Below are 439,168 nucleotides of genomic sequence, written 5' to 3'. Positions count from 1 at the left end.
AGCTCAGACCGGGATGTTTCGGGGGCGGGTTGTCATTCCGGGGCGATGCGGAGCATCGAGCCCGGAATCCATCGGGCCGCAGGTATGGTGGTGAAATGGATTCCGGGCTCGCGCCAAGAGGCGCGCCCCGGAATGACGGGCAGGCGAGGCTGCCCTACTTCGCCTTCTGCATCTTGGTCACCGTGTAGCCCGACGACCCTTCCTCGGCCTCGAAGGTGATCTTGTCGCCGACCTTCACCTGCTTGAGCATGGCGGGATCCTTGACCCGATAGACCATGGTCATGGGGTCCTCCATGCCGAGGCTCTTGGCCGGGCCGTGCTTGAGCGTGATCTTGCCGGCGCCTTCGTCGATCTTCTTGACCTCGCCGCTGATCGCGGCGCCCTCTGCGGCGAGGGTTGCGGTCGCGAGGCCGACGCTCAGCGCCAGCGCGGCAGTGATATTGATGATGCGATTCATGTGGATCTCCTCTCGCGTTACTTCACGTTGACCTGGCCGACCATGCCGTACTCGCGGTGGTCGGGAATGAGGCACGAATATTCGAAGGTGCCGCGCTTGCTGAACTTCCAGAGGATCTCGGTCGTCTTCTTCGGTGCAAGCCGCGCCGCATTGGGCTCGTCGTGCTCCATGTGCGGATGCTTCTTCATCTGCTCCGCATGCGCGAGATTCTCCTTAGATGTGGCCAGCAGGAATTCGTGGTCCTCCTTGCCGACATTGCGCAGCACGAAGCGGATCTGCTCGCCGCGCTTGACCTCGATTTTCGCGGGCGTGTAGTCCATCTCGTTCATCAGGATTTCGATAGTGCGCGCGGGCTTCCTGGGATCGCCGGGCTCGCCGGCCGAATAGTTTCCGTGCCCGTGCTTGTCGTGAGCGAAGGCCGGCGCGGCCGAAAGTGCAGCCAGCGCGAGGGCGAGCTTGAGCGTGATCTTCATCGTAGTCTCCGGTTGGTGGTTCATCGAAACGCTCACATCTTGTGCTTCATCGGCGGACTGCCGGATTTCTGCCGCGCCGGCTCCGGGGCGGGTGCGGCGACTTCGTAGGCGACGGTGCCTGGCGGGAACTTGTACGGACCAGGATCGCGGTAATCGTCGCGCGCGAGGCCTTCGCGGATCTTCATCACGGTGAACATGCCGCCCATCTCGATCGGCCCGAACTGGCCGGTGCCCGTCATCATCGGCAGCGTATTGTCGGGCGCGGGCATCTCCATGTTGCCCATCGCCATGCCGGTCGAGCCCATGGCCATGCCGTCGGGCGCGAGCTTGCCGACGGCCTTGGCGAGGTCCTTGCGCGACACGCCGATCAGGTTGCGCACGTCGTGTCCCATCGAATTCATGGTGTGGTGCGACTTGTGGCAATGGAACGCCCAGTCGCCGGGATTGTCGGCGAGCACGTCGAACACCCTGATGGCGCCGACCGGGACGTCGGTGGTCGTCTCCGGGATCTGCGCGCTCTCTTGAATCCAGCCGCCATCGGTGCAGGTCACCGCAAAGCTGTGGCCATGCAAATGGATCGGATGGTTGGTCATGCTGAGATTGCCGATGCGCACGCGCACCTTGTCGCCGAGCCTGACCGGCAGCGGATCGATTCCAGGAAAGACCCGCGCGTTCCAGGTCCACATGTTGAAGTCCGTCATCTCATTGACGTGCGGCAGGTAGGTGCCGGGGTCGACGCGATAAGTGCTCATCACGAACACGAAGTCGCGGTCGACGGCGCGGAAGTTCGGGTCGCGCGGGTGCACGATGAACATGCCCATCATGCCCATCGCCATCTGCACCATCTCGTCGGAATGCGGGTGGTACATGAAGGTTCCGCTCTTCTTCATCTCGAATTCGTAGACGAAGGTCTTGCCGGGCTGGATGTGCGGCTGGTTCAATCCGCCGACGCCGTCCATGCCGCTCGGGATGATCATGCCGTGCCAGTGCACCGTGGTGTATTCGGGTAAGCGGTTGGTGACGAAGATGCGCACCTTGTCGCCCTCGACGGCCTCGATGGTCGGGCCCGGCGATTGCCCGTTGTAGCCCCACAAATTCACCTTCATTCCTTCCGCGAACTCGCGCACCACCGGCTCGGCGACGAGATGGAATTCCTTCCAGTCGCCGTTCATGCGGAACGGCAGCGACCACCCGTTCAGCGTCACCACGGGGCGATAATCCGGGCCGCTTGTGGGGTGCAGCGGCGGCTGCATCACCACCTTGTCCATGGTGGGCGCTTCCGGGATAGACGCGGCCTGGACGCGGCCTTGAATGGCCGATGCGCCGACAAGCGCGGCGGTGCCTAAAAATCCTCGGCGGGAAAACATCTTGACCTCCGTCTTTAGTGGCCGCCGCCTTCGGCAGGAACTGCCGCGGCGACATTGGTTGGATTGTCGCCTACGGCGGTGGGCAGACCGCCGCCGTTGACGGCGGTCTGCAGATCGGCCTGGGCGAGGAAGAATCTCTGCCTGGCGTCGATCGCGCCGCGCAGCGCCGCGAGGCGCTGCCGCGCTTCGGTGAGCAGCGCGAAGATGTCGACCTGCATGCTGGAGAAACGAAGCTGCATCTCCTCGGTGATGATCTTTCGCAATGGGATGATCTCGCGCTGGTAATGGCCGGCGATGTCGTAGGTGGAGCGGTAGACGCGATAGGCGTCGCGCGCCTCGGACCGCACATTGACGGCCCGCTCGGTCAGGCGGTTGAAGGCGAGGTTGTAGGTCTCGGCGGCTTGGCGCACGCGCACCTCGCCGCCGTCGAAAATCGGAATCTGGAACTGCAGGTCGAAGCCGCGCTCGCGGAACGGCGGCCCTTCCGGATCCTGGGTGCGACGGGAGATGCCGGCGAGATCGAGCAGCGTCACGAAGCGCGTCGCCTCGGTGAGGTTCAGCGCCTTCGCCAGCGCGGCCAGCTCCAGCCGCGCGATCTGCAGGTCGATCCGATGCGCCACCGCGTCGGCTTCGATCGTGGGGAGCGCCAGCGGCCGGCGCGGCAGCGGCGGCAGTTGATCGGGCAGGCGGAAGTCGAGACCGTCGTCCCAGAGCCCCATCAGGCGCGCCAGCCTTTCGCGCGCGCTTCCCGCCATCTGCCGCGCGGTGGCGAGGTCTGCGGTGGTCTCGGCATAGAACACCTGCTCGCGCGCTTGGTCGAGCTTGTTGAGCGAGCCGGTCTCGCCGAGCTTGAGCGCGAGCTGTGCGGTCGATTCCGCCGTCGCCTTTGCGTCGGTCAGCAGCCCCACCATCTCGTTGGCGGCAACCGCACGGACATAGGCGCGGCGAACGTCCGAGGCGAGCCGCAGCGTCGCCAGCGCGGCGCGCAGCTGCGCACCGCGGAAGCGTTCGCGGGCGATCTCGGAACGGAACGGCAGGGTGGCGAGCGCGAGGATATCGCCGACCACCTGACGCTCGATCTCGCTGGCGCCATTGCCCGTGATGCGAGAGACCGCGAACACCGGATTGGCCGGCAGGCTCTGCTCGACCAGCTCGGTCTCCGCCAGCGCCAGCTCGTTGTAGACTGCCTGCAGTCCCTTGTTGTTGAGCAGCGCGATCTGCACGGCGGCGTCAACGCTGAGCGTGCGCGAGAGCAGCTGGCGGACGCGGGCATCGACCGCGGCGGCGCCCTCGGCCGAGCGCACGAAAGCGACGTCCTTGTTGATGGCCTGGCTCGTCAGATCCGAGACCGCGCTCATGCCCCTGTCGGGCGAGAACGCGGCGCAGCCGGAAAGTCCGAGCGCCGCGAGCACGAGCAGGCCCCGCGCAAAATGCTGTGACATGGCGCGCTCCTACCGCTCTTGCTTCGGCTGCGGCGTCACCGCCTCGTTGCGGCCGCGCCAGGGTGCCGGCGTCGCTGGCCGCAGGCTGGTATAGGGCGCGATGGTCGAGCGATAGGTTACGGGGGCCATCTTCGCCGCCGGATCGGCCGGATCCGCGCTGGCCATGTGCGTCGTTGCCGGCATGCAGCCGGACAGTGCCGGCGCGGCGAAGGCCAGCAGCAGCCAAATGAAACGAGAGTGTCGATCACCCACCGCAGATGCGGCAGATTTCGCCCCGGAAAGCGCAGCCATGTCTTAATTCCCGATCTGAATGACCACAGGTTCGCGCGCGCAAAAGTGCGCATCGAGCCGAAATCGTCGTGTCAGATCAGGCGATGGGAGGGCGGTAGTGCTGGGGCGGCGCCGCGCTGTGCAGGCTGGGCACGATCTCGGGCGCACAGGTCGACATCGGCCGGAGCGGCGTGGCGACGCTGGGCAGATCGGCCGGCAGCGCGCTGACGCACATCATCGCACAGCAGGGGCCCACTGTTCCCTTGCCGTCGTGATGATTCGGAGCAGGTGCGTCCTTTGCCGCGGTCTGGGAAGAGGTGCCCGCATGCTCGTGCGGAACGTCGCCATGGCTCGCAGCCATACCATGGCTCGCAGCCATGTGATGATGCGCCGGAACGAGGTCAGCCAAGGCCTCGTCGCCAAGGCAGGGCGCAGCACTGCCCCAGGCGAGGCTCGCGGCCGGCGCGAGCACGCAGAACAGATAGGCGAGGGCGATGATCCGCCCCACCCTGATCCGCATCGATCGCGTCAATCGCATCAACATTCCGCCGATAGGCTCCTCGCGCGGCAATGTTGCACACGCTTGTTGCAAACTAATGGCAAAAGACGCATTCGCCAAGAGCTTATTACCGCAGCGCACCGCGCATGCCCAATATCGCGGCAAGATGGTTGACCATGCGGCGGTCCGCGAACATGGTCCTGCCTGTGCACGCGCCAAATCATCCCGGGCAAACACCTGACGCCTTCACCCCTGACTCCCGTCAGGCCTGGGTGCGGCTCGTCATTGCCCTCCTGATCGGCTCGATCGGGGCCGTCGGCATGTGGGCGGTCGTGGTCGTGATTCCCGTGGTGCAGGTCGAATTCGGAGCCACGCGCGGCGCGGTGTCGCTGGCCTTCACCCTCATGATGTTCGGCTTCGGGCTTGGCGGTGTGATCGCCGGCAAGATCACCGACCGGTTCGGCATCGTGCCGGCGATGGCGATCAGCATCGCCTTCCTCGGCGTTGCCAATGTGCTCGCCGGGCTGTCGGGCCAGCTCTGGCAGTTCGTGGCGGCTTATTTCTTCATCGGGCTCGGGACGTCCGCGACCTTTGCGCCGCTGATGGCCGAAGCCTCGCACTGGTTCGAGCGCTATCGCGGTCTTGCCGTGACCATCGTCGCCAGCGGCAATTACGTCGCCGGCGCGATGTGGCCGCCGATCGTGAGCTGGGGCACGCAGGAGATCGGCTGGCGTTACACCCATATCGGCATAGGCATCGTCTGCGCCGGCCTGATGACGGTGCTGGTGCTGATCCTGCGCGCGCAGATGGGCCGCGACACCGTCCACGACCATGCCAACGCGCCGCCGCCGCGGGTCGATCTCCGGCTGTCGACGAATACGCTGACGGTGCTGCTCTCGATCGCCAGCATCTCCTGCTGCGTGGCAATGGCGATGCCGCAGGTGCACATCGTCGCCTATTGCGGCGACCTCGGTTATGGCGTCGCGCGCGGCGCCGAGATGCTGTCCCTGATGATGGGCTGCGGCATCATCAGCCGGATCGGCTCGGGCTACCTCGCCGACAAGATCGGCGGCATCTACACGCTGCTGGTGGGATCGCTGGCGCAGGGCTTTGCGCTGGTGTTCTATCTGTTCTTCGACAGCCTGACCTCGCTCTATCTGATCTCCGCGATGTTCGGCCTGTTCCAGGGCGGCATCGTGCCGAGCTATGCCATCATCGTGCGCGAGGCGATGCCGGCGAGCGAGGCCGCGACCCGCGTCGGCATCGTGATCTTTGCGTCCGTGTTCGGCATGTCCTTCGGCGGCTGGGTGTCCGGCGTCATCTTCGATGCCACCGGCTCGTATGCCGCAGCGTTCGCCAACGGCGTCGCCTGGAATGCGCTGAACATCGGCATCGTCGTGCTGCTCTTGATCCGCGCGCGGACGGGCTCGGTCAAGACCGGCCCGGGCTTTGCCACCTAAACGGCCTGTCCCGCCTTCAGCAGCGAGCAGCCGGTGATCTTGTAGCTGCCGTCGCCCTGCTGCTCGAGTGTGTAGAGCGCCTCCCAGGCCTCGCCATTGGCATCGATGATATGGACGCGCTGGGCGATCCAGCCGCCATCGCTCTTGCTCTCGCCAAATTCGAAACTCTTGTGACGATAGACCGGCGCGTAGCCGTTCTGCACCATGGACATGAAGATGTCGGGTGCGGGAAAGATCTCCTTGATCGCCGGTGCAGCATAGGAATAAGCGGCCGTCGCATCGTCGCGAACGAAGGCCTGCTCCTGGGCGCGGATGACGCTCTGGGCCGCCGCGACATCGCCGGCAAACGCTGAATGATGACAGGCAACAATGATGAGAGCGACCAGCAAGGCTGCGATGCGCATGACAGGCTCCGCGTTGAATACCCGGCGAAGGCGATCCTAGCACATCTGTGCCGCCAGGGCGTGTACTCAGATATCACGCGCTGGGTTTGAACGCTCCAGATGCCGACTCATCCGGGACAGCGGCGCAACAGTAGGCAGCTGCGACATGTTCTCCTAAGGCAGGAACGGCTCCGCGATGGCCGAGTTAAGCCGGCAAAACCACCTTACCAAGGAGCAAAGTCATGGCCCGTGCAACAGCACATCCGGATCATCACTGCATCTCAAGCGAGGACATTGAGGGAACCGAGGTCTATGGAGCAGATGGGACGAATATCGGCGAGATTGATCACCTCATCATCGACAAGGTGTCAGGCCGCGTGGCTTATGCGGTCATGAGCTTTGGTGGATTTGTGGGCTTGGGTCACAGCCACTACCCGATTCCCTGGGGCGCTCTGACATATGACACGTCGCTTGCCGGCTTTCGAACCAATATCACCGAGCAACAGCTGAGGGATGCGCCTGAGTTCAGCGATGACTCCTGGGAAGATCGAGACTGGGAAACGCGAACTCACCGGTATTATGGAACGCCAACCTACTGGGAAGGGCGAGGTGGCCTATAACGCCAGCGGCGCGTCAGGACAGCTGATCTGACGGCGGCACAAACATCAGAGGTCGTGCAAGTCGCCGATCGGCCAGAAGCTGATTCTGCGTCGTTGAAATGGCGCAACCCTGTTTAGTGCCGATGGCGAGATCATACTGCGCCATAGTTGGCGTTTGATCGAAGGGATGTTCGAAAGCACGGGCCGAGAGCTACGGTATCAGCTCTCTCAAAATGTGATCGCGGTGCGCGAGGTGCCGCGCCAGTGTCAGCCGAAATGTTTCGCCGATAGCGCGAGCCAAGCTCGTGTCGTGCCCCGAAAGCTCAAGGTCCGCAATTCGAACCTCCTGCTCGGAAAGGTGTCGGTCGGCCAGTGAAATGTGCTCTTCGGCTTCCGCCAGATGGCGAAGCGCCATGGCGCGATCCATTTGTCGCTCCCATGCATAGATGCAGGCGGGAGCACGATTGGTCTCTCAGCCACCGACGCCTACGGCACGGCCTTGGCCGGTGATGACAGGCAAGTTATCTCAGCAAACTCGGCGCAGCAATCCTTTGAAGTTGCTCTAATCAGAGCGGTTACGGATCTGCGACAGGTCGGTTCGCGCTCCAGCAAGTCCTGCTGCACGGCCATGGCTCGCCATTGCCGGGCGGCTTCGCGCAGGCTATGGGCCACCACGTTGTCGCGCGTTAGATCAGCAAGCTTTTCGCGTCCATCGGCTCGCTCTAGCATCTGGTCTGGCCAGCATTGTCTAATCCGGTTTTCCGATGAGGCCGATATGCCTGCCACGGCCCGGAAGTGCATTCAGGTGTGTTAATGAAGCCTTTACGTTCTTGGAAACGGCTCGCGGCTTGAACGCTGCGCCACCCTGGTCAACTTTGTTTCGTCCTCATTCGGAAACGGCTCTTGAGTCTTACGGCCTAGAAACGTATCCGGCTTTGGACAGCGTTGAAGCACCTCGGTCGCCTCCGCCACGACCTCGCGGGCACGTTGAAGCGCCAGACGATCCTGTCTGAGCGAATTGGTGAGCCGGGGCAAATTGAGAACTGGCGCCATGCCTGAACCTGCCATGTCGCAAGTCGAAGCGATGTATCAAATGATCCTTTGAATCGGATTAGGTGACAACAGTTCCATGTTTAGCGAAGTCCGCTCGGGGTCAGCGGCTCCCATCGGCAAGCTCCAGCCTAGCGCTTTCGCTTCGTCGCCGGCTTCGTCGTCTTCGACGAGCGCGCCCTGGCCTTGCTGGGAGGCCGCACGCGCAAGCCGTCGACGAATACGTCGAGCAGACGCAGCGCCGTCGCTTGCCAGCCGGGCTGGTCGTGAACGTAGCACATGCCGAAGAAGGCGCGCAGCAGATCCTCCGGGCTGATGTCGGCGCGCATCTCGCCGGCTGCGATGGCGCGGTCCAGCAGCGAGCCGATCGCCTTGGTCAGACGCTCGAAGGAGAAAGCATGCAGCTCCGACCCGCTCTGCACCGCGAGCGCGAGCGCTGCCATCATCCCCTTCTTGGTCGCAACAAACTCGACCCCTGATCGCAGCCAGCGCCGCAGCGCCTCGACCGGATCCTTGGCATTCTTCAATTGCTCGGCCAGCTCGCTGAGCTGCTCGACCTCGCGGCGGTACACCGCCTCGAACAAGGCCTCGCGCGTCGGGAAATGCCGATACAGCGTGCCGATGCCGACCCCGGCGCGCTTGGCCACCGCTTCCAGGCTCGCCTCCGAACCGCCCGCGCTGAACACCAGCTTTGCCGCTTCGAGCACGCGCTCGCGATTGCGCACGGCATCGGCGCGGGGTTTGCGGGTCTGGTCGGTGTGGTCGTCCATGGCGCGCAATGTAGATCACGAATTGGTTAGATTGAACCCTCGCCGGACCCGCGCAGGGCTGCATCGCGTTGGTGACGCACGCGCTTTTGACGAATTCCAGATTTTTCCGCGCCGCCCTTGTTAAGCGGAGGCTGCCTCCGTATCTTCCGATCAAGCGTCGGACGCATCGTGTTCGGACGGCGCTATTCGACAGCGGCCACGGCGGTGGCGCGCTGCGCGATGACTCATGTCCAAATCTGATCGGAGCCTTGTATGAACCACTCCATCAGCCTCACCGTGAACGGTGCGCGGCGCGATTTCGTCCTCGACGATCCGCGCGTCACGCTGCTCGATCTCCTGCGTGAGCGCCTTCATCTGACCGGAACCAAGAAGGGGTGCGACCGCGGCCAATGCGGCGCCTGCACCATCCTGGTCGACGGCAAGCGTATCAATTCCTGCCTCGCGCTCGCCATCAGCCATGACGGGGCCGACATCCTCACCATCGAAGGCCTCGCGCGCGGCGACCAGCTCCATCCCGTGCAGGCCGCCTTCATCGCACATGACGGCTTTCAATGCGGCTTCTGCACGCCGGGCCAGATCATGAGCGCGATCGGCATGATCAGAGAAGGCCAGGCCGGCAACGATCCCGAGCGCGTCCGCGAATGCATGAGCGGCAATCTGTGCCGCTGCGGCGCTTACGTCGGCATCGTCGATGCCGTGCTGGACGCGCAAGGACAGATGGACGAGACCAATCAGAGGCGTTCCGCATGAAACCGTTCGATTATGTCAGGCCGGCCACCGTCACTGAAGCGGTTGCGGCGGCGGCCCAGCCCGGCGCGGTGTTTCTTGCAGCCGGCACCAACCTGCTCGACCTGATGAAGGGTGGCATCAGCCGTCCGGACCGGCTGGTCGACGTCACGCGTCTCGATGGGCTCGATCAGATCGAGACTCTCGCGGACGGGTCTTTGCGCATCGGCGCGCTGGTGAGCAATGCCGACCTCGCGCATGATGCGGAGTTCGCGCGGTCCTATCCCGCAGTGGCCGAAGCGCTGCTCTCGGGAGCGTCGGCTCAATTGCGCAATGCCGCCACCGTCGGCGGCAATTTGTTGCAACGGACGCGTTGCGCGTATTTCTACGACACTGCCAGCCGCTGCAACAAGCGGGCGCCGGGCTCCGGCTGCGACGCGCGCGACGGCGACAACCGCAGCCATGCCGTGCTCGGCTGGAGCGAGAGCTGCATCGCCACACACCCCTCGGATTTCTGCGTGCCGCTGGTCGCGCTCGATGCCATCGTCGAGATCGAGGGCAGGGGCGGCCGGCGCGAGGTCGCGCTCGACGAGCTGCACCGCCTGCCCGGCGATGCGCCCGAGCGCGAGTCGGTGCTCGAGCCCGGCGATCTCATCGTCGCGGTGCGCCTGCCGCCTGCCGCACGCGGCTTTGCCGCGCATGCGCGTTACCTCAAGGTGCGCGAGCGCACCTCCTATGCCTTTGCTGTCGTCTCGGCCGCGGCTGCGCTGCGGATCGAGAACGGCAGAATCGCACAGGCGCGGCTCGCGCTCGGCGGCGTCGCCGCAAAGCCCTGGCGCGCCCGTGCAGCGGAAGACGTCCTCAAGGGCGTCGCGCCGACCGCCGACGCGTTCCAGGAGGCAGCCCTGCGTGCGCTCGAGGGCGCGAAGCCATCGGGCGACAACGCCTTCAAGATCGAGCTCGCGCGCCGCATCGTCGTGCGCGCGCTGACCTTGGCCGCCGCCGGGACGCCTGCGCGTATCCCCGCGCTGCCGGCCTCTCCCTTCGCCTCGACCTCCGGAGCCGTCCATGTCTGAGCTCAATTTGACCAGTGCGCCCGCACATCTCAGGCACGGCTCGAATATCGGCCAGCCGCTGACCCGCCGCGACGGCATCCTCAAGGTGACGGGGCAGGCGAGCTATGCTGCGGACAATCATCCGCCCGGCATGCTGTTTGCCGTGATGGCCGTCTCGAGCATTGCGCGGGGCCGTGTGGTCTCGCTCGATGTCGCTGCCGCAAAACGCCGTCCCGGCGTCGTCGACGTCATGACGCCCGATCACAAGCCAGCGCTCGCGATCGACCCCGACCTCAAGACCAATCCGTTCGTATTCCGGATGGAGGTGTTGCAGAGCAATGAGGTCCGCTACGCCAATCAGGCGATTGCGGTCGTGATCGCTGAAACGCTGGAGGCCGCGACGGAAGGCGCCGCGCTGCTGGCCCCACGTTACGAGGTGCAGCCTGCGCTGGTCGGCCTCGATGCCGGCGAGAGCTTCGTGCCGCCGGTCGTCGGCGTCGGTAATCCCACGGAAAGCCATCGCGGCGATGTCGAGGCGGGCCTCGCCGCGGCCGACAAGCAGATCGACGCGATCTACGAGACGCCGCCGCAATATCACAATGCCATGGAGCCGCACGCGATCGTGGCGCGCTGGGAGGGTGACAAGCTCTTCTTGGACACGCCGAGCCAGGCCATGGTGATGGCTCGCGGCCGCGTCGCCGAGCTGTTTGGCCTCGCGCCGGAGAAGATTCACATCCGCAGCCCGTTCCTCGGCGGCGGCTTCGGCTCGAAGGGCTTCCTGACCGGGCCGCAGATCCTCGGCGTGATGGCGGCGAAGCTGGTCGGCAGGCCAGTCAAGCTGGTGCTCCGCCGCGAGCAGATGTATGGCCCGGTCGGCCACCGGGCGCCGACGCGCCAACGCCTGCGCCTCGGCGCCGATGGCGAGGGCCGCCTGACTGCGCTCGATCATCATGCGCGAACCGTGTCGAGCACCTTCGACGATTTCTACGAGCCTGCCGCCGATGCCTCGCACACGCTCTACGCGGCGCCCGCGATCCGCACTTCGCACGATGCCGTGCGCGTCAACACCGGCACGCCGCTGTTCATGCGCGCGCCGGGCGAGGCGACCGGCTCGATCGCGCTCGAGAGCGCGATCGACGAGATGGCCTGGGCCTGCGGCATGGATCCGCTCGCTTTCCGCCTGAAGAACTACGCCGAGGTCGAGCCGATGACGGGGCGGCCGTTCTCCTCCAAGGCGCTGCGCGCCTGCTACGAGCAGGGCGCCTCGCGCTTCGGCTGGGCCAAGCGTCCGCTGCAGCCGCGGCAGATGCGCGACGATGCCGGCCTTCTGGTCGGCTGGGGCATGGGTACGGCGACCTTCCCGGCGCTGATGTTCCAGGCCGAGGCGCGCGCGGCGATCCGCCGCGACGGCTCCGGCGTGATGGAGATCGGCGCGCATGACATGGGGCAGGGCGCCTGGACGGCGCTGGCGCAGATCGCGGCCGATTCCGTCGGTCTCGACATCGACCGCCTCGACTTCAGGTCCGGCACGTCCGACCTGCCCGATGCCGGCATCGCCGGCGGCTCGGCGCACACGGCAACCGCAGGCGCTGCGATCCACAGCGCCGGTGCCGCCGTGATCGGAAAGCTCGCCGATCTCGCCACAAGCGACGAGCGCTCGCCGCTGTTCGGCGCCGGCAATGCCGGCGTGATCGCGCGCGACGGCAGGCTGATCCGCCGCGACGATGAGAGCCGCAGCGAGAGCTATGCCGGGATTCTGGCGCGCGCGGGCGTTGCCGAAGTGGAGGCGCGCGGCACCGGCGCGCCGAACCCTGCGGCGATGGAGCAATATGCGATGCACGCCCACGGCGCGGTGTTCGCCGAGGTGAAGGTCGATCCCGAGCTCGGCCAGGTCCGCGTCAGTCGCATGATCGGCGCCTTCGCCGCCGGCCGCATCATCAATCCGCGCATGGTGCAGAGCCAGCTGTTCGGCGGCATGATCTGGGGCATGTCCTTCGCGCTGCACGAGGCGGCGATCACAGACCGCCGCAGCGGGCGGATCATGAATGCCAATCTCGGCGAGTACCACATCCCCGTGAACGCCGACGTGCCGCCGCTCGACGTCATCACCGTCGAGGAGCACGATCCGCACGTGAATGCGCTCGGCATCAAGGGTGTCGGCGAGATCGGCATCACCGGCAGCGCCGGCGCGGTCGCCAACGCGGTCTGGCACGCCACCGGCGTGCGCGTCCGCAACTTTCCGATCCGGATCGAGGAACTGCTGACGTAGCTCTAGCTCTTCCGAAACAGGCGGCCCCGGAGTGCCTAGGAGTCCGGGCCATAACCTCAGCACCTTTGCGCGAGGCTGCTCGGCTACGGCTCCCAACATATCAAGCTGCGGTTCGCGGAAATTGCGGTGGCTCAATATCCGCTAGATCCTCGCCTCCGTACGATTGCGGAGGGACCGTCAGAACGTCGGCGGCGTGCAGGCCGAGATCACCTCGCACGGTTTGCCGCCGACGCAGCGGAAGCGATGCGGGCGGCGGCTCTCGAAATAATAGGCATCGCCGGGATTGAGGATGCGGCGCTCGTCCTCGACGGTGACCTCGAGCTTGCCCGAAATCACGATGCCGCCTTCCTCGCCGTCATGGACGAGATGCACGCGCCCGGTGTCGCTGCCGGGCTCGTAGCGCTCCTTCAGGATCTGCAGGCTGCGGCCGAACAGATTGTCGCCGACCTGCCGGTATGAGATCGGCTTCTTGCCGACTTCGGTGAGCTCCTCGGCGCGGTAGAAGATCTTGCGCCTGGACTCCGGCTCCAGCGCGAAGAATTCCGCGAGCCCCATCGGGATGCCGTCGAGGATGCGCTTGAGCGCGCCGACCGAAGGGTTCATCTGGTTGGATTCGATCAGCGAGATCGTCGAATTGGTGACGCCGGCGCGCTTGGCCAGCTCGCGCTGCGACAGCTTGTGGCGCGCCCGGATGAATCGCAGCCGTCCACCGATGTCGACGCTCATGTTCTGGTCCTTGCCCTGGGTCCCGTGTTGCAGGTGTTGCGGATCGCGCAAATATGGACCGGCAGCCCCAGTTAAATCAATGGCTTGCAGGTCACCAGAAAAGGACTTGTTGCGCCATCCAAGCCATGGCTCAGCTATGGGGTCAGCACAGGAGCGCGGCCGTGACCCTTCATCAGATTCCGAACACCATCAAGACCGATTCGTACTGGATGCCGTTCACGGCCAATCGGCAGTTCAAGAAGTCGCCGCGCCTGTTCTCCTCGGCCGAGGGCATGTACTACACCAGCGTCGATGGCCGCCAGGTGATCGACGGCTCCGCCGGGCTCTGGTGCGTCAATGCCGGCCACGGCCGCAAGCAGATCGCCGCCGCCGTCGAGCGCCAGCTGATGACGCTGGACTTCGCGCCGTCGTTCCAGATGGGCCATCCGCTGGCATTCGACTTCGCCGAGCGTCTCGCCGAGATCGCCCCAAAGGGCCTCGACCGCGTCTTCTTCACCAATTCCGGCTCCGAGTCGGTCGACACCGCGCTGAAGATCGCGCTGGCCTATCACCGCGCCAACGGCCAGGCCAGCCGCACCCGACTGATTGGTCGCGAGCGCGGCTATCACGGCGTCGGCTTCGGCGGCACCTCGGTCGGCGGCATGGTCGCCAACCGCCGCGCCTTCACCACCCTGCTGCCAGGCGTCGACCACATCCGCCACACCCATGATCTCACCCGCAACGCCTTCGCCAAGGACCTGCCCGAGCACGGCGCCGAGCTCGCCGACGATCTCGAGCGTCTGGTCGCCCTGCACGGCGCGGAAACGATCGCCGCCGTCATCGTCGAGCCGGTGCCGGGCTCGACCGCGGTGTTGCCGCCGCCGAAGGGATATCTGCAGCGCCTGCGCGAGATCTGCGACAAGCACGGCATCCTCCTGATCTTCGACGAGGTCATCACCGGCTTTGGCCGCCTCGGCACGCCGTTCGCCGCCAACTTCTTTGGCGTCACGCCGGACCTGATGACCACGGCCAAGGGCATCACCAACGGCACCGTGCCCTGCGGCGCCGTGTTCGCCAGCCGCAAGGTGCACGACGGCATGATGACCGGCCCGGAGAACCAGATCGAGCTGTTCCACGGCTACACCTATTCGGCGCATCCGGTCGCCTGCGCCGCGGGCATCGCGACCCTTGACATCTACAAGGACGAAGGCCTGCTCACGCGTGGTAGCTCGCTCGCCGAATACTGGCGCGATGCGCTGCATTCGCTCAAAGGTCTGCCGAACGTCGTCGACATCCGCAATTGCGGCCTGATGGGCGCGGTCGAACTCGCGCCGCGTGGCGGCGTGGTCGGCGCGCGCGGCTACGACATGCTGGTCGAATGCTTCAACAACGGCCTCTATCTGCGCACCGGTGGCGATTCCGTCGCGATGTCGCCCCCGCTCATCGTCGAGAAGAGCCACATCGACCAGATGATGTCGATCCTCGGCGACGCCATCAAGAAGGTGGCCTGATAATTGCTCTCGCCGCTAGCGAGTTGTGTCCTTGCAGCGGCGAGCGCCGCGGGAGTTTGACGAAGCGTGAAAGTTCTGATCCTCGGCAGCGGTGTCATCGGTGTCACCTCTGCCTACTACCTCGCGCGTGCCGGCCATGAGGTGACGGTCGTCGACCGCCAGCCGGAGCCGGCACTGGAGACCTCCTTCGCCAATGCCGGCGAGGTGTCGCCCGGCTATTCCTCGCCCTGGGCCGGCCCCGGCGTGCCGGTCAAGGCGATCAAGTGGCTGTTGATGAAGCACGGCCCGCTGGTGATCCGGCCGAAGCTCGATCCGGTCATGTGGGTCTGGCTGCTCAAGATGCTGCGCAACTGCACCAGCGCGCGCTACGCAGTTAACAAGAGCCGGATGATCCCGATCGCGGAATACAGCCGCGATGCCTTGCGTGATCTGCGCCGCGACATCGGCATTCAGTATGACGAGCGCTCGCAGGGCACGCTGCAGCTGTTTCGCTACCAGGCCCAGCTCGACGGCACGGCCGAAGACATCGCCGTGCTCAAGCAATACGGCGTTCCCTTCGAAGTGCTGAACCGCGAGGGCTGCATTGCGGTCGAGCCGGCACTTGCCGGCGTGAAGGAGAAGTTCGTCGGCGGGCTCCGCCTGCCGCAGGACGAGACCGGTGACTGCCACATGTTCACGCAGGCGCTGGCGAGGCACGCCCAGGCGCTCGGCGTGCGCTTCCTGTTCAACACCTCGATCGACCGTATCGTCACCGATGGCGCGCGCGTCAGCGGTGTCGCCACCAGCGCCGGCCTGCTGCAGGCGGACGCTTACGTGCTCGCGCTCGGCAGCTGGTCGTCGCGGCTCCTGGCGCCGCTCGGTATTTCGCTGCCGGTCTATCCGGTGAAGGGCTATTCGATCACGGTGCCGATCAAGGACGCCTCCGGCGCGCCGGAATCCACCGTGATGGACGAGAGCTACAAGGTCGCGATCACCCGCCTCGGCAATCGCATCCGCGTCGGCGGCACCGCCGAAATCTCCGGCTATTCGGACAAGCTCTACGACGCACGCCGCGCCACGCTCGATCATTCGCTGACCGACCTGTTCCCGCGCGGCGGCGACCTGTCCAAGGCGACGTTCTGGAGCGGCCTGCGCCCGATGACGCCGGACGGCCCGCCCGTGATCGGCCGGACCCACTACGCCAACCTCCACCTCAACACCGGCCACGGCACGCTCGGCTGGACCATGTCGTGCGGCTCGGGCCGCGTGCTCGCTGACATGCTGTCGGGCAAGAAGCCGGACATCGACGTCAGTGCGTTGTCGGTGGAGCGGTACAAGCACCGGTTTGGCTAAGGCTCTATCCCTCGTCATTGCGAGGAGCCCTTGCGACGAAGCAATCCAGGCTGTCTCCGCGGTGAGACTATGGATTGCTTTGCTGCACTCGCAATGACGGCGTGGAGACGCCGCGGATTTCTTCCACCCGCCGCGTGCGTTGAAAGCAGCTACCCCGCCCCCGTCACGCAATTCACCCACAGCACCACGGCCTTCGCATCCTGCGCCGGATTGGAAAACCGGTGCGGCCTGCGGCTCGCGAAGCGAAAACTGTCGCCCGTCTTCAGCGACCACGTCTTACTGTCCACCGTCAGCATCATCTCGCCTTCGAGCACGAGCCCGGCCTCTTCGCCGTCGTGGGTGTAGAGCTCATCGCCGGTGGAGCCGCCGGGCTCAAGATGCACCAGGAACAGATTGAGCTTGTTGTCGCTGCTCGCCGGGCTCAGCAATTGCTTGGACACGCCCGTGCGCCACAGCTTCAATTCGGGCCGCTGCACTCCGCGCGTCACCACCTGATCCGATGCGCCGTCGGCGCTCGGGCTCGCGCCGAACAGCGCGGCGATGCCGACGCCGAGCACGTCGGCGAGCGTCGCCAGCACCCGCAGCGACGGCGACGACAGCCCGCGCTCGATCTGGCTGAGGAAGCCGATCGACAGCTCCGTGCGCGCGGCGACCGTCTCCAGCGAGAACTGCCTGACTCGCCTGAGATCCCGGATGCGGCGGCCGACCGCGACGTCCATCGCCGGCTCGGCCGGCTTGGCAGCGGCTTTGGCTTTCACCTTGGCCGGCCTGTTCCTGGCCGGCTTTGCGGCGGCCGGTTTGCGCATTCTTTTGCCACCGCTCACGTCAAACCGCTTTCTTCATGTGCATGAAAACCGCTTGCATCACCCGCGAAAGTGTGACCAAATTTTCATATTGGTGAAAATAGGCCGAAACGGGCCGGCCCGCAACGTTTGATCGCGACATGCGCGCGCCGCCGCCGACCAGGCCCAAAAGGGGGATGCGATGAAGCGTTTTGTTCAGGCCGCAGTTGCGGCGCTCGCCATTGCCACAGCGGTGCCGGCAGCGGCGCAACAGGCTCTGAAGGTCGGCTCGACTCCGACGGGCATTCCCTTCACCTTCCTCGACACCAAGACCAACACCATCCAGGGCATCATGGTCGATCTCATCACCGAGGTCGGCAAGGATGCCGGCTTCAACGTGCAGATCGAGCCGATGGCGTTCTCGGCGCTGATCCCCTCGCTGACTTCGAGCAAGATCGACATCATTGCGGCAGCGATGTTCATCACGCCGCCGCGCAAGGAGGTCATCGACTTCTCCGACCCGATCTACAGCTACGGCGAGGGCCTCGTGGTGCCGAAGACCGACACCAAGGCTTACGCCACGCAGGAGGACCTGAAGGGCGAGACTGTCGGCGCCCAGGTCGGCACGGCCTTCGTCGACGCGCTGAAGAAGACCGGCCTGTTCTCCGACGTGAAGGCCTACGACACCATCCCGGACATCCTGCGTGACGTGAACACCGGCCGACTCAAGGCCGGCTACGCCGACTATCCGATCCTCGCCTACAATCTGAAGCAGGGCGGCTTCCCCGAGGTGCGCCTGGTCGACGGCTACAAGCCGGTCACGGTCGGCTCGGTCGGCATCGGCGTGCGCAAGGGCGAGAGCGCACTGCTCGGCAAGATCAACGCTTCGCTGGCGAAGCTGAAAGCCAACGGCACCATCGACAAGATCCTCGATAAATGGGGCCTGAAAGCACAAGGTTGATCGATAGAAGCTGATCGAAGGCTGCCCGATGAAAGGCTTCTGGCGCGACGCCGTCGAGTTCTTCCCGATCCTGCTGAACGGCGTCGCGCTGACGATCATCGTCACGATCGGCTCGCTGTTGCTGTCGACGGTGCTCGGCCTGGTCTGGGCGATGATGCGGGTCTCCGGCATCAAAGCGCTGTCGATGCTCAGCGCCAGCCTGATCAACGTGATCCGCGGCATCCCGATCATCGTGCTGTTGTTCTACCTCTACTTCGTGATGCCCGATCTCGGCGTTACGCTCAGCGCGTTGCAGGCCGCGATCCTCGGGCTCGGCATCGCCTATTCGGCCTACCAGGCCGAAAACTTCCGCGCCGGCATCGAGGCGATCGACAAGGGGCAGATCGAGGCGGCGCAGTCGATCGGCATGGGCTGGTGGCTCACCATGCGCCGCGTGGTGCTGCCGCAGGCCGTGCGCATCGTGCTGCCGCCCTACGGCAACGTCATGATCATGATGCTGAAGGATTCCTCGCAAGCCTCGACCATCACGGTCGCCGAGCTCGCGCTGCAGGGCAAGCTGATCGCGTCCTCGACGTTCAAGAACACCAGCGTGTTCACGCTGGTCGCCCTGATGTACCTCACCATGAGCATTCCGCTGATCCTCTTGGTCCGTCACTTCGAGAAGCGGGCCGGCAAGCGATGATCGAGCTGAGCGACGTCTACAAGAGCTTTGGCAAGGTCGAGGTGCTCAAGGGCATCACGGCGAGCGTCGAGAAGGGTGAGGTGGTCTGCATCATCGGCCCCTCCGGCTCCGGCAAGTCGACCATCCTGCGCTGTATCAACGGCCTCGAAAGCTACGACCGCGGCGAGATCAGCGTCGAGGGCTTGAGGGTCGATCGCGACGCGCCCTCGATCGTGAACATCCGCACCCAGGTCTCGATGGTGTTCCAGCGCTTCAACCTGTTCCCGCATCGGACAGCGCTGGAGAACGTGATCGAGGGGCCGCTCTTCGTGAAGAAGGAGCCGCGCGCCCAGGTACTCGAGCGCGGCCGCGCGCTGCTCGCTCAGGTCGGGCTTGCGGAAAAGGCCGATGCGCATCCGCCGCAGCTCTCCGGCGGGCAGCAGCAGCGCGTCGCCATCGCGCGGGCGCTCGCCATGCAGCCCAAGGCGATCCTGTTCGACGAGCCGACCTCGGCGCTCGACCCCGAGCTGGTCGGCGACGTTCTCGGCGTCATGCGCAAGCTCGCCGACGACGGCATGACCATGGTCGTCGTCACCCACGAGATGGGCTTTGCGCGCGACGTCGCCGATCGTGTTCTGTTCATCGATGGCGGCGTCATCGTCGAGCAGGGGCCGGCGAAATCGGTGCTCAATCAACCGCAGCACGCGCGGACGCAGGACTTCCTGCGCCGCGTGCTGCATCCGCTCTGACCGGTTTCGACATGACGCGCCTGCCTCTGCCGCCCTCGCTCTATGCCGATACCGCCGTGGCGCCGGTTGCCACGCCGCCGCTCGATGTCGACGAGAGCGTCTCGGTCGCGATCGTTGGCGGCGGCTACACCGGCCTTTCCACCGCGCTGCATCTGGCCGAACAGGGCGTCGAGGCGCTGGTGCTGGAGGCGCAGGAGCCGGGCTGGGGCGCGTCGGGTAACAATGGCGGCCACACCAATCCCGGCCTGAAGCACGACCCTGACAAGATCGAGGCCGATTTCGGCACCGAGCTCGGCCGCCGCATGATCGCGTTCGCCTACGGCACGACCAACTTCACACACGATCTGATCCGCCGCTACCAGATCCCGTGCGAAGCGCGGCAGAACGGCACCTTGCGCGCGGCTTACAACGAGAGCAGCGCCGCTGCGATCGAGAAGACCGCGCAGCAATGCATCCGCCGCGGCATGCCGGTGAATTATCTGAACCGCGAGCAGTTGCGCGAGATGACGGGCACCGACCGCTACATCGGCGCGATGTTGGATGCACGCGGCGGCGATCTGCATCCCCTGAGCTACGCCCGTGGTCTTGCCCGCGCTGCGATCTCTGCGGGCGCGAAGGTTCATGGCGAGACGCCGGCATTGTCCCTGCGCCGCGACGGCACGCGCTGGCGCATCGAGACGCCGCGCGCAGTGGTTCATGCGGATAAAGTCCTGCTCGCCACCAACGGCTTCACCGACGATCTCTGGCCGGCGCTCCGCCGCACCATCGTGCCGGTGTTTTCCTCGATCGCCGCCACCGCGCCGCTGTCCGACGCGGTCGCCCGTTCGATCATGCCGACGCGCCCCGTCCTCTACGAGAGCGGCCACATCACGGTCTACTATCGCATCGATCAGCAGAACCGTCTGTTGATGGGAGGCCGCGGCCCGATGCGCTGGATCAAGTCGCCGCATGACGTCGCCTATCTCATGCGTTATGCGGAGCGACTCTGGCCGCAGCTCAAGGGCGTCGTCTGGACCCACGGCTGGAACAGCCGGCTCGCCATCACCGGGGATCATTACCCCCACGTGCACGAGCCCGCCGAGAGCGTTTTGATCTCGCTCGGCTGCAATGGCCGCGGTGTCGCGCTTTCGACCGCGATGGGCGCGCAGCTCGCCCGCCGCCTGATCGGCGGCACCAAGGCCGAGATCGACATGCCCATCACGGGCATCAAGCCGATCCCGATGCACGCGTTCTGGCCGGTCGGCGTGACCACCGCCGTGATCGCGGGCCGGGTGCGGGACCGGCTCGGCATATGAAGAAGGCGCCGCTCGGTGAGGAGCGACGCCTTGCTCGAATCTTAGATCGGCTTTAGCAGCGACCCTGCTTCCAAAGTCCGGGCGGGCACGCGTGACCGCGCCAGCCGACCTTGCGACCGTGGTACCAGCCGAACGACTTGCCATGGTGATGATGGCCCATCTTGTGGCCATGACCATGTCCATGTCCGTGCCCACCCTTCGCCAGTGCGGGGCTCGTAAATGTGAAGCCGGCCGCAATGATCAGCGAGGCGGCGAGCGCAAGTTTCTTCATGATGTCCTCCGGTGGGGGGCGAGCGCATTTGTCCGTTCAGTGAACGAACGGTGGGAGAGTAAGTTCCCTGCGAATGTGGAGGAGTCGTGACGCTCGCCTGGATACGTAATTGCGCTGGCGCTCAACGCGCGCTGGCATGTCGAGCGAAGTCAAGCCTCCGCCACCGCATCGGCCCAGGGTTGGAAAATCTCGACCGCGCCGGAATTGAGCTCGCCCTCGCGCATCACGACGCTCGGACAGGCGAATTTCTGCGGCAGCGCCTGCACCCGGCTCTCTTCATAGTCGAAGCGCGCGGCCAGGGCATTGCGCACCTCCGCCGGCAGCCGCGCATCGCCGATCACCACCGCGCCTTCGCTGGCGTCGATGCGCGGCTGGTGAATGGCGGCGTCGAGGTCCATGCCGTAATCCATCGCGAAGGATACGAGCTGCATCACCGACGGCAGGATGCGGCGTCCGCCGGAGGCGCCGATTGCGAGGCGCTTGCCATCCTTCGTCTCGGCGATGACGGGCGTGTAATTGCAGAGGCAGCGCTTGCCCGGTGCGAGCGAGTTCGTGGTACCAGGCGTCGGATCGAACCACATGATGCCGTTGTTCATGGTGATGCCGGTGTGCGGTGTCACGTATCGCGAACCGAACGACGAGAGCAGCGTCTGCGTCACCGCCGCGATGTTGCCGTGACGATCGACCACCGAGAAATGCGTGGTGCAGGCCGGCGCGAGATATTCGGCGCCGAGCGAGCGCTTGCCGTCGGCATCGCCCATATCCTTGAGACGCTCGCGGAAGGCGGCCTGCAGGGCGCGCGCATATTCGACATAGGCGCCGGCATCCGGCGCGTCTGCCGGCGTCAAGCTCTGCTGCAACAGCCGTAGCGCATGCGCCATCGTCGGCCCTGCGGTGAGCTCCGGGGTCGCGAACACCTTGCCTTCGCGATAGGGAATCGCCAGCGGCGCGCGCACATGGGCGCGGAATGCAGCGAGATCTTCCACCGACAGCGAGCCGCCGTCGGCCTTGATGTCGGAAGCAATGCTCCTGGCGAGATCGCCCTGATAGAAATCGCGCGCGCCCGCGTCCGCAAGATGTGACAGCGTCGCCTTCAGGGCATCCTGCGGCAGCCGCGTCTCAGCCTTGATGCCCCACGGCGCGGTCGGCGGCAGGCCGTCCTTCAGATACGCGGCCGCGCTCGCGTGGTAGCGTCTGAGATCGGCGGCCGAGCCCGCGATCGTCACCGTCGTCCACCAATCGACCAGCAGGCCTTCGCCGGCGAGCCGAGCTGCCGGCGTGACCAGATCCTTCCACGGCAATTTGGCGTAGCGGCGGTGCGCCTCTTCCATTCCGGCGACGACGCCGGGGACGGCAATCGCGCCGGGACCATGGATGTTGCGATCGTCCTTCACCCGCGGCCAAGGAAACAGGTCGGAGACGGCGCCGTCGCCGCTGAGCGGATAGTCGGCAGTGCGCAGGCTCTGCGGCGCGCACATGCCGTAGTCGATCACCTCACAGCGATTTTCCTTGGCGCGGTAGAGCACCATCGCGCCGCCGCCGCCGATGCCGCTGTTCCAGGGTTCCAGGACGTTGAGGGCAAACGTGGTCGCCACGATCGCGTCGACGCAATCGCCGCCCGCGGCCAGCACCTGCGCCCCGGCTTCGGCCGCCCGCCGCGATTGCGAGGCGACGATGCCGCCCTTGGAGGTGACGGCGGGCTTGCGGACGGTCTGGTTGAGGCTGAACTGGTGAGGCATGGTGTCGTCTTGATCTCTGGATTCAGTTGCGTCGTGCACTGAGGTTGAAAGCTCTGCGATTGGCGAAGCGCGCGGACAATGGCACATTGCCGCCAACGAGAACATCGAAAGGGAGGCGCGGCATGGCTGGTGTGAAACAGGCGCGGGATGGCGCGGTCGGGATCCTGACGCTCGACGAGCCGGCCAGCCTCAACGCGATGACGCCAGACCTGCTCGGCGCACTTGCCCTAGCCGTCGGCGAAATGACGGGGGACGAGGCCATCCGCGCGCTGGTGCTCACGGGCGCCGGGCGGGGATTTTGCTCAGGACAGAATTTGAAAGCCTCAGAGGCGCTCGGCGAGGACATCGCGGCCGGCGTGATGCGCTTCTACTGGCCGGCCTTCAAGGCCTTGCGCGAATGCCGAGTGCCTGTCGTCGTTGCCGTCAATGGCGTCGCGGCCGGCGGCGGCTTCAGTCTCGCAATGGCCGGCGACATCATCGTCGCGGCGCGGTCGGCGAGCTTCATCCAGGTGTTCAGCCGCATCGCGCTGGTGCCCGATCTCGGCTCGACCTGGCTCTTGCCGCGGCTGATCGGCCGGCAGCGCGCGCTCGAGCTGATGCTGCTCAATGAGCCGCTGACGGCGGAACGCGCCCAGGAGATCGGCCTGGTCCGGCAGGTCGTCGACGACGCCAAGTTGATGGATGAGGCGTTAGGTTTGGCGCGCCGCCTCGCCGAAGGACCGACGCGCGCTTTGGTCGCAACCCGCGCTCTGGTCGAGGAGAGCGAGCATGCGACCTATGAAGCGCAGTTCCGCCGCGAGATCGAGCTTCAGGCCACGATCCGCAAGAGCGCGGACGCCATGGAAGGCCGCAATGCGTTCGTGGAGAAGCGCAAGGCGAAGTTTACCGGGAGGTGAGGTGGGCATGCTTCTCATCCAACCGTCATGCCCGGGCTGTCCCGGGCATCCACGTCTTCCTATCCGAGCCCCCAAAACGTGGAATGGCCGGGTCAAGCCCGGCCATGACGACGATTAGTGCGATTTCTACGGCCGCGCGCTCAGCGCATGCGATCCAGCCGGCTGGCCTGGTACTTGGCGCGCCATTTCGGGCCGGGTCCGCGCATGTAGTGCAGCTCGGGGCGGTAGGGATTGGCTGCGACGCGGATCAGCGTCTGCCATCTGGTGGCGACGAAGCTGAGGGGCTGGCGCAGCAGGCTCAATGAAGCGAGCAACATGGCATCACCTCAATGCGGCTTGCCGAGCATGGCGGTGAAGGGGAGGTCGAACAGATCCTCGCCGTCGGAGCCGCTGACGTGGATCACCCAGTCGCGCCAGTCCTCGGCGCCGGGGGTCTGGATCATCGAGTTCATGATCTGAGCGGCGCGGTCGCGCGCCTCGGTCAGATTGGCGACTGCGGCGCCGTAGCGGTCGATCAGCGTGCCCTCGGTGTTGGAGCAGTGAAAATAGACCTGGACCATAGGCGCCTCCTGTAGAAAGCGATCGGGACGGCAAACCGATACCACCCCAAGCATTCGCGAAACATTCGGGTCGAGCCCGGTAAGGAAATCTACGGATATTGGTCGGACCCAAGGTCGTTACAGGTTTAATCACAGGCGGGTGATGACTGGACGGCACCGCGGCGGCATGGAACAACGCCCGCGGGAAGGCGGCTCACGGTGAACCAGTTCACATTCGATCGCGAACGGCCAAATTTGCGCTTGCCTGCAGCGGTCGTTCTTGCAGCGGGCTTCGCCGCCGCGCTGCTCGGCTTCGCCCCGGCTTCGTCCGAGCCGGTCAGAAAGAGCGGCTACGCGATCGGCACGGAAGCCTGCGGCAGCGGCGATCTCGCCTTTCCCAGGATCCAGATCGACATGAAGGCGGGATATTGCGCCGGCCTCGTCGCCAGCGAGGGGGACCGCCTCAAATTTCCGCGCTCGATCGTCCAGGTGCCCGGCCGCGACCTTTTGGTGGTCGCCGATATGGGCGGCTGGGGCCACACCGACGGGCGGCTGCTGCTGCTCGATCCGCGTGCCCCGCAGGGGCAACGCTTCAAGGAGCTGCTGACGGGGATAGAATATCCGTTCGCTCTCGTCATCGGCCCGGACAAAAAGCTTTATGCCTCGACGGCGCAGACGATCTTCCGGTTCGACCCGCTCGCGGACAATCCACGCAGCACGGTCGAGACCATCATCCGTCACATGCCCGGCCGCCGGATCACGCTGCCGGATGGCACGAGGACCGATGAGAGCGCGCACCCGTTCAAGCAGTTCGTGTTCGACCGGAACGGCCGGCTGTTCGTCAATGTCGGCTCGCACAGCGACGATTGCATCACGCCTGCGCCGATCACAAAACCCTGTGCGGCGGCCGAGGGCGTGTCCGCGCTGGCATCGATCTGGCTGTTCACGCCGCCCGCAGGCGGCGTCTTCCCGGCATTGAAACCTGGCGATCCCGACCCGCCGCACATTGTCTATGCGCGCGGCCTGCGCAACTCGATGGCGCTGGTGCTGCACCCGAAGTTTCCGGACGCTGGCTACGCCTTCCTGCAAGGCGAGAACGCCCGCGACCTGCCCGACATCTTCAAGCCGAACGAGGAGATCAACGCGATCGAGCAGGGCAGGCACTACGGCTGGCCCTATTGCTACGATTTGTCGACGCCGAGCCCCGAATTCAGGCTCGTGCTGCAATCGGGCGCGTACAAGTCGTTCTGCTCGGCCAATGCGCTTTACAAGGCGCCGCTCTCGCTGCTGCCGCCGCACGGCGCGCCGCTCGCGATGCTGTATTACCACGGCGCCAAATTCCCGGAGCTGGAGGGCAAGCTGCTGGTCGGTCTGCACGGCTATCGGCCGACCGGGAGCCGGCTGCTGGTCTATGCCGTCGACGATCACGGTTTTCCAAAGCCCAGCGCGGCACCGGTGCGCTATCACGTCAGTTGCGCGGCCGAGCCGACCCGCAGTTTCCGGACCGATGCCGGCGAGGTCGCCGCCGCGCCGTTCGAAGAGCTGATCGCCGGCTGGCACCGCGTCAACGGTGCGCGGCCGCAAGGTGCGCCGGTCGGCATGACGGTGACGGAGGACGGCGCGATCTGGCTGGTCGAGGACAAGAACAAGACTGTGATCCGGATCGATCGCGCGGCCGGCGAGCGACCTCAGCCGCTCCCCTGCGATACGCGCAGCCAGGCGATGATCGACCAGCTCGCAGCCTTCGTCGCCAGAGACGCGCAGAACAGCGTTCGCCTCACCACCTTGCGCAAGGGCCTCGTCGAGAAACATTGCGTCGGCTGCCATTCGGATTTCGGCCTGAACGCGGGGCAATCGGATGCGGAGAAGGACAGGGCAGTCCTGCACTTCATGCTGGCGCAGGACGGCTGGATCTACCCTGGCGATCCCGACGCCGGCAGGCTGCGGACGCGCCTGCGCGGCCTAGGCGCCGAGAAGCTGATGCCGCCGGGCGGCGAGAGCCTGCCCAAGACCGAGCCCGGTTACACGCGCCTGCTCGATACCGCGGACCTGTTCGTCGCCAAAATGGTGCCGGGCACGCGGATGCGGATCAAGCTAGGCCCGCCGCAGCGGAAGTTTTTCAGCAAGGCCAACAAGGAATGCGGCGAAATACCGGCTGGAAACGTCGTCGTCGTGACACAAAGGAGCGCTGTAGACAGACCCGGCTTTAGCCGATTCTTCCGGCCAGCCGATCCCTATCTGAACGGCGAGTGCACCGACGGCGATGGCTATTACATCCGGCAGGAACTTCTGGTGCCTGTGCAGTAGCATCCTGCTGGTCACGACGCTGCCGGCCGCTGCCGAAACAAAACTGTTCGAAAGCGCACAGGTGACGCCCGCCAGCGAATACACCTTCGGCATCGAAGGGCCGGCCGCCGATCTCGACGGCAATCTGTTCGTCGTCAATCTCGGCAAGCCCGGCACCATCGGCAAATTGCCCGCTGGTGGCGCCGCCTCGGAGCTGTTCACGACGCTCCCCGAAGGCAGCGTCGGCAACGCGATCCGTTTCGATCGCAGCGGCACCATGTTCATCGCCGACTACAAGAAGCACAACATCTTCGCCATCCCCAAGGGTGCGACCAAGCCCGCGGTGTGGTTTCACTCCGGCGAGATGAGCCAGCCCAACGACATCACGATCGCGCCGGACGGCACGATCTATGCGAGCGATCCGAACTGGAAGGGGCGCGAAGGCCACATCTGGCGCATCGCCAGGGGAGCGGACGGTACGGTGCGGGGGCAGGTGATGTCGACGCCGCGCGCCATGGGCACCACCAACGGCATCGACCTCAGCCCTGACGGCAAGACGCTCTATGTCGGCGAATCCAGCAGCGGCCAGATCTGGTCCTATGCGATCAGCGGCAACGAGCTGACGGCTGCAAAACTCGTCAAGGCGTTTCAGCCCGACACCATCGACGGCCTGCGCACCGACGTTGCCGGCCGCCTCTACGTCGCGCGCATTCTCAAGGGCACGATTGCGCTGATGAAGCCGACCGGCGCGGTCGAGCGCGAGATCCCGCTGAAGGCCAAGGAGCCGACCAACATTGCCTTCGGCGGCAGCGACGGCAAGACCGTCTTCGTCACCCAGCGCCAGGGTGGCTTCATCGAGTCCTTCCGCACCGACCAGCAGGGCCGCGAGCACTGCCTCCAGCGCGGCCGCTGCTGAGCTTCGCAAGCGCTCTGCTTTCCGCGCAGGGCAGCGCGACGATGGGCGGCATTCTTATTGCTTGCATCCGGCGGCCGTGGCGATCAAGACTCTGCGGCACGTCCAGTAGCATGCGACCACGGGGTGTTTGAGTGAAAGCCGTCCATACCGAACTGCACCGCAGTCACGATCCGCAATTCTTCCTGGTGCGCGGTGTCGTCAAGCGCACCACCGAGCAGCCCGAGCGCGCCGATCGCCTGCTCAGGGGATTGAAGGACGGCAGGCATCAACTGGTCGAACCAACCAAGTTCGGGCCCGGTCCGCGCGCACGCGTTCACAGTCCGGAATACCTGTCGTTCCTCAGCGAAGCCTGGGACGCCTGGACGGCGCTCGGCGATTCCGGCCCGGAGATGATCGGCAATGTCCATCCCGTGCGCCATGCCGCGACCTATCCGACCCACATCGTCGGTAAGCTCGGCTGGCACACCGCCGACACCGCAGCGCCGATCGGTCCGGGCACGTGGGCCGCGGCCTGCGCCGCCACCGACGTTGCGGTCACTGCTGCGCAGATGGTGATGGACGGCGAGGACGCGGTCTACGCGCTCTGCCGCCCGCCCGGCCATCACGCCTATCGCGATATGGCCGGCGGCTTCTGCTTCCTCAACAACAGCGCGATCGCGGCGGCGCATCTGCGGCAGAAGCACGAGCGCGTCGTGATCCTGGACGTCGATGTCCATCACGGCAACGGCACGCAAGGCATCTTTTATGCCCGGCCCGACGTCTACACGATCTCGATCCATGCCGACCCCGTTGCGTATTATCCGTACGTATGGGGCTATGCGCATGAGCGCGGCGAAGGACCCGGCCTCGGCACCAACCTCAACATTCCGCTTCCCATCGGCACCGGCGATGACGGCTATCTCCAGGCGCTGGACATCGCGCGCAAGGCGATCGAATCCTTTGCACCCGGCGCCCTCGTCATCGCACTCGGCCTCGATGCCTCCGAGCACGATCCGCTCAAGGGATTGGCCGTCACCACACCCGGCTTCCGCCGCATCGGCCAGGCCATCGCGAAGCTGGGCCTGCCGACCGTGCTCGTGCAGGAAGGCGGCTATCTCTCGGACATTCTCGGCGCCAACCTGACCTCTGTGCTGGCGGGATTCGAAGAAGCGCGGTGATGCTTACCTCTCCCCGCTTGCGGGGAGAGGTCGGAATTTGCGCAGCAAATTCCGGGTGAGGGGGTACAGGTCGCGCGGCGGTCCCCTGTGCGGAGAGAGGTCCCTCACCCCGACCACTCAACGCGAGCGAAGCTCGTCGCGTCCCCGTAACAACGGGGCGAGGGAGAAGAAGCCGCGTCGCTCGCGACTCAAAACATCCCACTCGGCGCACGCGCCTTGCAGACACGAGCCGCCTCACTCAGCCGCTTCGCGGAGGGGCCAGGCATGGCGGCTGATGGGAAGGCCGCCGTCCGCGCGGGAGCCGTCGGCGATCGCGAGGCGATGCGCGGGCGATGGCGAGCACAGCGAGAAGCGCCAGGCGTCCGGATCGTCGACGATGTCGGGCTTGAAGCTGATCTCGATGGCCTCGCGTGACACCTGCATGGCGAAGGCGTCGAGCGGCAGATTGAGCCCAAAGCCCCTGGCCTTCAGATAGGCCTCCTTGAGCGTCCAATAATCGAAAAAGCGCTCGATCGCCGCGGCCTCCGGCAGTCCGCGCAAGGCTTCGACCTCTTCCGGCGCAAAGAAGCGAAGCGCGGTGGACAGCGGCGCGACGCGCCGCGACACGGTTTCGACGTCGACCCCGACGGCCTCATGCCGCGACACCACGCAGGCGACGCAGCCGTCGGCATGCGACAGGCTGAAATGCAGCGCGGTCGAGGTGGCTGGTGCTGCGACGAACGGCCGGCCATAGCGGCCCGCGCCAAACGACCAGTCGGTGGGCGCGACGTTGGAAGCGACCTGTGACAGCGCCAGGCGCAACATCGCATGCGCGAAGATGTATTGCCGCCGATGCCGCTCGAACACGAAGCGATCGGCCCGGGCCCGCTCGTCGACCGAGAGCAGGCGTCGGCACGCCTCCGCCGCGCCCGGCACGTCAATGATCTCGATCAGTCCGACAAAGAGTTCGATTCTGTCGTCTGCCATCAATTGGGCCCATGGCGTCGGGCGAGGCCAAATCCCTCGGTGCCGACGGAAGAAACAACTGCGCAAGAATCAGCCGAGAGGACCGTACCTAGCGGTCCACCCGGGCGAATTCTTGTCGATTTGCAGGCCGGTTTACAGGCGCAAGCTTGTGCGAGCCCCCAAACTCGACACGCAAGCGGCCGCTCTGCGAAGATTCGTACGGCCGTCCCCGACCGACGAGTTTACTTCTTCTTGGACTTCTTCTTCTTGGACCCGCGCAGAGCCTTAAGGCTGGCGTCGACATCCTTCAGTGCGAGCTGGAGTTTTTGCTTCTCGAAATTGAGCAGGTCTTGCAGCGCCTTGCGGTCCTCCGCGCTGAGCGAGGTCTTCTTGGTAAATTTGATGAAACCCATAACACTCCCCCGGTTGAAAATGATCATCCCAAATCAAAATCCGAGAATAATCTTGCGCGACGACGCCAAATAATCAAGCTGCAACTTGATCATTCACAGCTTTGGGGCGTGAACCCGTATTCTGGCGCGATGTCGCGGCATCAAGCGGCCCTGCGCGCGAGCAATCTGCCGAGTGGTGCGTTGGGCTGGGCGATCGCCGCCGTTAGCAGGGCGACGAGGTCCTCCATCCATTCGCCGACCGCTCGGCCCTCGAGCAAATCGCGCTTGTAATTGCAGGAGCCGGTAATGCCGGTCGGGCGCTCCTTGAGCATCAGCGACAGCCAGGTCTGGTCGATCGGCAGCACCGGCTGGCCTTCGCGCGTGACGTTGCCGATCGATTCCGTCGCGAGATCCGGGAGATCGAGCGGCCGGCGCAACGGATTCTGCAGCGTGAAATAGACCTGGAGCAGCGAGGCCGGATCGATCCCCTCCTGCTCCAGTCGATCGGCCAGGACGTTGAACGGCAGCTCCTGCCGCGCATGCGCCTCGAGCACGCTCTGGCGCACCCGCAGCAGAGCCTGCGCGAAAGACAGGTCCGGCGTGATTGTCGTGCGGACGATCACCGTGTTCTCGAACGGGCCGATGATCCGGTCGGTGTCCGGCTGGGCACGATTGGCCATCGCGGTCGCGACCGCGATGTCGGTGCGGCCCGTCCGGGCCAGCAGCATGGCCTTCAGGCCGGTGAGGAAGCACATGAACAGCGTGCAATTGTGTTGGCCGGCAAACGCCGTCAACCGGGCGATCAGCTCGCGCTCGAGGCAGACCGGATGATGCCCGGTGGAGGCGCCCGGGCTCGATTCGCCGTCGAAGAGGGGACCCGCTCCGCGCAAATTCAGGATCCAGTCGGACGCCTGGCGGCGCGCCGCGTCGGTGCCGCACCACCAGCGCTGCCAACGTGCCACGTCCGAAAAGGCCGGCGGCGGCTTCGGCAGCGGCGCGGACGGATATCCGGCCAGCGCGGCATAGCGGCTCGACAATTCCTCGAACAGCACGCCGATCGACCAGCCGTCGACGACGGCGTGATGCAGCGTCAGCAGCAGCACGTGGTCGTCGTCGTGGAGCCGCAACAGCCGGGCGCGCAACAGCGGCGCGCGCGTGGTGTCGATCGGGGTATAGGCCTCCTGCTCGATCAGGAGATCGATCTTCCTGAGCTCGAGCGCCTTGCGCCGCTTGTTGTTGTGGGAATGACCGTCGCCGATCGTCTCGACCGTCATGATTCGGCCGAGCGTGCGTGGCGCGGCGATGCGGCTTTCCGGCTCATCGCCGTTCCAGGCGAACGCGGTGCGCAGCGATTCGTGCCGGCGCACCACGTCGTCGATCGCCTTTGCCAGGGCGGCCGAATCGAGCGGGCCCTGCAGGCGGAAGGCGAAGGGCAGGTTGAGCTGCGGCAGCCCCGGCAGATTGCGCTCGATGTGCAGCATCTGGCCCTGTCCGGTGGAAAACGCCGGCGGCCCGCCCGCAGCCGATCGCGGCAGGCTTGCGGCAGGCTTGTGCGGCTTCGTGGCCACGGTCTGTTCGACCCGCCGCGCCAACCCCTCGATCGTCGGCGCCTCGAAGAGGGCCTTGATCGGCAGCGACACGCCGAGCGCCCGCGCGATGCGCGCCATCACCTGGCCGGCCAGCAGCGAATGGCCGCCGAGGTCGAAGAAATTGTCGGTAACACCGATGCGTTCGACGTTCAGCAGGTCGATCCAGATGTCGGAGAGCACCTTTTCGGTGAAGTGCCGCGCCGGGACGACCGCATCCGCGCCGGACGTTTCCGGTGGGACGGACGCCAGCAGCGCCGAGCGGTCGATCTTGCCATGGGCGTTGAGCGGCACCTGATCCAGGAACAGGAAGGCGGCGGGGACGGCGTGGACGGAGAGGCGGCTCTTCAGGAAATCGCGCAGCTCGCTGGCACTGCTGCGGCTGCCGGGCTTGGCGACGACATGGGCGATCAGCCTGATGCCGCCGCTCGCCTCGCGGCGCGGTTCGACGATGGCGGCGCGCACGCTTGGATGCTCGGCCAGCGCGTTCTCGATCTCCTTGAGCTCGATACGATAGCCACGGATCTTGACCTGATGGTCGGCGCGGCCGAGGCATTCGATCGTCCCGTCGGCGCGGCGCCGGGCCAGATCGCCGGTCCGGTAGAGCCGGCTGCCGGCCTGGCGCGAGAACAGATCGGGCAGAAAGCGCTGCCGGCTCTGCGCGGGATCGTTGATATAGCCGCGGCCGATTCCGGCGCCGCCGATGCAGAGCTCGCCGGTCACGCCGATCGGTTGCGGCTGGAGCTGCGCGTCGAGCACGTAGAGCTGCGTGTTCGGCAGCGGCGCCCCGACCGGAACGTTGGCCGTCGCGATCGCCGGCGCCTTGGTAAGGCGATGCAGGGAGACGTCGTCGGAGCATTCCGACGCGCCATAGGCATTGATCAGCGGCACCCTCGGGCAGCGGGCAAACCAGGCGCGGCAGAGCTCGACGGGCAACGGCTCGCCGGTCGAGATCAGCAGCCGCAGCTTCGCGAAGGCGCGCGGGATCGGCGCCTCGTCCATACGCTCGAGAATGAGGCGCAGCAGCGAGGGCACGATCTCGAGCACCGTGATGCCCTCGCGCTCGATCTCGCGCGCCAGCAGCATCGGGTCCTGCACGATCGCGCTGCCGCAGACATGGACGCGCGCGCCGACCATGGGACCGGCGAGGAATTGCCAGACCGAGATGACGAAGCTCTGCGGCGCGGTCTGCGCGATCACGTCCTTAGGCGAGAGGCCGAGTTCGGAGATGAGCGAGGCCAGATGGTTCGACAGGCCGCGCTGCTCGATCATGACGCCCTTCGGCGCGCCGGAGGAGCCGGACGTATAGACGAGATAGGCAAGGCTCGAGGCGGCGCGGCGTGCGGCGCGGGCCGGCTTTGTCGACCCGGATGCAAGAGCGTCGTCGAGCTCGGCCACCGGGATGCGCTCGACCAGCGGTTCGAGCAGGGCCTCGACCATGGCAGACTGAGCCCGCCCGGTCAGCAGCACGCGGGCACAGCTCGATCCGAGGATGGTCGAGAGCCTTGCCGTCGGCTGGTCGGGATCGAGATTGAGGAAGGCCGCGCCGACGCGCTGCACCGCGATCATCGCGGCGAGCAGGTCGGGCCCGCGCTCCGCGAGCAGGGCAACCACGCTCTCGGCGCCGACGCCCTCACGGGCAAGCCAGCGCGCGGCCGCCCCAGTGCGACGCGCCAGCTCGCGATAGGTCAGGGACGTGCGACCGTCCGAGACCGCGACTGCGTTCGGCGTCTTCCTCGCCTGGCGCTCGAAGCGTTCGCTCAAGTTGCCGCGTGTGGTGAAATTGGCCGGCATGCCCCGGCCTTTTGCCAGCGCTTGCCGACGTTCGGCCCCGGTCAGGAGCGGCAGGCGCGAGATGCGCTGTTCCGGATTGGCGATGACGGCCTTGAGCAGCGCCTTGAACTGGGCCGCCATGGCTTCGATCGTCGCGGCCTCGAACAGATCGGTGGCGTATTCGAAGAAGCCGGTGAAGCGGCCATCGGCCTCGACCAGTTCGAGCGTGATGTCGAACCGCGCCACCCTGGGATCGACTTCCAGCCGCCGGGTCGACAGGCCAGGAAAGCGCGCCGCCTCGATCGAGGCGTTCTGGAGGATGAACATGATCCGGAACAGCGGATTGCCGTCGCTGCGGCGCGCCACCCGCAATGCGCGCAACACCTCCTCGATCGGAAGGTCCTGGTTGCGGTAGGCGTCCAGCGTGACCTGCCGTACCCGCCGCAACATCTCGCCGAAGCTCGGATCGCCGCTGAAATCGTTGCGCAGGACCAGGGTATTGGCGAACAGCCCGATCAGGCGTTCGCTCTCGATCTGGTTGCGGTTGGCGATCAGCGATCCCGTGGCGACGTCCTCATGCGAGGTGTGGCGGAACAACAGGCACTGGAAAGCGGCGAGCAGCGTCATGAACGGCGTGACGCCCTGGTTCTGGCTCAACGCGCGCAGCTCGGACGAGAGGGACTTTGAGAATTCAAGGTAGTGACGCGCGCCGTGTCCGCTCCAGATCTCAGGTCTCGGCCTGTCGGTTCTCAGCGGCAGCATGGTGACGCCGTCGAGCTGGGTCCGCCAATAATCAAGCTGCTCCCTGGCCGCGGGCGTCTGCGCCCAGCTTTGCTGCCAGAGTGCGAAGTCGCGATATTGGAAAGCGGGCGGCGGCAGTGCGGCCGAATGCTTCTTGCGTGTCGCGGCATAATGGACGGCGAGCTCCTGCCAGAACAGCCGCTGCGACCAGCCATCGGTGGCGAGGTGATGGACGTTGACCACCAGCGCATGGTTGTTCCTGTCGAACGACAGCAGTGTCGTCTTCAGGGGCGGCGCGTGGGCCAGGTCGAACTGACGTTGCGCAAGCCTGAGCGCCTCGCGCCGGATTGCCGCAGGCCGCCTGCCCGCAGGGCATGGCTTGAGCTTGATGCGCTCCAGCCGCGGCGTCGATGACAGCACGAGTTGCATCGGCTCGCCCTGGCGCTCGACGAACACCGAGCGCAGCGCCTCATGGCGCGTTGAGATCGCAGCGAGGCTCGCAGACAGCGCGGCGGCGTCGACCGGGCCCTTGAGGACGGCGATCTCGACGACGTTATAATTGTACCGCGTCGGGTCCAGTCGCGAGAGCACGTACATCCGCTGCTGCTGGAACGACAGCGGTGCGTCCGTGCCTGCAAGCCGGCGCCAGCCCGGCAGCGCCGTCTCGCGCCGGCTTGCGGCGGTCTCGATCCGGGCCGCAAGCGCTGCGACCGTCGGGCAATCGAAGATATCCTCGAACGAGAAGTCGACATTGAAGCGGTCGCGCAGGCGCGAGCGCATCTGTGTCACCGCGAGCGAATCCGCGCCGAGCGCGAAGACGTCCTGGTCGGCGCCGACCTGCGGCAGCTCCAACAGGCCGGCCCAGATCTCGGCGAGCTGGCTCTCGACCGCATTGCGCGGCAGCCGGGTCTCGTCGTCCGCGTCGACCGTTGCAATCAGCCCGGCGAGGGCGTTGCGCTTGACCTTGCCGCTGGCGCCCTTCGGCAGCGCCGCCACGCTGCGGATCAGGCTCGGTATCTTGTAGGCCGCAAGCCGCTTTCGCGCGAATTGGCGCAACTGGTCCGAGGTCGCCTCGGCGTTCGGCCGCAGCACCACGACGGCCGCGACGTTCTCGCCGAGCTTCTGGTGCGGGACCGCGAACACGCCGGCTTCCAGCACCGCCGGATGGCTGAGCAGGACGTCTTCCACCTCCAGCGGCGATATCTTCTGCCCGCCGCGGTTGATGACGTCCTTGATGCGGCCGACGATGAAGAGATAGCCGTCGTCATCGAGATAGCCGAGGTCGCCGGTCCTGAACCAGCCGTTGCGGAATGCGGCCCGCGTCGCCGGCTCGTCATTATAATAGCCGCGGCTCATGTTCGGCCCGCGCAGCACGATCTCGCCGTGCGCCCCGCTTGCGAGCGTGCGGCCGGTCTCGTCCATGATCGCGATCTCCGGGCCGGCGGCGCGACCGACCGACGCGACCTTGCGCAGCTCGAACCGATTGGCCGCAATCTGCGAGGCCGCCTCGGTCATGCCGTAAGTTTCGAGCACGGGAACGCCGAACGTTGTCTCCAGCCCGGCGAGAATCGTCGGCGCGAGCGAGGCCGAAGCCGACCGGATCACGCGCAGCGACGATGGTCGGGCGCGGTCGGGGTTTACTTCCGCCGCCGTCAGCAATGCGCGATGAATGGTCGGCACCGCCGTGTACCAGGTCGGTTGCAGCTCCCGCATCCAGCCGAAGAACGACGCTGCGTCGAAACCGTCGGTGCAGATCACGCTGGAGCCCGCGGCCAGCGCCGTGAGCAGGCCGGAGATCAAGCCATGGGCATGAAACAGCGGCAGGACGTTGAGTAGGCGATCATGCATCGTGAGCGACAGCACATGGCCGGCATTGTAAGCGGACAGGCAGACATTGCGATGGGTCAGCGGCACCATTTTCGGTCGCGCCGCCGTGCCTGACGTCAGCAGGATGAACGCATCGTCGTCGCCGCGCGAAGCGCCGCCGGCATTGGCCGGCCCGATCGCCGGAGCAATGAACGCGCAGCCGCCGAGATCGTGGGTGGGCCCCGCCACGAAATCGATCAATGCGATGTCGAGCATCCTGGCGGCGTCACGGCTCGCCGAGTTCATGTCGGCCCGGGTCACGAGCGCGGTCAGCTTCAGTTCGCTGAAATAGCGTTGCAGCTCGTCCGCCGTCAGATCGGGGTTGACGGGGACGCAGGCGCAGCCTGATGCGACTGCTAGCAGCGCCAGGGCAGTATCGGCGCCGCGCGGCAGCGCCACCGCGATGCGGTCTGCGGGACGGATGCCGAGTTCACGCAAGGCACGCACCAGTTGCCGGATCGACTCGGCCAGCGCGCCATAGCTGAGCGCCGGCCGGCCGGAAGCGAGGAGTGCGGGCGCCGCCGGCGTCCTGCGGGCGTAGAATTCGAGAAGGCCGCTGATATGCGCGAACACCTTCGTTTCGGCCGTGGTGCCGGCTGATGCTTCGTCCGCTCCGGATGCAATGTCCGACAACGCCATTCCCTTTTGGACCGATTAAGTTATTCTTCCAAGAAGTTGGGGAATGCGTCCAGTCCGAGGTGAAGTTTGGACCCCAAAATCTGTGGTTGAGGGGCCCTCGAGCCCTTCGACGGAGTAAGGGTCGGGCAGAATCACGATGCTGGAGAACGAGCCGAGCACGAGTTTGGAAGGTGGGCTGAATCACTGGCTCGAAAGCATCGGCCTCGGGCACTACACCGATCTTTTCGCGCAGCACCGCCTCGATCTCGACGTCATCGCGGATCTCACCGAAGCCGATCTGGTCGAGCTCGGATTGCCGCTCGGCGATCGCAAGCGGCTGCAGCGGGCGATGGCGGCGCTGTTTCAAGCGGAAACCACGGAGGCGCCGGCGGAGGCGCCGCGTCCGCAAATCCGGGCGGAGGTCGGAGCCGAACGGCGCCAGCTCACCACGATGTTCTGCGACATGGTGGATTCCACCTCGCTGTCCGCGCAGTTCGATCCGGAGGACGTCCGCGACATGATCGCGGATTTTCGCGAGACCTGCGTCCGGGTGGTCAAGCAATACGAGGGCTTTGCCGCCCGTTTCGTCGGCGACGGTATCCTGGTCTATTTCGGCTATCCGACCGCACATGAGGACGATGCCGAGCGCGCGGTGCGCGCCGGGCTCGAGATCGTGCGGGTGCTGTCGACGGCACGCGCGGTCGAGCCGCGTGGTGCGCTCAGCCATTCACCCGCCGTCCGCATCGGGATCGCGACCGGCCTCGTTGTGGTCGGCGACCTCGTCGGGCAGGGCACCGAAGAACGCGACTCCGCGGTCGGGGAAACCGTCAATCTCGCGGCGCGCCTGCAAGGCCTGGCGCCGCCCAACGGCGTGGTGATCTCGGCCTCGACGCAGGCGCTGCTGAAGGGGAAGTTCGACTACCGCAATCTCGGAGTCCACGACTTGAAGGGGATCTCCGAGAAGGCCCAGGCCTGGCACGTGGTGCGCGCCTCGCGGTTGGAGACCCGTTTCGCTGCGGCGATGGGTACGCGCCTGACGCCGCTCGTCAACCGCGAGGAGGAGATCGCGCTGTTGATGGGGCGCTGGCAGCAGGCCAAGGACGGCGACGGCCAGGTCGTGGTCAAGTTCGGCGAGCCCGGAATCGGCAAGTCGCGCATCATCCAGGAGATCTTCGAGCGGATATCGGGCGACCGCCATGGACAGGTCTCGCTGCAGTGCTCGCCCTATTACACCTCCACCGCGTTCCATCCGTTCGTCGAGCAGCTCAAATTCTCCCTCGGTCTCGATCGCGAGGATTCGTCCGCGCTGTCGCTGGCGAGCCTGGAGAACGCGATCGCCGCCGCCGATGGCGACATTGAGCAGGTCACCCCGCTGTTTGCCGCGCTGCTGTCGATACCGACCGGGGACCGCTATCCGCCGCTCGAGCTGTCGCCGCAGCAGCAGAAGGATGCGACGGTCGTGGCGCTGGTCAACCATTTCCTCGGCCTTGCGCGCGAGATGCCGCTGGTGATCGCGTTCGAGGATTTGCATTGGATCGACCCGACCTCCCGCGAGGTGGTCGACCTCCTGGTCGATCGGGTGCAGAACCAGCCGATCCTGGCGATCATCACCGCGCGCTCGGAATTCCAGGCGAGCTGGAACGCGCATTCGCACATCACCACCCTGGTCCTGAACCGCTTGAGCCGGCAGTTGCGCACGACGCTGGTGGAGCGCGTCGCGGGACGCGAGCTGCCCAAGGAGGTTGTCGAGGAGATCATCGTCAAGACCGACGGCGTGCCGCTGTTCCTGGAAGAGCTGACCAAGACGGTTCTGGAATCCAATCTGCTGACCGAGCGGCACGGGCGCTACGTGCTGTCGGGGCCGTGGCGGCAGCTCGCAATCCCGGCCACCCTGACCGACTCGCTGATGGCGCGGCTCGATCGGATGGGACCCTTCAAGCGCATCGCGCAGATCGGCGCCACGATCGGCCGCGAGTTCTCCTACGAGACGCTGCATGCCGTCGCCAATACGCCGGCCGAGCAGATCGAGGCGGCGCTCAGTCATCTGCAGGAGGCCGGGCTGATCATGCGCCGCGGCCATCCGCCGGATGCGCTGTACTCCTTCAAGCACGTGATGATCCAGAACGCCGCGCATGCGAGCCTGTTGCACAGCGAGCGGCGCAAGCTGCATGCGCGGATCGCCCAGGTGCTCGCCGAGATGTATCCGGAGAGGACCGAGCGCGAACCGGAGCTGCTCGCCCATCATTTGACCGAATCCGGCCAGAGCGAGGGCGCCGCCAGCTTCTGGCTCAAGGCCGGCAAGCAGGCGGCCAAGACCGGGGCCAATCTGGAGGCGATCGGCCACCTGCGCCGCGGCCTTAACGTCGTGCAGGCCAATGCGCGCATGCAGGGCGCCGACGAGATGGAGCTCAAGCTGCGCATCGCGCTCGGCAACGCGCTGATCGCCGCCAAGGGCTACGCGGTGCAGGAGGTCGAGGAGAACTACATCCGCGCGCTGGAGCTCGGCCGTCAGCTCGATGACGACGAAAAGGTCTTCGCTGCGACGCGCGGGCTCTGGGTGTGCCATTTCATCCGCGCCGATCTCACCCGCGCGCACGATCTCAGCGTCGAGCTGTTGAAGTTTGCCAAGCGCGAGCGGCTGAACGAGCGGACGCAGCCGGCGCAGCAGACCGGCTATCTGATCGAGGCGCACCGCGCGATCGCGATGACCATGCTCTATCGCGGCCGCTTCGCAGCCTCGCAGCACCATTTGCACCGCTGCATCAACCTGTTCAGCCCCGATCTGCACTCCGACCTGATGGAACGGCACGGCATCGATCCCGGTGTCGTTTCGCTGTCCTATCTCGGTTACCTCCTGTGGTTCCTCGGTCGGCCCGACGCGGCGCGCCAGCACAGCGAGCAGGCGATCGCGAACGCCGAGAAGATCCGCCACCCTTTCACGCTCGCCTTCGCGCTGGTGTTCGGCGCCTATCTCCGCCAGCATTTGCGCGACGTCGAAGGCACGCGCGACTACGCCAATCGCGCCATGATCATTGCCACCGAGCACAATTTCCTGCACTGGAAGCAGCAGGCGGCGATCCTGCGCGGCTGGGCGCTGGCTCAGCTCGGCGAAGCCGACGAAGGCCTCGGCCAGATGCGCTTCGGCCTCGACGAGTACGAGGCGATGGATTCCTGGCTCGCCGGCTGCTGGTTCCGCTGTCTGCTCGCGGAAACGTACGCCAAGGTCGGGATGCGCGACGCCGCCTTGCGCGCGCTGGATGGTGCGCTTGCGACCGCAAGGCGGACCGGCGATCACTTCTATCTCGCCGAGGTCTATCGCATGCAAGGCGAGATCACGCTGGCGGGTGGCGACCCGGCGTCGGTACAGGAGGCGGACGACCTGTTCGGCCTTTCGCTGGAGACCGCACGCAAGCAGGGAGCGCTGTCCTGGGAGCTTCGCACCGCCGTCTGCCTCGCGCGCCTGTCGCATCAAGCCGGCAAGCGCGAGCACGCAAGACTCCTGCTCATGCCGATCGTCGGCAAATTCAGCGAGGGCTTTTACACGCCGGACCTGAAGCAGGCGTTGCAGCTCGTCGACGAGCTCGGCATGGACGCGCCGGTGCGCGAGCAGGCCGGTCTGTGACATGAGCGATCTTGCCGCCGCGCGGGCGCGCTACGTGGAGTTGATCGCCAGGCGCGAGCGGATTGCCTCGAAGCGTCTGCTCGCCGCGCTCGCCGCCGTTCCGCGCGAGAAATTTCTGCCAAGGGGGCCTTGGCGCATCAAAGGCGAGGCAGCGCGCAGCTACCGCCCGACGCCCGACGCCGATCCCGTTCATCTCTACGACAACGTGCTGGTCGCCATCGATGCACGCCGCAAGCTCGACACCGGCCTGCCGAGCCTGTGGGCGCATTTGATCGACACTCTCGACGTCAAGCGGGCGGACCGTGTGGTGCAGATCGGCTGCGGCCTCGGCTATTTCTCCGCGGTGCTGTCGATCATGGTCGGCGAAAAGGGCCGCGTCCATGCGATCGAATGCGACGATCGGCTCGCGACCCGAGCGGCGAACTACTTGCGCGGCTATGGCAACGTCACGGTCGTCCACGGCGATGGGTGCAAGGACGTGGGCGAGCCCGCCGACGTGATCATCGTGCATGCCGGCTTCCCGCATCCGCACCCGCTCTGGCTGCGGTCGCTCCGTCCGCGCGGCCGTCTTCTGGTGCCGCTGACGCAGCGCGACCGCGAAGGCGCCGCCCTCAAGATCACGCGGAGGGCCAGGGGTTTCGAGGCAGAGGCGATCCAGCAGATCCGGATCTTTCCCGGCCGGGGCCGCGGCGTGACCGCCCTCGACGACCGCGTCGCCGACTGGTGGCAGCGCGCCTCAGCCCTGGCGCCGCTCCGCTTTCGCGGGCTGGAGCAGGGGCTGCCGTCGGATGGCTAACACTTCGTTTCGCTTTACCTTGATTTCGATCGTGAGTTTCCGGCATCTCGCATTGCCGCTATCAGTGCGGGTCTGATGGCCATTTGAGCGTGCTCCATGCATTCCGTTGCCCTGCTGACTGCCAGCTACGCCAAGGATATCGAACGCTTTTCGCTGCTTAGCGAGAGCATCGACACCTGGCTGTCGGGATACACGCGCCATTATGTGCTCGTTAACGATGAGGACGTGCCGCTGTTCGCGCGCTTCGCGTCCGACAAGCGGGTCATCGTTCCGGCCTCGCGCTATCTGCCGAAGTGGCTGTTCGCGCTGCCGCCGGCGCTCCAGTTCGGCAGCCGGCGCGTCTGGCTGTCGCTGCTGTCCTCGCCGGTGCACGGCTGGCACATCCAGCAGATCCTGAAGATCGCCGGCGTCCTCAACGCGCCCGAGCAGCGCGTCTGCATCCTAGATTCGGACAATCTGTTCTTCCGCGAGTTCGACGTCAGCCGATATGCCGGCGCTGAGACGACGCCGCTGTTCGTCACGCGCAAAGCGATCGCCGCCGACCACCCGTTGCACGGCCTGTGGCTGCGCACCGTCGACCAGCTTCTCGGCATCAAGGAGCGCGCGTTCCCGGCGGACGATTATGTCGGCAACGCGCTGGTCTGGGACAGGGACACGGCGCGTGCGATGACGGACGCGATCAAGTCGGCGACCGGCCTGAGCTGGGCGCTGGCGCTGTGCCGGAAGAAGAAGTTTTCGGAGTATCTGCTTTACGGAAACTTCGTCGCCAATGCGCCGGAACACCTGGCGCGACATCGGCTCACCGAAGACAGCATCGCGGTCTCGCACTGGGACGACACGCCGCTCGACCGCCCGGCCATCGAAGCGATGATGCGCACGGCCTCGCCCGAGCAGGTCGCGCTTTGCATTCAGTCCTATTCGTCGACGTCGATCGCCGACATCCGCGACGTGTTCCGCCTCTCCTCGCGCGAGCGGCGCGCGCCGAGCCTGGCGCCCGATCATATCGGCGATGTGGCCGCGTTCGAAACGCCGAAGACACGCTGATTTCTAAAGCATGATCCGGAAAAGTGCATAGCGGTTTTCCGAAAAGATCATGCTCGAACAATAATCTAAAGCGCGATGACGATTCATCCTAATCGCATCGCGCTTTAGCCGTCCTTCGTGAACTTGCTGATGACGTCCATGAACGGCTTCGGCTTGAACTCGCCGTCGAGCGGCAGGGGGCGGTTCGGCTGCTTGTCCTTGCGGGCAAAGGTGCCGTTGATCCAGCTGTAACGGTCCGAGATGCCCCAGGTCAGGATCGACCGCACCGGGCCGCTCGCGGCAACGGCCGTCAGCAGGTCGTCGACGCGCTTGGCGACGACGGCGTCGCGCTCCGCAGGACTTCCCGCCAGCTTCTGGTCGTCGACGTCGAGCTCGGTGATGAGAACCTCGAGCCCCCAGGAACGCAGCTCGGTGACGAATTCGGCGAGCCCGTGCGTGTCGATCTCAAGCTCGGCGTGAAGATGCGCCTGCAGCCCGACGGCGTGGAGCGGAACGCCCTGATCGAGCAGGTCCATGATGAGGGTGCGATAGGCGGCCCGCTTGGCGATGAAGGAATCTTTCGCCGATTCGATGTCATATTCGTTGATCGCGAGCTTGACGAAGGGGTCGGCCGCGGCCGCCGTGCGGAACGCCAGCGGAATCCAGCGATCGCCGAGATGTTGCGTCCAGAAGGTGTCGCGCCGGTCCTTCGGGCTGCGCGGATTGTCCGGGATCGGCTCGTTGACGACGTCCCACGACGTCAGCTTGTCCTTGTAGTAGGAAACGACGGTGCCGATGTGGTCGAGATAGGCGCGTTCGACGCCCTTGCTGCCCTTGATCTGCTTGGTCCAGTCCGGAATGTCGTGATACCAGGCGAGTGCGTGGCCGCGCATGGTCAGATCGTTGTCGCGCGCGAAATCCAGGATCGCGTCGGCGCGCTCGAAGGTGAACGTATGGGCGTCCGGCCGCAGCATCGGCCATTTCAGCTCGAGCACCGGCACCACCTGCGTGCAATAGGTGCTGATGGCCTCGCCGAGCCGCGGATCGGCTTGCAGGTCCCAGAGCGTGGCGGCTGCGCCGTAGCCCGGGCGGCGTTGGACGCGTTTCGAGGCCGGCACCGCGGACGCCGATGCGCCCGCCGCGAGCGTTGCGACACTGCCGAGCAGGAATTCGCGTCGGTCGAGCCCGGTCACGCGTGCCGCTGCATCGCGGCTTCCGCGATTTCGTAATAGTGAAGCGCGCCCTTCTCGAGCGTCAGGTGGTCCAGCACATAATCGCGCGGCGCGAAGCCTCCCGCCTCGACCTCTGACCAGAAACGGCCCCAGCCCGCCGCGAAGCTGCCAGCATCAGTGAAGGTCATGCCGCAGCGTGCGTCGAAATAGGGCACCGAGGACACGTTACCCTCGTATCGCACCTTGTCCGGGAAATATTTCGGATCCTGCCAGGGCCCGCCGCGATCCCAGGCGAAGACGGGCACGCCGCTCGAGAGTGCTTGCTGGCAGGCGATGCCCTGGCTCTCGTGCTCGCAGAGGAAGATCATGCTGCGGCAGCGCGCCAGCGCGGTCTTGTAATCCTCTTCCTTGTAGTGCCCGTAGCGGATCGTTTCGACCGTGCGTCCGCCGGCTTCGAGAAACTTTCGGATCGGCTCGATCAGCTCCGGTTGATACCGGTCGTAATCCCAGCGGACCTTGTCGTAGAGCAGCACGTCGATCTTCTTCTGCGCGGCCGGCGCCGGGACCCACAGATCCGTCTCGATGCCGACGGGCCAGGCACCGACATGGGGCCAGTGCGGACGGAACATGTCGGCATACCAGGCGCACGGCAACAGCACCTGCCTCACGTCGAGATCCTCTAGAGTTTCTGGTGCGTCGATTGGATGGTCATACATGGCGACGCCAAGCAGCAGTGGATTCTTCCACTTGAACCAGTCGAGCACGAACGGCCGGCCGATGATGCAGGCCAGTTCCTCCGGATGCTTCCGAATGTAGCGATAATCGTTGACGCGGTAGCGAATGCCAAGCCGATCGAGACCTGCGCACAGATTGAGCAGAACGCGCCGCTGTCCGCTGATGAAGGACTTGCCCAGCAGCAACCGGCGCAGCAGCGGCCGAAGGTGACGGTCGCCGGGAAACCAGCGGTCGTCTCGTTCCTCGAAGAAGAGGTTGAGGACCATCCTGTCGCGGCCCTTCGCGCCGGGATACGCCGGAGCCGCGGGAGCAGTGGCGGTTCGACGCGGGAGGGAGGTCGATCTCGCCCGTGTTCGTTCGACAACGTCCATATCAGTTACATCAGTGCGTCGGAGGAGTCGGGCGACGTTTCGCTATCATTGCTTCTTTTCTGTGATCGCGCCCGCTCCTTCAAGGACAGGGCAAATTTAACGCTAACGCGCGATAACCGCGTGCTCGCTCCATTAGCGATCCGATTTGCAGGGTTATCCGGCTATCCTTGACTTGTCCTTGACCTATCCTTGGCAATGCCAGCGGCGAGCCCCGATTGTCGCACCCAATCGTCTTAACGATCCGTTAATCCTGATGGCCGCCCACGGTCCCGTGCTCGCATGCTGAACCGCCATTTCTCGATCTATCTCGTCGCCTACATCCTGCCTGCGGCGGTGGGCTTCTTCGCCGTCACGGCCTATACGCGGCTCCTCAGCCCGGCGGAGTACGGCGTCTATGTCGTCGGCATCAGCCTTGCCGGGATTCTGGGCGCGATCTTCTTCGCCTGGATCAAGCTGTCGGTGTCGCGCTATCAGGCGATGTCGGCGGAGGTCGATTTTCGTGGCACGGCAATCGTCGCCTTCGCGCTCACGGCCGCGGTGCTCTGCGCCACCACTCCGCTGGTCGTCCTGTTCCGCAGCGATGTCAGCGTCGAGCTGCTGCTCGCCAGCATGTTCGTCGCGATCATGGCCAATGCAGTCGATGTCGGCCAGGAGTTCGAGCGCGCTAAATTGCGCCCCTACCGGTTCGCGGCGATCTCGATCGTGCGCAGCTTCTCCAGCGTCGGCTTCGGTCTTCTCGGAATCTGGCTCGGCTGGGGTGGATTGGGGCTGCTCGCCGCATTCGGCCTGGGGTCGCTCGCCGGCATCATCCTGAACCTCGTCGGCGACCGCACCGGGATCGCGCGATTCCAGCGCAGCCAGTTCATGCAGCTGGCGCGCTACGGCCTGCCGCTGACGCTGGCGGGATTGTCCGTGGCGGTCTATTCGGCCTGCGACCGCCTCATTGTCGCTTATCTGCTCGGCAAGGATGCTGCCGGCATCTTCGGCGTTGCCGCCGATCTGCCGCGCCAGTTCATGGTGATGATCGCATCCAGCGTCGCCGCGGCGACCGTGCCGCTGGTGTTCCGGTCATTGTCCGAGAACAACGGCGAGACGACGCGGGAGCGGCTGACCGAAAGCCTCGAGCTGCTGCTCGTCGTGGTGGCGCCCGTTGCGGTCTGGCTTGCGCTTGCGGCGGACCAGGTGGCCGGAACGCTCGTCGGGATCGACTTCCGCGCCGGCGTCTCGGCCCTGTTGCCGACACTGGTGCTTGCGCGCTTCTTCGGCATCGCCAATCAGTTCTACGTGCAGATCAGCTTCCAGCTCGCCGAGCGGCCGTTCATGCTGGCGACGCAATCTTTCCTCACGCTGGTGATCAGCGTGATCCTGATGTTCGCGCTGATCGGCGGCTACGGCCTTTACGGCGCGGCGCTGGCGACCTTGGCGACCGAGGCGATCGGCTTCCTGGTCGCACTCGTCCTGATGCATCGGGCCCATCCGGTTCCGTTCGAGCTCAATCGCCTCGCCGGCGTCGCTGCCTCCGCGGCCGCGATGGCCGCCGCGATCCTGATTGCGCGGTCGCAAGTGGGCGGCACCGGCCTCGTGCCGCTCGTCATCGTCAGCCTCGCCGGCGGCCTTGCCTATGCCGCCGCGGCCTGGCTGCTGAATGTTGCGAACGTGCGAACGTTGTCGCTGCGTTTCCTGCGAACGTTGAACCGCAAGGCTCTCGGCGTCTAGCGAGGGACTATCCGCGCGTTCGTACGGTTGCACCAAAAGGTGATCCGGACATTCTGCCGCAGCGATCGAGGCAGCTCCGGACCGCCCCCGGCTGAAGGCCGCCTTCCGCCTTCGCCAACCCTCGTATATGAGAGATTTGTCGCCCGAACGTACCGAATCCCGCCACAGAGGGAACGTAAGGCGGCTGCGATTTCTTAATCCAATGATTCCAATCTGACACGTGAGCGACACCAGCCGACTGGCAGCTCGACCGAGGATGGCATGAAAAACCGATCGACGACGGCGCAATCCATCAGGGCGGTGGGGCGCCGGGGGCCTGCCGGAATCATGGCGCTCGTGGCGGCGGCGACCCTTGCGGCGGCCACCCCGGCGATTGCGGCCAAGCAGCAGCGCCAGGTGGCCGAGGCAGTCGCGCCGCGGGTGGCCGGCGATCCGGTCATGGCGATCGTGTCGATCAAGAGCCAGCAGGTCACTTTCTACGATGCCGACGGCTGGATCGTGCGCGCGCCGGTATCGACCGGCACCACCGGACGCGAGACGCCGGCTGGCGTCTTTGCCATTCTCGAGAAGAACCGGGAGCATCGCTCGAGCCTTTATGACGATGCCTGGATGCCGCACATGCAGCGCATTACCTGGAACGGCATCGCCCTGCATGGCGGACCGCTGCCCGGCTATGCCGCCTCGCACGGCTGCGTGCGAATGCCGTTCGGCTTCGCCGAGAATGTGTTCGACAAGACCTATATCGGGATGCGCGTGATCGTCTCGCCGCATGACACGGTCCCGACGGAATTCTCTCATCCCTCGCTGTTCGTGCCAAAGCCGGAGGCCATCGCGGCCGTGCCCGGCCGGGCCGACAAGCTCTCCGCCGAGGCGGAGGAGGCCACAAGGGCGGCCGACGAGGCCAAGAAGGCTGCGTCCGCCGCCGCGAAGGAAGCCGCCTCGCTCCCGGCCGCGTTGCGCAAGCTGGAGCAGCAGAAGACCCGCGCCGATGCCGAGCTCGCCTTCGCCGACAAAATGCTCGCAAATGCCAAGACGGATCAGGCCCGAGCCAAGGCCGAGGAGCTGAAGCAGAAGGCAGCAACCAAGGCTGCCGACGCGGCGACGCAGCTCGAGGCCGCCAGGGCCGCCGCGCAGCCGAAGCGCGATGCGGTGGCTGCGACCAAGGAAGCCGCGAAGACCGCTGCGGCGAGAAAGACCGAGGCCGTGAAGGCGGCGACCGACGCGAAGCTCGCGGGCGAGCCGGTCTCGGTCTACATCAGCCGGGCGACGCAGAAGCTCTATGTGCGTCGGAACACGCACAAGCCGGCGCCCGACGGCGGCGGCGAGGTGTTCGACACCAGCATCGAGGTCCCCGTCACGATCCGCAATCCCGAGCAGCCGATCGGCACGCATATCTTCACGGCGATGGCGAAGACTGGGACGGGCCTGCGCTGGAGCGTTGTCACGATCGAGAACGGCGATGAGGCGCGCAACGCACTCGACCGCATCACCATCCCGCAGGACGTATGGGACCGCATCGGACCGACCGCGTTGCCGCGTTCCTCGATCGTCATCTCGGACGAGCCGCTGAGCAGCGAGACCAATTACCGCACCGAGTTCGTCGCGGTGCTGAGCAACGAGCCGCAAGGCGGCTTCATCACGCGCAAGCCGACCGCGCCTGCCATGATCGCCAGCGATGACGGCTGGGACAACGGCTTCGGCTTCTTCTACCGCGATCCCTACGTCCAGCCGGCCAACCCGCGCCGGCGCAGCCAGTACCAATATTACCAGCCGGCGCAGCCGATGCAGCGGGGGTTCTGGTAAGGACGCGGGGCTTGCCTGCGGCGCAGGCTTATGGCCGCGCCGTGATCACCAGCGCCTGGATCTTGGCTTCGACCGGCCCGGATCCGTGGCGCGCGCGGATTGCAGCGGCGACAGCGTCCGTCGCGGCCTGAAGATCGCCGCCGCTTCTCGCCTCGATTTCGCCGCGCAGCGGGGTACCCTGGCAATACGCTAACGCCACGAGGTCTGGCGAGGCGGCGCGGCTGGTGGCTGCCAGTATTTCGATCGAGACGTTGCCGAAACCTGCGCGTGCAAGGTCGGCCCGTATGATCGCCTGGTCGAAATAGCCGTGGGGTGTCCGCGTTAGGAAGCGTGGCGGATCGTCGGGAAACAGCTTGCCCAGGGCGGTCGTTGCGTCATCGGCGAACACGTTCTCCTCGATGCGGTCCCAGACATTGAAAAGAAACGCGCCGCCGAGCTTCAGGACGCGCTTTGCTTCCGAATAGCCCTTGACGCGGTCCGGAAAGAACATCGCGCCGAACTGGCAGCAGACCACGTCGAACTCGGCGTCGCCGAACGGAAGCGCCAACGCATCCGCCTGGCGCCAGGAGATGCGGTCATCGCCCGCCTGATGCTGCGCCGCGACCGCGAGCATCGGCTCGTTGAGGTCGGTCGCAACGTAGCGGACGTTGCGCGGCAAAGCCGCCGCCACGGCGCGCGTCACGGCGCCGGTGCCGGCCGCGATCTCGAGCAGCGCGGAGGGCGAGAGCGCGGCGACGCGTCTTGCGATGTCGTCGGCGTATCCGGCGAAGATCATCGGGACGAGATGCTCATCGTAGAGTTTTGGGATGGAGCCGGCGAAAACCTTGTCAGTGTCTGACATGCCTGCCTCGCTGAAGGTTCGGAACGTGAGGCCCAACGTTACCACGGATGCGCCGGCAAGGCTGTGAAGGAGACCGGCTCAGCACGGCGTTGTGTGCTCAGCGAACATCGGCAAAACCGGTCAGCGAGCCTTACGATCTCCCGCCGCGACCTCGCGGATCGGCCGCGTGCCGTCCCAGTTCAGTGCGGCCTGCCGCACCTTCTCGAAGAACGGGCCCTTGGTGCCGCTGATGTCGGAGATTTCGATCACCGTGCCCGGATGCGCCTGCGTGTGGAAATAGGCAAAGCGTCCCTTGTTGCCGCCGATCTGGCCCTCATGGCCGATCCGATAGCCGAGCCCGAGCGCCTTGTCGTAGAGCGCCTGATAGTCGTGGCTCCAGTACGACATGTGCTGGAGCCCTTCGTGCCCAGCATCGAGGAATTCCCTGTAGAGCGAGGGCGCGTCGTTGCGCTGCTGGATCAGCTCGATCTGGAGATCGCCGGAATTCGCCAGCGCAATGCTCATCTCGACGGCGGAATCCCGGCCGCGATGCCGGAACCAGTCGGTCTTGACCCGGTCCATGTAGTACCAGGGTCCGACGCCCATCACCTCGATCCAGTGCTTCATCGCGGCGTGGATGTCCCGCACCACATATCCGTTCTGGCGCACCGCGCCGAAGATACGGCTCATGCCCGCGCTCCTGTCGTCAGCTTACTCACTTGACCTCGATGCCCGCGTCCTTGGCAACCTGCTTCCAGGCCGTGATGTCGCGCGCGTTGATGTCGCGTTGCTCCTCGCCTGGCACGAATTGCGGGGTGATGCCGAGCGCCAGCAGCTTCTGCTTCACCACCTCATCGCCAAGGGTCTCCTTCAGGGCCGCCGACAGCTTCTGCGCGATCGGCGGAGCCACGCCGGCGGGCGCATACATCGCCCATGACAGGCTGCGGTCGAACGCGACGCCCTGCTCCTTGTAGCTGGCGATTTCGGGCAGGCTCGGCGACCGCTCGCCGCAGGCCGCCAGCGCCTTGATCGAGCCCTCCTTCACCAGCGGCGTTGCGGTGGCGACGTCGAGCGTCGCCAGGGAAATGTGGCGGCCGAGCAAATCGCCGGCCAGCTTTGCGATGCCGTTGAACGGCACGTGGTCCATCCTGATGCCGGTCTGCTGCATCAGGATCTCCGCGCAGAATTGTCCGGTCGAGCCGACGCCCCAGCTGCCGTACTGGATCGGCTCGCCCTTCTTGGCCAGCGCGACCAGACCCTTGATGTCATTGGCGGCAAAGTCCTTGGTTGCCACCAGCATGATGGAGGAGACGCCGACGCGCCCGATCGTCGTGAAATCCTTGATCGGATCGTAGGGCAGTTTTGGATAGATCGCGGGCGCCAGCACATGCGTGGTCATGCCGCCGACGGTGATGGTGTAGCCGTCATTGGCGGAAGTCGCGACCATCTGCGTGCCGATCGTGCCGGCGGCGCCGGTGTGGTTCTCGATATAGATGCTCTGCCCGAGCGTCTTGCCCATCCTCTCCGCAAGCAGCCGGCCGACTACGTCGCCGCCGCCGCCGGCCGCGTAAGGCAGCAGCATCCTGATCTTGCGGGTGGGGTAGGCGGCAGCATCCTCGGCGCGGGCGGACGGCGCCGCTGACAAGATCAGCAGCAATGATGTGACGATGCGAAGCGCTGCGATGGTTTGCGCGGCGTGGCTTGCCATGGCGTTCTTCCCCCAATTGCTCTCCGCTTATCGAGCGGAGTTGAAACGAACGATCGTTCGTACGGTTGACTAGCGAACGAGCGTTCGTTAGTCAAGCAGCATGGCTGTCGACACCTCCAGCGCGGCTGAAGCGGCTGCGCCCACGACGCGCGAGCGCATCCTCGCCGAAGCGCTCAATTTGTTCGCGCAGAGCGGCTATGGCGGCGCCTCGATGCGCGAGCTCGCGCGCCGCGTCGGCATCCGCGAGAGCAGCCTCTACAACCATTTCCCCGGCAAGGCGGCGATCCTCGAGGCGATCGTCAGCGAGCATGGCCCGGCCAGCTCGGCGAGCCGGCTGGAGGAGCCGCGCTACAAGCAGCTGGCGCGGCAGCCGGCGGAGTTCTGCCGGCAGTTCGCGCTCGACCTCGTCGAGCAATGGTCCGATCCGCGCGAGCACCAGTTCCAGAAGGTCATCACCGCCGAGCGCAACCGCGTGCCAGGCATTCGCGCCAAATTCGCCGATCATTTCTACGCGCGCGAGCAGAGCCTGATGACGGATTATTTCCGCGGCTTCGCGCTCGCCGGCCTGATCTCGACCACTGATCCGCGCGAGACCGCGCGGCTGTTCGCCGCCGGTCTGATCTACATCCGCCTCGAGCATTACGTGATGGGCGCGGTGCCGTCGCCGCGGCCGAAGGTGATCGAGGCGATCGACCGCTATCTCGCCTTCTTCCTGTCGCTGATCGCGGCAGGTCAAGACGCCGACAACAAGAAACGGAAGCCCAAGGGAGAAATGCGTGGCAAGGCTGCCCCTGATTGATCCGGAGACGACGAGCGGCGACATTCGCGCCTCGTTCGACCGCATGCCGGTCAAGCTCAACATCTTCCGCATGATGGCCCATGCCGAGGCCAACATGATTCCGGCGATGCGGCTCGGCAATTCCATCCTGCACAAGCAGAAGCTCAGCGCGGTCAACCGCGAGCTTCTGATCCTCCAGTCCGCCCAGCTCGAAGGCGGCGCCTACGAGTGGCGCCAGCACGTGCCAATCGCGCTCGGCGTCGGCTGCACGCAGGACCAGATCGACGCCGTCGAGCGTAGTGACTACGACGCCGCCGGCCTGAGCGAGGCCGAGCGCGCGCTGCTGAAGTTCGGCCGCGAAGTGGTCGAGAACGTCCGTGTCCCCGAGACCATCTTCGCGGCCGTGCGAAAACATTTCAGCGACCAGGAAATCGTCGAAGCCATCGTCGCGCTCGGCTTTTACATGATGATGGCGCGCCTGACCGAAGCAACGGAAACCGATCTCGATCCCGCCGCTGGCATGAAGGTCTATGACGGCGGCAAGAAGTCAGGCGGCTGAGATGGCGGACACCGAGAGCAAGCCGGAGCGTTACATTCGTCCGCCGAGCGCGGAATCATCCGGAGAAGCGCCGGGCAGGGGGCGCCTCAAAGGGCGCCGCATCCTGATCGTCGGCGGCGGCCAACGCGTGTTCGACGCAGCGAGCGATCCAATCGGCAACGGCCGTGCCATGAGCATCCTGTGCGCCCGCGAGGGCGCCAAGGTCGCGGTCGCCGATCTCAACCGCAGCTCCGCCGAACAGACGGTGAAGCGCATCACGGATGAAGGCGGCGACGGCTTTGCCATCGCGGCCGACGTTACCTCGGAGGCCGACGTCGTCCGCATGATCGACGAAGCGCGCCGCGCCATGGGCGGGCTCGACGGCATGGTGCTGAACGTCGGCACATTCGGCAAGGTCGGGCTCGATGCCGTCAGCCCCGAGGAGTGGAACAAGATCTACGACGTCAATGTCCGCGGCCCCATGCTGTGCTGCCGCGCCGGCTTGCCGAAATTCGACGATGGCGGCGCCATCGTCTTCATCTCCTCCATCGCCGCGCTGAAGGCGGGCTCGCAGATGGCGGTGTACGATTCCTCGAAAGCCGCGCTCGGCGGTCTGATGCGCAACATCGCCCATCTCGGAGCCCGCCGCGGCATCCGCGCCAATCTCGTCTATCCCGGAGTCGTCGACACCCCCAACGGCCGCGAAGCCGGCGCCGGCCGTCCCTCCCGCGGCAAGAGCCACATCCCGTTCGGCCGCCAGGCGACAGCCTGGGAGATTGCCTATGCCGTGCTGTTCTTCCTCTCCGACGAAAGCGTCTACGTCACCGCACAGACCCTCGCAGTCGATAGCGGCCTGAGCGGGATGTAAGTGCTCTTCTGTAGCCCGGATGGAGCGCAAGCGTAATCCGGGACCGATGCCTCACCGCGCAACCTGCCCCGGATTGCGCTGCGCTCCATCCGGGCTACGGATGCGACAGATCAGATGATCGAGCGAGATGTGCCCCGGCCCGTAAGCCATGAGGGCAAGCGCCATCGCCGCCCAAGTGAGGTGAATCGGCCAGCCGTCGGGCACCGTGAGCTCGACGATCACGGTCATGAACAGCAGCCCGAGCGCGGCGAACCGCGTGCCCAGTCCCAGCACCAGCAGGATCGGGAATATGATCTCGCCGGAGCCCGAGAGAAAGGCCATCACCGTCGGGGCCGGAAAGTGATAGGGCCCGCCGGGCAGATGCAGCATGAATTCGTCGCTGAACAGCGTCACCGCGGTGTCGTTGAGCTCGAGGAAGCCGCTCCATTTGAGCAGGCCCGAGCGCCAGAACGGCACGGCCAGCGCGAGGCGCAGCACCAGCTGGACCAGCGATGGCATCGCGAGCGCCTGCACCAGATGATTGGCTCTGTCGATGAGTGCTCCGGGCGACGGCAGGCCGCTGGCGGGCGTCATGGGCTGCTCCGTGATCATGATGGGTCTCCGCAACAGAGCGAGGTGAAGGCGCCGGCTTCGATCAGCCCGGCAATGTTCGCGGCGATGTCGAATTCGCTTGCCGCCTCCAGCGCCGCCGCCGCGGCTTCGCCGAGCGGCCGGCCCAACATGAGATGGTGCGCGAAGACCGCGCCGCCGGGTGGAAGGCGGCGCACGGCGACGTCGACTTCGCCGCGCGTGATCAGGGCATCCTCCGGCGTCGAGGCATCGATCCGCATAATCGGTGCGTCGTCGCGGTTGGCCGCAAAGATCGTCACGGCAGCGTAATTCGAACGCAGGCACCGCGCGGCCGGGTGCGGAATGAAAACCAGATCAGCCAGGCGGTCGGGCGTCACCGCCGAGAGCCGGGCCGGCGACAGCGGGATGGCGTCGGCGGCGTGATAGGCGTCGAGCCAGGCCCGCTCGAGACGCGCGACGTCGCCGAGCCAAGGCAGATCTTGCGCATGCTCGTAGGCTTCGATGAAGTCCGGAAAGTCGCGGCCATATTCGAACAGCAGCGGCGATGTCGGCGGATTGCTGCGCACATGGAAGCGCGCCATCGCGCGGAAGAAGTCGACGCCGGTGATGCGCTGCACCGCCGGATAGATCGCGGCGAGCGCGTCGATCAGGCTGACCGTGACGTTGTTGCGGTAGACGTCATAGCGCCGGCCAGCGGCCTTGCCGTTGGGGCCGGTCACGAATTCAGGCGTGCTGCGCTCCGGATCCAGCAACGCCGGCGCGAACGATGCGGCAAAACACAGGCCGGGTTCAGGCGGCATGACGCTCTCCTGCCGGTATGACGGACTGATGGCGGTCGAGGATCGCCTGGGCGGCCGCGGCTTCCGCTTGCAGCACCGGCCAGTCCGGAATCTTGCTGTCCCATTCGATCAGCGTCGGCACCGGCCCGCGGCGCCGGATCACGATCTCGTAGAGTTTCCAGACGGCGTCGGCCACCGGGCCATCGTGGCTGTCGATCAACAGCAGGTCACCTTCGTCGTCGGCCTGCTCGGCATGCCCGGCGAGATGAATTTCCTCGACGTGCGACAGCGGGAAATCAGCGAGGTAGTCGAGCGCAGAATATCCATGGTTGGCCGCGGAGACGAACACGTTGTTGACGTCGAGCAGCAGGCCGCAGCCGGTGCGCTCCGCAATGGCGCGGATGAATTCGGTCTCGTGCATGGAGGATTCGCGGAAGGCGAGATAGGTCGACGGGTTTTCCAACAGCAGCGGTCGCCGGATCGCCTCCTGCACCTGATCGATGTGATCGCAGACGCAAGCGAGCGTCGCCGCGGTATAGGGCAGAGGCAACAGATCGTTGAAGAAGCTGGTCTCGTGCGTCGACCAGGCGAGATGCTCGGAGACCAGCGCCGGCTGATAGCGCGCGACCAGGCCGCGGAAGCGCGCCAGATGCGCCTTGTCGAGCGGCCGGGGTCCGCCGATCGACATGCAGACGCCGTGCAGCGAGAGCGGATGGTCGCGGCGGATCGCCTCAAGCGCGCGATGCGGCGGCCCTCCGGCGCCCATGTAGTTCTCGGCGTGGACCTCGAAGAAGCCGCGCTGATCTTTTGCCTCGAGGATTGCCGGGAGGTGCTCGGGCTTGAAGCTCGTCCCGGCAACGCCGCCGATCGGCGTTGCGAAGCGGAGCGGCAGCGCTGCTGGCGGGGCCGGCTTGATCGTGCTCATCGTGCTGCTCCGTTCGCGCCTGCCGTTGCGCCGTTCAGATCGGCTTCAGCGAACCCTTCTTGCCGCCCGGCAGCTCGATGCTGGTGCAGGTGCCGCCCTTGACGAATTTCCAGGCATTACCCTGGTAGTCCACGGTCGAGGTGCCCTGGCAGGTGGTGCCCGGTCCCGCCGCGCAATCGTTCTGACCTTTCAGTGCGACGCCGAAGCACTTTTCTTTCTTGGCGGCGATTGCGGCATCGGCTTCGGCCTTGCTCAGGGGGGCGGCGGAGGCAAGGGTCGCGAGCGCGGTCGACACCGCACCGGCGAGGACGAGGGAGGTGACGGTATGTTTGGCAGACATCGAGATTCTCCTGTTCGAATGGTGCCGCCCGGCAGGCGAGCGCGCATGATCTCCTTCGTTCCGCGCGCCGCCCGTGTTACGGCGGGCTGCTCACGAAACCGTGAGATCGATTGGATCGGGCGCACGGTCGGTGCGCTTGGACGGGATTAGCGGGCAAGTGGGTGCCCAAATCCAATGCCTTGGCGCTATCGACACGTTAGAGCGAGAGCATTGGATGCGTCCGACCAAACTTGGCAGAGGTAACGGACGGTAGGAAATCTGCGTAGGAAGATGACAGGAGTCGCGCCCACCCAAAGGCGGATAAAACCATGAACGTCGATCCCGGACGCCAGCTGCGCGCGATCGCAAGGATGACGGTCAGTATCCGCCTTGCTGTCTCCGCGCTGGTCCTCGCCGCGATCCTGCTGACCGCGGCGCTCTCCAGCCTGCTGTGGTGGCGCACCGCGGAGGCGGCCAGCCGGCAGCTCGCCTCGACCATCAACGAGCAGATCGTCGCGGCGGTGCGCAAGGAGGTCTCGGCCATCGTCGACGAGGCGCGCGCCGCGCATACCGCGATCCGCACCCTGTTCCTCCAGAACGTGCTCGACACCCGCGAGGCCGACAAGCGTGAGTTCGTGTTCCTGTCACAATTGCAGTCGCAGGCGACGATTTCCTGGGTCGCGTTCGGCTGGCCCGACGGCTCCTTCTTCGCCGCGCACAAGCTCGGCGATCGGCGCCTGGAGATGATGGAGATCTCGCTGACGGATCATCCGGGCGAGCGCCGGGTCGACGAATATGACGTGGTGCCCGGCGACATCGAATTTGCCAACCGCCGCTTCGAGCCGACCGATTTCCGCGTCGCCGATCAGGCCTGGTTCAAGGCCGGCCTCGGCGCGGACGACCCGCAATGGTTCAGGGTCATGAACCACGCGACCGGCGAACGGCCGTCGATCGCCTTCGCCGGCCCGATCGACGTCTACCAGGAGCGGCAAGGCGTGCTTGCCGTCATCATCGAATACACCAGGCTTGCGCGGTTCCTGTCGCAGCTGGAGGTCGGGCGCACCGGCGCCGCCTTCATCGTCGACGGCAGCGGCGAGCTCGTCGCGGCGCCGGACAAGGACGCCGACGAGCTCCATCCGGCCCGCGGCGACACCGCGCTGCTGCCACTGGCGCGCGCAGCGCTCGGCCAGGCCGGGGAAGCCGGCCGCAAGGAGGCTTGGCGCAGCCGGCTCACCTCGGGCGGCGCGGCCTATGAGGTCGCGCTGACGCCGCTGCCGTTTCCCGGCTGGTCGCTCGCGACCGTGATCCCCGAGGCCGAATTTCTCGGGCCGGTCGAGACGACATTGCACCGCCTGATCCTCGGTCTCGCCGTCGGCGCCGTGCTCGCGGCGCTGGCCTCGGCGATGCTGGCGCGGTCCGTCATCGCCGCGCCGCTGTCGCGCGTCGTCGGCGAGCTGCGCTATGTCGAAGCCTTCGCGCTGGAGCAGGTCCGTCGCCATCCGTCGCGGCTCAAGGAGATCGCAAGCCTGTCGGGTGCCATCGCGGAGATGGCGGCCGGCCTGTCCGCATTCCGTAAGTTCATCCCGGCGGATCTCGTCCGCGGCCTGCTGCGCCAGGGCGTCGAGGCGAAGCCCGGCGGCAGCGTTCAGGAGCTCAGCGTGATGTTCATCGACATCGCCGGCTTCACCGGGCTGTCGGAGCGGCTCGGCGACCGCGTCGTGCCGCTGCTGTCGCGCTATCTCGACCTCACCTCGGAGATCATCGTCGCCAATGGCGGGACCATTGACAAGTTCATCGGCGATGCCGTCATGGCGTTCTGGGGCGCGCCGCAGCCGCAAGCCGATCACGCCGCGCGATGCTGCCGCGCCGCGCTCGCCTGCCGCAAGGCGATCGACCAGTCGGGCCTCGTCGACGATCTCGGTCAGCCGCTCCAGATCCGCATCGGCATCAATTCCGGCCGCATGCTGGTCGGCAATATCGGCTCGGAGCTGCGGCTGAACTACACCGTGATCGGCGATGCCGTGAATGTCGCGAGCCGGCTCGAAGGCGCCAACAAATCCTACGGCACGCAGATCCTGATCGGCGCGGCAACCGAACGTCTGGCGCGCGGCGCCGTCGTCACGCGCGAGGTCGACAGCATCGCGGTCTACGGACGCGAGGAGGGACTCTCCGTCCACGAGCTGATCGGGATGGTGAACGAGAATGCGGTCGGCAGCATCGGCTGGATCGCGGATTACGAACGCGGCCTCGCCGCCTATCGCGCCCGCCGCTTTGCCGATGCGCTGGCCGATTTCGAGGCGGTGCTGAAGCGCCGCGGCGACGATCGCCCAGCCGAGCTGATGCGGGACCGCTGCCGGCAACTGGCAGCAGCCGCGCCCAACGTCACTTGGCGGCCTGTGGCGGCATTGGCGTCGAAATAGCGACATCATCCGGGGACCTGTAGCCCGGATGGAGCGGAGCGTAATCCGGGGCCGGTGCTTCACGGCGCGAGCTAACCCGGATTGCGCTGCGCTTCATCCAGGCTACAAACTCGGTTACATTCCTGACTTTCCCGGATGAGTTCGAGACATGAAGACCACATTGCTCAATCCTGAAGACTACACCCGCTCGCCGTGGAAGAACGGCGGCGGCGTCTTCACCGACATCGCGGATGCGCATCGGGCCGATGCGCCGCGCAAGGACTGGGACAGCCTGCTCTGGCGCTTCGCGTCGACGCCGATTCTTGCGCCCGGTCCCTTCTCCCATATGCCCGGTATCGACCGCTTGCAGATGGTCGTCGAGGGGCGCGGGCTGGTGCTGAAGTCGCCGACGCAGGAATTCGACGAACGTGAACCTTTTACGACGGTGCGGTTCACCGGCGAGCTCGAGATCGTGACCGAGCTCGAGGCCGGTCCCGTCGAGGTCGTGAACCTCATGGCGCGGCGCGGCGCGGCCGAGATCGATCTCCTCGCGTTGAAGCAGCCCGGCGACCGGCACCTCGCCGCCGGCACGCATCTGGTCTACGCCCCGCGCGGCGAATGCCGCATCCGCCTCGACAACGAGGAATTTGCGATTCCCCGCACCGGCACGTTGAAGGTCGAGCTGGCCGGGCCGTCGCAGCTTGCGCTCGTCGCGGGTCTGGCGGTGCTGGGGTCGATCCGGCTTCTGGTCTAGAATGCGCACAATCCATGCAACTAGCTAGGTTGACGCCGCCGGGCCGGCGCACGATATCTGCTGGCTAAACCGCAGCTCGAGGGGCAGGATATGAATGCGCCACACACATACGCCCCCACACTGGCCGACGGCGTCATCGACTGGCTGACCAACGGCACGCGCGACGAGCGCTTCATCGACGACATCTTCGCGCTGATGTGCATCCGCCTGCAGCAGGCGGGCATTCCGCTCAAGCGATCGACGCTTCACGTGATGATCCATCATCCGCAATGGCTGGGTGCCCGCATGATGTGGTCCGACGGCAAGCGCGAGGCGGAGATCACGCTGGCCGACTATGACGTTCGCGAGCGGTCCGAATATATCGGCAGCTCCGCCAACGAGATCCATGACGGTGCCGACGAGGTCCGCGAAAAGCTCGAGCAGGATTCCTCGCTCGGTCGCAAGCATGCCCTCTATGACGACATGCGGTCGCTGGGCATGACCGACTATGTGGCCTGGCCGCTGCTGCACACGCTCGGCAAGCGCCACGTCGTGACCTTCGCCACTGATCGTCCCGGCGGTTTCGAGGATGTCCACATCGCCGGCCTGAAGAAGCTGTTGCCGGTGCTGGCGCTGGTCAGCGAGATCCGCATCAAGAATCGCCTGGCGCGCACGCTGCTGGAAACTTATGTCGGCTCCCATGCCGGCGAGCTGATCCTGGCCGGCGCCACCAGGCGCGGCACCGGCACGACGGTGCGCGCCGCGATCATGATCTGCGACCTCAGGGACTTCACCAAGATCTCCGACAACTGGCCGCGCGACGATGTCATCGACCTTCTCAACGACTATTTCGACGCGATGTCGGAGCCGATCGCGCGGCACGGCGGCGAGATCCTGAAGTTCATCGGCGACGGGCTGCTCGCCATCTTCCCGCTGCATCAGCCGAACGCCTGCGCCAATCTTCTGCATGCGGTGGCCGAGGCGAGGGGAGCCATGGCCGCGCTCAACGATCGGAACAGCGCGACCGGCCGCGCGCCGCTGAACTACGGCATCGGCGTCCACGTCGGTGATGTCATGTACGGCAATATCGGATCTGCCCAGCGGCTGGATTTCACGGTGATCGGCCCGGCCGTCAACATGGCCTCCCGCCTGGAGGCGCTGACCAAGACGCTCGGCAGGAACGTGCTGCTGTCACGCGATTTCGCCGAGCTTGTCGAGAAGGAGTTCGCATTGGAGCATGTCGGCCGGCACGAGGTGCGCGGCTTCAACGCCCCCATCGAGCTCTATGCCTATCCGGCTCGCGCTATTTCCGGTTAGTTCCGGGGGCGTTCGGCAGGGCCTGTTGGCCCCCCTGGGTCTGCCTGGCCGGATCGTTGTCGCCCGGCCTCATCGTTGACGACTTCGCCGGTGCATTGGCGCCGCCGTTGTTGGCGTCCGACGACGTATTGAGGCTGGAGGCGCCCGCGCCGGTCGTGCCGCCGGTGCCGGTCGAATTGATGCCGGAGCCCGTCCTCGACGGCCCCGCGCCGCTTTGCGCGAAGGCGGAAGGAGACGAGGCGAGCGCCGCGATGAGCCCTGCTATGACGAGTGCTTTCATGTCCGCTCCTGTGCTCGGCCTGGTGCATGATCCGGACCCGGAGGGCCGCGCAGCGCAAAGTGCGCAGCGGTTTTCCAAAAAGATCATGCTCAAACAATAACCTGGAGCGCGATGACGGTTCATCCTAATCGCATCGCGCTCTAGGCGGCCCCGGCCCGGCATCCGGGGGCGGGCTTGAGCCGGGGCCGCCATTTGCCGGAATGGTGAGACGCCGGCGAAGGGCCAATGCGCGGGAACGCGTGGTCGTTCCAAATTCGATGGGGCGCCGCAAACCCGCTGAACTAGGCTGACCAGCGGTCCTGCTCTTCCTGGTGGGCTTGCTCGTTCAGCCGGTCGGCGATCTCGTCCGCAATCTGCTCGGTCTCGGCCGAGGCCACCGGCTCGCCCTTGTGTGTCTTCAGCTTGTCCTTGTCGGCTTCGATCGGAAAGTCGTCGGGTGTCAGTCCGGTCGTCTTGTTCATGGTGCGCCTCACTGTCTCCAGTCGGGGAAAACACACGTGAAGGGCCGATCGTTGCTACGAAGATGAAGCCGCTGGACGAGGCGGCGTCAGGCGCCGCCGACTGCCCGCGTGATGGTGCCGCTCCCGCCGCAGGTGGCGCAAGGCGCGCCGTCGATGCGTCCCTTGCCGTGACAATCGGGACAGACGTCGTCGCCGGTGCCCTTGGTTCCGGGCGGAGCTTCGTCACCGGGATTGAGCGCTGCTTGCGTGGGAATCTTGGCGTCTTGTGCGTGGGCAGCCTTGGTCTTGGTCATCTGCGCCTCCTCGACAACACCGCAACGCGCCTTGCCGCAGAAAGTGCCAATCGGAGTTCGCAGCGCAGTCAACGGAACCGCGCCGCTGTTCTCGCTACTTCTCGACTGCGCCCGTCCAGTCCTTGAAGCCGCCGACGTTGTAGACGTTCTCGTAACCCATATCCTTCAAGAGCTTGCCGGCCAGCGCCGACCTGCCGCCGGATGCGCAATAGAGGATGACGGTCTTGCCCTTGTCGAACGCCTTGTCGTGATAGGGCGACTCCGGGTCGGCGCGAAACTCCAGCATCCCGCGCGAGACGTTCACGGCGCCGGCGATCTTGCCGCTGGCGGCGACTTCCGGCGCATCGCGAACGTCCACGACCAGCGTGTTGCCCTTGTTGATCATCTCGGCCGCCTGCTCCGAGGTGATCTTCGGGACCGCCGCGTTCGCAGCTTCCAGCATTTGCTTGACACTCGTTGCCATAAATTCTCTCCGGATTTTCTTCTGCCGCCCCATAGGAGGATAGCACATCGATCTGGACATCGCTGCTGGATAAGCTTGTCCCGCCGGAGTCAGAGGCCGGAGGTCCGGTTGCCAAGGCCGGATTGTCCGACTAGCCTTGCCGAAGCTACGCCCAAACGGTCTCTGGCCGCACCTTCATGCCCAAATTTCTCCGCATCGGTGTCCATCAGTCCAACGTCTCCGGATACACCTCGAAGGCGTGGTGCGTCAGACGCGTCGGCGCGGCGGTCTTCCTGAAATGGGGCGCGGTGGAGGTGCAGGGCGCCGGCGCCGGGCGCAAGGTCTACTGGTCGCGGTCGCCGCAGGAGAAGACGATCCGTTGCGGCACCGCGCAGCGCGCGCAGGAGTACACGAAAGCCGCGATCGCGCGGCGCCGCAATCACCGCTATGAGCCGCTGACCGGACCCATCGCGAACCGGCGCCGGTCGGCTGCCCGCGCCGCCGAGCTCAAGCAGGCGCTCGCCACCATCCTCATCGTGGACATCGTCGGCTCCACGGCGAAGGCAGCCAAGCTCGGCGATGCGCGCTGGACCAAGGTGATAGGCCATTATTACGCGGCGGTCCGCAAGGAGCTGAAGACGTGCCGCGGCAAGGAGGTCGTGACCACGGGCGACGGCGTGCTGGCGACCTTCAGGAAACCCGCTGCCGGCATCGCCTGCGCGGCCGCGATTCAGAAAGCCGTGCGCACGCTCGGCCTCGAGATCAGGGTGGGTCTCCACGCGGGCGAATACACCATCAGCGGCGGCGAAATGGTCGGCCTCGCGTTCCACATCTGCACCCGGGTTGCAGCGAAAGCACGCGCGGGCGAGGTGCTGGTTTCGAGCGCGGTAAAGGAACTGATGGCGGCGCAGTCCGCAATCAACCTGAGGGATCATGGCCAGCACCGGCTCAAGGGGGTGCCCGAAAGGTGGCGGCTGTACCGGGTGGAGGGCTGAGGGCATCGCGGCGCAATAAGCCTTGCGAGGCTGCGCCTCAGTCACAGCCCCTGGATTCAAGCTTCCGCCTTCATGTTTGCGAAACGGTCCCGCAAATAGGCGGCGAAGGGACGCCTTCCCTCATCCTGGCTCCAACTGTCGATCGCAAGGCGAAAAGCTCCGATTGAGACCATCGCGACTATGCGGAGTGCCGTTCGCCGCTTGGGCTGCGGCCACATCGTGCAGAGCGCGTCGAAGACCGCCTGTTCCTGTTGGGCGTATTTGGTGGCCTCGCGGGCGCGAAGCGTCTCGTTGGTGCGGATGAACCGGTCGATCTCCATCATTTGTTTCCGGGCCTGGACGTCCTCGTAGGACGCCGTGAGTCTGACCAGTGCATTCTTCACCGCTTCGAGCGGCGGCTGCTTGGTCGATTGCTCCAGAACGGCGCGCCCTATGGCTTCGGCGAGACCGCCCTGCCAGGCCAGGATGATGTCTTCCTTCGACTTGAAATAATAGAAGAAGGTCCGACGCGAAATTCCCGCTGCCTCCGCGATGGCGTCGAGCGTCGTCGCCTCATAGCCGTTCCGAAGGAAGAGCCTCAGACCGGTGTCGGTGATCCGTCGCAACGTTTCGCGGCGCTTTTGCTCCCTCAGTCCCTCGCTTTTCGGTGATGGGTCGTCTCCGTCCTGTTTCGACACACAACGGCCTCATTCAAAATTACACTCAGTGCGATAAAATTCCGCATCAAGTGCGAAATTACTGCATGTGAGGCCGGCCAGCAAGGCTCGGGCCGATTCGAGGCGTCCAAGACCAGCGAACTGGATCAAGATGACTGCAGACAGGGACGGCCCGGCGAACGACCGGGATGCCGATGCTTCGCGTTGCGATTTCCACGATGCCGAGGCCGGCTTGCTGCAAGCGGCGGCCGGGAAGGACCAGCGCACGCGCAGCTCCGGCAACATCGAGCTTCTACGCCGCAATCCTGCCGGTTACGTCGCCTCCAGCCATCGCCAGGGCGCGCCGCACCGGCCTCGCCGTGCAATCAGCAGACCTCGCAGGAGCCTGCAATCCGTCCCCCGGACGATACATGACGCGCGAGCCCGTCATGCCGGCGAGCAGCGCCTCGACGGCGCCGTGCAAGGCTCGCCAAGGGAACGTGACCAGCGTCGATTTGTCGCTCGGACCCTCGCGCGCGCGGTGAAGGCCATACATTCGCCGTATCTCGGCAATTTCGGCGTTCTCATCCTGCTGTGCGCCATCTCGTTCCATCCCTGCTTCGATCTGGCGAACGTCGTTTCGAACAGCTTCCTCTGTCTCGGTGCGAAGGCGGCGTTCGCCGCGACCGTCAATCTCGTGGTGGACGACTGGACCCCGACGATCCAGGCCTTTCTGGCCGGCCGCCTTCTGCGCTGGATTGGCCTCAGCCTTCTGCTCGCGCTGCTCCCCGTGCTGACCGTCATCCGCGCCGGGACGCTGGCCAAGCTGCGGGCGCTAGCCGCCCTCTTGCTTGTCCGGCTGCGCGGGATCCTCAGAGCTTCGCTGCGGCCACTGAATCGCGCAGCGCGGGAGGGCCGCGGAGCAGGTGTCGTTCACGAGAAGGTCAACAGGCTCGGGCGGCACAACGCTTGAAAATTACACTAGGTGTAATTTAACTGGCCCGATGTGATGTTGTGCCGTGGGAGATGGCCCGATGCCTGGTTGGAGTGCGAGCGATATTCCGTCCCAGCGGGGGCGTTGCGCCGTTGTCACGGGCACGGGTGGCCTGGGTTACCAAGATGCGCTGGCGTTGGCGCGTGCGGACGGCGAAGTGATCATTGCCGGTCGCAATGCCTCGAAGGGAGCAGACGCCGTCGCGCGGATCCGATCCCGTCAGCCCAACGCGAACGTCCGGTTCGAACGGCTCGACCTTGCGGATATTCATTCGGTGCGGGCCTTCGGCTCCCGTTTGCGTGGCCAACGGGACAGTCTCGACCTGCTCGTCAACAATGCCGCGGTCATGATGCCCCCTGTCCGGCAAGTAACGGCCGACGGGTTCGAAATGCAGTTCGGCACGAACCACCTCGGCCATTTCGCGCTGACGGCCGAGCTTCTGCCGCTGCTGCACAAGGGCGTCGAGCCGCGCGTCGTCACCGTGTCCAGCCTGGCAGCGCGCAGCGGAGCGATCGAGTTCGACAATCTGCAGGCTGAGCGTCGCTACCAGCCGATGCCGATCTACAGCCAGTCCAAGCTTGCGAACCTGATGTTTGCGTTCGAGCTGCAGCGACGCAGCCGGAGGTTCGGCTGGGGCATCACCAGCGTTGCGGCCCATCCCGGCGTATCGCGGACCGACCTCATTCCGAATGGCGCCGGCCGGATGAGCCTTCCCGGCCTGGCGCGGACCGCCCTCTGGTTCCTGTTTCAGCCGGCGGCGCAAGGTGCGCTGCCGACGCTGTTCGCGGCGACGTCGCCGGACATCGTCCCCGGCGGCTATTACGGTCCGGACAAGTTCGGTGAAATCCGCGGTTCGCCGTCCGTGGCCCGCGTGCCGCCGCAGGCCGATGACGATGCGGTGGCGTCTCATCTGTGGGATGTCTCGGCAAGACTGACCGGCGCTCGCTTAGCGACGGAGTCGTCCCGCACCCAGGCGAGGACGGATCTGTGCACTTGAAGCGGCCTCGCGCAGGTCCGCCATTCCGAGGCCCGGCGGCCGCGTAGAAAGACGAAGCAGAGGACTCCAACATGACCCGTCGAAATCTGGTGCTGATCGCTTTGGGAGTTTGCCTGATGAGTGCTCCAGTCCACGCTACGCCGCCGAACAAGGTGCTCGGCACCTGGAGAATGGTCTCCGCTCAGATCGATCCGGAAGGAAAGAACCTGCCGGCCTATGGCGCGCGGCCGAACGGGCTGCTGACCTTCACGCCGGACATGCACTTCATCGAGGTGCTGACCGACTCGGACGTCCCGCGCTTTGCCTCCAGCGTGCGGGGCGAGGGCACGGACGCGGAAAACCGCGCGGCCATGGCCGGCAGCATCGGCTTTTTCGGCACCTACACGGTGGATGAGAACGGCGAGTTCAGCGGCAACAAGGTCGAGGGCTGCACCTTTCCGAACTGGATCGGCAGCGTTCGGACGCGGAAGGAATTGCGTCTGGTGGTCGACGGCGACGTCATGACCGAGAATTTTGAACGACCTGACGGCACGAAGATCCGCATCACGTTCGAGCGGGTCCGCTAGCGCCGTTCACGCCGACGGCGTTACCTTCGGCTCCGGAAAGGGGCAGGGCGATCGCATATGGGAGCGATCTCGCCTGTGGCCATTCTTCGAGACGCCCGCCGTTAGCGGGCGTTGAAGGACGAGGCGCGCGCTCAGCTCGCGCAAAGCACCATATGCAATAGTCCTGGGAGAGGGGCTCGGCCCGACCGTCGCCGCCTTGATGTTGACATTCAGCTTCAACCTGCTGACGAGTCTGGGGCTTGGCGAATCCGCCAAGCTGATGCTGCAGGGTGCGATCATCGGCCTTGCAGCGGCCGCATATTCGGCAAGGCGCCAGTCATGATTGCCTCGATATCGAAACGAGAACGGATGCGGCCGCAGCCGCGATGACAACAGGAGAGATGACATGACCGATGTGATGGCTGGAGCCGAACCATTCTTCATGCAGGGCAAGGGGCCTGCGGTCCTCGTGCTCCACGGCTTCACGGGAACGACGCAAAGCATGCGGTATCTCGGCGAAGAGCTTCACCGGCGCTTCGGCTTCACCGTCAGCGGGCCTCGCCTGCAGGGCCACGGCACCTCACCGGACGACATGGAAACGACCGGCTATCTCGATTGGCTCGCGTCGGCGGAGCAGGCGCTTCACGAGCTGGCTGGCCAGGGCACCAAGGTCTTCGTCACCGGCCTGTCCATGGGAGGCACGCTGACGCTCAACCTAGCCGCACGTTTTCCGAACATCGTCGCAGGCGCCGTGCCGATCAACGGTGCCGCCGGAATCTTCGATGGCGCGATGGCCGAGCTCGTATCGGACGGCGCGGCGCCGAAGCGCGTTCCCGGCATCGGATCGGACATCAAGGCCGCCGGCGTCAAGGAGCTGGCCTATCAGGAGGTGCCAGTCGCTTGCCTCCGGCAGGTCCACGTCCTGATTGCTGCGACCGAAAGCCTGCTGCGCAAGGTCAGCTGTCCCACGCTCGCCATTCATTCCAGAGAGGACCACGTCGTGCCGGCGGCCAATGGCAAGCGAATCGCGCAGGAGGTCAGTTCCAACGACGTGCGCCTGCTTTGGCTCGACAATTCCTATCATGTCGCCACGCTCGATAACGACAAGGATCTGATCGTAGAGCGCTGCGGACGATTCATCTCGGAAATCGCCGGGGCGGCGCCTGGATAGAACAGCGCTTCTGCATACGGCGGTCGTAGAATGATGGGCTTGAGATCCTACGATAGCCGCTTTCGCATCTTCGGGCTGGCTCAGCCTGCGAACCGCCAGTTCGCCGGCACCCAGCGATAGCCGTCGTCCGTCTTCCTGATGTTGCCGATGCCCGGAAACGGGAAATGGAATCCAAGCACCGGGATGCGGTCCGTCGCAGCGCGGTCGAACAAGCGCCTGCGCGACTGCAACGCGGTATCGGGATCGAGATCCGGCCCGGGCCGCCAGGCATTGTCGATGTTGAGTAGGGGGCTATAGGCGGCATCGGACGTGATCAGCAATGCTTGCGCGCCGGAATGCACCAGGATCGCCGACATGCCCGGCGTGTGGCCGCCGGCGGCGATCGTCGTTATGCCCGGCAACAACTCGCTGCCCGGCCGGTACAGCACGGCAGACTTGGCGACGGGCGCCACGCTTCGCTTGATATTAGCGATGAAGGCGCGCCGGAAATCTTCCGGCATGGGCAGCCGCGACAGGTCAGGCTCGTTACGGATGAAGAACGCAAAATCGTCCTCGGGAAGATGGACCGTCGCCTTCGGAAAAGCGCTCGATCCGTCGGCGCGGCTGAGATTGCCGACGTGATCGGGATGGGTATGCGTGATCACGATGGCGTCGATGTGCTCGGGCTCCACGCCGATCGCCGCAAGATTGCGGAATAGATGTCCGCCATCGGGGCCGAGCGTTTGCGCTGCACCTGCCTCGATCAGGATTCTCCTGCCACCGGTTTCCAGCAGAAGCGTGTTCAGGTTGAGCCTGAAGGTGTCGGTCGGCAGGAACGCATCGCTCAGCGTCCTGCCGAGTTCCTCCGCCTGGGCGGTGTGGGCATAGATGCGCGGATTGCCGCTCAGCGTGCCGTCGCTGACGACGGTTGTCTTGATATCGCCGATCCGAAAACTGTAGTGGCCGGAATTGGCCCTGCCAGCAGGCGTTTGCGCGATCGCGGCCGGCATGCCCAGCAGCGGCGTCATCGCTCCGGCCGCGCCGCCTGCGAGCATTATGCGGCGGCTGATGTTCAGATGTGATGGCATACGGCTTCTCCGGCCTATCGCGGTGGGGTCTGTGTACGATGATCTGGCATCATCCACAAATGTCATGATAGAATTTACATTATGCGTTCGATGGATTTGGCGAAAGTCGACCTCAACCTGCTGGTGGTGTTGCATGCGCTGCTCGAGACCGGCAGCGTCACGCGCGCCGCTGAGCGTCTCGGCAGCAGCCAACCCGCGATCAGCCGTGCGCTGGCAAAGCTGCGGCGCCTGTTCGGTGACCGGCTGATGGTGAAGGCGGCAAGCGGCATGACGCCGACGCTGCGCGCCGAGGCGATGCGCGAGCCGCTGGCGACCTTGCTCGGCGGCGTCGAGACATTTCTCCACAAGCCGAAATTCGATCCTTCCGCCACCGACCGCGTCTTTCGCATCGCGACGACCGATTATGGGGCGCTCGCCATCCTGCCCAATGTCGCCGCCCACTTTGCGCGCGAGGCACCCGGGGCGGCGATCGAGGTCGTCAGCTTCTCGCGTGATGTGTTCCGCATGCTCGCTGACGGTCAGGTCGATTTCGTGCTGTATGCCGATAATCCCGTATCCGGCTCGTTTCGGGCGCGCGAGCTGTTCCGCGAAAATTTCGTGACGCTGGTCCGGCAAGGGCATCCTTTGCTCAAGCAGATGCGCGGGGCAAAGGACGTGCTGCCGATCAAGCTGTTCACGGCCTGGCCGCACATCGTGGTCAGCATTTTTGGCGGGCAGGGCGGGCCGATCGATACCGCATTGGCCGAGCGCGGCTACAAGCGGCACGTCGCGCTGCGTGTTCCATATTTCGCAACGGCCGCGGTGATCACGGCTGCGTCGGATTACCTGGTGACCATGCCCTCGCGGGCGGCCCGGCAGCTTGCGCCGCGGCTCGGTCTCGTGATGCTGAAACCGCCGGCGCAGGTGACGCCCTACGGCTATCGCCTGCTCTGGCACGAACGAAGTCACGACGATCCCGGCGCGGTCTGGTTGCGCCGGCTGGTGGTCGATTCTGTCAAGTCGGGCGCCGCCTAAACCAAAACATGGAGCAAGACGCCGCAAAGCGTGCTCGTCATGAATGTTGCTCCCGATGTCGGAACCCGGGCCGGCCGTTCGTCTTGAATCCAAGCCGCCTCGAACCGGAGTTCTGCGTAAATGGCCCCGCGCGCCAATTGGAAAGGCTTCCTGAGACTGTCCCTCGTCACCTGTCCCGTGGCGCTCTATCCCGCCACCTCCGAGAGCGAGAAGATCTCGTTCAACCAGCTCAACCGGCAGACCGGCCACCGCATCAAATACGTGAAGGTGGACGCGGAGACCGGCGACGAGGTGACGAACGAGGACATCGTCAAGGGCTATGAGCTCGAGAAGGGCCAATACATCGAGGTCTCCAAGGAAGAGCTCGAGGAGATCGCGCTGGAGTCCACGCGCACCATCGAGATCGACGAGTTCGTCGACAAATCGGACATCGACGCGCGCTATCTGATCCGCCCCTATTACATCCGGCCCGACGGCAAGGTCGGCCACGACGCCTTCGCGGTGATCCGCGAGACCGTTCGCGAGATGAACAAGGTCGCGATCGGGCGCGTGGTGCTGACCAACCGCGAGCACATCATCGCGCTGGAGCCGATGGACAAGGGCCTCGTCGGCACCCTCTTGCGCTACCCCTACGAGGTGCGCAGCGAGGCCGAATATTTCGACGACATCCAGGACGTGAAGGTCACCAAGGACATGCTCGATCTCGCCCGGCACATCGTCAACCAGAAGGCCGGACGCTTCGCGCCCGAAAAGTTCGAGGACCATTACGAGACCGCGCTGATCGACCTCATCAACGAAAAGCGCGCCGGCAAGGTGATCCGGCCGAAGGAGCGGCCGAAGGGCGAGAACGTCGTCGACCTCATGGAGGCGCTGCGGCGGAGCGTCGGCAAGGAAGTCGGGAAGCAGGCCGCGCCCGCGAAGGCGGACAAGCCGGCGAAGAAGCCGAGGAAGGCGGCGGCCGGCCAGAAGGAGATGCTGATGCCGATCGCCGGCAAGAAGGCGGCCGCCAGGGAGACGTCCGCGAAAAAGCCGGCCGCAGGGGCGCGGCGGAAATCGGCATGAAGCATCCCGTGACGCCGGACTTAAATCGAAAACACGCCCTATGCCGCTTGGTACGCGAAGGTCCTAGTCGCAGGCCTCAAAGGCCCTCGTCAGGGCACTCCGGACATGTATCGCCGATCGAATCGAGGACATCGTTGATCTCCGCGACGGCCTGATCGGCAGAGACGCCGTCCGGCGGATCCTGGCGCGCAAGCGCGACCGCGCGATGGCGCGCGTGCGGGTCGGCGCGATCCCTGGCCCAGCCGTGCTCCTCGCATTCGCAGATCGCGCCGGCCTCGTGCAGCACGTGGGTGGCCCATCCCCGTAAGGTCCGGATCGCCGGCCGTCTTTCCCTGGTCATCAGCATGCGAGATTGCTCCTGCGGGACGAATCCGTGCCGCCGCCAGATCGTTCCGGGCTGTTAACACGGGTCAGAGATTCCCAAACGGCAGGGCTGGGCTTGTCCACGTGTTCCGGATGAAGGGGAGCGCGCGTTGTGACGCAGCGTCTGTATGCGTTGCAAGCACCCAGCAGAGCCAGGCAGGTTTCCTCCTGAGGAACCCTGGTGCTGAGAGGCGGCTTATGTCGTCATCGGTTTCGGAGGAAAAGCCATGGTCATTGATGCGTTCGCTGGCACCACGCCGGTGTTTCTCCCTGAGCAGTTCTTCGTTGGTCGCTTGGAAGGATGGGCGGTGGTCGAGAGTCTCGTCGGCGGGCTGTTGAAGCGGGCGACGATCACGGCGCATGGCGAATTGGACGCGGACACCGACACTGTCGTTCTGACTGAAACCTACACCTTTGATGACGGCCATAGCGACACGTTGCGCTGGACGATCCACAAGCTGAGCGAAGGTCAATACATCGGCCACGAAAATCGACTGGAGGGTGAAGCCACGGGCGAGCAGGCCGGTTGTGCATTCCATTGGAAGTACACGCGCGACACGCCCCAAGGCGATGGAAAGTCGTTCAAGCTGAACTTCGACGATTGGTTCTATGCGATCGATGACCGCGCCTGCATCGTGCGCGGATCCGCCGGGCGCGCGGGCATTCCGTTCGCGACGGCGCATGTGACGTATCGGAAGCTTTAGGTTCGCCCGACGGGGGCTGCAGCCCCGCTCTCCGGTGCGCACTTCTTTCTCGAACTTAACATTTTTGAATCGCGAAGGCACCGAAGCAAAGTACGGTGGGCGTTTTCGCGGGAGTGAATCTTCTGGCGCTGATTGAGCCAGAGCGGGGGCCGGGGCGTGAATTTCCAGGTTACGGTTTTGAAGATCCTGGTGAGCTATCCGGATGGCTTTGCCGTCATGGAAGACCTCAAGCGCGACATGGCGATCCTGGCGACCAGCGGCCGCGATTGGGCCGACCGGACGAGGCGTCTTGCCAGCCGCGTGCCGGACCTCGACATCTTTTCCCAGGGGCTGGTCGAGCGCATCAGCGGTGGCTGGAGACTGACGTCGAAGGGGCGAGACATCTTGGCGTTCATGGAAGCCCGACCGGCACCAAGCGAGCCCAGCCTGGCGGCCCCGGTCGATGAGACGTCCCAGCCGGTATTGGAGATTGCTCCGCTTTCCCCGCTGCCGCAGCCAGCCGACCGGGCCAAGCGTCGGCGCGAGCGCCGAGAGCGCCGCCGCGAAGCCCGCGAACGGGCGCGGGCGAACGCCTCCTGAACCGGGATTGAGGTCGGCAACGAACTAGCGGTCCATCGCCGCGCTCGAAGGGGCGCCAAGCCGGCGGCGACGCGGAGGCGACGGGGTGCTAACCACCCCATCTCTCGTAAGGATTATGACCTGGCTCTGGTTGATCATCATAGTGCGGGGCCGGTTGACGGCGGTCCGGCCGTGCCGGTGAATAAGCCCAGGCCGCAGTACTCCCAGTCGTCAGAACACGAGGATGCGCTTTTGCATGATGCCGATGGACCTGGCCTGCCACCGCGGCGCTGACGGGGGCCCACAGGATAATCAAAAGGCTCAAAACGAGACCCGATCGCATGGGAGTTTCTCCGATAGACCTACGATGATGAGTTAGATGAGCCTCGGTCCACGCCCTCGCAATCGGTGACGCCTGCAAGACTGGTAACGTCCTCGGCATCACGCGCGGGTTGGCGGTCGAATTCGTGCGAATCTGTAAACCCCGCACTCGGCTTCATGCTGGCAGTTGCGTCACGGTTTGGAGTCTTTCGTCGCCGGGGTGCGTCACGCGATGATGAGCACACCGATTTGCCATTCGCGCAGGCGTGATTGTTCACCCACGTGTTTTTCCCGAGCGCATACCCACCTAATGCTCAACCAAGAAATTCGAAGGAAGCGCATTTCAACAGAGCAGCCGGTTCGAGTCAGCGCGAATGCTCCGCACGAAAACAACAGCCGTTCGGAGCACGACCATGACTGGATTCAGGACCTTTGTTATTGCAGCGATGATGTCGATTGGCGCGATAAGCTCTGCAAGCGCCCAGTGCCCATTGTGGGCGACTCAACATCCAGATTTGTTTCAGGCGCAATATCCCGATCGGGATGTGTTGAACGACTGCGAATTGACGCCAGCAGGCAGAATGGGCCTGGAACGCCCTGGCGGCGCGGCTCCCTTGTTTGGGCCCAACAGGGCCTACCAGACAACGCCTGGCGTTGCCCAGCACCGCGGCTTTCACCACCGATCGCGGTGAGTATCTGAAAATGGATCCGGATGGTCGGATTCCGGCGGAGAAACCGTAGCGCGCCAAGTCTAATGATCAGAAATCAATCCGCGCACCTTCGGTACGCGACCGTTTTCAGCGATTCCTGAGTGCTGTCGGGACCAATCAAATGCGAGTCGATTAAGTCATTGGTTTCGCGTCCGTCGCCAAAAATTCGCGAGTCGTTTTAGGTCAATTCCAAAGATCTGCTAGTCGAATGGGTGATGACGCTAGATCTTGGGTTGGATGCCGCGATTTGTTGTCCAGATGTCGTGGTCTTGTGGAGCTGGGTGCTGCGAGCGCGGCCCGCAATGAACAACCTGCTCGAGGAAAACCGTCGGGGCCAATTTAGTACAAGTCGTCTGAAGCGGTGGAACGCTATCGAGAGACCGATGTGCGATCGTCGAGCGCCGCGCCGGTCGAGGTTTTATAGTCGGGACGGGCCCAGGGGAGCGCAACAGCCTCCTCGATCGCGAGAGATGAGCGGGGCTCCGCCTTAGCTATTCTGCGGTCGCGCAGACCGCATCGCAGCGATTAGGCCGCCTTGCAGAAGTGCACGGAAGCACAGCGCGGGCAGCGCACCTCGGAAGAAGGAGGCGATGCTCACGAGCTTACCGCAGGGCGTGCCTGACGTGGCCACGCGCATAGAACGACGCACTTCATCGACTCTATCCTCGACGCGAACGGCAATGCGCCCCCGCTGCTCCAGACCAATGGTTGCAGAGTGCGGCGGTTAGCTGCAGCTCAGCGGTAACGGCAGGTCGGGATGCAACTCGTACCAGTCGTAGCAATCTGGATAGGCGCCGTAGAATCCATAGCCGCCTCGGCGGAAGTGGTGAAACGCGTGCTGGCGCAGGCCTACGTCATGACCACCGAAGCCAAGGTGCTCGCCGCCGAACCGGGCGCCGCCGGCAAAATCTCCCTCATGGCCCATGCCGCCGAAATGCGCGCCGCCGCCGAAGGCCGCATGTCCACCGCCGAAGCCTGCATGTCCGCCGCCAAAGCCGCCACCGCCAAAACCACCGCCGTGGCCACCGCCACCACCGCCGCCATGGGCATTGGCCGCGCCAACGGCGAGCGTCGAGGCGAGTGCTGCTGTCGCCAGAATCATGATTGCACGTTTCATGGATGACTCCTCTTGTTGCGCTGTCCGGCCATGTTCCGCGCGAGGTTGCCGATGGCCGGGTCAGTGATGAGGGAGAGGTAGGTCCGGTACGAGGCGATCCAACTGAATTCGATGTCAGAATATCAGGCAAGCCGCTCGCGAAGAGCGTCTCGCGGATCGGCGCGACGCACGCGTAGGAGCGGGCCGACCAGCGCAGTCCGCTCCTCGTTATTGCAAAACGCGGCGAAGCTATAGGGCAGGCCGCGTCACCCAATCAGTACTAGCTGCCTGTGCCCGGCTCGCACGGTACGTTGTTGCCGGTCCACGGCGCGGTTGCAAAGGCGCCGACGCGCGGCGCCGGAACGCAGGCGCGCTCGCCCGGATAATGGAACGGCGTGGTCGCCGCGACTGTATCGGCGGCCACGTCGGGCCGCTGCGCGGCGCGCTGGTGCTCGCGCGCCATGACTGGGCCACCCAGCATTGCGGCCGCGATCAATCCTATCGACAATAGTTTGGACGTGGTCATTCGCTCTCTCCTCTGACGACATCAGGCCGATCAAGCCGGCTCAGCGACGATGTGTGAACGATCGGCCACGTTTCCAACGCACGTTTTGCTCACTGCATTTCAACCGCCCGAGAGCCGCTGCGGTGTCGCAACCACGATCGTGCGAATGCATAACATCCGTGGTCCCTGAGACGACGGCACGTGTGTTGACGGCATATGTTCGATCCAGTCGGTTGGCAGCGGAGCGCGGAAGATGATCATTGCATTTGTAACACGCGTGGTGCGGGTCCTCGTGCCGTTGGCGGCACGCACAGCCGACAACATGAACCGCAATTTAGTGGCGCGGTGCGCGCGGCAGAGCTACCTCATAGCGCAGCGGGCGACCGGCAACAGGCGGCATCAGCGACGCGCGTCCGACGTACGCGGGCACTGAGCATGACACGGCCCGACGCCGTACCCGTGCTGCCCAACCGCGCGTCAAGACGCCGTGGGAATTATGGTACGAGGCTCATGACCCGGATTCTCCTGATTGAGGACGACACTGAAACCGCCGAGGCGATCCTCGCCGAACTCGGCGATCGCGGCTTCGAGGTGCAGTGGGCCGGCAACGGCGTCGACGGTCTCGAGCGCGCGCGTGCGTCGAGCCCCGATGCCATGATCGTCGATCGCATGCTCCCGGGAGTTGACGGGCTGACCGTCATCGAGGTGCTGCGCAAGGAGCAGGTGAGGACGCCTGTGCTGGTGTTGAGTGCGCTTGGCGCCGTGAATGACCGGGTGCGCGGGTTGCGCATGGGCGGGGACGACTATCTCACAAAGCCGTTCGCGCTCATCGAACTGGTTGCGCGAATCGAGGCGCTGCTGCGCCGGCCGAGCGACAGCCGCGAAACCATCCTGCATGTCGGGCCCCTCGAGCTCGATCTGATCGAGCGCACCGCGCGGCGCGGCGAGCGCAGGCTCGACCTGTTGCCGCGCGAATTCCGCTTGCTCGAGTACATGATGCGCCGGAGCGATCAGCTCTTGACGCGCGCGATGCTGCTCGAGGAGGTCTGGAACTACAAGTTCGTTCCGGCGACCACCAACTTGATCGACGTGCATATGGGCCGGCTTCGTCACAAGGTGGACGGTTCCGGGGAGACACAGCTCATCCACAATGTCCGAGGCTCCGGCTTCGTCCTTCGCTCGCGGTAGGAGGGACGGGCGATGCAGCAGACACAGTTGATCCGCTCCAGCACATTTCTCTGGGCTCTGGCCGTGGCGGCGTCCTTTGCGCTGTTCGTGGTCGCCTTGTTCGCCTTCATCTACTGGAAGCTCGATGCCTATCTGGTCGCGCGGTCCGATCGCATGATCACCACGCAGATCCACTTCGTCGCGGAATTGTCCCCGGCCCGCCGCGTCAGCGCTATCGCGGATCACCTCGCGCAGGATTCCAGGGGCGTGCAGTACGCGGGACTGTTCGATCCTGCCGGCAAAAGGCTGGCCGGGAATATCGACCGCGTGCCGCGTGAACTCGGGCTCGATGGGGCGGCGCAGGGCGTGCGACTCGATCTGCTGGAGAAGCCGACGGAGCATGGTCCCGTCGTCAGGGCGGTCGGCAGCCGTCTCGAGGGCGGCGATGTCCTGGTGATGGGACGGAACGTCGACGAGACGCGCGAGATATCGAGCGTGGTGGGCCAGGCCCTGGCCCTGGGTCTGCTGCCGGCCTTCAGCCTCTGCCTGCTTGCGGGTGCCTGGCTGAGCTTGCGCGCCCAGCGACGCGTAGAGGAGGTCAACCAGCGGGTCCAGCGCATCGTGGCCGGCGAGCTGCGCGAGCGGCTTCCGGAGGGCGGGACGGACGACCCGTTTGCGCGGCTGGCCAGGATCGTCAACGGCATGCTCGACGAGATGGAGACGATGATCAATGCGCTCGCCGGCGTCGGCAACGACATCGCTCATGATCTCAGGACGCCGCTGACCCGCGTCCGTCTGGCGCTGGAGCGCGGCCGGACCCATGCGGCGACGCTGGAACAGCTGCAGGACGTTGCGGACAAGGCCATCGCCGGCATCGACCAGTCGCTCGCGATCGTCACGGCCTTGCTGCGCCTGACAGAGATCGAGAACAACCGCCGTATGGCCGGGTTTGGCGACGTCGCGCTCGACGAGATTCTGCGGGAGGTGTGCGACGTCTACGACCCGATCGCCGAGGACAAGCATGTCGGGCTCGGCGTCGTCACCGAGTGCAATGTGCAGGTGTGGGGTGACCGCGACCTGCTGTTCGAGGCAGTCGCCAACCTCGTCGACAACGCCATCAAGTTCACGCCGTCCGGCGGGCGGGTGGACCTCGCCCTGCAGGCGGAGGACGAGACCGCGCTGGTGCGCGTTAGCGATACCGGGCCCGGCATCAGCGAGCAGGAGCGCGAAGCAGTGCTGCGGCGGTTCTACCGCTCCGACAAGATGCGCAATACGCCGGGCGTCGGGCTTGGACTGAGCCTGGTGGCGGCGATCGTCAAGCTGCACGGCTTCCGGCTGATCATTGGCCCGGCTCCCGGTGGGCGGATCGAGATCCTCGCCTGGACCGGGAGTGCGGGCAGGCCCATCGCGCGCCGGTCACGCGCATTGCTGCACGCAGAGGCCGGCCAGATGGGATGAGCCAAATGACGTGCGGTGCCTCCGAGATCAATCAGCCGGCCCGGACTATAGGAGTGACAAATGCAGACGAGCCATGAGGTGGTGTGCCGCGATCCTGTTGCCGTGCCGATCGCAGCGGTGTCGACGCCGTTCCTCACCGCCTATTCCGCCGCAATCCGGCGCTACGAGCTACTTGAATCAGGTCAGGAGCAGCAGCTGGCGCGTCGCTGGCAGGAAACGCGGGATCGGCGCGCCGCGGATGCGCTCGTCACCAGCCATCTTCGGCTCGCCGCCAAGTTGGCGAGGGGTTACAGGGGATACGGTCTGCCGCTGGTCGATCTGATCGCGGAAGCGAATCTCGGCCTCGTGATCGCGGCGTCGCGCTTCGAGCCCGGGCACGGCGCCCGATTCTCCAGCTATGCGATCTGGTGGATCAAGGCCACCATTCACGACTACATCCTGCGATCGTGGTCCCTGGTCAAGATCGGGACGACGGCTGCGCAGAAGAAGCTGTTTTTCAAACTCCGCGGCGAGATCAGGAAAGCCACCAGCAGTGCGATGGCCGGGCTCACACCCGACGTCGCCGAATTGATCGCCGGGAAGCTCGAGGTGACGGCGCGCGAGGTGATCGAGATGGACGCGCGACTCCACCGCGACATGTCGCTGAACGCGCGCGTCGGTGACGAGGACGGTGGAACCGAGCTGGAGGCCCTGCTGGTCGATGGTGCGGTCGACGCCGAGACGATGCTTGCCGATCACGACCAGACGGAGCAGCGCAGCAGGGCTTTGCGCGCTGCACTGGACGGGCTCGCGCCGCGGGAGCGTCATATCTTCGAGGCGCGGCGCCTGAAGGAATGTCCTGTTACGCGCGATCAACTCGCCCGAGAGCTGTCCATATCCAGCGAGCGGGTTCGGCAGATCGAGATCCGTACCTTCGCCAAAGTCAAACGGGCCGTCATGAACGCCGCGCATGATGTGTCACACGCCGCCTCGTGCAGCGACTGAATTCGTTTTCATTTGAACGGAGGCGCGGCCGCCCTCACTTGTCCGACGATCCTGCGTAACCCTGTTTCAGGCAGACCAATCATGGGAATTGTTCGCTTCGCGCTGCGGCTTCCGCATACTTTCTACGTGCTTGCGGCGTTGATCCTGTTCCTCGGCGGCATCGCGATTCGCTCGATGCCGACAGACATCTTTCCGGAGATCCGGATTCCCGTCGTCACCGTCATCTGGAGCTACACCGGCCTTTCCACGCCGGAGATGGAACAGCGCGTCAGCACCTACAGCCAGTATTCGATCAGCGCCAATGTCAGCGGTATCAAGAATATCGAGGCGCAGACCCTCAACGGCTTGTCGGTTCAGAAGATCTACTTTCAGCCGGACGTCAATCTCGATCTCGCGATCTCGCAGATCGTCTCGGCGACCAACGCCATCCGCGCCCTGATGCCTCCCGGCATCCAGCCGCCGATCATCGTGCAGTTCAATGCCTCAAGCGTGCCGGTGCTCCAGCTCAGCCTCGAATCGAACAACCTGAATGAGCAGCAGCTCTACGATTTCGGCATCTACCGGGTCCGCCAGCAACTGGCTCCCGTTCCAGGCGTGACCCTGCCCACGCCTACCGGCGGCAAATACCGCCAGATCATGGTTGACCTCGATCCGAACAAGCTGCTGGCGCGCGGATTGACACCGCTCGACATCGTCAACGCAGTGAACACGCAGAACCTGACGCTGCCGACCGGCACGACCAAGATCGGCGACACCCAGTACACCGTTCGTACCAACGCGACGCCGGCGACGATCCAGGATCTCAACATGATCCCGGTGAAGTTCGCGAACGGGGCGACGATCTTCCTGAAGGACGTCGCCCAGGTCCGCGACGGCGCCCAGGTTCAGCAGAACATTGTGCGCGAGGATGGCCACCGCGCCGTCCTGCTCAGCGTCATCAAGAACGGCAATGCCTCCACGCTGGCCGTCGTCAACGGCGTGAAAGCGGCCCTGACGTCGATCCGCGCGTCGGCGCCCGCGGGGCTGAAGGTGAACGAGCTGTTCGACCAGTCAATCTTCGTCACACATTCGGTCGATGGTGTGCTGCGCGAAGGCGCGATCGCGGCGGGCCTGACGGCATTGATGATTCTGGTGTTCCTGGGATCGTGGCGATCGACGCTCGTCGTCCTGATCTCGATCCCGCTGGCGATGCTGTCCTCGCTGATCGTCCTCTATTTCCTCGGCGAGACCCTCAACACCATGACGCTCGGCGGCCTTGCTCTTGCCGTCGGTATTCTCGTCGACGATTCGACGGTGACGATCGAGAACACGCACCGGCTCTGGACCGAGGAAGGCATGCCGCTGCCGGACGCGACTCTGCACGGAGCCGCCGAAATCGCCATTCCGACGCTGGTCTCGACGCTCGCGATCAGTTGCGTGTTCATCTCGGTCGTATTCCTCGAGGGCCCGGCCAAATATCTGTTCACGCCACTTGGCCTTGCCGTGGTGTTCGCGATGCTGGCGTCTTATGGCCTGTCGCGGACGCTGACGCCGATCACGATTGGCCTGCTCCTGAAGGGCGAGCAACGTCATGGCGAGGGCAATCGGCCGTCAAACATCCTCGCACGCGCCTCCGCGGCATTCGAGCGCGGTTTCGAACGCCTGCGCGACGGCTATTCCGATCTGCTGCTGAAACTGCTGCGGCACCGCGCAGTGATACCCGTCGTCGCCCTGCTGGTGCTGGCGCTCGGTGCCACGATGTTCGCCTATGTCGGCCAGGACTTCTATCCCCTGATCGACGGCGGCCAGATCCAGCTCCATGTTCGCGCCCCCGCGGGCACGCGGATCGAGCGGACGGAAGCGATCTTCCAGGCAGTTGAGGACAAGATCCGCGAGGTCATTCCCGAGCACGACCGGGCGCTGATCGTCGATAATATCGGCCTGCCGGCGCGGCCCTATAACCTTGCTTTCACGGACGGTTCCACCATCGGGGTGAACGACGGCACCATTCTCGTGTCGTTGAAGGAAGGGCACCAGCCGACGGCGGATTACATCAGGAGGCTGCGGCAGGTGCTGCCGAGGGCATTCCCGGAGGACACGTTCTATTTCCAGGCGGCCGATATCGTCACGCAGATCCTGAACTTCGGTCTCCCGGCGCAGATCGATGTCCGCACGGTCGGTTACGGCAACAACAATCTCGCCGTCGCCAAGGAACTGCAAAAGAGTCTCGCCGCGATCCCCGGCGTGGTCGATGCACATCTGCAGCAGGAGGTCGATGCTCCCGCATTCTACGCCGACATCGACCGCACCCGCGCCGCGCAACTCGGTCTCAATGCGAGCACGGTGGCAACCAACATCAATGTCAGCCTCTCATCGTCCGCGCAGGTCTCGCCGAACTTCTGGACGGATCCGACTTCCGGCATTCCCTATTACCTGGCTGTGCAGACGCCAGAGTACAGGACCAATTCGCTGAACGCGCTGGGCAATACGCCGGTTTCGGCCTCGCTTGCCGCAAGCGGGCAGACGGTACCGGGCCTGCTCAGCAATGTTGCGACCTTCAAGCGGGGCACCGTTCCGACCAACTCGAACCAAGCCAATGTGCAGCCGGTTTACGATGTCTATGCGAGCGTGCAGGGCCGTGATCTCGGCAGCGTCGCGGCTGACATCGAGAAGGTGACGTCCACGCTGCAGAAGCAACTCCAGCCGGGCAACTCGATCCAGGTTCTCGGCCAGATCCAGAGCATGCACCAATCGTTCCGCGATCTCTCCCTTGGACTGCTGTTCGCGGCCATCCTCGTCTACCTGCTGATGGTCGTGAACTACCAGAATTTTGGCGATCCCTTTGTCGTCATCCTGGCACTGCCGGCGACATTCTGCGGCATCGTGACGATGCTGTTTATCACCGGGACGACGCTGAACGTGCCTTCGCTGATGGGAGCCATCATGGCGATCGGCGTAGCCTCCGCGAACTCCATCCTGCTCGTGACATTCGCACGCGACGAGCAATTGAAGGGGCATTCGGCATTCCAGGCGGCGCTGAGCGCAGGCCGGACGCGAATCCGGCCCGTGCTGATGACCGCGGCGGCGATGATCGTCGGCATGATCCCGATGGCGATCGGCGGGCCCGGCGAGGAGCAGAATGCAGCGCTTGCGCGGGCGGTCATCGGCGGTCTGCTGTTTGCAACACCGACTACCCTGCTGATCGTGCCTTATCTCTTCGCCATGCTGCGCAAAGGCAACGACGGCAAGCCTCATCATGGGGTATTCGAGGAGCAACCGGAATGAGTGACGTTCGCGCAAGGACCGATGACGACGGGGCGACACACCGCCCGGGGGCGGAGAGCCTCCGGATTGTGGAATTGCCGGGAAAGGGCCCTCGATCCGCACGCCGTTACGGCGGCGCGCTGCTCGGCGGAGGCGTGCTCCTCATGCTTGCGTGCGGTCTCGGCATCGGCGGCTGGCGGCACTATGAGGCCATGCGTGGCGTTGCCGCTGTGGCAGAGCAGGCTCGAACCAACCTTCCCGAGGTTCGGGTCGCGACGGTGAAGCCCGGAGGCGACATCATGAAGGTGAGCCTGCCGGCGACGACGACCGCGTTCGAGGCGGCCAACATCTTCGCGCGGACCAGCGGCTACATCGAGAAGCGCTACGTCGATATCGGCGATCGGGTCAAGAAGGGCGAGCTGCTCGTGGAAATCACTGCGCCCGAGCTCGACCAGCAGATCGCGCAGGCGCAAGCGACGCTCGCGCAGGACCAGGCCGCGCTTCAGCAGGCGGAGGCAAGCCGGGAACTGGCCGACGTGACCAACTCGCGCGACAGCAATCTCGTCAAGCAGGGCTGGTTGACGGCACAACAGGGCGACAACGATCGTCTCACCCTGCGCGCGCAGCAAGGCGCGGTGGGTGTCGCCCAGTCGAATATCACGGCGCAGGAAGCGCAGATCCGAGTTCTTCAGCAGGAGAAGTCCTATCAGCGTGTAGTGGCGCCATTCGACGGCGTGGTCACGCAGCGTAACGTGGACAACGGCAGCCTGGTATCAGCCGGGTCCACCTTCATGTTCACGCTGATGCATTCCGACGTGATCCGAACCCAGGTGTTCGTGCCACAGGACGAAGCGTTCGGCGTTGGCCCGGGCGTCGATGCGGATATCCGCGTCCCCGAGATTCCGGGGCGGACGTTTGCGGGCAAGGTCACGCGGATCGCAACCGCGCTGCAGCCGGGAAGCCGGACGCTGCTAACCGAGATCGACGTGCCCAATCCGGATGGCCTGCTCAGTCCGGGCATATATTGCACGGTCGAACTATCGATCCCGCGCAGGACAGCATCGACGACGATCCCATCCGATGCGCTCGTCTTCGACCAGAACGGCCTCCATGTCGTGGTTGTGCGCAACAACACGGTCCATTTTCAGCAGGTCTCGATCACCCGGGATTTCGGCACCACGGTGGAAGTGCGCGACGGCGTGCAGCCCGGCGACCAGGTCGTGCTCAATCCCGCGGTCAATCTGGCGGAGGGAAGCAAGGTCACCGTTCGCAAGAGCGAGGCGAGCTAGGACGCGAAAGATGATGCGAATTGTACTCGCAGCGGCGACGGCGTTGCTGCTCGGAAGCTCTGCTGGTCAGGCACAGGTCGCAACGACCGGCACTACTGCAATGGATCTGCCGACGGTGCCGGGCGCGATCGTGGTCTCACCGCTCAACAGTCCCGGGCCGTTTTCCGCAATGACCGTGTCAGGTGCTCCGGACACGACGCTGGCGCCGGTTCCGCTCGCGTCGGATCCGACGACGCCGGGGACGGTGGTCGTCTGCGCTCCGCCGTCGTCATCGCCGACGCCGGTGCCGGCGACGCCGACCGTATCGCCGACAGGCCTTGTACCACCGGACATCGCGGCGCCGTTGCTGCCGGTGATAAGGCGGAACAGCAGCGCCACCGGTACGATCTCCTCAGCTGCGCCCTCAGGAACAGGTACGACGGTCGGATGCAGCTCGACGCCGGGGGGAGAGGTGACGAGCGCTGCGTCCCTGCCATTGTCGATCCCGCAAGTGGCTACAAGCCCCGCACCTGGTACGATTCAGGCGGAAGCCAGTGGTGCCGGTGGGACGGGTATAGACCCGAACGCTGCGGTTGTGCCCAGCCCGAACAGCTCGGCTTGCATGGAAGGCGTCTCGATCAATCTCGGCTCGCCTGCGACTGTGCTGCCGGCGAACGCTTCAGGCGCAGCACCAACGCCCGGCGTGTCGCCGGTGCTGCCGCCCGGATGCTGAAGTCGGACGCAGATCGAACCCCTAGCGGCAGGTGCAAGACGCAGCAAGCATCGCACTGAAATTTATCAAGAAGGCTCGGCGCGATCCCGGCCCGTGTGTGGCCTATTGTTCGATGAGTGCTGTTTATGCATGGAGAAGGCTCCACCTGATTGCATTGACATTAGAAACCTGCGCTCGGGCGGGTATTTCCAGAACGCACGTCCTGCTCCCACGGCTGCACGACCGCGTTGCGCGCATCGCCTTGCCTTCGACCCTTGAGCGGCATTTGCTATCTCAGGACGGCCCGCGCGCGTGCGATCTCCCGGCTGCACGCGTCGATGTCGCCGCTGCGATCGGCGGCGCGGGCGCGGTCGAGCGAATCAAGCGCGTCCGTGAAGCCGATGCCGTTGTCGCCCTCGGCTTTTGCGAGTGAGCGGGGGATGCTCACTTCCTGGCCGGGTATACGGGTGCGGACCTCGATCTGAAGTCCGCGATGGACGAGCAGCGGCTGCTTCCGTTGCCCGGCACCAACGCCGTCCTGGAAAGATCAGGTGGCTCGTCGTGATTGATGTGACTGTCTAGGACCGCCTCGCATTGCTGGATATGCCGCCGGCCTACTGGAATAGCCGAGGGCAGCGCCGATGGTTCGGGCTGCCTCCATCACGTGAACCGAATATTCTTTTATCTGCTTGCGCTTGATGCGGCTGTCGGGCCCGGACATGCCAATCGCTCCCACGAGTTCGCCGGAACGACCGAGGATGGCACAAGCGCAGGCGGCGATGCCCTCGCGCCACTCGCCGTGCAGGACGGAGGAGTAGCCCTGCGCGCGTGCCAGCTCGATGTCCTCCCGCAGCTCCTCGATCGTCGTTCGCGTCGCTTCCGTGTAGCGCCTCAGATGCGGCCGGAACCGTTCCAGGTAGTCATCAGGCATATGTGCGAGCATCGCTTTGCCTGTCGCCATGGTGAAAGCGGGTGCGCGCATACCCACGCTTGTATGGGCGCGGATATGGTGAGCGCTTTCGATCTTGTCGACATAGACCACGTCGGTGTCCTCGAGCACCGACAGGTGAATGGTTTCGCCGGTGATCTCGGCAAGCTTCGTCATTGCCGGTCGCGCGACGTTGATGAGATCCATCCGGTGGATGACATGGCTGCCGAGCGCCCAGATCTTGGTCGTGAGCTCGTAGGTGCTGTGCGGGGGGATCTGGCGCACATAGCCTTGAGACTGCAAAGTCATCAGCAGCCGATGCACGTTGCTCTTGGTGAGCTTCAGCTCGCTCGCGAGGTCAGTGACGCCGCGGGGCTGCTCGCTCAGAGCAAGTGCTTCCAGGAGACGCAGTCCCTTGGTAAAAGCCTTATCCATCCACCAGCCAAAATAGAATGATATTTCACTCGATCTAGCATGGCCGCGCGAACGGCAATAGCCCGGGTGTGGAATTAACCCCGATCCTTTCGGATCGGGGCTGATCAGCCTGCTTACTGGGCCAGCAAGGCGTTGAGCTTCTCCTGCCCGTACTCTTCATTGGTGGAATTTCCAGCCGGCGAAGTCGCGCCCCAATAATCCGGGCTCCATTCGATCGCTTTCGAGACGTTGTCCGGGTTGTTGGCCCAGTAGCGCGCGAGCTTCTTGTCGGTTGCGGCCTCGAAGACGACCTGGGAGGGAAGGGCGACCGGGAAGGTCGAGGTGAGCTGCGCCGCGCGCTTGGGCTCGAGCCGCCAGGACAGCAGTTTCAGCGCGTTGTCGTAGTTCGGCGCTCCCTTGGGAATCGAGAAGAAGTCGTAGTAGATGAAGCCCTGATTGAAAGTCAGCTCGATCGGGGCGCCCTCCAGGGCGAGCTTGCTCATCGAACCGGTGTAGGCCATGCACATGTCGGCCTCGCCGTCGAGCAGGAGCTGCGGCGGCTGTGCGGATGTCGTCCACCATTTGGCAATGTGTGGCTTGATCTCCTTGACCTTCTTCAGCGCCCGCTCCATGTCGATCGGGTAGAGCTTGCTCTTCTCTACGCCGTCGGCCATCAGCGCCGCCTCGAAGACGAAACGCGGCCAGGCGGGCATGCAGCGCCGGCCAGGGAATTTCTTCACGTCCCAAAAGTCGGCCCAGCTGGTCGGCACGTTCTCGCCCTTGTACTTGTCCTTGTTGTAGACGAGGCCGACGCCGATCACCTGCAGCGCCACGCCCTTCTTGCGCTTCAGATTGTCCGGCATGGCCGCCAGCGTCTGCTTGGCCGCGTCGGACAGCTTGGAATAGTCGATGTCGGCGAGACAACAGTCGCCGAGCAGCTTGGTCTCCTGGTCGAAGATGAACGTCAGGTCCCATTGAGCTTTGCCGGCCTCGGCCTGAGCCTTGATGCGTGGGCCGCTACGCGCCTCCTGGACGGTGACCACCTTGATGCCGGTCGCCTTCTCGAACGGATCGTACATGACCTTGCGCAATGCATCGCCATATCCGCCGCCCGGGTCCTGCATGATCACGACGTTGCTCTGAGCCTGAGCCGGGCCCGTCCCCATCGCGATGCACAGGGCCGAGGCCAATACGGAAACCGACAGTCGCCAGCGTTTCATTCCCAGCATTTTCTCTTTCCTCCAGTTGAAATTGATCTGTGTCACGTTGCCTTCCGCGACGTGGCGAGAACGGGCCGTGCAAGGACGAGCCCTGCGACCACCAGCAGCACCTCCAGCGTCGAGACCACGGCCAGCACCGGATTGAGCCGGTAATTGATGTCGCCCCACAGCATGAGCGGGAGCGTCTTCAGCTCCGCGCTCGACAGGAACAGCGTCAGCACCAACTCGTCGAACGAGTGCAGGAAGGCGAAGAATGTCGCTGCAGCGAGGCCCGGCATGATGGCCGGCAGCGTCACCAGGCGGAACACCGTCAGGGACGATGCGCCATGGACGGCAGCCGCCTGTTCGAGCCTTGTATCGACGCCTTGAAGCGATGCGGACAGGATCACCACGACGAGGGGAAGGCCGCCGATCGCATGCGCCGCGGCAAGGCCGAAGACGGAGCCGACCAGGTCGAAACGCAGGAACAGGCTGTAGAGCGACAGGCCGAGCACGACCGGAGGCACGATGATCGGACTTACGAGCAGCAGCATGATGGTGGACTTGCCGCGAATGCTGCTCCTGACGATGCCGAGGGCGGCTGACGCGCCCAGCACGATCGCGATTCCGGCCGACATCGCCGCGACGACCAAGGATGTCCAGAACGCCCGCATCCAGTTCGAATCGGAGAAGAACTGCTCATACCAGCGAAATGAGAAGCCCGGCGGCGGGAAGGTCAGATAGCTTGCGCTGCTGAAGGAAATGATCATCACCACGATGATCGGCAGGATGAGAACGGTAATGACCAGTCCGCCCATGAGGCGAACCGTCCAGGTCCCGAAGCTCGCCGGCAGTCGTCCGAAAAGTCTCAGAAGCGGCCAGCCTATCAAGTCGGCAGCTGAGGCGCCGAAACTACGGCGGCCGTCATCGGCGGCGTAGCGGTTAGTCGTCGTCGGTACGGCCTCGGTCAGCTTGCGGCCGCCCCAAATGAACTCGAAGCCGAGGAAGCGTCCGGCCACCGCGACCACCGCCAGCGTGATCGTCAGCAGCACCACGCCCAAGGCCTGCAGGAATCCCTCCGATGTGACCGAGTCCGCCTGCTGCGTGATATGCATGGCAAACATCTGGTCGCCGGGTCCCCCGAGCAGCGTGGGCGTAATGAAGAACCCGATCGCTGCGACGAAGACCAGCAGGAAGCCGGCGCCCATCCCGGGTAGGGTCAGCGGCAGCAACACGCGCCAGAACGCCGCAATGGGCCCGGCGCCGCTGGCCAGCGCCGCGCGGGTCAGGCTTTGATCGAGGCGCGCCACGCTGGAATAGATCGTCAGCACCATCAGCGGCAGAAGCACCGCGGTCATGCCGAGAAGCACCGTGCCGCGATTGAAGAGGAGCTGCACCGGCTCGCTCAATATTCCGACCGAAACCAGCAGCTTGTTGACCGGCCCGTTGCGGCCGAGCAGGACCATCCAGGCGTAGGTTCGGATCAGGATGGCGATGAAATAGGGCAGCACGATCGCGGTCGCGATCAGGGCCTGGGTCATGCCGCGGCTGCGGTGAATGAGCAGCGCCGTCGGATATCCGAACAGCAGGCACAGTCCGGCGACGGTGACCGAGATCTGCATCGTGCGGACGAGCGAATCCCAATAGAGCGGTATGGCGAACACCCGCTCGAAATAGGTCGACCACGACGGCCCGCTCACGCTGATGCGGATGAGATCGATCAGCGGGAGCAGATAGATGAAGGCCAGAAACGCGAGCGCGGGCAGGAGCAGCAGCGCCGGATCCTTCAACCTCCTGACGAGATCGAGATCCGCAGGACGGCCTGCCTGGGTGCCGATCGATGCCGCGGTCATGCAAGCACCCAGCAATCCGCGGCGCCCCAGCTCACGTGCAGACGATCGCCGACGGCCGGCAGCGGCCGGTCGGCCATGTCGGTGCAGCGGATCAGGAGCGGATCTCCGCCCTCCATTTGCGCCTCGATCCGCAGGATCTCGCCGAGGAAGATCGCAGACGTGACGCTGACGGGCGTGGAATTCGCAGCCGGCTCGTTCGACACCGCGATGCGTTCCGGACGCACGAGCACGGTTGCGCGTCCGACGTCGATCGTGTCCCGGCTTTCGGCGCTGAACACGTATCCTGCACGGTTCTTCATCGTCAGTGTCGATCCGCGCTTCTGCAGGATCTCACCCTCGATCAGATTGCTCTCGCCGACGAACGAGGCGACGAAGCGATCAGTCGGATGCCGGTAGATGTCCAGGGGGCGGCCGATCTGAACGATCTTGCCGGCGTTGAGTACCGCGATGCGGTCGCTCATCGTCAGGGCTTCGCCCTGGTCATGGGTGACGAACAGGATCGTGCTGCCGATGGTCTGGTGAAGGTCGCGGATCTCGATCTGGATCTGCTCGCGCAACCGCCGGTCGAGGGCGCTGAGGGGCTCGTCCATCAGCACGACCTTGGGCTTCCTGACGATGGCGCGGGCAATCGCGACGCGCTGCTGCTGTCCACCCGACATTTGCGAGGGAGACTTCGTCGCATGCTCCGTCAGCCGCATGATCTCCAGCGTTTCGGCGACGCGCCGCTCCGCAGTCGCCCGGTCGACCCCCGCCATCCGAAGCGGAAACGCGACGTTCTGGCTGACCGTCATGTTCGGAAATAGCGCGTAGCTCTGGAACACCATGCCGAAGCCGCGCTTGTGCGTGGGTACGTTGTGGACCGGCTTGCCGTCGACGAGGATCTCGCCGCTGTCGAGGCTCTGGAATCCGGCGACAAGGTTGAGCAGCGTCGTTTTTCCGCTGCCGGATGGGCCAAGAAGCGTGATGAACTCGCCGGGCTCGATGTCGATGCTGATCCGGTCGACCGCATGAAAGTTGCCGTAAGCTTTCACCGCTTCACGGACGGCAATGCTCGATCCGAACGCGTCGCGGTCCCGGAGGCGGCCGGTCGGCAATGTCCGAACGTTCGCATCGCCAGAGCGCATCGCACGCTGAGCCGAAGGCTCGCCCATTCTATCCTCCCAGTATGTTCTATATTATAGAACGTCATTCCAATTATTGTTGGAGCAGCGCGTCGTCTTGTCAAGTCGCGCCGCCTGATCGCGGCGCAAAGGTGCGCTGCTGCGGCCGGCTGCGCGCGAAAGTCCTGGAAATGAAGGCTCCGCCGGCGAAGCCGGATTGACAGCATCGTCCAAATCCGCCTAACATAATTTGGAATTGCGTTCTACAATATAGAACAAAGCCGGGAGGATGATGGTGTTGAGCGAGCCTCGCGTCATGGCGAAGCACATCGAGCCGGGCATGCGCGTCGCGCTGCCCGTCGATTACGCCGGCGTCTCCATGGCCATGACGCGTCCAATGATCGAGCATGGCGCGGGCGATCTCGATCTGGTCTGCGTGCCAACCGGCGGATTGCAGCTCGACCAGCTTGTCGGCGCAGGTCTGGTCCGGACGGTGGAGACCAGTGCGGTCTCGCTGGGCGAAGCAGGTGGAGCGCCCCGGTTCAACGCGGCGGTCAAGGAAGGCGCGGTTCGACTGAAGGACGCGACCTGTCCTGCCATCCATGCGGGCCTGATGGCGGCGCAGAAGGGCAGCCCCTTCATGCCCCTTCGCGGGCTGATCGGAACGGATCTGCTGCGCCACCGCGACGATTGGCGCGTCGTCGACAATCCGCTGGCGGATGGAGGCGATCCGATCGTGCTGATTCCCGCCATCAAGCCTGACGTCACGATCTTCCATGTGCCGATGGCTGATCGCTTCGGCAATGTCTGGATCGGGCGACGCCGCGAGCTTGCCGCAATGGCCTACGCTTCGCAGACAGTTCTCGTCACTGTGGAGCGCATCGTCGAGGAAAATCTGCTCGCCGACGAGATGAGCGCGGCCGGCGTGCTGCCGGCACTCTACGTCACGGCAGTCGCGCGCGCACCGAAGGGCGCATGGCCATACGGTTTATGGGGCGAGTATCCCGCCGATAGCGCGGAGATCGCGCGTTATGCGAAGGTCGCGCGAACGGCCGATGGCTTCTCGGCCTATATGGCGCAGGCGCAGATGGAGCCCGCGTGATGTCGGACGTTCTCCCTCGCGAAGTGCTGATTTGCACGATCGCGCGGTTGCTCGATGGCGTCAGGCATGTTGCCGTAGGCGCCTCCTCTCCGATTCCTGCCGCTGGCGCGATGCTGCTGCGTGCAATGAAGGAGGCGCGTGGCGCCGTTGGTCCACGCCTCTCCATCCTCGGTTCTGTCGAGCATAATTTCTTCACCAACGGTTCGGCGGAGCTGTTCGATTGTGCAGGTCAGGGCCGGATCGACGCGTTCTTCCTCGGCGGTGGCCAGATCGACGGCCTTGGCAACGTCAACCTCGTCGGCACCGGTGACTATCCGCGCTCCAGCGTGCGCTGGCCCGGCTCGTTCGGGTCGGCCTATCTCTATTTCGTCGTGCCGCGGGTCATCCTGTTCCGCGAGGAGCATACGCCGCGCGTCTTCGTCGAGAAGGTCGACTTCATCAGTGCCCCCGGCGTCAGTCCCGAGGGAGTCTTCCGGAGCGGCGGCCCCGTGGCTCTCTTGACCGGCAAGGGACTCTTTCGATTCGACAAGACGCGGCCGGGGTTCGAGCTGGACAGTGTTCACCCCGGGCACGATCTTGCGGAGATCAAGCAAGCGACCGGCTTTCGATTCGAGCATGAAGCCGAGCCGCGGCAGACCGCGCTGCCCGATCGATCGACACTCGATCTGCTCCGCGGCCGCGTGTTCGACGAACTCGCCGAGACCTATCCCGAGTTCGCCGCGCAGATGCGGCGCGAACTTGGAGCGGTGGACGCATGAGCAGGATCAAACGGATCCCGCATTGCAGCCATTGGGGTGCGTACACGATCCTCGTCGAGGATAATCGCATCGTGGGCATCGAGCCGTTCCAGCACGATCCGGCGCCGTCCCCGATCATCCATTCTATTGCCGAATGGGCAAATCCCGAGCGGCGCGTGCTGCGGCCGATGGTCCGTTCCGGCTGGCTGGACAAGCGCGAAAACAGCGATCGCCGCGGGCGTGGCCGAGAGAAGTTCGTTCCTGTCAGCTGGGACGAGGCGACGACGCTGGTTGCCGACGAAGTGCGCCGCGTCGCCGACGCGTTCGGGAACGCATCGATCTTTGCGGGCTCCTATGGTTGGACGAATTCGGGGCGCCTGCATCATGCCTCTTCGCTTCTGAAGCGCATGCTCAATCTGGTTGGCGGCTTCACCCGGCACGTCGATACCTATTCCATCGCGGCGGGTCCGGTGATCCTGCGCCACACGCTGGGCAACGACGACGCGTGTGGCGGCCGCGCCAATACGCTCGACACGATCGCGCAGCACACCGAGACGCTGGTGGTGTTCGGCGCTCTGTCGCCACGAACCGCGCAAAACGAGGCCGGAGGAATTGGCAGCCACCGCCTCGAGACTTATCTCAGGAAAATCGTCGAGCGTGGCGTCAAGGTCATCCACGTCTCACCGCTGAAGGACGATCTGCCGGACTGGGTCGATGCCGAATGGTGGCCGATCCGGCCGAACGCCGACACTGCGCTGATGCTCGGCCTCGCCGGCGAGATCGTGAAGGCCGGCCGGCACGACACGGATTTCCTTGCGCGCTGCACCAGCGGCGCGGATCGTCTTCTTCGCTATCTCGAAGGCAAGGCGGATGGCGGACGAAAGGACGCCTTGTGGGCCGCCGGCATCTGCGGGCTCGGTGCAGGCCAGATTGCCGAGCTCGCAAGGCGCCTGGTCGACACGCGGAGCATGTTGACGGTGAGCTGGAGTCTGCAGCGTGCCCATCACGGCGAACAGCCGTTCTGGGCGGCGCTCGGACTGGCCTCGATAATCGGCCAGATCGGGCTGCCGGGCGGCGGTGTCGGTTACGGCTATGCTTCGCTGGGAGGTGTCGGGGCCCCGCTCAATCTCGGCAAGTCTCCAGCCATTTCACAGCTGAAGAGGCCGATCGACAGCTTCATCCCGGTGGCGCGCATCAGCGACATGCTGCTCAATCCCGGTCGGCCATTCAGCTATGAAGGCGAGATCCGCTCCTATCCGGATACGAGGCTGGTCTATTGGGCGGGCGGCAATCCTTACCACCATCATCAGGATCTCAACCGCCTGTCGGAAGCCTGGACGAGGCCCGAAACGATCATCGTGCAGGACCCGATGTTCACCGCGACAGCCCAACGGGCCGACATCGTGCTGCCGGCAACCACGTCGATCGAGCGTAACGATCTTGCCGGCAACAGGCGCTCCGACTTCATCCTGGCCATGAAGAAGGCCATCGAGCCGCTGGGCGAAGCCCGCTCCGACTTCGATATCTTCAACGCGATTGCAGGCAAGCTCGGTGTGGCCGAGCGCTTCAACGAAGGCCGCGACGAAATGGGTTGGGTCCGGCATCTCTACGAAGCCTGCCGGGACGACGCTTCGAAGCGCTTTGGTTTCGCCATGCCGGAGTTCGATGCGTTCTGGGAATCCGGCTATGCCCACTGCCCGGTCAAGGCAGACCACACGTTCCTGGCCGACTTCCGCAACGAGCCCGAGGAATACCCGCTCAACACCGAAAGCGGGAAGATCGTACTCGGCAGCGAGACGCTTGCCAGGCTCGACTATCCCGACTGCCGCTCGCATCCTGCCTGGATCGAGCCCGCCGAATGGCTCGGCACTGCAGAAGCTGGCCAAATGCACCTCATCTCGCATCAGCCGGCCGGCCGTCTTCACAGCCAGCTTGAAACCGGCCCATCGAGCCGCGTCATGAAACGCAATGGCCGTGAACAGGCCCGTCTTCATCCTGACGACGCGGCTGCTCTCGGCATCGTCGACGGCCAGACGATCCGCATCTGGAACGACCGCGGGGAATGCCTTGCGACTGCTGAGGTCAGCGACGAGGTCCGCCGGTGGGTGCTTGTGCTCCCGACCGGCGCCTGGTTCACACCGACCGGCAATAGCGGCCTCGAGGTCGCCGGCAATCCGAACGTGCTCACGCTCGACATCGGCACGTCTCAATTCGGCCAGGGCTGCTCGGCCCATACCTGCCTGGTGCGGGTCGAGCCCTACGCCGCCGATCGGCGCGATGCGTTCGAGGCCTATCAGGAAACGCTCGTCGCGCTTGCGGCAGTCTAACAGGAGCTTGGAACATGTCTGCAACCGCGATCAGCCGCTTTCCCGTTCCCGATATCGCGACGCTGCCGGAGGATATCCGCGCACGGATCGAGGCCGTTCAGGAGAAGTCTGGATTCGTCCCGAACGTCTTCCTGACACTCGCGCATCGTCCGGACGAGTTCCGGGCGTTCTTCGCCTATCACGACGCTCTCATGGACAAGCCGGGGCCGATCACCAAGGCCGAGCGCGAGATGATCGTCGTCGCGACCAGCAGCGCCAATCAATGCCAGTACTGCGTGGTCGCGCACGGCGCCATCTTGCGCGTGCGCGCGAAGAATCCGCTGATTGCGGACCAGGTCGCCGTCAACTACCGCAAGGCCGATATCACCGCGCGGCAAAGGGCGATGCTCGATTTCGCGATGAAGGTCTCGGTGCGCGCCTATGAGGTGGACGATTCCGACCTCGTGGATCTCAAGGGACATGGATTCACCGAGGAGGACGTCTGGGACATCGCAGCCATCGCTGCATTCTTCGGCATGTCGAACCGCCTCGCCAACGTCACCAGCATGCGTCCGAACGACGAGTTCTTCGCGATGGGACGCTAAACGCCGCGAACGAGAGCTGCAATGGTATCGCTGGTCATCGACAGGCGCTTCCGGGGCCCACCCAACTCCGGCAACGGCGGTTATGTATGCGGATGTCTCGCAAGGCACGTCAGTGGAGACGCCGAAGTGACGTTGCGCGCCCCGCCGCCGCTGGAGCGGTCGCTCGACGTGCTGACGGGGGCCGACGGCGGGATCGAGTTGCGCGAGAACGACAAGCTGCTCGCGACGGTGCGTGCAACAGACATCGATGTGCCGGACGTTCCCAGGGTAAGCTACGAGGCGGCCGAAGAGGCGGCCGGCCGAACACCCTACGAAGAGCAGACTCATAACCTTCCGACTTGTTTTGTCTGTGGCCCCGCGCGTGGTCACGGCGATGGTCTTCGCATCTTCGCAGGCCCGCTGCAGGCGGGCGCTGTCCCGGGCAAGCCCGTCGTGTTCGCGGCCTCCTGGGTACCTCATGGGAGCCTGTCCGGTGCGGACGGCCATGTCGCGCCCGAATTCGTCTGGGCCGCTCTCGATTGCCCGACCGGCTATTGCAGCGTTGGCGCCCGTCACCTGGGATTGAAGGGCGACGAAACGGCGCTGCTCGGACGCATGGCCGCTCGGATCGAACGCCGGCCGCGTCCCGGAGATCGATGTGCGGTGGTGGCGTGGCCGACCGGGCGGGAAGGCCGCAAGTTGTTTGCCGAGAGTGCTTTGCTCGATGCCGAGCAGGAGGTGCTGGCGACCGCGCGAGCCACCTGGCTGTTGGTCGACCGTCAGGTCCAGCTCGGAGCAAGTGCATGAACCAGGGTGGAAGCAAGGTATGACCGGCCGCGAAGCAGAGCTCGAACTTCGTCAATCCATCATCGACGCGTGCCGCGAGATGGCGGCGCAAGGCATCAACCAGGGAACGTCCGGAAACATCAGCGTTCGAGCCGACGACGGCATCCTGCTGACGCCGTCCGGTCTTCCCTACGACCGCATGAAGCCCGAAGACATCGTGGCCATGAAGTGGGACGGCTCATGGACTGCATCGGCCGGCAATGTTCCGTCGACCGAATGGCGTTTTCACCTCGACATCCTCAAGTCGAAGCCGGAGGTCGGCGCCGTCGTTCACGCCCATCCGGTCTTCTGCACCATCATCGCGATCATGAATCGCTCGATCCCTGCGATTCACTACATGATTGCCGCGGCCGGCGGCAACGACATCCCCTGCGCGCCCTATGCGCAATATGGTACGGCCGAACTGTCGCAGGCGGCCCTGAACGCGCTTCGCTATCGCCGCGCCTGCCTCCTCGCACATCACGGGCTGATCGCCATCGGTCCCAACCTGCGCAAAGCCTTGTGGCTCGCGGTGGAGGTCGAGGTGCTCGCCAAGCAGTATCACGGCTGTCTTCAACTCGGCTCTCCTCCGCTGCTACCGGACGAGGAGATCGACAGCATCCTGAAGCGATGGGGGCATTACGGCCTGCGCGATAGCGAGGGCGCGCCCAAGATTACCCAGCTGTCGAGCTAGATCACGAATAATCCCCTGCCTTGCGAGAACTCATGGCCTACACTCACGACGTCAGCGTCTGCGGCACTTACATCCTGGATATTCTCGGGGTCCCCGTTACCGAGATCCCACCCGGAGGTGGCCGGTTGTTGATCGAGGAAATCCGGCTCGCGGTCGCCGGCACGGCCGGCGGAACGGTCGTTCCTTGCGCGCGGCTCGGCTTGAGGGCGCTCGCGGTTGGTGCCGTCGGCTCCGACGAGAAGGCTGATTGGATGCTGAACGCGCTGGAGCGCGAAGGCATCGATATCGCTCTGATGGAGCGAATGACCGGCGCTCCAACCTCTGCAACGATTTTGCCGATCCGGCCCGACGGCTCGCGTCCGGTCATGCATGCGAGGGGCGCCTCAGCCCGATGGCGGATCGCGCCCGAAACGCAAGTAGCCGCATGCCGGAGCAAAATTCTCCATCTCGGCGGGGTCGGCTCTCTACTTGCGATGGATGGAGCGCCTTCCGTCGCATTGCTGCAGGACGCGAAAGCCGCTGGTTGCACGACGACGCTCGATCTCATCCAGGCGCGGCGTGAGACGCTGGCGCTGGTCGAGCCTCTGCTGCCTTACGTTGACTTCTTCATGCCGAGTATCGACGAGACCAGTGCCATGGTGGGAACCGACGATCCCGCCGCATGCGCGCGGTTCTTCATCGACAAGGGGGCGGGGGCCTGCGCCATCTCTCTCGGCGCCGACGGCTCGTTCGTGATGACCCGCGACGGACGCCAGTTCACGGTGCCGGCGTTCGACGTTGCCGTTCGCGATACGTCGGGATGCGGCGATTCCTATACGGGCGGCTTCATCGCGGGGCTGGCTCGCGACTGGGACCTGCTCGACTGCGCCAAGCTCGCGACCGCGACGGCCGCGATCGTCGCGACGGGGCTGGGTTCGGGCGCCAATCTCGTATCCTTCGAGGAAACCGTGAAGGCCATGAACACCTTGCCAGTCCGCAAGCCGGCTCGCGCCTGATCTTTTCAACGCCGGTAAAGAACCAACATTCATTGGAAATAACAGGGGAGAACGCAACATGGCCCGACATGCGATCGTGACGGGGGCAAGCCGCGGCATTGGCCGTGCGATTGCCACTGGCCTTGCCAAGCGAGGCTACGATCTCGCGCTGACCGACATCGCGGCCCAGGAGAAGGTTCTGCTCGAGACCGTCGCCGAGGTCGGCAAGCTTGGCGGCCGCTGCATCCCGGTGCTGGGCGACGTCAGCGATATCGGCGATTGCAGGCGTGCGGTGGCTGAAGCCGTCCAGGGTCTCGGGCACGTCGATGTCCTCGTCAACAATGCGGGCATCCTCAGGCTGGCGACCATCGACGAGCTGACGACGGATACATGGGATCAGACCTTCGCCGTCAACACGCGCGGCGTCTTCCAGATGACCCAGGCCGTGGTGCCACATATGAAGGAGCGCAAATACGGGCGGATCGTCAACATCGCCTCGCTCGCCGCACGGACGGGCGGTCCGGGACAGTCCCACTATGCCGCGTCGAAGTCGGCCGTGGTCGGATTCACCCGGGTGTCGTCTATGGAGTTCGGCGGCTACGGCATCACGGTCAATGCCGTATGCCCGGGCATCATCGTGACGGAGATGGGGATGAACAATCTCCGCGATCCCGAGCGTGTCGCCTATTTCGAGAAGGTCACGGACCTACACCGGCTCGGGCAGCCGGAGGACGTCGTCGGGCCCGTTGCGTTCTTTGCGTCTGACGATTCTGCGTTTGTGACCGGCCAAGCCCTCAACGTGGACGGAGGCATCTTTTACAGTTAGCAACGGGGTCGATCCGCTCTAACTAACCTATTGCGGCTCGATGCCGGCTGCCTTGATAATCCTTCCCCATTTGCCGATCTCAGCCTTGAGAAAGGCTTCAAGGGCTTCCGGCGTCGCGCGTTCGGGTTCAACCGGGGACATGCTGAGCTCACCAAACCGATTGATCAGGGCGGGATCCTTCAGCGCGGTCTGCAGCGCGCCGACGAGTTGGTCGACTACGGGCTTCGGCGTGCCGCGCGGGGCGTAGAGGCCATACCAGGTCGTCACGTCGAACGCGGGAAGGCCGGCCTCGGCCGAGGTCGGCACGTTCGGCAGCGTTGCAACCCGCTTCTTGCTCGTGATCGCGTAGCCCTTGATCGTGTTCGACTGAATATAAGGCGTCGGCCCGGTTGCAGGGTCGCAATAAACGTCGATGTGGCCGGCGATGACGTCGTTCAGCGCCGGGCCGCCGCCCTTGTAGTAGATCGGGGTAAGCTTGGTATCGGTGGTGCTCATGAACATCAAACCGCAGAGCTGTGAGGCCGAGCCGAGACCGACATTGCCGAAGGTGATCTTGTCGCCGGCGTTGCGGATCTGCGCGATCAGCTCGTTGAGATCCTTGGCAGGAAAGTTCGACCGCGCCACGAGGATCATTGGGACGTCGGTGACGAGCCCGATCGAGGCGAAATCGCCGACCGGATCGAACGGCAGCTTGGCGTAGAGGGCCGGTGCTGTGGCCTGGCCGACATGCATCAGCAGCAGCGTGTAGCCGTCGGGGGCCGCCTTGGCCACACGGTTGGTGCCGAGCGTGCCGCCGGCGCCGACGACGTTTTCGATCACGATCGACTGTTTCAGCGTCGCACTCATCGCGCCGCCGAGGATGCGTGCGATCACGTCGCCGGGACCGCCAGCTGAGAACGGCACGATCATCGTGACCGGGCGGGTGGGGTAGTCTTCCGCAATGGCTGCGCGGCAGGGATAGAGCAGGACAAGCAGGATCAGCGATCGTACGAGATACGTCATCGAACACTCCCTGGCGGCAATGTTTTAGTCGTCGGAAGGCGCCGCCTCCTTGGCTGCCGACGATTTTTCGATCATGTCGAGCGCGGCCACCGCAGCCGCATTGATGTGGTCGACGCAGCAGCGCTCGGCGAGGTCCGCATCGCCGTTCTGGATCGCGCGCCAGATCGCGGTAACCTCGCGCAAGCTCTTGTTGATCCGCTTCGGCTGCGACATCGAGGTGATCCGCAACAGCTGGATTCGGTCATGCAGCGGCTTGAGCATGCGCTCGATGAACGCGTTGCGGCAGCCACCGATCAGAGCGGCGTAAAAGTCGGTCTTGGCTTCCAGGCATCCGACGAGGTCCTGCTTGGCTGCGGCTGCCTTCAGCCGGGTCAGGGCTTCCCCGATCCGGCGAGCCACTTCCGGGTCGTGAAGCCTGGCGCATTCACGGCCGGCGAAGCCTTCGAGCACCGCGCGGGCGGCGTAGAGCTGCCGGGCCTCCTCCAGGCTGATCGTGGAGACCACGGGGCCGCGGTGAGGGACCGTATTGACCAGCCCGTCGGCCTCGAGGGCGCGTAGCGCTTCGCGGATCGAGGGGCGGCTGACGCCCATCATCTCGCAAAGCTCGCGCTCGACCAGGCGCTGGCCCGGTTTCAGCGTGCCGGACATGATCGCCTCGCGCAGCTTTTGCGCCACCATCGCTCGGACGGTCGGTACGTCATCGATGCGGAGTGTCGACTGCAATTCGCGGCGTCTTTCCATGTCCGGGCCTTGGTTGGAATGATCAATACCGGTTTACAGGCAGAATCATCATTTCGGCAATTTGAACGTGGGCGGGCTGATCCAGGGCGAACACGATCGAGCGGGCGATGTCGGCCGGCTCAAGCGCCATCCTGAACTGGTCGAAATAGTCCTTTTCCTTCTGCTTGTCGCCGCGGTAGCGGGTCAGGATGATGTTGGTCCTGGTTAGGCCGGGCTGGAGCTCGGTGACCCGGATCGCGGTGTCCGCCAGCTCGCCCCGGAGGGTCTCGGTGAACATGTGCACGCCCGCCTTGCTGGTGCTGTAGGCCGCCATATCCGGGACTACACGGACGGCGTTGATGGAGCTGATGTTGACGATATGGCCGGCGTTGCGCTTGACCATGTCGGGGAGGATCGCGCGGGTGACGCGCATCAGGCCAATCAGGTTGGTCTGGATGATGTTGGACCAGTCGTCGGCGGAGCCGGCGTCGAAGCGTGTCCGGCCGCCGATGTCATGCCCGGCATTGTTGATGAGGATTTCGACCGGCTTGAAATGAGCAGGGATGGCCTCCGGCAGACTATCCACGTTCCGGGAATCGCTGACGTCGAGCTGAATCGGAAACACCCTGTCGCCGACGGTGGCCGCCAGCTGCTGAAGCGCCTCGGCGTCACGATCGACCAGCACGACGCGGCGGCCGCTGTCCAGCAGCGCCTTGGTGATGGCACGTCCCATGCCGCCGGCAGCGCCGGTCAGGACGACGGTCTGGCCTGGTTGTTCGGTCATCTCAGCACTCCCATTCCAATGCTCTCATGCGATTGACCAGCCGCCGTCGATGGGCAGGCTGGCGCCGGTGATGTCATTTGCCGCGGTGCCGCAGAGAAAGATGACCATGGCGGCGACCGCATCCATTTCGACGAAGCGCTGCGTCGGCTGGCGCTCGCCAAGATATTCGCGGGTCACGTCATCGACGGGGCGTCCGCTATTCGCTGCCATCGTCGCGATCTTGTTCAGGATCGCCGGCGTCGGCAGCGTACCCGGGCAGAGCGCGTTGCAGGTGATTCCGCTGCGGGCGGTCTCGATGGCCACCGCGCGGGTCATGCCGAGGATTGCCGCTTTGGTCGTGACGTAGTCGATGCGATCTTCGACCGCGCGGCTCGAATAGATCGAGCCGATATTGATGATCCGGCCCCAGCCGCGCTGCTTCATCGCGGGCAGCGCAAGGCGGATCAGGTGGAATGGCGCCGACAGGTTAACAGCGAGCGCCTGGTCCCAGCGATCGGGTGGAAACTGCTCGATCGTCGAGAAATGCCTGACAACGGCGTTGTTGACAAGGATGTTGATAGCTCCGCAGCGGCCGAGCAGGCCGACCATCATGCTCTCGATGTCGTCGCGCCCGGACAGATCGGCAGCGGCGGGGATGACCTCGACGCCGAAGCGGGCGCTGAGGTCGTCCGCGGGCTGCTTCGGCGCAACGAGGTCGTGCAGGACAATGTTGCAGCCCGCGCCGGCCAGGCCTTCCGCGATGGCGAGGCCAAGGCCTGCGGTCGCGCCGGTCACGAGTGCCCATTTGCCCTTCATCGCAGCCCGCCCGCCCTTATTTCTTGTCGAGCTCGGCGAAGACTTCCTTCGCGTTCCGGAACGCGTCCACGCCGGCCGGCACGCCGCAATAGATCGCGACCTGCATGAAAACCTCGCGGATCTCCTCTTTGGTCGCGCCATTGGCGAGGGCGCCGCGGACGTGGGTCTTCAGTTCGTGCGGACGGTTGAGCGCGCAGAGCATCGCCAGATTGAGGAAGCTGCGCGTCTTTCGCGTCAGCCCTTCGCGGCCCCAGACGTAACCCCAGCAATACTCGGTGGTCAGATCCTGCATCGGGCGGTTGAACTCGTCCGCGGACGCGATCGCCTTGTCGACGAACTCGCTGCCGAGCACGCTTTTGCGGATTTCGAGACCGCGGTCGTAGGTCGCCTTGTCCATTCTGTTCTCCGTTTGGCTTTCGAGCGGTATCAGGTCTTGGGCCAGAACGGCTTCGCCAGCGCGAGCTCGGGCGGGAACACCGTCACCGGCACGCCGGATTGCCACTGCACGATGGTCATGCCGGCGCCGACGCGGCGGCCTTTCTGGTCGAACTTGATTTCGCCCAGCGGGTAATATTTCGAGGGGCCTGCATCCATGGTGCGCAGCGCTTCGCCGACGGCAACGCGGTCGGCCTTGCCGGCCTTCTCCAGCGCGTCCTTGATCACCCACATGTCGCCATAGGTGGAGATCGCATTCTGCGTCATCCACGGCTCCTTGTAGCGGGTCTTCAACTCGGCGATCAGCGCCTCGTGGCCCTTGGCGCCCCAGCTCGCAACGCAGGTCAGGACTCCCTGGAGCAGTTCCGGGCTCACGGTCTGCAGCATGTCCGGTTCGGCGATGGCGATGCCGAACGAGATGGTCGGCACCTTGCCCTGGCCGAGGCCGAACTCGTTCATCTTCTCGAGCAGCAGCTTGGCGTCGGAGATCACCGTCGGCAGGAAGAAGAGCAGGTCGGGCTTGGCCGAGCGAATCTTCTGAACCAGCGACGTCGCGTCCGCCAGCGGCGGCGTGAAGGTCTCGTCCACGATCAGCTGCAGCTGGTTCTCTGCCAAGAGGCCCTCGCGCATCGATTTCGCCGAGGCGATCGACGCGGCCGTGTTGTCGGTGAGGATCGCGACCGTCTTCGGCCGCTTGCCCGATGCCGTCTCGGCCAGCTTGATGATTTGCGGCAAGGCCTGACGGGCCTGTGAGGCTGCCGTGGCCGAGGTCTGGAACACGTATTTGAAGCCGCGATCCGTGATCAGATCGGAGTAGGAGAGGGTGAGGACGGGCAAGTTGGCGCGTTCCGTGACCTCGGTGACCGCGAGCGTGAAGGATGACAGGTAGGCGCCGCTTGCCGCGACCAGGTCGCTCTCCTGCGCCACCATACGCTGGGCGGCGTTCTTGGCCTTCTCAGTTGTGTCGCCGGAATCGAGCACCACGAGCTTCAGCTTGGCGCCGCCGAGCGCCTTGACTCCGCCTTGCGCGTTGATGTGCTCGACCGCCATCTCGGCGCCCTGACGCATCACCGTGCCGGGACGGGCGTAGATGCCGGAGATCGGCACCAAGAGGCCGACTTTCACCTCAGATGGCTGCTGTGCCCAGGCACGGGAAGCGATCAGCGTGCCGGACGCGCCCGCAAGCAGTGTTCGACGGGTGATCCTGATCTTGCTCGTTGTTCTCATGACAATCCTCCTCCCTGAAAAGCGTGCGATGCTATTTCTTCGGCCAGAACGGCTGCGCCTGCGCGAGCTCGGGCGGATAGACGGTGACTGGCACGCCCGATTGCCATTGCACGATGACGACGCCGGCGCCGACCCTGCGGCCCTTCTCGTCGAACTTGAGCTGTCCGCCGGGATAGTATTTCGACGGTCCGGCATCCATGGTGCGGAAGGCCTGCGCGACCGCATTGCGGTCGGCCTTACCGGCCTTTTCCAAGGCTTCCTTCATCAGCCACATGTCGCCATAGGTCGAGATGACGTTCTGCGTCATCCAGGGCTCCTTGTATTTCGCCTTGAGCTCGGCGATCAGAGCCTCGTGACCTTTCGAGCCCCAATTGGCGACGATGGTCATGATGCCCTGCACTGTCTCCGGGCTCACGCTCTGCAGCATGTCCGGTTCGGCGATGGTGATGCTGAAGGACACGGTCGGGATCTTGCCCTGGCCAAGGCCAAACTCGCTGATCTTCTCGAGCCCCAGCTTGGCGTCAGAGACCGCGTTCGGCATGAACAGCAGCAGATCGGGCTTGGCCGAGCGAACCTTCTGAATCAGCGGCGTCGCATCCGACAGCGGCGGGGTCCAGACTTCCTCGACGACGAGCTGGAGGCCTTCCTGCGCGAACAGCTTCTCCTTCAGCGCCTTGGCCGTGGCAACCGAAGTCGCGGTGTTGTCCATCAACATCGCGACCGTCTTCGGCTTCTTGCCCGAGGCGTTCTCCGCGAGCTTCATCAGAGTCGGCAAGCCGAGCTCGGACTGGCGGCTCGCGGTCGCGGCGGTCTGGAAGATGTATTTGAAACCGCGGTCGGTCAGAAGGTCCGAATAGGACAGCGTCAGCACCGGCAGCTCGGCACGCTCGGTTACCTCGGTGACCGCCAGCGTGAAGGACGACAGATAGGCGCCGGTGGCCGCGACGAGATCCGGCTCCTGCGCCACCATGCGTTGCGCCGCGTTCTTGGCCTTCTCGGTGGTGTCGCCGCAATCGATCACGACGAGCTTCAGCTTGGCGCCGCCGAGCGCCTTGATGCCGCCCTGCGCGTTGATGTGCTCGATACCCATCTCGGCGCCCATCTTCATCACCTGGCCGGGGCGGGTGTAGATACCCGACAACGGCACGATCAGTCCGACCTTGATCTCGGCCGGTGTCTGCGCGCGTGCCACGCCGGCAAGGCCCACGACGGCGGCGCCGGACAGCACGGTCCGTCGCGAGAGGCCCTTCGATGTCTTGTCCACTATGTTCTCTCCCTTGTCATTTTTTCTTGTCGTCACATGCCGAGATAGGCCTTGCGCACGCGATCGTCGGCGCGCAGCGTGTCGTTGTTGCCTTCGAGCACGACATGGCCGGCTTCGAGGACGTAGCCGTGGTCCGCGGATTCCAGCGCTTCCGCCACGCGCTGCTCGACCAGCAGCATGGTCAGCCCGGACTGGCGGCGAATCTCGATCAGCCGATCGAAGATGAAGTCGGCTGTTGAGGGCGCCAGCCCCATCGAGGGTTCGTCCAGCATCAAGAGTTTCGGCGAGGAGGCGAGGCCGCGGCCGATCGCGAGCATCTGCTGCTGGCCGCCTGACATCGTGCCCGCGAACTGGCTGCGACGCTCCTTCAGCACCGGAAGCCATTCGAAGATGCGCTCGATGTTGCTCTGCCAGTCGCGTCGACCGCTCTCCGTCATCGCACCCATCTCCAGATTCTCCATCACGGTCAGTGAAGGGAAGACCTGGCGGCCCTCGGGGACGTGGGCGATGCCGAGATGGGCGCGCTGCGGCGGCGGCACTGCGAGGAGGTCGACGCCGTCGAAGGTGATGGCCCCGCCGCTCGGCTTGACGATGCCGGAGATGGTCTTGAACAGCGTGGTCTTGCCGGCGCCGTTGGGTCCGACGATGGCGACGAACTGGCCGGCGCCGACATTGATCGAGATGTCGTTCAGCACGGGTTTGGCGGAATAGCCCGCGCTCAATCCCTCAATTCGCAGCATGGCCCACCCATTTTTTGCCGAGATAGGCCTCGATCACACGGTTGTCGCGCGTCACCACTTCCGGCAGGCCTTCGGTGATGACGGCGCCGTGGTCGAGTACGACGAACCTGTCGACCAGCCGAACCATCGCCTGCATCGTGTGCTCGATGATCGCGATGGTCATACCGTCGCGCGCGAGCTGCTGGATCACGGCGACGACCTCGTCCGCCTCGCCGTGGCCGAGGCCCGCGAGGGTCTCGTCGAGCAGCAGGATGCGTGGTTGGCCGGCGATCGCGCGGGCAAGCTCCATCAGCCGCAGCTCCTTGGTCGAAAGCTCGCCGGCGACGCGGTCGGCGACGGCGGAGAGCCCGACACGGGCAACTGCATCGGCGGCAAGCTTGCGAGCTTCGTCGTCGGACCGCGCGCGCACATAGGCACCGACCACGACGTTGTCGAGGATCGACATGCGCAGGAATGGTCGCATCACCTGGAAGGTGCGGCCGATGCCGGCCTCGCAGATCACGTGCGGCCGTTGGCCGGACATGTTGCGGCCATCGATCAGCACCTCACCCTCGCTCGGCTTCAGGAAGCCGTTGAGGAGATTGAACAGCGTGGTCTTGCCGGCGCCGTTGGGGCCGATGATGCCGAGTATCTCGTTCTGGTGCAGCTTGAAGCTGACATCCTGCACCGCCTTGAGGCCGCCGAAGGACCGCGACAGGTTCTTGACTTCGAGCATGACTTCCCCGGTGGCGGCCCGCTGTCGGGGGGCGGGCTTCAGCGTGGTGACGTTGGCAGCCGATGTTTCGGGCAGGTCGGAGGCGGCCGCATTAGGCGCGATCCGTTTGCGCAGGAGATCGCGCAGCTTCCAGAACAGGCCTTCCGGGGCCAGCAGGATGACGCAGACGATGGCGAAGCCGAAGATCACGCCCTGGATGCCGGGGAAGCGCGCGCCGGCTTCGGCATGCAGTATCTCGGCGAGCGGGATCAGGATCACGGAGCCGATCACCGGCCCCCAGACCGTGCCGACGCCGCCGAACATCGCGACCGTCAGCGCCTGGGCCGACACCAGCATGCCGAACACCGATTGCGGCGTCACGACCAATAACACCTGCGCGTAAAAGCCGCCGATCGCCGCGGCAATGGCCCCGCTAAGCGTGATCGCGCGCAGCTTCCAGGCGAGCGTATTGATCCCGGCTGCCTCGGCGGCGGCCTCGTTCTGCTTGATTGCGAGCAGTGCCATGCCGAAGCGGGAGCGCTCGATGAATTGCGTCAGCACGATGGTGGCAAGCATGATTGCGAGTCCCAGCAGCGTGTAGATGCGCGGATCGGCGAATTGCATGTAGGCGATCGGCGCGTCGCGCTTGATCGGAAGCGTCACCTCCTGGAAGCCGAGCCACTCGAACACGTAGAGGATGGCAAGCGGGTAGGCGAGCATCGCCAGGGCGAAATAGTGGCCCTGGAGGCGGAAGGTGGGAAATCCGATCAGCAGCCCGGCGATGCCGCCGAGCACGGCGGCGATGGGGATCAGCAGCCAGGGCGATATGTCGAAATAGATCTGGCCGAGCGCGGTGGCATAGGCGCCGATGCCGAAGAAGGCGGCATGGCCGAACGAGACAAGTCCGGTGTAGCCGCTGAGCAGGTTCCAGGACAGGCCGAACACCGCCCACACCGGCACCAGCGTCAGGATCAGCTGGTAGTAGGAATTAGTGACGCCGAGCGACAGCGCGGCATAGGCGATGGTGAAGAGCAGGGGAGGAAGAAAGGAGCGCATCCGGAGCATGATCACGTCCTCTCCACCATCCGCCCGAAGAAGCCTTGCGGTCGGAAGAAGATGATGAGGAGGAAGACGGCGAAGATCGCGGCGTTCTGCAGCTGCGTCGGCAGGATCAGCGTCGACATCTGCTGCACGAGCCCGATCGTCATGCCGCCCCAGAACGCGCCGATGATGCTGCCCATGCCGCCGAGCACGACGCCCGCATACATGACGATGACGTATTCGAGGCCGACGAACGGGTGGAACGGATAGTTCGTAGCGAGGAGGCCGCCGGCGATCGCCGTGATGCCGCAGCCGAGCGCGAAGGCGGTTCGGTGCGCGCGGTCGACGTCGATGCCCATATAGGTCGCGGCGGTCGGATTATCCGCGGCGGCGCGAAGCGATTTGCCGATCCGCGTGCGCGTGATCAGCAGCGAAAGCAGGATCATCATGATCAGCGAAACGATCATGTCGATGCTGCGCGCCTTGTTGAGAAAGATGCTCATGTCGAAGAAGGGGCCGAGCTCCCAGGCCGAGCTCGACAGCGGCGTGCGGATCGAGGCCAGCACCGAGCCGAACACGATGAGGCCGCCGTTCTGCAGGATCAGCGCGATGCCCAGCGTGAGGATCAGCTGGGCGTAGTGTCCCTCGCCTTCGAGCGAGGCGGTGCGCGTCCCCGAGACGTGCGAGATCAGTGCCCGGTGGACGAAGTAGCCGAATACGGCAAGCACGGGGCCGGCCAGCAGGATGGAGACGAACGGTCCGACCGCATTGCCGAAGAACGACTGAACGCCGGCGGCGGTGAACAGATAGAAGGCAGTGTACATGCCGAGCATCATGAAATCGCCATGGGCGAAGTTGATGACGCGCATGACGCCGAAGATCAGGCCGAGCCCGACGCACATCAGGCCGTAGACGGCGCCGATCAGAAGGCCCGCGGCGAGCGCTTGCAAAAATCCTTCCATCAGCTTCGCCTCCGCGCGGCTGACGAACCTAAGCGGGTCTCGAAGTCGACCATGTTTCCCCCGTACTCTCCGGCACTTCTTATGATGCCGATCGTAAAACCCGTTCCGCCGTGTCCAGGCGGCATAGTGCTGCGATGTCGCCGGCATTGCCGAGCCGTTCGCAGTCCTCGATGAGTTGCTCCAACCGGCACGCGCGGTCCTCACCGAGGACTCCCTGAGCGGCAGTGCGAAAGCGCTTGCGAATATCTGAAGGCGTTGCGGCGATGACGTCGGGTAGCGCGTGCCGGATCGTCCGGCCGCTCTGCAGATGCACGGTCACATCCGCGCCCTGCTTGTCGGGGAACGCGGTAGTGAAGCCGACATCCGGCTCAAGCTTCGTGATCGCAACCAGGCGGATGATATCGACATCATCGAGTTCGGCGTAGTTGCCTTCCTCGATCTCGCCCCTCACGAGGGTGGCCGCGACGCTGAAGGGAATGCTCATCTTGGCCTGGAGCGCGTTCCGATACGGGCCGGTGGAGGCGCACCCAGGATAGCGCACGGCGGCATCGGGAGCGCGAACGACGACGCTGTCGATCTCCTCGGTGCCGGCGAGTTCGTGCGAGACGCGAAGGGCCGCTTGCGCGGCGGTCTGCGCGAAATTGCAGGCCGGGACCGGCTTGTTGTAGACCGCCACGATCTCGCATTCGCCATTCGGGAACAGCGCGATGCTGTCGGGCGCGGCCCGGCGACCATAGGCGGCGAACAGGCCCGCTTCGCCTTCGAGGATCGTTTCGGAGCCGAAAGCGCCGGCTGCGGCGAGGCCGATTGCCTTGATCGCATTGCTGGCGGCGAAGCCCGGATGAAAATACATGTCGGAGCCGCCTGCATGCGGCCACTCGTTGAGACCGCTGGACGTGTTGGCTGCGATCGCGATGGCGCTGGTCGCTGCGTCTTCGGACAGGTTGAGCGCGAAACTTCCGGCGAGCGCCGCGCCCAGAGGGGCCACGAGGCCGGTCGGACGATAGAGCCGGGCGAGATCGGAGGTCAGCAACGCGCGGCCGATCCGCGCGCCGGTCTCATAGCCGATTATCGCGGCTGCGAGCAGCCTTGAGCCGTGCAGCTGCGACTGTTCGGACAGCGCGAGCAATGTGGGCCAGATCACCACGCCGTGGTGCGCAATGCTGGCGGCATGCATGTCTTCCCGCACGAGTCCGTGCCCCATCACGGCATTGGCGAAGGCGGCATCGGCCGGCAAGGAGAGTCGCGACATTCCGACGATGGTTGCGCTGCCGCCACCTTGTGCGATCGCGATTGCCTGACGACTCCAGGGATGATGGCCCGCCTCGAAGGCGCAGGACAGGAAGTCGAGCAGGCAGAGCTTGGCCTTGGCGACCACTTCAGGCCCGAAATCTCCGAGATCAACGGCAAGTGCGCTCCGCGCCATCTGGCGCGCGAGCGATACCTTGTCTGATCCGGTCGGGCCGTTCGTCATCGCAAGTGTTTCTCCCAAAGGCTCTTGCGCTCAGCCGCGCATCTCGACTCCGGCCCACTCCTCGAGCACCTTGGCGATCGAGGTGAAATCGGATGACGGGCCGTATTTGGCGTTGGTGATCGCCAGCATCTGCCGTACCACTGCGCCGCAGACCATCGGCACGCCCATGGCCTCGGCCTCGTCCACGCAGAGACGGACGTCCTTGTAGGAAAGGCCGGTGGCGAATCCGAAATCGAACGTGCCCGGCAGCACCGAACGGGGAAATTTGTCTTCGGAGGCGCTGTTGCGGCCGCTGCTGGCGTTGATGATATCGATCAGCACCTTGGCGTTGACGCCGCCCTTGACGCCCATGGCGACCGCTTCCGACGTGATCACCAGCGCCGCCGCCGCCATCAGATTGTTGGCGAGCTTGGCGGTCTGCGCCACGCCGGGCTTGTCGCCGGTGTAGAACAGCTTGCCGAAATTCTTCAGGATCGGCTGCACGATGTCGTAAGTCGCTTGCGGGCACGATACCATAACGGCAAGCGTGCCGTTCACGGCGCCCTTGATGCCGCCGCTGACGGGCGCATCGACCAGCGTCATGCCTTTGGCTTTCAGCCCTTCCGCAACGAGCTTCGCCGCGCCGGGACCAGAGGTCGAGAGATCAACGACGATCTTGGCGCGGTTGCCGCTGCTGATGCCGTCCTCGCCGAGAGTGACGGCCTTGACGATGTCTGGCGTCGGCAGACTGGCGAGCACGATGTCGGCGCGCGAGGCGACGTCGGCCGGCGACTTGCCGACCAAGGCGCCGCGCTTGACCAGCGGCTGCGTCGCGTAGGCCTGCGTGTCGTAGACGACGAGCGAATAGCCCGCGTCCATCAACCGCCCCGCCATGGGGCCGCCCATGCGGCCCGTTCCGATCACACCGAGCGTCTCTCCCGCCATCGTTCACTCCCTCTCGCGCGATCCCACGCGGGGCGCGCCGTCTTGATCTTGTCGTTGTCAGTTCGCCGGCCGGCCCTGACGACCGCCGTCGTTGCGGCGGCGGGTTCCCGTGCCAGCGTGCCGGATTGTTATGATTGTCAGACAAGCTGTCAAGCATAACATTTGGGGTCGACAGTTTGCCGCGGATCGGCATAAGGTCCGAAAAACGAGGAAGACGCCCCGCGTGCCGCAAGACCCAATTCCCAGCGTGAGCAGGACGCTCGCCGATTTCGTCGCGGCGACGTCGTGGGCGGACGTGGAGGCGCAGAGCGGCGAGGCGCGACGCTCGATTCTGAATTTCTTCGCCACGGCACTCGGCTCCGCACGCGATCCGGTGGTGATGGCGGCGATGCGAACCCTGTCGCCGTTCAGCGGCGCCGCGACCGCGACGGTCATCGGTCATTCGCAGCCGATGGACGCGATGTGCGCATCGTTTCTCAACGCCATCTCGGCCAATCTGCTCGATTTCGATGACACCCATCCCGAGACGATCATTCATCCGGCGGCACCGGTCGCAGCTCCAGTCCTCGCACTCGCGGAGACGCATAAACTGTCTGGACGCGAATTGTTGACGGCGTTCATCCTCGGTGTGGACGTCGAATGCCGCATCGGCGCCGCCGTTTCGCCGCGCCATTATGCGCGCGGCTGGCACATCACTTCGACCTGCGGGATCTTTGGCGCCGCGGCGGCTTGCGCCAAACTATTGGGCCTGCCCGCGGAGGGCATTGCGAATGCCATCGGGCTCGCGGCGAGCCAGTCGGCCGGCAATGTCGAGAACCTGCCCAGTGCCGCGAAGAATGTCAGCGTCGGTAACGCGGCGCGCAACGGTTTGTTTGCGGCGCTGCTTGCAGAGCAGGGTTATGAGGCAGCCCCCCACGCCATTGAAGGCCCGCTCGGTTGGGCACGCACCATGGGTGACGAGCCGGATATTGCCCGCTTGCTTGATGGTCTCGGCAAGACCTTTGAGATCGCCAAGAACACCTACAAGCCCTATCCCGCCGGCATCGTTTTTCATGCGGTCATTGATGCCTGCCTTCAGTTGCGGGAGCGGATCGGTCGGCGATTCGACCAGATTGACACCGTGACCGTTCAAGGCTCGACGCTGCTGCTTGCGCGCGGCGACCGCCCCGTCAACAACGAGCGCGATGCGCGCGTCAGCATCCATCATTGCGTGGCGTGCGGATTGCTGCTCGGCAGAGCCGGCGTTGCCGAGTTTGCACGCGAGACGGTCGTCCGGCCCGATATTGTGCAGCTGCGGCAGAAGGTGAGGGCGGAGTGGGATGACGGGATGCCGGATGGTGCGGCACGCGTGACCGTGCGCCTGTCGTCCGGCGAGGTTTTCACCGAGACCGTCATCTCGCCGCGCGGCAGCCGGGCAGCGCCGCTTGAAGATCGCGATCTCGAGGCCAAGCTGCGCGAAAGCGTGCGAACGGGCCAGAGCAATTGGGACGCGGACGGTGTCATCGACGCCGTCTGGCGTCTCGATGCGGTGGCTGACGTCGCCGAACTGCTGCGATCGTTGTGGCCGCCCTCGGCGATGCGCCGAACAACTTCCATCTAGACTCTCGCAAGACGTGAAAGGGACGATCATGACCAAGACCGAACTGTTCGAAAAGGGCCTCAAAGTCCGCAAGGAGGTGCTCGGCGAGGACTACGTCAACAAATCGATCGCCGGTGCCGACGAGTTCACGCGCACGATGGCGGAATGGTCCACCGAATTCTGCTGGGGCGCGCTGTGGACGCGGCCCGGCGTCGACCGTCGCACGCGCTCGATCGTCAATTTGGCGATGCTCGGCGCACTGAACCGGCCGCACGAGCTGAAGCTGCACGTGAAGGGCGCGTTGAAGAACGGGCTGACCAAGGAGGAGATCAAGGAGATCCTGCTCCAGGTCGCGGTCTATTGCGGCGTGCCCGCCGGCATCGACGCCTTCCGCAATGCGCGCGAGGCCTTCAACGAGGTCGACGCGGCCGGCTCCTGAGCAAATCCATGGCTGACCCGATCTACGAACTCTTCGCCATCCGCTACGCAACGCGGGATGCGCAGCGGAGCGACCACTTCATCGGCGGCGATCCGCATGACGGGCCGATGCCGATGGACTATTTCATGTGGCTGGCGCGGGGAGGTGGGCGCACCTTCGTCATCGATACCGGATTCAACGCCGAAATTGCGAAGCAGCGCAGGCGGACATTCTTGCGCTGCCCGGTGGAGACTCTTGTGGCGTTCGATATCGAGCCGGCCGAGATCAAGGACGTGATCCTCACACATCTGCACTACGACCATGCCGGCAATTTCGACCGCTTTCCGAACGCACGATTTCATCTCCAGGAGCGCGAGCTTGCCTACGCCACCGGCCGCTACATGCAATATCCGAGGTTGTCGCATTCTTTCGAGGTCGAGGACGTTTGCGGCATCGTGCGGCTGAACTATGCGCGCCGAGTCCTGTTCTACGATGGCGATGCTGAGATCGCTCCCGGGCTGACGGTCCATGCGGCGGGGGGACATTCCGCCGGGCTTCAATTCGTCCGGGCCAACACGCGCCGCGGTCCGGTCGTGCTCGCTTCCGACGTCAGTCATTTCTACGAAAACCTGACCAGCGAGCGTCCTTTTACGACGGCGTTTCATGTCGGCGACATGCTGGCGGGGTTCGACAAACTGCGCGCCGCAGCGCCGGATGCGGACCACATCGTTCCAGGTCACGATCCGCTCGTCATGATGCATTATCCAGCGCCGACCCCGGATCTGGACGGGATCGCGGTCCGCTTGGACGTGGCGCCGTCCGGGCCTGCTCACTCCTAGGGCGGCGAGAGGACCACGCACGGCATCCTTGTCGAGCTTCCGCATCTTCAACTCTGGCACGATCTGCGGCCGATCGGAGACGGCTGACTATCCTGCCAGAAAGCCGCCATCGATGGCGACGACGGTGCCGGTCGCGTATTGCGAGGCCGGCATGCAGAGGAACGCAACCGCGCAGCATCTAGATCATGATGCGGTCAGGTTGGAGGCGCCAAGCGGATTGGAACGAAAGGTCTTCGCCAAGCATCGCTACATCGGCTCGATGTCGATCTTCTTGATGATCCCGGCCCACTTCGTGGACTCGGAGCTCATGAAGTCGGTCAGGCCCTTGGAGTCCATCACATCTCGGCTTACCCAAGCGAAAGGTCTGCGCTGGTTGTTGAAATATCCGGTTTGATGTCCGTCAGGCAGGGTGACAGGCCATCACTATCGGTCACAGGCGCAGCCGTGAGAATAGGTCACTTGGGATTGTTGTCTTTGTAGATGATCCCATCCTTCATGATGACGACAAGCTTATTTGCGGGGTCCTCGATGAGGCGAATGTCTTCCAGCGGATTGCCATCGACGAGCAGGAGATCGGCCAATGCGCCTTCCTCGACCACTCCGATCCTGCCGGGATAAGGATTCCGCGCTCCGGAAAGCGCGAGCAGCTCTCCATTGGTTGAGGTCGCCATCGTCAGCGCTTCCGCCGGCGTGAACCACCGCGTGAGGTCTACGATGCCCTGACCCTGATGCTCTGCCAGTGGCTTCGAGAAGAGGATATCTGTTCCAAAGGCGGTCTTGATCCCAAACTTCTTGACGAACCCGTACACGGTGTCCGTTCCCGCAACAACCTGGCGCATCTGCGCCTGTTGGGCGGGCGGGAGCATGGCTGCGCCGCCGAGGTCTACGAACGGCTGAGTGCTCAGCCAGATTTGCTTCTCGGCGATGAGGCGTGCAGTCGGTTCATCCATGAGATGACCATGCTCGATCACTTTGACGCCCGCGGCGATGGAACGTCGAATTGCGCTCGGTGTATATGCGTGTGTTGCAACATACGTCCCCCAATCGGTGGCGGTTTCGACGGCCGCACGCAAGTCCGCTTCGCTGAATGTGGTCACATCAAGTGGGCTGAAAGGCGAGGCGACGCCTCCCCCTGCCGTCAGCTTGACCTGGGCCGCGCCCTGCATGAGCTGTTCGCGCACGCGCTTGCGGACCTCGTCGGGATCATCCGCGATGATGCTTCCGCCGAGCTGTTCGACGCGGCTTGCTCCGCCCTGACTTTGCGGCAGCTCCCAAAGCTCGCGGAAGTCTCCATGGCCGCCGGAGACCGTGATGACGGCTCCCGATGGATAGATGCGAGGACCCGGGACGAGACCTTCATCGATCGCGCGTTTGAGTGAGAAGGTGGGGCCGCCCATGTCCCTGACTGTCGTGAATCCGCGCATCAGTGTCGCTGTCGCTTCCGCGCTCGCCAGCAGCGTCGTATATCCGAGGTCGCTCGACAGCATCTGCGCGGGTGTCGGACGGACCATCATCGCGTGCCAGTGCATGTCGCTGAGCCCGGGCATCAGCACGCGTCCACCGCCTTGTATGACGCGGGCGTCCACGCGACGATCGGTTGGAATGGGAGCGGTCACGATCCGCTCGATGATGTTTCCGCGGATGACGACATTCGATGGGACGGAAAGCGTCTCGCTCTTCCCGTCAAAGATGCGCACGTTCTCGAAGACGGTGACTGCAATTCGCTCTTGCGGCTCTGCCGGCGTGAGAAAGGTGCACGTCGCAACAATGATCGTGGCACACTCGGCTATCCGCATTTGCAGTGTTCCTTCCTAGCATGTTGTGTTCTCTCGCCAGCGGCGCGGAGCCCGGCGGGAGTTGTCACGCCGCACACGAGTTCGTTCCGATTCGCTCGACCGACGACCATCGGACCGTGACCATTTGGCGAGAGCCATTCATCAGAATATTCGTGGCAAGGTCGGGTCCCTATGCTGCTACATTCGACTTGCGCCAGCTTCCGCTTGATGTGAGCTCCGTTGCACCAAAGGACCCGCGTAGAGGTACGTTCCGCGGATTGAGCGGGGTCCCCGAGCCTTCCAGTCCGCCAGCTTAGAGACGCCGTCTGTCCCGTACATTAGGGATTCTCTGTACACCGGCGGAGCAGGAATCGGGGTGCCAACTGTGGAAATAGCGCTCTATGAAAGCTCTACCCGGGTAAACTTGGTTCAATTTTCTGCGCAGCTTACTAATAATCTCTCGTAATGCGGCAGCGTACTCCTCAATCATCGAAGTAGCTCATCTAAGCCAGACGACATTCTTTCGTTACGTTCTATGTTTTTGTTAGGATCGGGCATTCTTAGCCGCTTTTGATTGTGCCTTTCGCGCGCTCCCGTATGCGCTGGAAGGTGACGTAGAGCATCGGCACCAGGAAGATCCCGATCGAGCTTGCTGCGAGCATACCAGCGAAGACAGCGGTGCCCACTGCTCTGCGGCTCAGCGCGGCAGCTCCGGTCGCAATGACCAGCGGCAGAAGGCCGAGGATGAACGCAAGTGACGTCATCATGACCGCACGAAAACGCATATGGGCACCCTGAACCGCGGCCTCACAGATCGGGATACCCGCCTCCCGCTGTTCCCTCGCAAACTCGACGATCAGGATGCCGTTCTTGGCGGCAAGAGCGATCAGCACAACGAGGCCGATCTGGCCATAGAGGTCGAGATTGAGGCGCGCAATCATGATGCCGAAATAAGATCCGAGCACACCGACGACCACCGACAGCAGCACCGGGATCGGGATCACCGTGCTCTCGTAAAGTGCGACCAGGAACAGATAGGCGAACATCACGGCCAGCGCGAGCACGATTCCGGTCTGACCTGCCGCTCCCTGCTCCTGAAAGGCGGTGCCGGTCCAGGCGAAGTCGTAGCCGGACGGCAGAACGGCGTCGGAGATCTGCGCCATCGCGGATAGCGCGGTGCCCGAAGAGGTCCCCGGCGCAGGGCTGCCGTTCACCGTCACGGAACGATGATTGTTGTAGCGAGTGATGACCTGCGGCCCGGTTACGACCATGACGTCGGCCAGCGCCCGCATCGGCACCATCTCGCCTTTGTTGTTGCGCAGGTAGATCCGCCAGATATCCGAGACGTGGGCGCGATCGGATGCGTCGCCCTGAATGTTGACCTGCCAGGTGCGTCCGAACAGGTTGAAGTTGTTGACGTAGACGCCGCCGAGCGTCGCCTGCAGCGCAATGAAGATGTCATTGACCGCGACGCCTAGCGCTTGGGCCTTTCGCCGGTCGACGTCGAGATAGAGCGACGGATTGGTCGCGGTGAAGGTCGAGAACACCCGCGTGAGCCGCGAATCGGCGTTGGCGGCGCCGATCAGGGCGTTTGTCACGCTCGAAATCGCGGCTGGGCCCTGTCCTTCCAGAGCTTGAAGCTGGTACTCGAATCCGCCGCCGGTGGAGAGGCCGATGATCGGCGGCAGGTTGAACGGCAGCACATTGGCTTGTCGTACCTGGGCACCGGCTGCGAATGTCCTGGAGATTAGCGCCTGCGCCGAGTCTGCGGCCGCTGTCCGGTTGGAAAATGGCTTGAGCCGCGCCACCACCAGTGCGCTGTTCGATTGGGAGACGCCATCGAGCAGTGAAAAGCCGATCACCGCGAGCACGTGATCGACGGCCGGCATCTGTTTCAGGACGTCTTCGATCTGGCGGGTAACCTGGCTGGTGCGTGCGACCGACGCGCCGTCCGGGAGCTGCACCGAGGTGAAGAAGGCGCCCTGGTCCTCCTCCGGCAGGAATCCCGTCGGAGTAATGATCGAGACACCGAAGACGCCGGCGGCGAAGACGGCAACCAGCAGCAGCGAGAGCGCGGCCCGGCGCACGAGGTAGCGGACGCCGTTGCCGTAGCGCTCGCGCAACCAGTCGATGCCGCCGAGTACACGTCCGATGATGCCGCGGGGCCGTCTGCCGTGGCGCATCAGCAGCGCGCACAGTGCAGGGGATAGCGTCAGGGCGTTCAGCGCCGAAATCAACATTGCGGCGCTGATCGTCACGGCGAACTGACGGAACAACGTGCCCGAAATGCCGGGAATGAACGCGATCGGCACGAACACGGAGAGCAGCACCAGAGTGATCGCGATGATCGGCGCGGTGATCTGGGTCATGGCTTTCTTGGTGGCTTCGGCTGGAGCCAGGCTTGGTTCCGCCGCCATGACGCGCTCGACATTCTCCACGACGACGATGGCATCGTCGACGACGATGCCGATGGCGAGGACCATCGCGAGCAGCGATACCGTATTGGCCGAATAGCCGAACGCGAGCAGAACTGCGAACGTGCCGATCAGGCTCACCGGTACTGCGATGGCCGGGATCACCGTCGCACGGAGACTACCGAGGAAGATATAGACCACCAGCATCACGAGGACGAAGGCTTCGGCCGGTGTCCGCAAGACCTCCGCGATCGTGTCCCGAACGAAGCTCGTGGAATCGTATTGGACGAGATAGCTCAGTCCAGGCGGAAATCGCGTTGACAGCCGTTGCATCGTCTCGGCCACCGCTCGCGCCGTGGTCACCGCGTTCGCTCCCGGCGCAAGGTAGACTGCGATCGGAACGGCGGCGCGCCCGTCGATCCGCGCCTCGCTGTCGACGTTTTGCGCACCGATCTCGACGCGCGCGACATCTTTCACCAGCAGCGAGGATCCGTCGGGATTTGCGCGCAGCACGATGTTGGCGAATTGATCGGCACTGGCGAGTCGGCCGAGGGTCTGCACGTTGAATTGGAACTGCTGATCGTCGCTGATCGGCCGCGCGCCGATGCGGCCGACGGCAGCTTGGACGCTCTGCGCGCGGATGGCGGCAATCACGTCCGACGGGGTCAAGCTGAGGCTGGTGAGCCGCTGCGAATCGAACCAGATTCGCATCGAATAGTTCATCTTTGCGAACAGGTTCGCTTGGCCGACGCCCGGCGTGCTCGCGATCGCGTCCAGCGCGTTGATGATGGCGTAGTTGGTGATGAAGAGGGGATCCTGCTGGCCGTCGGCGCTGTAGAGCACGAGGAACTGCAGGATCGACGAGGATCGCTTCTGCACCCTCACGCCTTGCTGCTGCACCTCCGTCGGCAACTGCGACAGCGCGCTCTGCACGCGATTATTGACATTGACCGTGTTGATGTCGGCATTGGTGCCATGCGCGAACGAAATGGTGAGCGTGTAGCTGCCGTCATTGCCGCTTGTCGATTTCATGTAGAGCGCGCGGTCGACGCCGATCACCTGCGCTTCGAGAGGCTGGGCGACGCTGCTTTCCACGACCTCGGCGGACGCGCCTGGGAAGGTCGCGGAGACGGTCACCTGCGGCGGCACGATATCCGGAAATTGCGCCACGGGAATTTGCGTGAGTGCCAACGCGCCGGCGATGGTGATGAGAAGTGCGATCACTATCGCAAGGCGCGGACGATCGACGAAGACGCCCGATATCATGGAGTGCGGTCCGCGGCGTGGGGCCGGATCGGAGTGCCGCGGCCGCTCCGCGGTGGCGCCTCGCTCGCTGCGCCGTCCATGCTCGACCGCAGGAGTGCGCTTGCTGCATCCGGAGCGACGGTCTGACCCGCGCGAACCCGCTGCAACCCTTCGGCGATCACCTTGTCGCCGGCAGCAAGCCCGCCGATGACGGCGGCAATTGTTGCGGTCGATTGTCCGAGCTGAACGCGCCGCTCCTCTGCCTTATTGTCCTTGCCGACGACGAGAACATAGTCGCCGCGCTGGTCGGACAACACCGCCGCGCGTGGGATCGCAAGTACTTCGATCGGCTGGACGCCTTCGAGCAGAACGGTGACGAACTCGCCGTCGGTCAGCTCGTGCGCGGTCACGCCTGCGGCAGACGGGGCGCGCAAGATCGGGTTGGCAATCTCGCCGCGGACCATGATCGTGTCGGTATTCTGGGCGATGCTGTTGTCGACGAAGTTCAGTCTGCCGGACTGACCGTACGTACGGCCGTCCGGCAGCCGCAGCCTGATCGTCACCGCCTCGAGACCGCCTTGTGGGAGGTACCGCTCGCGCAGCTCGAGCCCCTCTCGCAGCGGCACCGGGAAAGTGACGTGCATCGGGTCCTGGCTGACGATCGTGGTCAGCACGCCGGAGGAGGGCCCGACGATGTTGCCTTCGGTTACCGCCGTGCGACCGATCTTGCCGTCGATCGGAGCATTGATGACGGTGTAGTCGAGATTGATTTGGGAGGCCTGGACCTGCGCCTGGGCAGCCTGGACCTGGGCCTGTAAGCTGCGCTGGGTGGCGAGCGCGGCGTCATAGGTCGATTGCTGCCCGGCCGGCCCGCCGAGAAGGGTGTGCGCGCGCTCCGTCGTCAGCCTGGCGTTTTCCAGCATCGCCTCGAGTTGCGCCACCTGCGCCTGCTTGGCTGCGAGATCGGCCTCGAATGGGCCGCGCTCCAGCCGATAGAGCTGGTCGCCCTTGTTGATCTCGGCACCCTCGTTGAACAGCCGCTGCTCCAGAGCGGCGGTGACACGGGCCGTCACGTTGACCCGGTTGACCGCCTCAACTCGGCCGAGGAACTCGTTGCTTTCGGTGATCAGCCGGCGCGTTGCCTCCACAACGCCGACGGCAGGCGTGGAAGGCGTCGGCTGGGTCCGGACAGTCCCGCCGATCGAGACCGTAACCAATCCTGCCGCCAGTAATCTGGTCGCGACGTCAGCAAGGTTCATGGTCCGCTCCGTGTTCCAGAGCTCCGAACGCCGACGTCACTTCGTTCGGCGTCTGGCGGACTGCATTACTCGCGCTGCGTCCTGTTGCTGCGGGCTGGTTCGTCGTAACCTTTGCGATGGCTGTAGAACATCAGCGCGATCAGGCCGCAGCCTAGGATCAGGATGAGAATCACGGCTCCGGTCAGGATGACGTTTCCATAGAGGGGCATCGGCGTCGATCGCCAGACCGACACGCAAAACCAGCTCGCCCCGACCAGCAGACCGGCCAGCAAGGCGGCGATCGCCCATTGGTTCCTGTCGCGCATCGTTACCTCCATCAGCTTCGCAAGGCTTCGGAGACCCGCCTAGACCCAACGCCAACCGCAGCGACGTCGGCCGCGATGCCACCAGCAGACCCAGCGCCGGTGGCGGCGACGGCGCGGTGGAGGGCCCCAGCCGGGTCGCGGAGGCGGTCCCCACTGCGTCTTGATCAGTTCTGACGACGTGGTGGCGCGTCGCGGATCTGGATCGATCGGCAGCGCTTCGGCAACGTCGATCAAGCGCACGCCGGTGGCGCCGAGCGCGGCAGCGGCAAGGGCGCTCGTTGCAAAGCCTAGGAAGGCTCGGCGGCTGGAACCAACCATGTGTCGTCCTCCTCTGTCACGCAGTCGATCGCAGCGATTGCAGGGCGTAGAGCAGCCATGCGAGGCCATGTGAGATCAGGTCGACGCCGAGCAGGAAGCCGAGCGCCCAGACGCTAATATCCGGGAAGCCAAACAGGATGAGCACGCCGGCGGCCATGGCGAAAACGCCAGAGATCAGCATCATCCAGCCGTTCTGTCGCCAATAGGCGAAACTCAGCACGCATCGAACGACGCCGGATGCGAATAGCAGCGCGCCGAGGAAATAGGTCAGGATCAGTGCACCCGACACCGGCTGGGTGAGAAGGATCAGGCCGAAGGCGAGGTAGAGCGCACCGAGAATGATCCGCCACAGGAAACTGCCCCAACCCTTTGTCCAGAACGCATGCGCGATCTCGAAGGCGCCGGCAGCGATTGCGGTGAGCCCAATGAACTTGACACTGATGATCGTGGCGAAGGCGAGATCGCCGAGGGCGAGGAGGCCGGCGGCGATCAGGACAATTCCGAGGAGAGCGCAAGCCCATAGCGGTGGGGCACCCAGCGTGTTGAGATCGTCGCGGCTGTCGTAGACGGTCATGCGAACCTCCTGGGTGCTTACGCTCCGATCGACACGCCTTCGATCCTAGACTTGAACCAGCAGGTCCAACATCGGACGAAACCCGGAGTTGAGGGGCGGGAATATTCTCATTCCAACTTGTTGCGACCTTTCCTGAGCGGACACGGCTCATCGCGGTCCGCGCGGGCCCAGTGTCAGATGGGTCACGCCGGCCGCGAGATTGAGCCCGATCGAGCGTTCGATCGAGATCGGCTGGAGCATGATGCTCCTGCGCGAGCCGCCAATCAGGACGTTGGCGCCGAGGCCGGGGCCTAGAGCGAAATTGCCACTCGCGCCCACATAGCTGCCGCGCAAAGTGCCGGCACCAATCCGCGAAGTCCTGGCGAACACGGCCCAGGACAGCGTGCCGGCGCTGGTCACGCCGAGATCAAGGCCGAGGCGTCTGATCCGTCCCTCGTAGATGTAGCGGCGGGCAGGGCGCACCCCATCGAACACGCAGCGCAGCGACTGCGTCGATCCGAGCACCAGTCCAACGCGTGGCTCCGAGAAGCATAGCAGCCTGCCTATTCTAAATCTCTCGGCTCCTGCGGGCGAGGGAATCGTCAACAGCACCGCCACTGCGCCGACGGCCGCGAGATATGGCAATTGTCGCATTCAAGCCTCCGCCTGGTGCTTTGTTTCGGTCGGCGCCCGCGGCGGGCCGTCGTCCCGGCGCAGCCAGAACGAAATGGCCAGCCCGATCAGCAGCACGGCGCCGAGCAGGAAGAAGAAGATGGATTGCTTCAGCCACGAGATCGCCGGGACGGCTGCGCCCATTGCAAGGCCGAGAAAGGCGATCTGCAATGACAACAGGCTGATGCCTGCGAGGAATGTGCCGAGCGCGAGCAGCGTCAGCAGGACGAGACCGGTTGCCGGCGTCGGGAGCAGTTGCTGAACGCCGGAGACCAGGATGATGTTCATCGTGATCAGGACGGCGATCCAGTGCAGCGCCTGGGTCCAGATCAGACGAATCTGGCCCTCCCTGCCCCCGATCTCCGGCCATTTGGTGATGACGCAGACCACCCCGATCGCCAGCGCCAGGAATTCCCAATAGCCGATCAGCGGCTGGTGGGAGACGTTGGTATAGGCAACTCCTGCGATGGCGAGCAGCAGCGCGACGGCGTACGGAAGCTGCTGCCAGACAAGACGCCCCATTCCCGAGCGAGCCTGTTGAGGCACGTGGTCTTCACGCTGCTGTGCATCCGTTTCGCTCATGGCTGCTCACCCAGGATTGGGGGATCGGTCGTTGCCGGTTCGATCCTGTCTCCGAGATAATCCTCGACATACAACCTGATGATCGCCACCCGTCCGACCGCGACGAGCGGCATCGCGAGCGCAATGCCCATGACGCCGAACAAGGCGCCCAGCAGGACGATGGCGACCAGGGTCCAGGCTGGCGGGGTCTCGACCGCATGCCGCTGAATCAGCGGGCCGATGACGTAACCTTCGATCGACTGGATGATGGTGTAGACCGCGACCGCCCAGATCAGCGGCGAGGCTCCGAGCGGCATCGCAACGAGCGCGATCGGGATCGCGGCGACGATTGGCCCAAGATAGGGGATGAAGTTCGACAATCCTGCCTGCAATCCGAGAACGAATGGGCCAGGCAGGCCGATGAGGTAAAGGGCAAGCCAGACGAAGAGCGTCATCAGGATGATGCGGATCAACTGGCCGACGAACCACAGCCGCATCACGGTGCCCATCTCGTCCATCACCTCGCGCGCGCGGGCCCGGTAAGATTGCCTGACCAGCACGACCACGCTGTCGCGGTAGCTGATGGGATCGAAGGCGAAGAGAATGCCGAGGAACAAGATCACGAGCACGGCGGTCAAAAGGCTCGAGGCGCCGCCGAGCAGGAATTGCGCATGGCTGAGGAACCGACCCTGGTCGGCGAACAGCCACTGCGCGAAGTCACGCCCCCATTCCGGGCCGAGCAGATCCACGCCATAAGACAACAAATGCTCTTGCAGGATGTCGACCTGGGCATCCATGACTTTCAGCAGCACACGCGTCTGCTCCGGCAGCTTACCGGTCCCCCAGGCCAGCCCGAAGCCTGCCAGCGCCGACAGCAGCAGGAGAACGAGCGTCAGACGCCAGACGCGGCTGAGAGGAAGAACCGGCGCCAGAGCCCGGGCTGCGGCATCGAGAAAGGCTGCGAAAAGCACGCCTGCGAACACGATCAAGAGACTCGACACCGTTTGCCAGACCAGGAAGAGGGCCACGGCCACGACGAGCACGGTGAGGCCGATCGCAAGCAGGCTCGGTCGTCCGGGTTGGACCGACTCGTCGATCGGGCTCTCATTCCGAACGAGGCCGCGGACCCGCTCGGATCCGACCCTGGCGTCGCTCATCGATCGGTCCGCCGTCATGTGGTCACGCCTCACGAGCGAACACGGCGGCTGCCAAAATGCGGATGCTTGCCGCCGCGATGACGCCAATAGCGATGCTTGAATGGATTCGTGTTGGTGTTGATGTTGGGCCTCGCATCGCCCGGGGCGGCCGTGCCGGTTTGCTTCGGCGCGGCCACGGTATCGTCCTTCGGCTGAGCCGGGGAAATGCTTGACGGCAGAGTGGCGGCTACGACTGCGGTGAGGAACAGGGTACGATAGTTGATCCACATCTTCATCCTCGCCTCCATGCGGTCAGCGACATCGGTCAGATCGCGATGGCTCCGACAGCCAGGCCGTAGATTCCGATCCCCGCGGCGATGGCCACCGCGCCGAACAGGACGGACTCGACCGGCCTGAAAAGCCGCTCCTTGCGTTCGCGCTTGGCGATCAGGAACAGCAGCGTTCCCGGCGCGTAGAGGATCGCGGATAGCAGGAGAAATTTCGCCCCGCCGGCGTAGATCATTCCCGCCGCGTAGAGCGTCGCGACAGCCGCGAAGATCCCCTCGCTGGTGCGGGCGCGCTCGCCGGAAGCATAAGCCTCACCAGTCCATGCGAGCTTCAGGCCGTAAGCCGCCACGAGGAAATACGGGACCAGTGTCATTGCGCTCGTCATCTTGAGGGCGAGCGTGAAGGCATATTCGGCGAACCAACTCACAAGAAGCAACGCCTGTATCACGCAGTTGGTGAGCCAGAGCGCGCCGACAGGGACCTTGTGAACGTTCTCGCGCGCCAGAAAGGCCGGCATCGTGCGCTGAATGGCCGCTGAGTGCAGGATCTCGGCCGCAAGGAGGGACCATGACAGGTAATTGCCGAGGATCGAGATCAGCAATGCGATACTGATGAACACACCGCCCCAGCGGCCGACCATGGCCTCCATCACGCCTGCCATCGATGGTGTCGGCAGGTCCGCGAGCCCGCTCCGCGGCAGGATGCCGTAGGACAGGAGTGTCACGAGCACGAGAAGGCAGAGAACGGTCAGAAAGCCGGTGACCGTCGCGATACCGATGTCGTCGCGCCTTCGTGCGTAACGCGAATACACGCTCGCGCCCTCGATGCCGACGAAGACGAACACCGTGAGCAGCATCGTGCTGCGGACCTGGCTCAACACCTGCCCGGCGTCGGGCTCGGTCGTTCCCCAGAAATTGTCGGAGAAAAGCCCGCGGTTCAGGGCGGCCGCAGCCACCACGATGAACAGCACGATGGGGATGATCTTCGCGAAAGTTGTGACCATGTTGAGCGCGGCAGCCCCCTTGATGCCGCGCAGCACCAGAATATGGACGCTCCAAAGCAGCACGGAGGCCGAAGCGATGGCTACCGGCGTGGTGCCGTCGCCGAACACGGGGAAGAATTGGCCGAGCGTGGCCTTGATCAGGATGAGGCAGGCGACGTCGGCTAGACAACAGCCGATCCAGTAGCCGGCGGCGGACGCAAAGCCGATGTAGTCACCGAAACCGGCTTTGGCATAGGCGTAGATGCCCGCATCGAGCTCCGGCTTGCGCCGGGATAGCGATTGGAACACCAAGGCCAGAGTCAACATGCCGGTGCCAGCAATCATCCAGGCAATGATCGCTCCCAAAGCGCCGGTGGTGCGCCCGAACTGAGCCGGCAATGCGAAGATGCCGGAGCCGACCATCGACCCGATCACCAGGGCGATCAGCGCATTGCGCGAAAGCTTCTGATCGGCCTCGCTTGTCGAAGCAGCCATGATGGATGCCTTCCGATCCGAGGCGGCTGCATTCGCGGCCTCCCTCCCGGAACCTTAGAGCCACCTACCGCGTGCGCACATCAGGGATTGTCTGTAGGAAGAGAGGCAGGAAATCGGTGGCCGCCGGTTCAGATATCGCCACGGGAAGCGGCGGTGTCGTCCCCGCCCTTGTGCCAGGACGTCGGCAACGTATCCCGCGCGACCAGCACGACGCTGCCACGGAAGAACTCGCCGGACTTGGCGAGTTCGGCCGCCAGGCGCCTGGCATGTAGGACGGCCGCATCCTGCTCGCTAAGATCGCATCCGATCGTGTCGGGCGAGACGCCGTATCGATCGGTGATATGGAAGAAGAAGCGCATGCCTCCGGTTAGGTCATCGCGCCCTCCAGTGACAAAAGCGCAAGGTGCCTCAGTCAAAAGTCTTACGACCCCGAAGCAGGTTCCAGTCTTACGGATCGGCAATCAGCGCCATGCCGTCCCCATTCGGGCAAGAGTGGTTTTCACCTGATGTCTTCGGGTGATTGTCCGATGTTGTTCCGTCGAAGCAGAGCCTAGCGTGGTCGCGCTTTAGGGGGCTGCACAGGAGGATGCGATGTCGAATCTCGATCAGAACTTGGCGGCGACAGACGTCGTCGGCGGCCGGATCACCGTGGATGCCGGACTGCGCCAGTACATGTTGCGGATCTATGGCTACATGGCCGCTGGTGTCGCCCTGACCGCCGTCGCCGCCGGCCTGACCTATCAGGTCACCGGCCCCGCGCTGCTGCAGAGCCCGCTGATGTGGGTTTTCATCCTGGCGCCGCTTGGGTTGGTGTTCTTTCTCAACTCGCGCATCGAGACATTGTCGGTGCCAACTGCGCGCCTGCTGTTCTTCCTCTATGCTGCCCTGGTCGGTATCTCGCTCTCGATCCTACTACACATCTACACCAGTTCATCGATAACCCGCGTCTTCGTCATCGCTGCTGCAATGTTCGGCGGGCTCAGCGTCTTAGGCTACACGACCCGGCGCGACCTTTCGGGATTGGGTACCTTCCTGTTCATGGGGCTGATTGGGATCATCTTCGCGAGCGTCGTCAACCTGTTCCTGTGGTCGACTGCGCTCGACTGGCTGATCTCGATCGTAGGAGTCGGCGTGTTTGCCGGCTTGACGGCCTATGACACGCAGCGGATCAAGACGATGTACGACAGCGCGGATGACCAAACCGCTTCGGGGCGAAAGTCGGTCCTTGCCGCGCTGTCGCTCTATCTCAATTTCCTCAACCTGTTCCTGATGCTGCTGCGTCTTGCGGGCGGCCGCCGTTGAGAAGGGAAGGGCGGCGGCTCAGGCCGCCGGCCGCTCCACCGTGCTGGCGAGGGCATCGCGCAACGCCTTTTCCTTCGTCTCGTCGAGGGAGGTCTTGAGTACGACGCCGCCCGCGTCCTTGATCTCCTTGATCACCTTGTCGGCGGTCATGTGCTTGATCAGGACGAACAGGGCGGCGTTGCCGGGCTGAAGGCTGGCGGAGAGACTCTTCATGAAGGCATCGTCGATGCCGACGTCCGAAAGTGCGCCGCCGAGCGCACCCGACGCTGCGCCTACGGCAACTCCGAGGATCGGATTGAGAAAGAGGACACCGATTAAAAGGCCCCAGAAGCTTCCCGTCACCGCGCCCATGGCGGTCGTGTTGACGAGTTGGTTGAGCTTGATGCTGCCCTGGTCCGTCTTTACGGCGATCACGGCGTCACTGATCGTGATCAGATATTCCTTCTGCAGCCTGAGCAATTGCTGACGCACTTCCTCGGCCTTCGCCTCGGACGGATATACGATGGCGACCAGATCTGACATGAAGACCTCCCGTTGGAGCATGCAAGCGGACCCGAGGAAGCTACCGCGCGAGAGCTGCCTCAGGGGATCGGAGAAAACCCTCGGTCCCGGTGGGGAATGTTCCGAATGAGATTGGACGCTGTAGACTGCGTCCCGAAGGGGCGGCGCAAAGTGAAATTGCTGGCGCCGCCCGATCGATGCTACCTCGGCGATCAATTGCGGCATCTAGCGGCGCGGATTCGGGACGCAGGTGCCGGACCGCCCGCTCACCGACGCGCGGCATTGGGCGCGAGTGTCATACACACAGGTCAGCGTTCCCCTGAACTTTCTGCACCATGCCAGATCCTGCGCTTGTCCTGGCGTCCACGAGCCCATGGCACTGAGCGCAATGAAGACGGCAGCGGAGAGCAAAGCCAGCTTTGTCATCTTGGTTTCTCCTTGTCGTTGAGCAATCACGTGGAGCCGCGGATCGCAGGCTCGTCAAACCCGCCGCGGCTTTGACGAAGGGATCGCATGCGCCGCAACGGCGGCAGCTGCAGGCTTATGCACCGTCTGCGCGCTTGGGCTGTCGGGTGATCGCCTGACTTCGCTGCCGGAATCTTTCGGCTCCGCCGGATGTTCGTTCACGATTGCACCCGCGGATGCTCAGTAGATTTACCGATACAAGCAGGATGAATTCTCCGCAAAATCCTCAGCGGCACGGATGGGTCAATTCATGCAGCTGCGGTCAATGAGTACGACGCTTGTTGCAGGAGTTTCTGCGCTGTTGCTGGTCGCCTGTGAGAGGGAGGCGGCGACGGACTCCCTTCCGGCGCCGGCGCGTCCCGTCCGCACCATGACAGTCGAGAAGCGGGATCAACTCACGCCCCTCACATTTTCCGGCCGCATCGAAGCCGAAGACGAAGTGAATCTGGCATTTCGAATTTCCGGTCGGCTGCACTCGAGCGACATCCGGCTCGGTGAGCGCGTCGAGGCCGGCCAGCTGTTGGCGCAGCTTGAATCGCAGGACCAACTCAGCGCGTTGCGGCAGGCGCAGGCCGCTCTTGCCGCAGCTCAGGGCCAGCTCACTCAGGCACGCAATCATTTCGAACGCCAGCAGACTCTGTTGGCGCAGGGATGGACCACGCGCGCCAACTTCGAGGCCGCGACGCAGGCGCAACAGACTGCGCAATCGAATGTTGAAATGGCCGAAGCTCAGTTGAATTCCGCCCACGACCAGGTCAGCTTCACCGAGCTGCGGGCCGATGCACCGGGCAAGATAACCGAAACGGGGCCCGCCGCCGGAGAGGTCGTCCAGGCCGGACAGACGATTGCGCGGATCGCGCGGCAGGATGGCCGAGACGCGGTCTTCGACATGCCGGCTCAATTCGTCCGCGCGGCACCGGCCAATCTGCTGGTGAGCGTCAGTCTGACCGACGATCCAGCGGTGACCGCGGAAGGGCGTATCCGGCAGGTTGCCGCGCAGGCCAATCCGGTTACGCGAACCTTTGAGATCAAGATAGGACTTCGTGATCCCCCTGCCGCGATGCGGCTGGGGGCGACTGTCACGGGGCGCGTCGAGATGAGCGCCGGACCAATGATCGACATTCCGGCAACGGCGCTGACCAGGATGAATCGCCAGCCGGCGGTCTGGATCCTGGATCCCGCGACGAAGACGGTCGCCATCCGCAATGTCGACGTCTTGAGGTTCGATCAGGCGCAGGTGATCATCTCGCAAGGTTTGGACATAGGCGAGGTCGTGGTGACCGCGGGCGTCCAGGCACTTCATCCGGGTCAGCGGGTGCGCGTCCTTGGGTCGGAGCCATGACCGGGCTCAACCTCTCGGAATGGGCGCTCGGGCGCCGCTCGCTCGTCATTTATCTGATGATTGCCGCCGTCGTCGCCGGCGTGCTGTCCTATCTGCGGCTGGGCCGGAACGAAGATCCTGCATTCACCATCAGGACTATGGTTGTTCAAGCGGCCTGGCCTGGAGCGACGGCCGAAGAGACGATGAAGCAGGTGACCGAACGGCTCGAGCGGCGGTTGCAAGAGACGCCACATCTGGACTTCCTGCGCAGCTTCACTCGGGCCGGTCTCACCACTATTTTCGTGAACTTGAAGGGGAGCGCCAACGCAAGGGACGTCTCCGATACCTGGTACCAGGTGAGGAAATCCATCGGGGACATCCGTCACACGCTGCCGGTGGGCATCGTGGGACCAGCGTTCAATGACGATTTCGGCGACACGTTCGGGATCATCTATGGATTCACCAGTGATGGATTTACCCAGCGCGAGCTGCGTGACCGGGTCGAGGCGGTCCGCTCGCGTCTTCTAGACGTGCCCGATGTCGCGAAGATCGAACTGCTGGGTGCGCAGGACGAAGTGATCTTCGTCGAGTTCTCGAAACGGCAACTCGCAAGTCTTGGGGTCGATCGCACGGCTCTGATCGCCGCCCTGCAGGCACAGAATATCGTGAGCCCGGCCGGCACCATCCAGACCGGGACCGAGCGAATTTCGTTTCGGGTTTCCGGGGCGTTCCAGTCGGAGCAGGACATTGCCGACATCAACTTCAGCGCGGGCGGTCGCACGCTACGTCTGAGCGATCTCGCGACGGTACGGCGAGGCTATGCCGATCCGCCGCAACCGCTGTTCCGGGTCGGCGGTCGTCCAGCGATCGGGCTCGCGATCGCGATGCGCGAGGGCGGCGATATTCTCGTTCTCGGCAGGAACATCAAGGCGGTGATGGCAGAGATCACGGCCGATCTGCCGATCGGAATCGAACCGAGCCTCGTGGCCGACCAGGCCGTCGTGGTGGACAAAGCGATCCGCGAGTTCATGACCTCGCTGGTGCAGGCGATCGCGATCATCCTCGTCGTGAGCTTCATCAGCCTCGGCGTTCGGCCGGGCCTCATCATCGCACTGGTTATTCCGCTTACGCTCGCGATCGTGTTTCCCAGCATGGAACTTCTTCGCGTCGATATGCAGCGAATTTCACTCGGCGCTCTCATCATCGCGCTCGCGCTGCTGGTCGACGATGCCATGACGACGACGGACGCCACGCTTAATCGGTTGGCGCTGGGCGACGGCAAGATCGCGGCCGCGGCCTACGCCTTTCGCACGCATGCATTCGCCATGCTCACGGGCACACTCGTAACGATCGCCGGGTTCATTCCGGTGGGCTTTGCAGCCAGCGCGGCCGGCGAATACACGTTCTCGCTGTTTGTGGTGGTTACGATCGCTCTCCTGGCGTCGTGGTTCGTCGCCGTCATCTTCACGCCGCTGCTCGGCGTCGCTATCCTCGCGCCGCCCAAGACCACAGCCGATGCGCCGGGAATGGCCTTTCGCCTGTACCGGCGCTTCCTGGTCCTGGCGATCCGCGCCAAATGGCTGACGATCGGCGCGACGGTTGCGCTTTTCTCGCTTCTGTGCTCGCGCTTCCGCTGGTTCCGCAGCAGTTCTTTCCATTGTCCGACCGGCCGGAACTTCTTGTGGACATCGGCCTGCCGCAGAATGCATCGATTTACGCCAGCGAGGCGGCGGCCAAGCGCCTCGATCAAGTACTGACCGGTGATCCCGACGTTGGTCATTGGAGTACCAATGTCGGGCGCGGTGCGATCCGCTTCTATCTGCCGCTCAGCGTCGAGCTGCCGAATGACTTCTTCACCCAGGCGGTCGTTGTGGCCAAAGACGTCGCGGCACGCGAGCGCCTGCATGCCAAGCTGGAACGGTTCCTTGTGGAAGAATTCCCGAACGCCATCTCCTCGGTTTCGCCGCTTGGGCTCGGTCCCCCCGTGGGATGGCCGCTGCAGTATCGCGTCAGCGGTCCCGACGTCGAGCTCGTGCGTGACATCGCGGTCGAAGTCGCGCGGATCGTCGGCTCCGATCCGAGGGCCAAGAGCCTCAATTTCGACTGGATGGAGCCGGATCGCCAGATCCGCGTTCGCGTCAACCAGGATGAGGCGCGCCGTCTCGGCCTGAGCTCGCAGGCGATCTCAATCGTTCTGAACACCGTGATCTCCGGCCTGCCCGTGACCCAGGTGCGGGACGATATCTACCTCGTCGATGTGCTGGCCCGCGCAACGGACGAGCAGCGCGTCTCGCTGCCGAGCTTGCGGACGCTGCAGGTGCCGATCCCGGGAGGGCAGACCGTTCCGCTGAGCCAGTTTGCCACCTTCGAATACGGTCAGGAGTTTCCGCTGATCTGGCGGCGCGATCGCATGCCGACCCTGACGGTGCGGGCCGCCGTTCCCGACGAGATGCCGCCGGAGACGGTGGTCAATCGGCTGGCTCCCGCTATCGCCAAGCTGAAGGCCACTCTGCCGCGTTCGTACGATGTCGTGGTCGGCGGCACGGTGGAGGAGAGTCGAAATTCGAGGTCGTCTGTGACGGCAGTCGTACCGATGATGTTGTTCGTCATGTTTACGGTGCTGATGGTGCAGCTGCAGAGCTTCCCGCGACTATTGATGGTCGTTAGCGTCGCGCCGCTCGGCCTGATCGGCGTCGTCGCGGCGCTGCTCGTGTCCGGGCGGCCGCTGGGCTTCGTCGCCATCCTCGGCGTGTTGGCGCTGCTTGGCATGATTAGCAAGAACGCGGTGATCCTGATCGGGCAAATCGAGGCGGAGCGCTTGCAAGGGAAGGGGCCCTGGCAGGCGGCAGTGGATGCAAGCAGCTCCCGCTTTCGTCCGATCATGCTGACGGCCGTCTCAACCGTACTCGGCATGATCCCGATAGCGCCGACCGTCTTCTGGGGGCCGATGGCCTTTGCGATCATGGGCGGCCTGCTCGTCGCAACCGTTCTAACTCTGGTGCTGCTGCCGACCTTGTATGTCGCCTGGTTCGGCGGGAAAGAAATGGCGCCAGCTTCCGATGCTTCCAGCCCGGCGCGAGGGTAATCCCGGACAGCGACTAGGTAATCACCTGATGGGCCGGGCCGAGGCCACGGCGCATGGTTCGATCTCGCAATGAGGAGGTCGGCAACGCATCGTTCGAGACATCGATGACGGCGTCGGTCTTCGCTCGCTCTTCGAGGCCATTCAATGACTGCGACGACATCGGCCCAGAAGCTCTCATTGTTCGCACTGACGGGAATGGTCGTCGGCTCCATGGTCGGCTCCGGCATCTTCTCGCTGCCCAGAACCTTCGGCACCGCAACCGGTCCCTTCGGCGCCATCCTCGCCTGGTGCATCGCAGGCGGTGGCATGTACACCATGGCGCGCGTGTTCCAGTCTCTGGCCGAGCGAAAGCCTGGTCTGGATGCCGGTGTTTATGCCTATGCGAAAGAGGGCTTTGGCGACTATCCCGGATTCCTGTCGGCGCTCGGTTACTGGATGGGAAGTTGCATCGGCAACGTGTCCTACTGGGTCCTCATCAAATCGACCCTGGGCGCGTTCTTTCCCGTGTTCGGCGACGGCAATACGGTCATCGCGATCGTCGTAGCCTCGATCGGGATCTGGCTGTTCCACTTCATGATCCTGCGCGGGGTGCAGCAGGCCGCCGCGATCAATACGATCGTCACCATCGCCAAGATCGTGCCGATCCTGATCTTCATCGTCATCCTGATCCTTGCCTTCAAGGCCGACCTGTTCCGTGCCAATTTCTGGGGCGGCGAGGGCATGCCGGACACGGGACTCTTCGAGCAGATCCGCGCGACCATGCTGGTCACGGTGTTCGTCTTTCTCGGGATCGAGGGGGCCAGCGTCTATTCCCGCTACGCCAAAGAGCGGTCCGACGTCGGCGCGGCGACGATCATGGGCTTCCTGGTCGTCACGAGCCTGATGGTGCTCGTCACCATGCTGCCTTATGCCGTGCTGCCGCGTGCGGAGATTGCAGACATGCGGCAACCGTCAATGGCCACGGTGCTGGAGGCAGTGGTCGGACATTGGGGTGCCGTCTTCGTCAGCATCGGGCTCCTGGTCTCGGTGCTCGGCGCCTATCTCGCCTGGTCGCTGATCTGCGCCGAGGTGCTTTCGGCGGCCGGTCGAACCCGGGACATGCCGCGCGTGTTCGGTACCGAGAACGCCAACAAGGTGCCGGCCGCCGCGCTCTGGCTGACCAATATCGTGGTGCAGCTCTTCGTCGTCAGCACATATTGGTCCCGGGATGCCTTCTCGCTGATGCTCAATCTCACGAGCGTCATGAACCTCATTCCGTTCTTCCTGGTCGCCGCCTACGGATTGCTGCTGGTGAAGCGCGGCGAGACGTACGAGAAGAGCGCGGGCGAGCACAGACGAGATCTGATCTTCACCGGCATCGCCGTCATCTACACACTCTTCCTGATCTACGCGGCCGGAATGAAATACCTGCTGCTATCCGCGCTGCTCTACGTGCCCGGCACGGCGCTGTATGTCTGGGCGCGGGTCCAACAGAAGGCGCGGATTTTTGCACCGTGGGAGTGGGGCATCTTCATCGTGGCTGCGATCGGCGCGGCCGTCGGCATTCACGGCCTCGCCACCGGCTACATCACGATCTAGGCGGATCGATTGCGGAGGTTGCGCTCATGACACAACAGACATCAAACGGAGCGCTTCCTTTTGGCGTTCATTCGGAAGTCGGTCAGTTGCGCAAGGTAATGGTCTGCTCGCCGGGCCGCGCTCACCAGCGTCTCACTCCGACCAATTGCGACACGCTGCTGTTCGATGACGTCCTGTGGGTCGACAATGCCAAGCGCGACCATTTCGACTTCGTGCAGAAGATGCGCGACCGCGGCATCGAGGTCGTCGAGATGCACAATCTGCTCGCGGACACCGTCGCCATCCCGGAGGCGAGGCGATGGATCCTCGACAATCAGGTGGTCCCAAACCAGGTCGGTCTCGGCCTGATTGACGAGCTCCGCGGCTATCTGGAAAGCCTCGCCCCCCGCGAGCTGGCGGAAACCCTGATCGGCGGATTGTCGACCCACGATTTCCCCGACGCACATGGCGGTGAAATGCTCCGGTTGATCCGGGAGGCGGCCGGCATGACCGAGTATCTGCTGCCGCCACTTCCGAACACGCTGTACACGCGCGATACCACCTGCTGGATCTATGGCGGCGTAACGTTGAATTCGCTGTTCTGGCCGGCGCGTCACGAGGAGCCGATCCTCGCCGCCGCCATTTACAAGTTCCATCCGGATTTTGCCGGCAAGGTCCACGTCTGGTGGGGCGATCCGACTCAGGATCACGGCCTTGCCACTCTGGAAGGTGGCGATGTGATGCCGATCGGGAAGGGAAACGTCCTGATCGGATTGAGCGAACGGACATCGAGACAGGCGATCAGCCAGCTTGCCGCCGCTCTTTTCAGGAAAAAGGCCGCTGAGCGCGTCATCGTGGCGGCCATGCCCAAGCTGCGTGCGGCGATGCATCTCGACACGGTCTTCACGTTCGCCGATCGGGATTGCGTGCTGCTTTACCCCGATATCGTCAATAACATCACGGCGTACTCCTACCGGCCGGCGGACAACTCTGCCGGAATCGAGCTGCGCAAGGACGAGAAGCCTTTCGTCGACGTCGTGGCTGGGGCGCTCGGCCTGAAGAAGCTCCGCGTCGTGGAGACCGGTGGCAATGCCTATCTGCGCGAACGAACCCAGTGGGACAGCGGCGCTAACCTGGTTTGCGCCTCTCCAGGCGTCGTCTTCGCCTACGATCGCAACACCTACACCAATACGCTGCTGCGCAAGGAGGGAATCGAAGTGATCACCATCGTCGGCGCGGAGCTCGGCCGCGGCCGCGGCGGTGGTCACTGCATGACCTGCCCGATTACCAGGGATCTGGTCGACTACTAGCCGGCGGAGGAATCGACCCAGATCAACCTGTGATTTATCATCTGAACATTAACACGCCACAATCGGCGCGCAGTGTGACACGAATCCCGGTGTCCGGCTGCAGCATCGGAGGGGACCTATGCGACCGTCTGGATCTTTTCTGCCGGTTGCCGCACTGCTCGGCAGTAGTACGGCTTGGGCGGCGGACCTCGATCTCACCGACTTCAAATCGAGCGGAGCCGCTACATCCTCCTACGCGGTTCCTTATTACCAAGCCCCGTCCTGGAGCGTCGTTGGTTCCATCTCGCCGACTTTCACCGACAACGCGCTCTTCACCCGCGATAACCGCAGGTCCGACGTCTATTACGCGCCAGACGTGAGCGTCAGGCTTGACGGGAACCTCACCAACGATCTGTCATACCGGCTCTATGCGCGGGCTCAATACGAAGCCTTTTCGCGGGAAAAGGACGGCAATTTCGCCGTCGCGCGTATGGGCGCGCGTCTGACCGAGAACTGGGACGGCTGGCGCTTGTCTGGCATTTACGAAAATCGATATGATTTCGATGGCATCTACCGCGATCTCGCCTTCACGTCCCACGACGTGATGGGCTCAGTCGCGCGCGATTTCCGCGTTGGCAACGCGACGTTCTCGCCACTAGTGCTTTTGACCTACCGTTTCTCCGATCTGGCCGAGGCGCGCCGCTGGCGCTTTGACGCCGTGCTCGGAATCGAGGTCAAGCTTGATCCCAGATGGTCGATCGTCAGTACGCCCCTGTTTGAAGCCTATTGGTTCACCGATGGACTCAATACCGGTCGCCAGGATCAGCTCTATTCGGTTGACCTCGGCCTGAAGTACAACGTTGCCAACAACGTGTCGCTCACGACGACCGTGCTCTACGAGGCACGAACCTCGAACGTCCCGCTGCGGCGATACAGGGACGTTCGGATCGGGCCTCGCCTGGACTTTGCCTTTTAGAGGTGCTCGAGAGATGCCGGCAAGACGCCTTCTAATGCTGACCTGCCTCATCATCTCAAGCATGATGACGACGGTCGTGCTGGCCGATCCTCGCGATGCGGTCGATCGTAGCCATCGACTCGATACCGATGCACTTCGGGATGATGCCGCGACGCGCCGTCTGGAGCAACCATCTCACCCGCTCGCAATTGCGCCGGCCCCGGCGGCACCGCCCGCGAAGGCGACCAGAAAGAAGAAGTCGGACACGAGCAGTAGCCGATAGCCCTGGCGAACCTGTCAGCGCATTAGGGGGGGAACGGTGGAGGACGCCCGGCGACCACGGAATGGCGGCGCGACGATGCCATTCGGGCTCGTTCGCCGCGCATCGCCATTTTTACTCTCTATTGCATCGGATTTGAGATTCGGCGGCCCTTGACGAAGGCCAAGATTTCAATCCCCCACGAATACTACCTCATGTTGAATGAGCGGTTCGCTGGGTGTATAGTTGATTGACCCCGCAGGTGCGCTATTCCGAATTCGGTGGAGGATTTCTCGCCGGCAGGGTGGGGAGAGACCCCGCTATTGTCGTCGTGGCCAATATCGGGAGTCGCCGGAATAGAGTGAGTAGTACAGTGAAGCCACATGGCTCCCCCGCCAGAGAGTCGAGGCAAACCAGTCCCAAGCGCTGGCTGCGCGTAGGTTTGCAACCATCGACCGAGGAGCTTTACTGGAACTCTTCTGCAGATCTCCTCTTCGTCGCGCGCCCCTCCTTTTGCGGACATTTCGTCTACGAGAGCATCAATCCGGCATTCGAGTCCCGGCTCGGCGTATCGTCGCGAGACGTGCTCGACATGGATGTATCCGATTGCCTGAGCGCGGATGACGCGAGATCTGTCTGCGAAGCACTTCGGGCGAGCCTCGCGGAGAAGGCTGAGATCAGGATCCGGCAGCGGCTGGCGTTTGGTGGTTCATCCCGCACGAGGGAAACGACGGTCACGCCGATCCTGGATCCCGCGACCCGCGGTGTCGTCCGGTTGATCGGCTGCCATCGCGAGGCGCGCGACGTTCGCTTCGAGGACCCCACCACATGGGGGAACGGGCTGGATGTCGAAGCTGGCCTGCTGTCGCTTCAGGAGAGCATTCAGCAGCGGATCGCTTCCGATCTCCACGATTCGACCTGTCAACATCTGATTGCCGCGAGTCTCGGCTTGATGCGGATCCGCGGCCAGCTTGACGGCACACAAGCCGCCGAACGGATCTGCGACGAAATCGACGCGTCGATTGATGAAGCGCTCCGGGAGCTCCGGGCTTTTGCCTATCTGCTGCATCCGCGGGATCTGACGGGTGACGGATTGAAGGCCACGATCGAAGGCTACGCGGAAGGGTTCGCGGCGCGCACCTCGTTGCATGTGAGGGTGAACATCGTGCCGGAGGTCGATGGGTTACCTTATGAGGCCCAACGCTCGCTGCTGCGCGTTGTTCAGGAGGCTCTGACGAACGTCTTCCGTCACGCAAAAGCGACGGAGGTGGCGATCGTCGTGGATGTTGTCGACAGACGCTTCCAGTTGACGATCAGCGACAATGGACGCGGTTTTCCCAACCCTGGCAGACCGGGCACCAAGACGCTGTCGAGCGGTGTCGGAATTCCCGCGATGCGCGCGAGGCTGCACGGGATCGGAGGTACGCTCGCCATCCAGTCCAACGGGATGGCACCGCACTCCGGCACCGTTCTGTCCGCGGTCTTCCCGCACGTCCTTGCAGTAAATAAGCGCAATCGACGAAGGACCACGATCAATACGAGGCCAGCGACCGGCACACAATCAGCGAAAGAACACTAGCCAGCGGCGGCGGGTCGAAAGCGCGACCCCAAACGCCGTCAAAGACATGGAGTGTGCGGCATGAAACGTATCCTCATAGCCGACGATCACGAAGCGGTGCGATCGGGTTTGCGGGCGGTGCTCGAGCAACGGGCGGATTGGGAAGTGGTGGCCGAGGCCACTGACGGAGGCAAGGCGGTCGCCGCGGCGATCCAGAGCCAGCCCCACGTCGCCATCCTGGATTTCTCGATGCCGAGGATGACCGGCGTGGAGGTGGCGCGGCGTATGAGGGACTATCGGCTGCAAACCGAGATCCTGATCTTCACCGTGCACAATTCGGGTCTGATAGCGCAGCAGGCGTTCGAGGCCGGCGCCCGCGCTTTCTTGGTGAAGTCTGATGCGAACAAGCTGCTGCTGGCGGCTGTCGAGTCGCTGCTGATGCATAGGCCGTTCTTCTGTACGAATAGCATTGTCGAATACGACGGCGAGCCGGGCCTCCACGGCGAACGACACCACCATGGGCTGACCGCGCGCGAGCAGCTCGTCGTCAAGCTGGTTGCCGAGGGCTACAGCAACAAGGGGATCAGCGCGATCCTCGACTTGAGCGTTAAGACGACGGAGGCGCATCGGGCAGCGGCGATGCGCAAGCTGGAGGTAAACTCGACGGCGGGCCTCGTGCGATACGCGGTGCGAACCGGGCTGATCGAGGCCTGATCGCGGGCAGTGCGCCGTCCGTGGCTGTCAGTACCTTCGCCTGCATCTCTCAGGGTTTTGCTGGATAACCGTTCTTGTGGGACGCCGTATGATCGTTCGACCTGACCGCCGATGACCGCTCTAGTCCACCTGGCTTGGCCGAGGGCAGGCAAACGGGAACGACCCGTGAAACGCATCTTGATTGCGGACGACCATGAAATCGTGCGTTCCGGACTTCGTGCGATTGTTGAAACGCGGTCCAACTGGATCGTGAGCGGCGAGGCGACCAATGGTGAGCAGGCGGTCACGCTTGCGCTGGAAACCAGGCCAGACATCGTGATCGTCGATTATTCCATGCCGATCATCAACGGCCTGGAGGTCAGCCGCCGCCTCAGAGCGCTTCACGTTCAAACCGAGGTGCTTATCCTCACGATGCATGAAAGCGAGGAGTTGCTGACAGAGGCCATTCTGGCCGGAATCCGCGGCTTCCTGTTCAAGTCCGACGCTCGCAACCATCTCATTTCCGCGGTCGAAGCGCTGCTCGACGGCAGACCCTACTTCACGAGTGTTCTGCTGGAGAAGCTGCTCCGCGACTACCAGGCGAACAAGCAGAACCGGGCCGACATGCTGCTGACCTCGCGCGAGGAGAGCGTGGTCCAGCTGATCGCAGAGGGGCACACCAACAGGTCGATAAGCGCGATCCTGAATCTGAGCGTCAAGACGGTCGAGACCCACCGCGCCTCGGCCATGCGCAAGCTCAGGATGTCCTCCACCGCCGAGCTGGTTCGGTATGCTGTCCGCAAGCGGCTGGTTTCACCTTGAACGAGCGGGGAGCGCCTTCGGCTGCTTGCGAAAGATCGAGAGTGCACCGTCGAGTGAACGGACGCGAGAAATACCTTCGCATGCTTACTTTGATGTGTGGCGTTGGCTTGCCGAGCCGAAGCTTGCCGCGCCAGTCCGTCTTTGCTTCCGCTGCGCTCCGGCTACGACACCGCGCTTGCCCCTCGTTCTCCGCTTGGCTGCGCCACGCGTAGCCCGAAGGGCGAAGCGTGGTGGGCCCGGCAGGACTCGAACCTGCAACCAGACCGTTATGAGCGGCGGGATAGCGATTGGCTTCGTTGATTTTGCTGGCTATTTGTTTGAATCTGATCGCGTTCGTTGTGCTTTGGCTGGGTCGTTTCTGGTGCGAAACTGGTGCGGTAACGCCTGCTTATGCAAACGAGCCGGGCCTGACGTCCGTAAGCTCCATCGCAGGACTCTCAACGATGATGATCATCAAGCGGATCGACTTTACCCTCTCAAGGCTGAAACAGGGGTTCGATTCCCCTAGGGAGCGCCAGAAATTTCAAAGACTTACAGCTTGGCCCGAAAAGTCGTCGAATATCCGTCGAATAAGCGCCAGCGAACATCGGCGAACTCCGCCACACTAAATCAGTGATCCGATTAGCTCTCTGTTCTAGCCAACGTGACGCGCAGAGCGAATCGCGGTCAGAAAGTGCGAGAGTTGGCTCTGAGACTATTCTTGGTTCGAATTCGCTGCTGCGATCGGATGCCAATGTACCCCGCTTTCGCTTTCGTTCTCGGGCGTGACCAACATGTGGTCGGGCAGTGGCCAATGCGTTCGATGATGTCCGATCTTGTATGGCACCATCGTCTCAGTGATCGCCCACGTCTCGTTCTCTCGCGTGGTTGCTTCCGGAACAAAATAGTTTGCGTAAACCCATCTGAGGCGTGAGGTCGCCGGCGCAAAAGTTCTGGCTTGCATCGTGTTGAAGAAGTGACGAGCGAAATCAACTTCCGGTCCCGCCGAGCTCTCGACGCCAACGTGAATTACCCCCGGACGGTCGCTCGGAAGCTGACGCTCTGCGTTGGCGATGGTGCTACGAAAGTGACGCGCCTTTTGACGTACGGCAACTTCGGATTCACTGACCCAGCTGACCACGCTCGCTTGGTAAACAGCGTCGGCATATGTGGGCCTCAAAGGCGCCCGACGCCATTTGGCTGCCATGCTGTGATCGGCCGAATGATCATAGTGTCCGGCCAGAAGTTCGATCATCCGACTTCCATCAAAATAGACGTAGTCTTTTGCGAGAATTCGCCGAAGCAACGTCCAGTTTATGGGTCGCACTCTTCCGGTCGCCACCTCGTCCTTCCAAGGTGCCAGCGATCGCCGCTCGATGGTCTGTCTCACGTGTCGCACGAGATAGTCGTCCGCGACTTCGCGCAGCTCGACTTGGTACTTCACCTCGACAATGACGGATTCGCCTAGCTCCAGGCATAGTTGATGGATGGGTTGTGCAAGCCGCGTGCCCCGCAACTTCTCGTTCGCGGCGTAGGTTGAAGGCATCAGGCGCTTGCACTCTGCCGCCCAGCGGCTTCCTGTCCTGAAAACGTGCAGGTCCGGGGTTCGTCCGCGCCCGGGAGTTTCCGGCACGAACTCGACCCGTCTCCAACCTCTGCGTCGGTAGGCAAGGGCGACGAGCATCTCGAAAATGCTGCTGTCAGGTTGGCGTCTCTCCTGTAACATCATGCGAGCCGCTCGCTCTTCGACCCCCTTCACGCTGAGCAGAAGTTTCAGCTCTTTGCCGATGCGCGTAAGGAAGGGCACAACTCGCATTGTGCCCTCAGGCGTCCACAGGGCCCGGTCGGTGGCAAAGGTCTCTGCCTGCAGTATGTACCAAGCGGCCGTATCTACCGGTCATACAACGGTCCCATTATGCCGGCGCGCATGCGGTCTTGGGCAGCAAGAAGATTGGTCTTCGCGACGTCCAGCCTCTGCTCCATCTCTTTGCGAGGAACGAACGACTTCAGCCAGGCAACTGCCAGCATCAATTCGTCATCGCGCCAATCCTGGTTAGTGCGCGGCGCGGTCCAATCTGGATTGTTCGCTTTCATGCTGGGAAATTCGACATTGCCACTAGGCTAAGACCGACCATTGTGTGGCAACTGTGACCGGGCAAATCGCGTGGCTTTTCGTGATCCGAACGCGGGGATTCCTGGAGCGATACTTATTGTACGTTTAGTTTACAATGATCCGGTCATTGGAGGCGAGCAATGGATTTTGGTGGGGGTACGAAGAGAGATATAGCCGTCCATGAGGCCGGCCATGCAGTTGCCCGCGTTTTATCGATAGGTCGCGTAGGCGTCACCAATGAAAACGCGATCCGGTGGATCGAAATGGAGGAGGGCACTCCACACTGCTCCGTGTTCGAGCTGCCCCTTAATATGCCGGGCCTTAAGGAGTTCGGGGAGCGCGCAGGCATAAGGGAAGGCACCCGGTGGACGGTGGAGCAATGGCGCAAGCTATTTTCGTATATGGGCATCGATCCATTGGAATGGGCGAGCGTGCGAGTTTTTGAGCTTACTGCTGGGGCGGCGGCACAAGCGAAATTTATAGACGCTTCCTTTCATTTGGTTTGGCATGATTACGGGTGCAGCGATGACCGTCAGACCGTCATCGAGACTTGTCAAAGGATCGGCTTGAACGGATCAGAGGCAACAAGGCTCTTCGCAGAGCAAGCTGAACAAGCATGCATCGCAATGGATAACACCGACGTGTGGCGCGCAGTGCTAGCTTTAGCCGAACGATTGCCAACCACTGGCCGAATGCCGGGCAGCACGGTTATTTCGATCGTTCAAAATGCATTGCGGGCCTTGTGAGCAAGACGCATCGCGAGACAATCCTACTGGCAACCGATGCCTTCCTTGGCCCGTCGCACATTGCCGCGATTGCTCGAATGGGGACGGACAGTCCGGAGTGAGGTCTAGAATCCGGCAGAGTCGCAGAGCGAAGGTCTTCCTTGGAAGCGAATCCCGGACGAGCAAAGATCACGGGACAATTCGCGCTAATTGTTGAAAATTTCGGCGCACGGCTCTAGATTCGACTCATGCCGCCTCCGTCGGCTAGGCCGCTGCCCTGGCAAAGGACTTTTGGTCCAACGACTACTCAATCATCAGCTCTCGCGACCGCTTCCCCTCTTTCGGCCGATGAGACGAGCAGCGCGTCTTGACCCGGCCGAGATGAAGGACGCTCGCATGTTCTCGACGCTCGAAGGCGCAAAGAAATTCGCCAAGAATCTCAAATCGTTGTTTGACGATAGCGGGATCATTTTTCCGCTTAATCGCTGCCAGAAGGCCGCCGCGATCGCAGGCGGCTTTCGAGATTGGCACGACCTCAGCAGATCGTTGGCAGGGTCGGATCGACCCGTCGATCCTGGCGCGTTTCGCCGCAGGCTGATCGCGTTTCTGCCCCAGCCATGCTGGATACCCGTATTGTTTTGGTTGGATGATGGGAAACTGGAGACAATTGACGGCGAAGGACTCTCGCACAACTATTACCGCGCCGTCGCGCCCTACGTGTTTTCGTCGTCTGTCATTCACCGAACCAAGTCCGCTCTGCTTCGGCCCGGCTCCAGTCCCGGACAGCGGTTGCGGGAATCGATGGTCGTCTCTCTCTTGCTCGGAGGAAGAGGCAGCAAGATATTGATCCCACAGCTCGAGCCGGACACCTTAGCGCTCGTCGTTTCCGGCGACACGGCAGATCTTTTCGGGGTCGATGCGGAGCATCCTCGGTTCGAGAAGGATTTCGCCTCTCTCGTGGCGGCCGGCATATTTGAATACCAAGATGGCATCCTGCGGGTCCTGCCGGCGGACAGAGACGAGGTCGCTGCGCACGCGGCCAGAGGGTTCACCGACCGCGCACAGTATTTCGCTGGCGTCGGAGACGAGGCAGTGGAAGCGCTCGCCGTGGCGCTCTCCGCAACCGGAATTGAGCAGCCCACGCGTGTAGCGGAAGCTGGCGCCGACAAAGGCTCGGAGACACAAATCACACCGCCTGGGCCAATCCTCGAACTGTTGTCCAAGCTTGCAGAGGATGGAGAACTGGTTGCCGTTTACCGAGCTTGGCGGGTGTTTGAAATGATCCATCCAGAGAGCGCCGACTTACTGCGCGACTCGGTGCCGGATAAGATCTTGTCACCCTATCTCGTCCGAAACCGCGGGATCGATGCCGGGAGGATGGTCGGATGGATGTCGACAAGATCAGAATGGACAGAAGCGGCGAAGGCCGCTCTGCATGATCCGGCACACTTTAAGAAGACGGTCGACGAGATGGCGGACGCGATAGCGGAGACGCGTTAGACGGCGGGAACTGCGTCGCCTTAAAGATTCGCGATTTCGGCAGCGATCGGGTATCGCTGCCTTCAGTCCGGCGATAGGGCGCGAAATGCTAATCCATACTGTAGTCGTCGATGGGCCTTTAGCACTGCGAATGCGGCGCCTTGATGCGGCTCGCGAAGGGGCCACGGGTCGGCAAGTCCTGACGCTGCCGCTTCTCGCCGCACGCCTTGCCGGCGGCTTCGTTTCGCCAGCCTCGCACGAGGTCTTGTACCTGGCTATCAGGCAGGGGCTCGAGGTGGGCGGATACGAGGACATTGGCAAGGTTGCCGAACTGCCGGGGATGCCCGCGGCTGCGCTATCGGCGCTCCGGGACTGGTGGGACATGGAGGCCCCGGCTTCTTTGCCCGACAATGCCCGCCTTAGGGACTTTGTGTTGCTCGAACGCCGCGTCCGAGAGGAACTGCCGTCTGGAATGCTGACGCCTCCCGATTTGGTCAGAGCTGCCTTGGCGCGAATTCGTTTCGCTCCCAAAGTACTCGGCGCCGTCACTATTCAAGACGTCGCTAATATCCAGGCCGTTTGGTATCCGCTCATCCATGCGCTTTGCGATGTCGTACCGGTGCGATGGATTGCATCGCAGCACAGCCGGCGCGACTGGTTCTCTGGGGACATCCAAACGCGTCCATCCGGCACAGCATTGCTTGGCTCTGCAGACCTCTGTGCCGATCCGCGAAACGAAGTGCGGGAATCTTTGCGTTGGGCGCGCGCGCTTGTGGCGGACGGAAAAGCCGCGCCCCACGAGGTCGCCATTTCGGCTGCCTCGCCGTCGGCTTGGGACGATGCGTTTCTGGTTCTCTCGCGTGAGGCAGGGATGCCCGTGCATTTCACGCACGGCATTCCGGCGCTAGCGACCCGTGAAGGGCAGGCCTGCGCTGCACTCGCGGACATCCTGCTACGCGGGCTGTCTCAGGAACGTGTGAGGCTCCTATTTGCCCGGCTGCCGCGCGGCCCAGCCAAGGATAAGTTGCCCAGTGACTGGGCTAAGGGCTTGCGGCGAAGCGCGGCGCTGACAAGTCCGACGCTTTGGCGTCATGCTCTGGAGCAAACTCGAGACGAACGGGCAAATGGTGACCTTACGGAACGGACATTGTTGCCGATTCTCGAAGACTTGGCCGGCGGGATTGCATTGTCAGAGGGAGTAGGGCGCCGTCTTTTGAAGGGGCAGGCGCTGAGCCTGTGGCGGGATGCTTTGCGCATGGCGCCCCCACAGGCAATCGAGCTCTCCCTGCAGGCTCTGCGCGTTGCCGACGGACGCGAGCCGGGAAATTCTATCGCGTGGGGACCCGCCCGTCACTTGGCGGCGGCCCCGCGCGCATATATTCGCCTCGTCGGGCTGGATGCGAACGCGTGGCCCAGACGGTCGAACGAGAACCCGTTGCTACCACAACATCTGCTTGGGCAATTACGACTTCCGTCCGCTGAAGCAGCAGAAATGGACCGGATGATGCATGACATCATCGTCGGCCAATCGACCAACTACTCGCTGTCACGCGCCTATAGGAGTGCGACTGGATCGCTGCAAGCAGCCAGTACGTTGTGGCCGAGAAAAGCAGAGCGCATCATCGGGCGGAGCGCGATACCCCCGCATGCTTTCAGCGAAAGCGATCGGCTCTACGCCCGGCCCGTCGATGCGGGCAAGGATCCCCAAGTGCGTGCAAGTCGTGCCTGTTGGCGCGCATGGTGGGATGGTGAGCAACACACGGCTCATGACGGGAAGGTTCGTGCCAACCACCCGCTCGTTGTCGATGCCCTTGCTGAAGTCCAATCCACGACCTCTCTCCATCGACTTCTATGCGATCCGTTGGGGTTCGTCTGGGAGTACGCCCTGCACTGGCGTGAGCCGAATCTAGACCCCCAGCCCCTCGCTCTAACCCATCGCGCTTTCGGCGAGCTCGTTCACGCTCTTATTGCGGGCGTGTTGCGGATTGGCGCGCCCAAAAATATCGATGAGATTGAGATTGCCCTAGATCGAGAGGTGGACAGTCTTACCGAAAGCTGGCCTCTCACCAGAGCCGTTCCACCGGGCCTTCTCTGGCGCCACACAGTGGAGATGGCACGCGAGAGAGCGCTGCGAGGACTCAAAGATGCAATCGACGAACCGCGCGGCAGGAGCTGGACCGAGCTTTCGTTTGGCGAGCCCGATAAAGGAGCTCATCCGTGGACCACGCTCTCGCCGGTCCAGATCGGAAAGACCGGAATTGTCTTCCGTGGACGAATTGATCGACTTGATGAAGACGCGGCACGCGGCGCGGCAGTCGTCACGGACTATAAGGTTGGGGCGGCGCCGGAGCGGAAGAAGCCAGTCGTGTTCGATCGTGGCGCAGAACTCCAGCGCGTCTTTTACGGCCTCGCCGTGCGGTCTCTCCTTGCTGATGTTCGGAGCGTGAGCTCGCAGCTGACTTATCTAAAGCACGAGCCGGCGCGGACGCTAAGCCTTACGAACGAGGAACTTGAGAAGGCGATTGACCAGGCGGTTGCATTCACGGCCTCAGGCGTTCAACTGCAACGCAACGGCCAGATTGCGCCAGGACCTGCGCCTGTATTCTTTGATCCGCTTGCTATCGCCCTGCCAGCTGAGCTTGATGCTTACCGTCGCGTAAAGCGTCGTCTATTTGCTGGGGTGAACAGCGCGCTAGACAAACTTTGGAGTAGCCCGTGAGCGTACCTGATCTCGATGCCCGCAGACGCGCGCTCACTGATTTTGAGACCAACATGCTGGTCGAGGCTGCGGCGGGCACTGGCAAGACGTCATTGATGGCCGCGCGCGTCGCGATGATGATCGCAAGCGGGGTTGATCCTTCAAAAATTGCAGCCATCACCTTCACCGAACCGGCGGCGAGCGAGTTGGAGGCACGGATACGCTGGACGGTCGAGGAGCTTCGCCATGGAAGGACGCCGCCCGCACTCGCCGGAATTCTCTCACTGCCGTTAGACCTAGCGGAGCGCGCGCATCTTGATGAGGCCGCGCCACGCATCGGAGAAATCACTGCCACGACCATCCATGGGTTTTGCCAAGGAATTCTTCGTTCGCACGGGATAGAAGTGGGCCTCGATCCTGGTTCGCGTGTTGTGGACGCGATCATTGCCAATGCACTCTTTGACGAAGTGCTCGCGACTTGGCTGAAGGAGAGGTTGGTGCCTGACGAAACAGACGGCGGTCCCATCGGTGTCCTTGCCAAGGATGACCCGTTGGGGGTAGTCGAGCGGGTCCGCGAACTTGCCATCCTCCGGCGAGAGCATCGCAGCGCGACCGTGCCGGCGCCGGATTTCTCAACTCGCCCGGACAAAACGTTCGCGGAAGCCGTCTCTGCCTTTGCCCGCTGGCATGTCGCGGGACCAGGAGATACGTGGACGGCAGGTCTCATCGCGGATCTTGAACGTCTTTCTTCGTTCTTCGCCGGCGATCACGCCACCGCGGGCTTTTCCGCGTTGTGGCGCCTGACCCAGCCGCCCCGTATCGGCATGATGCGGCAAAGAAGCATCGACTTGCTGGCTTATGACAGGATGCGCGCTTGGAAGCAGAGTCTTGGCGAGACGGATGGACGGCGTCGCGCAAATGAAGCGGTCGAACACTTCGAGACGGTTCGCGCCGCGTATCGAACGTTGATTGGCTGCATTGCGCAAGGTCTGGCGCATGAACTGGATGCGCATCTAACCGGGGTGATCGAGGCCTACGACCGGCGCAAGCGAGAAGCGGCCGTTCTCGATTTCGACGACTTGCTACGTCAGGCGCGGGCGCTTGTTTGCGAGAACCCCGAAATTCGCGCTTGGCTCGCCGGCCGGTATGCCTACCTGCTCGTCGATGAATTCCAGGATACCGATCCCGTGCAGGCGGAAATCGTTTTCTGCCTCGCTGCGCGTTCGCAGCCGGCGACTTGGAGCAGCGCAAGCTTGCGGCCAGGAGCGCTCTTTTTGGTAGGAGACCCCAAACAAGCAATCTATCGATTTCGCGGTGCTGACGTTGAGTCTTACGCCCTCGCGAAGTCCGTACTTGGAACAGCCGGCAACGGCTGCGTACTTTCTATCACCGCGAACTTCAGATCCCGGCCGGACGTCATCACGCACGTCAACCACGTGTTCAGTGACGTTCTTGGAGGGGCGGGACAACCGGGTTTCGTCCCGCTCGCGCCGACCCTTATGCTCCCGCCACTGCCGATCAGTGCGGCGGCGAAGCTGACGATCCATGTTCCGCGTGATGCCAACGCGGAGGAACAGCGCGAAGCGGAGGCGGAAGCTGTTGCCAGCCTGTGCGCGCGCCTGATCGGCGCCCTGAAGATCCATCATCCGGATGGAACTGAGCGATACTTGCGTGCAGGCGACATAGCGCTGCTTGCTCCTACACACACCGATCTCTGGCGTTACGAACGCGCTCTCGAAGCGCACCGCATCGCGGTCGCCTCCCAGGCAGGTCACGCGCTCTTCCGGCGCCAGGAGCTTCAGGACATGCTCGTCCTGGTTCGCGCGCTGTCGGATCCGCTCGACACTCTGGCTTTCGGCGCGCTAATGCGAGGTCCGGCTGTCGGACTCACCGATGAAGACTTGCTTGATATTACGGCGGCTCTCTCACCCGACCAAGATGGGCGCCGGCGCTTTCAGTTGCGGACCTCAGCGGACGAGGTCGTCAACCCCCTCGCAAAGGATGTTCTGTTGAAGCTCCAGGCGCTGCATCGCCTTGCCGCCGAACTCACGCCGATGCAGCTCATCGCCTTCGCAATCGAGCGCCTGAAACTGAGAGTGATCATGGCGGCTAGGCATGGCCAGCGCAACGCGCGCGCGCTCGCAAACCTTGATGCCATCGTCGAACTCGCCAGACCCTACAATGTTGCCGGACTGCGCGCGTTCGCGCTCGATCTCCAGCGAGGATGGCAGAGCAAGCGCCGGCATTCAGAAGGGAGAGTCGATGCGTCCGAGGACTCGGTGGAGATCGTCACCATGCACAGCGCCAAGGGGCTGGAATGGCCCGTGGTGATCACCGTGAATTCGTCGACGCAGTTCAAGCCCCAGGATCAGTTCGTCTATAGGCAATCAGACGATACAATTCACTGGATCGTCGGAGGGATCGAGCCGCCCGAACTGGTTACCGCCCGTGAAGAGGAGGAATTTCGCGAAGCGCGGCAACGCGAGCGGCTCTGGTACGTCGCAACGACGCGCGCCCGAGATCTCTTGGTGATCCCTGATCTGCCTGGCGCTCCCTCGCGATCGTGGTCGCGGGTGATGAATCTGGGGCAGAAGCGACTTTCCGAGATCCGAGCTGACGCGTTGCCCGAGCCTGTTATGAGCGCGTCGCAATCCATGGCCAACGATCAGACAGTGGCGATATTTGCAGCAGAAAACCAGCGATTGGTGGCTGCTTCGCCGCCGATTGTATGGGACCGTCCGAGCGACCGCGATGCTGATCGCAGCGCCGACCTTGTTGATGCATTCGTAGTCGATCCGGCGACCGACGTGACGGCGCGGATTGTAGGAGCGGGCGCCCTCCGGGGTACGATCCTGCACAAGCTTATGGAAGAGCTACTCACGGGGGAACTTGAGCAAGTTCGTGAAGGGGCTACTCTTCGCGCGACCGAGTTGCTTGCTCAACTACAATCCGATGACGCGACGGATGCCGAAAGGCCAGACGCGGTCGAGATGGCCGAGGTGGCGCTGCGCACATTGGCCCTGCCGGAGCTCGCGCCCTTCCTCGCGCTACTGGTGCCCGAAGTTCCGCTCTGGGCGGCAAACCCGCCGCGTTATCTTGCGGGTCGTGCGGATGCTGCCGCAATCGAGGGAGAGCGCATCGCACTCGTCATCGACTGGAAGTCCGACGTAGACCCCACGGCGGCGGCACACAGTGCACATGTGGCGCAACTGCGCGACTATCTGAGCGTCACAGGGGCCGAGCGAGGCGCTATCGTCTACATGTCCGCAGCACAAGTTTCGTGGGTCGAACCTCCGTAGCGCGGCTTACCAGGGCGGATTGAGAATTGGCGATGGAGAGCAAACCACGACTCGGCGCGAGCCACGGCTCATTGCGACGTAGAGATTGCGCGCGTTGAGAGCGCTCCCATTGAGAATGACCGAGATGTCGGCTTCGAGACCTTTGAGTAGCAAGGTACTTCCGACGGAACGCTTGGCGAGCGGCCGGCCGATGAGCCGAGAGTATTCTCGGATCGTCACCGTCGCCTCTCGAAACGATGGCCCGTCGGGAGAGGTTGCAAGTTGCAGAGCCCGCTGTGCGGCCGCCAGCACTGCAGGACGGTAACATCGAACTCCACCGGCGCGATTGATGGCGGAAAGGAGATCTGCGACATCTGCAAGCGACCGCGACGCTTCAAAACTCATGCCCGCTTGCTCGATACCGGACAGAGGTCGTCCCAGATTCCCGGTACGGGCTGCCGCAACCGACCGTACTAGGTCGTCTGCGGAAAAGGCGCTCATCAAGCTCTCCGCAAAATGGGCCACGGTGGAGAGCGCTTCGGGTCTCGCAAGGTCGAGGGCACTCCCAAAATCCGTAAGGTCGCGCAGGTCCACAGCCTCGACCGTCACGGCTCCTTCGACTTGGCGGGCGAAACGTTGCTGTCCCCGAGGGTCCGTGCTGTCGCCGATGATCAAAACCTTCGTGTCGCCTGGCGCGGCGACCGCGGCCGCAGCCTGCCGCAGGGCATCGTCCTGGCGGCCATCGAGCTGAACCCACTGCACGCTGCCGGGTGCGTTCCGAAGATCGATTGGTTTGCCTGCCGCAAGGTCGGGTCGTATCGATAGCAACCATTGACCCAGATCGTGCGCGCCTGCGTTGTTCCACCTCCACGGCGTGGCAAGTTCTCGCACTTTCGGAAAGAACGAGAGTACGTCCTTCTGCCAATCTGCCAGCGGATCAGCGCCGAATCCAAAGATGGCCTGGAACGGATCTCCAACGATGGCTGTGGGCAGACTTTGAGCCAACCAGGTTACAAGGGCGTGCTGGCGGATCGAGCAGTCCTGGTACTCATCTACAAATAGTTGCGCGAAACTGGCCGCGAGAATGTCATAAAGATGCCCGGCAGCAACAAGCCGCGCTGCCGCGTCACGAATGGCTTCATAATTCGGCCGGGCGGCTGTTACGATTCGCGGATCGTGCCCGGCTCGCTGAGGAAACGTCGAAATGAGCCGGATCGCGAAGCCGTCGAGCGTTGCAGCCCGGTAGGAGCTTGGCTTTACACCTGCTCTATCGAGGCGGCCGCGGAGCGCTGCGACCCCCGCATTGGTGTGTGTCAGCACCAAGATTGGCTTTGGCCCGTCATGCCTTGCCAGAGCATCGCTGATGAGCTGGGTCTTGCCGCAGCCGGCCGGGGCTATCACCAGCCCACGGCCTATCGTGCGCAGGTCGATTTCAGCGGCCGTCATCTGCGACCCAGTCGAGAACGCCATCCATGACGTTAGTAAGGCTGGCATCGGCCTCATCGTAGGCGGGACCGACAATACGCTGCCCCGCCGTTTCCATCGTGGTGATGGTCTTTAGCCAACCGAAGCGCGCCGCCGCGTCCCCGAGAAGGGCACGGCTGGCGGGGCTGAGGCTGCCAAAGAGCGCCTCGGTTTCCAGATCGTGGAGCGTCCTTGTGCCGCTGGAAATTGTTTTGACATGCGCTTCAATCAACGCGCGGTCTTTCACCTCAATGGCGAGATTCAGGAGTTGGCTCGCGGGCCCGTTCGGGAGTGCGGCGAACAGTTCCTGTTCGAGGGCACGACCGCCGCCCCATGCGAACACCTTGCCGCCGCCAGCAACAAAGGCAGCTTCGGCACCCGGTGGGGCGGGTTTGTCGCTGTCTCGCAGGATCGCTGTTCGGTAGCCCAGAGACTGCAGAGCGATGGCGCGGCTGAAGGTTTCATCGCCGTTGCCGTTCACCAAAGTTGCACCACAAGCTGCATGCGATTTTTCGCCGGCAGCAGTGAAGTGCTGATCCAGACCGCGCATCAAGCCGATTTCGCTTCCGCCCTCGCACACCACAATCGAGGAGGCGAGCAGCGCATGGGCGTGGGCGCGGATCGTGCCCTGTACGTTCCCGGCGTCGCTGGCACAGCGGACGGTATGCTGCCCGCCATTCCTGCGGACGATATGAAGCTGGTGGGCGTTGAGCTCGGTCACGGCAATCGGCGAGTGGCTTGTGGCAAAAACCTGTAGCGGGGGCAAGTCTTCCTTTGCGCCCAGCGCGCCGAGCAGGCGAATGATTCGGTGCGGCTCGAGCCCATATTCCAGTTCGTCGATCAGAAACGTCGTCGCCATCTCGGCCGCCTTCCGCTGCAGGGCGGCGATCAGCAGCCGCGACGAACCAAGCCCGAGAGCCCGTAGCGGCACACCCCCTTCATCATGAAGCGAGATGGTGCCGCCTGTGAAAGTGACCGAACCGGCATCGATCAACGCCTGCACGGCCTTTCCGACGGGGACGCCCATATCGCCTGCCGCTGCCGTGACGAGTTTGAGAGGCTCCGCGAGCTCTTCGAGTTCCTTTTGGTCAAAGGCGTCGCGCATCTCACGAGCTGCCCGTGTCAGCTCCTTTGATGCGTCCGCCTTGCCGTCTGTCAGCTTGGTCAGCACAGACCCTCTCCGCCACGTCAGATGCATGCCCCCCGTGACGCCGAGTCTGGCTGGAGCTATATGCGTGCGATCGGCCCAGTTAAGATTGCGGACCCGACCTGAAGCCTGGGCACGCGGCGAGACAAGCGTCCATTCCGGCTCGAGGTCGTCCTGAACTGTGAGCTGGAGGGTCAGGGCGGTTTCGAGCCCGGCACCGGGTTCCGGTTCCACCAACCCGGTGGCTGCATCGAAGCCCACGAGGAAGTCGCCATACGCGTCCATGTTCTTCAGGGGGTCATCGAGAGCGCCAAGTGTCACCGCAATGCGGATCGCGCGGCCGAAATCAAGAGCGTGGAAATCGGCGTCAGTGAAGGAAAGCGATCGGCGCGCGCCGAGGCAAAGATCGATGGCATCAAGAATCGTCGACTTGCCGCTGTCGCCTGGTCCGATCAGGCAATTTATCCCAGGACCAGGTACCCAGCGAAGCGTCTTCACCGCTCGAAAATTCTCAATCTCAAGCACACGGATCAGCGCCATTGGGCGTTCTTTCTGCTCGTTCGTCAGGGGAATACGCACCGAACGGGCAGAATTCCGCCGCCGTCGGCCAGCCACACCAGCCGAGATGAACTTGACTTACAATGCAAATGCATTACATCGGATGATATTGAGATGCAAGGAGCGGGTCATGGCCAAGACGGCTGAAATCCTCGAAATCCCCGCCACCATCACCGAGCGCGGCCAGACGACTGTGCCGGCCGCTATCCGTAAGATGCTGGCTCTCGGCAAGCGTGACCAGGTCGTGTTCCGTGGCCTCGCTGACGGCACTGTCGTCATCGCGAAGAAGCAGAGGCGTGAAGCCGAAGCCGACCCTGTGATAGGCACGTTCCTCGAATTCTTGGCACGTGACATGGCTCATGAGCCAGCGCGAATTCGATCGGTGCCGAAGTCGCTGGTTGCGCGAGGAAAGGGCTTGGTCAAGGGTGTCAAGGTCGATCTCGACGCAACGCTCCCGGATGACGAAGGGTGAGCGACGACACCGTCGAAATCAATGGTTGGAAAATCTATGCGCACCCGCTTTTCCTCGATCAACTCGAGGCGATGATCGAAAAAGTCGAGCGAGCGCGCAAAAAGGATCCAAAGGACTATAAGAAGAAGCGCGCCGCAAAGCTCCTTGCGGCGGTGCTGAAGGTCGCATTCGAGGATATTCCCGGCGATCCAACCCGGGACATCTATCGTCAGGGCGCCACGCTGGGCGATGAACATAAGCACTGGTTCCGTGCGAAATTTCTGCAGCAGTATCGACTATTTTTTCGCTACCAGCGATCCGCTGACGCCAAGGTCATTGTGCTGGCTTGGGTCAATGATGACTCGACGCTGCGCGCCTACGAGAGCGCCAATGATGCCTACGCCGTGTTCCGGAAGATGCTGAAGCGCGGCAACCCGCCGGACGATTGGACGAAACTTAGCGAATCAGCTCGAGCGCCCGACGCCAAGCACCGTCTTCGGAACACAGCGGGATCGCAGAAGTAACAGCTTCGGATTGCCGTCGCTCGACGAGCGGGCTGAAACCCTGGGACTGCCAGGCGGCGGACAAATTGGGGGATGTCGTGAAACTGAGTCTAAGAGAGATTCATCCAGGATGCATCGCAGTCCATTGCGAAGCCGATCCTGGCATTTACCAATCTCTCAAGCCGGATGAGCCGGTCCCGAACCCGCTGCCCAGCAAGGATGTCATTTGGTTCGATGCCACTAAGTCGACAATTATCATTCGACCCATTATCACATATCCGTCCGAGCGATATTTTGAAGCGAAGTACGGCCAGCTTGAAGAGATCGTCCTGGAAGGTTTTGATTTCGAGCTACCCGAGGATGAACACGCCATACACGATGTGCTCTTCCAACTTCCTACCGGCTTGATCAAGAATATCGAAGCTGGCCTTGGATTTCCAAAAGAATATAGTTCAATCGTTGACAGTATCGAGGAGCTCGACGACGTCACAAGCCTAATCATCACAAAGCGAGGGGTGACCCGCCTCGACGGCGCGTGTTTTCATCTCGCTTACCGCGAATTCGAAACACTGCGCTTATCGTTGGCGCGTATCACACGAGGGTATCAACGCGAGGGACGAATAGACAGGGCGATCAAATCCCATAATGCCCTGTTGACAACGCTGGACCCTGAGCGATTCCCGGAAAAGCGGCGAGCGCTCAAGAAAGACACAATCTCCAATTTGCTGGTTGGTCGCGATTACTCTAAGTCCGAGCTCTCAAAACGCGATCGGGTCGGCATGGTCGCTGCAATTCGCTCGAGCGCTCCGACGATCGCGACCGAAACGCCCGATGTGTTGTATGGACTTCAACGCGATATCGAGCTCGTTAGCCTCGATGTTCTAATCGAGCGGTTTCGGGAAATGATCGACAAGAAGCTGCCCGAGAGCGCTTGGCAGAAGCTATTTGCTTCGAACCCGTTCATATTGTCGTTGCTGTTTGGCTATCCGATCGTGGAGGTGCTTGGACAGGCTCATGTGGGAGGGGCGGCTTTGACTGGACGAGGCGGAAAGATCGCCGACTTTCTCGTCAAGAATGAAGGAACCAACAATGTGGCGTTGGTCGAAATCAAGACACCGCACACTCAGCTGCTCGGAAGGGAATTTCGCGGCGGCGTCTATCCAGCTTCGGGCGATCTTGTGGGTTCGGTTGCCCAAGTTCTCGACCAACGCTATCAATTCCAAAAGAATATCGCGCAGATCAAGGATGCAAGTGAGATCGCCAACATAGTATCTTACTCCGTTGATTGCGTGGTTGTTGCGGGGAAAACCCCGGAAGGAAAAGCCGAGCAGAAGTGTTTGGAATTATTCCGCCGTAGCATGAAGGACGTTCAGATTTACGCGTTCGACGAGCTCTTGCAGAAGCTGGTTCAGCTTCGCGACTTTCTCGCCAGCGACGAAGCCACTGAACGATAAGTCGAGAAAAAGCAACTCGCTGCAATTAATGGCGACGCCATGGATCCGTTGGCTGCATTGTCCAAAATTGGCCACGCCTTCTTCGCCCGCGACGGCGTGAGGCTTGCCTTTGGCAAGCGGTGGGACGGGGAGATCATTCACATTTCGCAGGCATCGCGTGGCTCGTCATGTGGGTGTCAGTGTCCGGCCAAAAATTGCGGTCGAAAGCTCGTCGCGCGAAAGCCTGACGGTGACATCGCCCATCACTTCGCGCATGCGCCACTCACGGCGGCGGAGCGGGCTGCAGGTATCGCCCCTAGCTGCAAGCACGGCAATATGACGGCGCTTCACCACTATGCTGAGCAACTGCTCAATAGCCGCAAAAGCCTCGTCCTTCCTCCCGTGCAGGCCACGTACGGCGCGCGCACCAGGACAATTCGTCAAGCAAAGACTTTCGTCTTTGACTCAGCTATGCTGGAGACCATGGACGGCGAAACCATTCCGGACGTAATCCTGCGAAAAGGCGATGATCGAATGCAGGTCGAGGTCTATGTGACGCATCGCTGTGGCCCGGAGAAGCGAACGAAGATCGCGGCTGCGGGCATCTCGGCAGTCGAAATTGATCTGTCCGCGCTGTCCCGAGACACGACGATAGCTGGCCTCGACGAGGCAATTCTAACATCGGCTCCGCGCGAATGGATCTACAATCGCAGGGCCGCTCACGTTAGAAATGAACTGGAGCGAATAGCTGGACAGGAAGCAGCTGCGGCGGAAGAGAGGCGTCGAAACCAGATCGAGAAGGTCAAAGCAGCCTACGCTTCCGCCCGACGAAAGGCATTAGGCTATGCCTGGCAGCACTCGCCCCAAGTACGAGCTGTTGCTGCGGCGGGAGATGCCGAGCTACTCGACGGACCGTCCGTGGGAGAGGGATATTTCACGGTTCATCCCAAGGTATGGCAGGCTGGCATCCTTTGTGACATGGTGCCGCGTTTCGGTGGCGTCACCCCGTTCTCCGTGATCGGAGAATTCCGTACGCGCGGTTGGATCACGGAAGAGTTCGCTAGCCGCAGCCAGAACGAGGACTCGCTTCTGGTGGACGCTAACCTTCCTAAGGGCGGTGCCGAACGGGCCGTGGTCAAGTTCCTGCGATATCTTGCTGTCAAGGGAGTAGTCGAAGATACGGGCTGGGCATGGAAGCAGACGCAGCGGCGATCCGCCGAATTGCATCAGCGCCGTATTGAGCAAGATCGTGCCGATCGAGAGGCTGCACAGCTGGCGGCTCGGCTAGCATCTCTGAAAGGTCTCGGCGAAAGCATAGCCCTCCTTGGATCCGATGTTGAGCGACAGGGCTTCGAAGTCGCATCCTGGATGGAGCACGCGCCGGATGGCCAGCAATCCCTGAAGCAAATCGCTATCAAGGGCGATGCTGCTTGGCAGGCGTTGAAAGGAGCTCTCGCGACCACGCTTGCAGTTCTCAAAGATGAATCTGAGCAGGAGGCCCACGATCTTGGGCTGCCGGTTCGCGGCGTGCTTAAGACGATGCGCTCGATCCACGACAGCCGGGCCGCCCAGCGCAAGGCCCAAGAGGAGGAAGCAGAGCGACTGCAGCGTTTGGAGCGGCTGGAGACAATCACGGCTCTTTCAATATCGTGGATCGGCGATGCCCATTCGAATTGGCTAGAGGCACCACACTCGAACCTCGACGGGATGTCGCCGCGCGAAGCCGCTGCACGATCTGGAGGGTATCTCGAAATTGCAACCCGTCTGCTGCGCAGCTTTCAAGCAGAGTTGATCAAGAAAGCGAAATGGGTGGATGAGCTGGAGCGAGAAGCATCCAAGCTGCTTCCGCGGCCCGATATGCTTCGCCTCTACATGACAGCCGGCGATCCCGAGCTGCCCGGCCTAGTCTCTCCGACCGTCCACACAAAGGACGAGCAAACGATGCGGCAATGTTTGGCGCTCTTGAGGCGTCGTTACGGCAAGCGGTAGTGTCGGTATGCACTGCATCGAGCTCAAGAAGTTTCGCTGGATTGCGCGCCATCGCATTGCCAGCTTCGAGATTTGCCATAATCCTTCAAGGCGCCCAATACGGTTAGGGCGAGTGAAAACGGCTGCAGCCAGCCTGGAAGTTCAGCAACTTGATAACGGCCGTCTTGGCGGCAGAAAAACGAGCGGTTCATTACGGAGAGCCGCCGCGGCTTCCAAATCACGAAGGCCCGGCTGCTGCGGTGACATGTCGATCAAGAACATCAGACCAAGGATCGTTACGCTAAACACCGGAAAATCACGTCCGTCTTTTGCGATCGGAGTGGACGCACTCGTAACAGGTCCCAAGGTTTGAGTTGTGTCCCTCGCCGCACGCGGTGCTGGCGCGTCAGGTCGGCCCCATACAAACACACGAATATGTTCGTATCGTGTGTCAGCTGCTTCGGCTACGCCATAGTGCCTTGCGATAAGGTTGAGCCCGATCTTGTAAAGCGCACGCACAAAACGAGGGTCATTCCCGAACTGCTGGCTGAATCCGAGCCGGCCGGCCTCCGGCTCTATCCACGTGTCAAAAATACCGTTGGACTTGGCCGCTGGCGCAGGCGCTTTCCCTCTGCTTCCACAGTTTGAGGCCCAGCGTTGAGAAAAATATCTGTCCAGTCGCCGAGTGTTTGCTGCTGATGGCGCGCCAGCTGTCAATTGTAGGTCTACGCCCGCCCTTTCGGGGCACACCATAGACGACAGTCACCACCTCGAACTGCTTTAATAGGGCCTGATCCAGCGTCCCCAAAGCGTTGTTGCAGTTTACGCACATCACGTCGCGCAAGACCAAGTCTTCCGGGCAGCCGAGAGCCTCAGGGATGCCGTGCTCAGTCGAAAGGCGTTCAAATTTGTTTCGGCACCAGATACAGATCATTGCGCGTACAAAGTTGATATAACCCGTCGTATGGGTCGATCAGTCCCCGAGCTGTCCCTCGAATTTCGCCAAGAGGGAAGTAGCCAGGCCTTCCCCTTCCAGATGCAGGCCAATCTCGTCGAGAGGATTGTCGGGCGAACCGGTCTGAGAGCCCCAATTCATCGTGCTCACGACGACATCATCATTGCCCCAGAGCAGGAATTTCGCGTGGACTTGCGGATCCTCCACGGCAATCAAATCGACGACGCCGTTTAGTCGATCGCGGTGGGCCCTGACATGCCGCCGCTTGATGGGTCCAGACGGGCGCGAAAAATAGACACGGACGTCGTCTAGGCGCCGGCCCGCGATTTCGGCCGGGTTGAAGAGCCCAGGCACCATGGGCGCGCCGACCTTGTTGCTGCAGCAAACGAAACGTTCATCGGCCTCGTGCGCCACCTGCCGGAGCAATCGCTCGTGATCGTCAGCCTGCAGGAAAGTCATCCGAACCGGTACACGGTGACCGGTGTCGGTGGTGGGTGATAAGGGGCTTCTGGCGCGCCTCAAATCCGATGCCATGAACTGAAGCGTTTCGATCGAACGACTTGCGCTCGAAAGAGGCGAGATGATCGAACGCAGAAGATCCAGGCCGGCCGCTGCAGCCCGATTTTCGGTGAGCTCGACAGAAAGCTCCACGGCCGAAAAAGGCGACGACAGCCAATTGGAGGAGCCGAGCAAGACGACAGCGCCTCCATGACCGTCATCTGCGGCGAGACATTTCACGTGGCTTCGAACCGAGTCGCGGTGTGCAAGCACAAAACCACGCGCGTGGCGCGCCGAGGAGAGCCGGACGTTCAGCTCTTGCATTGCGATTGCATTTTTTCTCTCGGCGTCAAGCACGGTGCCATAGAACAAATGGCAACGCACGCCACGTCGACATGCCCGCTCGAGCGCGATGCGGACACGTTCGTGGCGCTCCGTGTATTTTCCTTCGTGCGGCGTGATGAAGGTCGAAAGTACAAAGACGTCTTCCTCGGCCTGGCCGACGATGCGCTCGAAGGTCTCCAGATGCTGGTTGCCACCAATGATCAAGTCGTCGGTGGATATCATCGTATCGATGGTCGGTGACCGGTCCGGTTGTGGATCGCTGGCTTCAGGAAGGATGCCGGTTTTGATCGTTGCTCGAAGGGCGCCAATTAGGTCCTGACTGGCTCCCTCGGGGAGCAGACCGTTTTTCACATCATTGAGTTCGATGGCGAGGTATTTCCTTTCGAGGACGGAATTGACGGTTTGCACGCCGCGCAACCATTCGCCTGGGCGAAGCATGTTCGTCACAAACTGAGTGACGCGAACTGCCATCGTGTCATCGGTCTCATCGGGCCCCGCAGGAAAGTTAACCTTGTGATCCGCATGGGACAATCGATGGAGCGGGGCGGTTTCGACGTCGCGGTTGCGAAAGACGGAGTGCCCGACCTTCTCCAGCACAAGACTGATGTGAATCTCGCGATCTTCGGTTCGCTCTGGCAAAGCGCCCCCCAACCTGATGAAGTCGTGACCGACAGTGCTTGTTGCCAGTTGGGGAACAGGTGACAGCCGAATCTCGACCAGGCCGAACTGCATCAGCCGCGCGATGGTCGAGCCGGCGACCTGGACAGGAATTCCGAGCGACGCAGCAACACCCTCGATCGTGTCCGGGGTGCGATCGAGCGCGAGCAAGATCATTTCCTCAATTGGGCTCCATCCCCAGGTGCGTTGGACGATGGCACGCGCACGATAGTGCCAGGCGGGAAGGTAGATTTTCACGCGGGAAATCTCCCGTTCTCATCGACCGTGATGATGGAAGCACCCTTGACCTTGCCGGTGGTGCCGTCCTTTCTGATGAGGTCGTAATCAGTTCCGGCCAGCGTCGCGAACTCCTTCAGCATCTTGCGAAGGAACTCGAGCTCATCTTTGTTTCCATCGGGATCTATTCCGTCCACCACGTCGCGAATGAAGTCTTGGCTTGTGGCAAGAACAAGCTTTTGCTTGGCGCGGCTGAGCAGCACGTTCATGCGTTGCGGGCTCTTAACGAAGCCGAGCGCGCGCGATCCGACCATGACATTGTTGCGCGTGAGGCTGGCGGCGACGACGTCGGCCTCGCCGCCCTGGAAGCTGTCGCTCGTAAAGATAAACTCTCCGTTGCTGCGCGGGCTGGCGAAGCCAAACAAGGTCTTGTCTTTCTTGATCCGTTGGTTAAGCAGGTGCTTAAACCAATTAACCTGCGCCAGATACGGCGAAAGGATCACCAGCGTGGGCCGGCGGCCATCGCCGCCAACGACGGCCTGCAGGCCTTTCAAAGCTGCTATCAAAAGCTGAGCTTCAAGGTCGTTGCGGTACGATCGCTTCACTTTCGTTTCGAAATTGCGCCGTTTCGTCACACTGAGCGGCGGAAAATCGAGGAGAACGATCGGCGCGGCGAGGTGAGGCGCGGTCGATGTAACAGTCAGTGCGCGACGCTTGACGCGATCGGAGGGAACGAGCCTTCTGTTGTAGAAAGTATTCGAGACAAGGTCCCCGATGGCGGGGTGCATGCGGCTCTGCTCGAGGAGAGTGTTGACGATCGTACTCGGCCGTCTCGAGTCCTTTTCCCGCTGCTCTTCGCGCTCTGCGATTGATCGGAAGGGCTCTTCAAGACGCGCTGCTGTCGCGAGCACTTCCTTCAGCAGAAGCTCGTTCGACTTGATAGTATCGAGCGCCTCGTTCACTTCTGGCGGCAGATCGGAGATGGTTTCAAGCTGCTCTTTCGCGCCTCGCAGCAGCTCCGACGCGCGTTCAGCATCGTAGAACTTTTGCCGCTGCGCGGCATCGAATGGAGACAGCTGGTTATGGTCTCCAACCACGATCCTCCTGTTGCCCAGCAACAGTGCGCCGATCAGTTCCGCGCCATTGGCGCGGGCAGCCTCCTCCACGATGACCCAGTCGAACTGGTCGCCGTCGGCTATCATTTCTTCGATAATGTGGGACGACGTCGTGGCAAGCGTCACATCGGATGATCGTAGCAACAGATTTTCGGTATCGCGAAACACGCGGTCGGCAACCACCGTTTCCGACGGATCCACGGGTCGAAGGGCCTGTTTGATTTGGTGGCGTTGATTGACCATCGCAGCTTCAGCCGCGTGGCCTGCCACTGAGACCGACTGGAGCAGACCAATGGAGCTCGTTCGCAGGGAGGTTACTTCGTCGGTCGGTCGTGTGCGGTCGACACGAACCACGATCTCCGGACCGCCCGCCAGAGTCTTTTTGAGTTCGTCCTCCATCTGAATCAAGGTTTCGTGGTTTTGGGCCGAGACCAGCAGCCTGGCGTCCCGTGTCTTTCCCAAAATACTCTTGACGAGATGCGAGATCAGGAAGGTCTTGCCGACGCCAGGGGGGCCGATAACGACATTGATGGATCTACCGGCCACAATCGCGTCCCATGCGGACTTTTTCGATGCATCCATATCGTCTGGCGGCGTGCTGCCGGGAGCTGCAATATCGCGTAGCGCATCGTCGAGCGCGACCTGTGCCGGATCGTCGATCGCTCTTAAGAGTTCAATATTGGTCCGGGCCGCCACGATATTTTGAAGGCGGCGGCGGATAGCGCGCTCGAATCCGCTATCGCGTCGAGGACGAAGATAGAGAGTCTGTCCTGGCACGACCGCTTCACTGGTCGCGAATGTGTAAGTCAGGCGCCCCTCGACGATGCCGCCCGTTCCTTCATAACTGAGCTCGGGCAGCCTCTCGCGATCGCCGGCGAGCGCATCAAGGCGAGACAGCGTCCAATTCGGCTTGCCATCGTCGTACCTCAACTCGTGGCCCAAGGCGTCGTATGCCGGACGTAGTCCCATCATTTTGCGCCGGATGTCGCGCTCGTCATCCTCGCGGCATGCGATCCAGGCCAAATCGGTATCTCCGTCCGATGGCGGATGAAGCACTTCGACGGGATAGATGCGAAACTGTTCGCGCAACCATGTAAAGGCTTCGAGGAGGATGAGGGCGTACCAGGTCGGAATATCGTCGGGTCGTTGAGCCGCGCGGCTATTGCCACTGGCGTCGATCCACTGCTTGGCACCGGGACCAAGCTTGCGCACCCGTTCTTCAGCGCTCTTCCGGGTTCGCGCGAGGTATACCCTGTGAGAAACCTCGACGGCATCGAAGATGTGATCATCAGGCCGCCGTTTGTTGGCATTCTCGATCATGCCAACACAATCATCGACGACTTTCACGCCATAGGCAGCAAGATCAGTGATGACACGCACAAAGGCCTGATCCACAGCAACAGTACGTACCGTTGGTCCGCTCAGATCGTCTTCGACAAACCGGAGGACTGCATCCCGGTCATCTGCCTGTATCGTGCCCGACGTGAGAGCCGGAAGGTCGCTTTGGATGACTTGAGGCGAGGGATAGAGAACGAGCTCGCCCTCGGCGCTCGATCCTGACCGCTCAAGATCGGCCACGATCTCCGTCAGCTCGCTCAGGACAATATTGCCGTCGAAAAGCTGATGGTGCGGTGGATTGGCAAGGCGATTGAGCATGCGCCGTTCGATCGGCAGCAGGGAAGGTCCACCGCCGTCCTCGGTAAGGCCAAGGATACGGGACGCCGTCTGCCCCAGATCGCTCCAGTCCTGCCGGAACGATACGGTGCCCGAGGGCCGCAGGAGATGTCCCGCGCCGCCCATATCGCCGTCGGCGATGTGCACGCACGCCTCGTAGCCGCCGAGTCGGAAATCCTCCTTCTCATCGCTATGCGAGAAGATCGCATGTTCGCTGATAGCGCCATGCACAATTCCCGCATCATGACAAAGCGCGAGTCCTTCGGCTACGCGCAGGATATTGCGCCAAAACACCTTGCGACCGGCCGTCGTAAGCAGCCGGCCTTCTCGCGCTCGAACCCTGTGCAACGACCCGGAGATCGGACTACCCGGATCGACCATTAAGATGCCGATCTCATCCTGGTCCTCGACGATTTCAAGAACCTCAACCAACAGCTGTCGTGCACGGCGTGACGACAGGACGCGCCGGACACGCCTGAGACCGTGCGTGATGAGTCGTTTCAGGTCTTCGTCGAGCGCAGATCCGGTCTTCTTAAACAGACGGAGGAGATAGTCTTCGCCGTCGGCGATGCCGGTGGCAAAACGAAGTTGAGAATGCCAGCCATCGACGCCGCTGGAAAACGCGGTGTCGGCAAACGTAAACCGTGCGTCGAGCGTGGCCTTTCCTAGCTTCGGACCTCGCGCCATGGCGACGTAATCCTTTGGACAGAGTGCAACAGCGTGATTCGTATGCGGAGGATAACTATATGATCTGAAGTGAAGTTATCGACCCAAAAATTGCAGGATATGTCAGTGTCGCGCGATCGTCTGATTCGCCAAGGATTGGACGGGGTCGCGGCCGTTTGGTCGTCGGCCTCGTCAGTCACGACGCCAAGCCGAGGGGGTCTTCTTTGAGGCCGCGGGCGACGATCCGAAGATTGCTGTCGGGAAGTGGCCGCTGTAGCTTCAGGGCCTCGTCCGGAGGAGCCGTCATCCAGGCCTCTACCTCGTCCGGCGTCGTTAGGATCACGGGCATCGCCTTCGGATGGATGGCGGCGACCTCGGTGTTTGGCTCCGTCGTGAGGAACGCGAAGAGGTCGTTGGTGGTCTCGCCTTCCTTGACCTTCCGGACTGACGTCCAGTTGGTCCAGATGCCGGCGAAGCAGGCGAGGGGACGGCTCTCATCGAGCGCGAACCAGATATCGCCGCCCTCGGCCTTGTTGAACTCGCTGAACGAGTTGAACGGCACCACGCAGCGGTTTTCGACGCCGAGCCAGCGAGTCCAGTGCTTGCTCGTCACGTTACGGATATTGGTCGTTCCACTGTCCGGCTCCATTCTGAGCAATTCCTTGAAATCCACTGCCTTGCCCTTGGCCTGCAGTTTCTCGACTCGCTTCTTCGTGGCGTCCATCAGCGCTTTTGACGACGACGGCATTCCCCACCGCGCAGTGGTGAGTTCGCGGCCCTCGGCCCCGTTACGCACGATCGGCGCCTTGTAGTCGGGAAAAACTCCCGGCATCGGCGCCAGATTACCAACGTAGCGGTTCACGACACGAAACAGCGCGCTGATCGCGGCTTGGTTGGTCGTGATCGAATAAAGATTACACATCGGTCAGGATTCGGTTCGAGGGTGGCGCGGCTGCCACGTCAACTGTAGCAGAGTCGCGGATGGACGCCGGCCCACCTTGGCGCATTTGCGGCAGCGCAGCCGGCTGGCGAGATCGTGCACGAAGGTGGTCGGCGGGTGCTTCATCGCCGCGAGGTCCACGTCGCTCGGCGTCTTGCAGCGCGCGCATCTGATCTCCAGCCAGGGGAAGCCTCCGTTCACGGCTTGATCGATGGTCGGCGACGGATCGATCGGTTCGCCGTCACTCCACATCCGCTCGTTCCAGCTTTCGCAAAGCAGCCTATCGGCTTGCTGGATCATCGCCTCGCCCTTGGCCCGCGTCTCCGCCGATTGGGTAGCCAGGATGTTGGCCATAGCGCGCGCCTTGCCGAGCTCTTTTGCCAGAGCCTTGCGATCGCCGCCCGACAGGGGCGTAGGGTGATACTTCGGGGCCATCCGGACATCCAGGCGCAAAGATCGGATCGGCAAATGCAGAGCGGCTACGGCGTCTCGAATGCTGGCCAGCACCCGTCTTCTTCATGCCTGCCGGTGCGCTGCTGGCAGGTGTTGTCGAGCAACCGCTGCGCGACGTCCTTCCAGAGCGCGTTGCCGCCATACAATCGCACTGCATCGACAGTCTGGATTTCCACGATTCGCTGGCAACGGCGGCAGGAGACGCGAAGTACGTGGCGCTCAAATTCGGAGAGACGTCGCTGCCGCATGTGGGCCTCGGTCGTGCCGGCGCGAGGGTCTTTGAGGACTGAGTCCCAGTATTCGGCCGGGAGCGGCGCATCTGGAGCCGCGACGGGGGGAATAGGCCTCCGCGCCGCGTCAGCTGCCAGTCTTTCCATCTGCTTTGGGGTCATGCGCCAGCTTGCGGGTCGGTCGGTCATTCCTCGATTAGGACATAAAGTGAACAAAAGTCGAGTCAGTCCAAGGGCCCAGGGAGAAAAATCGGCCTGTCGGACGGATCGGGATGTCGGAACCAAGGCAAGCCGTTCGTCTTGAATCCGGCATCAATAATGGAGTTCCCCCGCGATGGCCCCACGCGCCAACTGGAAAGGCTTCCTTCGTCTCTCCCTCGTCACTTGTCCGGTCGCGCTCTATCCAGCCACGTCGGAATCCGAAAAGGTCTCATTCAACCAGCTGAACCGAAAGACCGGCCATCGGATCAAGTACGCCAAGGTCGACGCCGACACCGGCGAGGAGGTCGACAACGAGGACATCGTCAAGGGCTACAAGGTTGATACCGATACCTTCATCGAGGTGACCAAGGAGGAGCTTGAGAACGTCGCGCTGGAATCGACGCGCACCATCGAGATCGACGAGTTCGTCGACCGCAGCGAGATCGATCCGCGCTATCTCATTCGCCCCTACTACCTGCGTCCTGACGGTAAAGTCGGGCACGATGCCTTCGCCGTCATTCGGGAAACCATCCGCGAGATGAACAAGGTCGCAATCGGCCGTGTGGTGCTGACCAATCGCGAGCATATCATCGCGCTCGAGCCGCTCGATAAGGGGCTGATGGGCACGCTGCTGCGCTATCCCTACGAAGTCCGTTCCGCGGATGAGTATTTCGATGACATTCAGGATGTCAAAGTTACCAAGGACATGCTTGATCTCGCGAAGCACATCGTCAATCAAAAGGCGGGCCATTTTGAGCCGGACAAGTTCGAAGACCAGTACGAAACCGCCCTCATCGATCTGATCAACCAGAAGCGCGCCGGCAAACCCATTAGAGCGAAAGAGCGTCCTCGAGGTGAGAACGTCGTGGACTTGATGGACGCGCTGCGCAAGAGCATCGGACGGGACGCGACGAGCCCGACAGAGGCTCCGAAGAAGAGGGCCAAGAAGCCGCGCAAGGCAGCGGCTGGGCAGAAGGAAATGCTGATGCCGATCACCGGCAAAAAAACGGCGAAGGAGGGCGCGGCCAAGAAGCCGGCTGCAAAGCCGCAGCGAAAGTCGGCCTAGACTATCGTGAAGCACCAGTCACGCCAGACGGTCACTCCTTCGTCATCCGCGCAGGCCCTGGCGGATGGTAAATCCCATCTCGACGAGGTCGCGTGAGACTATCGCGCTGACCGGCAGAAAGGCGACAGCCGCGAGGCCGAACCAACGGCGCATAGAGCCGTCGACCTCGCGATTTGCAATGAGAGGGGACACTTTGCGCGCTGCAGGCCGCGCCACTGCGGAAGTTTATCAAGTTGCGTGATTTGCGCTGGGGAGAGTGTTTGGGCAGCGTAGTCTTTCAGCCTAATCAGTTCGGTTTTGGGGGCTTCGGCCAGCGAGCCGATCCATTGGGGGCCGAGACGCAGCTATGGGTGCAGTGCACCGTCCGCAAAGTTTAACATGCTTGAATCCCCAAGCGGGCGAAACTGCGCTAGGATTAGATTTTCCCTTTAGGGGGCAGCTTATGTTCGACACGGCAACCACCGCGCTTTTGCGCGCGGTTCTCGATGAAGTCTGTGAAAGCGTCTCGCACCGCGAGATCGGGGCACGTACCCACGTCGCGTCGAAAATCCTAGAGGCTGCGACGAGAGGCGAGATCTCTCCCGAAGGTCTCAAACAGATTGGTCGCGACGCCCTCTCGCATGCGCCGACAATGTGGCGCTGATCGCGGGGGCCGGCGTGAACTTCCAGGTCACCGTCCTGAAGATTTTGGTAGCCTATCCGGACGGCTTTGCCGTGATGGAGGACCTCAAGAGGGATATGGCCATCCTGGCGACGAGTGGCCGCGACTGGGCGGACCGGACCAGGCGCCTCGCGGCCAGAGTGCCCGACCTCGACATCTTCTCACAAGGATTGGTCGAACGGATCAGCGGAGGATGGAAGATCACGTCCAAAGGACGGGCGTTGCTCGAATTGATGGAAGCGCGGCCAACGGCCCTGGAAAGGGCCGAGGCGCCTCCAGTTCTGGAGACGAGTGCGACCTCGCCGGCGCCTGTTCCTCCGCTGCGGCAGCCCGCCGATCGTGCCAAGCGACGGCGCGAAAGACGTGAACGTCGGCGCGAGGCGCGCGAACGGGCAAGAGCAAACGCCTCTTGAGGTAGCGACTGAGGGAAGAAAAATCCGCCAAATGGGAGCAGCGTTTGATAGTCCCGGACTGTCGATTTGCCTCCCCAGTCCCAAGCGTACCGCCGTTACCTTGTTTGCGGCCATGCCGGCCCCGATCTACTCGGGACGGCGACTGAGCACGGGTCCTTCTACCGAGCCGGCGAGCGACAATGTAGCGAGGAAATGAAGGCCGAACCCGCGCGGGAGAGCTGGCCGGGTTCCTTTTGAGAGGGCGTTGCGCGGTCGGTGAGGCGGTATAGCTACTTCAGACAATCGCCATAAAGTTCACTGACATGCTCCCCAACAGTCAATCTTCACGAAGGCCTTAATGTCCCAGTACTCACTCGATGTATTGCGTCAGCGCTATGTCGTCGAGAAAAGACCGCTCGAGGCCGGCGTCGAGCAGATCTTGCGGGCCGACACCCGCGCCGGAGCGCGTGCCATCCTGGCTTCAATCGATAAACGCCGCTTCGAAAATAGGTCGGAAGGGCAGCGCCTCCGCAAGATGCTCCGCTTCGAGACCTCTCTGTGGGAAACAGGCCATCACGCCGTGGCAGGCGTGGACGAGGCTGGAATGAGCCCTCTCGCCGGGCCGGTCTCTGCTGGCGCCGTGATCCTGAAACCGGGCACGCGGATAGTCGGAATCGACGACTCGAAAAAACTCGACGCCGCGGCTCGCGAAGAACTCGCGAAGGAGATCATGGAAAAGGCGGAGTGTTGGTCTGTGGCGTTCGTCGAGGTCGAGGAGATCGACGCGATCAACATCTATTGGGCGGGCATTCAGGCTATGCAGCGTGCGGTCCGGGGGCTGGGATTGACGCCGCAACACTTGCTGATCGATGCGAAACGGCTGAAGGAAATCGACATCCCTCAGCAGGCAATCATCAAAGGCGACGCCAAGTCCGCCAGCATCGCGGCCGCCTCCATCCTCGCGAAAGTCGAGCGCGATGCCGTCATGCGGACGCTCGACGTGCGACACCCCGGCTATGGCTTCGCGGATCACAAGGGCTACCCGGTGCCGGCTCATTATGAAGCGCTCGCCAGGCTTGGCGCATGCGCAGCTCACCGGCGGTCGTTCGGACCGGTACGTAAGGCTCTCGGGTTGCCGCCCTTGCCGCCATGGCCTTCGGCATCTGAGCGCGACGCCGGCTGAACAGGTCTACGCTTCGTCTCGGCGGCGCTATTTTCGCGGCCAGCTCTTTTCGCGTACGACGTCCTTCGCGTTTTTGTCGGACCGCAGCCCGAGATAGACCGGCTGGCGCAGCTCGCCGTTGCTGGTCCACTCCGCGAACTTCACTTCTGCGACCAACGCAGGACGCACCCAGGTCGTGACCTGCTCATCCTTCACCTTGGCAGGGAACGGTGACTTGGCGGTTTTGAGCTTCATGAGCTTGCCGTGAAGCTCTTCGAGAACTTGGTGGCTGAAGCCGGTGCCAACGTGGCCTATGTACCGCCATGCATCCCCTTCGCGTACCGCGAGGACGAGAGCGCCGAAGAAAGGCCGGGTTCGCCTCGGCGCCGTGAAGCCGGCGATCACGACCTCTTGCCGCTGCGCGGTCTTCACCTTCAGCCAGTCGGCGGTCCGGCGTCCGGACGTGTACGGGCTATCGGCGCGCTTGGCCATGATGCCTTCGAGATGTCTCCGCTCGGCATCTGCGAAGAACTTCGTTCCCTTGCCTTTGCGGTGGTTGCTGAACGCGACGAGCTTGTGGCGCGGAAGGATGGCCTTGAGCCGCTTCTTGCGCTCGAGGAGCGGCAGCGCACGCAGGTCCTCACCGTCTGCGAACATGAGGTCGAAGGCGCAATACAGGAGCTTCGCCTCATGGCGCAGCGCGTTTTGAAGCAACTGGAAATGCGAGACGCCGTCCTTTCCGATCGCGACGAGCTCCCCGTCGATCACGGCATCGCCCTTCACGCCCTCAAGTGCTTTGGCGACCTCGATATAGCTGCGGCTGATGATCTTGCCATTTCGGCTGTAGAGCGCAACCTTGCCTCGCCGGATTTCCGCGATCATCCGGAAGCCGTCATACTTGTCCTCGAAAACCCAGCCGGGATCGTCGAACGGCGCGTCGGTGAGCGTTGCGAGCATCGGCTGCAGGCGCTTGGGCAGGGTCGACGTCCGGCTCATTCGAGGCCAATCCTTAAGAGCACGTTGCGAAATGCATGGACGTCCTTCAAGGATTAGGGAACGCTTCGGGGCCGCGTCTTGTTCCGCAGGCTCCGTGGCATGCGTGACGTTGACGCTCGATTGAGGAGGGCGGACCGGACCGATGGCGAGAAAACTCAAAACCTACCAGACTTCTTTGGGCTTCTTCGATCTGGCGATCGCCGCCTTCCTCCTCCATGAAAGCGGCCCTCGAAGCCTGGGGCGCCGACAGCAATCTCTTCCACCAAGGCGCGGCGAAGGAAAGCGACGATCCGGACGTCATCGCTGCGGCCATGAAGAAGCCGGGCGTCGTTCTCAGGCGCCCGGTCGGATCCAACCGATCCTTCAGCGAGCAAGCTGAACTGCCCTCCGATCACGGCGGGGACAGAAGAACGACGAACGCCCCGCGCAAATCGAAGGGCCAAATTGCGAAGAAGCCTTCCTCACGTCCCGTCGACAAGACGGCCGAGCGGAAGGCTGCGCTTGCCTACGAACGGGAGGAGAGGCGCCAGGAGAGTGAACGGGCGAGGGAGGAGGCCGCCAGGCAGAGAGAACGTGAGCGCCGTCAGCAGGCGGTCGACAAGGCGCAGGCTGCGCTGGACAAGGCGGAGCAGGAGCACGCGAAGCGGGCTGCCGCCATCCAGGCCGAGGTTTGAGGCTCTCGCGAAGAGATCGCAAACCGAAGACGATCGCTGGAATAAGGAGAGGGAGCGATTGGAAGCTGCGCTGCGGCGCGCACGGAGTTAGTTTCTTGGCAGTTCTTGCTCGGCGGCACCGAGGGAAGGCAAAGGGTTGCCGTCAAGCGATCATCGTTCGGGGTCTGGTGAGCGCGCTGCGGCTCGGTTCACCGTGGTGCGTTCCGCTCGGTCCTCGGGAGCGAGCTCCATGACCGCTTGATGCAGCTCGGCCGGAATCGTCAGCGGACTTTCCGCGGGCTTGTTCGCCCACTGCCAGAAGCGGTCAAAGGCATCCATTACAGATCCTCCCGAAGCCCCCTAAAAAACGGGTGGCGAACCTTTCCCTCGGCCGACTTCGCGCGATACTCGATCTCGGCCAGAAGCTTGGGTTCGATCCAGATGCCCTTGTGACCAATGCGCTTGGTATAAGGCTGGGTCTTTCGGATGAGGGGTTTAAGCCGCTTCTGCAGATCGGCGGCCGAGACCTTGTCGAAGCCGTGGTCGACTTTGCCGGCATAGACCAGATCGTCGCCCCTGCGCCGGCCGACGTAGATTCCGTCCCACTTCGTCCCATCGAGTGCGAAGCCGGCAATCGTCAGCGTCTCACGCTGTACGCAGGTCTTTTTGACCCAATCATTCGTGCGTCCCGCCGGATAGGCGCTGCCCCGGACCTTCGAAACGACGCCTTCGAGGCCGAGCTTGCAGGCGTGCGCGAACATCTCGCGGCCATCTATCTCGAAGCTTTCGCTGAACTGGATGTCGGTGCCGCCTAGGATCTTCTTGAGTTCGGCTTTGCGCTGAAAGAGCGGTAGCTTCCGGATATCTCGGCCGTTCAGATAGAGCAGATCGAACGCGACGAGCACGATGCTCTTCGATTTGCCCTTGAGCTCGTTCTGCAGGACCGAGAAGTCAGTCGTGCCGTCGGCGGCCGGTACCACGATCTCGCCGTCCACCACCGCCGAGTTCGCCTTGATCCGCCAGGCGTCATGAGCGACCTTCTTGAAGCGATGCGTCCAATCGTGGCCGCGCCGGGTGAAGATCTTCGCCGTCTCGTTGGCCAGATGGACCTGAACACGGTAGCCGTCGAACTTGATTTCGTGAATCCAGCGCTCTCCGGACGGCACCTTCTCGATCGAGGTGGCCAAGGCCGGGTCGATGAAGCCGGGGAAGGGCGTTTTGACGCCGATAGCCGCCGGCTTTTTACGCTGAAACGCCACTGAAGAACTCCACGCTACAGGCGATTCAAATTGGCACAGTTCGAATCGTTCCGGAACCGGCGAATCCTTGTTGCGCTGCCTCGACGCCACGAACAGGAGGTATCCATGGCGGCAGCGAAAAAGTCGAAGACGTCCCGCGGACGCAAGCAGGACCGGGCACGGGTGGCCGGCGGGCAGGACTACGAAGTGCGGTACGAGGCGAAGAAGACAGGTAAGTCGGCGCCGGCGGTGAAGAAGGCTGTCAAAAAGGTCGGCAATACGCGGAAGCGCGTGGAAAGGCGGCTAGGCCGCTGAGTAGGAGACGGATTGGCATCGGTGCTTAGCGTCGGTCCTCCTCGTCAGGGGGGCATTCTGGGCAGGTATCACCAATCGAGTCCAGCAGGTCGCGAACCGCGGCCTCCGCTGCGTCACGGGATACGTCTGCTGGCGGGTCCTGATGGGCGATATCGAAGGCGCGCTCTCGTGCATGCGGATCGGCGCGGTCCTGCATCCAACCGTGCTCCTCGCACTCGCGGATGGCGCCGGCTTCGTTCAGCACGTTGATCGCCCAACCGCGCAGGGTGCGGATCGCCGGCCGTCTCTGCTTGGTCATCAGCATTGAAAGGTTCTCCCACGCTGAGACGAATCGTTTAGTCCCGCAGACGTTCCCCATCGCTAACACACGACTGGGATTCGAGATCGTGGGATCTCGTGGTTTTTCGAAGGCGGAATATTCAGCTTGGCGAGGTGCTAGGGTGGGCAAGAACGAACTAGAGAAACCGTTTTCCGACACTTCAGACGTCCGAGCTCAGTTAGTTGCTCCTTGTCGTTTTGCGCGTGCGGCTGTCGCCCGCACCGGGCTCTCGTGAACCGAGCCGCGCAGCGTCTCGGCCATGCGGCTTCGATCCCTTGCGCACGACCAGATCACGCCCTCGCGGGGCAGAAACGAAAAACCAGACCTTTATGCAGCAGCCACCTGCACAAAGGTCCGGCCTTATCTCAGCTTGCCGCGATACCAAACGGCTGCAAAGGACGCTTCATATCCTTTGGGAGGTCTCGCTTCTCATCCGGGTTTCGACCCGGAGGCGGCAATAGATCAGTCCGATATGACTACTTCTTTTTCTTTGAAGTCTTCTTTGCCACCTTCTTGGTAGCTGCCTTCGCGGTCTTCTTTGCCTTCTTTGCTTTCTTGGCCATGTCGTCCTCTGTAAGAATTGGCTCTCAGTGAACATGCCCACACCGTGCATAGACATGCGCACGAGTGAGACGATACCACAAAAGCAAAATTGATACCAAGGAGACGCAAATCCGCATTGAGCCGCTCGCCGGAGGCACTCGCTCTCGGGTCCCGCCGTCATCGCATTCCGGCGTCGCTATCACTGCCCCGAGCTCGGGTCCTTTTTAACCGGTCTCGCGACTGCACTCGGTCCCGCGTGCCGCCTTCGGCGTCGTTATGCTCACGCTCCTGCGGGTACCAATTCTCTTAAGGCGATGCGCCTCCGGCGCACCGCCCAAACGTGAACGAGCAAGGTCGATCGATACGGGACAGCCGATCAGTGATCCCTTTCAACTCTTTGCCCCGATGATGGCTCGGCTTGTGGCCACGGCTGGAAACTTCAGAGCACGACGCGCCATCATCTTGCCAGGCGAGGGCGAGCAGCAATTCTGAACGGCGTCAGTCCTGAAACATCAGAACGCGTAAGCCTGATTGCGACACGATCGCGCCCTTCTGTTCCGGGAGCCATCCGCCTGAGATACAATCGTTTTGCGCAGGGTACAGATGACGCTCTTGTCGCTAACGCCTCGATAAATTTGCAGCGCATGTGTGTATGTGGCTCTGAGTTGGTCGCCGATATCGCTCCATCGATGTGACTGCAAACCAGAAAGATGGGGTTTGTCAGTCGCGGAGTTTATCGTTCCGCGCCGTGATGCATTTCCAACAAAAATCAATTATCCGGCGGCACGAATTGAAACAGGCATTCTTATTTTTCCTGCGTGGTTGACGCTGGTCGGCTCCTCAACAATGTTGAAGCGCCATGACGCGCTCATGGCTACCGAAGATTGAGAAGAGTGCGATGACGTTTTTGAGCTTCCGGCTTACCACTACCCGTGGCGGATATATCGCGTGATGACGTCGCCGCTTGGACGTGAGCTTCACCTTGGCCTGAACCTGCATGGCGCTGGGGGACATGCAGCAGCGTGGCGGTGGCCCGGAAATCCTCCTGGGGCATTCTACGATATTGAGCATTACGTGCGAGCCGCAAAGCTCGCCGAGCGTGGAAAGGTCGACGCGGTCTTCCTCGCCGACACGCCAGCGCTCAATCCGGCAATCGACAAAAGCCCACCCCTCAATGGCATCGAGCCGACGATTACGCTTGCCAGCATCGCACGAGAAACAAGATTTGTCGGTCTGATCGGCTCGGCATCCACCACGTACAACGAGCCTTATAACCTCGCGCGCCGATTCCAGTCGCTTGACGTTGTCAGTGGCGGCCGCGCGGCCTGGAACGCAGTTACGACATCCAATGTCTATACGACGAGGAGCTTCGGCGGCCACGAGCAATCCCGTGATGACCGTTATCGCCGCGCTGAAGAATTCGTGGAGGCCGTGCGAACCCTTTGGCATAGCTGGGGAGAAGGCGCCCTTATTCTGGACCAAGCGTCCGGGCGGTTTGGTGATCCGAGCAGGCTGCGGACGACGAGGCATGCCGGCGAGTTCTTCGACATCAGCGGGCCCCTGACACATCCGGGCTCAAGGCAGGGGCAGCCGGTTATTTTCCAGGCCGGCGGATCGGATCAAGGGCTTCAGTTCGCGGCCCGAAGCGCCGATGCCGTGTTCTCATCGACAGGCAATTTGGAAATCGCCTTGCGGGAGGCCGATCGCCTCAGGTCGTTTGCTTCTCAACATGGACGAAGGGCGCCCCTCGTCATGCCGGGCGTCGTCACGTTCGTCGGCGGAACGGAAAAGGAAGCGATCACGCGCAAGGCGGAACTTGATGACCTTCTCAACTTCGACGTTGCCGTTGATGGGCTGGCCAGTCGTTTCGGTATTCCTGCCGAAAGGCTGAAGATCGACGAACCAATCGACCTCAATTGGCTGCCGCGACATGCGGACGCGGCTTTTTCCATCGGCCAGTATCGCACTGTGGAAGCGCTCGTGCGCTCCGGCAAAACAGTCCGCCAGATCATCGTCGAGGCGCCTGCTTACGGTCACCGGGTGCTGGTTGGATCGCCGGAGCAGATTGCCGCTTCCTTCGAAGAGTGGTTCCGGGCTGGCGCAGTGGACGGGTTCAACGTCATACCGGATGTTCTATCCGACGGCACTGCTGCGTTCGTCGATCATGTCGTGCCCGTTCTCCGGCGGCGCGGCTTGTTCCGCTCGGATTATCGAGGCGAAACGCTGCGCGAGCACCTCGGCATTCCACTGCAGGGCGAGCCCACCGACCAGGTCTCCGCCGCCTGAGTGCTTCTCCTTTATCGCAATCGGAGCTTATCATGTCTAAGCCGGCTGCCGTTCGTTCGGCGTTTCTTCTCAAAAATCTGAACCGTCGTTTGACGTCTCACGCCGCAATCATCGCCGTCGCGATGTCTGGCCTTACCATAGCGGATGCCGTGAAGGCGGAAGATGCTTCTGCTGGCAAGCCACAATCGGGCGGGATCATCCGGTACGGTCACTTCCAGGAACCGCCGTGCCTCTATGGTGGCTGGGTGCAGCAATGGTACCTGCAGCGTCAATTCAGCGACAATCTGGTCGCCAGGGCTGAAGACGGAAGGATCCTGCCTTGGCTTGCGACCGCCTGGAGCGTTTCGGATGACCGAAAAACCTACACCTTCCAGATCAAGCCCGACATCAAATTCACGGACGGGACGCCTCTGGACGCCCAGGCGGTCGTCGATAACATTAATGGATGGCTGAGCGACAATCCGGAGCTGGAGAACCCCACAGCCAGCCCTTATCTCAAGGGCGTCTTCGAATCCGCGGTGGTGACCGGGCCGCTGACGCTCAAGATCACCTTGAAGACGCCATTCGAGCCGCTGCTGAATGTCTTTACGCAGTCCTCGCAAGGTATCCTGTCGCCGACGGCGCTGAAGCGCGGCAAGGCCGTGAACTGCGAAAGCCCGGTGGGTTCAGGTCCGTTCATCGTGGAGAAATGGAATCGCGGCAAGAACGTCATATTCCGTCGAAATCCCAACTATAATTCGGCGCCGGCGACGGCCAGGCATCAAGGCCCAGCCTATGTGGAAGGCATCGAGTGGCGTTTTCTTGCTGACCCCACGATACGCTACGGCTCACTTCTGACCGGCGAATCCGACGTTGTCTATCATATCCCGGCCGTCAATTGGCAGGAGGCCAATTCGCGGTTCAAGATCGTGCGTCACCTCACGGGCGGAACGCCGCTTCGGCTTGCATTGTACTCGGAGAGACCGCCGTTCGACGACCTGCGTGTCAGGCAGGCTTTTGCTTACGCCTCCGACCGGCGTGCTGCCGTGCAAGCGGCGTTTCTCGGCTCGCTGCCCTATGAGGGCAATTTCGCTTTGAGCCAAAGTTCCCCGGAATATGTCAGCGACCTCTCAAAATCCTATTCCTATGACATCGAGAAGGCGAACAAGCTGCTCGATGAGGCCGGCTGGACGGAGCGCGATGCAAACGGCATCCGAGCTAAGAACGGCAAAGCGCTGATCATACGCATCACCTACACCAACGCCTTTTCGCCTCCGGATGGCGATCAGGTCCTGCAGATCATCCAGCAGCAAGCGAAGGCTGCAGGGTTCGACGTGCGCCTCCAGCCCACCAACCAAGCTGATTTCTGGGCCGGAAAGAATTTTGGTCCAAATGACTATGAGATCGTTCCCCTGTATTGGGTTGCGCCCGGCGCCGAGATCTATCGGATTTCGTACAAGCCGGACCTGAATGGTGTGCGCAATCCCTTCAATCCATCCCGCTATCAGGATCTGCCGCTGTGGGACATCATCCAGAAGGCCGAACAGGCCGCTGACAAGGAGCAGCGCATCGCGCTTTATCAGCAGGCCGAACGGCGGATCGTCGAGAACGCGCCGTCCCTGAGTTACACGGTTTTGGATGTCACCCTCGCTTTGGCCAATAATGTGAAGGACATCTGGCTCGACAGCGGGTCGGTGGGCGAGCCCGTTTTCTCGGACGCATATTTCACCGGCAAGAAATGAATGCGGTGAAGACGATAGGCAATCGAAGCTTTTGGCTGGTGCGGCGGCTCTTGTCCGGCCTGATTGTGGTCTGGGCCGCGGCAACGTTCACCTTCTTTGTGCAGTTTCTGATGCCCGGCGAACGCGCCCAGATCATCTTCAATGCAAATACCGGAAACGTGGGAGAGATTCCTCGGGACCAGCTGCTTGCCATCAACGCCAGATATGGCTTCGATCAACCCGTCATCGCGCAATACGGAAAGTATATAAGGGACGTGATGCACGGAGATCTTGGGCAGTCTTACGTTCAATATCAACCTGTCACGGACCTGATTGCGCGCCAGATCGGACCGACGATTGCACTCGCCTTTGCCGCGATGTTGACGGCCTGGATCATCACGATCACGACAACGGTTCTTTTCGCCGGGCGTGACAACATATGGTCCAAGGCGCTAGGCGGCTTTCAGGTCTTCCTCGCAACACTGCCGCCCTATTGGCTGGGGACAATCCTGCTGGTCGTTTTCGCGATCCAGCTTCGCTTGTTCCCTGTCGTCGGCGGCAACACGCTCATGGGCCTCGTTCTGCCGACGATGGCCCTGGCCCTGGAAATCTACGGTTTCCTTGGTCAAGCGGTCCTGAGTGAATTCACACGGGTTCTTGATCAGCCTTTCATCACATCATCGAGAATGCGCGGCACGGGAGATTTCAGTGTCCGTTTGCGTCACGCTCTGCGCCATGCTGCCTTGCCGGGGATCACGCTTTCCGGCTGGATCATAGGGAAGCTGCTCTCCGGCGCGGTATTGATCGAAGCGGTCTTCGGCCGCCAGGGGCTGGGCGGCGTCCTTGTTGCAGCAACCTCGACACGGGATGTCCCGGTCGTCTCGGGGGTGGTTCTGGTTTCAGCAGCGCTGTTTGTCGCTACCAGCTTGATCGTGGATTTCACGGTGCAGCTCGTCGATCCCAGGATGAAAGAGGCATGAGTTTCGCCACTAGCTCCGCCGGACATGCAAAGGCGTTCATAACTGCAAGAGTGCTGACGGGCGCCCGTAGGTTTCCGGTTCGGGTCTATGTCGCGGCTTTGTTTATGGCGTTCTTCCTCATCGCGGCGATTGCGCCGAAACTGCTTCAGACGCATGATCCTTTAGTGCTGAGCCTGACGTCACCTCTCAAGGCCCCTTCCTTGACGCATTGGCTGGGGACGGACCAGTCCGGACGGGATCTCTATTCCCGCATCGTGGCGGGGACACGTCAGTCTCTCTCGATTGGGCTAGGTGCGACTGCGCTCAGCCTTGCCCTCGCGCTTGCACTCGGCGTGACGGCGGGCCTGTCTGGCGGCTGGATCGACAATGTGCTCAGCCGGCTGTTCGACGCCTTGTTCGCTCTCCCCACTCTGTTTCTTGCGCTTCTCTTCGTTTCGTTGTTGGGCACCTCGGTCCCGACGCTGGTCATCGCAGTCGGCCTTGGAACATCGCCCGGATATGCGCGGATGGTGAGGGTGCAGGTTCTGAGCGTTAAAGCGACCGGTTATGTTGAGGCGGCAAAGGCGCTAGGCCACTCGCCGAGACGCATCCTGTTCAAGCATATTCTCCCCAACGCAATCAGCCCGCTTGCGACAATGTTCACGCTCGGTGTCGGGCAAGCGATCATTTGGGCATCCGGTCTTTCCTTTCTAGGCTTGGGAGTTGCGCCCCCCTCATCGGAATGGGGCGCGCTGCTCAATGCCGGGCGTAACTACGTGATCTATGCCTGGTGGCTCGAGGTCATGCCCGGTATCGCCATCGCTGCCTTTGCGCTCTCCGTGACTGTCATCGGCCAGTACGTTCAGCAACGCTTGGAAGGAAGGATCGAGCTTTCATGAATGTGACCTATCCCGCAGCCTCCTTCCGGCAAGACGCCACACTGCCGCCCGCTAGCGACCCGTTGCTCACGATACAAAATCTCAACGTTTCCTTCGGGCCGGCCCATTCGCGGCGAGCTGTGGTAAAGGGGGTCTCTTTTACGGTTGAGGAAGGCCGGTGCGTTGCGATCGTCGGTGAATCTGGTTCAGGCAAGAGCGTTACGGCCCGGACGCTGGTTGGTCTTACGGGGGCGTGTTCTCATGTCCAAGCTGACCGCCTGACTTTTCAAGGGAAGAGTATCGGTCACCTGGGTGACACGGAATGGAGAGCCCTGCGCGGCAAGCGTATCGGCTTCGTGTTACAGGACGCACTGGTGTCGCTCGATCCGCTAAGACCGGTTGGCAAGGAGATCGGTGAAGCCCTGACTGTTCACCGCGCAATCAGGACAGGCGCAGAGTTGACAGAACGGGTGCTTGAGCTTCTGAAGCTCGTCGGCGTGCCCGAGCCGGCGGTGAAGGCGCGGCAGCTTCCACATGAGCTGTCAGGCGGACAACGACAACGAGCCTTGATTGCGACGGCGATCGCTCTCGATCCAGCTCTCTTGATCGCAGATGAGCCCACGACGGCGCTGGACGTTACGATCCAGGCGCAAATCCTGGATCTGCTCAGCGAGACCCGCGAACGCGGGAAGGCCATGATCCTCATCAGCCACAATCTTGCCGTGGTATCGCAGATGGCCGACGAAGTCATCGTAATGCGACACGGTGAAATCGTCGAGCATGGTTCATCAGAACAGATTTTTGGCAATCCAAGACACGATTATACCAGAAGCCTTCTTAAGGCGATCCCATCCGTCCGGTCACGCGGCAGCCGTCTTTCGTCCTCTAAGGCGCCGCGCTTCATCTCGGCTGAACGCGACGTGACCAAAGCGCTGGCCCAATCGGATATCGCACAGCGTAGTAGACCGCTGCTTGAAGCGGAAGGGCTCGTCAAGCGCTTTCGTGGACCGGACGGCAAGCTGCGTACCGTTGTCAATGATGTCTCGTTTCGCCTCGGCGCTGGAGAGACGCTTGGTATCGTCGGCGAGTCAGGGTCTGGGAAGACGACCGTGGCACGCATGGCGCTCGCGCTCGAAAGGCCAGACCTGGGAGAGGTGACGCTCGAAGGTGCGCCGTGGACTGCAGCGACTGAGAAAGAGCGCCGCCAGCGGCGATCGGATATCTCGGTCATCTACCAGGACCCACTAAGTTCATTCGATCCGCGCTGGAGCATCGAGCGCGTCATTGATGATGCCTTGGCGAGGCGCCGCGGAGATCCCCTCGACAGAGCCAGTCGACGATCCGAGGTCAGCGAGTTGCTCGATCTTGTGGGGCTGTCACCAAGCTTCAGAACCAGGCGGCTACTCGAACTGTCGGGCGGTCAACGCCAGCGGGTTGCGATCGCCCGCGCGATTGCTCCGCGCCCCAAGATCATCGTATGTGACGAGCCGGTCGCGGCACTTGATGTATCCATCCAGGCGCAAATTCTCGATCTGCTTGGCGATCTCAAGTCTCACTTGCGCGTCAGCTATCTATTCATCTCACATGATCTCGGCGTCGTGCACCACCTGAGCGACCGTGTTCTTGTCATGAATCACGGCGTGACCGTCGAAGCCGGCGGAGCCGACGACGTATTTTTACGGCCTCGGCAAGCCTATACGAGGAAGCTGGTTGCAGCCGTTCCACAATTGCACTTCCAGGCGGCTTAAAGTCTCAAGGCCAGCCACTCCGCGGCGGCTCAGCGCACGGAGCAGGCGCTGTGCAAGGCAGTGAGATCGGGCCGTGGCTCTCCCATGCATGCATCCGCGCCAGCGGAAGCCCGTCTGCCTATTCGGACGATGCAAATGCCCGTCCTTAAAGGGGGTTCACTGCCAGAGGGAAGTCCACAAGATGCGATGGGCGATCACCACACCGGCGCAGGTGGGTCTAGTGCCAACCCGACCAAGCCCTGTAGAGGCCGACAAGCACGATCTAGCGGCGGAGAACGTCTGGCGCACGGTGCGCGAAGCGGCTAAAGACGCTCCAATCGCGCTCGAGCCGGCGAAGGCTGAGGGGGGGCGGCAACGCCGGCCGAAACCATCGTGATTGCAAGGAAGCGGAGGACCATAACTGAGTCGAGGTCAACTGCTCCAACCAGATGCAAAGCAGGAGCACGGTGATCGCGGTCGGGCACGGGATCAGGCGACAATTGGGAGTCGGTTTCGTTCGTTGGCCCACGGGTCGCGCCGTCTCCAAATGGCTCTAAGCCGAGTGAGATGACGGGCCTGCCGGCGATTCCCTGCTGAACGCATCCAGCAAGGGCTATTACATCTGCGTCGTGCGGCAGCTCTCGGGCGCGCAGAGCAGCGAGGCTGCCGCGGCGATCATGTCGGCATGCCGCGCGTCCAATCCGCTTTGATCCCCCGCTCAAGCCGCATTCAGGGCCTGGGCGAGGTCGGCGATCAGATCCGACGGGTTCTCGATCCCGATCGACAGCCGGATGGTGGAATCGAGCACGCCGATCTTTTGGCGGATGTCGGCGGGAACGCCGGAATGGGTCATGGTCGCGGGCAGGCTCGCGAGCGACTCGGTGCCGCCGAGGCTCACCGCCAGCTTGAGGATCTGCAGCGCATTGAGGAATTTCACGGCCGCCTCCTTGCCGCCGACGATGTCGAACGAGAAGGTCGATCCCGCGCCCAGGCATTGTCTCGCGAACACCCGCCCCGAGGGCGAGGCCTGCTCGTGATGACCGAGATAATGAACCCTGGCGACCTTGGGGTGGTCGCGCAGATAGCTCGCGACCAGGCGCGCATTCGCATCGGCCTTTTCCATGCGCAGGCTCAGCGTCTCCAATGAGCGGTTGATCATCCAGCAGGAATGCGGATCGAGCTGGGTGCCGATGGCGCCGCGCAGCGCCTTGATGCCCTTCATGATCGCCTTCGATCCGAGTGCGGCGCCCGCGATCAGGTCGGAGTGGCCGCCGACATACTTCGTCAGCGAATACAGCGACAGGTCCGCGCCGTGCTCGATCGGCCGCTGAAACACCGGGCCGAGCAGCGTGTTGTCGCAGGCGATGATCGGCGTGTGTCCCTGGGCCTTGCCGACGGAATCGGCGATGCGGCGGATCATCGCGATGTCGACGAGGCCGTTGGTCGGATTGGCCGGGGTCTCGATCAGGATCATCGAAACCCGCCCCCTCCCCGTCGCCTCCTCCGCGGCCTGCCTGACGGAGGCCTCATCGATGCCGTCGGCAACGCCGACCGCGCCGATCGACAGGCGCGCCAGCGTGTTCGTCAGCAGCGTTTCCGTGCCGCCATAGAGCGGCTGGGAGTGCAGGATGACGTCGCCGGGCCGGACGAAGGCGAGGATCGTGGTCGCGATCGCCGCCATGCCCGAGGAGAACAGCGCACAGCTCTCGGTGCGCTCGTAGACCGCGAGCCTGTCCTCGACGATCTCGCTGTTGGGGTGGTTGAAGCGCGAATAGACCAGGCCCGCGCCCATGCCTTCTGGCGGCTCACGCCGGCCGGCGACGTAATCGAAGAAGTCCTGGCCGTCTTCGGCGGTCTTGAACACGAAGGTCGAGGTCAGGAACACCGGCGGCTTGATGGCGCCTTCCGACAATTGCGGATCATAGCCATAGGTCAGCATCAGGGTTTCCGGATGCAGCATATGGTTGCCGATATGGGTCTTCGACGGGAACGGTTTTGCCATGGCTGCCTCGCTGTTCTGATGCTCGCCGCGCGTGGCGGGCCGAATCGGTGGTACACCGCGGTGGTCACGAAATCGAGCCTGTATGCAGGTTCGTCAGCACCTGCTCCGGCAGCGGATCTCCAGACACATCTAACTCGGCACCAGTGCTCAAATGCGTCAGTAGGTTCTCGGGTAGGCTGGTTAGCTGGCTATGGTTAGCGAGGAGGAGCACGAGCCCGGGCGGAAGCGCCTCAGGTAAGCTGGTTAGCTGGTTGCCCCTAACGGCGAAAGTATGGAGCATAGCGGGGAAGCCCTCCGGCAGACTCGTCAATTGATTGTCGCTGAGCTCGAGATACTGGAGCGAATCAGGGAGGATCTCCGCTCCTGCCCCCTTTTGTTCGTTCGAAGAGATCCCATCGGCGCGCAGAATCTGTCCTGCCTCAAAAGGATCCATTCCATACTCCCTTGCCAGGACTGAGTAGACTTAGTCCATACGATACGTTGTAACCTCTGAAGCACTTACCTGTCGGTAAGCTGACGAAGAAGCTATCGCCAGGTGGCGACCATAGGAGTTGGAAACGCGGTGATCGTTGCGCCTGCCCGAAGCTGCTCGACCATTTCAGCACTACCATCATATGACAGGGACGTATCCGCGTGGAGGCGTCTGATTTCCACCTCGCCGTCCCACCGTGCCACCGCCGCCTTGCTCTGCGCGGCCGTCCCCTGTCGCTGCCTGAACTGTTCGGCTGCCCGCGCCGCACACATCGCGCGCTGGCTCTCGGCGGGCGCAGTGGGACGGAGTGCTCACAGTCTATGACGTGGCAGATTCAGCTCATGCGGAGGATGACGTAGACCAGAGGGTTGAAAATTGGGCTGCCGAACGGGACGTGGGCCCGCTCGAATTCGAGAAGAAGCCCTAACGCGATTAAATCTCTCCGAGAGAGAGCAACATCTCGATCTCGGATCGTTGTCGGTGTCGACGCTTCAAATTCAGGCTGATGACGTATCCCAGCGGATCGTCACCGTAATAGTTGCGCGTCGGGCAATCGGCGCCGGTCTCGACGGCGGCGCGACAGCGATTGCGGCCGTCGAGGATATTTCTCTTGAACACGCCGACCGCTTCGCGCACGCCGTTTTCGCTGACGTCGGACAAGAACTCGGCATAGGCGTCGCCCTCGATCCGCGCGAAAATGGCAGCGATGGGATCCGGCTCAAGCTGGGTCATGCCGCCAACCTAATGAGCGGTTATGCTAGCGCTCAGCCGCCGGAATTCGTGGCCGCCGCCCTGGAGGGGCAAGTCCTCGACGGATCTCGTCGAAGCATTCCAGCTCGCTGCGCACGCCATAGGGTAGCGCAGCAGAGTGCCGACAAGGCCTTTGTCCATCGGCTCGAGCGCAATGATATGCTCGCGGTTGGTCAGCACCACCCGACCGATGGCGACCTTGTCCATCTCTCGAATGTTCTCACGGATCACGGCCAAGGCGTCGTGGCCGACCTAGCCGTCCGGGCGCTGGCAGTAGGGGCGGATCAGGTAGCGGGGATCGATGTCGGGCCGGTCGACGAACTCGTCGATCTCGATGGTACGTGTCGATTCGAGCGCGATCTCCTCGAGCTCCTCTTTCGAGACCTAGATGTACTGACCCTTCTCGAGCGCGTAACCCCGGCGATGTCTTCGTTCGGCACCTCGTCGCCGGTGTCGGCATCGACCTTCACGTACTTGATGCGGTGTCCCGTCTGGCGGTTGAAGGCGATACTGTGTTTCCCAAAAAGGCCAGGCCTTCTTCCTCAGCTCGCGAGGCTGCCGTCTGTCGGCGATCGGCCTGCAGAGCGCCAGCAAAGATTGCGTGAGCCAGCCACCACGATTCCACGGCGTGGCCAAAATGACTGCGAGCGACGATAGCCGACCCATACGCTACTCAGAAGGAGGCAATCCGCGCCGCGGTCGATGCCGTCCACGCGAGCGGAAAGGCAGGGCACGACGCTTAGGTTCTCGTTCAAAGGGAGAACCACCAATTTGGAATCGAGTGGACACACGGCCACGACCCATACCCCCACCAGCTGCCTAATCGCGGACCACATGAGATCGGCGCCAACCAATCCTGGTAGGTACCTTGCAGTCCTTCTCCGCGATAATTAGCAGCACCCTTTGGGAGTTCAGCCTCTGGGGGGCCGAGGTGGCCAGCCTTGCTAACTCCGAGGGCGACGGCTGGTGGTAGAGACAGTGCTTTCGGGGGCGTGAGCGCCGAATCACCCCTGCGCTGGCCGTTTTTCGGAGCGGTAAGCCGCTTGAAGTCCCCGCCTTTCCGCTGAATCTTCACCAACGGTGCGAGCTGGAATCACTGCTTCCAACCACAGTCCAAAGGAGACGTGATATGATCCCCATTGAGGAGTCCTTTATTCGAGCGATAACGTTGCTTGACGGACCAAAACCGACCGAGCAACGGGCTGAAATCGTCGCCCACCTGGATACTATTGTAGACTATGCACGTGACGATGCCGAGGAGCGCCTAGCCCATAGCTTCAAAACGATGGCCCTGAACCACCTCGACAGTATCGGTCGAGATACGTCGACCATTGTTAAGGAAAAAATGGAGCTGGCTCTGATCGCCACTGAAAAATTGATTATAGCTATCGTCGAGCGCAACTGGCGGGGAATAAGATCCGAGCGATGTCCATACAGGAACGTTGCAACTAGGCAATACGCCGGCCGCTGGTCGCGATCAGATAAGCATGACCGATGACGACCTCCACCAAAGACATGCACGCAGCGCAGCCCGACGGGAATATAGTGCACTGCGTAAGGCTGCGCTGGTGAGGAGGCGGCTAAGCAGCGAGCGCAGCAATTAGCCGAGACCAACACGGTCGAACTTGGCAGCTCACTCGCAAGATTGCGAGCTATCCGTCGCGCGCGAACTGAGGCGCTTAGTTTGTGCAATTCTCGCCCTTACCCCTTTGCCATCGCGTTTGTCCCACAGATACGATCCCGGTCGCCCGGCGCCGGCGCTTCAGGTCTTCCTGGTAAAACTTCACCGCAGTTTAGCAATGCTCCAAGCCTCATACTCGGATCGGCGGCTCTGACGCGTTCGTCTCAAATGTAATCGAGTCGGCCCCGGTTTCTGCGAAACGATAATAGGCCAAGTCATCGCCTCCGACATTGCGCAATGGGAGCCGGAGGCCGAAGCCTCAGGCGTCGGATTGATCGCATGGCGTCACCTGCTGCAAAGGCGACCGTCGGCGACACGCTGAAGGGAGGACGGATCCTCTCGTTCTATGCGATGAGGGGAACGCCGGCCTCCCACGGGCGGCGCGCGCCGAAGGCGGAACGGGGCAGTGATGGCGATCGCCGAGAGGCGAGCCCCTTTCCCTTAGTGCCGCTACCGGGCGCCCCGATTTACGGGCTTCGATGTTCGACGAAGAAGTCTTTTAACGCGGCAGTTAGGAGCTGGGGCAGCTTGTCAAGCGCATTGCTAGGCATTGCTTCAGTCTCCGCAGCCCATGCGCATGGAATTTAAATCCCGATCGTCGGCCCGGCGGCGTCGGGACTGCAACTAGCCTCAGCGGCGCTCATGCAAGTCATTGTGATTACAAGCGGTGCCAGCAGTTGAATGATCCACCGTCTGCTCAGTTTTGATATTCTCATCTGGAGATCCCGTTGTCGTTGTTCACAAACCATGAACAAGGCTGCAATGTCAGCGATGCTCCCCGACGATGATGGTTATCGGGACGCGACCCGACGATCTTGTCTATATGAATACCAAGCCCGTCAGCAATGATCTAGCAACGCAGTATCAGAGATTCTTGTAGAAGAAGGTCGTCGAGCGATAGGTTCCGTCAGAGGCGAGCACACAACCCGGTATGATACCCCACCCGCTGCCATCCTTCGCTGGCGTAAAGACGCTCGGCAGCAGAACTTGTGGTCGTGCTGAGCGTCAACAATATCTTTCCCAGCCGACAGCAGCCAGCGCCCGATACCGCGACGGCGTGCACTTCTTCCAACCAGCAGTTTGACGACTTGAGCGCTATGCATCTGGCTCTCAGAGCCGGCAGGTACCATCTGGACTGTGCCAAAAATCTGACCTGTGCTATCTTCCGCAGCTAGCAACACACGCGTTCATTGCAAATGAACGCGTCCGCAAGGCTACGCCAGTACACCAGCGCCCGTCGTCGAGATAACGGTGACAGAAAGCTGACTGAGGCGAACAGAACTGGATCTTCACTTTGAGGTCACAGTCCAGTTATTGAACTTGAAGTCCATTCCGCCTGGGGACGAGGTGATCTCGACGCCGTATTGGACGCTACCGACGTTTATGTCGCCGAAGTAGCCTTTCGACTTGATCCACTCTAGGATGCCCTTGATGTCCACTGTCCCGCTATTGCTCTTCGAAGTGGGCACGAGCGAGATGACGTTGTGACCATTGTTCCCTTGAAACACGTTCCAGGTCGTCCCTCCCACCTCGACGTTAGTGTAGACGGGGATCGCCGCCCCGGAGGGATCCTGCCGATAATGATAAGAAATCGGCTTAACGTTGCCGCTACCGTCCGAGTTTCCGGTGTAGTTTGTCCAGATCATGATCTCATGCTGGTTTGAGCTGTCCCAAATATCATAGGCGGTGTCCCAAGCGCCGCTGTTAGGAACGTCCTGATTGAAGGTCGAGCTCAAGGTGTTGATTGCACTGAGCGGCTTCCCGATATGGACGGCCTCATGCGGATAGCTCTTGATGCCACCAGTTCGAGGCTGGTTCGACCACACGCTCCACCGGTTCGGTCCATACACTGAAATGGTCTGAGGCCCGGCACCACTGCCCCACACATCGTTGTTCCAGGAGTAGCCATCGCGTGCAAAGTTCCCGTATGGAGCGCTCGAACTCCAAATCGGGGGCTTTGCCGGTACAGCGGCGAGCGGCCGCCCGACGTCGTTTACAGCTTGTCTGAAAAGCTCATGATCCTCCTGTGAGCGGGCGTACCCCGTTGGGAACTCTGGCAAGCCGGCACCGTTTATCCGATTGGAATCCATTATGCTCTCCCTTGCTCCTATGAGAACAAAGCCTCTTCGGTTGGCCCTTAAAGATCGGCTTCGAATTTTAGGACGGTTGGCTTTCGAGAAGCTGACTAGTGCGAGAGTGCACGGTGCGCGCCTGTCCGCTACTTTTCCAACCCACGCACGTGGCGCAACAAGGATACTCTCGCCCTTGCGGTAGGGAGGGTACGTCCACCGATACCCGCACCGTCGCCGCATTCAAGGACGGCCGGGGCTCAGCGCGCCTTGTATCTCCAGTGCCCATTTGGGCACGGCGAAGCGTCAATCCACATGGTGCGCCGATCACCGCGCTCGGGGAGTGGGACTAGCGCGGTTTGGCGACTCACGTTACCCATCATTTTAAGCCCTTCACTACGCAATGGGAATGAAATGGTTGCAGCTACCCGTGAACCGCCGGCCTCTGGTTACGCACTCGAAGTGGATGGCCGACTCAAAGCCGAATTTGCAACCAGAGACGGCGCCAGGGCAGGTGGAGAAGAACTAAAGAAACGTTTTCCCATGCTTCAAATCAGGATCTATGATGCGCAGACGCATGCGCGCGAGGACATCTAGATCTTCAGACTAGCGGATTTTTCCGCTTTGCGCGTGCGGCTTCCGCCGCACCGGGGTCTCGTGAACCGAGCCGCTTTGCGTCTCGGCCATCCGGCTTCGATCCCTCGCGCAAGGCCTGCGGAGTTTCTCGCCGGGGGCACTCGGGAAAGCGGCTCGCCTCTCGGCGATCGCTATCACTGCCCCGTTCCCGGGTGCCGCTATTGAACCGGTCTCGTCGCCGCACTCGGACCCGCGTGCCCCTTCGGGTCGCTATGCTCACGCTCTCCGGGTGCCATTTTGCGTTGAGGCGATGCGCCGTTGGCCCACGCCTGGTGGGGCCTGCGGCCCTAAAGCACCGCGAGGCCATCCCGAAGAATGGAACGAAAGACGGAGTGCGTCGCAGATTTCGCATTCTGTCATTTGTGTGGGTGAGGAGCTCTCGCAAATCACGCGGCCTCGATTTCGCCTGAAGAAGGTTAAAGTGAGAGTGCCGGCCGGGTTTTGCCGTGACGGGTTACAGGCTGCGAGAGAGGCTCGCGGCGCCCGTCGCGGAGATCCGTTATGTCCAGACACTATCTTCGGGCACGCGCCGGCGAGGACCGAACCAGCCTTTATGACGAAATCACCAACAAAATTATCGGCGAGCTTGAAGCCGGCCGCGTCCCGTGGGTACAGCCTTGGGGTTCGGCGGCGGCGGCGGCGTCATTGGCCATGCCGGAAAGCGCCGCCACTGGCCGTCAATACAGCGGCATCAACGTCCTAATCCTTTGGGGGGCTGCCACCGAACACGCATTCACCAGTCAGAGCTGGCTCACCTTCCGTCAGGCGCTCTCGCTCGGCGGTCACGTCCGCAAGGGTGAGCGCGGCACGAGCGTCGTCTATGCCGACCGGTTTGTGCCGGCCGACGAAAAGCGGCGCGCCAGCGAAACAGGTGACGAAGCGCAGGCCATCCCGTTCCTCAAGCGGTTCACGGTCTTCAATATCGATCAGTGCGAAGGCTTGCCTTCGGAGATCGCAACGACGCCACCTCCGCCACCTGGCCTTATCGAGCCAAAGATTGAATACCTGATCAAGGCGACCGGGATCGACTTCCGCATTGGCGGCAACCGCGCCTTCTACATGCCGGCAGAAGATTATGTGCAGGTACCGCCACCACAAGCCTATTTCGAGCCGATCAACTGGCATCGGACGGCCTTTCACGAGCTGGCGCATGCTAGCGGCCATACATCGCGTCTGAGTCGCGATTTGTCGGGAAGCTACGGAAGCAAGAAGTATGCCTTTGAGGAATTGATCGCGGAGATATCATCCGCATTCGGATGCGCCTCGCTCGGCATCGTGCCGACGGTGCGACATGCCGATTATATCGGCTCCTGGCTTGAGGTGCTGCGAGAGGACAATCGTGCTATTGTGCGAGCTGCCTCGCAAGCCAGCAAGGTTGCGGATTATCTCCTTGGGTTCTTGCCGGAGGAGGTTGGCGACATGACGACGGAGAGAGCGGAACAGGAGGCAGCGTGAGGGTCTCCTCGGCCACCGCGGGTAAGCGAGTGAGAGGGCAGGGTCGTTTTCGCGACGGGTTGAAGGCCGAGAGAGGCTCGCGGCGGCCCGTCGTGGAGACTCGACATCACGAAGGCTGTCCAGAAGATCACCCTGTCGCCCTCACGCGACATTCCCTTCAATAAGCTGGTGCTGAGCCAATCCAATGTTCGCCATGTGAAGGCGGGCATTTCGATCGAGCAACTCGCCGAAAGCATCGCGGCGCGCACCCTCCTGCAAAGCCTCAACGTCCGTGCCGTCGTTGATGCCGAAGGGAACGAGACGGGCATGTTCGAAGTGCCTGCAGGCGGCAGGCGCTATCGCGCCCTCGAACTGCTTGTGAAACAAAAGCGCATGGCGGAGACGCAAGCGGTTCCGTGCGTTGTTCGGGACCAGGGTATCGCGGAAGATGACTCGCTTGCGGAGAATGACGAGCGAGTCGGCCTCCACCCCCTCGATCAGTTCCGCGCGTTCCAGCGCCTCCAGCAAGGTGGCATGAGCGAGGAAGACCGCTGCGTGGCATTTTGTGACCCGGCCGTCGTGAAGCAGCGGCTTCGACTGGCCTCGGTTTCGAGCAAGCTGCACGAGATCTATGCCCACGACGGTATGACGCTCGAGCAACTGATGGCGTTCTCGGTGACAGCCGATCATGTTCGCCAGGAGCAAGTCTGGGAGCAGGTCAGTCGTTCGGGTTACGACGAGCCATACCAGATCCGGCGCTTGCTGACCGAACTAACGGTCCGTGCGTCCGATCGCCGCGCTCGGTTCGTGGGCCTCGAGGCTTACGAACAGGCAGGCGGCGGCGTTTTGCGTGATCTGTTCGAGCAGGACGATGGCGGATATTTGCAGGACCTTGCCTTGTTGGACCGTCTTGTTACCGACAAGCTGAAGCTCGAGGCGGAAAGCATCGCAACCGAGGGTTGGAACTGGATCTCAGTGGCGGTCGATTTCCCCTACGGCCATACCAACGGCCTCCGCGAACTCGAGGGCAAACCTATGGATCTCACCCCGGAGGAGCAGGCCACCATCGACGCACCCAACGGCGAGCATACTAAGCTTGAATCGGATTATCAGGATGCCGACGAACTGCCCGATGAGGTCGACCAGCGGCTCGGCAAGATCGAAGCGGCACTGCTCGCATTCGAACACCGATCGATGATCTACGAGCCGGCCGAGATCGTCCGCACTGGCGTCTTCGTCAGCATCGATTCCGAAGGGCGCCTGTCGGTGGATCGGGGCTATGTTCGGTCGGAGGACGACATGTCCGCGATCGATTCTGACGTCAGGCAGGGCACCGATGCGCAGCCGGTCGAGGGGAAGGAGGGTAGCTCCATTCAGCGCACGTCATCGCGGTCGCAAGTAGCGCTGCTGACACTGAAGAAGATGATGAGGACGCGGCCAAACCTTTGCCGGATCGGCTGATCACCGAGTTGACCGCACATCGTACACTGGCATTGCGCGATGCGCTGGCGGAAAATCCGGCGATCGCGTTCCAGGCGGTGCTGCACAATTTCGTGCTGACTGCCTTCTACGGGTTCTCGTCGACGGGGAGTCCCCTTGAGATCGGACTTCGCACGCCGACCTTCCCCGCTCAAGCCCCCGGCCTGAGGGAGAGCGCGTCCGCGAAGACCGTCGAGGCGCCGCCTGAGTCCTGGAAAGCACGGTTGCCGAAAGGCGAGAAGGACCTGTGGGATGCGCTCACAGCTCTCGACGGTGCCGCTCAGGCGTCCCTGTTCGCTCACTGTGCGTCATTTGCGGTCAACGCTCTCTACGAGCCAGCCAACCACTACGATCAGGGCCGTGTCTCCGCCCATAGTGTTCGCGCGCGTCTCGACCAGGCCAATGTGCTGGCGCGCGCGGTCGGGCTGGACATGGTGCAGGCCGGCTGGCGACCCACCGTCGACAACTATCTTGGCGGGGTCATCAAGCCTCGCATTCTGGAAGCCGTGCGAGAAGCAAGGGGAGAATCTTCCGCGCAGCTGATCGCCCACTTGAAGAAGGCCGACATGGCCAAAGAGGCCGAACGTCTTCTCGATGGTTCGGGCTGGTTGCCGGAACCGCTGCGTCTCGTCGATCCCCATGCGGCGTCAGTGGAGCCGGAGGTTGAAGCAGGCCCGCTACCCGAATTTCTCGCCGACGATGAGGATCGGGAGAACGCCGGCGACGATGACCCGCAACAGCTCGACGCGGCTGAGTGACACAGAGCGGGATGGCTCGGGCCATCCCGCAGTTGCCTGGAGACCGGTGTGTAACGCCGGTCCCCATTTTATGGGCGAGCGCTGAGAGGGAGAGCAGGGCCGGGAAGGTTTGAATTGCCGTGGTCTTAAGGGGAGCGCCGCGCGGTTCGACCTGTTCCTGCTCTCCCGAGAAATCCTGCCATGACCGAATCTCTCGCCGGCGGCGCTGCCGCCGCGCCGCTCTCGATGCGTGCCGCCGCAAATCTCACCTCCGCCGCCATCAGGGCCGCGCGACAGCTCCTGACCGAGCTCGAACGCGGCCGTCGCATCGATGCCGCCGTCCTGCGTAGCGCCATGGAGGCAGCCTTCGGCGCCTCAGACGCGGCCGGCGTCTGGAGCTGGAAGACCGCCTATGACGTCTGCGAGGCGGCAACAGTTCTATTTCTTCGCAAGTTCGGTCCGGCCATGCGCGCCAAGGCTGGCTCGACGGCTGCCATGCTGCCAATGCTCGCGAGAATCGCGAGCTGTCTGCCGACCCATACGCGGCGTTCCGAGGACAGTCAGGCGTTCCAGCAATTCTCGACGCCGATCCCGCTTGGGCTGGCCGCATGCGTCGCAGCCGGCATTACGCCTGCCGACCGCGTTCTGGAGCCATCCGCGGGGACCGGATTGCTCGCGATCTTCGCCGAGCTCGCCGGCGGCTCTCTGATGTTGAACGAATTGGCTGAAGGTCGCGCGGCGCTGCTCGATCATTTGTTTGTCAACGTTGAGGTCACGCGGTTCGACGCCGCGCAGATCGATGATCACCTCGACGCGAACGTTGTGCCGAGCGTGGTTCTGATGAACCCGCCGTTCTCCGCGGTGGCGAATGTCGATCGACGGATGGCAGACGCCGCTTTCCGGCATATCGCTTCGGCGCTCGCGCGCCTTTGCGATGGTGGACGCCTCGTCGCCATCGTTGGCGCAGGCCTTGCGCCGGATAACCCGGCGTGGCTAGAGGCCTTTGTTCGCCTCCAGGAGCGCGGACGGGTCGTGTTCTCTGCCGCGATCGACGGCGCCGTCTATGCCAAGCACGGCACTCAGACGGACACGAGGCTGCTCGTAATCGACAAGTGGCCCGCTGCCGATCCGAAGGCTTTTCCTGCATCGCAGGGCATGGCCGGCGATGTTGCCATCTTGCTCAATTGGGTGACCCAGTACGTGCCTCCGAGGCTACCCGTCGCCGCGCCGGTCGTGGCCGACATCGTTAGCCGCCCTGCAATGCCCCGATCGGCGGGCGCTTCCGTATCATGTCTGTCGTCCACTTCGGAAAGCGCAGCGCCAAATCGCGTCGAGCTCACGTACGAGACCGTCGAATGGTCGCCGCCGGAAGGCGCCCGCCTCACCGATGCGCTATATGAGGAGTACGGATTACCGCGGCGATGGCGTCCGTTGCGCCGCCGAAGCCGTCCTACCGTCCGCATCTGCCTTCAAGTCTGGTGGCAGATGGAGTTCTATCGGACGCCCAGGTCGAGAGCATCATTTATGCTGGCGAGGCGCTTTCCGAATTCCTTGCGGGCTCCTGGACCGTCGATGCGACCTTTGATGTTGTGGCGGCCGCGCGCGACGACGCTGAGAATGCCGTCCGCTTTCGCCGCGGCTGGTTCTTGGGCGATGGCACCGGCGCGGGCAAGGGGCGGCAGGTCGCCGGCATCCTGCTCGACAATTGGCTCAATGGCCGCCGCCGGGCGGTCTGGATCAGCAAATCCGACAAGCTGATCGAGGATGCGCAGCGCGACTGGTCCGCACTCGGCATGGAGCGACTGCTCGTTACGCCTCTGTCCCGGTTTCGCCAGGGCACACCGATCCGGCTTTCGGAAGGCATCCTTTTTGCCACCTACGCCACGCTACGCACCGACGAGCGTGGCGAGAAGCTTTCGCGCGTAAGTCAGATCGTTGAATGGTTGGGCTCCGACTTCGACGGAGTGATCGTCTTCGACGAGAGCCATGCCATGCAGAATGCGGCCGGTGGCAAGGGCGAGCGCGGCGATCAGGCGGCCTCTCAGCAGGGGCGCGCAGGCCTGAGGCTCCAGCACGCTTTGCCCAATGCTCGCGTGGTGTATGTGTCGGCGACGGGCGCCACCACGGTCCACAACCTCGCTTATGCCCAACGCCTCGGCCTTTGGGGCGGTGCCGACTTCCCATTCGCCACACGTGCCGAGTTCGTTGAGGCAATCGAGCAGGGTGGGGTCGCGGCGATGGAGGTTCTGGCGCGCGACCTCAAGGCGCTCGGTCTCTACGCCGCCCGCTCATTGTCCTATGAGGGCGTCGAGTACGAACTCGTCGAGCACCAGCTTACACCGGAGCAGGTTCGCATCTACGACGCCTATGCCGATGCGTTCAGCATCATCCATAACAACCTCGATGCGGCGATGCGGGCCGCCAACATCATCGGCGAGACCGGAACGCTGAACGGGCAGGCAAAATCCGCGGCCCGATCCGCCTTCGAGAGCGCCAAACAGCGCTTCTTCGGTCATCTGCTGACCTCGATGAAAACGCCGTCGCTCATCCGGTCGATCGATCGCGATCTCGACGCCGGCCATGCCGCCGTCATCCAGATTGTTTCAACGGGCGAAGCGCTAATGGAGCGCCGGCTCGCCGAGATCCCGACCGAAGACTGGGGCGACGTCCAGGTCGACATCACTCCGCGCGAATATGTGCTCGACTATCTCGCCCATTCCTTCCCGGTCCAGCTCTACGAGCCCTTCACCGACTCGGAGGGCAATCTCTGCTCTCGGCCTGTCTATCGCGATGGCCAGCCAGTCGAGAGCCGGGAAGCCGTCGCACGACGCGGCCGCCTCATCGAGAAACTCGCCTCGTTGCCCCCGGTACCCGGCGCGTTGGATCAAATCGTCCAGCGCTTCGGCACCGACATGGTCGCCGAAGTGACCGGCCGCACGCGCCGTATCATTCGTAAGGGCGACCGGTTGGTGGTCGACAACCGAGCCGGTTCGGCCAATCTCGCTGAGACATCGGCCTTCATGGACGACGTCAAGCGAATCCTCGTGTTCTCCGACGCGGGCGGCACGGGGAGGAGCTACCACGCCGAGCTGTCGGCCCGGAATCGCCGCTTGCGGGTCCACTATTTGCTTGAGCCCGGCTGGAAGGCGGATGCTGCGATCCAGGGGCTCGGCCGCACAAACCGGACCAATCAGGCGCAGCCCCCGCTGTTTCGGCCCATCGCGACCGACGTGAAGGCCGAAAAGCGCTTCCTCAGCACCATCGCGCGCCGGCTCGACACATTGGGGGCCATTACGCGCGGCCAGCGCCAGACCGGAGGACAGGGCCTCTTCCGGCCCGAGGACAATCTCGAAAGTCAGTACGGGCGCGATGCTTTGCGTCAACTCTACATGCTGCTGGTGCGCGGCAAAGTCGACGGCTGTTCGCTCGAGAAGTTCGAGGATGCAACCGGCCTGAAGCTGACAGATGCCAATGGGCTCAGGGATGACCTGCCGCCGATCACGACCTTCCTGAACAGGTTGTTGGCGCTCACCATCGACCTGCAAAATGTCCTGTTCACTGCTTTCGAGCAGCTCTTGACCGCCCGGATCGAGGGCGCGGTCGCATCGGGCACGTACGATGTCGGATTGGAAACGCTCCGCGCCGAAAGCTTTGTCGTCAGCGGCCGGCGGACGATCTATGTCCATCCGCGCACAGGTGCCGAGACGCGGCTGCTCAGCGTCATCCAGCGCCGGCGTAACCATCCCGTTGGTTTGGATGACGCCCTTACTCGTCTTTCCAATCCTGCCGTCCTGCTGATCAACGAGCGCTCAGGAAGGGCCGCCGTGCAGGTTCCGGCCGCGAGCATCATGCTCGACGACGGCGACATCGAGCGCCGCGTCCGCCTGATCCGCCCTATGGAGCAGCACCAAGTCCGACTGAACATGATGGCGGAGAGCCATTGGGTCGAAGCGGATCGCGAACGTTTTGCCGCGGCCTGGCTGGCGGAGCTCGCCGAGGTGCCTGAGTTCACGGAAAGCACGATCCACGTAGTGGCCGGCTTGCTGTTGCCCATCTGGAAACGCTTGCCGAACGAATCGACCCGCGTCTATCGGCTCCAGACCGATGCGGGCGAGCGCATCATCGGCCGCAAGGTTTCTGCGGCGTGGGTCGCAAACGCCTTCGCGGCGGACGCGCCTACGCTATCGCCGGACACTGCCTTTGCGGCCTTGATGGAAGGACGCACCCTCCTCGATCTCGCGGAAGGGCTCCAGCTTCGTCGCGTCCGGGTGATGGGCGCATGCCGCATCGAGCTATCGGGATTCAACGACACGATGCGCGATCGCCTCCGTGCTTACGGCCTCTTTGGAGAGATCATCTCCTGGAAGCTGCGGATGTTTGTGCCCACAGACGAAAGCGGCGTCGGGATCCTGACAAAGGTGCTCGAAACCTACCCGGTCGCGCGCGTCAGTGAGCGGGTGGCTGCGTGATGTCCCCCGCGCCTTGCGAACTGGCATGCCGCCTCGCGCGCGAGGCCGAGGCCGTGTGCCGATACTATCTCTCCAATGGCAAGCGCGCGGGGCGGTACTGGGTGGTCGGCGACGTCCGCAACAAGCCGGGCCGCTCGATGTTCGTGCGGCTTCAGGAATCACCGAAGGGCCCTGCCGGCAAGTGGACCGACGCTGCGACCGGCGAGCATGGCGACCTCCTCGACATCATCCGCGAATGCCGGGGGTTGCGCGACTTCAGCGCGGCCGCCGAGGAGGCGAGACGGTTTCTGAAGCTGCCTCGTCCCGTGCCCCAGCTGACCTCGAAACCCGTTCGTTCGGTAGCGCCGGCTGGATCGCAGGAAGCCGCCCGTCGGCTCTTTGCGATATCCAGTCCGATCGAGGGGACGGTGGTCGAAAAATACTTGCAGCGTCGCGGGATAACCCACATCCACCATGGTGGCAGCCTGCGCTTCCACCCTCGTTGCTACTATCGACCGGATGAGCATTCGCCCACCGAGACCTGGCCGGCGATGATTGCCCGCGTCACGGACCTCGAGGGGCGGATCACCGGAGCGCACCGAACCTGGCTCGATCCAGACGGCTTTGATCGCGTTCGTCTCGGCAAGGCTCCGATCGACACGCCACGACGGGCTATGGGTGACCTGCTCGGCAACGCCGTCCGCTTCGGTGTGGTGGGCGACGTGCTCGCCGCCGGCGAGGGGATTGAGACCATGCTTTCATTGCGTTACGTGCTGCCGACCATGCCCATGGCTGCCGCGATTTCGGCCAATCATCTCGCAGCAATCATGCTGCCATCTGGCCTGCGTCGGCTCTATATCGCCCGCGATGACGATGCTGCCGGAGATGCCGTACAGGCGATTCTCACCCAGCGCGCCGAAGAGGCCGGCGTTGAAGCGATCACCCTGTCGCCCCGGCTGGGGGATTTCAACGAAGACCTGCACATCTTCGGTCTCGAGGCCCTCCGAGCAGAGTTACGGCTTCAACTCGCACCAGAGGACGTCGTCCGCTTCCTGCATTCGTCGACAGTAGCCGCAGAATAGGCCGGTGCTTCGATCGACGTTGATAGCTCGGTCGTTCCAAGGCCATTGCCGGAAGAGGACGCGACCTCGGCCTTCTAGAGGGCGATCGGACGGCAAGCGGACCGGGCCGGCAATGGCTACGCCCGGCTATTTTCCGCCGCGCGCTGGCGATGAGAAGACATCAGCCATTAGACCGGCGCGCTTTGCATCGCGAAGCAAAATAGCCGGCCTCCGCCATCCTCCGCTGCCGCTTCGGCCCTTGCGGGTTCTGGCCCGTTCCGCCCGCCGTCTGAGTGATCGCCACGAAGGCCGCGATGGGCGCGGCCGATCCGGAAAAGGATCACTCCAATGACCGACAACGACGATATCGAACCGCCGCACGCCTCTTCTCCAACTGACCACGTGCTGACCGAACTACAGCTCTTCGGCTACCGTCCCTTCGACGACCAGCCTGACCCACGACCGCTCCCCGAGGGCAAGATGATCGCTGGCGCCGTCGCCGATGTGTTCGACGCCCTGGTCGCGACGTTGAGCGACACGCGGCTCGAGCCGGACCTGGGCGATCTGCTGTGGTCGACCGTCAACCTGTTCCATCGAGCCGTCGACCGCATCGAACGCCATCTAGACGATAACGAGCAGGCGCAGCAGAAGAGCCAGCGCGAGCAGAATGGCTCTGAGGTCCGATCAGTCGAACTCGAGCGCTTGACGGCCGAGGGCATCACTTTGATCGAGCGCCGCAACTGCCTGGAACTCTTCCGCGATCAGGCCATCGAACGCTTTGAGACTCACACCGGATCCTCCTGGCGCCCTCGATCGGGATCACTGGTGAATCATCGCACGCTGACCGCAGCAATGATCGACTCCCGCGACTTCATCGCAGCAAAACGTCGCGCTGAAACCGAGGTCTTGTTGCCGGAAGGACCGAAGATCGCACTCACCGGCGGGCTAGACTTTAATGACTACCACCTCATCTGGGACCGCCTCGACAAGGTTTACGCCAAGCATCCCGACATGGTCCTGCTCCATGGCGGCTCGCCGAAAGGTGCGGAGCTTATCGCCTCCAAATGGGCGACTAATCACAAGGTGCCTCAGATCGCATTCAAGCCTGACTGGACCAAGTACGCCAAGGCAGCCCCATTCAAACGCAACGACGCCATGCTCGAACTCCTGCCGATTGGCGTCATGCACTTCCCGGGCACAGGAATCCAGGACAACCTGGCGGACAAAGCAAAGCGCCTCGGCATCCCGGTCTGGAGGTTCGGCGGCACATAAGCCGTCTTCTCGCCTCCAAACAGTTGGAGCGGGGGGCATGCGCCGCAACTCCGCCTCCTTTCGGTCTCATGTTCAGAGTTGCGCCGTGGTGGTGGTGGAAGGCGCGACTGGTACATCTATGCACATGGAGCCACCACCATGCTTGCCCTTGGGCTTGCCATCAACACACTCGGCATCGGCTTGTTCTGCTGGGCGATCTTTGCGCTCGCTGTGTATGCACTGCCGTTTTTCGTCGCTCTCAGTATCGGAATGACTACGTTTCGGAGCGGCGCCGGCCTCATTGGTGCGGTACTTATCGCGACGGCCGGCGGTGCGCTGACGCTCGTCCTCGGCCAAGTCGCCGTCGCAATTACCCGGTCCTTGGCTTTGCGCATCGCGATCGCGACAGCATTTGCTATTCCCGCCGCCGTTGCCGGCTATCATGTGGTGTTCGCCCTGTCCCAGATTGGGGTGCCTTCGTTGGTTTGGCGTGAAGTCTTCGCTTGCCTGGGCGCGGTTTGCATTGGCGTTACGTCATGGACGCGCTTGATCGTTCCGGCGGAGACCCGCCCGTTCGAGCCGGGTAGGGTGGTGGAGAGTCCGTCCTAACCAGTTCTTACGGCCGGAAGGCCTGAGAGATGACCATTTACCTCCTTCATCGTCGAACAGGTTCGCATAGATCGGCGCGCTGAACGGGAGCGATCGAGCGCGGGAGAGGCAGTCCGCCTCGGAGCTCTCGATCAAGCCGCCGGCGTTCGGGTCTGGCCCACGCAGCCGCGGCGGAGCGGTGTTGCGCCGATCCATTCGTGCGAGACGATACCGCCCTTTGCAGAAAATTGTTTCTCTTTCTGCGCTGAATGGTTCCGACCTCTTGTTCAGCAAAGCCGATATGAGTCATGTCTTCTCCTGAGATTGCGGTTCAGCACGCCGACGCACGTGGCCTCATGGATGGCTTGATCTGGCCGAAGACCGGCTTCGCCTCGATCGTCTGAGCCGCAACGCCGTTGATGCGACTTTCTTCCCCTGGGCTTCGCCCATTCCTCGCGAGTCAAGAAAGTCGCCACAACGGCGTCCTCCGCTGCGCTCCGGCCCGCGGGCGGGTGCGTCGCCGATCGTCTTCGCCCCTAGATCGCCATCGAGGCCGCGGTGGTCGCGGGCTCGAAACACAACAGGAGAAGTGACATGGCTAACATCGGTTCTTTCAAGAAGGTCGGCAACGATTTCCAGGGCGAGATTGTCACCCTGAGCCTGCAAGCCAAGGGCGTCCGCATCGTCGCCGAGACCAACCGGTCCAACGACAACGCCCCCAGCCACCGCATCTATGTGGGGCGCGCGGAGATCGGCGCAGCCTGGTCGAAGCGTTCCGAGGAAGGCCGCGACTACCTCTCACTCAAGCTCGACGACCCCTCGTTCAACGCTCCGATCTATGCGAACCTCTTCGAGGACGAAAGCGGCGAAGGCTACACGCTCCTCTGGTCGCGGCCGCGTAAGAACGGTGAGTAAGCTCGCTCAATCAAGCCCCGCCCGGTTCGCCGGACGGGGCACTTCGCGCCCGGGCTGAGGTGCGGATTACGATTTGCTAAGCCGCGCAGCCCTTTTGAGCGGGTCTTCCGGCTTGCCCCCTAATGCTTCAGCAATCTGCCCGAGCACGGTATCGCTTGCTGATGCGTCGCCGATGGCGCCGACATAACGGCGATTAGACCCGCACGCTCGGCCAGCTCCTCCTGCGTCATTTGTAGATCATGGCGTTTCCGACGCAGAGTCACAGCCATGATCTCTTGAGATCCATGGCGATATGGGAAACTGACCGGAACGATCGTTCTAGCAACGATCGTTTCTATTCGTGTCCGAACATGCTATCGATGTGACGACGCTACGTGCGCGACCGAGCTCGGCCGTGTGTCTACCCAAGGGCTATCCTGGATTCCAACGCGCATCGGAGACCATGGCGTAGCTTATAGGCGTTCTAAAAGCGGGTATGATGCAGGAGCGAGCCCCAGATCCAGACGTAGCTGACAGTGCGCCGAACGAGCCGACGTTGACGGCCTATAACGAACAGCATGTCGTCACGTACGTTCGCCTTCTGCACGGCCGGCGGTGAGGGGGCGGACTGGGGCGAAGTGGCTCAAGTGGTCCGACCGAGAGCCGGACCGTGCGCGGCGCGCATATCAGAGTCATCTTGCTCGTGCCAAATGGGTGACTGAGCAAGGGCGACTCTTACTCGGCGCCTGTCCGGCAAGAACCGCGTCCCCGATCGCGCTTAGAAGACCCACGAACTGCGTAATCGAACGATCCGCCTGGTGCAAGCCGGCCTCGCGTTGATGCGCGGTGGTCACCGCAAAAAATTCTGCGGCCCGGGCGCAGGGATGGGTAGCGTCGTTCCCAAGGCGTGCCGAAAACCGCTCCCTCCATATTCGGCATCCCCCTCCGAGAACCTGCTCCTCCATGATGGCCGCACACACGCTAGCGCCGCCATCCGTGGTGCGCTGTCATCCTGGAGTCCCCAAATGCCCGATCCGATGGCCGGTCTACCCCCGCGCTTCCTGCGTACCCCGGAGGCCGCGCGTTACCTCGGCCTCTCCGGTCGCACGCTGGAGAAGCACCGCACGTACGGCACCGGACCAACATATCGGAAGATTGGCGGACGTGTCGTCTACGCCGTCGATGACCTGAAAGCGTGGGCCGACCGCGGCGCCAAGACCTCGACATCCGATCCCGGCAAGGGGACCGTGCTGCCCGCCAAGAAGCATCCGGCCCTGCGTCCCTATGCAGGTCAGGAACGTCGCTGATAGCCGCGTGAGAGCAGTGACCATGCGGCGCAAACACCATTCCGAGCGCGGCCAGCTTGAGCTCTTTCGGGCGCTGCCCGGCGATCTCGCGCCGCGAGATGCGCAGGATCTGATGGCCTATCCGTTCTTCTCGCTCGCAAAAACGAAGCGGATTGTGCCGATCGATTTCCGCGCAGGTGCGATCTCAATTCGTGTCGAAGCTGTTCCGGAACACGGCATGGCGACCATTTGGGATGCAGACGTTCTGATCTGGGCCGCGTCTCAGATCGTCGAAGCCCGGGATGCGGGCCTGAAGACGTCGCGTCTGATGGCTGCAACGCCATACGAGATTCTAACGTTCGTTGGCCGCGGCACCAGCGCACGCGACTATCACCGTCTGAAGGCGGGCCTCGACAGACTTCAGTCAACGACGGTGCTGACGTCGATCCGCCAGCCGATGGAACGACGACGGCATCGCTTCTCCTGGATAAACGAGTGGAAGGAGACGGCGGATGCAAATGGCCGCCCATTCGGGCTCGAGCTGATCCTGCCGGATTGGTTCTATGCCGGCGTCATCGACGACGCGCTCGTGCTGACGATCGACCGCGCCTATTTCGAGCTCACCGGCGGACTTGAGCGGTGGCTTTATCGTCTTGTGCGCAAGCACGGCGGTCGGCAGGACGATGGCTGGAGCTTTGACCTTGCACACCTCCATGCCAAGTCCGGCATCCTCTCGCCGCTCAAGCACTTTGCTTACGACGTACGTCAGATCGTCCAGCGCCAGACATTGCCCGGTTATCAGCTCGTGCTCACACGGGATCTGAACGGCATCGAGCGGCTGAACTTCGCGCCAACGCCTGTTGATCCCCTGACGGCACGCTTGCGCCGGCGCGGTCTCATTCCAAATTCGGAGGACAACCTGTGAATCAGTTCGTGCTATCGAGGACCGCAACCCTCGTGCTATCGGGGACCCGATCCTCGTGCTATCGGGGACCGGAATCGACCTTAAAGGCTTGTTTCTCTGCGCTTTCCGGCCGCTCTAACTTTACTAACCAGAAATCCTTCGGATTTCTTCTAACGGACCAGGCCGCAAAGCGCTTGGGAGGTGGCCGGCAAAGCCGGCCCGTTCGCCCTGCTGGCCTTCACAAGCCGTACACGCACTTCCCGGCCGTCGAAGCGAACGGCTCCGAGGTCGAGCGTAGGGGAGCGGCGGTATGAGTGATCTTACCGAAGTAGAAGTGCTGTGGCTCGACAAGCGTATCGAAAACCGGATTCGGTTCGGTCGTGTCGTCAAGGAAAGGGAGCTTGAGCGCCATCGGCGCGTCCTGTCATTTGCGCCGGGCAGCATCTTTGCTTTCGCCCGATGGACCTCCAACGACTTTGGGGCAATCATTTCGCGGATCGACATCTTGCGCGCAGTCGCTCCGGGACAGCGCTGCTCGACCGTGCCGTATGTGAAGCCCGGCGGAGAGATTTTGCTGCGTCTGTCCGGCTGGCCGAAGGTCGAACGAGTGCTGCAAATGATCGATGCCGTTGAGGCACTCGGCATCGATCCTGCTGATGTCGCGCCCGATCATTGGCATCACGTTCATAACCGCCTGTCGGTTAACGAAAACCCGCGCCCGTATACGAAAGCGCGCCACCAGGCTTGGCTTCACCGTCAGAGGATCATGCGATGACGGGCCGCATGAAGACGCTGACCACCACGTTTGGTGTCGCTGCTGCGCTCATCGCGACGATCGTCCCGGAGCCGCTTCCGCTTTACATCTGGAACGCATCCGCAAGCGTGCCAATCGGTCTCTACCGCCTCCGACCGGCAGACCAATTCCAAGTCACTGATTTGGTCGCCGTGCAGCCGCCGGAGCCGCTCGCGACCTTCCTCGACTTGAACGGCTATTTACCCATCGGCGTCCCCATGCTGAAGCGCGTGCTCGCCCTTCCGGGGCAAAGTGTTTGCAGAACCGGCCTCGCGATTTCGGTCGACGATGTCGCGGTGGGCGAGGCGAAGGATCACGACAGACGGGGCAGGCCGCTGCCGAAATGGCAGGGCTGCCGCGTCGTTAGCGACGGCGAGCTGTTTCTGATGAACTGGCAGTCGGACGACTCTCTTGATGGCCGGTATTTTGGATTTCTTCCGGCGTCTAGCGTGATCGGCCGTGCGATGCCGGTATGGACGTGGGAGGAGTAATCATGCGTATTCGAGGTGTTCTCCTTGCCATTCCCTTGCTCGATCGATTGTGGGATCATTCCGTCGTCTCGATCGATGTCTGCAAGGCTGGCGCGAGCCCGACCGCGTCCTTTGGTCGGTTGGGCACGCGTGTTTGCGCTGTCGTGCCCCTGATGCTTCTTCTGACCGCCGGTGACAGTGCTGCTTTGGCCCAGAGCGGATCAGCCGCCCAGCCGGCGATCAGTCAGACCGCTCACTCATTTGCCGGTTTCATCAATGAAGCCTCACAACGCTTTGCGATTGCGCCGAACTGGATCCGATCAGTGCAAAGCGTCGAGAGTGCTGGTGACGTGCACGCCAGATCGCCAAAAGGCGCAATGGGCCTGATGCAAATCATGCCGGCGACCTGGGCGGAACTTCGCGAGCGCTACAATCTCGGGAACGACCCATACGACCCGCACGATAACATTCTGGCCGGTACGGCGTACTTACGCGAACTGCTCGATCGGTATGGCTCGCCTGGCGTGTTTGCCGCGTACAACGCGGGACCATCCCGCTATGAAGAGCATCTCGCAGGCGGCTCTTTGCCAGACGAGACGCGAGCATACGTCGCAAAGCTTCCAAATCTGCTAGCCATCGAACTGCCGCCGAGGTGGACGTCGACCCGACAGTCATCAGCAGCTGCGACGCTATTCGTCGCGCGAGCCAATCTCACGAAAACGAGCGATCGGTTGCCGGCGCTCATGCCATCCAGCGGTGTCACGACCGCAATCTCGGCGCCCGATGTTTCGCCCATGGTCCCCCGGCCAATCGGCGTGTTCGTCCCTCGATCGGATTCGGAAGTGTCGCAATGACCAAGTGTGTGGGTTCACAAGCTGGTGGCGTATGGGCGATGCCTTCGGCCCGCGCTCTACTCGTCGCTTCGCTCCTCACCGAGCCACCCTTCGGGTGTCTCGGCCCTTCGGGTAACGATCGCTATCGCAAGCGCTCGGAAGCAGTGGGGGCTCCGCGAGTTGGCTGGCAACTTGCGGCGGCCCTTTGGGGAACCGGCGACCGGGAGACCACGACGGCAGGACGGCGAGATAAAAGGGGCTCGCCGGTCGAACCGCAAGCCATTGGCATGGCATGGGTTCTGGCGTGCCGGTCGGTCGGGACGCGTGCCGCGCCGTGCATTTTGATGAATGCAATCAACGGCGTTTTCGGCACCGTGCATGCTTTTGATGCCTGGGAGGCCCTTCCGTGAGCGTGCGCGACAGCGACTTGCGCGTTCGGCCTGGGCGCATCCGCAGTACCCGCGCGCCGAAGCAAAAGAGCTTCATCAACCAGGTGCTGCGGGCGGCGAAGAGAGCGGGACACACCTCGGGCCAGGCCGCGGCTGGCAGGCGTTCTGCGGCCTATGGGCGCTCGACGTTTGGCCGCGGGCGCCTCGCCTTTAGCCGCGCCAGATTGTTCAGCCCAACGCGGCGCGTCGTGGTGAAGGCCCGCGTGGTTCGTCACAAAGGGAGAGCCTTCCGTTCAGCGCCAATGACGGCCCATCTTTCATATCTGAAGCGCGACGGCGTGACCCGGAGTGGTGAGCGGGCCGAGATGTTCGATGCTGGCAGCGATCGTGCCGATAGCGCGGCTTTCGCGGAGCGCTGTGAGGACGACCGGCATCATTTCAGGTTCATCGTCTCGCCGGAGGATGCGGGCGACATGACCGACCTGAAGGCCTTTACCCGCGATCTCGCCAAACAGATGGAGACGGATCTCGGGACGCGGATCGATTGGGTGGCCGTCGATCATTGGAATACCGACAACCCTCACGTCCATCTTCTCGTTCGGGGGATAGATGAGGAAGGGGCGGATCTCGTGATCTCCCGCGATTATATTAGCCGAGGTCTGCGCGCGCGCGCCGAGGAACTGGTCGCCATCGAACTGGGACCAAGACCAGAGCAGGAGATCCGCAATTCGCTGGAGAGGGAAGTCACAGCTGAACGGTGGACGCGGCTAGATCGGGAGATCCGGCTGGCGGCCGATGAGACCGGCACTATCGATCTTCGCCCCGAGAACCCGGGCAGCTCCGATCCTGAGATCCGGCGCCTGATGGTCGGTCGCCTTCAGCACCTTGAGAAGATGGGCCTTGCTGCCTCCGCCGCACCAGGCGAATGGATGGTCGGGCTTGAGGCCGAGCGTAGCTTGCGCGACCTCGGTATGCGCGGCGACATCATCAAGACCATGCACCGCGCCTTTACCGAGCGTGGAGAACCCCGCGGCGTTGCCGACTTCGTCATCGAGGGTGGACAGCCGACGGCCCAGATTATCGGACGCCTGGTCGACCGTGGACTGCATGACGAACTGACTGGCGAGGCCTACGCTCTGATCGACGGAACAGATGGACGCGCGCACCACGTGCGCTTCCGAGGGCTCGAGGCGTTCGAATATGCACCGCCCGTCGGCGGCATCGTCGAAGTCCGGAGTTTCGGTCCACCCGGCGATCCGCACCCCACCGTGGTGCTCGCGACCCGTTCCGATCTCGATCTTGGTGGTCAGGTCAAGGCAAGAGGGGCAACTTGGCTCGACCACAGGCTCGTCGAACGCAAGGCCATGCCGCTCGCCATGGGCGGCTTCGGCCGCGAGACACGCGACGCCATGGAAGCCCGTACCGAGCATCTGATCCAGGAAGGCCTGGCGCGGCGGCAGGGCCAACGCATCATATTGCAGCGCGACCTCTTGAACACTTTGCGCCGGCGTGAACTGGATGAGGTGGCCGCAAAAGTCTCGGCCGACACGCGCCTCCCTTACATGAAGCGTGACCCCGGGGAGCATGTGGCGGGCACATATCGCCAGCGGCTGACGCTCAGCTCAGGACGCTTCGCCATGATCGATAACGGGCTCGGCTTCCAGCTCGTGCCTTGGTCGCGCGAACTCGAAAAGAAACTCGGCCAACACGTCACCGGCGTCGTGAAGGACGGCGGTGGCATCGAATGGGGTTTTGGTCGGAAGCGCGACCTTGGCCTCTAGCAGTCTCTCCAATTCAGTTGCGGAAGGGCGTTCGGGATGTCCGGAACCAAAATCCTCTGGGGACAGGTGATCGTTGTCGGCCTGATCGTCTTGCTGGCCATCTGGGGAGCAACCGAGTGGACGGCCTGGCGGCTCGCCTGGCAACCGGAGCTTGGGCGGCCCTGGTTCGAACTGTGGGGCTTCAAGATTTACTACCCGCCAGTGTTCTTCTGGTGGTGGTTCGTTTACGATGCCTACGCGCCACAAATCTTTCTCGAGGGTGCCTTCATCGCGGCGTCGGGAACCTTTGTTTCGATCGCGGTGGCGATCGGCATGTCGGTGTGGCGCGCGCGTGAAGCCAAGAATGTCGAGACCTATGGTTCGGCGCGCTGGGCTGGTCTGGATGAGGTTCGAGCGGCCGGACTTCTCGGTCAGGATGGTGTGGTGCTCGGCAAGCTCGACCGGCACTACCTCCGCCACGACGGACCGGAGCACGTCTTGTGTTTTGCGCCCACTCGGTCCGGTAAGGGTGTTGGCCTAGTCGTTCCCTCGTTGCTGGCCTGGCCGGGCTCGGCCATCGTGCACGACATCAAAGGTGAGAACTGGCAACTGACGGCCGGCTTTCGCTCGCGACATGGCCGCGTCCTACTGTTCGACCCCACCAACCCAAAGTCCTCAGCCTACAATCCGCTGCTCGAGGTCCGGCGCGGCGAATGGGAAGTTCGCGATGTCCAGAACGTGGCCGACGTTCTCGTAGACCCCGAAGGATCGCTCGACAAGCGGAACCATTGGGAGAAGACGAGCCATTCGCTCCTGGTCGGCGCCATCCTCCATGTTCTCTACGCGGAGGTGGACAAGACCCTAGCCGGCGTCGCCTCCTTTCTGTCCGACCCGAAGCGGCCGATCGAGGCAACGTTGAAGGCCATGATGACCACGACGCACCTTGGCGAGCAGGGTGCGCATCCAGTGGTCGCCTCGACCGCGCGCGAGCTGCTCAACAAGTCGGAGAATGAACGTTCTGGCGTCCTATCCACCGCGATGTCGTTTCTCGGGCTGTACCGCGATCCTGTCGTGGCCCAAGCAACCCGCCGCTGCGATTGGCGGATTGCCGATCTGATCGCAGATAGCCGTCCCACGACGCTTTATCTCGTGGTGCCGCCCTCCGATATCTCGCGGACCAAGCCGCTGATCCGCCTGGTGCTGAACCAGATCGGCCGGCGCCTGACCGAAGATTTGCACGCCCGCGACCGCCGGCATCGAGTCCTGATGATGCTTGACGAGTTCCCGGCACTCGGTCGGCTTGATTTTTTCGAGTCCGCGCTCGCCTTCATGGCGGGATACGGCATCAAGAGTTTCTTGATTGCGCAGTCGCTCAATCAAATTGAGAAGGCCTACGGGCCTAACAACGCGATCCTCGATAACTGCCACGTCCGGGTCAGCTTCGCGACTAATGATGAGCGGACCGCCAAGCGGGTCTCCGACGCGCTAGGCACGGCGACCGAGATGCGCGCGATGAAGAACTACGCCGGGCACAGGTTGAACCCATGGCTTGGGCACCTGATGGTCTCACGGCAGGAAACTGCGAGGCCGCTGCTGACCCCAGGCGAAGTCATGCAGCTTCCGCCGGCAGACGAGATCGTCATGGTGGCAGGGACGGCGCCGATCCGGGCGAACAAGGTCCGCTACTACGAGGATCGGCGATTCACCGAGCGGGTTCTGCCGCCGCCCGGTCCTGGGACAGCCGGCCGATCATCGCGAACGGACGGATGGTCAGCGCTCCAAGTGCTGAAACCAACTGGAGGTCCAACTGCCAAAGCTGCGGAGGCCGAGGAAGACACAGCAAACAGCGGGCTCCGTCGTGAGCCCGAACTCCCCGATCACGTCGCGATCGCCAAGGAGACGACCGAACTAACGCCGGCAGAGGAATTCGCCGCCGTTCTTGATGATGACGAGGACACGGTCCGGCAGTCCCGGGTTATACGCCAACAGCTCCGTGGTGTCGCCCGTCAAGTCGCCATGGACCCTAATGACGGTATGGAGCTCTGAGCAGTATGCGCGACCGGATGAACGTCTATTTTCCGCCAGAGCTTCTGAAACAGATCTCGGAACTCGCCGATCGCAAGAAGCTTTCCAGGTCCGCGATCGTAGAAGCGGCTGTCGCTTCATTTTTGTCACCGGACGGCGCGGACAGACGGGAGGCGGCGTTTACCCGGCGCCTGGATCGGTTGTCGCGTCAGATGCAGAGGCTCGAGCGTGACGTTGGTTTGGCGGCTGAGACCTTGGCTCTCTTCATCCGTTTCTGGCTGACGATCACGCCACCGTTGCCCAACGACGCGCAGGCGGCCGCGCAAGTAAAGGGAAGGGAGCGCTTTGAAGGATTTGTCGAGGCGCTAGGGCGCCGTTTGCAAAAGGGGCAAAGCTTTCTGCGCGAGATTCCGGAAGATATTCGCCGTCAGGAACCGGTCGAAGAAGCTTAATTGAATCATGGAGAAAGACCGTTTCGCCGTTCCCTTCTTTTTGTTCGCTAACTTACGCCCGCAGTGATTTAGCTGAACTGACGAAAAGCTGGTCACGCTATCGGCTTGCACCAGCTGACAGCAAGAGGGGCCAGCATGCAGATTTCCGGGGCATGGCGCCTCACCGCGCGCGTATTTCTCCCGTTTGCGGTCGGATACTATCTTTCGTATCTGTATCGTACGATCAACGCTTTGATCGCCAGTCGTCTCAGCTCGGATACCGGGCTTGGGACTGCCGACCTCGGGTTGCTTACGTCGGTCTATTTCCTTGTTTTCGCGGCGGCCCAGATCCCCGTCGGCATATCGTTGGACCGCTTTGGTCCTCGCCGCGTACAGAGTGTTTTGCTCTTGCTCGCAGCATGGGCGCTTGGCTGTTTGCGGTATCGACCGGCTTCCTGTCACTTTTGATCGCACGTGCAATGATCGGGCTCGGCCTCGCGGCGGCGCTGACGGCTGGACTGAAATCCATGATCCTTTGGTTCCCCAGGGAACGCGTTGCCTTGCTGAACGGCTATATGGTCATGCTGGGCTCGCTAGGAGCGGTGACCGCTACGGCTCCCGTCGAACATCTGCTGGCTTGGATGGGCTGGCGGCAACTCTTTGAGGTCTTGGCGGCGGCCACCGGTGTGACGGCCGCTCTCATCTATGTCGTGGTACCCGAACGAGGCATTGTCTCGTCTATGGCGTCAACCCCCGCGACCCTTAGCTCCGTTTTCGGCGATTGCCGCTTTTGGCGAATGGCCCCGTTGTCGGCGACTTGCATTGGATCGGCCTGGTCCCTGCAGGGATTGTGGGCATCGCTATGGCTGGCCGACGTGGAGGGGCTTGATCGCGCAAGTCTCGTCAGACAGCTTTTCATGATGTCGATCGTACTTAGCGGTGGCGCTTGGTTATTCGGTATGACGGTCCATTGCATCAAACGAAGGGGAATTGGGGCGGAAACAGTATTGGCGCTGGTTGCAGCGCTATTTATCGCAGCTGAGTTTGCTTTGATCTTGCGAGCGCCTCTGCCATCCGTCTTGCCCTGGTCCGTTGTCGCAATTGTCGGAACGGCAACCGTGGTGAGCTTCGCGGTGATACTGGATTACTTTCCGCCGGAGCTTGCCGGTCGTGCGAACGGCGCCTTGAACGTTTTGCACTTTGGTTGGGCCTTTCTGGCACAATACGCGACAGGTCTTATCCTGGAGCAATGGTCTGCGAATGATGGCCGTAGGCCCGTCCAAGCTTATCAAGTCGCGTTCGGTCTCTACATAGCACTGCAGATCGCAGCGTTGGTCTGGTTCGCGCTGCCTTGGCGCCGATCCGTCGCTTCATGGATAAGTTCAATCGTCTTCTTCGAGCCGACCGATGTTTCCTACGCTGTCGAGACAGTTCGGCTCTATGAGGACTCGGTCATCCTCCTGCCAGCGGATGATGATGCGGAGTGGTGAGCAGCAATTCGCGGCGAGCGGATAAGATTAAGTAGCCGTCAAATATCGGTTTCTCAGTCTTTCTTTTTCTACGCCAGCCTACGATCACCGAAAGCGCTTGTTGCGCCAAGTCCATTGGTGCCTTTTCTAATCCTCCCCATATGAGGGAGTCTGAGGACGCTCTCATTCGGTGGGGGCGAACAGTGGCAATCCATTCCATTCAATCCGAAGCGAGCTCACGCGGTGCGCGAATGCTGCGTAGCGCGCTTGGCTCCGCGATTGCCGGCTACCTCGAAGACGAAGCGATCGTCGAGGTGATGCTCAACCCAGATGGGCGGCTGTGGATCGATCGGTTGTCGGATGGTCTGATCGACACAGGCGAAACTCTGTCCGCGGCGGATGGCGAACGCATTGTTCGCCTGGTAGCGCATCACGTGGGTGCCGAGGTGCATGCCGGTTCGCCACGGGTCTCGGCCGAATTGCCAGGGACCGGCGAGCGCTTCGAAGGTCTCTTGCCTCCGGTCGTTGCAGCACCGGCCTTTGCTATCCGCAAGCCCGCCGTCGCCGTGTTTACGCTTGACGACTACGTCGCCAGGGGGATCATGACCTCGGAGCAGGCCAAGATCCTGAGAGGCGCGGTCGACGCAAGGAAGAACATCCTCGTCGCCGGTGGGACATCGACCGGCAAGACAACGCTGACGAATGCCCTCTTGGCCGAGGTAGCAAAGAGCGCCGATCGGGTCGTTCTGATCGAAGACACGCGCGAACTCCAATGCAAAGCGCCCAATCTCGTGGCGCTGCGGACCAAAGATGGCGTGGCTACGCTATCCGATCTCGTTCGGTCCTCGCTGCGACTGCGTCCTGATCGTATTCCGGTTGGCGAGGTCCGCGGTGCGGAAGCACTCGATCTGCTCAAGGCCTGGGGCACCGGTCATCCCGGTGGCATCGGCACTATTCATGCGGGCACCGCGCTCGGCGCACTGCGGCGGCTCGAGCAGCTCATCCAGGAAGCCGTCATCACGGTTCCGCGGGCCCTGATCGCCGAGACCATCAACGTTATCGCCGTGCTGGCGGGGCGCGGCGCCGGCCGTCGCCTCGCCGAGCTTGCCCTCGTCACCGGGCTAGGGGCCGCCGGCGACTACGACCTTTCATCAGCAGGAGACTGACATGCGTCAGCAATTTCGCTTTCTTCGAGGTGCATCGTTGGCCGCCTTCGGCACGGTGGTCTTGGCAGTTCAGCCAGCATGGGCGGCTGGCTCGAACATGCCCTGGGAGCAGCCACTCAACCAGATCTTGCAGTCGGTCGAGGGACCGGTCGCCAAGATCATCGCCGTCATCATCATCGTGGTGACCGGTCTCACGCTCGCGTTTGGGGACTCGTCGGGTGGTTTCCGCAGGTTGATTCAGATCGTGTTCGGTCTGTCGATCGCGTTTGCCGCCTCGAGCTTCTTCCTTTCGTTCTTCTCCTTCGGCGGCGGCGTGGTTATCTGATGGATGAACCCCTCACAGGCTTTGCCGTGCCCGTTCACCGCGCGCTCACTGAGCCAATCCTGATGGGCGGCGCGCCGCGATCAGTTGCAATCGTGAACGGCACGCTTGCGGCAGCCCTTGGGCTCGGACTTCGGCTGTGGATCGCGGGACTTGTCCTCTGGTTCATCGGCCACATGGCCGCCGTCTGGGCCGCCAAGCGCGACCCCGCATTCGTCGATGTGGTGCGCCGACATCTGCGCATTCCCAGTCATCTCAATCTTTGAGTTATCGGTCATGTTGAACCTTGCCGAATATCGTCATTCCAGCGCGCGCCTCGCCGACTTCCTGCCCTGGGCAGCCCTCGTCGACGAGGGAATCATCCTGAACAAGGACGGCTCGTTCCAACGGACAGCAAAGTTCCGGGGGCCTGACCTCGACAGCGCGGTGCCGGCTGAGCTTGTAGCCGTCGCCAGCCGTCTGAACAACGCCGTGCGTCGCCTGGGATCGGGCTGCGCCGTGTTCGTTGAGGCGCAGCGTCACTTTGCGGGGGCGTACCCGCCTAACGTCTTTCCCGACATCGCGTCAGCGCTGGTCGATGCGGAACGAAGGGCTCAGTTCGAAGAGGCGAGTGCCCACTACGAGTCCAGCTACTTCTTGACCTTCCTCTATCTGCCACCCGAGGAGGGAGCCGCCAGGGCAGAGCGCCTGCTCTATGAGGGACGCGATCGGACTGTGGGAGCAGACGCCCGCGAGGTGCTCCGCGGATTTATCGACCAAACCAACCGTGTGCTGCAGCTCGTTGAAGGATTTATGCCGGAATGCGCGTGGCTCGATGATCAGGACACGCTGACCTACCTGCACTCGACGATCTCGACCAAGCGTCACCGCGTTCGCGTGCCTGAAATTCCGATGTACATCGACGCGCTGTTGTCCGACCAGCCGCTGACCGGCGGGCTAGAGCCGATGTTGGGCTCAGCCAATATTCGGGTCTTGACGATTGTCGGCTTTCCGGGTGCGACGACCCCGGGTATCCTGGACGATCTGAATCGTCTGGCATTCTCGTATCGTTGGTCGACGCGCGCAATCATGCTCGACAAGACCGACGCCACCAAACTGCTGACCAAGATTCGGCGGCAGTGGTTTGCCAAACGAAAGTCGATTGGCGCCATTCTCAAGGAGGTCATGACGAACGAGGCGTCGACGCTGCTCGATACCGACGCCCACAACAAGGCGCTTGATGCCGACGCAGCGTTGCAGGAACTGGGGTCGGATCAGATCGGACAAGCCTTTGTTACGGCGACCATCACTGTCTGGGACCGCGATCCCAACACTGCCGATGAAAAGCTGAGGCTGGTCGAGAAGGTCATACAGGGCCGTGATTTCACCTGCATAATCGAGACCGTGAACGCCGTCGAAGCCTGGCTCGGCAGTCTGCCCGGGCACGTCTACGCCAATGTGCGGCAGCCTCCGATTTCGACCCTCAACCTCGCCCATATGATTCCGATGTCGGCTGTTTGGGCCGGCGAGGCGAGGGATCTGCACTTCAAGGGTCCGCCGCTTCTGTTCGGCAAGACCGAGGGATCGACGCCCTTCCGGTTCTCGCTCCACGTCGGCGATGTCGGCCATACGCTAGTAGTGGGACCGACTGGAGCCGGCAAGTCGGTCCTGCTGGCCCTGATGGCGCTACAGTTCCGTCGTTACCCGAATTCGCAGGTCTTTGCCTTCGATTTCGGCGGTTCGATCCGGGCGGCCGCGATCGCCATGGGTGGCGACTGGCATGATCTCGGCGGTGCATTGTCTGACGGGGACGAAAACCCAGTCGCGCTGCAACCTTTGGCCTGGATCGATGATCCTTCCGAGCGAGGGTGGGCGACGGAATGGATCGGCGCGATCCTGGCACGGGAAAAGATCGAGATCACCCCTGAGGTCAAGGATCATCTGTGGTCGGCGCTAACATCTCTCGCTTCGGCGCCGAGGGAGGAACGCACCCTCACGGGCCTGTCAGTCCTTCTTCAATTGAACTCCCTGAAGCGCGCCCTGCAACCATACTGCCTGGGCGGAGCTTCCGGGCGCTTGCTCGATGCCGAATTCGAAGATCTCGGCGAGGCGTCGGTCCAGGCGTTTGAGACCGAAGGCTTGATCGGAACGAGTGCTGCGCCCACCGTGCTGGCGTATCTCTTCCATCGCATCGGGGACCGCCTCGACGGTCGGCCTACACTACTTATTGTCGATGAAGGCTGGCTTGCCCTCGATGACGAAGATTTTGCCGGCCAGCTCCGGGAATGGCTGAAGACGCTTCGCAAGAAGAATGCGTCCGTTATCTTTGCCACCCAATCGCTTTCGGATATTGACGGGTCCGCAATCGCGCCGGCGATCATCGAAAGCTGCCCAACGCGGCTGTTGCTGCCGAACGAGCGGGCGATCGAGCCGCAAATCACAGCGATCTATCGCCGCTTTGGCCTCAATGACCGCCAGATCGAGCTTCTGAGCCGCGCTACGCCCAAGCGCGACTACTACTGCCAATCTCGCCGCGGCAACCGGATGTTCGAACTTGGCCTTGGCGAGGTCGCTCTGGCCTTTACCGCAGCCTCTTCCAAGACAGACCAGGCAGCCATCTCGCAACTCCTCGCCGAACATGGACCTGACGGCTTCGTGCCGGCCTGGCTACAGCACCGTGGCGTCGCCTGGGCCCTCGACCTGATCCCCAACCTCGTCAATCTGGAGAAATCGCTATGAGGCGTCTTGGCCTATTGGCGGCCGCTGGCATGGTCGCGCTGATGCTCGACCTCAGGGTGCCCGCGCGGGCGCAGTGGATCGTCTTCGATCCCAACAACTACGTCCAGAGCGTCCTGACTGCCGCCCGTGAGCTGCAGCAGATCAACAACCAGATCACCTCGTTGCAGAACGAGGCGCAGATGCTGATCAATCAGGCAAAGAATCTGGCAAACCTGCCGTATTCATCCCTGCGCCAACTGCAATCCTCGATCCAGCGGACCCAGCAATTGCTGGCCCAGGCCCAGCGGATCGCCTACGACGTCGATCAGATCGATCGCGCGTTCTCGACCAGCTACGCGCCAGCGACCAGCAGCCAATCGAACCAGTTACTGATCTCCAATGCTCAATCGCGTTGGCAGAATTCCTATGCCGCAACGCAAGACGCGCTTCGCGTCCAGGCCGGCATCGTTGGCAATCTCGACACCAACCGTGTCCAGACCTCCGCGCTCGTCATGTCTAGCCAGGGCGCAAGCGGCGCTCTGCAGGCAACACAAGCTGGTAACCAGATTCTCGCGCTTAACGCGCAGCAGCTCGCCGACCTCACCGCTGTCGTGACGGCGCAGGGCAGGGCGCAAAGCCTTGAAGCAGCGCAACGCGCCTCGGCCCAGGACCAGGGCCGCGAGCAGCTTCGACGGTTTCTTACGCCAGGGCAGGGTTATCAATCATCCAGCGTGCAGATGTTCCACTGATGACGGACATTCGGGCATTCAAGGCGTTGTCGCTGCTGACGACAATCGGCGTTTTGGTGGTCACAGCCTGCACGATTCAGCTTCGCGGTAGTGACGAGTCGCCCGCGCTGCCGAAGACGGAGCGGACGACAGATGGAGCCAACCCTGATCTCGCACGCTGCCGCAGCGTCACTGCTGAGGAAACAGCAGGTTATCGGCATTGCCAGCAGATTTGGGCCGAAAACCGGCGCCGCTTCTTGGGCAGGAAGAACGTTCCCGCAGATCCTGGCCAAGACGATTCCACCGCAGGCTTGGCGTCCGCCCGAAAGGATCAGAGCCGGATCCCGCAAGGTTATCCGGGACCGGCGATGCCTGAGGCGAGCAAGCCATGACTGGTACGGGGATCATTGACCAGTTCCTTGAAACGTTCACGCGATATATTGACAACGGTTTTGGGCTGCTCGGCAGCGATGTCGGATATCTCGCAACGACCCTTGCTGCGATCGACATCACGCTCGCCGCGTTGTTCTGGAGTTGGGGGCCGGACGAAGACATTATCGCGCGCCTCGTCAAGAAAACGCTCTTCGTAGGCGTCTTTGCCTACCTGATCGGCAACTGGAACAGCTTGGCGCGCACCGTCTTCGAGAGTTTCGCCGGTCTTGGACTGAAAGCATCGGGCGCAAGCCTCTCCGCGGCAGATTTCCTGCGACCGGGAAAGATCGCCCAAGTCGGCCTCGATGCCGGTCGACCATTGCTTGATTCGATCTCCAACCTGATGGGCTACATCAGCTTCTTCGAGAATTTCGTCCAGATCGTCGTTCTCCTATTCGCCTGGATTGTGGTGCTGCTCGCCTTCTTCATTCTGGCGATCCAGCTCTTTGTCACCCTGATCGAATTCAAGCTCACGACGCTGGCCGGCTTCGTGCTCATTCCCTTTGGCTTGTTTGGCAAGACTGCCTTCGCGGCGGAGCGCGTTCTGGGCAACGTCATATCTTCCGGCATCAAGATCCTGGTCCTGGCCGTCATCGTCGGCATCGGCTCCACCCTGTTCTCGCAGTTCACCGCAGGTTTCGGCGGTGCACAGCCGACCATCGAAGACGCGATGACACTGGTGCTCGCGGCGCTTTCCTTGCTGGGCCTCGGCATCTTCGGTCCGGGTATCGCAAACGGCCTAGTGTCGGGCGGACCTCAACTTGGCGCCGGCGCCGCGATTGGAACAGGCCTTGCTGCTGGCGGCATTGTTGCAGCTGGCGCGGGACTTGCCGCTGGCGGTGCCGGTCTCGCTGGCGGTGCGGTTGCAGGCGCCGCGCGCGGTGGCGGCGCTGTCATAAGCGGAGCAACAGCCGCCTATCGAAGCGGCGGCCTTGCCGGCGTCGCGGAGGCTGGCGCTTCGGCTGCGTGGAGTCCATTGCGCCGGGCAGCGGCTACCTTCGGAGGTAGCCAAGCGGGCGACCAGGGCGCGAGCGCTCCGGCCGACGGGCAGCCTGATTGGGCTCGCCGCATGAAGCGTGCTCAGATCATTCAGCACGGTGCCTCGGCTGCTGGCCACGCCGTCCGCTCGGGCGATCATGGTGGCAGCGGCTCTTCCGTCGATTTGTCCGAAGGAGAACGCTGAGACGCACCACTACACCTCCGCCGCACAGCAGCGCCTCAAATCCTTCTATCGCACACTTGAAACCGATCACTCGATATCAGGGGCACCCATCGATGTTCAAACGACCAACAGTTCACTACGGGCGCATGCCCGAGCCGATTACGCCTTATCAAAAGGCCGCTCAGGTTTGGGACGAACGCATTGGATCAGCGCGCGTGCAAGCTAAGAACTGGCGCCTGATGGCGTTCGGCTGTTTGATGTTGTCTGCCGGTCTCGCTGGCAGCCTTGTCTGGCAATCGAGCCAAGGCTCGATCACGCCCTGGGTAGTTGAGGTCGATCATCTCGGTCAAGCCCAAAGGGTTGCGCCGGCCAACATCGACTATCAACCTACTGACGCTCAGATAGCCTACCATCTGGCGCGCTTCATCGAGGACGTCAGAGGTTTGCCGGCAGACAGTATCGTTCTGCGCCAGAATTGGCTCCGGGCCTATGATTTTACGACGGATCGTGGCGCGGCTGCACTGAACGACTATGCGCGCAACAATGACCCCTTTGCCAAGCTGGGCAAGGCACAAATCTCAGTGGACGTCTCAAGCGTCATTCGCGCGTCTTCGGAGAGCTTTCGAGTCGCCTGGACCCAGCGCATCTACGACAACGGCTCGTTGAGCGCGACTGAGCGTTGGACCGCAATTCTCTCGATCGTGATCGAGACACCCCGCGATGCCGAACGCCTGCGCAAGAACCCCCTTGGCGTCTACGTCCGCGCCATCAACTGGTCAAAGGAGTTGAGCCAGTGACCAAGATGCCGTTTGACGTTCATTCGAAACGTTCCCTCCAGCAAAGCAGGCTCGGCTCGGCTTGGCCCGAGTTCGTGAGCTCGAAGCGTGCATTTTTATCCGCTTTCCTGCTTTGTTCGTCCGCGCTCGGAGGCTGCGCGACCTACATTCCGCCGGAGATCAGCTATGACGCTGATGTTCCTCCGCTGCCGGCGGCGCCAGTGGCTCTCGACGACAGATCGCGACCGCTTCACGTTCCACCTCTCTGGAAGCCTGCTCTCGGCGGCAAGTTAGGCGCGAAAGAAGACGCTGAGCCGGTGAGCCGCGTAGAGACGGCAAACAGCGCAGCCCGGGTCGAACCGCGCAAGCGGGGCTATTTCAACGCAGCGCAAATCTACGCCTACAGTCCCGGGGCGCTCTATCAGATTTACGCCGCACCGGGGCAGATCACGGATATCGCGCTCGAGGAGGGAGAGCAGTTGACGGGATCAGGACCGATCGCGGCCGGAGATACCGTACGCTGGGTCGTGGGCGATACCGAAAGCGGGAGCGGCGACACACGGCGGGTCCATATCCTGGTCAAGCCGACCCGAGCTTCGATTGAGACCAACTTGGTGGTCAATACGGACCGGCGCACCTACTTGATTGAGCTCCGCTCCCGCGAACGGCCATACATGCCGTCTGTTGCTTGGTACTATCCAGAAACTGCACGGGAACGATCGCGTTCGGTCGCGCAGCCTGTTCTTCCGGACCCGGCGCAGCGCACCTTCCGCTATGCCATCGAAGGGGACAGTCCTCCCTGGCGGCCGCTCGCCGCATATGACGATGGCCGCAAGGTCTATGTCGAATTCCCGGCGGGGATCGTGCAGGGCGAGATGCCTCCGCTCTTCGTCATCGGTCCAGACGGCAAGACTGAACTCGTCAACTACCGCGCTTACGGCAACGTATTGATCGTCGATCGGCTGTTTGCTGCCGCCGAACTGCGGCTTGGCGGCGAGCACCAGCAGAAGGTCCGTATTGTCAGGACCGATGGGAGACCGTCGTCATGAACACTCGGAATATGAACGATCAGGAGCAAGCGGCTCCGCCTGAGACACAAGAGGATCAGTCCAGGGGCTTCCGCTTGAGAGCGGAGCACCCGCGCGTGACACGGTTGTCACGGAAAGTACTGGCGGGAGGGAGCGCGGTCGCCCTGCTTGTCATCGGTGGAGCCGTGCTGTGGTCGCTGCAGAAGAATCGCCCTCGAGACCAGGCGGCCGATGAGCTTTACAGTACCGACCATCACAATGTCGCTGACGGTATTACGGCGCTGCCGAAGGACTACACTGGCATTCCGCGCCAGCCAATCCCGCAACTGGGTCCGCCCCTTCCCGGGGACCTCGGTCGGCCGATCCTTGCGGCCCAAGGCCAGTTGCCGACGATCGGCGCTGATCCAGAACAGCAGCGCCGGGATCAAGAGACCGAAGCAGCCCGCATCAGCCATCTATTCGCTTCGGCGAATGGACGAGAAGTGCGTCCGCCCGCCGCTGCGGCGGTTGGAAACGAGCGCGTCGTGCCTGCGAGCGCGACGAGCACCGGCGACGACGGAAATGCGCAAAACGGTCAGGACCGCAAGCTTGCCTTCGTGAACGCTTCTGTGGACCGTCGCACGGTAAGCCCTGATCGCGTCACCAAGCCGGCTTCACCGTATATCGTGCAGGCTGGGACGGTTATTCCGGGAGCCCTGATCACCGGAATCCGGTCGGACCTGCCGGGCCAGATCACGGCGCAGGTGACCGAGAATGTCTATGACACGCCGACCGGCCGCTCTCTGCTTGTGCCTCAGGGAGCGCGTCTGATCGGCATCTACGATAGCCAGGTCACTTTCGGCCAGTCCCGTGTCCTGCTCGTCTGGACCCGGCTGATTATGCCGAACGGACGTTCCATCGTTCTCGAGCGGCAGCCTGGCGCTGACGCTGCCGGGTATGCAGGCCTCGAAGACCAGGTCGACAATCACTGGGGTGAGCTGTTCAAGGCTGCGGCACTATCGACGTTTCTGGCGGTCGGGACCGAACTTGGGGCCGGCTCGGACACCAACAGCAACGACAGCGCGATCATCCAGGCATTGCGGCACGGCGCCTCAGACTCACTGAATCAGACCGGACAGCAGGTCGTTCGCCGCAGCCTCAACATCCAGCCCACTCTGGCTGTACGACCTGGCTTCCCGGTTCGTGTTCTTGTCAATCGTGACCTCATACTTACGCCCTATAGAGGGTGACAACATGCCAAAACTCAAAATTGGAGAGCTTCCAGACGACAAGCCGGTCAAAGTGAGTACCGAGCTGCCTGCGGCCGTGCATCGTGATCTCATTGCATATGCGGAAGCGCTTACGCGTCAGGGTGGCCAAGTGGTCGATCCGACTAAGCTCATCGCTCCCATGTTAGCGCGCTTTATGGCCACGGATCGAGGATTTTCTAAACTGAAACGTGAAGGCCACGTACCGGCCGCTGGCGAAGGACAGTGATGCTCAAGGTTTCCGAAACTGTTGGTCGATGCTAATTCTAGGCGCTGCCGAGCTGGCGCCAAGAGCCGAGATATCTTGTCGGAAAGGTGTGTTCGCGCCGGATACAACTCCGATTATCAGGTTTTCTCGGTTTTCAGACGCGAGGCGCTGGGCCAACTGCAGTTATTCGGTCGCCTTGAAGCGCGTTACACTGCTCCGGCCATCGACGCTGACAGGCACGTCACCCTCGACCGTGGCCCGCCGTACGACGCGATGCTGGTCCCCGTAATCGTTGACCGCGTAATGCTGCGTTGCGCGGTTATCCCATATTGCAATATCGCCCTCTAGCCAGTTCCAGCGCACAGTGTTTTCGGGCGCGGTGATGTGAGATTGGAACAGATCGAACAACTTTTGTCCGTCGTATTTGCCGACCCCAACAAAGTGCTTCACCAAGGCGCCGAGCACTAGCGTCCGCTCGCCTGTCTCGGGGTGGACGCGTACAGCGGGATGCTCGGTCTCAAAAGCCGTTCTGGTGAACACCTCGTCAAAGTGCTTCTTGTCGACCTCGCGGACACGCGCGATCCCGGCGTAATCGAAAACGTTACTGTGAACGGCCCATAGGCCGTCGGCAAGGCGTTGTAGAGGCGGCGGCAGATCAAGATAAGCGGCAGCTGTGTTCGACCACACGGTGTCGCCTCCGAACCTTGGCATTACAACGGCCCGCAGGACCAAAATCTTGGGATAGGCGTCGGCGAAGGTCCCATCCGTATGCCAAACGTCTGCGCGACCGCCGCCGCGAGTGGAGTCCAGTTCGAGGAGCGACGCCATCCCCTTGGTGGCACCAAGCATCGGATGCGGCACTAACTTTCCGAGACGAGCGGCAAAGCGCTCCTGCTCGGCGTCATTGAGATGTCCTTGATTACGGAAGAAGATCACCTTGTGCTTGAGCAATAAGCTGTTGATCGCAGCGATCGCGTGATCCGGTAAATCGCCTGATAGCTTGATATTTTTGATTTCGGCGCCGATGCGCGCTGCTCGTTTCACCACATCGGTGCTCGGAATGACGCCACCGATCAAAGCCGTTGTGCTCATGTTGCTTTTGTAAGCCCTTGCAGTTTCTCTCTCTCGCCTCTCGGAGCGAATGATCTTCAGCAAGCATCGTGCCAGGCGAAAGACGACCATGTACCGCCAATGGGCACTGAACGAATCGTGGTATTCGGCGCGAGTCATCGAACTGAGCCGATGGTTGGACCGAGTGACGAAAAAACTCGATCACCGACCTCCCCCTTCTAATGTCGAACCGTGAAAGCCGAAGCGGACAGCAGGAGGCGCCAACCTAGGCGGCGCTGGCAAGCCACAAGGCCGAATGGACTTTCGATATTCGCGCTGTACTGGACCTGACACGAGATTGTGCCTCTGTCAGAATACAGACAAGTGTCTACAGCGCGGTAAGCCCGAGCTGACTGTTCGGTTAATAAATGTCGCGAGGTAATTGTATGCCCGGGTTAATCTCTACTAATGCCGCTGGAGCGTGTGAGAGCTGCAGATGTAATGTCCATCGGCGCTGTTGGCCACGGTCATGCACATTATCGTCTCAGTCCTGAGCCAGGATAAGAGCTGCAACTTCCAGGTCCTGTGCCAGTTTGCTCGCCGCTAGGCCGGTGGCGACACCAACGCGATCGGGCGCAGGGCGGTTCTGGCTCATCTTGCGCTTGCCTTCGACCATGGTGATCGGGATGCGCACGCCGGCGATTTCACGCGACTGGACGGCAATGAAATCCGCGGGCGCATCGCTGACGGCCCAGGGCGTCGCACGTGACGTCTCATGGATATTCGTCAGACGCGTCACGATCTCAAGCAGGCGTTTAGGATCCTCGAAGAACTCAATCGGTCCATGGGCGTGGACCGCGATGTAATTCCATGTAGGCACCACGTGTTCAGTTTGACGCTTGCTTGGATACCAGGATGGTGTCACATAAGCCTCTGCGCCACTAAAGATCGCCAGAGCTTCTCCAATCGGGGCCGTGCGCCATTGCGGATTGCCCTTCGCCAGGTGCCCGTACAGCGCGCCGTGTTTGCCTTCGCTCTCATCGAGGAAGAGCGGAAGAGGCGTCGCAAGTGGCCCATCTGATGTCGCCGTGATCAGGTTGGCCAATCGGGCGCAGCGGATTGTCGCTTGAATGCTCTTGAGGTCGTCATCTCGAAAGTGGGATGGTATGTACATAGAGGGTCTCCGTTGGCTGTCGTCCAGATAAAACCCAAGTCAAGAAGCTAGAAAACCGGCAGTTTCGGTAGCTCCCGTAGAGGTGCTCCGCTTCCTCTTTTGACGTGAAGTTTTCGGATTTGTCCGGGACGTGACCCGCCACTAAGTATTTGTTCCAGAAGGCGAAGGAGTTAGAGTCCAGCCCGAAGAGGGACGGACAGATGAGGCGAGCAAGGTTCAGGAAGAGCAGATTATCGCGGTATTAAAGGAGGATGAGGCTTGGGCGAAACGGCTGACCTGGCTCGCAGGCATGGGATCTCCGAAGCGACGATCTACAATTGAAAGGCTAAATTCGGCGGCATGGATGTCTCTGAGACCAAGCGCCTGAGGCGCTGGGAGAGGAGAGCGCGAAGCTGAAGAAGCTTCTGGCCGAGCAGATGCTCGACGCGGCCGCCCTTCGCGAGCTGCTTTCAAAAAAGCGATAGGGGCCGTCCACGCCGGGGATCTGCCGCGTGCCGATCTCCGCGCCTGCGTCCACCAGCCGACGTTAGCTCCTTGCGCAATGCAGGAAGCTTCCCCCCGGTCCGGCAGCGCGACAACGAAGTAAGCGCGCGACGCGAGGGAGAGCCCTGGTTTAAGTGAAATATATAGCCAGCCCCGGTTTCACCAACGCTACGGCGTGCACCGGTTCCGACTCCATACATGTGAATCGAAAGTTAGGGGCATGAGGGAAGGCCCTCCGGGCTGGCTGGCGGACCCTCGACCCCGAGCCTGAGCACAAGGCCGTGCATGTCCCCACGGTTCGTCCCAAGAGCAAACTGCAGATTCTTGCTAACGATCGGCTAAGATCCTCGCCGGGTTAGCGCGCGATGTGCTAGGTCAAGCCGCAGCGCCCATCGTGCGGAACGTCGCGGCACAGGCCCCAGGAGCTGTCTTGAGGCCGCGACTGCGGTCTTCTCGCCCGGCCTTCTGAGAAGTGTTCGCTTTGTAACACGGCTGACCGCCCCCGAGAGGGGCGTGGTATTCTGCCGAATGCCAGACCGATCTCCCGCCGAATTATTCGCACCGCTCGCTTGAACTGCTCGGCCGGCACCAGGCCGCCCTAACCGGCAATCCGAAAGCGAAGCGCGAGCTCGGGCAGATGGCCCGCAAGTACAAACAGATGGCGGACTGGCACGACCACAACCCCCAGCATCGAGAGTAAGGCCGCCTCGGCCTGTCCTGATTCACGGCTGGGGCCGGATTAACCGCCTTCGTCCAGTGTTAGTACACGTATGGATCGAAATGATCCTGTATCGGCAATTGGCGGTACAGCGGTCTGCGCGGCGATCGTCGCCATCTTCGAGATCAAGGTGGCAATGGATCGTAGGCGCTTCAAAAGTAGCGCCGCCTCATGGCGCAGCTATCGTTTACGAACTTGTGGCGAAGGGATTGGATTGTTGATGCGCCCTGGCCGATAGCCCCCGCCGTGCCAGAGCACAACGGCCCCGGCTGTCGCCGATTGGCTGGGGCCGCTTTTATGCGGGCGAGGCGCACTTGGGGCTTGCAATGCGGGGGGGCGCAAATGACAAGCGCGGGCCACGCTTTCGGTAAGCGCCTTCACGCCGACCTTGCCGCACAGCATCAATCCCCTTTGAGATTCGCTCTGGAGGCCAACAAGGATCGCCTGATGGCAACATAGCTATGTCCTTAGGTGCAGCGGTTCGGGAGTGGCCCGACGGGGCGCTATGCCACTTTGATCCGATCGAAAGGGATGAGGTGGCAGTTTGAACAGCATTCCCGCGTTCGGCTCAGTGCGGCAGGACTTCCATGTTCTTCACCTCACTACGACGTGCCTTCGCAGGCAGGGAATCGCTGAAGTCAACTGGAGTGATGCAAATATTCCTGCCTCATTGCCTGGATCGTAGCGCAACTGTATCGCAACATTTCTCGTTCGGCTGCCGGTCCGACGGACTTTGAGACGATAGCCGTAGCCATCCAGCGTACTGGCTCTGACTCACTTCAGATGAAGTTCGACGGACGTCTGGCACTTTGATTGGAGAGGATCTCACAGTTCTGCTTCAGAAAGTCGGTTTGAAGCTCAGGAGCCGCGGTGATTGCGCAAACGCGCCCGCAAGGACCTACCAAGAATGGCCGGTCGCACTGTCGCGGGAAGTTGGTTATACTGTCGCTCTCAACGGAGGGGGATCCGTGTCCTACAGCATTAGGTGTCATCGAACGGGGTTTAGCCGGAGGCATTTTTCAGTTCAAAGTTTGAGCGCAAGAGAAGCCCTGTGTAAGGCGGAGTGTCTTGAGAGATCGGGAGTAGACATAGACTATATTGATACTCCCTCAGGCGGACGTGTCGACCTCCGCACGTTCCGGAAGCTGGCTGAGACGGAGGGCGGCTTCGAACAAGAACTTCCCAGCCAATGATGATGATCATACCTACGCTTTCAGGAAAATACTCAAACATTTGAGCTCGCACCTACGAAGCCCTGTCACTTCAAAGCTGGCGCCTTCACGTTTCAATGCGTCGCGTTTCGGCCTGGAATCTCCCAGGCCCTTCGGATACCTGGGCCGGCCAATTTGCGTTGTCTCGAATACGCGCATCGTTGCCCTCGCTAGCATCCATCAACTTCGCGCAGATTCCACCATGCACAAGAACTAACAAGACGAGCGGCTGCCATGAACGATGGACATTGATTTGGTTCACTCTCAAGAACGCGGCTTCTCAAGCGACTTCAGTATTGCGAGCTGCCTCGGACTGCCACCGAAGCAGTGTCCCCTGCCGTTTAGATTGTTTCAGTCGAGAAGATGCTGCGCATTTCCGGCAGCGTTCAAAAGACCGTTCACAGTCTTCAAGCCGAGCCCGTCTTACAGCAGGATGCATGATCCGGCGAAGCAGCCTAATCTGCACAGTAGGCGACCGCTGTTGAGCCACGAGCCTACGACAGCTTTCCGGGCCGGCAGCCTCAAAGCCGAGACCTTACTCGCCATAGCGAAGGACGTGCAGATTGCCGACAGACGCGCACGTGGGGTACGGCGTGGTTTTGGTCCGGCGCAAACTATCCATGCTTGCTTGGCCTGCCGGTCCAGCTTCGCGAGCTGTCCTAGACATGCACTACTTCCGGCGCTTGACCTTGCGCGGCACTTAGCTAGCCAAGGCGCCACGCTGACCTAAAGAGTGTTCGCCGTCGGGGCCTGTGAAACAGGCAGTGTGATTTTGCTTTGGGAGGAGTTCCTGGTTCATAGTAGCCAGCGGGAGCGAAGATGAAACAGAAATCCGGACCGAGAAAAGCACCGGCAGAACAAGTTGTAAAAAGACATTAGGCGACAGACCCGCCGGCATTATTCGGCGGAAGAGAGGATCCGCATGATGCTGTGCGCGGCAAGGAGAACATCTCGAGATCTGCCGCCCAGAAGGCATCGCTGCCTCGATGTGTTACAGTTGGTTCAAGGAGTTGTCTGACGACGGACGTCAGCTCTCAAACGAATGTCGACAACTTGACCCTGCAGCCCGCTACGAAGTCCCTGCTGAACCTCCAATTCTCAATTCGGCACGGCCCTTGCTTGGTTAGAGGTACCATCACGTATTGCTCCAGATACGGCGATGTTAGGGGCGGGCTCGGCGTCGCGAGCGTCTGGTCCGCCCCGCCGATTTGCTGTGGCTTGCGACTTCGGCGCCTAAGCGGCCATGCCATAGCCTCGAACACACGTTAGATCAGAGATGCAGACTGGAACAGTAGTCTCCTACAGTGTTGAGAAGGGCTGGGGCTTCATCAGACCCGACAGCTGCGACGGCATGGATTTGTTCGTTCACATTTCGGACCTTTGCGACTGCACAGGGGCTGATCTGGTGCCGGGGACGCGCGTGTCTTTCGATCGTCGCTTCAACAAACGCCGCTCAAAGTACAGAGCCGCCGAGGTCAGACTAATCAATTGAGATGCCGTATTTTCTGAAGCACGGGTTGCTTATCATTTGATATCGGAACGGCGATGCAGGAGCGCTTCCCTTGCAGGGCGCATTAAAATTTACGGTCGATCTTCTGAAGAATCTTGCCAACTCCAAGAGTCCTTTTGGCGTAGTGACGTGCCACCTGGATGTCGTGCGCAAACCTGGTCAAAATCGTTCAATGAAGCATCGAAGATGTTGGACCAGTTTAGAACGACGGCGTCATCTGACGGCAGCGTTTTGGCACGGACCTCGTACAAATGCGATCGTCCCCAAACAGCCGAAACTGGACGGCCGCGCCGACGGAAAGACTATCATACACGGATTCGGCGACGCCCGCGGTGACGCTCAGCGTATTGCGGTCGACGATCTTGACGAGATCCTAGCCACGCCGCGTGTATTGGCCATCGGTATATTCCAGGCATGCCAACAACGCCGGCGTTGAGCGTAGCGAAGATCAGACACGAACAGGCTCGGCACGATTTGCCGGTCGAGATGGACGATGCGCGCTTTCACTTGCTCGCTCTCGACATTAAGCTCGGCCAGCCGCTGATCGAGTTCTCGGATCGAGTTAATTACCTCGAGGCCGAACTTGCGTCAGCCCGCGACGGAGTCTTCATCGGGAGCCCTACAATGATGCTCCTTCGCTGGTCGAAGTGCGCAGCACCTCCAGCGCTTTGATGTCACCGTGATTGTTTCAGATCTCGCAGGAGAGCCAGATCTCGGCTGCGCGATTGGGAGTACTGGACGCGTTATCTTCACCGGCGGCCCGATCGCACAATTCCGTCGGTTTCTTACGCGCTACGGGCTCTGATGCTGCTGCCCTCACGACTCTTTGCGGCTTTCCACGGCCTTTGTCGCCGTACTTGACGCCGATTTCGTTTTGCAGACGCCGCTTTCAGAATCGGGCTCCGCCTTACCGTCGTTCCGTTGCTCAATCCGACAAAATGGTATTGGCGCGCTCTTCTGGGAGTGGCTGCCATAGTGTCTTAGCGCCATGTGGTTCGCCGACGCTTGTGCCACTCGACTGGACTGCGGACGCGCTTCCCCATGCGGACTTAATCGAGCGAACGTTGGCACTGTTTAACGAGCCGAGCGTTGGTCGAGTTGAGGATTCGCATGCTCGAAGCTGTACTGTGCCGTCCTCGTCCATTGCGACTCGAATCAACCCGGACCTAACGCCTTATCGTGGAGGAATACGGTGAACTGTTGCGGTACTCGAGCGCGGGTTCCTATCGACGAACAGATACTCTTCAGATCGTCCCACAGCTATTTGGGGGATCAAGCGGGCTGGAGGACAGGCGCAGTCTGCCCCTGCCATAACTTGCGCGATCGACGATGCTTGTCAAAGTAGAGATCCAAGACAGCGCGTCGGCCAAGTCGACAGCGTCCTTCATCAAAAGCCCCGTGAAGGTGACGTTGCCCTGGCATGCGGCCTGCCCGGTCACAACACCGATCACAGTCCATCCGAACCCATCGCGTCAGATCGCGTAGCGAGCTAATCTGGGTGAGAGCTCGATCGCGTTTCACCACTGTGCTCATAGCCGACGCGGCGCTATGGGATGCTTTGCCACTCAGATAAGTCTCGCGGGATACCCATCTTTGTAGGATCTCCAGCCCACGGCCAATGACATCTCCCGTTCGCTAACCCTTCTGCTGCGATGACTGGCGAGATATACTGGCCTAAAACCTGACCATCAAACAGGAGAGCGCATCCTCCCGGCACGATAATGATCTCGGCTAGACCGGCGTATGTTTCATACCTCCATTTCATAGCTAACTACCGGGTTAACCCCTTTGATATTGACGGCAACGCAGGTGCGACTCGGCGCCTTCACTCAAGAGAACTCGACGCTGTCCCTGCCGCGCCCACGCTGCCGGTGAAGTTAGCCCGACGTGACTCGGCGCTTGTGCTGGTCCGAAAAAGCGCTGTCCCTACCACGCCCCACTAACTTCAGTGGCCAACCTTGCCATAACAACGCTAACCACCCTCGCCTTCGCGGGAGTGTCTGAAGCTCCCACGGGCTGCGGAATTGTAGCGCCAAGAGCGATCATGGGACGCCTACCAGGATTGGTGGCTGGCCGACGGCGTAAAGGCGCACTATCGGTGTGGTAATGGCCGCACGAGATGGGCACATGTACATACACGATTGCCCGCGCCAAGCTTGGGCAACTACGGGCGCTCACCTCAGCCACGTAGAAACGGGCCCCGAGCATATCTGGCGAGGATGCAGACAAGCCGGCACTACACCGTGGTGATACGGGGCGCGGCGTGTGCGATGCGACGAGCCGCATGCAGGTTGACGACGTGCTCAAGCTTTACGTCAGCAACAATGCGGGCGCTACGGTGTCCTTGTCAGAACTCGTCACACCGGTCATGGAAACCAGTCCCCTCCAGTTCGTGCGCTCCAACGGCTACCCGGCCATGCGTATTGCCGGCAAGGGCTGCACCCGGGATAGCCGGCGACGCGATGATGGAAATGGAAAGACTAGCCTCAAACTGCCCCCAGGTTTCACAGTCGAGTGGATTGGACAGTCTCTGCACGAAAGCAATCTGCCTCGCAGGCGCCAATCCTGCTTGCTCTCTCCATGTTGGTCGTCTTTCTGGTGCTGGCTGCGCTTTACGGGAGCTGGTCAATTCCGTTCTCGGTGACGCTTGTCGTGTCGCTTGGAATAATCGGTTCCGTTCTCGCGGCCCATCTGCGCGGGCTCGAAAAAGACGTCTTCTTCACCATCGGCTTTACTACTATCATAGGTTTTTCGGCCAAGAACTCGATCCTGATCGTCGAATTCGCCAAGAACCTTCGCAGTCAGGGCGTGGGCTTACGAACGCCGTCGTCGGAGCAGCCAGGCTTCGATTGCGTCCGATCCAAATGACCTCACTGGCCTTTCCACTCGGTGTGGTCCCATTGATGCTTGCCCGCGGCGCTAGCGCCGAAACCCAGCGCGCCATCGGGACCGGGGTATTCGGTGGCATGATTTCAGCAACGCTCCTCGCTGTGTTCTTTGTGCCCGTCTTCCACGTCTTCGTCACGGAACATTTCGGTGCACGCAAAGACTGGGCCTCCATGCAATAAGCGAAGGGTGACCTCGACTCTGGAAGAGATCTCAGGGTCGATTCAAGGTGATCGACACGGTGCGGGAGAAGTTCAGTTGTCGGACTACGAGGCGATCACGCACCCCCAGGCGATACTTGTTCTGCCGTCGCTTCGCCCGGTTTGGACTTGTGGTTCATCTTCGCTTCTGATGGCTACGATGAACCACAAATCTCCTCGTAGAGAACTTGGGCAACTCGTCCGAGCAGATGGCCGGCGGACGTCATCCGCCGCCGGCTATCCTACGCTGCCCGGGGCCTGGGGGCTGGGCAGCGGTCGACTTAGTGCTCGTAAGCCTGCCGATCGCCGATTCGTAACCCGCCAACTATTCCGGCAAGCTCCGAACCCGAGAAATCGGTGGTCTTACACGTTCACCAAGCGCCTGAGCTTTCCGGTTTAATGGACACGGGGTTCAGCTAAACCCGTCTTGCGCCCGAACTCAACCGGGTTGACATAGGCGTGGTCGAGTCCATGCGGGTATTGTTGCAAAATCTTTCAGTTTAGCTGAACCCATCGGCGCGTGCCTCGTCTCTAGTTCTGTAGATCTTTCCTGCCGTCCGTTCGGTCTTGAGAAGAGAAGAAGCTCTCCGTGGCCGCATCGTCCCACGCTTCCCGGAACGGCTCATGCTGCAAACGATGCCATGGTCGGCCATCAGGCGCTAGAACTGCTCGCTCGTGTGCTGGCGCACCAGTCGGGTGCTTCGTGATGATGGATGATACCTGGGCGACAACCCTACTTTCACGCCGCCACCAAATATCTCGCTGGTTGCCGACGCATTCCTCGGGATCGCGACAGCAAATGACGCCGCATGGCCGGCGCTACGGGCGACCTCATCAGTTCGAGAGGTCGCCGGGCCCAAAGATATCGATTTGGCCCTGCTTAGACTACGCATCCTCACGATCCGCAAACAGCATTGGGAAAACGGCCTTAAACTGGCTCCAAGGCTGCAAGCCAATTTGAACCCAGCACCAGTTCCCCGAGGTTCGGTGGACATCAATGCCAATCACCCGTCGCATTCGCACCTCCTGCCAGACACGAGCCGAGAACTTAGGGCTGGTCGCCTCCGACTCGCCCGGTTGCGCCGAGAGCGCGCGCCCGCAGCTCTCGTCGGGTCATTTGGAACCGAGAGTTTTTAGGCGCGAGCAGCCTTTTCGGAGTTTGTGCTGAAGCCGATGCCGCGCCCTCAGCTAGCGCGTGTAGCAGGGACAGCGTCGGGTTCTCACTCACTCGAGGCGCCGAGGCACGTCCGCGCTGCTCCGGAAGCTACATGCGTGCATCGACAGCTAGGAGTCCAAGCCGAGGCACCGGAAGCACGGTGCGGGCAGCCCGATACACACGACACATGCAGGCCGCATTGATATCACGCGGACTGCGCTGCAGGATCAGCCGGTTGAACAGCCCGCAGAAGCTGGTGAGCGATTTCGGGCTCAACACGCGGGTGCGGCTGTCGGGACTGGGAGCTGCCCCTCACGGCCGCATCAGCAAGATCGGCCGCAGTTATGCGCGCGCCATGCTGGTCGAGCCGGTCTTGGCTGCGACCAAGGCGCCCGGTCCACTGCATGCGTTTGGTACTGCCGGTTCCGGCCGTGGCGGGCGATCCTAGCGATAGGCTATCGCACGCAGGTTCACTCCAGGGCCGCACGCCCATCCCACAGGTTGTCCGTCACGGTCTGGGTGAGTCCTAGTGGCTCCAAAATTTCGTTGGCATAGGATCAGCTCGGCTATGCCAACGTATAGCTTTCGAAGGAATTCCTCCGCCGGCATTGTTGAGGAGGACACGATCATTGGGAGAGCCGAGGCGACGCTATCGGAGGCCATACAGTTGATCACACTTCTGTTCAGATGAGTTTTGTCATCCTGATTGGGACTGTACTGCGCACTCCAGAACACGAACGCGGAGATCGCAGGCCAAGCTTGGCAATGCGCTCGGCACGGAACAGGCTCGCCGAGGCTGGCGGACAGTTCTTCTCTAGAACCGCATGAATTCAGGGCTAAGAGGTTAACTTGAAGGCGGCTCTCCGCTCTCCTCGCTGGACCAGACGGGAAGATGAACTGTTGCGCGAGCTTGTTGATGCAGGCGCGCCTGTGGAATCCATTTGCGAAACGCTCCACAGGTCCGAGCCGGAACTTCGGAGGCGTGGCTACTACATTGGCCTACCAAGGAAATGGTTTAAGCGAAGAGTCGCCCTCTGACGTTGAGGCCGCGCTCGACTGCGATCCTGGTTTTGGCAAAGTAAGGCCACTAACTGAGGCCACCTCTTTCATTCAGTAGAAGAGGGCGACGTCGACTTCTGGGCCCGCCGGCATACGAGGATGATGAGCGCGCGCATTTGTCGCGCGGCTATGCGCTCAGTCGGGCCGGCGCCGGGCTGGCTTGATTGAGCCCGGCGATCGAACGTCAGCATCTTCGTCGACCCCACTCAGTTCGGACTGAACGAGGATCTCAGCACCTACACGCCCGACTTCTTGCAGGATGAGGGACTGTGCCGCGACGCCGGTGTTGCCTTCCACTTTGCGCCGGATGCACAGGAAGTTTATCCGAGTCATTTCGAGACCTTAATTGAACCGGGCGACCTCGCCAAAGCTGTGCGGAGCCTTCAGGCCTGGACATTTTCGCGGTGTCGCTACTGTCGTATGTCAGTTGTTGAACATGGTGCAGCCCGACGTGCTGTTTTTTTTGGCCAGAAGGATTTTCAGCCAATGCGCAGTCGTGCGTCGCATGGCGCGGTTGATCTCAATCTCCCAATCGAGATCGTCACCGTACCGACCGCTGCCGAGCAGGATGGGCTCGCGATGAGCAGTCGCAACCAGTATCTCGGCAAGGAAGAACGTCAGCGGGCCCTTGCGTTCAATCGTGGACTCTCCGCCGCGCTCGATGAATTCCGCTCGGGAGAAAGGCCAATTGCGATCGCCAAGGGGCATTTAGAGACAGTTGACCGACTCCAGTATCTTGAACTTGTGGACGGTGCCGCCGACAGTCCACTGCGACGCCCCGCGGAGCTTTGTGCAGCAGCCTACGTTGGATGGACCCGGCTGACCGACAAGGTAATACTGGCGTTGCCAACTCCATAGCGCACTGCGCAGCCAACATTACGCAGCATATTGAGCTGGAAGAAGTGCTCAAGCCAACTGTTCCGACAGACGTGTCGATTGGTGCCAAGGGCGAACTCCGAGCAAAGTTGTTCAGCGAGTTAGCGATGCGGAGAGGGGGGCTTGCGGAATATTGTAGGCCCGAGAATTTTGCCTCTGGCAAGGTCATACTTCGCGGGGCTGCGACCAGCGAGCGTTTCGACAAACCTTGGTATAGTCTTTTGCAGCCCATTCTATATTTCCCACTTACCTTTGTAGAGTTGAGCACCCGTCAGGTCGTTTGTACTTTCGATCTCGAACCCGGATCATTCGACCGACGGGGCGGCGCGAAGCCCGAAGTGACGCCTTGCTAGAAGTCGTTGCGTTCCAATCAGGTGTGAGGACGAATCTTGAGTCTGACCGTTAGCCGGTTGCACGCAAAAAGACTTGGGGGGCTGTGCCTTAAGAAGGTGCCCACTATTCGAGATCGCGATGAGCGATCAGAACAGCGCAACCAACCTTCATTCAAGCGACGAAGATGAAGAAGCGGAGGATCGGGCACGCTATGCTCAGCAACGTGTGATTCCTTAGAGTAGCCGATAACGCTTCCCTCATACTACGGGCTTTAGCGCAGTCGCCGCATTGATGATCATTGCTGTACCGCAATTTGCTGGCGTATTTGCATCCCCCTCTGGAAATGCGAGTCGAGATGGCATTTACCGAGCTTTTCATCAAACGTCCGGTATTGTCTATTGTCGTTAGCCTCCTGATCTTGCTGATCGGCTTTCGGGCGGCGACCGTACTGCCGATCCGGCAATATCCCAAGCTATCTAATACGGTCGTCAATATCACTACTTCCTATCCTGGCGCCTCCGCCGACATGATCCAGGGGTTCATCACGACTCCCCTGGAGCAGGCCGTCGCTTCCGCCGAGGGCGTCGACTACATCAGCTCCTCATCGGTGCTCGGTACCTCGACGATCCAAGTCTACATCAAGCTGAATTTTGATCCCAACGAGGCGCTCACCGAGGTGCTCTCCAAGGTCAACTCAGTGAAATATTTGATCCCAAAGGAATCAAACGATCCGGTCATCACCAAATCGACCGGTCAAACAACCGCTGTCATGTATATCGCGTTCTCCAGCGAGGAATTGACGGCAAGCGCGATCTCCGACTACCTCTCGCGCGTCGTGCAACCCATTATGGCAACCGTGGATGGCGTCGCAGCGGCGGACATCCTGGGCGGTCAGAGTTTTGCGATGCGGCTATGGCTCGATCCTGCGAAAATGGCTGGGCACGGCGTGTCGCCGGCCGAGGTTTCGGCTGCAATCGCCGCCAACAACTTCCAGGCCGCGGCTGGCCAGGCCAAGGGCTATTTCACTATCTCCGATGTCACGGCAAATACGGATCTGCGGAGTGTGGATGATTTCAAGCGGATGATCGTCAAAGCCAACGACGGTGGCTTTGTGCGCATGGAAGACATTGCGGTAGTCGAGCTTGCCGCGCAGACGGCAGACACTAGCGTCGCGATGAACGGCGAGCACGCGGTCTTCATCGGCGTGCAGGCGAGCCCGCAAGGCAATCCGCTAAACATAGTGCGAGGCGTTCGAGGGCTGTTTCCAGAAATGGAGCGTAACCTGCCGCCGTCGCTGACGATGAAAGTGGCCTACGACTCCACCCAGTTTATTCAATCATCGATCGATGAAGTGGAGAAGACGCTCATTGAGGCTGTCGTGGTCGTGGTGATCGTGATCTTTCTGTTCCTGGCCTCACTGCGGTCGGTCATCATTCCTGTGGTCACTATTCCGTTGTCGCTCGTGGGTGTCTGCAGCATGATGCTCGCGCTGGGGTTTTCATTCAATCTCCTGACTCTCCTTGCGATGGTTCTCGCGATCGGTCTCGTGGTCGACGACGCGATCGTGGTGGTGGAGAACATTCATCGCCATTTAGAAGAAGGTGCGACGCCCCTACTGGCTGCTACAAGGGGCGCGCGCGAGATCGTCGGTCCCGTTATCTCCATGACGATCACCTTGGCTGCGGTATATGCGCCGATTGGGTTTCTCGGCGGCCTCACCGGTGCGCTGTTCCGCGAATTCGCGTTTACGCTGGCGGGAGCTGTGATCGTGTCGGGCGTGATCGCGTTGACGCTGTCGCCCATGATGTGCTCGCTCTTCCTGAGGCGCGCCGAGGGGGGCCGATTTGCAAGGCTTGTGAACCGCGGGTTCGGCGCCATAACACGATGGTACGGCCGCAAGCTCGACCGCTCGCTCGAATATCGCCCAATTACCGGGCTATTTGCGCTGACCATGTTAGGCCTTGTCGGTTTTCTCTACATGAATATTTCCAAGGAGCTCGCGCCGGAGGAGGATCAAGGTATCGTATTCGCGCTAACGAAGGCGCCCAAATACGCCAATATCGACTACCTCGACTATTACGGCGCCAAACTTGAAAACGCGTTCAAGAAATTTCCAGAGAGTGACTTGAGCTTCGTGCTCAATGGCATCAGTGGCCAGCAGAGTGGCATGGCCGGCATGTTGCTCAAGCCGTGGGACGAGCGCAAGCGATCATCGATTGTACTAAAATCCCTCGTTCAAGCCGAGCTGTCCAAAATCGAAGGTATTAACGCGTTTGCCTTTAGCTTGCCTCCGCTTCCGGGCGGTTCGGGTGGCCTACCAGTGCAGATGGTGATTAATTCGACGGTTGGCTTCCAATCCGTTTACGAGCAGATGTCCAAGCTGAAGGATGTCGCGCGCAAGAGCGGTCTGTTCATGGTGAGCGACTCCGACCTCGAGTTCAACCAGCCGGTGGTGCGAATCAAGGTTGATCGGTCTAAGGCCAACGAGCTTGGCATCACCATGCAGACTATCGGTAGCGCGCTCGCCACCTTACTTGGCGGAAACTACGTCAATCGCTTCAATTTGCAGGGCCGTTCCTACCAGGTGATCCCGCAGGTCCCACGTCAGGAGCGCCTGGCGACGCAAGCAATCGGGAGCTATTATGTGAAGACTGCGACGGGCTCGATGCTCCCGCTGTCTACTGTAGTCTCCATCGAGACTGCGACCGATCCGAACGCTCTCACCCACTACAATCAGCTCAACTGCGCGACCTTTCAGGCCGTGCCGATGCCTGGCGTCACGATCGGTCAGGCTGTGGACTTCCTGGAAGCCGAGGCAAAGAAACTGCCCGCAGGCTTCAGCCACGATTTTCTGGCCGACGCCCGCCAATACGTATACGAGGGTAACCAACTGGCGATTACCTTTGCATTTGCAATCATCATCATATTCTTGGTGCTTGCGGCGCAGTTTGAAAGTCTGCGCGATCCTTTCATCATCATGATCAGCGTACCGATGGCAATCGTGGGCGCCTTGATCCCGCCATTTTTTGGCTGGGCAACTATGAACATCTACACCCAGGTCGGACTGTTGACACTGGTGGGGTTGATTTCCAAGCATGGCATCCTGATGGTTGGGTTCGCCAATGAGCTGCAGCTCAAGGAGAGACTTGACCGTCGCTCGGCTATAGAGATGGCGGCGCGCGTCCGACTGCGTCCAATCTTGATGACTACGGCGGCAATGGTCACGGGCTTCATACCCTTGTTGACTGCAACGGGAGCTGGCGCCGCGAGCCGCTTCTCGATTGGGCTCGTGCTCGTCGCTGGCATGACTGTCGGCACGCTGTTCACGCTTTTCGTGCTGCCGGCGGTCTATGTCGTGTTCGCGTCGGACCACCGCGCCGACGCGAGCTCCGGCCGCGCGAAGAACGCCGCCGAGTTCGGCCTCACCGGCGCTGCTGATCCCCAGCTGGCCAAGCAATGACGATAAATTCAATCCAGGTTCGCTCAGTGTCAAGCGAGGGAGCCTGCGATCGCTTCACGCTCCGTTACGCATTGAGATCTTCACGCCCGTGGTGCCGAGCTTGGCGGCTATCGGGGGCTCGGAAGAACACATCGGTGATCCCCGGCTGCTCCGCTAAGGTGAATTTCACCGTACATTTCAAGGCAGCGGAATGCCCAAGCTCGACATCGCCGGGGGAGAAGGGAATTGATCCTCGCTGACAAAAGGCGCGTTGCTATTTATCCCAGGGCTCTTGAAGGAGAATTGTTTGCTTCCGTCTAACCGCGTTGCGTTGCTAGCCGAAAAATGATGGCGCTGAACCGCTTAGGGGTCGACACGCGCCGTGGGAACGGCCCGTATCCATGGCCGACGCACTTACCGCTTTCGATACGAGGACCATTGATCGACAAGCCGAGAAACAAGCCGACGCGTTTTGGCTGAATGATCGTTGCCGGGTATCGGGAAGTGCAGCACAGCTTGCGTTGCACGATCGAAAGTCGAGAACAAGAGCAACTGCTGAACGCAAAAACGGCCGCTGCCATTGTGAAGAAGGGCGGAGCTGCTAAGCGAATGTTCAGCATCTGCCGCAACCCGATGACCAATGGCCGCGCTGGCTCCCCCGACGTGTGACCCGACCCTCTGGAGTGGGAAAATTAAGGAAATGCCTGAGTTTGATGCTGCTATCTGGTTTCTGGCCGCAACGACGTGTTTTGCTGCCTTTGTAAATGGAGCCATTGGCTACGGCTTTTCGTCGCTCACTGTACCCTTTGCGCTAGGGTCTGTACCTAATTAGCGAACTCTGATTCCCTCGCAGCGGGTTGATTCCACGCGGGGGACTTCGATGCGCAAAGGACTGTTCTGGCTCAACGACAAGCAATGGACTCTGATAGAGCCGCATCTGCCAACGAACCAGACCGGACCGGTGCGCGATGACGATCGACGCGTCATCAGCGGTATCATTCACATGCTTCAGTGCGGCGCACGCTGGCGCGATTGACCGCCCGACTATGGTCCGTACACGACGATCTACAATCGTTTCAATCGCTGGGCCAAGCGCGGACATTTGCGGGCGATCTTTGAAGCGCTCGCCCGCTGCGGCAAAGACGGCGTGACTTTGTCCATCGACTCCACCACGATCAAAGCGCATCGCTCGGCGAGCGGCGGAAAAGGGGGGAGCATGAACAAGCGATCGGCCGCTCGCGCGGCGGGCGGACCACGAAAATCCACGCGCTGAGCGACCCTGACTGCAGACCTTGCGCATTTCATCTCACTCCAGGCCAGGACGCTGATATTGCCGCAGCGCCAGCCCTTTTGGAACTCGCGAAACCCATGTCTGCCCTCATTGGCGACAAAGGGTACGACGGCGACGGCTTTCGAGCCGAAATCGTCGATCGTGGTGCCAAGCCCGTCATCCCAAACAAATCCAACAGGGTCACTCTCCACAGCTTCAGCAAACGCGCCTACAAGGGGCGCAACGTCATCGAGCGCTGTTTCTGCCGCCTCAAGGATTTCAGGCGTGTCGCAACTCGCTACGACAAACTAGCCAGGAACTTCTTGGCTGCCATCCATCTCGCCGCCATCGTTGCCTATTGGATCAATTGAGTCCGAGCCCTAGTTTTCTACACCAATCGCATTCTCAACCCCGCCATTGTCATCATCGAGGTCTTCGTCAACGTTTACGTCCTCCTCATCAATCTGAAGGGCGTGCGGGTGGTTTGGAGACGAGTGTTTCCCATCTTGCTCGGGCTCTTGCCGGGCGTTGCGCTCGGCGGCTATGCCTTGACCTCGCTTCAGCCGGGCTGGATCAAATTCGCCACCTACACGATCATTCTGCCCCTGATCCTGCTGCAAGCTGCGGGTTGGCGCCGCCCTATCGGAGCAAGCTGGCTGATCGGCCTGCCATTCGGGTGGATGCTGGGCGTTCTCTATTCGCTGACGACAATCTCCGGGCCTCCCATAGCGATGCTGTTTAACAACCAGGGCTTGGTCAAACACGAATTTCGCGCCGGCCTAGCGCTGGTTCGCGTGGTGGAATCGAGCGTTACCGCCTTCGTCTACTATCAGCTCGGCTTGTTCATTTACGAAAGCGGCAGCTTGCTCTATGTTTTTGTACCGAGTGTCCTGCTTGGCGTCCCGCTGGGGTCCTACGTCATTCGCCGGCTTGATGCGGAGATATTCCGACGCATCTGTATGAGCTTTGATGCTTGGATCGTGGGCTTCGGCTTGTCACGGGTGCTGATTGAGCTCGATCTAGTGCAGAGCGCCTGGGCTTATAGCGTGATGGCGGCGGCGATACTGATCGATCTCTCCCTGCTATACTTGTTCTTTACAACGCACAATCCAAATCTCATCTCGGCGAACTGCGGATATAAGCACCTGAACGATGCCGGCGGGCAACTCGGTATCGAATGCGCGCGCGTCCTGGACCTGATCGACGCCGCCCTCTTCGGCGGCGATGATGATGGCTTGCAAATCTGGTTGATTGCTCCAGACGGCCCAGCCCACCGCCGCCGGGAACCCGGGATCACAGGACAGCCCTGATGCCGCCATGCTACTCGAAATGGCTGTTGCCGGCGGCGACACGCTGGCCCAGAACAAACGAACTGAGGCCCAATGGCTGCGCGGGAACCATCTGGCGGCCGGAAACCAGGGACGAACGAATGTCAAAACCATCGGGGCCGACATTAACCGCTTGCGCGTGGTAGCGGAGCTCGTTGTAGTGATCTCTTGAGACAGCGCCGCCACTCGTGATGAGAGCTTCCGATTGTGCAAAGTTGTCGGAAAAAGGACGGCCGTGTTAGCGCCAACTGCATAGAGGCCTGGGGCGCCGTCGGCTTTGTAGGCGTTGCGACAAGCATGCTGAGCGTTGCGATTTGGCTGTCGCAGACCAGCAAAAATCATTGCCCTCGTGTGGCCAGCTCATCCGGGAGAGATTGGCCGAAACACCGCCATCCCCAGGGGCTCGACGATCACCCCTACTTGTCGCTCTGCGTGTGACGCAGTTCAGCATTTGTGACGGCATCGCATTTGCAGGGATGAAGAACGTCAACTTGAGGCCATCATCGTCGAGCCGCGCGTCGCTTGCAGGCGACGCACGCAGGATGAGGGGCGCCGCGCCCGCGAGTCCGTTCTCTCAGGAGCGTCCGTGATACCATGTGCCAATTTGTCTGCCGGCCTGCTTGGGACACGCCTGACATTTTTTGTGGCCGGATTCGGCCTCGCGGCCTGGGCGCCTTTGGTGCCACTCGCCAAGGAGCGGCTCGCGGCGGATGACCGCATGCTTGGTCTACTGCTGCTCTGTCTCGGAACGGGATCTGTCGTCGCGATGCTTTTGACCAGCGTGTTGAACTCGCGGTACGGCAGCAAGCCCATTATCCTCGCGGGTGGACTTGGACTCGCGATCATCCTGCCGTGCCTTGCAATTTCCGACACACCTGTAAGGCTCGGTGCCACGCTATTTGCTTTCGGCGTTTCACTCGGCTCGATCGATGTAGCAATGAACATCCACGCGATTGAACTGGAGCGCGCCACGGGCCGTCTATTGATGTCCGGCTTCCACGCTCGGTACAGCATTGGGGAAGTCACCGGCTCTGCCGCGGTCACCTTGTTAGTCTCCCTGCAGTGTGGCTCGCTTCTCTCGACGTTGGTCTGTTCGGCGTTAGTAGCGATCGCGATTGTGACGGCCTGGCCGAGGTTGCTGGCGACGGGTTCGAGACAGCAGGGGCCATTATTTGTCTTGCCCCACCGCAGTGTGTTGCTCATAGCGGTGCTCGCGGGTATCACCTTTCTTGTAGAAGGTGCAATGCTCGATTGGAGCGCTTTGCTTCTCGTTGAACGAGATCTTCTCGCGGAGGCGCACGGGGGCATTGGTTATATGCTCTTCTCAATCGCCATGGCCGCAGGGCGTCTCAGCGGAGATGCCGTGGTGGCGCGAATCGGCGACCGTGCCACATTGATGCTCGGGACTGTACTAATGGTAACAGGCTTTTTGGCCGTGGTAGCCGCGCCCGTTGCGTTGATTGCTATGGCAGGGTTCCTGCTTATCGGATTGGGTATTTCAAATGTTGTACCCGTACTGTGTCGACGCGCCGGCAAACAGAACGTGATGCCAGCAGGCATAGCGATAGCGGTCATCACGACCGGCGGCTACGCGGGTATACTCGTCGGGCCGGCCGGCATCGGGCTCATCTCACACATATTTGGCTTGCCAATGGCGTTCGGGATGTTAGGCGCGCTCATGTCCATCGTGATGCTGTCGGCGAGGATGATGACCGACCATCGCTAAGGCATTGGTCAAGAGGAAGGGAGCGCCGGTTCGCTCCGGCTAGTGATCGCCCGTCGGCGGTTGAGATTTAGAGTCGATGAGCTCTCAACTGCTGGCAGCACGTCTCGATCTGATCTTTCCTTTCCTGCAAGTCGGCAGGGGTTCTTGGCGGCGAACTGAGGGCAGCTGTTGACAATGAACGTTCGTCAACTTGCGAAGCAAGATTGATCGTTACGTGAGCGGCGAGTCTGCTAGGACGGACGTTCACCGCCGGGCGATCGTGGTATCGCCCCTTATCCGGGAACAAGCGAATCACTCTGGTGCCGTCCGTCGCTGTCAGCCCGATACGCCCGATATGCCAGCTGAATGCCATCCTTTAGCGAAGTCGTGGCGCGCCAGCCGAGCCCAGACAGCCGACGCACGTCGAGCAGCTTGCGTGGCGTGCCGTCCGGGCGCGACGTATCGAAGCTGATCTCACCGCGAAAACCGACGGCGGCCGCGATCATGAGTGCGAAGTCGGCGATGCTGATGTCCTCGCCGCTACCGATATTGACCAGTTCCGACGAGGAATAGGTCTTCATCAGATGGATGCAGGCATCGGCGAGATCATCGACATAGAGGAATTCGCGGCGCGGCGTGCCGGTGCCCCACACCACGACGTTGCGGCTGCCCGAAATCTTGGCCTCGTGGAAGCGGCGGATCAGCGCGGCGACGACGTGGCTGTATTCGGGGTGATAATTGTCCCCGGGGCCGTAGAGATTAGTCGGCATCACGCTGATGAAATCGGCGCCGTACTGGCTGCGATAGGCCTCGGCCATCTTGAGGCCGGCGATTTTGGCGATGGCATAGGGTTCGTTGGTCGGTTCCAGCGGGCCGGTCAATAACGAATCCTCTCGCAGCGGCTGAGGCGCCAAGCGCGGATAGATGCAGGAGGAGCCGAAGAACATCAGCTTCTCGCACCCATTGGCATGCGCCGCCTGGATGACGTTGCTCGATATCGCCAGATTGTCGTGCAGAAACTCGGCGCGCAGCGTGTTGTTAGCGACGATGCCGCCGACCTTCGCGGCGGCGAGGAACACGGCTTGCGGCCGCTTCGCGGCAAACCAGGCGTTCACCGCGGCCTGGTCGCGCAAGTCGAGCTCGCTGCGCGGCACCGTCAAGAGATCGGCCTGTTCGCGTGCTAGCCGGCGCATCAGCGCCGCGCCGACCATGCCGCGATGGCCCGCAACGAAAACCGTCTTACCCTTCAGTTCAAACGACGTGCTTGCCATTGGTCGCATCCTGCTTGGCTTCAACGAGATCGCTGGCGACCATTTCCTTCACCAGTCGCGAGAACGGCGTCTTCGGAGCCCAGCCGAGCTTGGCGCGCGCCTTGCTGGCGTCACCGATCAGGAGATCAACCTCGGTCGGACGGAAATAGGTCGGATCGATCTGCACCAGGGTCTTGCCCGAGGCCTTGTCCACGCCGACCTCCTCGACGCCCCTGCCGCGCCATTCGATGCTGCGCCCGACCTCGGCAAACGCCACCTCGACGAACTCGCGGACCGACCGCGTCTCGCCGGTCGCCAGCACGAAGTCGCCGGGCTCGTCGACCTGCAGGATCCTGTGCATGCCATCGACATAGTCGCGGGCATGGCCCCAGTCGCGCTTGGCGTCGAGATTGCCGAGATAGAGCGTGTTCTCGAGGCCGACCTCGATGCGGGCGACGGCGCGGGTGATCTTGCGCGACACGAACGTCTCGCCGCGGGTCGGGCTCTCATGGTTGAAAAGGATGCCGTTGCTGGCGAAAATGCCATAGGCCTCACGGTAGTTCACCGTGATCCAATAGCCATAAAGCTTGGCGACGCCATAGGGCGAGCGCGGATAGAATGGCGTGGTTTCCTTCTGCGGCACCTCTTGCACGAGCCCGTAAAGCTCCGAGGTCGAGGCCTGGTAGAACCGCGTCTCCTTTTCCATGCCGAGGATGCGGATCGCTTCCAAAAGGCGCAGAACGCCGATTGCGTCGGCGTTGGCGGTGTATTCCGGGCTCTCGAAACTGACATGGACGTGGCTCTGGGCGGCCAGGTTATAGATCTCGGTCGGCCGGATCTGCTGCACCAGCCGGATCAGATTGGTCGAATCCGTCATGTCGCCATAGTGCATCAGGAACGGCACGCTGCCGGCATGCGGATCCTGGTAGAGATGATCGACGCGCGCGGTGTTGAACGAGGACGATCGGCGCTTGATCCCGTGCACGTGGTAGCCGAGACCGAGCAAATACTCGGCGAGATATGCTCCGTCCTGCCCGGTGACGCCGGTGATCAGCGCAACGCGTCGCTTTGAGTCCTGAACCGTCATGGTCTCTCGTAGTTTCGCCGGAAAGAAAAGCCCCGTGAAACGCTATTGGAAGCCGTTTCTCGTGAAGTCTAGACGGCGCAAGCCCGCTCCACCCGCAGTTTGAGGAAAGCGATCGTTATGTCCAGTCATACACATCAGCTAGGAAAGCACACTATATACATTGTTTTAAATCGGACTGGATTGTGTGAACGCATTGATCTCCAAAACATCAAAGTCAATTAACGCTCGCATCCTGGCTTATATCTCTGACGATCCTAAGTAGGCGAGATGCATGCGATCGCGGTTGCGAGCGCAAGGGCGCGCTTGTCCGGGCTATATCTCCAACGAGATAGAAGCTGACCATCTGTGTTCCTATCTAACCTCAGGCGCAAGTACGCATACGCGTGGTCTCGTCACGGCTTGCGAGAGCGACGAGCTGGAGCCGCAGTCATCGATGCATTTCGCCCGATGACGGGATGCAAGCAAGCGTACAGTCAAGCTTGCACGCCAATTCGTAGTCAAGAAAGCCCCCCTACCGTTAACTTCCGGACAGAACACCCGGTCTTCGCGGTCGATTCATCGCCCGTGATCAGCGCTGTTGCCAATGTCAAGCTCGCGGCAGGCAGTGGAGCGGCCGACACAAGACAAGATGAGAAAGAGTAGTAAACGTTGGTATAGATGCTCCAACGTTTCGATATCGAAAGTTTACGCTCGTACAATAGAGCTTCGCTGCCAATCGTCTAGTCTCGATGAGCGTAACTTGCCTTCGTACGAGTATGATGGGCCTCCTAAATCCAAGCCGGCAAAATGTTTCAGGTAGAACAGAACAATTCAAGCTAGAGCTGCTGCGCAGTTTGTACTCGATCGGCAGCCAAAAGCGGAATGTAGTCGGCCGAAGCGATGATGGCTAAAGGAGGTCTAACTCACGCTTGCGAATGCGGCGGCGATACAGGCGGCCGCGAAAAAGCCCGAACTTGACGCCTGTTACCATCGTGCAGGCGATTTCATGATCGGATTCCTGTAGGCGGGACCTCGGGCCCCTTGAACTTGGGCTGCATTGATCGATATGTGTGGAATTGTTGGCATTTTGGGGCGTGGTCCGGTCGTTGGCCAGTTGGTCGCTTCGCTCAAGCGATTGGAATATCGTGGCTATGACTCCGCAGGCCTCGCGACTCTCGAAGGTCTCCGTATCGAACGCCGGCGCGCTGAAGGTAAGCTGAGAAACCTTGAAGAGCAGCTGCGCTATTATCCGCCGTTGGGTCATATCGGCATCGGTCATACCCGCTGGGCGACTCATGGAAAGCCGACCGAGAGCAATGCTCACCCGCATGCGACAGAAAATGTCGCGGTCGTTCATAACGGGATCATTGAGAATTTCCGCGAGCTGCGAGCCGAACTGGAGCGGAATGGAGCCCACTTTAACTCAGAGACAGACACGGAGGTGGTGGCGCATCTCGTCGAATCTTATCTCAACAGGGGCTACTCGCCGCGGGATGCGGTACAAGCGTCACTGCCACGGCTGCGCGGTGCCTTCGCGCTGGCATTCCTTTTCAAAGCCCACGATGATCTTTTGATCGGTGCGCGTAAGGGGTCGCCCCTTGCGATCGGACATGGTATCGGCGAAGTGTATCTAGGATCGGACGCGATTGCGCTCGCGCCTTTGACCGACACCATCACCTATCTTGAAGACGGCGACTGGGCCGTGCTTACCCGCACGATGTGCGTGATTTATAGCGCAGACGGATCTGTCGTCCAGCGGGAAACATCAAAGTCTGGCGTATCGTCACTCCTTGTGGACAAAGCGAATTATCGCCACTTCATGGCCAAGGAAATCCACGAGCAGCCGACAGTGGCCGGCAAGACATTGGCGCATTATCTCGACATGGCGGCCGAGCGCGTCGCCCTGCCGGTCACATTGCCGTTCGACTTTAAATCCGTTCAGCGCATCTCAATTACCGCGTGCGGGACTGCAGGCTATGCCGGGCACATCGCCAAATACTGGTTCGAGCGGCTGGCGCGCTTGCCTGTCGAGATCGATGTAGCGTCCGAGTTCCGCTATAGGGAGGCGCCTTTGCGCCGGGGCGATCTCGCGATCGTCATCTCGCAATCGGGCGAAACCGCTGACACGCTAGCTGCACTGCGATACGCCAAGGACCAGGGCGTGCACACGATATCTGTGGTCAACGTCGCGACGTCGACGATTGCGCGCGAGAGCGAATCCGTTCTGCCGACGCTGGCGGGGCCGGAAATCGGCGTCGCCTCCACCAAGGCATTTATCTGCCAGCTGATGGTATTGGCGGCGCTTGCCGTCGCAGCAGGCAAAGAGCGCGGTAAACTGTCTGAGATCGATGAAACGAGGCTCGTGCGTGAGCTTATCGAAGTGCCGCGGTTGATTGCTGCGGCGCTGTTGATCGAGCCGCAGATCGAGAAGCTCGCGCGTTATATCGCCGATTCAAGGGACGTGCTCTATCTCGGTCGTGGCACATCGGCTCCCTTGGCGTTCGAGGGCGCACTCAAGCTGAAGGAAATTGCTTATATCCACTCAGAAGGTTATGCCGCCGGCGAGCTCAAGCACGGACCGATCGCACTGATCGATGAGGCCGTGCCTGTGGTGGTGATCGCACCTTATGACGATGTCTTCGAGAAGACCGTCTCGAATATGCAAGAAGTTGCGGCTCGGGGCGGCAAGATCATCCTGATCACCGATTCGAAGGGTTCTTTGGAAGCGACGGTGGACACACTCATGACCATTGTGCTGCCTGAGATGGTCGCACGCTTTACGCCGATGGTCTATGCCATTCCGGTACAACTCTTGGCTTACCATACCGCTCTCGTAAGGGGCGCGGACGTGGATCAGCCGCGTAATCTAGCAAAATCGGTGACTGTGGAATGAGGCTACAGTGTTATGTCGGTCCTTGAGGCCACGAATCGCCTGGGCGAGCTCAGAAAGAGAACGATCCCGGTATCACAGGTCAATCATAGACCGATCCAGCTCGATGAGCAGCAGTCAGCCCTGCTTGCGTCATCATCGTCTACCGACTAACGTCCTGGGAGCGAGCGTTACCTTCCTCTTGTTCGAGCCGAACGGTCGATAACAAGTGGAAATTCCGGATAATTGGAAGATCGAAGTCGGCTCTCGGTTACCAGCCCGCGATCTGCTTTGCAGGGCCAAATCAGCCTGAAGCCACAAAAGATACTCTCTAACTCATCCTCCCACCTCGCCGATGTCGACGAACAAGTCGCTGCACAACAGCTTCGGGCCGCTCCGTCGCAGCTTATTCACTGGCGGCGCATACGCGCGACAACTTACTTTTCCCGATTGCCAGCATCCGAGCGATGTCGGGCACGTCGAGCATGCACTTCGATTGCTCAGGATTAGCAGTCCAGTTTGTCCCTTCGATCGCGCGTGGCAGGGGTTCACGCAATCCGGTTGGGCCACACGCGCCACCGCGGCTCTCCGACCTGTGAAGTGGCCCCCGGATTTGGGACCGGAAGCCTAGTTGGAATGTAGCCGTTCCGTTTGGTAAACGGAGCGGACGATGACGAAGAAGACGAGACGGAAGATCGACGCGGCGCTGAAGGCGAAGATCGCTTTGGAGGCGCTGCGTGAACAGGTGAGCGTGGCCGATCTGGCGCAGCGCTACGAGGTGCATCCCAACCAGATTTATTCCTGGAAGAAGCAACTGCTGGATCAGGCGGCCAGAGCTTTTGATCCCGCTGGGGAGGCGGCGGACGTTGGTCGCGACCGTGAGATCGAGAAGCTGCATGCCAAGATCGGGCAGTTGGTCGTGGAGCGGGATTTTTTAGCGAAGAGGTCCGGAAGATGAGCGTCCCGGACCGCAGGGCGAAGCTCGACCGCGCGCATGGCGTGCTGTCGATCCGCCACCAGTGCCGGCTGCTCGGGCTGTCGCGCTCGGGCGTTTACCGAACGCCGCAGCCGGCCAATGACGACGATCTGACGCTGATGCGCCAGATCGACGAACTGTTCACCGCGCGGCCGTTTCTGGGCTCGCGGCGGATGGCGTGGCTGCTGAGCGAGGATGGCGTCCCGATCAACCGCAAGCGCGTGCAGCGGCTGATGCGCAAGATGGGGATCGAGGCACTGGGGCCGAAGCCGCGCACCAGCAAGCCTGCGCCGGGGCACCTGATCTATCCCTATCTGCTGCGCGGCATGACCATCGACCGGCCGAACCAGGTCTGGGCGACCGACATCACCTACATCCCGATCGGACGCGGCTTCCTCTATCTGGTGGCTGTGATCGATTGGGCGAGCCGGGCCGTGCTGAGCTGGCGCCTGTCCAATACGATGGACGTGTCGTTCTGCATCGACGCCCTGGAGGAGGCGCTGGCGCGGTTCGGCAAGCCGCAAATCTTCAACACCGATCAGGGCAGCCAGTTCACCAGCGCGGCCTTCACCGGCGTGCTGGAGGCCGCCGGCATTCGGATCTCGATGGACGGTCGCGGCCGCTGGATGGACAACGTGTTCATCGAACGGCTGTGGCGCAGCCTCAAGCACGAGGACGTCTATCTCAAATTCTATGCCGACGGCAAAGAGCTGCACGCGGGCCTCGCCGACTGGATCGCCTTTTATAACGAGGAGCGCCCGCACCAGGCACACGGCTATCGCACGCCGATGGCGGTCTGGCGCGCCGGCGCTACAGCAAAGGCTCTGGACATGGTGGACAACGCCGAAGAGGCGTTGCCCACATGCCCACAACCTCAACAACAGACGCAGACAGAGGCCCTCGCGGCCTCATATCAGAAAATCGGAGCGGCGAGAGTTCCAACTAAGAAGGCGGCGTCAGTGGTCCTGCTCCCGGGGTCCACTTCACTGATACGTGTCATCAAATGGATTGTTAGATAACTGACATTCCCGCGCAAGGTGAGGGCCCAAAACCAAGTGCAGGGGGCGCCGCACCGGAAGGACGCGGCGCCCCTGGCTGTATATGCGGCAGGCGAGTACTATTGGCCACTGTCTGATCCAGCGACAGTCACCCGCTCGTATAGCAGGATGGACTAGCCTTGCGACGACGTGGGATTAGCACGACCGCCAAATCCGGTTGGTGGGCCAGCGATCGCATCGGGTTCCTTCCGCGGAGCTGCAGATCGGGTTGCCAGAAGAACCGGTCCTCATAATCGGCACGGGAATTGCTGCCCCCCTCGTCGAACGACTGCTGTCAACGCGCGTCTGGGAGTGTGGCGCCTTAGGGCAGCCTCACCATTTCTATCGTTTGAACCCTCGCACCGAGACTACGAGTGTGCAGCCGCAAAATCTCAGAGCCACAACCTCAACGACGCAATCGTGGTGAGGTGGCTTACTAGGCTCCGTTCGCCACACGGTGTCGCGCGGCGATCAGGATGGAAGGCAGCGTCAATCAAGGTGAGAGAGTTTCGCTGGGCTCGTGACGTAGGGAGGGCGTAGCCCGACCGGAGTTACGAGCCCAGTGTCGGCGCGATCCCGAGGAGGACCGCGCCGACTGGTGATCGCGGCCAGCGGGGTTATGCAAGTGGTTCTTCCGCCAAGAGCAATCACTCGCGTGCCCGGCCGACACATCACAGATCACCAGATGAGGCTCTACATGAAGTACCGTCAGACCGATAGCCCGCCAGTGGCGGCGGCCAAGGCATCATTCAGTGCGTCGACCGCCTATCTGATCGAGAGAGACCCCCGATTTCCATCGCAAAGGAAGGCGCCCCGCGGCCGGCGACCGCCGGACCCGTTGAGCGACGTGTTCGAGACCGAGATCGTCCCGATCCTGAAGGCGGCACCTGGCTTACGCCCGGTGGCGGTGTTCGAGGAGATGCTACGGCGTCATCCGGATCTCGGCAGCGGTATCCGTCGTACCCTGGAACGATCCGTGCATGGCGGGCGATCCACGGCGAGGAGCAGGAGGTGATCTTCCGCCAAACCCACGAGCCTGGCCAACTCGGCCTCTCCGACTTCACAGACATGGACGAGTTGGGTGTTACGATTGCGGGTGCACCGTTGGATCATCGTCTCTATCACTTCCGTTTGGCTTATTGCGGGTTCGAGCACGCCCACGTCGTGCTTGGCGGCGAGAGCTTCGTTGCCTTGGCCGAAGGCCTGCAGAATGCCCTCTGGTCGCTCGGTGGGGCGCCGCGGGAGCATCGGACCGACAGTCTGTCGGCCGCATTCTGCAATCTCGATCGTGATGCACGGGACGATCTGACGCAGCGATACGAGGCCCTTTGTGCCCATTACGGCATGCGGCCTTCCCGCAACAATCGAGGCGTTGCTCACGAGAATGGTTCGATCGAAGGGCCCCACGGTCATCTCAAGCGAGCAATCGCGGACGCCTTTCTGCTGCGCGGAACTGTCGACTTCGACGATCTTGCAACCTATCGCGGCTTCATCGACGAGATCGTCAGCCGCCGCAATGCCCGCAACGCCAAGCGGATCGATAGCGAGCGCGTGGTGTTGCAGGAGCTGCCCGATCGGCGCACCTCCGACTACGAAGAGGTGATCGTCCGCGTGACATCGTCCGGCGGCTTCACCCTGCGCAAGGTGTTCTACACGGTGCCATCGCGCCTGATCGGTCACCGGCTGCGGGTGCGCCTTTACGATGATCGTCTCGACGTGTTCGTCGGCGGCACCCATCTCGTCACCCTGCCGCGTGGGCGGCCGCATCCCAATGGCAAGTACGACCAGGTCGTCGATTATCGGCACGTGATCCATTCCCTGCGGCGCAAGCCGATGGCGCTTCTCAATCTGGTCTACCGAGATCGGCTGTTCCCGCGCGATGCCTATCGGAAGACCTTCGATCGCTTGCGCGAACGCTTGCCGGACAAAAAAGCCTGCCGGATCATGGTCGATCTCCTCGCGCTCGCTCATGAGCGCGGCTGCGAGACCGAACTCGCCGATCAGCTCACCGCCGACCTCGAGGCCGGCCGACTGCCCGACCTCAACCGGCTACGTGCTCACTTCGCCCCCGATCCCGCCAACCTGCCGAACGTCGTGGTGCAGCTCGTGCCGCTTGCCACCTACGAATGCCTCATCGGTACCGCCGAGACCGGAGGTGCCGCATGAGCGTAACGAACACGGTTGATGCCGCGCGCCTCAATCTGTTGCTCAATGAGCTCCGGCTGCCTGCCATCAAGGTGCTGTGGGCGCAATTTGCCGAACAGTCCGACAAGGAAGGCTGGCCGGCCGGCCGCTTCCTCGCGACCATCGCCGAGCACGAGATCGCCGAACGCGGCCGCCGTCGGATCGAACGACACCTTGTCGAAGCACGTTTGCCCGCCGGAAAGACCTTCGACAGCTTCGACTTCGAAGCCGTGCCGATGATCTCGAAGGCGCAGGTGATGGCGCTCGCCGCCGGTGACAGCTGGCTGGGCAAGGGCGCCAATTTGCTCCTGTTCGGCCCGCCCGGCGGCGGAAAGAGCCACTTGGCGGCAGCGATTGGCCTGGCCCTCATCGAGAACGGATGGCGCGTCCTCTTCACCCGCACCACCGATCTCGTGCAGAAGCTCCAGCTGGCGCGACGCGAGCTCAACCTCGAGGCGGCCATCAATCGTCTCGATCGCTTCGATCTCCTGATCCTTGATGATCTCGCTTACGTCACCAGGGATCAGGCCGAGACCAGCGTGCTGTTCGAGCTCATCAGTGCACGCTACGAGCGCCGCTCGATGCTGATCACCGCCAATCAGCCATTCGGCGAATGGAACAGAGTCTTCCCGGATCCCGCCATGACCCTCGCCGCTATCGATCGCCTCGTTCACCACGCCACCATCGTCGAGATGAACGTCGAGAGCTATCGCAGACGGACCGCCCTCGCACGAAAACGCGGACCCGGACGGCCGCCATCGCACGCGACACCTAAAACCGTCGCTGATTGACGCTGCGCGACAATCAGAGTTCAACAAAACTCTTGCGCGCGACAATCATCGCGGCAATCATCATCGGGCCGCGACACTGCCTCGCCATCCTGATCGCCGCGCACTTCCTACCCAGATTGGCGCGCTACAACACGGCAAGGAGGAACGAGAGAAATGTGGCCGAAGTCGATCTTCACAATCAAGAAGTCTTGGATCCGCTGATTGGGCAATGCCAGCAACTGGTCAGGGAAGTGGCAATTCCCTAGCAATGGGAGGTGCTAAACGATCGCAATCCCGGGGCGATACCGAGCCACGCGGTAGAGAACTTCCGCGTTGCCGCCGGACGTGCGAGGGGCGAGTTTCACGGCGCGGTCTTTCAGGACAGTGACGTCGCAAAATGGCTTGAGGCGGCTGCATGGTCGCTATGCCAGACACCAAATCCAGAGCAGGAGAAAGCGGCCGATGAGCTCATTGAATTGATGGCGGCCACCCAATGTGGCGACGGCTATCTCAACACCTATTTCATACTGAACGCGCCTCAGGAGCGCTGGACCAACCTAGCGGAGTGCCACGAACTTTATTGCGCGGGGCACTTGATTGAAGCAGGTGTCGCGTTCTTTCAGGCAACTGGCAAACGGCGATTGCTGGAGGTCGTTTGCAGGCTTGCTGACCACCTCGGCACAGTTTTTGGCCCAGAGCGCGATCAGTTGTACGGCTAGGAACGTGGCACGGAGCCGCACTTCTACGACATTGAGTAAGAGAAGCGCCAGCAATCCCGCGTCGCCAAATCCCACGGCACGCCTTGGATGATAAAAAACAAAGCGTACAGCCAAGCGCAGTTGCCGCTTTCGGAGCAGAGGACTGCAATAGGTCATGCGGTTCGTTTTGTATACCTCATGACGGCAGTAGCTCATCTCGCGCGTCTGCGCCAGAACGACCAGCAGCGCCAAACTTGCCTACGGCTATGGCAAAACATGGTTCAGCGCAAGATCTATATTACCGGAGCCATCGGCTCGCAAAGTGCCGGCGAAGCGTACAGCAGCGATTACGATTTGCCGAATGATACGGCGTATGCGGAAAGTTGCGTGTCGATTGGCTTGATGATGTTCGCGCGCCGTATGCTGGAGTTGGAACTGGACAGTCGCTATGCAGACGTGATGGAGCGCGCGCTCTCGGCGGTATCGCGTTCGACGGGCGCCATTATTTTTATGTTAACGGCTCGAAATGCATCCAAAAACGCTGAGGTCTAATGGCATCTACAATCATGTCTCGCCGGTGCGACGACCTTGGTTTGGCTGCGCCTGCTGTCCACCGAACATCGCACGGCTTTTCACATCCATTGGTCATTACATCTACACGCCCAGCACCGATGCGCTCTATGTAAATTTCTACGTTGGTAATATAGTAGCAATATCGGTCGACGGACACGCGCTGCGTTAGCTGATAAGCGGCAGCTATCCCTGGAGAGAAGAGGTAGAAATCGCCGTCGAATCTGCGCCGCCAATTGCCCACACGCTCGCCCTGCGCTGCCAGAATGGTACAGCGTGCCGCAGGCGAGCCTGAACGGCGAGCCCATGAATTGCGAGCCGCGCAGGAGCTATTTGCACATTCGCCGAGCGTAGCAGCAGGGAGATCGCGTCAAATTATCGCTGCCGATGCAAGTGCGCCGCGTATACGGCCATCAACTTCCCAATTTGGCCGGCAAGGTGGCCATCCAGCGTGGCCCCTTAATTTATTGTCTGGAGGAGGCCGACAACGGGACCGAGTTAGACAACGTTTGGCTTCACTCAGACAGCCGGTTTTCCCTTATGGAAGGAACAGGTCTCTTTAACGGCAAGATTATGCTGCAGGCGGACGGGGCGCGGTTGCAACGCACGCATTCTGAAGAAGCGGCGCTTTATAACTACGACAAATCGCCTGGACAGCTAGAACCGCAGCGGCTGACATTCATTCCGTGGTTCAGCTGGGATAATCGTGGCGAAGGCGAAATGCGGATTTAAATAGAGGAGCGCTAACGCCGGACGAGCGGGTCGCGCTTCCACGAGTCGACGTTAGACGGCCTTTCTGGCGCAGGCGATATCGTTGGTCAAAGTCTGGAAATCGGCCAATCTATGGAAGGCGGTGCGCGAGCTCCACTCGAACGTTGAAAAAATCCGAATATGAAGCGGCGGAACTCCGAAAAGAGTACGATCCGATTGGCATCAGCAGGTCAACCAGCGATCGGCCCAATTCCCAATAAAGGAGCTTCCTCGGAGGTGTTCGCGGCCTCTCATCAAACCTGATGAATGCCAATGGCACGAGCGTGCCGCCGTGTAGTTCGAAAGGAAGCCCTATGACAAGCCAAACGTGAGGGCGGCCACGTCAGGTTTTGGTAAGCCAGGCTCCCTATCAGCGCCGCTGGGCCTAACAAGCCTAAACAGATGCGGAAATGTATGTCCGACGGGAGCACCAATCGCCATGTATAATCGGATCAATGGCTCGTCCTACTTCCAATCCTCTGACTATGCCGAAACTGATGAGCAAATGGACGCGGACATCTTTGCGGATGCGTTCGCAAATATGCGCTTAGCCGAATCTGGTTCCAGTAGCAGTTCATCTGCGGCAACAAGACCGTATTCGCTCGTTTCAACCCCTCCCATAATAGAGTTCAAGGATTGTCAGTCATTCCGAAAAGCCGCGGAGGCCTATCATGGTGACGAAATCATGAAAATCGCCAACAACCCCCAAGAGTACTCCGACTTCGTGTCCGGCAAGGCAAGGCGAACTGTTGAAGTTGCCAAAGACTACGGGCGAACCCGAGATTCCGAGAAGGCGCGATACTTCAGCTACCAATTGGGCAACAAGAGTGTCGGACTTCTAAGAACGGAAGGCGGCGACAGCATGACCGAGTTCGACGTCGAAAGGTGGAAGAAGCTATTTCCTGGACGCAACGGGACTACCTCTACTGTGGATCTTCAAGTCGTTCATCCGCTTGTCGAGAACGCTGGCGACATCCTGCTCGAGCACCAGCTTCGACTAGACGGAAAACAGCCGCTGCTCAATTTGCGTCCGGCTAATTCGGAAGCAAGAGCCCGTGCGGCAAAGATGGGATTCGTCGAGGTTGACGCCGACAACATGGTTCTTGACCCAGCGAAGTCAGATAAGTGGGTAAGGAATAGCGACGGCGAATGGCAGCGCAAAGGTACTGCTGCGCGGTATCTTTCCAAAGCTGACGACAGTGAAGGTAGTGATACCGAGATCTCAGCGAGCCCCTCAACATACGACTATGAGGATGATTTTATGTGACAATGGGATCACCGGTGATTTGGCCCGATGGAGTAGACCAATCTAGCGTGCTCCGGGCTCCTCTGTGTTTATCGCCTTTTCGGCTGAGAGTTCCTCTGAGTTGGCTCAGAATACTGTCCGCAGAGTGCTTCTTGGCTTAGCGGTTGCTGATTTGTTTGAGCCTTGGAAGTAGGGGCTCACTGCGGAAGGCAATTGCGACAATGCTCGCTGCGGAGAGGACCTGGATGGGGTGCCGCCAAAGTGCGCCCGGCCGCCGAGGGCCGGGCGTGTTGTGCCGAGTCGTTGGACGGCTTGGAGCCAGAAGTTGTCTACAGATGGCGCCTACGAAGTAGTAAGGGTGTGGGCGCCTGCCGCGAGTCGGTGGGCAAGGAAATGCACAGCGAAGCGGCGCCCGATGGGCAAGACGGCTGGCATGCGTCAACGGACATAACGACGCCGAGAGCACGATCATCGTGCAGAGCACTTTCACCAGAAAAGCCTCAACAGAAGACACGCGGCGGTTGTCCTGGGCGAAGCTCCGTTATCATCGTCACTGCAGTCGGCTGCGAACAGCCAAACTCTTGCTTTGTCGATCGCTCTCGGCCAGCTCCGCTCTGCAATAGAACATATAGAAACGATCCAGACGAGTTAAGAAGGGCTCAGGGTCGTCGATTGCTTTGGGTGAGCATTACATTGAACGTCGATCTGCAGAATGAGTCGAGCTGGCGTACCCTTCCAGCACTCGCAGCGATAAGGTTGTTCTGCACCAATGTAGCCGCCCGGCGATGGTCGCTAAAGTGTCGACAAGCGACAATTGGCCTCTCGCTCGCTTGATTTTAGAGCAAGTAGCATCTTTGACTCGAAGAGGTTGATCGGCGGCGAGATCGACGCGTGGAGCGTTTAGATCGGACACCAACCCAAGCCGCAGATGGATTGCATCAGATGTCGCGCCGGCCGTCATACGCGTTCAGTGCGGTGTCGAGGCATTCGATTAACGCTTGTCCTGCAAAGGGTTTGGCGAGGAAGCCAATCGCCCCGGCGTCCAGGGCTGACGCGCGCACGCGCTCGTTGGGGAAAGCTGTAATGAAAATGAATGGTGCGTCGTAACCACGCGTCCGCATCTCTGCCAGCAGCTCCAGCCCGCTCATAGCCGACATCTGCACATCGGTGATGACACAGGATGTCTCATTCAAGTACGGCGACCGCAGGAGTGCCTCGGCCGACGCAAATATCTGCACGACGTAGCCACGCGATTTCAGAAGGTTTTCTGTCGACGCACGGACGGAGACGTCGTCGTCAACGACGGAAATCAAAGGCGTGGACAAGATGAGCCCTCCAGACGCAGTACAGCGGCAGCCAAAGCGCTAGCCACTTTCGGCGAAAAGTGGGCTTAAGTGATGGAATTGTAAAATCATACTTGCGTTTGTTCGGAACGATCGACGCGAATTCCCAGCGTCTCGCTCATTCTGATCAGGTCGGCCAGCGACCGGGCACGCATCTTTTTCATTACGTGACCCCGGTAAATCTTCACCGTAATCTCGGCGAGCCCAAGTTCGCCGGCTACCTGCTTGTTCATTAGGCCGGCCGCGACCAGTTTCATCACTGCCTGCTCGCGCGGGCTTAAGGTCTCAAATAGAGACTGCAGATTCACGACGGTTCGCTGAGCTTCCCGTCTTTTGCGATCTCGTTCGGTCGCCGCAACCACGGCATCAAGCAGTTCCTGATCGCGGAACGGCTTGCTGAGAAAATCGACCGCACCTCCCTTCATGGCCTTGACGGTCATGGGAATGTCGCCATGGCCGGTGATGAAAATGATCGGGATGTGTATGTTCAACCTGGCCAGCTCGGTCTGGTAGTCAAGGCCGCTCAGGCCTGGCAGCCGGACATCAAGAACTAGACAGCTTGTGACGTCCGGAATTGTGCTCTGCAGCATTTCACGGGCCGATCCAAACGCCACGACCTCCAACCCTACCTGTTGAAAAAGGTTCGTAAGCGAGCGGCGCACCGAGATGTCATCCTCAACGACAAAAACGATGGCCTTCGTCGAGGCCTCGGCATTGCTACCCTCACCTGGCGAGTCAAATCGTCCTGTCACTGGAGGGCCTCCTTGTGTACGGGCAGGACAAACTGGAAGGTCGCGCCCGGTTCATTTTTCTGGAGAAGCGATAGCCGCCCTCCATGAGCTTCCACGATAGAACGGCAGATCGAAAGGCCCATTCCAAGGCCACTCGGCTTGGTGGTGAAGAAGGGATCCAAGACGTGGTCAGCGTCCTTCTCGGCGATCCCGACGCCGCAATCGGCCACTGCAAGCTGCACGTGCCCCAGATCGTCCTTGGATGATCGAATTAGAAGTTCGCGCGGCCGGTCGGTAACTGCGTCCATCGCCTCAATTCCGTTCATTACCAGATTGATGATCACCTGTTGTAGCTGAATTCGGTCACCGAGGATCCTCGGCGGCGCGGCCGCCAACTCGGTTCGCAACGTCACTCGGTGGCTCACCAGCTCTCGTGTTACCAGCGCAATGACCTCCCTAACGACCTCATTAATGTCGAGTGGCACCATCTGAATCTCGCCTTTCTTCGCGAGCGCGCGAACACTGCGGATCACCTCGCTTGCCCGGATTGCGTCTTCGATGATCCATTCCACTGAAGAGCGCGCGGCGGCAAGATTAGGAGCTTCCCGAGCCATCCAGCCGAGGCACGCATCGGCGTTGTTGAGAATAGCGGCGAGTGGTTGGTTTATCTCGTGAGCGATGGAAGTCGTCAGTTCTCCTAACGTCGTTACACGCGTGACATGTGCAAGCTCCGCTTGTGCCTTTCGCAGCTCTTGTTCGGCCTGATCAGCGCGAATGAGAGCCGTTATGTCAGTGCTGACGCCCCGATAGCCCAGAAAAGTTCCGTTTCCATCGAAGAATGGCTTGCCACTCGTACGGACATAGATCGGAGATCCCGTTCGATTCACGGTACGGTAGATGAGATCCCGAAACGGCAGATGCGCCTGCAACGTCGCCCGATGCTGACGCCACTTCTCGGGTTCCTCTTCCGTGTCGCAAGCAATGTCCCAGCGAAGCAGGCCCATCAATCCTGTCGCCAAGATTCCCGCAGCGCTGGTGTGCTCGGACAAGTGAGTGACCCGATGATCCGGCCCAGTTTCCCAGAGCCAGTCGGAAGCTGTCTCGGCGTAGTCGCGAAAGCGCTGCTCGCTTTCGCGCAGCGCGACAAGTGTGTTTTCCAGGCGTTCCCTAGCTGCGTGCTGCTCGGTGACATCCATATGTGTTCCGATCAGCTCGCTGACATTACCATCGCTGCCGAGGACAACGTGTGCAACGGAGTGTATGCGCCTTATCCCGCCATCTGGCAGAAGAATACGAAAATCATACTCGAACCGTTCTTCCACGTGTTCAATCGCCTGCCGCAGCACCTCCTGTAGCCGCGGCAAGTCGTCCGGATGGATGCGCGATCGAATGGTCTCGATCGATACCGGCTCTTGTGGGCTAAAGCCAAACAGACGATCGACCTCGGCGGAGCGATACACGAAATCTAGGCCGTAGACGTCCCAGGACCAGCTGCCTGTGTGAGTGAGATGCTGGGCCTCGGCCAGATAGGCCTCGCTGCGGCGCAGCTGCTGTTCTGCTCGTCTCGCCGCCGTAATATCCGTAGCTGCCCCAACAAACTCGATGTCACCAGAGGCTGTCCTCGTGGCTCGTGCCTGCGCATGAATGTGCTTTACCGAGCCGTCCGGTAGCAGAAGCCGGTATTCGTGCTCGAAATCGCTCGGGTCTCGCATCGCGCGATCGATAATTTCTTTAACCGAAGCCCTATCATCGGGATGAGTGCGCTCAACGACGAGCTGCGGCCCCGGTGGCACTGTCTCAGAATCTAATTGGAAAATCCGAAATGTTTCCTTTGACCAGAAGGCCTCGCCCGTAGCAGGGTTCCAGCTGAAGCTGCCTGTGTGACTCAACTCCTGCGCCTGGGCCAAATGTGCTTCGCTCCGCTGCAGGGCAAGTTCAGTCCGCCTTCGCTCCGTTATATCTTCGCAGGCGACAAGGATAATGGGCCGCTCATCCGCCCAGAGCATGGCTTTGGCGATTTCACGTACCCACAATACCGAGCCGTCCTTCCTGACCTTCTGGACGTCCCACGTGCGCGTTTGTCCGACATCCTCCAGGCACGTCCGAACGCATTCACGAACGAAGGCGCGATCCTCCTCGAGAAATACCTCCAGCACGGATTGACCAATCAGTTCAGCACGAGCATAGCCGAGTTGTGTCGCGCCGAATGTATTGACGTCGAGGACAGTGCCGGCTTCATCGACCATGAAGTACATGGCCGGATTGTGCTCGAAGATGGCGCGCCACCGCTTTTCCCGATCCTCCAAATCGGCCGCACTCCGCTGAAGCTTGGCCGCAGCCACACGCGCAGCCTCGCTTTCCTGGCGCAGCTTTCCGATCAGGTGCGCTCCCACAATCGAGGCAATAAAGAATGCAACAACCACGGGCAGATCTTGGGGGTCATCGATTCGCAGGCTGAACGCCGGCGGCGCAAAATAATAAGCGAGAGCAGCAACGGCTACGATGCAAAGCGCGGACGACGCGATGAAGCTGCCCATCAACGAAAACAGTAACACCACTAACAAATAGGCGAACGCCGTGGGGGCGAAATGCGCGTGAAGGTACAAGCAAGACAGTGTTACCACCGCCAGCGTTATGGAGCCGAAGGTAAACTGAGGGGCTGAGCGCTTTAAACTGCTGATCTGGCTACGCATTTTGATACTGTCCGGCCTGTTCTCCGGCGGGAGAGCTATAACATTTTAGGCAAAAATGGGGCAATACTCGGCACCAGCACCTGCTGTGAGCGGTTCCGAGATCGATTGCTTGCTGAACTGAGCACGCGCGAAGAAAAAACGCATCACAGACATACGTATAGTCGTCCTAAACCTTTCAATATGGCCACTATCGCGCGCTGACACGCCTAGAATCGAAGCTGAGATGTCTACTTTCCTCCGCTGCCGATAACCTCCGGGCAGGCGCTTGAGGCTGCAGCCGAGGACAACTCCCTTACGCCAGCCGGACGAGGACAGCGGCTGCAGTTCGGCCAAGACGTTGAGCCGAAACAATCAGGCGCGCCTCGCCGAACCGGAAAGAACAGGGACAAGCTGCCGGCCGATTCATCTCGCCGTTGCGATCGGCATGCGGAAGAAAGCGCAACCGTCTCGTGCCGAGATACGAAGGCGAAGTTACGCGACTGCCTTGCATGCCCGAGGGCCATCACGCCTAGGTGAGAGGACTTGTCTCCGGTCAGCCGTTGAGCGCGCGCGAACGACGCCGAACCGAACACTAGCCGTGTGCGAGCCGGCATGGCTCCGTCGAGGTGCCATCTAATCCATGCTGATCACACCCATCACGATCTAATGCGGCAGCACGGACCGTAACAAGGGATGACGAGTTGCGTCAGCAAGATCGCTACCACGTCGTTGGTTGGGCGAGGCCAGTGCAGTGACCGCGCGCATTGGCAATTGTAGGCGGAGCAACACCTAGGTCCGTCAGGCTGGACAAGTTCTGTCGCAGTCCTGTTATCTGGCACGGCAAAATGTCGCAGAAGCGTTCAGATGGCGGGAGCTTGACGCGAAAGACGCGCTTGATAATGACCGTTAAAAAGCTCCGGCTCTTTTGCCCGGCTGGCATCTTTTCAGGGCGGCTGCGGGGGGGGGGGCGAAGCGGGACAAGATCTGCGCACTGGAGATCGCCCTTGAAAGTTCCGGCTCGTGTCAAGTCGGCTGTGTCTTCGAACTACGAGAAATGTGGCTGCGCTTGCATTTGACGCGTCTTCGAATGGCTGTGGTTAAGATCCGGGACCTATCTCATCGTGCGTCGATAGTGGTGGAAACGTTGGGCTGGTTGAGCCGGGCCTGCAGCGTCGCGTGCTCCAGCTCGTCCTCCCACCAAGATATGAACACGGCCGCGATGCCATTGCCGGTGATGTTAGTAAGGGCGCGCACCTCGCTCATGAACTTATCGATCGAAAACACAATTGCCATGCCCGGCACCAGCGCTGGATTGACCACCGACAACGTCGCAGCGAGCGTGATGAAGCCCGCGCCGGTGACGCCGCTTGCTCCCTTCGACGTCAGCATTGCAACGAGCAGGATGGTGAGCTGCTGGCCAAAGGTGAGCTCGACCCCGAGTGCCTGGGCAATGAACAATGTCGCAAGTGTCATATAGATATTGGTGCCGTCGAGGTTGAAGGAGTAGCCAGTTGGCACCACCAGGCCGACCACGGGCTTGGAGCAGCCCAGCCGTTCGAGCTTCTCCATTAATTGCGGCAGAGCGCTTTCAGAGGACGAAGTGCCGAGCACGATCAGAATCTCATCCTTGATATAGACAATGAACTTGAAGATTGAAAAGCCGACGAGGCGCGCGATCAAACCGAGCACCACCACAACAAACAGCGCCGCAGTCGCGTAAAACAGAGCGATCAGACCGATCAAATTGCCGAGTGCTGCCGGCCCGAACTTGCCGACGGTGAAGGCCATGGCGCCGAAGGCGCCGATCGGAGCCGCTTTCATGATGATAGCGATTACGCCGAACACCGCGTGCGCGACGTCGTCGATCATGCCGCGCAGACGCTCCCCACGCTTTCCGAGCGCCATCAACGAAAAGCCGAATAGAATCGCGAACAAGAGAACCTGCAGAACATCGCCGCGAGCGAAGGCGCCCACCACGGTGTCGGGAATGATGTTGAGAAAGAAATCGACGGTCTTCGAGGCTTCCGCCTGCTTCACGTAATTGGCGACCGCCGCAGCATCCGGCTTGAGCGCAAGACCATGGCCGATTTGGACCAGATTGCCCATAACAAGGCCCAACAACAAGGCAAAGCTGGAGACGATCTCGAAATAGACCAGCGCCTTGACGCCGACGCGCCCGACTTTCTTCGCATCCTGAATATGCGCAATACCGGATGTAACGGTGCAGAAAATAATCGGCGCGATCACCATCTTGATTAGCTTGATGAATCCGTCACCAAGCGCCTTGACCCAGTCGTTGGTCGCGACGGACGGCCATAGGCAGCCGACCATGGCGCCAATCAAAATCGCAATCAGCACCTGCACGTAGAGAATCTTATACCAAGTTTGCGACGCGCGCGCGGGCGCCGCAGTTGACATGGTGGTCATGACGCTTCCTTCCCGAATATAGTCGAATGTGAGCCGCCGCGTCTTTGAGAGGCGACAGCGTCATACGAGACTCATTTTAGCCGTGTGCGATTGAAGACGGTTCCGAGAGTCGGCGCGTCGTTCCAAAGGCAGGCGAGTTGCGTTTATCCTTTCTCTTAAGCAAGATCTGCACCAGATGCCCAAAGTGCGCCGACTAAGCAGTGGCGGACAAACCGTCTGTCTCCGGCGGCATGGGTTTGAGTGCTCGGACCGCGTTCGCAAGGTCGAACAAAAAGTTCTAGCGTGACTCGTAACTTCATCGGCTGGGCGCATTAGCGGAGTCACGTCTCGGCCCCGAAGCTCTAGCGGGATCGATATACGCCGACTGCTGAGATGGATGCAACAGTACGTGACATCGGTAAAATTCATAGTTTGGATCGTAGGCATCCACGCGATGGAAGCCTGGCTTAGGAACTCGATTGCGCGGAAGAATCTTTGATCAATGCACTGCGCTGTCGCTAACGGCAAGGCTCGTTCACGGGGCATTGTCTCCAGGCCTGTGCTAGCGCTGCGCATTAGGCAGATTGGTCGGCAGGCGGCCTTCGCTCTCGGCTCCTCGTGCCTTTTGCCGCGTCGCAGAAGCAGCTTACAGCTAGATCGTTCCCGTTACTTACGGCAGTCTTGCTGAGATCCGTTCCATTGCCAGCGCGGCGAGTGCGGCGGTTGAGCCATCGACGAATCAAACAAGCATGTCTGGGGGCGTCAAAATCTGCCCTTCGTTGCGCGGCGTGTCGCTGTCTGCTCGGCAACAAAGATGCCAGAAATCTGACAGAGCGTTAGGTTCACGCCAGGGTGACGTCGCCGTCTATGCGAATTTCGCACGTTGAGCATAGAACGCGCCACAGTTCGCACGCGGCACAGCAATTGCTGATGACGAACGAGGAGCTTCCGCCGTCGGATGGATGGAAGTGACCCAGTCACAGGAGTTGCCGATGAGGCTTGCGATGCTGCTGTTGCTCGCAGAAACGACGCGCGATGTGGCGGCCGCCACGAAGTGCCGCGCGACTAAAGGGCGATCCGCGCCACATCCCTGGACGAGCCGGACGTGCAGGCGCTCACTCGGCCGACACGGCGACCTGCTCGCACTTTTGGGCTGATCCACATGGATGTCTTTTCGGCAGAGATTTCGCAGTCAGTTGCGCTCACGATTGAGCTCGCCAGCGTGACGACCGTGATCCTCCTCCTGATTGGTGTCCCCCTCGCTTGGTGGCTGGCGCGCTCAAAGACTCTTTTGAGCGAGGCGGTGGCGACGATGATCGCCCTGCCGCTAGTGCTACCGCCTACGGCTCTCGGTTTTTGCGTACTCGTGTTGCTCGGCCCCAACGGACCGGGTGGCGTCCTCGCCTCTTTGTGGGGCGAGCGCACGCTCGCTTTTACCTTCGCAGGAATCGTGGTCGGATCGGTCCTCTCGGCGCTGCCGTTGGTGGTGCAGCCGATCCGTAACGCCTTTGTTGCGATGGCGATTGCCCGTTGAAAACTACAGGGCGCGTTTCGTCGTTGTATGCCTTCATTACCATCAGCGGGCCGCTGGCGCGATTGGAGTTTGTTAAAGCTGCCGTGATTGGGTTTTCTCATACGATCGGCACATTCGGCGTCGTGATGATGATCGGCGGCAACATTCCTGGGCGCACCAAGGTCTTGTCAGCCCACGTCGTAGACTACGTCCAAGCGTCTCGCTGGCGCGAAGCGAGTGTGGTTGCCGGCGGTATGGTGATGTTCGCCTTTGCGGCTATCTTCACCTTAGCCCTCATCGACAGACACTGTGTCAAGAGAGGCATTGAACCGTCCTAGGCTTGCCCGCCGGACACATCCGATCACGACCGAGCAGCAGTATTGCAAGCCGGATCTGCAACCACCGCGCACAGAACGCTTTTACTGGCGGTCTCGCGAGCGAAGAACTCGTCTAGCGAGTTCACCTGGACCGGCGCCTACGGGACACAATTGTTCTGCGACCCAAAGGAGCATCTCGTCGTGGACGGCAGCGCCCGGCCGGATCGCGCTAGTGCTTCAATAACGAGATCGCCTCCGCTATCGAGAAGAAGCTCTTAGCGGGTTTGGTATCGCGATGCGCCAAGACGATCGCGCATTGCTATCGATCGGCTCGCGCGATGAACGCTCCTGTAATAGCTCTGAACATCCAGGCTCTCGCCTAAAATATGCAGCGATGCGGTGCGGCGAGCCGCTTTGAATGAAGGCAGATCGGGTCGATCAGACCTAAAAAGCGAACGCTGCGTGCGCCTCGGGGCTCACATTGCGGCTTCTCTTCGTCGCTCGACAGCCGCTTTGGTACGGGCTGCTTGCGCAGTTGCGACTATGAGCGGCTTTAAGCGCCCCAGGGGCAGTGCGGTCCCCGTCAACTGCACCAATTCTATTCAACAATCGGCATGAGGCATGAGTGTCGCGTCTGCAAGAGCGAGCAGGACGTAGTCACCGTGCAGTGATGAACCATCGTGTCGCTCTGTTGAACTGATCACATCGATGTCCAAAACCGGACACCATTAGCATGACAGATCAATGGCGCAGCTCGTGGCTCGCTGGCTGGTTTCGACTGTCATCAAATCCAGAAGCGGTGGCGTGCCATCTGTCAAGTGTTTCGCTGCTGTGGCTTGTTTCTTGCTGAACGTCAGTAATTCGTTTCGGTCGACGACAACTCACATGGAAGGCTTAATGGGTGGTGCAACAGAAACGTTCTACAGCGTGATCAGACGTCAGGGTATCACGCGTCGTAGTTTCCACAAATTCTGCAGTTTGACTGCCGCGAGCTTGGGACTCGGTCCGCTCGCCGCAGGCAGAATTGCCAACGCCCTAGAGACCAAACCGCGTGTGCCCGTCATCTGGCTGCACGGGCTCGAGTGTACCTGCTGCTCGGAAAGCTTTATCCGCTCGGCCCATCCATTGATCAAGGACGCGCTGCTGTCGATGATTTCGCTCGACTATGACGATACGATCATGGCGGCGGCAGGACACCAGGCCGAAGCCATCCTGGAGGAAACTCGTGCCAAGTACAAAGGCAGGTATGTGCTCGCCGTCGAAGGCAATCCGCCGCTGAACGAGGGTGGCATGTTCTGCATTGACGGCGGCAAGCCGTTCGTTGAAAAGCTCAGGTACATGGCGGAAGAGTCCATGGCGGTCATCGCTTGGGGCACGTGTGCGTCCTGGGGATGCGTGCAAGCGGCCAAGCCCAATCCGACTGGCGCGGCGCCGATCGATAAGGTGATCACCAACAAGCCGATCATCAAGGTGCCCGGGTGCCCTCCTATCGCAGAGGTTATGAGTGGCCTCCTGACTTTCATGACCACGTTCGGAAAGCTTCCGGAGCTCGATCGCCAAGGCCGTCCCAGTATGTTCTATTCCGAGCGGATTCACGACAAGTGCTATCGGCGTTCCCATTTCGACGCTGGCCAATTCGTCGAAGAGTGGGACGATGAGTACGCACGCAAGGGCTATTGCCTGTACAAGATGGGCTGCAAGGGGCCAACCACCTACAATGCTTGTTCGGCCATTCGGTGGAACGGCGGCATTTCATTTCCGATTCAATCCGGCCACGGCTGCTTCGGCTGCTCCGAAGACGGCTTCTGGGATAAGGGATCATTTTACGACCGCCTCACAACCATCAAGCAGTTCGGCATCGAGGCGAACGCCGACCAGATCGGCATGGCCGCTGCCGGCGTAGTTGGGCTAACCGTCGCTGCCCACGCGGCGCTCACCGCCGCGAAGCGGTTGACCCACAAGCGGGATCGCGCAGCCCACAAAAGCAAATCGACTTGAGGAGGGGGCGACGGTGGCCGTCCAGACACCGAATGGGTTCAATCTCGATCGTTCCGGCAGGCGAATCGTCATCGATCCGCTGACGCGGATCGAAGGCCACCTGCGTGTCGAAGCCAATCTCGATTCAGACAATGTGATCCGCAATGCGGTCTCAAGCGGCACGATGTGGCGTGGCATCGAAGTTATCCTGCGCGGGCGCGATCCGCGCGACGCCTGGGCGTTCACCGAGCGGATTTGCGGGGTATGCACCGGAACCCATGCGCTCACCTCCGTGCGCGCGGTTGAAAATGCACTAGGAATTGCGATTCCGGAGAATGCCAATTCGATCCGCAACATCATGCAGCTGTGCCTGCTCGTGCATGATCACCTCGTACATTTCTATCACCTGCACGCGCTGGATTGGGTCGACGTGGTCTCCGCGCTCAAGGCCGATCCCAAGTCGACCTCCGCGCTCGCGCAGTCTATCTCGCCCTGGCCGCTATCGTCCCCTGGCTATTTTAAGGATTTGCAGATCCGGCTCACCAAATTCTTCGGATCAGGCCAACTCGGTCCGTTCAAGAATGGCTATTGGGGGCATCCGGCCTACAAGCTGTCACCGGAAGCGAACTTGATGGCTGTAGCGCATTATCTAGAAGCGCTCGACTTTCAGAAGGAGATCGTCAAGATCCAGGCGATCTATGGTGGCAAGAACCCGCATCCGAACTGGTTGGTCGGCGGCGTGCCCTGCGCGATCAACGTCGACGGAACTGGTGCGGTGGGTGCGATCAATATGGAGCGATTGAACATCGTGTCCTCGATCGTCGACCGTTCGATCGAGTTTGTCGAGCAGGTCTACCTGCCCGACATTGCCGCGATCTGCTCGTTCTATAAGGACTGGCTCCATGGCGGCGGACTTTCGAGCAAAAGCGTGATGTCCTATGGCGACATCCCCGAAAACGCAAATGACTGTTCCGCCAAAAGCTTCAAGCTGCCGCGAGGGGTCATTCTTGGTGGCAATCTCAAGGAGATACTGCCGATCGACCATGGTGATCCCGAGCAGATCCAGGAATTCGTCCCGCATTCATGGTATAAATACCCCAGCGATTGCTGCGGACTGCATCCCTGGGACGGTCTCACCGAGCCGAGTTTTGAACTTGGGCCAAAACTCAAAGGCAGCAAGACAGATATTAAGGAACTCGACGAGGGCGGCAAGTATTCCTGGATCAAAGCGCCGCGCTGGCGCGGCCACGCCGTGGAGGTCGGGCCGTTAGCGCGATACATCATCGGTTATGCGCAAGACAAAGCCGAGTTCAAGGAGCCCGCCGAGAGACTGCTCAAGGGGCTCAATCTTCCCCTGAGTGCGCTGTTCTCGACGCTTGGCCGTACTGCGACGCGAGCGCTCGAATGCCAGTGGGCGGCGCATCAGATGCGTTATTTCCAGAATAAGCTGGTAATCCACATCAAGGCAGGCAATACGGCAACTGCCGATGTCAGCAGGTGGAAGCCGGAAACCTGGCGCAAGGAGGCCAAGGGCTACGGGTTCACTGAGGCGCCGCGCGGTGCGCTTGGGCACTGGATCAAGATCAGGGACGCCAAGATCGACAATTATCAATGTGTTGTGCCGACGACGTGGAATGGATCTCCTCGCGATCCCAAGGGCAATATTGGCGCCTTTGAAGCCTCCCTGATCGGTACCCCGATGGCCGATCCGCAGCGGCCCCTGGAGATCTTGCGCACGATCCATTCCTTTGATCCATGCTTGGCTTGCTCGACCCATGTGATGAGTCCTGATGGCCAGGAAATGGCTTCAGTCAATGTTCGTTAGGGGCATGCCGGACAGGGCTCGGAAGCTCCTTGCCGCCGTCGATGCGGCACCGACTGAAGGCAGGATCGGCGGTGGCATCGCCTCCGCGCCGGTGCGACTGTGGCATTGGGTCAATGCCGCGACCATTCTGATGCTGAGCTTAACCGGCTATCTCATTGGAACCGGGACACCGGCGATGTCGGGAGAGGCAACCGGCAATTTCCTGTTCGGCTACATCCGCTTTGCTCATTTCTCGGCGGGATATGTGCTCAGTACCGGCTTTCTTCTGCGAATCTACTGGGCTTTAATGGGAAATGCGCATGCCATGCAGATCTTTTGGGTGCCGCTCTGGCGCAGGTGCTTTTGGCGCGAGGTCTACCACGAGATTCGCTCGTATGCGTTCCTTACAGTTGAGCCCGAGAGGCGCGTCGGGCGCAACCGTCTTGCTCAGCTCGCAATGTTCTTTATGTTTACGCAGACGATCACGTTCATGGTTGTCACAGGATTTGCACTTTATGGGCAAGGTGCAGGCACTGACAGCTGGCAGTACAAGCTGTTCAGCTGGGTATTTTCAATTTGGCCGAACAGTCAGGACGTCCATACCTGGCATCATCTCGGCCTGTGGGTGATCGTGACCTTTGCGCTGGTCCACATCTACGCGGTGATCCGTGAAGACTCATGTCGCGCCGGAGCATCTAGTCCATCGGGTGAGCGCGGGTCTCGCGATTGACTGGGAGGCGGATGCTGAATCCGGAAACCAAGAAGAGGATTCTGGTGCTCGGCATCGGCAATATCTTGTGGGCCGATGAGGGATTTGGCGTGCGGGTGGTCGAGGAGTTTCATCGCCGCTATGCCATCGATGACAACGTCACCGTTCTCGATGGCGGCACACAGGGGCTCTACCTCATTAGTTTTCTTGAGCAGGCCGATTGCCTGATCGTGTTCGATGCTATCGACTATGGATTACTGCCCGGGCAGTTGAAGCTTGTGCGAGATGACGAAGTGCCAAAATTTACCGCCGCCAAGAAGGTGAGCCTGCATCAGACCGGCTTTCAGGAGGTCTTGAGTGCGGCCGACCTGCTTGGCCGCCGCCCGCGAGAGCTCGCTCTCATCGGCTGTCAGCCGCTGGACCTGGAGCATTGGGGCGGTCCGCTGACTGCCCCGGTACGCTTTCAGATTGCGCCTGCGATTGAACTGGCTTGCAAACTCCTGGCGCAGTGGGACTCGCCGGCAAAACCGCGGACCGCGCCGCTGCCTGCATCAGAACGACTATTGGCGAACAATATCGACCATGCAAATTATGAGATGAGGACGCAGCCGATCTAGCGGCCCGCGAGTGACCATGTGCCTTGGATTGCCAATGACGATTCTCGAGACCGACGGCATCACGGCGCTGTGCGAGTATGGCGATAAACAGCGGCGCGTCTCGGTCATGCTGCTCTCGGACGCCGTGGTCGGCGCAAAGGTGCTCGTTCATATCGACAGCGCGGTGCGGCTTTTGGATGAAAATGAAGCAACGCTGATCTCGCAAGCACTGGACGGGCTTGAGGCCAGCCTCAACGGCCAGGACTGCGATCCCTTCTTTGCGGACTTAATCGGTCATGAGCCGCAATTGCCGGAGCACCTACGCTAGCGATTCCGCTTGCGGATATTGCGCCGATTGCTTGCTCACACATTGGCTTCCAGTCGCACGTAACCTTTGCATGGAAAATGTCAGGCGCTTCGAGCCTCTGGTTCGAGGGGGAGACGCGGCCAGACGATGATTGGCATGCACCTTGCTAATAGCCTGTTAGCAGAAACCGAAGATTTTCAGAAGGCGTGTGATGAAGTTGCAGCCGGCGCAGCGTGGTCTTTCGCGGCCCGCTCCATCCGAGGTGGGGGGCGTCAGCGGAGGTGCGTGCCTAGTCGCACACGCTCCCGTGAGGGCGGACGTGATGCCGCAGTCACCGGCCGATCTCCTATATTTGCTCCGAATCATCAAGCCCGCGTACTTCCGTCCTGAAATGGTCAACTCGTTTCGGCGGCGCATGCAAGGCGCAGTGCCTGCGGGCGGCGTTGGTGGCGAACTGGTCGGCCGGCTCGGCCTGCGCGGCCCGTCGAGCCCGAGCCTGCGCCGTCGGCGCAATACACTCCGCGTGATCGGCAAGAGACCGGTCCGTTTGGTCAGGATCAGCCGTATCTCGGTACCGATCGTTCGGCCACACGCCGGCAGCACTTGTGTCGGCAAGGGCATTGCTCCTCGAGACAGCCAACGGAACATCGCATGATGAAAACAGCGCTCCGCGTTGCATCGGACGGCGACGAGCGGGTGGCGAGCAAGCTTGCCATGGGCTCTGGGAGCCTCGATGTATTCCATGGCGGGTCGAGGAGTGCGCTCGCCAGCGGTTGGCGCGATGGCGACGGGCTTGCAAGGAACTATCCAAATGCCACCGCGCTCTTATCGAATGCCGCTGCTGCCGTTGCCAGCCAGAGAAGGGGCGCTCGGACGCAACAGTACGGACTCGCGAATCTCAGCGATCCCGAGCGCAAGCTGATTGGCGAAGTGCTCGGAGAAGGTGAGATTGCTGGCGTGGTTGCGCTGCCAGATGGCACTTTGGCGCAAATCCGGGAGTCCGTGCTTGCGGGAATCTGGCGCGTGCGCATCGGGACCGATCCGGCGCACGAATATGTCGAGGTCGGAGCGATTCCGCAAATTGTCCGGCGCGCCGCAAGTGACCTGACGTCCGCCGATATTGTGATCCGCGCGGCGCCGGACGGCGCGATGAACGTGCAACCTTTGCTCGCGGAAATACGCGAGCGGTCGCGCGTCTGGCGGTTTGGCATGCGCGCTCACGTCATCAATCTCACGTTGCTGCCGATGAGCGTTATCGATCTGGCATTCCTGCAGCTCAGCCTGGGCAATGGCCCGGTCCAGCTCATCTTCCGCGGTTACGGAACGTGCCGAGTGCAGGCGACCGGGATCAGGAATGTCTGGTCGGTGCAGTTCTTCAATTCTACGGACAACATCATCCTTGATACGCTGGAGGTCGGCGGCGTGCCGATTGTTGCGTTGGCTGCCGACGAGGATTTCCAGGACTCTGCCGAACGCATGCAGGAAATTATTAAGGCGTACGTCACATGAAGAGCTTGGAGAACGTTCGGCGTCCGGGGGGATCCCGTAGACGGCGCGTGCGCAGCGACCGCCGGCATACCTTGCGCAGGATGTTTGCGGAGCGGTGCGCATGAGCCTTGCTGCCCACAACAAGATCGATGTCACCGTATCGCTTGCTGCCGACGTAGTCGCCGCGGTCGAGATCCTGCCGCGAGTCCGGCCGCCGCTGGGGCAGCTGTTCGCTGGCAAACAAGCTTCGTCGCTGCTTAAGGTGCTGCCGCGGCTCTTCGCATTGTGTGCCGCTGCGCAGCAAACCGCACTGCTGTCCGCGATCGAGACGGCGCGCGACGAAGTGATCACACGCACAACAAAACAGCATCGTATTGCGCTTATCGTTACCGAGCGCATCGCGGACTTGCTAAGGGGCCTCTTTGTCGGACATCTTGCGCAAGACGTCATCAGTGCGGCGGCAGTCCGCTCCGTGATGCGGGAAATCTCAGCGCTTGTCGGCACCACCCAGCCACCCTGGGGCTCCACTCAATGCGAAGCAACGGTGCGGATTGTGGCTGCGCTGGCCGCGCTCGGCATACCGAATGAGGGTGGCGCGCTGACATCCGGTAGCCCATTGGCGCTTCGCATTGCAGCGCTTGATGAGATCGACCTGAAGTCAATTCCGGCGGAGCACTCGTTCCTGTCCGTTGCTGACGACCGCAACATCATTAAACGGCTGCTCGTGGATGACGCTACATTTTGCCATTGTCCCGATCTTGACGGACATGCGCCCGAGACGGGTCCATGGGCGCGCCAAATGGCGCGTGATCAACTCTCGCCGAGCCCCTCCGGAGCGGCCGAGCGGCTGAGGGCCAGAATTGCTGAAATCCTCCGGCTATGCGCCTGGCTCAAGGCCGGTGCTCAGATTGAGTCGGCGGAGCATGGGATTATCGAAAGATATAGGCTAGGGCCCGGCCGTGCAGCGGCCGCGGTCGAATGCGCCAGGGGGCGTCTCTACCAAGCGGTTGAGCTTGATCCTCAGGGCCGGATATCCCGCTTCGAATTCCTTGCGCCGACGGAGTGGAATTTCCACCGCCGCGGACCGCTTGTCCGCAGCCTGCAGGGCGCGGTGCTGACGGCTAGACGGCGTCGGGATGCAGTCCATGCAGTGATTGCATCGCTCGATCCGTGCGTCGGATTCACCCTCAATTTTCGCGAAATTGGCGATGCATGAAATGGCGATTTGTCTTGGCATCATTCAAATCATCGAGGAGGAGGCACGTCACCGATCGTTTTCGCGCGTACGGAGCGTCTGTCTAGAGATGGGAGCGCTGGGCCATGCTGCGCCTGAAGCGATCAGGTTCTGCTTTGCTGTCGTTGCAACGCGGACCGTTGCCGAGGGCGCGGTCCTTAATATCGTCGAACGGCCAGGCATTGTCTGGTGCATGAGCTGTTCGAAAAGCGTTGAAATTGCACGGCGCGGTGAGTGCTGTCCTCGCTGCGGCAGCTATCAGTTGCAGGTAACCGCGGGCGAACAGATGCGCGTGAAAGAGCTGGAGATCGATTGATGTGTACCGTTTGCGGCTGCACCGACGGGACGCCGTCGACCGAACGCGCCAAGGCGCATGACGCGGAGAGCCACGCGCGTTACTATGTTGATATGCAGGACGATTTCGATCGCGGTTACCATCCGCATGGCGACCAAGGCCTGCAACGTTCATACCATGTTCGCGACAGTCATAGTCACGATCATCGCTTTGCCCATCACCAGGCTCATGGCGGGCAGGCGCTGCTGAGCGGCGGCGCCGGGCCGGCTGGCTTGAAGGCTGCGGGCATGAGCAGAGAGCGGGTCATTCAGATCGAGCGCGACATTCTTGGCAAGAATAATCGGATTGCGGCGGACAACCGCGCGCTCTTCGTAGCTGATGACCTGCTTGTATTTAATCTTCTGTCTAGTCCTGGTGCAGGTAAAACGACCCTGCTTGTCCGCGCCGTGTCCGAGCTCAAGCGCAGCCGTCCGGTCGGGGTCATCGAAGGCGACCAGCAGACCTCGAACGATGCCGAACGCATTCGGGCCGCCGGCGTGCCGTCCGTTCAAGTCAACACCGGCAAGGGTTGCCATCTCGATGCTGCAATGATTGGCGAGGCTCATCGGCGCTTGCCGCTGCTGATTGGCGGTATTCTCTTCATCGAGAACGTCGGTAATCTGATCTGTCCCGCAGCCTTCGATCTTGGTGAGGCCTGCAAGATCGTAGTCTTGTCGATTACCGAAGGTGAAGACAAGCCGCTCAAATATCCTGATATGTTTGCCGCTTCTTCGCTCATGGTGATCAACAAGATTGATCTAGCCCCGCTGCTCGATTTCGATTTGGGTAAGACGATCGAATACGCCAGACGCGTCAATCCGAAGATTGACGTGCTTGTAGTTTCGGCTCGTACCGGCGAGGGGTTTGGCGCGCTCTACGCCTGGATCGATAGACAGGCGAGGCCCAGAGGCCCATCGTAGAGGACACAAGGCGATGAACGCCGCAACCTCCTGCGACCGAACACGGCTACGCGTGCGCGTGAGTGGGGCCGTACAAGGGGTCGGCTTTCGTCCTTACGTCTATGGACTCGCTATGCGGTACGGATTGGCGGGATTTGTCATCAATGGCCCCGACGGTGTTACGATCGAGGTCGAGGGGCATCGGGCCTCGGAGTTTATCGCCACGTTGCCGCTCGAGGCGCCGCCATTGGCACGCATCGACCACATCTGCGTTCGGGAGACTGCGGCGCTCGCGGCGAAAGACTTTTCGATCGGCACGAGCGAAGGCGGCAAATTGTCAACGCAGATCGTCGCTGATGCTGCGGTCTGCCAGCAATGTCTCAGTGAGCTGTTCGATCCAGAAAATCGGCATTACCTTTACCCCTTCATCAGTTGCTGCCATTGCGGCCCACGCTACACCATCGCCGAACGGCTTCCCTACGATCGCCGCAACACCGTCATGAGGGTTTTTAGGCTGTGCGCAGCCTGCGCGGCCGAATATGGCGATCCGGAGAGCCGCAGGTTTCATGCGGAGGCGATCGCGTGTCCGACATGCGGTCCTCGGCTCAGCCATGAGATCAGCGCCATTGTCGCGGCAATCGCGGGTGGACAAATCGTGGCGATAAAGGGGCTGGGCGGATACCAGCTGCTTTGCGATGCGCGTAACCAGGACGCGGTGCAGCGTTTGCGCAGGAGAAAGCAGCGCCTTCAGAAGCCGTTCGCGGTTATGGTCGATTCGATAGAGCGCGTCAGCGAGATCGCGGAGGCGAACGTGCCCGAGCTTGCGCTGCTCGAATCCGTAGCACGTCCCATCGTCCTTCTGCCTTCGCGAAACAACCTGGCGCCCGACATAGCTCCTGGCTTGTCACGTGTGGGTGTCATGCTGCCTATAGTGCCGCTGCATCACCTCATCTTTCATGCGCTTCGCTCGGCAGGTGCATGGGCGGGGGCCGGCGCGGTCATCGTGGCTACCAGTGCCAATCTTGGCGGCGAACCGCTCCTGATCGACAACGCGCAGGCGCTGCGGCGGCTCGATGAGATCGCCGACCTTGTCGTGACCCATGACCGCGATATCCTGACGCGTGCTGATGACTCCGTGGTGTCAGTGGTGGCTGGCCGGCCACAATTCATTCGTCGTGCCCGTGGCTATGTTCCCGAACCCATCAGGCTTCCGAAGTCTGTGCCCCCCGTGCTCGCCGTCGGCGGCGCGCTGAAATCGACCATCACCATCACGCGGGACAACCAAGCGTTCGTCTCTCAGCATATTGGCGATCTGGATACGGCCGAAGGCGTTCGTGCGTTCGAGGAGACGATCCGACACCTCACATCGAGCCTTGACGTGGAGCCTGTCGTCGTCGCCCATGATCTGCATCCCGATATGGTTTCTACCCGGTTTGCGGAAGCAAATGGCCGCGAGCTGGTGGCTGTCCAACATCACCACGCACACGCTGCCGCAGTGATCGCCGAGCATGGCCATGCGGGACCTGCGCTTGCCCTGGTGCTCGATGGCCATGGCTTTGGTTCCGACGGCGGCAACTGGGGTGGCGAACTATTGTTGTGCGAAGGCCCGAGGTGCCGACGCATCGGGCACTTAGCGCCGCTGCAAATGCCTGGTGGAGATCGTGCAGCTCGCGAGCCCTGGCGCATGGCGAGCGCAGTACTACACGGGCTCGGCCGGGGTAATGAAATCGGGCCGCGCTTTGCGGCGCAACGGCGGGCTGGATGTGTGTCGGCCTTGCTCGATCAGCCGGGCGGGCCCACCACGACCAGTGCGGGCCGGTTGTTCGACGCGGCAGCGGCGCTGCTGGGGATTGCGAGTTTGCAGAGCTATGAGGGCGAAGCGGCGATGAAGCTCGAGGCGCTGGTGGGGCGGACTGCGATTCTCGAAGCCGGCTGGACGATCGACGGCGGCGTGCTGTCGCTTCGTCCGCTGTTTGCGCAGCTGATTGCACATGACATTGACGCCGTGGGCGGAGCCGGGCTTTTTCATGGCACCTTCGCTGCCGCCTGCGTTGACTGGGTCACACGCTCTGCGCGGACAACCGGCGTTAATACTGTCGTTCTGAGCGGCGGCTGCTTCCTGAACGCGGTGCTGGCGGATGAGATCCCGCGCGGTTGCAGCGCTGCCGGCCTTACCCCGCTCGTGCCACGGCGGGTGCCGCCCAATGATGGCGGTTTGAGCCTTGGCCAGGCCTGGATTGCCGCTCTGCAGATTGCTCAACGGTCGTCCGCCAGGGAAGGAACAGCCTGATATGTGCCTTTCAGTGCCGGCAAGGATTGCGAAAATTCATCCCAACGACATGGCTACGGTGTCCATCGATGGCATCAGCCTGGAGATATCGATTGCTCTCATCGACGAGCTCGAGGTCGGCGATTGCGTCCTTGTCCATGTCGGCTATGCGCTGGCCAAGATCGATCCGACGGAAGCCAAGCGCACGCTGGAGCTCCTGCAGGAGCTAGGCAGTGCAGGAGAACGCCGATCATGAAATATGCCGACGAATTTCGCGACAAGGCCATCGCGCAGGGAATTGCGCGTGCGATTGGCGCCGAGGTCAGTTCGCAAAGAGCCTATCGGTTCATGGAATTCTGCGGCGGACACACTCATGCGATCTCCCGCTACGGCCTGGAGGATCTGCTGCCCGCGAACGTTCGCATGATCCACGGGCCCGGTTGTCCCGTCTGCGTTCTGCCCGCCAGCCGAATTGATATGGCGATCCGGCTCGTCGACCGACCAGAGGTCACTCTGTGCGTCTACGGCGACCTGATGCGCGCGCCTGGGTCGCAAGGACAGTCCCTGTTGCGAGCCAAAGCGCTCGGCGCAGACATTCGGATGGTCTACTCGACGCTCGACGCTATCCGGCTCGCCGAACAGGCGCCGAGCCGCGAGGTGGTCTTCTTTGCCATTGGATTTGAGACCACTACCCCTCCGACGGCGGTGATGATCCGGATTGCCGAGAAGAAGCGGTTGAAGGGCCTCAGCGTGTTCTGCAATCACGTGCTTACACCCTCTGCGATGCACAGCATTCTCGAGAACCCCAAAATCCGCGACACCGGCGGGGTTCCAATCGACGGCTTCATCGGGCCTGCACATGTGAGCACCATTATTGGCACGCAGCCTTACGAGCCTCTGGCGGAACAATTCGGCAAGCCGATCGTGATCGCGGGTTTTGAACCGCTCGATGTGATGCAGGCGATCCTGATGCTGGTGCGGCAGGTGAACGAAGATCGCTACGAGGTAGAGAACCAATACAGTCGTGCGGTGACGCGTGAAGGCAATCGGCGCGCCAAGGAGGAGGTATCGCAGATATTCGAACTGCGCGAGCAGTTTGAATGGCGAGGGCTCGGACTCGTCCCCAACAGCGGACTGAAGCTGAAGCAGGCTTACGCGCAATTCGACGCCGAGACGCGTTTTGCGATCCACGACCTGCGTATCGCAGACAATCCGGCATGCGAGTGCTGCGCGATCTTGCGTGGCGCCAAGCGGCCGGTCGACTGTAAGCTGTTTGGAACCGTCTGCACGCCGGAAACTCCCATAGGATCCTGCATGGTGTCATCAGAAGGCGCTTGTGCGGCGTATTGGGCCTACGGCCGAGTTCGCGATGAACAGTTGAGGCGGACGTCATGAGCGTAAAGGCTTATCAACGCAAGCTCGACATCGAGAACGGACGCGTTGATCTTTCCCATGGATCCGGGGGCCGTGCCATGGCACAGCTGATCTCCGGCCTTTTTCACCAAGCCTTTGGTAATGAATGGCTCGCCCGCTGCAATGATCAGTCCGCGTTTGACGTTGCGGCAGGCAGGATGGTGATGACGACCGACGGCTATGTGGTTTCCCCGCTGTTCTTTCCGGGCGGTAATATCGGGTCACTGGCTGTGCACGGCACGATCAATGATGTCGCGATGTCCGGCGCGCGTCCCCTCTATCTGTCGGCCAGTTTTATCATCGAGGAGGGCTTCCGGTTTTCGGATCTGAAGGCGATCGCGGATTCGATGGGCGCGGCAGCGCGCGGCGCTGGCGTTTACATCATTGCCGGAGACACCAAGGTGGTCGAGCGCGGCAAGGCCGATGGTTTGTTCATCTCTACGACCGGCATCGGGATTGTGGCCGATGGGCTCGATCTCTCCGCCGACAAGGCAAGGGTCGGGGACCGTGTGCTGGTGTCCGGTAGCGTCGGCGATCATGGGGTGGCGATCATGTCAAAACGTCAGAACGTCGCTTTTCAAACCGAGGTCGTCTCGGATTGCGCAGCGTTGCATAATCTCGTAGCGGTCATGGTTGCCGCCGGCGGTAGCAGCATCCGGGTGATGCGCGACCCGACGCGGGGTGGGCTTGCCGCGACCCTCAACGAGATTGCGCATCAATCTGACCTCGGGTTCCATCTGGAGGAAACATCCATTCCGGTGAAGCCCGCGGTTGCAGCTGCCTGCGAGCTCCTTGGTCTCGATCCGATCCATGTCGCCAATGAGGGCAAGCTCGTTGCGATCGTCGCGCCTGATTTGGCCGATGCCGTGCTTGCAGCCATGAAGGCGCACCCGCTCGGGTCCGATGCAGCTGATATTGGCGAGGCGGTGGCTGACGATCGGAAATTTGTGCAGATGGCGACCGGTTTCGGCGGCCGGCGAATCGTTGATTGGTTGTGGGGCGAACAATTGCCTCGGATCTGTTGAACACGTTGCGCATCGTCCAGTTTTTTGGAAACCAAATTTATGATCAATGGTCATTAGCCAAGCGCCATCAGCTTTGGAAACGATCCCTTCTATGGGCAAGTCTACCCAACCGGCACACTGCGACTCGGCTCTTCAAGAAGTTTCGGCGAGGCTGGATTTCGGTTGTTAGCTTTTTCACGAGCCGAGAACGCAATTCGAAACTTCATCGCGATCACGCATTTTCGACGGTTAAGCTCAGCGAGCATGGTCACTCGATCCGCTCGGCACCAGTGGGTTTGAAATCCTGCGAAGCTTGCCAAATATCGCTGAATTTCTGCGTCATTTTGACGGCTGCGTCGCAATATCCCTGCTCGCTTCCGATTAGAAAGGCGCTCCAGGTAGGGAGTTTTCAAATGAAGGTCGGAGTCCCCAAGGAAATCAAGGCGCACGAATATCGCGTCGGCCTTACCCCGGGAGCTGTCCGCGAATACGTGGCAGCGGGCCACCGCGTGATGATCGAGACCAATGCCGGCGCTGGCATTGGTGCAACCGACGACGATTATCGCAATGCTGGCGCAACGATTCTAACTTCCGCAGTTGAGGTATTCGCATCGAGCGAGATGATCGTAAAGGTTAAGGAGCCTCAGCCGTCCGAATGGTGTCAGCTGCGGGAAAATCAGATCCTTTTCACTTATCTGCATCTGGCCCCCGACCCGGATCAGGCCAAGGGCCTCCTGAAATCTGGATGCACCGCGATCGCCTATGAGACCGTAACTGATGCGCATGGTGGTCTTCCGCTGCTGGCGCCGATGAGCGAGGTCGCGGGTAGGCTTGCGATCGAAGCGGCGGGTAGCGCCCTGAAGCGGAGTGCAGGCGGACGAGGGCTGTTGATCGGTGGGGTGCCCGGTGTTCAGCCTGCCCGTATCGTGGTGATCGGAGGTGGTGTCGTTGGTACGCACGCGGCACGCATGGCGGTCGGTCTGGGCGCAGAAGTGACCATCATCGACCGTTCGATACGCCGGCTCCGCGAGCTGGACGAGCTATTCGAAGGACGCGTTCGCACCAGGTTTTCGACTATCGACTCCGTGGAGGAAGAGGTATTTGCGGCGGATGTGGTGATTGGTGCGGTGCTCGTTCCAGGTGCGAGCGCGCCGAAGCTGGTCCGCCGGAGCATGCTGAGCTCGATGCGCAAGAGGGGGGTGCTCGTGGATGTCGCTATCGATCAGGGCGGCTGCTTTGAGACATCGCACCCAACCACCCACGCTGATCCTACTTACGAAGTGGATGGCGTCATTCATTATTGCGTGGCCAATATGCCTGGGGCTGTACCGCTGACCTCGAGCCAGGCACTGAATAACGCGACGCTGCCGTTTGGTTTGGCTCTGGCCAACAAAGGTTTTTCCGCCGTGCTCGAAAATCCGCATTTGCGCGCGGGCCTCAACGTCCATCGGGGCCGACTAACTTACAAAGCGGTGGCCGAAAGCCTCGGGCTGCCCTTCTCACCGATCGAACAGGCTGCGGCCTGATCCCAGAGGCCCTTATGGGCGTTTCCTCCCTGACTTAGGCCACCCCTCGGGGTGGCTTTTTTTTGGCTCCATCGATCTGCTGACCGCCGTCGGCATAAGTGAAGGATCACCAGACGAGCGCCGGCTTCAGTCGCTCGCACGATGCGAGACAATGTACGTTCGCCCATACAGCGCATATGAATGCCGGTCTTGCCAGGTAATCGAAGGCAATTGAGAATGCGTCCCGCGGGTCCGCAGGGGACCCGCAATCACGGGCGACTTTATCTGGCGCGATCGCCGCGACCCTTTCTGGCTGGCTGTGGAACGCCGACCGGACCGGTGATGACTGCGCGGGCTGTTTATCGCGGTGCCGTCGCCGAGGCCGCCGGTGTCCCGTGACTGGGGCTTGGGGTCGACCTGATACACCGGCGGAGAACCTTGTGAAGTCGCGCGGCGCATCGATCATAGCCGCGGCACGACCACCTTAGGATGCATCGCAGGCTGGCTAACGCGGTTCACCTGATCGCTGACTGCCGAGAGATCGACCATGCGCAAACCACGGCATCGAGATCAAGCTGCTGTCATGCGCGTTGTAGGAATTGCGACACCCTGTCGAGGCGGCGACTTGCGTTATCGAAAATAGCCCAGACAAATCAAGGTTAACTGTCTGGCACAAGACTTGAAAGCAAGAAACTGTCGCGCAACTTTTGCTCATGGAATCGCAGTGATGGCCTACAAGATAATCGCATCCCAGTGCACCGTCTGCGGTGCGTGTGAGTTCGAATGTCCCAATGCCGCGATCAGCCTGAAGAACGATATATATGTGATCAATCCGACCCAGTGTACGCAATGTGAGGGGCATTTTGACGCGCCGCAATGCGTGGTCGTTTGCCCGGTGCCCGATACCTGCGTGCCGGCATAGGTGGGGTAGCCGATGAGAGGAGCTCCGGCGCGAAGCATGATGAAGAGGCTATCGTCAGCCGCCGCCGTTTGGATCCGTGTCCTGTTTCTCTCACTCGCTGGCCCAGAGTTGGCGGCGACTTGCACGATCCGCTCAGAGAGATTGCGGCGCTATCCTCGCCGGCGGGAGTTGTCGCTGCGTGAGTGGAGCGGGCAATGGTAGCCGTACAAGAGACGGTCGAGCGCGTGAAGCGCATCGACGTCGACCAGTATCGTTATGGGTTTGAGACCCTGATCGACACCGAGAAGGCTCCCAAGGGGCTGTCGGAAGAGATCGTAAAATTCATCTCACAGAAAAAGAACGAATCCGCCTGGATGCTCCAGTGGCGGCTGGAGGCCTATCGGCGCTGGCTGACCATGCAGGAGCCGACCTGGGCCCGCGTCGACTATCCCCAAGATCGACTTCCAGGATCTCTATTATTACGCGGCGCCGAAGCCGAAGAAGACGGTCTCGTCTTTGGACGAGATCGATCCGGAGATCCTGAAAACCTACGAGAAGCTCGGCATCCCCTTGCGGGAAGTCGCCATGCTCGAAGGCGTCGAGCCGAAGGTCGGCGAGGAAGATCCGGCCCGGCGCAAGATCGCGGTCGATGCGGTGTTCGATTCGGTCTCGGTTGCCACCACGTTCAAGGCGGAGCTGAAGAAGGCCGGCGTGATCTTCATGCCGATCTCGGAGGCGATCCGCGAGCACTCTGAATTGGTGCAGAAATATCTCGGCTCGGTGGTTCCGACCTCGGACAATTTCTATGCGACGCTGAACTCGGCGGTGTTCTCGGACGGCTCATTCGTCTATGTGCCGCCGGGCGTGCGCTGCCCGATGGAGCTGTCGACCTATTTCCGCATCAACGAGCGCAACACCGGCCAGTTCGAGCGCACGCTGATCATCGCCGACAAGGGCTCCTACGTCTCCTATCTCGAAGGCTGCACCGCGCCGCAGCGCGACGAGAACCAGCTGCATGCCGCCGTGGTCGAGCTCGTCGCGCTTGACGATGCCGAGATCAAATATTCGACGGTGCAGAACTGGTACCCCGGCAATTCGGAAGGCAAGGGCGGCATCTACAATTTCGTCACCAAGCGGGGCGACTGCCGCGGCAACCACTCCAAGATCTCCTGGACCCAGGTCGAGACCGGCTCCGCCATCACCTGGAAATATCCGAGCTGCATCCTGCGCGGCGACAATTCCCGCGGCGAGTTCTATTCGATCGCGATCTCGAACGGCTTCCAGCAGGTCGATTCGGGCACCAAGATGATCCATCTCGGCAAGAACACGTCGAGCCGGATCATCTCCAAGGGCATCGCCGCCGGCAAGTCGCAGAACACCTATCGCGGTCTCGTCACCGCGCATCGCAAGGCGACCGGGGCGCGCAACTTCACGGCCTGCGACTCGCTGCTGATCGGCGACAAATGCGGCGCGCACACCGTGCCGTACATCGAGGCCAAGAACTCCTCGGCAACCTTCGAGCACGAGGCAACGACCTCGAAGATCTCCGAGGACGTGCTGTTCTACTGCATCCAGCGCGGGCTCAGCCAGGAAGAAGCGGTGGGCCTCGTCGTCAACGGCTTCGTCAAGCAAGTTCTGCAAAGACTGCCCATGGAGTTCGCAGTGGAGGCGCAGAAGCTAATCTCGATCTCGCTCGACGGATCCGTTGGATAACGAAACCTCCCGCGAGCCCCTCGAATGCGGCTCGCCAGACGACGCATTTCAGGGGGCAGATCAGAATGGCGCTACTCGAAATCCGAGATTTGCATCTTGGTGTCGAAGACCGCGAAATCATTCGCGGGCTGCATCTTAGCGTCCATGCCGGTGAAGTGCACGCGATCATGGGGCCGAACGGCTCCGGCAAATCGACGCTCTCGCACGTCATCGCCGGCAAGCCGGGCTATGAGATCACCGGCGGACAAATCTTGTTCAGGGGCGAGAACCTCTTGCGGATGGAGCCAAATGAACGCGCCGCCAAGGGCGTGTTCCTAGCATTCCAGTATCCAGTCGAGATCCCCGGCGTGACCACCATGAACTTCCTGCGCGCGGCACTGAACGCCCAGCGCAAGGCGCGCGACCAACAGGAATTCTCCACCCCCGAATTTCTGAAAAGAGTCCGCGAGGTGGCCGGTTCGCTCAACATTCCCCGGGACATGATCAAGCGCGGCGTCAATGTCGGCTTCTCCGGCGGCGAGAAGAAGCGCAACGAAATTTTGCAGATGGCGTTGTTCGAGCCGAGCCTGTGCATCCTTGACGAGATCGATTCCGGCCTCGATATCGACGCGCTGCGTATCGTCGCCAGTGGCATCAACGCCTTACGTTCGCCGGAACGAGCGATGATCGTGATCACTCATTATCGGCGGCTTCTCGAGCATATCGTGCCGGACATTGTGCACGTGATGTCGAAAGGGCGGGTCATGAAGAGTGGCGGCAAGGAACTCGCGCTGGAGCTCGAGGCTTGTGGCTACGCCCAATTCGAAGACGCGGCCTGACGGCTCTAGGGACTTCCCGATGAAGCAGGTTTTGGTCAAAGCCGACGCCGAACGCGCAATGGGCAATGTTTTCGCTGCGGCGCGTGGACGGCTGCCTGGTGCAGGCCCTGTCCCCCAAATACGGGCGAGAGCATTCGAGGTCTACGAGCGTACCGGCCTCCCGCATCGGCGCATGGAGGATTGGAAATACACAGATCTGCGCGCCCTGATCAGCGAGGTGCTGCCACTCGCTCCGCGGCCGGATGCGGAGGCGCTGGTGCGCGCAAAGGTCTCGGTCAAGCAAGTGGCTGCCGATCAGGCGGTCAAACTGGTTTTGGTGGATGGCATATTCGCGCCGGAGCTATCCGATCTCGGCAGGCTGGAAAACGAAGTCGTTGTGCGGTCGCTGCGAGAGGTTCTGGAGAACTCGGCTACTGGGGGCATGGCCGGTCTGGTGCTGTCGACGACGAGCGACTCGGCGATCGCGCTCAACGCCGCAATGGCGACAGATGGCTTGGTGATTACGGTCGCCGACGGCAATGCGGTGGAGCGTCCAATTCAAATCGTTCACGTCGCAACCGGACTGTCGGTGTCCACCTTTACACGTTGCTATCTGCAACTCGGTAAAGGAGCGCATGCGGCCATCGTAGAAAGTTTCGTCCCGGCTGAACGCGCGAGTGGCTATCAAGCCAACGATGCGATAATCGCCCTGGTTGGTGACGAGGCGAGCCTTTCGTATATCCGCGTGGCAGCTGCTGCCTCTGACGCCGTGAACATCTCGTCGGCGATCATCGCAGTCGGCGCCAGGGCTAAGCTCGACCTCTTCAGCATGACCTGCAGCGGCTCCATCAGCCGCTATCAGGGATTCATCACGCTGGCCGGCGAGGGAACCAAGCTCTCGGCGAATGGGGTTAATCTCATCAGGGACAAGCTCCACGCGGACACAACGGTCGTGGTCGACCACGCCATGCCACATTGCACCAGTCGGGAGAAGTTCCGCGCGGTCGTAGACGATTGCGGTCGCTCGGTGTTTCAGGGCCGAATTATCGTTCGTCCCGCCGCCCGGAAAACGGACGCCACCCTGACGACGCGAGCGTTGCTCCTATCCGACCAGGCCGAGGTCGACAACAAGCCGGAACTCGAAATCTTGGCCGACGACGTGACCTGCGGCCACGGAGCGACATCGGGTGCGCTGGACGACACTCTCGTGTTCTATCTGCGCGCCCGGGGGCTATCAGAGAAGGATGCGCAGATGTTGCTGATTAAAGCGTTCGTTGGCACGATTGAGGAGATCACTTCCGAGAATCTGCGCGATTTTGTGACGGCGCAAGCTGAACACTGGCTAAAGGCGGGGCGATGAGCGCACATCCCGCCGTGAGCAATGGCATTTACGAGGTCAACCGTCTGCGTACAGACTTTCCTGCGCTCGCCATGACGGTGTACGGCAAGCCGCTTGTTTACCTCGATAACGCTGCATCCGCGCAAAAGCCCAACGCGGTGCTTGACCGTATGACGCAGGTGTACTCCAGCGAATATGCCAACGTTCATCGCGGCTTGCACTACCTCGCTAACGCGGCGACGGAGGCGTATGAAGACGCCCGTGCCAAGGTGGCGCGGTTTGTGAACGCGCATTTAAACGAAGAGATCATCTTCACCCGGAGCGCCACGGAGGCAATCAATCTGGTGGCGCAGACGTTTGGCCGTGAACGCATTAGCGCGGGTGATGAGATCGTTCTCTCGATTATGGAACACCACTCCAACATTGTGCCATGGCACCTTCTCAGGGAACGACTCGGTGCAGTGATCAAATGGGCCCCAGTGGATGATGACGGAAACTTTTTGCTCGATGATTTTGAGCGACTGCTGACCCCGCGCACCAAGATGGTTGCAATCACACAAATGTCGAACGTGCTCGGCACGGTGTTGCCGGTGAAAGACGTGGTGAGGATCGGGCATGCTCGTGGTATCCCGGTGCTGGTCGACGGCTCGCAAGGATGCGTCCATCTGAGCGCCGACGTCTGCGACATTGATTGCGATTTCTACGTCATGACGGGCCACAAGCTCTATGGTCCGACGGGGATCGGTGTGCTTTACGGCAAGTCTGAGCATCTGGCATGGATGCCGCCCTTCAATGGCGGCGGGGAGATGATCCGCGACGTCTCGCGTTCCGGCGTCATTTATGGTGATCCGCCACATCGCTTCGAAGCGGGTACGCCGCCGATCGTCGAAGCCATCGGTTTAGGGGCGGCTATCGATTACATCAACTCAATAGGCAAGGTGCAAATCCGCAGGCACGAGCGCGCACTGCTCGCTTACGCGCAGGAGAGGCTGACGGACATCAACTTCGTGCGCATGATCGGGACCCCGGCCGAGAAGGGGCCGATCATTTCCTTTGATATGAAGGGTACGCATGCCCATGATATTGCTACCGTCGTCGACCGCGCTGGTGTAGCGATGCGGGCGGGGGCCCATTGTGCGATGCCGCTGCTCAAGCGCTTCGGCGTGCTGGCGACGTGCCGTGCGTCACTCGGACTTTACAATACACGTGAAGAGATTGATGTGCTCGTGCGTGCGCTTATCAAGGCGCGGCAGCTGTTATCGTGATCGGCGAGCCTACGACGCCGGGTGGCGAGGCAGCTCGCATTGAGATCTGGAGCATGAGGTCATGCACCTCATCGTCATCGTAGCACGTAAGCACCTGTAGATCTCAGCAGGCATAGATAGCATTGGCGAGCCTGTGTAGGCCACTCGGCCTTGCAGCCGGTCTTCCTGTTCGGCCGCTTTCGGCGAGCGCCGATTGCAGAGTATTGCGATCGCGGACACGCTCGAGTATTGGGCGGGCAATTTCACCCATAACCAGCCCTTGTTCCATTTCGAACAGGGCCAAGCCAAGAGTTCTCTGCCCAAAGCGTGATGTCGGGTTCGCAACAACACCCCCTATCACCGCACGAGGCGCGCTAAGCGATTTTGATTGCTCTGTTTTTTGTGCTCACGAGATGCTGGCATGCTGGTTGCAGAAGTCTTGGCAAGAAGCCGCCCTCGCAACAGCTAACCTTTGAAGGACATCAGATGAGTCTCGCCACGACCCAGAGCATCGCAGAAATCAGGGCTCGCAACAAAGAGCTGATCGAGGAGGTGCTGAAGGTCTATCCGGAGAAAACCGCGAAACGGCGTGCCAAGCACCTCAACGTTCACCAAGCCGGCAAATCAGACTGCGGGGTGAAGTCCAACATCAAATCCATACCCGGCGTGATGACGATCAGAGGCTGCGCCTATGCAGGGTCAAAGGGGGTGGTCTGGGGACCGATCAAGGATATGGTTCATATCAGCCATGGCCCGGTCGGCTGCGGTCAGTATTCGTGGGGCTCGCGACGCAACTATTACGTTGGCACGACGGGCATCGATAGCTTCGTGACCCTGCAGTTCACCTCCGACTTCCAGGAAAAGGATATCGTATTCGGTGGCGACAAAAAGCTGGTCAAAATTCTTGACGAAATCCAGGAGCTGTTTCCACTCAACAACGGCATCACGATCCAATCGGAATGCCCGATCGGATTGATCGGTGACGACATCGAGGCCGTGTCAAGAGCGAAATCCAAGGAATATGGCGGCAAGACCATCGTGCCGGTCCGTTGTGAGGGCTTTCGGGGTGTGTCGCAGTCACTAGGCCACCACATTGCCAACGACGCGGTGCGCGATTGGATTTTCGACCAGCTCGAGCCGGATGGCAAACCAAAGTTTGAGCCGACGCCGTACGATGTTGCGATCATCGGAGACTACAATATCGGCGGCGACGCCTGGTCATCACGAATTCTGCTGGAGGAGATGGGCCTGCGGGTGATCGCGCAGTGGTCCGGCGACGGTTCTCTGGCTGAGCTCGAGGCAACCCCGAAAGCAAAGCTCAACATTCTGCATTGCTACCGTTCCATGAACTACATCTCACGCCACATGGAAGAGAAGTTCGGTATCCCTTGGTGCGAGTATAACTTCTTCGGACCTTCAAAGATCGCAGAGTCTCTGCGCAAGATTGCGGGCTATTTCGACGACAAGATTAAGGAAGGCGCCGAGCGGGTGATTGAAAAGTACCAGCCGCTGGTGAACGCTGTGATCGCAAAATATCGCCCGCGCCTGGAGGGCAAGACGGTGATGCTGTACGTCGGCGGGCTCCGTCCGCGTCATGTGATTGGTGCATACGAGGACCTCGGGATGGAAGTCATTGGCACCGGATACGAGTTCGGTCACAACGACGACTATCAGCGCACAGCTCAGCATTACGTAAAGGACAGCACGCTCATCTACGATGACGTCAATGGCTATGAGTTCGAGCGCTTCGTCGAAAAGCTCCAGCCTGACCTCGTCGGCTCGGGTATCAAGGAAAAGTACATTTTCCAAAAGATGGGTGTGCCGTTCCGGCAGATGCACTCCTGGGACTATTCGGGCCCATATCACGGCTATGACGGCTTTGCGATCTTTGCGCGCGACATGGACATGGCGATCAACTCGCCGGTCTGGAAGAAAACGAAGGCCCCCTGGAATCAAGCTTCGAGGGCGAAGCTCCTGGCTGCTGAATAAATCAACTTATCTCGCTCTTTGGGAAAGCCGGGGCGACACCAACCTCGATAGTGAAGGATTTCAACAATGGCGCAGAGTGCCGAACACGTGCTCGATCATCTCGAGCTGTTCCGCGGTCCAGAATACCAGCAGATGCTGGCTAAGAAGAAGATATTCGAGAATCCTCGCGATCCCGCCGAGGTCGAGCGTATCAAGGAATGGACAAAAACGGCCGAATATCGCGAGAAGAACTTTGCGCGGGAGGCGCTAGCGGTAAATCCGGCCAAGGCATGCCAGCCGCTTGGCGCCGTATTCGCCTCTGTTGGCTTTGAGGGCACGCTGCCCTTCGTCCACGGCTCTCAAGGTTGCGTGGCTTACTACCGCAGCCATCTGTCGCGGCACTTCAAGGAGCCTAGCTCCTGCGTCTCTTCGTCGATGACGGAAGACGCTGCCGTATTTGGCGGCCTGAACAACATGATCGACGGGCTCGCGAACAGCTACAACATGTACAAGCCCAAGATGATTGCGGTCTCGACGACCTGCATGGCCGAGGTGATCGGCGATGACCTCAACGCCTTCATCAAGACGTCGAAAGAAAAAGGCTCGGTTCCGGCAGACTTCGACGTGCCATTCGCCCACACGCCAGCGTTCGTCGGCAGCCACGTTACCGGTTATGACAATGCGCTCAAGGGCATTCTGGAGCATTTTTGGGACGGTAAGGCCGGAACAGCGCCGAAGCTGGAGCGCAAGCAGAACGGGGCGATCAACATCATTGGTGGGTTCGATGGCTATACCGTCGGAAACCTTCGCGAGATCAAGCGCATCTTGGCGTTAATGGACATCCAGCACACGATTCTAGCGGACAATTCTGACGTTTTCGATACTCCGACAGACGGCGAGTTCCGGATGTATGACGGAGGCACGACCCTGAAAGATGCGGCCAACGCGGTTCACGCCAAGGCGACAATCTCCATGCAGCAGTGGTGCACCGAAAAAACGCTGCCATTCGTGGCTGAGCATGGACAGGACGTCGTATCCTTCAACTACCCCGTGGGCTTATCGGCAACGGATGACTTTATCCTGGCGCTGTCACGCATCAGCGGCAAGGAGATTCCCGAGCAACTCGCGCGAGAACGTGGCCGCCTGGTCGACGCGATCGCTGACTCCAGCGCGCATATCCATGGCAAGAAGTTCGCGATCTATGGCGATCCGGATCTTTGCTATGGGTTGGCTGGGTTTCTGCTCGAACTCGGCGCCGAACCGACCCATGTGCTGTCCACCAACGGCAACAAGGCGTGGCACGAAAAAATGCAGGTGCTGCTTGCAAGCTCGCCATTTGGGCAGGGCTGCCAAGCCTATCCGGGCCGAGATCTCTGGCACATGCGCTCACTCCTGTTCACCGAGCCAGTCGATTTTCTGATTGGCAACACCTATGGCAAGTATCTGGAGCGCGATACTGGAACGCCACTGATCCGCATCGGCTTTCCCGTTTTTGATCGGCATCATCATCACCGCTCCCCCCTGTGGGGCTATCAGGGCGGCTTGAATGTGCTGGTGAAGATCCTGGACAAGATCTTCGATGAGATGGACAAGAAGACAAACGTTCTTGGCAAAACTGACTACAGTTTCGATATCATTCGTTGATGAGCGACCGTGCGCGTGCCATCGCCAAAGCACTTGAAATGACACAAGCACACGAGGGTTGACCACGCAATTAGTTTGCGCTGAGAGGAAAAAGGATGAATTCACTAGCGGCCACGCTCCAGAATATTTTCGACGAGCCGGGCTGCGCCAAGAACGGCAGTAAGTCGGAGGCTGAACGCAAGAACGGCTGCACCAAACAGCTGCAGCCGGGTAGCGCTGCCGGCGGCTGCGCTTTCGATGGCGCCAAGATTGCGTTGCAGCCGTTCACCGACGTCGCTCACTTGGTGCATGGTCCGATCGCGTGCGAAGGAAATTCCTGGGACAATCGCGGCGCGGCGTCGTCCGGCGCGAATCTGTGGCGCACTGCATTCACAACCGATTTGAGCGAAACCGATATTGTATTCGGAGGCGAGAAGCGGCTCTGCAAAGCGATCAAGGAGATCATCGAGAAGTGCGACCCGCCCGCCATCTTCGTCTATCAAACCTGTATTCCGGCGATGATCGGCGACGACATCAACGCAGTCTGTAAGGCAGCATCTCAAAGGTTCGCAAAGCCGGTGATCCCGATCAATTCGCCGGGCTTCGTCGGCTCGAAGAACCTCGGTAACAAGCTCGCCGGCGAGGCCTTGCTCGAGTATGTGATCGGGACGCAAGAACCGGACTATACCACGCCGTATGACATCAACCTGATCGGGGAATACAACCTTTCGGGAGAGCTCTGGCAAGTGAAGCCATTGCTAGACGAGCTTGGAGTACGGATTCTCTCCTGCATCTCCGGGGATGGCAAATATCGCGAAGTCGCGTCATCTCATCGCGCGCGGGCGGCGATGTTGGTGTGCTCAAAGTCCATGATCAACGTCGCACGCAAGATGGAGCAACGCTACGGGATCCCGTTCTTCGAGGGGTCGTTCTACGGTATTCAAGATTCGAGCGAATCGCTGCGTCAGCTTGCCCGCTTATTGGTTGAACGCGGCGCGCCGACAGATCTGCTCGGGCGCACCGAAGCAGTGATCGCGCGCGAGGAAGCGTGGGCGTGGGCTGCGATAGAGCCGTACAAGCCGCGATTCGAAGGTAAGAAGGCCTTGTTGATTACCGGCGGCGTCAAGTCGTGGTCGGTCGTTGCGGCACTCCAGGAAGCAGGGCTTGAATTAGTCGGAACCAGCGTCAAGAAATCAACCAGGAAGGACAAGGAGCGCATCAAGGAGCTCATGGGGCAGGATGCCCACATGATCGAGGACATGACGCCGCGCGAAATGTATAAGATGTTGAAGGACGCAAAAGCGGACATCATGCTATCGGGCGGCAAGTCGCAGTTCGTCGCGCTGAAAGCGGCGATGCCCTGGCTCGATATCAACCAGGAGCGTTGCCACGCCTATATGGGCTATGTCGGAATGGTCAAGCTGGTGGAGGAGATCGATAATTCGCTCTCCAGTCCGATGTGGGAGCAGCTACGTCGACCGGCACCATGGGAAGCATTGGCCAAGGCGATGGTGCAGATACAATCGCCGATGGCCGCGATCGCCCGCGATCCGGCGCTCGCCGAAACCGCGCGCCGCGCGAGGAAGATCTGCGTGTGTAACAGAGTCGATTTGGGCACGATTGAGGATGCAATCTATGCGCACGGCCTGAAGAGCGTCGCAGCGGTCAGAGAGCATACCAATGCGGTCGGTGGCTGCTGCCAAAGACGCATCGAAGATATCTTGGTGTCCGAACCATCTGCCATGCGACAGGCCGCAGAATAGCGAGGCGTCATGGCAATCGTCACGGCGCCGACAAAAGCGTGCGCTGTCAACCCGCTGAAGATGAGTCAGCCGATCGGCGGCGCATTCGCGTTCATGGGGCTGCGCGGGGCGATGCCGCTTCTGCACGGCTCCCAGGGGTGCACATCCTTCGGTCTCACGCTCTTTGTCCGGCATTTCAAAGAGGCAGTACCGCTGCAGACCACCGCGATGAGCGAGGTCGCGACCGTACTCGGCGGCTATGAGAATCTCGAGCACGCTATACTGAACATCTATAACCGAACCAAGCCAAAGATCATCGGAATCTGCTCGACCGGTATCACCGAGACCAACGGCGACGATGTGGATGCCTACCTCAAGCTAATCCGGAGCAATCATCCGCAACTCGCAAAGTTGCCACTGGTGTATGTCTCGACGCCGGATTTCAAGGGCGCGTTCCAGGACGGCTGGGAAAAGGCTGTGGCGCGCATTGTGGAGGTGCTGGTGGAAGGGCCCAACGCCAGCGGCCTGCGGGATCCATCGAAGGTGAATGTTCTGCCGGGATGTCACCTCACGCCCGGCGACCTTGATGAACTCCGTGTCATACTGGAGGATTTCGGGTTGATCCCGTCCTTCCTCCCTGATCTGGCGGGATCGCTCGATGGGCATATCCCCGATGAGTTTACGCCAACGACCATCGGCGGCATCAGCGTCGACGAAATTGCGAGCATGGGCCGCGCCGGGTGGACAATTGCGATCGGCGCGCAGATGCAGCGGGCGGCAGAGGTCATGCAGGGCAAGACCGGCGTGCCTTTTCGTGTCTTCGAGCGGTTGTGTGGCCTGTGTCCGAATGACGAATTCATGACGTTCTTGAGCGAGATCAGCGGTCGCCCCATACCGTTGAAGTATCGGCGCCAGCGCGGTCAGCTCGCCGATGCAATGCTGGACGCGCACTTCCATATTGGCGGTCGCAAAGTTGCGATCGGCGCTGAGCCAGACCTCCTGTTCGATCTATCCGGCATGCTCCACGATATGGGCGCGCAGGTGACGGCGGCCGTGACGACCACTCAGTCGGGGGTGATCGAGCGGATTAAGACCAAGGAGGTACTCATTGGCGATCTCGAGGATCTGGAAGGGCTTGCCAAAACAAAGCATTGCGACCTGCTGATCACGCACTCGCATGGCAGGCAAGCGGCTGCTCGGCTGAAAGTCCCGTTCTATCGTACGGGTTTTCCGATGTTCGACCGACTTGGTGCGGGACACCAACTATCCGTGGGCTATCGTGGTACCCGCAATCTGGTCTTCGATATCGCCAATCTCGTGATCGCGCATCGTGAGGAGAACGATCGGCCTACGCCCGACAAATGGCGAACTGCGGCCGGATCGCCGCGATGCTCGGGATATCGCAGTTCCACCGGCGCAGCTGAGAGGTCGAGTGCATGAAGGTCGCGTTTGCCACTCAGGACCTGAAACGCGTCGATGCCCATTTTGGTTGGGCAAAGAATATCGCGATCTACGATGTCACGCCTAGCGGGCACGTGTTTCTCAAAGCGGTTGAGTTTGAGGGCGATCTAAAGGAAGACGGCAACGACGACAAGTTGGCGCCCAAGATCGACGCAATCAAGGATTGCGCAATCCTTTACGTCGGCGCCATTGGCGGTGCTGGGGCTGCGCGAGTGGTCGCCAACAAGATCCATCCTATCAAGGTGAACAAGCCAGAAAGCATTCTGGTGTTGCTCGAGAAACTCGAGCGCGTACTGAAGGGCACGCCACCTCCCTGGCTACGCAAGGCTATGGCAAAAGACCGACGGCGAACCTTCGAGTTCGACGAATGAGGTGATATGACCGCTAAAATAGAGCAGCAGGGAAACGCCGCCGACGCGCCGTTCCTCGTGGAGTTGATCAAGGTTTGGCGTGCTCAGGACACCAACGGAGCCTTGGAGGCGAGGAGCGATCTCGATCTGCTCGAACTCTATATTCTGGACAAGGAGAAACGGCGCGCATTGCCGATTATCGGTGATCCTGATCCCGATCCACTGTGGCGGCTTAAGCTTTTCTTCGATGCGGTCGCGCTCTCGATCGAGAGGGAGACCGGCGCGATGACCCAGCCGATTCTGGATCTGCATCATGAAGGATTCGCCCGCATGGTGCTCATCTCAGGCCGTCTGATCGCCGTGAACAAGCAGCTGCGCGATGTGTATCGCTTCGGATTTGATAGTTTGGTGAAGCTCGCGCAGCAGGGCGACAAATGTGTCAGCGACGGAATCGGCCTGATTCGGAAATTTCCGGACGTGGCGAACTATTGGGGATATTCATGAGCGATCGTGAAACACTGAAGGCCGAACTAAGGAAAGTGTCCGCCAAGGCGATACAGGCCAAGCTGGATCTGCACGACCTTTCGGAAGAATTGCCCATCAACTGGACCTCGATCATGGTGGTCGCGCAGAAGGCGTACGATGCTTATGCCGAACTTGAGCGCGAGAGTCTCGCCTTGAAGGCGCTAGAGAATACTTAAAAGGGGCAATGCATGTCGTTCCAAACACGAGACGGACGCGACTGGACGCCACAATACTTGATCACGATCGATGCAAAGAAATGCATCGGCTGTGGCCGCTGTTTCAAGGTGTGCGGTCGAGATGTCATGACTTTGAAAGGAATCGGTGAGGGAGGCGAACTTGTCGACCTCGACGACGAGGACGATGAGATCGAAAAGAAAATTATGGTTCTGAATGATCAAGGCGCCTGCATCGGCTGCGGTGCATGCGCCAGGGTTTGCCCGGCCAACTGCCAGACGCACACTTCGGCGGTACCTGAAGCAGCGTGAGCGAACACACTCGTCCTGTTGTGGCAGGCGAGATATACGTGAGGCAAGGCGCAATTGTGATCAGGTGAACTCAGGTGAGGACGGCATGCCAGAAGGATGTCGACCAAGCATCGAATAGCAAGATCGAGCGGCGAAAGCGTAAGCATTACCGAGGCGATGGTTGGCGCCTCGGGCTATGTCATGCCGGCATAATATCCGTTGCTCACGAACCACTCGTCCCCAAGGTTCGCGTATTCGTAGGAGGCGAGCTGCGCCTCGCGCCGCACTAGGTGGATTGAAGCCTGTCATGATTGAGGCCGAGGAGTCTACTTTGAAAGGCAGTTAGCCACTACATCTGGCGATTTGATCCGAGCGGATCCTGTGCATGTCTGCTTGCGGATCAGGAGAAGCTTATGTTCCCGCCGCGCCGCCGATCGTGGACAATGGTGTCTGCCTAGATGGTCGATTCTACAGGGACGGGATGCGCCGGGAACACCTTAGTTGGTCTTTTGCACACGCCCAGCGGGGACGACATTTCGCTGCCCCACATGGGCATCGAGCGCACATCGCAAAATCAGGACGCGGAACAATTGGCACGCAGGTCTCTAATTCTCGTTGCGGGTTCATGGGTCGATGTACGTGGTCGGGCGGGGTAACCCATCTGCTAATAGGAACGTGCAAGTCATTATCATAAGCATCGGTTTCTTCGACGGATCGTAGCCGCCGATATTACGTGCGATTCCACCCACAGATCGCGGCTAGTCGCAGCTACGCGCAGACTGCGCGGGGTAGCCACGTGTAAACGCTGAGTGCTTTGGTCAGGTTGTGGTCAGCTAGGAATTCTATCCTCGCAGGCAGAGCCGCGCGTGGGCGAGCTCGATTGCGTGCAACTTTTCTCATAGGAGAGCGGTCTGATGTATGGCAGAATCGTTGGCTCATCCAGCCAGTTCACAACCGGTAATGACGATTCGTCAGAAGCGGGAGATAGTCCCCGATTTGCGGAAACAGTTGCAGGGATGGAGCCAAGTGGGTCGTCATCCGAACCAGCGGCGTCATACTCTCTCGTTTCCGAACCGCCCATTAGAGAGATCCCCGACCGCGAAACCTTCAGGAGAGGAGTCGAGAGGTTCTTGCGCAGCGATATCATGCAGATCGCCGAGAACCCACAGGAATACTCAGATTTCGTCTCCCAGAAGGCTGAGCGCGCAGCAACCGTTGCTGGAAGTTACGCCTACACCTACGACGATCCAAATAAGCCAGCACGATTTTACAGCTACCGGTTGGGCGACGAAATTGTCGGGCTATTAAGAGCAGGAGGCCCGGTTCGGATCAAAGGAGACCAATTTCAACAACAGTTTGGGCGGAACGATATCACGTCCGTGGTAGATCTTAGGGTAACTCATCCGCTTGTCGAGAACGCTGGCGACATCTTGCTACAACATCTACTGCGAGAGGACGGCGACCATCCGCTGATCATGTCGAGGCCGGCCTTACCAGGCATGGAACCCCGCCTTGCGGACATGGGTTTTGTTCACGTGGGCCGTAACCACTGGGTGCTTGATCCTCACCAAAATCCCGAAGTGTGGACGAAGAACGAGAATGACAAGTGGCAGCGTGTAGACAAGCCTACGAAGTATCTTTCCAAAGCTGGGGGCAGTGATGTCGGTCCTCAGAGAAGCTACGACTCGGATTCCTCGGACGACGGCGCTTCAATTTACCTGGAGCGCGCTCTTAGGCGAATGCCCCTCGAGTAAATTGGCTGCATAGCAGCACCGGGCCTGAAATGATGGGCTTTCGACCGTTCTATAGCGGACGCAATGGTCTTACTTCAAGGGGCGACGCTCGCAGCGTCGCCCCGGCGGCCGAAACGACCGTCTAGCCCCTCTCCGAGGCTCTTACGATGCTCGCGGGGGATAGGCGATCCGAGGGGCCCTAACGGGGTTGCCACGGCCGTGGCCATCAACGAGCAGCAACGACCAGCCACCGCATGTAGCTATCCGGCAAATCGTGCAGAATGCTTGAAGCCGAAAGCTGTAGCTGGGCGGGCTTCATGGAAGGGCAGCACGGCCCAATCGTCGAACGAACTGGCCTAATTGTGCGTTGGTAATGGGGTGAGCTGCAATAAGCTTGCGCATTGGATTACCACAGACACGATCCGCTCAGGCACTTGCACACTTCTTGCACGTTGATTGCACAACGCAATGAAAAGCGCCTTGCAATAAGCGAGTATGAATGCAGCCAAATCCCATCTATGCAATTTGCGGCTTTAACGACATTCCGAGCCGCCAAGCCATGGGATTCCATCTTATGGTCGTTGAAGATGACGGCAATCACCGGCCGTGGTCCATCATTGTGGTGCGCTGGGGCAAAAAAGTGCTTGGCTATGTCAATAAATGCCCGCACAACAGCGTCAAATTGGATTGGGAGCAGAACCAATTCCTGGATCCTTGCGGCATCCGGCTGATGTGCGGCAAGCACGGTTCGACCTTCGAACTCGGCACCGGGCGGTGCGTCGAAGGTCCATGTCAGGGTAGAGCGCTCACGCCGATCGCGTTGGCAGTTCTGGATGGTGATATCTGTGTCCTCGGCGTGCGTCTTGTCGAAGACGATGCATCGCCAAACAACTGAAGACCGCCTCAGACCGGGCGGTTCTCGTTGCGGTTTTTCACCGGCTCCATCCTCTTTAGCCCGCCGTCGTAAGAGATCTCCTCATAGGACAGATCGAGATCCTTTGCGGCATCGAGGAGGTAATCAAGCTTGCCGCCCGGATCGAGCTTCTTGATGTCGTCCTTGTTGAGCCCGACCAGCTCCATCATCTCCTTCCAAACGGTCGATTCATCGCAGGGCAAGACGTGAAAGTTGATATCACCGAACTTGATTCGATATTTCGCCAGCAAATCGATGTTGTTGCAAAACATGAAGTAGCTGCCGGTTGGGCTTAAGGCGCCGTCAAGGACGGTCGCGACGTCAGCAAGATACGCGAAGGAGTGTAGGTAGCCGGCCAGCACCGGAATAGTGCGTTCTCCGTCCTGCGCGATCGTCAGAACCTGCTCGATCGAATAGTCCGGCGGTCGCTTCTCGTCGGCGACCTGAGTCTGGAACTTCAGTGCGACGTCGCCACGAAAGCCGAACCGGCCCGGCTTGGTAGTCGCGCCTTTGAGTACGGCGTTGAGCAGGCGGCCCTCCTTCTCAAATCTGCCGAGTGCGGTGTTCTCGATTGCAGTCATTAAATTCGTCCTCGATCTAAGCTCTTCACCGACGCCTTGGCCGGTGCCAGATGCGATGCAAATTGCTTGCCGTTGCATGCGTAGCTGCCCGCGCGTAGCTTAGAAAGAAAACGCGTCAGGGGGCCGCGCCTAGTCGTGTCAGGAACCCAACACCGGTTCCAAAGTCAACAGGCGCGGTCCGAAAAAGTGCGCATCATCAAGCGCCTGCGCGCTGGCACGTGACTTGCCCTTAACAGCTAGATCCAAGCTGATGAGGGAAAGCCGTGATCAACCTGACGGACAGCGCAGTGAATGCAATCAAGAGCGCGATTTCATCGTCGGCGCACCCGACCGGCGGTCTGCGCGTCATGATCGAAGCAGGCGGCTGCAATGGATTTAAATACAAGATGGGCCTGGCCGAGGAACCGAAGCCTGACGACACCGTGATCGAATGCGACGGGTTGAAGGTGTTCGTCGATAACAAGAGCCGTGAGCATCTGGTCGGCACGACCATCGATTTCGTGATGGCACTGGAGAGTTCTGGCTTTACCTTTCACAACCCGAACGCCACCGCGAACTGCTCCTGCGGAAAATCGTTCAGCTGATGAAAAAAATCGTTCAGCTGATGAAGAGGACATATCGAAGCATGCCGGCCGAACAACTGAGGCAATCGTCGTCCACTGCGACAGACCTAAAGCGTCGCATTCGCGGGGCTCTCGAAGAGATACGCCCCAATCTGCCACGCGATGATGGCGACTGTCAGCTGATAGGCATCGATGGCAGCAGCAGGATCATGGTCACGCTGACCGGTGCCTGCACGGTTTGTAGACTTCGCGGGTGACGCTGGAAGGCATTCAGGCGCGGCTGGTTGATCAATTCGGCGAATTGAATCTGGTCCCCGTTGCTGCTGCAGGCGAGGCAATGGATGAGCGAGGAATAGAATGCCGATCTACCTCGATAACAATGCAACGACCCGGACCGATCCATCCGTTGTACAAGCCATGTTGCCGTTCTTCACCGAGCAATTCGGCAATGCCTCGTCGACGCATGCCTTTGGCGACGAGGTCGCGGTCGCTGTGAGGCAGGCCCGGCATAGCTTGCGGGGCCTGTTAGGGAACGCATACGATCAAGAAATCGTTTTCACTTCGGGAGGGACCGAGGCGAATAATGCCGCGATCCTCTCTGCGCTTGCGACGCAGGAAGACCGAGACGAGATTGTCACCACCTCGGTAGAGCACTCCGCCGTTCTTGCGTTAACCAAGCAATTGGCGGCAAGAGGAGTCAAGACGCACATCGTACCCGTAGATTCCCGCGGCCGGCTCGATATCGAGGCGTTTCGCTGCGCGCTCGGGCCACGCACAGCGATCGCCTCGGTTATGTGGGCCAACAACGAGACCGGAACGATATTCCCTGTAGAGTTTCTGGCCGGGTTGACCCGTGAGGCGGGCGCGCTGTTTCACACCGATGCAGTCCAGTCCATCGGTAAGGTGCGCGTAAACCTAAAGGACAGTGCGATCGACATGCTGTCGCTATCCGCGCACAAACTGCACGGCCCCAAGGGAATCGGCGCGCTATATTTGCGCAAAGGGACAAAATTCCGGCCGCTGATCTGCGGCGGATCACAGGAACGAGGACGCCGCGGCGGGACTGAGAATATTCCCGGCATCGTCGGCCTGGGAAAGGCTGCCGAGCTCGCGGCGGAGCGGCTCGAACCGGAGCGCGTTCGCATTGGCGCGTTGCGCGACCGCCTAGAGCAGGGAATTTTGCACAATGGCGAGTGCGTTGCGCTCGGCGATATCAGCAATCGGTTAGCGAACACGGCCACTATTGCCTTCGATCATCTCGAAGGCGAAGCCATCGCCCACCATCTCAATCGGGCCGGTATTGCCGTGTCGCTCGGATCAGCCTGCAACTCCGGCTCAATGCAGCCTTCGCATGTTCTGCGTGCCATGCAGGTGCCGGCGTGGCGGATGCGCGGCGCGGTGCGCTTTTCTCTGTCACGTGAAACCTCGTTCGCGGAGGTCGATGAGGTCGTGTGCGCAGTGTCCGACATCGTGGCTCGCCTGCGCGCCACCTCCTGCGTCACAGCCAAGGAGTTGACCACGTGAAAATCATGATCCGCCGGTCTCCGGACGCGGGCCTGTCGATATACGTGCCAAAAAAGGATCTCGAAGAGCCAATCGTGGAATCCGAGCACGAGACGCTATGGGGCGGCTGGATCAAAGTAGCTAATGGCTGGGTGCTCGATTTGCCCGAGATGGCGAGCGACACACGGCTACCGATCACAATCAACGCTAAAAAACGGGGCGAGAACGGGGACGATCCCTGAAGGCGCCCCCGAAGATCGACTTTGTCGATGCGGCCGATGCAAAAGCCACGCTCGTGGACGAGGGCCGCGAGCATTGTTCCCCATCTCGGTCCTGGCCTCGCCGAATTGTGCAGATCCGATATGTCGACCACGCCAGAGGCGTTGCCCGGCTTCTTCGAGCGAGGTTCCGCTGCCGCGGCCGGCTAGGGGCAATGCGTTGGCGTCGGCGCGACAAGTCGAGATCAGCAAAGATCGGTCCGCCGTGACGGCATTGATGGCGCGGGCTTTCGCTCGGCCAGTTCAGCCGACGCGGTCGCGCCATCATCTTGCGTCCCTGTCGCTGCGAGTCATAGTCGACATCTGGTATGATGCCGCCAGGCGCCCGGCGCTGGATAAGCGCGATGGATGGGTCGAAGTGCAGGGTATCACCCGCGTCGGCATTGGCGAAAATCGCTGGTATCGCCTTTACGATTCGCTTGCCGAGAGGTCGGCAGTGCGGTGGCCGTCAGCTGGGCGACGGGGGTGCTGTACAAGTCGCATGGCAGCGTGCAGCCGGCCAACACCTTCCTTATCTCCGACGCGGACTACGTCAGGCGTTGACCGAAATCGACATTCAGACGCCAGTTCCGGACATCCATCAAGGAAAGGCGAACAGACCTTTCTCTTGATCGGCTGTCGCTTCAACGAACAGCTGTTGCGTAGCTATGCGGCGGTAGATCATCAAGCGCTCGGCCAGCACCCACTATGCCATCGTTGATGGGGACGCGCTCTCTCGCAACGAGCTCCGCTTTCTACTCGAGCAACGCCTGACACCGCTTGCGATTGGGTTCCCTTGCACGGTTGAGATACTGCTCACCCATTAGTGGCCTTATGAAGCCCGGATCCCCCAGCTCCTATCGTGGGAGCCGCAACGCGAGAAAACCCGTTCAGATGGAGCCGGTTCCGGCGAGCTTAGCGCGAGCATGCGCAAGCCGTGGAGCTCTGCGTGAGAATGACGACGTATCTGTCGCATCGTCAACAAGCGCATCATTGCTCTTCTTTCGTGCGCCAGCGACGATGGTTTCCGCTAACTCCTTGGCGTATGGCTGCAATTTCATCGTCTGCGCCATGGCATGCAAGTTGCTATCCAGCTTCTTTGATCGTCCTGGGGGGCGATGATGCCAGCAGGGAAAAATGAAAATGAACGCGGAAAGTATGTCAAAGCTGCAGTGGATAGCGGCAAGATGATGCAGCCCGCCCCCGAGCATAAGCGCTGCCGCGCTTCGGCCAAGACCGGACAGGCGAGCTGCGGCTCGCACGCAGGCCAAGGCGATCTGCCGACCGAAATCTGGGAAAAGGTCAAGAACCATCCCTGCTACAGCGAAGAAGCGCATCATCATTACGCCCGTATGCATGTCGCGGTCGCGCCTGCCTGCAACCTCCAGTGCAATTACTGCAACCGAAAATACGACTGCGCCAATGAATCGCGTCCGGGTGTGGTGAGCGAGAAGCTCACGCCTGAGCAGGCGGTCAGAAAAGTGCTCGCGGTCGCGACCAGCATTCCGCAGATGACGGTGCTTGGCATCGCTGGACCGGGCGATGCTCTGGCCAATCCAGCAAAGACGTTCAAGACGTTCGAGCTGGTCGCCAAGGCCGCTCCCGAAATCAAACTGTGTCTGTCAACGAACGGACTCGCACTGCCGGACTATGTTGATACCATCGTCAAGTCCAAGGTTGACCACGTCACCATCACCATCAACATGGTTGATCCCGAAATCGGAGCCAAGATTTATCCGTGGATCTTCTTCAACCACAAGCGATACACGGGTATTGACGCGGCAAGAATACTCACCGATCGCCAACTGCAAGGTCTCGAGATGCTTAGCGAACGAGGTATCCTGTGCAAGGTCAACTCGGTGATGATCCCAAACATCAACGACGACCACCTGATCGAGGTCAACAAGGCGGTGAAGTCGCGCGGTGCCTTCCTTCACAATATCATGCCGCTGATCTCCGCGCCCGAACACGGCACAGTATTTGGCCTCAACGGTCAGCGCGGACCGACGGCGCAAGAATTGAAGGCGCTGCAAGATGCTTGTGAAGGAGAGATAAAAATTATGCGCCATTGTCGCCAGTGCCGGGCCGATGCGGTCGGTCTGCTCGGGCAGGACCGCAGCGCAGAGTTCACCACCGATCAGGTCATGAAAATGGACGTCGAATATGACCTAGAGATGCGCAAGGCATATCAGGGCAGGGTAGAGCATGAGCGTGCCGCCAGAGTCGCGGTCGCCCAAAAGGAGCTTGCGAAATTTGCCGGGGAGATGAGCGCGATCACTCTTCTAGTGGCCGTCGCAACCAAGGGCTCGGGGGTGATCAACGAGCACTTTGGGCATGCAAAGGAATTCCAGGTCTACGAACTTTCTACATCCGGCGCCAAATTCGTCGGCCACCGCCGCGTGGACGTTTACTGCCAGGGCGGTTATGGCGAGGAGGACAGGCTTTCCGCCATCATGCGTGGCATCCATGACTGCCATGCGGTCTTCGTCTCCAAGATAGGCGGCTGCCCGAAAAGCAATCTGATCAAGGCAGGGATCGAGCCGGTCGATCAATATGCCCATGAGTTCATTGAGAAGTCGGCGATCGCCTGGTTCAGATCCTATCTGGATAAGGTGAAACGCGGGGAGATCCAGCACGCGCAGCGCGGCGACGCCGCGATCCCGCAAGGATCTCTTTTCTCCGCAGGCTAAGGGGGATATATGCCATTCAAGATCATCGCCTCGCAGTGTACGAGCTGTTCAGCCTGCGAACCCTTATGCCCGAACGTTGCTATCTCGGAGAAGGGGGGCAGCTTTGTCATTGAAGCGGCGAAATGCACTGAATGTGTTGGCTATTTCGACGAGCCGCAATGCGTCGCCGCCTGTCCGGTCGACAATACCTGTGTGGTTGACACGTCCTTTCCTCGCTACCAGGCGCCAGTCTAAAGTGTGAACCCCATGAACGGCACGCCAAGAGCGGGTGCTGAAAACGTCGCAAGCTTCGTGCTGCGCGTTGGCGGCGGCGCGGACGCCGACGTTCGGTCCTCCATCACGGACGACGACTGCGCTGGCTTGCCCTGCGATCGTGCTGTTGCTGGTCGGCAGCACGGCCCTGGCGGGCATTTCATTCTGCGCGGCGGTCCAAGGCGTTTCGCGATTCCGAGAGCGGCCTTCCTACCCAGCGCTGCTGTCGTCGATGAGACTGACCACGCCGCGCGAGTATGAAGTGATGCAGGATCTCGCCTGCCGTGGGCGAGGCAGCTTCCTACATCTCTAGAGGGAGCGATGCATGAGGAGCGGTACATGAACAGCATTGTTCGCGACAGCGACGTCGTCGAGCTCAGCGACCCGCCCGTCTTCAGCTTTGGCCAAAAGCTGCGAGCCAATCGCACCATCCGCAATGATGGCACCTATCGCGGCAAGGAGATTGGCGACGTCTTAGTCAAGAAGGGGGAGGTCGGTTATGTCGTCTCGATCGGCACGTTCCTGCAGCAATTCTACATCTACGGCGTTGAGTTTTTGGAAAGCGGCTACCGCGTTGGCATGAAGCGCAAGGAGCTAGAGCCGGTGGACACGTGCGAGGAGATCGATGATCTGCCATTCCCGGAGGAGTCATGACTCAGCCCGGCGTTCCGAAATATCAGCGGGGCCAGCGGGTCAAAACCGCAGTCGACCTCATCAACGACCACTCATATCCCGACATGGAGCCCGAGGGAGTCTTGCTCGCGGCCGGAGCGACCGGCGAGATCATCAACGTCGCGATCCATACCGAAGCGAACGTGCCGATCTATATTGTCGATTTTGGTGAGCAGATGCTCATCGGCTGTCTTGAAGAAGAAATCACAGTGCTTTGAATGGAGGCTTCGCGATGAATGCCGCGCTGATGAGAACGGTAAAGGCCGGGCTGGTGCCTCACCCCAACGAACTCGATCGCAAACGGATCGAGCGCGGCTTGAGCTCGCGCAAGCGTTATCTCTACGTCTCGCCGAACGTGACGCCGGTGAGGGGCGGCTACCTCGTCGAGAGCCCCTGTTGCTCGCGCAACATCGACAAGGATGGCGCTCTCATCGATGTCGCACTGATTCATTATGATGCCGTGAGCGGGATCTGGAAGCTGTTTCGCAAGAACCACGCGCGAGGAACCTGGGAATTTTACAGCCTTTACCATCGGTTGACTTCTGCAATCGACGAATTGAATGCGGATCCGGAGCGTCTGTTCTGGCAATGACGCCGCGCCTTTGACGAGTCATAGAGGAGCCACGATGGCGCTCACCGCGGAGGAATTGATCGAAATCGAGCGGCTGCTTGCAGCCGATCGCGCCGAGATGGGTCCGTTTGTCGAGCTGCGGCACCGCTTTCCACAGCTTGCTTGGGTGCGCTGTGATGCGTCGGATGTGGCGGATCAGCCGTTCCGGCAGTTTCCGCGTTTCGACCTTCATCTGATCGATGGATCAGATCACTGCGTGCAGATTACGGCCGATCCGACGCGGGCGACCGGCATCGTATTGGCCAAAAGGAATGTGCGGCGGTGAGCACTGAACTAGCAGAGTATCGGCTTGATGGTGCGCACACTGTGGAGGAGAATACATCATTCATTCCACTGTTCGATTCCGATATCACCTTCTCTGAGCTCTCTGCCGTGGAGACGCTGCTGTGTTCGCCGCAAATTTCCAACGGGCGGATCACTGAGGCGTTTGAGCACGCTTTCGCCGCCTATCTTGGTCGCAAATATGTTGATGCGGTCTCGAGTGGTACCATCGGGCTCCTGCTTGCGCTGAAGGCGCTCGGCATCGGCCCGGGGCAGGAGGTTTTCGCCTCGCCCTACTCCTTTCGCGAAACCGCGCATGCCACCAGTCTCGCGGGCGCACGAGTGGTATTTGCAGATGTCGATTATTGGTCGGGAGCATTAGTCCCAGCGAAGGCCAAAGAGCGCATCACGGCCAACACGCGGGCGATTGTCGCCGGCAATCCTAACGGTCATCCCGCGCCGTGGTCGGAACTGCGTGCGGTCGCGCAGCGCCATCAGCTGCTGCTTTTGGAGGATTACACCGAGGCGATTGGATCGAGCTACAAGGACGGATTGAGCATACGTCGCTTGTGGCAGCGTTGCCTGGTGCGGATCGTGATCCACACAAATGCGGGAGCACGCCGTGCGGTTGGAGGCACGCACTCGTGTTAAGTCCGCGCGAGAAATGCTCCAAGCGGGTGAAGAATACCTGCTCGATAGTACAAAAGGCGCGGCGTCTAAGGCGCGGCTTGAGCCCCCACGCGCCAAGGTGCCCGAGTCGAGATCGTCGGTGTACGGTCGGGATCCTTAGAGTTGCCAAAACAGGGGATCGGTATGAGCTCGCAAGAAGTCATCATCCACGTCCGCTTCGGTCCGGACGGGAGGGTGATCCAGATCAGTGAGCGTCCGGCGAAGCTCACGCCGATCCAATGGTTTGATGTCCTGAACGCCCGTGCCAGCTCGGCTTATCGGCCGCTCGCTCGTGGCCGCGGGATTTTTCGGCTGAGCCGGACTGCGATCGAAGCCTTCAAGCAGGAAACTGCGAGGCCGGGATGAGCGAACCGATAATCGGCGACCTGATGAGCGATAAGACGGAGGTTTTTGCCGTCTGCCCGGCCGATGCCCTCGAGCGGAGTGGGGCCATGGGCTTCAGCCTGTCGCGGATCGATGATAGGGGCGAGAGCCGCCCGTTTCCAATTATTGTGGTGCGCACCTTCGGCAACGACTATTTTGGTTACGTCAATCGTTGTCCGCATGAGAGCGTCTGGCTTAACATCGGCACCGGTGCGTTTTTCTCGTCAGACCGTTCCTTTCTCAGATGCGGCCGGCACGGCGCAAGATTCGAGATCGACACTGGGATGTGCATCGACGGCCCCTGCGATGGACAATCGCTTGAGCCGGTACCGCTCGCCGTGATCGAAGGTGACGTCTGCCTGTGCGGCGTCAGGCTGCTGGAGGACGATCGGTCTGCCGACCCGTTCGCGGACAGCGACGAAACCATGGATATCACGATCCATCCGGACTAACGGGCCTATCGCTTTGTTATGCTCAAGCTGCTTGAGGCGCCTTGCCGTCGGATGAAGCCGTCGTACTCGTGAGCGTTGGCAGATGCGTGTCACGGCTGTTGATTTGTGAGACAAAACGGGCACCTTGCGCGGATTGCAGCCCTGCCACTCCGCGACCTCCGTCGCACCAAGAAGCTGCCCTTGCACTAGCTCGCCAAATCGAGCGGGCAGGCAGGACATGCTTCCTACTGCAGGCGATATGTTGGAGAGGGAAATGCCCCCGGCGGCTGGAAGTTCGCCGAGGGCATCGTCTGGGCTGGGAGAATGTGGGGCCCAGACTGACAGGACCGTTTGGGGAGGAGGAATGACGATCCTGTGTCAAAACTCTTTGGCCGGCGGACGCAGCTGGCGTTATTGCCTGCGCTGCAACTGCCATGCCACTCCGTTCGTGCGAGGCCCTTAGCGGATGTCAGCTAGGACCCGTTAGGAGCAAATGCATGTGAGCAGGTGCTCGTTGTTCGTCGCAAATTTGCCGCTGCAAGCGCGTCTTGACGTGTATCGTGGGAAGCCTGCGGGCCGCTGCGTTGCCGGTTTAACGTTCCTGCCAATCGGGATTGCGGCCGGCTTGGTCTGCAGCCTCAAAGGTGGCTCAGCAATCATCGCTGTCTCGTTGGGCTCTTGCGACAGGCGCTATCTGTTGAGCAAACGATAGATCGGCAGCGACGGAACACAGCAGCAGGCCGAGGCGGGAGGTCAAATGCTATGCGAGTTTTGTCGTGTCCGAAACAGAAGCGAACGACGTTGTCGCAACCTGCGCAATAATTGTGAGTCGCGCCGCGAAAAGGAAGGGATCGTTGGACAAACGAACGTTACGCATCTGGTGTGCAACTTGCTTTGGAGAAGTTGAATGATGAGCAAGTGATGCGGGAGTAAAAAGGTCGCGATGATGGCAGAAGAGGTTGGAATTGATCAAAGAGGCTGATCCGGACGCGAAGGTGTCTATCGCTGATCTTCAGCGATGACAACCACTATGGCACCCGCTCATTTCGCCAGCATTGGCAAGCGCGAGTGGGAATCAGTAGCATCAAAGTCTTCGATGCAGCGTTTAATCGTAAGAGATTGTGGGAGCGACGTGCTCGCACCTTGTCATCTTTTCAGATGAAGCCCATTGATCACAGGACAGGCGCATGAACTCAGAAGCCGAATTCGAACTTCCTCAACTTTATAGGCATCATGTCTTTGCCTGCAACATGCAGCGTCCGCCAACTCATCCGCACGGCAGCTGTGGCGCCTTTGGCGCGCAAGCCCTGTGGGATCGAATGAGCAAGGCGGTCGAAGCGCAAGGCCTCAACGATATTGGCTTCACGATGGCAGGCTGCCTTGGCTTTTGTAACGCTGGTCCCTTGATGGTAGTCTATCCCGATGGAGTGTGGTATCGCGCGACCACGCCTGAGGACGTTGACGAAATCGTAAACTCCCACCTCAAGCAGGGCAAACGTGTCGACCGCCTTGTGATGGTGCTAAAGCGAAGCTAGAGGCTTCGCCCAGCGGCCACGTGCCCGGGCTAGCAAGCATGGACGGCTTGTCAGTCCATGAGCTGGCCGCCCGGAGCTAGGATCGTCTGAGGTTGAGCGGAGGCCTCACGCTCTGGGTCTGCGAACAGCAGGTCATTGACCTCGGCGCGGGTGTTGCCTTTTTTCTCCGGGCCGATCGGCAAATGGCGCCTTTTGCAACGCGAACAAGAATATGAACACATGCTGGGTCGATCTGTTTGTGTACCGTCACTCCATGCCGCGCGATCCGTAGCTTACAGCGAGAGCAATGCTGCGAATGGCTCCCCGCTTCTCGTGAGATGACGCGTCCTTGACGCGTCATCTCGCTCCCTGCTTGCACAGCGGTGAGGTTAGGGGACGCGCTCGATGAGCTCGTACGTCCGGAATGATCAAACGGATTCCCCATTCTGCTCCTGTTCTAGCGTCAGAACCTGTAAGTGACGCCGCCGCTGACGAGCCATGGATCGATATTGGCGCGCCCGGTGACGGCAATCGCATTGTTTACGGTCGCGGAGTACTCCGGCCGCAGCCACAGCTTCTTCACGTCAAAGTTGAGGCCCCAGTGACGATCAAGCATGTAATCGAAGCCGAATTGGACCGCCGCGCCGAATTGGTTGCTGATGTGCAAATCCGTCACCGCAAGACCGGCGGGCGACGTATTGGCTGCCGATTGGTTGAAGAATGCGGTGTAGTTGATGCCCGCACCGATATAGGGTTTGAGCGCGCCGAATTCGGTGAAGTGATATTGCAGGGTCAGTGTTGGCGGCAACAGCCAGGCTTTGCCGATATCGAGGCCAGTGAGCGCGCCATTGCCGCTGATGTGATGGCTGGTCACGCCGAGAATGAGTTCGGCGGCAACGTTTTTTGTGAAGAAATAGGTGATGTCGAGCTCGGGTACGGCTTGATCGCTGATCGAAAGGCCAGAACTTGGTGAGGACAGCGAGGGGGCCCCGGCGATGCTGACCGAGCTGCCTGCGGTATCCGGCAAAACGCCAAGCACGCGCAGGCGGATCATCCATGGATTGAAGGGTTCGATCGGAGGCGCTTTATAGTAGACCGGCGTCCGACCCAGATCCGCAGCCTGTACCGAGATGCTGGCCAACGAGGTCGCGAGCGCGAGGAGCGATGCCCTCGTCAGAACTGTCCTTGTTCTCATCGAATTCTCCATTCCAAAATCGGCGCGAAGAGCCGCGCGAGATCTCTGTGACACTGGGGAATGGCGGAGGATTTGATACCGATCAAATGGGAGCGGCCATAGCGCAATTATGCCGCTAAGTTGCATAAGGATCACGGCCGCGAAGCGTTGTGATCTGTTCTGATCGTTATTCAATTGAATAGAGCAGAATGTCTTCAAGAAACCGCTTCTCGCCTTGGTGCTGTGATCCAATCCGTGCCGCGGAGGTCATGCGCGATAAAGGCGGCAACTGCGGCGGCCTCTCACACACTACACAGGCGAGAAGCGCGGCATTCGAGCGCAATAGAGGCGATGCCCCTTACGGAGCAGTCACTCGTGCGAGCGTCTCAGGGAAGGTCCCGTCGCTTACTACCGGTGAAGGAAGCCGGAAGTGGGAAACGGCATCTCTGCCTCGCTTGATAGCGGTGGGTACCCTCCGCCCGTTTCTCACGTCTGCGGACAACGCGTACGGTTTGCTTCGTGCAAGCATCCGCCGAGATCATCTTGCGTGTTGCCGCCAAGCAGGGACAGCACGGGCTCATGATCGAGTCCGGCACATCGTGCCCCGTCTACGTCGATCAGCGGTCGTCGTATCAGGAGCGGATCGACTATCATCAATGCGAGCGCGCTTGCCGGGTCGATAGTATCGGATTGACTTCGCCTGACTTGATACGGGGGGCAGCTCGGTTGAACCAGGCTTTGACCGGCACATTGCCGAAGAAGCCGCGCAATTTCTCCGCATCCCATGAATCTTTCAAGATGTCTCGGGCGATCACGTCGGACTTCAGCTTGAATCTGACGCGCGTTAGTGGCGCAGCCGGGCTTCTGATAAAAGATGATTGTCGCCACGACATACCTATGTAGGCGCGCTGAGCTGAACGATTGGCATGGCGCGGCTGCTTTCGGGAGCCCATTCGAATTTCTTGCCGATCATCTCCAATGTCAGCGCATCAAGCGCCGTACCGTATTTGCAACACTCGCGGCTGGTCCGCCAGGTTTCGAGCCCGACCGGCATATTCACTGTCCTAGGATCGCCCGGCTTGCGAGAAGAGGACAAAGTGCCGTTCCACACCAGAAGGCATCGGAACAGGTCTCGCCAAATCGGCTTTTCGCGTAGATTGTTGTGGTCGTTGTTAGTTTTCTGACAGTCGCGCAGATCCTGTCAGATCCAAAATAGCCAAGGCCTCACTCACCGGCTGGTGTTTTTTAGAAACGTAATCAGAAGCTTAAGGAGCGCGGTCAAGCGTTGGCACGGCGGTTGCTAATAAGCGACAGCAACACTGAGTGAGGGCTGAGTGCACGCCGACGCGTAACACGAGCGATGCGCTCCTTCCCTCGAACCCGTGTGCCCCCGTTTCTGAGAGAGAAACAAGCTCGCGCGCAAGAAGCGCGCAACTTTTGGCAAATCGGTTGATGGAGAGCAACATGTCTTCACTGAGACAAATCGCGTTCTACGGGAAGGGCGGCATCGGCAAGTCGACCACTTCGCAGAACACGCTGGCGGCGCTGGCCGAGATGGGTCAGAAAATTCTGATTGTAGGGTGCGATCCGAAAGCGGACTCGACCCGCTTGATTCTGCACGCCAAGGCGCAAGACACGATTTTGAGCCTTGCAGCGAGCGCCGGCAGCGTTGAGGACCTCGAGCTCGAGGACGTAATGAAGGTCGGCTACAAGGACATTCGCTGCGTGGAGTCCGGTGGTCCTGAGCCGGGTGTCGGCTGCGCCGGCCGCGGCGTCATCACCTCGATCAATTTCCTGGAGGAGAACGGAGCCTACGAGAACATTGACTATGTCTCATACGACGTGCTCGGCGACGTCGTTTGCGGTGGTTTTGCGATGCCAATCCGCGAGAACAAGGCGCAGGAAATCTATATCGTGATGTCCGGTGAGATGATGGCGATGTATGCTGCGAACAACATTTCCAAAGGCATCCTGAAATACGCGAACTCTGGCGGCGTGCGGCTGGGCGGTCTGATCTGCAACGAGCGGCAGACCGACAAGGAGCTGGAACTGGCGGAAGCGTTGGCCAAGAAGCTAGGCACTCAGCTGATCTACTTCGTGCCACGCGACAACGTGGTGCAGCATGCCGAGTTACGCCGCATGACGGTGCTTGAATATGCACCCGATTCCAAGCAGGCCGATCACTATCGCAATCTTGCGACCAAGGTTCATAACAATGGCGGCAAAGGCATCATCCCGACCCCAATCTCCATGGACGAGCTCGAGGACATGCTGATGGAGCATGGCATCATGAAGCCCGTGGATGAATCCATCATCGGCAAGACCGCCGCCGAACTCGCGGCCTCGTAAAGGTCGCGAGTCGCGGCCTTGTAAAGGCGCGCGACGGATGCCGGTCTCCCTCACCGCCCATCCCGGGAGGCCGGCATTCTGACGATCGACCCTGATCAAAACCAGGATGCGGCACGCAAACCTGACCATTGTGGAAACCCGCAAAATTATGTTCGAAGCGCACTTCCTTCCGTCGCCGGCTGCTTGTGCCGTTGATATCAACAGCCAGATGCACAGGGGAATTGCAACCTATCGCATGCTCACCGGTGTGCCTCCTACAGATGCCGATATTACCATTGACAGCGATCTCGATCGCCATGTCCTGGCGTCTATCCTGGCGGCTGCCACAATGGATGGTGGCTCTCTTCCCGAGAAGGCTGGCCTGTCCGGCCTTGAACTGGTGGCCTTGCTGGAGCAGTACTTTCCCTCGCTTGAGATCAAGCTCGCGGAGCAGCTCTCGGATTTCGAGTGCGAAGAGGACGACGAGATCGCAATGTTGCGCGATCTCTTGCTCGAGCAACGCTCGACGGAAGGGGATATCGGCCGCTGGCTGGCTGCGATGATCGCGCGCCGTGCCATTGAGCCAGACCACCTGTGGGAAGCGCTCGGCTTGCGCAATCGTGGCGAGCTCTCTCGGCTGCTGAGCCGCCATTTCGCGCCGCTCGCCGCGCGCAATGTCAACAATATGCGCTGGAAGCGTTTCTTCTACCGCATGCTTTGCGAGAATGAAGGGCTCGTGATGTGCACAACACCTGTGTGCAAGCAATGTGACGACTTCAACCTGTGCTTCGGCGAAGAAAGCGGTGAGAGCCGGATGGCCGAGCGCCGGCGCGATCTTCTGTTCCGGGCGGCTCGGCCGGTCGTTGCCGGAGACTGTCCATCTGAACTGCCAGGAGCGTCCGCTATCGCTCCGTCATCCGAGAAAGCCTCGCCGGATTTGGTAAGTCGCGCGGGAGGTTGAGGGCGCGGCCGACGCCGCTTCGATGTGAGCGAGTGACCATGTGTCCAAGGCGGCGGCGGGCCCAAGTGGACCGCGACAATTCTCACATCCTGGCGAGCCGCAATTGCTAACGTTCGAACTCGGCGTAGCAACAGGCAAGGCGTCCGCTTCATGACCTGTCGCATTTGCGACAATTCATTTGCTCAAGAAGGTCGAGGACGGAAGGGGTCATTCGTCAATGGGTTGGACGGGATGGCAGGCTGGCATGCTGGTTGCTGAAGCGTAGGTAGGTCAAACAATGAGGAGCTCTCGCGTGATTGCCGCCAGCACCGCCGCCAAATCGTCCTGGTCCGACCAGGTGCGCGCCAAGCCTACCGTGCTCAACGACACGACATTGCGCGACGGCGAGCAGGCACCTGGCGTTGCGTTCACCACAGAGGAAAAGCTGGCGATCGCGCAGGCGCTGGCGCGGGCCGGAGTCACGGAGATCGAAGCGGGAACGCCGGCGATGGGCAACGAGGAGATCGCCGCCATCCGCGCCATTGTCGAAGCAGATCTTCCGCTGACCACCATAGGCTGGTGCCGGATGCGGGAATCTGACGTCGACGCGGCGATCGAAGCAAAGGTGTCCATGATCAATATCTCGATCCCGACCTCCGATGTTCAGATCGCGGCCAAGCTAGGTGGTCATCGCGACCTGGCGCTAGAACGGGTGAAGCGAGTGGTAGGCTATGCCTGTGAGCGCGGACTTGAGGTCGCCGTCGGTGGTGAGGACTCCTCCCGCGCCGACATTGATTTTCTCATCAGGCTGATGGCGACTGCAGAAGCCGCGGGCGCGCGTCGTTTTCGTATTGCAGATACGCTCAGTGTGCTCGATCCCGACGCGACCTACGCGCTGGTCGGAAATTTGCGTGCGACAACCGATCTCGAACTCGAATTTCACGGTCACGATGATTTAGGACTCGCAACCGCGAACACGCTCTCCGCCATCAGGGCTGGCGCGAGCCACGCCTCAGTGACCGTCATCGGGCTGGGCGAGCGGGCCGGAAATGCACCGCTCGAGGAAATCGCGGTCGCACTCAAGCAGCTCTACGGGCGCGAGACCGGCATCATACTCCGGGAGCTCGAGAACGTCGCCACGGTGGTAGCAGCCGCGGCCGCACGTGCGATTCCTATGAACAAGGCGATCGTCGGACAGCATGTATTTACGCACGAATCCGGCATTCATGTCGCTGGCCTTTTGAAGGATCGACGCACCTATCAATCGCTTGATCCCGTTTTGCTTGGCCGCTGCAACCGCTTTGTGTTCGGCAAGCATTCCGGACTTGCGGCGATCACCGCGTTACTCGATGAACTGCAGCTCGTCGCCAGCGACGATCAAGCCAGGCAGATCCTGTCGCAAGTCCGCAAGTATGCGATCGAGCACAAGCTGCCAGTCGAGCGCGAAACCGTGGCGGCGATCTGGCGCGACGTGTGCGGATGCTTGGCAACCCAGCCCGCGTGAAAAGCCGTGCCCAGCAACGTTTGCGTCGACCCTTCGCAAACCGACGCGCCGCAAGGACAGTGTCCCATGTCGCTGATGGCGCAAGCGGCGCCCAGCTTTCGCACGTCAGATCCCTGGCGCGATCTCACCTCCAAATCTTAGTTCCCGTTCCGCCATACATGCTGTGATCTCCTACACAATGACGAGCCGTCCCCGGACTGCCAATCGGCATCTTCTCGCGCGGCTGATTTCCGGTCCGACGACCGTCCTGACGAGCGTCAACCTAGATCGTGGTTTGGCCATTGATCCCGGATCTTCATCGGGACTGGCTTCGTCACCGGCGGACCCGCCGATCTGGGCAGCGAAGTTGAGAGCACCGCTTTCCGGGTTGTGGCGTGCGCATCAGCTGTGCGAGGCAGGACGGCAGCAGTCAACAGGCGCAACCCCATCTCATTGACCGTCCAGAGCTAATCTGAAGGAGAAGTTTCGATGATCAACTCATCCCCGGCAGCCGGTATCCTGGTTCGGCTCAGCAAGGCCTCGTCGGCAGAGGATTTTTTTTCGCTGCTAGGCGTCGATTACGACCCTAAGATCGTGAATGTCGCGCGCCTTCACATCTTAAAGCGCATGGGACAGTATCTTGCCAAAGAGCAATTTGCTGGTGCCGCCGAGCCGGAAATCAGAGCTCGGTGCAAGGCGATGCTGGAGCAGGCCTATGCCGATTTCGTGGCATCGTCACCGATCGACCAGCGAGTGTTCAAGGTTTTGAAGGATGCCGTCGCAGACCCTAAGAAGGCCGCTGCCTTTGTCCCGTTGAGCGAGCTGAAGTGATCTCGCGGTCCACTGCAAGCAAGGTTTGCCGGCGGGGCGCCATGGCAACCCGATGTGCAGCCTTCGTCCTTATCCGGGTCAACTCTCTGCAACCACGACCCGAGCGGCGCCTGTCGTATTCCCGACCCATGTCTGGACTGGTCGTGTCCACGGTATCAGCGGCTATTTCAAGTGTCTCCCAAACCATTACTTTCGACTGACTTTCAAGGGTTTTTGCAACTGGTACGACACTTGCTGTTGTCCTGCCGGTATGATCATCGCTGCCGACAGATGCTAGTCGTCCGAGATGAGATTGAAGGAGACCCATGATGCTGCTTTTACTGCCTGCCGAGCGCTGCGGCATCATCTCGTGGCCTACGATCGCGCAGGTCCGTTCGAAATGGTCTTTGACGCGATCGAAGTTCCGTATCGACGGTCAGATGGTGGTCAATGGATAAGTCGCCCGTTCGCGCTACACCTGGAGAGGGTATGCACAGCGTCATCCCCATCAAATCGGCCCCCGATTCCGCTCAGATTTGTATCCATCTCATGGCGGACAGCACGTTAGGAAGAGGGCCAAGGTCGGCGCATGCGGGTTGTCGGCGCTGGAGGCTCGGGATGGATTGCGTGACAGGTGCGTTGCGGGGATCGCCCTCGCCGTCACAGTCAATGTGGAGCCGCTGGGCCGAAAGTGAGGCGCAGGTATTGCGCAGCGAACGGACACGCCAACTCAGGCATGGAAGCGACCGGTCAGAATCACCGCGGCCGCATTCGTCGAACCCGGCGCGCAAGGGTCCAGTGTGGAAGACCTCTCCAAATCCGGCCGGACCGGTACGTCTATCGCGACGACGGGTCTTGTTGTGCGGCCGGTCGGACCAGGCTGACGGGGCAGAGCAACCGGCCACCTGCTGACCAAAAGTGATCTTCAGTCAACGAAGCTAAAAAGCGACCTGTGGCGCGGGCGCGCCTATCTTTGAGGGGAATTTTGAGTATGAGCAATGTCACCAGAACGGCCATGCCGGCGGCGGCCGGCCGCGCAGCAGCAAAAAAGGAACTGCCGGAGCACTTTAAGGCGTACAAACACGTTTGGGTCTTTGTTGAGCTGGAGCGCGGCCAGGTGCATCCGGTTTCCTGGGAACTCATGGGGGCGGGGCGCAGGCTTGCCGACAGGCTAAAAGTGAATCTTGCCGCTGTCGTTATCGGTCCGGAGGGGCAGCACACACGTAACGCCGCGCTTGATGCCTTTTGCTATGGCGCCGACCTGGCCTATCTCGTGAGCGACAATGTTTTGTCGGATTACCGCAACGAATCCTATACAAAAGCGCTAACCGAACTCGTCAACACATACAAGCCCGAGATCCTGCTATTGGGGGCGACGACGCTCGGTCGCGATCTCGCAGGTTCCGTGGCGACGACCCTGTCGACCGGGCTCACTGCCGACTGCACCGCGCTGGACGTCGACGCCGATGGTTCGCTTGCGGCAACGCGTCCGACCTTTGGCGGCTCGCTGCTCTGCACAATCTATACTTTGAATTATCGTCCGCAGATGGCAACCGTCCGCCCGCGGGTCATGCCGATGCCTGAGCGCGTCGTACGCGATGCCGCTCGTATCATCGTCCATCCGCTCGGTCTTATCGAAGACGATATTGTCACAAAAATATTGTCGTTCCTACCCGACCGCGATGCAGAAACGTCCAATTTGGCCTATGCCGATGTCGTGGTTGCGGGCGGTCTGGGACTGGGATCGCCTGAGAACTTTCGGTTGGTGCGCGAGCTCGCAACGCTGCTTGGCGCTGAATATGGCTGCTCGCGTCCTCTGGTGCAAAAAGGCTGGGTCACGTCTGACCGGCAAATCGGCCAGACGGGCAAGACCATCCGGCCAAAGCTCTATATTGCCGCCGGCATTTCCGGCGCGATCCAGCACCGGGTTGGTGTGGAGGGCGCGGATCTGATCGTCGCCGTCAATACTGACAAGAACGCTCCGATCTTCGACTTCGCCCATCTCGCGATCGTCAGTGACGCCATGCAATTGCTACCCTCGCTCACGGCCGCATTTCGCGCCCGGCTTTTGCCGAATTCGCGCGCCCGGATCGCGACGGCCTAGAGGAGATGATGATGATTGAAGAGAGATTCGATGCGATCGTGGTCGGAGCCGGTATGGCCGGCAATGCGGCGGCATTGACCATGGCCAAACGCGGCATGAAGGTGCTGCAGCTCGAGCGGGGCGAATATCCCGGATCGAAGAATGTGCAGGGCGCCATCCTCTATGCCGACATGATGGAAAAGCTGGTCCCCGAGTTTCGAGAGGAGGCGCCGCTCGAACGTCATCTGATCGAGCAGCGGTTCTGGATGATGGACGATCGCTCCCATGTCGGCATGCATTACCGCTCAGACGACTTCAACGAGGAACGGCCGAACCGGTATACGATTATACGGGCCCAGTTTGACAAATGGTTCTCTTCCAAGGTGCGGGAGGCTGGCGCGACCGTGCTGTGCGAGACGACCGTCACCGAGCTTGTACGGGACGAGCGTGAAAGAATCGTCGGTGTTCGTACAGATCGCCGAGACGGCGAAATACATGCCGATGTCGTCGTGCTGGCCGAGGGGGTCAATGGCCTGCTCGGGACGCGCGCGGGCCTGCGCGCGCGGCCGAGACCCGATAACGTTGCGCTCGCGGTGAAGGAGATGCACTTCTTGCCTCGCGAGACTATCGAGGCGCGCTTCAATCTCAAGGGCGATGAAGGCGTCGTGATCGAGGCGGCCGGTACCATTTCCCACGGCATGACAGGGATGGGTTTCATCTATGCCAACAAAGAGTGCATTTCGCTCGGCATCGGTTGTCTCGTTGCCGACTTCCAGCGCACGGGCCGGACGCCCTACGGCCTGCTCGATCAATTCAAGAGGCATCCTTCTGTGGCGCCCCTGATAGCAGGGTCCGAAGTCAAGGAATATTCGGCGCATCTCATTCCTGAAGGCGGGTACAAGTCGATCCCGCAGCTTTATGGCGAAGGCTGGGTCGTCGTGGGCGATGCGGCCCAACTCAACAATGCCATTCATCGAGAGGGCTCCAATCTCGCGATGACTTCCGGCCGTATCGCCGCCGAAGCGATAGGTCTGGTGAAATCGCGCGGCGAGCCGATGAGTGCAACAAATCTGGCGATCTACAAGAAGATGCTGGACGACTCCTTCGTCATCAAAGATCTAAAGAAGTACAAGGATTTGCCGCCCCTGATGCATACGCACTCACAAAACTTCTTTCTCACCTATCCGCAGCTCATCTCCAAGGCGATGCAAAACTTTGTGCGCGTCGATGGTACGCCCAAGGCTGAGAAGGAGAAGGCGACCCTGAAATCCTTTGCCAAGGCGAGGTCATGGACAGGTCTGTTCGGCGATGCTTATCGTTTTGCACGGGCCTGGCGCTGACCGGGACAGCGTGAAGGCTAACAATGGAAGGTCAAAGCATGAATGTCGAACCCCCAGTGCGCGTCGAAGACAAGCTGTATTACAACCGCTATCTTGTCGACATCGGTCATCCTCACGTCAAGGTCCGTGCGCACACGACGCCATCGCCGCAGCTACTTGCACTTTTGAAAGCCTGCCCCGCGCGATGCTACGAGCTCAATGACGACGGCCAGGTCGAGATAACCGTTGACGGCTGCATCGAGTGCGGTACCTGCCGCGTGATCGCCGAGCCCACCGGCGACATCGAATGGAGCCATCCGCGCGGCGGATATGGAGTGCTGTTCAAGTTTGGGTGATGGTGGAAAAAAGGGCGGGCCGTGGTGCGACCGAGGTTAGGCGATAGGATCTCACCGCATGTGTGGCGCATTCCGCGTCAGTTGCACGGCGCCTGGAATTCGAGCAAGACGCTCTTCATGCGGACGCTGCGCAAGACATGATTTGCAGATGTCCCGCTCGTTCGGGAGCCGCAAAGGGCTCGTTGTGGCGTCACTGAGTGGCGCCACAACGCAGTCGATCGTATGGCAGAAGAAGGATCAGCCCCTCGCCCGAGAGGGGGTGGGCCCAGCGGCCTCGATTGCGATCGCCACTGACTGCATGATCGCGGCAAAGCGTACGGCGGTCTGGATCGCTTCGGAACTGACGCCCGCGGCTCTCAGTGTCTTCTCATGGGCATCGATGCAAGCACCGCAGCCGTTTATGGCCGAGACCGCAAGCGACCACAGCTCGAAATCGGACTTGTCGACGCCGGGATTGCCGATGATGTTCATACGCAGCCGTGGCGGCATCGTCTTGTATTGCGAGTTGGAAACGAGGTGAGCGAAGCGGTAGTAAACGTTGTTCATTGCCATGAGGGAGGCTGCGGCTTTTGCTGCGGCGATCGCCACAGATGTCATCACGGCGGCGGCAGCCGATTCGATCGCGGCAATCAGGGCTGCGTTGCGGGTGGCAATAGCGCTCGCCAGCAGCAGCCCGTATTTTTGCTGTGGCGAAAGCGTCTCATCGGCCACCAAGGAGGTCAAGTTAAGCCTGACATCCTTCGCAAAATCTGGAATCCTGTCGCTTAGTTGTTCGATCGACGACATGCTGCCTCAAGCAACCTTCAAGGTTTCGCCGCCGATTTCGCGGTTGCAGGGACAGAGCTCGTCGGTTTGCAGCGCGTCCAAAACGCGGAGCGTGTCCTTAGGACTGCGCCCGACACTGAGATTGGTCGCATAGACGTGCTGGATCGTATTTTGGGGGTCAACAATAAAGGTGTAACGATAAGCAACCCCTTCAGGTGAACGCACGCCAAGACCATCGACGAGCGTTCCCTTTGTGTCTGCAAACTGCCAGATTGGCAGATTGTGCAGGTCGACATGTGAGCGCCGCCAAGCGAGCTTGCAGAACTCGTTGTCAGTCGAACCACCGAGTACAATCGCATCGCGGTCGGCGAATTCCTTGGAGAGCCGCGCAAACTCAGCGATCTCTGTCGGGCAGACGAAGGTAAAATCCTTGGGATAGAAGAAGATGACCTTCCATTTTTCTGCAAAACTCGCCTCGGTCAGCGTCTCGAATGCACTCTGTCCTCCTTCTTCCTGCGCTTGAAAACCTGGCTTCACGCCTGTGATTTCGAACGGCGGCAACTGACTTCCAATTCCGAGCATGCTGTCCTCACAAATTTGCTTTTGTAGATCGTGATTTCACTGTTGAAGCAAACTATATGCCATCCGTTCTCGGGAGTGGATTCCAGCGGCTTTGATACGAGCATGCTCGCGCGCTTGGAGAGTCGATCAGCGCTAAGTTCTGAAAAATCAGTAGCCAAGCGCTTCGCTCCAACTATTTACGATCACAAGGCAGCAGCGTGCCAACGCCCACGCTGAAGGGTCGCCAGTCGGCAAGGCATTTCTTCGGAACGGCCGTTAGGACTACGCCTCGGGTGATCGCGTCAACGAATTCGGCGCGCAGGCCCCGGCCAGCTGCTTCTTGTCTGGCGAATTTGTTGGTCATGAGAAGATCGAACTTGTTGCGAAGTGCCTGGGAAAGGACAGCTGCGGCCTTGGCAAGCGCATTTGTACCGAGATTACAGGACCTCCGCTGCTGAGTGGCTGGGAGATCGAGATCTCTTGTCCCGTCGCAACGTCGATTGTGAGCATGACGTGCGTCACATTTGCGCGCATCGAGTGTCGCTGCACGATGCCGCCGAAGCGTAGGCCTTGCTGCGCGATATCCTGAGCGAACTGGGCGAGTAGCCTATCGGCATCGTCTTTTGGGCGGTAGTGAATTGCCCCCACACTATACGGACCTATCTGATCCAGATCATCGATCACGGCTGGGATCCTGTTGATGTGTTTCTCTTGTCGGGGAATATCTGTCGAGGTTCTCATGCGGGTCGTGGCGGGTGTTGCAAGCACCGCTCGGCAGCCGCAAGCGGAACGGCGCGAGCGACCTCGGCGAATACGTCCGCTCCATCGCTGAGCCGTAGCGCATCAAAGGACCGGCGCGTGATGCGCGCCAAGAGCTACGCCAGAACGGCCAATTTCAACAGTCAGAAGAAGGTGACCTCTGCCTCGTCGAACGGCAGAGAGGCTTTGTGCGTGCCGGAAATACGTTGAGGATAGAGCTTGCACGCGGGCGCTCACACGCAATGCTGACGTCGCCGGCTGCGATGCGGAGCCGCAGCTGCGCGCCCGGTCTAAGCGGCACTCCAGGTATCAGAAGGCGTGCCCCCTCTAGGCGGAGCATGATCAGCCCATAGCGTCCGTAGCCGCCGACCACGGTATCAAGACAGACTGCCGCGTCGCGGCGCCTGGCAAGCGCCGGTTCGCTCTAAACGACATGGAGCGGCCCTGCCGCAGTCATGACGCCATCTTTCATCATGACAAGATGATCGGCAAAACGCTCGATATCAGCGATGTCATGGCTGATGTAGATCATCGGCAGTGGGAGCTGTTCCCGCAGGCGCTCGAGAAATGGTAGGATCTCGCATTTGGCGGAGCGGTCGAGCACAACGAGTGGATCGTCCAGCAAATGCAGCCTAGGCTGGCCTAACAACGCGCCGCCAAGCGCAAGTCGCTGTCGCTCGGCCGCGGAAAGATGCGATGGCGAACGCTCGAGCAGTGGCGCCAAGGCGAGTAATTCGACCACACCATCAAAATCGATCAGTGTCGGTGTCGATTTTGACGCGTTATGTAGAAGGGTGCGCCGTACAGACCAATGAGAGAAAAGAGTTGGTAGCTGGAATACATATGCGACGGGACGCAGATGAGGCGGTCGAAATGTCGTCTCATCCTGCCAAATCTCTCCATCGACCGCACAAAATGCGTTCGGCAGACGCTGCACGCCCGCGATGCAGCGCGCGAGTGTGGTCTTGCCGCACCCGGGCGGACCAAAAGTCGCTGTGACGCCTTTGGCTGGTACGCTGAATTGCGCATCTAGCGGAATGTTTGCGAGAGAGCCGTTGAACGTAACCTCTATATAGCCCGCTTTTGCTTCTCTCATGAACCTGCGCCGGTGCTGTATCTTCCCATCCAAGACACGAGCACAATCACTGCAATGGAGATCATGACCATGCCTCCGAAAATCCAGTCCGTGCCGCTCCAGCACGGCGTCTCTACTCGGGTGAGGGCATAAGGTGCGGCGGCGAACTGCAGAACGGTGTTAAGACCAGAGGCGTCTTCATCTCCCAGCCGCGAGGATTGTGACAATCGGACGCTGCCCGGTTGCGCTTGCCAATGAGACACCTAGCAACGCGACGTTCTCAGCCTGCTTGGCAAAGCCGAGGGCTTCTGCTGAATGTCCAAATGGCCCGGCTTGAGAGGTTTGACGGTAAAGATGTCGGCTCGCGCCAGAGCTGAATACTGGCTCGGGATCAGAAATCCGCATCAAGCCTCCCACAGCGTTGCTAGCCGATTTGAAGTTTGCGCCGGTCGCCATAGTCGTGGCCCCTGCATTCTCGGGTGCGAGCAGCATCAAAGCTAGATCGATCTGGATGAATCGGATAAGCCTCATTGGAACTCCGGCTCCGCCGTCGCGACTGGTTGATCCCTGCCCAGCAATCCGCGTGCCGCTTCAATGAATATCTGCGCGTCTAGCGGTGAAGGAGGCTTTGTATCGGGCTCCACTCGGCGTAAATCGCCGCATGTCATTGTAGGGCTTTGGACGCTCGCGTCACCAACCGCACATGCAGGAGCTACGAAGTGGAAGCTGAGGATGATCGATCGCCTCTTGCATTGGAGATGGTGCTTTGGCGAACATGCGGCCGTAAAACTCGTCAATGATGCACAAGTCCATGTCACCCGATTTGGCGCACCTTCCGGTGTGCGCGGAGGTGAAAGTCGGCAGCGGGGCGCTTGGGAAAAAGGGCTGATGTGAGATGAGATGCTGTGCCCGCGAGCTACGGGAGAACGTCTTCCTGGCCGCACCGGTCGCGGGCGCATCTCAGGCGCGCGGGCCTTTGTTGCAACGCGAGGTGACCCAGGATTGAGCTGCCCAAGTTGGATACTTTTACAGGCTCCGAAGGAATTCTTGCGTCAGCGACGAACCGTTGGGACTCGAGGCTCGCAATTGCAGCCTGCTAAATGCTCCAGCTTGGACCGCGATATCGCCTGATTTCGCTGCGGCAGCGGTATCTTCCTCGCTAATCACAACGCCGCGTGTCGCTATCGTGAAGGCTTATTTGTCTAGGCAAGGTTTTGGGGTTGCAATGGTCCGCGTTGGCAGCATCGGGTAATCGATCTTTGGCAGCTGCCCGGTGAGCGAATTCAGAAACGCTACAATCTCGTCAGATTCTTCATCACTGAGCTTTGCGCCAAGCTGAACCTCACTCATCACGCCAACCGCTTGCTTAAGACTCCAAACCTGACCGGAATGGAAGTAAGGAGGGCGCAACGCGACGTTCCGCAACGGCGCGGAGCGGAAAACATATTCGTCCCCGAGATCCTTGGTGATGGCAAAGCGACCCTTGTCCTCCCTCGGAAGCAGCCTTTCGGCGGGCTTTTCAATCATGCCGAACGGGAAGTATTCTTGTCCACCGACGTTGATTCCGTTGTGGCAAGAGGAGCATCCCTTTGCGATGAATAGCTTTAGCCCAGCTTTCTGCTGATCAGTGAGAGCATATTCATCGCCCTCGAGGTACTGATCGAATGGGGCGGCGGGAGTAATCAAGGTCGCCTCGAAAGCCTCGATGGCCTTGGCGAAATTTTCAAACGTAATTGGCGTCGCATCGTTGGGAAAAGCCTTGCTGAACATAGCGACATAATCGGTCATTGAATTCAATGTTCTGAGCACGCGATCGGGCGTCGCATTCATTTCGATGCTGGCCTGGACAGGGCCCGCGGCCTGCGCCTTAAGATCCGCCGCGCGTCCATCCCAGAACTGCGCCACGTTGAAGACTGCGTTATAGACTGTTGGCGCACGACGTGACCCCAGCTGCCAGCGATGACCAATCGACGTCGGGCCGGCATCTACCCCGCCCGTCCCAAGGTTATGACACGTGTTGCAGCTAATAACCCCGCTCGCCGATAGCCTCGGATCGAAAAACAAGGATTTGCCAAGTGTGACCTTTTCATGGGTAATAGGATTGTCCTTCACCGCTGGAACGGTTGAGGGAATCGGCTTGAAAATGCGCTTGGCGGCGCTCATCAAATCCTCATTGGCGCCTGCTGCTGGCGAAACCAGAATGGCTGAGGCCATAACACTTAACCTGCCGACCCTGGAAAACTCGCGTACCGCTAATCTCCTCATGTGAAGTCTCGCTTTTCTCCTAGATCGTGGATTCGCGAACATAGCCCTCGGTCCCAGAAAGACCTGTAGCAGTCAACGTCGAATGGTGTCTTCCGTGTTCCGGCTAGGCCGCACCAAGGCTGACGTTCTGCCGGTGTTACTAGCAACCGGTGTGCCAGCGGGGCTCAAGGTCGAAGCTGCTGAGCCGGTTTCAAGCAATTGCGCACCGTGAATAGCAGCAGGCCGCATGAGGCTGTCATGGACGGTACGTGGCAGTTGCGACAATCACCACCAGGCAAGGTATCCTGGCCTGTCGGTCCAAACCTCTGTGCTTCTCGGAAAACCCATCTACCGAACTCTTTTGACTCTGCAAATCGGATCGCGAACAAAAGGAGCTGCGTCGACGCAGTTTGTTACTGATCGTCTCGATGCGTGCCCTTTGCGGCTTCAACCGCTTCACTAAGCTAAGCGTCATCCACCAGCATCGGTAACGTTCCTACCCCGGAGGCAGCCGGTCCGGCGCGCAGTTGTCGGGAGTTCGTCCTGCTGCGCCCAATGAGGGCATGCCCGTCTCAGAGCGATTCACACATGCCGGACGACGCTCAAAGTGCTTGAATCGACCGTAGCGTCAGGTTGTAGGCCTTGCGAAGGCAGAACGCCATATTGGGAGCCAGCATCGCCGCACATGCTAAACAGCCGATCTCTGTTGGACCTCCGTGTCTTCGCAACGAGCGTGTTATTCGTGGCGGGACGATGATTCGGGAGGCCGTAATCATTGCGGCTGCCCCGCAACAGCGCGACCATGGCTGCCGAGGCGCCGGTAAACAGATTGAGGAAAGAGTAATAGTTACCGATATGCGGCTTAAGACAGATTTGGTGGGTCATGAGCGACGAATGAGCTGGATTCCCAATGCGCATCGCTGTGCAGCGGCCCTCATTGCGATCGTGATCGCGATCGCAACGGCGTGGTGCACAGGCTACGCTCGCGCGCGAGATCGGCGGGCCGAGGAAGTCTTGACCTCCTGCAGACCGGACGTGATGCGCTTCTGTAACCGCTTTACAGGGCGTGGCGATGCGGACGTGGCCATGTTTTGTCTTAGGGACAATTTCAAGAACTTGCGCGGAGAATGCCGCCGCAGGATGCCAATCGCGGCGGAGAGAAACGACCGACCGAGACGGCGTCTCAACAGGCTTCCGGTCGTCCTCCATCGAGAGTGAGGCGTCCGAGCGGCAGTCGCAGAAATCGAGCGACAGTTAGGTGTTCCAGACTGACGGGAGCCGGAGTTTGGCCCTTGGCCGAAAGTCGATCGGGCTGAAGCATCAGCCTGCCGAGCCGCAGTTCATTTATCAGGGGCACTGAGCTCTGTGAATCGATTCGCCTCGATCAACGATCGATGTGCGCCCACGCGTGTTACGAGGTTGTAATGCGCTCCGAACTTCGATTTCGTACTGCAGCAGTTGCGCTTTATTCTGAGCTGCTGCCATTCGCTGACTTTGAGGCCGTCGTGAGATTGCCATCGGCCTAACTGGTCGGAAGGGGAATCTGCGTAAACTGCAGTGGTTGCGGCCGGACATTTGCAGAAATCCGTGCTGCTCATCATGGTATGGCGTTGTGCCCGGCAACCAAGTATTTTCCGGCAGCTGGCTAAATCGGCTACAACTGGCAAAAGATCGCCGGTATCCTCGCGTTGGATGTTTCTTCAATAGCGGTCTTCCTCAGATTTCTCAGCTGGGAATTAGCCTGGTCTTGACTGGCGGGCTCAAGGTACAGATACAGCTAGGAAGCCTCTTAGCCGCCCATCGACTTCCCGGAGGAACCGCTTGATGCCATTGCGGGGTTCTCGATGGGCGCTTCAGGGGAGTCGCTTCGTCCGATCGTGGTGCTCTTGGCCGAATACACTTTAGGGCTCAAAGTCAAAGGAAACGACGTCGACAAGAGCCGTTCAAAGGCAGAAAGCTGTTCAAGCAGACGCCTCTCAACGGCCTTGCGCTCTGCGTCAGGTAGGTCCCTTTTAAGGAATCGACGGCAGCGCCAGACTTCGTTCCGCAGCCATCTGATCTCACTTAATGTATCATCAATTGAAGTCATCACAGATCTAGTTCACTTCGTCCCTGGGGTATCAAGCATATCTATCGTCACCGAGCGGCCATTCCTTGGCTCCGCATTCCTGCCGAATAGTTGATCCGAGAACTTGCGACCTCCCGCCTGTTCTTCGCGGTAGGCGGCGAGCAGTTGGATGTATGCAACTCTATCAATCAATATCACCCTACACCGCGCGTGTGACGAGAAATCGCGGCAGATCCTCGCGTTTTCACGGCGCCGCGGTCGTGTGCCTTGCACAATTCCAGCGCTCATTGATTGGTGCGCCAACACCGGAGAGCAGTTAAGCCCATGCCCGCCACGCAGACGGCTCAAGCAGGAGCTGGTAACACACAACGCATGTCCCCATGGTCGATGGCAGCGGAATATGCAAGCGTTTGACGGCTTTGTTGCCTGTTCAGGCGCTGGGCGCGACCTGACTTAGGCCAGCAGCTCGCGAGCCCGAACGTAGCGATGTCGACCTCTAGCGGCCCAAGCGGCATAAGGCGATGGCGGCTTCATTGCGAGCTCCGATGGTGGTCGGTCCCGCGCTGCTACGGCCATTCGCAGTCGCTTACCCGATGAATCATCGATGGGCCGAGGTGGACCTCATCAACATAATGGGAAAGCCGCGGTGGTGCGATTTTGAGGAAGGCGAGCCAGGCTGACTGCGATCCACGGCGCGCGCCAGCCAATCAAAGAAACGCACGCGCCGGGATTGGATCCAAGGTAAAATGTCGGCTGGACGCAGTGTCGAGCCAAATGAGCATTCCACAGACAATCATTGCTATCGACATCCGCTGTGCACGCCTCAGAAGACCGATTTATTAGCTTGAATCTCACGTTGCGACAGGTTGTCCGCTTGCTGATGCGTTACGGCGCAACGCAAATGGAGACCGAGAGGACGGCCTGCTGATTGCTAGTTTTCTCGTTTTGCGGGCGATGGCCAGGAAAGCCATTTCCGTCGTCACACGGGGCGCCGGGCCAGCCATTGCCCCTACACTGATCAGTTGGAGTCGCCAGATCGCAATGATGGAATGATGCAGGCAGCAGAAATATGGTTGACCACAGCCGTAGGCGCTTTTAACGCAACAGCGAAAGCGCGCTGGCTAAACAGCCCGCGCTCGCAAGCAGATACTCCAACGGAATAGCCGGTCACTCCGGCCAGAGGCGATGACCCGCAGCACTGATGCCGCGCAGAACGCTGCGGTGAAAGCTCGGAAGGCCTTATGTCCTTTCAAACCACCCTCACGAGGGCGCTAGGCGAAATCGATTGCGCCGGCGACATCGTTAAATGCTCAACAGTGGTGGTCACGCGCAACAAGCAACTGCGCACCGTCGACCTTTCGATGTTCCGGAAAGGGGCGGCGGTTGAGTTTCAATCTAGATTTCTGGAGTTTCGAGGAAAGCATCCGCGTCGGAAGATCGTGGGCTACGCCACGACATGCAATGCGTTGAGCCGAAAGGCCGGAGGCTAGGCCGGCCAGGACGTTTGCCAGAGAATAGCTTCTCGAGTGTCGCATCTTGACGGCGTTCTGATTGGGAAGGTCGGAATTAGGGCCCCTTCCATATTTGTACCATCATTCGGTCGGCACACTCCAAAAGAGCGGAATGCCGCTGTGGAGCTATCAGAATCGTGCAACTCACGCAATCTGAAGCCGTGCGCGTGTGCTGAGGATAAGCGGTCCGAGCAGGTGAGGTAAACGACCATCTCTCGAAAGCAGAGTTCAACGGGCATGAAGCTGCGATGTTGAAGATGACTGTCCGTCGCAGCGACACTCTATGCGATGTGGTCGCCAAAGGAACTGAACAAAAAATCAGAAGGACTAGGTCTTGAGCCAGGCGGAGAATGACGTCGTCGAGCACATGCTCTCGTCATTGACGACCAGCGTGTTGCAGAATCGTATCGCACCCTCCGAGGAGCAGGTGATGCATCATTTTGGGGTAGCCTGCGAGAGAGTGGGGCTGATTGCGACCGAGGAGATAGCAATACGTATACTGAAACGAGTTTCATGCGAGATCAACAAGTCTCAGTCGATGCTCAAGTTCATTGATCGCGGCGCCGCTCGATTACACTGAGCTCGACATATAAACTCTGTCGCATCAGTGCAGATACAGCCGTCCGGTCATTCAGTCGAACGTGCACGGATCAAGAGCGTCTCATGGGCGCTTGCCTGTCGAGGTCTGCGACGGTAAGCCGAGGGGGATGGCCGGTTCACGTGGCCGATGTCAAAAACGCAAGGAACTCGTCATCGGAGAATTTAACGGGCCCGTGTTGTTAGCATTTGAGTGCGCGCGGGTCTCGTAGCCAAGGGCGAGCGGCGTTAGGCGCGATGGGCTGCAAGCTTTTAAGCTCAGCTATAACACAAGCGTTTGAACGCGGGGAGAAGTGGGGCCGCCTCGCCGCAAGCGACAGCAAAGTTGCCGGCGCAAGCGCGCCGCTGCCGGCGTGCCGGCGCCCGGCATCAGTCGGCCCAGCTCGAATTCATTCGCCTGCGGGGCGCTGAGCCTAAGGTTGAGAAATTGATGGGGACCATTCGCCATTTTGTCGCTCCGCGGTCCGTCAGCTTATCGACAGCTAGCTCTCGTATCATGAACGTCGCTACTCGCTTGCAGGCTCGGCTCAATGGGCACAGATCTGGCAGGCGAGACCAGGGTGGACCTCAACATCAACCGATCCAGGAGGCGAGACTTCGCCCGGGTTCGCTGCACCGTCTGCAGTTCCTCGGTGTCGCAGCAGCGTATTCGCGCCAGTCGTGCGTGACGGCCCCGCTCTGTGATCGCAGCTCATTGCAGTTAGCCGGTGGAGCGCCATCCATGGTTGGGGATTACCGGTTCTAAGATGCGCCGCCCCGGCGAGTTCGCTTAATTTTTGCTACCGAAAAGACGACATCGATGAATGCAGAACAGCTCGGCCCTGGTACTCCTTCCGCAACTTCCAATTCGGAAAGCTCCGAACTGGGCTCTGCGGGCGCATCGCAATGGGGAGAGGCCTTGACGGACGTGCAGGCGTCCGCTGCCGAGGCCACTGCCTGGCAGGAGGAGGTGTTGACGGATTGGGCTGCCGAAGACGGGCAGGGGCAAAATGAGGATCGGCAACAGGCGGTCAGTCGAACGAGGGCTTGGCGGCGCGCGGGTGATATCAACGAGCTGCTAGATCTGTCGTCTCTGTCCCTGACCGCCTTGTCTGCGCCCATTCTGGCCGGGGTGCGCCGCCTGAATGTCGATGACAATCAGCTCAACAGCCTGCCCGAACGCCTACCAGCAACGCTTCAGGAGTTGGACGCCCGCGGTAACCGCCTGACCCAACTGCCCGGGCTTCCAGCAGGGCTCCAGCGTCTGAACGTCGAGTACAATCAGCTGACGGACCTGCCCGAACCTCTTCCCGGCGAGCTCGAATGGCTCAGCGCCAGCCACAACCGGCTGACCAGCCTGCCTGAGACGGTCCCGCCCCAGCTGATATGGCTCGGCGCCAGCAACAACTATCTGACCAACGTACCCGAGACCCTGCTGACGCAGCTAAGCAGTGACTCGAGCGTTGATCTGGAGAATAATCCGCTCGCCGAGCGGGTGCAGGCCGGCTTGGCAACGGCGATGCATGCCGGAGACTATGCCGGCCCTCAGGTTTTCTTCTCAACCGCGGATGGACCGGTGGAAGTTCAGCCGCGGTCCCTGCAAGAGGTTGCCGCGGACTGGCTCGAGGGCGAGCCCACGGCAATGGCCACTTGGCAGCACTTCGCCCATGAACCGGGGGCCGCGGACTATGCACGCTTCCTCGACAGGCTCCGGGGCACGGTGAACTATGGCAACGAGGCGTTCCGCCAAGCGGTCGCCGAAGATTTGCGGCAGGCAGCCGTCAGGCCGCATTTGCGCGAGGAGTATTTCGAGTTGGCTTCGGGAGCGAATGCGAGCTGCGAAGATCGCATTACTTTGGCCTGGAACGGCATGCAGACTGCACGCCTGAACGCTGATGTCGAGGACGGCGTCTATGATGGGCGACTGGGCGAACTGCTCCAGCACGGCCGCGTCATGTTTCGCTTGGAAGCTCTGGACGGAATCGCGCGCGAGAGGGTCAACTCGCTTCGTCGTGCCTATCCCGACGTCGATGAGATCGAGGTCTACCTTGCCTATCAGACCCAGCTGCGGGACGCGCTGGAGCTGCGGCACATCGCTCCCGACATGCGCTTCATGAACGTCTCTCACGTGAGCGAGGACGATGTGGCCAGGGCCGAGGCATCGGTGCGGAACCAGGAAGCCGCGGAATTTCCGGACTATTTAGCAGCGCGCTGGCAACCATGGGAAAGCGTGGTGAGGCGCATCGCACCCGAAGACTATGCTGAAATGCAGGAGCGCCTCGTCGACGCGATGGGCGTACAGTTTCAAACCCGCTTGGATGAGCGACTGGCCGAGCATGGTCTGACAGGCGATGCCGATGCCGAGCGGGTGCTCGGTGCCCAGATACGCAACGAGATCGCCCGCGAGATCAAAAGCGCGGTCATGCACCAGGTGCTCGGGAAACTCGGCATTGAGCTAAGAGCGCCCTCCGACGCAAGGGCCCGTCGATCTGCCTAGTCGTCCGTTAAGAAGGCGAATTGAGCGCGGCGCGACAGCCGAACGTGCGCCATAGCTGGAGCAGGATGAGGCACAAGAGTTCTCTGAGCCAGGCGAGGATGCGGCGGAAGTTGTGGCCCACGGCTGAGAGGATGACGTTAGCCGCATCGCCGGCGCGGCCTTTGAGGTAGCAGCGGCCGAGGTGACCATCGGCCTTCAGGTGTCCGATGATGGGTTCGATGGCGGAGCGGCGGCGCAGCTCGCGCTTGATGACACCGAAGACGCCGCGCTTCTGGCCGGAGATGAAGATCCGTCGGGGATTTTGTGCGTCGTGGCCGCGGTATCCCTTGTCGACATAGGCCCGCTCGATCGCGCAGCCGGTGAGTGTCTCGGTGCGGTCGATGACGTCCCGCAAGGTGTGACCGTCGTACGGGTTATCGGGTAGCGCCCTGGCGTGCAGCACGAACAGGCCCCCGGGAGAACGGCGGTTGTTGGTGACGATGGAGGCTTTGACGCCGAACTCGTAAGGCGCGGCTGCTTTGCCCTTGCCGATGCACTCCATCTCCGGGGCGTGGAAGGAATAAAGCTTGAAGCCGCGCTGGCGCTGCTGCTGCGAGCGGATCTGCGAGGCCCGGCTGAGCGGGAGGGCGAACGTGTTCTCAAGCACAGCCTGACCTTCGATCTTGCGGCGGATATCGCGGATGATCCGGCCCAGTCGGCTGCGCAGGATGCGCAACTGCCGCTGATGCCGCTTGAATTGCTTGGCATGGCCGTAGCGTCCCGCCATCATTGTCGCGGTTTTGGCAATGCGCAGATAGGACTGCCGCAGCTTGACCCCGTGCTTCCTCGCCAGACGGTTGAGCCCCTTGATCGCCGCGTGCAAGAGCTTGGCATCGGTCGGGAAGGTGATCGCCTTCGGCTGCACAGTGGTATCGACTGTGACCCGCTTGATGTCCTGGCTGCGTAACGCGCCGGCCTCGTGTGCCACCCGCAAGCTCTCGGCCAGCAACAGCTCCAGCTTGTCGCCGAGCCGCTTGCGCCAGTGGCTCAGGTCCGAGCGCTCGTGCGGGAATGCGTGCTGGAAGAACTCTTCGCCGGTGAAGTACTGGAAATATGGGGCGTGGACCCAGCGCTCGCACACCCCCCTCATCGGACAGCCCGTAAATGTGCTTGAGCAGCAACAGCCCGATCATGAAGCGGCTCGCGATCCCGGGCCGACCATTCTCGCTATAGAGCGGCGCGATCTCGCCGTCGATCCAGTCCCAATCGACCTTGCCGGCGAGCTGAACCAGCTCGTGCTTCATATTGATGATTTGGTCCAGCCTGGCCCGGAACAGATCGCCCGATCCCGTCGTCCTGTGCTCCTTCGGTCGCATCGCCACCTCCGATGCGATGACGGAATCATGGTTGGCGATTCGACGGAATCCCGAAAATGAAATTGCAAGGTTCCGACGCCCGAAGCATCAAACCCCTGCAAACGCAAAACAGTCCACAACGACAAATGCGATTCTAGCTCAATCGGAGCCACTCTTCACGGACGACTGCCTAGCTGCTCACAAGGTCAAGACAGTCATCGATCCTTTCGAGGACGGGCGTGTCTACTTGCGGCATCCGGCGAATGAGCTGACGTCAATTACCGGTCGCGCGGTCCGTGCGGACGATCACGGTAAAGATGCGCGATCCAAGCGAAGAGTCGTATACCGCAATTCATGCGTTCGCGTTGCGAACGCCATTGAAGTCATTGGTCAACGACCACTCATAGGCCGGACGAATAGATGGCGAGCAGACCGAAATCTCAAGTGGTCCTTGTGAAACGTAGGCTATCGATATCCGTCCCCCGCGATCGATAGGACCCTCGCAGCATCACACTCAAGTCCAGATCGCGAAACATGCTGTAATTCCGTCGGATCCATTGATGCAGCTCGGTGGACCAGTCCTTCTCGTTGCGCAGATATCCCGTGAAGGAAAAGCCAAGACGGTCTATATATCTCTTGAGGAACAGCGGAAGTGCGGGAATCCGAATCACCCGCTCGCCATCCATCGGATCAGGTAATCCGCCGCGCAGCACGAATTCATTGTGGACGGTGACCAGCGACGCCGGCGGAATTCGCCGGCGCAGCATTTCATAACCGCGAAAGGAGATACGGTCTGCGCCCGCGACGTAGAGGATGATAGGGGCGACATAGCAGCGCGCCGTCTCCTTCATGAAGCCAATCTCCTCGCACATCTTGAAGAATTCGTCGAAGGCGTGAAATCCGAGATCAATCACCTTGGGTACCCGATCGTGGATGATAAGAGGGTCCATCAGCTGCATCTTGCCGTAAGTGTCGATCACATCCGCGGTTTCCGTGATGTTGGGGAGGTAGTCGAGCAACGATGGCTCTTTCAAGTTGACATCAAACGACAGCGCTGTGCCGTTTTTCAGCAGCAAGAACTCGCTCATCGCCCGAGCGATGAGGGTTTTACCGACCTGCGGGCTAGGAGAGCAGATAATGTAGATTGGGGTCGCTAACATAGCCAGCAGATCAATTTCGTTTCGTACGTGGGCCCGGCCTGAGCTCGCCGAATATGCGATTACTTCTCGCCGGCACGGGTGGCGGACTTGGCGCCGGCCAATTCCGTCAAGTTGATGCGATCAAATTCGTTCCAGACATTTGCCAGCCAGTGCCGGACATAGCCGCGCAGCACGAAGGAGTTGTTCGCAGGTTCATCGTTCCGCCCCTTGTTTGCGACGAAGTCTATGAATGGGACGGATGCGACTTCCACCTGCTCATAGGCCATCTCGTTAAGCTTCGGTATGACCAACTCGGTCGCATGTTTGATGCGGTGAAAATAGGAATTGTATGTCGCTTGATCCCACTGGAAGAATTGAGTGTCGTTGATGAAGTTCTTGACTAGGTAGTACTTCGCGCCGCTCATAAAGGTCGCGGTTTCCGCGATCTCGTCTAGCGAGGCGATGGACGATCCCAGGATATGGAACACGGCGAATGTTATCTGGCCAGACCGCGCCGAGTCCAGAAATCCGATGTCGCGCAAGGAAGCCAGCGCAGAGGACAGTAAGCCTGCGCGAGCATCGATGACAGTGACGGACAGCCCTGAGTTCAGGGTATCGAAGATCTTCATCTGGTCCGCCGTCGTCGTCATGTCGACGATCTCGGTGATCTCGGGATAAAAGCGCTTCAGCGTTCCCCGCGGCGACTCCGTGTCAAATGCGCGTGTTTGCACGTTGTTGACGCTGAAGTAGTCCAGTAGCGTTCGTGATACGGTCGTCTTGCCGACACCTCCCTTGTCCGCACCGACCACAATTACAACTGGCTTCACCATGGAAATCTCCTGAGACACTCGCTATCGCGGCGCGCAAAGTACGCAACCGGCGCGTCTCTGCTTTGGGTGCGAACATGGCAGAAAGAAGGGGCAATGAACCTTCGATGCGAGAGCTCTGCAACCGATGAACGTTTTCAACATCAAGCGAGTGACGTCCTTGGATCGCAACGACGATGCAGGCCGAAAATGGAGAGTAAATCACTTGTACTGGTGATCTACGTGAGGTTTGTAAACGGCTGGAATGCGCGTCACCAAGTATCAACGGCTGCCTGTGGTGATCGTGGCGATTGCCATAGGATATCTATCGCTGCTGCTATGATTGGCATGAAGCGGCCGAATCTTACGTAGCGTCAGATTGCGAGCTCGGTGGAAGCGCAATCGAGGCGGTGCTACGCGGTCCAACTATGACTTGGCAGATCATCAAAGGTATGCTGGATCAGATCGTCGTCTTTTCGGCAGACAGCGAAGTGGCTGGTCAATCACTGAGAGATGACCCTGAACGACCGAACTCTCACTCTGCTGAAGAATATCGAGATATGCGAGCGCTGATGCTGACGCAAACAGCAAGCATGCATCTGTTCGCGCCGAGGCGAGGTATCGTGTCATGGGAACAGGATCGAAGGGTGCACGGGGCTCGCCGGCCGATGGCGGTGACGAAGCGATATCGAGGACGCTTCGTCAAAAGAAAGTCGGCGTCGAGCGACCGGGACGATCTTTGTCTTGGGCACAGATTTCGCCGATGAGGCTACGTGCAGGTCGAGAAGAATCTGCAGGGAATGAACGATGGCCTGGCGCGTGCGCGCTCTCGCTGGGGGGTGCGGCAGACGGTGTACATTACACTTTTGAAGCGCCCACTCTGACCACCTTTTTGATTTGCTAGGCAAGCCCGCCGGTGCGAGATGCGCGTCCAGTTCTCGTTTCTTCTGGTCGGTCGCGCTTTAGATAATTGGTCTGCATATTCGGCCTGGGCGTAAAGCCACGTCATGCTCACCTTCATATCCTTCATGGGGCAACCACCGAAGCTTTGTTAGGCCCCTAGAGCTCTAGGCGGCATCGATCCCGCTGGCGCCACGGTACGCACGCCAGCCGACCAGGGTAACGCAACTCGAGCACAACTGAATGCGATCAAGGCGGATGCTTACTGCAACAATCGAGGGAGGGGTGGAAAACAGGAAGTATCGACCTCATTGCTGCCGCCGAAGGCCGCGGAAAGTAGCGATCCCCTGCCGCCGCGAAGAGCTCCGATCCGGCGATCGCTGGTCAGGCCGGAAATGAAAAGAAATTAAGAACAAGCTATTTGGTAAGCGGTTATCTCCACGTCTGTGCCATTCCTCCAATGGCACGACCACAGTGAAAGCTCTGCCTCAGCGTAGCCCCCGCCGAGGCCGTCTTGCTTGGTGATGGCTCTATTTTTGCATTTCGCTACGCTGAAGACTTCACGCCGGACTGCCGCCTTGTTTGGCAAAGCGATTGAGCAAAAGCGGCACTCGAGCGGCCGCATGGTAACTGCCCGATGATCGAATATCTCCGCGAGCTAAAGGCGGGGGCTAGACACTCTGCGCGCAACAGGGAGGCGCTTGCTAAGCGCCTGGGCTGCTAGAAAGTCAATTCGGTGGCGCCGTCGGGGCGGCGCCTAGCTGCTCGGCGCCTGGCGGGGGTGTTGTCCCCGCTGGCATGGTGTTCGGCCGCGCTGCGTCCTTTGGGGAGCGGCCGACGATAATTGTGAGCAGACCCCCGCCCCACAGCCGCTGCGCTGCTCTCTTGGCGTCCTCCAAACGTCACCAAATCGACCATGGTGTTGTGCTTTTCGAAATAGTCGATGGGCAGCTTGTCAAGCTGACGCTGCAGCAGCGTTCGTGCCAGCTTTGATGATGTGTTGAGAGCCAGCGCTTGCGAGCCCTTCAGGTAGGACTTTGCATCATCGAGCTCCTGCTGAGTCGGTCCTTCCTCGGCGACGTGGCGGACCTGCTTCTCGATTTCTTCGACCGTTTCGTCGGCACGATCGGCGCAGGTGGCGCTATTGCCGAGAAACATGGCTGAATGATCCAGCGGACCAGGTTCTCACGGATCGAATAGACCAGTCCGCGCTTCTCGCGGACTTCGCGGAACAGGCGCGAAGTCAGGCCGGCGCCGCTGGGGACGTCGCCTCCGAGGAAATCCGCTCGATGGTCAAGGAGAGGTTTGGCGCGCCAACCATCAGGTGAACGGCTCGCTGAGCAGATGGTGGCGGCGGCGACAATGCGCACGACGCGTCAGGACAACTTGGCGTCAACTGATAGAATGGTAAACTTGCAGAAAAGGTGGATTGATCGGCGATGTGACGCCGGTGCAACTTTCGCCAGGCTCGCTGCACACATCTCGCTCTACACGATGAGTGGCTTGGCAATATTTCTCATGGTCGCGAGGCGGGAGTCGGCGAGCAACTCCTTGGAGTAAACTGCGCCGAAATAGTCCAGCAGGAAGGTGCCAGAATAGCGTAGATTATCCGACGCGCGGATTAGGTTATCGAGAATTGTGGCGGCTTGGTCGATGCGGTCGCGATAGCGTGCGCGGATAACGTTAACCGCGTTCATCGAGTGGACCGCCTCGTCGGCAATAACCTCCCGCAGCCAATGATGGAACGTGTTGTTCCCAAGGGCATCATAAAATGGCTTTTCTGCTGCATAGGCGCGGCAAGTGCACATCTCATCAAACGCGATTATAACCATTAAGGAGAATTCGTCCTTCAGGTGTTCAACGATCGCACCAAAATCATGCGTGCGGGCGTCCAATCTCGCCCGAAGATCCTTTTCCGACCCGTTAGCGACAAGTTCAATGATTCGGATGAATCCGTCGGTGTGGCGCCGTTCGTCAATCGCCCAAGCGTTGAAGAATGCCGCAGCTTCATCGGAAGCAATAAGATTTCGCGCCACTAATTCTTGTTTCAGATACCGGGCGTCATCTTCTGTGTACAGATCTGGCCACAATTTGTCCCAACGTGCGCGGACAGCCGACGGCTCGGCGGCGAACATCGCTGGCGTAAGAGCATCGAATAATTCTTTTGGACTCCAGTTCCGTCGAAACGGCGTGATCATCAGTGCCCCTAATCGCGTACCGTCCGAGCGCTCCGGCGCAACATTTGTCATCTGTTGTCAGCCGTACGCTCGCACGGCATATGCTACAAACAAACAAGAGAGCCGTCGTCTCCTTGTTTTGGTAGGCTGATGGCCAGAGGCCTTTCGGCTGGCTGACGCGTCCGCTTGAATGGCGCAGTAGCCTTTCGTGATGCACACGGCCGCAAAAACCGGGGACACTCGTCATTGCTAGTCGCCGGTGCAACACGGCCTCACCTGACTCTGGCGGCGCCGCCATGCTGACAGGCACCATAGTTTCAGCAGATCCACGACGCCGCCTGTTGAGGGGGAGGACTGCGGCACGTTTTGAAGCACAATGAGCGGCACACGTGGCATCGGATGGGAGGCCGGGGCGTCAATCGGATGTGGACCAAGGGGTGGTTAGTCTACGTCCCAGGAGATCCCGGCCGTTAGCCTCGTTCGCATAGTCTTTCTTATTTTTCGGAACTTGCGGCGATACTACTTGAGATGAGCATCGATGAGTATCTCTGGCCTTCTTCGATTTCGCTTAATGAATCCCTGTGCACTCCCGCCGTGCAAGCGCACTGCTAGAGCGTTAGCCGATCAAGTTGCGAGTAGCCTGCGACGGCGAAGTAGTTTGTGGATTCTGCGGGCGTATAGGTATCGATGATGCGCCCAACAGCATCCCAGAGGCCGCCGACGGTGCGTTCGGCGGCCTCTCGCAAATTTGCTGTGAGCTTGGCGAAGGCATTTTCGATTGGGATTGAGGTCGGGACTGTACGGGCGGAAGAAAGAGAAGCGTAGCGCCGGCCGCCGCGAGCACCTCCCGTATGCGCGGCCCTTTGTGGCTGGAGAGGTTGATGGGGTGGACGCCCCCTCACGCCATCGCTGTGCCAAAGTGGTGTCGTTGACCATCACTTGAACGGAGGCGTCCATGTCGGAAGTTAGCATAATCGGGTTGGATCTGGCGAAGAATGTGTTCCAGATGCACGGCGCGGATGCATCGGGAACCGTACTTTTCCGCAAGAAGCTGCGCCGGGACCAGGTGCTCAAATTTCTTGCCGCGCAGCCGATTTGCACGGTCGCCATGGAAGCCTGCGCCAGCAGCCATTACTGGGCGCGCGAGATCGGAAAATTGGGGCATGCGGTGCGACTCATCGCGCCAGACTATGTAAAGCCTTTCGTGAAACGGCAGAAGAATGATGCCGCCGATGCGGAAGCGATCTGCGAAGCCGTCCAGCGGCCGACGATGCGTTTCGTGGCGTGAAGAGCGAAGAGCAGCAGGCGGCGGCCGTTGTGTTTCGCGCCCGCGACCTCCTGGTGCGTCAGCGCACCCAAACCATCAATGCGACCCGCGGCCATCTGGCCGAATTTGGGATGGTGGTTGCGCAAGGCCCCTTTCATGTTGCCAAACCTATGTCCGCGATCGACGACCGACATTCCTGAGTTGGCCAGAGCGATCCTGCGGCTACTCGCCGAGCAGTTGCGATCACTGGGCGAGAGGGTGGCGCTGCTCGACCGATAGCTCGCCCGACGCGCCAAGGAGGATGTCGAAGCGAAGCGGCTGATGACAATCCCAGGAATCGGGCCGATCACGGCGACGGCGCTCTTTGCCCTGGCACCGACGGCGCAGGCCTTCAAGAGGGGACGCGACTTTGCGGCCTGGCTGGGGCTCACCCCGCTGCAGCGCTCCACCGGCGGAAAGCAGAAGCTCGGCGAGACATCCCGCATGGGCGAACGAACCCTGCGCCGACTACTGATCATTGGCGCGAGCGCGGCCGTGCGCTGGGCAATGCGCAAAGGCTCGACAGCAAATCCTTGGCTTGCGCGCATGCTTGCCCGCAAGCCGCCCATGCTGGTGATCGTCGCCCTCGCCAACAAGACCGCGCGCATCGTCTAGGCATTGTTGGCGAGAGGCGGAACTTATCGGGTTCCGGCTGCGGCGAAGTAGCTCCGCGGCAGGGACCGTGAGAGTGTGAGAAGGTCAACCGGAGAGTATGGCGCAACGGTTAACGAGACGGGATCGGGAAAACCAGATCATGGATACGCGCCTCGAGCACGCGAGGCTGAATTGGACCAGTTGGGCGTCTGGCGGAAGCATCGGGGATGAGCACCTTTTCGACATAGGTCTCAGAGGCATCGCGGTTGATCGGGCCATCGAGTACCCAGGGGGCGATGATGCCGCGGTTGGTAGAGCGGCTACGCAAGTTATTGTTTTCCAGTGGCCGTGAGGGACGCTGGCCCGCAGGCGTTCTCCGCGCGGGTCAGTCGGAGCGTTGCGGACGGCAAGGAGTTGACGGCAGAGGACGATTTTATCGTTGCGCCCGCCATTGGCGAGGAAGCCATAGTGGCGGATGCGATGGAAGCCGTCCGGCAGGGTGTGCAGGAGAAAGCGACGAATGAACTCACCGGCATTAAGGGTCATCACTTTGGCTTTACGATTCTGCCGAAAGTCCTTCCAGGCAAAGCTCACCTTGTCGTCGGCAAGCGAGATCAGCCGACTGTTGGCGATGGCGACGCGATGCGTATAGCGGCTGAGACAAGCCAGCACCTGTTCGGGCCCGCCGAATGGCGGCTTGGCGTAGACGACCCAGTCGGTCCGTCGAAGTTGGGCGAGGCGCTCGGCGAATGCGGCGGGATCGGCGAGATGGACGAGATCGCCAAAGAAACCCAGCTGACCAGCCGCGAAATCAGCTTGCAGCTCTTGCAGAAACAGGCGGCGGAACAGCCGGGAGAGGACGCGCACCGGCAGGAAGAAGCCGGGCCGGCAAGCGACCCAGTGTGTGCCGTCGAGTGAAGGTCCACCACCAGGTACGACGCAGTGGATATGCGGATGGTGTTGCAGGGGCTGACCCCAAGTATGGAGGACGGCGGTCACACCGAGCTGAGCGCCGAGATGCTTGGGGTCGGCCGCGATGGTGGTGAGCGTCTCGGCCGCGCAGCGGAACAGAATGGCATAGACCACCGCCTTGTTCTGGAAAGCAATCTCTCTGGCCGGCGCCGGCAAGGTGAAGACGACGTGGAAGTATGGCACGGGAAGGAGTTCGGCTTGTCGCTCGGCAGGCCATTGCGCGCGCGCCGAGCCCTGGCACTTCGGGCAATGCCGATTGCGACAGGAGTTGTAGGCGATGCGGGTGGCACCGCAGTCGTCGCATTGCTCGACGTGGCCGCCAAGCACAGCCGTCCGGCATGCCGTGATCGCGCCCATGACGCGCCGCTCGACGCGGCCCAGATGCCCGGCACGGGCTTGCCGAAATTGCTTCGCCGTAGCGGCGGAAGATATCTGCCACTTCCAGAACCGGAGCCATCAGGTCCGCTCAGCCGGGCGGCACGACCTCCAGGCGGAGCCGGTCAAGTGGACTTGGGGTATTGCTGATGGTCTTTGTGGCGACTTGGGTATAGCGCGCCGTGCTGGCCACACTGGCATGGCCGAGCAGCACCTGGATGATGCGTACGTCGGCCCCGTTCTCCAGCAGATGGGTCGCGAATGTGTGCCGAAGCGTATGCACTGTCACCGACTTGCTCAAGCCGGCCGCAGCACAGGCTGAGCGGCAGGCGGCGTGCAGCACATTTGGGACGAGCGGACGCTCGTCGTCGCGGCGGGGAAATAGCCATCGTTTTGGCCGAGTGAGCCGCCAATATGTCCGCAGAATCCTCAAAAGCTGCGGCGAGAGCATTACGTAACGGTCCTTGCCGCCCTTGCCGTGCTCGACCCGGATCAACATCCGTTGGCTGTCAATGTCGACAACCTTCAAGAGGACCACTTCCGATACGCGCAAGCCTGCGGCATAGACAGTGGTCAACGCGGTACGGCTCTTGAGGCTCGGGATTGCTTCCAGGAAGCGGACGACCTCGTCGGCGCTCAGCACGACCGGCAGTTTGCGCGGTTTACGCGCATAGGCGATGCGCTTCGGAACGGTGTCATGACCAAGCGTCACAGCGTAGAAGAACCGCAGTGCGCAGACGATCTGGTTCAGCGCCGGCCAAGACATCCCCGTCGCAACCAGATGAACCTGGAAGGCGCGGATATCCTCCAGGTCGAGGCGGTCGGGAGAACGACCGAAATACCGGCTCAACTTCGCTACGGCGTTGAGGTAGGATTGCTGCGTCGCCGGCGACAGATTGCGGACCGTCATGTCCTCGATCATGCGGCGGCGAAGCGGGCTGATCTCAGCCATCGGAAAACCTCCTGTCTAAAGGGTTGGGCTTCGAAAACCCGCAATCCTCTCAGACAGGAGGCAATCCTTGCTATGCCTCCCTACATGCCGCGCCAGCGGCTTCGTTCAATCCCCGACGATTCAGTCAGATGGCCTAACGCTCTAAATCAAGTAAACCGAGCCGCGGAAGGTTATGCGATTACCTACACGACCTGGTAGATCGCCTAGGGTTGCGAGATTAAGAGGATCTGTCTCTAAGCAGCATTTCGGTTGTCGACCGGCGAGGTAAACAACTGCTCAGTCTCGCTAGCGTCGATGAGACGGAGGAAGTCACAGTTGCGTGCCGTTTGCTGTTTATGGAGGCAAAGGGATGCCGACAAAGCATCGGCCCTCTTCGTCCTTCAAATCACCAATAAACGGATTACTCATTACTTCTGAGGATTCGAAGACAGGCCAGATCACAGTCGTCTGATTGAGATTGCAAGCCGAAACGTGCTTCGTTGCCGTTAGCTATTTCTACATTCCGCTATCCAACCAATAAACTGAGACAACGGGGTGCAGAAGCGCCCGGATGGAGCACTGCCGAGCCGGGTGGATGTGCGCCTTGTGGAAGACGTTCATTATCGGTCCCCCTCATGCCGACAAGATTCTGCCAACCATTCACGCCTTCCACTCCGACTGCTAACGGATCGAAAACGGTTTTCGAGCAAGTTCTTGCCCGGGATAGCAGGGGAGGAGATCCACACATGACCGGACTGGCCGTTATGGAAAACGTGCGCCGCTATCGCGCGATAGCTTCGTTGTGCCGTCAGTCCGCCGCATTTCGGCCAATCCAACGGGACTCATTACTAGTGCAAGCTGCGGAATGGGAGGAACGCGCGATCGCGGAGCTCGAGAGATACTTTAGTTCCTCGGCCGCATGTTTTCGTTAACGGCAGCGGGCGCTTCGCAGATTTACGATCGAACAATAAGTAAGGTTCACGAGGGAGAACGGTGGCCAGGTGATCCGGTTGCGCAAGCCAGCCGTCGTGAAATCATGTCGGCGTTGGCGCTACTGTCTTCAGCTGCGGCAAAGATACAAGCTGCCTGCTGGCGCATTTGGCATCTTTGTTTCTTGTTCCACTTGTTGCCCTGCTTGGCGGGATCAAGCGCCATCATCGAGTCGCTTACCTCAGCAAAACCAAACGCTGCTGCGCGAGCTTTCGCTGGGCGATTGGATGAGGACGAGCGGTTCGTCGCCATTGAGCCGGAGCTGACGTTCCAGGAGGATATCGCCTGGGTTGTTGGCCAACGGTGAGTGACGCTGAGATCTATCGTCGAGGTGCTTTCATCTCATCCAGCAAACTGAAGACTTTGAGATATCAACCCTGGCGGCTTGGAAATGAGCGAGTACGGCGGGGTTGCCATCGAAGATCGACCCGGAGGAAGAATTCGATAGCGCCGAATTCTTAGTAGAGACTATGTCCTGGAAACGTTTGGCCATCAGTTCAGTACGAGACATTGTTCGTGAGTCACCTCATTCATCCGTCGCGGATACACTTGGCGTGTGGTTGGGTTACTGATCCTGGTTATACATGTCGGTTTCATTGTACGAAATGATGTCGCTTCGCAGGATATTTACGTCTTGAGCCTCCACGGCGGCTAATAATCCGCTAGCTGTCGGTAAGCTGACAGACAGGCACTGAGCAGCTGCGATCGGCTCTTGTTCGTTGACTACCTCTAACGGTACGGTGCGTGCCGGCCATCCGCTTGCAGTTGTGGGTCCGGATTGCCGTTCTGCGTCGTCCCTTCAAGGGCGAGCGACAGCTTGAGATTGTTGCTCAACATCGGATTTTCTGGGTCAATTGCCAGAGCTTGGCGGTATAGCGTTTGCGCCTCGTGATGGCGGCCCTCGTGATCGAGCACAACACCTTTGGCATTCAGTGCGCGCAGGTCGCCGGGTGCTGCAAGCAAGATGTTGTCGAGCACCTCAAGCGCCTCATCAGGGCTTTCACGCATCAGCAGGCCCCGCGCAAGAGGAATTGCCGCATCGACATTGTCCGGTCGTTGCTTCAGCGCATCGCGCAAAGCCTTCTCGTCAGCATCCCTACCGAGGGCGTGTGAGATGCGATCGCGCATAGCTGGATCGACCTCCTTGGCCCCAACGAGCTCTGCCGTAGACGTCGGCTGCTGTGAAAGTCCCGACGTGTGCGAGTTAGCGCAACCCGCGAGCAGCACAATAGCAAGCATGGGGAGAAAGGCCGAGCACGAATGGCGACGAAAGTTACGCCAGCGCCGCAGAACATTAATCTTACATGAATTCATAAGCGACCTCACGACCCCACACCTGTGCTCGTCAGCCGGCCGCAGGCAGGAGGTCACGATGCCCGCCTGTAGGAGTCTTGTCCTTGCCAGGCGCAAGTTTGACGGAGCCAATCGGCTGGACGGTGAAATCCGAGGCGAGATCCTGATACGAGAGAACAGGTAGGTCTATTCCATTGCGGGTGAGAAATCCGCGGACGAAGCGGCGGATATCCATCGAGCCCAGGATAACTGGCTGGTTCTGACTGCGCGCGATGCTCGAATGAATCTGGCGAAATTGTGCAAGTAGCATCTCGCTTTGCCGATCCTCCAAAACGAGGTAGGGACCGACAGCGGTCTCGCGCACCGCACCTCGCACGATATCCTCGGTCTCACGCTCGACGATAAAGGCCGCCACAACACGATGGGCGTTGGCATAGCGGTGACAGATCTGCCGCTTCAGAACGGAGCGCACATATTCGGTGAGCAATACGGCACTTTGCTCCCGTTCGCTCCATTCTGCAAGCGCCTCCAGAACCAAACGGGTGTTCCGGATCGGGATGCCCTCGTCCAGCAAGCGACGTAGCACATCCGCGATGCGAGGGATCGGTGTCGTGCGCAGCACCTCCTTCACCAGATCGGCATATTCCTGCTCCATCCGGCTAAGCAACTGACGCGTTTCCTGAATGCCCACCAGGCGCTGAGCATAGCGTGTCAACGTCGACTGGACGCGCAAGGCGATGATTTCGCTCGGACGGTGGTGCCCTATTCCGGCAGCTTTGAGAGCGGGCGCGTGGCCTTGTTCGATCCAGATCCGATTCGTGTCTGGATCCTGCCAAAAGGGGATCCCGCTCAGTTCAATGTTCGCCACGTCGTCGTTAAGTAAGAGTTGTGTCGGGTCAATGGCGCCCTCTTCCACCGGCACTCCTTCGACATCCACCCGGAATTGCGATTGGGCGAGGTGCTGTGCGCTTTGGGCGGGAATGCGTGGAATTGTGATGCCAAGATCAGCTGAAACCAGTGCCGAAACCCGTGCGACGCACTGCTCGAGTTCCCCTATGTCGATTGCCTGCATCAGGCTCGGCGCTAGCAACAGCGTAATCGGAAGTGCCTCCGCGGGCACGGTTTGCTTCTGACCTTGTGCGGAAGCGGCGGCCGAACCGGTGGGACCGGCGCCGGCCTTGGGAGCGGTCTTGCCCTCTTGCACGCCAACCTTGAGAAAGCTGGCGGCGGAGAACAGCGCGGCCAGTATGACAAAGGGCGGCAAAGGGAAGCCAGGAACGAACCCCATCACAAGCAAGACACAGGAGGCCAAGCGTAGCGCTTGTGTGCTGGCCGTAAGTTGCTTGACGATATCGGCGCCGAGATTGAGTCTAGAAGGACCGTTGACACGAGTGACAATGGTTGCGGCTGTAATTGACAGCAGCAGGGCCGGAATCTGCGAAATGAGCGCATCACCGATCGTCAGGATGGTATAATGATGCATCGCCTCCTCGAGGGACATGCCCTTGGAGAGCGATCCGATCGTGATGCCACCCAGCATGTTGATGCAGATGACTATTAGTCCGGCTATGGCATCGCCCTTCACGAATTTCATAGCGCCATCCATCGCGCCGTGCAGTTGGCTTTCTCGCTCCAGCGCGCCGCGCCGGCTGCGGGCTTCGTGCTGATCGATATGGCCGTTGCGCAGCTCCGCGTCGATCGCCATCTGCTTGCCCGGCAGCGCATCGAGCGTGAAGCGCGCCGATACCTCCGCCACCCGTTCGGCGCCCTTGGCGAGAACCATGAACTGCACCATGGTCACGATCAGGAATATGACAATGCCGACGGCGATGTTGCCGGATATGACGAAATCGCCGAACGTATGAATGATGCTGCCGGCATCGCCCTCGGCTAGGATCAGTCGCGTCGTTGCAACGGTAAGAGCGAGACGAAAGACGGTGGAGATCAGGATGACGCCCGGCAGGGACGAAAAGTCGAGCGGCGTGTTGAGATACAGGGCTACCATCAACAGCAATATGGCAAACCCCAGATTGAAGCCGATCAGCATATCGATCACGACGATCGGGATCGGCATGATCATCATTCCGATCGCCAGAAGAAGCATCAACGCGACCATCAAATCCGGGTGAGCCGGCGCGCGCGTGATGAGATTTCGTAGAAGGTTGGCCATGAGAAGCCTTATTGTTGTTTGACTGCAGCTGTGCTGCCCCGCAACAAAACATAGCGTTTGAAGGCGGCTTGCGCTTCGGTCATGCGGCCAGCGTGGCGCAGGGCGTGGCTGCGCATCAGCATCAAGGGCGGACACGAAGACGGCTCGTCATCCAGTTTGTCAAGCCTGTCCAATACCGACAGTGCTTCGTCACCGCGACGCTCCGAGATGAGAGCGTAGGCCAGGATGCGGAGCAGGCCGATGTCTTGAGACTGTTCGTGAGCGACCAGCCGCAACAGAGCCAGGCTCTTGGCGCTCTGTCCGCACGCAAGGTAGACATAAGAAAGCACGCAGAGCAAATCTCGCTCCGGCCCGGAGATCAGCTCGATAGCGCCGGGTTCGGAAACGATCGGCGGCTGTGTAGATGTGAAGTGTTGCACTTTGTCTGGCCCGACCATTGCTAGCCTTTGATCAAGCCGTTGTGACTCTGCCGGAGCAGGATTAAACGTTGCAGCTCCAGTTGGAGAAGGGCGGCCCCTTCACGTGGCACCAAATCCTCTGGCGCGGCTGATAGCGTATCAGCCAAACGCTCCAGAAGAAGGCCGTGTTGCTCTGGACGCAGAACATGCGAATGACGTAAGCGCGGCGTCACGAAGGAGAGCAGACTGTGCGCGAGATTGGGCTCGTTAAGCCAAGCGAGTTCCGAGCTTGGCTCGATCTGACCTGGCGGGGCGCGCGCCTCGTCTAGATTGATGCGCGAAACTGCATCGATCGAACTGAGCTCGAGCGCGCTCTCGATCGTGGCGTCCACCAACCGATCCAGCACGTCACTATGGCGAGAAATTGAGGTGTGGCTCTTGTGATCATTGCCGCGCGTCCGGTCGATCCCGATGGACTTGGCTCGAGAATTGACCCGCGTGATGGCAGATGCATGATGATCAACGTTTGGCTCCTGAAAAGAGGTGGCGGGCTCGACGGGATTGGGGGGCAGCCTAGTCATGGCACTTTGCTTCCTTACCTGCGGCCTAAAACGCTAATAGGGCAGAGTGGCAAGCCGGCCATCCCGGCTCAGCAGAACACGCCCTTCCTCAATCGCGTAGACGGTCCATCCATTGCTCAAGAGCGCGCCGACGAAATACTTTTGACCAGCAATGACAATATAGGGGTCGCTCCCGCGCCAAACAGCTTGGACCCCAATTGCGGGAGGCGTCTTCTCATCCTTGATAGCCACCGCATTGACGAGCGTATAAGCGCCATTGCTATTGTGATCAAACCGCTGCTGGACGTCTCGCCATGTGGCGAGCGAGGCGGGCGTAACTGAGCCATCGGCGGTGACAACGCCCGACCCAGAGCCGACCTTGATGCCGACAAGTCCCGCTCTGTCAACTTCCTTTTGCAACCGTTCGGCAGCTGCATCGGTGGCCAGAGCATCAGGAGCGCTGAGCGCCAGCTTGGGCGCAATGTCCGGAGCAGGGGACGACGGACTTGACGCCACGGTGGTATCGGTCTGGACAAAACTGGATGAGACTGCGCCAACCGCGGCAGAGCTGATCAGGACCAAAGCGAGAAAGGCGAGCGATATATGCCGGCAGTCGATGGAGCCAGCTTGTTTGTAGTCCTCGATCGTCCAGCGAATGGACATCGCCCCGGCATGCAAAACGACAGGAAGAGGGACAACAATGGATTCGTTCGGTAAAACAGTCTCGTGCCCCTCGATCCTAACGTCCCTCGCAAGGGCCTCGATCTCGATTGAATTGGAATGAGGGGTGACACGAAGATGGTGCGGTTCGAGGCCTTGTTCGACGAAGATTAAGTCAGCATCGAGGCTGCTGCCAATCAGACACGATCCGACCCCCACTTTACTTGTCAGCCCGGAGTAACACCCCGACAACACTTCGAAATGCGGGCAATTTGGTTCATTCACGATCGGTTTCCTGAACAGCGAACGGAACCGTACGGCAAAACCGTACGGCCCGTGCGACTTCACAGACTAAGCAGCCGGGGAAAGTGGGGCGGCGACGTCGCCCCATCTCATCCCTTACTGCACCCGCTCATCGGCCGCTTTCTTGACGGTCGAGAGCTCGGTCGAGACGACGCGAAGTTCAACATCCCTCTCAGCAGCCTTTGTGCTGGTCAAGGTCAGAGCGGCGATTTGCCGTTGGAATGCCGCCTCTCCAGCAACTTCAGCAGCCGTGGAACCGGCTGCAGCAGTAGCGGTGCCGGCTGCCCCACCTGCAGTCGAGGTATGAGACGCACCAACGTTTTTAGACATACTATTCTCCTGTGTGCTCGAATTTCGCCGCGACGTGCGGCTCCTATTTCCTAACGTCGCAATATGCGACGTCAGGAATCCTCCTCTGTCTCGGCCATGACATCGTCGAAATGGCTCATTGCACTATTCGCAAATTGGAGAGCAACGGCTCCCAAAGCGACGCTGAACGCTTGCTGCATAGCGGCTTCTTGCGAGTTGCCGCCCATGGACGCGCCGCCATTTACGGGAATGTTTGCATCAGGCGATCCGGCATGATCGTCGCGCTCGCCAGGCTTGTGAGATCCTTTTTTGCCGCCGCTTTTGCCGCCAGCCGCATGGAGGTCAGCATCAACGTGCCCAGCGACGCTAGAGCTCGTAACGCGCATCGGGTTCTCCTATGTCAATTCGATCGTGCCAATGGAGGCAGTTTCCGCCCTCCACTATGCAAGTATTAGCTTTCGACAAGCTGACGAGTCGTAGAAAATGTAATGAGCCGATGGTCGATCATCATTATATGTCTTCACCAGCCGACCGTATTTGAACAAGTTGCCCGCGAAAGCTGGAGATCAGATGGTTAAGACAAACAATCGTTTGTGGAGCTTGATCGGGTGAGCACGTTGCTCATCGTTTCGAAAGCTTCAATAGCGAAATATCAAAGCCACCACTAACAAAAGCGTTTTGAGGCCGACGTGCTGCAATCTCGAACTCACGTCCCTTGCGATGCCTCCGAGCTCTTTCGACAATTTGCTTGGAGTCAGGCGAAGCGGCATGGAGCTTGACCTGGTCGGAGCGAGGCGGAAAGCCAGAGTGTTGACGGCCGATTCAGCGGCCAAGAGCGGTCTCTCGGTCCTGGCGGGCCCATAGCAGATCCGTCAATCGCGACTTACTTTCAGGGAGACCGAGCAGAAGCCCGCCACTCGAGAAAGAGCCCTTCGGACTTCTACCCGCTCTGGACCAATGTGCTCTCGATCCTTGCGCAACCGGCAGGCTCCGCGGCTGCGGCCGGTCTGTCGCGTAGTGTTAATGCATCGCGGTCTTGACAGGCGGCGTATGCAGTCGATGTGAACTTCACAGCGGCAGACTGGAGTTGAGGTCGGATTCGAACGATCGAGTGCGGCCAACATAGTTTGTACGCAGTGAAGAAGCCGAAATAAGTTCCTCGGATTCGGAGGCGGTCTCAAGTATGCTAGTAGAGCTTGCGCGACCTACTGCTCGGCAGAGAGGCCCAACCGCGCGGAGGCCGCGCAAGCTCGATTAGCGTTTCCAGCGTGATCCTGAGAAGATAGCGTCGCTCCGCCTAGGCATTAGCGCCTGCAGCTTGCAAGCGCTCGGATTCGATGCGAGCCTTCAGGTTATTCAGATAATCCTCCGCGTAGGACTGGGCCACCGAAACCGGCAGGTTGACGCCGGCCGTCGCGGCTTCTTGAATTGCCTGCTTCACCAAGCCTTCTCGCATTGCTAATTTGACTTCAGGTCCGGCGATGCAGCCCACCGCCTGTGCCGCAAGGCTCAGCCCGGCTTCTTCCAGCGCTTGCTTTATGTTGCCGCCACTGATGGCAGTGTGAAGAAGATTTGCAGCTTGCGCCTCGGCTTCGAGCACCATTGACGCCAGATCGGCCAATTCACCCAAGCCTGGAATGAAGCCAAGTACACCGACTGCTGTCGCGGCCCAGTCGAATACCTTAGAGCCAACTTTGAGCACGTCATTAAGTGCGTGCATGAAGGCGCCACCGTTCTTTTTGGGAGACTTGATGTCGGGCTGGTCTGCCACTCCCATCGTCATGTCCGCGACCGCGTCCTGCTCGGCAGGCGTTCGGACGGCATGCGTCTTCACTTGGTGAACGGTGCGGTTCGCACCCGACATGTTGTTGAAGAACTGGTTGAAGTCGGTGTTGCTGATGTTGCCGGAATCGACCGTATGGCCGCCGCCGAAGTCGAAGAACTTATGGTGGGTTTTGTAGCCCGTAATCGCGTTGTTCATCAACCCGAACAACACAGGATCGGAGAGCAGCTGGGAGGCCGCCTTTCGCACCTCGGGCGCGAGGCTCTTGTCATCCACCATGCTCGCCAGCTTTTCCCGGGTCAGATCACCCTTCCCGAAGAAAGCGTCTTGGTTCTTGCTGATCGTATTGAGCGTATCGAGCTCGGCTTGCGTGAGATTCATCGATGATGAAGCAACCTGCAGGAAGTCCTCTTTGTGGACCTTGTCTATCGAGCCTCCGTACAAGTGCTTCCATTCATCCGGGTGGTCGAGGAAGTATTGAGCGGCCGCGAGGACCTGTGGCGGGCATTTGCCGGTCTTAGCTTCGCCGTCGACGATCCGCTTTAAATCCGCAAGGCTCAGGTTCTTAGGCAGGTTGTCGGAATACCGATAGAGCTCGCGCAATGCATCGGTCTGGGTCATCACCGATGGCTCGCCATTCCGGGTGCCGTCGGAAGGGATGTAGTTTTGCGTATAGCTCTTTGCCCGCTGCTCCTGGAAAGCAGAAACCTGAGGGTGGTGATCGGAGAAGCCGGAGAGATCACCTGCTTTGATCTTCCCGCCGCAGCGGCCGTCACCTTGCGAGCCTATCGCATAGAAGAGCTCTGGGTCCTGTTGCAGAGCCTCGATCGCCGCCTTTAGATCCGGCGGTGTGGAGGGATCGTTGGCCAAATCTCCAAGAGATTTCCAATCCAGCGGGCATTTGTCTTTGTGTCGGTTCAGCACCGACACAATCTGCAGCTCGGCATCAGTCAGCGTGCCGCTGTTCCACGTGATCCTGGAGCTTTGTACGGGTGCCTCTGCAATCTTCGGGGCGCTCGCAGCGGAGGAGGACTCCGCGGAGGATGGCTCTGGGGCCTGCTGACATGCGTCCAGTGCAGCCTTGATCTCCGGCGGGAGGATGTTCCGCACCTCCTGCGTGAGTTCCTCCGTCAGCTGCTTGGCTGAGTCTGCAGCCGGCGGATCCTGTGCAGTCGAACGGTCATCGTCTTTCAACGAGAAACTAGCCAGCATCGCCTCGAAGTTTGAAAGATCCCGCGCCGATGAGGGTCCGGGGGCCAGCCCGGACAAGCTCGAGTTGGCGGTTAGTGACAGGTTGTTGACTGACATTATACGTCCTCTGATTTGAGATCGCACCACAAGCCGGTCATGTGGCGCAGCCCGAGAATCGCGACGAACAACGAGCAAGAAATGTCGATGGGCTTCGATGGCTCCTACCACTTGCTTCCGATTGCTCAGTGCGCCCCCAGCGCTCAGTTCCGCTACAATCTATAGGCACATCGCCGTCTAGATATTCACGCCACATGGTAGGTTCGATTAGCTTTCCAAAAGCTGACGGCGCTCAGAGGTTTCACAACGAGACGCGCAATGATGGTGTGAGAGGCGGTGATGGGTTCTCGATATCGGAATTGCCTTGCTTGTTATGCTCGATCGCTCGCCTCCGGGCCCACTAGCTCAAATTACAGAGGCCGAGTCTGCCGCTCTGCGGATGGTCACGTGCGATGATTCGTGAAACAAGGTCGCAGGTCTCCGCAGCATCTTATGGTGGAAATCACCCACGCGTAGCGACCTCGCGCCTGCGCCCCACCAGTTGGCGCTTGCGTAGATGCTCGAAGAGTCCGACGGTATTGTGCGGCCCCTATTGCCCCGAGCGGATCGAAGCTCAGCTGCACTCGGCATTCTTCATGTCATCATGCTTAGCCGCTTGGCGAGTGTTCGCTCGAACCCACAGGCCAAAGGGAAGGGTCCAGCGACGGTATGAGACGAATAAAACCTTCTTCTCGCCATTCCGCCGTGTGAGGCACACCCAGGATGGTGAACGTTGTTGTCCGGACACCCCTGGTAGGTATGAGATCGCGGCTTCTTAGCATTTCGATCTGAGCGGGCGTAGCTGTTTGGCCAGTGAAGACCCAGTCGTCCTTGGCGCGACGACCGTTCGCCATGGCGAAATCTCCAATTTCCGGCGGAGCAACCCCTGCGTGCAACGCGGGCCCAGCTTGAGACGGTCCAGCGTGAGGTGACCCGGCCCGCATGAGCCAAGGCTCAAGATCTTGCCAAACAAGGTCGTTGCCGAAATCGGAGGCGTCCGCGCGGTGTTGAGCGATCGGCTGTTGGGAATTGGACCGCTCGCCGCCGCTCAATGATGGCTCGACACGCGATGATCTGCCTCCGAGTTCCTGCCAAATTAGGTCCTGGCTGTATTCGGGTATTTCATGCAATGCCATTAGTTCACGCTCAAACTCCCTTGGACCGGCGGGCGATGAGGAGGAGTGGGACGCTGGGCTGTTGTCCGCCCGGCTTAGCGCGTTGAAGTCCATCCTGTTCCTCCTTTTGGACAGCGGAGTGGCTTTCATTCTTATGCGACGAAGCTCGTTTGCATGACGGACTTCGTGGAGTTGTTCAAAAGCTCGCATGAGGCGCTAAAGTGGAAAAGCACGCTCACCGATGCTGCTGGCATATTGCGCCACCCTGCGGCATCGGCCATCTACACATCCGCGCTCTGACAATGGCAGCAGTAGCTTTCGAAAAGCTGACAGAGGGCATAAGCAGACGCATTGCATCTCTTCGAGGCCATCTGTTGTCATCAAGTCATTTCTTACCTGCATCGGGTGTTTGGACCACGCCGTCTTGATGTGGTGCCTCCGGCGAAGGAGCGTCATTCGGTCGTCCTTCGCGAATGACCACGCTGGAGGATCCGCGAAACAGCATCAAAACCGACTCGTGCGGCGGCTTTTCGGCACCGCTCGGGTTTCGCCGTGCCTGTGCCTCCGCCGCAAGTCCTTTTACTGTTTGCTCCACAAGCGCGACAAAGCGGGGTGGACCAGAGGCGAAGACGAGGCCATCTCCCGGTACGGGTCTCACGATGTAACGCTCGTCGGAGATGTCGAGCGCATCGAGTGCCGCCTTGAACGCATCAAAGCTGATTGGACTCAAGACCAAAAGGCGGCTTTGCGCCTCATGCGCATCGGATACGTAGAGCACCAGCCCATCGTAGTACCATTGAAGATTGTAGAGATTAATCAGCCGTTCGAGGAACTCTCGCGGTGGTAGATCCGGCATTCGCCCCCGAATCCGACCCTTCACCCCGGTGCTGATATTGACTCTGATATTTAGGTTGTTGCCGAATTCCTGCAGTGCGGCCGCGAGGTCCTGATCCAGAACTGTGTAACTATAAGGCGTCGATGGCAGCGCCAGGGGAGCGCCGAGCGCCTCGACGACGCCAAAGCAAATGAAAACACCAGCATAGAGAACTTTCTTCAAGATGTGCAGCCTTGTGGATGGGATGAGCATTCCTGCTATTTTTACACTTGAGAACAAGCACCGGAATTTGTCCCAAAATTTGGAAGCCGATGCTTCGTCCCAAATTGGAAGCTAACCGTGATCATTAGATGACAGATGCTCGTCAGTTTTTGGTCAGCTTGCTTCTCTAAGGTGCGGCCCATTCGTGTGAACGAACGGCTCATCTCACCACGTGACAGAAATGATTTCCTCCATGTTGTTTGGCGTTACGTCGATCCCTGCCAACTCCGTAGAGTGTGCCTCTAACGGCTGTTCGCCGGCGCACACTCAGTTTGGCGAGAGTCTTGCGCAGGTGGCCTCGAACCAAGGTGTCGTCTCTTCTGTGACCGAGCACGCGCCAGCTCCATCGCTGCCGGAAGTGCAGCGCGCAGTAGCGCCGGCGAGCCCGCTAGGCGATCGCGTCCTTCAGAGCATTTCTGCTATCCACCAGGGCAAACCATTTCCGTCGGGTGCAGTTTCGCCGACGCTCGTCGGCGAGCCTAATCCTACCAAGAGTCTGCAGCTTGGGCCGGCCGCACAACCGGTCTTGCGTGTGCAGCAAGTGGAGGTGCATCCAGTGGGAAAACCGGAGGGTGCGGATCATTTCGACTCGGCGCTGGCGAATCTGCGGGATGTTTACAGCGGCGTCATCCAGGTTTCGCTCATCTCCAAGGGGACAGGTGCTGTCAGTTCGTCTCTGAATAAGCTTCTATCGGCGGGCTGAGCGGGCCGTTGGCTGTCTTGACGAAAGACAAGATCGGTAATGGCCGGCCCGCAAGAAAGCGGCTTGATGCTCTCGTCCTGTTGCTGCTTTTGCTGACCCTCGCCGGTTGCAAAGCTGATCTGTATACCAAAGTTCAGGAGCGTGAAGCCAACGAGATGCTTGGGCTGCTCCTGAGCAAGGGCGTCGATGCCATCCGTGTGGTCGGTAAGGATGGGACCAGCACGATTCAGGTGGAAGAAAGGCAGCTCGCCTACTCAATCGAGCTGCTGAATGACCATGGCTTGCCGCGCCAATCCTTCAAGAGTCTTGGTGAGGTGTTCAAGGGGGCGGGCCTCGTTGCCTCTCCGGTTGAGGAGCGAGCCCGCTACGTCTATGCTCTCAGTGAAGAATTGTCGCGCACGATCAACGATATCGATGGGGTTCTCTCCGCCCGTGTTCATGTCGTTCTGCCGAAGAATGATCTTTTGCGACAGGATGCAACCCCGTCCTCGGCGTCGGTTTTCATTCGACACGCCTCGAACGCGAAGCTCTCAGCCTTGCTGCCGCAGATCAAGATGCTCGTCGCCAACAGCATCGAAGGTCTATCGTACGACAAGGTGGCGGTCGTGTTCGTGCCGGTTGAGCGAGCTCAGCATGAGGTCTCCGTTGTGCCGGCGGCAGCTTCCGCCGCACCAACCAAATTCATCGCAACTCACATTGCGATCGGTGCAGGAGGTGCGCTCGCCGCGTTGGGCATTCTATCTTACGTGCTGCTGAGCACACGTGGGCGACAGCTTCGTCAATCCTGGCGCAAAGTGACAAATCTCGGCAGAGGTGCCAGCAAGCGAGCGGTCCAGTCCGCCGGCAAAAAACCGTCCTCCGATTCGAAATAGGCGGCAAGCAGGTCCGTATCGATGGCATCCACTGACCCAAATCATTCACTCAACCCGCATCCCGATCGCCTGCGCGAGCTTGCCGCTTTGATTCATCCCGGCCGGTTTGCCGGCCATCTTGATGAGCTCCTGTCGGCCGCCACAGTGCTGCAGCTGCAGAAGACTCCGAGACTGCAGCAAAGACTGGTCGAATTGCTAATGGGCAGTGAGCTGGTCTCGAACGGAACCGACTGGGGTAGGGACGTTCTGCTCGGGCATGATCCGCGTCGGGCGGCCCTGCTCGCCGGCAGTATCTGGCATGCCCGTTCGGTGCTCAAGCTTGTGTCAAAGCACGATGTAGCGATTCTGATCGAAAATATTGGTGCGGAAGCTCATGCTTTCGCAATCCGACACTCATCCATCGCCGTCGCAACCACATCGATTGACGATCCGCAGAAGCTCGCGAGCCAGATTGAACATGACGGATGTGCCTGCCTTGGTGCTTGGCTCAAGGACGCATCAGAGCTTGACCGTGTGCGCGTTCTTTTCCGCTTACCTGTGGGGACCACCGCCGAATCCCCAACAGCCGAACACCACAATTCAGCGGGTCAGTTACTGTCTTTGGTGGTGGCCCACTTGGCCACGGAGGAGCCAGCGGCATGACGGCCAACGAAACAGACTTGCCAGATAGCCCGCGGATACGGCCGCTTGGTCCGCTGATACCATGCGCGGAACTTGGTATCTGGTACGATGCGGTGCAGACGCTCGCGCTAGCCGAGCGATATCTGCGGAGGGTTCGCAGTTGGGCAAGGAGAGCCTATCAGCAGGAGCGGGAGCGCGGCCATTGCGAAGGTCTTAGGTCAGGCTCGGACGAAATGGCACAGCTGGTCGCCCGAGCTGCTTCCGATGTGGCCCGGCGAAAAGCCGTTCTGCAACAGGAGTTGCCACAGCTCGTGATTGAGATATTGACCGGTTTGTTGGGCTCCTTTGATCCGGGTGAGATGTTGGTAAGGACCGTTCGTCACGCCATCGAGCAAAGGTATGGCAGCGCAGAAGTATGCCTTCACGTGTCTCCTGTGAATGCTGATGCACTAAGGCGTGAATTCGTGGCGTTCGACGGAACGGATAGTCGGCCGAAAGTCAGAATTGATCCGGACCCGGCCGTGGGGCCTGACCAGTGCGTCCTGTGGAGTGAGTTCGGCAGTGTCGATTTAGGACTTGCCGCGCAGCTCCGCACATTGCGTCTCAGCCTTAATCCATCTTCTCAGGAAAGCGATCCGTGACGACGCAACGATCAGGCCATGATCAATCGGCCGGAGAAGGAGATGTGCATGCGGCGATAGCATCTCTAAGATTCGCAGCAAAGGATGTCGATACGCGTGCCGTGCGGGGACGGATCACGCGTGCGATCGGCACCTTGCTCCATGCCGTGTTGCCGGGGGCCCGTGTTGGAGAACTTTGCCTGTTGCAGGATCACGCTTCCGGATGGTCACTTCAAGCGGAAGTCATCGGTTTGCTGCCGGACGGGGTATTGCTGACGCCCATTGGCGATCTGGTAGGCTTGTCCCACCGCGCGGAAGTGCTCCCGACCGGGCGCATGCAGGAGGTGTCAGTCGGGCCCGACCTGCTCGGCCGCGTAATCGATAGCTTCGGCCGTCCACTCGATGGCAAGGGGCCGATAAAGACGATCCACACGCGTCCGCTCCGCGGCAAGGCGCCCAACCCGATGAGGCGGCGTGGCATCGAGCAGACGTTTCCGCTCGGCGTTCGCGTGCTGGATGGACTTCTGACGTGTGGCGAAGGGCAGCGGATCGGAATCTATGGAGATGCCGGTTGCGGTAAGTCGACGCTGATGTCGCAAATCGTAAAAGGCGCGGCCGCAGATATCACCGTGGTTGCGCTCATAGGAGAGCGTGGACGCGAGGTACGCGAATTCATCGAACGTCATATTGGAGATGCCCTCGCTCGCACGATCGTTGTCGTTGAGACATCCGATCGATCGGCAATGGAGCGGGCGCAATGCGCTCATATGGCGACCGCACTCGCCGAGTATTTTCGTGATCAAGGGCTGCAGGTCGTTCTGATGATGGATTCGCTGACGCGCTTTAGCCGTGCGATGCGCGAAATCGGCCTTGCCGCAGGAGAACCTCCTACCCGGCGCGGCTTTCCTCCTTCCGTCTTTGCGCTGCTGCCTGGTCTGTTGGAGCGTGCCGGTATGGGCGAGCGGGGCTCGATCACGGCATTCTATACCGTGCTGGTCGAAGGTGACGGCACGGGCGATCCGATCGCCGAAGAGTCGCGCGGCATTCTCGATGGTCATATCATGCTTTCGCGCGCGCTGGCCTCGCGAGAGCATTTTCCCGCCATCGATGTGCTGTCGAGCCGAAGTCGTGTCATGGATGCGGTCGTCTCTGGTCCACATCGCAAGGCGGCATCCGTCTTCCGCGATCTGCTCTCGCGCTACAATGAGGCTGAGTTCCTGATCAAGGTCGGTGAATACAAGTCGGGCAGCGATCCACTGACCGATCGGGCAATCGATTCGATCGAGGAACTGCGCGCATTCTTGCGCCAAGGACAGGACGAGCCGTCTAGCTTTGAGGAGACCGTTTCATGGATGTCGCGTCTGACGGCCTAAATCTCGTGCAAGCGTCGAAATTGCGGCTGGTGAAAGACATGAGAGAGCGAAGCGCGCTTCGTGAATTATCCAACATGGAAGCCAGGCGCCGAATTGCGGTCGAAGCGCTGCAGCGAGCGTCTGAGAATCTTGAAGGCGCGGAGAATCGTCGCGCCAAGGTCGAAGCTGAACTTTATCAGGAGCTGGCGTCGCTCAAGACGATGTCCGTGACCGAGCTCGATCGTCGCTGTCAACTCGTCCTTGGGCGACTGGCAGCACAGATCGAATCGGCACGCCAGGCGCGTGAGCAGGCGCGCGTCGCGCATGACCAGGCTCAGCGGTCAGTGAATGAGGCGCGGACCATATGGGCCAAGCGTTCGGCGGCGAGCCAGAAATGGGAGGAGATTGAGGGCGATGTCCAGCGCACCACCGCTGTCCGTTCGGAGTGTGCAGCCGAAATCGATGCCGACGACGAGGTTTTGCTCCGATATCAGGGTGGTTCGCGCAGCCAAGCGGTCGGTGGCTCGAACTGATGGCTTGTTCTCTTATGACGTCGCGAGCTGCCGTGGAACCTGTCGGTAAATGCCGTGGGTGAACCCGCATTATTTCAGCCAGCGGTAAAGTTGTCGCATGGCGTGGTCTCGTGGCTCAACGAGGTCGCCGCACCACGCACGGTTCTGCAGAGCCGCCTTCGCGATAAGCCGCTATCGATCCGTATAAGCCGGCTTGTTTGGCAGGCCGAGCCATATGCCATGTCGATGCTCGACTGCGTATTTTGCGCCGGAGGCGAGACCGCTGTCTTGTCCTTGCCCCGCCTTCTCGTCGAGGCGCTGATTTCAATGGTCCAGTATGGCCTTACTTTACCTTCCGACCCAACCCGCTCGCTGCTTCTAGAACTTGCTCTGGAACCTTGGCTCGCTCGATTAGAGATCATGCTCGCGCGGAATTTGCAGCTGATCCGCATCGAAGACGCGACGGCCAAAGACCCCTATTTGGAGTTCGACGTTACTTTCGGACCGCTGGCAGCCAAGGCCCGCCTGTTCTTGTTCGCGCCACTTGACGGTCTGGTTCCGTCTGCGTTTCGTGTGTTAGGCGAGTTGATCGGCCAATTACCGCGAGACTTAGGCAAGATTTCTTCGGAATTGCCGGTCGTGATTGCGAGAGAGATCGGCTCGCTGCGGGCGCCCGTCAGGCTTCTTCGTCAAGCACAGGCCGGCGACGCACTGCTGCCCGACGTCATTCCATTTGCCCATGGCCAGCTCATCCTCGCTGCGGACAAGTTGTGGGCGCCGGCGCAGGTCGCGGCCGACAGACTTATCCTTCGCGGACCATTCCGCCTGCAGTCCCATCCTCTAAGGTATGCAAATATGACGATACGACCCCAAGCGGAGCAAGCAATCCCGCCCTCGGAAGCCGACATCGACAGTGTTGAGATCACGCTTGTGTTCGAATGCGGCCGCTGGCCCATCCCGCTGGGTACGTTGAGAAGCATCAGCGAGGGGCACGTGTTCGAGCTTGGCCGGCAGCTGGACGGTCCGGTCGACATTGTCGCCAACGGTCAATTGATCGGCCGCGGCGACATCGTACGTGTCGGTGAAGCGTTGGGCATCCGGTTACGTAGCAGGTTGGCGGTCAATGGTTGACATTCAACCGAGCATCCTTGCGCTTGTTGCGACGACCGTCGGCCTTGGCCTGTTGACGTTCGCAGTCGTCACAACGACGGCGTTCATCAAGGTTTCCGTTGTTCTCTTCCTGATCCGCAACGCGCTCGGCACTCAGTCCATACCACCGAACATCGTTCTGTATGGCGCTGCATTGATCCTCACCGTGTTCATAGACGCCCCGGTATTCGAGCAAACATACAACCGCGTGACCGATATGCAACTTCGTTACCAAACCGCCGACGACTGGTTGACCGCCGCCAAGGAGGGCAGCGAGCCGCTGCGCGCCCATCTCAAGAAGTTCACCACTGAGGAGCAGCGCACGTTCTTCCTGTCGTCGACGGAACATATCTGGTCGGCGGAGATGCGCGGCAACGCAACAGCCGATGATTTTGCGATCCTCGTGCCGTCCTTTTTGATCTCGGAGCTTAAGCGCGCGTTTGAAATCGGTTTCCTTCTCTATCTTCCGTTCATCACAATTGACCTGATTGTGACGACAATTCTGATGGCCATGGGCATGTCAATGGTGTCACCAACAATGATATCCGTTCCTTTCAAGCTTTTTCTGTTCGTCACAATCGACGGCTGGTCACGGCTCATGCACGGATTGGTCTTAAGCTACGCATCTGCGGGGAGTTGAGATGCACGAGGCCAGCATCCTCACCCACCTGAGCCGATCACTGGTCCTGTTCATGATCTGGGTTCTACCGCCGCTCCTGGCAGCCCTCGTGGCGGGATTGGGTATCGGCATCGTGCAGGCAGCAACCCAGCTCCAGGATCAAACCTTGCCGCTTACCGTGAAGCTCCTCGTCGTCGTCGCCGTGCTCGTTCTGTTTGCTCCGGTGCTGAGCGCGCCGCTGATCGAGCAAGCCCAGCAGATCTTCACTGAGTTCCCCGCGCTCACAGCGAGGTATTAGAGCGCGGAACGCACGGCTGTCTGAGTTTTAGCTATAGCGCGCGTTTGTCGGCCTTGATCGTGAACCACAAAAGGGCGAGTTCGTCAGCTTATCGAAAGCTCGCCTCACTAGCATGCGACGGATAGGTATCCGAACTGTCCTGTTCGGCTCCGTGAGCCTGCCTTATTCGGAGGAAGAATGACCCTATTTGGAAGTTCTATCCATTCGATTTGGGTTTTGCTTACGACGTGACGGAATTACCTGCTGAGACCTGGTCCTCGATGCATTGCCTGGCGAGTTGTCGACGCAGTGAACGGGCGAACTGCTTTGATTGCAAGCGGCCCCACGATTCTGGCGTTCTGGTGAATGAGCCTGCGAATGAAGGTGCCGCTCGAGCCGATCTCCATAGACTGCGAAATTGATGGAAGCTTTGAGGCCCTCAGATCTCCAAACCGCGCTGCGGCCGGTGAGAGCGGAAGAAGCGTGGCTTGTAGGCGCGCAGCGGCTTTCGCCGGTGCTCTCATCGAATGGTCATACCTCTGCGCCGGATGGCTGTAGTCATATGGATGGTTGAAGCCGAAGTCATCTGCCTTGTGGGAGACCTGTCGCTCTGCAACCGCTCGGACACGAGATCTGCAGAGTTCTTGACGTCTCACATCATGGCGACGTGAGTGCGACGGTTGCATTGGCTGAAGGAACGCCGAGCTGAGCTCAAATGGATGCCTTGTCACCTACCGAGACGCAAACTCTGATTCAGACTGCTGTCGAGTTCGTCGTTGCGGCCGGACTTGGTGGGGCCCGGGCCCTCGGCATTATGCTGGTTCTTCCGGTATTCACGCGACCGCACATTAGCGGGATTATCCGCGCAAGCGCGACGGTTGTGATTGGATTGCCTTGCTTGATGCAGATCAGGAACGGCTTGCAGACACTAGATCCGGGTACCCGTATGGTTGCGGTCTCGCTCCTCGGCTTGAAGGAGATATTTATCGGCCTGCTGTTCGGTTTTCTGCTTAGTATACCACTCTGGAGCATCCAGGCCGTTGGTGACATCATTGATACCCAGCGCGGCATCTCCAACCAGGTGGACGATCCTGCCACACGCAGTCAAGCCGCCCCGATGGGGCTCTTTCTCGGGACTGCCGCGGTTACGATCTTCGTTGTATCAGGAGGTCTGCAGACCATGGTCAGATGCCTCTATGGAAGTTATCTGATCTGGCCCGTATATCGGCTGCTACCGCCCCTGACCCACCACGGGGCAATGGAGTTTATCGGGCTTCTCGACCATATCATGCATACGACCCTCGTGGTCGCCGGGCCCGTGCTGGCTCTGCTGCTTCTGATCGACGTATCCCTCATGCTGCTCGGGCGCTTTGCGCCGCAAGTCAAGCTGAACGATCTCTCTTCGACCATCAAGAATGCCGCCTTTGGCATCATTATGGCCAGCTACGCCGTCTTCCTGATCGAATATATGGGAGCAGAGATCATTCGGTTCAACGGCGTGCTGGAGTGGCTCGAGAAGTTCTTGAAATGAACGACACGAGCGAAGAGAAAAACCTTCCACCAAGTCACAAGAAGCTGAGGGACGCGCGGAAGAAAGGGCAGAGCCCGCGGAGCGCCGACTTTGTTACCGCGGCAAGCCTTTGCGCTGGTTTCGGCTGCCTGTGCTTCAGGGCGGGCCCGATCGAAGACGGATGGCGCGAAGCCGTGCGGTTCACCGACAAGCTGCAGGAACAGCCCTTCAACAGTGCGGCCCGGCAGGCGTTGGTCGGATTGATGGACCTTTCTATAACAGCCGCGGCTCCCATCCTAGGTGCGGCGGTTGCTGCGGCGATTGTGGCCGGTGTCTTGGCCGGCGGCGGGCTGACGATTTCGGTTGAGCCGCTTAAACCCAGCTTTGAGAAATTGGACCCCGTCAAAGGGCTGAAGCGGATTGTCTCCCAGCGGTCGGTTGTCGAGCTTGGAAAGTCTATCGTCAAAGTTTTGGTTCTTGGCGCTACGTTCGTTTTCACTGTGCTCGCAAGTTGGAGGGCACTGGTATACTTGCCCGTGTGCGATTTGAGCTGCTTTGGTTTTGTCTTTAAAGAGCTCAAAGTGCTGATCGCGATTGCTGCCGGCGCTCTTCTGATTGGCGGCTTGGCCGATCTGCTCATTCAGCGTTGGTTGTTCTTGCGCGACATGCGCATGACGCAGAGCGAAGCCAAGCGCGAGTCCAAGGAACAGGATGGTAATCCGCAGATCAAGGGTGAACACCGCAGGCTCCGCCGGGAGTCGGCGAACGAGTCTCCGCTCGGCATTCATCGGGCGACAGTGATACTGACGGGGCGAGCGACATTGATTGGACTGCGCTACGTTCGGGGCGAGACCGGCGTCCCGGTACTGGTGTGCCGCGGCGAGGGCGAAACGGCTTCACAGTTACTGGCGGAGGCGCGCGCCCAACGTCTGAGCATTGTCGAGGATCATGTGTTGGCGCGTCAGCTGATCCGGAAGGGTGCGATGGGCAAGGCCGTTCCGATGGAGTGTTTCGAGAGGGTTGCAAAGGCAGTCTTTGCCGCCGGCCTAGTTTAGCGTCGCGCAAAACAGCGATGCGCTCAAATCTCTGGTCAACGACCCAACTGTCCCAGAACCTGATCGGCAAGCTGCACGATCCCAAGAAAAGGACCGGGCAAAGATTGGATTCCAGGAGGCTCGTCGGCCGATTCCAAGACTGATATGGACAAGAATGGCCAACCGATGTTCATGCTGCTCGGGTCTTACGAGCCGCTTATTGGATTTCTGGCGCAACCCTGCTATGCGTTTCATTCTCCAAATTGCTCCTGTTGCCCGCCGACGTGGCCCCAAGTGCGGTGAAGGGAAGCACTGCACGATCACCACTGGTCGGCATGACAGCGCCATTGCCTAACAAGTCGCCAGGTTCATTGACCATAACCGCAAGGTTATTCCGGACTGAGCAGCCAAGGGTTGGATTGAACGAATTGTCGTTCACTGTAGGAGCGACGATGGAGAGCGAGGGGCAGACCGGAGGATGGGCTTCGAAAGTGATCGCTTCAATCCTCCCCCCGGAACGAGCCGGCAAATCCACACGAGAAGCGGACAGGTGGATGTTGTAGGTGGCAACGCCCATGGCGCGAGCCTCGTGGGCCACCTGTGCAATGAGTCTGGGTGGGCCGATGACACGCACATGGAGGGCATCTCGCCGGCCGCGACTGGTCGCTGCAATAAAGCTTCGCAGCCGATGCCGTTCGGGGCCACGAAGGCTCTGCAGGAACAGCACGCTACTCTTCTGCTCGACCCGGATCTCTTGGTCAGCCGGCGCGGGCTGGATCGAGGCAGTATTTGCGCAGCCCCCCAATGTTGCTCCAATAACGATCGGGTAGCACAGATGTCGCAAAGTCATTTGGCGATCCTCATTCGATAATAAAGCCGGCGCTGCCGGTCAATCCTGGTGTGCTGGCGCGAGGCGCATCGCGATCTCGCGGCGGCCGGGCCACCGTGTTTGTCAAAATCCGCCCCGCATCTGAGGGCGGTGCGATGCGGTCGCTTGGCGCACTCATCTTGTTCGGGTTCGATGCGGGCCGTACGATGTAGGGCGTGACAATAATGACCAGCTCGGTTTCACGTTTTTGAAACGATGAGGAGCGAAAAAGCGCGCCCAGGATCGGCACATCGCCGAGCCAGGGAAACTCGCCGATATCAGTGTTGAAGTTGCGCCTGATGAGGCCGCCGATTGCAAAGCTCTGACCGCTGGCGAGCTCGACCACGGTGCTGGCCCGCCGAGTCGAGAGGGCAGGGACCGCCATGCCATTGATTTTGACCTCGCCTTCGCTCGACAATTCGCTGACTTCGGGCTTCACACGGACAATGATCTGATTATTGTTGAGAACCGTCGGAACGAACTCGAGGCTCACGCCGAACTGGCGAAATTGGACGGACACCTGCCGGTTGTCCTGCATCACCGGAATGGGGAATTCGCCGCCGGCGAGGAAGCTTGCGGCTTCGCCGGACATGGCCGTTAGATTCGGCTCAGCCAGGATTGAGGCGAGGTGCTCGCTCGCGAGAGCGTCGAGAACAGCGCTCAGGTTGGTATTGCCGGCGCTAAACCCAATCCCGATCGTGCCGCCGCCGCCGGCCGCGCCGGACCCGCCCCCTTTGCCGGTCACAAGGAAAGCGCCGTTTGGGCTCGAGGCCGTGAAGTTGATGTTGAGATCCTTGACGGCGCTGCGGGAGACTTCTGCCACCCGTACGCTGAGATTCACTTGCAATGAGCCGGCGACCTGGATCTTGTTGACAACCAGCGCGCCCGCACCAAGAAACTGCTCGGTGACCTTCCTGGCGGTCTCGACGACATCGGCACTAGGCGCCGTACCGCTAAGGATCGCGCCGCGCGGGGTATAGCTGACCTGAATTGGATAGTCGCCGACCTCGGCCTTAAGCGCGGCCCGCAGATCCTCGATCGGTTGGGTAACGACAACACGCAGCTCGGCGAGAGCCTCTCCGTTGTCGTTCAGGGCAAACAGGCTCGTCCGTCCGGCCTTTTTGCCAAACACGAAAATCGTGGTGTTCGATGGCGCCTGATAATCCGCAATCGCCGGGTCGGCTATAAAAATGCTCGCAGCCGGTCCGGTCAGATGAACTGTTTTACCCTGTGAGGAGGTTAGGTTGAGCGTGCCGGTGGTGCTGCCTGGCGCCGCGCGTGGCGGTTCTCCCTTGCCATCCCGCTTTGTCTGAGCTGTGACTGCAAGCGGAAATAGCAGAGCGACTGCGCACAGCACGTAGCAGAGGCGGGGAAAAGCGGCACACTGCAACCCGCTGGCGACCATCGACGGCTCATCAGCGCCGGCGGCATTGTTAATGACGTTCAAGGGAGTGTAGCTTTCAAGTTGGATCGGCTTAGGCAGCCGATGCTGCGCCAATGAGTTCAAGAGTGTAACCGACACCGCGCGCGGTCTTGATCCTTAGCGTTGCACCGGCCTGGCTCAAATGCGTGCGTAAGCGATAAATCCCGACTTCCAGCGCATTGGTCGAGACCTCGTCGTCAAATGCATACAAGCTATCTTCGAGCGATGCGCGCGGCACGGTACGGCCGGCGCGGTTGAGCAGATGTTCAAGAATGCACACTTCGCGGCGCGCAATTCTCAGTATTCGACCACCGACCGAGACCTGTCGCGCGATCGGATCGAAATGCAGATTCCCGAATGTCACTACCGGCGCCATCATCTGCGTTGACCGTCGCAAAATGGCCCGCATGCGAGCAATGAGTTCGTCGATAGACACGGGCTTGGGCAGAAAATCATCCGCGCCCGCATTGAAAATTGCAATCCGCCGTCCGAGATCATTGAGACTGCTCATCATCACCGCCGGCATTGACCGTCCCTCGCGCCGCAGCTGCTTCAGCCAGTCCAATCCGTCTCCATCGGGCAAATCCGTTTCGACCAGGACCATGTGGTAGTTCGCGCAATCGAGCGCGGCCGCCGCCTCATCCAGCGTGCGTGTCACGTCGACGGCGAAGCCGCAATTTAAGAGCGCTTCCTTCACGGCGCGGGCAAAGTCCGCATGATGATCAACCAGGAGAATTCGCATTTCATCGCCTCTCGTCCATCCACGTCAAGACCTGAGCGCGTCACGATTGACCATGGGCTCGATGGAACTGAGAGGCGGCTGGATTGGTGTGAATTTGAACAGCCCGAAACGAGAGGGCGGAACATGTTGACAGTCGATCCGTCTCTGCCGGTCCATTGTCGTCAGATGGACCACGGACCCCTCGGGGCTGCTTACGACCTCGGCGCCGCTCAACATGCCGCTCATGCGAGCAAGAGAGCTGATTCTGTTTGAACCGCGGCAGCTCGCTGACGCGTTCGCAGGCCGATCACAGCCGTTCTTGCGTGCACTGAGCCAACGCCTGCAGTGCGAATAGCGCCAGGCCGCGCAATCTTAACCAAAGCGCGGGAGACGATCGGATTTGTGACTGAACAGATGAGCGAAACCGACATTTGGAAACTTCCCCAATTCGTCTTGGTCTGCGGTCAGTCTTGCTGGGCTGTTGAGCCTGTCGTGTCGTGAAGTCACGACAATGCAAGTCTTTCCGCATTCGAAGACACATCACGCGACGCACCTGGCCAATGGCTTCACAGGCTGAGATGCTCGACGAAACGATCAATGCCCCTCCCGGTTTGAAGAACACCCTCTCGCAGCCGACTCTTTGCACGCAAGACGTCGACCGCCCTGAAGTTCCGTCGCGCCCGAGGTCCCCTCGTCCGCCGCAGCCCAGCGGAAGCTGCGAACGATCCAATCGAGCTCCTCGTGGTTGTCATCGCGCATAGATCCAGGTGACTACACCAGCACCATTTCGTCTTTCGGGGTGCACGGCGCCAGAATGTTCGGGTCTCGCCCAGTAAGGGCCAGATGGCGACCGCCAGCGTTCCGGAGAGGAGCAGTCCAGCAGCGTGAGGGACGGAGCGGCTTAGCATTGTGCTTTTGAGACGTTCGCAATTCTTGCTACCTGTCAGGAAGGGTACACGCGAGCTGGTTCTGTGTCGCGGGGCTGTCGGAAATCCTACAATCTGACGCTAGGTGAGATTCAAGTGCTTTGACCGCTGGTCGTAGCAGTGCTCTCGACCTCGCAAGCATTCTGAAACGATGGCGACCTCTGAAGCCAGACTATCGACCTGCGGAACGCTCGGCCCTCTCGCCAGGGTCATGAGCGTTTCGTCGGTCCAATAAGGCGTAGCTTGAGCCAAAGCCGATGACAGTGTGTGAAGGCAGTCGTCTTTGCTAGGCCTTAAGGCGTGACCTCACGGTCGTCAGAGATCTCATGCGTGTCAATCTAGCAAGGAGACGGTGGCGAGATGCCTCTATGTGACGCACAGGGACAGCTAACTTCTGGGATGCAGACGCCGGAGCGCGCAAGCCGATTTGACCGGAAAGGGACTGAAGAAGGAATCGATTGCCAAGGGACATTCTTGAATGCTGCCTCCATACATCACGAGAGATTATGGGGCTTTAGGCGCGATCGACAAAATCGATTGTTTTGATGGAACGCATCCAGGTAGCGAATAGCTTTGGAATGAGTCGAATAGATTCCGTCAACGACGCGAACGGTCAGCTGGACGGAAGCCGCGCGAAGCGACGGATCATAATAGGGTGCTACCTTGTGCCTTCCGACATTGGTGTTCGATCAGGCCGAGATCGGGTCCCCTGATTGAGCTTTTTCGGACCGCCGCGTCAGGTTCGCTCCACCACCTCATTGCGGACGCGTCATCTAGGGAGACGGTGCACAGCAAGGCGGACGAACTGGCGCTTGCGGCTGGTCGAATTTCTTTCCTGGATCGTCTCCTTATGCAGATGTGAGAACAGCATTCTCTCGCCCGTTAGGACTGCGACGGACAAGCGCAACCGGCTGCCGTTTTGTGGTTTCCAAGCGGAGGAGACGCTGCATCAAATCGTTCAAGTCGGCGCGCGAAGCTAAGTCACTCCAGCAAACCTGACCTACGAGGTTGTGATGTCGGAATAGCCATCACGGCGACTTGCGCCTCGTTGCGACAGGCTGCTTTTGTACCGGCGCGAGCGCGCGTGTGTCTGGAAGCAGACAAACGGCTTGCGAGCACGACGTCCTTAAAAGCGCAATCTGCGGTACTTATCGAGGGAGAAGAGCATATGAAGTTTACTGGCCGAGCACTACCGATCCTATTGTCCTTGCTTTCGGCCGCGAGCGTGAGCGCGCCGGCGAGAGCCGATGAGCCCTCGCCGAAATACACTGAGGTGCTCAGTGCCCTCCAGGCGGGGAAGAATGTAAAGCTCATACTGGACATGAGCCGCTGTACCACAGCGGAGGGTGTCAAGCCTGCGTCCGCGACGCAAGCCGGTCTGGTCATCACTGCCTTCAGGGTGACCGTCCATAACGGCATCAGCTTCGCCAATGCTCATCAAACGGTCGACAGCTCCGGGCATGCCGTGACCGAGTACATCCGCCATAGCCTTAGCCGCGAAGGCAAGCTGACGGTGCGAGCCTCGAAACTTGTCGTCGGGACCACCGAACTCGTGAACCAGGGAGAATTCATCTGCGAACTGCCGGATGGCGCAAAGTTCATCTGGTAACGAAGAGCACAGAGCAGGGGGCGCTTCGAAGACTTAATCCTTTCGTGCGGACACCTTCGCACGGATACCAATCCTTTCGATCGTCAGGAAAGATCAGAGTGTTTCTGACGGTCGTTTCGTCGGACGAGGATCAAGTTGTACGAACTTGCTGCTCAGGTAACTCATGAGGGCCGCCGATCTCCATTCCATCTCAGGGATTGGAAGGTCGGCGGTTCAGGTAGTCGTCTTATGGGCGGACCCAAGGCTCTCAGTTGAACGCTTCAGATGAGTTCGAAGGACGTCCTCACGGCTGCGGTTATCGTAAGAACATTATTCCCAAGTCGCTCCAGCCGCGGGCCCGCAATGATGACGACCTTAGGCCCGGGTGCGCTCTTATCTTTCATCCGCCTCTTTTTGGGATCCTTTCACCTGAAATCTCAGTACTGCCGAATGCAGCCACAAGGTGAATGAACGATCCCGCTTAAGATCATCTGGGCTGGCTGCTATGGGTTTGCTCACCGCTCGTAAACTGCGTTCGGGCGCAGATCTAAGCTCTCTGAGCAAACGATCCGTGGTTTCGAAAGCTTGAGCATCCGCCCGAGGTGCCGACGAGCACCTCGTTCAGCCAAATTGCGGCCAACGGAAGAGAAGAGCGCGGCCGTCGGTTGGGCTGATTTCGTTGTATCGATCCATGCTGCGGTCGGCGGGCATGACTACCTCGTTCTATCGCTACTCATGTTAGCTTCGCAAAACCTGACCTGGCCAGACGGAAAGCTAAAGTGAATAATGATCGGCACGGGCCCTTCCAACCCGAGGATAAGTGGGCGAACTTTAGAGACCATACAGGTTTGGGCTGAAACTCTCATTCCAAGCGCGGAACGCGGCCGGTCGCCCGCGCTGGCCAGTTGGACCGGAGTATTATTGGTAGCGCGAAACGCTGCGTTCGATGTTTCCGAGCGCCGGAAAAGGCAAATCACCCTTTCCGTAGCCCGTACCTCAGCCTTTTGTTCCTGACTTTCTATATGGATTAGATGCGCTAGCGGTCCGATAGTCGTCCAAGTTTCCGCCCAGAAATAGTACCTCACGCTCTCAGTCGGGGTATCACTCATCCATGCCAGAGCGGGTTCATCATTCTCAGTCCGTCCTCGAGAATACTGACGATCTCTTCCGCCGTCCAAGTTGTGACCCTCGGCACCGTGTAGGTGTGCAACTCATTCGCGTTTTCCGCGATGACTTTGGCGCCATACTCGTTGTCATCGTCCGGCGAAAGGAGCAGTTGTGAGGCCTCCTCTGACAGCGACACAAAAGGCGAACAACTGGTATCGCCCCTCACGTGCTCTGCCGCTGCGCGACCCAGATCAAGTCGTTGGCCTCCCCAGATATTCCAAGGGGCGGCGTCGTAACGCAAAGCCGCCATGGAACGCAAATGGGCCATCGCGCTTAGACGGTCCAACGCATGTGGTTTGCAATGACTGGCGTGGTTTTGAAAGCGCTGCAGCTCCAGGTATGATGATACCATCACGTCGTCGTAAACGCGGCCAATATCGACGCGGTCGACTGACGATCCACTCACTCGTGACCATTTTGCTGATCTTTGCGCAGCGAGTTCGATTTCTCTTCTGAGTTCCGCAATGTTCGCGCACGTCAGCGTTGCGGCAAGTTGAGCGCGCGTTCTGACAAAGGATGGAGCCGTGCACCGTTCATTCTCCAGTATAGCTTGCGCTCTCTTGTTACCATCCGTTACCGTCCGGTTCGATCCAGCCACGGGTGAAGCCGATGCTGCGAGGATTGGCTGAGACTCTTTAAGCCGCTGCTCAAAGTCTGCTTGCGCTGTCTCTTCCTGTCGCGGCTCGAGGTGATGCATCCGAGCCTCGGATCGGTTGACGTCCTCAAATGGGTCCATGCCCTTCTCCCTTTGGTAGCCTTGTCAATATCATTCGTACGAAGTTGATCCGATAAGGATCAGAAACCGCGACCCGCGCAATGTCGATAAAACACACCGAGGCTGTTCTCGAGCGGATCGGTGTGTTGAGGGCGTGCGGGCCGGACTGACCGGGGATCCAAGTCATTCTTCTGTTCCAGAGTTTGGGCCATCAAGTCGGCCTCCTGTCCGGACAAAGTCTTGCCATGCTAGAAGGGTTAGCTGTCGAACACCTGACCAGCCTCATTGAAGAAAATTCGGGGCCCTTCCGACTATGCCAGCGAGCCTGTTGTTCATTGCAGAGCGGAGTTTGGAGATGGGGCCATCGTCGGTATCCGCTCCACGGCAGCGCCGTGTGAAGGTCCGGCAGAAGCAGCGCGGCGGAAGCGCGGCTATCGGTGGGCTTGAGCGGCGTGGAGAAGTATGCCTGGGCCAGCTTGCATCGGCTCCCAGTGGAGCTCCTTTAAATGCTCGTCAAGATGCTAGCTGTGGTCCGAACAGCTTAGTCTGGCCGCAGCCGTCGGGCTCGTGTCCGGGCTGGGATGGCTGAAGCTCATTGTCCTCTGTCGGGACCGCTGATGCGGGGCCTTGCGTCGGTACGCGGGGCGCTGGCCGTAAAACAAGAGCCGGGCGTGCGGCTCCGATCCAGGCATCCGCAACACACGGTTAGTGGCTTAACTCGCAACGTTAACAGGCTGTGCGGCCGCGAGACGTTGAACTGCCAACCAGACGTGGCTGGGGCCACAAACGATTCGGGTGTATAAAGAACGTGGCGGCAAGGACTGGCGCTCGGGCGCCTCAGTTCGGAAAAGAAAAATGGGGCGTTGACGCTTGCAGCCGATGCGCCACACAATGCACCACAACGTTAGTCGCGCCTTATAAACATCTCGCCGCGCAAGCCGTTGGTGTGACCTGCAGGCGCAGCTGAACAAAAAGACCTAGGGCAATCTCGCGGTCGGTCGTATCGGCCCCTCCTTCCTCCGAGCCCGGCGCGTTTCCGGTCAAAGTAGCGATAGATACCAGGCACCGACGCATGAAAATTTGACAAGCATCAGTCTTCCTGGGTTGATCCAAAGCCGGGATGGCCGAAGGAAGCGGCTCTTGGCGCTCGCGGGTTGCACTCCTGTTGCTAATGGCAGGACGGTGATGGCTTAGGTCAGAACGCCGGGGGTGCGGTCGGCCAAATCTGTCGTGTGTTCTCGAGCGCATCAATTCATGTTCCTCGCTTTGAGCCGGCGCCGAGCCTGATCAGAGACCATTTGGGCTAAGCGATGGACAGATAGACGTCGCAATAGAAGGGATGCCAACAGACGATAGTAGATTGAAATACTCAACTATTGCGTTTGCGTGGTTTCGACCTGTAAAGATCCTCTATCGATCCTTGCTCGCTCGCTCGCGAGTCCAAACGTTCCGATCGCGAATGGGCATCAGAACTCCTTCCTGAGAAGCAGCTGGCTTGTTGATGAATTCTGGAGCGCCGACCACCTCGGCATAAGTTATCTCTTTATCTCGCATGATCTTAGTGTTGTTCGTCATATCAGCGATCGCGTCATAGTTATGCGCCGGGGGAGAATCGTCGATAGTGGCCCCACTGAAGAGATATTTCGTAATCCACTGTCTGAATATACCAAGAGCCTTATCGCCGCCATGCCGCGTCTTGTGCGCGAGCAAGAGATAGGTCAGTTATCTACGATCCTCGAAGAAGGCATCGCGTGAATGCCTTCGAATTCGATCCTCTACGGGCATTCGCCTTGCGCGCCGATTTGGTGACGATTGCGCGCTCGATCATCGCTCGACGAGGACAGCTGTGGCCCGGGCTCCCATTTAGATGGACCGGCGGGCGCGCGGAGCAGGACTAGCCGAGTTCGAACACTCGCTAACCGTGAGGTCGGCGATCCGCAAGTGTTGCATTGCAAGTCATCGATGGGTGCCCGCAAGGATTCGCGGCTCTTGCTCTCCGGCAAACGAGCTCGGAATTGTCGCTTTCACGATAGCCTTGCGATGATGGTGCGGTCTCTGACAATGAGACCGTGTTTGTCAGGTTCAAAACATTCGGCGTCAATATCGATTTCATGACGCCTACTCAGCCATTAATACGACTGATGCGGCTGGCACGGTCATTGCTATCAAATTGATGTAATGCCGAGGAAAGGCTGAGAGCAGCGCTGTGAATGGTCACGTTTCAGCCGGCAAGCCGTGGGTCCATTTCTGAAAAAGAAGCAAGACCTTGAATTCTTCGCATTCGGTTTGATGGAGAGCGATGTGGATTTGCCTATAAGAGCTGACGAGCCAAATCGCAACTTCTGGACATATCGGCACTGTCAAACGACCGTTGCGCTGCCAGCGTTAGCCGGTCTCGGTAAACAATGGCAGCGAGCGGCAGTGGGGACGCAAGACGAGAATTCGGCTGACGTGCTCAAGCGTGCCGGCTGCGGAGGCCACCGACACAATAGGTGTCTCACCGACGCATCTTGTCGCCATTTCGCCGACGAGTTCGCCACAAATCGCATAGCGTAACTCCAAGGACTACCAAAAAAGAGGTCAATAACAGGCCCCCCCTAATCCGGGCAATACGGAATCGTCGACATGTCGCAAACAATCGGCGCTGATAGCGAGTGCACCGCGAATGAAGGGGCAGAGCACTGGTCAGAGTCGAAAAACAAACTTTCATCAGATGGCGAGTTTGTTCGGTACTGGAGCCGAGCTGCCGATCGGCTGCGCGCAGTGGCCGCTGTCGGGAGGCGAACCGAGGAGGCGATCAGAATGACTGGAATTGGTTTGCAGCTATCCTCCGAGAACTTTAACGGTCACGACCTGTCAGATTTCCCGTTGCGACGCTGTACCCTCAATCGTGCGCAGCTCTACGGAGCAAAGTTGGATCGGGCAGACCTTTCTGGGGCAAACCTTATCTGCCCAGGGCTAGAGAGGGCAAGTTTCCGCGGGGCCAAGCTCGATTTTGCGTATATGCACGCGATTGCAGCGCAGGTCTGCAATTTCGATGATGCCAGTCTGCGCAGTGTAATTGATGCAACCGGAAGTCTGTTTCACGGTTGCAGCATGAAAAGGACACGCTTTGACAACGCGATGCTAAGCGGACTTCTCATTTACCAGTGCGACGCGAGTGATGCTGTATTTGATGGCGCGGAATTACAGGGTTCGACCATCAATGAATGCTTCCTTCCTTCCGCTTCCTTCCGCTTTGCCAAGCTGAGCCAAGTCACGATCACGAAAGCGCACCTGGCGGCTTGCTCGTTCTTCCAGTCAAAGGGGGACTGTTTATCGATCTTGCGTCCCACCTCGGTCGACGGTCTCACCCTAGAAGGCGCTCATCTTCCGTATCTGAGACTCTCAAAGGTGAGCGGCCGCATTGCGGCGAGGGCTCTGAGCGCTCCCTTCGCTGATGTTCACCTGTCAAATCTTTCAAGTGCGGAGCTTGAGCAGGCAGACTTGACCAAGGCGCGGCTTCTGTCCGTAAGCTTGTCCAACGCGAACCTAATCGGTGCTGTGTTGGACGGTGCCTCTATTCATTCCTGTCAGCTCGATGGAGCGGACCTGTCTCGGGCATCAGGCGAAAGCATTTCGATTACAGAGAGCACAATGCGAGCCTCCAAATTGACGGGCTTTCGTGGCCGCTGTGCCTTTGTGCGCGACTGCGATCTTGAATATGCCGACTTATCCCAGGCTTACCTCTACAGGTCGATGATGACCGGTGATCCCCCGCAATCAATGGCATTGGATCACGCAAATCTCGAAGGATCCAATCTCGTTCAGGCATATCTCGCCGCGGGAATGACCGACACCAACCTGGAGGCAACGCGCGTCGCATACGTTCGCATGAACCAATCGTCCTTGCGCGACGCGAATCTGAGTGGGATATCGCCGTTCCAGGCCAGCTTCGTAAAGGTCGACTTTTCGGGCGCTAAGATAACCACATTCGAGCCACCGTTTTTTGCCGACCGATGTCCGGGACTGCAGACCGCTTTGAAGGCTGATCAGCCGCGCGAGTCATCAAGCTATCTGGCTGAATTCTCATCGTTGATCAGACGTGGTCGAGAAGGCTCGACCTGACGGCTTTGGAAATCGCAAAATAGAAGGGCGTACAATGTCGGTGAGCTTAGAGCAGCTTGGTGCGGTGGTCCGAGCTGTGAGCGGGCGTTAAAGCTCTTTGGGGCTCGGAGGCGTGCGCGGCCAATACGACACCAGGGCCTACCTTCTGCGATCCGACCGATCAGACCACTCTTTCGGGGTCCAAAAGAACTGGAGTAAGAAAATGCATCTGGGATGTCTTTCCGCAGGCAAAGCGTTCATCCGGGAGGTGGCGAGAACAGGTCAGAGTATTGGGACGGTACACACCCTAGGCGCCCTGCATCATGGGCATGCAGAACTGATCAGAAGAGCGGCATCGGAGAATGACGTCGCGATTGTCACAGTCTACCCGAACAAGACTCAGCTTAGACCAGGTGGGAGCTACGATTTCGATTTGGACGCTGATATTGGACTTGCCCTACGTGCGGGAGCAACTGCCGTGATTTCCTCGAACGACACCGAAATGTTCCCGCCTGGCTATCGAACGTTCGTATCGCAAGGCGACTATCATTTGCGTTTAGATGGGCCTGAGGCTTACTTGAAGGAAGCCGTTACGGGGGCAATCCGCTGGATTTGTTATGCGCGACCAACTCGCAGCTACTTCGGTCTCAAGGATATCGGTCAGGCGATCCTGGTGAAGCGCGCTGTCGCAGACTTGCTTCTTGATTGTGAGATACGATTTGTGCCGACCGTGAGATACAGGAACGGAGTTCCCATTTCGTCGCGCTTGCGAAGATTTAGCCGATCCGAGCTTGATGAGCTTTCGTGTCTCTTCACGGCCCTCAACCATTCGAGAAAAGAGATCGCCCAAGGGGCGTCGAGCGTCAAGGATCTTGTCGCGTCGGCTACAACTCAAATAGCGTTCCGACAGTTTAAACTCGATTTTGTTCGCATTGTTGGCGCTGATAGCTTCGCAGACCTGGAGCAGGTCAAGCTCCCCTTCATAATTGTTGCAGCGGCAACGGCTCATGGCCTCAGGGTCTTCGATAATATCTACGTTCCGGATCAGGATACACTCCTGAATGGTGCTCCGGATATCTGGATCGATCTACCTGAAAAGTCCTAGCCAGACGATTATGAATGTCGTGATTTTGACAAAAGTAGTCACTCCGGCCGCGCCTGAACGCAGCGCCTACGTTATGACTGTGCATTCCGCTTTGCGCTGCCCAAGCGCACAGCCATCGTCCCACCAGCGGTGAAGCTCTCACGATCCACTGAGTAGATCAACTTGAAAAGTCAATCCATACCGAACTGCCCAATATGGTAGGGTCGGCTAGCCGCACGTTGAGATAGTCTGCTCGAGCGGCGCGTCGCAGCCAAACGTCACGGCAGCTCGAAAACGGTGAATCGCGACCTTTGGATCCGTAAGCTCTCGAGAGCAGAATCTGCGGAGATGATATGGAAAGGCGATTGGAAGATTATAGAGCTGACGACGCGTGTGTTGTCCCGCTAAGAAATCTGGATGTAAGCGAGGCCAAGCGCTTCCAAGACGACAGCATATGGGGGTGCTTCGAGCGGTTGCGAAGGGAAGATCCCGTTCACTACTGTCAAGACAGCCCTCATGGCCCATATTGGTCCCTGACGAAATACCGGGATATCGTAGCGGTAGACACAAACCACAAAGCATTCTCGTCAGAGCAAGGTGTCACTATTGTTGACGTGCCTGCCGAGCACTGGACCCAGAGTTTCATCAAGATGGGACCTCCTCAGCACGCCGAGCAGCGTAATACCGTGGGTCCAATAGTCGGACCGGAAAGCTTGGCGAAACTCGAAATCTTGATCCGCTCTCGGGTCAGGGCGATTCTAGACGGCTTGCCGCGCAATGATGCCTTCAATTGGGTGGAGATGGTCTCCATCGAGTTGACGACGCAGATGCTCGCCACGTTGTTCGACTTTCCATTTGAGGATCGGCGACTCCTGACCTATTGGTCAGACGTAGCTGTTGGAACTCCGAAAGCAGGGCATGCGATCGACAGCTGGGATAAGCGAAGCACAATCTTATCCGAGTGCCTGGATTATTTCACACGGCTTTGGAACGAGCGCATCAATGCCGAGCCGCGCCTCGATCTGATTTCCTTGATGGCGCATTCGCCCGCCACACGCCATATGGAGCCGAATGAGTTTCTCGGGAATCTGATTCTGCTGATCGTTGGGGGGAATGACACCACGCGCAACTCGATTACCGGCGGCCTCCTGTTCATGAGTCAGCACCCCTCCGAACTGAGAAAACTAACCGACAATCCCAAGCTGGTCTGGAGTGCCGTGTCCGAGATTATTCGATACCAGACGCCGATCGCACATATGCGCCGCACCGCCGCGACCGATAGCATCGTAGGCGGGAAGCAGATCAGGAAGGGCGACAAGGTCGTCATGTGGTACATCTCCGGCAACCGAGACCAAGAGATCATTGAGAACGCCAACAGTTTCGTCATCGACCGCAAGAATGTACGGCAGCATCTCTCGTTCGGATTTGGTATCCATCGCTGTCTTGGTCGACATCTTGCGGAACTGCAGTTGAGAGTCCTCTGGGAAGAGATTTTGGGTGCGGGACTGGAGGTCAAGGTTGTCGGCGAACCCGAGCGAATTGCGTCCAACTTCGTGCACGGCTATTCCGCTCTCCCCGTGCGGATTGCAGCCTAGGCCCTGGTCGCTCCCGGTCTGGCAGCCGGCACGCGGTGGGGTGGGCCGTCCTGAACCATCTTCGCTTCTGCAAGCAGCGAAGATGGTTTGGTCGGCGCGAAACAATGGCTGCATGTAGGAATCTATATCAGCCGGGCAGATGTTCGAAGTACACGTGAGGAGCGATAGTGTAGCGCGCGGACGACTTGCAAAGCGCCTGACGCCGAAAAGCCAACCGCCACGGTAACTCCGATGCCGCGTCTCCGGGCTGCCTTGGGTAGCCGGGACCGCAGAGGCTGATGAATTTGATGTTGAAGATTGTAGCGGTGGCAGCGATTTTCCTTGGAGAAGCGCTTTCGATATTCGCCGAGCTGATTGCCTCACGGCAATTTGGAAAGGCCGGCGGTGATCTGGCAATGCTGTTGCCGATGTTTCTCCTGATATCGTTCGGCGGCATCCTCCTCGTGTTCGGATACGCGCTGGGCTACATGCATCTGAAGAATATCTGGATCATTGTCGCGATATCGATGGGAGCGATTCTGGTAGTGGAACCGATGCTCACCCTCCTGCTCTTTAGAGACGTGCCGACAGCCGGTTCGTTGATAGGCTTGATGTTCGGTGCGATTGGTACCCTCGCTGCCATATTTCTATGAGTGTGATTTAACCGGCCTGGGCGCGGCCCGGCTTTGGCGAGATGTAGTTTGAAGGCTGCGCAACGTCGATTCTGCTCAGTTCGGACCTGGAGAATGTTGTTGCTGATGGCCTCCGGCGTCTCGCCACGCCCGTGTATGGCTGGTGACTTGGTAAGCTCTTCGGTCGAAGTCTGTTTGCTGGATAGCGGGACGCGTGTTGCGAGCGCAGGTCTGCCGATAGACATACGCTAGCCATTCCTGCTTGGCCAAAATTGCCGTCCAGGAGGCGGTTGGGGATGACTTGGCCCAGTTCGCGTGCACCGAGGCACCGCATTGGGGCGGGACTATCTCGCGGGCAGGGCAGGTCGGGCCCCGGTCACGTCCTAGCTGATCACGCCGGCACTGATGCGGCTCGTTCAGCAACACGAGGAGCTGCGATGGAAGTCGAACACAAGGCGAGATCTTCTTTCTTGTGCATCCAGATGAATGCTCTTGGTCAGCTAGTCGTCAGCTGGGGGGCCTATCCAGACAGGCTGCGCACTCTCGACTATTCGGAGATGAAGTATGAAAGGTATTGGCCGAGCTGATTCATCACAGGGTGAGGCGGCGGGAGCCGACAGCGCCGGGGAATTGAGCCGTTCGAGCCTGGAGCCTGGTCTCTTCCCTGGGGAACGCGGTCAATCCTTCGATGCCGTCCTGGAGCGGATGCGCTCCGGGCCTCAAGACAGAACTGCGGCTTCAGATATGGCGGCGCCAACGCGCAACGAGATCAAGGCGGCAAAGCGAAACTTGGACAGCCTGCTTGAGAAGTTTGAAGCTTGCCGTCGAGCGGCCACGCAACGCTGCAACTTGGAAAAGGCGCAAGAGCTGATCGATCGAGTGGTCGAAGCAGGCTCAGCAGTTCTGGAGCATTACGCGAATCTGCCTGCCAATTTGGCGCGTCGTATCCTGCCTGACGATCAGGCTCGCCGGCTCCGCGACGACACGCTGGATGCGGGGAACCAATGTAACAAAGCGGCCACCCATATCATTTACCAACTTGAGAACAGGAGAGAGCAAGCAGCAGCCCTGCTCGACCATGTCAAAGACACCGCTCCGCCCGAGCAGCTGAGCCGCGTCGTTGCGGGCGTCGCCAACCAATATGCTGCCTGCATGGAGTGGTGGGGAAAGAAGGCGCTGCGCTTCGAGCGGATGCAGTCAGTCTGTGCGGCTACTGCCCACTTGCCAAGCAGCACGCCCGAGATGCGCAAGGCCGAAGAGGCGGAACTCAGGCTCAATACAGGCTGGGCGCTCACTACCAAGTGTATGTATCTGCAATCGCGGATCGCTCTCGCGCAGCTCTTGATTGAGTCGCAAGCGAGCACGTTAGCACCAGAGGCGCGAGCCGCCCTCATGGACGAGAGCGGGAGGGTGCGTCTGCTCGGGACTTTTGTTGGAGATGTTTTTCCGGCATTTGTTTCGACGGGCGACGCCGTTCGCGGAGGAGCGGTGCTCGACGCCGAGCACCGCGCCGTTCTGGAAGGAGTGATGGAACGGCTTTCGGAATTTGCATCCCAACTGAGGGGCATGCTTGCCCCCCTGAGGGAGGCTGGAACGCAAGCTGACCTTCCTTTGCAGTTGCTTGGCGAGATCGTGGACGGTGCGTGGGTGACGGCGAACGACGTCATGCGGCTGCTGGCATTGCAGCCAAAGACGGAAGTGACGATTGAACCGCCGGCTTGGGCTGCGCTGCCAGAAAACACTGCCCTGGTGGGTGAAGGCACTCCAGTGCGCAGAAAGGGCAAAGCAAGGCGCGGAGCAGCCGCAGGCGAGGGGAGTTCGACGGCCAGCCCGCCTGCGGCGCAACTCGCCAGGCCCGATGTCACGACGGCCCCCACGGGCAAGGTCATCGTGCTCTCGGATCTCGGTACAAAGAAACTCGCCACGCCGGAGGAGGCAGCTGCGTCATCCTCTGCGACCGATCACCTCCAGATGTGGCAGGCTCCGCCCTCCAGGAAGGCACTGCCGGGATTACTTGAGCGATTGGACGAGCTGCTGCAGTTCGATCTGCGGGCTCAGCAAAGCGCCGTCTCGCAAGCGCGCCAGATGAAGCCCGAGGACGCCGAACATGTCCTGAATCGCGTGATCAAGCGCTTGCAGACGCAGTCCTCCGAGATTGAGGCCTGTGTAGTCGCGCTGGAGGAGCCTCGCCGACGGGGCATGCTCACGGCTGCGCAGGTGCCCGAAGTGCACGAAAAGATAGTCCGGCTTCAAAGGATGGGGTCCGAGGTTCAGGGGCAGGCAAAGTCATTGAGCGCGCGAAAGGCAGCAATCACGAGCGATTGCATGAAGACCTATGCGTTTCCATCGCAGAAATACCTTGCACAGTTGCGGGCAGCGGGGGAACTGGCGTCAGTGGATCCACCTCGCGCCTTGAAGGGAGAGCCAGGGACGCTGTTCGAAATCAAGCTACAGCCCATGGCGCTGAGCAATGGCGGGACGCCAAGGCCGATGTGGGTACACATCCATACCAAGCGGCCGGTACATGCCTGGCAATTGGCAACGCTGGGCGATCGCGAATTCGCCGCTAGCCACGTGAAGTCTGACGAACAGCGCGGCTACAATCAGCACTGGCAGAACGCTCGAGCCGCCGAGGGGCACGAGAACGTCGTGGTCCACCGCGGCAAGCTTACTCCTGCGTTCTGTAGGTCCTTGTTGAGCACCGCCGCTGGCCAGCCGTGGCAGCCCCTTCCCGACCCGGAGCACGCTTCAGCTCAGATGGCTCGACTGGGGATCTAGTGAGCTGGTTGTCTTGCGGCGGTGAGCCGTCGGCGTGAGTTCATGCCTTTCGGACCGGCTCGGCGGATTGCCTGAGCTGCGCTGAGCGTCGTCGGGCTCCAGCTCACAGAAGGCTGGAGCCTGGGAGAGAACACTGCTTACGGGAGGGGTATCGGCTGGCGATCCGGAGGATGGTGGGTCGTCGTACAAGCAAGCTGCCATTCTCTGCTGTGGCGAACATCGGCGCTCGGACGAGAAGCTGGGCCGCTGACTATTGCAGGCGGGAGATATACCAGATGCTGGCGGCGATACGCCCGGTGTCACAGTGCTTTCACCAGCCTGCCCGCGGCGAACTGGCGCGCAAACTCTTCGGGCGAGCTTCAACGGATCGCGGATGGTCCGGATGTACGGGAGCTGAGCGTCCCGGCCGCTTTGACGAATCAAACCGGGCGGTGCACAACAACGCCGCCTGTTTGCTACTCTAGCATCAGCCTACGACGGCCCCAGCATCACGCCTCCTTGGCCCCCCAAAAGATGCTGGGCTTGTCGTTCTTCGTTGAGCGTCTCAATCCGAGTAAGTCGGAGCTTCTTCGTTTCAACTGCAATGGCGCCGGGCGCCGCGGAGACAATTTCAGTACACCGGCGTATGGTCAGTCATTTCCCTGCTTTTTTCACTCGCCGCCACGAGTGAGCAACGGTGGCACCGTCGGAAGAGCAGGCTGCGCCGCACGATCAGCTTGGTGGGACTGTTCATTGTGTCATGGCGCGAGCTCGCGACAGCAATCCGTAAGACGGGCCTGGCCGAGCTTTTACAGCTGGATGCCGTGCTCCCTAAGCACCCGGTGCATCACCTCGCTTTTGATCTCGCAGGCGATCTCGTTGACGATTTAACCTCGGCATCGTCCGTCAGACCCGCTTCGGCCAGCCGTTGCTTCAGCCAAATTTGAAACTCGTCGCCCATCGCATCGATGAGCCGATCGTCGATTGCTGCATACTTATCCATTCGGTCAATAGATCTGATCAAGAAAATCAATTTTACCGCTTGCAACGTGGTCATATAGACCCTCGAGGGCGGCTGGGGCTAACCTAGGGAAGCGATATCTCGAATGAAAAAGTCTGTGTTAGTGACCGCGAGCGCCCTCGCGCTTGCAACGGCGGTAATGCCTCCTTTTGCTGCAAACGTTGCCGCGCAGCCGGTTGCGGCGAGTGCGCCGGTAGCCGATACATCATATCCTGAGTGCGTGGATGACCCGTTGAATGGTATCTGCGATCTGTTTTTTTGCTTGACGGATCCCTCGTGCGTCCAGCACTGACAGCGGGAAACATATCAAGCAGAGATGAGGATTGACCCTCGTGCGGCCGCTGCTCCGACAGCGGCCGCATCCTCATGCCGTACTTGCGCTAGTAGATAGTACAAGCCGCGCCTTCTTGTTCTCTAAACGACGATCAGAGTGACGGCTCACTTACAGCCTTTCGGTGACATCCGCCGATCGTGCAACTGCCGCATCGGCCAAGATCGGGTAAATGGGGAAAAGTCATTTCAGACGGAGACGCTGCGCTCCGACAGGAGCTGCTGCTCGATGTAAAGCTGCTCGAATTTTCAGGATAGATTCTCTTTTACGTGCTGGCTCCATACCCGTCCTCCGGCTCGATGTTTCGCATTTCGGACATCATAGATGTCATCCTTACCTGTTCGGGCATGACTAGGGCAGCGGTCGTGCCGGTACGGCCATTCGTCTATGGTCGGGCACATAATTGAGTGGCGCCGTCTCCGGCATCATAAGCATGGCACAAAGCGCGGCCGCGCCCGCGAAGAGCATGTACCAGGCGGGCACGAGTGCACTCCCGGTAAGGTGGATGAGCCAGGTGACGATCGGTTGAGCTGTGCCTCCAAAAATCGCTATCGCAAAAGCGTAGATCGTCGCGAACGCGCGACCACGAATGTACTTGGGCAAACCTTCGGCCATGCTCACGTAGAAGGCGCTATACGGAATCGTTCCGATCAGGGTGAGGACGCCGAGACCTCCTAGAAGTGCCAAGGCACTGCGGCTTTCTGCAATCCACAAGAATACCGGATAGGTCATCAGTAATGCAGTGACCTGCGGCCATATCATGATACGCCGACGGCCTACGCGGTCGGCGAGCAGGCCGCCCAGCAGTGCTGCAGAAATTCCGACCGTGTTGCTGATGAGCGTAGTAGCAAAGGCGAGAGGCGTGGAAACGCGGAGGGTGTTCAACGCGTAGGTCGTCATGTATCCCGTAAGATAAGTCGTGATCGTGCAGCTGGCCAAGATGACAAATCCCAAGCTCATGATGCGGCGATCGGTAGGTGGTCGCCCCTCGGGCTGGGTGACAAGAACCGGCGCCTCGGGGCGGTGCAGCGTTTCGGGCAGGACGCTCCGCAACCAAAGTCCAAACGGCAACGTAGCCGCGCCGAGCAACAGCGCGACCCGCCATCCGTACGCATTGAGCGCTTCGCTTGTCATGGTGAGCGAGAGTATTTCTCCAACCAACGCTCCGGCCGTCGCAGCTACCTGTTGGCTCGCGGGCTGAAAGGAGACCGCAAGACCGCGGGCTTTGGTGGGGGCCGCCTCCATCAAGTAGGCTGTCGTTGGACCGACTTCACCTCCGAGAGCAAAGCCCTGCAGCAAGCGTGCGAAAATGGCTAGCAACGGAGCGGCAAGTCCTATTGTCTCGTACGATGGCGTGATAGCCAATAACAGGACCGCGGCGCTCATCATGGCAAAGCTGGCGGTCATCGCGGGTCGGCGGCCGGCCCGATCCGAATACGAGCCGAGCACGATGGCTCCGATCGGCCTGGTCACAAAACCTGCGCCGAAGGTTCCGAGTGACAGCATGAGGCTGACGAACTGGTCAGTTGCCGGGAAGAACGCCTGACCGATCTGTATTGCGAAAAAGCTATAGGTCCCGAAGTCGTAGAATTCGATAATGTTGCCGATGGTTGCGCCCAACACCGCGCGGCGTGTCAAGCGTTCGTCTGCCGGACCGAGGACCGGCTCCAGCCCCTCTGGAGTAAATTGCCTCGCCATCCTCGACCTGATCTGGAGCGCGATCCATGGCCCGAACATTTCGACCAGACAGGTCGCGCAAAGTTGCATTCCACTTGCCCGAGCTCGTCCTCACGGCCATCGCCTGTTCACATGTAGGCTGAAGCGTGTCACGACGAACCTCACGGTAAGCTCTGCAATAAAAATGCCCGCCTTTCGTGGCCCATTTTACCCTTGATCTGATCGCTGGCCTTCCCGGCAAGACAAATATGAGACCTGCTATAGTTGTCGGGCACCCAGACATCGCGCTGCTTTGGCGAGTTTGGGACAAATTGGCGGGCGCCGAACACGATTGGCGATGTCTCGCGCCCTTTCAGCCTCGGCCAGGTTGCGTCCGCTCCTTAAGGAGTCAGCGTGCCACGCCCTTCGTCGCCAAGGCGCTTGCCGCCGCTCAGCGCTCCTGCCGCTCTCTCTCGCGCGGCGGACAAGATCCACCAATCATCAGTGCTCCACCTTTGCGTCCCGGCCGGGTCGCCGGCGAGTGGGCGAACGCCTGCTCGCGGGACGCTCGCGTCTGGCGACCATCAAGACCTAGGTCGTCCAGTCATAACGTGCGTTCGGCGCCGCTCGCCCGCATCTTGGCTATCTCCTGCGCGAGGGCATCAGCCGGGACGGGGAGAAGGCCCGGCTATTCGGCCCCGACGCCGACGAGGCCGATCTCAAGTCGTTCGGGGAGCGCTGCCAAAGGTTCAGGGGGCGTACATCTTGGTCAACCACTTAGAGAGCTGTTAAGGCAAACCAGTGACGCATCCCCAGGAGCTACTGTTCGTGCGCCCGCAACGGGCGAGCACGAATGTGGCCTACGGTTCTTCGCCAACGGACGCTTGGAGGAAGCGGACATTTCAGCGGCGACCTCGCCACCGCGCGCACGAATTACGACGATTTTCCTTATTCAGGACACCAGTGAATTCTCTTTCCAACGCCCTGACACGAGTGCCATCTGCATGACGCAGAGCGTCGATAGCAGCCGGGACAAAGTTGGCGGTTCGTATTGCCTCACCTGAGGACGTAGCGTTCCGCTTGACCGATGTAGCTCCGGCTGTCACTCGGATGTTGTATCATGGCGCGCAGGGTTCGAGGCACTGGGGACTTCGCGGACTACCCACTACACGCAGCGGCGGCCGCAGTCCCCGGATCACCGGCACCGCCGCACCTTTAGCCGTGCTCGGGATGATCGTCTCGGCTGGTTTGCGTCTCAGCGATTTCGTTATCTCAGGTGAACACTTCGCTCCGCGCTTGCCGGACTCTCACGTAGGTCTCGCTCTCGTCTGTTCTCGCGCTCGCGCGACTATCGTGGCCATTCTGGTTAGCGGCCCCGAGCATAGGCTCGAAGCGTCAGCCAGAACGACGGGTCGAGGGCAGAGGTCGAAATGCACATGTTCGGTGCAAGACTGAGTCTGGTCGCGGTCCGCATCACCTGGACCTCCTAACCAGCTTTACGCTCAGGTGAACGCAATGCACGACGCAGACCCGCGCGCCGACTGCGAGGCCAGGCGGAATGAGACTTGGCCCGGAGATGATCGCATCAGAGGGGGCAGCTGCGGCCGCGGGTTTGTCTCCTTTTTCGACCTTTGTCAGCTTCTCGAAAGCCAGCCTCTTTAACATTCGAACTTGGCCTCTCGATGACGAAGCCACCCATCTCTGAATTCGTGACGAACTTCAGCTCATTCCCTGGGGGCAGATCTTCAAGAGGCCTTTGTTCTTATAACAGAAAGGAGAGCTTTCTGGATCCGAACCCGATCGATAATGCCCGTTCACCGGAATCGCCAACGGCGCACATCTGGACACAGGAAGATCATGATTTGTTCAGTCAGATCATGAATGAAGCTGGACCATCATCACCTGCCGCACCTGAGGAAGCGGTAGATGTCTCATTCGCCGCTCCACAGAGATTTTCACACGGTTCGCAAATCGCCCCTGACGCCATGGTTGAGAGGCTATTCCACCACGGTCTCTTGCCGGACTCGGACCAGCCGACGATGACCTATGAAATCCAAGGTCACCGCTACACGGCCGGTTTGGATGAGTCCAATCGCGTTCGTCTTGTTCATAACCCCGCGGAGGACCAAGTGGTTGGGGCCGGCCGGGCGGGAGTACCGGACTTCGGAGCCTTCTTTGCGGAGAAATGGCGCTACGGAATGCCGCTAGGACAGCAATGGGCCACACCTGCCCTAATGGACAAGCTGCGCGAAGAAGGTTTCATGCCGACCGCAGATAACCCCGCCACAATCCTACTTAACAATCGGGCCTACAAAGCCGAATTAGTGGAAGGAGGGTTCGTTAGGCTTACAAGGGTATGAGACGCAACCCGACGGTGAAGCGATCGCGCCGGACTGGAGGCCTGCGATCACTTCGGTTGTCCTTACCTGGAGAGACATTCGCCGCTTAACAGTGGACTGTTCGCGCCGCCAGTGGGTACGCATCATTGGACCCCCTGGCAGCCCACGAGATGCACGGTCATCCTTGCCATTTCATCTGCGTGGTGCCGGCCTGTCATCCGGCCTGCCATATTGCGCCCGTATTGCCTCCCCTGCCGGTGTGACTTTCGCTTAAACGATGTAGCTCCCGCTGTGGGCCAGTCCGAGATTCCACGATGGCGCGCAGAATCGGAGGGACTGGAGACGTCGCGGAATGCCCATTACACGCGGCCAGCGTCGCAGCTTTGCGCCGTGCGGGATGATCGTTTCGGCTGATTTGCGTCGGAGCCATCCCAACAAGCGCTGCACGATGGTGTGCTGCGGGCCGAACTGTTTGGGGCGTTGCTCAGCGAGGCGACCGAGAATTGCCAGCGCCCTCAGACGGGGCTCGGCCGCCAACCAGCGCTCGACGTCGGCTGGATTCGCGCAAATTGGGCAGCGAAACCGGTGACCGTGGAGGGCTTACTCGGAAACGGCGTAGGCCCTGCCTGTGCGAGCGTCAATAACTTGCGGACGCGGAGGTATTCTCAAGGAGCTGGCAGCAAAGGTCGCGTAACCGAGAACGACGGTCGCAAGTGGCTTTGCGTGGCAGTGCAATCGCGTGAGCGTATTTATCGGATGGAAATCCTATCAGTTGGCACTACCAGATCTGGGCGTTTTGCAAGCAGCACCTGAACCGTAGGATTACGACACAGATCGCATGCAGCTTCGAAACGCGGAAAAGAACGCCATGGCGAACATCAATCTTAATTCCGAATCTCTTGCAGGTGCACGCGCCGGACAGCGGGCCATCACCGCCCTAGCCATCACCGCCCTAAAAGTCATTGAACGGAGAGCGCTGGCCCCGAGACGCCGAGGTTTCCAGATGATACGCGGAATGAACCCGATGGCGCGGATGGTCGCAGCAACGAGGCGCGCACTCGCCATGTACGATCTCGACCGGTGCTGCGCAATCTGGTGGCTCTATTGTCTCCATTTCGGATTCACCGGCGACGTGATGTTGGGGCTCGCCGCGGTCTCGGTTGCCCACGAGAGATCCCGCTGCGGAATTTAGAAATCGTGCATCGAGCGCATCCCAGCCCGATGGCGCGCGCAATCGACTTTGAATCGAGTTCGTCCGGAGCAGGCAGCGGCGTCAGCAAGCCCGTCTTTGCTCATTCTCGGCGGACGATGGTATCTCCCCGGGGATGAATCTGAGCGATCAGCTACGCCCTCAGTCTACCCTATCAGTCCAAGGCCGATTTCTCGTTAATACCCACCAGGCATTTCGTGTGAACAGCCCTCAAGGCAAAGCCGGTGCGTTAGCCTCTCGATCTCCTGGCTAACTTCATTGGCAGTGCGGATGCGGATAGGGAGGACATCGAGTAAGAAATCCGACACCGGCTGTGACGGTTCGGTGAAGAGCGGCGGTCTGGCGGCAGCCCCACCCACCGGCGCTGACTGAGCATCGTCTCGCATCTGCTGCGGTGTGTACGGCAGATCAACGAAAGAGTTGAGTGCTCGTCGAGGCGAACGCTGCGCTAGGCGTCTCCCCTGAACAGGTGGGTGGGGCTGCCGCCAGACCGCCGCGGTTCACCGGACCATCGGACGCGCCATCCTGCCAATCCTCGTCGAGTCGGTATCCGATGTCCTCAAGCTCCTGGAGTACGCCCGACCGCCCGACGAAGAACGCGGGTTTACCGGCGGGGCTGAGCACCGGCGCTGACTGAGCATCGTCTTGCATCTGCTGCGGTGTGTACGGCAGATCAACGAAAGAGTTGAGACCGCGGTAGATGTCTGATGACTGAGCTGGCGCGTCTGATGGTTCGGTGAAGAGCGGCGGTCTGGCGGCAGCCCCACCCACCGGCGCTGACTGAGCATCGGAGCTGATCCTATTATGGATAGGCTTTCCAGAAGCTGACGAGGCCGTCGCTCGTGAGGCAATGCATCGCGACATCTGCAGAACGAAACGGCCCTGCGGCTCTCGATCGTCGTGGGGCTTCATGGGTTTCAGGACCCGCCTTCCTCCCGGCCGATGAAGTCTTGCGGCGGCATGGGAGCCGACGACTGGTCATTGCTCGGGTTGCAAAACGGCATACCGGCGGCGCCGCAGGTGCACGCACGGGTGCCAAGCCACGGTTGATCCGAATCGTTCTCGCAAATCCGCCTTCCGCGATTCGTTCCTCGTTCATTCGCTCTCTCATCGGCTATTCACCAAGGAGAGGGTAATCCTTTTCGCCGAAGGGGCTCATGGCGCGAGCTTGTATTCACCCCCGACTTTCATGGCGAGTTTGATCTGAGCTATTTGGAGTTAAAATGACGAGGTCCAGATCGATTATTTCCGCCGCGGCTCAGGCCGCGGCGGAATTTTTGGCCTGAAACCGATACAGGAAGTCCGCCGCCCGCTGGACGAAGTTTGAAGATCGCGCGTTTGTCGTTCTTCAGCACCTTGATCTAAGAGGGCATATAGGAGGCGTGCCCCTCCCTCACCTCCGGTATCAGGCCCAATCGGCGGACAGAAAGGCCGCGCCAAGCTCTGCGACCAACTTTTCCATGGCATAGCCTTCATCGCCGAAGCGCTTGCGGCCGAACTCGCGATTCAGGCGGCTCTCGTGGCGGTATGTAGTGTCCAACGCCACTCATTGCGCGCGTCGCGGCAGAATGGAAGTACGTGGCCCTCACCTTTTCAGGTGATGTACCGACCTTCGCCAGAGTACCCGCGAAACTTGTCGGAGATAGCAGCGGGATTGGTCGGGGCAAGATGTAGAAACAGTGCGGGCGCGGCTCGGTGCTAACCGACCCGGGGGCTGAAGCCAGGCCAACTAGTCCCTACCACATCCGCACTGCCGTTGAGACTAGCGGAAAAGTGACTCGGCGCCGATCGATCTGGAGCGATAACGCTGTCCCTGTCACATCCCGTTAATCCCAAGGGCTCTGTATCTGTCATAGCTTACCGCAAGCTGACAGGCCTTTTGCGCAGTCGGTCAATAATAATGGGCTATCAACACCCCTCAATCCGCCACGGAAATTCCTGCAACCACTCAGACGTGCTCTCTGTGCTGTCAGTCGTCACGACTTCAGGATCACCCGGACGGTTTAGGCTGCTGATCAGTGAGACATTGTCGGTTGAGGACCACACCATCGTAGATTGTCGGGCGACATGGGAAATTGCCCCCCATATTGCCTCGCTAAAAATGTTACCGGACAACTTCCCTGTCGTGTCTGGGGCGGAGCTGCCGAATCAGATCGGTGGCGGCTATGGCAGGGAAGATCAGCATGCGCGCAAAGCGCGAGATCACATCAGCGCTGGCCGAGCGTTATCGGGCAAGCGGGCGGCTCGAGAAGGGACGGATCCTAGACGAGCTGTGCGCCGTTGCGGGATGGCATCGCAAGCACGCGATCCGAGCGCTGTCAGCGGACGGGGCATCGGGGTCGGCCGTGCCGCGGCGGCGGGGCCGGACCTACGGAGCTTCCATTCGTATGGCACTGATTGTGCTATGGGACTCGTCTGACCGGCTCTGCAGTAAGCGGCTCGTCGCGATGATCCCGTTCTTGCTTCCGGCTCTTGAACGGCACGGCAGATTGAAGCTTTCTGCTGATGAGCGGTCTAAGGTTTTGAGGGTGAGCGCGTCGACGATCGATCGCCTGCTGAGCGACGTAAGGATCGCAGCAGCCGGAGGACGCCGACGGCGGGCGGGCTTTTCCAGTGCCGTACGGCGGCAAGTCCCGGTGCGTACATTCAATGACTGGGGATCACCTCCGCCGGGGTACTGCGAAGCGGATCTGGTTGCGCACGGCGGCATGTCCGTATCCGGGGCCTTCATTCAGACGCTAACAATGGTGGATGTCGCAACGGGGTGGACCGAATGCTTTCCGCTTGTTGTGCGTGAAGCAGCGCTTGTGGTCGAGGCCCTCGAGCGCGCCCAGAACCTATTTCCCTGGCCCGTTTGCGGGCTCGATTTTGACAACGACAGCGCCTTCATGAACGACACGGTCGTCTCGTGGTGCCGTTCTCACGATGTCGAAGTCACTCGTTCCAGGGCCTACAGAAAGAACGATCAAGCGTTCGTTGAACAGAAGAATGGAGCTATCGTTCGACGTCTGGTGGGCTACGGGCGCTTTGAAGGCATTGATGCCGCTCGCTCATTAGCTCGCCTGTTTGCCGCGGCACGGCTGCACATCAATTTCTTCCAGCCCTCGTTTAAGCTGAAGGAGAAGCACCGCGAAGGTGCCAAGGTGATCAAGCGTTATCTTCCTCCCGCTACACCGTACGAAAGAGCATTGGTCCACCCGCAACGAGGCATTCAAACGTCGGCTGCGTGAGATTTACCGCACGCTTGATCCGGTGGCATTGCTGGCACAGATGAGGGACGCTCAAAATGAGCTGGGCAAGCGTGTTGATCAGCGGGCCGGAAAGCCAGCCATGACCGTCGCGCCGGTGCAAAGCGACTTGACCGCCTTTGCCCGAGAGCTCGGCGACGGTTGGAAGCAGGGTGAGCAGCGCGGCATTCATCGGCGCCGCTATGTGCGGCGCAAACCTGCGCCACGTCGGCCATCGATGCTCGACCCATACATTCCCATGATCGAGGAATGGCTCGCCGCGGCTCCGCACTTGTCCGCCGTCGATCTCCTCTCCCGGCTGGCAGCGCATGCGCCGGGTCAGTTCAGTGGCCATCAGCGGCGTACGGTGCAGCGGTTGGTGAAGAATTGGCGATCAAAGGTCGCTCGACAGCTCATCAGCAGCACCGAAACCATACTATCGTTCCAAGCTTCCCTCGCTGTCTAAATCCCACGTGTTGCTTTGCCGAATCACCGCAAGCCGCTCTCTCGCTACGGCGCTCTGGAGGGCGCGCTTCGCGAGCGGCTTGCTCGGACCCGCGGGGTCCAATTCGCGCGACAGCTGGGGGCGCTCGGTAACATTGTCATCTGAGGCAATATGAGGGGGCAGTTTTCCATGGCGCGCGACAGTCCAGAAGACAAAGACTATATTCACTCGGTGCTACAATACCCCCCAAACAGAGCTGACGTGACGGGCCGTCTTGTCTGTACAGTTTGTATCTCACAACGCCTCGCTATCTTTTTAAACGGACTGGAGACGCACGGTATTGGCGGCGTTGTGGCTGGTTGCTCGATAAGTAAGGAAGGGTTTCGATGGTCCCCTGACACGCTGCACGTGATACTCAGAGGACAGAACTATCAGCCGTCGAACGATCTTCTTTCGAACATTACGACCTGCACACGACATGATGTGTTGGTTGTTCGCAATAATCTCAACGACGATAGAGTCGACTGTTTTGCAACCGGCTTTGCCTCAAACTTTGGTTTAGAGCGAAAAGAAATCGTTCAGAAGATACTAGCTGACCAGGATAACCTACCGTCTTTTCACACCGGCATGAAAGTTGGCTATGTCGTCTTCCACGATGTCACCACTCAACTCAGTACGATCTTTGATGTTCGTTCAGGCTCACACCCGAACTTGACATTTTCTGTGCAAGAAATGAATGGGCGGCTCAATCTTCACTTCGCGGTTTCCGGAAATGGCCGGGGCGCTTTACGGCGATCGTCTGGGCCCGAGGGTAATATCGCCTTTGTACCGCTTGATTATTCCTAATCTAAAGGGTCCTGGCTGTGCTGAAAGCATTTTTAAGCGCGACGGTATTTTTTAGCAGCATTGTCAGCGCTACCGCGATTGAGGAGCGACTACCGCAGCCGCTGCAAACAGGCGTGGCAGGACGGCAAAATCAGTGAAGTCATTGAGACTACGGTGTTACGACCTGTCCCGCCCTTGTCATCAAGCTGTTCTGGCTCGCATCCGTGTACGGATCGTGATGATCATTTCGTGAATAGATCCGGTAGGGCGCAGCCGTTCGCTAGGGGCGTCTTGTGGATCACGATCCTGATGTACGGCTTAACTACCGGATTGGGAAACGCGAACAAATCTGTCGAGCCTTCGACGAACATGTTTGCTCCGACCGGCGTGAGGGACGGCAGATGATCTTCAAGATAATCCAGATGAGCTCGATTTGGAAGCAAGCCCGTCCGACGGATAGAACGTGTAGCGCCCGCTCAAATCGGGCGCGATAATCTCAGCCGCTACAAAGTACGTCTCGACCCCGTGAACATCCTGGGTAGCACCCGACGCGACTGCAGCATCTTTAAGATGCTTCCATTTTCCGCGACCAGGAATCAGTTCAGTCTCTCAGGTAATTGAGCATACTATTGCAGGCGTCCTCGGCCTCAGCCAAGCTCTGCAGCGGCGAGCCGAGCACCCTGATCGCGCCACGGCTCTGGTCAAGCGGACGCCACGAAGCGACGTAGCCGAACCTTCCGCGGAAGCCAGGACCGGTCGGGCTCTGCAAGCTTATAACGAACGAGTAGCCGCCGCTGCGCGCACTCCAAATTTCCATGTTTTCGACAGCGCGGTGGAACTGCAGGGGCATCACGCACCGTTCGCCTGGGCAACTCGAGAATGAAATTCTTCCGGCGGACTCACTGGCGTACAAAATCCGAAACTCTAACCGCTGCCCGATGAAAGCGCAGTAACAGGTGAGCTGGTCTGCCAGGCGAAGCTGTCGTCTAAGTCCTCTTCAATCACCCCCGGCCGTGCATAACTGATCGAGCAGGTCGGCTACTGCGAGCACGCTCGTTCCGTCAGTCGTGACCTGCCTAACCAGCTCCGACGCTGTGCAGTTGCCATAGGCGATTAGATGGCCAACGGAAGTCGGAGCGATGTCGTCCAGCACCCGGTGTTCCATGTTGCGTGACCGGAGATGAAAGCATCGGTTCCCAGCCTCGTATTGCAAGTCCCTGCGGAAGCGGATCGGCAATTTGGGAGCTGGAATCTCGAGCACATGCTGGTCGATCATGCGCTGCAGCCCCTCGCGGAACTCGTCAGACCTCCTAAAGAAGCGTTCACTCAAGACGCGGTAGCCAAGAGGCCAGCGTTCGCTACCGGGCACCGGCGTCACCAATTGTAAACGTCCCTGCAGCATATTTACGAGAAAGCCGGAAACAAAGGCGATGGTCGTGTGATCGCTCTCCAGCAAGGCGATTGCATCATCTTTGTTGCCAGCCCTAAGTTTCTCGCTCCGGGCGCGCGCCCGGCAAAAGCCTTTGCAGTCAGCGCCTCCTTGCCCTGCAGGACGAGTTCGACACCGATCAGCTCCTCAGGCGAAAACGCCATGTGAATCTGGTCGAGATGTGTTGTGCTCAGCACGGAGAAACGGTTCGTCACGGTGCGATAGCGCTGGAACAGTTCGAGCACGCGCGTGGTGAGTGCGCGATCCCTGAGCGGGGCCGCCGTCGTTGTTTGTGGCAATGCGCCCGTGATCTGATAATAGTCGAATAGAAAGCGGTCGTAATGGGGGTTGTCCATAGGCTCTGTGGCCCAGTAGCAGAAACCAGTACGGGCTGCCGAACCAAACATCTCGCTCGCAATACCGACCACGGCGCGCCAAAGCGCTGCATGCTCTTCGCTATATTCGTAATAGCCTTTGAAGCGGTCGGCCGAGAGGCCGCAGAACCAGCAACCGATGGTGCAGCCGTCGCTCAGCTCGAAAGCGATGATGGGGTACGTGACCGAGGCCGCCGTTCCGCCCAATTCGTCGTTGCAGCGCCGGATGTGGCGCTCACGCCAGGCATGAAAGCGAGGGTTGATCGTCGACATTTCGCCCTCTTCGCGCAGGAGGTCGCGATCGCGCAACATGTCGCAGATAAACTCGTCCCACATCATAGCCAGGGGCCAGGGCGTAGACTCCGGCTTGAAGCGATATTTCAGGTAGCCGCCGCGCCAGAGAGGAAGCATCTTCATTGGGGCAACTTCGATGCCGTAGCGCTCTGTTACCGCTCGAGGAGAATGAACGTTCTCCGAAAGCGCCCTGCGGAACTCCAAGTCACCGGCCAGCCGCTCCATGAAGCGCTTGACGTGTGACAACGTGCGCAGTTGCTCGGGGGTACGCCGGTCAAAAATCCGTCGGCAGTGTTCGGTGGCAGTGTGCGTCATACGGTACGGGTACGCCCTGAAGCCGCATCTCTAGGCCTGAAAGCAATGATCTCACTCCTGACGAGGCGTGCTTTCAGTTCTGTTCGCACCGGATCGTTTCCTTCAGGACGAGCCAATGCGATCAGAGTGAAAATACGTCAGGCCGTGACAGCGACAACAACTACAATAAGCAAAACGATAGCGACTAGGTCACGGCCCGCTTCCGCGGCTTGCACGGCGCTCGTAGGTGCCTCCGACGTGGAACTAGCCAACGCAGTGGTATGCACAATCCTCCTCAAGCCTACACCGCTCAAATCCTGCTTGCCGCCGACAATCGCGTCGAGCTGCATCAACGCATGTCGGCGTGGCACTCGGATGCTGCTCCTAACCTCATCAAGCGTGAAATCGTAGCCGTGGCTCTTTCCGATCGCGAAGACCTGTAGCACTCTGCTTAACGTGTTCGAGCAGACTACCCTCTTTCGCTAGATTCTTGACAAACCGTTCTACCTCAGCCTGCGACATAGCCCGGCCTCTGCTAAATGTTTCTACCTAGCCGTCGCCTTGGAAGCGATCGGTGATGACACCTTAACAAAGCAATCCGCATACCAAACTGACATCGCTGCTTTTGCGCTTTGTCTGAGCGTGCGTATCGTCAACTTTCCGACATTGGTCTCGAACATAACAAGCGCTCAGTCGAGCGGGATGAAAGCTCGTTGTGGGTAGCTAACCCAGCAGCAAGCGGTTACCATCTACAAAAGCTCGGTCAGAACCGTGCTCAGCAGCGTCCCTTGCGGATTAGAAACGGCGCGCATTCCGTCCAATACGCCCGGTTCTGCGAGAGGCTGGAGGTGAAATCCCGCCGGCCTTTTCACCACACCATCCGTATCCCGGCGAAGGGCAAGGTACAACCGGGCGGTTCTGCACTTGTGTGTGGTGGCCGGCCACCGGGCCTGCGCCGGCGGCGGCAGTCTAGTACGCCTCGAGCAACCGACGAGGCGAGCATCTCCAGAAGAAGCTGGCCGCGTTCGCCGGCATGCTGTACGCCGGTGCTTCAGCGGGTTCGAACCGCTGTTCGACCCGCAGAAGAAGGTGCGGCCGATTACACTGGCGTTTTGCATTGCCCATGCGCGGCGGGGCTTCTTCGAGCTGGCTGACATGGAGAAGAATGAAGTAGGCGGGCAAGTACAGACTTCAACAAACCCGGTCATCGCGACCGGGAAATTGGTCTTAGAGCATGCGTGTGCCCACAGCATGATAATGCATTGGTAGTCTGTTCAGTTGAAGGATCGTCCTCAGAGAGTGGGTGGTGCGCGCCAAATTTGTATTCGCTCGGCCTCATATTCGAGAAGGCCGCAACAGGCTGCGCAACGTGCTGTCGACCGTACCGAACTAGTGTTGTGGGCGGGTAGCTTTGCTACCCTGGCTATGTCGCGTGTCAATCCGTTAGGTGGTCGGCTGGCGAGTTGTTCAAATGACGAATTCACATTCGTTGACTGCATCCCCACAGCGGCAGGAAGTCGCAGTGCATCACCGTCTCTCTCAGGAGCTCTACCTGCCATCGATGAGTCGAGGCAATATCACATGGCTCCGGGCCGCGCCGCCCCGTTTTCCGAGGTGCAGCCAACGCCATCGACTCCGATCGCTTCGATGCGACAGCATCGGGTCTGCGAACTAACGCGCGCCACCGCGTAACTACCGCATAAGAGTGCTGTCAATTGTCGCTACCAGATCTGGGTGTTTGGGGAAGCAGTACTTGCCTCGTAAGGTTACGGAAAGGCCGGATACGCATATGCGTGTTCCCATCAAGCTTCGAGACGCGCAATGCCATGGCAAACATGAATCTCAGCTTCCAATCCTTTGCCGACGCACGCGCGCGACAGCCGACCGTCACCGATCAAGAACTCACCAAATTTAGAGCACTGGTCCCGAGACGTTCAGGTTTCCAGACGAGACGTGTCATGAAGCCAATAGCGCGGGTCGCAGCAGCAATAAACCGCGCTCGGGCACTCTCCGATCTCGACCGGTGCTGCGCAATCTGGTGGCTCTATCGCCTCCATTTCGGCATCAACCGCGACGTGATGTTCGGCCTTGCCGCGGTCACGATCGCTCAGGAGAGGTCCCGCTGCGGCATTTAGGCCTCGTGACATCGGTCACCGTTCATGCGAGCGCTGGCACTGCCCCACCAAACCTGCCACCACGTTGTGTTGGCTGGCGGACAAAAAATCTCAGTCTAACGCCAAACGTCTCAAGTCTCCCCCAGGCCACTAAGGTCGCAATCACATCTAGTACCGGCGGACTGCCCGGGGGCACAAATGGCGCCTGGAAATACGCTGAGCAGACCGCACAAGCCGAACTAGTGCTCGCCGTTAGCAGCATCAGCAGGATGAGATTTGTGGCGTGGATGATGCTGCTCATGCAGCCCAACATCGTCAATTGACGGGCCCGAATAGCTGAGCGGAGAGCGCAAAATCGGAGTGCTTGATTGGTAAAGTCTGCCGATCGGGAGCAAGGACGCGACGCTCGCATTTCACCAGATGATCTTAAGCGGAAAGGAATTTGCCGCGCCCGAAACCGCAAAGGTCGTGGAAAATGGTCGAGTAGCTCATCAAGCAAGTCTGGCGAGCGCATTGCGATGGATTAATCCTCACGCAGAGGGCCCGTGGGCAGGCTGCGTCTCTGTCGATCGAAGTCTCTGTGAGCCATTCGTCGCTGCGGACGGCCAGCCATTCAACCGTTCGCCGCCCGGAAAATGTGCCCTCGGCGCCTATCCACACCAGTTTGGGCGATGACACGACGCCTCAATTTCCAGCTCGCGTTGTCATCGTCATAAATAAATCTCCGTTGACTAACGGCCAAATAAGCGGAGCTATTCGGATTTAGGTGACGAGGTGATCGGGCGCTTTGTTTGCCGGTGCCAGCACTTGGATGACCTCAAGGCCGTGCTTGGGACTGCTGCTGCGAGCTTCGATAACTCGTTGGAATGTTGAGGCGCCGCCGGGTCCCTGTGGCGACGATCACCGGCTTGAACACCATCGGTCTGGCGGTGGTTACGGTAAGAAGCCTTTCGTCCGTACAAGCTGTATCGCCGGGGTGGCCTACACGCTCTCGATGGGTTGGTGGTGCCGGCTCAAGTGCCGCGAAATCGGACAATTACGCTAATCACAAGCCGTAACGAGCCTGTGGGCGCGTCGATCGCGAGTGCCATGCAGACGATGGCAGGTCCATTACAAGAGTAGGTAGGTGCCAAAGTGGACGCGGGGTCCTAGCGTCCTCCTGTTCCTCTGCCGATCATCGAGCCAGAAGCGAACAGCGAGAAGGTCATACGGACAAAACCGACGTGCGGAATCAGGGTGGCTGCGCATGTCACCTCGATGACGAGCTCCGGCGTTCCGATTTGGGCGCCGAAGAAGGCGACGAATGGCGGGGCGCGTGCCTACGGAAAATCAATCAGGCAAGGAGCAGTCTATGGAACGTCAACCGGTTGACGCGGTCACGGCGATCGATCGGCTTGCAGATTCGGATCCGGAGAGAGTTGCGCTGAGGCACGGCGCAGACGAACTCACATATGAGGCGCTACGATCAAGATCGGATGCCCTTGCAAGGACCTTACGAGAGCAGGGTGCTCGCGGCGCGGTTGTCGGCTATTGGGGAGGGCGGGACCTCGACTGGGCGACGGCGGTCATCGCAATTTTGAAAGCTGGATCAACGTACCTACCGCTCGATCCATCGCTGCCGGCTTCCCGTACATCATTCATGATCGAGCAGAGCCGCTGCGCTTTGTTGATGGGCCGAGACCGGCCGGATTCGCTCAGCCTATTCCAGAAGAGCAGCAAAGCAGCTCCGCAATTCGTAGCTATAGAGGCGGCACTGCGCCGGGTGCAGACCTCGTCTGTTGTGCCATCCCCGAACGCGGATGGACTTGCCTATATTCTGTTTACGTCTGGTTCGACGGGCCAGCCTAAGGGCGCAATGATCGAGCGCGACGGCCTAAACAATCATTTGGCGGCAAAGATCGATGCCCTAAGTCTCACTCGGACGGATTGCGTCGCGCAAACGGCATCGCACTGCTTTGACATCTCGCTTTGGCAGCTTCTTTCTGGGCTTTGCGTCGGAGCCTCTACATCAATCATCGATGATTCGACACTGAGATCGCCCTCATCGCTCCTTCAAGCAATTCAACGATGCGGCGCTACGATCGTCCAACTCGTTCCGTCGATGCTGGCAGTGTTTGTTGAATATCTGCAATCGCTTGCCGCGGCAGAGCGAGCCATGGACGGCTTGCGGATTATTTCTACGGTCGGAGAACCTCTAACGCCCGGATTGGCGCGTGCGTGGCTGGCCTTGTATCCCCGCGTTTCCATTCTCAATCATTACGGGCCGACCGAGTGCGCCGACGGCGTGACGCATCATCTGGTTTCCGTTCCGCCTGCGCTGGCTGAGCCTTATGTGCCGATCGGCAGGCCAATTCAAAACGTTGAGGTTTATGTCGCGGACGGACCACGACTCTGCAGTGTAGGAGAAGTCGGCGAAATCTGTGTTAGCGGCGTCGGTGTCGCTGCCGGTTACGTCAATGACCATGTCCGCACCAAGGATGCGTTTGGGCCGAACCCGTTCTCAAACGACCTATCTTTCCGGCGCCTATATCGGACAGGTGATCTTGGGCGCGTTCGTTCCGACGGGCTTCTGGAATGTCTCGGTCGACGGGATCGTCAGGTTAAAATTCGCGGGCACAGAATCGAGCTGGGAGAAATCGAAGCTCGTTTGTCCGCTCATCCCTCGGTGCATGGCGCCGTCGCAGTCGCCTCTGTCTGCGCAGGTGTAAAGCTTACGGCGCGAGATATAGCTGGGTCGGAGGCGCAAGCCGAATCGCGGCGTCTGGTCGCGTATGTGTCGGCTCCAGCTGAACTGGCGGAAAGCGATCTTCGGAAGTTTCTTGCTGAGGCACTCCCCAGCTACATGCTTCCGGAAAGAATCGTCCATGTGGACGATATTCCACTGACCAGGAACGGAAAGGTCGATTTTGCAGCGTTGCCTGACCCGGCCAGTGTTCGGCCGTTATTGTCAACGCCCTTCGCGGAGCCGCAATCAGACCTCGAAGTCCGGCTACGTCAAATCTGGTCCGGCATTTTGCGTATCGAGAACATAGGTGTAAATGACCAATTCATAAGCCTTGGCGGAGACTCGCTCCGCGCAATGCTTATATTGGGACAGTTGCAGACCTTGCTAGGAGTGAGAGCGGATTTCAGACTGGTCCTGAATGGCACAATTCGATCTCTTGCCGCTTCGATCGAGGGGCGCACTGAGCTCAATCCGTGTACGGCTTTGACATGCCGAAAGCTAAACCGATCACCTCTGACGCACCTCCAGGAGCACCTTTGGTTTTTGGCGCAGCTCGATCCATCTGCCCGGAACTACATCATTCAAGGCGGGCTGCGCATTAAGGGAAACATCAGTTTAGCTCGGTTCAATCGCGCCTGGACCGAGGTCATTCATTCCCACCAGGCACTTTCGGCGCGCTTTATCGACAAAGACGGTCCGGTTCAATGCTTTGATGCTCCGCCATGCACCAATCTTGAATTGATCGATGTATCTCATCTCACCTCCTCCGAGGCTGAGGAGCTCATCGCACAGTTTCGGCGAACGGAGCTGAAAGACAATTTCGATCTCGGACAGGGCCACTTGTTTCGCGCGCGCATGGTCCGGCTTGGTCCTGACAATCATCTCATATTGATCACCGCTCATGAAATCATCCTCGATGCCTGGTCGATTTCTGTTCTGCTCAGAGATCTTCAGCAAAGGTACGTAGATGCCGTGGCGTTTTGCCCAGAGAACCGTGCGTCACTCTCGGGCTACGCGGCGTGGGAAAAACAACACGTTTCTCCAGAGGCGCTGGAGAACCAACGTCACTATTGGCGTCGTCAAATTGGTGATGATCCGCCAGCGCTTTCGCTTGGAAGGGCGCGCCCGCAAACAAATTCATACCGCGGCGCCTCGCATCCAGTGCTGCTTGGCAGTGATCTCTCCAGTCGCGTAAGAGAATTTGCGCGCCGAAACAGCTGCACCACGTCGACAACACTGCTGGCGTGCTTCAAGCTGCTGCTACGAATGTATAGCGGTGAGGACGACATTGTCGTCGGCATACCACACGCTGTACGGGATCAACCTGGCAGCGCCGACATCGTCGGCTTTTTCCTGAATATGCTACCGATCCGTGCCGCGATGGATGCCGGTCAGTCCTTTGCTGCTCATGCCACGCGCATCCAGGGCCTGGTCAGCGATGCTATCGCAAATTCGGCCTATCCATTCGGATGGATGGTCAAGGACACAAGGTTATGTCGCGAACCGGGGCGATCACCGATCTTCCAGGTCATGTTCAACATGTACTCCGAAGCTGCCGAGCCACTTGGTCAAGACGAGTTGGCTCTGACATTCCGCGAATACGACACAGGCTATGTCAAATTCGACCTAACATTGTACGCGCAAGATCAGGGCGATGAAATTGCGCTCCAGCTGGCGTATGCAGAAGACATATTTTCGAGTGATCTAGTTGTTCGCATGGCCAATAATCTGCGCTGTCTGATTGCCGCCTGCGTTGACAAACCGCTTGCGCCCATTGAGGAGCTGAGCTGCCTCAGCGCGTCAGACGTCACTCTACTGAACTCGCTGGAAGGATCCAGGCAGCCATATGACTCTGAATGTCTGCTTGTTGAAGCTTTCGAGCAGATCAGTGTCTCCAATCACAGCAAGGTAGCATATTTTGGCGAGTTCGGGGAAGTCACATTCAGCCAGCTGCGTGAGCGCGTAGCAGCTATCAGGTCCTTCCTGCTGGATTTGGACGTGGGCGCTGGCGATATGGTCGGCATGCTTGTCGACCGGTCGCCTGACGTTGCCGCTGTTATGCTGGCGGCGCGAGCTTTGCACTCTATTGTCGTGCCGATACCGCCAGATTATCCCCCTGATCGGATCCAACATATCCTGCGAGATAGTCAGGCAAAGGTGTTGGTTCACGCAAATACCACGGAGACTGGCTTTGACATACCTTCGATTTCTCTATTGACGTTAGACAGGTGCAGGGCGCTGACGGATAATTTCGAATCCAGCGACTCACCCTCAGATCACCAAATTGCGAATCTTATATACACGTCGTCCTCAACAGGGCGGGCGAAGGGGGTTCTTATTCCGGAATCGGCCATTCTCAATCGGCTGAACTGGATGTGGCGACGCTTTCCCTTCAATAGTACCGACGTGATGGTTGTCCAGAAGTCCGCTTCCCTTGTTGCGTCCGCTTGGGAGTATTTTGGTGGGCTTCTGAGAGGTGTGCCCACGCTGATCCTCACCCAAGGGCAGGTGCTAGATCCGGATCTGTTGTTGTGCAGTTTGGCAAAACATCGTGTGACACGCTTTTTTGCCTCTCCGCCACTCCTGTCCGGTATCATTGGGTCCCAGGAACGGCAACCGCAAAGGACCGCCTTGAGATTGGTCACAAGCAGCGCCGAACCGATGCCTTCCTCGCTGCCTGCTCGCTGGCGCGGGTCTTTTCCGGGCGTGCCCTTGTGGAACTTCTATGGTGCGACGGAATGTGCGTCCAATGCAGCCGTGCACGAAACATCGGATGCGGATGGCAACTCGGCGCTTATCCCAGTGGGACGGCCAATCGACAACGTAAAACTCTACGTGCTCGATGCACGATTGAAGAGAGTGCCTGTTGGAGCCTCCGGCGAACTGTGCATCGCGGGCCGCTGTCTGAGCGCTGGGTATTGGCAGGATCAAGATCGGACTGACCGCTGTTTCCTGCCGAATCCGTATGATGGCGGACAATACGATGTGCTTTATCGAAGTGGGGACATCGCACGCATCTCAACCAGCGGCCTTCTCGAGATTTGCGGCCGATCGGACAACCAGATCAAGGTGAGGGGCTTTCGCATCGAGCCGGAGGAGGTCGAAGTTGCCCTTGAGTCTCATCCGGCAATCGCAAAGGCCGCGGTCTTCGCAGAAGGCATCGATGAGGATCGCCGCTTGACGGCGAGCCTGGAGCCCGCTCGGGAGAATCTAAGCTCTCGAGAGATTCTCGCCCACCTGCGCAACAGATTGCCATCTCCCATGGTTCCCACAGCCTTCAGATTGATTGACAGTGTTCCCCTGACGACAAGCGGAAAGATAGACCGTGCTCGCCTTTCCTCCGTTCCTTACCGCGAGATAGAAACTAGTCCATCTGCTGAGCCCCGCACCAGGAACGAGCGGGTTCTTGCTCGGATCTGGGAGGATCTATTAGGCGCCGAGGGGGTGGGAATCGACAGCAGTTTCTTTGATATCGGCGGCGATTCTCTTCTGAGCGTACGTTGCGTCACGCTGGCGCGCAAAGCCGGGCTGAATCTCACTGTCAACCTGCTCTATCGAACACCGACCATCAGGGAGTTGGCGGCCGGGCAAGCGGAGGCGGCACCCCACAACGTGGCTTCCGCGGACGGCCTACTGCCTGTGCCCCCCGTAATATCGTTTTGGAATTCTCTTGTCGGCTTTGACGAGCATTTTAACCTCGGCGATCTGTTCTTCTTGCGCGGCGGCATCCTGGACATCAAGATCCTGGACCGCGCTCTGGCCCATGTCATCGAGAGGCACGAAGGCCTCAGGCTCCGCGTTGCCCGAACCCAAGATGGACTCCGGCTGGGGATTGGCCCTTGTCCGGCCGCACGCATCGTGGAGGAGATCGATCTCGTCCGGATGACCGGCCCAGACCAGCGCAGGACAATCGAGAGCGTCTCGGCAAGACGTCAACACATGTTTCGGTTTGACGGCCACACGCCTCTTGTTCACGTCGCGGCCTTCCGTGCTTCGGAAAGCGGCGATTATTATCTGCTGGTACTGGTGCATCATTTCGTAGTGGATGGGATGGGCTATCGGCTATTCCTGGAAGCATTGGAGGACGCATACAACGCTCTTGCTGCAGGCCATGATGTGAATGGTGCCGAGGCCGTACAAAGGCTCTCTCCCTGGTTGAAGCGGCTCGAGCACTACGCGAACAGCGAAGCACCAGACGAACTCAAGCACTGGGAAGGCATTGACTACGATCAATTCAACTTCCGTGTCAGCGACGCGTCATCGGGCCGCACGAGTGTTGCCGAAGAAAGCGCGAGAGAGCTTCACGATGCAAGTCTTAAAGGTCGTCGCGAGGATGCGAACGGCCGTTCGCTTCGGGTAGATCGGGCCAAGTATCATCTTGAGATCGACCGGGAAGCGACAGCGAGTCTCCTCAGTATTGGAGCCAGATCAGCGAATTGTCAGGACTTTGATGTGTTTCTTGCTGCCCTGTCGGGTGCGTGTGGAGCCCTGTTCGGCAACTATTCGCTCTGGATTGATAGCCTGACCTCGACACGAGGCCGGCTGTTTGACGATTTCGATTCATCTCAGATCATTGGTCTTCTCAGCGAGCTCGTTCCGCTTTCACTGAATGTCACAGGAAGGGAGTCGCGTTCCGACCGTGCTCGTTTGATATACCGGCAGCGCAATGCGCTGCCGCGCGGGGGAATAGGCTTTCGGGCCCTGAAATTCCTAAACCGAGATCCAGCCGTGCGGCGTCGGCTCGATCGCCTGCCACTGCCCAGAATTGGGGTGAATTATCGCGCCCGCTTGCAGCGCCATTTCCCACGCCGTTTTCTAGACACAGAACCTTCTCCACTTTGGATCGGCGAACACATGCATCAAGCGGCGGCGATCCACGTCTTCTGGTTCGATGTCGGATATCAATCGGGCGATCTACAGATTGACACCACGTATGATCCGAGCATGGTCGATTATGAGGTGACCCGCCATCTTTGCACGGTCTTGCAACAGGAGCTGTTGCAGACGATCAATGAAATTCGGAAGATCTCGGGACACCTTCATCCATGAGTGAGCCCGATGCGGAATTCGCCGCCGAGGTCGATCACGATGTGATGCCGAACAAGAACGCGCGCATCGATCTATCAGACCCCGGTCTGTTCAGACTTATCCTACGGCTCGCCATTCCGTCTGTTGTTGGCTTGTCGATCAACGCGTTGCAGCAGGTCGTCAACGCAATCTTTGTTGGGACACTCGGCGCGCCGGCGATCGCAGCCGTCAGCATGACCTTGCCGATCGTGGTCCTGCTCGCGGCGGCCGGACAGGGGATAGGAGTTGGAGCAGCGTCGTTCATATCTCGTCATCTTGGTGCTGGTGAGTACCTAGAGGCGAGTCGAGGCGCCAGTACCGCTCTCGCGCTCGCCGCGCCAGTCGGCATCACGGTCACAGTCGCTCTGCTTCTAAACATGCGAGAGATCTTCCTAGCGCTCGGGGCAACTCCAACCATCATGCCCCTGGCGCTCGACTACGCGACGACGCTTTTGTTCGGATGCACCCTGATGCTTCTGAATATCGTCAACGGCTTCATCGTCCGAGCCGAAGGCGATACGCGATTTAGCATGTGGACGATGATGACCGCCTTCATACTGAACGCTGGCCTTGATCCAGTGCTCATATCCGTGCTGGACCTCGGTGTGCGAGGCGCCGCTCTCGCAACGCTTGTGTCTCAGACTGCGGCTATTAGCCTCTATATCGCGTATTTTACCAAGCGACGCGGAATGGTCGTCGTCAGGATGTCTCACATCTCGTTGCGAGCAGATCGCATCAGACAGATAGCGTTCGTGGGGGCGCCAGCGACCATGACCAGCATCTTATCTGCTATTACTGTCGTGCTCTTGTACGGAGCAGCTGCGCCCTTCGGCGAAGAGTCCATCGCGGCCGTGGGAATAGCGGTGCGACTCTTAACGATTGGCGCACTGCTTATCAGCGGTTTCTGTATGGGGTCTCAAGCTATCCTGGGTTTTGGCTGGGGCGCACGCGATTTTGCTCGCGTACTGAGGGCTGCAAAGGTCATGCTCTCTATCACGGTTGCGCTTTCCTTTGCGTATTCCGCGACCGTTATGGTTTTTGTCCGTCCTTTGGTCGGGCTGTTCAGCGATAGCGATAGCGTCAGGGAAATTGCCGTTTCTGCCTGCACCGTCTTCCATCTCTTTTTTGGACTGTATGGTATTGAGACTGTCGTCACGGCGATGCTTCAATCGCTCGGGAGAGCGCGTCTCAGCGCGGTTGTGTGTTTCGCGAGACATTATCTCTTCATTCCGGCTGTACTGTTCTTCCCTGCCATCTCTGGCTTCAGCGGAGTATTGGCCAGTCAAGCCATCGCGGAGCTAGGCGCCGGGATGATTGCACTGTTTATCATGCGCCGTCAGTTCGTTGAGCTCAGGCGATGCGGCCGACACATTCAGCCTGGAATCGAAAGTGCTCTTTGATCTGATCATCGGAGCCGGCATTTAAGCCTGCATGGCCGGCGACGGGATGGCTCCAAAATTAGGTGTGATGTGCAAGAGCGAGTCGCTATGTATCGGTCTATATCGCTGCGATTGCGATGAAGGCAAAGCCGTCGAACGTCGTGCGCGGGTGGCGCAGCGCGGCGAGGTCGACGTCGCGCCTAGTCTTGGCGAGCACTCGAGCTCAAGCCAAGGATAAGAGAGACCGATCATGAGGAAGCTACATCCGTGGCTTATGATCTGAAATCCGACCGCCCTTCAGTGTCGTGTCGCTCATAGTGAGGCAAGTAGGCAGCCGGAATTTGCGGCTTGCAGTCTGAGAACGCAAAGACGCCTTCGGAGCGATATTCCCGGCTGTGGGCGCTCTGTTTCGATTGTGTGTACTCAACTACCGCGAGGCCAAGCGGCATGCACGCCGTAAGGAAAATCTACGTCTCCGGATAGAACGAAAGACACGGCATCACGGGGACGACCTGCATTCGTGCCGAGTGCAAATTTCGAAAATCGAGGGATTAAGTCCGTTGTTAAGCTCCGAGCCGAGAGGATTCGGCGGCGAAAACTCTAGCCAAAAATGGTCCAGTTTGACGGCCTCAGATCCCTTGAATCGTACGTAGCGTCAAGTTGTATCTCAGATGGGTGGGACGGCCCCCGACCACGCCAAGGCTATCCAACGAGCGAAAAGGATTGCGAATGTTTCAATTCTTAGACTCACGCCGCAGGACTTCCGTGATCAGCGAAAGCAGGGCGGTTTGAACGGCACGCTCTTCTTTAGCGATGGTGGCGGTGTTGTTCACCCGATGCAGGCCCGTTCCCCTTCGGATGCACCTCGGAGCACCAACACGCCATTGCGCAAGTGGCGGCTTACGAATCGCCGATGCTGATCTCGTTACGAACGCGGCTGCGCGACGAGCGGAGCTGGAGCTCTCCACCGATCCAACAAACGACTAACATTTTGATGAACGAAATGGGAGCCATGATGACCGGCGAATCTATCCTGATTTTGGGCGGCGGACCGCGAGTGCGGACGCAATATCGTGAACAGCGAAACCAACATGTTGGCGCCGACGTCGGCACCAGTGGCAGCGACGCTGCTTCTTGGGCGGGTTGCACAATGGCAGAAATGCCGCTCGATCATCGCCTCTACCCGTTGCGACCGCCTATTCCGCTTTGGACATACCCACCTCCTACTCGGCAGCAGAGCTTCGTGGCCCTAGCGGACGGCCTGCCATGGCGGCCTATGCTAGCAGCCATTTCGCCGCGGACCGGACCGCGCATGGTTTCCGGGGCGGCATGAGCTATGCCAAGAGGTGAGGCTCCCTTGACCGCCTCAGTCAGGCCGCTTGAACGGGCGAGTAATCATGGCTTTTGAGACACAGCATCCAGTATTCCAGGCCTTGCGCGAGCGTCTATTACTGGGCCATTGGCTACCCGGCACAGCCTTGAAGCCTGCCGACATTGCCGATGAGCTTCGCGTCGGAATTTCGCCCGTACGAGAGGCTTTGATACGGCTGACTGAGCGCGATGTGGTGCAAAATGTCGACCACAAGGGGTTCAACGCCAGGCCGATCGACCCACATCAAGCCATCCTGTTCTGCAACATGCTGTCGCAAATGTATGTCGATAGCATCAGCGATTTCACCAAGGCGAAGCTGATTGATGAAGTGGCGGCAAGCTTCTGCGGTGAAATTAAGCCCATCTACGCAAGCAATGAGGATCCCGCCAAACTCTTCTTGAAAGCAGGCGAGTGCTATCGGCGCGCGTTGCTGGTCAAACAGCATCGCCACATTGCGGATCACGTCGCGGACGTCGTTTATGTCTACCTTTCACGCGCAATGGGAACACGTACGTACTACAGCGAGTTGCTTGTCGAAAGTCAAAGTATCAGTGCGTTGATGGTCGAAGGGCAGCACAAAGGCGCAGCCCGTGCCATCCAAGACTTTTTCAGGCGCCGGGTCACGGAAGTTATGCGAGCACAAGCGAGGCTCTCGCGGATGCCGACCACGACAAATCTAGCACGTAGTCACGTGGACTTATCACGCCCCGGCGATGCGTGATTGCTATGATCGTCGTGTCCGACGCGAGTTGCCGAAGTTCGTCGAAGATTCCGCGCTCGGTCTGCTCGTCCAACCCGGAACTGGCCTCGTCGAGGAGCAACAGCCGAGGCCTTGCGATGAGGGCACGGGCGATCGCAAGGCGCTGCCTCTCGCCGCCGCTTAGCAATTGGCCCCGCTCGCCGACGCGGTAGTCCAAACCGTCCCGCAAGGAGGTCACCTTATCAGCCAGATGGACGCATTCTAGTGCGTGGAACACGTCCGCATCGGGAAACGGGCGGCCCAGCAGAACGTTTTCGCGGATACTCAGATTCATCATCATAGGCTCTTGGGGCACGTAACCTACGTGCGCCAAGTAATCTTCCGGATCGATCGTGGCCAGGTCCAGAGAGCCAACGCGTACCAGGCCGCTGTAGCCTTGATGCATTTTTAGCAGGAGCTGCATAAGCGTCGATTTGCCAGCGCCCGAGCGTCCGATGATGAAGTTGATGACGCCGGGCTTGAACTCGCCCGTTATCCCAGAGAGAAGCGGCGAGGCGGCGCGCTCATAACCAAACGAAAGCGCGCTGATGGAAATGGCGAGTGAGCCCGATATCGGCATAGTACGCTTGAGCATAGCGGGTCGTGCCGCTGGGGCATGGGCATCAAGCAGCGCCTGCAGCGGCCGGGCCATGCCACGCGCAATGATGATGTCTCGAATTGACATGCCAATAAGCTCGAAGGGCCGGTTCAGTTGAACCAGGATCATGCTCACCATGACGAGCCCACCTATCTCGCCTGATCGGTCATAGAGCCACAGCGAAAGCCCCAAGATCGAGGCATACTGAACGAACAAGAGGGTCGCTTGCAAAGCGCCATAGCGCAACCGGGCGCCATAGAACGAGAGCCAGGCTCGGCGCGTGGCGGCGGCCTGGCGGTCATACAACTCAGCTATCCAGGGTTGAGCGCGGAACACCCTGATCGAAATGATGTTCTCGATTGCATTTCCTAAAACGTTCGAGCCCTCGTTACTTGAGGCCTGCGCCTCAGCCTGATACACTTTTGTAACTCTATTGCTCTTCCACGTTATCAACACGAGGACGGCGCCGTAGGCTAGAACGAACAGCGCCACAAACCAATTTGCTGCTCCACCGACGGCAAGGAACGAGAACGCAACATCGGCGACCCCGCCCATCAGCACCATCAAATAGAGCTGAATGTACATCTTATTGGACTGGTGCCAACTCTCTACCATTGCCGAAATCTTGCTCGGATTGTTTTGAGAAAACAGCGAGCCCTCGGCGCTCACCAGAGCGGCCATGATCTTCTTGCTGGAGAGATTACGAACGTCCTGTTCCAGCCTGTTCGACAGAACCGCCTTGACCTCCTGCAAGCACCGAGCAAGTGCGGTCGTAACGGCAAACAGCAACAACAAACTGAGCGTAAGAAGCGGCGGCGCGCTGGCCAGCCGGGCGACGGCCCGTGAGAACAAGAGCGGCCCGGCGACCGTGCAGGCAGACGCTGCAATGGTCGTGAGCAAGAAGCCCGCGACAAGAACGCGGGAAGATTGCAGGCTCGTCTTGATGATGTCCCATTGGAGCGGGGGCAAGAGCGGCTTACCCCAGTTCATGAAGGTCCATCCAATCGGCAACAGCGCAGAGACGAACGAGTGCAAACGCTGAGTCGTATGACAAATTGTCGATAGCTGAACGGAGGAGATCGCGGGAGATCAAGCCTTGCCGATACAATGCACTACGCTCGACACGTGACACTAAGGCACCATATTCGTACCGCATTAGCATGTCGCGCCCGGCACCTTTGCCAACCCGATAGTAGATCACGTCGGGCAAATGTTCCCGGAAGGCCTCGCGCTCAAGTGCACGATCAATTCCATTTGAGTGATGATGTCGGCGAGCCGTGACGAGACTTGCCTTGATGAGCGGCCAGAACACAAACGCCTTTCGCTCTTCTACCGCAATGTCTCGTAGTGCGATGCGATTGAGCTCCGCATGACGCATGCCGAAGAACTGAAACAGTCGCGTCGTCGGCAGGTGGCGTAGGGACCTGGCGCCTGGTACGAGCTCTGCACCGAAATCCGGCCGCACTGACGCGACAGGCGACTGCGGCCGATGATCACCGAGCATATGGCGGCGTAAGTCCCGGCCGCTCCGACCGGTGATCACCTCGCGAAGAACACGCCAGACAGACGTTCGAGCCTGAATCGCAAGGCCGGCGAGCTCGCGCAATGCATCTTGTGGCGATCGGGATTCGGCAAGCAGCTCTCTGGCCATCGTCAAGCGGCGCATTCTGAGAAATAGTTGATCGCCTCCGTCTCCTGTGAGCACCAGGCGCGATCCTGCGGCCTGCGCAGCCTCGTGAAGTTGAGCCGTTGTGGCGATCGTGGCCGCTAGCTTACAAGGTCGCGGCGTTGGAGCCAGCAATTCTGACGATAGATGGGTCATCGACGAGCGAGCATTCGTTTCGACATAGGTTGGCGCGCCGCCCACCTGCTCGGCTAGCGCGGCAAAAAAGAAGCGTTCGTCACCATTGACGTCCGTCTCTGAGTAGCTGTTCAGGAGGGAAAGGGGCCTGCCTCGATGGAGGTCGGCCGCAGCCAGCGCCACTACCGACGAATCAAGGCCCCCGGAACATTGAATACTGAAAGCACCGCCATAGTGGCGGGTTTTGTGAGCGACGCTCGCTGAGATCAATTGGCGAAAACTGGCCACGTCATCCTTGAAAGAGAACGCCGAGGTGTTGAGCCTGGCTACGGCGCCCGCCAGAAAATCGACTTGCCGAAAAGTCCCCCTTGAGACGATGAGCGCCGCGCCACTCAGTAGCTCAAAAATCCCACACAACCCTGTTTCCGGGGTCAACCAAGACGCGTTGCGTATCAGGCCAGTCAAATAGCCAAAGTTGAAGGCGTGGCGTTGCGCCAAGGCGGCATCTGGCAGCTTCAGTCCTGCCCAGCACTCAATCTCATCATTTCTGACCTGGTAGAAGATGGAGATCTCCGAGAAAGGTGGGCGTACGATCGCGATGCCACTTGGCGCGCGAACAATGAACGCCGCATCGCCAGCGTACCGCTCCTGCAGCAAGGCGACAATCTCCGGCAGAGACGTGTCTTTGAACTGTGTTGGCTCCAATTCAGTCGGCATGCCGGTCTCGGCGTCAACAATATCGTTGAGCACCGTGATTTCCACGCGGCCGTCTACAATGATGGTGGCAAGCTCCTTCGCTGAATCCAAGAGCCCATCTACATTGAGTCTCATTTCGCGAAGCTCAAGATGACGCTGTAGTCCTCCACAGCACGCTTCGCGTCGTTCAAAATGAGGTCACCAGATTGCAGCCAGGCGTGGGCTCTGAACGGGGGCTGCTTCACACCAACGAGGAGCTCGAGCGATGCGATGTAGGGATAGAAAAACAGATACCCCCCTACGGAATCCTCAAGGCAGCGCGGGCGGCGGAACCGAAGATTGCGCAGATGTTGGAATACGCTGGCGTAGTAATCGATTGTTTCGACTCCCATTGACGCCGGTGCTGTTCCCCGACGCGAGGCACGTAAAAAGTCGAGTTGACGAGCGATGGTCTGGCTGCGAACGAAGCGAGCAGCATGAGCCGCACGCGCATAGTGCCACACCAGATGGAGGGGTGGGAGAAAGGCTGGCGGTGAACTCAGGCAATCGCGCAACTTGGCCGTCGTCTCGGTTAGCCGTTCACGCTCCTCCGGACAAGCTGCAGAAGTGCTCGCCATGCTGTAACGATTGGATTGCAGGTCGAGGCTGATCCAACGCCCGTTAGACCACGCATGAAATATGTCACTCACAGCAGCGATCCCTTGGCCACCGCCTCAAACTGATGGGATGGGCCGAAGCCCATCCCATCAAGACGGTCCGCGTCAATCGGACTCATCCACTAAATAATAATCGCCGGTCGTGTGTTCTGCGCGCCACGAGCCCCCAAAGCCTTTTGTGAGCTCGGTGGCGTCCCCGAGGTCCTGCACCGTGTCATTGATAGCGGTTTCATTGATAGCGGTTGTATTCATCCACTTTCTCCAGAGTGACCGGCATATCGCCAGCGCGCGGAAGCTAGCATCGTGATATAAAATAGGGCTTTTATTTTCTGAGTATGATCTCGAGCGATTTGAAAAATAGTTTGACGTTGCGGAGGATGCGGGATGGGCGACGAGGCAATTAGGTGGCGCGTTTGCGGCCAGCGGCCGAAGGGACGATGATTCAATCACCTATAGCGCCTGAGTAGAGTTACCGGCACGGAAGGCGTCTAGTTCAATGGTAGCAATTCCATGGCCAGCGACCGCTTCGCGCTGACAGACAGTACCAGATCCAGTGCAGGCAGCCGATCTGACTTAAGCAAAGTCTAATCCGACTTCGTCACCGCGCAATGCCGCGACAGTTTCCGTCGCCGTGCGAAAGCTTGCTCAAAATGATCGCGATATTTGCCGAATCAGGCACCATGCTGCTGGGCTTGCAAGCCGCCAACCACTTTTGGCTTGGCATCGGGTCCGGCGCAGCAGCGCACCGACCCGTCTAACCGAACATAGATCTCTCAGCCGGCTTGGCGTTCTGGTAACGCTGCGTGATTTACGGCAGCAACTCCCGCTGAGGCGCGTCACGTTGCGCTTTGAAAGCGACGACGAAGACCTCAAGCCCGGCCGAGGTTAAACCGTTCTCAGTGACGAGACCCAGCCGCATGAGGTTGACCGCTGTCTCCATACATGGAACCTCCGCCAGCCGAGCGGACGCCCAGCGGTCCGCTTGCAGGACGCCTTCCAACAATGATGAGAGAGCTTTTACTGATCGTGTCGCCCCCGTGCAGTGGATCGTGTGACTTTGCCGGGCTGGCCGCGTTTGTTTGGAATTCTGCAGAACGATCTCGGTCAGCGCATATTGTCGCCGTTGTGTCGCCCATTCTTCGCGATTTTGCAGAGAAACAACCTGGCCTTTCGATTAAAAGGAGGGGCCAAACAGGAGATTGCATATGAAGGTCGGGGTCCCTAAGGAAATCAAGACGCACGAATACCGCGTGGGTCTGACCCCTGGCGCCGTCCGCGAATATGTGGCTGCCGGTCACAATGTACTGGTCGAGACCAATGCGGGTGCCGGCATTGGCGCGAGCGATGACACTTATCGCAAGGCCGGCGCGACGATTGTCGGCTCAGCTCGTGAGGTCTTCGCATCCAGCGAGATGATCGTAAAGGTGAAGGAGCCGCAACCTTCTGAATGGACTCAGCTGCGCGAGGAGCAGATCCTTTTCACGTACCTGCATCTGGCGCCAGACCCGGAACAGGCGCGGGGACTCCTCAAGTCTGGATGCACCGCTATCGCCTATGAGACCGTGACGGATGCGCATAGCGGGCTTCCGCTGCTTGCGCCGATGAGCGAAGTCGCGGGAAGGCTTGCGGTCGAAGCGGCAGGCAGCGCCCTGAAGCGCTATAGCGGCGGGCGAGGGCTGTTGATCGGCGGCGTTCCTGGCGTGCAGCCGGCCCGCATCGTCGTGATCGGAGGCGGCGTTGTTGGGACACATGCGGCCCGAATGGCCGCTGGCCTGGGCGCCGAGGTCACGATCCTCGACCGTTCGATCCCCCGCCTTCGCGAGCTGGATGAACTGTTCGAAAGCCGCGTTCGTACCAGATTCTCGACCATAGATGCCCTCGAAGAGGAGGTCTTTGCAGCCGACGTTGTCATCGGCGCGGTCCTCGTCCCCGGTGCAAGCGCACCGAAACTCGTGAGCCGCAGCATGCTAGGCTCAATGCGCAAGGGATCCGTCATCGTTGACGTCGCCATCGATCAAGGCGGCTGCTTCGAGACATCGCGCCCGACCACGCACGCCGATCCAACTTACGAGGTGGATGGCGTCATTCACTATTGCGTCGCCAATATGCCCGGAGCCGTCCCGCTCACATCGAGCCAGGCACTGAACAATGCCACACTGCCCTTCGGGCTGGCGCTCGCCAACAAGGGTTTCGCGGCGGTGCTCGAGAATCCGCATCTGCGGGCAGGCCTCAATGCGTATCGCGGCCGGCTTACTTACAAGGCTGTAGCCGAGAGCCTCGGCCTGCCATTCTCCCCGATCGAACAGGCTGCGGCCTGATCCCAGAAGTCCCTATGGGACGTTTCCTCCCTCACTTAAGGGCCGCTCCTTGGAGTGGCCCTTTTTTTGTGCCCGGCATGTTCGGCAGCTTGGAGGTGGAAGCCCTCTACTTTTGGATAGCTATGAAATCCCCCACGGGATCGAATCAACGTGAATCATCCCCTGAGCGAACTCGCGTGGATGACTAGTAAGTGCATTACAACCCAAAGATCCGAAGGAGACGCACTCAGACCAAGCCCACGCTTCGCCGGGGGTGTTACGGCTCGATACGTTCCGACCAGAGCGATATCGTCTTCGATTTACCCCGATACTTCTCGCTGGTCGATCAGTTCCTTGCCGGCGAGGGCGAGTTCAGCTTCGTAGACCGCGCGATCAGTCACCTCGATACGCTCGATATAGTCCCACGGGCTCCTCAGTATCGCGGCTCTAACGTAAAGACATCCGTCTCAGACCAGGTGGCAGGCGACGAACCGGCCGGGCGCAACCTCCTTCAAAGGCGGTCTTTCCGCGCAGACAGGCTTGGCTAAAGGACAACGCCCTCTCAGCTTGCATCCAGGCGCGATATCGATAGGGTTTGGAATTTCCCCGGACAAAGCGAAATCGTCGCGCTTTGCGTCGGGATCCGGAACTGGAATGGCCGCCAGCAAAGCGCGCGAGTAGGGATGCAAGGGCTTTGCAAACAGATCCTTTGTGCCCGACATCTCCACAATGCTGCCGAGATACATCACCGCAACGCGGCTCGCCAGGTACTTCACAGTGGCCAGGTCGTGGGAAATAAAGAGGTAGGACAACCCGAGTTGTTCACGCAGCTTCTCCAACAGAAGAATTGCCCGCGAGCGTAGTGATACGTCCAGTGCGGAGGTTGGCTCGTCAAGAACAACGAAGCGGGGATTCGTTGCAATGGCCCTGGCTATATTGACCCGCTGGCGTTGACCGCCCGAAAGCTCGTGCGGATAGCGGTCCAATAGATCGCGGCCGAGCCCCACCTCCTGCATGAGCTCCTCGATGCGGTCGCGCCGCTCCTTCGCCGGAAGCTTGGTATGAAGCGTGAGCGCCTCCTCCACCATCCGTCTCACCGATAGTCTGGGATTGAGCGAGGCAGTAGGATCCTGAAACACCATCTGGATGTCGCGGCGCAAAGGCTTCATGGCATGCGCATCAAGCCTCGCTATGTCCGTGCCATCATAGCAGACAGATCCCGCCGTCGGCTCGATTAGCCGGACCAGGCACCGCGCGACTGTCGATTTTCCACAGCCGGATTCGCCGACCAATCCAACCGTCTCGCCGGCTTCTATATCGAAGGAGACAGAGTCAACTGCCCGCACGACGGGCTGATCCTGACCTCGCAGGCGTGCGAGCGTCCCGGCCATCCCGCCGAGCGGAAAGTGCATTTGCAGATCACGTATCTCAACAAGTGCCACGGCGTTCCTCGAATCCATAACATGCTACAACATGGCCGGGGGCGGCCTCGATCATCGCAGGGCGTGCCGCGCGACAGCGATCCATTACCCACTCACAGCGTCCTGCGTAACGGCATCCGCTCGGCGGGTTGACCAGGGAAGGAACCGACCCCGGTATGGGCTCTAGGACGACGTCCCGATCGACCCTCGGTATCGATCGGACGAGCGCCTTGGTATAGGGATGGGCGGGATTATGGAACAGCTCCCGCACGGGGGCGCATTCCACCACTTGGCCCGCATGCATAACGGCAACGCGGTCGCATATCTCGGCAACAACGCCGAGATCGTGCGTGACCAGCATGATCGCCGCACCTGTTTTCGCGCTCAATTCGCGCAGCAGATCGAGAATCTTGGCCGCGATTGAAACGTCGAGCCCGGTCGTTGGCTCGTCCGCGAGCAGGAGCTGAGGTGAGGTTGCAAGAGCCATAGCGATCATGATCCGCTGGCACATCCCTCCCGAGAGCTGATGCGGGTATTGCTTGGCTCGCTTTTCCGGCGCCGGAATGCGCACAAGGCGCAGCATCTCGAGCATTTTCTTGTCCGCCTCTCGTGCCGACAAGCCGGCGTGGACCATCAGCAAGCGTGAGATCTGCTTTCCAACGGTCAGAAGCGGGTTGAGGGCGGTTCGCGGCGTCTGCGATACCATCGCGATCTTTGCGCCGCGCATGCGCCGCATCTGTTCCTCAGGGAGCGTACCCAGATCAACTCCGTCAAAGTGAACGCTTCCGGAGACGACGCGCCCTGGGGGACGGATCAGGCGCAGAATGGCGAAAGACGTGACTGACTTTCCCGACCCGGACTCGCCGACCAGCCCGAGAACCTCGCCCCGGCGGATCGTCAGGTTGATGTGGTCGACTGCTTCAATGGCACCCTGGTTTATCTGAAAGTGGACGGTCAGATCAGAAATCTCAAGCAGCTCGGTCATCTCAATCCCCTCATGCGCGGGTCAAGCAAGTCACGGAGTCCGTCGCCGATAAGGTTGAATGCGAGAACGGAAATCATGATGGCAAGGCCAGGAAACAGGAACAGCCACCATTCTCCCGTGACGATCTGTGAGGCACCTTCCGCGGTCATCACGCCCCATTCGCTCTGTGGCGGCTGAATTCCAAGGCCAATGAAGGAGAGCGAGGCCATCGTCAGAAGCGCAAAACCCGTCGAGAGGGTCGCCTGCACAATCAGCGGGGGAAGGCAGTTCGGCAGCAGGTGAATGAACACAATCCTCCAGGTCGGATTGCCGAGCGTGCGAGCAGCATCGGCATATTCCATCTCCCGGAGCCGAAGCATCTCTCCACGGGTCAGCCGCAGATAAGCCGGGATTTGTGTGATCGAGATGGCAATTGCGACATTGGTGGTGGAATTGCCAAGCCCTGCCGTGATGCCCATGGCCAGTACGAAGGCCGGGAAGGCCATCAGAGCGTCGACGACGCGCATCGCGATCGTATCAGCCCACCCCCGGCTGTATCCGACGACTGCTCCAAGCAACCCTCCGATTGAAACGGCAACAAACGTTGCTGCAAAGGCAACCAGCAGGTCGACCCGGGCCGCAAAAATGATTCGCGAGAGTTGATCGCGGCCGAACTCGTCAGTTCCAAGCGCATGCTGCCAGGAAGGCGGCTGCAAAGAAGCTGCAGGGTCGGTGGCATCGGGCGGGTAGGGCGCCACGATCGGCGCCAATATCGCAGCCGCCGCGATCAGCACGATCACGCACAGTGCCGCAAAGGAAACAGGATTGCGCTGAAGCCGCTGCCACACCAGAGATGAAGCCGGTTGCGAAATCGAAGAGGAGAATGATGAGGACATCAGCTGAACCTAATCCGGGGGTCAACGAGGCCGTACGCGATATCGACTGCCAAATTGACCATGACACACGTCACTGCGACGAAGAGGATGAAAGACTGGATCGGAGCCGAGTCCTTCGTAAGCAATGCAGTCACCGCGTAATTGCCAATGCCGGGCCATGAGAACACGCTTTCGACGACCGCATTTCCGGCCATCAAGAATCCAAAAACGATTCCGGAAATAGTGATGACAGGTATCAGCGCATTTCGCAGCGCATCCCGATAAATCACCGTTCTTCGCGGCAATCCGGCCGCCCAGGCCGCCTTGATGTAGTCGGACTCGAGGATCTCAAGCATGGTGGACCGCACCATGCGTGCGACTGGCGCGATCGCGCTGAGCCCGAGGGTCGCTGCAGGCAGCATGAGCTGATGCAGACTTGATCGTAAGGTGGTCCAATTGCCGGTAAGCAGGGAGTCGATCACATAAAGTCCGGTTATGTGTGCGGGAGGTTCTATGCCGGATCCGAGGCGCCCCAGCGGTGAGGGGGCCATGTTGAGCATGTAGAAAAAGACGTAAACGAACAGGAGCCCGGTCAGGAAGCTCGGCATGGCGACACCCATGATGCCGACCACTCGTCCGATATGGTCGATCAATGTGTCGCGATGCACCGCTGACAAGACCCCAAGAGGCAGTCCGATCACGATCGCGATGAGAAGGCTCGCCAGATTGAGCTCGAGAGTGGCGGGCAGGCGCTGCAGAAAGTCCTGAGACACCGGCCGTCCCGTCGAGGCACTCTCGCCAAGATCGCCTTTGAAGATGCCCGAGACGTAGCGGTAGTATTGCTCTGGAAACGGGCGATCCAGGCCCATTTGGTGCTCCATTTCAGCGAGATGTTCGGGCGTGGCAAACGGGCCCGCCTTGACCATGGCCGGATTGCCCGGGAGTAGGTAGGTGAGGGTAAAGCAGATCACGCTGACCCCGAACAAGGTCGGCAGAGCCAGCGCAAACCGTCGCATGACATAATTGAAGAAACCCATTGGAGCGCTCTCCCGTTTAATACGAAGATGACGTGCTCAGGCGAGCTTCATGCTGAAAAAGCGCTCATAACTATCCCAACGCTTCTCAATGCCAACGAGGTCGGATCGCATGACGCGGGTCCAGTTTTCGTACCAGAGGTGCCCCCAAACGGCGTCGCCGATGATGATCTCCTGCAGGCGTTTTGCCGCCGCCAGACGCTTGCTGGTGTCGGTTTCATGCATGTTCTCATCGATCAGCTTGTCGACTTCTGGATTGGAATAGAACGAGGTGTTCGTGCCCTTCGCTGTGCTGTGGAAGTTGAAGAACAGGTGATAGAAGGGATCGTTGATCCAGGACTGCCAGGACTCGATCGAAAGCTGGTGATCGCCTTTGGTTGCGATTTGGCGGAAGGTGGCTTCGGTTTCCTTGACGATGTTCACCTTGAAGCCGATCTTCTCCAGCTCGGTCTGGAGCCAGATCGAGGCCTGCTCGTGCGGCTGCCATCCAGCGCGTACCGCAAGGTCTATCGGAACCGGATCCTTGCCGAAGCCCGCCTCGCGCATCAACTCCTTGGCCTTTGCGATGTCGTACTTGTAGGGACTGATCGTGTTGTCGTAACCGGGCGTCAAACTAGGTACAGGGCTCTTCATCTCGGTGCCGAAACCATACAGCACGCTCGGGATGATCGCCTGGACCGGGATGGCGTAGTTGATGGCCTGCCTCACTTTGACATTGTTAAGCGGAGCCTTCTGCGTGTTCATGCAAAGCCAGTGACACAGGGTGTCCGGCACGGAGACTGTCTTCAAACCTGGCTCCGCCTCGAGGCTCTTCACATTGCGCGGAGACAGCGTTGATCTGCCGACGACCATGTCGATGGCTTTGCGCTTGAGCAGCAGCACGCGATCGGCTTCGTTCGGCACATATTTGAGAACGATCCGATCGAAATAGGGGTGACCACGCCAGTGATCAGCCTGCGCTTCCAGGACGACTTCGACGCCCGGCTGGTTCTTGACTAGTTGATACGGCCCGACGCCGGCCGTATTTCGCTTCAACCAGTTGGCGGCCCAGGGATCGTCTGCGTTCGCATTCGCCTTTACCTCATCCGGATCAAGCAGCGCGTTGTTCATAAGCGCCATCATGTCCAGCGCCATCGGGCTTGGCGAGGGCATATTGATCTCGATCGTGAAGTCGTCGCGCACCTTGAACTGCTCGGGCTTGGTTACCCCAAGAAGGCGCGGAAACAGGAGGCGCATATAACCCGGCGACTGCAGCCCGCGGTCGAGGAGATACTTCACGGTCGTGGCGTTGACGTCGCGGCCGCTCGGTAATTTCAGGCCTTTGCGGATGTTCAGCACCAGCGTGGCGTTGCCATTTTCGAAGGACCAGGACTGAGCGATGCCGCCCTCGATCTCGCCAGGCTTTGCTTGCGACACTCCCGGCTTTCCCTCGACCGGCTGCACCTTCCACATCAGCGGACTGTCGTAAACGTTTGCCTGCACCGTGTAGCCGGCCGACGTCTTGAACGAGGCCGGATCGAGCGTGTCGATGTCGGCATCCCAGGCGACTGTCAGCGTTCGCTTATCTTGTGCGGCAGCTAAACGAGCTGTGCCCGTGAATGTGAGCGCCGCGACGCTGGTTGCGGCGAACTTCAAGAAATCCCGACGGCGCGTGTCCCTGTTCATCTCATTCCCCTCCTGACTGTGCGCGAAAGATTTGCCGGTCGTCCGGTGCGCGATGGCTTGCATTATTGTCATCGTCCTGCTATTGTCAACTAAGTTTCAATATACGAAACTAGGTGATCAAAAATGGGCGCAATTGAAAATGCCGCGCAAATCCTTAGACTTTTTGGGCCCGGCAGGCTTGAAGTCTCCGTGACAGAAGTCTCGCAGTTATTGAGTATGCCCAAAAGTTCAGCATCTCGTTTGCTGAAGACGATGCTGGTTGAGGGGCTCCTGTCGCGCTCGGAAAATCCTCCGCGCTACAAGGTTGGAAATTTGCTTTTTGAGATTTCGCGCCTCTACAAGCTGAACTCCTCCTTGATCGATGCGGTCGATGAGGCCGTAAAGGAGATCACCCGGGAGACTGGGCATACCGGTTATGTCTCGATCCTTGATGGTGCGGATGTTCTGGTCATCCGGATGCACCAGGGGTCTCATGCCTTGCGCGTATTCACGCCGCTGGGCCAGCGTGCTCCTGCATTTGCGACTGCGATTGGGCGCAGTCTGCTCTCGCGCTTTCCAGATAATGTGGTGCGCTCCCTTCATCCTGAAGGCGTCACGCCGCCTTCGCCGCGCGCCCCTCAAAATGTCGACGAGCTGGTGGCGGCGCTGGATCAGCCGCGCCGGTTCGGTTGGGCCGAGGCCCTCGATGAAGCGATCCCCGGGGTCGGCTCAATCTCCGTGAGCGTCTCCGATCCAGAAATCCGCGAGACGGTGGGCTTCTGTATTTCCTATCCAGCCTCGCACATGAGCGATGAGGAGAGGAATCGTGCGATCACGCTGCTTACGACTGCCGCTGAGCGTATCGCGCACCGCTTCGGCGATCAGTTTCTCATGCAGCGTGCGCAGCGCGCCCTTGGTGGTGGCGGCCCGGTTGCTGCTTGATCCGGTTTTTTGTCGCCGCAATTGACGCGGCTCGGAGGCTATAGATGAGACAATTGAGTCCGGAGGATATCGAGGCGCTCTCCGTCGGCGCCTGGATTCTCGGAACGGGTGGCGGCGGGAGTCCGTATCACGCGCTCTTGAGCATGCGGAGTTACTACAATGAAGGCGTTCGCGTAGATCTGATCGATCCCGACGAGCTGGACGATGATGATGCGATCGCGGTTGTCTCCATTATGGGCGCGCCGCTTGTTTTCCAGGAGCGTCTGGTCGACAGCAGGCTCATCGCGCGCGCCGTGTCGGCCATGGAGGAGCATCTTGGTCGCAAGTTCAGGGCGGTGATGGCAGTCGAAATCGGTGGCGGCAACGGCATGCAGTCCTTGCTCGCTGCCGTCCACCTGAAAATTCCAGTTGTCGACGCCGATGCGATGGGGCGTGCCTATCCTGAGGCGCAAATGACGAGCTTTGCGGTGGGCGGTCTCGCTCCCTATCCGCTGACCTCCGTAGACCCGCGCGGTAATGAGGCGATCGTTGGCAAAACCTCCTCCTGGAAATGGATGGAACGTGTGAGCCGAAAGCTTTGTACCGAGTTCGGGTCCATCGTCGCGACCTGCAAGGCGCCGCGCACCGGTGCTGAGGTGAAGAAATGGGCCATTCCCCGTACCACATCCAAAGCCATCAATCTCGGGCGGGCGGTTGCCGAGGCCAACCGGCAGCACGCTGACCCGATTGCAGCCATTCTGAAAGCGGAATCCGGCAGGTTCCTGTTCTCCGGCAAGGTCGTTGAAGTCGAGCGGCGGACAACGGAGGGCTTCCTGCGCGGCCGCACAGTCGTGGAGGGGCTTGGCGATGATCACAGCAGCCAGATCCGGATCGATTTCCAGAACGAGTGGATCGTCGTGTGGCGCGATGGGCAGGCGCTCGTCTCGACGCCCGACCTCATTTGCGTTCTCGACAGTGAATCCGGCGAAGCGATCGGAACGGAAACCATTCGCTACGGCCAGCGGACAACCGTGATCGCGCTGCCGGCGGCTCCGGTCTTCCTCTCGCCGCGCGGGCTCGACCATGTCGGCCCCCGCGCTTTTGGTTATGACATCGATTTCAAGTCGGTATTCTGCTCATGAGACGCATTGGGATTGACGTAGGTGGCACCAATACGGATGCCGTGCTGATCGACGGCGGAAAAGTCGTTCAAGGCGTGAAGGTCGCCACCACGGCCGACGTCACCAGTGGTGTGGCTGCGGCCATCGGGGCGCTCGATCTGAGTGCCGAGCATGCGAGCGGTCTCGACGCGCTGATGATAGGTACGACCCACTTCATCAATGCGGTCGTTCAGCGCCGTCATCTGACGAAAGTGGCAGTAATCCGAGTTGCACTCCCCGCCACGAGCTCCCTGCCGCCCTTTACCGACTGGCCGGCTGGGCTTGCCGAGCTCGCCAATGGCGGGGTCTTTCAAATCGAAGGCGGCCACGATTACGACGGGCGCAGGTTCGCCCCTCTGGATATCGCGGCAGCCAAGCGAATTGCGCGCGAAATCGGCAATCTCGGCCTCAAATACGTCGTGGTCAACGCACTGTTCTCTCCGCTTGATCCGTCCGACGAAGAAGCGGTCGCCGCCATCCTGCGCGAAGAAATCCCCGATGTGTCGGTGACCTGCGCACATTTGCTCGGCGGGATCGGATTGCTCGAACGTGAGAACGCCGCAATTCTCAATGCCTCTCTCATTGCGCTTGCTCGGGAGACCATCACGGCTTTTGAGCAAGCCAAGTCAAAGGTCGGGCTGAACGCGCCGCTTTTTGTCACGCAAAACGACGGCACCGTCGCGGAGGCCTCGCGTGCCGCCGCATACCCTGTGTTCAGCTTCGCCTCCGGTGCGACCAACTCGATGCGCGGTGCGGCCTATCTTTCCGGGCTCAAAGATGCGGTGGTGGTTGACGTCGGCGGAACGACGGCGGACTTTGGCTACTTGCGGAACGGCTTTCCCCGTGAAGCCAACACGGTCGTTCATATTGGAGGCGTCAGGACCCTATTCCGCATGCCGGACCTCGTTTCCATCGGACTTGGTGGCGGCAGCCATATCGACCTTGGAGCGGCAGCCATCGGGCCGCTCAGCGTTGGGTATCGCCTGTCCACGGAAGCGCTGGTGTTTGGCGGCAATCGCGTGACCTCGACCGACATCGGCGTTGCCGCCGGACTGATCGACCTTGGCGATCGCAAGCGTGTGGCACACATCACTGCCGATGACGTGAAGAGGGTTCTGCGCCGCTGCAAGGAGATGCTGGAAGAGAACGTCGACCGGATGAAGACAAGCGCTTCAGACGTCACGCTGATTGCGGTCGGGGGCGGCGCGTTTCTTGTTCCGGAAGAATTGCAGGGCGTCGGGCGTGTCGTTCGGGTTCAACACGGGGGCTGCGCGAATGCGGTTGGCGCAGCCATTGCGCAGGTCAGTGGTGAAGTCGATCAGGTGTTCCAGGGGCTGACGCGAGACGAGGCGGTTGCTTCAGCACGCAAGCTTGCCGATTCCCGGGCAGTGGAGGCCGGCGCGGATTCGGAATCGCTTGCCCTGGTCGAGGCAGAGGATACGCCGATCGCCTATCTGCCCGGAAATGCCATGCGCGTGCGCGTCAAAGTCGTCGGCAATATCCGATCAACCCGAATTGGGCAAACAGCCAAGGAGAAAGTCACATGCCAGTCCGTTTCCTGATCAGCACGCTCAAGGAAGGGGTCGACCCAGCGGAATATGAGGCCTGGGTCCGCGAGCGCGACTACGCTCTCGTGCGGAGCCTCGACAATTACGTGAGCTACAAGGTTCATCGCATTCGCCGCCCCATCCAGGGCGCCGAAAACTCGACGTGGCAATACATCGAAAGGATCGAGGTCAAAAGCCTGGAGCAACACGACAGGGACCTTGCCTCACCGGCTGGTGTTGCGCTGCGAGAGGAGCTCTATGGCAAGTTTCTCGATCGCTCGAAGAACATCTATTTCGTCAGCGACGAGATAGAATGATCTGTGCTCCGCGTTGAGCTCTGCCTAGTCCAAGAACGTAAGCGCAAACAGGACACCAACAAGATGACCCTCGACCTGCTGATTCTCGGCAACGCGCCAATGGCCAAGATGCTTGATCGCGTGAAGCTCGCCGAAGCGAGCGGATACGACACGGTCTGGCTTGCCGATGAACGGTTCTATCGGGAGGTCTATTCGTGTCTTGGATATTTTGCACAAAATACGTCTCGGGTCAGGCTCGGACCTTGCGTGACAGATCCCTACGCCAGACATCCGGCGCTGACGGCCATGGCGATTGCGACGCTCGACGAGATTTCCAACAAGCGCGCAATTCTCGGCCTCGGCGCCGGTATTTCCGGTTTTGCTGAGCTTGGCATCGATCGGAAGAAGCCGGCGCGCGCTATCAGCGAAGCGATCGAGGTCATTCGGATGCTCCTGCGCGGCGAGACCGTCACCTACGAGGGAGAGGTCATTCGGTTCAAGGAGGGCAAGCTGAATTTCACCCCTGTTCGCGCCGATATCCCAATCTATGTGGCCAGCAATGGTCCGCTCGGCCAACGGACGGCAGGCGCTTGCGCCGATGCCGCGTTCATGGAGGCCGGCGGCAATGCTCCGGAAATCAAGGCCTTCCGCGCGAGACTGGACGATGGGGCCAGGAAGGCGGGCCGCGATCCCAAATCCGTCAGGCTGATCGTTCGGCTCAATGCCTGTGTTGCCTCAGACGGTCAGGCCGCCCGTGACGCGCTTCGGCCGACGGTTGCAAGACTGCTCGGGGCAGGGCGTCTCAAGTTTGAAACAGCCGAAGAGCAGGGGCTGACCTTGCCGGAGGACGTGCTCGCCTCTGTCCAGGGCGCCCATTACGCCGCCGGGGTGACGCCTTACCTTCCTCTGCTGCCATACGTGACCGATCGCCATATCAACGCCTTCACTTTGGCCGGCAATGTGGAGGAGGTGACCGCGCGTGTGATCGAACTGCGCCAGGCCGGCGTCGACGGGATTATCATCATGCCCTTCGCTCCCGAAGGAGGTACGATCGAGGATACGATCGCCAAGATGGGCTCCGAGGTGTGGCCTGCCGCCCAGGCGCTGGAAGGGAGCAAGCCATGAGCTTTGATCTCCATCGGCCGGCCACGGTCACTGAAGCTATCGACCTTGCTCAACGCTTTGCGCCGACCGCGCGCTATGTCGCCGGCGGGACCGATACGGTTATCCAGATCAATCGGAAGAAGATCGATCCCGTACATCTGATCGATGTCGCCTGCCTGGCCGGAATGAGCGAAATCACCGAGACTACCGAAGCATTCACCCTTGGCGCGTTAACGAGGTACCGCACGATCGAAACGCATTCTGCGTTTCGGGGTAATCTGCGAGCGTTGGTCGAAGCTGCCAGCGTCGTCGGTGGCCATCAAGTACGAAACATCGCAACCATCGGCGGCAACATCGTCAATGCTTCTCCTGCCGCCGACTTTGTGCCGCCACTGCTCGCGCTCGATGCAAGCCTCGACATGACAGGTCCCAATGGACGGCGCTCCGTCCCCTTGCGCGACTTCATCGTCGGCCCGGGAAAGACTGATCTCTTGCCCGCCGAGATCGTGACCAGCATCCGATTTGCCAAGCTTCCGGCCGGATCCGCAACCGCCTTCCTGAAAGAAGGGCGCCGGCGGGCCATGGAGATATCGGTGGTTTGTGTTGCAGCTTGCTTGACGCTGGATGCCTCCACCTCGCGTTGCGCTTCAGTGCGCCTGGCAATCGGAGCCGCAAGCCCAAAGGCGTTCCGGCCCGAACAGGCGGAGAGTTATCTCATCGGCAGATCTGCCGGAAAGGAAAGCTTTGTGGAGGCGGGCAGGATCGCGGCAGAGGCTTCCAGTCCCATTTCTGATGTTCGCGCGTCGGCCGGCTACCGCCGCGGTCTTGTCGCGGTCATGGTCGAGCGCGCGCTCGGGACATGTTTGCAACGAATTCGGGAACAGGATCAATGAACCGGAAAATTCTCAATATCGTTGTCAATGGCGAGAGCCATCAGCTGCTCATTGAGCCTCATTGGACGCTGCTACAGGTCCTGCGCAACGGGATCGGCATGATGGGCACCAAGGAGAACTGCCTGGAAGCAGAGTGCGGGGTCTGCACGGTGCTGCTCGATGGAAGGGCCGTCAATTCCTGCATCCTGCTCGCGGGGCAAGCTGAGGGATGCTCGATCACCACGATCGAGGGGATCGGCGATCCCGAGCATCTGCATCCCCTTCAGGAAGCATTCATCGAATGCGGCGCCGTTCAGTGCGGCTACTGCATCCCGGGCATGATCCTGACGGCAAAGTCATTCCTGGACGAAAATCCGGGCTGCCGCCCCTCGCGCGACGAGATCAGGGAAGCTATCGCAGGTACCCTTTGCCGCTGTACCGGCTATCGCAAGATCATCGATGCCGTGGAAACCGCGGCAGAGCGCATCGCACTTTCGGGAGCCAAGCAATGAACGCTCAAACCCATCGCGTTGCCGGTCACCGCCTGCCCCGGCGGGATGGCGTCGGCAAGGTTACCGGAAAGCACGTTTACGCTGCGGATTTCAAGCTGCCCGGTATGCTCTACGGCAAGATCCTGCGCAGTGCTCGCGCGCACGCTCTGATCAAGAACATCGACATCTCGCGCGCGGCTGCGATCGCAGGCGTGCGTGGCATCATCACCGCCGCTGACATCCCGCAGGTCCGCTATGGAACGGCGGTGCGCGACACGACCGTATTTGCAACCGATCGCGTCCTGTTCATGGGACATGCGATCGCCGCGGTCGCTGCCACGTCATGCGAGATCGCCGAGCGCGCGATTGAAGCCATCAAGGTTGAATATCAGGATCTACCGGCACTGTACGATCCGGAAGAGGCGCTCACAAGCGATATCCGCATCCATCCTGATTGGGAAACCTACAAGGCGCTCCCGATCATTTCGCGCAAGGACAACATCGCAGGTCACGCCCGTATTCACGTCGGCGATGTCGAAGGAGCCTTCGCAAAGGCTCATAAGGTCTATGAGCATCGGTTCACGACCTCGCTTCAGCATCCAGGATACACCGAGCCGCGCGTTGCGACCGCGGATTGGGATGCGAACGGGATAGTGACGGTCTGGTGCAACACCCAATTGCCGTTCGACACGCAAACGACATTGGCCGAAATCCTCGATTTGCCGGCCGCGCGGGTGCGCGTCACCGTGCCGGGAATTGGTGGTGGCTTCGGTGGCAAGCTGAGGATCGGTGTCGAGCACTTCGCAGCTCTCCTGGCGCGCAAGACTGCCCGCCCGGTCAAAGTGATGTCGACGAGCGAAGAGGAGCTTATAGCCGCGCTTCCGCGTCAGGCTTCCGTGGTTCTGCTCAAAACTGCCGTTGACAAGGATGGGCATCTTCTTGCCCGAAGCGGTCGGGTCATCGTGGATTGTGGCGCTTATGCCGGCTCAGGTCCAGGCACGGCTGCTATCGCACTTCAGGTCATGGCAGGTCCGTACAAGACAGGAGCGCTCGCGTTCGAAAGCATCGCTGTCTACACGAACAAGGTCCATTCTGGCTCCTTCCGTGCTCCGGCGGGACCGATGGCGAATTTCGCGATGGAAAGCCAGATCGACATGATCGCAAAGGATCTCGGCCTGGATCCTCTCGAAATGCGCCTGCGCAACATCGTCAAGGAGGGGGATCCAGGCCCTTCGGGCGAGACGCACACCTCTGTGAGCATCGAGGAATGTCTGCGCAAGGCAGCCGATGCGATCGGCTGGCAAGATCGTAATCCCGAGCCAGGACGGGGCAAGGGCATCGCCTGCAGCTGGTGGATGACGACGGGTGGCTCGTCTGGTGTCTATGTCAAGATCAATCCCGATGGGAGTGCGACGCTCGTCAGCGGCGCCGTTGAAATCGGCACCGGCGCGATCACGGGAGCCGCTCAAGTGCTCGCCGAGGAGCTGTCTCTGGACTTGACGGACATCAACGTCACCGGGGTGGACACTCAGGCCGCGCCGTTCGACTACGGCGCTCAAGGCAGCCGTACGACCTTTTCTGTGGGCAATGCGTGCGTTGCGGCAGCTAAAGAGCTGCGGCGTCAGATGTTCGAACTCGCGGCCAAGCAGCTGGAAGCACCGATTGAGGATATGAAGCTGCAGGACAAGCACGTGGTCGTCGGCAACAAGTCGATTTCGATTGCGGAGCTGGCACGCATCTCGCGTCTTGCCGGTGGCGGGCTCATTGCGCATGGCACAGCCATTTCACCGGCACCAGCCTACGATCCGACACGCGTCAAGAACCATCCGCTCCCGGTCTGGAATACGCCGAGCTACCATGCCCACGCCGTCGACCTTTCGGTCGATCAAGCCACGGGCAAAGTGACGATCAATCGCTATGTCGTGGCCCAGGACGTCGGATATGCGATCAATCCGACCTATATTGAGGGACAGATCGAGGGTGGCGTGGCGCAAGGTATAGGCCAGGCCCTGTCGGAAGAGATCGTCTATCAGGACGGTCGCGTCATGAATGCGAACCTGACAGATTACAAGATGCCGACGGCGATGGATGTCCCGGAGATCGAGAGCATTATCGTCGAATGCCGATCCGCTGCCGGTCCTTACGGTGCCAAGGGCGTTGGAGAGCCACCATGCATCGAACCACCGGCTGCAATCGGCAATGCGATCGCGGCGGCGACTGGCTGCTGGCCGAACTCGCTGCCGATGACCGCTGAAAAGATTGCCGCCACAATGCGAGCCCCGCACTCATGATCCGCGTCGAGGTCAATATGCATGGAAATCTCCGTCGGTTCTTGCCCGGCGGGGTTGGATCCATTCAGCTTGACCTCCCCGAGGGAGCGACGATTCTCAACGTGATCGGCTCGTTGAGCGCCGAGCATGATGTCTGGCTGGCCTCGATTGGTGACATGGTCGTGCCGTTGTCAGCTGAAGTCAAAGACGGAGCCGAGCTCAATTTCTTTCCCTATCTTGAAGGCGGCTAGTATGAACTTCTTTGTTCGGCGACGGACCCAGAAGTGTTGACCCGCGATCGAGCCGTCTTTGAACTAATTCGTTCACGTGAAGGAGCGGTGCGACTGATCTATTGAGTGTTCGGCCTGGTGTGAATACGGTCAAGCACGCTCGAGCGAAGCAGAGTTTCACTGTCAAGGCGTCATGCCGCAAGCAAAGGAGTGTAAGCCAAATGTCGAACGCGCCCCTTCCGACTTTGTCGATCGTCGGCGGCACTGGAGATCTCGGATCCGGCCTTGCCCGCAGCTGGAGTCGCGCCGGATATTCCGTCATTCTTGGATCGCGCTCGATTGAGCGCGCTCAGGATGCAGTCGCGCTCTTAAAATCCGACGGGTTCGCCAATGTGACTGGCGAGGCCAACGCTGCCGCCGCGGCGAAGAGCGATATTGTTGTCGTTGCGGTGCCATTCTCCAGTTATGAGACAAGCCTGGCCGAGATCAAGGACGCGGCCAAGGGCAAGATTGTTGTCACCGCGGTCGTGCCGCTCGTGCCGCCGAAGGTCTCTGTTGTTCAACTCCCGAGCGCCGGGTCGGCTGCGCTGATCGCCCAATCGCAGCTTGATCCGAGTTCGCGGGTGGTCGGAGCGTTTCACAATGTCGGCTCACAGAAGCTCCATGCCGGAGGAAAGGCGGACTGCGACGTTCTGGTGTTCAGCGATGATCCTGAGGCCCGCAAGGAGGTGATGTTGCTGGCGGATGCGGTGAGCAATCGCGGGATCGATGGCGGTGCGCTCGCGAACTCCGCTGCAGCCGAGGCCCTCACCTCCGTCCTGATCGCGATCAACCGCAAATACAAGGTGAAGGGTGCCGGCATCACGATTTCCGGCCTGACCTGAATGGAAAACCACACGGGCGTTCGCAACGATGCTCACAGCCCTCGATCCTCTAGACCGCAAAATCCTAAGCGAACTCATTCGGGATGCCCGCATAAGCCAGCTGGCGTTGGCCGAACGGGTCGGCCTCTCGGCAACGTCTTGCGCAAGGCGCGTGCTGCAAATGGAGAAAGCCGGGATCATCAAAGGCTACTCGGCCGAGATCGATGCAAACTCGCTTGGCTTTCCCCTCACCGTGATCGTCCACATCACGCTTGACCGCCAAAGCGAGGGCGCGCTCAGGGCTTTCGAAGCCGAAATTCAGAAATGCCCCGACGTGATCGCCTGCCATCTGATGTCCGGTACGGACGATTATCGGCTTTCGGTACTGGCGCGCGACATGGAGGACTACGAACGCATTCATAAGCAGCACCTGTCACGCCTGCCGGGGGTGGCAAGACTGCAATCGAGTTTCGCAATGCGCACTGTCATAAAGCGGTCAATTTCTCCGGCGGCGCTTCATGGCTAGCCTCTCCGTTGCGAAGCGGAGTTCGGAATAAGGGCAAGAGATAGCACGGAAACGCGCGTCAGCACGCTTGAAGGATGCGAACGTCGAAGACTTATCCAGGAGGTGTGCCAGGGTCTGCTTAAGGGAGAAGCAGATAGGATACAGAACTGATTTCGGGTACGGCGCGTAGAGATCGTATTCGAGGAGAGATGCCCCGCGCCAGAAACAACAAGACGTGTGGGCAGCGGCGAAGGAGGAAAAAGTCGCGATGACGAGGAGCATCACATACAGCGCCCTTCCCGGGATCCCTCTGGTGGGGCCTGGCGACGATCTGGTTGGTGTCATCGCGGATGGCGCGAAGACCGGAGAGATCGCCGTGGCATCTGGCGATATTTTTGTCGTCGCACAAAAGATCGTGTCGAAGGCGGAAAACAGGTACGTCTATCTCGATGATGTGAGGCCTTCCGACCGCGCTGTGGAGCTTGCAAAAACGGTCGGCAAAGATCCCCGGCACATCGAGGTGGTACTCTCAGAATCCACCGAGGTCCTTCGCGCAAGACAGAATGTGATCATCGTTGTTCACCGCCTCGGCTTCGTGATGGCGAACGCCGGCATAGATGAATCCAATATCGAGCAGGATCGCGGCCATCGCGTGTTGTTGCTGCCTGAAGATCCGGATGACAGTTGCCGGCACCTCAAGCGCGGCCTCGATCGACAATTCGGGGTCGATGTCGGCGTCATCATAAACGATAGCTTCGGCCGTCCATGGCGCAACGGCGTCGTAGGTGTGGCGCTTGGAAGTGCTGGAATTCCTGCCCTTCAGAGCATGATCGGCAAGCCCGATCTGTTCGGCCGGCCCATGCAGGTAACAGAGATCGCGGTCGCGGATGAGCTGGCGGCCGCCGCCTCGCTCTTGATGGGACAGGCGGCCGAAGGCCAACCAGTAATCCATGTTCGTGGATTCTCCTCTCGTGCGCCTATCAATTCGGCGTCCGCGCTCGTGCGTGCGAAAGAACGGGATATGTTCAGATGAACGGGCGGTCACATTTGCCGGGAAAAGGGCGTGTTGTGGCGCTCTGCGGGGGCGTCGGAGGAGCAAAGCTCGCTGTTGGATTACAGCACGTTCTCGGAGAACGATTGACCGTGGTCATCAATGTGGCCGACGATTTCGAGCATCTCGGACTCCATATCTCGCCGGACCTCGATACAGTCCTTTATACGCTCGCCGGTCTCAGCGATCCCGAGCGCGGCTGGGGCCGATCCGATGAGACCTGGAACTTCATGGAGGCCTTGAAGCAGATCGGCGGCGAGACCTGGTTCTTGCTCGGGGATCGCGATATGGCGATGCATATCGAGCGGACCCGCCGCCGCTTAAGGGGAGAAAGTCTCACAGCGATTGCCAGCGACATTGCACGACGGCTCGGGATCGCTTCAGCTGTGCTGCCCGTCACCAATGACAGACTTTCGACCATCCTCGACACCACGGAAGGCGAGCTCGAATTCCAGCGCTATTTCGTCGAGCGTCGCTGCGAACCGGTTGTCAAGCAGATCCGGTTCAGCGGGGCGCAAAACGCTCGCCTGAGCGAGGAGGTGCTTGCGTCATTCGATGCCGAGGATCTCCGCCTCATCATCCTATGTCCTTCCAATCCTTATCTCAGCATCGATCCAATCCTGGCTGTTCCAGGGATGGCTGAAAAACTGCGCGCGACCAGCGTTCCCGTTGTGGCCATTTCCCCGATTATCGGCGGTCAGGCAATCAAAGGACCGACGCGCAAGATCATGGACGAACTCGGCCTTGAGCCGTCAAATGCAGAGATTTCCAGGCATTATGCGGGGCTGCTCGATGGCCTGATCATAGATATTGCCGATGCGGCAGGGGCAGGCGACCTGGGGGTCGATGTACACCCGGCGCCTACGCTCATGACAGACATGCAGTCGAAGTTCATGCTCGCAGAGCATGCGCTTGCCTTCGGCGAAAACCTTCGCGCAACGCACGAGCGGCGGGGCAGGGCCCCTTCAAAGGGAGGCGCATCATGACGACACGTGATGCATGGGTAGTCATCCCGGCAAAATCGTTCTCGTGCGCGAAGCAGCGGCTCTCCCCATTGCTGACGGCATCCGAGCGCGCCCTGTTGGCCCGGTCTATGCTGTGCGATGTTCTGAGCGCGGCATGTGGCGTGATAAAACTAAATCATATCGCTGTGGTAACAAATGCTGAGGATGTCGCTCAAGAGGCGGCTCGTCTGGGGACTGTCGTGATTGGTGACGGCGGTGCGGACGGAACCAATGCGGCAGTGGCAGCCGGGCTCGCCGCGGTCGAAAATCGTGGGGACGAACTCATCCTTGTTCTGCCGAGCGATGTGCCGGCTATCTTGAGCGAGGACGTTTCGACGCTCCTCCAAGCCGCGCAAGGCAACGCCGTGATCGTGCCGGCGCCGCGCGATGGCGGCACCAACGCGGTTGCATTCACCGTAGCGCGAGCCTTGCAGCCGTGTTTCGGCCCCGATAGCTTCGCCCGCCACATCGCCGCAGCCGATAGGCTCGGCATTCAGCCTATCGTGTGCCGCAATGCAAGGATTGGGCTTGATCTCGATGCTCCCGCCGATGTCTTTGATTTTCTTGACCTGAACACGTCCACAGCCACCGATCGCTATTTGCGTTCGATTAATCTCGGCCAAAGGCGGCTGGGGATGGGAACGGACGGACGGGGCGCGCAAGCGTCGATGCGGCGGCCGAAGTGAGCTCGGGGTTGGTTGCCCAAAATGCAGAGAGCTCCGACGTTTTTCGCGGAGCGTGAGGAGTTCTGAGAATGGTGGATCGGATGCTTCTGGAATCCTTGAGGCGAAGTGACATTTCCGCTTCCGAGGCCATGTCTCTCGTCAGCGACGTGTCCCTTCCCGATCTCATGCGGATGGCGGCATCAAAGCGGGATGAGGCTCACGGCAGAAAGATCTCCTACTCGCGAAAAGTCTTCATTCCGCTGACCCAGTTATGCCGGGATGTCTGCCACTACTGCACATTCGCCCATCCGCCCCAAAAAGGGCAGCGTGCCTACCTCACCATCGATGAGGTGCTGGCGATCGCGCGTGCCGGTCGTGAGGCCGGCTGCAAGGAGGCGCTGTTTACGCTGGGCGACAAGCCTGAGCTGCGCTACCGCCAGGCCGAGCGAGAGCTGCACGAGATGGGCTTTGCATCGACGCTCGCCTACCTCCAGGAAGCCGCGCGCGTGGTTTTCTGCGAGACTGGCTTGTTGCCGCACCTCAATCCAGGCTTGATGGAGGCCGACGATATCGCAGCTTTGCGCAAGGTCTCCATCTCGCAAGGGATCATGCTCGAGAGCGCCTCGGCACGACTGTGCGAGGCCGGGGGGCCACATTTCGGCTCACCTGACAAGGAGCCTGGAAGTCGGTTGCGGACAATTGAACTGGCAGGCCAGCTCTCGGTCCCATTCACGAGCGGATTGCTCATCGGTATCGGCGAGACGCCGCTTGAGCGCATCTCCTCATTGCTTGCATTGCGCAATTTAGACGAAAGCTACGGGCACATTCAGGAAGTCATTATCCAGAACTTCAAGCCGAAGCCGGATACCCGCATGAGGGGCGCGGCGGCCCCAACAATGGAAGAGCATCTGTGGACCATTGCGCTCGCGCGATTGCTGTTCCGGCCCGACATGAACATCCAGGCTCCCCCCAATCTCAGCCCGGGCGTACTGGACAAGATTCTGGCCGCTGGCATCAATGACTGGGGCGGCGTATCCCCGGTTACACCGGACCATGTCAATCCGGAGGCGCCATGGCCGCATCTGGCACGTCTCTCCGAGGCCACCGTTCAATGCGGCAAGACGCTCGTCGAACGCCTCGCAGTTTATCCGCCCTATGCGCGTCAATATGCTCGCTGGACTGACATGTCGCTGCAGAAGAACCTGCTCGGTCTTGTCGACGGACATGGCTGGCCGCGCCGAGACGAATGGTGCCCTGGAGCGAGGTGCGAGCCGCCTGCCGGGGACCTCGCGATGCTGCGTGAAGATGCCAGCTCGCCCGCCGTCCTAACCGGCAGCTTTCGGAGAATCGTCGCAAAGGCTCATTCTGGGGCACGACTCGACGAGGCAGAGATCGTGTCGCTGTTCGAAGCCGAGGAGTGCGATTTCACGGCCGTGTGCCGCGCTGCTGACGAGCTGCGCCGCTCCGTCAATGGGGATTGCGTTAGTTATGTCGTCAACCGCAACATAAACTACACTAATATCTGCTACTTCAGGTGCCAGTTCTGCGCGTTCTCGAAAGGAAAGCTCGCCGAGAACTTGCGCGGGCGGCCGTACGATATTTCCATGGATGAGATCGGGCGGCGCGCGCGCGAAGCCTGGGAGCGTGGCGCGACCGAAGTCTGCATGCAGGGCGGCATCCATCCCGCCTACACCGGCGCAAAGTATCTTGAGATTTGTCGGACCGTAAAGCAGTTCACGCCCGAAATGCATATCCATGCTTTCTCGCCCTTGGAGGTGTTTCAGGGGGCCAAGACGCTCGGAGTTTCGGTCGATGAGTTTCTGCGCGAGTTGAAGGACGCCGGTCTTGGTACATTGCCCGGGACCGCCGCAGAAATCCTGGACGACGAGGTCCGCGCGATTCTGTGTCCCGACAAGATCAACACCGCGCAATGGCTGCAGGTCATGGCAGCGGCCCATAGAGCCGGATTGCGCAGCACCGCAACGATCATGTTCGGTCATGTCGACCGTTACGAGCATTGGGCAAAGCATCTGTTGCGCATCCGGGATCTTCAGACCGAGACCGGCGGCTTCACTGAATTTGTCCCATTGCCGTTCGTGCACATGGAGGCCCCGATCTACTTGAAAGGGCGCTCGCGCAATGGGCCGACCTTCCGCGAAGTCGTTCTCATGCATGCCATCGGGCGGCTCGTCTTCCACACGAAAATCTCCAACATCCAAACCTCTTGGGTGAAACTCGGCGAACAAGGCATTCGCGCCTGCCTTGAGGCTGGTGTGAACGATCTCGGCGGCACGCTGATGGACGAAACGATCTCGCGTTCAGCCGGTGCTCAGCATGGCCACGAGATGGCTCCAAAACAAATGGAAGAGCTCATCCGGGCCATGGCACGCCTGCCGCGCCAACGTACGACGCTCTATGGCGAAGTTGCTGACGATCGTTATCTCGCGTCGCTGAACCCTCCGGCGCTCACTCCGATTGTTACGGGACTGGACGACCATCGCGAGGTGCGAAACATCCCTCGGTCCCGCGCGCTTGAAATGACGTAATGGGAGCGCGTCCCGCGCGAGCCTGAGACGATGCCGAAAGGCGTCGGCCGGGAATGCTTGACGCTGAATTTGATTTGTGATCACATATCGAGAACGGAGGGACCCTAAAGTGAGCCGCATTATCGCGCCAGCGCACGCTTCGCCGGGCATTGATCGCGCATCCAGCTTCGATCGGCCGGCGCTTCGCGCCATCTCTTCGTGTTGCTCTCAGCTCAAGCTTGTTGTGGGCGCGCAATGCGCTGTGCCGCAAGAGTCATTGGATCAACTATTCCGCGGCCTATGAGTTGGCTCAGCGTTGCAGGCCATCCAAGTGCATTCTTGGCGCCGTCCGCGTCAGTGGATCACGACGAGCAGCGGCAACGCCCTGCTTCAGCGCTCGAAATTTCGCGTTTCTGGCGCGCGCTCAGCTGAACCGCTCAGAACTGCTGTCCAGAGCGACTGCTAGTGGCCGAGGCGTAAGCACAAGAATCTGCCTCGGTCTTTGACCCGAAGGCCGATGAGGTCGCCAATCTGAGGGGGATTTTCCCGGCGGCCAATTTAACGATCACACCAATCAGGAGCATTCATGCCGACTTTAAATGAGGACCGAGCAGCCATTTTGAAAGTGCACCGCGACTGGTGGGTTGCCAATCACAAGTGGGATATCCCCTTGATGCGAACCTGCTTCCCGAGTGGCACCGCGTTCTTGAATTTCAACCTTAGCGGCGATCCGTACTTTGGGCGGGAGGAACTGACCGCTTTTTGGGAGTCGTTCAAGGACAGGCCGCGATCGAAGCCTGCGGTCATGCACATCTGGCGTCTGGATCTCCATGGCGACATGGCCTACCTGCTTTGCGAAGGCAATTTCGAGGAAGCCGACAAACCGGACCAGTACCTGCGCAGCACCGAAATTTACGTGCGCAACGACGGAGAGGGAAAGCCGGAGTGGAAGATCTGGCACTTCCACTGCTCGGAGATGGCGCCCAAAGACAAGATCCGGCAGCCGTTCGGCGATAGCTACGCCAGCCGCGGCGTGGGTTATCTGCCGCCAGGCTTCGGCAAGAGCTTCTCGGTTACGGACGACCAAAAGCTGTAATCAAAGCGAGCGCCCCGCCGGGCTGGCCGCGCCGCCTACATCCGGCGGACAGGCTGATCCCGCCGGGGCGAAGAACGTCCAAAGAAGATTTTCCAGCTGAACTTGCCGCCCGATGTGACCGCCGAGAAGCGGATGGACCGTAGTGCGCGAGCCTCACTGGAAAGGGAGAGCACACGCAATCGAGCGTCCCTTCGGCCGTTCGGAACGTCGTGACCGTGGAGGACTCATGAGGCGGCTCACTATCAAGCGACCGGTCGGTCCGATCGCCGTTTCTTACCATGGCGAGACCGACGCGAGCAGGCCGCCAATCCTGTTCGTGCATCCTATCAATCTCAAGGGCGCGGCGTGGGCCGAAATTGTTCCGGCATTCGCCGACCGATTTACGATTGTCCCCGACATGCGTGGATTCGGTGACTCGCCGCCGGCCGAACAGTACGACCTTGCGCGGTGGGCGCAGGACTGCATCGATGCCGTGGACCGGGCAGGCATCGATCGCTTCCACGCCATCGGCGGTTCGCTTGGTGGAGCAATTTCGGTCTATCTCGCCGCTGCAGAGCCCAAACGGGTCCTCTCGGTTGTTGCGGTAGGCAGTCAGCTCTACTCGCGAGATTCTGACAATGCGGCTGTTCTAGCCACCCTCGAGTATCACACCGTCACCGAAATGTTTGAGCTTATCTTGCCGAAATATGCGCTGGGTCCACACGCGTCTGCCGAAGTGGTGGCCAAGACCATTGCGCTGCGCAATCCAAACGGAAAGGACGACATCCGTCGCGTGTGGAGAGCCGCCTGCGCGGCCGATATCCGCGCCCATGTGGCCAGCGTCAATTGCCCTGTGACGGTTCTGACCGGGGAGTTCGACCTGACTTGCCCTCCCGCAGCCGGCGCAGAAATGGCAGCCTCGCTGCATGCTCCGCACGTTCTCCTGCCAGGTATCGGTCATTTGCCGATGCTGGAGGATCCGCTGGCTTTGATCGCGGCGATCAAGGCGCACCTCGAGCGTGTGGAGTCTTGATGATGACGTACTCGATTGTCGCCCGGGATTCGGTTACGGGTGAGTTGGGTGTTGCGAGCCAATCGCATTATTTCGCCCTCGGGCGCGTTGTGCCGTTTGCGCGAGCCGGCGTTGGTGTTGTTGCGACCCAATCGTTCGTTGATCCAGCTTACGGGCCGAACGGGCTGGATCTCATGGCCTCCGGCGTGTCGGCGCCGATGGCGCTCACGAGCCTGCTTGCGAAGGACGAGGACCGAGAGCTGCGCCAAGTCGCCTTTCTCGATGCCGCTGGCGGCAAAGCCATGTTCACTGGCGATCGCTGCGTTCCCCACCGCGCTCAGCTCGAGGCCAGCAACGTTGTGGTGCTGGGAAACATGCTGGCCAGCGACGCCGTGGTTCCCGCCATGCTGGCAGCTTACGAGGATACTGCCGGCCCACTTCTCGACCGCATGCTCGCGGCGATGGATGCAGCTGAAGCCGCTGGAGGTGACGCCCGCGGCCGGATGTCGGCCGCGCTCCTCGTTGTGTCCGCCGAAATCGCTCCAGCGCCCTGGGCTAACCGGCTCATCGATGTGCGAGTTGACGACCATCCGGAGCCGCTTGCCGAATTGCGCAGGCTCACCAAGCTCTCTCAGGCCCACACGATCTTCGGCGCATCTGTCTTCACACCCGGGCTGCTCTCGGGCGAGACGGCAGCGACAGGTCCGCAGCTTGCAGAGGCGCTGCGCATGCTCACGAACGCCCAGGGATTGATCGGCTTTGATCCAGAGCCAACCTTCTGGAAGGGCGTGCTGCTGATCCGCGCCGGCGAGATCGCTTCAGGGAGGAGACTCGTTGCCGCCATCGTTGCGGCGCGACCGCAGTATCGGGCCTTCGTGGATGGGCTCTACGCAGTCGGCATCCTTCAGCTGTCATCGAACGAACTCCTCGGTGCGTGAAAAGCTCAATCCTCTTGCCTCCTCTGCGAGGCATTCTGCCGCCGCCAGCCGGGCGGCAATTGCCTCAACGCGCGATTCGGGAATCCCGCCGACGAAGCTTGACGGGTTTTTCATAATGTGATCACATATCTCATATAGGAGAGGGAACTTGGAATCGCGCAACCTCATTGCCCTGCTGCCGTTGCCGTCCCTCGTCCGGGACTCGATGGCGGATCAGGTTTACCGGCATTTGAGAGATGGTCTGATGGCCGGACGCTTTGCGCCGGGTCAGAAGTTGACAATCCGGGGCCTTGCCGAGGCGCTGGGCTCAAGCCCGACGTCGGTACGGGAGGCGCTCCGCCGCCTGCAAGCCGAGGGCGCCTTCGAATTCCGCGATTCGGCGCGACTGAGCGTTGGGAGCCTGTCCGAGGCGCAGCTGCGGGATGTGCGCGATGCGCGCGTGGCGCTCGAGGGGCTGCTGGCCGAGCGCGCGGCTTCGCGTATGACGCGTGTCGACGATGCCGAGGTGGCGCAACTCTACGGCCGGCTGCAGAGCGCCGCTGATGCAGTCAATGGACCCGCTTATCTCTGGACCAACTTCGCCTTTCATCGGCGGATCTACCAAATTGCACAGGCACCGGCGATTCTCGGCGCCGTCGAGCATTTTTGGCTGCTCATTGGTCCGTGCTTCGTGCTCGTTGCTCCCGACGCTGCCCACCTGCAGCGTTCTATGGACGCGCACCGCCAGATCCTCGATGCGCTGTTGAGCCGCGATGCGCCCGCCGCTCGTGCCGCTGTGACAGACGACATCATGCAGGCCGCCAATTGTCTGTCCCGCTTTCTCGACAATGCGGGCATTGGGCGCTCCGTGGCCGTTCCGAGACGCGGCCGGGGAGGTGCACCGGCATGAGCGTGCTGCAGCGTCTTGTGCCTCATCCCGAGCTGCGCGTCCTGATCTCGGCGGGCGCATCCGGCATTGGCGCCGCACTTGCGGGTGCCTTCGTTGAGGCTGGTGCGTATGTGCATATCTGCGACGTCAACGACGATGCGCTTGCAAGCTTCTGCAATCAACATCCGCAGGTCCTTGCCACAAAGGCCGACGTATCGGACCGCGGTGCGGTCGCGGCCGTCTTTCGCGCGCAGGCTGCGCGTTGGGGTGGGCTCGACGTGCTCATCAACAATGCAGGCATTGCCGGACCGACGGGCGGAATCGATGCCATTGCAGAGTTCGATTGGCAGCAAACGATCGATATCAATCTCAATGCACAGTACCGCTTCGCCCGTCATGCGGTCCCGATGCTTCGCCAATCTCGCTATGGACAAATCCTCTGCATGGCCTCCGTTGCCGGCCGCCTCGGTTATGCCTGGCGTACCCCGTACGCGGCAACGAAATGGGCTATTGTTGGGCTCGTCAAATCGCTTGCTGCCGAACTCGGTCCTGACGACATCCGCGTCAATGCGCTTTTGCCCGGTATCGTCGAGGGCCCGCGCATGGAGGGCGTAATCCGCGCGCGCGCCGAGCAGCTCCATACCAGCTACGAGGCGATGCGCCAGGAATACCTCAAGAAGATCTCGCTGCGTCGCATGGTGACGGCTGAGGACGTTGCGGCCATGGCCTTATTCCTCTGCTCGCCAGGTGCACGCAATGTGACTGGCCAGGCGATCAGCGTTGACGGGAATGTGGAATACCTGTGAAACGTGAGAATGGGGGGGGTGACTTTGCAGATCGAGATCGTGGCGGATCTGAAGACGACGCTTGGCGAAGGCCCGCTTTGGGACACCGAGCAGCAGCGTCTGTACTGGATAGACAGCATCGATGGTCGCGTTTTTCGTGCGACCGCAGATGGACGCGAGCTTCGCGCCTGGGATGTTGGAGCGAAAATCGGCTCGATGGCGCTTCGTCGCGACGGTACGCATGCGCTCGTCGCGCTGCAATCGGGCCTGCATGATCTCGATCTGGAGAGCGGGGAGCTGAAGCTGATCGCGGCCCCCGAGGCACATTTGCCGCGCAATCGATTGAATGACGGCAAAGTCGATCGCCGCGGGCGTTTCGTGTTCGGTTCCATGGATACACTGGAGGATCAGGCCTCTGGCCGTCTCTACCGGCTCGATCCCGATCTCTCGCTGCACGTCCTGGACGAGAAGATCATCGTGTCCAATGGCCCGTGCTGGAGCCCGGACGACCAGACCTTCTATTTCGCCGACACCTGGACTGGAGAAATCTGGGCCTACGACTATGACATCGAGACCGGCGCTGCGACCAAGCGGCGCCGTTTCGCGCCAGTAGATCGCTCAAACGGCGGTGCTGCCGATGGCGCTACGGTCGATGCAGAAGGATTTCTTTGGCAAGCGCTTGTTTATGATGGAAAGCTCGTACGCTACGCGCCCGACGGCAGCGTTGAGCGCGTTATTCAGATGCCGGTGCGCAAGGTCACGAGCGTGATGTTCGGTGGTCCCAACCTCGACATTCTCTATGTGACCTCCATGGCGAAGCCGCCCTTGCCGCGATTTCCCGATGACGGACAGCAGCGCGGGGCCCTATTTGCAATCAAGGGGCTTGGCGTCCGGGGCATACCGGAGCCGCGGTTCGCCAGCTGACCTCGCGAAAAGCTGCCTCGTCATCAATTGGCAGGCGAGGAGATCCATCGTGCGCAAGCGCGATGGGCACTCCTGATCCGGCTGTCCTGCCATAAAAGCCGAAAATTCCGCGGCCGCCGCCGCTTACCCACTACCGATTAGCTCTTGAGGTTTCACATGGCCAGGCCTGGCAAGGTCATTCTCACTTGCGCCTTAACCGGCGCGATCCACACGCCCTCAATGTCCGCGCACCTGCCGGTGACACCGGAGGAGATCATCGAAGAGGGCGTGCGGGCTGCGGAAGCGGGAGCTGCGATTCTGCATGTGCATGCACGCAACCCGAAAACTGGTCAGCCGGACCAATCGGTCGAAGGATTTGCGAAGATTCTCCCGGAGTTGAGCCGCAGATCGGGGGCCGTGATCAACATCACGACCGGCGGCAGCCCATTCATGACGGTCGCCGAACGCGTGGAGCCCGCCCGGCATTTCCGGCCTGAGCTGGCCTCGCTCAACATGGGCTCCTTCAATTTCGGCCTGTTTCCGATGCTCGAGCGTTATCACGAGTTCACCCATCAGTGGGAACGCGAGCACCTGGAGTCTTCACGCGACCTCGTTTTCCGTAACACCTTTGCCGAGATCGAGCAGGTCCTCGCATTGTGCGCGCCCAGTGGCACGCGATTTGAATTCGAATGCTACGATGTCGGCCACCTCTATAATCTTAAGCACTTTGTCGACCGCGGAGTGGTGCGGCCGCCGTTCTTCATCCAGTCCGTCTTCGGTTTGCTCGGCGGGATCGGGGCGCATCATGAGGACATCGTCACCATGCGCCGCACGGCCGAGCGGCTGTTCGGCGACGACTATGTCTGGTCGGTACTCGGCGCGGGCGCCGCGCAGATGCGCATAGGCGCCATGGCTGCGGCAATGGGCGGCAATATCCGCGTGGGACTCGAGGACAGCCTTTGGGCGGGGCCTGGCAAGCTCGCCACCTCCAGCGCCGAGCAAGTGAGGCTAGCCCGCTCGATCCTGAAAGGACTCGGATTAGAGGCAGCAACCCCGGACGAGGCTCGTGTCATGCTGAAGTTGAAAGGGACGAGCGATGTCGGCTTCTGAGTGCGATCTTGTGGCGACCTTTTGCGAATGAGACCGGCGCCAGCTCAGCAAGGCAGCCAAGGGCCACCGATCAGCGTTCGGGGCGAAGACAGGAGAACTCGGTGAGCTGTGAATAGCGTCTGGCTCTCTGCCGTGAGCGCGTGCGTTGTCGTCGCCTAGACTCCGCTGGGCATAGGCGAACACGAAATGGTCACACGTTCCGCAGGACGAGCCGATGGCGGTTCAATGTGACCAGCCGGCCTAATCGTCGCGTTTTCGGGTTCGAGCATGAGTTCAAATAGCATTGCATGCGCGCGCCGCACCATACGACATATCGCCACGTGTCAATTCGGCGCTTGGACGAAAAAAAGGTGATCGACCGCAAAGAACAGAGGCGTTCTACGCGGCTTAATAGGGAGGGCAGGATGATGCGAGAACAGGCGAAAAATGTCCACCGCTCGCCCAGATATGACGCTGACGGCTGGACCCACTGGCCGGATCATGAGGTCGAGAGCACCCAGCTGAGACGCCTGCTGGGAGATGCTCAAGAGGGCGCAAGCTTCGTGTCCGAGTGCCTCATGATTGCCGGCAAGATCGTTGTCGGCGACGACGAGAGCTGGCTCGAGGAGTGGCGTGCCCTGGCCGACCGGATCGCAAGGCGCGCGCGCCTCTCAAGCGCAGAAGGCCACTTTACGACGGCAAGGAACGAATGGCTGCGCGCCTTGAACTATTATCGCACAGCTTCCGCCTTTCTTGTTCGCAGCGATCCGAGAATTCCCGAACTGTCTCGCATTGCCAACTCATGTGCCGAGGCCTTCCTGGAAGTGCTGTCTCCGCGTGGAGAGGTGCTCGAGATCCGCTTCGGTACCAATTTGCTCCAAGGTTATCTCATTCGTTCATCGGCCGCGCCGCGCAAATCCCCGGTGGTCGTGGCTATCGGCGAGGAAAGAGATACCAAAGAAGACCTATTGGTGAGATTTCAGTCTCATGCCATTGCAAACGGCCTGTCATTGCTCGTTACCGACCTGCCGCGAGAGATCGAGCGCTTCCAGGATCGACCGGTCCACCATTATCAATGCGTGGCTCTACGTCGCTGGTTGGATTATCTACTCAGCCGCGATGACGTCGATCAGAGGCGAATCGCCTTGATAGGCGATGGTCTTGGAGGGGCCCTTGCCACACGCGTGGCGGCAACCGAAACGAGGTGGGCTGCTGCCGTTTGCGACGGCGGATTTTGGGATGATCTCGAGCACAGATATGTCACCGCCAGCCTCTTCGGTCCAGATATAAAACTATCCCCGTTCTGTAAGCTTGCCCGTCAGATCAAATGTCCATCCTTGGTCGTTGTGGGAGAGCACGACTATGTCAGCCTGGAGGATATCACTGCCTTGCATGAGCACTGCCGCGCCGCCGGCGTACCCATGGATCTCAAGATCTTCAAGGGCGAGGAGACCGGTTCATCGCACCGGCAACTCGACAATCCGAGCATTGGGCGGCAGTTTATCTTCGATTGGCTCAGAGACAAACTGCGCATCGACCGAAACGACCAGGCGCCTAGCATTCCAACGCGAAAGAATTGCGTAAAGAACGCTCGGCCGCTGGCGCTCAATGATACCCGCACGGCGTCGAGGGCCTAGGGCGCGAATTCAATTGGGATCAATCGCTCTCGCGCTCGGCGTCCGGTGCGCACAATCTGCTCATAAATCCTTCGGAGCCGAATGGCTCCTGTAATATAGCCACTCACACGTCCGGCTTGCTTGCATCCAGCTCGAGCTGAAGGGCCACTTTCTCCATTCTGCGCTTGATGGTCGAAAGCACTTCTCTGAAATCTTGCAGCCTTTCGTGCCCAAGATCTGCAAAAATCGTCTCATCCAGTTTTCTGCGCTTGGCTGCAAGGCTCGTAATTGCCTTACGAGCCTTTTCGGTCAGCGACATCAAAACGACCCTGCCATCCGCCGGAGAGGCAGTGCGAGATACGAAGCCCCCCTTTTCCAGCATTTTGGTCTCTGCGGTCACGAACGGGGAGCGGACGTTGATCTTCGCCGAAACATCTCCGACGGACACGCCTGCACCCTGATCCAGATCGGCAATCGCCATTAGGATCAGCCATTGGGGGCCGCTGACGCCAAGTGCCTTTGCCCAGGTCCGCCGAATGTCCTCCAGATGCACATTGATGGCCGCAATGTCCCAACCGACTTCTCCTATGATTCGGTCCGACGGAGCGGTTTGTTTGCTTGTCCTGTGACCTTTCGCGCTCAGCGAGGGCTGCTGCCGGGTCGTATCTCGGGACATGATCCGAGACCTCCTCTTCATTATTTCGCCAACTTACCTAACCCGGTTTGCAACACGCAGCAACAATGCGGGTGCGGTGGTGTGTTGCTCGAATACCACGACTCTTTCCCGAATCGACACTTCGCTAACTTATATCAGTTGCATATATAAGTAGCTTATATAATGTCCATCCCGTGACGGAGCGGCCCCTCGGTCGCACGTCAAGCAAATCGATCCATTCGCGCGTGGCGAAGACGTCGAGGTGCGCGAAACGAGAAGCAACAGTCGTGAACTTGGGATCATTCTTCGGCAACCGCCCATAAGGGCCGCAGAAGATGTTGGAGGGCTTTTATGAAGACGTTTAACCGAATGCTCTGCGGTTCGGCCGCTGCGCTCAGCTTGATGGGTGGTGCACAGGCGGCCGACCTGCCGGCCAAGGCAGGGCCGATTGAATACGTGAAGGTCTGCTCTCTCTATGGCGCCGGGTTCTATTATATCCCCGGCACCGACACATGCATCAAGCTCGGAGGTTATCTGCGCGTTGATGCGGCCTTCAACACCAACTCGATCTACACGCAGGGCGCGGTGAATGGTGCGCCTGGAGCGGGCAATCGCCTGCGCAACTCCTATTCCACCAATGCCCGTGAAGATCTGACGATCGATACGCGCACCGCAACACAATACGGTATGCTCCGCACCTTCTTCGATGGTGTGTTCGACTGGGGGTCGGGCGGCTATACCGGTGTTGGGACCAGCGGTGTTAACGGCTCGACGGTTTACGGCGGAACTGGCGTCGCTGGTGGATCGGTTGGTGTCTATCTGGCCTTCATCCAGTTCGCAGGGTTCACGATAGGCAAAACCATCTCCCAGTTCTCAACGCCCTGGATCAATTACCCCGCGAACAACTTTGACGGTCTGCCGGGCGGCGGCGGTGCGGTTACGGGTGTGAATCAGTTTACGTACACCGCTGACTTCGGCCAGGGTATCACGGCATCATTCTCGGCGCAGGATCAGGTCCAATACTACACGACCAACATCTGGAACATCAGCGGCGCGACAGTGGCTGGTCTTGCGACAGGCGCGTACGGCGCGAGCGACATTGCCGGTGCAAGCTCTCCTGACCTTGTCGCTATGCTTCGAGTCGATCAGGCTTGGGGCCTCTTCCAGGCGTCAGTCGCGATGCATGACAATCATGCCGCTTACTACGGCGCCGACGAGACGACCGGTCATCCCGGCGACAAGTGGGGCTGGGCGGGTCAACTGGCCTTGTCAATCAAGAATCTCCCGACCGGTCCGGGTGACACAATCAACGTCCAAGGCGTTTATACGTATGGCGCAAGCCGCTATAATTTCCAGGACCTCGTACCCACCACCTACGCGATGTACGGGGGGGCGGGACTTGCGG

At 60.8% G+C, this 439,168-nt stretch carries 361 protein-coding genes and 28 pseudogenes; 244 read left to right on the top strand and 145 right to left on the bottom strand.

Annotated features, from left to right (window positions below):
- Positions 1-154: 154 nt before the first annotated feature.
- From I6F28_RS18600 to I6F28_RS18575, 6 genes are all read right to left on the bottom strand, one after another.
- A complete protein-coding gene (locus I6F28_RS18600) occupies positions 155-457 on the bottom strand; it encodes a copper-binding protein (RefSeq protein WP_109145202.1) in 303 nt (100 codons plus the stop codon).
- A 17-nt stretch (positions 458-474) separates the two neighbouring features.
- Positions 475-930, bottom strand: a complete 456-nt coding sequence (locus I6F28_RS18595; RefSeq protein WP_192893338.1) for a cupredoxin domain-containing protein — start codon at positions 928-930, stop codon at positions 475-477.
- A 32-nt stretch (positions 931-962) separates the two neighbouring features.
- Positions 963-2,297 (bottom strand): multicopper oxidase family protein, encoded by a 1,335-nt coding sequence (locus tag I6F28_RS18590; protein WP_225140453.1) that lies wholly within the window; start codon positions 2,295-2,297, stop codon positions 963-965.
- A gap of 14 nt (positions 2,298-2,311) precedes the next feature.
- The gene (locus I6F28_RS18585; protein ID WP_225140452.1) at positions 2,312-3,739 is read right to left on the bottom strand and encodes a TolC family protein; all 1,428 of its coding nucleotides are present in this window, start codon (positions 3,737-3,739) and stop codon (positions 2,312-2,314) included.
- Between the two features lie 9 nt (positions 3,740-3,748).
- Complete coding sequence (locus tag I6F28_RS18580) at positions 3,749-4,030, bottom strand: hypothetical protein (protein WP_225128773.1); 282 nt, start codon at positions 4,028-4,030, stop codon at positions 3,749-3,751.
- A 76-nt stretch (positions 4,031-4,106) separates the two neighbouring features.
- Positions 4,107-4,529, bottom strand: a complete 423-nt coding sequence (locus tag I6F28_RS18575) for a hypothetical protein (RefSeq protein WP_249781961.1) — start codon at positions 4,527-4,529, stop codon at positions 4,107-4,109.
- On the opposite strand from I6F28_RS18575, the gene I6F28_RS18570 reads away from it, so the two are divergent.
- Together I6F28_RS18570 and I6F28_RS18565 are read left to right on the top strand one after the other, a co-directional pair.
- On the top strand, positions 4,504-4,749 hold the full coding sequence (locus I6F28_RS18570; RefSeq protein ID WP_225140460.1) for a hypothetical protein: 246 nt from the start codon (positions 4,504-4,506) through the stop codon (positions 4,747-4,749). The genes I6F28_RS18575 and I6F28_RS18570 overlap by 26 nt on opposite strands.
- Complete coding sequence (locus I6F28_RS18565; RefSeq protein WP_225140459.1) at positions 4,703-5,968, top strand: MFS transporter; 1,266 nt, start codon at positions 4,703-4,705, stop codon at positions 5,966-5,968. The genes I6F28_RS18570 and I6F28_RS18565 overlap by 47 nt, the downstream gene beginning before the upstream one ends.
- Here I6F28_RS18565 and I6F28_RS18560 read toward each other — a convergent pair.
- Positions 5,965-6,372, bottom strand: a complete 408-nt coding sequence (locus I6F28_RS18560) for a DUF4864 domain-containing protein (RefSeq protein ID WP_225140450.1) — start codon at positions 6,370-6,372, stop codon at positions 5,965-5,967. The two genes, I6F28_RS18565 and I6F28_RS18560, sit on opposite strands and share 4 nt — an antisense overlap.
- A gap of 221 nt (positions 6,373-6,593) precedes the next feature.
- On the opposite strand from I6F28_RS18560, the gene I6F28_RS18555 reads away from it, so the two are divergent.
- Entirely contained in the window at positions 6,594-6,971 is a 378-nt protein-coding gene (locus I6F28_RS18555; RefSeq protein ID WP_051057095.1) for a PRC-barrel domain-containing protein, read from the top strand.
- 190 nt (positions 6,972-7,161) lie between these two features.
- Here the strand turns inward: I6F28_RS18555 and I6F28_RS18550 are convergent, their stop codons facing one another.
- Positions 7,162-7,377, bottom strand: coding sequence for a hypothetical protein (locus I6F28_RS18550; RefSeq protein ID WP_036011828.1), 216 nt, complete (start codon positions 7,375-7,377; stop codon positions 7,162-7,164).
- A 754-nt stretch (positions 7,378-8,131) separates the two neighbouring features.
- Positions 8,132-8,770, bottom strand: coding sequence for a TetR/AcrR family transcriptional regulator (locus I6F28_RS18545; protein WP_128262772.1), 639 nt, complete (start codon positions 8,768-8,770; stop codon positions 8,132-8,134).
- A gap of 252 nt (positions 8,771-9,022) precedes the next feature.
- Here I6F28_RS18545 and I6F28_RS18540 point away from each other — a divergent pair, with 252 nt between their 5' ends.
- Genes I6F28_RS18540 through I6F28_RS18530 form a run of 3 tightly spaced genes read left to right on the top strand, consistent with a single transcriptional unit; the run spans position 9,023 to position 12,820 of the window.
- On the top strand, positions 9,023-9,520 hold the full coding sequence (locus I6F28_RS18540) for a (2Fe-2S)-binding protein (protein WP_036011822.1): 498 nt from the start codon (positions 9,023-9,025) through the stop codon (positions 9,518-9,520).
- Positions 9,517-10,572, top strand: coding sequence for an FAD binding domain-containing protein (locus I6F28_RS18535; RefSeq protein ID WP_036011819.1), 1,056 nt, complete (start codon positions 9,517-9,519; stop codon positions 10,570-10,572). The genes I6F28_RS18540 and I6F28_RS18535 overlap by 4 nt, the downstream gene beginning before the upstream one ends.
- Positions 10,565-12,820: a xanthine dehydrogenase family protein molybdopterin-binding subunit gene (locus I6F28_RS18530; RefSeq protein ID WP_225140449.1), complete on the top strand. Its 2,256-nt coding sequence runs from the start codon at positions 10,565-10,567 to the stop codon at positions 12,818-12,820. Before I6F28_RS18535 ends, I6F28_RS18530 begins: the two co-directional genes overlap by 8 nt.
- A gap of 177 nt (positions 12,821-12,997) precedes the next feature.
- Here the strand turns inward: I6F28_RS18530 and relB are convergent, their stop codons facing one another.
- A complete protein-coding gene (relB, locus tag I6F28_RS18525) occupies positions 12,998-13,546 on the bottom strand; it encodes a type II toxin-antitoxin system RelB family anti-toxin (RefSeq protein ID WP_018646206.1) in 549 nt (182 codons plus the stop codon).
- Positions 13,547-13,707: 161 nt separating this feature from the next.
- On the opposite strand from relB, the gene aptA reads away from it, so the two are divergent.
- Together aptA and I6F28_RS18515 are read left to right on the top strand one after the other, a co-directional pair.
- Positions 13,708-15,036 (top strand): omega-aminotransferase AptA, encoded by a 1,329-nt coding sequence (aptA, locus tag I6F28_RS18520; protein ID WP_036011812.1) that lies wholly within the window; start codon positions 13,708-13,710, stop codon positions 15,034-15,036.
- 66 nt (positions 15,037-15,102) lie between these two features.
- Positions 15,103-16,368: a D-amino acid dehydrogenase gene (locus I6F28_RS18515; RefSeq protein ID WP_036011809.1), complete on the top strand. Its 1,266-nt coding sequence runs from the start codon at positions 15,103-15,105 to the stop codon at positions 16,366-16,368.
- Between the two features lie 149 nt (positions 16,369-16,517).
- Here the strand turns inward: I6F28_RS18515 and I6F28_RS18510 are convergent, their stop codons facing one another.
- Complete coding sequence (locus I6F28_RS18510; protein ID WP_225140448.1) at positions 16,518-17,174, bottom strand: helix-turn-helix domain-containing protein; 657 nt, start codon at positions 17,172-17,174, stop codon at positions 16,518-16,520.
- A 178-nt stretch (positions 17,175-17,352) separates the two neighbouring features.
- On the opposite strand from I6F28_RS18510, the gene I6F28_RS18505 reads away from it, so the two are divergent.
- Genes I6F28_RS18505 through I6F28_RS18490 form a run of 4 tightly spaced genes read left to right on the top strand, consistent with a single transcriptional unit; the run spans position 17,353 to position 20,816 of the window.
- Positions 17,353-18,111 carry an ABC transporter substrate-binding protein gene (locus I6F28_RS18505; RefSeq protein ID WP_036011803.1) on the top strand — a complete coding sequence of 253 codons (759 nt, stop codon included), beginning with the start codon at positions 17,353-17,355 and terminating at the stop codon, positions 18,109-18,111.
- A 28-nt stretch (positions 18,112-18,139) separates the two neighbouring features.
- Positions 18,140-18,793 (top strand): amino acid ABC transporter permease, encoded by a 654-nt coding sequence (locus I6F28_RS18500; RefSeq protein ID WP_024341720.1) that lies wholly within the window; start codon positions 18,140-18,142, stop codon positions 18,791-18,793.
- Positions 18,790-19,521 carry an amino acid ABC transporter ATP-binding protein gene (locus tag I6F28_RS18495; protein WP_225140447.1) on the top strand — a complete coding sequence of 244 codons (732 nt, stop codon included), beginning with the start codon at positions 18,790-18,792 and terminating at the stop codon, positions 19,519-19,521. Before I6F28_RS18500 ends, I6F28_RS18495 begins: the two co-directional genes overlap by 4 nt.
- An 11-nt stretch (positions 19,522-19,532) precedes the next feature.
- Positions 19,533-20,816 carry an NAD(P)/FAD-dependent oxidoreductase gene (locus tag I6F28_RS18490; protein ID WP_225140446.1) on the top strand — a complete coding sequence of 428 codons (1,284 nt, stop codon included), beginning with the start codon at positions 19,533-19,535 and terminating at the stop codon, positions 20,814-20,816.
- Positions 20,817-20,868: 52 nt separating this feature from the next.
- On the opposite strand, the gene I6F28_RS18485 is transcribed toward I6F28_RS18490, so the two are convergent.
- Complete coding sequence (locus tag I6F28_RS18485) at positions 20,869-21,087, bottom strand: hypothetical protein (RefSeq protein WP_081494583.1); 219 nt, start codon at positions 21,085-21,087, stop codon at positions 20,869-20,871.
- Positions 21,088-21,236: 149 nt separating this feature from the next.
- Complete coding sequence (locus tag I6F28_RS18480; protein ID WP_225140445.1) at positions 21,237-22,826, bottom strand: gamma-glutamyltransferase family protein; 1,590 nt, start codon at positions 22,824-22,826, stop codon at positions 21,237-21,239.
- Between the two features lie 122 nt (positions 22,827-22,948).
- Here I6F28_RS18480 and I6F28_RS18475 point away from each other — a divergent pair, with 122 nt between their 5' ends.
- Positions 22,949-23,722 carry an enoyl-CoA hydratase-related protein gene (locus I6F28_RS18475; protein WP_109145186.1) on the top strand — a complete coding sequence of 258 codons (774 nt, stop codon included), beginning with the start codon at positions 22,949-22,951 and terminating at the stop codon, positions 23,720-23,722.
- Between the two features lie 140 nt (positions 23,723-23,862).
- Here I6F28_RS18475 and I6F28_RS18470 read toward each other — a convergent pair whose 3' ends face one another.
- Both I6F28_RS18470 and I6F28_RS18465 read right to left on the bottom strand, forming a co-directional pair.
- Entirely contained in the window at positions 23,863-24,039 is a 177-nt protein-coding gene (locus tag I6F28_RS18470) for a hypothetical protein (protein WP_172788150.1), read from the bottom strand.
- Between the two features lie 9 nt (positions 24,040-24,048).
- On the bottom strand, positions 24,049-24,282 hold the full coding sequence (locus I6F28_RS18465; protein WP_036011788.1) for a DUF6894 family protein: 234 nt from the start codon (positions 24,280-24,282) through the stop codon (positions 24,049-24,051).
- A 198-nt stretch (positions 24,283-24,480) separates the two neighbouring features.
- Between I6F28_RS18465 and I6F28_RS18460 the strand changes: the two genes are divergently transcribed.
- The 3 genes from I6F28_RS18460 (at position 24,481) to I6F28_RS18450 (ending at position 28,620) form a co-directional block, all read left to right on the top strand.
- Positions 24,481-26,568: a PQQ-dependent sugar dehydrogenase gene (locus I6F28_RS18460; RefSeq protein ID WP_225140444.1), complete on the top strand. Its 2,088-nt coding sequence runs from the start codon at positions 24,481-24,483 to the stop codon at positions 26,566-26,568.
- Positions 26,525-27,463 (top strand): SMP-30/gluconolactonase/LRE family protein, encoded by a 939-nt coding sequence (locus tag I6F28_RS18455; protein ID WP_036035942.1) that lies wholly within the window; start codon positions 26,525-26,527, stop codon positions 27,461-27,463. Before I6F28_RS18460 ends, I6F28_RS18455 begins: the two co-directional genes overlap by 44 nt.
- Before the next feature lie 131 nt (positions 27,464-27,594).
- Positions 27,595-28,620 carry a histone deacetylase family protein gene (locus I6F28_RS18450; protein WP_036011774.1) on the top strand — a complete coding sequence of 342 codons (1,026 nt, stop codon included), beginning with the start codon at positions 27,595-27,597 and terminating at the stop codon, positions 28,618-28,620.
- A 234-nt stretch (positions 28,621-28,854) separates the two neighbouring features.
- On the opposite strand, the gene I6F28_RS18445 is transcribed toward I6F28_RS18450, so the two are convergent.
- From I6F28_RS18445 to I6F28_RS18435, 3 genes are all read right to left on the bottom strand, one after another.
- Positions 28,855-29,586 carry a 4'-phosphopantetheinyl transferase family protein gene (locus I6F28_RS18445; RefSeq protein ID WP_225140443.1) on the bottom strand — a complete coding sequence of 244 codons (732 nt, stop codon included), beginning with the start codon at positions 29,584-29,586 and terminating at the stop codon, positions 28,855-28,857.
- 221 nt (positions 29,587-29,807) lie between these two features.
- Positions 29,808-29,978: a hypothetical protein gene (locus I6F28_RS18440; protein ID WP_167361674.1), complete on the bottom strand. Its 171-nt coding sequence runs from the start codon at positions 29,976-29,978 to the stop codon at positions 29,808-29,810.
- Positions 29,979-30,118: 140 nt separating this feature from the next.
- A complete protein-coding gene (locus I6F28_RS18435) occupies positions 30,119-36,562 on the bottom strand; it encodes a non-ribosomal peptide synthetase (protein ID WP_225140442.1) in 6,444 nt (2,147 codons plus the stop codon).
- Positions 36,563-36,698: 136 nt separating this feature from the next.
- Here I6F28_RS18435 and I6F28_RS18430 point away from each other — a divergent pair, with 136 nt between their 5' ends.
- From I6F28_RS18430 to I6F28_RS18420, 3 genes are all read left to right on the top strand, one after another.
- Positions 36,699-40,163, top strand: a complete 3,465-nt coding sequence (locus tag I6F28_RS18430) for an ATP-binding protein (protein WP_225140441.1) — start codon at positions 36,699-36,701, stop codon at positions 40,161-40,163.
- A 1-nt stretch (position 40,164) separates the two neighbouring features.
- Positions 40,165-40,959, top strand: a complete 795-nt coding sequence (locus I6F28_RS18425) for a protein-L-isoaspartate O-methyltransferase family protein (RefSeq protein WP_036011751.1) — start codon at positions 40,165-40,167, stop codon at positions 40,957-40,959.
- A 96-nt stretch (positions 40,960-41,055) separates the two neighbouring features.
- Entirely contained in the window at positions 41,056-42,003 is a 948-nt protein-coding gene (locus I6F28_RS18420; RefSeq protein ID WP_036026769.1) for a DUF6492 family protein, read from the top strand.
- A 104-nt stretch (positions 42,004-42,107) separates the two neighbouring features.
- On the opposite strand, the gene I6F28_RS18415 is transcribed toward I6F28_RS18420, so the two are convergent.
- Positions 42,108-43,175, bottom strand: a complete 1,068-nt coding sequence (locus I6F28_RS18415; RefSeq protein ID WP_036011740.1) for an endo-1,4-beta-xylanase — start codon at positions 43,173-43,175, stop codon at positions 42,108-42,110.
- The gene (locus I6F28_RS18410) at positions 43,172-44,260 is read right to left on the bottom strand and encodes a glycosyltransferase family 1 protein (RefSeq protein ID WP_225140440.1); all 1,089 of its coding nucleotides are present in this window, start codon (positions 44,258-44,260) and stop codon (positions 43,172-43,174) included. The genes I6F28_RS18415 and I6F28_RS18410 overlap by 4 nt, the downstream gene beginning before the upstream one ends.
- A gap of 279 nt (positions 44,261-44,539) precedes the next feature.
- Here I6F28_RS18410 and I6F28_RS18405 point away from each other — a divergent pair, with 279 nt between their 5' ends.
- Together I6F28_RS18405 and I6F28_RS18400 are read left to right on the top strand one after the other, a co-directional pair.
- Complete coding sequence (locus I6F28_RS18405; protein WP_225140439.1) at positions 44,540-45,976, top strand: lipopolysaccharide biosynthesis protein; 1,437 nt, start codon at positions 44,540-44,542, stop codon at positions 45,974-45,976.
- 261 nt (positions 45,977-46,237) lie between these two features.
- A complete protein-coding gene (locus I6F28_RS18400) occupies positions 46,238-47,779 on the top strand; it encodes a L,D-transpeptidase (RefSeq protein ID WP_109145176.1) in 1,542 nt (513 codons plus the stop codon).
- Between the two features lie 28 nt (positions 47,780-47,807).
- Here the strand turns inward: I6F28_RS18400 and I6F28_RS18395 are convergent, their stop codons facing one another.
- The 3 genes from I6F28_RS18395 to I6F28_RS18385 form a co-directional block, all read right to left on the bottom strand.
- A complete protein-coding gene (locus tag I6F28_RS18395; RefSeq protein WP_225134939.1) occupies positions 47,808-48,620 on the bottom strand; it encodes a class I SAM-dependent methyltransferase in 813 nt (270 codons plus the stop codon).
- A 120-nt stretch (positions 48,621-48,740) separates the two neighbouring features.
- Positions 48,741-49,289 (bottom strand): VOC family protein, encoded by a 549-nt coding sequence (locus I6F28_RS18390; protein ID WP_225140438.1) that lies wholly within the window; start codon positions 49,287-49,289, stop codon positions 48,741-48,743.
- Positions 49,290-49,314: 25 nt separating this feature from the next.
- The gene (locus I6F28_RS18385) at positions 49,315-50,307 is read right to left on the bottom strand and encodes a Bug family tripartite tricarboxylate transporter substrate binding protein (RefSeq protein WP_225140437.1); all 993 of its coding nucleotides are present in this window, start codon (positions 50,305-50,307) and stop codon (positions 49,315-49,317) included.
- 100 nt (positions 50,308-50,407) lie between these two features.
- Between I6F28_RS18385 and I6F28_RS18380 the strand changes: the two genes are divergently transcribed.
- Genes I6F28_RS18380 through I6F28_RS18370 form a run of 3 tightly spaced genes read left to right on the top strand, consistent with a single transcriptional unit; the run spans position 50,408 to position 52,491 of the window.
- Positions 50,408-51,106: a TetR/AcrR family transcriptional regulator gene (locus I6F28_RS18380; protein ID WP_036026741.1), complete on the top strand. Its 699-nt coding sequence runs from the start codon at positions 50,408-50,410 to the stop codon at positions 51,104-51,106.
- Positions 51,084-51,644 carry a carboxymuconolactone decarboxylase family protein gene (locus tag I6F28_RS18375; RefSeq protein WP_225140436.1) on the top strand — a complete coding sequence of 187 codons (561 nt, stop codon included), beginning with the start codon at positions 51,084-51,086 and terminating at the stop codon, positions 51,642-51,644. The genes I6F28_RS18380 and I6F28_RS18375 overlap by 23 nt, the downstream gene beginning before the upstream one ends.
- 1 nt (position 51,645) lies before the next feature.
- Complete coding sequence (locus I6F28_RS18370) at positions 51,646-52,491, top strand: SDR family NAD(P)-dependent oxidoreductase (RefSeq protein ID WP_225140435.1); 846 nt, start codon at positions 51,646-51,648, stop codon at positions 52,489-52,491.
- A 51-nt stretch (positions 52,492-52,542) separates the two neighbouring features.
- Here I6F28_RS18370 and I6F28_RS18365 read toward each other — a convergent pair whose 3' ends face one another.
- The 4 genes from I6F28_RS18365 to bufA1 are packed head-to-tail and all read right to left on the bottom strand — an operon-like array spanning position 52,543 to position 55,105.
- A complete protein-coding gene (locus tag I6F28_RS18365; protein ID WP_225140434.1) occupies positions 52,543-53,082 on the bottom strand; it encodes a DoxX family protein in 540 nt (179 codons plus the stop codon).
- Positions 53,079-53,861, bottom strand: a complete 783-nt coding sequence (locus I6F28_RS18360; protein ID WP_225140433.1) for an HvfC/BufC N-terminal domain-containing protein — start codon at positions 53,859-53,861, stop codon at positions 53,079-53,081. The genes I6F28_RS18365 and I6F28_RS18360 overlap by 4 nt, the downstream gene beginning before the upstream one ends.
- Positions 53,851-54,765, bottom strand: coding sequence for an MNIO family bufferin maturase (gene bufB, locus I6F28_RS18355; RefSeq protein ID WP_225140432.1), 915 nt, complete (start codon positions 54,763-54,765; stop codon positions 53,851-53,853). The genes I6F28_RS18360 and bufB overlap by 11 nt, the downstream gene beginning before the upstream one ends.
- A 34-nt stretch (positions 54,766-54,799) precedes the next feature.
- Positions 54,800-55,105 (bottom strand): BufA1 family periplasmic bufferin-type metallophore, encoded by a 306-nt coding sequence (gene bufA1, locus I6F28_RS18350; protein ID WP_225140431.1) that lies wholly within the window; start codon positions 55,103-55,105, stop codon positions 54,800-54,802.
- Between the two features lie 308 nt (positions 55,106-55,413).
- Between bufA1 and I6F28_RS18345 the strand changes: the two genes are divergently transcribed.
- The 4 genes from I6F28_RS18345 to I6F28_RS18330 all read left to right on the top strand — a co-directional run bounded on the left by I6F28_RS18345 (position 55,414) and on the right by I6F28_RS18330 (position 59,913).
- Positions 55,414-57,504 (top strand): adenylate/guanylate cyclase domain-containing protein, encoded by a 2,091-nt coding sequence (locus I6F28_RS18345; protein WP_225140430.1) that lies wholly within the window; start codon positions 55,414-55,416, stop codon positions 57,502-57,504.
- Between the two features lie 148 nt (positions 57,505-57,652).
- Complete coding sequence (locus tag I6F28_RS18340; protein WP_225140429.1) at positions 57,653-58,237, top strand: HutD/Ves family protein; 585 nt, start codon at positions 57,653-57,655, stop codon at positions 58,235-58,237.
- Positions 58,238-58,327: 90 nt separating this feature from the next.
- On the top strand, positions 58,328-59,533 hold the full coding sequence (locus tag I6F28_RS18335; RefSeq protein WP_036011675.1) for an adenylate/guanylate cyclase domain-containing protein: 1,206 nt from the start codon (positions 58,328-58,330) through the stop codon (positions 59,531-59,533).
- A gap of 56 nt (positions 59,534-59,589) precedes the next feature.
- Complete coding sequence (locus I6F28_RS18330) at positions 59,590-59,913, top strand: hypothetical protein (RefSeq protein ID WP_036011673.1); 324 nt, start codon at positions 59,590-59,592, stop codon at positions 59,911-59,913.
- A gap of 181 nt (positions 59,914-60,094) precedes the next feature.
- On the opposite strand, the gene I6F28_RS18325 is transcribed toward I6F28_RS18330, so the two are convergent.
- The 3 genes from I6F28_RS18325 to I6F28_RS18315 all read right to left on the bottom strand — a co-directional run bounded on the left by I6F28_RS18325 (position 60,095) and on the right by I6F28_RS18315 (position 61,030).
- A complete protein-coding gene (locus tag I6F28_RS18325; protein ID WP_036011671.1) occupies positions 60,095-60,274 on the bottom strand; it encodes a hypothetical protein in 180 nt (59 codons plus the stop codon).
- 86 nt (positions 60,275-60,360) lie between these two features.
- The gene (locus I6F28_RS18320) at positions 60,361-60,567 is read right to left on the bottom strand and encodes a hypothetical protein (protein WP_050991724.1); all 207 of its coding nucleotides are present in this window, start codon (positions 60,565-60,567) and stop codon (positions 60,361-60,363) included.
- A gap of 94 nt (positions 60,568-60,661) precedes the next feature.
- Positions 60,662-61,030 carry a rhodanese-like domain-containing protein gene (locus I6F28_RS18315; RefSeq protein WP_036011668.1) on the bottom strand — a complete coding sequence of 123 codons (369 nt, stop codon included), beginning with the start codon at positions 61,028-61,030 and terminating at the stop codon, positions 60,662-60,664.
- Between the two features lie 176 nt (positions 61,031-61,206).
- On the opposite strand from I6F28_RS18315, the gene I6F28_RS18310 reads away from it, so the two are divergent.
- Complete coding sequence (locus tag I6F28_RS18310; protein ID WP_057026102.1) at positions 61,207-62,004, top strand: adenylate/guanylate cyclase domain-containing protein; 798 nt, start codon at positions 61,207-61,209, stop codon at positions 62,002-62,004.
- Between the two features lie 56 nt (positions 62,005-62,060).
- Here I6F28_RS18310 and I6F28_RS18305 read toward each other — a convergent pair whose 3' ends face one another.
- Positions 62,061-62,609: a TetR/AcrR family transcriptional regulator gene (locus I6F28_RS18305; protein ID WP_225114033.1), complete on the bottom strand. Its 549-nt coding sequence runs from the start codon at positions 62,607-62,609 to the stop codon at positions 62,061-62,063.
- Between the two features lie 283 nt (positions 62,610-62,892).
- Here I6F28_RS18305 and I6F28_RS18300 point away from each other — a divergent pair, with 283 nt between their 5' ends.
- The 5 genes from I6F28_RS18300 to I6F28_RS18285 all read left to right on the top strand — a co-directional run bounded on the left by I6F28_RS18300 (position 62,893) and on the right by I6F28_RS18285 (position 66,346).
- Positions 62,893-63,612 carry a hypothetical protein gene (locus tag I6F28_RS18300; RefSeq protein ID WP_225140428.1) on the top strand — a complete coding sequence of 240 codons (720 nt, stop codon included), beginning with the start codon at positions 62,893-62,895 and terminating at the stop codon, positions 63,610-63,612.
- Between the two features lie 61 nt (positions 63,613-63,673).
- Complete coding sequence (locus tag I6F28_RS18295; protein ID WP_036011654.1) at positions 63,674-64,630, top strand: oxidoreductase; 957 nt, start codon at positions 63,674-63,676, stop codon at positions 64,628-64,630.
- A 116-nt stretch (positions 64,631-64,746) separates the two neighbouring features.
- Positions 64,747-65,196, top strand: coding sequence for a lipocalin-like domain-containing protein (locus tag I6F28_RS18290; protein ID WP_225114035.1), 450 nt, complete (start codon positions 64,747-64,749; stop codon positions 65,194-65,196).
- Between the two features lie 199 nt (positions 65,197-65,395).
- Complete coding sequence (locus I6F28_RS37505; RefSeq protein WP_260345905.1) at positions 65,396-65,518, top strand: hypothetical protein; 123 nt, start codon at positions 65,396-65,398, stop codon at positions 65,516-65,518.
- A gap of 63 nt (positions 65,519-65,581) precedes the next feature.
- Complete coding sequence (locus I6F28_RS18285; protein ID WP_225140427.1) at positions 65,582-66,346, top strand: alpha/beta hydrolase; 765 nt, start codon at positions 65,582-65,584, stop codon at positions 66,344-66,346.
- 80 nt (positions 66,347-66,426) lie between these two features.
- Here I6F28_RS18285 and I6F28_RS18280 read toward each other — a convergent pair whose 3' ends face one another.
- A complete protein-coding gene (locus I6F28_RS18280) occupies positions 66,427-67,413 on the bottom strand; it encodes an MBL fold metallo-hydrolase (RefSeq protein WP_370142903.1) in 987 nt (328 codons plus the stop codon).
- An 81-nt stretch (positions 67,414-67,494) separates the two neighbouring features.
- Here I6F28_RS18280 and I6F28_RS18275 point away from each other — a divergent pair, with 81 nt between their 5' ends.
- Positions 67,495-68,427, top strand: coding sequence for a LysR family transcriptional regulator (locus I6F28_RS18275; protein ID WP_225140426.1), 933 nt, complete (start codon positions 67,495-67,497; stop codon positions 68,425-68,427).
- A 120-nt stretch (positions 68,428-68,547) separates the two neighbouring features.
- Entirely contained in the window at positions 68,548-69,489 is a 942-nt protein-coding gene (gene ku / locus I6F28_RS18270; protein WP_036026710.1) for a non-homologous end joining protein Ku, read from the top strand.
- A 76-nt stretch (positions 69,490-69,565) separates the two neighbouring features.
- Here ku (I6F28_RS18270) and I6F28_RS18265 read toward each other — a convergent pair whose 3' ends face one another.
- Positions 69,566-69,835, bottom strand: coding sequence for a hypothetical protein (locus I6F28_RS18265; protein ID WP_225134970.1), 270 nt, complete (start codon positions 69,833-69,835; stop codon positions 69,566-69,568).
- A gap of 244 nt (positions 69,836-70,079) precedes the next feature.
- Between I6F28_RS18265 and I6F28_RS18260 the strand changes: the two genes are divergently transcribed.
- Positions 70,080-70,556, top strand: coding sequence for a DUF3833 family protein (locus I6F28_RS18260; RefSeq protein ID WP_225140425.1), 477 nt, complete (start codon positions 70,080-70,082; stop codon positions 70,554-70,556).
- Between the two features lie 156 nt (positions 70,557-70,712).
- Positions 70,713-71,135: a hypothetical protein gene (locus I6F28_RS18255; protein ID WP_225140424.1), complete on the top strand. Its 423-nt coding sequence runs from the start codon at positions 70,713-70,715 to the stop codon at positions 71,133-71,135.
- 1,734 nt (positions 71,136-72,869) lie between these two features.
- Here I6F28_RS18255 and I6F28_RS18250 read toward each other — a convergent pair.
- Entirely contained in the window at positions 72,870-73,262 is a 393-nt protein-coding gene (locus tag I6F28_RS18250; RefSeq protein ID WP_036026706.1) for a hypothetical protein, read from the bottom strand.
- 259 nt (positions 73,263-73,521) lie between these two features.
- The gene (locus I6F28_RS18245) at positions 73,522-73,767 is read right to left on the bottom strand and encodes a hypothetical protein (protein WP_036035837.1); all 246 of its coding nucleotides are present in this window, start codon (positions 73,765-73,767) and stop codon (positions 73,522-73,524) included.
- A gap of 489 nt (positions 73,768-74,256) precedes the next feature.
- Between I6F28_RS18245 and I6F28_RS18240 the strand changes: the two genes are divergently transcribed.
- The 5 genes from I6F28_RS18240 (at position 74,257) to I6F28_RS18220 (ending at position 81,887) form a co-directional block, all read left to right on the top strand.
- Positions 74,257-74,934, top strand: a complete 678-nt coding sequence (locus I6F28_RS18240; protein ID WP_036011605.1) for a response regulator transcription factor — start codon at positions 74,257-74,259, stop codon at positions 74,932-74,934.
- Positions 74,935-74,946: 12 nt separating this feature from the next.
- On the top strand, positions 74,947-76,371 hold the full coding sequence (locus I6F28_RS18235) for a sensor histidine kinase (RefSeq protein WP_225140423.1): 1,425 nt from the start codon (positions 74,947-74,949) through the stop codon (positions 76,369-76,371).
- A 60-nt stretch (positions 76,372-76,431) separates the two neighbouring features.
- On the top strand, positions 76,432-77,355 hold the full coding sequence (rpoH, locus tag I6F28_RS18230; RefSeq protein ID WP_225140422.1) for an RNA polymerase sigma factor RpoH: 924 nt from the start codon (positions 76,432-76,434) through the stop codon (positions 77,353-77,355).
- An 81-nt stretch (positions 77,356-77,436) separates the two neighbouring features.
- Complete coding sequence (locus I6F28_RS18225) at positions 77,437-80,619, top strand: efflux RND transporter permease subunit (protein WP_225140421.1); 3,183 nt, start codon at positions 77,437-77,439, stop codon at positions 80,617-80,619.
- The gene (locus I6F28_RS18220; RefSeq protein ID WP_225140420.1) at positions 80,616-81,887 is read left to right on the top strand and encodes an efflux RND transporter periplasmic adaptor subunit; all 1,272 of its coding nucleotides are present in this window, start codon (positions 80,616-80,618) and stop codon (positions 81,885-81,887) included. Before I6F28_RS18225 ends, I6F28_RS18220 begins: the two co-directional genes overlap by 4 nt.
- 66 nt (positions 81,888-81,953) lie before the next feature.
- Here the strand turns inward: I6F28_RS18220 and I6F28_RS18215 are convergent, their stop codons facing one another.
- Entirely contained in the window at positions 81,954-82,265 is a 312-nt protein-coding gene (locus I6F28_RS18215) for a hypothetical protein (protein WP_225140419.1), read from the bottom strand.
- A gap of 365 nt (positions 82,266-82,630) precedes the next feature.
- Between I6F28_RS18215 and I6F28_RS18210 the strand changes: the two genes are divergently transcribed.
- Positions 82,631-83,011, top strand: coding sequence for a hypothetical protein (locus tag I6F28_RS18210; RefSeq protein WP_192893333.1), 381 nt, complete (start codon positions 82,631-82,633; stop codon positions 83,009-83,011).
- 114 nt (positions 83,012-83,125) lie between these two features.
- Here I6F28_RS18210 and I6F28_RS18205 read toward each other — a convergent pair whose 3' ends face one another.
- The 4 genes from I6F28_RS18205 to I6F28_RS18190 form a co-directional block, all read right to left on the bottom strand.
- Entirely contained in the window at positions 83,126-83,941 is an 816-nt protein-coding gene (locus I6F28_RS18205; RefSeq protein WP_036026695.1) for an IclR family transcriptional regulator, read from the bottom strand.
- 113 nt (positions 83,942-84,054) lie between these two features.
- Positions 84,055-85,149: an extracellular solute-binding protein gene (locus I6F28_RS18200; RefSeq protein WP_036011588.1), complete on the bottom strand. Its 1,095-nt coding sequence runs from the start codon at positions 85,147-85,149 to the stop codon at positions 84,055-84,057.
- A gap of 32 nt (positions 85,150-85,181) precedes the next feature.
- Positions 85,182-86,972 (bottom strand): ABC transporter permease subunit, encoded by a 1,791-nt coding sequence (locus tag I6F28_RS18195; RefSeq protein WP_225140418.1) that lies wholly within the window; start codon positions 86,970-86,972, stop codon positions 85,182-85,184.
- On the bottom strand, positions 86,969-88,123 hold the full coding sequence (locus I6F28_RS18190) for an ABC transporter ATP-binding protein (protein WP_225140417.1): 1,155 nt from the start codon (positions 88,121-88,123) through the stop codon (positions 86,969-86,971). Before I6F28_RS18190 ends, I6F28_RS18195 begins: the two co-directional genes overlap by 4 nt.
- A gap of 241 nt (positions 88,124-88,364) precedes the next feature.
- On the opposite strand from I6F28_RS18190, the gene I6F28_RS18185 reads away from it, so the two are divergent.
- The 8 genes from I6F28_RS18185 (at position 88,365) to I6F28_RS18150 (ending at position 96,120) form a co-directional block, all read left to right on the top strand.
- The gene (locus tag I6F28_RS18185) at positions 88,365-89,174 is read left to right on the top strand and encodes a CoA transferase subunit A (RefSeq protein ID WP_225140457.1); all 810 of its coding nucleotides are present in this window, start codon (positions 88,365-88,367) and stop codon (positions 89,172-89,174) included.
- On the top strand, positions 89,174-89,932 hold the full coding sequence (locus tag I6F28_RS18180) for a CoA transferase (protein WP_225140416.1): 759 nt from the start codon (positions 89,174-89,176) through the stop codon (positions 89,930-89,932). The genes I6F28_RS18185 and I6F28_RS18180 overlap by 1 nt, the downstream gene beginning before the upstream one ends.
- Positions 89,929-92,238, top strand: a complete 2,310-nt coding sequence (locus tag I6F28_RS18175; RefSeq protein WP_225140415.1) for a molybdopterin-dependent oxidoreductase — start codon at positions 89,929-89,931, stop codon at positions 92,236-92,238. Before I6F28_RS18180 ends, I6F28_RS18175 begins: the two co-directional genes overlap by 4 nt.
- A 14-nt stretch (positions 92,239-92,252) precedes the next feature.
- The gene (locus I6F28_RS18170) at positions 92,253-92,822 is read left to right on the top strand and encodes a peroxidase-related enzyme (RefSeq protein WP_036026687.1); all 570 of its coding nucleotides are present in this window, start codon (positions 92,253-92,255) and stop codon (positions 92,820-92,822) included.
- Between the two features lie 126 nt (positions 92,823-92,948).
- Positions 92,949-93,608, top strand: a complete 660-nt coding sequence (locus I6F28_RS18165; RefSeq protein WP_346276767.1) for a hypothetical protein — start codon at positions 92,949-92,951, stop codon at positions 93,606-93,608.
- 19 nt (positions 93,609-93,627) lie between these two features.
- The gene (locus tag I6F28_RS18160) at positions 93,628-94,320 is read left to right on the top strand and encodes an L-fuculose-phosphate aldolase (protein ID WP_109145146.1); all 693 of its coding nucleotides are present in this window, start codon (positions 93,628-93,630) and stop codon (positions 94,318-94,320) included.
- Positions 94,321-94,352: 32 nt separating this feature from the next.
- Positions 94,353-95,315, top strand: coding sequence for a carbohydrate kinase family protein (locus I6F28_RS18155; RefSeq protein ID WP_109145145.1), 963 nt, complete (start codon positions 94,353-94,355; stop codon positions 95,313-95,315).
- Positions 95,316-95,373: 58 nt separating this feature from the next.
- Positions 95,374-96,120 (top strand): SDR family NAD(P)-dependent oxidoreductase, encoded by a 747-nt coding sequence (locus I6F28_RS18150; protein WP_225134998.1) that lies wholly within the window; start codon positions 95,374-95,376, stop codon positions 96,118-96,120.
- Positions 96,121-96,147: 27 nt separating this feature from the next.
- Here the strand turns inward: I6F28_RS18150 and I6F28_RS18145 are convergent, their stop codons facing one another.
- The 12 genes from I6F28_RS18145 to I6F28_RS18090 all read right to left on the bottom strand — a co-directional run bounded on the left by I6F28_RS18145 (position 96,148) and on the right by I6F28_RS18090 (position 108,182).
- Positions 96,148-97,122 (bottom strand): tripartite tricarboxylate transporter substrate-binding protein, encoded by a 975-nt coding sequence (locus I6F28_RS18145; RefSeq protein ID WP_225140414.1) that lies wholly within the window; start codon positions 97,120-97,122, stop codon positions 96,148-96,150.
- A 24-nt stretch (positions 97,123-97,146) separates the two neighbouring features.
- The gene (locus tag I6F28_RS18140; protein ID WP_050991723.1) at positions 97,147-97,863 is read right to left on the bottom strand and encodes a GntR family transcriptional regulator; all 717 of its coding nucleotides are present in this window, start codon (positions 97,861-97,863) and stop codon (positions 97,147-97,149) included.
- Positions 97,864-97,885: 22 nt separating this feature from the next.
- Complete coding sequence (locus I6F28_RS18135; RefSeq protein WP_225140413.1) at positions 97,886-98,626, bottom strand: SDR family oxidoreductase; 741 nt, start codon at positions 98,624-98,626, stop codon at positions 97,886-97,888.
- A 24-nt stretch (positions 98,627-98,650) separates the two neighbouring features.
- Complete coding sequence (locus I6F28_RS18130; RefSeq protein WP_225140412.1) at positions 98,651-99,421, bottom strand: SDR family oxidoreductase; 771 nt, start codon at positions 99,419-99,421, stop codon at positions 98,651-98,653.
- A 16-nt stretch (positions 99,422-99,437) separates the two neighbouring features.
- Positions 99,438-99,818, bottom strand: a complete 381-nt coding sequence (locus tag I6F28_RS18125) for a carboxymuconolactone decarboxylase family protein (RefSeq protein ID WP_036011548.1) — start codon at positions 99,816-99,818, stop codon at positions 99,438-99,440.
- Positions 99,819-99,847: 29 nt separating this feature from the next.
- The gene (locus I6F28_RS18120; protein ID WP_036011543.1) at positions 99,848-101,083 is read right to left on the bottom strand and encodes an ABC transporter substrate-binding protein; all 1,236 of its coding nucleotides are present in this window, start codon (positions 101,081-101,083) and stop codon (positions 99,848-99,850) included.
- A gap of 31 nt (positions 101,084-101,114) precedes the next feature.
- Entirely contained in the window at positions 101,115-102,347 is a 1,233-nt protein-coding gene (locus tag I6F28_RS18115; RefSeq protein WP_225140411.1) for an ABC transporter substrate-binding protein, read from the bottom strand.
- Between the two features lie 32 nt (positions 102,348-102,379).
- Positions 102,380-103,087, bottom strand: coding sequence for an ABC transporter ATP-binding protein (locus tag I6F28_RS18110; protein WP_036011537.1), 708 nt, complete (start codon positions 103,085-103,087; stop codon positions 102,380-102,382).
- On the bottom strand, positions 103,074-104,846 hold the full coding sequence (locus I6F28_RS18105) for a branched-chain amino acid ABC transporter ATP-binding protein/permease (protein WP_225140456.1): 1,773 nt from the start codon (positions 104,844-104,846) through the stop codon (positions 103,074-103,076). Before I6F28_RS18105 ends, I6F28_RS18110 begins: the two co-directional genes overlap by 14 nt.
- A gap of 2 nt (positions 104,847-104,848) precedes the next feature.
- Positions 104,849-105,784 carry a branched-chain amino acid ABC transporter permease gene (locus tag I6F28_RS18100; protein WP_036011532.1) on the bottom strand — a complete coding sequence of 312 codons (936 nt, stop codon included), beginning with the start codon at positions 105,782-105,784 and terminating at the stop codon, positions 104,849-104,851.
- A gap of 79 nt (positions 105,785-105,863) precedes the next feature.
- On the bottom strand, positions 105,864-107,258 hold the full coding sequence (locus I6F28_RS18095) for an MmgE/PrpD family protein (RefSeq protein ID WP_225140410.1): 1,395 nt from the start codon (positions 107,256-107,258) through the stop codon (positions 105,864-105,866).
- 30 nt (positions 107,259-107,288) lie between these two features.
- Positions 107,289-108,182: an NAD(P)-dependent oxidoreductase gene (locus I6F28_RS18090; RefSeq protein ID WP_225140409.1), complete on the bottom strand. Its 894-nt coding sequence runs from the start codon at positions 108,180-108,182 to the stop codon at positions 107,289-107,291.
- A gap of 247 nt (positions 108,183-108,429) precedes the next feature.
- Here I6F28_RS18090 and I6F28_RS18085 point away from each other — a divergent pair, with 247 nt between their 5' ends.
- The 3 genes from I6F28_RS18085 to I6F28_RS18075 are packed head-to-tail and all read left to right on the top strand — an operon-like array spanning position 108,430 to position 111,018.
- Complete coding sequence (locus I6F28_RS18085; protein ID WP_225140408.1) at positions 108,430-109,782, top strand: MmgE/PrpD family protein; 1,353 nt, start codon at positions 108,430-108,432, stop codon at positions 109,780-109,782.
- 28 nt (positions 109,783-109,810) lie between these two features.
- Positions 109,811-110,200: a carboxymuconolactone decarboxylase family protein gene (locus tag I6F28_RS18080; RefSeq protein ID WP_036011521.1), complete on the top strand. Its 390-nt coding sequence runs from the start codon at positions 109,811-109,813 to the stop codon at positions 110,198-110,200.
- A gap of 8 nt (positions 110,201-110,208) precedes the next feature.
- Complete coding sequence (locus I6F28_RS18075) at positions 110,209-111,018, top strand: N-acyl homoserine lactonase family protein (RefSeq protein WP_225140407.1); 810 nt, start codon at positions 110,209-110,211, stop codon at positions 111,016-111,018.
- Between the two features lie 455 nt (positions 111,019-111,473).
- Here the strand turns inward: I6F28_RS18075 and I6F28_RS18070 are convergent, their stop codons facing one another.
- The 12 genes from I6F28_RS18070 to I6F28_RS18015 all read right to left on the bottom strand — a co-directional run bounded on the left by I6F28_RS18070 (position 111,474) and on the right by I6F28_RS18015 (position 123,380).
- Positions 111,474-112,814, bottom strand: a complete 1,341-nt coding sequence (locus I6F28_RS18070; protein ID WP_225140406.1) for a metal-dependent hydrolase family protein — start codon at positions 112,812-112,814, stop codon at positions 111,474-111,476.
- Positions 112,815-113,353: 539 nt separating this feature from the next.
- The gene (locus tag I6F28_RS18065; RefSeq protein WP_225140405.1) at positions 113,354-116,473 is read right to left on the bottom strand and encodes an efflux RND transporter permease subunit; all 3,120 of its coding nucleotides are present in this window, start codon (positions 116,471-116,473) and stop codon (positions 113,354-113,356) included.
- A complete protein-coding gene (locus I6F28_RS18060; protein ID WP_225140404.1) occupies positions 116,470-117,711 on the bottom strand; it encodes an efflux RND transporter periplasmic adaptor subunit in 1,242 nt (413 codons plus the stop codon). Before I6F28_RS18060 ends, I6F28_RS18065 begins: the two co-directional genes overlap by 4 nt.
- 65 nt (positions 117,712-117,776) lie before the next feature.
- Positions 117,777-118,016, bottom strand: coding sequence for a hypothetical protein (locus I6F28_RS18055; protein WP_063822473.1), 240 nt, complete (start codon positions 118,014-118,016; stop codon positions 117,777-117,779).
- Positions 118,017-118,055: 39 nt separating this feature from the next.
- Entirely contained in the window at positions 118,056-118,334 is a 279-nt protein-coding gene (locus I6F28_RS37805; protein WP_157784060.1) for a twin-arginine translocation signal domain-containing protein, read from the bottom strand.
- Positions 118,335-118,350: 16 nt separating this feature from the next.
- Positions 118,351-118,908 carry an HdeD family acid-resistance protein gene (locus I6F28_RS18045; protein WP_036026649.1) on the bottom strand — a complete coding sequence of 186 codons (558 nt, stop codon included), beginning with the start codon at positions 118,906-118,908 and terminating at the stop codon, positions 118,351-118,353.
- Between the two features lie 147 nt (positions 118,909-119,055).
- A complete protein-coding gene (locus I6F28_RS18040) occupies positions 119,056-119,541 on the bottom strand; it encodes a DUF992 domain-containing protein (protein ID WP_128262852.1) in 486 nt (161 codons plus the stop codon).
- A complete protein-coding gene (locus I6F28_RS18035; protein WP_225140403.1) occupies positions 119,542-120,141 on the bottom strand; it encodes a hypothetical protein in 600 nt (199 codons plus the stop codon).
- On the bottom strand, positions 120,138-121,277 hold the full coding sequence (locus I6F28_RS18030; RefSeq protein ID WP_036026660.1) for an AI-2E family transporter: 1,140 nt from the start codon (positions 121,275-121,277) through the stop codon (positions 120,138-120,140). The genes I6F28_RS18035 and I6F28_RS18030 overlap by 4 nt, the downstream gene beginning before the upstream one ends.
- Positions 121,278-121,306: 29 nt before the next feature.
- Entirely contained in the window at positions 121,307-121,552 is a 246-nt protein-coding gene (locus tag I6F28_RS18025; protein ID WP_036026659.1) for a hypothetical protein, read from the bottom strand.
- Positions 121,553-121,581: 29 nt separating this feature from the next.
- On the bottom strand, positions 121,582-123,021 hold the full coding sequence (locus tag I6F28_RS18020; protein ID WP_225140402.1) for a basic amino acid/polyamine antiporter: 1,440 nt from the start codon (positions 123,019-123,021) through the stop codon (positions 121,582-121,584).
- A 128-nt stretch (positions 123,022-123,149) separates the two neighbouring features.
- A complete protein-coding gene (locus tag I6F28_RS18015) occupies positions 123,150-123,380 on the bottom strand; it encodes a DUF6894 family protein (RefSeq protein ID WP_036011495.1) in 231 nt (76 codons plus the stop codon).
- Between the two features lie 232 nt (positions 123,381-123,612).
- Here I6F28_RS18015 and I6F28_RS18010 point away from each other — a divergent pair, with 232 nt between their 5' ends.
- Entirely contained in the window at positions 123,613-124,323 is a 711-nt protein-coding gene (locus I6F28_RS18010) for a Bax inhibitor-1/YccA family protein (protein WP_225140401.1), read from the top strand.
- Between the two features lie 18 nt (positions 124,324-124,341).
- Here I6F28_RS18010 and I6F28_RS18005 read toward each other — a convergent pair whose 3' ends face one another.
- Positions 124,342-124,845, bottom strand: coding sequence for a DUF1269 domain-containing protein (locus I6F28_RS18005; protein WP_057026468.1), 504 nt, complete (start codon positions 124,843-124,845; stop codon positions 124,342-124,344).
- Between the two features lie 204 nt (positions 124,846-125,049).
- Positions 125,050-125,250, bottom strand: a complete 201-nt coding sequence (locus I6F28_RS37800) for a DUF3551 domain-containing protein (RefSeq protein WP_225140400.1) — start codon at positions 125,248-125,250, stop codon at positions 125,050-125,052.
- A 304-nt stretch (positions 125,251-125,554) separates the two neighbouring features.
- Here I6F28_RS37800 and I6F28_RS17995 point away from each other — a divergent pair, with 304 nt between their 5' ends.
- From I6F28_RS17995 to I6F28_RS17955, 9 genes and pseudogenes are all read left to right on the top strand, one after another.
- Positions 125,555-126,631, top strand: a complete 1,077-nt coding sequence (locus I6F28_RS17995; RefSeq protein WP_225112299.1) for an efflux RND transporter periplasmic adaptor subunit — start codon at positions 125,555-125,557, stop codon at positions 126,629-126,631.
- Positions 126,628-129,695: pseudogene (locus I6F28_RS17990) on the top strand (efflux RND transporter permease subunit). The gene I6F28_RS17995 and the pseudogene I6F28_RS17990 overlap by 4 nt, the downstream one beginning before the upstream one ends.
- A gap of 144 nt (positions 129,696-129,839) precedes the next feature.
- Positions 129,840-131,273, top strand: a complete 1,434-nt coding sequence (locus I6F28_RS17985; RefSeq protein WP_225140399.1) for a basic amino acid/polyamine antiporter — start codon at positions 129,840-129,842, stop codon at positions 131,271-131,273.
- 26 nt (positions 131,274-131,299) lie between these two features.
- On the top strand, positions 131,300-132,562 hold the full coding sequence (gene arcA, locus I6F28_RS17980) for an arginine deiminase (protein ID WP_225140398.1): 1,263 nt from the start codon (positions 131,300-131,302) through the stop codon (positions 132,560-132,562).
- 118 nt (positions 132,563-132,680) lie between these two features.
- Positions 132,681-133,517: an outer membrane beta-barrel protein gene (locus I6F28_RS17975; protein WP_225140397.1), complete on the top strand. Its 837-nt coding sequence runs from the start codon at positions 132,681-132,683 to the stop codon at positions 133,515-133,517.
- A 34-nt stretch (positions 133,518-133,551) separates the two neighbouring features.
- Positions 133,552-133,779 carry a hypothetical protein gene (locus tag I6F28_RS17970; protein ID WP_141697668.1) on the top strand — a complete coding sequence of 76 codons (228 nt, stop codon included), beginning with the start codon at positions 133,552-133,554 and terminating at the stop codon, positions 133,777-133,779.
- A gap of 418 nt (positions 133,780-134,197) precedes the next feature.
- Positions 134,198-135,334, top strand: coding sequence for a sensor histidine kinase (locus I6F28_RS17965; RefSeq protein WP_225140396.1), 1,137 nt, complete (start codon positions 134,198-134,200; stop codon positions 135,332-135,334).
- A gap of 60 nt (positions 135,335-135,394) precedes the next feature.
- Complete coding sequence (locus tag I6F28_RS17960; RefSeq protein WP_225140395.1) at positions 135,395-136,027, top strand: response regulator; 633 nt, start codon at positions 135,395-135,397, stop codon at positions 136,025-136,027.
- A 165-nt stretch (positions 136,028-136,192) separates the two neighbouring features.
- Positions 136,193-136,828, top strand: coding sequence for a response regulator (locus I6F28_RS17955; protein WP_036035698.1), 636 nt, complete (start codon positions 136,193-136,195; stop codon positions 136,826-136,828).
- A 694-nt stretch (positions 136,829-137,522) separates the two neighbouring features.
- Here the strand turns inward: I6F28_RS17955 and I6F28_RS17950 are convergent.
- Entirely contained in the window at positions 137,523-138,623 is a 1,101-nt protein-coding gene (locus I6F28_RS17950) for a hypothetical protein (RefSeq protein WP_225140394.1), read from the bottom strand.
- Between the two features lie 74 nt (positions 138,624-138,697).
- Positions 138,698-138,901: a hypothetical protein gene (locus I6F28_RS17945; protein WP_225140393.1), complete on the bottom strand. Its 204-nt coding sequence runs from the start codon at positions 138,899-138,901 to the stop codon at positions 138,698-138,700.
- Positions 138,902-139,060: 159 nt separating this feature from the next.
- Here I6F28_RS17945 and I6F28_RS17940 point away from each other — a divergent pair, with 159 nt between their 5' ends.
- The 4 genes from I6F28_RS17940 to I6F28_RS37620 all read left to right on the top strand — a co-directional run bounded on the left by I6F28_RS17940 (position 139,061) and on the right by I6F28_RS37620 (position 147,121).
- Entirely contained in the window at positions 139,061-139,666 is a 606-nt protein-coding gene (locus I6F28_RS17940; protein WP_225128673.1) for a hypothetical protein, read from the top strand.
- 375 nt (positions 139,667-140,041) lie between these two features.
- Complete coding sequence (locus tag I6F28_RS17935; RefSeq protein ID WP_225128672.1) at positions 140,042-141,145, top strand: hypothetical protein; 1,104 nt, start codon at positions 140,042-140,044, stop codon at positions 141,143-141,145.
- Between the two features lie 244 nt (positions 141,146-141,389).
- The gene (locus I6F28_RS17930) at positions 141,390-143,843 is read left to right on the top strand and encodes a PD-(D/E)XK nuclease family protein (RefSeq protein WP_225128671.1); all 2,454 of its coding nucleotides are present in this window, start codon (positions 141,390-141,392) and stop codon (positions 143,841-143,843) included.
- Positions 143,840-147,121, top strand: coding sequence for a UvrD-helicase domain-containing protein (locus I6F28_RS37620; protein WP_225140392.1), 3,282 nt, complete (start codon positions 143,840-143,842; stop codon positions 147,119-147,121). The genes I6F28_RS17930 and I6F28_RS37620 overlap by 4 nt, the downstream gene beginning before the upstream one ends.
- Positions 147,122-147,127: 6 nt before the next feature.
- Here I6F28_RS37620 and I6F28_RS17920 read toward each other — a convergent pair whose 3' ends face one another.
- Both I6F28_RS17920 and I6F28_RS17915 read right to left on the bottom strand, forming a co-directional pair.
- Entirely contained in the window at positions 147,128-148,546 is a 1,419-nt protein-coding gene (locus I6F28_RS17920; RefSeq protein WP_225128669.1) for a UvrD-helicase domain-containing protein, read from the bottom strand.
- Positions 148,533-150,251 carry an ATP-dependent nuclease gene (locus I6F28_RS17915; protein WP_225128667.1) on the bottom strand — a complete coding sequence of 573 codons (1,719 nt, stop codon included), beginning with the start codon at positions 150,249-150,251 and terminating at the stop codon, positions 148,533-148,535. Before I6F28_RS17915 ends, I6F28_RS17920 begins: the two co-directional genes overlap by 14 nt.
- A 148-nt stretch (positions 150,252-150,399) precedes the next feature.
- On the opposite strand from I6F28_RS17915, the gene I6F28_RS17910 reads away from it, so the two are divergent.
- From I6F28_RS17910 to I6F28_RS17895, 4 genes are all read left to right on the top strand, one after another.
- Positions 150,400-150,741 carry a type II toxin-antitoxin system PrlF family antitoxin gene (locus tag I6F28_RS17910; protein WP_225128665.1) on the top strand — a complete coding sequence of 114 codons (342 nt, stop codon included), beginning with the start codon at positions 150,400-150,402 and terminating at the stop codon, positions 150,739-150,741.
- Positions 150,738-151,244, top strand: a complete 507-nt coding sequence (locus I6F28_RS17905) for a type II toxin-antitoxin system YhaV family toxin (RefSeq protein ID WP_225128664.1) — start codon at positions 150,738-150,740, stop codon at positions 151,242-151,244. The genes I6F28_RS17910 and I6F28_RS17905 overlap by 4 nt, the downstream gene beginning before the upstream one ends.
- A gap of 77 nt (positions 151,245-151,321) precedes the next feature.
- A complete protein-coding gene (locus I6F28_RS17900; protein WP_225128663.1) occupies positions 151,322-152,677 on the top strand; it encodes a Shedu immune nuclease family protein in 1,356 nt (451 codons plus the stop codon).
- A 39-nt stretch (positions 152,678-152,716) separates the two neighbouring features.
- On the top strand, positions 152,717-154,645 hold the full coding sequence (locus I6F28_RS17895) for a hypothetical protein (protein ID WP_225128662.1): 1,929 nt from the start codon (positions 152,717-152,719) through the stop codon (positions 154,643-154,645).
- A 952-nt stretch (positions 154,646-155,597) separates the two neighbouring features.
- Here I6F28_RS17895 and I6F28_RS17885 read toward each other — a convergent pair.
- The 5 genes from I6F28_RS17885 to I6F28_RS17865 form a co-directional block, all read right to left on the bottom strand.
- The gene (locus tag I6F28_RS17885; protein ID WP_225128660.1) at positions 155,598-157,337 is read right to left on the bottom strand and encodes a phospholipase D-like domain-containing protein; all 1,740 of its coding nucleotides are present in this window, start codon (positions 157,335-157,337) and stop codon (positions 155,598-155,600) included.
- Positions 157,334-160,792, bottom strand: coding sequence for a DEAD/DEAH box helicase (locus I6F28_RS17880; RefSeq protein ID WP_225128659.1), 3,459 nt, complete (start codon positions 160,790-160,792; stop codon positions 157,334-157,336). Before I6F28_RS17880 ends, I6F28_RS17885 begins: the two co-directional genes overlap by 4 nt.
- A 175-nt stretch (positions 160,793-160,967) precedes the next feature.
- Positions 160,968-161,693, bottom strand: coding sequence for an SOS response-associated peptidase (locus I6F28_RS17875; protein WP_225128658.1), 726 nt, complete (start codon positions 161,691-161,693; stop codon positions 160,968-160,970).
- 3 nt (positions 161,694-161,696) lie between these two features.
- The gene (locus I6F28_RS17870) at positions 161,697-162,146 is read right to left on the bottom strand and encodes a hypothetical protein (protein ID WP_225128797.1); all 450 of its coding nucleotides are present in this window, start codon (positions 162,144-162,146) and stop codon (positions 161,697-161,699) included.
- Positions 162,147-162,190: 44 nt separating this feature from the next.
- A complete protein-coding gene (locus I6F28_RS17865) occupies positions 162,191-162,583 on the bottom strand; it encodes a hypothetical protein (protein WP_225128657.1) in 393 nt (130 codons plus the stop codon).
- Between the two features lie 145 nt (positions 162,584-162,728).
- Between I6F28_RS17865 and ku (I6F28_RS17860) the strand changes: the two genes are divergently transcribed.
- The 4 genes from ku (I6F28_RS17860) to rnhB all read left to right on the top strand — a co-directional run bounded on the left by ku (I6F28_RS17860) (position 162,729) and on the right by rnhB (position 165,897).
- Positions 162,729-163,661 carry a non-homologous end joining protein Ku gene (ku, locus tag I6F28_RS17860; protein WP_225128656.1) on the top strand — a complete coding sequence of 311 codons (933 nt, stop codon included), beginning with the start codon at positions 162,729-162,731 and terminating at the stop codon, positions 163,659-163,661.
- Between the two features lie 442 nt (positions 163,662-164,103).
- Positions 164,104-164,304 (top strand): hypothetical protein, encoded by a 201-nt coding sequence (locus I6F28_RS17855; RefSeq protein WP_092220504.1) that lies wholly within the window; start codon positions 164,104-164,106, stop codon positions 164,302-164,304.
- Positions 164,305-164,318: 14 nt separating this feature from the next.
- Entirely contained in the window at positions 164,319-164,735 is a 417-nt protein-coding gene (locus I6F28_RS17850) for a hypothetical protein (protein ID WP_225128655.1), read from the top strand.
- Between the two features lie 337 nt (positions 164,736-165,072).
- Positions 165,073-165,897, top strand: coding sequence for a ribonuclease HII (gene rnhB, locus I6F28_RS17845; RefSeq protein WP_225128654.1), 825 nt, complete (start codon positions 165,073-165,075; stop codon positions 165,895-165,897).
- Positions 165,898-165,924: 27 nt separating this feature from the next.
- Here the strand turns inward: rnhB and ligD (I6F28_RS17840) are convergent, their stop codons facing one another.
- Positions 165,925-166,872, bottom strand: a complete 948-nt coding sequence (gene ligD, locus I6F28_RS17840) for a non-homologous end-joining DNA ligase (protein ID WP_225128795.1) — start codon at positions 166,870-166,872, stop codon at positions 165,925-165,927.
- A gap of 142 nt (positions 166,873-167,014) precedes the next feature.
- On the opposite strand from ligD (I6F28_RS17840), the pseudogene I6F28_RS17835 reads away from it, so the two are divergent.
- Positions 167,015-167,637 (top strand): annotated as a pseudogene (locus I6F28_RS17835) (cell envelope biogenesis protein TolA).
- Positions 167,638-167,696: 59 nt separating this feature from the next.
- Here the strand turns inward: I6F28_RS17835 and I6F28_RS17830 are convergent.
- Both I6F28_RS17830 and ligD (I6F28_RS17825) read right to left on the bottom strand, forming a co-directional pair.
- Positions 167,697-167,864, bottom strand: coding sequence for a hypothetical protein (locus I6F28_RS17830; protein ID WP_225128652.1), 168 nt, complete (start codon positions 167,862-167,864; stop codon positions 167,697-167,699).
- A complete protein-coding gene (ligD, locus tag I6F28_RS17825; RefSeq protein ID WP_225128793.1) occupies positions 167,864-168,784 on the bottom strand; it encodes a non-homologous end-joining DNA ligase in 921 nt (306 codons plus the stop codon). The genes I6F28_RS17830 and ligD (I6F28_RS17825) overlap by 1 nt, the downstream gene beginning before the upstream one ends.
- 105 nt (positions 168,785-168,889) lie before the next feature.
- Here ligD (I6F28_RS17825) and I6F28_RS17820 point away from each other — a divergent pair, with 105 nt between their 5' ends.
- A complete protein-coding gene (locus tag I6F28_RS17820) occupies positions 168,890-169,078 on the top strand; it encodes a DUF3606 domain-containing protein (RefSeq protein WP_225128651.1) in 189 nt (62 codons plus the stop codon).
- 25 nt (positions 169,079-169,103) lie between these two features.
- Here I6F28_RS17820 and I6F28_RS17815 read toward each other — a convergent pair whose 3' ends face one another.
- On the bottom strand, positions 169,104-169,382 hold the full coding sequence (locus I6F28_RS17815; RefSeq protein WP_225128650.1) for a hypothetical protein: 279 nt from the start codon (positions 169,380-169,382) through the stop codon (positions 169,104-169,106).
- Between the two features lie 1,275 nt (positions 169,383-170,657).
- Between I6F28_RS17815 and I6F28_RS17810 the strand changes: the two genes are divergently transcribed.
- The 6 genes from I6F28_RS17810 (at position 170,658) to I6F28_RS17785 (ending at position 177,511) form a co-directional block, all read left to right on the top strand.
- The gene (locus tag I6F28_RS17810; protein WP_225128649.1) at positions 170,658-170,828 is read left to right on the top strand and encodes a hypothetical protein; all 171 of its coding nucleotides are present in this window, start codon (positions 170,658-170,660) and stop codon (positions 170,826-170,828) included.
- A gap of 63 nt (positions 170,829-170,891) precedes the next feature.
- Entirely contained in the window at positions 170,892-172,226 is a 1,335-nt protein-coding gene (locus tag I6F28_RS17805; protein ID WP_225140391.1) for an NtaA/DmoA family FMN-dependent monooxygenase, read from the top strand.
- 32 nt (positions 172,227-172,258) lie between these two features.
- Positions 172,259-173,947: an ABC transporter substrate-binding protein gene (locus tag I6F28_RS17800; protein WP_225128647.1), complete on the top strand. Its 1,689-nt coding sequence runs from the start codon at positions 172,259-172,261 to the stop codon at positions 173,945-173,947.
- On the top strand, positions 173,944-174,906 hold the full coding sequence (locus tag I6F28_RS17795) for an ABC transporter permease (RefSeq protein WP_225128646.1): 963 nt from the start codon (positions 173,944-173,946) through the stop codon (positions 174,904-174,906). Before I6F28_RS17800 ends, I6F28_RS17795 begins: the two co-directional genes overlap by 4 nt.
- A complete protein-coding gene (locus I6F28_RS17790; protein WP_225128645.1) occupies positions 174,903-175,784 on the top strand; it encodes an ABC transporter permease in 882 nt (293 codons plus the stop codon). The genes I6F28_RS17795 and I6F28_RS17790 overlap by 4 nt, the downstream gene beginning before the upstream one ends.
- Positions 175,781-177,511: a dipeptide ABC transporter ATP-binding protein gene (locus I6F28_RS17785; RefSeq protein WP_225128644.1), complete on the top strand. Its 1,731-nt coding sequence runs from the start codon at positions 175,781-175,783 to the stop codon at positions 177,509-177,511. The genes I6F28_RS17790 and I6F28_RS17785 overlap by 4 nt, the downstream gene beginning before the upstream one ends.
- 262 nt (positions 177,512-177,773) lie before the next feature.
- Here I6F28_RS17785 and I6F28_RS17780 read toward each other — a convergent pair.
- From I6F28_RS17780 to I6F28_RS17760, 5 genes and pseudogenes are all read right to left on the bottom strand, one after another.
- Positions 177,774-177,983: pseudogene (locus tag I6F28_RS17780) on the bottom strand (nickel/cobalt efflux protein RcnA); the annotation flags it as partial.
- Between the two features lie 225 nt (positions 177,984-178,208).
- Positions 178,209-179,492: a cystathionine gamma-synthase family protein gene (locus tag I6F28_RS17775; RefSeq protein ID WP_225128643.1), complete on the bottom strand. Its 1,284-nt coding sequence runs from the start codon at positions 179,490-179,492 to the stop codon at positions 178,209-178,211.
- 64 nt (positions 179,493-179,556) lie between these two features.
- Positions 179,557-179,925, bottom strand: a complete 369-nt coding sequence (locus I6F28_RS17770) for a hypothetical protein (RefSeq protein ID WP_225128641.1) — start codon at positions 179,923-179,925, stop codon at positions 179,557-179,559.
- Between the two features lie 471 nt (positions 179,926-180,396).
- The gene (locus tag I6F28_RS17765; RefSeq protein WP_225128638.1) at positions 180,397-180,696 is read right to left on the bottom strand and encodes a ParB N-terminal domain-containing protein; all 300 of its coding nucleotides are present in this window, start codon (positions 180,694-180,696) and stop codon (positions 180,397-180,399) included.
- A 79-nt stretch (positions 180,697-180,775) separates the two neighbouring features.
- Positions 180,776-181,214: pseudogene (locus I6F28_RS17760) on the bottom strand (Ku protein); the annotation flags it as partial.
- Positions 181,215-181,843: 629 nt separating this feature from the next.
- Between I6F28_RS17760 and I6F28_RS17755 the strand changes: the two are divergent.
- Entirely contained in the window at positions 181,844-182,212 is a 369-nt protein-coding gene (locus tag I6F28_RS17755) for a hypothetical protein (protein ID WP_225128636.1), read from the top strand.
- Positions 182,213-183,234: 1,022 nt separating this feature from the next.
- Here I6F28_RS17755 and I6F28_RS37795 read toward each other — a convergent pair.
- Together I6F28_RS37795 and I6F28_RS17750 are read right to left on the bottom strand one after the other, a co-directional pair.
- A complete protein-coding gene (locus tag I6F28_RS37795) occupies positions 183,235-183,576 on the bottom strand; it encodes a GNAT family N-acetyltransferase (RefSeq protein WP_368736795.1) in 342 nt (113 codons plus the stop codon).
- Positions 183,577-183,684: 108 nt separating this feature from the next.
- Positions 183,685-184,485 carry a GH12 family glycosyl hydrolase domain-containing protein gene (locus I6F28_RS17750; RefSeq protein ID WP_225128634.1) on the bottom strand — a complete coding sequence of 267 codons (801 nt, stop codon included), beginning with the start codon at positions 184,483-184,485 and terminating at the stop codon, positions 183,685-183,687.
- Positions 184,486-185,601: 1,116 nt separating this feature from the next.
- Between I6F28_RS17750 and I6F28_RS17745 the strand changes: the two genes are divergently transcribed.
- The 7 genes and pseudogenes from I6F28_RS17745 to I6F28_RS17715 all read left to right on the top strand — a co-directional run bounded on the left by I6F28_RS17745 (position 185,602) and on the right by I6F28_RS17715 (position 197,013).
- Positions 185,602-186,555, top strand: coding sequence for an ArdC family protein (locus I6F28_RS17745; RefSeq protein WP_225128631.1), 954 nt, complete (start codon positions 185,602-185,604; stop codon positions 186,553-186,555).
- A gap of 105 nt (positions 186,556-186,660) precedes the next feature.
- A pseudogene (locus tag I6F28_RS17740) lies at positions 186,661-188,771 on the top strand (ParB/Srx family N-terminal domain-containing protein).
- A 180-nt stretch (positions 188,772-188,951) separates the two neighbouring features.
- Positions 188,952-193,219: pseudogene (locus I6F28_RS17735) on the top strand (strawberry notch-like NTP hydrolase domain-containing protein).
- Positions 193,219-194,280, top strand: a complete 1,062-nt coding sequence (locus tag I6F28_RS17730) for a DUF7146 domain-containing protein (protein WP_225128629.1) — start codon at positions 193,219-193,221, stop codon at positions 194,278-194,280. Before I6F28_RS17735 ends, I6F28_RS17730 begins: the two are co-directional and overlap by 1 nt.
- Positions 194,281-194,607: 327 nt before the next feature.
- Positions 194,608-195,531 carry a DUF2493 domain-containing protein gene (locus I6F28_RS17725; RefSeq protein WP_225128627.1) on the top strand — a complete coding sequence of 308 codons (924 nt, stop codon included), beginning with the start codon at positions 194,608-194,610 and terminating at the stop codon, positions 195,529-195,531.
- Positions 195,532-195,669: 138 nt separating this feature from the next.
- Positions 195,670-196,119, top strand: coding sequence for a hypothetical protein (locus I6F28_RS17720; RefSeq protein ID WP_225140390.1), 450 nt, complete (start codon positions 195,670-195,672; stop codon positions 196,117-196,119).
- A 573-nt stretch (positions 196,120-196,692) separates the two neighbouring features.
- The gene (locus I6F28_RS17715; protein WP_128948358.1) at positions 196,693-197,013 is read left to right on the top strand and encodes a DUF736 domain-containing protein; all 321 of its coding nucleotides are present in this window, start codon (positions 196,693-196,695) and stop codon (positions 197,011-197,013) included.
- 66 nt (positions 197,014-197,079) lie between these two features.
- Here the strand turns inward: I6F28_RS17715 and I6F28_RS17710 are convergent.
- Positions 197,080-197,282 (bottom strand): annotated as a pseudogene (locus I6F28_RS17710) (helix-turn-helix domain-containing protein).
- Positions 197,283-197,491: 209 nt separating this feature from the next.
- Here I6F28_RS17710 and I6F28_RS17705 point away from each other — a divergent pair.
- The 22 genes and pseudogenes from I6F28_RS17705 to I6F28_RS17605 all read left to right on the top strand — a co-directional run.
- A pseudogene (locus I6F28_RS17705) lies at positions 197,492-197,736 on the top strand (DUF2285 domain-containing protein); the annotation flags it as partial.
- A gap of 281 nt (positions 197,737-198,017) precedes the next feature.
- Positions 198,018-198,299: a helix-turn-helix transcriptional regulator gene (locus I6F28_RS17700; RefSeq protein ID WP_008561544.1), complete on the top strand. Its 282-nt coding sequence runs from the start codon at positions 198,018-198,020 to the stop codon at positions 198,297-198,299.
- 22 nt (positions 198,300-198,321) lie between these two features.
- Positions 198,322-199,203, top strand: a complete 882-nt coding sequence (locus tag I6F28_RS17695; protein ID WP_225128623.1) for a replication initiator protein A — start codon at positions 198,322-198,324, stop codon at positions 199,201-199,203.
- A gap of 289 nt (positions 199,204-199,492) precedes the next feature.
- Positions 199,493-199,957, top strand: a complete 465-nt coding sequence (locus I6F28_RS17690) for a DUF2840 domain-containing protein (protein ID WP_225128622.1) — start codon at positions 199,493-199,495, stop codon at positions 199,955-199,957.
- Positions 199,954-200,466 (top strand): S26 family signal peptidase, encoded by a 513-nt coding sequence (locus tag I6F28_RS17685; RefSeq protein ID WP_225140389.1) that lies wholly within the window; start codon positions 199,954-199,956, stop codon positions 200,464-200,466. Before I6F28_RS17690 ends, I6F28_RS17685 begins: the two co-directional genes overlap by 4 nt.
- Positions 200,467-200,468: 2 nt before the next feature.
- Positions 200,469-201,299: a lytic transglycosylase domain-containing protein gene (locus I6F28_RS17680; RefSeq protein WP_225128620.1), complete on the top strand. Its 831-nt coding sequence runs from the start codon at positions 200,469-200,471 to the stop codon at positions 201,297-201,299.
- Positions 201,300-201,684: 385 nt separating this feature from the next.
- Positions 201,685-203,448 carry a DUF3363 domain-containing protein gene (locus I6F28_RS17675; protein ID WP_225128619.1) on the top strand — a complete coding sequence of 588 codons (1,764 nt, stop codon included), beginning with the start codon at positions 201,685-201,687 and terminating at the stop codon, positions 203,446-203,448.
- 36 nt (positions 203,449-203,484) lie between these two features.
- Complete coding sequence (locus I6F28_RS17670) at positions 203,485-205,473, top strand: conjugal transfer protein TraG (RefSeq protein WP_225128618.1); 1,989 nt, start codon at positions 203,485-203,487, stop codon at positions 205,471-205,473.
- A 5-nt stretch (positions 205,474-205,478) separates the two neighbouring features.
- Positions 205,479-205,904 carry a ribbon-helix-helix domain-containing protein gene (locus I6F28_RS17665; RefSeq protein ID WP_225128617.1) on the top strand — a complete coding sequence of 142 codons (426 nt, stop codon included), beginning with the start codon at positions 205,479-205,481 and terminating at the stop codon, positions 205,902-205,904.
- A gap of 135 nt (positions 205,905-206,039) precedes the next feature.
- Positions 206,040-206,351 carry an MFS transporter gene (locus I6F28_RS37790; RefSeq protein ID WP_524536107.1) on the top strand — a complete coding sequence of 104 codons (312 nt, stop codon included), beginning with the start codon at positions 206,040-206,042 and terminating at the stop codon, positions 206,349-206,351.
- The gene (locus I6F28_RS17660; protein WP_524536106.1) at positions 206,303-207,373 is read left to right on the top strand and encodes an MFS transporter; all 1,071 of its coding nucleotides are present in this window, start codon (positions 206,303-206,305) and stop codon (positions 207,371-207,373) included. Before I6F28_RS37790 ends, I6F28_RS17660 begins: the two co-directional genes overlap by 49 nt.
- A 230-nt stretch (positions 207,374-207,603) precedes the next feature.
- The gene (gene trbB / locus I6F28_RS17655) at positions 207,604-208,518 is read left to right on the top strand and encodes a P-type conjugative transfer ATPase TrbB (RefSeq protein WP_225128792.1); all 915 of its coding nucleotides are present in this window, start codon (positions 207,604-207,606) and stop codon (positions 208,516-208,518) included.
- A 1-nt stretch (position 208,519) separates the two neighbouring features.
- Positions 208,520-208,843: a TrbC/VirB2 family type IV secretion system protein gene (locus I6F28_RS17650; protein ID WP_225128615.1), complete on the top strand. Its 324-nt coding sequence runs from the start codon at positions 208,520-208,522 to the stop codon at positions 208,841-208,843.
- The gene (locus tag I6F28_RS17645) at positions 208,843-209,106 is read left to right on the top strand and encodes a VirB3 family type IV secretion system protein (protein WP_225128614.1); all 264 of its coding nucleotides are present in this window, start codon (positions 208,843-208,845) and stop codon (positions 209,104-209,106) included. The genes I6F28_RS17650 and I6F28_RS17645 overlap by 1 nt, the downstream gene beginning before the upstream one ends.
- A gap of 10 nt (positions 209,107-209,116) precedes the next feature.
- A complete protein-coding gene (trbE, locus tag I6F28_RS17640; protein ID WP_225128613.1) occupies positions 209,117-211,558 on the top strand; it encodes a conjugal transfer protein TrbE in 2,442 nt (813 codons plus the stop codon).
- Positions 211,555-212,286 (top strand): P-type conjugative transfer protein TrbJ, encoded by a 732-nt coding sequence (gene trbJ / locus I6F28_RS17635; protein ID WP_225128611.1) that lies wholly within the window; start codon positions 211,555-211,557, stop codon positions 212,284-212,286. The genes trbE and trbJ overlap by 4 nt, the downstream gene beginning before the upstream one ends.
- Positions 212,286-212,657 (top strand): putative entry exclusion protein TrbK-alt, encoded by a 372-nt coding sequence (gene trbK-alt / locus I6F28_RS17630; protein ID WP_225128609.1) that lies wholly within the window; start codon positions 212,286-212,288, stop codon positions 212,655-212,657. The genes trbJ and trbK-alt overlap by 1 nt, the downstream gene beginning before the upstream one ends.
- Positions 212,654-213,880, top strand: coding sequence for a P-type conjugative transfer protein TrbL (gene trbL, locus I6F28_RS17625; RefSeq protein ID WP_225128607.1), 1,227 nt, complete (start codon positions 212,654-212,656; stop codon positions 213,878-213,880). Before trbK-alt ends, trbL begins: the two co-directional genes overlap by 4 nt.
- A 92-nt stretch (positions 213,881-213,972) precedes the next feature.
- Positions 213,973-214,656, top strand: a complete 684-nt coding sequence (gene trbF, locus I6F28_RS17620) for a conjugal transfer protein TrbF (RefSeq protein ID WP_225128605.1) — start codon at positions 213,973-213,975, stop codon at positions 214,654-214,656.
- Positions 214,653-215,684, top strand: a complete 1,032-nt coding sequence (gene trbG, locus I6F28_RS17615) for a P-type conjugative transfer protein TrbG (RefSeq protein WP_225128604.1) — start codon at positions 214,653-214,655, stop codon at positions 215,682-215,684. Before trbF ends, trbG begins: the two co-directional genes overlap by 4 nt.
- Positions 215,681-216,892, top strand: coding sequence for a TraB/TrbI/VirB10 family type IV secretion system protein (locus I6F28_RS17610; RefSeq protein WP_225128603.1), 1,212 nt, complete (start codon positions 215,681-215,683; stop codon positions 216,890-216,892). The genes trbG and I6F28_RS17610 overlap by 4 nt, the downstream gene beginning before the upstream one ends.
- 4 nt (positions 216,893-216,896) lie before the next feature.
- A complete protein-coding gene (locus I6F28_RS17605) occupies positions 216,897-217,139 on the top strand; it encodes a DUF2274 domain-containing protein (RefSeq protein WP_128931751.1) in 243 nt (80 codons plus the stop codon).
- Between the two features lie 162 nt (positions 217,140-217,301).
- Here the strand turns inward: I6F28_RS17605 and I6F28_RS17600 are convergent, their stop codons facing one another.
- Together I6F28_RS17600 and I6F28_RS17595 are read right to left on the bottom strand one after the other, a co-directional pair.
- Positions 217,302-218,210, bottom strand: a complete 909-nt coding sequence (locus tag I6F28_RS17600) for a TauD/TfdA dioxygenase family protein (protein ID WP_225128602.1) — start codon at positions 218,208-218,210, stop codon at positions 217,302-217,304.
- Positions 218,211-218,712: 502 nt separating this feature from the next.
- A complete protein-coding gene (locus I6F28_RS17595) occupies positions 218,713-219,342 on the bottom strand; it encodes an FMN-binding negative transcriptional regulator (RefSeq protein ID WP_225140388.1) in 630 nt (209 codons plus the stop codon).
- A gap of 200 nt (positions 219,343-219,542) precedes the next feature.
- On the opposite strand from I6F28_RS17595, the pseudogene I6F28_RS17590 reads away from it, so the two are divergent.
- From I6F28_RS17590 to I6F28_RS17580, 3 genes and pseudogenes are all read left to right on the top strand, one after another.
- A pseudogene (locus I6F28_RS17590) lies at positions 219,543-219,800 on the top strand (transposase); the annotation flags it as partial.
- Positions 219,801-223,030: 3,230 nt separating this feature from the next.
- Complete coding sequence (locus I6F28_RS17585) at positions 223,031-223,246, top strand: cold-shock protein (RefSeq protein WP_225128600.1); 216 nt, start codon at positions 223,031-223,033, stop codon at positions 223,244-223,246.
- 2,302 nt (positions 223,247-225,548) lie between these two features.
- A pseudogene (locus I6F28_RS17580) lies at positions 225,549-226,332 on the top strand (efflux RND transporter permease subunit).
- 414 nt (positions 226,333-226,746) lie between these two features.
- Here I6F28_RS17580 and I6F28_RS17575 read toward each other — a convergent pair.
- Positions 226,747-227,033 (bottom strand): annotated as a pseudogene (locus I6F28_RS17575) (IS3 family transposase); the annotation flags it as partial.
- Positions 227,034-227,741: 708 nt separating this feature from the next.
- On the opposite strand from I6F28_RS17575, the gene I6F28_RS17570 reads away from it, so the two are divergent.
- From I6F28_RS17570 to I6F28_RS17535, 8 genes and pseudogenes are all read left to right on the top strand, one after another.
- Positions 227,742-227,954, top strand: a complete 213-nt coding sequence (locus I6F28_RS17570) for a transposase (RefSeq protein WP_463671666.1) — start codon at positions 227,742-227,744, stop codon at positions 227,952-227,954.
- Between the two features lie 800 nt (positions 227,955-228,754).
- Entirely contained in the window at positions 228,755-229,423 is a 669-nt protein-coding gene (locus I6F28_RS17565) for a pantoate--beta-alanine ligase (RefSeq protein ID WP_463671667.1), read from the top strand.
- Between the two features lie 706 nt (positions 229,424-230,129).
- Positions 230,130-233,234: an efflux RND transporter permease subunit gene (locus tag I6F28_RS17560; protein WP_225140387.1), complete on the top strand. Its 3,105-nt coding sequence runs from the start codon at positions 230,130-230,132 to the stop codon at positions 233,232-233,234.
- 459 nt (positions 233,235-233,693) lie between these two features.
- Complete coding sequence (locus I6F28_RS17555) at positions 233,694-233,882, top strand: hypothetical protein (protein ID WP_225128598.1); 189 nt, start codon at positions 233,694-233,696, stop codon at positions 233,880-233,882.
- A gap of 211 nt (positions 233,883-234,093) precedes the next feature.
- Positions 234,094-234,854, top strand: a pseudogene (locus tag I6F28_RS17550) (IS5 family transposase).
- Positions 234,855-234,884: 30 nt separating this feature from the next.
- Positions 234,885-235,793: a sulfite exporter TauE/SafE family protein gene (locus tag I6F28_RS17545; RefSeq protein ID WP_225128790.1), complete on the top strand. Its 909-nt coding sequence runs from the start codon at positions 234,885-234,887 to the stop codon at positions 235,791-235,793.
- A 7-nt stretch (positions 235,794-235,800) separates the two neighbouring features.
- Positions 235,801-235,983, top strand: coding sequence for a hypothetical protein (locus tag I6F28_RS17540; RefSeq protein WP_225128597.1), 183 nt, complete (start codon positions 235,801-235,803; stop codon positions 235,981-235,983).
- Positions 235,984-236,415: 432 nt separating this feature from the next.
- A complete protein-coding gene (locus I6F28_RS17535; protein ID WP_225128596.1) occupies positions 236,416-237,537 on the top strand; it encodes an MFS transporter in 1,122 nt (373 codons plus the stop codon).
- A 272-nt stretch (positions 237,538-237,809) separates the two neighbouring features.
- Here the strand turns inward: I6F28_RS17535 and I6F28_RS17530 are convergent, their stop codons facing one another.
- Both I6F28_RS17530 and gmd read right to left on the bottom strand, forming a co-directional pair.
- Positions 237,810-238,787 carry a GDP-L-fucose synthase family protein gene (locus I6F28_RS17530; RefSeq protein ID WP_275945323.1) on the bottom strand — a complete coding sequence of 326 codons (978 nt, stop codon included), beginning with the start codon at positions 238,785-238,787 and terminating at the stop codon, positions 237,810-237,812.
- A complete protein-coding gene (gene gmd, locus I6F28_RS17525) occupies positions 238,768-239,853 on the bottom strand; it encodes a GDP-mannose 4,6-dehydratase (protein ID WP_225128595.1) in 1,086 nt (361 codons plus the stop codon). Before gmd ends, I6F28_RS17530 begins: the two co-directional genes overlap by 20 nt.
- Before the next feature lie 1,045 nt (positions 239,854-240,898).
- Between gmd and glmS the strand changes: the two genes are divergently transcribed.
- From glmS to I6F28_RS17485, 8 genes and pseudogenes are all read left to right on the top strand, one after another.
- Positions 240,899-242,725, top strand: coding sequence for a glutamine--fructose-6-phosphate transaminase (isomerizing) (gene glmS / locus I6F28_RS17520; RefSeq protein ID WP_225128787.1), 1,827 nt, complete (start codon positions 240,899-240,901; stop codon positions 242,723-242,725).
- 646 nt (positions 242,726-243,371) lie between these two features.
- A pseudogene (locus tag I6F28_RS17515) lies at positions 243,372-244,465 on the top strand (IS3 family transposase); the annotation flags it as partial.
- Positions 244,466-245,369: 904 nt separating this feature from the next.
- A pseudogene (istA, locus tag I6F28_RS17510) lies at positions 245,370-246,880 on the top strand (IS21 family transposase).
- A complete protein-coding gene (gene istB / locus I6F28_RS17505) occupies positions 246,877-247,689 on the top strand; it encodes an IS21-like element helper ATPase IstB (RefSeq protein WP_225129633.1) in 813 nt (270 codons plus the stop codon). The pseudogene istA and the gene istB overlap by 4 nt, the downstream one beginning before the upstream one ends.
- On the top strand, positions 247,686-247,934 hold the full coding sequence (locus I6F28_RS17500; protein ID WP_225129631.1) for a hypothetical protein: 249 nt from the start codon (positions 247,686-247,688) through the stop codon (positions 247,932-247,934). Before istB ends, I6F28_RS17500 begins: the two co-directional genes overlap by 4 nt.
- A gap of 9 nt (positions 247,935-247,943) precedes the next feature.
- Positions 247,944-248,918 (top strand): annotated as a pseudogene (locus tag I6F28_RS17495) (glycoside hydrolase family 127 protein).
- A 405-nt stretch (positions 248,919-249,323) separates the two neighbouring features.
- The gene (locus I6F28_RS17490) at positions 249,324-249,668 is read left to right on the top strand and encodes a hypothetical protein (RefSeq protein ID WP_249781959.1); all 345 of its coding nucleotides are present in this window, start codon (positions 249,324-249,326) and stop codon (positions 249,666-249,668) included.
- Between the two features lie 457 nt (positions 249,669-250,125).
- Positions 250,126-250,953, top strand: a complete 828-nt coding sequence (locus tag I6F28_RS17485; protein WP_225140386.1) for an Effector protein NopP — start codon at positions 250,126-250,128, stop codon at positions 250,951-250,953.
- A 917-nt stretch (positions 250,954-251,870) separates the two neighbouring features.
- Here the strand turns inward: I6F28_RS17485 and I6F28_RS17480 are convergent.
- The 4 genes from I6F28_RS17480 to I6F28_RS17465 all read right to left on the bottom strand — a co-directional run bounded on the left by I6F28_RS17480 (position 251,871) and on the right by I6F28_RS17465 (position 258,105).
- The gene (locus I6F28_RS17480; protein WP_225129628.1) at positions 251,871-252,257 is read right to left on the bottom strand and encodes a response regulator transcription factor; all 387 of its coding nucleotides are present in this window, start codon (positions 252,255-252,257) and stop codon (positions 251,871-251,873) included.
- A gap of 86 nt (positions 252,258-252,343) precedes the next feature.
- The gene (locus tag I6F28_RS17475) at positions 252,344-253,027 is read right to left on the bottom strand and encodes a response regulator transcription factor (protein WP_225129626.1); all 684 of its coding nucleotides are present in this window, start codon (positions 253,025-253,027) and stop codon (positions 252,344-252,346) included.
- A complete protein-coding gene (locus tag I6F28_RS17470) occupies positions 253,024-255,699 on the bottom strand; it encodes a PAS domain S-box protein (protein WP_225129624.1) in 2,676 nt (891 codons plus the stop codon). Before I6F28_RS17470 ends, I6F28_RS17475 begins: the two co-directional genes overlap by 4 nt.
- 1,095 nt (positions 255,700-256,794) lie before the next feature.
- Complete coding sequence (locus I6F28_RS17465) at positions 256,795-258,105, bottom strand: C4-dicarboxylate transporter DctA (protein ID WP_225129623.1); 1,311 nt, start codon at positions 258,103-258,105, stop codon at positions 256,795-256,797.
- Positions 258,106-259,246: 1,141 nt separating this feature from the next.
- Here I6F28_RS17465 and I6F28_RS17460 point away from each other — a divergent pair.
- The 31 genes and pseudogenes from I6F28_RS17460 (at position 259,247) to I6F28_RS17310 (ending at position 292,208) form a co-directional block, all read left to right on the top strand.
- Positions 259,247-259,935, top strand: a pseudogene (locus I6F28_RS17460) (molybdate ABC transporter permease subunit).
- A gap of 876 nt (positions 259,936-260,811) precedes the next feature.
- Positions 260,812-261,912, top strand: a complete 1,101-nt coding sequence (locus I6F28_RS17455; protein ID WP_225129656.1) for a hydrogenase small subunit — start codon at positions 260,812-260,814, stop codon at positions 261,910-261,912.
- A gap of 13 nt (positions 261,913-261,925) precedes the next feature.
- Positions 261,926-263,716: a nickel-dependent hydrogenase large subunit gene (locus I6F28_RS17450; RefSeq protein ID WP_225129622.1), complete on the top strand. Its 1,791-nt coding sequence runs from the start codon at positions 261,926-261,928 to the stop codon at positions 263,714-263,716.
- Positions 263,717-263,720: 4 nt separating this feature from the next.
- Positions 263,721-264,425: a Ni/Fe-hydrogenase, b-type cytochrome subunit gene (gene cybH / locus I6F28_RS17445; RefSeq protein WP_225140454.1), complete on the top strand. Its 705-nt coding sequence runs from the start codon at positions 263,721-263,723 to the stop codon at positions 264,423-264,425.
- Between the two features lie 11 nt (positions 264,426-264,436).
- Positions 264,437-265,021 carry a hydrogenase maturation protease HybD family protein gene (locus I6F28_RS17440; protein ID WP_225129620.1) on the top strand — a complete coding sequence of 195 codons (585 nt, stop codon included), beginning with the start codon at positions 264,437-264,439 and terminating at the stop codon, positions 265,019-265,021.
- A gap of 16 nt (positions 265,022-265,037) precedes the next feature.
- Entirely contained in the window at positions 265,038-265,328 is a 291-nt protein-coding gene (locus I6F28_RS17435) for a HypC/HybG/HupF family hydrogenase formation chaperone (RefSeq protein WP_225129618.1), read from the top strand.
- A 301-nt stretch (positions 265,329-265,629) separates the two neighbouring features.
- A complete protein-coding gene (locus I6F28_RS17430) occupies positions 265,630-265,962 on the top strand; it encodes a hypothetical protein (RefSeq protein WP_225129616.1) in 333 nt (110 codons plus the stop codon).
- Entirely contained in the window at positions 265,962-266,816 is an 855-nt protein-coding gene (locus I6F28_RS17425; RefSeq protein WP_225129652.1) for a hydrogenase expression/formation protein, read from the top strand. Before I6F28_RS17430 ends, I6F28_RS17425 begins: the two co-directional genes overlap by 1 nt.
- 100 nt (positions 266,817-266,916) lie before the next feature.
- Entirely contained in the window at positions 266,917-268,011 is a 1,095-nt protein-coding gene (locus I6F28_RS17420) for a hypothetical protein (RefSeq protein WP_225129614.1), read from the top strand.
- Positions 268,004-268,345, top strand: coding sequence for a hydrogenase maturation nickel metallochaperone HypA (hypA, locus tag I6F28_RS17415; protein ID WP_225129612.1), 342 nt, complete (start codon positions 268,004-268,006; stop codon positions 268,343-268,345). The genes I6F28_RS17420 and hypA overlap by 8 nt, the downstream gene beginning before the upstream one ends.
- Positions 268,345-269,283: a hydrogenase nickel incorporation protein HypB gene (gene hypB, locus I6F28_RS17410; RefSeq protein ID WP_225140385.1), complete on the top strand. Its 939-nt coding sequence runs from the start codon at positions 268,345-268,347 to the stop codon at positions 269,281-269,283. The genes hypA and hypB overlap by 1 nt, the downstream gene beginning before the upstream one ends.
- A 13-nt stretch (positions 269,284-269,296) precedes the next feature.
- Entirely contained in the window at positions 269,297-271,552 is a 2,256-nt protein-coding gene (gene hypF / locus I6F28_RS17405; protein ID WP_225129607.1) for a carbamoyltransferase HypF, read from the top strand.
- 58 nt (positions 271,553-271,610) lie between these two features.
- Complete coding sequence (locus tag I6F28_RS17400) at positions 271,611-271,787, top strand: HypC/HybG/HupF family hydrogenase formation chaperone (RefSeq protein WP_518513083.1); 177 nt, start codon at positions 271,611-271,613, stop codon at positions 271,785-271,787.
- Entirely contained in the window at positions 271,784-272,926 is a 1,143-nt protein-coding gene (gene hypD / locus I6F28_RS17395; protein ID WP_225129604.1) for a hydrogenase formation protein HypD, read from the top strand. Before I6F28_RS17400 ends, hypD begins: the two co-directional genes overlap by 4 nt.
- Positions 272,923-273,969 carry a hydrogenase expression/formation protein HypE gene (hypE, locus tag I6F28_RS17390; RefSeq protein WP_225129602.1) on the top strand — a complete coding sequence of 349 codons (1,047 nt, stop codon included), beginning with the start codon at positions 272,923-272,925 and terminating at the stop codon, positions 273,967-273,969. The genes hypD and hypE overlap by 4 nt, the downstream gene beginning before the upstream one ends.
- A 392-nt stretch (positions 273,970-274,361) precedes the next feature.
- Positions 274,362-275,474 (top strand): alanine dehydrogenase, encoded by a 1,113-nt coding sequence (gene ald, locus I6F28_RS17385; protein ID WP_225129650.1) that lies wholly within the window; start codon positions 274,362-274,364, stop codon positions 275,472-275,474.
- Positions 275,475-276,180: 706 nt separating this feature from the next.
- Positions 276,181-276,375, top strand: a complete 195-nt coding sequence (locus I6F28_RS17380; RefSeq protein ID WP_225129601.1) for a 4Fe-4S dicluster domain-containing protein — start codon at positions 276,181-276,183, stop codon at positions 276,373-276,375.
- 194 nt (positions 276,376-276,569) lie between these two features.
- A pseudogene (sufB, locus tag I6F28_RS17375) lies at positions 276,570-278,067 on the top strand (Fe-S cluster assembly protein SufB).
- 65 nt (positions 278,068-278,132) lie between these two features.
- Positions 278,133-278,885: a Fe-S cluster assembly ATPase SufC gene (gene sufC / locus I6F28_RS17370; RefSeq protein ID WP_225129597.1), complete on the top strand. Its 753-nt coding sequence runs from the start codon at positions 278,133-278,135 to the stop codon at positions 278,883-278,885.
- Between the two features lie 19 nt (positions 278,886-278,904).
- Positions 278,905-280,224, top strand: coding sequence for a Fe-S cluster assembly protein SufD (sufD, locus tag I6F28_RS17365; RefSeq protein ID WP_225140384.1), 1,320 nt, complete (start codon positions 278,905-278,907; stop codon positions 280,222-280,224).
- Positions 280,221-281,468: a cysteine desulfurase gene (locus I6F28_RS17360; protein ID WP_225140383.1), complete on the top strand. Its 1,248-nt coding sequence runs from the start codon at positions 280,221-280,223 to the stop codon at positions 281,466-281,468. The genes sufD and I6F28_RS17360 overlap by 4 nt, the downstream gene beginning before the upstream one ends.
- A gap of 465 nt (positions 281,469-281,933) precedes the next feature.
- Positions 281,934-283,436, top strand: a complete 1,503-nt coding sequence (nifD, locus tag I6F28_RS17355) for a nitrogenase molybdenum-iron protein alpha chain (RefSeq protein ID WP_225129591.1) — start codon at positions 281,934-281,936, stop codon at positions 283,434-283,436.
- A gap of 66 nt (positions 283,437-283,502) precedes the next feature.
- On the top strand, positions 283,503-285,059 hold the full coding sequence (gene nifK / locus I6F28_RS17350) for a nitrogenase molybdenum-iron protein subunit beta (protein ID WP_225129590.1): 1,557 nt from the start codon (positions 283,503-283,505) through the stop codon (positions 285,057-285,059).
- Positions 285,060-285,154: 95 nt separating this feature from the next.
- Complete coding sequence (gene nifE, locus I6F28_RS17345; RefSeq protein ID WP_225129588.1) at positions 285,155-286,801, top strand: nitrogenase iron-molybdenum cofactor biosynthesis protein NifE; 1,647 nt, start codon at positions 285,155-285,157, stop codon at positions 286,799-286,801.
- A 9-nt stretch (positions 286,802-286,810) separates the two neighbouring features.
- Positions 286,811-288,220: a nitrogenase iron-molybdenum cofactor biosynthesis protein NifN gene (gene nifN / locus I6F28_RS17340; RefSeq protein ID WP_225129586.1), complete on the top strand. Its 1,410-nt coding sequence runs from the start codon at positions 286,811-286,813 to the stop codon at positions 288,218-288,220.
- Positions 288,217-288,612 (top strand): nitrogen fixation protein NifX, encoded by a 396-nt coding sequence (nifX, locus tag I6F28_RS17335; protein WP_225129584.1) that lies wholly within the window; start codon positions 288,217-288,219, stop codon positions 288,610-288,612. The genes nifN and nifX overlap by 4 nt, the downstream gene beginning before the upstream one ends.
- A gap of 6 nt (positions 288,613-288,618) precedes the next feature.
- Complete coding sequence (locus I6F28_RS17330) at positions 288,619-289,095, top strand: NifX-associated nitrogen fixation protein (protein ID WP_225129582.1); 477 nt, start codon at positions 288,619-288,621, stop codon at positions 289,093-289,095.
- Complete coding sequence (locus I6F28_RS17325) at positions 289,092-289,292, top strand: CCE_0567 family metalloprotein (protein ID WP_225129580.1); 201 nt, start codon at positions 289,092-289,094, stop codon at positions 289,290-289,292. Before I6F28_RS17330 ends, I6F28_RS17325 begins: the two co-directional genes overlap by 4 nt.
- 12 nt (positions 289,293-289,304) lie before the next feature.
- A complete protein-coding gene (gene fdxB, locus I6F28_RS17320; RefSeq protein ID WP_225140382.1) occupies positions 289,305-289,601 on the top strand; it encodes a ferredoxin III, nif-specific in 297 nt (98 codons plus the stop codon).
- An 893-nt stretch (positions 289,602-290,494) separates the two neighbouring features.
- Positions 290,495-291,334, top strand: coding sequence for a host specificity protein (locus I6F28_RS17315; RefSeq protein WP_225129576.1), 840 nt, complete (start codon positions 290,495-290,497; stop codon positions 291,332-291,334).
- A 478-nt stretch (positions 291,335-291,812) separates the two neighbouring features.
- Positions 291,813-292,208 carry a Rieske (2Fe-2S) protein gene (locus tag I6F28_RS17310; RefSeq protein ID WP_225129574.1) on the top strand — a complete coding sequence of 132 codons (396 nt, stop codon included), beginning with the start codon at positions 291,813-291,815 and terminating at the stop codon, positions 292,206-292,208.
- A gap of 8 nt (positions 292,209-292,216) precedes the next feature.
- Here the strand turns inward: I6F28_RS17310 and I6F28_RS17305 are convergent, their stop codons facing one another.
- Positions 292,217-292,807 carry a hypothetical protein gene (locus I6F28_RS17305; RefSeq protein ID WP_225129648.1) on the bottom strand — a complete coding sequence of 197 codons (591 nt, stop codon included), beginning with the start codon at positions 292,805-292,807 and terminating at the stop codon, positions 292,217-292,219.
- Positions 292,808-293,070: 263 nt separating this feature from the next.
- Between I6F28_RS17305 and I6F28_RS17300 the strand changes: the two genes are divergently transcribed.
- The 14 genes and pseudogenes from I6F28_RS17300 to I6F28_RS17235 all read left to right on the top strand — a co-directional run bounded on the left by I6F28_RS17300 (position 293,071) and on the right by I6F28_RS17235 (position 302,655).
- Positions 293,071-293,391 carry a HesB/IscA family protein gene (locus I6F28_RS17300; protein WP_225129572.1) on the top strand — a complete coding sequence of 107 codons (321 nt, stop codon included), beginning with the start codon at positions 293,071-293,073 and terminating at the stop codon, positions 293,389-293,391.
- The gene (locus I6F28_RS17295; RefSeq protein WP_306469170.1) at positions 293,391-293,627 is read left to right on the top strand and encodes a NifU family protein; all 237 of its coding nucleotides are present in this window, start codon (positions 293,391-293,393) and stop codon (positions 293,625-293,627) included. Before I6F28_RS17300 ends, I6F28_RS17295 begins: the two co-directional genes overlap by 1 nt.
- A 100-nt stretch (positions 293,628-293,727) precedes the next feature.
- A complete protein-coding gene (gene nifS / locus I6F28_RS17290; RefSeq protein WP_225129568.1) occupies positions 293,728-294,894 on the top strand; it encodes a cysteine desulfurase NifS in 1,167 nt (388 codons plus the stop codon).
- Positions 294,891-295,115, top strand: a complete 225-nt coding sequence (gene nifT, locus I6F28_RS17285) for a putative nitrogen fixation protein NifT (protein WP_027571421.1) — start codon at positions 294,891-294,893, stop codon at positions 295,113-295,115. Before nifS ends, nifT begins: the two co-directional genes overlap by 4 nt.
- 1,205 nt (positions 295,116-296,320) lie before the next feature.
- Entirely contained in the window at positions 296,321-297,820 is a 1,500-nt protein-coding gene (gene nifB / locus I6F28_RS17280; protein WP_225129646.1) for a nitrogenase cofactor biosynthesis protein NifB, read from the top strand.
- A gap of 9 nt (positions 297,821-297,829) precedes the next feature.
- Positions 297,830-298,054, top strand: coding sequence for a 4Fe-4S binding protein (locus tag I6F28_RS17275; RefSeq protein WP_225129566.1), 225 nt, complete (start codon positions 297,830-297,832; stop codon positions 298,052-298,054).
- Positions 298,055-298,411: 357 nt separating this feature from the next.
- The gene (locus I6F28_RS17270; RefSeq protein WP_225129565.1) at positions 298,412-298,726 is read left to right on the top strand and encodes a nitrogen fixation protein NifZ; all 315 of its coding nucleotides are present in this window, start codon (positions 298,412-298,414) and stop codon (positions 298,724-298,726) included.
- Positions 298,723-298,962, top strand: coding sequence for a nitrogen fixation protein NifZ (locus I6F28_RS17265; protein WP_225129563.1), 240 nt, complete (start codon positions 298,723-298,725; stop codon positions 298,960-298,962). The genes I6F28_RS17270 and I6F28_RS17265 overlap by 4 nt, the downstream gene beginning before the upstream one ends.
- A 14-nt stretch (positions 298,963-298,976) precedes the next feature.
- Positions 298,977-299,336 (top strand): DUF3024 domain-containing protein, encoded by a 360-nt coding sequence (locus I6F28_RS17260; RefSeq protein ID WP_225129561.1) that lies wholly within the window; start codon positions 298,977-298,979, stop codon positions 299,334-299,336.
- A 34-nt stretch (positions 299,337-299,370) separates the two neighbouring features.
- Complete coding sequence (locus I6F28_RS17255) at positions 299,371-299,640, top strand: DUF6129 family protein (protein ID WP_225129559.1); 270 nt, start codon at positions 299,371-299,373, stop codon at positions 299,638-299,640.
- Positions 299,641-299,681: 41 nt separating this feature from the next.
- A pseudogene (locus I6F28_RS17250) lies at positions 299,682-300,191 on the top strand (aminotransferase class I/II-fold pyridoxal phosphate-dependent enzyme); the annotation flags it as partial.
- 258 nt (positions 300,192-300,449) lie between these two features.
- Positions 300,450-300,671, top strand: coding sequence for a hypothetical protein (locus tag I6F28_RS17245; RefSeq protein WP_225129557.1), 222 nt, complete (start codon positions 300,450-300,452; stop codon positions 300,669-300,671).
- Positions 300,668-301,141, top strand: a complete 474-nt coding sequence (locus I6F28_RS17240) for a Rieske (2Fe-2S) protein (protein ID WP_225129556.1) — start codon at positions 300,668-300,670, stop codon at positions 301,139-301,141. The genes I6F28_RS17245 and I6F28_RS17240 overlap by 4 nt, the downstream gene beginning before the upstream one ends.
- Positions 301,142-302,307: 1,166 nt before the next feature.
- Positions 302,308-302,655 carry a (2Fe-2S) ferredoxin domain-containing protein gene (locus tag I6F28_RS17235; RefSeq protein ID WP_225129554.1) on the top strand — a complete coding sequence of 116 codons (348 nt, stop codon included), beginning with the start codon at positions 302,308-302,310 and terminating at the stop codon, positions 302,653-302,655.
- 442 nt (positions 302,656-303,097) lie between these two features.
- Here I6F28_RS17235 and I6F28_RS17230 read toward each other — a convergent pair whose 3' ends face one another.
- From I6F28_RS17230 to I6F28_RS17220, 3 genes and pseudogenes are all read right to left on the bottom strand, one after another.
- The gene (locus I6F28_RS17230; RefSeq protein WP_225129552.1) at positions 303,098-303,841 is read right to left on the bottom strand and encodes an OmpW/AlkL family protein; all 744 of its coding nucleotides are present in this window, start codon (positions 303,839-303,841) and stop codon (positions 303,098-303,100) included.
- 453 nt (positions 303,842-304,294) lie between these two features.
- A pseudogene (locus I6F28_RS37785) lies at positions 304,295-304,696 on the bottom strand (thioredoxin domain-containing protein).
- A gap of 7 nt (positions 304,697-304,703) precedes the next feature.
- Positions 304,704-304,862 (bottom strand): hypothetical protein, encoded by a 159-nt coding sequence (locus I6F28_RS17220; RefSeq protein ID WP_225129550.1) that lies wholly within the window; start codon positions 304,860-304,862, stop codon positions 304,704-304,706.
- Between the two features lie 410 nt (positions 304,863-305,272).
- On the opposite strand from I6F28_RS17220, the gene nifH reads away from it, so the two are divergent.
- From nifH to I6F28_RS17185, 7 genes are all read left to right on the top strand, one after another.
- Positions 305,273-306,157, top strand: coding sequence for a nitrogenase iron protein (nifH, locus tag I6F28_RS17215; RefSeq protein ID WP_027571409.1), 885 nt, complete (start codon positions 305,273-305,275; stop codon positions 306,155-306,157).
- A gap of 148 nt (positions 306,158-306,305) precedes the next feature.
- Complete coding sequence (locus tag I6F28_RS17210; RefSeq protein ID WP_225129644.1) at positions 306,306-307,097, top strand: nitrogen fixation protein NifQ; 792 nt, start codon at positions 306,306-306,308, stop codon at positions 307,095-307,097.
- Positions 307,098-307,389: 292 nt separating this feature from the next.
- Positions 307,390-308,580, top strand: coding sequence for a homocitrate synthase (gene nifV, locus I6F28_RS17205; protein WP_463671688.1), 1,191 nt, complete (start codon positions 307,390-307,392; stop codon positions 308,578-308,580).
- 468 nt (positions 308,581-309,048) lie between these two features.
- Positions 309,049-309,390, top strand: a complete 342-nt coding sequence (gene nifW, locus I6F28_RS17200) for a nitrogenase stabilizing/protective protein NifW (protein ID WP_225129548.1) — start codon at positions 309,049-309,051, stop codon at positions 309,388-309,390.
- Positions 309,391-310,360: 970 nt separating this feature from the next.
- Entirely contained in the window at positions 310,361-311,473 is a 1,113-nt protein-coding gene (locus I6F28_RS17195; RefSeq protein ID WP_225129546.1) for an electron transfer flavoprotein subunit alpha/FixB family protein, read from the top strand.
- A gap of 11 nt (positions 311,474-311,484) precedes the next feature.
- Entirely contained in the window at positions 311,485-312,792 is a 1,308-nt protein-coding gene (locus tag I6F28_RS17190) for an FAD-dependent oxidoreductase (protein ID WP_225129544.1), read from the top strand.
- Positions 312,793-312,830: 38 nt separating this feature from the next.
- Positions 312,831-313,127: a ferredoxin family protein gene (locus I6F28_RS17185; protein WP_027571403.1), complete on the top strand. Its 297-nt coding sequence runs from the start codon at positions 312,831-312,833 to the stop codon at positions 313,125-313,127.
- A 237-nt stretch (positions 313,128-313,364) separates the two neighbouring features.
- Here I6F28_RS17185 and ahpD read toward each other — a convergent pair whose 3' ends face one another.
- The 4 genes and pseudogenes from ahpD to I6F28_RS17165 all read right to left on the bottom strand — a co-directional run bounded on the left by ahpD (position 313,365) and on the right by I6F28_RS17165 (position 316,308).
- Positions 313,365-313,913, bottom strand: coding sequence for an alkylhydroperoxidase, AhpD family (ahpD, locus tag I6F28_RS17180; protein WP_225129542.1), 549 nt, complete (start codon positions 313,911-313,913; stop codon positions 313,365-313,367).
- A gap of 6 nt (positions 313,914-313,919) precedes the next feature.
- Positions 313,920-314,474, bottom strand: a complete 555-nt coding sequence (locus tag I6F28_RS17175; RefSeq protein ID WP_225129540.1) for a peroxiredoxin — start codon at positions 314,472-314,474, stop codon at positions 313,920-313,922.
- A gap of 172 nt (positions 314,475-314,646) precedes the next feature.
- Positions 314,647-315,194: pseudogene (locus tag I6F28_RS17170) on the bottom strand (DUF2478 domain-containing protein).
- 442 nt (positions 315,195-315,636) lie between these two features.
- A complete protein-coding gene (locus I6F28_RS17165; RefSeq protein WP_225129538.1) occupies positions 315,637-316,308 on the bottom strand; it encodes an ATP-binding cassette domain-containing protein in 672 nt (223 codons plus the stop codon).
- Positions 316,309-317,019: 711 nt separating this feature from the next.
- Between I6F28_RS17165 and I6F28_RS17160 the strand changes: the two genes are divergently transcribed.
- Complete coding sequence (locus I6F28_RS17160) at positions 317,020-317,181, top strand: hypothetical protein (RefSeq protein ID WP_225129537.1); 162 nt, start codon at positions 317,020-317,022, stop codon at positions 317,179-317,181.
- Between the two features lie 300 nt (positions 317,182-317,481).
- Here I6F28_RS17160 and I6F28_RS17155 read toward each other — a convergent pair whose 3' ends face one another.
- Complete coding sequence (locus I6F28_RS17155) at positions 317,482-318,501, bottom strand: cytochrome-c peroxidase (protein WP_276573429.1); 1,020 nt, start codon at positions 318,499-318,501, stop codon at positions 317,482-317,484.
- Positions 318,502-322,444: 3,943 nt separating this feature from the next.
- Between I6F28_RS17155 and I6F28_RS17150 the strand changes: the two genes are divergently transcribed.
- Together I6F28_RS17150 and I6F28_RS17145 are read left to right on the top strand one after the other, a co-directional pair.
- A complete protein-coding gene (locus I6F28_RS17150; protein ID WP_225129534.1) occupies positions 322,445-322,690 on the top strand; it encodes a hypothetical protein in 246 nt (81 codons plus the stop codon).
- Between the two features lie 816 nt (positions 322,691-323,506).
- A complete protein-coding gene (locus I6F28_RS17145) occupies positions 323,507-325,183 on the top strand; it encodes an NEL-type E3 ubiquitin ligase domain-containing protein (RefSeq protein ID WP_463671687.1) in 1,677 nt (558 codons plus the stop codon).
- A 7-nt stretch (positions 325,184-325,190) separates the two neighbouring features.
- Here the strand turns inward: I6F28_RS17145 and I6F28_RS17140 are convergent.
- The 6 genes and pseudogenes from I6F28_RS17140 to I6F28_RS17115 form a co-directional block, all read right to left on the bottom strand.
- Positions 325,191-326,538: pseudogene (locus tag I6F28_RS17140) on the bottom strand (IS5 family transposase).
- 419 nt (positions 326,539-326,957) lie between these two features.
- A complete protein-coding gene (locus I6F28_RS17135) occupies positions 326,958-327,677 on the bottom strand; it encodes a hypothetical protein (RefSeq protein WP_225129530.1) in 720 nt (239 codons plus the stop codon).
- A gap of 59 nt (positions 327,678-327,736) precedes the next feature.
- Positions 327,737-328,486, bottom strand: a complete 750-nt coding sequence (locus I6F28_RS17130; RefSeq protein ID WP_225129528.1) for a P-loop NTPase family protein — start codon at positions 328,484-328,486, stop codon at positions 327,737-327,739.
- 1,604 nt (positions 328,487-330,090) lie between these two features.
- Positions 330,091-330,618, bottom strand: a pseudogene (locus I6F28_RS17125) (M16 family metallopeptidase); the annotation flags it as partial.
- A 231-nt stretch (positions 330,619-330,849) separates the two neighbouring features.
- On the bottom strand, positions 330,850-331,560 hold the full coding sequence (locus tag I6F28_RS17120) for a hypothetical protein (protein WP_225129526.1): 711 nt from the start codon (positions 331,558-331,560) through the stop codon (positions 330,850-330,852).
- Between the two features lie 587 nt (positions 331,561-332,147).
- A pseudogene (locus tag I6F28_RS17115) lies at positions 332,148-332,419 on the bottom strand (transposase); the annotation flags it as partial.
- Between the two features lie 75 nt (positions 332,420-332,494).
- On the opposite strand from I6F28_RS17115, the pseudogene I6F28_RS17110 reads away from it, so the two are divergent.
- A pseudogene (locus I6F28_RS17110) lies at positions 332,495-333,460 on the top strand (IS110 family RNA-guided transposase).
- A gap of 199 nt (positions 333,461-333,659) precedes the next feature.
- Here the strand turns inward: I6F28_RS17110 and I6F28_RS17105 are convergent.
- The 3 genes and pseudogenes from I6F28_RS17105 to I6F28_RS17095 all read right to left on the bottom strand — a co-directional run.
- A pseudogene (locus I6F28_RS17105) lies at positions 333,660-333,820 on the bottom strand (IS630 family transposase); the annotation flags it as partial.
- A pseudogene (locus I6F28_RS17100) lies at positions 333,812-334,868 on the bottom strand (IS91 family transposase); the annotation flags it as partial. The pseudogenes I6F28_RS17100 and I6F28_RS17105, both read right to left, overlap by 9 nt.
- A gap of 9 nt (positions 334,869-334,877) precedes the next feature.
- Positions 334,878-335,738 (bottom strand): tyrosine-type recombinase/integrase, encoded by an 861-nt coding sequence (locus tag I6F28_RS17095; protein WP_225129524.1) that lies wholly within the window; start codon positions 335,736-335,738, stop codon positions 334,878-334,880.
- A 725-nt stretch (positions 335,739-336,463) separates the two neighbouring features.
- Here I6F28_RS17095 and I6F28_RS17090 point away from each other — a divergent pair.
- Positions 336,464-336,649, top strand: coding sequence for a hypothetical protein (locus tag I6F28_RS17090; RefSeq protein ID WP_225129522.1), 186 nt, complete (start codon positions 336,464-336,466; stop codon positions 336,647-336,649).
- Between the two features lie 239 nt (positions 336,650-336,888).
- Here I6F28_RS17090 and I6F28_RS37780 read toward each other — a convergent pair whose 3' ends face one another.
- The 10 genes from I6F28_RS37780 to I6F28_RS17045 form a co-directional block, all read right to left on the bottom strand.
- The gene (locus I6F28_RS37780; RefSeq protein ID WP_518513082.1) at positions 336,889-337,008 is read right to left on the bottom strand and encodes a hypothetical protein; all 120 of its coding nucleotides are present in this window, start codon (positions 337,006-337,008) and stop codon (positions 336,889-336,891) included.
- A gap of 428 nt (positions 337,009-337,436) precedes the next feature.
- Positions 337,437-337,835 (bottom strand): tetratricopeptide repeat protein, encoded by a 399-nt coding sequence (locus I6F28_RS17085; RefSeq protein WP_225129520.1) that lies wholly within the window; start codon positions 337,833-337,835, stop codon positions 337,437-337,439.
- A gap of 217 nt (positions 337,836-338,052) precedes the next feature.
- Positions 338,053-340,170 (bottom strand): type III secretion system export apparatus subunit SctV, encoded by a 2,118-nt coding sequence (gene sctV, locus I6F28_RS17080; RefSeq protein WP_225129519.1) that lies wholly within the window; start codon positions 340,168-340,170, stop codon positions 338,053-338,055.
- A gap of 8 nt (positions 340,171-340,178) precedes the next feature.
- On the bottom strand, positions 340,179-340,607 hold the full coding sequence (gene sctY, locus I6F28_RS17075) for a type III secretion apparatus assembly chaperone SctY (RefSeq protein WP_225129517.1): 429 nt from the start codon (positions 340,605-340,607) through the stop codon (positions 340,179-340,181).
- A 2-nt stretch (positions 340,608-340,609) separates the two neighbouring features.
- Positions 340,610-341,149 (bottom strand): hypothetical protein, encoded by a 540-nt coding sequence (locus I6F28_RS17070; protein WP_225129515.1) that lies wholly within the window; start codon positions 341,147-341,149, stop codon positions 340,610-340,612.
- Positions 341,150-341,182: 33 nt separating this feature from the next.
- Positions 341,183-342,073, bottom strand: a complete 891-nt coding sequence (locus I6F28_RS17065) for a SctD/MshK family protein (protein ID WP_225140380.1) — start codon at positions 342,071-342,073, stop codon at positions 341,183-341,185.
- Between the two features lie 114 nt (positions 342,074-342,187).
- Positions 342,188-342,421 carry a nodulation protein NopA gene (locus I6F28_RS17060; RefSeq protein ID WP_225129511.1) on the bottom strand — a complete coding sequence of 78 codons (234 nt, stop codon included), beginning with the start codon at positions 342,419-342,421 and terminating at the stop codon, positions 342,188-342,190.
- 71 nt (positions 342,422-342,492) lie between these two features.
- Positions 342,493-342,786, bottom strand: a complete 294-nt coding sequence (locus I6F28_RS17055; RefSeq protein ID WP_225129509.1) for a hypothetical protein — start codon at positions 342,784-342,786, stop codon at positions 342,493-342,495.
- A gap of 911 nt (positions 342,787-343,697) precedes the next feature.
- Complete coding sequence (locus I6F28_RS17050) at positions 343,698-345,491, bottom strand: HrpF/NolX family T3SS translocon protein (protein WP_275945353.1); 1,794 nt, start codon at positions 345,489-345,491, stop codon at positions 343,698-343,700.
- 1,479 nt (positions 345,492-346,970) lie between these two features.
- On the bottom strand, positions 346,971-347,672 hold the full coding sequence (locus I6F28_RS17045; protein WP_225129507.1) for a secretin N-terminal domain-containing protein: 702 nt from the start codon (positions 347,670-347,672) through the stop codon (positions 346,971-346,973).
- Between the two features lie 190 nt (positions 347,673-347,862).
- On the opposite strand from I6F28_RS17045, the gene I6F28_RS17040 reads away from it, so the two are divergent.
- The 11 genes from I6F28_RS17040 to I6F28_RS16990 all read left to right on the top strand — a co-directional run bounded on the left by I6F28_RS17040 (position 347,863) and on the right by I6F28_RS16990 (position 356,971).
- Positions 347,863-348,384 (top strand): nodulation protein NolB, encoded by a 522-nt coding sequence (locus I6F28_RS17040; RefSeq protein ID WP_225129506.1) that lies wholly within the window; start codon positions 347,863-347,865, stop codon positions 348,382-348,384.
- Between the two features lie 17 nt (positions 348,385-348,401).
- Positions 348,402-349,256: a type III secretion system inner membrane ring lipoprotein SctJ gene (gene sctJ, locus I6F28_RS17035; protein ID WP_225129505.1), complete on the top strand. Its 855-nt coding sequence runs from the start codon at positions 348,402-348,404 to the stop codon at positions 349,254-349,256.
- A gap of 21 nt (positions 349,257-349,277) precedes the next feature.
- The gene (locus I6F28_RS17030) at positions 349,278-349,898 is read left to right on the top strand and encodes a nodulation protein NolU (protein ID WP_225129503.1); all 621 of its coding nucleotides are present in this window, start codon (positions 349,278-349,280) and stop codon (positions 349,896-349,898) included.
- The gene (gene sctL / locus I6F28_RS17025) at positions 349,895-350,518 is read left to right on the top strand and encodes a type III secretion system stator protein SctL (protein WP_225129501.1); all 624 of its coding nucleotides are present in this window, start codon (positions 349,895-349,897) and stop codon (positions 350,516-350,518) included. The genes I6F28_RS17030 and sctL overlap by 4 nt, the downstream gene beginning before the upstream one ends.
- Positions 350,515-351,870, top strand: a complete 1,356-nt coding sequence (gene sctN, locus I6F28_RS17020) for a type III secretion system ATPase SctN (RefSeq protein WP_345944107.1) — start codon at positions 350,515-350,517, stop codon at positions 351,868-351,870. Before sctL ends, sctN begins: the two co-directional genes overlap by 4 nt.
- Positions 351,846-352,382 carry a hypothetical protein gene (locus I6F28_RS17015; protein ID WP_225129499.1) on the top strand — a complete coding sequence of 179 codons (537 nt, stop codon included), beginning with the start codon at positions 351,846-351,848 and terminating at the stop codon, positions 352,380-352,382. The genes sctN and I6F28_RS17015 overlap by 25 nt, the downstream gene beginning before the upstream one ends.
- A 54-nt stretch (positions 352,383-352,436) precedes the next feature.
- Positions 352,437-353,492, top strand: a complete 1,056-nt coding sequence (gene sctQ / locus I6F28_RS17010) for a type III secretion system cytoplasmic ring protein SctQ (protein ID WP_225129497.1) — start codon at positions 352,437-352,439, stop codon at positions 353,490-353,492.
- Positions 353,485-354,150, top strand: a complete 666-nt coding sequence (gene sctR, locus I6F28_RS17005; protein ID WP_225129495.1) for a type III secretion system export apparatus subunit SctR — start codon at positions 353,485-353,487, stop codon at positions 354,148-354,150. The genes sctQ and sctR overlap by 8 nt, the downstream gene beginning before the upstream one ends.
- Position 354,151: 1 nt before the next feature.
- Entirely contained in the window at positions 354,152-354,427 is a 276-nt protein-coding gene (locus tag I6F28_RS17000) for an EscS/YscS/HrcS family type III secretion system export apparatus protein (RefSeq protein WP_225129493.1), read from the top strand.
- A 694-nt stretch (positions 354,428-355,121) separates the two neighbouring features.
- Positions 355,122-355,937, top strand: coding sequence for a type III secretion system export apparatus subunit SctT (gene sctT / locus I6F28_RS16995; RefSeq protein WP_225129491.1), 816 nt, complete (start codon positions 355,122-355,124; stop codon positions 355,935-355,937).
- Positions 355,934-356,971, top strand: coding sequence for an EscU/YscU/HrcU family type III secretion system export apparatus switch protein (locus I6F28_RS16990; RefSeq protein ID WP_225129489.1), 1,038 nt, complete (start codon positions 355,934-355,936; stop codon positions 356,969-356,971). The genes sctT and I6F28_RS16990 overlap by 4 nt, the downstream gene beginning before the upstream one ends.
- 196 nt (positions 356,972-357,167) lie before the next feature.
- On the opposite strand, the gene I6F28_RS16985 is transcribed toward I6F28_RS16990, so the two are convergent.
- From I6F28_RS16985 to I6F28_RS16975, 3 genes are read right to left on the bottom strand one after another with little or no spacing between them, the layout of a single operon-like run.
- Entirely contained in the window at positions 357,168-357,800 is a 633-nt protein-coding gene (locus I6F28_RS16985) for a CpaD family pilus assembly lipoprotein (protein ID WP_225129487.1), read from the bottom strand.
- A gap of 10 nt (positions 357,801-357,810) precedes the next feature.
- Positions 357,811-359,265, bottom strand: a complete 1,455-nt coding sequence (locus tag I6F28_RS16980) for a type II and III secretion system protein family protein (RefSeq protein ID WP_225129485.1) — start codon at positions 359,263-359,265, stop codon at positions 357,811-357,813.
- Positions 359,266-359,293: 28 nt separating this feature from the next.
- On the bottom strand, positions 359,294-359,983 hold the full coding sequence (locus I6F28_RS16975) for a response regulator (RefSeq protein WP_225129483.1): 690 nt from the start codon (positions 359,981-359,983) through the stop codon (positions 359,294-359,296).
- Positions 359,984-362,056: 2,073 nt separating this feature from the next.
- Here I6F28_RS16975 and I6F28_RS16970 point away from each other — a divergent pair.
- Positions 362,057-362,497, top strand: a complete 441-nt coding sequence (locus tag I6F28_RS16970) for a VirK family protein (RefSeq protein WP_225129481.1) — start codon at positions 362,057-362,059, stop codon at positions 362,495-362,497.
- Between the two features lie 1,084 nt (positions 362,498-363,581).
- Here I6F28_RS16970 and I6F28_RS16965 read toward each other — a convergent pair.
- Positions 363,582-364,379, bottom strand: coding sequence for a hypothetical protein (locus tag I6F28_RS16965; RefSeq protein WP_225129480.1), 798 nt, complete (start codon positions 364,377-364,379; stop codon positions 363,582-363,584).
- A 1,575-nt stretch (positions 364,380-365,954) separates the two neighbouring features.
- Here I6F28_RS16965 and I6F28_RS37775 point away from each other — a divergent pair.
- The 6 genes from I6F28_RS37775 (at position 365,955) to I6F28_RS16935 (ending at position 374,512) form a co-directional block, all read left to right on the top strand.
- On the top strand, positions 365,955-366,113 hold the full coding sequence (locus I6F28_RS37775) for an ABC transporter ATP-binding protein (RefSeq protein ID WP_225129635.1): 159 nt from the start codon (positions 365,955-365,957) through the stop codon (positions 366,111-366,113).
- An 870-nt stretch (positions 366,114-366,983) separates the two neighbouring features.
- Positions 366,984-368,465 carry a pentapeptide repeat-containing protein gene (locus tag I6F28_RS16955; protein ID WP_225129478.1) on the top strand — a complete coding sequence of 494 codons (1,482 nt, stop codon included), beginning with the start codon at positions 366,984-366,986 and terminating at the stop codon, positions 368,463-368,465.
- A 202-nt stretch (positions 368,466-368,667) separates the two neighbouring features.
- Entirely contained in the window at positions 368,668-369,549 is an 882-nt protein-coding gene (locus I6F28_RS16950) for a pantoate--beta-alanine ligase (RefSeq protein WP_225129476.1), read from the top strand.
- Between the two features lie 332 nt (positions 369,550-369,881).
- Entirely contained in the window at positions 369,882-371,123 is a 1,242-nt protein-coding gene (locus I6F28_RS16945) for a cytochrome P450 (protein ID WP_306469169.1), read from the top strand.
- 278 nt (positions 371,124-371,401) lie between these two features.
- A complete protein-coding gene (locus I6F28_RS16940) occupies positions 371,402-371,755 on the top strand; it encodes a hypothetical protein (protein WP_225129472.1) in 354 nt (117 codons plus the stop codon).
- Positions 371,756-372,298: 543 nt separating this feature from the next.
- Complete coding sequence (locus I6F28_RS16935; protein ID WP_225140379.1) at positions 372,299-374,512, top strand: T3SS effector XopP-like protein; 2,214 nt, start codon at positions 372,299-372,301, stop codon at positions 374,510-374,512.
- A gap of 826 nt (positions 374,513-375,338) precedes the next feature.
- Here I6F28_RS16935 and I6F28_RS16930 read toward each other — a convergent pair.
- Complete coding sequence (locus I6F28_RS16930; RefSeq protein WP_225129470.1) at positions 375,339-375,548, bottom strand: hypothetical protein; 210 nt, start codon at positions 375,546-375,548, stop codon at positions 375,339-375,341.
- Between the two features lie 646 nt (positions 375,549-376,194).
- The gene (locus I6F28_RS16925) at positions 376,195-377,541 is read right to left on the bottom strand and encodes an MFS transporter (RefSeq protein WP_225140378.1); all 1,347 of its coding nucleotides are present in this window, start codon (positions 377,539-377,541) and stop codon (positions 376,195-376,197) included.
- A 1,640-nt stretch (positions 377,542-379,181) separates the two neighbouring features.
- Between I6F28_RS16925 and I6F28_RS16920 the strand changes: the two genes are divergently transcribed.
- Positions 379,182-379,859, top strand: coding sequence for a hypothetical protein (locus tag I6F28_RS16920; RefSeq protein WP_225129466.1), 678 nt, complete (start codon positions 379,182-379,184; stop codon positions 379,857-379,859).
- 249 nt (positions 379,860-380,108) lie between these two features.
- On the opposite strand, the gene I6F28_RS37770 is transcribed toward I6F28_RS16920, so the two are convergent.
- A complete protein-coding gene (locus I6F28_RS37770; RefSeq protein ID WP_518513084.1) occupies positions 380,109-380,408 on the bottom strand; it encodes a hypothetical protein in 300 nt (99 codons plus the stop codon).
- Positions 380,409-380,706: 298 nt separating this feature from the next.
- On the opposite strand from I6F28_RS37770, the gene I6F28_RS16915 reads away from it, so the two are divergent.
- Entirely contained in the window at positions 380,707-381,030 is a 324-nt protein-coding gene (locus tag I6F28_RS16915) for a hypothetical protein (protein WP_225140377.1), read from the top strand.
- Positions 381,031-382,306: 1,276 nt separating this feature from the next.
- Here the strand turns inward: I6F28_RS16915 and I6F28_RS16910 are convergent.
- Positions 382,307-382,573: pseudogene (locus I6F28_RS16910) on the bottom strand (zincin-like metallopeptidase domain-containing protein); the annotation flags it as partial.
- Positions 382,574-383,213: 640 nt separating this feature from the next.
- Between I6F28_RS16910 and I6F28_RS16905 the strand changes: the two are divergent.
- From I6F28_RS16905 to I6F28_RS16895, 3 genes are all read left to right on the top strand, one after another.
- Positions 383,214-384,278, top strand: coding sequence for an integrase catalytic domain-containing protein (locus I6F28_RS16905; RefSeq protein ID WP_225129462.1), 1,065 nt, complete (start codon positions 383,214-383,216; stop codon positions 384,276-384,278).
- Positions 384,279-384,378: 100 nt separating this feature from the next.
- Positions 384,379-384,741 (top strand): hypothetical protein, encoded by a 363-nt coding sequence (locus I6F28_RS16900; protein WP_225129460.1) that lies wholly within the window; start codon positions 384,379-384,381, stop codon positions 384,739-384,741.
- A gap of 168 nt (positions 384,742-384,909) precedes the next feature.
- Positions 384,910-385,566 carry a hypothetical protein gene (locus tag I6F28_RS16895; protein ID WP_225129459.1) on the top strand — a complete coding sequence of 219 codons (657 nt, stop codon included), beginning with the start codon at positions 384,910-384,912 and terminating at the stop codon, positions 385,564-385,566.
- A 976-nt stretch (positions 385,567-386,542) separates the two neighbouring features.
- Here I6F28_RS16895 and I6F28_RS16885 read toward each other — a convergent pair.
- Together I6F28_RS16885 and I6F28_RS16880 are read right to left on the bottom strand one after the other, a co-directional pair.
- A complete protein-coding gene (locus I6F28_RS16885) occupies positions 386,543-387,001 on the bottom strand; it encodes a hypothetical protein (RefSeq protein WP_225140376.1) in 459 nt (152 codons plus the stop codon).
- Positions 386,950-387,957 (bottom strand): radical SAM family RiPP maturation amino acid epimerase, encoded by a 1,008-nt coding sequence (locus I6F28_RS16880; RefSeq protein ID WP_225129453.1) that lies wholly within the window; start codon positions 387,955-387,957, stop codon positions 386,950-386,952. The genes I6F28_RS16885 and I6F28_RS16880 overlap by 52 nt, the downstream gene beginning before the upstream one ends.
- A gap of 854 nt (positions 387,958-388,811) precedes the next feature.
- Between I6F28_RS16880 and I6F28_RS16875 the strand changes: the two are divergent.
- The 5 genes and pseudogenes from I6F28_RS16875 to I6F28_RS16855 all read left to right on the top strand — a co-directional run.
- A pseudogene (locus I6F28_RS16875) lies at positions 388,812-389,142 on the top strand (IS66 family transposase); the annotation flags it as partial.
- 620 nt (positions 389,143-389,762) lie between these two features.
- The gene (locus I6F28_RS16870) at positions 389,763-390,071 is read left to right on the top strand and encodes a hypothetical protein (RefSeq protein WP_225129451.1); all 309 of its coding nucleotides are present in this window, start codon (positions 389,763-389,765) and stop codon (positions 390,069-390,071) included.
- Positions 390,072-391,401: 1,330 nt separating this feature from the next.
- Positions 391,402-397,824, top strand: a complete 6,423-nt coding sequence (locus I6F28_RS16865; protein WP_225140375.1) for a non-ribosomal peptide synthetase — start codon at positions 391,402-391,404, stop codon at positions 397,822-397,824.
- Positions 397,821-399,242, top strand: coding sequence for an MATE family efflux transporter (locus I6F28_RS16860; protein ID WP_225140374.1), 1,422 nt, complete (start codon positions 397,821-397,823; stop codon positions 399,240-399,242). The genes I6F28_RS16865 and I6F28_RS16860 overlap by 4 nt, the downstream gene beginning before the upstream one ends.
- Positions 399,243-400,618: 1,376 nt before the next feature.
- Positions 400,619-401,314, top strand: a complete 696-nt coding sequence (locus I6F28_RS16855; RefSeq protein WP_225131377.1) for a GntR family transcriptional regulator — start codon at positions 400,619-400,621, stop codon at positions 401,312-401,314.
- Here I6F28_RS16855 and I6F28_RS16850 read toward each other — a convergent pair.
- The 5 genes from I6F28_RS16850 to I6F28_RS37490 form a co-directional block, all read right to left on the bottom strand.
- Positions 401,223-402,920, bottom strand: coding sequence for an ATP-binding cassette domain-containing protein (locus I6F28_RS16850; RefSeq protein ID WP_225131375.1), 1,698 nt, complete (start codon positions 402,918-402,920; stop codon positions 401,223-401,225). The two genes, I6F28_RS16855 and I6F28_RS16850, sit on opposite strands and share 92 nt — an antisense overlap.
- Complete coding sequence (locus tag I6F28_RS16845; protein WP_225131372.1) at positions 402,907-404,538, bottom strand: asparagine synthase-related protein; 1,632 nt, start codon at positions 404,536-404,538, stop codon at positions 402,907-402,909. Before I6F28_RS16845 ends, I6F28_RS16850 begins: the two co-directional genes overlap by 14 nt.
- Positions 404,539-404,558: 20 nt before the next feature.
- Positions 404,559-405,116, bottom strand: a complete 558-nt coding sequence (locus tag I6F28_RS16840; protein WP_225131370.1) for a lasso peptide biosynthesis B2 protein — start codon at positions 405,114-405,116, stop codon at positions 404,559-404,561.
- 72 nt (positions 405,117-405,188) lie between these two features.
- Entirely contained in the window at positions 405,189-405,335 is a 147-nt protein-coding gene (locus I6F28_RS16835; protein ID WP_225140373.1) for a hypothetical protein, read from the bottom strand.
- A gap of 556 nt (positions 405,336-405,891) precedes the next feature.
- Positions 405,892-406,023 (bottom strand): hypothetical protein, encoded by a 132-nt coding sequence (locus I6F28_RS37490; RefSeq protein WP_275945364.1) that lies wholly within the window; start codon positions 406,021-406,023, stop codon positions 405,892-405,894.
- A 265-nt stretch (positions 406,024-406,288) separates the two neighbouring features.
- Between I6F28_RS37490 and ald (I6F28_RS16830) the strand changes: the two genes are divergently transcribed.
- Complete coding sequence (ald, locus tag I6F28_RS16830; RefSeq protein WP_225131366.1) at positions 406,289-407,401, top strand: alanine dehydrogenase; 1,113 nt, start codon at positions 406,289-406,291, stop codon at positions 407,399-407,401.
- 446 nt (positions 407,402-407,847) lie between these two features.
- Here the strand turns inward: ald (I6F28_RS16830) and I6F28_RS16825 are convergent, their stop codons facing one another.
- From I6F28_RS16825 to I6F28_RS16805, 5 genes are read right to left on the bottom strand one after another with little or no spacing between them, the layout of a single operon-like run.
- On the bottom strand, positions 407,848-408,822 hold the full coding sequence (locus I6F28_RS16825; protein WP_225131364.1) for an ABC transporter ATP-binding protein: 975 nt from the start codon (positions 408,820-408,822) through the stop codon (positions 407,848-407,850).
- Entirely contained in the window at positions 408,809-409,786 is a 978-nt protein-coding gene (locus tag I6F28_RS16820; RefSeq protein WP_225131362.1) for an ABC transporter ATP-binding protein, read from the bottom strand. Before I6F28_RS16820 ends, I6F28_RS16825 begins: the two co-directional genes overlap by 14 nt.
- Positions 409,783-410,661, bottom strand: a complete 879-nt coding sequence (locus tag I6F28_RS16815; RefSeq protein WP_225131360.1) for an ABC transporter permease — start codon at positions 410,659-410,661, stop codon at positions 409,783-409,785. Before I6F28_RS16815 ends, I6F28_RS16820 begins: the two co-directional genes overlap by 4 nt.
- Positions 410,661-411,677 carry an ABC transporter permease gene (locus I6F28_RS16810; RefSeq protein ID WP_225131358.1) on the bottom strand — a complete coding sequence of 339 codons (1,017 nt, stop codon included), beginning with the start codon at positions 411,675-411,677 and terminating at the stop codon, positions 410,661-410,663. The genes I6F28_RS16815 and I6F28_RS16810 overlap by 1 nt, the downstream gene beginning before the upstream one ends.
- Positions 411,678-411,713: 36 nt before the next feature.
- A complete protein-coding gene (locus I6F28_RS16805) occupies positions 411,714-413,402 on the bottom strand; it encodes an ABC transporter substrate-binding protein (RefSeq protein ID WP_225131356.1) in 1,689 nt (562 codons plus the stop codon).
- A 60-nt stretch (positions 413,403-413,462) separates the two neighbouring features.
- On the opposite strand from I6F28_RS16805, the gene I6F28_RS16800 reads away from it, so the two are divergent.
- From I6F28_RS16800 to I6F28_RS16690, 23 genes are all read left to right on the top strand, one after another.
- Positions 413,463-414,260, top strand: a complete 798-nt coding sequence (locus I6F28_RS16800) for an IclR family transcriptional regulator (protein WP_225140372.1) — start codon at positions 413,463-413,465, stop codon at positions 414,258-414,260.
- A gap of 44 nt (positions 414,261-414,304) precedes the next feature.
- Complete coding sequence (locus I6F28_RS16795) at positions 414,305-415,381, top strand: S-methyl thiohydantoin desulfurase family protein (RefSeq protein ID WP_225131344.1); 1,077 nt, start codon at positions 414,305-414,307, stop codon at positions 415,379-415,381.
- Positions 415,378-416,961, top strand: a complete 1,584-nt coding sequence (locus I6F28_RS16790) for a hydantoinase/oxoprolinase N-terminal domain-containing protein (protein ID WP_225131343.1) — start codon at positions 415,378-415,380, stop codon at positions 416,959-416,961. Before I6F28_RS16795 ends, I6F28_RS16790 begins: the two co-directional genes overlap by 4 nt.
- Complete coding sequence (locus tag I6F28_RS16785; protein ID WP_225131341.1) at positions 416,943-417,263, top strand: RedY/HapK family protein; 321 nt, start codon at positions 416,943-416,945, stop codon at positions 417,261-417,263. The genes I6F28_RS16790 and I6F28_RS16785 overlap by 19 nt, the downstream gene beginning before the upstream one ends.
- 63 nt (positions 417,264-417,326) lie before the next feature.
- Positions 417,327-418,367, top strand: a complete 1,041-nt coding sequence (locus I6F28_RS16780; RefSeq protein WP_225131338.1) for an LLM class flavin-dependent oxidoreductase — start codon at positions 417,327-417,329, stop codon at positions 418,365-418,367.
- Complete coding sequence (locus I6F28_RS16775; protein WP_225131336.1) at positions 418,364-419,239, top strand: FAD binding domain-containing protein; 876 nt, start codon at positions 418,364-418,366, stop codon at positions 419,237-419,239. The genes I6F28_RS16780 and I6F28_RS16775 overlap by 4 nt, the downstream gene beginning before the upstream one ends.
- Positions 419,236-419,730, top strand: a complete 495-nt coding sequence (locus I6F28_RS16770) for a (2Fe-2S)-binding protein (protein ID WP_225131379.1) — start codon at positions 419,236-419,238, stop codon at positions 419,728-419,730. Before I6F28_RS16775 ends, I6F28_RS16770 begins: the two co-directional genes overlap by 4 nt.
- On the top strand, positions 419,727-422,000 hold the full coding sequence (locus I6F28_RS16765) for a xanthine dehydrogenase family protein molybdopterin-binding subunit (RefSeq protein WP_225131334.1): 2,274 nt from the start codon (positions 419,727-419,729) through the stop codon (positions 421,998-422,000). Before I6F28_RS16770 ends, I6F28_RS16765 begins: the two co-directional genes overlap by 4 nt.
- A complete protein-coding gene (locus I6F28_RS16760) occupies positions 421,997-422,230 on the top strand; it encodes a MoaD/ThiS family protein (protein WP_225131332.1) in 234 nt (77 codons plus the stop codon). The genes I6F28_RS16765 and I6F28_RS16760 overlap by 4 nt, the downstream gene beginning before the upstream one ends.
- 200 nt (positions 422,231-422,430) lie before the next feature.
- A complete protein-coding gene (gene npdG / locus I6F28_RS16755; RefSeq protein WP_225131330.1) occupies positions 422,431-423,093 on the top strand; it encodes an NADPH-dependent F420 reductase in 663 nt (220 codons plus the stop codon).
- 28 nt (positions 423,094-423,121) lie between these two features.
- Positions 423,122-423,598, top strand: a complete 477-nt coding sequence (locus tag I6F28_RS16750) for an Lrp/AsnC family transcriptional regulator (RefSeq protein ID WP_225131321.1) — start codon at positions 423,122-423,124, stop codon at positions 423,596-423,598.
- 247 nt (positions 423,599-423,845) lie between these two features.
- Positions 423,846-424,610, top strand: a complete 765-nt coding sequence (cofE, locus tag I6F28_RS16745) for a coenzyme F420-0:L-glutamate ligase (protein ID WP_225131318.1) — start codon at positions 423,846-423,848, stop codon at positions 424,608-424,610.
- The gene (gene cofD, locus I6F28_RS16740) at positions 424,607-425,614 is read left to right on the top strand and encodes a 2-phospho-L-lactate transferase (protein ID WP_225140371.1); all 1,008 of its coding nucleotides are present in this window, start codon (positions 424,607-424,609) and stop codon (positions 425,612-425,614) included. Before cofE ends, cofD begins: the two co-directional genes overlap by 4 nt.
- Positions 425,611-426,318, top strand: coding sequence for a 2-phospho-L-lactate guanylyltransferase (gene cofC, locus I6F28_RS16735; RefSeq protein WP_225131314.1), 708 nt, complete (start codon positions 425,611-425,613; stop codon positions 426,316-426,318). Before cofD ends, cofC begins: the two co-directional genes overlap by 4 nt.
- 68 nt (positions 426,319-426,386) lie before the next feature.
- Positions 426,387-428,843 (top strand): 5-amino-6-(D-ribitylamino)uracil--L-tyrosine 4-hydroxyphenyl transferase CofH, encoded by a 2,457-nt coding sequence (gene cofH, locus I6F28_RS16730; RefSeq protein WP_225140370.1) that lies wholly within the window; start codon positions 426,387-426,389, stop codon positions 428,841-428,843.
- A 565-nt stretch (positions 428,844-429,408) separates the two neighbouring features.
- Positions 429,409-429,918 (top strand): YybH family protein, encoded by a 510-nt coding sequence (locus I6F28_RS16725; RefSeq protein WP_225131310.1) that lies wholly within the window; start codon positions 429,409-429,411, stop codon positions 429,916-429,918.
- Between the two features lie 226 nt (positions 429,919-430,144).
- Positions 430,145-430,930, top strand: coding sequence for an alpha/beta fold hydrolase (locus tag I6F28_RS16720; RefSeq protein ID WP_225131308.1), 786 nt, complete (start codon positions 430,145-430,147; stop codon positions 430,928-430,930).
- Positions 430,930-431,847: a DUF1028 domain-containing protein gene (locus I6F28_RS16715; RefSeq protein WP_225131306.1), complete on the top strand. Its 918-nt coding sequence runs from the start codon at positions 430,930-430,932 to the stop codon at positions 431,845-431,847. Before I6F28_RS16720 ends, I6F28_RS16715 begins: the two co-directional genes overlap by 1 nt.
- Before the next feature lie 148 nt (positions 431,848-431,995).
- Complete coding sequence (locus tag I6F28_RS16710; protein ID WP_225131304.1) at positions 431,996-432,736, top strand: GntR family transcriptional regulator; 741 nt, start codon at positions 431,996-431,998, stop codon at positions 432,734-432,736.
- On the top strand, positions 432,733-433,521 hold the full coding sequence (locus tag I6F28_RS16705) for an SDR family oxidoreductase (protein ID WP_225131302.1): 789 nt from the start codon (positions 432,733-432,735) through the stop codon (positions 433,519-433,521). Before I6F28_RS16710 ends, I6F28_RS16705 begins: the two co-directional genes overlap by 4 nt.
- A 24-nt stretch (positions 433,522-433,545) precedes the next feature.
- Positions 433,546-434,424: an SMP-30/gluconolactonase/LRE family protein gene (locus tag I6F28_RS16700; RefSeq protein WP_225140369.1), complete on the top strand. Its 879-nt coding sequence runs from the start codon at positions 433,546-433,548 to the stop codon at positions 434,422-434,424.
- Positions 434,425-434,580: 156 nt separating this feature from the next.
- Entirely contained in the window at positions 434,581-435,513 is a 933-nt protein-coding gene (gene kce / locus I6F28_RS16695; protein WP_225131299.1) for a 3,5-dioxohexanoate:acetyl-CoA acetone transferase, read from the top strand.
- A 404-nt stretch (positions 435,514-435,917) separates the two neighbouring features.
- Positions 435,918-437,129, top strand: a complete 1,212-nt coding sequence (locus tag I6F28_RS16690; RefSeq protein ID WP_225131297.1) for an alpha/beta hydrolase family protein — start codon at positions 435,918-435,920, stop codon at positions 437,127-437,129.
- 103 nt (positions 437,130-437,232) lie between these two features.
- Here the strand turns inward: I6F28_RS16690 and I6F28_RS16685 are convergent, their stop codons facing one another.
- Positions 437,233-437,784: a MarR family winged helix-turn-helix transcriptional regulator gene (locus I6F28_RS16685; RefSeq protein WP_225131295.1), complete on the bottom strand. Its 552-nt coding sequence runs from the start codon at positions 437,782-437,784 to the stop codon at positions 437,233-437,235.
- 330 nt (positions 437,785-438,114) lie between these two features.
- Between I6F28_RS16685 and I6F28_RS16680 the strand changes: the two genes are divergently transcribed.
- On the top strand, positions 438,115-439,168 hold a 1,054-nt coding region (locus I6F28_RS16680), incomplete at its 3' end, for a porin (RefSeq protein WP_225140368.1).

The organism is Bradyrhizobium sp. NBAIM14 (genome assembly GCF_020193895.1).
Taxonomy (GTDB): Bacteria; Pseudomonadota; Alphaproteobacteria; order Rhizobiales; family Xanthobacteraceae; genus Bradyrhizobium; species Bradyrhizobium yuanmingense.
This window is presented reverse-complemented; position numbering and strand designations above follow the sequence as displayed.

Coding starts and splice junctions, on each gene's coding strand:
- I6F28_RS17175 (WP_225129540.1), bottom strand. CDS start 314,474: ATGCTCGGAATTGGAAGTCAGTTGCCGCCGTTCGAAATCACAGGCGTG.
- I6F28_RS18095 (WP_225140410.1), bottom strand. CDS start 107,258: ATGACGAACGGCCCGACCGGATCAGACAAGGTATCGCTCGCGCGCCAG.
- I6F28_RS17380 (WP_225129601.1), top strand. CDS start 276,181: ATGGCCTACAAGATAATCGCATCCCAGTGCACCGTCTGCGGTGCGTGT.
- I6F28_RS17745 (WP_225128631.1), top strand. CDS start 185,602: ATGTCCAGACACTATCTTCGGGCACGCGCCGGCGAGGACCGAACCAGC.
- I6F28_RS18565 (WP_225140459.1), top strand. CDS start 4,703: ATGGTCCTGCCTGTGCACGCGCCAAATCATCCCGGGCAAACACCTGAC.
- I6F28_RS17465 (WP_225129623.1), bottom strand. CDS start 258,105: ATGACCACCATGTCAACTGCGGCGCCCGCGCGCGCGTCGCAAACTTGG.
- I6F28_RS18320 (WP_050991724.1), bottom strand. CDS start 60,567: ATGACCAAGACCAAGGCTGCCCACGCACAAGACGCCAAGATTCCCACG.
- I6F28_RS18600 (WP_109145202.1), bottom strand. CDS start 457: ATGAATCGCATCATCAATATCACTGCCGCGCTGGCGCTGAGCGTCGGC.
- npdG (WP_225131330.1), top strand. CDS start 422,431: ATGTCGAACGCGCCCCTTCCGACTTTGTCGATCGTCGGCGGCACTGGA.
- I6F28_RS17975 (WP_225140397.1), top strand. CDS start 132,681: ATGCGACCGTCTGGATCTTTTCTGCCGGTTGCCGCACTGCTCGGCAGT.
- I6F28_RS16880 (WP_225129453.1), bottom strand. CDS start 387,957: ATGACGCACACTGCCACCGAACACTGCCGACGGATTTTTGACCGGCGT.
- sctV (WP_225129519.1), bottom strand. CDS start 340,170: ATGGCCAACCTTCTACGAAATCTCATCACGCGCGCGCCGGCTCACCCG.
- I6F28_RS18285 (WP_225140427.1), top strand. CDS start 65,582: ATGACCGATGTGATGGCTGGAGCCGAACCATTCTTCATGCAGGGCAAG.
- I6F28_RS16765 (WP_225131334.1), top strand. CDS start 419,727: ATGAACGCTCAAACCCATCGCGTTGCCGGTCACCGCCTGCCCCGGCGG.
- I6F28_RS18440 (WP_167361674.1), bottom strand. CDS start 29,978: ATGGGTTTCATCAAATTTACCAAGAAGACCTCGCTCAGCGCGGAGGAC.
- I6F28_RS17455 (WP_225129656.1), top strand. CDS start 260,812: ATGGGTGGTGCAACAGAAACGTTCTACAGCGTGATCAGACGTCAGGGT.
- I6F28_RS37505 (WP_260345905.1), top strand. CDS start 65,396: ATGTTGACATTCAGCTTCAACCTGCTGACGAGTCTGGGGCTTGGCGAA.
- I6F28_RS17960 (WP_225140395.1), top strand. CDS start 135,395: ATGAAACGTATCCTCATAGCCGACGATCACGAAGCGGTGCGATCGGGT.
- I6F28_RS17195 (WP_225129546.1), top strand. CDS start 310,361: ATGAGCAATGTCACCAGAACGGCCATGCCGGCGGCGGCCGGCCGCGCA.
- I6F28_RS18335 (WP_036011675.1), top strand. CDS start 58,328: ATGAATGCGCCACACACATACGCCCCCACACTGGCCGACGGCGTCATC.
- cofC (WP_225131314.1), top strand. CDS start 425,611: ATGACGACACGTGATGCATGGGTAGTCATCCCGGCAAAATCGTTCTCG.
- I6F28_RS17665 (WP_225128617.1), top strand. CDS start 205,479: ATGCGCGACCGGATGAACGTCTATTTTCCGCCAGAGCTTCTGAAACAG.
- I6F28_RS17070 (WP_225129515.1), bottom strand. CDS start 341,149: ATGACTAGGCTGCCCCCCAATCCCGTCGAGCCCGCCACCTCTTTTCAG.
- I6F28_RS18560 (WP_225140450.1), bottom strand. CDS start 6,372: ATGCGCATCGCAGCCTTGCTGGTCGCTCTCATCATTGTTGCCTGTCAT.
- I6F28_RS17865 (WP_225128657.1), bottom strand. CDS start 162,583: ATGACCGACCGACCCGCAAGCTGGCGCATGACCCCAAAGCAGATGGAA.
- I6F28_RS17855 (WP_092220504.1), top strand. CDS start 164,104: ATGTTCGACACGGCAACCACCGCGCTTTTGCGCGCGGTTCTCGATGAA.
- I6F28_RS16775 (WP_225131336.1), top strand. CDS start 418,364: ATGAGCTTTGATCTCCATCGGCCGGCCACGGTCACTGAAGCTATCGAC.
- I6F28_RS18575 (WP_249781961.1), bottom strand. CDS start 4,529: ATGCGGATCAGGGTGGGGCGGATCATCGCCCTCGCCTATCTGTTCTGC.
- I6F28_RS17605 (WP_128931751.1), top strand. CDS start 216,897: ATGCCAAAACTCAAAATTGGAGAGCTTCCAGACGACAAGCCGGTCAAA.
- I6F28_RS17090 (WP_225129522.1), top strand. CDS start 336,464: ATGACCGGACTGGCCGTTATGGAAAACGTGCGCCGCTATCGCGCGATA.
- I6F28_RS16715 (WP_225131306.1), top strand. CDS start 430,930: ATGATGACGTACTCGATTGTCGCCCGGGATTCGGTTACGGGTGAGTTG.
- I6F28_RS16815 (WP_225131360.1), bottom strand. CDS start 410,661: ATGTCCTCATCATTCTCCTCTTCGATTTCGCAACCGGCTTCATCTCTG.
- I6F28_RS17315 (WP_225129576.1), top strand. CDS start 290,495: ATGTATGGCAGAATCGTTGGCTCATCCAGCCAGTTCACAACCGGTAAT.
- I6F28_RS18445 (WP_225140443.1), bottom strand. CDS start 29,586: ATGGCAGACGACAGAATCGAACTCTTTGTCGGACTGATCGAGATCATT.
- I6F28_RS16985 (WP_225129487.1), bottom strand. CDS start 357,800: ATGACTTTGCGACATCTGTGCTACCCGATCGTTATTGGAGCAACATTG.
- I6F28_RS18265 (WP_225134970.1), bottom strand. CDS start 69,835: ATGCTGATGACCAGGGAAAGACGGCCGGCGATCCGGACCTTACGGGGA.
- I6F28_RS18595 (WP_192893338.1), bottom strand. CDS start 930: ATGAAGATCACGCTCAAGCTCGCCCTCGCGCTGGCTGCACTTTCGGCC.
- I6F28_RS16990 (WP_225129489.1), top strand. CDS start 355,934: ATGAACGACACGAGCGAAGAGAAAAACCTTCCACCAAGTCACAAGAAG.
- I6F28_RS18295 (WP_036011654.1), top strand. CDS start 63,674: ATGCCTGGTTGGAGTGCGAGCGATATTCCGTCCCAGCGGGGGCGTTGC.
- I6F28_RS18005 (WP_057026468.1), bottom strand. CDS start 124,845: ATGTCAGATCTGGTCGCCATCGTATATCCGTCCGAGGCGAAGGCCGAG.
- I6F28_RS17270 (WP_225129565.1), top strand. CDS start 298,412: ATGAACAGCATTGTTCGCGACAGCGACGTCGTCGAGCTCAGCGACCCG.
- I6F28_RS18185 (WP_225140457.1), top strand. CDS start 88,365: ATGGTGTTGAGCGAGCCTCGCGTCATGGCGAAGCACATCGAGCCGGGC.
- I6F28_RS18080 (WP_036011521.1), top strand. CDS start 109,811: ATGACCAAGACCGAACTGTTCGAAAAGGGCCTCAAAGTCCGCAAGGAG.
- I6F28_RS18195 (WP_225140418.1), bottom strand. CDS start 86,972: ATGACCGCGGCATCGATCGGCACCCAGGCAGGCCGTCCTGCGGATCTC.
- I6F28_RS17185 (WP_027571403.1), top strand. CDS start 312,831: ATGAATGTCGAACCCCCAGTGCGCGTCGAAGACAAGCTGTATTACAAC.
- I6F28_RS17430 (WP_225129616.1), top strand. CDS start 265,630: ATGCCGCAGTCACCGGCCGATCTCCTATATTTGCTCCGAATCATCAAG.
- I6F28_RS17785 (WP_225128644.1), top strand. CDS start 175,781: ATGAATGTGACCTATCCCGCAGCCTCCTTCCGGCAAGACGCCACACTG.
- I6F28_RS17050 (WP_275945353.1), bottom strand. CDS start 345,491: ATGTCAGTCAACAACCTGTCACTAACCGCCAACTCGAGCTTGTCCGGG.
- I6F28_RS18455 (WP_036035942.1), top strand. CDS start 26,525: ATGGCTATTACATCCGGCAGGAACTTCTGGTGCCTGTGCAGTAGCATC.
- I6F28_RS17000 (WP_225129493.1), top strand. CDS start 354,152: ATGCACGAGGCCAGCATCCTCACCCACCTGAGCCGATCACTGGTCCTG.
- I6F28_RS17015 (WP_225129499.1), top strand. CDS start 351,846: ATGGATGTCGCGTCTGACGGCCTAAATCTCGTGCAAGCGTCGAAATTG.
- ku (WP_225128656.1), top strand. CDS start 162,729: ATGGCCCCACGCGCCAACTGGAAAGGCTTCCTTCGTCTCTCCCTCGTC.
- I6F28_RS16865 (WP_225140375.1), top strand. CDS start 391,402: ATGGAACGTCAACCGGTTGACGCGGTCACGGCGATCGATCGGCTTGCA.
- I6F28_RS18540 (WP_036011822.1), top strand. CDS start 9,023: ATGAACCACTCCATCAGCCTCACCGTGAACGGTGCGCGGCGCGATTTC.
- I6F28_RS17425 (WP_225129652.1), top strand. CDS start 265,962: ATGAAAACAGCGCTCCGCGTTGCATCGGACGGCGACGAGCGGGTGGCG.
- I6F28_RS16860 (WP_225140374.1), top strand. CDS start 397,821: ATGAGTGAGCCCGATGCGGAATTCGCCGCCGAGGTCGATCACGATGTG.
- I6F28_RS17945 (WP_225140393.1), bottom strand. CDS start 138,901: ATGAAAGCGAACAATCCAGATTGGACCGCGCCGCGCACTAACCAGGAT.
- I6F28_RS17210 (WP_225129644.1), top strand. CDS start 306,306: ATGTTCGAAGCGCACTTCCTTCCGTCGCCGGCTGCTTGTGCCGTTGAT.
- I6F28_RS17725 (WP_225128627.1), top strand. CDS start 194,608: ATGACCGACAACGACGATATCGAACCGCCGCACGCCTCTTCTCCAACT.
- I6F28_RS18410 (WP_225140440.1), bottom strand. CDS start 44,260: ATGGACGTTGTCGAACGAACACGGGCGAGATCGACCTCCCTCCCGCGT.
- I6F28_RS18395 (WP_225134939.1), bottom strand. CDS start 48,620: ATGTCAGACACTGACAAGGTTTTCGCCGGCTCCATCCCAAAACTCTAC.
- I6F28_RS16750 (WP_225131321.1), top strand. CDS start 423,122: ATGCTCACAGCCCTCGATCCTCTAGACCGCAAAATCCTAAGCGAACTC.
- I6F28_RS18405 (WP_225140439.1), top strand. CDS start 44,540: ATGCTGAACCGCCATTTCTCGATCTATCTCGTCGCCTACATCCTGCCT.
- I6F28_RS17685 (WP_225140389.1), top strand. CDS start 199,954: ATGACGGGCCGCATGAAGACGCTGACCACCACGTTTGGTGTCGCTGCT.
- I6F28_RS16810 (WP_225131358.1), bottom strand. CDS start 411,677: ATGGGTTTCTTCAATTATGTCATGCGACGGTTTGCGCTGGCTCTGCCG.
- nifH (WP_027571409.1), top strand. CDS start 305,273: ATGTCTTCACTGAGACAAATCGCGTTCTACGGGAAGGGCGGCATCGGC.
- I6F28_RS18345 (WP_225140430.1), top strand. CDS start 55,414: ATGAACGTCGATCCCGGACGCCAGCTGCGCGCGATCGCAAGGATGACG.
- I6F28_RS16780 (WP_225131338.1), top strand. CDS start 417,327: ATGACCCTCGACCTGCTGATTCTCGGCAACGCGCCAATGGCCAAGATG.
- I6F28_RS18325 (WP_036011671.1), bottom strand. CDS start 60,274: ATGAACAAGACGACCGGACTGACACCCGACGACTTTCCGATCGAAGCC.
- arcA (WP_225140398.1), top strand. CDS start 131,300: ATGACACAACAGACATCAAACGGAGCGCTTCCTTTTGGCGTTCATTCG.
- I6F28_RS17690 (WP_225128622.1), top strand. CDS start 199,493: ATGAGTGATCTTACCGAAGTAGAAGTGCTGTGGCTCGACAAGCGTATC.
- I6F28_RS17910 (WP_225128665.1), top strand. CDS start 150,400: ATGGCCAAGACGGCTGAAATCCTCGAAATCCCCGCCACCATCACCGAG.
- I6F28_RS17190 (WP_225129544.1), top strand. CDS start 311,485: ATGATTGAAGAGAGATTCGATGCGATCGTGGTCGGAGCCGGTATGGCC.
- I6F28_RS37805 (WP_157784060.1), bottom strand. CDS start 118,334: ATGGTTGGTTCCAGCCGCCGAGCCTTCCTAGGCTTTGCAACGAGCGCC.
- sctT (WP_225129491.1), top strand. CDS start 355,122: ATGGATGCCTTGTCACCTACCGAGACGCAAACTCTGATTCAGACTGCT.
- nifB (WP_225129646.1), top strand. CDS start 296,321: ATGCAGCCCGCCCCCGAGCATAAGCGCTGCCGCGCTTCGGCCAAGACC.
- rnhB (WP_225128654.1), top strand. CDS start 165,073: ATGTCCCAGTACTCACTCGATGTATTGCGTCAGCGCTATGTCGTCGAG.
- I6F28_RS17800 (WP_225128647.1), top strand. CDS start 172,259: ATGTCTAAGCCGGCTGCCGTTCGTTCGGCGTTTCTTCTCAAAAATCTG.
- I6F28_RS17160 (WP_225129537.1), top strand. CDS start 317,020: ATGATCGATCGCCTCTTGCATTGGAGATGGTGCTTTGGCGAACATGCG.
- I6F28_RS17695 (WP_225128623.1), top strand. CDS start 198,322: ATGCGGCGCAAACACCATTCCGAGCGCGGCCAGCTTGAGCTCTTTCGG.
- nifD (WP_225129591.1), top strand. CDS start 281,934: ATGAGTCTCGCCACGACCCAGAGCATCGCAGAAATCAGGGCTCGCAAC.
- I6F28_RS18365 (WP_225140434.1), bottom strand. CDS start 53,082: ATGATCACGGAGCAGCCCATGACGCCCGCCAGCGGCCTGCCGTCGCCC.
- I6F28_RS16970 (WP_225129481.1), top strand. CDS start 362,057: ATGAAGTTTACTGGCCGAGCACTACCGATCCTATTGTCCTTGCTTTCG.
- I6F28_RS17915 (WP_225128667.1), bottom strand. CDS start 150,251: ATGGCGCTGATCCGTGTGCTTGAGATTGAGAATTTTCGAGCGGTGAAG.
- I6F28_RS17790 (WP_225128645.1), top strand. CDS start 174,903: ATGAGTTTCGCCACTAGCTCCGCCGGACATGCAAAGGCGTTCATAACT.
- sctL (WP_225129501.1), top strand. CDS start 349,895: ATGACGGCCAACGAAACAGACTTGCCAGATAGCCCGCGGATACGGCCG.
- I6F28_RS16950 (WP_225129476.1), top strand. CDS start 368,668: ATGCATCTGGGATGTCTTTCCGCAGGCAAAGCGTTCATCCGGGAGGTG.
- I6F28_RS17560 (WP_225140387.1), top strand. CDS start 230,130: ATGGCATTTACCGAGCTTTTCATCAAACGTCCGGTATTGTCTATTGTC.
- I6F28_RS17935 (WP_225128672.1), top strand. CDS start 140,042: ATGTTCTCGACGCTCGAAGGCGCAAAGAAATTCGCCAAGAATCTCAAA.
- I6F28_RS16855 (WP_225131377.1), top strand. CDS start 400,619: ATGGCTTTTGAGACACAGCATCCAGTATTCCAGGCCTTGCGCGAGCGT.
- hypD (WP_225129604.1), top strand. CDS start 271,784: ATGAAATATGCCGACGAATTTCGCGACAAGGCCATCGCGCAGGGAATT.
- sufD (WP_225140384.1), top strand. CDS start 278,905: ATGAAGCAGGTTTTGGTCAAAGCCGACGCCGAACGCGCAATGGGCAAT.
- nifS (WP_225129568.1), top strand. CDS start 293,728: ATGCCGATCTACCTCGATAACAATGCAACGACCCGGACCGATCCATCC.
- I6F28_RS17165 (WP_225129538.1), bottom strand. CDS start 316,308: ATGAGAGAAGCAAAAGCGGGCTATATAGAGGTTACGTTCAACGGCTCT.
- istB (WP_225129633.1), top strand. CDS start 246,877: ATGAGCGTAACGAACACGGTTGATGCCGCGCGCCTCAATCTGTTGCTC.
- I6F28_RS16805 (WP_225131356.1), bottom strand. CDS start 413,402: ATGCAAGCCATCGCGCACCGGACGACCGGCAAATCTTTCGCGCACAGT.
- I6F28_RS17880 (WP_225128659.1), bottom strand. CDS start 160,792: ATGGCGCGAGGTCCGAAGCTAGGAAAGGCCACGCTCGACGCACGGTTT.
- I6F28_RS17755 (WP_225128636.1), top strand. CDS start 181,844: ATGATCCCCATTGAGGAGTCCTTTATTCGAGCGATAACGTTGCTTGAC.
- I6F28_RS18055 (WP_063822473.1), bottom strand. CDS start 118,016: ATGCGCGACAGGAACCAATGGGCGATCGCCGCCTTGCTGGCCGGTCTG.
- I6F28_RS17670 (WP_225128618.1), top strand. CDS start 203,485: ATGTCCGGAACCAAAATCCTCTGGGGACAGGTGATCGTTGTCGGCCTG.
- hypA (WP_225129612.1), top strand. CDS start 268,004: ATGCATGAAATGGCGATTTGTCTTGGCATCATTCAAATCATCGAGGAG.
- I6F28_RS18140 (WP_050991723.1), bottom strand. CDS start 97,863: ATGGAAAGACGCCGCGAATTGCAGTCGACACTCCGCATCGATGACGTA.
- I6F28_RS18490 (WP_225140446.1), top strand. CDS start 19,533: ATGACGCGCCTGCCTCTGCCGCCCTCGCTCTATGCCGATACCGCCGTG.
- I6F28_RS18015 (WP_036011495.1), bottom strand. CDS start 123,380: ATGCGCTTCTTCTTCCATATCACCGATCGATACGGCGTCTCGCCCGAC.
- I6F28_RS16690 (WP_225131297.1), top strand. CDS start 435,918: ATGATGCGAGAACAGGCGAAAAATGTCCACCGCTCGCCCAGATATGAC.
- I6F28_RS17435 (WP_225129618.1), top strand. CDS start 265,038: ATGTGCCTTGGATTGCCAATGACGATTCTCGAGACCGACGGCATCACG.
- I6F28_RS16915 (WP_225140377.1), top strand. CDS start 380,707: ATGGCGAACATCAATCTTAATTCCGAATCTCTTGCAGGTGCACGCGCC.
- I6F28_RS17970 (WP_141697668.1), top strand. CDS start 133,552: ATGCTGACCTGCCTCATCATCTCAAGCATGATGACGACGGTCGTGCTG.
- ald (WP_225131366.1), top strand. CDS start 406,289: ATGAAGGTCGGGGTCCCTAAGGAAATCAAGACGCACGAATACCGCGTG.
- I6F28_RS16935 (WP_225140379.1), top strand. CDS start 372,299: ATGAAAGGTATTGGCCGAGCTGATTCATCACAGGGTGAGGCGGCGGGA.
- I6F28_RS18380 (WP_036026741.1), top strand. CDS start 50,408: ATGGCTGTCGACACCTCCAGCGCGGCTGAAGCGGCTGCGCCCACGACG.
- I6F28_RS18130 (WP_225140412.1), bottom strand. CDS start 99,421: ATGAAGGGCAAATGGGCACTCGTGACCGGCGCGACCGCAGGCCTTGGC.
- I6F28_RS18010 (WP_225140401.1), top strand. CDS start 123,613: ATGTCGAATCTCGATCAGAACTTGGCGGCGACAGACGTCGTCGGCGGC.
- I6F28_RS18120 (WP_036011543.1), bottom strand. CDS start 101,083: ATGAGAACAACGAGCAAGATCAGGATCACCCGTCGAACACTGCTTGCG.
- I6F28_RS18070 (WP_225140406.1), bottom strand. CDS start 112,814: ATGCGGATAGCCGAGTGTGCCACGATCATTGTTGCGACGTGCACCTTT.
- I6F28_RS16725 (WP_225131310.1), top strand. CDS start 429,409: ATGCCGACTTTAAATGAGGACCGAGCAGCCATTTTGAAAGTGCACCGC.
- trbF (WP_225128605.1), top strand. CDS start 213,973: ATGTTCAAACGACCAACAGTTCACTACGGGCGCATGCCCGAGCCGATT.
- I6F28_RS16795 (WP_225131344.1), top strand. CDS start 414,305: ATGAGACAATTGAGTCCGGAGGATATCGAGGCGCTCTCCGTCGGCGCC.
- I6F28_RS17295 (WP_306469170.1), top strand. CDS start 293,391: ATGAAAAAAATCGTTCAGCTGATGAAGAGGACATATCGAAGCATGCCG.
- I6F28_RS18045 (WP_036026649.1), bottom strand. CDS start 118,908: ATGACCGTCTACGACAGCCGCGACGATCTCAACACGCTGGGTGCCCCA.
- I6F28_RS18585 (WP_225140452.1), bottom strand. CDS start 3,739: ATGTCACAGCATTTTGCGCGGGGCCTGCTCGTGCTCGCGGCGCTCGGA.
- sufC (WP_225129597.1), top strand. CDS start 278,133: ATGGCGCTACTCGAAATCCGAGATTTGCATCTTGGTGTCGAAGACCGC.
- I6F28_RS17145 (WP_463671687.1), top strand. CDS start 323,507: ATGAATGCAGAACAGCTCGGCCCTGGTACTCCTTCCGCAACTTCCAAT.
- relB (WP_018646206.1), bottom strand. CDS start 13,546: ATGAGCGTCGACATCGGTGGACGGCTGCGATTCATCCGGGCGCGCCAC.
- I6F28_RS17680 (WP_225128620.1), top strand. CDS start 200,469: ATGCGTATTCGAGGTGTTCTCCTTGCCATTCCCTTGCTCGATCGATTG.
- nifW (WP_225129548.1), top strand. CDS start 309,049: ATGATCAACTCATCCCCGGCAGCCGGTATCCTGGTTCGGCTCAGCAAG.
- I6F28_RS17985 (WP_225140399.1), top strand. CDS start 129,840: ATGACTGCGACGACATCGGCCCAGAAGCTCTCATTGTTCGCACTGACG.
- I6F28_RS18260 (WP_225140425.1), top strand. CDS start 70,080: ATGGTCATTGATGCGTTCGCTGGCACCACGCCGGTGTTTCTCCCTGAG.
- I6F28_RS17045 (WP_225129507.1), bottom strand. CDS start 347,672: ATGCTCATCCCATCCACAAGGCTGCACATCTTGAAGAAAGTTCTCTAT.
- nifX (WP_225129584.1), top strand. CDS start 288,217: ATGAAGGTCGCGTTTGCCACTCAGGACCTGAAACGCGTCGATGCCCAT.
- I6F28_RS17895 (WP_225128662.1), top strand. CDS start 152,717: ATGGATCCGTTGGCTGCATTGTCCAAAATTGGCCACGCCTTCTTCGCC.
- I6F28_RS17875 (WP_225128658.1), bottom strand. CDS start 161,693: ATGTGTAATCTTTATTCGATCACGACCAACCAAGCCGCGATCAGCGCG.
- nifE (WP_225129588.1), top strand. CDS start 285,155: ATGAATTCACTAGCGGCCACGCTCCAGAATATTTTCGACGAGCCGGGC.
- I6F28_RS18105 (WP_225140456.1), bottom strand. CDS start 104,846: ATGCTCCGGATGCGCTCCTTTCTTCCTCCCCTGCTCTTCACCATCGCC.
- I6F28_RS18160 (WP_109145146.1), top strand. CDS start 93,628: ATGACCGGCCGCGAAGCAGAGCTCGAACTTCGTCAATCCATCATCGAC.
- I6F28_RS17055 (WP_225129509.1), bottom strand. CDS start 342,786: ATGCGCGTTACGAGCTCTAGCGTCGCTGGGCACGTTGATGCTGACCTC.
- I6F28_RS18370 (WP_225140435.1), top strand. CDS start 51,646: ATGGCGGACACCGAGAGCAAGCCGGAGCGTTACATTCGTCCGCCGAGC.
- cofD (WP_225140371.1), top strand. CDS start 424,607: ATGAACGGGCGGTCACATTTGCCGGGAAAAGGGCGTGTTGTGGCGCTC.
- I6F28_RS18150 (WP_225134998.1), top strand. CDS start 95,374: ATGGCCCGACATGCGATCGTGACGGGGGCAAGCCGCGGCATTGGCCGT.
- I6F28_RS16900 (WP_225129460.1), top strand. CDS start 384,379: ATGACCGTCGCGCCGGTGCAAAGCGACTTGACCGCCTTTGCCCGAGAG.
- I6F28_RS17265 (WP_225129563.1), top strand. CDS start 298,723: ATGACTCAGCCCGGCGTTCCGAAATATCAGCGGGGCCAGCGGGTCAAA.
- I6F28_RS18240 (WP_036011605.1), top strand. CDS start 74,257: ATGACCCGGATTCTCCTGATTGAGGACGACACTGAAACCGCCGAGGCG.
- hypE (WP_225129602.1), top strand. CDS start 272,923: ATGAGCGTAAAGGCTTATCAACGCAAGCTCGACATCGAGAACGGACGC.
- ald (WP_225129650.1), top strand. CDS start 274,362: ATGAAGGTCGGAGTCCCCAAGGAAATCAAGGCGCACGAATATCGCGTC.
- I6F28_RS17645 (WP_225128614.1), top strand. CDS start 208,843: ATGGATGAACCCCTCACAGGCTTTGCCGTGCCCGTTCACCGCGCGCTC.
- I6F28_RS17235 (WP_225129554.1), top strand. CDS start 302,308: ATGAACTCAGAAGCCGAATTCGAACTTCCTCAACTTTATAGGCATCAT.
- I6F28_RS16895 (WP_225129459.1), top strand. CDS start 384,910: ATGGCGCGCGACAGTCCAGAAGACAAAGACTATATTCACTCGGTGCTA.
- trbL (WP_225128607.1), top strand. CDS start 212,654: ATGACTGGTACGGGGATCATTGACCAGTTCCTTGAAACGTTCACGCGA.
- I6F28_RS18480 (WP_225140445.1), bottom strand. CDS start 22,826: ATGCCTCACCAGTTCAGCCTCAACCAGACCGTCCGCAAGCCCGCCGTC.
- I6F28_RS18060 (WP_225140404.1), bottom strand. CDS start 117,711: ATGAACCTTGCTGACGTCGCGACCAGATTACTGGCGGCAGGATTGGTT.
- I6F28_RS17220 (WP_225129550.1), bottom strand. CDS start 304,862: ATGCCGGTCGGGCTCGAAACCTGGCGGACCAGCCGCGAGTGTTGCAAA.
- I6F28_RS18590 (WP_225140453.1), bottom strand. CDS start 2,297: ATGTTTTCCCGCCGAGGATTTTTAGGCACCGCCGCGCTTGTCGGCGCA.
- I6F28_RS16770 (WP_225131379.1), top strand. CDS start 419,236: ATGAACCGGAAAATTCTCAATATCGTTGTCAATGGCGAGAGCCATCAG.
- I6F28_RS18475 (WP_109145186.1), top strand. CDS start 22,949: ATGGCTGGTGTGAAACAGGCGCGGGATGGCGCGGTCGGGATCCTGACG.
- fdxB (WP_225140382.1), top strand. CDS start 289,305: ATGTCGTTCCAAACACGAGACGGACGCGACTGGACGCCACAATACTTG.
- I6F28_RS16870 (WP_225129451.1), top strand. CDS start 389,763: ATGGCAAACATGAATCTCAGCTTCCAATCCTTTGCCGACGCACGCGCG.
- I6F28_RS17950 (WP_225140394.1), bottom strand. CDS start 138,623: ATGCGAGTTGTGCCCTTCCTTACGCGCATCGGCAAAGAGCTGAAACTT.
- I6F28_RS18495 (WP_225140447.1), top strand. CDS start 18,790: ATGATCGAGCTGAGCGACGTCTACAAGAGCTTTGGCAAGGTCGAGGTG.
- I6F28_RS17230 (WP_225129552.1), bottom strand. CDS start 303,841: ATGGAGAATTCGATGAGAACAAGGACAGTTCTGACGAGGGCATCGCTC.
- I6F28_RS16760 (WP_225131332.1), top strand. CDS start 421,997: ATGATCCGCGTCGAGGTCAATATGCATGGAAATCTCCGTCGGTTCTTG.
- I6F28_RS18535 (WP_036011819.1), top strand. CDS start 9,517: ATGAAACCGTTCGATTATGTCAGGCCGGCCACCGTCACTGAAGCGGTT.
- I6F28_RS17765 (WP_225128638.1), bottom strand. CDS start 180,696: ATGACCCAGCTTGAGCCGGATCCCATCGCTGCCATTTTCGCGCGGATC.
- I6F28_RS17130 (WP_225129528.1), bottom strand. CDS start 328,486: ATGGTGAAGCCAGTTGTAATTGTGGTCGGTGCGGACAAGGGAGGTGTC.
- I6F28_RS18500 (WP_024341720.1), top strand. CDS start 18,140: ATGAAAGGCTTCTGGCGCGACGCCGTCGAGTTCTTCCCGATCCTGCTG.
- I6F28_RS18025 (WP_036026659.1), bottom strand. CDS start 121,552: ATGAAGATGTGGATCAACTATCGTACCCTGTTCCTCACCGCAGTCGTA.
- I6F28_RS16975 (WP_225129483.1), bottom strand. CDS start 359,983: ATGCGAATTCTCCTGGTTGATCATCATGCGGACTTTGCCCGCGCCGTG.
- I6F28_RS18485 (WP_081494583.1), bottom strand. CDS start 21,087: ATGAAGAAACTTGCGCTCGCCGCCTCGCTGATCATTGCGGCCGGCTTC.
- I6F28_RS18225 (WP_225140421.1), top strand. CDS start 77,437: ATGGGAATTGTTCGCTTCGCGCTGCGGCTTCCGCATACTTTCTACGTG.
- I6F28_RS18190 (WP_225140417.1), bottom strand. CDS start 88,123: ATGGGCGAGCCTTCGGCTCAGCGTGCGATGCGCTCTGGCGATGCGAAC.
- rpoH (WP_225140422.1), top strand. CDS start 76,432: ATGCAGACGAGCCATGAGGTGGTGTGCCGCGATCCTGTTGCCGTGCCG.
- I6F28_RS18465 (WP_036011788.1), bottom strand. CDS start 24,282: ATGGTCCAGGTCTATTTTCACTGCTCCAACACCGAGGGCACGCTGATC.
- I6F28_RS17870 (WP_225128797.1), bottom strand. CDS start 162,146: ATGGCCCCGAAGTATCACCCTACGCCCCTGTCGGGCGGCGATCGCAAG.
- I6F28_RS18170 (WP_036026687.1), top strand. CDS start 92,253: ATGTCTGCAACCGCGATCAGCCGCTTTCCCGTTCCCGATATCGCGACG.
- I6F28_RS18200 (WP_036011588.1), bottom strand. CDS start 85,149: ATGCTGGGAATGAAACGCTGGCGACTGTCGGTTTCCGTATTGGCCTCG.
- I6F28_RS17240 (WP_225129556.1), top strand. CDS start 300,668: ATGAGCGAACCGATAATCGGCGACCTGATGAGCGATAAGACGGAGGTT.
- I6F28_RS17030 (WP_225129503.1), top strand. CDS start 349,278: ATGGCATCCACTGACCCAAATCATTCACTCAACCCGCATCCCGATCGC.
- I6F28_RS18040 (WP_128262852.1), bottom strand. CDS start 119,541: ATGCGACAATTGCCATATCTCGCGGCCGTCGGCGCAGTGGCGGTGCTG.
- I6F28_RS17805 (WP_225140391.1), top strand. CDS start 170,892: ATGACGTCGCCGCTTGGACGTGAGCTTCACCTTGGCCTGAACCTGCAT.
- I6F28_RS16965 (WP_225129480.1), bottom strand. CDS start 364,379: ATGGACCCATTTGAGGACGTCAACCGATCCGAGGCTCGGATGCATCAC.
- I6F28_RS17700 (WP_008561544.1), top strand. CDS start 198,018: ATGCCCGATCCGATGGCCGGTCTACCCCCGCGCTTCCTGCGTACCCCG.
- I6F28_RS17485 (WP_225140386.1), top strand. CDS start 250,126: ATGTATAATCGGATCAATGGCTCGTCCTACTTCCAATCCTCTGACTAT.
- I6F28_RS18505 (WP_036011803.1), top strand. CDS start 17,353: ATGAAGCGTTTTGTTCAGGCCGCAGTTGCGGCGCTCGCCATTGCCACA.
- glmS (WP_225128787.1), top strand. CDS start 240,899: ATGTGTGGAATTGTTGGCATTTTGGGGCGTGGTCCGGTCGTTGGCCAG.
- I6F28_RS18135 (WP_225140413.1), bottom strand. CDS start 98,626: ATGACCGAACAACCAGGCCAGACCGTCGTCCTGACCGGCGCTGCCGGC.
- I6F28_RS18470 (WP_172788150.1), bottom strand. CDS start 24,039: ATGTTGCTCGCTTCATTGAGCCTGCTGCGCCAGCCCCTCAGCTTCGTC.
- I6F28_RS16785 (WP_225131341.1), top strand. CDS start 416,943: ATGCCAGTCCGTTTCCTGATCAGCACGCTCAAGGAAGGGGTCGACCCA.
- I6F28_RS17585 (WP_225128600.1), top strand. CDS start 223,031: ATGCAGACTGGAACAGTAGTCTCCTACAGTGTTGAGAAGGGCTGGGGC.
- I6F28_RS17830 (WP_225128652.1), bottom strand. CDS start 167,864: ATGGATGCCTTTGACCGCTTCTGGCAGTGGGCGAACAAGCCCGCGGAA.
- I6F28_RS16920 (WP_225129466.1), top strand. CDS start 379,182: ATGACGAAGCCACCCATCTCTGAATTCGTGACGAACTTCAGCTCATTC.
- I6F28_RS18315 (WP_036011668.1), bottom strand. CDS start 61,030: ATGGCAACGAGTGTCAAGCAAATGCTGGAAGCTGCGAACGCGGCGGTC.
- I6F28_RS18570 (WP_225140460.1), top strand. CDS start 4,504: ATGATCCGCCCCACCCTGATCCGCATCGATCGCGTCAATCGCATCAAC.
- I6F28_RS16930 (WP_225129470.1), bottom strand. CDS start 375,548: ATGACCACGTTGCAAGCGGTAAAATTGATTTTCTTGATCAGATCTATT.
- I6F28_RS37800 (WP_225140400.1), bottom strand. CDS start 125,250: ATGACAAAGCTGGCTTTGCTCTCCGCTGCCGTCTTCATTGCGCTCAGT.
- I6F28_RS17275 (WP_225129566.1), top strand. CDS start 297,830: ATGCCATTCAAGATCATCGCCTCGCAGTGTACGAGCTGTTCAGCCTGC.
- I6F28_RS18250 (WP_036026706.1), bottom strand. CDS start 73,262: ATGAAACGTGCAATCATGATTCTGGCGACAGCAGCACTCGCCTCGACG.
- I6F28_RS18065 (WP_225140405.1), bottom strand. CDS start 116,473: ATGATATCGGGCGTCTTCGTCGATCGTCCGCGCCTTGCGATAGTGATC.
- I6F28_RS17995 (WP_225112299.1), top strand. CDS start 125,555: ATGAGTACGACGCTTGTTGCAGGAGTTTCTGCGCTGTTGCTGGTCGCC.
- I6F28_RS18030 (WP_036026660.1), bottom strand. CDS start 121,277: ATGAGCGACGCCAGGGTCGGATCCGAGCGGGTCCGCGGCCTCGTTCGG.
- I6F28_RS37790 (WP_524536107.1), top strand. CDS start 206,040: ATGCAGATTTCCGGGGCATGGCGCCTCACCGCGCGCGTATTTCTCCCG.
- I6F28_RS17360 (WP_225140383.1), top strand. CDS start 280,221: ATGAGCGCACATCCCGCCGTGAGCAATGGCATTTACGAGGTCAACCGT.
- I6F28_RS16685 (WP_225131295.1), bottom strand. CDS start 437,784: ATGTCCCGAGATACGACCCGGCAGCAGCCCTCGCTGAGCGCGAAAGGT.
- sctY (WP_225129517.1), bottom strand. CDS start 340,607: ATGGTCGGGCCAGACAAAGTGCAACACTTCACATCTACACAGCCGCCG.
- I6F28_RS17120 (WP_225129526.1), bottom strand. CDS start 331,560: ATGATCACGCCGTTTCGACGGAACTGGAGTCCAAAAGAATTATTCGAT.
- I6F28_RS37775 (WP_225129635.1), top strand. CDS start 365,955: ATGCGCCGGGGGAGAATCGTCGATAGTGGCCCCACTGAAGAGATATTT.
- I6F28_RS18175 (WP_225140415.1), top strand. CDS start 89,929: ATGAGCAGGATCAAACGGATCCCGCATTGCAGCCATTGGGGTGCGTAC.
- bufA1 (WP_225140431.1), bottom strand. CDS start 55,105: ATGTCTGCCAAACATACCGTCACCTCCCTCGTCCTCGCCGGTGCGGTG.
- I6F28_RS17795 (WP_225128646.1), top strand. CDS start 173,944: ATGAATGCGGTGAAGACGATAGGCAATCGAAGCTTTTGGCTGGTGCGG.
- I6F28_RS16820 (WP_225131362.1), bottom strand. CDS start 409,786: ATGACCGAGCTGCTTGAGATTTCTGATCTGACCGTCCACTTTCAGATA.
- cybH (WP_225140454.1), top strand. CDS start 263,721: ATGCCGGACAGGGCTCGGAAGCTCCTTGCCGCCGTCGATGCGGCACCG.
- I6F28_RS18360 (WP_225140433.1), bottom strand. CDS start 53,861: ATGCCGCCTGAACCCGGCCTGTGTTTTGCCGCATCGTTCGCGCCGGCG.
- I6F28_RS17040 (WP_225129506.1), top strand. CDS start 347,863: ATGATTTCCTCCATGTTGTTTGGCGTTACGTCGATCCCTGCCAACTCC.
- hypF (WP_225129607.1), top strand. CDS start 269,297: ATGAACGCCGCAACCTCCTGCGACCGAACACGGCTACGCGTGCGCGTG.
- I6F28_RS18545 (WP_128262772.1), bottom strand. CDS start 8,770: ATGGACGACCACACCGACCAGACCCGCAAACCCCGCGCCGATGCCGTG.
- nifN (WP_225129586.1), top strand. CDS start 286,811: ATGGCAATCGTCACGGCGCCGACAAAAGCGTGCGCTGTCAACCCGCTG.
- I6F28_RS16800 (WP_225140372.1), top strand. CDS start 413,463: ATGGGCGCAATTGAAAATGCCGCGCAAATCCTTAGACTTTTTGGGCCC.
- I6F28_RS18245 (WP_036035837.1), bottom strand. CDS start 73,767: ATGACCACGTCCAAACTATTGTCGATAGGATTGATCGCGGCCGCAATG.
- I6F28_RS18390 (WP_225140438.1), bottom strand. CDS start 49,289: ATGAGCCGTATCTTCGGCGCGGTGCGCCAGAACGGATATGTGGTGCGG.
- I6F28_RS17775 (WP_225128643.1), bottom strand. CDS start 179,492: ATGGCAAAACCGTTCCCGTCGAAGACCCATATCGGCAACCATATGCTG.
- I6F28_RS16925 (WP_225140378.1), bottom strand. CDS start 377,541: ATGGCGAGGCAATTTACTCCAGAGGGGCTGGAGCCGGTCCTCGGTCCG.
- I6F28_RS17060 (WP_225129511.1), bottom strand. CDS start 342,421: ATGTCTAAAAACGTTGGTGCGTCTCATACCTCGACTGCAGGTGGGGCA.
- ku (WP_036026710.1), top strand. CDS start 68,548: ATGGCCCCGCGCGCCAATTGGAAAGGCTTCCTGAGACTGTCCCTCGTC.
- I6F28_RS18290 (WP_225114035.1), top strand. CDS start 64,747: ATGAGTGCTCCAGTCCACGCTACGCCGCCGAACAAGGTGCTCGGCACC.
- I6F28_RS17155 (WP_276573429.1), bottom strand. CDS start 318,501: ATGGCCTCAGCCATTCTGGTTTCGCCAGCAGCAGGCGCCAATGAGGAT.
- I6F28_RS17720 (WP_225140390.1), top strand. CDS start 195,670: ATGCTTGCCCTTGGGCTTGCCATCAACACACTCGGCATCGGCTTGTTC.
- I6F28_RS18180 (WP_225140416.1), top strand. CDS start 89,174: ATGTCGGACGTTCTCCCTCGCGAAGTGCTGATTTGCACGATCGCGCGG.
- ahpD (WP_225129542.1), bottom strand. CDS start 313,913: ATGTCGTCGATCGAACAACTAAGCGACAGGATTCCAGATTTTGCGAAG.
- I6F28_RS17750 (WP_225128634.1), bottom strand. CDS start 184,485: ATGGATTCCAATCGGATAAACGGTGCCGGCTTGCCAGAGTTCCCAACG.
- ligD (WP_225128795.1), bottom strand. CDS start 166,872: ATGAGCCGGACGTCGACCCTGCCCAAGCGCCTGCAGCCGATGCTCGCA.
- I6F28_RS17650 (WP_225128615.1), top strand. CDS start 208,520: ATGCGTCAGCAATTTCGCTTTCTTCGAGGTGCATCGTTGGCCGCCTTC.
- I6F28_RS17325 (WP_225129580.1), top strand. CDS start 289,092: ATGAGCGATCGTGAAACACTGAAGGCCGAACTAAGGAAAGTGTCCGCC.
- I6F28_RS18280 (WP_370142903.1), bottom strand. CDS start 67,413: ATGCCATCACATCTGAACATCAGCCGCCGCATAATGCTCGCAGGCGGC.
- I6F28_RS17330 (WP_225129582.1), top strand. CDS start 288,619: ATGACCGCTAAAATAGAGCAGCAGGGAAACGCCGCCGACGCGCCGTTC.
- I6F28_RS17260 (WP_225129561.1), top strand. CDS start 298,977: ATGAATGCCGCGCTGATGAGAACGGTAAAGGCCGGGCTGGTGCCTCAC.
- trbK-alt (WP_225128609.1), top strand. CDS start 212,286: ATGACGGACATTCGGGCATTCAAGGCGTTGTCGCTGCTGACGACAATC.
- I6F28_RS18100 (WP_036011532.1), bottom strand. CDS start 105,784: ATGGAAGGATTTTTGCAAGCGCTCGCCGCGGGCCTTCTGATCGGCGCC.
- I6F28_RS17255 (WP_225129559.1), top strand. CDS start 299,371: ATGGCGCTCACCGCGGAGGAATTGATCGAAATCGAGCGGCTGCTTGCA.
- I6F28_RS18090 (WP_225140409.1), bottom strand. CDS start 108,182: ATGGCGGGAGAGACGCTCGGTGTGATCGGAACGGGCCGCATGGGCGGC.
- I6F28_RS17470 (WP_225129624.1), bottom strand. CDS start 255,699: ATGCGTAGCCAGATCAGCAGTTTAAAGCGCTCAGCCCCTCAGTTTACC.
- trbE (WP_225128613.1), top strand. CDS start 209,117: ATGTTGAACCTTGCCGAATATCGTCATTCCAGCGCGCGCCTCGCCGAC.
- gmd (WP_225128595.1), bottom strand. CDS start 239,853: ATGACGGTTCAGGACTCAAAGCGACGCGTTGCGCTGATCACCGGCGTC.
- I6F28_RS18110 (WP_036011537.1), bottom strand. CDS start 103,087: ATGCTGCGAATTGAGGGATTGAGCGCGGGCTATTCCGCCAAACCCGTG.
- I6F28_RS18155 (WP_109145145.1), top strand. CDS start 94,353: ATGGCCTACACTCACGACGTCAGCGTCTGCGGCACTTACATCCTGGAT.
- I6F28_RS17920 (WP_225128669.1), bottom strand. CDS start 148,546: ATGACGGCCGCTGAAATCGACCTGCGCACGATAGGCCGTGGGCTGGTG.
- I6F28_RS18125 (WP_036011548.1), bottom strand. CDS start 99,818: ATGGACAAGGCGACCTACGACCGCGGTCTCGAAATCCGCAAAAGCGTG.
- I6F28_RS18550 (WP_036011828.1), bottom strand. CDS start 7,377: ATGGATCGCGCCATGGCGCTTCGCCATCTGGCGGAAGCCGAAGAGCAC.
- I6F28_RS18145 (WP_225140414.1), bottom strand. CDS start 97,122: ATGACGTATCTCGTACGATCGCTGATCCTGCTTGTCCTGCTCTATCCC.
- I6F28_RS17770 (WP_225128641.1), bottom strand. CDS start 179,925: ATGGATCCTTTTGAGGCAGGACAGATTCTGCGCGCCGATGGGATCTCT.
- I6F28_RS18385 (WP_225140437.1), bottom strand. CDS start 50,307: ATGGCAAGCCACGCCGCGCAAACCATCGCAGCGCTTCGCATCGTCACA.
- I6F28_RS16835 (WP_225140373.1), bottom strand. CDS start 405,335: ATGAATACAACCGCTATCAATGAAACCGCTATCAATGACACGGTGCAG.
- trbB (WP_225128792.1), top strand. CDS start 207,604: ATGCTGCGTAGCGCGCTTGGCTCCGCGATTGCCGGCTACCTCGAAGAC.
- I6F28_RS16940 (WP_225129472.1), top strand. CDS start 371,402: ATGAATTTGATGTTGAAGATTGTAGCGGTGGCAGCGATTTTCCTTGGA.
- I6F28_RS17440 (WP_225129620.1), top strand. CDS start 264,437: ATGCTGAATCCGGAAACCAAGAAGAGGATTCTGGTGCTCGGCATCGGC.
- I6F28_RS17815 (WP_225128650.1), bottom strand. CDS start 169,382: ATGCTGATGACCAAGCAGAGACGGCCGGCGATCCGCACCCTGCGCGGT.
- I6F28_RS17820 (WP_225128651.1), top strand. CDS start 168,890: ATGGCGGCAGCGAAAAAGTCGAAGACGTCCCGCGGACGCAAGCAGGAC.
- I6F28_RS16850 (WP_225131375.1), bottom strand. CDS start 402,920: ATGAACTGGGGTAAGCCGCTCTTGCCCCCGCTCCAATGGGACATCATC.
- I6F28_RS18235 (WP_225140423.1), top strand. CDS start 74,947: ATGCAGCAGACACAGTTGATCCGCTCCAGCACATTTCTCTGGGCTCTG.
- I6F28_RS17135 (WP_225129530.1), bottom strand. CDS start 327,677: ATGTTAGCGACCCCAATCTACATTATCTGCTCTCCTAGCCCGCAGGTC.
- I6F28_RS16720 (WP_225131308.1), top strand. CDS start 430,145: ATGAGGCGGCTCACTATCAAGCGACCGGTCGGTCCGATCGCCGTTTCT.
- cofH (WP_225140370.1), top strand. CDS start 426,387: ATGGTGGATCGGATGCTTCTGGAATCCTTGAGGCGAAGTGACATTTCC.
- I6F28_RS37490 (WP_275945364.1), bottom strand. CDS start 406,023: ATGGAGACAGCGGTCAACCTCATGCGGCTGGGTCTCGTCACTGAGAAC.
- I6F28_RS17540 (WP_225128597.1), top strand. CDS start 235,801: ATGCTACTCGAAATGGCTGTTGCCGGCGGCGACACGCTGGCCCAGAAC.
- I6F28_RS16705 (WP_225131302.1), top strand. CDS start 432,733: ATGAGCGTGCTGCAGCGTCTTGTGCCTCATCCCGAGCTGCGCGTCCTG.
- I6F28_RS18075 (WP_225140407.1), top strand. CDS start 110,209: ATGGCTGACCCGATCTACGAACTCTTCGCCATCCGCTACGCAACGCGG.
- I6F28_RS17610 (WP_225128603.1), top strand. CDS start 215,681: ATGAACACTCGGAATATGAACGATCAGGAGCAAGCGGCTCCGCCTGAG.
- I6F28_RS17715 (WP_128948358.1), top strand. CDS start 196,693: ATGGCTAACATCGGTTCTTTCAAGAAGGTCGGCAACGATTTCCAGGGC.
- I6F28_RS17530 (WP_275945323.1), bottom strand. CDS start 238,787: ATGGCAAGCACGTCGTTTGAACTGAAGGGTAAGACGGTTTTCGTTGCG.
- I6F28_RS17660 (WP_524536106.1), top strand. CDS start 206,303: ATGGGCGCTTGGCTGTTTGCGGTATCGACCGGCTTCCTGTCACTTTTG.
- I6F28_RS17555 (WP_225128598.1), top strand. CDS start 233,694: ATGATCGTTGCCGGGTATCGGGAAGTGCAGCACAGCTTGCGTTGCACG.
- I6F28_RS17085 (WP_225129520.1), bottom strand. CDS start 337,835: ATGCGCGATCGCATCTCACACGCCCTCGGTAGGGATGCTGACGAGAAG.
- I6F28_RS17595 (WP_225140388.1), bottom strand. CDS start 219,342: ATGTACATACCATCCCACTTTCGAGATGACGACCTCAAGAGCATTCAA.
- cofE (WP_225131318.1), top strand. CDS start 423,846: ATGACGAGGAGCATCACATACAGCGCCCTTCCCGGGATCCCTCTGGTG.
- I6F28_RS17420 (WP_225129614.1), top strand. CDS start 266,917: ATGAGCCTTGCTGCCCACAACAAGATCGATGTCACCGTATCGCTTGCT.
- I6F28_RS18020 (WP_225140402.1), bottom strand. CDS start 123,021: ATGGCTGCTTCGACAAGCGAGGCCGATCAGAAGCTTTCGCGCAATGCG.
- I6F28_RS17305 (WP_225129648.1), bottom strand. CDS start 292,807: ATGACTGCAATCGAGAACACCGCACTCGGCAGATTTGAGAAGGAGGGC.
- I6F28_RS16945 (WP_306469169.1), top strand. CDS start 369,882: ATGGAAAGGCGATTGGAAGATTATAGAGCTGACGACGCGTGTGTTGTC.
- sctR (WP_225129495.1), top strand. CDS start 353,485: ATGGTTGACATTCAACCGAGCATCCTTGCGCTTGTTGCGACGACCGTC.
- I6F28_RS18555 (WP_051057095.1), top strand. CDS start 6,594: ATGGCCCGTGCAACAGCACATCCGGATCATCACTGCATCTCAAGCGAG.
- I6F28_RS18400 (WP_109145176.1), top strand. CDS start 46,238: ATGAAAAACCGATCGACGACGGCGCAATCCATCAGGGCGGTGGGGCGC.
- bufB (WP_225140432.1), bottom strand. CDS start 54,765: ATGAGCACGATCAAGCCGGCCCCGCCAGCAGCGCTGCCGCTCCGCTTC.
- I6F28_RS17490 (WP_249781959.1), top strand. CDS start 249,324: ATGCAAGTGCGCCGCGTATACGGCCATCAACTTCCCAATTTGGCCGGC.
- trbJ (WP_225128611.1), top strand. CDS start 211,555: ATGAGGCGTCTTGGCCTATTGGCGGCCGCTGGCATGGTCGCGCTGATG.
- I6F28_RS18420 (WP_036026769.1), top strand. CDS start 41,056: ATGCATTCCGTTGCCCTGCTGACTGCCAGCTACGCCAAGGATATCGAA.
- I6F28_RS16790 (WP_225131343.1), top strand. CDS start 415,378: ATGAGACGCATTGGGATTGACGTAGGTGGCACCAATACGGATGCCGTG.
- I6F28_RS18580 (WP_225128773.1), bottom strand. CDS start 4,030: ATGGCTGCGCTTTCCGGGGCGAAATCTGCCGCATCTGCGGTGGGTGAT.
- I6F28_RS18425 (WP_036011751.1), top strand. CDS start 40,165: ATGAGCGATCTTGCCGCCGCGCGGGCGCGCTACGTGGAGTTGATCGCC.
- I6F28_RS18435 (WP_225140442.1), bottom strand. CDS start 36,562: ATGGCGTTGTCGGACATTGCATCCGGAGCGGACGAAGCATCAGCCGGC.
- I6F28_RS17730 (WP_225128629.1), top strand. CDS start 193,219: ATGTCCCCCGCGCCTTGCGAACTGGCATGCCGCCTCGCGCGCGAGGCC.
- I6F28_RS17940 (WP_225128673.1), top strand. CDS start 139,061: ATGGATTTTGGTGGGGGTACGAAGAGAGATATAGCCGTCCATGAGGCC.
- I6F28_RS18430 (WP_225140441.1), top strand. CDS start 36,699: ATGCTGGAGAACGAGCCGAGCACGAGTTTGGAAGGTGGGCTGAATCAC.
- I6F28_RS18220 (WP_225140420.1), top strand. CDS start 80,616: ATGAGTGACGTTCGCGCAAGGACCGATGACGACGGGGCGACACACCGC.
- I6F28_RS17600 (WP_225128602.1), bottom strand. CDS start 218,210: ATGAGCACAACGGCTTTGATCGGTGGCGTCATTCCGAGCACCGATGTG.
- I6F28_RS18510 (WP_225140448.1), bottom strand. CDS start 17,174: ATGCGCAAACCGGCCGCCGCAAAGCCGGCCAGGAACAGGCCGGCCAAG.
- I6F28_RS18530 (WP_225140449.1), top strand. CDS start 10,565: ATGTCTGAGCTCAATTTGACCAGTGCGCCCGCACATCTCAGGCACGGC.
- I6F28_RS16955 (WP_225129478.1), top strand. CDS start 366,984: ATGTCGCAAACAATCGGCGCTGATAGCGAGTGCACCGCGAATGAAGGG.
- kce (WP_225131299.1), top strand. CDS start 434,581: ATGGCCAGGCCTGGCAAGGTCATTCTCACTTGCGCCTTAACCGGCGCG.
- I6F28_RS18035 (WP_225140403.1), bottom strand. CDS start 120,141: ATGAGCGAAACGGATGCACAGCAGCGTGAAGACCACGTGCCTCAACAG.
- I6F28_RS17095 (WP_225129524.1), bottom strand. CDS start 335,738: ATGGCTGAGATCAGCCCGCTTCGCCGCCGCATGATCGAGGACATGACG.
- I6F28_RS18310 (WP_057026102.1), top strand. CDS start 61,207: ATGCCCAAATTTCTCCGCATCGGTGTCCATCAGTCCAACGTCTCCGGA.
- I6F28_RS18275 (WP_225140426.1), top strand. CDS start 67,495: ATGCGTTCGATGGATTTGGCGAAAGTCGACCTCAACCTGCTGGTGGTG.
- I6F28_RS18205 (WP_036026695.1), bottom strand. CDS start 83,941: ATGGATAAGGCTTTTACCAAGGGACTGCGTCTCCTGGAAGCACTTGCT.
- I6F28_RS16905 (WP_225129462.1), top strand. CDS start 383,214: ATGGCAGGGAAGATCAGCATGCGCGCAAAGCGCGAGATCACATCAGCG.
- I6F28_RS18340 (WP_225140429.1), top strand. CDS start 57,653: ATGAAGACCACATTGCTCAATCCTGAAGACTACACCCGCTCGCCGTGG.
- I6F28_RS17245 (WP_225129557.1), top strand. CDS start 300,450: ATGAGCTCGCAAGAAGTCATCATCCACGTCCGCTTCGGTCCGGACGGG.
- I6F28_RS17310 (WP_225129574.1), top strand. CDS start 291,813: ATGCAGCCAAATCCCATCTATGCAATTTGCGGCTTTAACGACATTCCG.
- hypB (WP_225140385.1), top strand. CDS start 268,345: ATGTGTACCGTTTGCGGCTGCACCGACGGGACGCCGTCGACCGAACGC.
- nifK (WP_225129590.1), top strand. CDS start 283,503: ATGGCGCAGAGTGCCGAACACGTGCTCGATCATCTCGAGCTGTTCCGC.